Source organism: Leptospira wolffii serovar Khorat str. Khorat-H2 (genome assembly GCF_000306115.2).
Classification (GTDB): domain Bacteria; phylum Spirochaetota; class Leptospiria; order Leptospirales; family Leptospiraceae; genus Leptospira_B; species Leptospira_B wolffii.
Genome location: NZ_AKWX02000020.1, coordinates 57,213 through 518,585 on the forward strand (window position 1 = coordinate 57,213; position 461,373 = coordinate 518,585).

423 protein-coding genes, 5 tRNA genes, 2 pseudogenes and 1 riboswitch (2 of these 431 running past the window's edge) are annotated in these 461,373 nt (G+C 45.1%); of the genes and pseudogenes, 195 read left to right on the forward strand and 235 right to left on the reverse strand.

The window, feature by feature from the left end; translation table 11 throughout:
* The 3 genes from LEP1GSC061_RS13490 to LEP1GSC061_RS13500 form a co-directional block, all read right to left on the reverse strand.
* A protein-coding gene (locus tag LEP1GSC061_RS13490) for a Crp/Fnr family transcriptional regulator (RefSeq protein ID WP_016546753.1) crosses the window boundary here: on the reverse strand, window positions 1-1,194 show its 5' portion. It extends 24 nt beyond the left edge of the window; the window shows 1,194 of its 1,218 coding nt (coding positions 1-1,194); its start codon is at window positions 1,192-1,194; the stop codon falls past the left edge of the window.
* A gap of 99 nt (window positions 1,195-1,293) precedes the next feature.
* Window positions 1,294-1,785, reverse strand: a complete 492-nt coding sequence (locus tag LEP1GSC061_RS13495; RefSeq protein WP_341476459.1) for a tetratricopeptide repeat protein — start codon at window positions 1,783-1,785, stop codon at window positions 1,294-1,296.
* 149 nt (window positions 1,786-1,934) lie between these two features.
* Entirely contained in the window at window positions 1,935-2,219 is a 285-nt protein-coding gene (locus tag LEP1GSC061_RS13500) for an LIC10235 family protein (RefSeq protein ID WP_010513869.1), read from the reverse strand.
* A 580-nt stretch (window positions 2,220-2,799) separates the two neighbouring features.
* Here LEP1GSC061_RS13500 and LEP1GSC061_RS13505 point away from each other — a divergent pair.
* Window positions 2,800-3,315 (forward strand): hypothetical protein, encoded by a 516-nt coding sequence (locus tag LEP1GSC061_RS13505; protein WP_232218461.1) that lies wholly within the window; start codon window positions 2,800-2,802, stop codon window positions 3,313-3,315.
* Here the strand turns inward: LEP1GSC061_RS13505 and LEP1GSC061_RS13510 are convergent.
* From LEP1GSC061_RS13510 to LEP1GSC061_RS13535, 6 genes are all read right to left on the reverse strand, one after another.
* Complete coding sequence (locus tag LEP1GSC061_RS13510) at window positions 3,308-4,075, reverse strand: glycerophosphodiester phosphodiesterase (RefSeq protein WP_016546601.1); 768 nt, start codon at window positions 4,073-4,075, stop codon at window positions 3,308-3,310. The genes LEP1GSC061_RS13505 and LEP1GSC061_RS13510 overlap by 8 nt on opposite strands.
* A 1-nt stretch (window position 4,076) precedes the next feature.
* Window positions 4,077-4,889 (reverse strand): hypothetical protein, encoded by an 813-nt coding sequence (locus tag LEP1GSC061_RS13515; RefSeq protein ID WP_016546100.1) that lies wholly within the window; start codon window positions 4,887-4,889, stop codon window positions 4,077-4,079.
* Window positions 4,890-5,088: 199 nt separating this feature from the next.
* A complete protein-coding gene (locus LEP1GSC061_RS13520) occupies window positions 5,089-5,463 on the reverse strand; it encodes a phasin-related domain-containing protein (protein ID WP_016546199.1) in 375 nt (124 codons plus the stop codon).
* A 140-nt stretch (window positions 5,464-5,603) separates the two neighbouring features.
* Entirely contained in the window at window positions 5,604-6,344 is a 741-nt protein-coding gene (locus LEP1GSC061_RS13525) for a PPK2 family polyphosphate kinase (protein WP_016546694.1), read from the reverse strand.
* 7 nt (window positions 6,345-6,351) lie between these two features.
* Complete coding sequence (locus tag LEP1GSC061_RS13530) at window positions 6,352-7,371, reverse strand: DUF2804 domain-containing protein (protein WP_016546789.1); 1,020 nt, start codon at window positions 7,369-7,371, stop codon at window positions 6,352-6,354.
* Window positions 7,372-7,420: 49 nt separating this feature from the next.
* Window positions 7,421-8,845 carry an aminotransferase-like domain-containing protein gene (locus LEP1GSC061_RS13535; protein WP_016546039.1) on the reverse strand — a complete coding sequence of 475 codons (1,425 nt, stop codon included), beginning with the start codon at window positions 8,843-8,845 and terminating at the stop codon, window positions 7,421-7,423.
* Window positions 8,846-8,904: 59 nt separating this feature from the next.
* Here LEP1GSC061_RS13535 and LEP1GSC061_RS13540 point away from each other — a divergent pair, with 59 nt between their 5' ends.
* The gene (locus LEP1GSC061_RS13540; protein WP_016546148.1) at window positions 8,905-10,116 is read left to right on the forward strand and encodes an aminotransferase-like domain-containing protein; all 1,212 of its coding nucleotides are present in this window, start codon (window positions 8,905-8,907) and stop codon (window positions 10,114-10,116) included.
* Between the two features lie 77 nt (window positions 10,117-10,193).
* Window positions 10,194-10,601 carry a hypothetical protein gene (locus tag LEP1GSC061_RS13545; RefSeq protein ID WP_040509156.1) on the forward strand — a complete coding sequence of 136 codons (408 nt, stop codon included), beginning with the start codon at window positions 10,194-10,196 and terminating at the stop codon, window positions 10,599-10,601.
* 80 nt (window positions 10,602-10,681) lie between these two features.
* On the opposite strand, the gene LEP1GSC061_RS13550 is transcribed toward LEP1GSC061_RS13545, so the two are convergent.
* The 6 genes from LEP1GSC061_RS13550 to LEP1GSC061_RS13575 all read right to left on the reverse strand — a co-directional run bounded on the left by LEP1GSC061_RS13550 (window position 10,682) and on the right by LEP1GSC061_RS13575 (window position 17,682).
* Window positions 10,682-11,062, reverse strand: coding sequence for a phasin-related domain-containing protein (locus LEP1GSC061_RS13550; RefSeq protein WP_016546634.1), 381 nt, complete (start codon window positions 11,060-11,062; stop codon window positions 10,682-10,684).
* Between the two features lie 182 nt (window positions 11,063-11,244).
* The gene (locus LEP1GSC061_RS13555) at window positions 11,245-11,982 is read right to left on the reverse strand and encodes an ankyrin repeat domain-containing protein (protein WP_016546793.1); all 738 of its coding nucleotides are present in this window, start codon (window positions 11,980-11,982) and stop codon (window positions 11,245-11,247) included.
* Window positions 11,983-12,060: 78 nt separating this feature from the next.
* On the reverse strand, window positions 12,061-13,923 hold the full coding sequence (locus LEP1GSC061_RS13560) for a motility associated factor glycosyltransferase family protein (RefSeq protein WP_016545997.1): 1,863 nt from the start codon (window positions 13,921-13,923) through the stop codon (window positions 12,061-12,063).
* Window positions 13,920-15,734: a penicillin-binding protein gene (locus tag LEP1GSC061_RS13565; protein ID WP_016546179.1), complete on the reverse strand. Its 1,815-nt coding sequence runs from the start codon at window positions 15,732-15,734 to the stop codon at window positions 13,920-13,922. Before LEP1GSC061_RS13565 ends, LEP1GSC061_RS13560 begins: the two co-directional genes overlap by 4 nt.
* A gap of 98 nt (window positions 15,735-15,832) precedes the next feature.
* Window positions 15,833-16,417: a signal peptidase I gene (gene lepB, locus LEP1GSC061_RS13570; protein WP_040508856.1), complete on the reverse strand. Its 585-nt coding sequence runs from the start codon at window positions 16,415-16,417 to the stop codon at window positions 15,833-15,835.
* A gap of 83 nt (window positions 16,418-16,500) precedes the next feature.
* Window positions 16,501-17,682 carry an acyltransferase family protein gene (locus LEP1GSC061_RS13575; protein WP_040509158.1) on the reverse strand — a complete coding sequence of 394 codons (1,182 nt, stop codon included), beginning with the start codon at window positions 17,680-17,682 and terminating at the stop codon, window positions 16,501-16,503.
* A 321-nt stretch (window positions 17,683-18,003) separates the two neighbouring features.
* On the opposite strand from LEP1GSC061_RS13575, the gene LEP1GSC061_RS13580 reads away from it, so the two are divergent.
* The 5 genes from LEP1GSC061_RS13580 (at window position 18,004) to LEP1GSC061_RS13600 (ending at window position 22,917) form a co-directional block, all read left to right on the forward strand.
* Window positions 18,004-18,540: an LIMLP_15305 family protein gene (locus LEP1GSC061_RS13580; RefSeq protein WP_016546460.1), complete on the forward strand. Its 537-nt coding sequence runs from the start codon at window positions 18,004-18,006 to the stop codon at window positions 18,538-18,540.
* Window positions 18,541-18,601: 61 nt separating this feature from the next.
* Window positions 18,602-19,594 (forward strand): SPFH domain-containing protein, encoded by a 993-nt coding sequence (locus tag LEP1GSC061_RS13585; RefSeq protein ID WP_016546818.1) that lies wholly within the window; start codon window positions 18,602-18,604, stop codon window positions 19,592-19,594.
* Between the two features lie 3 nt (window positions 19,595-19,597).
* Window positions 19,598-20,950: a threonine synthase gene (thrC, locus tag LEP1GSC061_RS13590; protein WP_016546692.1), complete on the forward strand. Its 1,353-nt coding sequence runs from the start codon at window positions 19,598-19,600 to the stop codon at window positions 20,948-20,950.
* Window positions 20,951-21,049: 99 nt separating this feature from the next.
* On the forward strand, window positions 21,050-21,784 hold the full coding sequence (locus LEP1GSC061_RS13595; protein ID WP_016546262.1) for a hypothetical protein: 735 nt from the start codon (window positions 21,050-21,052) through the stop codon (window positions 21,782-21,784).
* Window positions 21,785-21,825: 41 nt separating this feature from the next.
* On the forward strand, window positions 21,826-22,917 hold the full coding sequence (locus LEP1GSC061_RS13600; RefSeq protein WP_040508862.1) for an LIC10486 family protein: 1,092 nt from the start codon (window positions 21,826-21,828) through the stop codon (window positions 22,915-22,917).
* A gap of 167 nt (window positions 22,918-23,084) precedes the next feature.
* Here LEP1GSC061_RS13600 and LEP1GSC061_RS13605 read toward each other — a convergent pair whose 3' ends face one another.
* The 5 genes from LEP1GSC061_RS13605 to LEP1GSC061_RS21220 all read right to left on the reverse strand — a co-directional run bounded on the left by LEP1GSC061_RS13605 (window position 23,085) and on the right by LEP1GSC061_RS21220 (window position 27,532).
* The gene (locus LEP1GSC061_RS13605; RefSeq protein ID WP_016546546.1) at window positions 23,085-23,471 is read right to left on the reverse strand and encodes a VOC family protein; all 387 of its coding nucleotides are present in this window, start codon (window positions 23,469-23,471) and stop codon (window positions 23,085-23,087) included.
* A 25-nt stretch (window positions 23,472-23,496) separates the two neighbouring features.
* Entirely contained in the window at window positions 23,497-24,033 is a 537-nt protein-coding gene (locus tag LEP1GSC061_RS13610; protein ID WP_016546672.1) for an SRPBCC family protein, read from the reverse strand.
* 60 nt (window positions 24,034-24,093) lie between these two features.
* The gene (locus tag LEP1GSC061_RS13615) at window positions 24,094-24,489 is read right to left on the reverse strand and encodes a helix-turn-helix domain-containing protein (RefSeq protein WP_016546759.1); all 396 of its coding nucleotides are present in this window, start codon (window positions 24,487-24,489) and stop codon (window positions 24,094-24,096) included.
* Window positions 24,490-24,503: 14 nt separating this feature from the next.
* Window positions 24,504-27,155: a leucine--tRNA ligase gene (leuS, locus tag LEP1GSC061_RS13620; RefSeq protein WP_016546839.1), complete on the reverse strand. Its 2,652-nt coding sequence runs from the start codon at window positions 27,153-27,155 to the stop codon at window positions 24,504-24,506.
* Between the two features lie 188 nt (window positions 27,156-27,343).
* Complete coding sequence (locus LEP1GSC061_RS21220) at window positions 27,344-27,532, reverse strand: hypothetical protein (RefSeq protein WP_016546058.1); 189 nt, start codon at window positions 27,530-27,532, stop codon at window positions 27,344-27,346.
* A gap of 301 nt (window positions 27,533-27,833) precedes the next feature.
* On the opposite strand from LEP1GSC061_RS21220, the gene LEP1GSC061_RS13630 reads away from it, so the two are divergent.
* A complete protein-coding gene (locus LEP1GSC061_RS13630; RefSeq protein WP_016546212.1) occupies window positions 27,834-28,553 on the forward strand; it encodes an ABC transporter ATP-binding protein in 720 nt (239 codons plus the stop codon).
* On the forward strand, window positions 28,550-31,090 hold the full coding sequence (locus LEP1GSC061_RS13635; RefSeq protein WP_016546064.1) for an ABC transporter permease: 2,541 nt from the start codon (window positions 28,550-28,552) through the stop codon (window positions 31,088-31,090). The genes LEP1GSC061_RS13630 and LEP1GSC061_RS13635 overlap by 4 nt, the downstream gene beginning before the upstream one ends.
* 13 nt (window positions 31,091-31,103) lie before the next feature.
* On the opposite strand, the gene LEP1GSC061_RS21935 is transcribed toward LEP1GSC061_RS13635, so the two are convergent.
* The 8 genes from LEP1GSC061_RS21935 to hrcA all read right to left on the reverse strand — a co-directional run bounded on the left by LEP1GSC061_RS21935 (window position 31,104) and on the right by hrcA (window position 39,377).
* Complete coding sequence (locus LEP1GSC061_RS21935) at window positions 31,104-31,388, reverse strand: hypothetical protein (RefSeq protein ID WP_016546191.1); 285 nt, start codon at window positions 31,386-31,388, stop codon at window positions 31,104-31,106.
* A gap of 31 nt (window positions 31,389-31,419) precedes the next feature.
* Window positions 31,420-31,926 (reverse strand): DUF2721 domain-containing protein, encoded by a 507-nt coding sequence (locus tag LEP1GSC061_RS13645; protein ID WP_016546841.1) that lies wholly within the window; start codon window positions 31,924-31,926, stop codon window positions 31,420-31,422.
* A gap of 1,031 nt (window positions 31,927-32,957) precedes the next feature.
* Window positions 32,958-33,512, reverse strand: coding sequence for a YqgE/AlgH family protein (locus LEP1GSC061_RS13660; RefSeq protein WP_016546487.1), 555 nt, complete (start codon window positions 33,510-33,512; stop codon window positions 32,958-32,960).
* Between the two features lie 3 nt (window positions 33,513-33,515).
* On the reverse strand, window positions 33,516-34,475 hold the full coding sequence (locus LEP1GSC061_RS13665) for a Gfo/Idh/MocA family protein (protein WP_016546358.1): 960 nt from the start codon (window positions 34,473-34,475) through the stop codon (window positions 33,516-33,518).
* A gap of 21 nt (window positions 34,476-34,496) precedes the next feature.
* Window positions 34,497-35,624 (reverse strand): molecular chaperone DnaJ, encoded by a 1,128-nt coding sequence (dnaJ, locus tag LEP1GSC061_RS13670; protein ID WP_016546774.1) that lies wholly within the window; start codon window positions 35,622-35,624, stop codon window positions 34,497-34,499.
* 7 nt (window positions 35,625-35,631) lie between these two features.
* Window positions 35,632-37,560, reverse strand: coding sequence for a molecular chaperone DnaK (dnaK, locus tag LEP1GSC061_RS13675; protein ID WP_016546614.1), 1,929 nt, complete (start codon window positions 37,558-37,560; stop codon window positions 35,632-35,634).
* A gap of 104 nt (window positions 37,561-37,664) precedes the next feature.
* The gene (gene grpE / locus LEP1GSC061_RS13680; protein WP_016546414.1) at window positions 37,665-38,333 is read right to left on the reverse strand and encodes a nucleotide exchange factor GrpE; all 669 of its coding nucleotides are present in this window, start codon (window positions 38,331-38,333) and stop codon (window positions 37,665-37,667) included.
* 15 nt (window positions 38,334-38,348) lie between these two features.
* Window positions 38,349-39,377, reverse strand: a complete 1,029-nt coding sequence (hrcA, locus tag LEP1GSC061_RS13685) for a heat-inducible transcriptional repressor HrcA (protein ID WP_016546530.1) — start codon at window positions 39,375-39,377, stop codon at window positions 38,349-38,351.
* Window positions 39,378-39,862: 485 nt separating this feature from the next.
* Between hrcA and ppnP the strand changes: the two genes are divergently transcribed.
* The 4 genes from ppnP (at window position 39,863) to LEP1GSC061_RS13705 (ending at window position 44,114) form a co-directional block, all read left to right on the forward strand.
* Entirely contained in the window at window positions 39,863-40,180 is a 318-nt protein-coding gene (ppnP, locus tag LEP1GSC061_RS13690; RefSeq protein WP_016546832.1) for a pyrimidine/purine nucleoside phosphorylase, read from the forward strand.
* 171 nt (window positions 40,181-40,351) lie between these two features.
* Window positions 40,352-40,483, forward strand: a riboswitch (cyclic di-AMP (ydaO/yuaA leader).
* Window positions 40,484-40,591: 108 nt separating this feature from the next.
* On the forward strand, window positions 40,592-42,748 hold the full coding sequence (locus LEP1GSC061_RS13695; RefSeq protein ID WP_016546089.1) for a cation:proton antiporter: 2,157 nt from the start codon (window positions 40,592-40,594) through the stop codon (window positions 42,746-42,748).
* 10 nt (window positions 42,749-42,758) lie between these two features.
* Window positions 42,759-43,466, forward strand: coding sequence for an adenine nucleotide alpha hydrolase family protein (locus tag LEP1GSC061_RS13700; RefSeq protein ID WP_016546071.1), 708 nt, complete (start codon window positions 42,759-42,761; stop codon window positions 43,464-43,466).
* A 213-nt stretch (window positions 43,467-43,679) separates the two neighbouring features.
* Complete coding sequence (locus LEP1GSC061_RS13705) at window positions 43,680-44,114, forward strand: LIC_13387 family protein (protein ID WP_016546311.1); 435 nt, start codon at window positions 43,680-43,682, stop codon at window positions 44,112-44,114.
* A 40-nt stretch (window positions 44,115-44,154) separates the two neighbouring features.
* Here the strand turns inward: LEP1GSC061_RS13705 and LEP1GSC061_RS13710 are convergent, their stop codons facing one another.
* Window positions 44,155-44,577 carry an acyl-CoA thioesterase gene (locus LEP1GSC061_RS13710; protein ID WP_016546686.1) on the reverse strand — a complete coding sequence of 141 codons (423 nt, stop codon included), beginning with the start codon at window positions 44,575-44,577 and terminating at the stop codon, window positions 44,155-44,157.
* Between the two features lie 160 nt (window positions 44,578-44,737).
* Here LEP1GSC061_RS13710 and LEP1GSC061_RS13715 point away from each other — a divergent pair, with 160 nt between their 5' ends.
* Entirely contained in the window at window positions 44,738-45,271 is a 534-nt protein-coding gene (locus LEP1GSC061_RS13715) for a Crp/Fnr family transcriptional regulator (protein WP_016545975.1), read from the forward strand.
* 4 nt (window positions 45,272-45,275) lie between these two features.
* Window positions 45,276-45,704: a cyclic nucleotide-binding domain-containing protein gene (locus LEP1GSC061_RS13720; protein ID WP_016546130.1), complete on the forward strand. Its 429-nt coding sequence runs from the start codon at window positions 45,276-45,278 to the stop codon at window positions 45,702-45,704.
* 13 nt (window positions 45,705-45,717) lie between these two features.
* Here the strand turns inward: LEP1GSC061_RS13720 and LEP1GSC061_RS13725 are convergent, their stop codons facing one another.
* The gene (locus LEP1GSC061_RS13725) at window positions 45,718-46,152 is read right to left on the reverse strand and encodes a DUF1564 family protein (RefSeq protein WP_016546626.1); all 435 of its coding nucleotides are present in this window, start codon (window positions 46,150-46,152) and stop codon (window positions 45,718-45,720) included.
* Between the two features lie 147 nt (window positions 46,153-46,299).
* Here LEP1GSC061_RS13725 and msrA point away from each other — a divergent pair, with 147 nt between their 5' ends.
* The gene (msrA, locus tag LEP1GSC061_RS13730) at window positions 46,300-46,806 is read left to right on the forward strand and encodes a peptide-methionine (S)-S-oxide reductase MsrA (RefSeq protein ID WP_198014276.1); all 507 of its coding nucleotides are present in this window, start codon (window positions 46,300-46,302) and stop codon (window positions 46,804-46,806) included.
* Window positions 46,807-46,812: 6 nt separating this feature from the next.
* Here msrA and LEP1GSC061_RS13735 read toward each other — a convergent pair whose 3' ends face one another.
* Complete coding sequence (locus LEP1GSC061_RS13735; protein WP_016546872.1) at window positions 46,813-49,191, reverse strand: PAS domain-containing sensor histidine kinase; 2,379 nt, start codon at window positions 49,189-49,191, stop codon at window positions 46,813-46,815.
* Window positions 49,192-49,445: 254 nt separating this feature from the next.
* Between LEP1GSC061_RS13735 and LEP1GSC061_RS13740 the strand changes: the two genes are divergently transcribed.
* The 3 genes from LEP1GSC061_RS13740 to LEP1GSC061_RS13750 all read left to right on the forward strand — a co-directional run bounded on the left by LEP1GSC061_RS13740 (window position 49,446) and on the right by LEP1GSC061_RS13750 (window position 52,237).
* A complete protein-coding gene (locus LEP1GSC061_RS13740; RefSeq protein WP_016546728.1) occupies window positions 49,446-50,147 on the forward strand; it encodes a fatty acid desaturase CarF family protein in 702 nt (233 codons plus the stop codon).
* A 69-nt stretch (window positions 50,148-50,216) separates the two neighbouring features.
* A complete protein-coding gene (locus tag LEP1GSC061_RS13745) occupies window positions 50,217-51,302 on the forward strand; it encodes an alpha/beta fold hydrolase (RefSeq protein WP_415751836.1) in 1,086 nt (361 codons plus the stop codon).
* 14 nt (window positions 51,303-51,316) lie between these two features.
* Window positions 51,317-52,237 (forward strand): alpha/beta fold hydrolase family protein, encoded by a 921-nt coding sequence (locus LEP1GSC061_RS13750; RefSeq protein ID WP_016546063.1) that lies wholly within the window; start codon window positions 51,317-51,319, stop codon window positions 52,235-52,237.
* 20 nt (window positions 52,238-52,257) lie between these two features.
* Here LEP1GSC061_RS13750 and LEP1GSC061_RS13755 read toward each other — a convergent pair whose 3' ends face one another.
* From LEP1GSC061_RS13755 to LEP1GSC061_RS13765, 3 genes are all read right to left on the reverse strand, one after another.
* Window positions 52,258-53,415 carry a M48 family metallopeptidase gene (locus LEP1GSC061_RS13755; protein ID WP_016546334.1) on the reverse strand — a complete coding sequence of 386 codons (1,158 nt, stop codon included), beginning with the start codon at window positions 53,413-53,415 and terminating at the stop codon, window positions 52,258-52,260.
* Window positions 53,416-53,434: 19 nt separating this feature from the next.
* Window positions 53,435-54,391 (reverse strand): YjgN family protein, encoded by a 957-nt coding sequence (locus tag LEP1GSC061_RS13760; protein ID WP_016546316.1) that lies wholly within the window; start codon window positions 54,389-54,391, stop codon window positions 53,435-53,437.
* 168 nt (window positions 54,392-54,559) lie between these two features.
* Entirely contained in the window at window positions 54,560-55,171 is a 612-nt protein-coding gene (locus tag LEP1GSC061_RS13765) for a uracil-DNA glycosylase (protein ID WP_016546164.1), read from the reverse strand.
* 94 nt (window positions 55,172-55,265) lie between these two features.
* Between LEP1GSC061_RS13765 and LEP1GSC061_RS13770 the strand changes: the two genes are divergently transcribed.
* The 7 genes from LEP1GSC061_RS13770 (at window position 55,266) to LEP1GSC061_RS13795 (ending at window position 60,301) form a co-directional block, all read left to right on the forward strand.
* Complete coding sequence (locus tag LEP1GSC061_RS13770; protein WP_016546355.1) at window positions 55,266-56,201, forward strand: cation diffusion facilitator family transporter; 936 nt, start codon at window positions 55,266-55,268, stop codon at window positions 56,199-56,201.
* Window positions 56,202-56,632: 431 nt separating this feature from the next.
* Window positions 56,633-56,782, forward strand: a complete 150-nt coding sequence (locus tag LEP1GSC061_RS21700) for a hypothetical protein (protein ID WP_016546597.1) — start codon at window positions 56,633-56,635, stop codon at window positions 56,780-56,782.
* Between the two features lie 125 nt (window positions 56,783-56,907).
* A complete protein-coding gene (queD, locus tag LEP1GSC061_RS13775) occupies window positions 56,908-57,288 on the forward strand; it encodes a 6-carboxytetrahydropterin synthase QueD (protein WP_016546435.1) in 381 nt (126 codons plus the stop codon).
* A gap of 6 nt (window positions 57,289-57,294) precedes the next feature.
* Window positions 57,295-57,996 carry a 7-cyano-7-deazaguanine synthase QueC gene (queC, locus tag LEP1GSC061_RS13780; RefSeq protein ID WP_016546813.1) on the forward strand — a complete coding sequence of 234 codons (702 nt, stop codon included), beginning with the start codon at window positions 57,295-57,297 and terminating at the stop codon, window positions 57,994-57,996.
* Window positions 57,997-58,062: 66 nt separating this feature from the next.
* Complete coding sequence (locus LEP1GSC061_RS13785) at window positions 58,063-58,344, forward strand: NAD(P) transhydrogenase subunit alpha part 2 (RefSeq protein ID WP_016546697.1); 282 nt, start codon at window positions 58,063-58,065, stop codon at window positions 58,342-58,344.
* Window positions 58,345-58,351: 7 nt separating this feature from the next.
* Complete coding sequence (locus tag LEP1GSC061_RS13790; RefSeq protein ID WP_016546119.1) at window positions 58,352-59,761, forward strand: NAD(P)(+) transhydrogenase (Re/Si-specific) subunit beta; 1,410 nt, start codon at window positions 58,352-58,354, stop codon at window positions 59,759-59,761.
* Between the two features lie 102 nt (window positions 59,762-59,863).
* Complete coding sequence (locus LEP1GSC061_RS13795; protein WP_016546795.1) at window positions 59,864-60,301, forward strand: YbaN family protein; 438 nt, start codon at window positions 59,864-59,866, stop codon at window positions 60,299-60,301.
* Window positions 60,302-60,330: 29 nt separating this feature from the next.
* On the opposite strand, the gene LEP1GSC061_RS13800 is transcribed toward LEP1GSC061_RS13795, so the two are convergent.
* The 4 genes from LEP1GSC061_RS13800 to LEP1GSC061_RS13815 form a co-directional block, all read right to left on the reverse strand.
* The gene (locus tag LEP1GSC061_RS13800) at window positions 60,331-60,669 is read right to left on the reverse strand and encodes a helix-turn-helix domain-containing protein (protein WP_016546317.1); all 339 of its coding nucleotides are present in this window, start codon (window positions 60,667-60,669) and stop codon (window positions 60,331-60,333) included.
* 254 nt (window positions 60,670-60,923) lie between these two features.
* Window positions 60,924-62,027 carry a tetratricopeptide repeat protein gene (locus LEP1GSC061_RS13805; protein WP_016546568.1) on the reverse strand — a complete coding sequence of 368 codons (1,104 nt, stop codon included), beginning with the start codon at window positions 62,025-62,027 and terminating at the stop codon, window positions 60,924-60,926.
* Window positions 62,024-62,455: an LIC10301 family lipoprotein gene (locus LEP1GSC061_RS13810; RefSeq protein WP_016546444.1), complete on the reverse strand. Its 432-nt coding sequence runs from the start codon at window positions 62,453-62,455 to the stop codon at window positions 62,024-62,026. The genes LEP1GSC061_RS13805 and LEP1GSC061_RS13810 overlap by 4 nt, the downstream gene beginning before the upstream one ends.
* A 98-nt stretch (window positions 62,456-62,553) precedes the next feature.
* Entirely contained in the window at window positions 62,554-62,844 is a 291-nt protein-coding gene (locus LEP1GSC061_RS13815) for an STAS domain-containing protein (protein ID WP_016546806.1), read from the reverse strand.
* Window positions 62,845-62,954: 110 nt separating this feature from the next.
* On the opposite strand from LEP1GSC061_RS13815, the gene flgB reads away from it, so the two are divergent.
* Genes flgB through fliE form a run of 3 tightly spaced genes read left to right on the forward strand, consistent with a single transcriptional unit; the run spans window position 62,955 to window position 64,286 of the window.
* Window positions 62,955-63,386, forward strand: a complete 432-nt coding sequence (gene flgB, locus LEP1GSC061_RS13820; protein ID WP_016546720.1) for a flagellar basal body rod protein FlgB — start codon at window positions 62,955-62,957, stop codon at window positions 63,384-63,386.
* A gap of 40 nt (window positions 63,387-63,426) precedes the next feature.
* Window positions 63,427-63,888 carry a flagellar basal body rod protein FlgC gene (gene flgC, locus LEP1GSC061_RS13825; protein ID WP_016546051.1) on the forward strand — a complete coding sequence of 154 codons (462 nt, stop codon included), beginning with the start codon at window positions 63,427-63,429 and terminating at the stop codon, window positions 63,886-63,888.
* Between the two features lie 17 nt (window positions 63,889-63,905).
* Window positions 63,906-64,286, forward strand: coding sequence for a flagellar hook-basal body complex protein FliE (gene fliE, locus LEP1GSC061_RS13830; RefSeq protein ID WP_016546260.1), 381 nt, complete (start codon window positions 63,906-63,908; stop codon window positions 64,284-64,286).
* 93 nt (window positions 64,287-64,379) lie between these two features.
* On the opposite strand, the gene LEP1GSC061_RS13835 is transcribed toward fliE, so the two are convergent.
* Entirely contained in the window at window positions 64,380-66,059 is a 1,680-nt protein-coding gene (locus LEP1GSC061_RS13835) for a P83/100 family protein (protein WP_016546590.1), read from the reverse strand.
* 170 nt (window positions 66,060-66,229) lie between these two features.
* On the opposite strand from LEP1GSC061_RS13835, the gene serC reads away from it, so the two are divergent.
* The 4 genes from serC (at window position 66,230) to LEP1GSC061_RS13855 (ending at window position 70,326) form a co-directional block, all read left to right on the forward strand.
* Window positions 66,230-67,324: a 3-phosphoserine/phosphohydroxythreonine transaminase gene (gene serC / locus LEP1GSC061_RS13840; protein ID WP_040508874.1), complete on the forward strand. Its 1,095-nt coding sequence runs from the start codon at window positions 66,230-66,232 to the stop codon at window positions 67,322-67,324.
* A gap of 10 nt (window positions 67,325-67,334) precedes the next feature.
* The gene (locus LEP1GSC061_RS13845; RefSeq protein ID WP_016546305.1) at window positions 67,335-67,910 is read left to right on the forward strand and encodes a hypothetical protein; all 576 of its coding nucleotides are present in this window, start codon (window positions 67,335-67,337) and stop codon (window positions 67,908-67,910) included.
* Window positions 67,911-67,989: 79 nt separating this feature from the next.
* On the forward strand, window positions 67,990-68,424 hold the full coding sequence (gene rpiB, locus LEP1GSC061_RS13850; RefSeq protein WP_016546341.1) for a ribose 5-phosphate isomerase B: 435 nt from the start codon (window positions 67,990-67,992) through the stop codon (window positions 68,422-68,424).
* 21 nt (window positions 68,425-68,445) lie between these two features.
* Window positions 68,446-70,326 carry a fibronectin type III domain-containing protein gene (locus LEP1GSC061_RS13855; RefSeq protein WP_016546639.1) on the forward strand — a complete coding sequence of 627 codons (1,881 nt, stop codon included), beginning with the start codon at window positions 68,446-68,448 and terminating at the stop codon, window positions 70,324-70,326.
* Here LEP1GSC061_RS13855 and LEP1GSC061_RS13860 read toward each other — a convergent pair.
* Genes LEP1GSC061_RS13860 through LEP1GSC061_RS13880 form a run of 5 tightly spaced genes read right to left on the reverse strand, consistent with a single transcriptional unit; the run spans window position 70,288 to window position 74,803 of the window.
* A complete protein-coding gene (locus LEP1GSC061_RS13860) occupies window positions 70,288-70,704 on the reverse strand; it encodes a hypothetical protein (protein ID WP_016546234.1) in 417 nt (138 codons plus the stop codon). The genes LEP1GSC061_RS13855 and LEP1GSC061_RS13860 overlap by 39 nt on opposite strands.
* Window positions 70,701-70,904 (reverse strand): hypothetical protein, encoded by a 204-nt coding sequence (locus LEP1GSC061_RS13865; RefSeq protein WP_040508875.1) that lies wholly within the window; start codon window positions 70,902-70,904, stop codon window positions 70,701-70,703. Before LEP1GSC061_RS13865 ends, LEP1GSC061_RS13860 begins: the two co-directional genes overlap by 4 nt.
* Window positions 70,904-71,596, reverse strand: a complete 693-nt coding sequence (locus LEP1GSC061_RS13870) for a tetratricopeptide repeat protein (protein ID WP_016546866.1) — start codon at window positions 71,594-71,596, stop codon at window positions 70,904-70,906. The genes LEP1GSC061_RS13865 and LEP1GSC061_RS13870 overlap by 1 nt, the downstream gene beginning before the upstream one ends.
* On the reverse strand, window positions 71,568-73,793 hold the full coding sequence (locus tag LEP1GSC061_RS13875) for a hypothetical protein (protein WP_016546761.1): 2,226 nt from the start codon (window positions 73,791-73,793) through the stop codon (window positions 71,568-71,570). Before LEP1GSC061_RS13875 ends, LEP1GSC061_RS13870 begins: the two co-directional genes overlap by 29 nt.
* Window positions 73,790-74,803 carry a hypothetical protein gene (locus LEP1GSC061_RS13880; protein WP_232218465.1) on the reverse strand — a complete coding sequence of 338 codons (1,014 nt, stop codon included), beginning with the start codon at window positions 74,801-74,803 and terminating at the stop codon, window positions 73,790-73,792. Before LEP1GSC061_RS13880 ends, LEP1GSC061_RS13875 begins: the two co-directional genes overlap by 4 nt.
* A 77-nt stretch (window positions 74,804-74,880) precedes the next feature.
* Between LEP1GSC061_RS13880 and LEP1GSC061_RS13885 the strand changes: the two genes are divergently transcribed.
* On the forward strand, window positions 74,881-75,843 hold the full coding sequence (locus tag LEP1GSC061_RS13885; protein ID WP_016546137.1) for an alkaline phosphatase family protein: 963 nt from the start codon (window positions 74,881-74,883) through the stop codon (window positions 75,841-75,843).
* A 4-nt stretch (window positions 75,844-75,847) separates the two neighbouring features.
* On the opposite strand, the gene LEP1GSC061_RS13890 is transcribed toward LEP1GSC061_RS13885, so the two are convergent.
* On the reverse strand, window positions 75,848-76,999 hold the full coding sequence (locus LEP1GSC061_RS13890; RefSeq protein WP_016546423.1) for a tetratricopeptide repeat protein: 1,152 nt from the start codon (window positions 76,997-76,999) through the stop codon (window positions 75,848-75,850).
* Window positions 76,996-78,624, reverse strand: coding sequence for a hypothetical protein (locus LEP1GSC061_RS13895; RefSeq protein WP_040508876.1), 1,629 nt, complete (start codon window positions 78,622-78,624; stop codon window positions 76,996-76,998). Before LEP1GSC061_RS13895 ends, LEP1GSC061_RS13890 begins: the two co-directional genes overlap by 4 nt.
* A gap of 177 nt (window positions 78,625-78,801) precedes the next feature.
* Between LEP1GSC061_RS13895 and LEP1GSC061_RS13900 the strand changes: the two genes are divergently transcribed.
* Window positions 78,802-79,464, forward strand: coding sequence for a class I SAM-dependent methyltransferase (locus LEP1GSC061_RS13900; protein ID WP_016546293.1), 663 nt, complete (start codon window positions 78,802-78,804; stop codon window positions 79,462-79,464).
* Here LEP1GSC061_RS13900 and LEP1GSC061_RS13905 read toward each other — a convergent pair.
* The 9 genes from LEP1GSC061_RS13905 to LEP1GSC061_RS13945 form a co-directional block, all read right to left on the reverse strand.
* Window positions 79,421-79,993, reverse strand: a complete 573-nt coding sequence (locus LEP1GSC061_RS13905) for a hypothetical protein (RefSeq protein ID WP_156844563.1) — start codon at window positions 79,991-79,993, stop codon at window positions 79,421-79,423. The genes LEP1GSC061_RS13900 and LEP1GSC061_RS13905 overlap by 44 nt on opposite strands.
* 209 nt (window positions 79,994-80,202) lie before the next feature.
* A complete protein-coding gene (locus LEP1GSC061_RS13910; RefSeq protein WP_016546079.1) occupies window positions 80,203-80,799 on the reverse strand; it encodes a hypothetical protein in 597 nt (198 codons plus the stop codon).
* A 48-nt stretch (window positions 80,800-80,847) separates the two neighbouring features.
* Window positions 80,848-82,158 (reverse strand): tRNA (N(6)-L-threonylcarbamoyladenosine(37)-C(2))-methylthiotransferase MtaB, encoded by a 1,311-nt coding sequence (mtaB, locus tag LEP1GSC061_RS13915; protein ID WP_016546607.1) that lies wholly within the window; start codon window positions 82,156-82,158, stop codon window positions 80,848-80,850.
* Window positions 82,139-82,927 (reverse strand): tetratricopeptide repeat protein, encoded by a 789-nt coding sequence (locus LEP1GSC061_RS13920; protein ID WP_016546762.1) that lies wholly within the window; start codon window positions 82,925-82,927, stop codon window positions 82,139-82,141. The genes mtaB and LEP1GSC061_RS13920 overlap by 20 nt, the downstream gene beginning before the upstream one ends.
* Window positions 82,928-82,954: 27 nt before the next feature.
* Complete coding sequence (locus tag LEP1GSC061_RS13925; RefSeq protein ID WP_016546791.1) at window positions 82,955-83,380, reverse strand: hypothetical protein; 426 nt, start codon at window positions 83,378-83,380, stop codon at window positions 82,955-82,957.
* Window positions 83,381-83,449: 69 nt separating this feature from the next.
* Window positions 83,450-85,987, reverse strand: coding sequence for an ATP-dependent Clp protease ATP-binding subunit (locus tag LEP1GSC061_RS13930; RefSeq protein ID WP_016546065.1), 2,538 nt, complete (start codon window positions 85,985-85,987; stop codon window positions 83,450-83,452).
* Between the two features lie 115 nt (window positions 85,988-86,102).
* Window positions 86,103-86,921 (reverse strand): hypothetical protein, encoded by an 819-nt coding sequence (locus LEP1GSC061_RS13935; RefSeq protein ID WP_016546038.1) that lies wholly within the window; start codon window positions 86,919-86,921, stop codon window positions 86,103-86,105.
* 9 nt (window positions 86,922-86,930) lie between these two features.
* Window positions 86,931-87,623 carry an ABC transporter ATP-binding protein gene (locus LEP1GSC061_RS13940; protein ID WP_016546232.1) on the reverse strand — a complete coding sequence of 231 codons (693 nt, stop codon included), beginning with the start codon at window positions 87,621-87,623 and terminating at the stop codon, window positions 86,931-86,933.
* A 1-nt stretch (window position 87,624) separates the two neighbouring features.
* A complete protein-coding gene (locus LEP1GSC061_RS13945; protein ID WP_016546642.1) occupies window positions 87,625-89,007 on the reverse strand; it encodes an ABC transporter permease in 1,383 nt (460 codons plus the stop codon).
* Between the two features lie 136 nt (window positions 89,008-89,143).
* Between LEP1GSC061_RS13945 and LEP1GSC061_RS13950 the strand changes: the two genes are divergently transcribed.
* Both LEP1GSC061_RS13950 and LEP1GSC061_RS13955 read left to right on the forward strand, forming a co-directional pair.
* Window positions 89,144-90,160 carry a hypothetical protein gene (locus tag LEP1GSC061_RS13950; RefSeq protein ID WP_040508878.1) on the forward strand — a complete coding sequence of 339 codons (1,017 nt, stop codon included), beginning with the start codon at window positions 89,144-89,146 and terminating at the stop codon, window positions 90,158-90,160.
* Window positions 90,161-90,219: 59 nt separating this feature from the next.
* The gene (locus tag LEP1GSC061_RS13955; RefSeq protein WP_016546632.1) at window positions 90,220-91,260 is read left to right on the forward strand and encodes an LIC_10230 family protein; all 1,041 of its coding nucleotides are present in this window, start codon (window positions 90,220-90,222) and stop codon (window positions 91,258-91,260) included.
* On the opposite strand, the gene LEP1GSC061_RS13960 is transcribed toward LEP1GSC061_RS13955, so the two are convergent.
* The 4 genes from LEP1GSC061_RS13960 to LEP1GSC061_RS13975 are packed head-to-tail and all read right to left on the reverse strand — an operon-like array spanning window position 91,216 to window position 93,624.
* Window positions 91,216-91,497 (reverse strand): hypothetical protein, encoded by a 282-nt coding sequence (locus tag LEP1GSC061_RS13960; protein WP_016546509.1) that lies wholly within the window; start codon window positions 91,495-91,497, stop codon window positions 91,216-91,218. The genes LEP1GSC061_RS13955 and LEP1GSC061_RS13960 overlap by 45 nt on opposite strands.
* 9 nt (window positions 91,498-91,506) lie before the next feature.
* Window positions 91,507-92,190, reverse strand: a complete 684-nt coding sequence (locus tag LEP1GSC061_RS13965) for a toxin-antitoxin system YwqK family antitoxin (protein WP_016546168.1) — start codon at window positions 92,188-92,190, stop codon at window positions 91,507-91,509.
* On the reverse strand, window positions 92,190-92,876 hold the full coding sequence (locus LEP1GSC061_RS13970) for a hypothetical protein (protein ID WP_016546269.1): 687 nt from the start codon (window positions 92,874-92,876) through the stop codon (window positions 92,190-92,192). The genes LEP1GSC061_RS13965 and LEP1GSC061_RS13970 overlap by 1 nt, the downstream gene beginning before the upstream one ends.
* On the reverse strand, window positions 92,869-93,624 hold the full coding sequence (locus LEP1GSC061_RS13975; protein ID WP_016546436.1) for a ParA family protein: 756 nt from the start codon (window positions 93,622-93,624) through the stop codon (window positions 92,869-92,871). Before LEP1GSC061_RS13975 ends, LEP1GSC061_RS13970 begins: the two co-directional genes overlap by 8 nt.
* 113 nt (window positions 93,625-93,737) lie before the next feature.
* Here LEP1GSC061_RS13975 and gatB point away from each other — a divergent pair, with 113 nt between their 5' ends.
* A complete protein-coding gene (gene gatB / locus LEP1GSC061_RS13980) occupies window positions 93,738-95,195 on the forward strand; it encodes an Asp-tRNA(Asn)/Glu-tRNA(Gln) amidotransferase subunit GatB (RefSeq protein ID WP_016546643.1) in 1,458 nt (485 codons plus the stop codon).
* A gap of 204 nt (window positions 95,196-95,399) precedes the next feature.
* Window positions 95,400-96,557 carry a Fic family protein gene (locus LEP1GSC061_RS13985; protein ID WP_016546640.1) on the forward strand — a complete coding sequence of 386 codons (1,158 nt, stop codon included), beginning with the start codon at window positions 95,400-95,402 and terminating at the stop codon, window positions 96,555-96,557.
* 48 nt (window positions 96,558-96,605) lie between these two features.
* Here LEP1GSC061_RS13985 and LEP1GSC061_RS13990 read toward each other — a convergent pair whose 3' ends face one another.
* Window positions 96,606-97,076, reverse strand: coding sequence for a GNAT family N-acetyltransferase (locus tag LEP1GSC061_RS13990; protein WP_040508879.1), 471 nt, complete (start codon window positions 97,074-97,076; stop codon window positions 96,606-96,608).
* 70 nt (window positions 97,077-97,146) lie between these two features.
* Window positions 97,147-97,851, reverse strand: a complete 705-nt coding sequence (locus LEP1GSC061_RS13995; RefSeq protein WP_135699800.1) for a hypothetical protein — start codon at window positions 97,849-97,851, stop codon at window positions 97,147-97,149.
* 316 nt (window positions 97,852-98,167) lie between these two features.
* On the opposite strand from LEP1GSC061_RS13995, the gene dnaE reads away from it, so the two are divergent.
* Window positions 98,168-101,689 (forward strand): DNA polymerase III subunit alpha, encoded by a 3,522-nt coding sequence (dnaE, locus tag LEP1GSC061_RS14005; RefSeq protein WP_198014277.1) that lies wholly within the window; start codon window positions 98,168-98,170, stop codon window positions 101,687-101,689.
* Here the strand turns inward: dnaE and LEP1GSC061_RS14010 are convergent.
* From LEP1GSC061_RS14010 to LEP1GSC061_RS14020, 3 genes are all read right to left on the reverse strand, one after another.
* Complete coding sequence (locus LEP1GSC061_RS14010; RefSeq protein ID WP_016546056.1) at window positions 101,686-102,750, reverse strand: histidine kinase dimerization/phosphoacceptor domain -containing protein; 1,065 nt, start codon at window positions 102,748-102,750, stop codon at window positions 101,686-101,688. The two genes, dnaE and LEP1GSC061_RS14010, sit on opposite strands and share 4 nt — an antisense overlap.
* Before the next feature lie 178 nt (window positions 102,751-102,928).
* Window positions 102,929-103,729: a prohibitin family protein gene (locus tag LEP1GSC061_RS14015; RefSeq protein WP_016546705.1), complete on the reverse strand. Its 801-nt coding sequence runs from the start codon at window positions 103,727-103,729 to the stop codon at window positions 102,929-102,931.
* A 213-nt stretch (window positions 103,730-103,942) separates the two neighbouring features.
* Window positions 103,943-104,851, reverse strand: coding sequence for a M23 family metallopeptidase (locus LEP1GSC061_RS14020; RefSeq protein ID WP_040508882.1), 909 nt, complete (start codon window positions 104,849-104,851; stop codon window positions 103,943-103,945).
* 34 nt (window positions 104,852-104,885) lie between these two features.
* Here LEP1GSC061_RS14020 and LEP1GSC061_RS14025 point away from each other — a divergent pair, with 34 nt between their 5' ends.
* The 4 genes from LEP1GSC061_RS14025 (at window position 104,886) to LEP1GSC061_RS14040 (ending at window position 109,211) form a co-directional block, all read left to right on the forward strand.
* Window positions 104,886-105,791 carry an RNA polymerase sigma factor gene (locus LEP1GSC061_RS14025; RefSeq protein WP_016546370.1) on the forward strand — a complete coding sequence of 302 codons (906 nt, stop codon included), beginning with the start codon at window positions 104,886-104,888 and terminating at the stop codon, window positions 105,789-105,791.
* 39 nt (window positions 105,792-105,830) lie between these two features.
* Window positions 105,831-106,574, forward strand: a complete 744-nt coding sequence (locus tag LEP1GSC061_RS14030) for a hypothetical protein (RefSeq protein WP_016546445.1) — start codon at window positions 105,831-105,833, stop codon at window positions 106,572-106,574.
* Window positions 106,575-106,652: 78 nt separating this feature from the next.
* A complete protein-coding gene (locus tag LEP1GSC061_RS14035) occupies window positions 106,653-108,491 on the forward strand; it encodes a CHAT domain-containing protein (protein ID WP_016546800.1) in 1,839 nt (612 codons plus the stop codon).
* A complete protein-coding gene (locus LEP1GSC061_RS14040; RefSeq protein ID WP_016546845.1) occupies window positions 108,492-109,211 on the forward strand; it encodes a hypothetical protein in 720 nt (239 codons plus the stop codon).
* A gap of 55 nt (window positions 109,212-109,266) precedes the next feature.
* Here the strand turns inward: LEP1GSC061_RS14040 and LEP1GSC061_RS14045 are convergent, their stop codons facing one another.
* From LEP1GSC061_RS14045 to LEP1GSC061_RS21705, 10 genes are all read right to left on the reverse strand, one after another.
* Window positions 109,267-109,542: a phasin-related domain-containing protein gene (locus LEP1GSC061_RS14045; protein ID WP_016546777.1), complete on the reverse strand. Its 276-nt coding sequence runs from the start codon at window positions 109,540-109,542 to the stop codon at window positions 109,267-109,269.
* A gap of 155 nt (window positions 109,543-109,697) precedes the next feature.
* The gene (pckA, locus tag LEP1GSC061_RS14050) at window positions 109,698-111,293 is read right to left on the reverse strand and encodes a phosphoenolpyruvate carboxykinase (ATP) (protein ID WP_016546860.1); all 1,596 of its coding nucleotides are present in this window, start codon (window positions 111,291-111,293) and stop codon (window positions 109,698-109,700) included.
* Window positions 111,294-111,434: 141 nt separating this feature from the next.
* Window positions 111,435-112,712 carry a PIN/TRAM domain-containing protein gene (locus tag LEP1GSC061_RS14055; protein WP_016546037.1) on the reverse strand — a complete coding sequence of 426 codons (1,278 nt, stop codon included), beginning with the start codon at window positions 112,710-112,712 and terminating at the stop codon, window positions 111,435-111,437.
* Window positions 112,713-112,751: 39 nt separating this feature from the next.
* The gene (locus LEP1GSC061_RS14060) at window positions 112,752-113,315 is read right to left on the reverse strand and encodes a CarD family transcriptional regulator (protein WP_016546188.1); all 564 of its coding nucleotides are present in this window, start codon (window positions 113,313-113,315) and stop codon (window positions 112,752-112,754) included.
* Window positions 113,316-113,416: 101 nt separating this feature from the next.
* Entirely contained in the window at window positions 113,417-114,100 is a 684-nt protein-coding gene (locus tag LEP1GSC061_RS14065; RefSeq protein ID WP_016546318.1) for a hypothetical protein, read from the reverse strand.
* A gap of 159 nt (window positions 114,101-114,259) precedes the next feature.
* Window positions 114,260-115,036, reverse strand: coding sequence for a cytochrome c oxidase subunit 3 family protein (locus tag LEP1GSC061_RS14070; RefSeq protein WP_016546017.1), 777 nt, complete (start codon window positions 115,034-115,036; stop codon window positions 114,260-114,262).
* Window positions 115,023-116,606, reverse strand: a complete 1,584-nt coding sequence (gene ctaD, locus LEP1GSC061_RS14075; protein ID WP_016546649.1) for a cytochrome c oxidase subunit I — start codon at window positions 116,604-116,606, stop codon at window positions 115,023-115,025. The genes LEP1GSC061_RS14070 and ctaD overlap by 14 nt, the downstream gene beginning before the upstream one ends.
* 11 nt (window positions 116,607-116,617) lie before the next feature.
* Complete coding sequence (gene coxB, locus LEP1GSC061_RS14080; protein ID WP_198014270.1) at window positions 116,618-117,643, reverse strand: cytochrome c oxidase subunit II; 1,026 nt, start codon at window positions 117,641-117,643, stop codon at window positions 116,618-116,620.
* A 27-nt stretch (window positions 117,644-117,670) separates the two neighbouring features.
* Window positions 117,671-118,486 (reverse strand): SCO family protein, encoded by an 816-nt coding sequence (locus tag LEP1GSC061_RS14085; protein WP_040509187.1) that lies wholly within the window; start codon window positions 118,484-118,486, stop codon window positions 117,671-117,673.
* A 54-nt stretch (window positions 118,487-118,540) separates the two neighbouring features.
* Entirely contained in the window at window positions 118,541-118,699 is a 159-nt protein-coding gene (locus tag LEP1GSC061_RS21705; protein ID WP_016546344.1) for a hypothetical protein, read from the reverse strand.
* A gap of 324 nt (window positions 118,700-119,023) precedes the next feature.
* On the opposite strand from LEP1GSC061_RS21705, the gene LEP1GSC061_RS14095 reads away from it, so the two are divergent.
* The 6 genes from LEP1GSC061_RS14095 to LEP1GSC061_RS14120 all read left to right on the forward strand — a co-directional run bounded on the left by LEP1GSC061_RS14095 (window position 119,024) and on the right by LEP1GSC061_RS14120 (window position 126,349).
* Window positions 119,024-119,962, forward strand: coding sequence for a COX15/CtaA family protein (locus LEP1GSC061_RS14095; RefSeq protein ID WP_016546529.1), 939 nt, complete (start codon window positions 119,024-119,026; stop codon window positions 119,960-119,962).
* A 1-nt stretch (window position 119,963) separates the two neighbouring features.
* Entirely contained in the window at window positions 119,964-120,830 is an 867-nt protein-coding gene (gene cyoE / locus LEP1GSC061_RS14100; protein WP_040508886.1) for a heme o synthase, read from the forward strand.
* 151 nt (window positions 120,831-120,981) lie between these two features.
* Window positions 120,982-122,991: a M48 family metallopeptidase gene (locus LEP1GSC061_RS14105; RefSeq protein WP_016546604.1), complete on the forward strand. Its 2,010-nt coding sequence runs from the start codon at window positions 120,982-120,984 to the stop codon at window positions 122,989-122,991.
* A gap of 13 nt (window positions 122,992-123,004) precedes the next feature.
* Entirely contained in the window at window positions 123,005-123,961 is a 957-nt protein-coding gene (locus tag LEP1GSC061_RS14110; protein WP_016546501.1) for a serine/threonine protein kinase, read from the forward strand.
* A gap of 17 nt (window positions 123,962-123,978) precedes the next feature.
* On the forward strand, window positions 123,979-124,956 hold the full coding sequence (locus tag LEP1GSC061_RS14115; protein ID WP_016546803.1) for a hypothetical protein: 978 nt from the start codon (window positions 123,979-123,981) through the stop codon (window positions 124,954-124,956).
* Window positions 124,949-126,349: an adenylosuccinate synthetase gene (locus tag LEP1GSC061_RS14120; protein ID WP_016546737.1), complete on the forward strand. Its 1,401-nt coding sequence runs from the start codon at window positions 124,949-124,951 to the stop codon at window positions 126,347-126,349. The genes LEP1GSC061_RS14115 and LEP1GSC061_RS14120 overlap by 8 nt, the downstream gene beginning before the upstream one ends.
* Before the next feature lie 7 nt (window positions 126,350-126,356).
* On the opposite strand, the gene LEP1GSC061_RS14125 is transcribed toward LEP1GSC061_RS14120, so the two are convergent.
* The 6 genes from LEP1GSC061_RS14125 to amt form a co-directional block, all read right to left on the reverse strand.
* Window positions 126,357-126,896 (reverse strand): metal-dependent hydrolase, encoded by a 540-nt coding sequence (locus tag LEP1GSC061_RS14125; protein ID WP_040509191.1) that lies wholly within the window; start codon window positions 126,894-126,896, stop codon window positions 126,357-126,359.
* Between the two features lie 237 nt (window positions 126,897-127,133).
* The gene (locus tag LEP1GSC061_RS14130; RefSeq protein WP_016546805.1) at window positions 127,134-127,883 is read right to left on the reverse strand and encodes an SDR family NAD(P)-dependent oxidoreductase; all 750 of its coding nucleotides are present in this window, start codon (window positions 127,881-127,883) and stop codon (window positions 127,134-127,136) included.
* Window positions 127,884-128,022: 139 nt separating this feature from the next.
* A complete protein-coding gene (locus tag LEP1GSC061_RS14135) occupies window positions 128,023-128,325 on the reverse strand; it encodes an ArsR/SmtB family transcription factor (RefSeq protein WP_016546691.1) in 303 nt (100 codons plus the stop codon).
* 92 nt (window positions 128,326-128,417) lie between these two features.
* Window positions 128,418-129,584, reverse strand: coding sequence for an RlpA-like double-psi beta-barrel domain-containing protein (locus LEP1GSC061_RS14140; protein WP_016546306.1), 1,167 nt, complete (start codon window positions 129,582-129,584; stop codon window positions 128,418-128,420).
* Window position 129,585: 1 nt separating this feature from the next.
* Window positions 129,586-129,861 carry a hypothetical protein gene (locus LEP1GSC061_RS21710; protein WP_016545966.1) on the reverse strand — a complete coding sequence of 92 codons (276 nt, stop codon included), beginning with the start codon at window positions 129,859-129,861 and terminating at the stop codon, window positions 129,586-129,588.
* 150 nt (window positions 129,862-130,011) lie between these two features.
* Window positions 130,012-132,120: an ammonium transporter gene (gene amt / locus LEP1GSC061_RS14150; RefSeq protein ID WP_016546102.1), complete on the reverse strand. Its 2,109-nt coding sequence runs from the start codon at window positions 132,118-132,120 to the stop codon at window positions 130,012-130,014.
* Between the two features lie 460 nt (window positions 132,121-132,580).
* Between amt and LEP1GSC061_RS14155 the strand changes: the two genes are divergently transcribed.
* The 7 genes from LEP1GSC061_RS14155 (at window position 132,581) to LEP1GSC061_RS14185 (ending at window position 140,653) form a co-directional block, all read left to right on the forward strand.
* Window positions 132,581-133,891, forward strand: a complete 1,311-nt coding sequence (locus LEP1GSC061_RS14155) for a 3-hydroxyacyl-CoA dehydrogenase family protein (protein WP_016546273.1) — start codon at window positions 132,581-132,583, stop codon at window positions 133,889-133,891.
* Between the two features lie 18 nt (window positions 133,892-133,909).
* Window positions 133,910-135,175 carry an acetyl-CoA acetyltransferase gene (locus LEP1GSC061_RS14160; RefSeq protein WP_016546279.1) on the forward strand — a complete coding sequence of 422 codons (1,266 nt, stop codon included), beginning with the start codon at window positions 133,910-133,912 and terminating at the stop codon, window positions 135,173-135,175.
* A 70-nt stretch (window positions 135,176-135,245) separates the two neighbouring features.
* Window positions 135,246-135,680: a hypothetical protein gene (locus LEP1GSC061_RS14165; RefSeq protein ID WP_016546506.1), complete on the forward strand. Its 435-nt coding sequence runs from the start codon at window positions 135,246-135,248 to the stop codon at window positions 135,678-135,680.
* A gap of 106 nt (window positions 135,681-135,786) precedes the next feature.
* Window positions 135,787-136,299 (forward strand): TlpA family protein disulfide reductase, encoded by a 513-nt coding sequence (locus LEP1GSC061_RS14170; RefSeq protein ID WP_016546710.1) that lies wholly within the window; start codon window positions 135,787-135,789, stop codon window positions 136,297-136,299.
* Between the two features lies 1 nt (window position 136,300).
* The gene (locus tag LEP1GSC061_RS14175; protein ID WP_016546263.1) at window positions 136,301-137,425 is read left to right on the forward strand and encodes a hypothetical protein; all 1,125 of its coding nucleotides are present in this window, start codon (window positions 136,301-136,303) and stop codon (window positions 137,423-137,425) included.
* A complete protein-coding gene (locus LEP1GSC061_RS14180; RefSeq protein WP_016546476.1) occupies window positions 137,422-139,707 on the forward strand; it encodes an ankyrin repeat domain-containing protein in 2,286 nt (761 codons plus the stop codon). The genes LEP1GSC061_RS14175 and LEP1GSC061_RS14180 overlap by 4 nt, the downstream gene beginning before the upstream one ends.
* Window positions 139,697-140,653, forward strand: coding sequence for a fumarylacetoacetate hydrolase family protein (locus tag LEP1GSC061_RS14185; RefSeq protein ID WP_016546312.1), 957 nt, complete (start codon window positions 139,697-139,699; stop codon window positions 140,651-140,653). The genes LEP1GSC061_RS14180 and LEP1GSC061_RS14185 overlap by 11 nt, the downstream gene beginning before the upstream one ends.
* A gap of 176 nt (window positions 140,654-140,829) precedes the next feature.
* Here LEP1GSC061_RS14185 and LEP1GSC061_RS21230 read toward each other — a convergent pair whose 3' ends face one another.
* Together LEP1GSC061_RS21230 and LEP1GSC061_RS14200 are read right to left on the reverse strand one after the other, a co-directional pair.
* Window positions 140,830-143,157, reverse strand: a complete 2,328-nt coding sequence (locus tag LEP1GSC061_RS21230) for a phosphatase domain-containing protein (RefSeq protein ID WP_156844564.1) — start codon at window positions 143,155-143,157, stop codon at window positions 140,830-140,832.
* Between the two features lie 121 nt (window positions 143,158-143,278).
* Window positions 143,279-144,076 (reverse strand): AraC family transcriptional regulator, encoded by a 798-nt coding sequence (locus tag LEP1GSC061_RS14200; RefSeq protein WP_016545989.1) that lies wholly within the window; start codon window positions 144,074-144,076, stop codon window positions 143,279-143,281.
* A 113-nt stretch (window positions 144,077-144,189) separates the two neighbouring features.
* Here LEP1GSC061_RS14200 and LEP1GSC061_RS14205 point away from each other — a divergent pair, with 113 nt between their 5' ends.
* Window positions 144,190-144,651, forward strand: coding sequence for an SRPBCC domain-containing protein (locus LEP1GSC061_RS14205; protein ID WP_016546822.1), 462 nt, complete (start codon window positions 144,190-144,192; stop codon window positions 144,649-144,651).
* 1 nt (window position 144,652) lies between these two features.
* Here LEP1GSC061_RS14205 and LEP1GSC061_RS14210 read toward each other — a convergent pair whose 3' ends face one another.
* From LEP1GSC061_RS14210 to LEP1GSC061_RS14245, 8 genes are read right to left on the reverse strand one after another with little or no spacing between them, the layout of a single operon-like run.
* On the reverse strand, window positions 144,653-145,075 hold the full coding sequence (locus tag LEP1GSC061_RS14210; protein ID WP_016546599.1) for an acyl-CoA thioesterase: 423 nt from the start codon (window positions 145,073-145,075) through the stop codon (window positions 144,653-144,655).
* A gap of 1 nt (window position 145,076) precedes the next feature.
* Window positions 145,077-146,102 carry a phenylalanine--tRNA ligase subunit alpha gene (gene pheS / locus LEP1GSC061_RS14215; RefSeq protein ID WP_016546507.1) on the reverse strand — a complete coding sequence of 342 codons (1,026 nt, stop codon included), beginning with the start codon at window positions 146,100-146,102 and terminating at the stop codon, window positions 145,077-145,079.
* Window positions 146,099-147,499: a UDP-N-acetylmuramate--L-alanine ligase gene (locus LEP1GSC061_RS14220; protein ID WP_016546610.1), complete on the reverse strand. Its 1,401-nt coding sequence runs from the start codon at window positions 147,497-147,499 to the stop codon at window positions 146,099-146,101. The genes pheS and LEP1GSC061_RS14220 overlap by 4 nt, the downstream gene beginning before the upstream one ends.
* Window positions 147,496-148,125, reverse strand: a complete 630-nt coding sequence (locus LEP1GSC061_RS14225) for a YIP1 family protein (protein ID WP_016546472.1) — start codon at window positions 148,123-148,125, stop codon at window positions 147,496-147,498. The genes LEP1GSC061_RS14220 and LEP1GSC061_RS14225 overlap by 4 nt, the downstream gene beginning before the upstream one ends.
* Window positions 148,122-149,234, reverse strand: coding sequence for a DUF4340 domain-containing protein (locus LEP1GSC061_RS14230; RefSeq protein ID WP_016546253.1), 1,113 nt, complete (start codon window positions 149,232-149,234; stop codon window positions 148,122-148,124). Before LEP1GSC061_RS14230 ends, LEP1GSC061_RS14225 begins: the two co-directional genes overlap by 4 nt.
* Window positions 149,231-151,150, reverse strand: a complete 1,920-nt coding sequence (locus LEP1GSC061_RS14235) for a motility-associated ABC transporter substrate-binding family protein (protein ID WP_016546067.1) — start codon at window positions 151,148-151,150, stop codon at window positions 149,231-149,233. Before LEP1GSC061_RS14235 ends, LEP1GSC061_RS14230 begins: the two co-directional genes overlap by 4 nt.
* On the reverse strand, window positions 151,147-151,875 hold the full coding sequence (locus LEP1GSC061_RS14240) for an ABC transporter permease (RefSeq protein ID WP_016546578.1): 729 nt from the start codon (window positions 151,873-151,875) through the stop codon (window positions 151,147-151,149). The genes LEP1GSC061_RS14235 and LEP1GSC061_RS14240 overlap by 4 nt, the downstream gene beginning before the upstream one ends.
* A 5-nt stretch (window positions 151,876-151,880) precedes the next feature.
* A complete protein-coding gene (locus LEP1GSC061_RS14245; RefSeq protein ID WP_016546675.1) occupies window positions 151,881-152,813 on the reverse strand; it encodes an ABC transporter ATP-binding protein in 933 nt (310 codons plus the stop codon).
* 277 nt (window positions 152,814-153,090) lie between these two features.
* On the opposite strand from LEP1GSC061_RS14245, the gene LEP1GSC061_RS14250 reads away from it, so the two are divergent.
* From LEP1GSC061_RS14250 to LEP1GSC061_RS14275, 7 genes are all read left to right on the forward strand, one after another.
* A complete protein-coding gene (locus LEP1GSC061_RS14250) occupies window positions 153,091-154,248 on the forward strand; it encodes an ACP S-malonyltransferase (RefSeq protein WP_016546427.1) in 1,158 nt (385 codons plus the stop codon).
* A gap of 53 nt (window positions 154,249-154,301) precedes the next feature.
* A complete protein-coding gene (locus LEP1GSC061_RS14255; RefSeq protein WP_016546249.1) occupies window positions 154,302-155,891 on the forward strand; it encodes a DUF2779 domain-containing protein in 1,590 nt (529 codons plus the stop codon).
* Window positions 155,892-155,972: 81 nt separating this feature from the next.
* A complete protein-coding gene (locus LEP1GSC061_RS14260) occupies window positions 155,973-157,184 on the forward strand; it encodes an argininosuccinate synthase (RefSeq protein ID WP_016546380.1) in 1,212 nt (403 codons plus the stop codon).
* Window positions 157,181-157,663, forward strand: coding sequence for a pantetheine-phosphate adenylyltransferase (gene coaD / locus LEP1GSC061_RS14265; protein ID WP_016545971.1), 483 nt, complete (start codon window positions 157,181-157,183; stop codon window positions 157,661-157,663). Before LEP1GSC061_RS14260 ends, coaD begins: the two co-directional genes overlap by 4 nt.
* Window positions 157,664-157,676: 13 nt before the next feature.
* The gene (locus LEP1GSC061_RS14270) at window positions 157,677-158,090 is read left to right on the forward strand and encodes a nucleoside-diphosphate kinase (RefSeq protein WP_016546073.1); all 414 of its coding nucleotides are present in this window, start codon (window positions 157,677-157,679) and stop codon (window positions 158,088-158,090) included.
* 259 nt (window positions 158,091-158,349) lie between these two features.
* Window positions 158,350-158,526: a hypothetical protein gene (locus LEP1GSC061_RS21715; protein WP_016546688.1), complete on the forward strand. Its 177-nt coding sequence runs from the start codon at window positions 158,350-158,352 to the stop codon at window positions 158,524-158,526.
* Window positions 158,527-158,784: 258 nt separating this feature from the next.
* Window positions 158,785-160,251, forward strand: coding sequence for an NADP-dependent isocitrate dehydrogenase (locus LEP1GSC061_RS14275; RefSeq protein ID WP_016546109.1), 1,467 nt, complete (start codon window positions 158,785-158,787; stop codon window positions 160,249-160,251).
* Between the two features lie 10 nt (window positions 160,252-160,261).
* Here LEP1GSC061_RS14275 and LEP1GSC061_RS14280 read toward each other — a convergent pair whose 3' ends face one another.
* The 3 genes from LEP1GSC061_RS14280 to LEP1GSC061_RS14290 all read right to left on the reverse strand — a co-directional run bounded on the left by LEP1GSC061_RS14280 (window position 160,262) and on the right by LEP1GSC061_RS14290 (window position 163,049).
* A complete protein-coding gene (locus LEP1GSC061_RS14280) occupies window positions 160,262-160,669 on the reverse strand; it encodes a response regulator (protein WP_016546422.1) in 408 nt (135 codons plus the stop codon).
* Window positions 160,653-162,530: a PAS domain-containing sensor histidine kinase gene (locus LEP1GSC061_RS14285; RefSeq protein WP_232218469.1), complete on the reverse strand. Its 1,878-nt coding sequence runs from the start codon at window positions 162,528-162,530 to the stop codon at window positions 160,653-160,655. Before LEP1GSC061_RS14285 ends, LEP1GSC061_RS14280 begins: the two co-directional genes overlap by 17 nt.
* A 285-nt stretch (window positions 162,531-162,815) precedes the next feature.
* Window positions 162,816-163,049, reverse strand: coding sequence for a ferredoxin (locus LEP1GSC061_RS14290; protein WP_016546295.1), 234 nt, complete (start codon window positions 163,047-163,049; stop codon window positions 162,816-162,818).
* 103 nt (window positions 163,050-163,152) lie between these two features.
* Between LEP1GSC061_RS14290 and LEP1GSC061_RS14295 the strand changes: the two genes are divergently transcribed.
* The 5 genes from LEP1GSC061_RS14295 to LEP1GSC061_RS14315 all read left to right on the forward strand — a co-directional run bounded on the left by LEP1GSC061_RS14295 (window position 163,153) and on the right by LEP1GSC061_RS14315 (window position 166,911).
* Window positions 163,153-163,734 carry a hypothetical protein gene (locus LEP1GSC061_RS14295; protein WP_016546611.1) on the forward strand — a complete coding sequence of 194 codons (582 nt, stop codon included), beginning with the start codon at window positions 163,153-163,155 and terminating at the stop codon, window positions 163,732-163,734.
* Window positions 163,724-165,277, forward strand: a complete 1,554-nt coding sequence (locus LEP1GSC061_RS14300) for an FAD-dependent oxidoreductase (protein ID WP_016546520.1) — start codon at window positions 163,724-163,726, stop codon at window positions 165,275-165,277. The genes LEP1GSC061_RS14295 and LEP1GSC061_RS14300 overlap by 11 nt, the downstream gene beginning before the upstream one ends.
* An 80-nt stretch (window positions 165,278-165,357) precedes the next feature.
* Window positions 165,358-165,447: transfer RNA gene (locus tag LEP1GSC061_RS14305), tRNA-Ser, on the forward strand.
* A gap of 21 nt (window positions 165,448-165,468) precedes the next feature.
* Window positions 165,469-165,699 carry a DUF2905 domain-containing protein gene (locus LEP1GSC061_RS14310; protein WP_016546797.1) on the forward strand — a complete coding sequence of 77 codons (231 nt, stop codon included), beginning with the start codon at window positions 165,469-165,471 and terminating at the stop codon, window positions 165,697-165,699.
* Between the two features lie 9 nt (window positions 165,700-165,708).
* Window positions 165,709-166,911, forward strand: a complete 1,203-nt coding sequence (locus LEP1GSC061_RS14315) for a pyridoxal phosphate-dependent aminotransferase (RefSeq protein WP_016546457.1) — start codon at window positions 165,709-165,711, stop codon at window positions 166,909-166,911.
* Between the two features lie 11 nt (window positions 166,912-166,922).
* On the opposite strand, the gene LEP1GSC061_RS14320 is transcribed toward LEP1GSC061_RS14315, so the two are convergent.
* The gene (locus LEP1GSC061_RS14320) at window positions 166,923-168,506 is read right to left on the reverse strand and encodes a 7TM diverse intracellular signaling domain-containing protein (protein ID WP_016546886.1); all 1,584 of its coding nucleotides are present in this window, start codon (window positions 168,504-168,506) and stop codon (window positions 166,923-166,925) included.
* A 426-nt stretch (window positions 168,507-168,932) separates the two neighbouring features.
* Here LEP1GSC061_RS14320 and LEP1GSC061_RS14330 point away from each other — a divergent pair, with 426 nt between their 5' ends.
* The 4 genes from LEP1GSC061_RS14330 to LEP1GSC061_RS14345 are packed head-to-tail and all read left to right on the forward strand — an operon-like array spanning window position 168,933 to window position 170,839.
* Complete coding sequence (locus LEP1GSC061_RS14330; protein WP_016545999.1) at window positions 168,933-169,412, forward strand: nuclear transport factor 2 family protein; 480 nt, start codon at window positions 168,933-168,935, stop codon at window positions 169,410-169,412.
* 4 nt (window positions 169,413-169,416) lie between these two features.
* Window positions 169,417-170,241 carry an RNA polymerase sigma factor gene (locus tag LEP1GSC061_RS14335; protein WP_016546742.1) on the forward strand — a complete coding sequence of 275 codons (825 nt, stop codon included), beginning with the start codon at window positions 169,417-169,419 and terminating at the stop codon, window positions 170,239-170,241.
* Window positions 170,238-170,534 (forward strand): hypothetical protein, encoded by a 297-nt coding sequence (locus LEP1GSC061_RS14340; RefSeq protein ID WP_016546236.1) that lies wholly within the window; start codon window positions 170,238-170,240, stop codon window positions 170,532-170,534. Before LEP1GSC061_RS14335 ends, LEP1GSC061_RS14340 begins: the two co-directional genes overlap by 4 nt.
* Window positions 170,531-170,839, forward strand: coding sequence for a hypothetical protein (locus LEP1GSC061_RS14345; RefSeq protein ID WP_016546536.1), 309 nt, complete (start codon window positions 170,531-170,533; stop codon window positions 170,837-170,839). Before LEP1GSC061_RS14340 ends, LEP1GSC061_RS14345 begins: the two co-directional genes overlap by 4 nt.
* Here the strand turns inward: LEP1GSC061_RS14345 and LEP1GSC061_RS14350 are convergent.
* The 9 genes from LEP1GSC061_RS14350 to LEP1GSC061_RS14390 all read right to left on the reverse strand — a co-directional run bounded on the left by LEP1GSC061_RS14350 (window position 170,823) and on the right by LEP1GSC061_RS14390 (window position 179,106).
* Window positions 170,823-171,809, reverse strand: a complete 987-nt coding sequence (locus LEP1GSC061_RS14350; RefSeq protein ID WP_016546035.1) for a M14 family zinc carboxypeptidase — start codon at window positions 171,807-171,809, stop codon at window positions 170,823-170,825. The genes LEP1GSC061_RS14345 and LEP1GSC061_RS14350 overlap by 17 nt on opposite strands.
* Window positions 171,810-171,907: 98 nt before the next feature.
* Window positions 171,908-172,363, reverse strand: a complete 456-nt coding sequence (locus LEP1GSC061_RS14355) for a hypothetical protein (RefSeq protein WP_016546598.1) — start codon at window positions 172,361-172,363, stop codon at window positions 171,908-171,910.
* A gap of 1 nt (window position 172,364) precedes the next feature.
* A complete protein-coding gene (locus tag LEP1GSC061_RS14360) occupies window positions 172,365-173,096 on the reverse strand; it encodes a flagellar motor protein MotB (RefSeq protein ID WP_016546666.1) in 732 nt (243 codons plus the stop codon).
* Window positions 173,093-173,755: an FFLEELY motif protein gene (locus tag LEP1GSC061_RS14365; RefSeq protein WP_016546838.1), complete on the reverse strand. Its 663-nt coding sequence runs from the start codon at window positions 173,753-173,755 to the stop codon at window positions 173,093-173,095. The genes LEP1GSC061_RS14360 and LEP1GSC061_RS14365 overlap by 4 nt, the downstream gene beginning before the upstream one ends.
* Window positions 173,756-173,769: 14 nt before the next feature.
* On the reverse strand, window positions 173,770-174,912 hold the full coding sequence (locus LEP1GSC061_RS14370) for an LIC13341 family surface-exposed protein (protein WP_016546685.1): 1,143 nt from the start codon (window positions 174,910-174,912) through the stop codon (window positions 173,770-173,772).
* Window positions 174,913-174,969: 57 nt separating this feature from the next.
* Window positions 174,970-175,809, reverse strand: a complete 840-nt coding sequence (locus LEP1GSC061_RS14375) for a DUF455 family protein (protein ID WP_016546391.1) — start codon at window positions 175,807-175,809, stop codon at window positions 174,970-174,972.
* Between the two features lie 65 nt (window positions 175,810-175,874).
* On the reverse strand, window positions 175,875-176,462 hold the full coding sequence (locus tag LEP1GSC061_RS14380) for an ATP-binding protein (protein ID WP_016546270.1): 588 nt from the start codon (window positions 176,460-176,462) through the stop codon (window positions 175,875-175,877).
* Window positions 176,463-176,537: 75 nt separating this feature from the next.
* Window positions 176,538-178,097, reverse strand: a complete 1,560-nt coding sequence (gene gltX / locus LEP1GSC061_RS14385; protein ID WP_016546183.1) for a glutamate--tRNA ligase — start codon at window positions 178,095-178,097, stop codon at window positions 176,538-176,540.
* Window positions 178,084-179,106 carry an LIC_13346 family putative lipoprotein gene (locus LEP1GSC061_RS14390; RefSeq protein WP_232218471.1) on the reverse strand — a complete coding sequence of 341 codons (1,023 nt, stop codon included), beginning with the start codon at window positions 179,104-179,106 and terminating at the stop codon, window positions 178,084-178,086. Before LEP1GSC061_RS14390 ends, gltX begins: the two co-directional genes overlap by 14 nt.
* 164 nt (window positions 179,107-179,270) lie before the next feature.
* On the opposite strand from LEP1GSC061_RS14390, the gene LEP1GSC061_RS14400 reads away from it, so the two are divergent.
* The 3 genes from LEP1GSC061_RS14400 to LEP1GSC061_RS14410 are packed head-to-tail and all read left to right on the forward strand — an operon-like array spanning window position 179,271 to window position 183,687.
* The gene (locus LEP1GSC061_RS14400; protein ID WP_040508899.1) at window positions 179,271-180,656 is read left to right on the forward strand and encodes a DNA gyrase subunit A; all 1,386 of its coding nucleotides are present in this window, start codon (window positions 179,271-179,273) and stop codon (window positions 180,654-180,656) included.
* Entirely contained in the window at window positions 180,653-182,797 is a 2,145-nt protein-coding gene (locus LEP1GSC061_RS14405; RefSeq protein ID WP_016546870.1) for a toprim domain-containing protein, read from the forward strand. Before LEP1GSC061_RS14400 ends, LEP1GSC061_RS14405 begins: the two co-directional genes overlap by 4 nt.
* 14 nt (window positions 182,798-182,811) lie before the next feature.
* Window positions 182,812-183,687: an SH3 domain-containing protein gene (locus LEP1GSC061_RS14410; RefSeq protein WP_016546559.1), complete on the forward strand. Its 876-nt coding sequence runs from the start codon at window positions 182,812-182,814 to the stop codon at window positions 183,685-183,687.
* Between the two features lie 330 nt (window positions 183,688-184,017).
* On the opposite strand, the gene LEP1GSC061_RS14415 is transcribed toward LEP1GSC061_RS14410, so the two are convergent.
* Window positions 184,018-185,361 (reverse strand): flavin monoamine oxidase family protein, encoded by a 1,344-nt coding sequence (locus tag LEP1GSC061_RS14415; RefSeq protein ID WP_016546773.1) that lies wholly within the window; start codon window positions 185,359-185,361, stop codon window positions 184,018-184,020.
* 577 nt (window positions 185,362-185,938) lie between these two features.
* Between LEP1GSC061_RS14415 and LEP1GSC061_RS14420 the strand changes: the two genes are divergently transcribed.
* From LEP1GSC061_RS14420 to LEP1GSC061_RS14445, 6 genes are all read left to right on the forward strand, one after another.
* Complete coding sequence (locus LEP1GSC061_RS14420) at window positions 185,939-186,775, forward strand: LIC_13355 family lipoprotein (RefSeq protein WP_016546698.1); 837 nt, start codon at window positions 185,939-185,941, stop codon at window positions 186,773-186,775.
* A gap of 17 nt (window positions 186,776-186,792) precedes the next feature.
* Complete coding sequence (locus LEP1GSC061_RS14425; protein WP_016546780.1) at window positions 186,793-187,392, forward strand: DUF6580 family putative transport protein; 600 nt, start codon at window positions 186,793-186,795, stop codon at window positions 187,390-187,392.
* Window positions 187,393-187,437: 45 nt separating this feature from the next.
* On the forward strand, window positions 187,438-188,463 hold the full coding sequence (gene cobT / locus LEP1GSC061_RS14430) for a nicotinate-nucleotide--dimethylbenzimidazole phosphoribosyltransferase (RefSeq protein ID WP_040508902.1): 1,026 nt from the start codon (window positions 187,438-187,440) through the stop codon (window positions 188,461-188,463).
* 55 nt (window positions 188,464-188,518) lie between these two features.
* On the forward strand, window positions 188,519-189,331 hold the full coding sequence (locus tag LEP1GSC061_RS14435; protein WP_016546125.1) for an adenosylcobinamide-GDP ribazoletransferase: 813 nt from the start codon (window positions 188,519-188,521) through the stop codon (window positions 189,329-189,331).
* Entirely contained in the window at window positions 189,316-189,957 is a 642-nt protein-coding gene (locus tag LEP1GSC061_RS14440) for a histidine phosphatase family protein (protein WP_016546410.1), read from the forward strand. The genes LEP1GSC061_RS14435 and LEP1GSC061_RS14440 overlap by 16 nt, the downstream gene beginning before the upstream one ends.
* A gap of 80 nt (window positions 189,958-190,037) precedes the next feature.
* Window positions 190,038-191,117 (forward strand): vWA domain-containing protein, encoded by a 1,080-nt coding sequence (locus tag LEP1GSC061_RS14445; RefSeq protein ID WP_016546456.1) that lies wholly within the window; start codon window positions 190,038-190,040, stop codon window positions 191,115-191,117.
* 13 nt (window positions 191,118-191,130) lie between these two features.
* Here the strand turns inward: LEP1GSC061_RS14445 and LEP1GSC061_RS14450 are convergent, their stop codons facing one another.
* The 7 genes from LEP1GSC061_RS14450 to LEP1GSC061_RS14480 form a co-directional block, all read right to left on the reverse strand.
* Entirely contained in the window at window positions 191,131-192,765 is a 1,635-nt protein-coding gene (locus LEP1GSC061_RS14450; protein ID WP_016546547.1) for a mucoidy inhibitor MuiA family protein, read from the reverse strand.
* Window positions 192,766-192,779: 14 nt separating this feature from the next.
* Window positions 192,780-194,915, reverse strand: a complete 2,136-nt coding sequence (locus LEP1GSC061_RS14455; RefSeq protein ID WP_084680517.1) for a DUF4139 domain-containing protein — start codon at window positions 194,913-194,915, stop codon at window positions 192,780-192,782.
* A 115-nt stretch (window positions 194,916-195,030) separates the two neighbouring features.
* Window positions 195,031-196,323 (reverse strand): sterol desaturase family protein, encoded by a 1,293-nt coding sequence (locus tag LEP1GSC061_RS14460; protein ID WP_016546271.1) that lies wholly within the window; start codon window positions 196,321-196,323, stop codon window positions 195,031-195,033.
* Between the two features lie 137 nt (window positions 196,324-196,460).
* Window positions 196,461-198,017, reverse strand: coding sequence for an OmpP1/FadL family transporter (locus tag LEP1GSC061_RS14465; protein ID WP_016546663.1), 1,557 nt, complete (start codon window positions 198,015-198,017; stop codon window positions 196,461-196,463).
* Window positions 198,018-198,292: 275 nt separating this feature from the next.
* Window positions 198,293-200,212, reverse strand: a complete 1,920-nt coding sequence (locus tag LEP1GSC061_RS14470) for a chloride channel protein (RefSeq protein ID WP_016546096.1) — start codon at window positions 200,210-200,212, stop codon at window positions 198,293-198,295.
* An 11-nt stretch (window positions 200,213-200,223) separates the two neighbouring features.
* Window positions 200,224-201,021 (reverse strand): hypothetical protein, encoded by a 798-nt coding sequence (locus tag LEP1GSC061_RS14475; protein ID WP_016546492.1) that lies wholly within the window; start codon window positions 201,019-201,021, stop codon window positions 200,224-200,226.
* Window positions 201,021-201,884 (reverse strand): CPBP family intramembrane glutamic endopeptidase, encoded by an 864-nt coding sequence (locus tag LEP1GSC061_RS14480; RefSeq protein WP_016546851.1) that lies wholly within the window; start codon window positions 201,882-201,884, stop codon window positions 201,021-201,023. The genes LEP1GSC061_RS14475 and LEP1GSC061_RS14480 overlap by 1 nt, the downstream gene beginning before the upstream one ends.
* A 79-nt stretch (window positions 201,885-201,963) precedes the next feature.
* Here LEP1GSC061_RS14480 and LEP1GSC061_RS14485 point away from each other — a divergent pair, with 79 nt between their 5' ends.
* Together LEP1GSC061_RS14485 and LEP1GSC061_RS14490 are read left to right on the forward strand one after the other, a co-directional pair.
* The gene (locus LEP1GSC061_RS14485; protein WP_016546325.1) at window positions 201,964-202,878 is read left to right on the forward strand and encodes a M23 family metallopeptidase; all 915 of its coding nucleotides are present in this window, start codon (window positions 201,964-201,966) and stop codon (window positions 202,876-202,878) included.
* A complete protein-coding gene (locus tag LEP1GSC061_RS14490; RefSeq protein WP_016546635.1) occupies window positions 202,878-203,978 on the forward strand; it encodes an SMP-30/gluconolactonase/LRE family protein in 1,101 nt (366 codons plus the stop codon). The genes LEP1GSC061_RS14485 and LEP1GSC061_RS14490 overlap by 1 nt, the downstream gene beginning before the upstream one ends.
* A gap of 54 nt (window positions 203,979-204,032) precedes the next feature.
* On the opposite strand, the gene LEP1GSC061_RS14495 is transcribed toward LEP1GSC061_RS14490, so the two are convergent.
* From LEP1GSC061_RS14495 to LEP1GSC061_RS14520, 6 genes are read right to left on the reverse strand one after another with little or no spacing between them, the layout of a single operon-like run.
* Window positions 204,033-205,718: an NADPH-dependent assimilatory sulfite reductase hemoprotein subunit gene (locus LEP1GSC061_RS14495; protein WP_016546276.1), complete on the reverse strand. Its 1,686-nt coding sequence runs from the start codon at window positions 205,716-205,718 to the stop codon at window positions 204,033-204,035.
* Between the two features lie 30 nt (window positions 205,719-205,748).
* The gene (locus LEP1GSC061_RS14500) at window positions 205,749-206,348 is read right to left on the reverse strand and encodes a precorrin-2 dehydrogenase/sirohydrochlorin ferrochelatase family protein (protein WP_016546006.1); all 600 of its coding nucleotides are present in this window, start codon (window positions 206,346-206,348) and stop codon (window positions 205,749-205,751) included.
* Window positions 206,345-207,121 (reverse strand): uroporphyrinogen-III C-methyltransferase, encoded by a 777-nt coding sequence (gene cobA, locus LEP1GSC061_RS14505; protein ID WP_016546451.1) that lies wholly within the window; start codon window positions 207,119-207,121, stop codon window positions 206,345-206,347. The genes LEP1GSC061_RS14500 and cobA overlap by 4 nt, the downstream gene beginning before the upstream one ends.
* 5 nt (window positions 207,122-207,126) lie before the next feature.
* Window positions 207,127-208,371 (reverse strand): sulfate adenylyltransferase subunit 1, encoded by a 1,245-nt coding sequence (locus LEP1GSC061_RS14510; protein ID WP_016546732.1) that lies wholly within the window; start codon window positions 208,369-208,371, stop codon window positions 207,127-207,129.
* Window positions 208,371-209,279, reverse strand: a complete 909-nt coding sequence (gene cysD / locus LEP1GSC061_RS14515; protein ID WP_016545979.1) for a sulfate adenylyltransferase subunit CysD — start codon at window positions 209,277-209,279, stop codon at window positions 208,371-208,373. The genes LEP1GSC061_RS14510 and cysD overlap by 1 nt, the downstream gene beginning before the upstream one ends.
* Window positions 209,276-210,007: a phosphoadenylyl-sulfate reductase gene (locus LEP1GSC061_RS14520; RefSeq protein WP_016546819.1), complete on the reverse strand. Its 732-nt coding sequence runs from the start codon at window positions 210,005-210,007 to the stop codon at window positions 209,276-209,278. The genes cysD and LEP1GSC061_RS14520 overlap by 4 nt, the downstream gene beginning before the upstream one ends.
* Before the next feature lie 547 nt (window positions 210,008-210,554).
* On the opposite strand from LEP1GSC061_RS14520, the gene LEP1GSC061_RS14530 reads away from it, so the two are divergent.
* Window positions 210,555-212,519: a sulfatase gene (locus LEP1GSC061_RS14530; RefSeq protein ID WP_016546120.1), complete on the forward strand. Its 1,965-nt coding sequence runs from the start codon at window positions 210,555-210,557 to the stop codon at window positions 212,517-212,519.
* A gap of 24 nt (window positions 212,520-212,543) precedes the next feature.
* On the opposite strand, the gene LEP1GSC061_RS14535 is transcribed toward LEP1GSC061_RS14530, so the two are convergent.
* A complete protein-coding gene (locus LEP1GSC061_RS14535) occupies window positions 212,544-213,521 on the reverse strand; it encodes a lysophospholipid acyltransferase family protein (protein WP_016546798.1) in 978 nt (325 codons plus the stop codon).
* A gap of 257 nt (window positions 213,522-213,778) precedes the next feature.
* On the opposite strand from LEP1GSC061_RS14535, the gene LEP1GSC061_RS14540 reads away from it, so the two are divergent.
* From LEP1GSC061_RS14540 to LEP1GSC061_RS14565, 6 genes are all read left to right on the forward strand, one after another.
* Complete coding sequence (locus LEP1GSC061_RS14540) at window positions 213,779-214,897, forward strand: lipocalin-like domain-containing protein (RefSeq protein WP_016546315.1); 1,119 nt, start codon at window positions 213,779-213,781, stop codon at window positions 214,895-214,897.
* 108 nt (window positions 214,898-215,005) lie between these two features.
* Window positions 215,006-216,019: an ABC transporter permease subunit gene (locus LEP1GSC061_RS14545; protein WP_016546654.1), complete on the forward strand. Its 1,014-nt coding sequence runs from the start codon at window positions 215,006-215,008 to the stop codon at window positions 216,017-216,019.
* The gene (locus LEP1GSC061_RS14550) at window positions 216,016-217,053 is read left to right on the forward strand and encodes an ABC transporter permease (protein WP_016545993.1); all 1,038 of its coding nucleotides are present in this window, start codon (window positions 216,016-216,018) and stop codon (window positions 217,051-217,053) included. Before LEP1GSC061_RS14545 ends, LEP1GSC061_RS14550 begins: the two co-directional genes overlap by 4 nt.
* On the forward strand, window positions 217,050-218,042 hold the full coding sequence (locus LEP1GSC061_RS14555) for an ABC transporter ATP-binding protein (protein WP_016546115.1): 993 nt from the start codon (window positions 217,050-217,052) through the stop codon (window positions 218,040-218,042). The genes LEP1GSC061_RS14550 and LEP1GSC061_RS14555 overlap by 4 nt, the downstream gene beginning before the upstream one ends.
* Window positions 218,039-219,001, forward strand: a complete 963-nt coding sequence (locus tag LEP1GSC061_RS14560) for an ABC transporter ATP-binding protein (RefSeq protein ID WP_016546695.1) — start codon at window positions 218,039-218,041, stop codon at window positions 218,999-219,001. Before LEP1GSC061_RS14555 ends, LEP1GSC061_RS14560 begins: the two co-directional genes overlap by 4 nt.
* Window positions 219,002-219,004: 3 nt before the next feature.
* Complete coding sequence (locus tag LEP1GSC061_RS14565; RefSeq protein WP_016546821.1) at window positions 219,005-221,068, forward strand: AsmA family protein; 2,064 nt, start codon at window positions 219,005-219,007, stop codon at window positions 221,066-221,068.
* On the opposite strand, the gene LEP1GSC061_RS14570 is transcribed toward LEP1GSC061_RS14565, so the two are convergent.
* From LEP1GSC061_RS14570 to LEP1GSC061_RS14580, 3 genes are all read right to left on the reverse strand, one after another.
* On the reverse strand, window positions 221,069-223,039 hold the full coding sequence (locus LEP1GSC061_RS14570; RefSeq protein WP_016546730.1) for an LTA synthase family protein: 1,971 nt from the start codon (window positions 223,037-223,039) through the stop codon (window positions 221,069-221,071).
* Between the two features lie 91 nt (window positions 223,040-223,130).
* Window positions 223,131-225,047, reverse strand: a complete 1,917-nt coding sequence (locus tag LEP1GSC061_RS14575; protein ID WP_016546823.1) for a MutS-related protein — start codon at window positions 225,045-225,047, stop codon at window positions 223,131-223,133.
* Window positions 225,044-225,277 carry a hypothetical protein gene (locus LEP1GSC061_RS14580; RefSeq protein ID WP_040509208.1) on the reverse strand — a complete coding sequence of 78 codons (234 nt, stop codon included), beginning with the start codon at window positions 225,275-225,277 and terminating at the stop codon, window positions 225,044-225,046. The genes LEP1GSC061_RS14575 and LEP1GSC061_RS14580 overlap by 4 nt, the downstream gene beginning before the upstream one ends.
* 163 nt (window positions 225,278-225,440) lie before the next feature.
* Between LEP1GSC061_RS14580 and LEP1GSC061_RS14585 the strand changes: the two genes are divergently transcribed.
* The gene (locus LEP1GSC061_RS14585; RefSeq protein ID WP_016546149.1) at window positions 225,441-225,647 is read left to right on the forward strand and encodes a hypothetical protein; all 207 of its coding nucleotides are present in this window, start codon (window positions 225,441-225,443) and stop codon (window positions 225,645-225,647) included.
* Window positions 225,648-225,721: 74 nt separating this feature from the next.
* Here LEP1GSC061_RS14585 and LEP1GSC061_RS14590 read toward each other — a convergent pair whose 3' ends face one another.
* The 9 genes from LEP1GSC061_RS14590 to LEP1GSC061_RS14630 form a co-directional block, all read right to left on the reverse strand.
* Window positions 225,722-226,933, reverse strand: coding sequence for a WG repeat-containing protein (locus LEP1GSC061_RS14590; RefSeq protein WP_198014271.1), 1,212 nt, complete (start codon window positions 226,931-226,933; stop codon window positions 225,722-225,724).
* A gap of 105 nt (window positions 226,934-227,038) precedes the next feature.
* The gene (locus LEP1GSC061_RS14595) at window positions 227,039-228,661 is read right to left on the reverse strand and encodes a caspase family protein (protein WP_040509210.1); all 1,623 of its coding nucleotides are present in this window, start codon (window positions 228,659-228,661) and stop codon (window positions 227,039-227,041) included.
* A gap of 280 nt (window positions 228,662-228,941) precedes the next feature.
* Window positions 228,942-230,354: an Lcl domain-containing protein gene (locus LEP1GSC061_RS14600; protein ID WP_016546463.1), complete on the reverse strand. Its 1,413-nt coding sequence runs from the start codon at window positions 230,352-230,354 to the stop codon at window positions 228,942-228,944.
* A 246-nt stretch (window positions 230,355-230,600) separates the two neighbouring features.
* Complete coding sequence (gene ilvC / locus LEP1GSC061_RS14605; protein ID WP_016546069.1) at window positions 230,601-231,602, reverse strand: ketol-acid reductoisomerase; 1,002 nt, start codon at window positions 231,600-231,602, stop codon at window positions 230,601-230,603.
* A 208-nt stretch (window positions 231,603-231,810) separates the two neighbouring features.
* Window positions 231,811-234,582: a SpoIIE family protein phosphatase gene (locus LEP1GSC061_RS14610; RefSeq protein WP_016545995.1), complete on the reverse strand. Its 2,772-nt coding sequence runs from the start codon at window positions 234,580-234,582 to the stop codon at window positions 231,811-231,813.
* Window positions 234,583-234,666: 84 nt separating this feature from the next.
* A complete protein-coding gene (locus tag LEP1GSC061_RS14615) occupies window positions 234,667-236,235 on the reverse strand; it encodes a methyl-accepting chemotaxis protein (RefSeq protein ID WP_016546829.1) in 1,569 nt (522 codons plus the stop codon).
* Window positions 236,236-236,390: 155 nt separating this feature from the next.
* Window positions 236,391-237,962, reverse strand: coding sequence for a methyl-accepting chemotaxis protein (locus tag LEP1GSC061_RS14620; RefSeq protein ID WP_040508909.1), 1,572 nt, complete (start codon window positions 237,960-237,962; stop codon window positions 236,391-236,393).
* Window positions 237,963-238,143: 181 nt separating this feature from the next.
* The gene (locus LEP1GSC061_RS14625) at window positions 238,144-241,308 is read right to left on the reverse strand and encodes a SpoIIE family protein phosphatase (RefSeq protein ID WP_016546645.1); all 3,165 of its coding nucleotides are present in this window, start codon (window positions 241,306-241,308) and stop codon (window positions 238,144-238,146) included.
* Between the two features lie 211 nt (window positions 241,309-241,519).
* Window positions 241,520-242,983, reverse strand: coding sequence for an NAD-dependent succinate-semialdehyde dehydrogenase (locus LEP1GSC061_RS14630; protein ID WP_016546283.1), 1,464 nt, complete (start codon window positions 242,981-242,983; stop codon window positions 241,520-241,522).
* 356 nt (window positions 242,984-243,339) lie between these two features.
* On the opposite strand from LEP1GSC061_RS14630, the gene LEP1GSC061_RS14635 reads away from it, so the two are divergent.
* Both LEP1GSC061_RS14635 and LEP1GSC061_RS14640 read left to right on the forward strand, forming a co-directional pair.
* Window positions 243,340-244,644, forward strand: coding sequence for a hypothetical protein (locus tag LEP1GSC061_RS14635; RefSeq protein WP_016546122.1), 1,305 nt, complete (start codon window positions 243,340-243,342; stop codon window positions 244,642-244,644).
* Between the two features lie 118 nt (window positions 244,645-244,762).
* Window positions 244,763-246,289, forward strand: coding sequence for a hypothetical protein (locus tag LEP1GSC061_RS14640; protein ID WP_016546133.1), 1,527 nt, complete (start codon window positions 244,763-244,765; stop codon window positions 246,287-246,289).
* A gap of 55 nt (window positions 246,290-246,344) precedes the next feature.
* Here LEP1GSC061_RS14640 and LEP1GSC061_RS14645 read toward each other — a convergent pair whose 3' ends face one another.
* Entirely contained in the window at window positions 246,345-247,280 is a 936-nt protein-coding gene (locus LEP1GSC061_RS14645) for a CPBP family intramembrane glutamic endopeptidase (RefSeq protein WP_016546733.1), read from the reverse strand.
* Window positions 247,281-247,364: 84 nt separating this feature from the next.
* A complete protein-coding gene (locus LEP1GSC061_RS14650) occupies window positions 247,365-249,158 on the reverse strand; it encodes a GMC family oxidoreductase (RefSeq protein WP_016546861.1) in 1,794 nt (597 codons plus the stop codon).
* A gap of 177 nt (window positions 249,159-249,335) precedes the next feature.
* Here LEP1GSC061_RS14650 and LEP1GSC061_RS14655 point away from each other — a divergent pair, with 177 nt between their 5' ends.
* The 3 genes from LEP1GSC061_RS14655 (at window position 249,336) to LEP1GSC061_RS14665 (ending at window position 252,952) form a co-directional block, all read left to right on the forward strand.
* Window positions 249,336-250,781 carry a flavin-containing monooxygenase gene (locus tag LEP1GSC061_RS14655; RefSeq protein ID WP_016546441.1) on the forward strand — a complete coding sequence of 482 codons (1,446 nt, stop codon included), beginning with the start codon at window positions 249,336-249,338 and terminating at the stop codon, window positions 250,779-250,781.
* Complete coding sequence (locus LEP1GSC061_RS14660) at window positions 250,762-251,790, forward strand: alpha/beta hydrolase (protein WP_016546543.1); 1,029 nt, start codon at window positions 250,762-250,764, stop codon at window positions 251,788-251,790. Before LEP1GSC061_RS14655 ends, LEP1GSC061_RS14660 begins: the two co-directional genes overlap by 20 nt.
* A 211-nt stretch (window positions 251,791-252,001) precedes the next feature.
* On the forward strand, window positions 252,002-252,952 hold the full coding sequence (locus LEP1GSC061_RS14665) for a c-type cytochrome (RefSeq protein WP_040508911.1): 951 nt from the start codon (window positions 252,002-252,004) through the stop codon (window positions 252,950-252,952).
* Window positions 252,953-253,013: 61 nt separating this feature from the next.
* On the opposite strand, the gene LEP1GSC061_RS14670 is transcribed toward LEP1GSC061_RS14665, so the two are convergent.
* The 5 genes from LEP1GSC061_RS14670 to LEP1GSC061_RS14690 all read right to left on the reverse strand — a co-directional run bounded on the left by LEP1GSC061_RS14670 (window position 253,014) and on the right by LEP1GSC061_RS14690 (window position 260,678).
* Entirely contained in the window at window positions 253,014-253,388 is a 375-nt protein-coding gene (locus LEP1GSC061_RS14670) for a hypothetical protein (RefSeq protein ID WP_016546288.1), read from the reverse strand.
* 9 nt (window positions 253,389-253,397) lie between these two features.
* A complete protein-coding gene (locus tag LEP1GSC061_RS14675) occupies window positions 253,398-255,344 on the reverse strand; it encodes a S8 family serine peptidase (RefSeq protein ID WP_016546390.1) in 1,947 nt (648 codons plus the stop codon).
* A gap of 9 nt (window positions 255,345-255,353) precedes the next feature.
* Window positions 255,354-256,859, reverse strand: a complete 1,506-nt coding sequence (locus LEP1GSC061_RS14680) for a choice-of-anchor D domain-containing protein (RefSeq protein ID WP_040509217.1) — start codon at window positions 256,857-256,859, stop codon at window positions 255,354-255,356.
* Between the two features lie 259 nt (window positions 256,860-257,118).
* The gene (locus LEP1GSC061_RS14685; RefSeq protein ID WP_016546134.1) at window positions 257,119-259,137 is read right to left on the reverse strand and encodes a S8 family serine peptidase; all 2,019 of its coding nucleotides are present in this window, start codon (window positions 259,135-259,137) and stop codon (window positions 257,119-257,121) included.
* 14 nt (window positions 259,138-259,151) lie between these two features.
* Window positions 259,152-260,678 carry a choice-of-anchor D domain-containing protein gene (locus tag LEP1GSC061_RS14690; RefSeq protein WP_016546175.1) on the reverse strand — a complete coding sequence of 509 codons (1,527 nt, stop codon included), beginning with the start codon at window positions 260,676-260,678 and terminating at the stop codon, window positions 259,152-259,154.
* 297 nt (window positions 260,679-260,975) lie between these two features.
* On the opposite strand from LEP1GSC061_RS14690, the gene LEP1GSC061_RS14695 reads away from it, so the two are divergent.
* Window positions 260,976-261,506 (forward strand): hypothetical protein, encoded by a 531-nt coding sequence (locus LEP1GSC061_RS14695; protein ID WP_232218474.1) that lies wholly within the window; start codon window positions 260,976-260,978, stop codon window positions 261,504-261,506.
* Window positions 261,507-261,584: 78 nt separating this feature from the next.
* Window positions 261,585-262,379, forward strand: coding sequence for a surface adhesion protein Lsa26 (lsa26, locus tag LEP1GSC061_RS14700; RefSeq protein WP_016546482.1), 795 nt, complete (start codon window positions 261,585-261,587; stop codon window positions 262,377-262,379).
* Between the two features lie 4 nt (window positions 262,380-262,383).
* On the opposite strand, the gene LEP1GSC061_RS14705 is transcribed toward lsa26, so the two are convergent.
* The 7 genes and pseudogenes from LEP1GSC061_RS14705 to LEP1GSC061_RS14730 form a co-directional block, all read right to left on the reverse strand.
* Window positions 262,384-264,237 (reverse strand): hypothetical protein, encoded by a 1,854-nt coding sequence (locus tag LEP1GSC061_RS14705; RefSeq protein WP_156844565.1) that lies wholly within the window; start codon window positions 264,235-264,237, stop codon window positions 262,384-262,386.
* A 116-nt stretch (window positions 264,238-264,353) separates the two neighbouring features.
* Window positions 264,354-266,330, reverse strand: a complete 1,977-nt coding sequence (locus LEP1GSC061_RS14710) for a hypothetical protein (RefSeq protein ID WP_016546767.1) — start codon at window positions 266,328-266,330, stop codon at window positions 264,354-264,356.
* A 185-nt stretch (window positions 266,331-266,515) separates the two neighbouring features.
* Window positions 266,516-267,076, reverse strand: a complete 561-nt coding sequence (locus LEP1GSC061_RS20870) for a tetratricopeptide repeat protein (protein WP_016546629.1) — start codon at window positions 267,074-267,076, stop codon at window positions 266,516-266,518.
* 414 nt (window positions 267,077-267,490) lie between these two features.
* Window positions 267,491-267,839, reverse strand: a pseudogene (locus LEP1GSC061_RS22015) (RHS repeat-associated core domain-containing protein); the annotation flags it as partial.
* A 137-nt stretch (window positions 267,840-267,976) separates the two neighbouring features.
* Window positions 267,977-268,657, reverse strand: a complete 681-nt coding sequence (locus LEP1GSC061_RS21945) for a class I SAM-dependent methyltransferase (RefSeq protein ID WP_232218476.1) — start codon at window positions 268,655-268,657, stop codon at window positions 267,977-267,979.
* A gap of 78 nt (window positions 268,658-268,735) precedes the next feature.
* Window positions 268,736-269,134: pseudogene (locus LEP1GSC061_RS22155) on the reverse strand (GtrA family protein); the annotation flags it as partial.
* Window positions 269,135-269,257: 123 nt separating this feature from the next.
* A complete protein-coding gene (locus LEP1GSC061_RS14730; protein WP_016546431.1) occupies window positions 269,258-270,424 on the reverse strand; it encodes an acyltransferase family protein in 1,167 nt (388 codons plus the stop codon).
* Window positions 270,425-270,560: 136 nt separating this feature from the next.
* Here LEP1GSC061_RS14730 and LEP1GSC061_RS14735 point away from each other — a divergent pair, with 136 nt between their 5' ends.
* The 4 genes from LEP1GSC061_RS14735 to LEP1GSC061_RS14750 all read left to right on the forward strand — a co-directional run bounded on the left by LEP1GSC061_RS14735 (window position 270,561) and on the right by LEP1GSC061_RS14750 (window position 273,337).
* Entirely contained in the window at window positions 270,561-270,998 is a 438-nt protein-coding gene (locus LEP1GSC061_RS14735) for a MarR family winged helix-turn-helix transcriptional regulator (RefSeq protein ID WP_232218477.1), read from the forward strand.
* Window positions 270,999-271,063: 65 nt separating this feature from the next.
* Entirely contained in the window at window positions 271,064-271,807 is a 744-nt protein-coding gene (locus LEP1GSC061_RS14740) for a glucose 1-dehydrogenase (RefSeq protein WP_016546613.1), read from the forward strand.
* 87 nt (window positions 271,808-271,894) lie between these two features.
* Window positions 271,895-272,458: a DNA-3-methyladenine glycosylase I gene (locus tag LEP1GSC061_RS14745; RefSeq protein WP_016546840.1), complete on the forward strand. Its 564-nt coding sequence runs from the start codon at window positions 271,895-271,897 to the stop codon at window positions 272,456-272,458.
* Window positions 272,459-272,749: 291 nt separating this feature from the next.
* The gene (locus tag LEP1GSC061_RS14750; RefSeq protein ID WP_016546877.1) at window positions 272,750-273,337 is read left to right on the forward strand and encodes a hypothetical protein; all 588 of its coding nucleotides are present in this window, start codon (window positions 272,750-272,752) and stop codon (window positions 273,335-273,337) included.
* A 16-nt stretch (window positions 273,338-273,353) separates the two neighbouring features.
* Here the strand turns inward: LEP1GSC061_RS14750 and LEP1GSC061_RS14755 are convergent, their stop codons facing one another.
* Window positions 273,354-273,959 (reverse strand): TetR/AcrR family transcriptional regulator, encoded by a 606-nt coding sequence (locus tag LEP1GSC061_RS14755; RefSeq protein ID WP_016546768.1) that lies wholly within the window; start codon window positions 273,957-273,959, stop codon window positions 273,354-273,356.
* Between the two features lie 102 nt (window positions 273,960-274,061).
* Here LEP1GSC061_RS14755 and LEP1GSC061_RS14760 point away from each other — a divergent pair, with 102 nt between their 5' ends.
* Window positions 274,062-274,883: an acyl-CoA thioesterase gene (locus LEP1GSC061_RS14760; protein ID WP_016545978.1), complete on the forward strand. Its 822-nt coding sequence runs from the start codon at window positions 274,062-274,064 to the stop codon at window positions 274,881-274,883.
* Window positions 274,884-274,927: 44 nt separating this feature from the next.
* Window positions 274,928-275,620 carry a YwaF family protein gene (locus tag LEP1GSC061_RS14765; protein ID WP_016546285.1) on the forward strand — a complete coding sequence of 231 codons (693 nt, stop codon included), beginning with the start codon at window positions 274,928-274,930 and terminating at the stop codon, window positions 275,618-275,620.
* Here the strand turns inward: LEP1GSC061_RS14765 and LEP1GSC061_RS14770 are convergent.
* The 4 genes from LEP1GSC061_RS14770 to LEP1GSC061_RS14785 all read right to left on the reverse strand — a co-directional run bounded on the left by LEP1GSC061_RS14770 (window position 275,617) and on the right by LEP1GSC061_RS14785 (window position 279,130).
* On the reverse strand, window positions 275,617-276,465 hold the full coding sequence (locus LEP1GSC061_RS14770) for a hypothetical protein (protein WP_016546357.1): 849 nt from the start codon (window positions 276,463-276,465) through the stop codon (window positions 275,617-275,619). The two genes, LEP1GSC061_RS14765 and LEP1GSC061_RS14770, sit on opposite strands and share 4 nt — an antisense overlap.
* The gene (rsx, locus tag LEP1GSC061_RS14775) at window positions 276,462-277,793 is read right to left on the reverse strand and encodes an LIMLP_03685 family anti-sigma factor (RefSeq protein WP_016546403.1); all 1,332 of its coding nucleotides are present in this window, start codon (window positions 277,791-277,793) and stop codon (window positions 276,462-276,464) included. The genes LEP1GSC061_RS14770 and rsx overlap by 4 nt, the downstream gene beginning before the upstream one ends.
* A gap of 2 nt (window positions 277,794-277,795) precedes the next feature.
* Window positions 277,796-278,326, reverse strand: a complete 531-nt coding sequence (locus LEP1GSC061_RS14780) for an RNA polymerase sigma factor (RefSeq protein ID WP_016546524.1) — start codon at window positions 278,324-278,326, stop codon at window positions 277,796-277,798.
* Window positions 278,327-278,728: 402 nt separating this feature from the next.
* On the reverse strand, window positions 278,729-279,130 hold the full coding sequence (locus tag LEP1GSC061_RS14785; protein WP_016546630.1) for a hypothetical protein: 402 nt from the start codon (window positions 279,128-279,130) through the stop codon (window positions 278,729-278,731).
* A gap of 356 nt (window positions 279,131-279,486) precedes the next feature.
* Here LEP1GSC061_RS14785 and LEP1GSC061_RS14795 point away from each other — a divergent pair, with 356 nt between their 5' ends.
* Window positions 279,487-279,783 (forward strand): DUF433 domain-containing protein, encoded by a 297-nt coding sequence (locus tag LEP1GSC061_RS14795; protein WP_016546473.1) that lies wholly within the window; start codon window positions 279,487-279,489, stop codon window positions 279,781-279,783.
* A 24-nt stretch (window positions 279,784-279,807) separates the two neighbouring features.
* Here LEP1GSC061_RS14795 and LEP1GSC061_RS14800 read toward each other — a convergent pair whose 3' ends face one another.
* The 6 genes from LEP1GSC061_RS14800 to LEP1GSC061_RS14825 all read right to left on the reverse strand — a co-directional run bounded on the left by LEP1GSC061_RS14800 (window position 279,808) and on the right by LEP1GSC061_RS14825 (window position 287,218).
* Window positions 279,808-280,335, reverse strand: a complete 528-nt coding sequence (locus LEP1GSC061_RS14800) for a NuoI/complex I 23 kDa subunit family protein (RefSeq protein ID WP_016546324.1) — start codon at window positions 280,333-280,335, stop codon at window positions 279,808-279,810.
* Window positions 280,322-281,776 carry an NADH-quinone oxidoreductase subunit G gene (locus LEP1GSC061_RS14805; RefSeq protein ID WP_016546204.1) on the reverse strand — a complete coding sequence of 485 codons (1,455 nt, stop codon included), beginning with the start codon at window positions 281,774-281,776 and terminating at the stop codon, window positions 280,322-280,324. Before LEP1GSC061_RS14805 ends, LEP1GSC061_RS14800 begins: the two co-directional genes overlap by 14 nt.
* A 219-nt stretch (window positions 281,777-281,995) precedes the next feature.
* Window positions 281,996-283,141, reverse strand: coding sequence for a chorismate synthase (gene aroC / locus LEP1GSC061_RS14810; RefSeq protein ID WP_016546111.1), 1,146 nt, complete (start codon window positions 283,139-283,141; stop codon window positions 281,996-281,998).
* Window positions 283,142-283,213: 72 nt separating this feature from the next.
* On the reverse strand, window positions 283,214-284,707 hold the full coding sequence (locus tag LEP1GSC061_RS14815; RefSeq protein WP_016546865.1) for an HD-GYP domain-containing protein: 1,494 nt from the start codon (window positions 284,705-284,707) through the stop codon (window positions 283,214-283,216).
* A gap of 274 nt (window positions 284,708-284,981) precedes the next feature.
* On the reverse strand, window positions 284,982-286,478 hold the full coding sequence (locus tag LEP1GSC061_RS14820) for an HD-GYP domain-containing protein (RefSeq protein ID WP_016546661.1): 1,497 nt from the start codon (window positions 286,476-286,478) through the stop codon (window positions 284,982-284,984).
* 128 nt (window positions 286,479-286,606) lie between these two features.
* Window positions 286,607-287,218 (reverse strand): ACT domain-containing protein, encoded by a 612-nt coding sequence (locus LEP1GSC061_RS14825; protein WP_040509223.1) that lies wholly within the window; start codon window positions 287,216-287,218, stop codon window positions 286,607-286,609.
* A 282-nt stretch (window positions 287,219-287,500) separates the two neighbouring features.
* Here LEP1GSC061_RS14825 and LEP1GSC061_RS14830 point away from each other — a divergent pair, with 282 nt between their 5' ends.
* Window positions 287,501-289,378 (forward strand): ABC transporter ATP-binding protein, encoded by a 1,878-nt coding sequence (locus LEP1GSC061_RS14830; RefSeq protein WP_040509226.1) that lies wholly within the window; start codon window positions 287,501-287,503, stop codon window positions 289,376-289,378.
* A 38-nt stretch (window positions 289,379-289,416) separates the two neighbouring features.
* Complete coding sequence (locus tag LEP1GSC061_RS14835) at window positions 289,417-289,815, forward strand: SET domain-containing protein (RefSeq protein ID WP_016546484.1); 399 nt, start codon at window positions 289,417-289,419, stop codon at window positions 289,813-289,815.
* Here LEP1GSC061_RS14835 and LEP1GSC061_RS14840 read toward each other — a convergent pair.
* Window positions 289,812-291,857 (reverse strand): sigma-54-dependent Fis family transcriptional regulator, encoded by a 2,046-nt coding sequence (locus tag LEP1GSC061_RS14840; RefSeq protein WP_016546852.1) that lies wholly within the window; start codon window positions 291,855-291,857, stop codon window positions 289,812-289,814. The two genes, LEP1GSC061_RS14835 and LEP1GSC061_RS14840, sit on opposite strands and share 4 nt — an antisense overlap.
* Before the next feature lie 61 nt (window positions 291,858-291,918).
* The gene (locus LEP1GSC061_RS14845; RefSeq protein WP_156844566.1) at window positions 291,919-292,086 is read right to left on the reverse strand and encodes a hypothetical protein; all 168 of its coding nucleotides are present in this window, start codon (window positions 292,084-292,086) and stop codon (window positions 291,919-291,921) included.
* Between the two features lie 106 nt (window positions 292,087-292,192).
* Here LEP1GSC061_RS14845 and LEP1GSC061_RS14850 point away from each other — a divergent pair, with 106 nt between their 5' ends.
* The 4 genes from LEP1GSC061_RS14850 to yihA are packed head-to-tail and all read left to right on the forward strand — an operon-like array spanning window position 292,193 to window position 296,062.
* Complete coding sequence (locus tag LEP1GSC061_RS14850; RefSeq protein ID WP_040509229.1) at window positions 292,193-294,115, forward strand: GAF domain-containing SpoIIE family protein phosphatase; 1,923 nt, start codon at window positions 292,193-292,195, stop codon at window positions 294,113-294,115.
* Between the two features lie 4 nt (window positions 294,116-294,119).
* Window positions 294,120-294,431 carry a PP-loop family protein gene (locus LEP1GSC061_RS22020; protein ID WP_016546714.1) on the forward strand — a complete coding sequence of 104 codons (312 nt, stop codon included), beginning with the start codon at window positions 294,120-294,122 and terminating at the stop codon, window positions 294,429-294,431.
* Between the two features lie 38 nt (window positions 294,432-294,469).
* Window positions 294,470-295,375, forward strand: a complete 906-nt coding sequence (locus LEP1GSC061_RS14860; protein WP_332248709.1) for a PP-loop family protein — start codon at window positions 294,470-294,472, stop codon at window positions 295,373-295,375.
* A gap of 12 nt (window positions 295,376-295,387) precedes the next feature.
* Window positions 295,388-296,062 (forward strand): ribosome biogenesis GTP-binding protein YihA/YsxC, encoded by a 675-nt coding sequence (gene yihA, locus LEP1GSC061_RS14865; RefSeq protein WP_016546086.1) that lies wholly within the window; start codon window positions 295,388-295,390, stop codon window positions 296,060-296,062.
* Window positions 296,063-296,066: 4 nt separating this feature from the next.
* Here the strand turns inward: yihA and LEP1GSC061_RS14870 are convergent, their stop codons facing one another.
* The 3 genes from LEP1GSC061_RS14870 to LEP1GSC061_RS14880 form a co-directional block, all read right to left on the reverse strand.
* Window positions 296,067-296,762 carry a hypothetical protein gene (locus tag LEP1GSC061_RS14870; RefSeq protein WP_040508922.1) on the reverse strand — a complete coding sequence of 232 codons (696 nt, stop codon included), beginning with the start codon at window positions 296,760-296,762 and terminating at the stop codon, window positions 296,067-296,069.
* Window positions 296,763-296,839: 77 nt separating this feature from the next.
* Window positions 296,840-297,199 carry a PilZ domain-containing protein gene (locus LEP1GSC061_RS14875; RefSeq protein WP_040508925.1) on the reverse strand — a complete coding sequence of 120 codons (360 nt, stop codon included), beginning with the start codon at window positions 297,197-297,199 and terminating at the stop codon, window positions 296,840-296,842.
* A gap of 85 nt (window positions 297,200-297,284) precedes the next feature.
* A complete protein-coding gene (locus tag LEP1GSC061_RS14880; RefSeq protein WP_016546673.1) occupies window positions 297,285-298,226 on the reverse strand; it encodes an MBL fold metallo-hydrolase in 942 nt (313 codons plus the stop codon).
* A 49-nt stretch (window positions 298,227-298,275) separates the two neighbouring features.
* On the opposite strand from LEP1GSC061_RS14880, the gene trmB reads away from it, so the two are divergent.
* Entirely contained in the window at window positions 298,276-298,926 is a 651-nt protein-coding gene (gene trmB / locus LEP1GSC061_RS14885; RefSeq protein WP_016546801.1) for a tRNA (guanine(46)-N(7))-methyltransferase TrmB, read from the forward strand.
* 13 nt (window positions 298,927-298,939) lie between these two features.
* On the opposite strand, the gene LEP1GSC061_RS14890 is transcribed toward trmB, so the two are convergent.
* From LEP1GSC061_RS14890 to rsgA, 5 genes are all read right to left on the reverse strand, one after another.
* Entirely contained in the window at window positions 298,940-302,512 is a 3,573-nt protein-coding gene (locus LEP1GSC061_RS14890; RefSeq protein WP_016546493.1) for a tetratricopeptide repeat protein, read from the reverse strand.
* Window positions 302,512-304,134 carry an LIC10124 family lipoprotein gene (locus LEP1GSC061_RS14895; protein WP_016546090.1) on the reverse strand — a complete coding sequence of 541 codons (1,623 nt, stop codon included), beginning with the start codon at window positions 304,132-304,134 and terminating at the stop codon, window positions 302,512-302,514. Before LEP1GSC061_RS14895 ends, LEP1GSC061_RS14890 begins: the two co-directional genes overlap by 1 nt.
* 202 nt (window positions 304,135-304,336) lie before the next feature.
* Entirely contained in the window at window positions 304,337-305,266 is a 930-nt protein-coding gene (locus tag LEP1GSC061_RS14900) for a FecR family protein (protein WP_016546332.1), read from the reverse strand.
* 202 nt (window positions 305,267-305,468) lie between these two features.
* Window positions 305,469-306,785 (reverse strand): hypothetical protein, encoded by a 1,317-nt coding sequence (locus LEP1GSC061_RS14905; protein ID WP_016546452.1) that lies wholly within the window; start codon window positions 306,783-306,785, stop codon window positions 305,469-305,471.
* Window positions 306,769-307,737: a ribosome small subunit-dependent GTPase A gene (rsgA, locus tag LEP1GSC061_RS14910; RefSeq protein WP_040508928.1), complete on the reverse strand. Its 969-nt coding sequence runs from the start codon at window positions 307,735-307,737 to the stop codon at window positions 306,769-306,771. The genes LEP1GSC061_RS14905 and rsgA overlap by 17 nt, the downstream gene beginning before the upstream one ends.
* A 27-nt stretch (window positions 307,738-307,764) precedes the next feature.
* Here rsgA and LEP1GSC061_RS14915 point away from each other — a divergent pair, with 27 nt between their 5' ends.
* From LEP1GSC061_RS14915 to thiD, 3 genes are read left to right on the forward strand one after another with little or no spacing between them, the layout of a single operon-like run.
* Entirely contained in the window at window positions 307,765-309,588 is a 1,824-nt protein-coding gene (locus LEP1GSC061_RS14915; protein ID WP_016546448.1) for a sensor histidine kinase, read from the forward strand.
* The gene (locus tag LEP1GSC061_RS14920) at window positions 309,585-309,935 is read left to right on the forward strand and encodes an MGMT family protein (protein WP_016546248.1); all 351 of its coding nucleotides are present in this window, start codon (window positions 309,585-309,587) and stop codon (window positions 309,933-309,935) included. Before LEP1GSC061_RS14915 ends, LEP1GSC061_RS14920 begins: the two co-directional genes overlap by 4 nt.
* Window positions 309,936-309,954: 19 nt before the next feature.
* On the forward strand, window positions 309,955-310,752 hold the full coding sequence (gene thiD, locus LEP1GSC061_RS14925; RefSeq protein ID WP_016546783.1) for a bifunctional hydroxymethylpyrimidine kinase/phosphomethylpyrimidine kinase: 798 nt from the start codon (window positions 309,955-309,957) through the stop codon (window positions 310,750-310,752).
* Window positions 310,753-310,761: 9 nt separating this feature from the next.
* Here thiD and LEP1GSC061_RS14930 read toward each other — a convergent pair whose 3' ends face one another.
* The 6 genes from LEP1GSC061_RS14930 to hisB all read right to left on the reverse strand — a co-directional run bounded on the left by LEP1GSC061_RS14930 (window position 310,762) and on the right by hisB (window position 316,401).
* Window positions 310,762-312,570 carry a DUF885 domain-containing protein gene (locus LEP1GSC061_RS14930; RefSeq protein WP_016546683.1) on the reverse strand — a complete coding sequence of 603 codons (1,809 nt, stop codon included), beginning with the start codon at window positions 312,568-312,570 and terminating at the stop codon, window positions 310,762-310,764.
* A 22-nt stretch (window positions 312,571-312,592) separates the two neighbouring features.
* Window positions 312,593-313,123: a hypothetical protein gene (locus LEP1GSC061_RS14935; protein ID WP_016546321.1), complete on the reverse strand. Its 531-nt coding sequence runs from the start codon at window positions 313,121-313,123 to the stop codon at window positions 312,593-312,595.
* A 22-nt stretch (window positions 313,124-313,145) separates the two neighbouring features.
* Entirely contained in the window at window positions 313,146-314,363 is a 1,218-nt protein-coding gene (locus LEP1GSC061_RS14940) for a vitamin K epoxide reductase/DsbA family protein (protein WP_016546019.1), read from the reverse strand.
* 96 nt (window positions 314,364-314,459) lie between these two features.
* Window positions 314,460-315,194, reverse strand: coding sequence for a 1-(5-phosphoribosyl)-5-[(5-phosphoribosylamino)methylideneamino]imidazole-4-carboxamide isomerase (gene hisA, locus LEP1GSC061_RS14945; protein ID WP_016546139.1), 735 nt, complete (start codon window positions 315,192-315,194; stop codon window positions 314,460-314,462).
* Window positions 315,191-315,823, reverse strand: coding sequence for an imidazole glycerol phosphate synthase subunit HisH (gene hisH / locus LEP1GSC061_RS14950; RefSeq protein ID WP_016546745.1), 633 nt, complete (start codon window positions 315,821-315,823; stop codon window positions 315,191-315,193). The genes hisA and hisH overlap by 4 nt, the downstream gene beginning before the upstream one ends.
* On the reverse strand, window positions 315,820-316,401 hold the full coding sequence (hisB, locus tag LEP1GSC061_RS14955) for an imidazoleglycerol-phosphate dehydratase HisB (RefSeq protein ID WP_016546508.1): 582 nt from the start codon (window positions 316,399-316,401) through the stop codon (window positions 315,820-315,822). The genes hisH and hisB overlap by 4 nt, the downstream gene beginning before the upstream one ends.
* Before the next feature lie 115 nt (window positions 316,402-316,516).
* On the opposite strand from hisB, the gene LEP1GSC061_RS14960 reads away from it, so the two are divergent.
* A tRNA-Leu gene (locus tag LEP1GSC061_RS14960) sits at window positions 316,517-316,598 on the forward strand.
* A gap of 198 nt (window positions 316,599-316,796) precedes the next feature.
* Here LEP1GSC061_RS14960 and LEP1GSC061_RS14965 read toward each other — a convergent pair.
* The 4 genes from LEP1GSC061_RS14965 to LEP1GSC061_RS14980 all read right to left on the reverse strand — a co-directional run bounded on the left by LEP1GSC061_RS14965 (window position 316,797) and on the right by LEP1GSC061_RS14980 (window position 321,981).
* Window positions 316,797-319,937, reverse strand: coding sequence for an efflux RND transporter permease subunit (locus LEP1GSC061_RS14965; protein ID WP_016546494.1), 3,141 nt, complete (start codon window positions 319,935-319,937; stop codon window positions 316,797-316,799).
* A complete protein-coding gene (locus LEP1GSC061_RS14970) occupies window positions 319,921-321,330 on the reverse strand; it encodes a TolC family protein (protein WP_232218482.1) in 1,410 nt (469 codons plus the stop codon). Before LEP1GSC061_RS14970 ends, LEP1GSC061_RS14965 begins: the two co-directional genes overlap by 17 nt.
* An 11-nt stretch (window positions 321,331-321,341) precedes the next feature.
* Complete coding sequence (locus LEP1GSC061_RS14975) at window positions 321,342-321,581, reverse strand: YgaP-like transmembrane domain (RefSeq protein WP_016546309.1); 240 nt, start codon at window positions 321,579-321,581, stop codon at window positions 321,342-321,344.
* A gap of 136 nt (window positions 321,582-321,717) precedes the next feature.
* Entirely contained in the window at window positions 321,718-321,981 is a 264-nt protein-coding gene (locus LEP1GSC061_RS14980; RefSeq protein WP_040508932.1) for a metal-sensitive transcriptional regulator, read from the reverse strand.
* Window positions 321,982-322,204: 223 nt separating this feature from the next.
* Here LEP1GSC061_RS14980 and LEP1GSC061_RS14985 point away from each other — a divergent pair, with 223 nt between their 5' ends.
* The 3 genes from LEP1GSC061_RS14985 to LEP1GSC061_RS14995 all read left to right on the forward strand — a co-directional run bounded on the left by LEP1GSC061_RS14985 (window position 322,205) and on the right by LEP1GSC061_RS14995 (window position 325,801).
* Window positions 322,205-322,816: a hypothetical protein gene (locus tag LEP1GSC061_RS14985; protein ID WP_156844567.1), complete on the forward strand. Its 612-nt coding sequence runs from the start codon at window positions 322,205-322,207 to the stop codon at window positions 322,814-322,816.
* Between the two features lie 148 nt (window positions 322,817-322,964).
* A complete protein-coding gene (locus LEP1GSC061_RS14990; protein WP_040508933.1) occupies window positions 322,965-324,578 on the forward strand; it encodes a long-chain fatty acid--CoA ligase in 1,614 nt (537 codons plus the stop codon).
* A gap of 32 nt (window positions 324,579-324,610) precedes the next feature.
* The gene (locus LEP1GSC061_RS14995) at window positions 324,611-325,801 is read left to right on the forward strand and encodes a multidrug effflux MFS transporter (protein ID WP_084680520.1); all 1,191 of its coding nucleotides are present in this window, start codon (window positions 324,611-324,613) and stop codon (window positions 325,799-325,801) included.
* Window positions 325,802-326,128: 327 nt separating this feature from the next.
* Here the strand turns inward: LEP1GSC061_RS14995 and lpxD are convergent, their stop codons facing one another.
* The gene (lpxD, locus tag LEP1GSC061_RS15005; protein WP_016546605.1) at window positions 326,129-327,181 is read right to left on the reverse strand and encodes a UDP-3-O-(3-hydroxymyristoyl)glucosamine N-acyltransferase; all 1,053 of its coding nucleotides are present in this window, start codon (window positions 327,179-327,181) and stop codon (window positions 326,129-326,131) included.
* A gap of 350 nt (window positions 327,182-327,531) precedes the next feature.
* Between lpxD and LEP1GSC061_RS15010 the strand changes: the two genes are divergently transcribed.
* Window positions 327,532-328,467, forward strand: a complete 936-nt coding sequence (locus LEP1GSC061_RS15010) for a ferredoxin reductase domain-containing protein (protein ID WP_016545987.1) — start codon at window positions 327,532-327,534, stop codon at window positions 328,465-328,467.
* 118 nt (window positions 328,468-328,585) lie between these two features.
* Window positions 328,586-328,798, forward strand: a complete 213-nt coding sequence (locus LEP1GSC061_RS15015; protein ID WP_016546197.1) for a transcriptional coactivator p15/PC4 family protein — start codon at window positions 328,586-328,588, stop codon at window positions 328,796-328,798.
* On the opposite strand, the gene LEP1GSC061_RS15020 is transcribed toward LEP1GSC061_RS15015, so the two are convergent.
* On the reverse strand, window positions 328,795-330,399 hold the full coding sequence (locus LEP1GSC061_RS15020) for an anti-sigma factor antagonist (protein WP_016546857.1): 1,605 nt from the start codon (window positions 330,397-330,399) through the stop codon (window positions 328,795-328,797). The two genes, LEP1GSC061_RS15015 and LEP1GSC061_RS15020, sit on opposite strands and share 4 nt — an antisense overlap.
* Window positions 330,400-330,473: 74 nt before the next feature.
* On the opposite strand from LEP1GSC061_RS15020, the gene LEP1GSC061_RS15025 reads away from it, so the two are divergent.
* Genes LEP1GSC061_RS15025 through recR form a run of 4 tightly spaced genes read left to right on the forward strand, consistent with a single transcriptional unit; the run spans window position 330,474 to window position 333,384 of the window.
* Entirely contained in the window at window positions 330,474-330,932 is a 459-nt protein-coding gene (locus LEP1GSC061_RS15025; protein WP_016546569.1) for a nucleoside deaminase, read from the forward strand.
* Between the two features lie 58 nt (window positions 330,933-330,990).
* Window positions 330,991-332,439 carry a DNA polymerase III subunit gamma/tau gene (gene dnaX / locus LEP1GSC061_RS15030; RefSeq protein ID WP_016546393.1) on the forward strand — a complete coding sequence of 483 codons (1,449 nt, stop codon included), beginning with the start codon at window positions 330,991-330,993 and terminating at the stop codon, window positions 332,437-332,439.
* An 11-nt stretch (window positions 332,440-332,450) separates the two neighbouring features.
* Window positions 332,451-332,798: a YbaB/EbfC family nucleoid-associated protein gene (locus LEP1GSC061_RS15035; RefSeq protein ID WP_016546083.1), complete on the forward strand. Its 348-nt coding sequence runs from the start codon at window positions 332,451-332,453 to the stop codon at window positions 332,796-332,798.
* The gene (recR, locus tag LEP1GSC061_RS15040) at window positions 332,791-333,384 is read left to right on the forward strand and encodes a recombination mediator RecR (RefSeq protein WP_040508936.1); all 594 of its coding nucleotides are present in this window, start codon (window positions 332,791-332,793) and stop codon (window positions 333,382-333,384) included. Before LEP1GSC061_RS15035 ends, recR begins: the two co-directional genes overlap by 8 nt.
* Here recR and LEP1GSC061_RS15045 read toward each other — a convergent pair.
* Genes LEP1GSC061_RS15045 through LEP1GSC061_RS15065 form a run of 5 tightly spaced genes read right to left on the reverse strand, consistent with a single transcriptional unit; the run spans window position 333,381 to window position 339,206 of the window.
* Window positions 333,381-334,940 (reverse strand): hypothetical protein, encoded by a 1,560-nt coding sequence (locus LEP1GSC061_RS15045; RefSeq protein WP_016546467.1) that lies wholly within the window; start codon window positions 334,938-334,940, stop codon window positions 333,381-333,383. The genes recR and LEP1GSC061_RS15045 overlap by 4 nt on opposite strands.
* A gap of 3 nt (window positions 334,941-334,943) precedes the next feature.
* The gene (locus LEP1GSC061_RS15050) at window positions 334,944-335,801 is read right to left on the reverse strand and encodes a substrate-binding periplasmic protein (RefSeq protein WP_052006556.1); all 858 of its coding nucleotides are present in this window, start codon (window positions 335,799-335,801) and stop codon (window positions 334,944-334,946) included.
* Between the two features lie 47 nt (window positions 335,802-335,848).
* Window positions 335,849-337,102, reverse strand: a complete 1,254-nt coding sequence (locus LEP1GSC061_RS15055) for an OmpA family protein (protein ID WP_016546443.1) — start codon at window positions 337,100-337,102, stop codon at window positions 335,849-335,851.
* A gap of 51 nt (window positions 337,103-337,153) precedes the next feature.
* Entirely contained in the window at window positions 337,154-338,407 is a 1,254-nt protein-coding gene (serS, locus tag LEP1GSC061_RS15060) for a serine--tRNA ligase (RefSeq protein ID WP_016546171.1), read from the reverse strand.
* Complete coding sequence (locus LEP1GSC061_RS15065; RefSeq protein ID WP_016546667.1) at window positions 338,400-339,206, reverse strand: TatD family hydrolase; 807 nt, start codon at window positions 339,204-339,206, stop codon at window positions 338,400-338,402. The genes serS and LEP1GSC061_RS15065 overlap by 8 nt, the downstream gene beginning before the upstream one ends.
* A 118-nt stretch (window positions 339,207-339,324) precedes the next feature.
* On the opposite strand from LEP1GSC061_RS15065, the gene LEP1GSC061_RS15070 reads away from it, so the two are divergent.
* The 3 genes from LEP1GSC061_RS15070 to LEP1GSC061_RS15080 are packed head-to-tail and all read left to right on the forward strand — an operon-like array spanning window position 339,325 to window position 341,149.
* The gene (locus LEP1GSC061_RS15070; RefSeq protein ID WP_016546430.1) at window positions 339,325-340,308 is read left to right on the forward strand and encodes a M23 family metallopeptidase; all 984 of its coding nucleotides are present in this window, start codon (window positions 339,325-339,327) and stop codon (window positions 340,306-340,308) included.
* On the forward strand, window positions 340,308-340,655 hold the full coding sequence (locus LEP1GSC061_RS15075; protein ID WP_016546721.1) for a bactofilin family protein: 348 nt from the start codon (window positions 340,308-340,310) through the stop codon (window positions 340,653-340,655). Before LEP1GSC061_RS15070 ends, LEP1GSC061_RS15075 begins: the two co-directional genes overlap by 1 nt.
* Complete coding sequence (locus LEP1GSC061_RS15080) at window positions 340,652-341,149, forward strand: YaaR family protein (protein WP_016546560.1); 498 nt, start codon at window positions 340,652-340,654, stop codon at window positions 341,147-341,149. Before LEP1GSC061_RS15075 ends, LEP1GSC061_RS15080 begins: the two co-directional genes overlap by 4 nt.
* Before the next feature lie 3 nt (window positions 341,150-341,152).
* On the opposite strand, the gene LEP1GSC061_RS15085 is transcribed toward LEP1GSC061_RS15080, so the two are convergent.
* The 5 genes from LEP1GSC061_RS15085 to LEP1GSC061_RS15105 are packed head-to-tail and all read right to left on the reverse strand — an operon-like array spanning window position 341,153 to window position 345,446.
* A complete protein-coding gene (locus tag LEP1GSC061_RS15085; protein ID WP_016546465.1) occupies window positions 341,153-341,569 on the reverse strand; it encodes an acyl-CoA thioesterase in 417 nt (138 codons plus the stop codon).
* A 4-nt stretch (window positions 341,570-341,573) separates the two neighbouring features.
* On the reverse strand, window positions 341,574-342,452 hold the full coding sequence (locus tag LEP1GSC061_RS15090; RefSeq protein ID WP_016546572.1) for a ParB/RepB/Spo0J family partition protein: 879 nt from the start codon (window positions 342,450-342,452) through the stop codon (window positions 341,574-341,576).
* 3 nt (window positions 342,453-342,455) lie between these two features.
* The gene (locus LEP1GSC061_RS15095; protein WP_016546863.1) at window positions 342,456-343,217 is read right to left on the reverse strand and encodes a ParA family protein; all 762 of its coding nucleotides are present in this window, start codon (window positions 343,215-343,217) and stop codon (window positions 342,456-342,458) included.
* On the reverse strand, window positions 343,192-343,983 hold the full coding sequence (locus tag LEP1GSC061_RS15100) for an RsmG family class I SAM-dependent methyltransferase (RefSeq protein ID WP_016546880.1): 792 nt from the start codon (window positions 343,981-343,983) through the stop codon (window positions 343,192-343,194). Before LEP1GSC061_RS15100 ends, LEP1GSC061_RS15095 begins: the two co-directional genes overlap by 26 nt.
* 2 nt (window positions 343,984-343,985) lie before the next feature.
* Complete coding sequence (locus LEP1GSC061_RS15105; protein WP_016546027.1) at window positions 343,986-345,446, reverse strand: M20/M25/M40 family metallo-hydrolase; 1,461 nt, start codon at window positions 345,444-345,446, stop codon at window positions 343,986-343,988.
* A 283-nt stretch (window positions 345,447-345,729) separates the two neighbouring features.
* Here LEP1GSC061_RS15105 and LEP1GSC061_RS15110 point away from each other — a divergent pair, with 283 nt between their 5' ends.
* Entirely contained in the window at window positions 345,730-346,491 is a 762-nt protein-coding gene (locus LEP1GSC061_RS15110; protein WP_016546131.1) for a hypothetical protein, read from the forward strand.
* Window positions 346,492-346,873: 382 nt separating this feature from the next.
* On the opposite strand, the gene mnmG is transcribed toward LEP1GSC061_RS15110, so the two are convergent.
* Window positions 346,874-348,760, reverse strand: coding sequence for a tRNA uridine-5-carboxymethylaminomethyl(34) synthesis enzyme MnmG (gene mnmG / locus LEP1GSC061_RS15115; protein ID WP_016546221.1), 1,887 nt, complete (start codon window positions 348,758-348,760; stop codon window positions 346,874-346,876).
* A 112-nt stretch (window positions 348,761-348,872) separates the two neighbouring features.
* Here mnmG and LEP1GSC061_RS15120 point away from each other — a divergent pair, with 112 nt between their 5' ends.
* Window positions 348,873-349,796 carry a branched-chain amino acid transaminase gene (locus tag LEP1GSC061_RS15120; RefSeq protein ID WP_016546229.1) on the forward strand — a complete coding sequence of 308 codons (924 nt, stop codon included), beginning with the start codon at window positions 348,873-348,875 and terminating at the stop codon, window positions 349,794-349,796.
* Window positions 349,797-349,815: 19 nt separating this feature from the next.
* The gene (locus tag LEP1GSC061_RS15125; RefSeq protein WP_016546226.1) at window positions 349,816-350,763 is read left to right on the forward strand and encodes a hypothetical protein; all 948 of its coding nucleotides are present in this window, start codon (window positions 349,816-349,818) and stop codon (window positions 350,761-350,763) included.
* A gap of 22 nt (window positions 350,764-350,785) precedes the next feature.
* On the opposite strand, the gene LEP1GSC061_RS15130 is transcribed toward LEP1GSC061_RS15125, so the two are convergent.
* Both LEP1GSC061_RS15130 and LEP1GSC061_RS15135 read right to left on the reverse strand, forming a co-directional pair.
* Window positions 350,786-351,592: an alpha/beta fold hydrolase gene (locus LEP1GSC061_RS15130; protein WP_016546752.1), complete on the reverse strand. Its 807-nt coding sequence runs from the start codon at window positions 351,590-351,592 to the stop codon at window positions 350,786-350,788.
* Complete coding sequence (locus LEP1GSC061_RS15135; protein ID WP_016546180.1) at window positions 351,589-352,110, reverse strand: WHG domain-containing protein; 522 nt, start codon at window positions 352,108-352,110, stop codon at window positions 351,589-351,591. The genes LEP1GSC061_RS15130 and LEP1GSC061_RS15135 overlap by 4 nt, the downstream gene beginning before the upstream one ends.
* Window positions 352,111-352,528: 418 nt before the next feature.
* Between LEP1GSC061_RS15135 and dnaA the strand changes: the two genes are divergently transcribed.
* From dnaA to LEP1GSC061_RS15175, 7 genes are all read left to right on the forward strand, one after another.
* Window positions 352,529-353,836 (forward strand): chromosomal replication initiator protein DnaA, encoded by a 1,308-nt coding sequence (gene dnaA / locus LEP1GSC061_RS15145; protein ID WP_016546411.1) that lies wholly within the window; start codon window positions 352,529-352,531, stop codon window positions 353,834-353,836.
* Window positions 353,837-354,162: 326 nt separating this feature from the next.
* Entirely contained in the window at window positions 354,163-355,284 is a 1,122-nt protein-coding gene (gene dnaN, locus LEP1GSC061_RS15150; RefSeq protein WP_016546395.1) for a DNA polymerase III subunit beta, read from the forward strand.
* Between the two features lie 9 nt (window positions 355,285-355,293).
* The gene (gene recF, locus LEP1GSC061_RS15155; protein WP_016546246.1) at window positions 355,294-356,391 is read left to right on the forward strand and encodes a DNA replication/repair protein RecF; all 1,098 of its coding nucleotides are present in this window, start codon (window positions 355,294-355,296) and stop codon (window positions 356,389-356,391) included.
* A complete protein-coding gene (locus tag LEP1GSC061_RS15160) occupies window positions 356,388-356,849 on the forward strand; it encodes a DciA family protein (RefSeq protein WP_016546725.1) in 462 nt (153 codons plus the stop codon). The genes recF and LEP1GSC061_RS15160 overlap by 4 nt, the downstream gene beginning before the upstream one ends.
* 88 nt (window positions 356,850-356,937) lie before the next feature.
* On the forward strand, window positions 356,938-358,848 hold the full coding sequence (gene gyrB / locus LEP1GSC061_RS15165) for a DNA topoisomerase (ATP-hydrolyzing) subunit B (RefSeq protein ID WP_016546846.1): 1,911 nt from the start codon (window positions 356,938-356,940) through the stop codon (window positions 358,846-358,848).
* A 30-nt stretch (window positions 358,849-358,878) separates the two neighbouring features.
* Window positions 358,879-361,392 (forward strand): DNA gyrase subunit A, encoded by a 2,514-nt coding sequence (gene gyrA / locus LEP1GSC061_RS15170; RefSeq protein WP_016546825.1) that lies wholly within the window; start codon window positions 358,879-358,881, stop codon window positions 361,390-361,392.
* Window positions 361,389-362,339, forward strand: a complete 951-nt coding sequence (locus tag LEP1GSC061_RS15175; protein ID WP_016546779.1) for a tRNA dihydrouridine synthase — start codon at window positions 361,389-361,391, stop codon at window positions 362,337-362,339. Before gyrA ends, LEP1GSC061_RS15175 begins: the two co-directional genes overlap by 4 nt.
* Here LEP1GSC061_RS15175 and LEP1GSC061_RS15180 read toward each other — a convergent pair whose 3' ends face one another.
* Window positions 362,340-363,734 carry an SH3 domain-containing protein gene (locus tag LEP1GSC061_RS15180; RefSeq protein WP_016546224.1) on the reverse strand — a complete coding sequence of 465 codons (1,395 nt, stop codon included), beginning with the start codon at window positions 363,732-363,734 and terminating at the stop codon, window positions 362,340-362,342.
* A gap of 120 nt (window positions 363,735-363,854) precedes the next feature.
* Here LEP1GSC061_RS15180 and LEP1GSC061_RS20880 point away from each other — a divergent pair, with 120 nt between their 5' ends.
* On the forward strand, window positions 363,855-365,033 hold the full coding sequence (locus LEP1GSC061_RS20880) for a multiheme c-type cytochrome (protein ID WP_198014272.1): 1,179 nt from the start codon (window positions 363,855-363,857) through the stop codon (window positions 365,031-365,033).
* A 12-nt stretch (window positions 365,034-365,045) separates the two neighbouring features.
* Here the strand turns inward: LEP1GSC061_RS20880 and LEP1GSC061_RS15190 are convergent, their stop codons facing one another.
* The gene (locus LEP1GSC061_RS15190; RefSeq protein ID WP_156844568.1) at window positions 365,046-366,236 is read right to left on the reverse strand and encodes a hypothetical protein; all 1,191 of its coding nucleotides are present in this window, start codon (window positions 366,234-366,236) and stop codon (window positions 365,046-365,048) included.
* Window positions 366,237-366,670: 434 nt separating this feature from the next.
* Here LEP1GSC061_RS15190 and lenA point away from each other — a divergent pair, with 434 nt between their 5' ends.
* Complete coding sequence (lenA, locus tag LEP1GSC061_RS15195) at window positions 366,671-367,429, forward strand: lipoprotein LenA (protein WP_016546754.1); 759 nt, start codon at window positions 366,671-366,673, stop codon at window positions 367,427-367,429.
* A 158-nt stretch (window positions 367,430-367,587) separates the two neighbouring features.
* On the opposite strand, the gene LEP1GSC061_RS15200 is transcribed toward lenA, so the two are convergent.
* Window positions 367,588-368,142, reverse strand: coding sequence for a lipoprotein LipL21 (locus LEP1GSC061_RS15200; RefSeq protein ID WP_016546658.1), 555 nt, complete (start codon window positions 368,140-368,142; stop codon window positions 367,588-367,590).
* Between the two features lie 134 nt (window positions 368,143-368,276).
* On the opposite strand from LEP1GSC061_RS15200, the gene LEP1GSC061_RS15205 reads away from it, so the two are divergent.
* Together LEP1GSC061_RS15205 and LEP1GSC061_RS15210 are read left to right on the forward strand one after the other, a co-directional pair.
* On the forward strand, window positions 368,277-369,854 hold the full coding sequence (locus LEP1GSC061_RS15205) for an LIC10012 family protein (RefSeq protein WP_040509243.1): 1,578 nt from the start codon (window positions 368,277-368,279) through the stop codon (window positions 369,852-369,854).
* An 8-nt stretch (window positions 369,855-369,862) separates the two neighbouring features.
* Window positions 369,863-370,759 carry an AAA-type ATPase lid domain-containing protein gene (locus LEP1GSC061_RS15210; RefSeq protein ID WP_016546082.1) on the forward strand — a complete coding sequence of 299 codons (897 nt, stop codon included), beginning with the start codon at window positions 369,863-369,865 and terminating at the stop codon, window positions 370,757-370,759.
* Here the strand turns inward: LEP1GSC061_RS15210 and holA are convergent.
* Entirely contained in the window at window positions 370,704-371,807 is a 1,104-nt protein-coding gene (holA, locus tag LEP1GSC061_RS15215; protein ID WP_040508949.1) for a DNA polymerase III subunit delta, read from the reverse strand. The genes LEP1GSC061_RS15210 and holA overlap by 56 nt on opposite strands.
* 103 nt (window positions 371,808-371,910) lie before the next feature.
* Between holA and LEP1GSC061_RS15220 the strand changes: the two genes are divergently transcribed.
* Window positions 371,911-372,132 carry a hypothetical protein gene (locus tag LEP1GSC061_RS15220; protein ID WP_016546367.1) on the forward strand — a complete coding sequence of 74 codons (222 nt, stop codon included), beginning with the start codon at window positions 371,911-371,913 and terminating at the stop codon, window positions 372,130-372,132.
* Window positions 372,133-372,152: 20 nt separating this feature from the next.
* Here LEP1GSC061_RS15220 and LEP1GSC061_RS15225 read toward each other — a convergent pair whose 3' ends face one another.
* On the reverse strand, window positions 372,153-372,707 hold the full coding sequence (locus tag LEP1GSC061_RS15225) for a nucleoside triphosphate pyrophosphatase (RefSeq protein ID WP_016546545.1): 555 nt from the start codon (window positions 372,705-372,707) through the stop codon (window positions 372,153-372,155).
* Window positions 372,708-372,782: 75 nt separating this feature from the next.
* Here LEP1GSC061_RS15225 and LEP1GSC061_RS15230 point away from each other — a divergent pair, with 75 nt between their 5' ends.
* The 5 genes from LEP1GSC061_RS15230 to LEP1GSC061_RS15250 are packed head-to-tail and all read left to right on the forward strand — an operon-like array spanning window position 372,783 to window position 376,626.
* Entirely contained in the window at window positions 372,783-373,664 is an 882-nt protein-coding gene (locus LEP1GSC061_RS15230) for a hypothetical protein (protein WP_016546726.1), read from the forward strand.
* Window positions 373,665-373,703: 39 nt separating this feature from the next.
* Window positions 373,704-374,222 (forward strand): hypothetical protein, encoded by a 519-nt coding sequence (locus LEP1GSC061_RS15235; protein WP_016546557.1) that lies wholly within the window; start codon window positions 373,704-373,706, stop codon window positions 374,220-374,222.
* Window positions 374,219-374,962: an SDR family NAD(P)-dependent oxidoreductase gene (locus tag LEP1GSC061_RS15240; RefSeq protein ID WP_016546875.1), complete on the forward strand. Its 744-nt coding sequence runs from the start codon at window positions 374,219-374,221 to the stop codon at window positions 374,960-374,962. Before LEP1GSC061_RS15235 ends, LEP1GSC061_RS15240 begins: the two co-directional genes overlap by 4 nt.
* Window positions 374,959-375,576 carry an L-threonylcarbamoyladenylate synthase gene (locus LEP1GSC061_RS15245; RefSeq protein WP_016546327.1) on the forward strand — a complete coding sequence of 206 codons (618 nt, stop codon included), beginning with the start codon at window positions 374,959-374,961 and terminating at the stop codon, window positions 375,574-375,576. Before LEP1GSC061_RS15240 ends, LEP1GSC061_RS15245 begins: the two co-directional genes overlap by 4 nt.
* 60 nt (window positions 375,577-375,636) lie before the next feature.
* Window positions 375,637-376,626, forward strand: coding sequence for an aldo/keto reductase (locus tag LEP1GSC061_RS15250; protein ID WP_016546219.1), 990 nt, complete (start codon window positions 375,637-375,639; stop codon window positions 376,624-376,626).
* Between the two features lie 2 nt (window positions 376,627-376,628).
* Here LEP1GSC061_RS15250 and LEP1GSC061_RS15255 read toward each other — a convergent pair whose 3' ends face one another.
* A complete protein-coding gene (locus tag LEP1GSC061_RS15255; protein ID WP_040508951.1) occupies window positions 376,629-376,988 on the reverse strand; it encodes an arsenate reductase family protein in 360 nt (119 codons plus the stop codon).
* A 130-nt stretch (window positions 376,989-377,118) separates the two neighbouring features.
* Between LEP1GSC061_RS15255 and fliG the strand changes: the two genes are divergently transcribed.
* The 6 genes from fliG to LEP1GSC061_RS15285 all read left to right on the forward strand — a co-directional run bounded on the left by fliG (window position 377,119) and on the right by LEP1GSC061_RS15285 (window position 383,441).
* Window positions 377,119-378,132 carry a flagellar motor switch protein FliG gene (gene fliG, locus LEP1GSC061_RS15260; RefSeq protein WP_016546785.1) on the forward strand — a complete coding sequence of 338 codons (1,014 nt, stop codon included), beginning with the start codon at window positions 377,119-377,121 and terminating at the stop codon, window positions 378,130-378,132.
* A gap of 9 nt (window positions 378,133-378,141) precedes the next feature.
* The gene (locus LEP1GSC061_RS15265) at window positions 378,142-380,346 is read left to right on the forward strand and encodes an adenylate/guanylate cyclase domain-containing protein (RefSeq protein WP_016546011.1); all 2,205 of its coding nucleotides are present in this window, start codon (window positions 378,142-378,144) and stop codon (window positions 380,344-380,346) included.
* Window positions 380,347-380,505: 159 nt separating this feature from the next.
* On the forward strand, window positions 380,506-381,021 hold the full coding sequence (locus LEP1GSC061_RS15270) for a hypothetical protein (RefSeq protein ID WP_040509248.1): 516 nt from the start codon (window positions 380,506-380,508) through the stop codon (window positions 381,019-381,021).
* On the forward strand, window positions 381,018-382,205 hold the full coding sequence (locus LEP1GSC061_RS15275) for an LIC10025 family lipoprotein (RefSeq protein WP_016546678.1): 1,188 nt from the start codon (window positions 381,018-381,020) through the stop codon (window positions 382,203-382,205). Before LEP1GSC061_RS15270 ends, LEP1GSC061_RS15275 begins: the two co-directional genes overlap by 4 nt.
* Before the next feature lie 149 nt (window positions 382,206-382,354).
* Window positions 382,355-383,056: a urate hydroxylase PuuD gene (locus LEP1GSC061_RS15280; RefSeq protein ID WP_040508954.1), complete on the forward strand. Its 702-nt coding sequence runs from the start codon at window positions 382,355-382,357 to the stop codon at window positions 383,054-383,056.
* Between the two features lie 10 nt (window positions 383,057-383,066).
* Window positions 383,067-383,441, forward strand: a complete 375-nt coding sequence (locus LEP1GSC061_RS15285) for a c-type cytochrome (RefSeq protein ID WP_016546218.1) — start codon at window positions 383,067-383,069, stop codon at window positions 383,439-383,441.
* Between the two features lie 54 nt (window positions 383,442-383,495).
* On the opposite strand, the gene LEP1GSC061_RS15290 is transcribed toward LEP1GSC061_RS15285, so the two are convergent.
* Genes LEP1GSC061_RS15290 through LEP1GSC061_RS15300 form a run of 3 tightly spaced genes read right to left on the reverse strand, consistent with a single transcriptional unit; the run spans window position 383,496 to window position 387,277 of the window.
* Window positions 383,496-384,341, reverse strand: a complete 846-nt coding sequence (locus LEP1GSC061_RS15290) for an inositol monophosphatase family protein (RefSeq protein ID WP_016546323.1) — start codon at window positions 384,339-384,341, stop codon at window positions 383,496-383,498.
* A gap of 9 nt (window positions 384,342-384,350) precedes the next feature.
* The gene (locus LEP1GSC061_RS15295; protein WP_016546817.1) at window positions 384,351-385,301 is read right to left on the reverse strand and encodes an LIC_10030 family protein; all 951 of its coding nucleotides are present in this window, start codon (window positions 385,299-385,301) and stop codon (window positions 384,351-384,353) included.
* The gene (locus LEP1GSC061_RS15300; RefSeq protein WP_016546174.1) at window positions 385,298-387,277 is read right to left on the reverse strand and encodes a beta-galactosidase; all 1,980 of its coding nucleotides are present in this window, start codon (window positions 387,275-387,277) and stop codon (window positions 385,298-385,300) included. The genes LEP1GSC061_RS15295 and LEP1GSC061_RS15300 overlap by 4 nt, the downstream gene beginning before the upstream one ends.
* Window positions 387,278-387,449: 172 nt before the next feature.
* Between LEP1GSC061_RS15300 and LEP1GSC061_RS15305 the strand changes: the two genes are divergently transcribed.
* The 7 genes from LEP1GSC061_RS15305 to LEP1GSC061_RS15335 all read left to right on the forward strand — a co-directional run bounded on the left by LEP1GSC061_RS15305 (window position 387,450) and on the right by LEP1GSC061_RS15335 (window position 395,988).
* A complete protein-coding gene (locus tag LEP1GSC061_RS15305) occupies window positions 387,450-388,307 on the forward strand; it encodes an Hsp33 family molecular chaperone HslO (protein ID WP_016546348.1) in 858 nt (285 codons plus the stop codon).
* Window positions 388,308-388,315: 8 nt separating this feature from the next.
* Window positions 388,316-388,870 (forward strand): tRNA (adenosine(37)-N6)-threonylcarbamoyltransferase complex ATPase subunit type 1 TsaE, encoded by a 555-nt coding sequence (gene tsaE, locus LEP1GSC061_RS15310; RefSeq protein WP_016546033.1) that lies wholly within the window; start codon window positions 388,316-388,318, stop codon window positions 388,868-388,870.
* 2 nt (window positions 388,871-388,872) lie between these two features.
* Entirely contained in the window at window positions 388,873-389,562 is a 690-nt protein-coding gene (gene tsaB, locus LEP1GSC061_RS15315; RefSeq protein WP_016546124.1) for a tRNA (adenosine(37)-N6)-threonylcarbamoyltransferase complex dimerization subunit type 1 TsaB, read from the forward strand.
* A complete protein-coding gene (locus tag LEP1GSC061_RS15320) occupies window positions 389,559-392,156 on the forward strand; it encodes a ribonuclease R family protein (RefSeq protein ID WP_016546680.1) in 2,598 nt (865 codons plus the stop codon). Before tsaB ends, LEP1GSC061_RS15320 begins: the two co-directional genes overlap by 4 nt.
* Before the next feature lie 74 nt (window positions 392,157-392,230).
* The gene (locus LEP1GSC061_RS15325) at window positions 392,231-392,734 is read left to right on the forward strand and encodes a hypothetical protein (protein ID WP_040508955.1); all 504 of its coding nucleotides are present in this window, start codon (window positions 392,231-392,233) and stop codon (window positions 392,732-392,734) included.
* Between the two features lie 4 nt (window positions 392,735-392,738).
* Window positions 392,739-394,355, forward strand: a complete 1,617-nt coding sequence (locus LEP1GSC061_RS15330) for a GMC family oxidoreductase N-terminal domain-containing protein (protein ID WP_016546363.1) — start codon at window positions 392,739-392,741, stop codon at window positions 394,353-394,355.
* 139 nt (window positions 394,356-394,494) lie between these two features.
* Entirely contained in the window at window positions 394,495-395,988 is a 1,494-nt protein-coding gene (locus tag LEP1GSC061_RS15335) for a tetratricopeptide repeat protein (protein WP_016546859.1), read from the forward strand.
* A 2-nt stretch (window positions 395,989-395,990) separates the two neighbouring features.
* Here LEP1GSC061_RS15335 and LEP1GSC061_RS15340 read toward each other — a convergent pair whose 3' ends face one another.
* Genes LEP1GSC061_RS15340 through LEP1GSC061_RS15355 form a run of 4 tightly spaced genes read right to left on the reverse strand, consistent with a single transcriptional unit; the run spans window position 395,991 to window position 398,680 of the window.
* On the reverse strand, window positions 395,991-396,716 hold the full coding sequence (locus LEP1GSC061_RS15340; RefSeq protein ID WP_016546763.1) for a type I 3-dehydroquinate dehydratase: 726 nt from the start codon (window positions 396,714-396,716) through the stop codon (window positions 395,991-395,993).
* A gap of 8 nt (window positions 396,717-396,724) precedes the next feature.
* The gene (locus LEP1GSC061_RS15345; protein WP_016546114.1) at window positions 396,725-397,693 is read right to left on the reverse strand and encodes a KpsF/GutQ family sugar-phosphate isomerase; all 969 of its coding nucleotides are present in this window, start codon (window positions 397,691-397,693) and stop codon (window positions 396,725-396,727) included.
* 2 nt (window positions 397,694-397,695) lie between these two features.
* Window positions 397,696-398,217, reverse strand: coding sequence for a UpxY family transcription antiterminator (locus LEP1GSC061_RS15350; RefSeq protein WP_040508958.1), 522 nt, complete (start codon window positions 398,215-398,217; stop codon window positions 397,696-397,698).
* Window positions 398,210-398,680 (reverse strand): LIC_10042 family TonB-like protein, encoded by a 471-nt coding sequence (locus LEP1GSC061_RS15355; RefSeq protein ID WP_040508959.1) that lies wholly within the window; start codon window positions 398,678-398,680, stop codon window positions 398,210-398,212. The genes LEP1GSC061_RS15350 and LEP1GSC061_RS15355 overlap by 8 nt, the downstream gene beginning before the upstream one ends.
* Before the next feature lie 231 nt (window positions 398,681-398,911).
* Between LEP1GSC061_RS15355 and LEP1GSC061_RS15360 the strand changes: the two genes are divergently transcribed.
* The 5 genes from LEP1GSC061_RS15360 to LEP1GSC061_RS15380 all read left to right on the forward strand — a co-directional run bounded on the left by LEP1GSC061_RS15360 (window position 398,912) and on the right by LEP1GSC061_RS15380 (window position 405,125).
* Complete coding sequence (locus LEP1GSC061_RS15360; RefSeq protein WP_016546108.1) at window positions 398,912-400,135, forward strand: DUF445 domain-containing protein; 1,224 nt, start codon at window positions 398,912-398,914, stop codon at window positions 400,133-400,135.
* Between the two features lie 143 nt (window positions 400,136-400,278).
* Complete coding sequence (locus tag LEP1GSC061_RS15365) at window positions 400,279-401,976, forward strand: methyl-accepting chemotaxis protein (protein WP_016546788.1); 1,698 nt, start codon at window positions 400,279-400,281, stop codon at window positions 401,974-401,976.
* Between the two features lie 93 nt (window positions 401,977-402,069).
* Complete coding sequence (locus tag LEP1GSC061_RS15370; protein ID WP_016545992.1) at window positions 402,070-402,954, forward strand: M50 family metallopeptidase; 885 nt, start codon at window positions 402,070-402,072, stop codon at window positions 402,952-402,954.
* A complete protein-coding gene (locus LEP1GSC061_RS15375; protein WP_016546722.1) occupies window positions 402,947-403,882 on the forward strand; it encodes a UDP-glucuronic acid decarboxylase family protein in 936 nt (311 codons plus the stop codon). The genes LEP1GSC061_RS15370 and LEP1GSC061_RS15375 overlap by 8 nt, the downstream gene beginning before the upstream one ends.
* Window positions 403,883-403,958: 76 nt before the next feature.
* Window positions 403,959-405,125, forward strand: a complete 1,167-nt coding sequence (locus tag LEP1GSC061_RS15380) for a Re/Si-specific NAD(P)(+) transhydrogenase subunit alpha (RefSeq protein ID WP_016546584.1) — start codon at window positions 403,959-403,961, stop codon at window positions 405,123-405,125.
* On the opposite strand, the gene LEP1GSC061_RS15385 is transcribed toward LEP1GSC061_RS15380, so the two are convergent.
* The 4 genes from LEP1GSC061_RS15385 to LEP1GSC061_RS15400 are packed head-to-tail and all read right to left on the reverse strand — an operon-like array spanning window position 405,075 to window position 410,164.
* The gene (locus tag LEP1GSC061_RS15385; RefSeq protein ID WP_232218487.1) at window positions 405,075-405,629 is read right to left on the reverse strand and encodes a phosphatase PAP2 family protein; all 555 of its coding nucleotides are present in this window, start codon (window positions 405,627-405,629) and stop codon (window positions 405,075-405,077) included. The genes LEP1GSC061_RS15380 and LEP1GSC061_RS15385 overlap by 51 nt on opposite strands.
* A gap of 6 nt (window positions 405,630-405,635) precedes the next feature.
* Entirely contained in the window at window positions 405,636-406,955 is a 1,320-nt protein-coding gene (gene hisS / locus LEP1GSC061_RS15390; RefSeq protein ID WP_040508963.1) for a histidine--tRNA ligase, read from the reverse strand.
* A gap of 5 nt (window positions 406,956-406,960) precedes the next feature.
* Complete coding sequence (locus LEP1GSC061_RS15395; RefSeq protein ID WP_016546561.1) at window positions 406,961-408,115, reverse strand: DUF1577 domain-containing protein; 1,155 nt, start codon at window positions 408,113-408,115, stop codon at window positions 406,961-406,963.
* Window positions 408,116-408,124: 9 nt separating this feature from the next.
* Complete coding sequence (locus LEP1GSC061_RS15400) at window positions 408,125-410,164, reverse strand: OmpA family protein (RefSeq protein ID WP_052006567.1); 2,040 nt, start codon at window positions 410,162-410,164, stop codon at window positions 408,125-408,127.
* Window positions 410,165-410,277: 113 nt separating this feature from the next.
* Here LEP1GSC061_RS15400 and folP point away from each other — a divergent pair, with 113 nt between their 5' ends.
* Window positions 410,278-411,150: a dihydropteroate synthase gene (gene folP, locus LEP1GSC061_RS15405; RefSeq protein WP_016546009.1), complete on the forward strand. Its 873-nt coding sequence runs from the start codon at window positions 410,278-410,280 to the stop codon at window positions 411,148-411,150.
* Here the strand turns inward: folP and LEP1GSC061_RS15410 are convergent.
* Both LEP1GSC061_RS15410 and LEP1GSC061_RS15415 read right to left on the reverse strand, forming a co-directional pair.
* Window positions 411,147-412,160: a tetratricopeptide repeat protein gene (locus LEP1GSC061_RS15410; RefSeq protein ID WP_016546824.1), complete on the reverse strand. Its 1,014-nt coding sequence runs from the start codon at window positions 412,158-412,160 to the stop codon at window positions 411,147-411,149. The genes folP and LEP1GSC061_RS15410 overlap by 4 nt on opposite strands.
* Entirely contained in the window at window positions 412,114-413,022 is a 909-nt protein-coding gene (locus LEP1GSC061_RS15415; protein WP_016546505.1) for a tetratricopeptide repeat protein, read from the reverse strand. Before LEP1GSC061_RS15415 ends, LEP1GSC061_RS15410 begins: the two co-directional genes overlap by 47 nt.
* A gap of 105 nt (window positions 413,023-413,127) precedes the next feature.
* Here LEP1GSC061_RS15415 and mpl36 point away from each other — a divergent pair, with 105 nt between their 5' ends.
* On the forward strand, window positions 413,128-414,036 hold the full coding sequence (mpl36, locus tag LEP1GSC061_RS15420) for an RlpA family plasminogen-binding lipoprotein MPL36 (protein ID WP_016546641.1): 909 nt from the start codon (window positions 413,128-413,130) through the stop codon (window positions 414,034-414,036).
* Window positions 414,037-414,110: 74 nt separating this feature from the next.
* On the opposite strand, the gene LEP1GSC061_RS21240 is transcribed toward mpl36, so the two are convergent.
* On the reverse strand, window positions 414,111-414,374 hold the full coding sequence (locus LEP1GSC061_RS21240; protein ID WP_084680522.1) for a hypothetical protein: 264 nt from the start codon (window positions 414,372-414,374) through the stop codon (window positions 414,111-414,113).
* A 105-nt stretch (window positions 414,375-414,479) separates the two neighbouring features.
* On the reverse strand, window positions 414,480-415,193 hold the full coding sequence (cysE, locus tag LEP1GSC061_RS15425; RefSeq protein WP_016546664.1) for a serine O-acetyltransferase: 714 nt from the start codon (window positions 415,191-415,193) through the stop codon (window positions 414,480-414,482).
* A 144-nt stretch (window positions 415,194-415,337) separates the two neighbouring features.
* Between cysE and LEP1GSC061_RS15430 the strand changes: the two genes are divergently transcribed.
* Window positions 415,338-416,282: a site-2 protease family protein gene (locus LEP1GSC061_RS15430; protein WP_016546000.1), complete on the forward strand. Its 945-nt coding sequence runs from the start codon at window positions 415,338-415,340 to the stop codon at window positions 416,280-416,282.
* Complete coding sequence (locus tag LEP1GSC061_RS15435; protein WP_016546426.1) at window positions 416,279-417,727, forward strand: Vgb family protein; 1,449 nt, start codon at window positions 416,279-416,281, stop codon at window positions 417,725-417,727. The genes LEP1GSC061_RS15430 and LEP1GSC061_RS15435 overlap by 4 nt, the downstream gene beginning before the upstream one ends.
* Here LEP1GSC061_RS15435 and LEP1GSC061_RS15440 read toward each other — a convergent pair.
* Complete coding sequence (locus LEP1GSC061_RS15440; RefSeq protein WP_016546265.1) at window positions 417,720-419,033, reverse strand: MATE family efflux transporter; 1,314 nt, start codon at window positions 419,031-419,033, stop codon at window positions 417,720-417,722. The two genes, LEP1GSC061_RS15435 and LEP1GSC061_RS15440, sit on opposite strands and share 8 nt — an antisense overlap.
* A gap of 7 nt (window positions 419,034-419,040) precedes the next feature.
* Window positions 419,041-420,342 carry a dicarboxylate/amino acid:cation symporter gene (locus LEP1GSC061_RS15445; protein ID WP_040508966.1) on the reverse strand — a complete coding sequence of 434 codons (1,302 nt, stop codon included), beginning with the start codon at window positions 420,340-420,342 and terminating at the stop codon, window positions 419,041-419,043.
* Window positions 420,343-420,530: 188 nt separating this feature from the next.
* Here LEP1GSC061_RS15445 and LEP1GSC061_RS15450 point away from each other — a divergent pair, with 188 nt between their 5' ends.
* Both LEP1GSC061_RS15450 and LEP1GSC061_RS15455 read left to right on the forward strand, forming a co-directional pair.
* Window positions 420,531-423,716, forward strand: coding sequence for a SpoIIE family protein phosphatase (locus LEP1GSC061_RS15450; protein WP_040508968.1), 3,186 nt, complete (start codon window positions 420,531-420,533; stop codon window positions 423,714-423,716).
* The gene (locus tag LEP1GSC061_RS15455; RefSeq protein ID WP_016546016.1) at window positions 423,713-424,639 is read left to right on the forward strand and encodes a hypothetical protein; all 927 of its coding nucleotides are present in this window, start codon (window positions 423,713-423,715) and stop codon (window positions 424,637-424,639) included. The genes LEP1GSC061_RS15450 and LEP1GSC061_RS15455 overlap by 4 nt, the downstream gene beginning before the upstream one ends.
* Here LEP1GSC061_RS15455 and LEP1GSC061_RS21535 read toward each other — a convergent pair.
* Window positions 424,634-424,777, reverse strand: a complete 144-nt coding sequence (locus LEP1GSC061_RS21535) for a hypothetical protein (protein ID WP_156844570.1) — start codon at window positions 424,775-424,777, stop codon at window positions 424,634-424,636. The genes LEP1GSC061_RS15455 and LEP1GSC061_RS21535 overlap by 6 nt on opposite strands.
* Window positions 424,778-424,869: 92 nt before the next feature.
* Here LEP1GSC061_RS21535 and LEP1GSC061_RS15460 point away from each other — a divergent pair, with 92 nt between their 5' ends.
* On the forward strand, window positions 424,870-428,052 hold the full coding sequence (locus tag LEP1GSC061_RS15460; protein ID WP_016546628.1) for a SpoIIE family protein phosphatase: 3,183 nt from the start codon (window positions 424,870-424,872) through the stop codon (window positions 428,050-428,052).
* A 9-nt stretch (window positions 428,053-428,061) separates the two neighbouring features.
* Here LEP1GSC061_RS15460 and dcd read toward each other — a convergent pair whose 3' ends face one another.
* Window positions 428,062-428,592 (reverse strand): dCTP deaminase, encoded by a 531-nt coding sequence (gene dcd, locus LEP1GSC061_RS15465; protein ID WP_016546339.1) that lies wholly within the window; start codon window positions 428,590-428,592, stop codon window positions 428,062-428,064.
* A gap of 69 nt (window positions 428,593-428,661) precedes the next feature.
* On the reverse strand, window positions 428,662-429,435 hold the full coding sequence (locus LEP1GSC061_RS15470; RefSeq protein ID WP_016546830.1) for an enoyl-CoA hydratase-related protein: 774 nt from the start codon (window positions 429,433-429,435) through the stop codon (window positions 428,662-428,664).
* A 125-nt stretch (window positions 429,436-429,560) separates the two neighbouring features.
* Between LEP1GSC061_RS15470 and LEP1GSC061_RS15475 the strand changes: the two genes are divergently transcribed.
* Window positions 429,561-430,289 carry an LIC10067 family putative lipoprotein gene (locus tag LEP1GSC061_RS15475; RefSeq protein ID WP_016546826.1) on the forward strand — a complete coding sequence of 243 codons (729 nt, stop codon included), beginning with the start codon at window positions 429,561-429,563 and terminating at the stop codon, window positions 430,287-430,289.
* A 67-nt stretch (window positions 430,290-430,356) separates the two neighbouring features.
* Window positions 430,357-430,557: a hypothetical protein gene (locus LEP1GSC061_RS15480; RefSeq protein WP_016546778.1), complete on the forward strand. Its 201-nt coding sequence runs from the start codon at window positions 430,357-430,359 to the stop codon at window positions 430,555-430,557.
* A gap of 81 nt (window positions 430,558-430,638) precedes the next feature.
* On the opposite strand, the gene LEP1GSC061_RS15485 is transcribed toward LEP1GSC061_RS15480, so the two are convergent.
* From LEP1GSC061_RS15485 to LEP1GSC061_RS15495, 3 genes are all read right to left on the reverse strand, one after another.
* Complete coding sequence (locus tag LEP1GSC061_RS15485; protein WP_016546036.1) at window positions 430,639-431,013, reverse strand: VOC family protein; 375 nt, start codon at window positions 431,011-431,013, stop codon at window positions 430,639-430,641.
* 124 nt (window positions 431,014-431,137) lie between these two features.
* A complete protein-coding gene (locus LEP1GSC061_RS15490) occupies window positions 431,138-432,274 on the reverse strand; it encodes a hypothetical protein (protein WP_016546153.1) in 1,137 nt (378 codons plus the stop codon).
* Complete coding sequence (locus LEP1GSC061_RS15495) at window positions 432,275-433,882, reverse strand: FAD-dependent oxidoreductase (RefSeq protein ID WP_016546158.1); 1,608 nt, start codon at window positions 433,880-433,882, stop codon at window positions 432,275-432,277.
* Between LEP1GSC061_RS15495 and LEP1GSC061_RS15500 the strand changes: the two genes are divergently transcribed.
* The gene (locus LEP1GSC061_RS15500) at window positions 433,877-434,752 is read left to right on the forward strand and encodes an HAD family hydrolase (protein WP_016546534.1); all 876 of its coding nucleotides are present in this window, start codon (window positions 433,877-433,879) and stop codon (window positions 434,750-434,752) included. The genes LEP1GSC061_RS15495 and LEP1GSC061_RS15500 overlap by 6 nt on opposite strands.
* 14 nt (window positions 434,753-434,766) lie before the next feature.
* Here LEP1GSC061_RS15500 and LEP1GSC061_RS15505 read toward each other — a convergent pair whose 3' ends face one another.
* Complete coding sequence (locus LEP1GSC061_RS15505) at window positions 434,767-435,627, reverse strand: class I SAM-dependent methyltransferase (protein WP_040508969.1); 861 nt, start codon at window positions 435,625-435,627, stop codon at window positions 434,767-434,769.
* A gap of 232 nt (window positions 435,628-435,859) precedes the next feature.
* Between LEP1GSC061_RS15505 and dapF the strand changes: the two genes are divergently transcribed.
* The gene (gene dapF / locus LEP1GSC061_RS15510) at window positions 435,860-436,729 is read left to right on the forward strand and encodes a diaminopimelate epimerase (RefSeq protein ID WP_016546807.1); all 870 of its coding nucleotides are present in this window, start codon (window positions 435,860-435,862) and stop codon (window positions 436,727-436,729) included.
* On the opposite strand, the gene LEP1GSC061_RS15515 is transcribed toward dapF, so the two are convergent.
* The 8 genes from LEP1GSC061_RS15515 to LEP1GSC061_RS15555 all read right to left on the reverse strand — a co-directional run bounded on the left by LEP1GSC061_RS15515 (window position 436,726) and on the right by LEP1GSC061_RS15555 (window position 440,231).
* Entirely contained in the window at window positions 436,726-437,436 is a 711-nt protein-coding gene (locus LEP1GSC061_RS15515; protein WP_016546699.1) for a lysophospholipid acyltransferase family protein, read from the reverse strand. The genes dapF and LEP1GSC061_RS15515 overlap by 4 nt on opposite strands.
* Window positions 437,437-437,457: 21 nt before the next feature.
* A complete protein-coding gene (locus tag LEP1GSC061_RS15520) occupies window positions 437,458-437,739 on the reverse strand; it encodes a hypothetical protein (RefSeq protein WP_016546531.1) in 282 nt (93 codons plus the stop codon).
* A gap of 404 nt (window positions 437,740-438,143) precedes the next feature.
* Window positions 438,144-438,644: a WbuC family cupin fold metalloprotein gene (locus LEP1GSC061_RS15530; RefSeq protein WP_016546706.1), complete on the reverse strand. Its 501-nt coding sequence runs from the start codon at window positions 438,642-438,644 to the stop codon at window positions 438,144-438,146.
* A gap of 438 nt (window positions 438,645-439,082) precedes the next feature.
* A tRNA-Arg gene (locus LEP1GSC061_RS15535) sits at window positions 439,083-439,159 on the reverse strand.
* A 7-nt stretch (window positions 439,160-439,166) separates the two neighbouring features.
* The gene (locus tag LEP1GSC061_RS15540; RefSeq protein WP_016546245.1) at window positions 439,167-439,598 is read right to left on the reverse strand and encodes a hypothetical protein; all 432 of its coding nucleotides are present in this window, start codon (window positions 439,596-439,598) and stop codon (window positions 439,167-439,169) included.
* Entirely contained in the window at window positions 439,552-439,998 is a 447-nt protein-coding gene (locus LEP1GSC061_RS15545; protein ID WP_016546751.1) for a hypothetical protein, read from the reverse strand. Before LEP1GSC061_RS15545 ends, LEP1GSC061_RS15540 begins: the two co-directional genes overlap by 47 nt.
* Before the next feature lie 43 nt (window positions 439,999-440,041).
* A tRNA-Ser gene (locus LEP1GSC061_RS15550) sits at window positions 440,042-440,130 on the reverse strand.
* Between the two features lie 15 nt (window positions 440,131-440,145).
* Window positions 440,146-440,231, reverse strand: a tRNA-Ser gene (locus LEP1GSC061_RS15555).
* 54 nt (window positions 440,232-440,285) lie between these two features.
* On the opposite strand from LEP1GSC061_RS15555, the gene LEP1GSC061_RS15560 reads away from it, so the two are divergent.
* The 5 genes from LEP1GSC061_RS15560 (at window position 440,286) to LEP1GSC061_RS15580 (ending at window position 445,809) form a co-directional block, all read left to right on the forward strand.
* On the forward strand, window positions 440,286-441,515 hold the full coding sequence (locus LEP1GSC061_RS15560) for a class I SAM-dependent RNA methyltransferase (protein WP_016546602.1): 1,230 nt from the start codon (window positions 440,286-440,288) through the stop codon (window positions 441,513-441,515).
* Between the two features lie 102 nt (window positions 441,516-441,617).
* Window positions 441,618-442,622 (forward strand): patatin-like phospholipase family protein, encoded by a 1,005-nt coding sequence (locus LEP1GSC061_RS15565; RefSeq protein WP_016546362.1) that lies wholly within the window; start codon window positions 441,618-441,620, stop codon window positions 442,620-442,622.
* 81 nt (window positions 442,623-442,703) lie between these two features.
* Entirely contained in the window at window positions 442,704-443,639 is a 936-nt protein-coding gene (locus LEP1GSC061_RS15570) for an ABC transporter ATP-binding protein (protein WP_016546225.1), read from the forward strand.
* The gene (locus LEP1GSC061_RS15575; RefSeq protein WP_016546310.1) at window positions 443,636-444,703 is read left to right on the forward strand and encodes an ABC transporter permease; all 1,068 of its coding nucleotides are present in this window, start codon (window positions 443,636-443,638) and stop codon (window positions 444,701-444,703) included. Before LEP1GSC061_RS15570 ends, LEP1GSC061_RS15575 begins: the two co-directional genes overlap by 4 nt.
* Window positions 444,704-444,705: 2 nt before the next feature.
* Window positions 444,706-445,809: a quinone-dependent dihydroorotate dehydrogenase gene (locus LEP1GSC061_RS15580; RefSeq protein ID WP_016546867.1), complete on the forward strand. Its 1,104-nt coding sequence runs from the start codon at window positions 444,706-444,708 to the stop codon at window positions 445,807-445,809.
* Window positions 445,810-445,825: 16 nt separating this feature from the next.
* On the opposite strand, the gene LEP1GSC061_RS15585 is transcribed toward LEP1GSC061_RS15580, so the two are convergent.
* On the reverse strand, window positions 445,826-446,491 hold the full coding sequence (locus LEP1GSC061_RS15585; protein ID WP_016546804.1) for a hypothetical protein: 666 nt from the start codon (window positions 446,489-446,491) through the stop codon (window positions 445,826-445,828).
* A 93-nt stretch (window positions 446,492-446,584) separates the two neighbouring features.
* Between LEP1GSC061_RS15585 and LEP1GSC061_RS15590 the strand changes: the two genes are divergently transcribed.
* Both LEP1GSC061_RS15590 and hpt read left to right on the forward strand, forming a co-directional pair.
* A complete protein-coding gene (locus LEP1GSC061_RS15590) occupies window positions 446,585-447,103 on the forward strand; it encodes a SixA phosphatase family protein (protein WP_016546375.1) in 519 nt (172 codons plus the stop codon).
* Window positions 447,100-447,633 (forward strand): hypoxanthine phosphoribosyltransferase, encoded by a 534-nt coding sequence (gene hpt, locus LEP1GSC061_RS15595; protein WP_040509267.1) that lies wholly within the window; start codon window positions 447,100-447,102, stop codon window positions 447,631-447,633. The genes LEP1GSC061_RS15590 and hpt overlap by 4 nt, the downstream gene beginning before the upstream one ends.
* Before the next feature lie 2 nt (window positions 447,634-447,635).
* On the opposite strand, the gene LEP1GSC061_RS15600 is transcribed toward hpt, so the two are convergent.
* Entirely contained in the window at window positions 447,636-448,277 is a 642-nt protein-coding gene (locus LEP1GSC061_RS15600) for a hypothetical protein (protein ID WP_016546532.1), read from the reverse strand.
* On the opposite strand from LEP1GSC061_RS15600, the gene LEP1GSC061_RS15605 reads away from it, so the two are divergent.
* Window positions 448,264-449,370, forward strand: a complete 1,107-nt coding sequence (locus LEP1GSC061_RS15605) for a hypothetical protein (protein WP_016546740.1) — start codon at window positions 448,264-448,266, stop codon at window positions 449,368-449,370. The two genes, LEP1GSC061_RS15600 and LEP1GSC061_RS15605, sit on opposite strands and share 14 nt — an antisense overlap.
* On the opposite strand, the gene LEP1GSC061_RS15610 is transcribed toward LEP1GSC061_RS15605, so the two are convergent.
* Together LEP1GSC061_RS15610 and LEP1GSC061_RS15615 are read right to left on the reverse strand one after the other, a co-directional pair.
* Window positions 449,358-449,942: a DUF1569 domain-containing protein gene (locus LEP1GSC061_RS15610; RefSeq protein WP_016546874.1), complete on the reverse strand. Its 585-nt coding sequence runs from the start codon at window positions 449,940-449,942 to the stop codon at window positions 449,358-449,360. The two genes, LEP1GSC061_RS15605 and LEP1GSC061_RS15610, sit on opposite strands and share 13 nt — an antisense overlap.
* Before the next feature lie 103 nt (window positions 449,943-450,045).
* Window positions 450,046-451,299 carry a citrate synthase family protein gene (locus tag LEP1GSC061_RS15615; protein ID WP_016546110.1) on the reverse strand — a complete coding sequence of 418 codons (1,254 nt, stop codon included), beginning with the start codon at window positions 451,297-451,299 and terminating at the stop codon, window positions 450,046-450,048.
* 73 nt (window positions 451,300-451,372) lie between these two features.
* On the opposite strand from LEP1GSC061_RS15615, the gene LEP1GSC061_RS15620 reads away from it, so the two are divergent.
* Window positions 451,373-452,506 carry a citrate synthase/methylcitrate synthase gene (locus LEP1GSC061_RS15620; RefSeq protein ID WP_016546152.1) on the forward strand — a complete coding sequence of 378 codons (1,134 nt, stop codon included), beginning with the start codon at window positions 451,373-451,375 and terminating at the stop codon, window positions 452,504-452,506.
* Between the two features lie 40 nt (window positions 452,507-452,546).
* Here LEP1GSC061_RS15620 and LEP1GSC061_RS15625 read toward each other — a convergent pair whose 3' ends face one another.
* Complete coding sequence (locus LEP1GSC061_RS15625) at window positions 452,547-453,632, reverse strand: M23 family metallopeptidase (protein ID WP_016546716.1); 1,086 nt, start codon at window positions 453,630-453,632, stop codon at window positions 452,547-452,549.
* A gap of 394 nt (window positions 453,633-454,026) precedes the next feature.
* Between LEP1GSC061_RS15625 and LEP1GSC061_RS15630 the strand changes: the two genes are divergently transcribed.
* The 6 genes from LEP1GSC061_RS15630 (at window position 454,027) to LEP1GSC061_RS15655 (ending at window position 459,461) form a co-directional block, all read left to right on the forward strand.
* Window positions 454,027-454,563 carry a flagellar protein FlgN gene (locus tag LEP1GSC061_RS15630; protein WP_016546564.1) on the forward strand — a complete coding sequence of 179 codons (537 nt, stop codon included), beginning with the start codon at window positions 454,027-454,029 and terminating at the stop codon, window positions 454,561-454,563.
* A gap of 29 nt (window positions 454,564-454,592) precedes the next feature.
* Window positions 454,593-456,503 carry a flagellar hook-associated protein FlgK gene (flgK, locus tag LEP1GSC061_RS15635; RefSeq protein WP_016546257.1) on the forward strand — a complete coding sequence of 637 codons (1,911 nt, stop codon included), beginning with the start codon at window positions 454,593-454,595 and terminating at the stop codon, window positions 456,501-456,503.
* 33 nt (window positions 456,504-456,536) lie between these two features.
* Window positions 456,537-457,802, forward strand: coding sequence for a flagellar hook-associated protein 3 (locus tag LEP1GSC061_RS15640; RefSeq protein WP_040508975.1), 1,266 nt, complete (start codon window positions 456,537-456,539; stop codon window positions 457,800-457,802).
* A gap of 116 nt (window positions 457,803-457,918) precedes the next feature.
* Entirely contained in the window at window positions 457,919-458,368 is a 450-nt protein-coding gene (gene fliW / locus LEP1GSC061_RS15645) for a flagellar assembly protein FliW (RefSeq protein ID WP_016546209.1), read from the forward strand.
* Complete coding sequence (gene csrA / locus LEP1GSC061_RS15650) at window positions 458,369-458,629, forward strand: carbon storage regulator CsrA (protein ID WP_016546585.1); 261 nt, start codon at window positions 458,369-458,371, stop codon at window positions 458,627-458,629. It abuts the gene before it with no gap.
* On the forward strand, window positions 458,580-459,461 hold the full coding sequence (locus tag LEP1GSC061_RS15655; RefSeq protein WP_016545970.1) for an SHOCT domain-containing protein: 882 nt from the start codon (window positions 458,580-458,582) through the stop codon (window positions 459,459-459,461). The genes csrA and LEP1GSC061_RS15655 overlap by 50 nt, the downstream gene beginning before the upstream one ends.
* A 41-nt stretch (window positions 459,462-459,502) precedes the next feature.
* Here the strand turns inward: LEP1GSC061_RS15655 and LEP1GSC061_RS15660 are convergent, their stop codons facing one another.
* Together LEP1GSC061_RS15660 and LEP1GSC061_RS15665 are read right to left on the reverse strand one after the other, a co-directional pair.
* Window positions 459,503-460,684 (reverse strand): hypothetical protein, encoded by a 1,182-nt coding sequence (locus LEP1GSC061_RS15660; protein ID WP_040508978.1) that lies wholly within the window; start codon window positions 460,682-460,684, stop codon window positions 459,503-459,505.
* 241 nt (window positions 460,685-460,925) lie between these two features.
* On the reverse strand, window positions 460,926-461,373 hold the 3' portion of the coding sequence (locus LEP1GSC061_RS15665; RefSeq protein ID WP_016546329.1) for an SIMPL domain-containing protein. The gene runs 230 nt beyond the window's last position; 448 of the gene's 678 nt are visible here — the last part of the coding sequence; the start codon falls outside the window, past its right edge; it ends in the stop codon at window positions 460,926-460,928.

Here is a 461,373-nt window from a genome sequence, read left to right on the forward strand (position 1 = left end):
GTCTATTTGGGATTTCTTACGGAACGCTTGGACAAGTTTTTCCAGCTCGACCAGATCCGTGCAGGAGAGTTTTCCCTGGTCCAGCTTGATGAACTTGTTCTTAGAAATCAGATCCAAGACCAAATTTTCATCCTTAGGATAAGTCAGACCGACCATTTTGATCAAGTCCTTGGTTCCGATCTCGAAATTATAATTGGCTTTAGGAACGACCTTCACGCGATTCTTCTCGGCTAATGTTAGAAGAGTGTCTGCGATTCTTCCTTGAGGATCGGTAATCAGCAAGTTCGCCAATTGTTTGTAAGCGGTCCAAATCCTTTCGGAAAGAAGAGTAATGAGTCGAGTTGCAAGTTGAGGCTGAGCCTTAACCATTCCTTCGAAGTTGGCCTTGTTGATCGCAAGAAGTTGAACTTCTCCCCAGGCGATCGCGGATGCGGAGCGAGGCTTATTATCCAGGAGGGCCATTTCCCCGAAGATGTCCCCGCTTTGTAAGACGGCCAATAATACTTCGTTGGAGTCCACGATCTTGGTGATCTTCACCCTACCATGTTGGATGATGTACAGCTCTCTCCCCGGCTCGTGCTCGCAGAAGATCATCTCGTTATCGCCGTAAGCCCGATTGAATTTCGTATAATCGATCGGAGGAGGAGCGACAGGTTGATTCACCGTCTGAAGTTTTAGTTTAGCCTGGGTCGCGAATTGACCGTTGGGTAAGTATTGCAGATATTTCTGGAAGGCGTAGGCCGCGTGCAGAGTATTCTTCTGGTTGAAGTAATATTCTCCTATCGAAAAAAGTTGATTCGGATCCTCTTCCACCGCGGAGCGGAACGACAAACGAGTGATCGTCGAGTCGAACTGCCTCAACTTCATGGAGAAGTAGCGGATGATCTTCATCGCTACGGGGGTATTTTTCTGGATCAGAGTTCCGAACTGGTCGTAGCTGACCTGTATAAGGGACACGTCCGTAAGAGCTATGGCCGACTCGATCTGAGCGTGCTGGCTCATAGCCGCGACCACTCCGAAGAAGTCTCCCGGACCCAATAATTGATTCGGATCCTCTCCGACCACCTGGTTCTCTCGGGCGACCCTTACTTTCCCCTGCCTGATGATGAAGAAATTATGGGCTTCTTTCTTGCCTTCGACGATGACGTAGGACCCTTTCGGGTAGTTCACAATTTGAAAGAAGCCGTTGGACATACCTTACCAGAGATTAAAAAATTCCGCCGCCTTGAGTTCAACTATAAACTAGTATCGGCTCGGGACCGGGCAATTTAGAACTGAAATCTCTTCGTTTTCCTATTTTTCCCGGCAAGATTCCCCTTCGGGGGAAGGTTCTTCCCGGTCGGAAAGCAAATCGATTCCCGAAAACTCCAAAGCCGCTTTTTCTGCCACCGCTCTCGAGTAAGACTGCCTACAGATAGAAGAAAAAATCTCCTTAGCCTGATCGGTTTCTCCCATTTTGACCAGTAGCCTTCCCGCTTCCAAGTAGGATTCTAAGCCGGATTCTCCCGTAGGTTCCATTTTGTAGAGATCTAGACTGACCTCCAAGGCCTTTTCTGGTCTGTCCAATTTCAAAAAGCAGTCCCGAAGTAGGGAAAGCGCTCTGGTTTTCTTGGAATTTCCGGGGTAGAGCACGAGAAAATTGCGTAAGCTTTCGACCGCCTTATAAAAACGGCGATCCTTATAGGCCTCTTCGGCGATGCGCAAGAGAATGTCCGAATCGGGGGGGCTCCCCTTTTCGCCTTGGGGAAGGACATTATAAGAAGGAGCCAAGCTTAGGGTAAGAATGAGAACCAGGGAAGAGACGCTTTTGCGTGAAAGAAAAAATCCTGAAGACTGGTTACGATTGCCGAGTCGGCGATAAAATCCGGAAAACAAAGAAACCTACCAGAGCCGTGGCTCCCTATGATTATCAGTCGTTTTCCGGATTTTATGAATTACTTTTTTTTATCTATTTTCTTTCTGTGGAATTCGCAGAGGCGATATAATCTTCCGGTTGAGGGGTTTTTCTTACCGACTTTGGTGCCGCAGACGATACAAAGACCTTCTTTCCTTCTCCTTTGATAAAGGAGCTGAACCCTTTCCGCTCCGGACAGGTTATATTTACTTACCTGTATGCGAAATCCTTTGTAGAGGTAATTACCTATCGCTTCAACAGCTTGAGTCTTTACCCCGGCGATGATTTTTTCCAAATCATCGTTAGTGACTTTCTTTGGTTTCATAAATGTTAACTGACGTAACAAGAGTTATATTCTTACAAAAGTAGTAAAGTGTTTTTAATTTTCCGCATAACGTATAGTTAATTTTTTGACAAAACTTGAAACTCGAGCCGATTTTTTATTAGGAATTCTACGTCGGATTTTGTCCCTGTTTCGACTAACGACTGTTGCCTATTCGATACTATTGTTAGACGAGAGTCAACGTTAACCCTTTTTACATTATTTCCTAACAAATATGGAAATATATTTCCATATTCCTGCCCATATAACAGAGGACTTGTGCAAGATGGCGGTCAGTCTTAGTTCGTAAACTAGCGAAGAATTAGCCGGGCCTTTAAGGGATAATTTCCGCTTTTGAAGCAAAACTATATTCTCCTCTTTCTGGGAATTTATATGCAGAAAATCGTGCTTTCCGGATGGATTTTCTTCTCGAAATAAGTCATATTATCCGGGAGAATCGCTCCTAAATTCGGGTTTTTCGATGTTTCCCAATCGGCAAATTTTCATTCGATTTAAGATCCTTTTTCTCCTTCTTCTCTTCCTAATATCTTTCGCACATTGTAAGCAAACTCCGAAAGAAAGAGTGAATGAAATTCTTTCCGACTCTCGCTTATCACATGAAGAAACGGCTCGGCAGGTCGCTAACGCTCTTTTCGGCGAGAAGCTGAAAGAAGTCGAAATCATAGCTCCCAAATTTCCGGAAACGAAATACGAGGTTTACTTGGGATTCGGAGGAAGTTCGGCACTTACTTTTCTGGAATCGAAGCAATATGCAGAAAGAATGAAATTAGAATTGGCCGTATCTTCCTACAGATTCCTACAATCTACGGAAAGAGTTCCCATCGGCAAGTTCAGAATGAGTCTCGTTAAGCCCTTCTTCATAAAAAACGGAGAACAAAGAGGCACGGAAGAATTCGAAATCTTCCGTTTTCGGACGCAAGCGGACCAGATCAGCGCTCTACCCGGCTTCCGAGAGACCGATTCTTTTCGAACGGACCGTTACGACGAGCCGACGGAGGACGTTAAGGAAGTCCTAAATCGTATTATGGAAAATTGGACGATAGAGTTGGATCACTTTTATCGAATAGAGGTCAAGTAAGAAGACTTCTCATCAAAGCGGGATAATTCGTAAAGATCCCGTCCAACCCCAGATCGATACCCGCCTTTAGTTCTTTTTCGGTGTTCAGAGTATATGCTAAAACCTTAAATCCTTCCGATTGGATTTTGGAAACAATCTCCTTATCCAAACCGCGAATCGAAAAATTCAGACTGAAAGCGTTTAATCTCCAACCTAGCTCCAAGGCCTCCTGCCAGGATGGAGTCTCTTCTCCGATTAAAATTCCGAGCTTAGCGTCCACGGATAATTCCCTGAGACGCACTAACGAATCCCAACAAAATGAGGAGAATAGGGTACGGTCGATCACCGAATTCTTTTCGGCATAATCGATCAATTCCTGTTCGATAGGTTTATCTATAGGAATCTCCTCGTAAGCGGTGGACTTGATCTCCACATTCAAGCCTAAACGAGTGGACCGAACAAAGTCCCAAACGGACCAAAGATCCGGAACCGGTTCGCCCTTGAATTTATGATCCTTCCAAGAACCGGCGTCCGCATTATGAATCGTGCGAAAATCCAAATGCCGGACCTCTCCTTTCTTGTCCGTAGTACGATCCATGGTATCGTCATGAATGACTACGATACGGCTGTCGGAAGAATAAGTGATATCCAACTCGATCCAATCTGCATTCTTCTCCACGGCCTTTCGAAAGGAAAGAAGCGTATTTTCAGGATATTCTCCGCTATCTCCCCTATGAGCGATTACCCAAGGTTTCGGGGCGGAGAATGGATGAGTCGGCATTTTAAAAAGCCCAGCCCACGAATAGATTCAGGCCGAAACTAGTGCCTGGTAATTTCTCGCTATTTTGATAGGCGTATTTACGGTAGAGTAAGTCTCCGGTGCTGGCCACACGATCCGAGTAATACAAATCGGAAACGGAGAAGGAATTCTTGTAGGGAAAATACCAGCTCCAAACGGCCTCCCACCCAAAGAAAAATCCGGAAACGGTTTGGTAACGAAATCCCAGTCCCAATCCCGCGAAATTTCTAGGTCCGGAACTAAAGGAATCTTTTTCATATCGATAGGTATTGCCTGCACTTTCCCAATATAATGCGGATTCGGTTTTTCTAAAATTCTCCCTCCCCAACCATAGGGACGCGAAGAATGGAGAGTCGACAATATATCTCTGTAGGAAGACTGCACCTCCCCAGTATTTTTCCTCAGCGTTTCTCAAACGGCCGTAAAATGTGGGAGGGGTTAGGAAATAGGAAAAAGCGACATCGTTATCGAAACGATTCACCTCCCGATTCATGTATCCGGTGGCTCCGATCGCCCATTGGGAATCCAGCATCCGAGCCGCTTGGATGGAATAGTATCTTTCGAATCCGAAGCCTCCGATCTGATTCTTGTATTTTTCCCTTAAGTCGGACTGGCTGGGCCCGCTCGACTTTTTTTCCGGAGGGAGCTCGTTCATAGGACTCGGTTTGGGAGCAAGCTTCTCCTCCGGTTTTTGCACATCCTCTTGTCCGAGTATAGGAAGAGAAAAAAGAACTAAGATAAGAAAACAAGATAGGGGCAGGGATAGGCGAAATCCGCCTTTTTTGTAGGAAGACATTCACTAGCAAAGACACCCGAAATCGGAAAATGTCAAGCAGTGGAGAACCGGTTTGTAGGAAGAATGCCCCGAAAAAAGGGGCCTTAAGCGAGTCGGAGGCCGAGGTCTTTACTCTTGTAGGAACTTACCTAAAGCGTAAAGATCAGCGACCGTCCAACTCATAGTTCGAATCTAAAAAATCCGACTATGGGAGCGAAGTTTAGGCTTTAGCCTTAGAAGCGGTTGCTTTGATAGTTTCCGCAACTTCGGAAAGCTTCGCCTTTACGGCTTCCAATTGTCCTTCAGGAACGCGTTTCTTGATTTCTTCGGAAATCTGGTTGTATTTCTCTACGATTTTACCGCGAGTCTCTTCGTAGTTCTTTCCGGCAACGGTAGAAACTTCTTTGATTTCGTTCAGAAGTTTGTCTACGGATTCGCGGATTTTAACGGAAGCCTCGGAATTATCGGCTGCGCCCTTAGCGACCAATTCGCCGTAGGTTTTCTCCAAATCCACTTTTGCTTTTTCCAGTCCTTCCTGGCCTGATTTCAGAAGACCGATTCCGGCGTTCAGAATGTCCAACAATTGCTTTTCCATTTATCTCTCCTTTCTTCGGCCCAACTTTGTGCGCCGCACAAACCATCTATATTGCAGCGCACAAAACGGGTCAATCCAGAATTGAAAAAAAGGAGAAAAAAAGAAAAAATTTCCCCGAGAAGAATAGGGAGCAATTCCCTCTATTTCACGCTTGGATAGTGCAGATCCATTTCCTCCAACGCCTTGCGTAGATACCGAGCCACTAAATAGTCCCGATACCATTTCTTATCCGCAGGCAGAATCTCCCAATTGCAAGGAGACTTGGAATTCTTGAACACGAATTCGTAAGCCTTCCAGTGTTCCTGGAAGAGTTTATGGGAATCCAGATCGCTCGGATCGAATTTCCACATTTTCTTGGGATCCTCTAGCCTCTCGTCGATCCTCTTCTTCTGCTCTTTTTTGGAGATATGTAGGAAGAATTTCAGAATCTTGGTATCGTTCTCATCCACTAGTAGTCTCTCGAAAGAATCCACCATCTCCAAACGACGAAGAATTCTTTCCTCCGAAAGGCTGTCCTTAACCAAAGGAACCAAAATATCCTCGTAATGAGAACGATTGAAAACCTGGATCATTCCTTTGGAGGGTGTAGCCTTATGGATCCTCCAAAGAAAATCGTAACTGGCCTCTTCTTCCGTAGGAACTTTCCAAGCCTTGCAGGTGCAACCCAAAGGATTCAGAGCGGTAAATAGCTTCTTTACCGTCCCGTCTTTACCGGAAGCGTCCACTCCCTGTAAGATAACCAGTAAGGATTTTTTCCGACTCGCGAAAAGGCGGGTCTGGAGTTCCGCGATTTTTTCCAGGTCTTCGGCCTTGTCCGCTTCGGCCTTATCCTTATCGATGTCTTCCGGTGGTTCTGTGGAGAGTTCCGACAAATTTATCATTTTAGTCTTACCAACGAGCCGTATGATTCTCGGCCCAGCCCTGTCCTTTTTCTATCCTAAATTCGGATTTGCCGATGCGAAGCACTCCTTCGAAGCTTCCGATCATTTGATCCACTCTGGATGCGATAATTCCCACATTCGAAACCGCCTTTCTGTGGAAATCGGGTGTCAATACCAGTTCCACCGCTTTGCTCTCTTTGGAATAAATCACCCAAGGCTTTTCCGGATTTTTTTTGTCGAATTCGAAAGCGACTACGGAAGGAATCTTGTAAATTCTTCCGTTGATGAGTAACGCATTTTCCGTGGTTCCGGTTCCGTCCGTCCAGCCTCCGCCCAGATTCACTCCGTACACTTCGTTTCCGCCTGGACGATAGGACATGGATGCCCAATTCCATTTCGTAGAATATGGCCAGATCCCTCTTCCGAAATCCAAAACTCCGAAAGAAGTCTTGGGTTGGAAGGTATGGGTTTTACCCGGGACCTTAACCGTTCCTTGGGCTCCGAGGCCGAATAGTTTATGAGTAAATTGGAATCTTCGACTGCTCCAAGGAACCGTAACGTTCAGACTTTCCCAATTTTCGGGAACTTGCAGTTTTAAATCCGCCTGAATGGATTTTTTGCTTCCGGACATAAAATCCACTTTTATAATATAATCCCCGTCTTCATTCGTCTGGAATCGGAGGAACCCGTTCTTGCCCTCGTATGTGGCGTTATTCGCAACCGTTTGCCCGAGCATGGTCCCGCTCCCGAATGGAGTGAGAAGGGTGCTTTCCACGAATTCTCCGGTTTTACGATCCAACCAATAGCAGAAGATCACTCCCGCATAGTCCACATCCGAAACCGTAAACGAGGCCAGAAATTCCTCATCGTAAAAACACCAATAATTCCATTTTTTCTTACGAAGCCAGTTGCCTTTCAGATTGCATCTATGCAAGGGACTCTTGGACCAACCGATCGCATTTCGATTCAATTTACCGTTCGGGTCGCAGAGATTGGTCAGCTGTTGGATTTCTGTTTCAAGATTCATATTTCGAAAGACAATAATTCGGATCGTTTCGAAACCTCAATTCATAAAACTAAATTTCCCGGGCAATTTTTCCCAAGGTTTGGATAGCCGACTGCGCTCTAGGTCCCCTCTCTATCCCTGCGTTAATCCTGAAATGATTTATATATTTTCCGGATAGAGAGAAAAGGTTACCCGGAACCAAACTGATCTTTTTCTTGGCCGCTTGGAAGCGAAGAATCCTAGAATCCTTTCCCTTAGGAAGTTCTATCCAAAGTAGGAACCCGCCCTTGGGAATCGGTACATTGGTTCCTTTCGGAAAATATTCTAGAAAAGAATCCGCAAAGGAAAGAACCGATCCGCTTAACTTTCTTCTAAAATCGCGCAGATGTCTCTCATGAGATAAGGAACCGATAAAAAAAGCGGCCGCCATCTGAGGCAAAGTAGGAAGAGCTATGGATTCGGCAAGACGCTGGGATCTGGCCTTTTCTATCCGGGTCTTTCCGGAAATCATCCAGCCGATTCTCAAACCGGGGCTTACCGATTTGGAGAGTGAGGAGACTTGGGTAACGATTCTATCCTTATCTAACGACAACAAAGAAGAAGGTCTAGGTCCGGGAGAATGTTGCAATTCTCCATAGATATCGTCCTCCAAGATTTCCACACCGTAGCGAGCGGAAATTTTAAGTAATTCTTTCTTGGCATCCAAGGGCATGAGACTTCCACTCGGGTTGGAGAATGTAGGAATTGTGACCAGGATTTTAGGGGATTCCTTTTTGATCACTGATTCGTAGGAGCCCAGATCCAAACCTGTATAAGGATTTGTCGGAATTTCTATGGCCTGAACTTTCAATTTGCTTAATATTTGATAGAGAATAAAATGCAATGGCGACTCCACTGCCACCTTGTCTCCCGGCTTGGTTGCCAGACTCAACGCGGTATAAGCCGCTTCGCTGCATCCCAGGGTGATAAATACCTCGTCCGGAGATACTCTTCTCTCCCTACCGGAAGAGCGGACCGCGATTTTTTTCCTCAGTTCGAAAACTCCTGCGGTGTCGGCGTACTTATAAAGCATAGGGTCCTTTAAGGATTCCTTATACGCTTTTTGAAGTGCCGCGAAAGGCAGATATTGATCGTCCGGAACGGCAGCGCCAAAAGAAACGAAACCCGGATCCGCCAATTCCGATAGCAGACTACTTACCTCGTCGGGAACACCGGGATTCGGGACCCGAACGGGCTTTTCCAATTTATACTCGGTTAAAGATTCGAGCCTGGGAATCACAAAAAAACCGGATCGTTCCCTTCCTAAAATGAAGCCCCTCTCTTGAAGGATCCCAAAGGCTTCCACCGCCGTGGAAAGATTACATTCCTCCAAACTGCAAATCCTACGTAAGGAGGGAAGCTTGCTTCCAGGAGGGAATTCTCCCGATTGTATACGCTGAATAAGCGAATTCGCTATTTTAGAATATTTTGTGCCGGAGCCATCTGTATCGGTCATAAAATCAAATTCTGTATCTGTATTGGTCTCCCGAATTACTGTATAACATAAGAATCGATATGGGCAAGACAATTACGGAAAAGAACGGAAAGGATTCTTTTAGAGCATCTCTTAGGGTGAGTCGTACCCCCGCCTCGGTGACTCGGGAGATATTGAAAGTCATAGATGCGCCTAACGTAATTTCTTTTGCAGGAGGATTACCCGACGATTCCCTATTTCCATTAGAAGAATTGACGGAGATCTTCCGAGACTCCGTATCCCGAAAGGGTTCCAAGCTATTCCAATATACGGAAACCCAAGGACATCCGGAATTAAGGGCATGGATCTCGGAAAAATATTATCCCGGGTCTTCCCCCGAAGAAATCATACTCGTCAACGGTTCTCAACAGGGTTTGGATCTGGTCGCACGTTACTTCCTGGAGGAAGGTTCCCCTATTCTATTGGAAAGGCCGAGCTATCTGGGGGCGATCCAGGTATTCTCCTCTTATTCTCCCGAGTTTTTAGGAATCGATTACGGACAAGAAGGTCCGGATCCCCAGGCAATGGATGCGTTATTGGAAGATTCGACCGAAAAACCTAAATTCTTTTATTGTATTCCTGATTTTCAAAATCCATCGGGATATTCCTATTCCTCGGCGGTTCGAGAACGAATCGCTAGTATCTGCAAAAAGCATAATGTTCCTATTATAGAAGATATGGCGTATAGGGAATTGGACTTCGACGGAAATATTCCGATTTCTTTATCCAGACTCGGTCCGGAAAATACGATTTCGGTGGGAACATTCTCCAAAACACTTGCGCCTGCATTGAGAGTAGGATGGATCAAGGCACCCAAAAGGATCCTGAAAGATCTGACCGTCCAGAAACAATCGATGGATTTACATTCTCCGACTTTGAATCAGGAATTAGTATACGGATTTGTATCTTCTTCTAAGTATGAAGAACATTTATCTTTAATCCGAAGTGTTTATAGTAAAAAAGCGATTCATACATTTTCTTGTTTAAAGAATAATTTTGGAGATTCAATTCCATTACAAATTTCTAAGGGCGGGTTATTCTATTGGTTGGAGTTCGCGCAAGAGATCAACACGGATCTACTCTTCCAAAAATGTTTAGAGAAGGGACTCGCTACAGTTCCGGGATCTTCTTTCTATGTTGGAAACCCAAAGAGAAATCATCTTAGATGGAATTTCTCCAATGCTTCTGAAGAGGAAACGAAAACAGGAGTAGAAAGATTATTTGCAGTTTATAAAGAAATGACCGGAGTGTAAGAACTTCTTTCTTAAGAGCGTGATTTTGATTGCGAATTTTCATCCGAGGAGATAAGATCCTTCTCCAAGGTGCTAAAATGTCGGATCACATTTCAGTCCCAGAAACAATTCTATCCAAACTCAGACTGATCTGTTCGGATCTTCCGGAAGCTTATGAAGAACAGGCTTGGATCGGAACTCGTTGGTGTATCAAAAAGAAAAACTTTGCACATATTCTGATGTTGCAGAACGGTTATCCTCCTGCTTATGCAAAGGCTTCCGGCTTGGAAGGAATTGCCTGTTTATTAACTTTTCGATTTTCTCACAGGAAGTTAGATGCTTCTCGTTTTAAGCAATATCCTTTTTTCAAACCGGTTTGGTGGGAGGATATCATTGGACTCGTGATCGATGATGAGACCGATTGGGATGGACTAGAAATTCTGTTAAAAGAAAGTTATTGCCAGCTTGCGCCTAAGAAATTGGCGGAAAGAGTGATCCGCCGTTAAAGTTTGATCGGTTAGAATAAGAACGAAAAAATTGTCGGCGGGAGAATTTCCCGCCGATCGGGAGGTTCAAACGGCTGTGATTAAGCGGTTTTTTTAGCGGGAGCTGCTTTAGGAGCTACGCTCTCCGTAACGCTGGTAAGTTTCGCCTTGATAGCCTCAATTTGCTCGGGAGAAACGATTTTTTTTGCTTCTTCCACGATTTGGTTGTAAACATCGAGAAACTTAACGCGGGTATCTTCGTATGTCTTGGTCGCTGCGGTAGAAACTTCCTTAGCTTCGTTAAGGAATTTGTCTACGAACTCACGAACACGAACGGAAGACTCAGAATTGTCAGCTGCACCTTTAGCTGCGAGTTCTTGAAAACTCTTAGTAAAGTCTGCTTTCGCTTTTTCCAGTCCTTCTTGTCCGCTCTTAACGATACCGAGACCTGCGTTTAGGATATCTAGAATTTGTTTTTCCATTTGTGGCTCCTTGGGTGCGCCGTTGTGCGTCGCACAATCCTTTTGTAGTGCGCAGCACAAATACGGTCAAGCGAAAAATGAAAAAATATTTCTAGCGGATTTTCCAACCATAATTGCCAATGCGACGCACTTATGGCAGGATTTTACGGAAAAAAGAATGTATTCGGGGAAAACAAGGAGCCTTATTCCATTGCTCCTGCCTGGATCAGCATTTTTTCTATCTCCGAATTGCCTTTCAGCTTCGCGTAATCCAAAGCAGTTCTTCCGGTATTCCAAAGACCTGGACATCCCCCTTCGCAATTCGAATCCAAGGTATATCTTATGTTAACGTTCACTCCTCGAGAAAGAATGAGTCGAATCATTTCGGAATTTTCATAGATGACCGCGAGCATGAGAGGATTATTTCCCTCCATGGCCTGCTCTTCCAACTCCTTAGTTTGCGCCTCTCGGATTAATTTCTCCGCAATCCGATCCGAGTTTTTTTTCATTTCCGGATTTTCATCGCCTCTGGTAAGAATATTAGCTAAGCAACGCATACGATCCTGTCTGGCGACACGAAACTTGGCTCCGTTATCCAGAATATAGGAGATGATCTTAGGACTTGCATAGATACATGCGGTGTCCAACGGATTCCCATAGCCGTCCTTACGATAACCGAACAGTTGGATCATCTCGACGTTATCCGTCTGCATAGCTAAACTATAAGCGGAACGATTCTTTGAATCCTTGCATAACGGATCTTCTCCACCTCCGAAGAGTTCCTTTGCGAGAGTGATGTCATCGTCTTCCAAAGCTTGCTGCAGATTGCTCTTTACGCCAGGAGTGCAAGGCATCGGTTTCGGGCGAGAACACTTATAAAGGGATAGAGCGGATCCGAATAATAAAATGCAAAGTAGAGAAATCGAGGCTGATTCTTTCATGCGAAACTTGTCTTCCCAAGTTTTTAAATCGAATTTGTATGACGAAAAAATTGCTTAGTCAAGCCGGAATACAAGGCTTCAACTAATTCGGCGCAAAGAACGATGCAAAAGACGAAGATTCATCTCGGTGGTTTCTTTCAGACCGGAATAAAGAAGCAGACTCTTCTTGGCGATCGCAAGCCTTTCGTTTTTCTTTTCCTCGAGGCTGAGTTCCGTCTCATATCCTTCGGTGATCGCAAGAATCACCCTTTGTAGGCTCATTCCCAAAAATTCGGTCAGACCTTTTTTGGATCCCACAGCTTCGTCGATCGAGGAAATATCCCTCAGTGCCGATTGGATCGCAGACTTGTCTTTCTCCCCTTCTTTGATGAGGCGATAAATTTTTTCGGAGAGTTTCTCTCCTTTTTTCACCTGTATTAGGAATTCCTTTAATTCGAAACGGATATTTCCCAAATCGGATCGAACATCGTAACCGTAAGAATTGGTATTTTCTCTTCCCAAGATGAATTCCCGGACCTTGGATACCGCCCCCGTGTCGGGGAGATTCTTTTCATACCAGGAGGCGAAACTTTCGCCGGAGATACCTTCCAACTTTGCTCCTTCCTTTCCTAGATTTCTCCAAGGACGATCCTTTACCCTTTCTTCGAACCATTTTTTAAAGATTAGGAGTTTCTCGTTGGTTCTCAGCCTTTGTCCTGAGACGGACTCCACCCATTTTGCGGGGAGTGCGGTCATCTGTTTAAAATTATGATGTTCTCTTCTGAACTTTCGGGTTTCCAAAAAGTTCAGCCTTTCTTCTAGAACTGCTCCCTTACAATGCGCCAAACTTCCGGGAAAGGATAAATCCTGGCCTAGAAACAAAATAGCTCTCGCTCCCATCTTTTCGGCCAAGCTGGTCGCATTTGTGGAGACGGAACCTCCGAAGTCCAAGGTCCCCAAATCTCCTCCGAAAGCGCTTTCCAAAATCTTAATCCAAGGAAAGGGAGAAGAGGTTACGAAATTTCCTTTTTTTAAGAAAGGCATTCGCAGAGAATGATACGAAGTCGTTGGATCGAAAACGAATTTGGCGTTGCCTGCATATCCTTCCAAATATTTGGAATTCAAAGGCTGAGGATCCACGCTAAAAACAAGATCCGGATCTATCCCCGCTTTTTGTAGGACCAATAATGCAGTGTCCACGGCGATCAATATGAAATTCTCCCGAAATCGGGCAATTTCCTCCAAGGAGGAGGATAAGGACGGACCGGCTCCACAAATCACCGCGTCTACTTTAGAATCGCATAATGTAAATAGTTCTCGGATCGGTCTCAATAGTACCAATTCCGGGAGATTCCTCAGGAAATTTCCCGTCCAAACCTTTTCGAATCTGGTTAATGTGGCGGTATTCACATCCTTTTTATGAAAGAATGCCTCGGCCAAGAACCTAAGTTCTTGGTATTCTTCCGGTTTCCATTGCAGGCTTCCTCTATGGGGGATAAAGCTTACCGGGAGTCCGGAGATTCCCTTAAATCCCTCGTAAAAGGCGGACTCTTCGTACGGCGCAAGAAATATTCTCAGTTTTCCGGAAGATATGAATCCCGAAAAATCGGATACGGAGAAAGCGGCCTTAACGATTCCTGGAAATGGCTCCATCCATACGCATATGATTTTTTCGAATCCCAAAGCGTGAAGTACAGAATATCCCAGTCCGGCACCGAAGAACAAAAAGGCCCTTTCCTCGTCTTCCTTCTTTAGATCCGCCAATTGGCGCTTCGCTTCCGTCCAGGGATCCCTGGCGCTATGCAATAGTATATTACCGATCTTTAAACTAGGATAATCGGTGGCGTTGGGCGAGAATTCCAGATCCAGTCGCGAATTCTCTATATCGGAGGCGGCTTCCGGAGCTAAAACGCGGAGGGCGGCCAAATTCTTTTGCAATAAATCCGACCGAGCCTCTTTCATTGGAAAAATACGTTGATCCTCTTTCCTTCGTAGGAAGTCCCGGGAGAAGGGTCCTGCTCGTAGCAAAATCCGCTTCCGTGTAGTTTATAAGGGATTCCTAAAGGAGATAATAATTCGACCGCTTCTCTTTTACTCTTTCCTATCAGATCGGGAACCGTTCCTTTCTGGGCCTGTAAAGGCTTTCTATCCAACTTGGGAAGTTTTACGTTAACGGTTCTTTCTCCCTGCTCAATGATTGGAATGATATTCTCCACGACTTCCCTGAACACAGGAGCCGCGAGTCCACCTCCCGTATGGCTGTCTCCCTTGGGCTCGTCGAACAAGATCAGACCGACGACCTTGGGCTTATCCGCGGGAAAAAAACCGAGAAATGAGGCGGACCATAAACCGTCCTGGTATCCTCTTCCAGATACCGCCTTCTGACCGGTTCCGGTTTTTCCCGCAATGGAGTATTCCTGTATATATGCGTTCTTTCCCGTTCCCGCCTGGACCACTCTCGTCATGGCCTTTAATAATCTATCGGTGGAATATTCTCGGATTCCAACCGGAGTTTCCTCTGAGTGGAACTCATGCATCACTTCTCCGTAGGAATCCGTGATATGAGAGACCACTCTAGGAGTCACAAACCTTCCTCCGTTTACGATGGATGCAGCCGAAGCGACTAGCTGCACCGGCGTTACGGAAATTCCCTGCCCGATCGCCATGAACATAGGAGTCGTAGGGGTCCATTTATTCAAGGGAGGCATGTATCCTACGGATTCGTTCGGCAATAATCCGGTCCGATCTCCGAAACGGAATCTTCTTAGATATTCGTACAATACCTCGTTAGGAATTTTAGAAGCCGCCTTGATGATTCCCGCGTTGCAGGAATATTGTAGGATCTCCTCCAAATTCACTTTTCCGTGAACATGAGTACATTTGATCCGTGTCTTTCCGTATTCCACATAGCCCGGACATTCGAACTTCTCGTCGGGACGAATTAGATTTTCGTTCAGAAGAATACTGGCTAAGAATATCTTCATCGTGGATCCGGGTTCGTAAACGTGCCGGATAGCCCAATTAGTATGAGTGGTTTCCTCGAAAGATGCGTAACGGTTCGGATCGAAGGAAGGGAAGCTAGCCATGGCCAGTATTCTACCCGTATGAATCTCCATCAGGAGGCCGACTGCCCGCTTGGCACCGGCTTCCTCGAATCGTTTTCCTAAGGATTTTTCCAACTTGAACTGTATCAGACCGTCCAAAGTCAGATGGACGTTCGATCCGCGAGTAGGGTCCGACTCGGTCGGAGTCATGAGTTCTCGATTATAATAATATTCTAATCCGGATAAGGCCTTATCATCGTCCATTCCGGTAAAACCGATAAGGCTGGCGGCCAGGCTACCGTGAGGATATACTCGTTTGAATTCTCTTTCTCTTCTTACTCCCGGAAGAGCCATTTCCATAATCCGACTTGCGGTGGTATCGTCTATCTCCCTTTTCAAAAGGAAGTAACGGGTTTTTTCCCGTATCAAAGCCTCGATTCTTTCGGGAGGAATATCCAAATAGGGAGAAATTTGGACCGCAGTGAAATTGGGATCGTATATATTTCCGGGATAGATTCCGATCGTGGAGGAATCTATGGAGAGAGCCAATTCTATCCCTCTTCTGTCGTAAATGGCTCCTCTTAGAATCCTTTCTCCGTTTTTAAAAGCGATCTCCCGATCGTTGAAAAATACTAGATAACCCACGCGGACCAAAAGCCCTGCGAAGAAAACGCATAATAATACGAAAAGTACGGTGAAACGTTTTCGATTTAAGACATTGTACTCCATCGGTGGATTCTATCTCTTTCTAGTTTCGGTCTTTTTCAAGATAGTCTGAGACCTTTTCCGGTACAAGTGAAATACTGAAAGAAGAGAGAAGTAGTTTCTTAAAAACTGGCGATCACCTTTCCGCGGAGTTTGCGAAAAGGAACCAATCCGTAATTCCTAGAATCCGTGGAGAATTCCCTATTGTCTCCGAGTACAAGGATATAACCGGGAGGAATACGACCCGAGTCCCCTATATTAATATTTCCGGAGACGCTAACGACAGGGAGAACGGACATGGAAGGGGCCTGGGTCTTGTAACCCGAGTTAACGAAAGGCTCCTCCAAGGAGGAATCGTTGATAAGAATTCTTCCTTCGGAAAATCGAAAGAAATCTCCGGGAAGACCCACGACTCTTTTCAAACTCAACTCGGCTCCGATGCCGTCCAAGACTAAAACGTCGAATCTTTCCACCTCCGGATCCAAGAAGGTTAGGACCCAGGGACCCAGTTGCGCGGGAAAACCCCATTTTTTTACGAGTACCCAATCGCTTTCCTTATAGTTAGGAAGCATGCTCGTTCCGCTAATGAGATAAAACTGTATAACAAAAATGCGAAGGTATAGGATCAACCCAACGGCCAAAACGACCGGATAACTCAACCGTATCCAACGAAAGATCGGTGTCCTTAGCTTATCCAAAATCTGCATAAGAAAACTTGAAACGGTTAGAATCCCGTCCTTCCGTCCATTGGAAACAGGCCGATTTTCCTTACAACGGTAAATTCCGCGATTTAAGGAACTTTGGATTCGATAGGTGACTTCGGTCTATCCCTCCACCAAAGGATCGGTTGTTCTATTGCCAAGAATATGATCCAAGAGACCAAAAAAGTGAAGCCGAAACATACGATATAAAACTTAGGAAGCACCCAAGGAGTAATCACGGTTTCTCCTCTCAGCGCCCAACGGGTCGCGATTCCCATCAACGGAATATTCCATAGATAAGCGGTGAAACTTACTCGAGCGATCGGACGGAAGATCACGGAACCGAGAACCTTCTTCACGATTCCGTAATCCTGGATCCCGAGAAGAATGAGTACCGCTATACCCAGATTATAAAAATTGGTGGTAAGAGTAGGTCGGATCCAATGATCCCAATCGAAAGTGTAGGAAAGACCGAGAAGCAATGTTCCCAATGCAAAGAATGTATAATATTCCGATTTAGTCAAAGGGCCCTTATTTTTTCTCCAGACCACGTACTCGGCCAAAAGCATTCCCGCCACCAAAGAATCGAAACGATTTTGGGTGTAGAATGTGGCGAAATAATCCATCGTTCCGTGGGAATACTCCACGAATCTGCAGACTAAAGGAATAAAGTAAAGGACTGTGAGAATTACGACCCTCGTTCTAAGAGTCTTATTGAATAAGAAGAAGGGGCCGAGCGCTACGAGAACCAAATAGCATTGCTGCTCCATGGAAACGTACCAACCCACATCCATCACTCTCGGAAAATAATTGGAAACAAAGAGAACATCGGACCAAATATATCCCAGAGCCGCCTGTCCCTTAGCGATTAAAGTCAGAAGTTCCGGACTAGGATTCGGATTGGATGCCAGCCCCATGATCTGATTTCTGGCATAAAAATAAGAAAAAGCTAATGCAAAGTAATAGGCCGGCAGTATCCGTAGGGAACGATTCACAAGAAACTTTCTATACGGAAAAGCCCCTTCCTTAGCGTAGGAAGAAAGCACTCCGTAATAACTCAGGAAACCGCCGAGAACGAAAAATACGTCCACGATCATCAATTGATTGCGTATGAACCAAAGAAGGATATCGGGCATGGGACTCATCATTTGTTTCTTGGAAACCCAAAGATGATAGGTCATTACCATAAGAATCCCTATGGCTCGGATTCCGTTGAGAGCGTCGATCTCCCCTTTCTTCTTTTCAAAAATGGATAGTAGATAGGTCTTCATATTCGGTAAAGGTCGTATCCGAAAATATTCTAATAAAAGCCCGGTCCCCGGAGTCGAATCTCCGAAAATTCGGGCGCCGGTTTCTAAGAGCCGTAAAGAGGCCGATTTCACCGGTCTAAATAAGAAAAATCGTCTCGCCCATGGCTGCAAGAATTAATTCCCGGGGCTCGAACCCCTAAACGATAAGGCCGTTTGCGAAGACCGATTTTAAAGAAAGAATGGTGTCATTTTCACTTAAAACAAGGTGACTTGTAATCCGAGGAAAAATCGATCGCAAGAAATTGACTTGCAAGCGTTCCGATTCTGATGGATTGTAATGACATGGCACCGAATAGCCCGGTTCAAAATTACATTTCCCGCTTTCAGGAAGAAAAAGGAAAGATCAAACTCTTTCTTTCCAAGTTTCCGTTTTACGGAGACATTTTAAAAAACCACCAATACTACGATGCAGATCGATTGGCAAGGGCCGAATTAGCTAAAAGACTCGATTCTCTCAAGGAGCCTCTTCGTCGTATCGAAGAGGGTTTCGTTCGTGACCGAAGAATGGACCTAATAGGATCCACCGAGGTCTTACTATCGGTTGTGGAAAGATTAAAGAACGAAATCGTAGGAGCAAATTACGGATTGAACGGAATCGGAACGGGATTCAAAGCAACCGAAGCCGAATTGGAAGCCTTGGCGGAATGGGATTATTCTCTTATCAAGCACGCAGAAGAATTGGAAACAAAAAGCAAGTCCCACGGACTCGGAGCCCAACCTACCGTAGAAGCTGTAAGGGAATGGGTAAGCAATTTCAGGACGGAGTTGGACGAGTTCGATATCGCTCTTAAAAAACGAAGAGAAGTCTTTTTAAAATAATATCCTGTTTCCGTTTGTCGGAAACAGGACAGAAAGCAATACACTAAAGTAAGGAGCCTATATGGCATTAATAGACGTAATCAAATACGAAGGAAGTCCCGGAGAAATCGTTTGGAAATTTCCACGAACCGATATCAGCACCTTCGGACAACTCGTAGTCAACGAAAGCCAGGAAGCTATATTCTTCAAAGAAGGAAAAGCCTTGGATGTCTTCGGCCCGGGAACTCATACCTTAAAAACGGGTAACGTTCCTATCTTAGAAAAACTAGTGAATCTCCCCTTCGGAGGACAAACTCCTTTCACCGCCGAAGTCGTTTATGTAAACAAATCCTTGATCCAATTGAAATGGGGAACTCCGGCCCCGGTCCAAGTGGAAGATCCAAAATATACGATCACCTTGGGATTGAGAGCTAACGGTACTTATAATATCAAGATCGTAGATTCGAAATCTTTCGCAGTCGGAGTGGTCGGCGCCAGAGGAGCTTACACTCAGGACCAGGTGGATAATTTCCTAAGGCCTATGATCGTCACAAGGCTTAGCGATTTTCTCGCCGAAGTCGTTCTCAAATCCGGTGAACCGATCACTCGCTTAAGCCAGCACTTAGAGGAAGCTTCTTCGGCAGGTAAGACCAAGATTCAACCCGATTTTGCAAAATACGGAATCGAGGTTGTGGATTTCTTCGTTCAATCGGTGAATTTCGATCAGAACGATCCGAACTTCCAAAAGATCCAAAAGGTACTTACCGATAAATTCGAAATCGATACGCTCGGCGGGATGTACCAACAAAAGAGAATGTTGGATATCGGAGAAGCGGCCGCAAGCAACGAAGGCGGCAATGCAGGCCAAGGACTTTCCGCGGGCTTAGGCCTCGGAATGGGAGTGAATATGGGTAACCTCATGTCGGGTATGATGGGCCAGAATAACCCGACTGCTGGGAACGGTCAAAGCGACGCGACAGCGAGACTTGCCAAGCTTAAGGGGCTATTGGACCAAGGCCTGATTTCCCAAGAAGAATTTGATGCCAAAAAAAAGGACATTCTAAACTCTATCTAAAGTATGAGCAAAACCCTTACCAAGTTGAGAGCGGAATTTCGTTGTATTAACGATTCTTGCGGAACGACTTACGATCTGAACGAAATCGTATACGAATGCCGTAAGTGCGGGAGTCTTCTTCAAGTATCCCACGATCTCAACGCTCTCAAGGAGAAATCCGGCAAGGAATGGAAGGAGCTTTTCGATTCCAGATTGGGTTCGGTCAAATTCCCTAATTCTTCCGGGATTTGGAACAAGAGAGAATGGGTTTTGCCTCACGCGGAAGATTCGGATATCGTAAGCTCCGGCGAAGGTTTATCCCATCTATTTCATTCCGAAAGATTGACAAAACATTTCGGCTTGGGCGGACTTTGGATCAAGCAATGCGGAATTTCCCATACGGGGTCTTTCAAAGATCTGGGTATGACCGTGCTTCTTACGCAAGTAAAGCATATGTTATCCAAAGGAGTGAAGATCCGTGCGGTAGCCTGCGCTAGCTCGGGAGATACTTCCGCGGCGCTGGCTTCTTATGCCGCGAAGGCGGGAATACCCGCAATCATATTCTTACCTGCGGGAAAAGTTTCCCAAGCGCAATTGATCCAACCCGTCTCCAACGGAGCAAAAGTAATCGCTTTGGAAACCGACTTCGACGGATGCATGAAGATCGTAAAAGAAGTTACGAAAGAAGCAGGCATCTATCTTGCCAATTCCATGAACAGTCTACGGATCGAAGGCCAAAAAACCATCGCTCCCGAAATCGTACAGCAATTGGAGTGGGAAGTTCCGGATTGGATCGTTATTCCGGGCGGTAACCTAGGAAACGTCTCCGCATTAGGTGCCGGTTTCGAAATGGCTTTGGAACTGGGACTTATAAACAAACTTCCTAGAATCGTTTTGGCGCAGGCGCAAAACGCAAACCCTCTTTACTTGTCCTACTTAAACAATTTCGAAACCTTCTCTCCCGTAGACGCGAAGCCTACTCTCGCCTCGGCGATCCAGATAGGAAATCCGGTCTCCGTCCAAAAAGCGATTCGAACTCTGAAAAAGTTCCGAGGCGTAGTGGAACAGGCAAGCGAAGCGGAACTATCCGACGCCTCCGCAAGGACGGATTTGTTCGGCCTGTACAACGATCCTCATACCGGAGTGGCTCTGGCGGCTCTGTATAAATTGTTGGACAAAGGTACAATCGCTAAGGGAGAGAAAGTGGTCGTGGTTTCCACGGCTCACGGCTTGAAATTCACCGAATTCAAACTCAAATTCCACGAAGGAAATATCCCCGGAACGGATACTAAGCTCGTGAACGTTATTCGCTCCTGCAAACCGGAAGTGGCTTCCGTAATGGACGAAATCGGTAAATTCCTACAAACGAAAGGCTGATTTTTTTCACTTTTTGGCGTTTTTTCCATCGCATTTTTCCCGGGCAAGTTTCGTTTTTTAGTCGTAAGCTTGCCCGGCTAAATATAATCGAGAATCCGAATGTACGAGGGAATTGAGGAGCTTCCCCAAGAATTCCTCTTCGAGGTCGAAACGGCCGTTAGGAAAGAAGAGCCGATTTCTATAATTACCTACGTCCTGAGTACTCGGGGCGAAAATAAACTCAAATACCTCATCCAAAGCGTTCTCGCCAAATACAAAAGGGAAGATCTGATAGAGCTCCTTTTTACCTCCGCCAAAGAACTAATCGTAAACGCCACCAAGGCGGCCATAAAGAGAGTGCTATTCAAAGAATTAGGGTTAAATATCAATGATCCAGCCCAGTACGATTTGGGAATGGCGTCTTTTAAAGAGAACTTAGTAAGCCGAAAATTTCCTTATTATCGTAAAAAGATGAAGGAACACGGTCTATTCGTAAAAGTAACCTTAAGTTTCACCGCGGGCAGGATCATATTGCTGGTCCAAAATAATTTCACTCTGGCGGTTCGGGAAGAAAAGAGGATCCGCGAAAAATTCGTACATTCAAAAGAGTTCGATAATCTGTTTGAATATTATATGAAGTATGGAGATACTACGGAAGGCGCAGGAATGGGTATTACAATGGTCGAGATTCTCGTAGCCCAAAGCGGCTATGACCGGCATTTGTTTACTATCTATAGTCGCCAGAGCGAAAATAGAACGGTTGCCAGAGTCGAAATTCCTTTGGACGAGAATTATGTGCCGCGCCGACAAAGGTATCAAAAATGGTTACAAGAAAAGGCCAGCGGGTTAGCCTGACTTAAAAACCGTCCACTGACAATGATTAGGCCTTAAGATCCATGGAACAGAACCCACAAACCAGCAAACTTCAAGAACAGGCAAATCAGATGAACCTGGCTTTGGAGTCAGTTCTGACCGAAGAACAAGCGATAGAGCTTATCCAAGGAAAAATCAAGGACGCTTATCTCCTAAAACTTAGGATAGATGTGGAGAACCGAGCCGGAGTGGTCCTGGGTCTCCTGTCCAGATACAGAAACGAATTTTTAGAATTATATTCCCTCTTCTCCAATTCTTCGATGATTCGGAAAATCAGAACCTTCGAAGACTTCGGTCAGATTTCTCACGACATCGCCGAGGCAGCCAGACAGGAAGCGCCGGATCCGGGACTCTCCGACCAAGTAGGTAGAATTCTTCATACCAAACTTAATAAGCAAATATTAGAACAATATTATCCTATGTGGGACCGAAACGATACCGCCGCGCTCGTAAACATGCTGGAGAATCAGATTAAATCCAATCTGAAAATCAATATGATTCGCGTTCAAGCGGACGTCGAGTTCGTCTCCAGTTTGAAATGTAGAGGAAAGAGTTTCTTTGCGGGAGTTCTTTCTCCCATCGCAAAACCTCCTGAGGAAGTCAGCCCCGACGGGGCTCCCGTCGAGACTCTCGACCCTGAAAAAGCGGCAGTACAAAGACAAATCGAAACCATCCGTAAAGGATTCGGTAGGGTAGTACAGGCTAAGACTATTCTATCTCCAGTAAACGGAATCGATTTCGACGATTTAGTAGAAGGGGATAAAATTCTATTGCAATTGCCCGCAGTTTCTCCGGAAGAAAAGGCCCTGGCAAAAACCCTCGGAGCCATGGATAAGGACGGAAACGTAAAGCCCGTAGTAGGTTCCTTCGTAGCCATCGCTTCCGGAAAAAATGAATACCACATTTTCGCAAAAGGCCCTGTCGGAGTTTTGCTGCAAGCCTTCGAAGAAAGACCAGTCCGATTGGCGCGGCCCAAATCCGCGGTTACCGCTCCTCGACCTGCAAGTATGAGTGGTAAGTCGGGTGGAGACGGTTCTAGTAATACCGTCAATTACGCGATACTAGTGGGGGTCGTCGTTTTAGTGGGATTATTGGCGATCATTCTTCTGAAATAGATTTAGCCTTTTCCTTTTCTATTCGTTACAAGGAAATCAAGGTCGGAGGACTTTTTCCTTCGAGTTGTCGGATCACCCTCTATCCATTGCGTTTCGTAGTTTCCGGATTCTTGATAAAGCTTAAGTATTTAAGAAAAATTGAATCAACTTACAAAAAGCCAAGCGAATCACAATAATTGCGCTATCTGAATGTTATTTCCGCAAGTATCATCGAATACAGCGATTTTGGCCGGCCCCATTTGAGTCGGTTGCATACTGAATTGCACGCCTAACTTACTTAATTTTTCGTATTCTCGATCCACATTCTCCACGTTAAAAGAAGTGTATGGGATCCCCGATTCGAACAATGCCTTTTGGAAAACTCTAGCCGGAGTGAAGCCCATCGGTTCTAGTAACAATTCCACTCCGTCTTGCTCTTCCGGAGAAACGACGGTCAGCCATTTATGTTCCCCCAGTGGAATCTCGGTCTTTTTTACGAAACCTAAAACTTCCGTATAAAATCGCAGCGCCTTGTCTTGGTCTTCCACCAATACGTTCGTTATTCTGATTCTCATACTTTTCTCCTTGCGAGGACGGATTTTATTTTTTTTCCAGAATCTTTTTCAGTCTTTCCAAGTTCCCTTTCATATCTTCGGAGATCATATTGCGAATAAACGGAGTCATTAGATTGGTTGGATAAAGCATCTTGCCGTAATATCCGGAGACGATTTTAGTTCTATTCTCGGATAAAGATTCCACCCTTGTAAAAGCGGAATCTTTGGAGACGAACGGTTCTTGGATTCGTATCTCCACTTCCATTCTCTCCCCTTCTAAAATCTTTACGATTTCCTGCTCTCCGACTCCTACGTCCTTGATATCGCTTTTCCAATAGGAAATAAATCCTACTTTACCATCTTCTCCCGAATATCGCATTTTAATATTCGGATCCAATAGGAACCATTTGCTGTATCGATTCTGGTTCTTTATGTTTTTAATAAAATCGAATGTTTCCTTTTTCGGTCGCTCTACTACGATCTCCGCTTCGGAGTAAAAATTTTTGGGTAGAAAAAGGGCGATTGCAAGTGTTAGAAGTAGCAGTCCTAAAACGGAGAGAAGAATATATTTGAGTACCGACATAGGACAATTCTCCGATACTTTTTAGAAAACGGTCAATTCTTAAGAATCCTTAAGACTTCTTCAAAATTGCTTTTCGTATTTGGATCGGAAGGAAGAAGGAGAAAGTCCCGCGTATTTCTTGAAAGTTCCGGAAAAGGTGCTAGTGCTTTCGAATCCTATCCTGGCAGAAACTTCCGATACGGATAGGCCTTCCTTCAGCATACGTTTGGCCCGATCGATCCGTACGAAAGTGAGATACCGATGAGGAGTCATCCCATAGACGGATTTGAATATCCGTAAAAAATGAAATTTAGAAAGAAAGCTACGACCCGAAATCGCATCCAGATCCAGGTCGGAATCGAACCTTCTATCTATGAATCGCTTGGAGTCGATGATTCTTTCCAGGATCTCCGATTTGGGAGCGACCTCCGAAGTGATTTTCAGAGCCTGCTCCCGATAGAAATTCTTAGAATCCATTAGATAAGAATAAACTATCCTACGACCAAATTCACCAATTTTCCCGGGACATAGATCTCTTTACGGATCTGTTTGCCGTCCAGAAAGACCTGCACCTTATCCAAAGCCTTTGCAGTCCGGATCGCGTCTTCCTGACCGATTTCCTTGGGAGCCTTGAATTCTCCTCTTAGTTTGCCGTTTACCTGGACTACGATGAGTATCTCGTCGTCTACCAGGTATTTTTCCTCCACTTTAGGAAACGGTTCGTAAGTTAAAGAATCGGACTTACCACATAAAGACCAGAGCTCTTCGGCCAAGTGAGGAGCAAAAGGAGCGATCAATAAAAGAAAAGTCTCCAGCACCTTCCGAGGCCTGCGGGAATTTGGAGTCAGCTCGTTTACGAAAATCATCAATTGAGAGATCGCGGTATTGAAAGAGAACTGATTGATATCGTCCTCGATCTTCTTGATCGTCCTATGAAGAATCTTGAGCTCGTCCTCGTTCGGATCGGTATCGTCCAGTCGGAACGATTCTTCGGGACCTCCGTGATACAATCTCCACACTCGATTCAGGAAACGGAAGACGCCTTCTACGCCTCTAGTGCTCCAAGGTTTGACCATTTCGAATGGTCCCATAAACATCTCGAAAAGTCTCAAGCTGTCCGCTCCGAAATTAGAAACCACCTCGTCAGGATTAATCACGTTTCCGAGAGACTTGGACATTTTTCTTTTGTCCTCGCCTAAGATTAGTCCTTGGTGGACCAATTTCTTAAAAGGTTCCGGAGTAGTTACGTAGCCTAGATCAAATAGCACCTTATGCCAAAAACGCGAATAGAGAAGGTGCAGAACCGCATGCTCCGCCCCTCCCACGTATAAATCCACGGGCATCCACGATTTTTCCAGATCAGGATCCACGAACCGACTCGGGTTCTCCGGATCTATGTATCTGAGATAATACCAACAGGACCCGGCCCATTGAGGCATGGTATTCGTTTCCCTGGTTCCGATTTCTCCGGTTGCAGGATCCTTGTATTTCAGCCAATCTCCGGCCAACGCTAAAGGAGATTCTCCCGTACCGGACGGTTTAAACTCTGATAAATTAGGTAATTCTAATGGAAGTTCGGATTCCGGGATCGTCTTAGTGACTCCGGAGGGAAAATGCACCAGCGGAATCGGTTCCCCCCAATATCTTTGGCGAGCGAAAAGCCAATCCCTCAACTTGAATTGGATTTTTCTCTTTCCAATTCCCGTTTTCTCGGACCAATCGGAAATCTTTGCGAACGCTTCCTTATAACCCAGTCCGTCTATGGATACTTCCGGACCGGAGGAATGGATGCAGACGGATTCTTTGGAATCGAAAGCACCTTGGGAAAAATCTCCCTCAATCACCGGTTGGATCTCCAACGAAAACGCTTTTGCGAATTCGTAGTCCCTTTGGTCATGAGCGGGCACGGCCATGATGGCTCCGGTTCCGTATCCGTATAAAACGTAGTCTCCGATCCAGATGGGAATTTTTTTACTAGGATCGGCGGGATTGAGTACATAAGCTCCCGTAAAGACGCCGGATTTTTCCTTGGAAAGCTCGGTCCTATCCAGGTCGCTTTTCAACGCTGAAACTTTTTTGTATTCCTGCACCTTCTCCCATTGTTCCTTGGAAGTCAGAAGATCCACTAAAGGATGTTCCGGTGCGAGAACCATATAAGTGACTCCGAAGACGGTATCGGGGCGAGTGGTATATACTTTCACTCCTCCGGAATTCAAATCTCTGGAATTGCGTATCTTCTCTTCTAAAGAATTCTTGCCGGCTTCGAAATTACGTTTCGTATTCTCTTCGAAAGGAAAGATAAGTTCGAGTCCTTCGCTTTTTCCGATCCAATTCTTCTGCATTTCCAGAGTGGATTGAGGCCAAGTTACGAGCCCGAGGTCTTCCAGAAGACGCTCCGCATAAGCGGTGATACGCATCATATATTGGCGCATCGGCTTACGAACGACTTCGTAACCTTTTCCCACCCATTCTTCTACTTCTTCGTTTGCAAGAACGGTTCCTAAACCGGGGCACCAATTTACGGGGATTTCCGCCTGGTACACCAGTCGAAATCCGGAGAGAATCTGCTCTTTTTGGGACTCGGAGAAGGCCTTCCAGTCCTGAGCGGAGAAGGACTCCAGGTCTTCGAAACCTTGAGAACCTTGTTTTTCCAGACGAGAGAGAAGCTCGGAAATCGGTTTTGCCTTCTTAGCATCGAAATCGTACCAAGATTCGTACAATTTCAGGAAGATCCATTGGGTGAATTTGTAATATTTCGGGTCTGTTGTGGAGATCTCCCTATCCCAATCGTAGGATAATCCGATCAATTTGATCTGTCTGCGGAAATTATCCACATTCTGCTTCGTGGTAATGGCAGGATGAATCCCGGTCTGCATAGCGTATCGTTCCGCGGGTAGACCGAAGGCGTCCCATCCCATAGGATGCAGAACTTCGAAGCCTTTCATTCTCTTATAACGAGATACTATGTCGGTTGCGGTATAACCTTCAGGGTGTCCCACATGTAGTCCCGCGCCCGAGGGATAAGGGAACATATCCAAACAGTAGAATTTAGGCTTAGTGGAACGTAAATCCGTTCGAAACGATGCGTTCTTCTCCCAGAAAGATTGCCATTTTGATTCGATTTCCTGAAACGGATAGTCCATACCGAGAAGATTTTCAGGCTACGCTAGAAACCAATTCTTTTTTCACCGGAAAGAGAGCCTGGAACGGGAACCTAAGACGAAAACAACGGTCTGAAACGAAGAAAGCCGGCTGGACCGGCTTTTTCTGGAAGTTTCTGAACTCGATTGTAGCTTAAAAAGCTTACAAAGTTTTTAGATAAGAAGCGAACTTATTTGCGTACGGAGTCGATCACCTTGATGAGTCTACGAAATGTTTGGTTTAAACAATCACGACAAAGGTCGTACTGAAAAAGATTCGGAGTATTAGTGCCGCATCCTTTGCAAGTAAACTTTTTGCTTTGTGCTTGAGTGTATTCCGCTTCTTGTTCGTTCAAATCCGTCACTGTTAATAATTGCATCTTGCTCCCAGAAAATTCCATCAAGTATCTTTTTATTTACGGAGTGTAAATAAGTCCGGAAGTTTCTTTGTTCTTCCGGTACACCCTCCGCACGTCGAGAGTTACTTTATAAAATCGGCTCTCTCTAGAGTCAAAAAAAATTAGGTTGGAAGTTTGCGAAAATGAGGGCAATTTTTTTGAAAAAAAATTCCAAGGCAGCTTTCCTCTGGAATAGTTTTTCAAATATGGTTTTTTTCCAGGTGAAATAAATTTCCGATCAAGTGCCGAGTTTAGGTCAGTCAAACCCAAGGAAGGTGATGCTTTGTTAACCATTTCAGGCTTATATAAATCTTATTCTGTAGCGGGCGAAAGGTTTAATGTCTTAAAAGATGTTTCATTAGAAGTAAAAGCTGGAGATTTCGTCGCGGTAATCGGTCCTTCAGGATCGGGAAAGTCCACTTTACTCGCAGTATCCGCAGGTTTGGACAAAGCAGATACCGGTTCGGTGGTATTGGACGGCGTATCCTTGTTCGAAAAAAGCGAAGACGAACTCGCAAAGATCAGAGGAAAGCAGATCGGATTCATTTTTCAGAACTTTCAACTTATAAAGACGTTAAACGCTCTCGAAAACGTTTCCCTACCTCTTGCTTTGACGACAAACTTATCGGAGAAAATCATCCATGAAAAGGCGATGTTCTGGTTGGAAAGAGTAGGAATCGCTCATAGAGCGCGTAACTTTCCTAGCCAACTCTCAGGAGGAGAAGAGCAAAGAGTCGCGATCGCTAGATCTTTCATCCATGAACCTAAGATATTATTCGCCGACGAGCCGACCGCAAATTTGGATAAGAAGAACGGCGAGAATATAATGTCTTTATTAAAAGAACTGAATCGGGATAGAGGCTCCACACTGCTCGTAGTAACCCACGATCCGAAAGTCGCATCTATGGCGGATCGAATCCTGGAAATGAGAGACGGCTCCATTCTACAAACACCTAGGTCCAAGAAAGTTGCTAAGAAAACCGGCGCAAGGAAAAAGAAATGAATCTAGGCTTCTTTGTCCGGGTTATGTTCCGGGAGATTCTATCCAAAAAGACGGCTTCTCTGCAAATCATTCTGGCGGTCACGATAGGTACGGGAGCGGTCTTAGCGGTTCATTCTTATAGGGACCAACTAACGCAGTCCATTTTGAAGGAAGCCAAGAATATCATGGGAGCCGATATAATCGCGACGGCGCCCGCCCCTATTACCCCCGAGCAAAAGGCGTTTTTACGCAAGGAATTGCCAAATGGGACGAAATCCTCGGAGTTAGTGCAATTCCCGTCCATGCTCCGAAATCCCTCTTCCCAGGATTCCAGCCTTTCTCTCGTAAAGGCCATCAAAGGAGAATATCCGTATTTCGGAGAGGTTTTAACGGAACCGGAGGGATTGTATCGTAAGCTCGGTCCCGGCGAAATACTCTTGGAAAAGAATCTAATCAAGAATCTAAACCTGAAGATAGGCCAGGAAGTACAATTGGGAGAATCCGGCTTCGTGCTGAAAGGAAGCCTAATCAAGGAACCGGGATTGGCCGGAAATTTCCTGTCTATGGCTCCGAGCAGTATCATTCATAAGGACTCTCTCGCCGAAACCGGTTTGGAGCAAAGAGGTTCTAGGATCAGCTACCAAGTTCCTATTCTTCTTCCGAATAAAACGGACGCATCCGAATGGAAAAAGGACCGATTCAAATCCTTCGCGCAAAACGATCTGATATTGTACGAAAGCACGGAGGCAAATTCCGGATCACAAAAATTCCTAACAAATACCTTGGATTTCTTTTCCCTTCTCGCGTTATGCGCCTTCTTTTTAGGGGGAATTTCCATCCTCCTCACGAGTAGGGCGGTGATCCGATCCAAAGCCAATACATTCGCAATTTATAAATGTTTGGGAGCTGGACCGAATCTGATCTTAGGGTTGGTATTAGGAGAATTGCTTCTGTTGTCCACGATAGGCGCTCTCTTAGGATTCGGATTCAGCATTCTTTTACAGAGTCAAATTCCGAATCTCGCCGCCACAGATTTCTTCTTCGAACCGAAATTTGTTCCGGGATTCAAGGCTTTGATTTGGGGATTGTTTCTTGCCTGGGTGGTTCCTTTGGCTTCCGCTTGGGAAGCGTTATCCCAATCCAAGAAAGTAAGTCCTATGTTCGCTTTGAAATCGGATTTCGCCAAGGAGCTTTCCTCCGTACCCAAACCGGATTTGCGCCAGATCGTTTCCTTTATAGGAGTTTTCGGATTATTCTTCCTGCTAGCTTGGTGGGAAACTTCCGACTGGCTGAAAGGCTTAATCCTTTGCGGAACGTTATTATTCCTACCGATTCTGATGCTCTTGGGAATTATAGTCGTTCGCAAAATATTGTCTTTCGTACTCTCCAAAGCCGAATTCTCTCCTAGCGTAAGAATGGCATTACGAAAATTAGATAGACCTAGAACGGGACTCACCTGGGTTTCGGTGGGACTCGGATCCTCCCTATTCATTCTTCTATTGAGTCTTTTCCTAAGCGATAGCCTATTGGAATACAGCGGAGCTAAGGACAAGGAAAGAAGACCGAATATGTTCGTGATGGATATCCGTCCCGAGCAATTGGACGGCTTCCTGCAAACTACTTCCAAATACAAGGTGGAGAAACTACTTACCGCTCCTGTAATCGGAGCCCGCCTATCTCATATCAACGGAGAATTGGTTAAGAAAGAGGATATGGAACTATCCGCTATGCGAAGAGATTGGAGATCCACCGCAAGAACGAGAGAATATTTTCTTTCTTATAGAGAGGAGCCTTATCCCACCGAAAAGGTGACCGACGGAGATTTTTGGAGAAAAGGAGAAGAGGATCAGATTTCGATCGAAAGGGAATTCTCCAAAAGCCTAAAGGTGGACTTGGGAGATAAACTCACATTCTCCGTAGGAGGAGTGGAAGTCTCGGGAATCATACGCAATTTTCGGTCCGTAAACTGGGCGGACATGCGTCCTAATTTCGTGGTGCTTTTCTCCAAGGGAATTTTGGAAAAGGCTCCCAAATTCTACCTGAGTTCCTACCGGTTGGAGAGTTCCGAAGACAGATACTCTTTACAGAAGGAATTACTCGCCGAGTCCCCCAATCTTACCATCATAGACACCGAAAAAGCGGTGCAGTCCTTTTTGGGAATACTGGAGAAGATTTCCTTCGCGATACGATGGATGACCGGATTAATAGTCGTTTCCTCTCTTCTTCTGATCCTTTCGTCTTTGGAATTGAGCAGAAAGGAAAGATTGGAGGAAACTTCCCTCTTAAGAATCATAGGTGGAACCAAAGAATTCTTAAGAAAATATTTCTTAGCGGAATCTCTTTTCGTATCGAATCTTTCCTTTATTCTTTCTTTCGGATTCGTTTGGCTGGCCTCTTCCTATTTATCGGAGGCGATTTTCGAAATCAGAAGCAGCACTCCCTGGTTGGAAATCGCCATCGTATACTTCGGGGTGAATTTGGCCGTAGCAGGAATGTATTTCGCCACACTTAGAAAGGAATGGGAAAGAAGTCCCACTCTCTATTTAAAGGAAGTTTAATATCCTAACCGGTTTATCGTTTGGTAATCAGATTCTCGACGGGGAAAAGATTCCGAACCGAGCAAACTTTATAATTGGAAGCCGTCGGACAGGCGGCCGTTCCTGTGATTTTGCAACCTTTGCTCTCGCATTTTTTCCGGGTATCGAAAGAGTCATTTCCTGAAAATCTGCAATAATCCCTACAAGAATCGAAACTTCCCGCGGAGCAAAGATAGCAACCGTCGGCAAAAAGATTAGGAGCGTAGGATAAGAAAGCGAGACAAACTACGATTAGAAAATTTCTGGAAACTTTAAACAAGGCAACCCCCCTACAAGAATTTCATTCGGTATCAGCGCTTTTTCTGAATGGAAGCTTGCTCCACTTTTTCTTCCAAGAATTCCGCAAAACGGATCTGGCCTTGGATGAAATTCAGATTATATCTGCTTTCATAAAGCAGAAGCGCGCTGGCGATAAATAAAAAAACACCGCCCACAAGAGCGAATCCGGTCGGGATCCAATATTTCTCGTTCGATAAGGCGACTACGATCCCCAGGCTCAAACTGGAAGTCACGAAGCAAAGAGTCGCGGTATACAAGGCCGCCATGGATCTTTGGATTAAAGTGGCCCTTTTCTTTTGGATGGATAATTGGCTACGAAGATAAGAAAGTCTATCCTCCGGAAAGGAAAGTCTCTTGTCCACTACCCCTTCGACTTCTGTCTTCAGTAAATTGACTCGATCGAAAATTCTACCCAAACGATTGGCAGTGGAAAAGATCAGACTGGCGCTAGCCGAAATTAAAACCGCGGGACTGATCATTCCCGCAAGTATCTCCGTTCCTATCGTCGAAGGAATCATATATTTGCTAGTCTCGAATCGGTACGATAAATGTAAAAGGAAAAAGATCTGTTCAATCTTGGATTGCTACTTTAGTAATCCAGAAGACCTAAAAAAGACACGCGCGGCCTCCTTTCAGACATTATGTCACGGTCGAAAAGTACTAAACAGAGACTAAGTTTCTTGTTCGTAGAAAAAGGTTGAATCAATGTATAAAAAGGAAATTGTACCGAATTGGGACATCTTTCCTAATTTAAGTCATTCTAGGAGGTGAATGAGAATGAGTTCTTTCTTACATAAAGCAAGCGAGAAACTCGACTGGAAGCAGATCGATTCATCGAAGAATTGAAGTCCGCAAAGATGCCGAAAAAGAACATTACCAAACTCATCTCCTGATTTTCCGGAATCGGAAAGTTTCGATAGCGTTCTTAACTTAATAGAATCGCCTGCCTTCAAGTTATCCATTCAAAAATCCTATGAATCCAAGTAATGGATCTTAGGAAAAGTTACGACTATTTAATCCAAGAATTCGGAGAGGAGGAAAATCCGATCCCGATTTGCATATTTATTCGAGGTCGGAAAAAAAATCCTCCATCAAGAGTACCTCGATAATTACTGCAATATCGAATCTGAGATCGTCGGTGAAATCGTCATAGATTATTTTTCCGACATAGACAGACTGAAAAAAATCCATGGCTTGGAGAAGGCGAATTCGTTTAAAGTGGCGGCCTACAATACTGGATCTTAAAAAGAAAACCGATTCAAATTGTAGGTGATATCTCAAACGTTGAGAATTTTGAGACAAAAGGAAAGATTAAGGACATCAACGAGATCTTCGCCAAAGCCCTTGCCCTAGGTATGATCTATGATTTTAAGAGGCAAGTAGATCCAGGATCCGAAGATGCTACGAAACTAGTGAACTTTTACGTTCATCTTAATTATCATTTCGTTTATAGAGAGGTTAACCCTCAGTCAATCGAACTTGCTTTGACTGCTTTCGACGTTTTCTGTCCTTACTACTATTTGGAAAAAGAATCCGAAGATTAAACGAACTAGTTCAGCATCGGATCCTTGGTATGTTCCACGAAGTATTTGTAAAGGCCGCCTTTGCTTTTCAAAGCTTCCTGCCAGGTGGTCTCCGGATCTTCAGTAAAGATCCATTCCGCCTTAGGATCATGAACAACCCAAGATTTACGATCCATCTCCGCTTCCAATTGAGCGGCTCCCCATCCGGAGTAGCCTTGGTAAACGTTGAATCTTGCCTGAGTCGGTTGCTCCAATAGCTCTATCAATGCCTCGAAGCTACGAGCCAGATAGACACCGGGAATGACTTCGATACCCGGTTGCTTGAGCTTGGAATTATCGTGAAGAATGGAAACGAAAGTCGGATCCACCGGCCCTCCGGAATAGATAGGAAGAGAACCGTCCACCGCTTCCGGAATTCCTTGGATCACATCGTTTAAGGATACTTCCAGTTTCTTATTCAACACCAATCCGAAAGCGCCGGAACTATCGTGCTCGACCATAAGAATGACCGTGCGATTGAAATAGTCCGTTACGATGGACGAGTTGGAGATGAGTACTTTTCCGCCGAAGCCGTTTTCCATACTTTAGTTCTTATGGATCTCTTTCAGAATTCGGTAAGCGATTTCCAAAGTCTGAATATCGGATTGTCCATAAACAAGAGGCTCGGTTTCTTTGCGAATGCATTTTACAAAATGCTCATGCTCTTGCTTCAAAGGATTGTCTTTGTGAACGAAGATTTTTTCTACAATGGATTCCTGGCGATATTTGATCTCTCCGGTTCTGAGTAGAATGTCCGAAGTCGCTTGCCTATGCAGTTCGATTTCCTGGTCTGTAAAGTCTAGGGTGATATAGACGTCTTTTTGGGTGATATTCAGGGTTCGAATTTTGGCTTGGGTATTTCTACTTGCGGAGATATTCGCAATCGCCCCGTTTTCGAAATGAAGCACCACCGACGCGATATCTTCGTGATTGGATACCACTTTGGTTCCCACAGCGCTCAGATATTTAACGGGAGATTTGACCAGATTCAATACGATGTCGATATCGTGAATCATCATGTCCAGAACCACTCCCACATCCTTTATTCTAGGATTATAAGGCGCTAAACGTCTGGACTCGATCAATAGAGGCTCGGTTACGATCTTTCCGAGTTCGAGAACCGCTCCGTTGAATCTTTCCACGTGGCCAACTTGCAGAACCAAATTGTTCTTTTCTGCAAGAGTAACAAGTTCCTTGGCCTGCTCCAAAGTTTCCGCAATCGGTTTTTCGACCAATACGTGTTTTCCCGCGAGAAGCGCCTTCTTTCCTATATCGTGGTGAAGGAATGTAGGAACTGCAATGATGATCGAGTCTACATTTTTGATCAAATCGTCTAAGGTAGGAAAAGCGGCGGTCTTATGCTTTTCCGCGATCTGAGTCGCTCTTTCGCTATCCGAATCGAATATTCCGATCAGTTCCGCGTCGCTTAAGGTCTTTGCCACGTTCACATGGTATTGACCCATGTGTCCCGTTCCGATAACTCCTATCTTGACTCTATCAGTCATGAAACTTCCTTTTCATGGATTCTATTTATTCGTGAAAATCTTTCCCTTGGAACCGGATATACCTTCTCCGGATTCTTTGGCGAATTCTTCGATTAATTCTCTTTGGCGTCTGGTCAGCTTTTTCGGGATTTCGATCCGAACGATTACGTGTTGGTCTCCCTTGCCGTAACCGCCTAGATAAGGAATCCCGTGCCCTTTCAAACGGAATACTTGTCCGGATTCGGTTCCTTCCGGAACTTTCATCTTAACTTTCTTTCCATCTATAGTAGGAACTTCTATATCTCCGCCTAGGATCGCCTGGGTTAGGCTAATCTTTTTGTTCAAGATCAAGTCGTTACCTTGTCTCTCGAACAATTCGTGTTTCTTAATATGTGTGACTACGTATAGATCTCCGTGAGAGCCACCGTTCGGGCCGGCCTCTCCTTCTCCGGAAACTTTTAACCGGCTGCCCGATTCGATTCCCGGCGGAATCTTGATATTGATTGTGCGTCTTTTTTCCACCAGGCCTTGGCCGTGACAGGTCTTACAAGGATTGGAAATAATCGTCCCTTTTCCCCTACAAGTACCGCAAGTGGTGGCAACGGAGAAGAATCCTTGGGACCTACGGATCTGACCCGAACCTCCGCAATCCGGACAAGTAGAAGGAGTGCTTCCTTTAGCGGCGCCTGAGCCTCCGCAATCCGGACATCCTTCCAGTCGGGGAATCTCGATCTTGTATTCCCTTCCGAGAGCGGCGTCTTCTAGAGATACTTCCAAATTATAACGTAAGTCGGAACCTCTTTGCGGTCCGGATCTACGGGCTCCACCTCCGCCCATTCCTCCTCGACCACCCCCGAAGAAATCGCCGAAGATGTCCCCGAAATCTCCGAAAATATCGGAGAAATCCGTGTAGGCTCCTTGGCCGTATCCTCCCGGTCCGCCGGCACCCAGCCCGGCCTTTCCGAATTGATCGTAGGCTTTACGTTTGGAGGCATCCCGAAGCACTTCGTATGCTTCGGTAGCTTCTTTAAATTTTTCCTCGGCGGCTTTATCACCCTGATTCTTATCAGGGTGATACTTGATCGCCAGTTTCCTGTACGCCGACTTGATCTCGTCGTCGGTCGCAGTCTTGGAAACGCCTAGGATATCGTAGTAACTTCTGTCACTCATGTCTTAGTTACTTTTTCTCATCGTCCACTACGGTATAGTCGGCGTCCACGACCTTTTCCCCGTCGGCTTGGGATTTATTCGAAGATTGTTCCTCGCCTCCGTTCTGAGCCGGCCCGGCTTCCGGTCCCGCTCCTTGGGAATAGATCTTGGATCCGATTTCCGAAGCAAGCTTGGTGACGGATTCCTTGGCAGCGTTGATTCTACCTAGGTCGCCCGACTCGATCGCTTCTCTCGCACGTTTCACTTCGTCGTTAGCGAGTTGTTTTTCGCTATCGGAAAGTTTATCGGCAGCATCGGTTACCGCTTTTTCCAGAGAATAAGCTATTGTATCCAACTCGTTCTTAGCTTCGACGAGTTCTCTTGCGGCCTTGTCCGCAGCAGCATGAGCCTCTGCGTCTTTGACCATCTTGGAGATTTCGTCTTCGCTCAATCCGGAAGAGGATTCGATACGAATCTTCTGCTCTTTTCCGGTTCCTAAATCCTTAGCGGATACGTGAACGATTCCGTTCGCATCGATATCGAAGGTCACTTCGATTTGCGGAACTCCTCTCGGAGCAGGCGCGATACCGATCAGATCGAATCTTCCCAGAGTCCTGTTACCGGACGCCATGTCTCTCTCACCCTGCAACACATGGATGGATACCGCATTTTGGTTATCCGCAGCAGTGGAGAATACTTGCGATTTCTTGGTAGGAATTGTGGTGTTTCTCTCGATCAACTTGGTCATAACTCCGCCCAGCGTCTCGATACCTAGAGACAGAGGGGTCACGTCCAGAAGTAGGACGTCGGAAACTTCTCCAGCAAGAACCCCGCCTTGGATGGCCGCACCGATCGCGACTACTTCGTCCGGGTTCACGGAACGGTTCGGTTCTTTACCGAAGATTCCTTTTACCAATTCTTGGACCGCAGGAATCCGAGTGGATCCTCCCACAAGAATCACTTCGTCTATTTCGGAAGCTTTCAGTCCCGCATCACGAAGCGCATTCTCACAAGGAATACGAGTCCTTTCCACCAAAGCTCTGGTCAACTGATCGAATTTTGCGCGAGTCAGGTTCATATCCAAGTGTTTCGGTCCGGTCGCATCCGCAGTAATGAACGGCAGATTGATCTGAGTCGCCATGGTTCCGGACAACTCGATTTTTGCCTTCTCTGCGGCTTCTTTCAGACGTTGCACGGTATTCTTATCTTGGGAGATATCGATTCCGTACTGCTTCTTGAATTCGTCGATCATCCATTCCATGATGACCATATCGAAGTCGTCTCCTCCGAGGTGAGTATCTCCGTTGGTGGATTTCACTTCGAAGACTCCGTCTCCCAATTCCAGGATGGAAACGTCGAAGGTTCCTCCACCCAGGTCGTAGACCGCAATTTTCGCGTTACTCTTTTTCTTATCGAAACCGTAAGCGAGTGCCGCGGCGGTAGGCTCGTTAATGATACGCTCCACTTCCAAACCGGCGATTTTACCCGCGTCCTTGGTCGCTTGACGTTGCTCGTCGTTAAAATAAGCGGGAACCGTAATGACCGCTTTGGTCACTTTGTGGCCCAGATAATCTTCCGCAGTCTGCTTCATTTTCTGAAGAACTCGAGCGGAAATTTCCTGAGGAGTAAACTCTCCGGTTCCGGTGCTGAATTTTACGCCGTCGTTTCCGCTGCGAATGACCTTATAGGAAACGTGCTTCATTTCCTGCTCGGCTTCGTTGAATCTACGTCCAATAAAACGTTTTGCGGACCGAACCGTATTTACCGCGTTCGTGATCGCTTGGTTTTTCGCGAATTGACCGACAAGGGTCTCACCTTTAGCGGTAAAAGCGACGATAGACGGAGTCGTTCTAGCTCCCTCGGAGTTCTGAATAACTACCGGATCCCCACCTTCCATGACGGCGACGCAGGAATTCGTGGTTCCCAAGTCGATTCCGATGATCTTCTCTTTTGACATATTGGATTCTCCTTTCCGCCGGACTTCGGCTCTTTCCTGTCCAAAACGGTTATTCCAGATATATTACGTTTTCTTGCTGCGATTTTGCAGCCGCCGAGACCTTATCAGGCCTTCGGTTTTCCCACCTTCACTCTTGCCGGTCTTAAGGAGAACTTTTCCTCGTTTTCCTTAATATAGAATCCGGCCTGATAAACTTCGATTACTGTTTCCTCCGAGTATTGCTCCCCTTCTTCCGAGGAGAGAGCTTCCATCGACATAGGATCGAAAGCTTCCCCCTGAGGAAACTGGCGATATACGTTGGATCTCTCCAGCACCGAGTAGAATTCCTTTAGGATCATGCCCACTCCCTCTACGAACGGCTTCACCTCTTCGGTGACGTTCATTCCGGAACCCACACGATCCAAATTGTCGATCGGATTCAAAAAACCCGCGACCAGGGACTTTACCGCTTCTCTCTTTATATTCGCGTATTCCTGGGCGGATCTTCGCTTATAATTTTGGAACTCCGCTCTTTCCCGGGTCCAAGAATCCTTTAAAGATTCGATTTCCTTCTTTGCGGCTTCCAATTCTTTTCTAAGCGCATCTTCCGGAGTTTCCGGTTTTTTCGCTTCCTCGGAATTTTCTCCGTTAGCGGTAGTGATCGTTTCTTCCTGACTCATCTCTCTTTCTTGTCCTTGTATTGCTTCGTTTCGCGTTTTATCGGACTCCGGTTTCGCGTTATCCGGAGTGACGTATCCTTCTTGCCGAAAATTTTCCTTTCCTTGCGATTCCACGTCGTTTCTTCCTAATCATTTACTAATGCGAGTAATCATCTCCGATACGAGCTTGGAGGTGAAATCCACAAGAGGTAAAGCCCTGTGGTAATCCATTCTCTGGGGTCCGATGATTCCCATCGCGCCGATCCTTTTTTCTCCCATCCGATATCCGGAGGTAATGATACTGACTCCGCCCATGAGTCCGTCGCCATCCTTTCCGATGACCGTATAGACTCCGTCATGCTCGGAGTATTCTCCGAACATATCCAAGAGAAATCTCTTGTCGTCTAGAAGAGACAGGACCTGACTCAATTTATCCTCTTCGTCCTTGAATCTTCCGTATAAGTTCTTTAGTCCGTCGATATAGAACGTGACCTCGGAATTATCCGGAGTCATCGCGGCGGACAGCACGTTGGATACTTTATAAAAGTCTGATGGACCATCCTTCCTTCTCAGAAGAGTGGGTATCACATTCTCCTGTATCTCGAACATATCGTATCCTTTCGCATTGTCGTTCAGATACTTGGATATTTGGTATAACTCTTCCTGGCTGTAATTACGATCCAAGAATACGCTGCGATTCAGAACGGCACCCGATCTCATCACCATGATCATAAGGACCTCGTCCCCATGAACATGAATCAACTCCACATGTTTGAGAGTATCCAAACTCTTTGCCGGCCCCAAGACCACTCCTGCCGAATTAGAAAGACTTGCGAGAACGCTCGCAGTGGCCCTCAGGATCTGGTCCAATTTGAACTGCATCTTGAGGTATTCTTCTTGGATTCTTTGCTTTTCCTTAATGGTCAGCTCATATAGAACCACCAAGGAATCCACATAGAATCTATATCCTCTTTCCGTAGGAATCCTACCCCCGGAAGTATGACGGGAGATCAGATATCCCATATCCTCCAGTTCCTTTAGAACCATCCGGATAGAAGCCGGAGAAAGTCCGATATCGTGTTTATCGAATAAGGTTTTAGAACCTACCGGGCGGTTCTCTTGGATAAACTCGTCCACGGTGGCTTTCAGAATCATCCTATGTCTCTGGGATAGTTCCATAACCTTCTCTCTCTGGCACTCTGAACATTAGAGTGCTAATCCTTCCCTCAAGTTTCCAAAGGAAAGGGAAAAAAGTCAAGGATTTTGGTTTTTCAGCAATCCAATCCGGAGACTGATAATCCTCTTTGTTAAAACATATCCCTTAAGGAATATGTTGAGTAGATTTTTTTCCTTATACAAGCCAAAAAGATCCAAAGGAGGTAAGAATGTTAGAGAGCTGGAGGACCTCCGAAGGTGCGATCTCATGTTTGGGCATTTTCCGGTCCACCTTAGATTTTAGGATAAAAGTCCCGAGCGGGAAACGCCCTAAACCGACTTATATTATATTTTTATAATTCTACCTTCCCCGGAGGGTAGGAAATACCCGATCCCCTTCTCTCAAAGTCGGATTACAACGGTTGTTTAGGAAATAAAAACCGTTCTCCGACTGTTAATTTGATTTCCGGAGCCGCCTTCCGGAAAATCTTTGCTTCGGAGAATACCTTATGCAGCAATTCGAGAATGTAACCGTAGTTAAAAAAGCCAACGTCTATTTCGAAGGAAAAGTGACGAGCCGCACCGTAATCTTCGCAAACGGAGAAAAAAAGACCTTAGGAATCCTAATGCCGGGAGAATACGAATTCGGAACCGACGAAAAGGAAATTATGGAAATCCTAGACGGTGACCTCTTGGTCCAATTGCCCGGAAGTTCCGATTGGAAAGAAATCAAAGGCGGCCAGTCCTTCGAAGTACCGGCAAAATCCAAATTCAAACTGGACGTAAAGAAACTTAGCGATTATTGCTGTTCCTACATTAAGAATTAAGAATTCTCTAAACCGGAGGGCGAAATAGGGCCGTATCGGTTGAGCATCATAGACGTAGGAGTGCTTATACTGTTCTTTCTGATTTTTACGGCATGGTTACTGCGTAAAAACTAAACATTCCCTGGAATTCAATCTACTGCTTGACAAATTTCTTGTTAGTAGTATTGCTCTCCCTTGAGTCTGCCTAATCCGGAGCTATCCGGAGCGGAGGAACCAAATTTTGGGGCTAACTGCGGTCTACCGCGGGGGAAATCTCTCATTCCCAGTCCGTCAGCTAACTTCGCAGGCATAGAGAGAAGACAGGAGGATTCTCCTCCATTCTTCCCGGCTCGTACTAAAACGTTAGGGGTTTCCTCGCTATATTATTAAGCGAAGGTTTCCTTACGCGTTTATATCGTTTCGGAGGTCGCTATGAAACCTATACCGGGCCGTAGCTTAATCATTTACGCGCTTTTCTTTCTCGTATTCGGATACGGGATCTACCTTGTTTTGGGTTTCGGAAAATCCTTGGAAACCTCCCCTCCGTCCGTTTCGACCGAGGCAGTCTCCATATCGGATTTTTCGTCCGTAGTCTCGGAACTGGGCAAAAATAGCAAATCGCCGGTCGCCATGTTGGTCCTCCAACTTTTGGCTATTCTTCTCGCGGCGAGACTCTCCGGTTGGTTGGTATCTTTGATCGGTCAACCGACCGTGATCGGAGAAATCATCGCCGGTCTGCTTTTGGGTCCCTCTTTTTTGGGACTATTTTGGCCGGAAGTCTCGGGTTTTCTTTTCCCAAAAGAATCCTTAAAGATCATCCAGGCCCTAAGCAACGTCGGGCTTCTGTTATTCCTATTCATCATAGGAATGGAATTGGATTTAAGCGTACTAAAAAAGAAGGCCCATGACGCGGTCGTTGTGAGTCATGCGAGCATTCTGTTTCCCTTCTTTTTAGGAACCGCCTTCGCTTTGACTCTCTACGGCGATTTGGCTCCCAAAGGGATCTCGTTTTTAGTCTTCGGACTTTTCATGGGAATCGCGATGAGCATTACCGCCTTTCCCGTTCTCGCAAGGATCGTGCAGGAGCGAGGGCTTACTAAGACTCCTTTGGGAACCTTGGTCATAACTTGCGCCGCCGCGGACGATATCACCGCTTGGTGTATTCTCGCGGGAGTGGTCGCGATCGCGCAGGCAGGCACTTTTGCGGGAGCCTTAATCACCTTGGGCTTCGCTCTTGTTTACGTAATCCTAATGGTCTTCGCTATTCGGCCCTTGCTCGGGAAAATCTCGGAGATGTATCCGAGTAAGGAAGCTCTCAGAAGGCCGGTCACCGCCTTCGTATTCCTGATTTGGTTGGTTTCCTGCTATACCACTGAACTCATCGGTATTCACGCGCTTTTCGGCGCCTTCCTGGCGGGAGTCGTCATGCCTTTCAAGGAAGACTTCCGTAGAATGCTCGTGGAGAAGATAGAAGACGTCAGCTTAATCCTATTACTCCCCCTATTCTTCGTGTCGACCGGGCTCAAAACCCAAATCGGACTCTTGAACCAGGGAAATCTGTGGTTGGTCTGTGTAGGAGTGATATCCATCGCAATTGTGGGAAAATTCCTAGGAAGCGCGATTGCAGCCAGATTGGTAGGACAGAATTGGAAGGATAGTCTAGCCATCGGAGCCTTGATGAACACAAGAGGGCTTATGGAACTCGTGGTCCTGAACATAGGATACGATTTGGGAATTCTCTCCCGAGAAATCTTCGCGATGATGGTTCTCATGGCCTTGGTCACGACCTTCATGACCGGTCCTTCATTAGATTTATTGAATTTAAAATTCTTCTCCGGGGCGAAAGAAGAGCAGTCCGATTATCGAAAAATCCTGCTTTCCTTTGCCTCCCCGGCTTCCGGGACCAGACTATTGGAATTGGTAAATTTTTTATTTCCAGAATCCAGAAAGAAGGAACAACAAACGGAAATCGTAGCCCTGCATGTGACTTCCAGCGGAGATATTACTCCTAGAGAGGCGGAAACCCTGGAGAAGGAAGTATTCGGACCTCTGGAATATAAAGCCAAGCAGATAGGCAGGAAGTTCAGAAAGATATATAAGAATACTCCGCAGGTTTCCAAGGAAATTCTCTCTAAAACCAAGGAAGAAAGGGCGAGTCTGCTTCTGATGGGCCGTTCTCAGTCCTTATTCTCACGAAAGGGAACCGCAGGAAAAGTCGGATCTTTGGTCGAAAACTCCCCAATTCCCGTAGGAGTGTTGATTGACAAAGGATTTAAAAAGATCCAAAATGTGGTCCTTCTTTTTTCGGGAAATCGGGATTTCTTTTTAAGGGAGTACGTGGAGTTCATCGCAGAACATCCGAATCGAGAGGTTACCGTCTTTTGGTCGGGATCGGTTCCTCCTAAGTGGGCGATTCCGAAAAAAGGGCAAAAGCACAAATGGAAATTCGTACAAAAACTTCGGTCCGAGCTTTTCTCCACGGATTGGAGTTCCTACGATTTGGTTCTGACCAGTTGGGATTTTTATAAGGAATTGGAATCCACCCAGTTGGAACAAGTGCTTCCTAGCGTGTTAGTACTCACTGAGTGAGGAGGCGAAAATGAAAGTTCTCGTATCCTTTGCCAATCCCAAGATGGGGGCAAAATTATTCGGACTAGCGAGGGCACTATTTTCACGGTCCTCCGAAAATCTTTTCATTGTGGCGTTGCACGTAGTTTCGGTGGAATCGCAATCGGAAGGTTTTCCCATATTAGAAGAAGATGAAGTATTCCGAGCCGTTCGGGAAGAAGCCGCAGGATCCGAATTCCATTTCGAGACCGTCGGATTTCCCTCCGATTGGATCGTACCCGGAATAGTGGAGACCGCAAAAAGCAAAAACGTGGATCTGCTTTTATTGGGCGCTGCTGGTTCCTTGTTCTCCGACGATTTACTCGGAGGAAGGGTGGGAGAAGTACTGAGACAACTTTCGGACTTGGACATTGCGGTTCTTGCGGATAACGGTTTACGTTCTCCTATCGAGCCTGTGATCTATTCTCCCGGTCTGGAATCGGCGCCTCTTTTCCCGTTTTCCTTGGGCCTCTCCACGTTCATAGAAAAGCCCATCCCGGTTTTATCCGGTACTGATCCGGGAGAATACGGACTACCTTCCGTTCAACGATTCCATCCCTGGCTTCCTTTCTCTCTCGCTGCGGCGGACGATTCCAAGAATCTTGCGATCTTAGAATATGGAACGTATAAATCCTTTCATTCGGTGTTATTGGATAGAAAGAATATGTCCTTCCTGATTTTACGAAAAGGACGGAAATAATCCGATTGCAAAATTATGTTTCGATTCCAAACGGTTTATAAAACTATAAAGAATAAGAATGCGATATCGAGTAAGAGAGAAATACTTTACGATAATCGCATTTCATTAAGGGTTTTAAACGATCTACCGGAACTTCTCCGAATGTAGGATATCCTCTACGCGAACTTTTTAATCCGGATCCTTAGATCCGAAAACCAAAGAAAAGGAATACTCATGAGTGCAAAAATTCTATTAAGAATCGCCGCCTTTCTTTTGTTCTTTCATGTTGTGGGTCATTCCACCGGAATGATTACTAGAAAGAATAAAACGAACGAAGCCGAAATCTCTCTGATGAATCGCATGGCGGAAGTGAAAGTCTCCATTATGGGAAAAGAAACCGACCGTTCTTACGATGACTTTTACCTAGGATTCGGAATCAGTCTTTCTTTCGCGCTTTTTTCTTTCGGAATCCTTCTCTGGCTATTGGGAAGCCTGGGAGAAAAGGATCCTAACTTTACTAAGAAATTGCTCTCGCCGATTCTATTCGTCTTAGTGTCCTTCACTACGATCGATATTCTTTACTTCTTTCCCGTGCCGGCGTTTACCTGCCTTTTGGCATCCGTAGCGATTGTGAGTGCGATCGTGCGGCTCGGAAAGGAAAAGTCCTAAAAAGAATCCGAATATAGAATTAGGCTAAAAGCTTCTTAGCCTAATCTAAAATCGCTTCCGTCTCTTCCTTACCTTCCATCTTGCGAAGCACTTCCTCCGGCAAAGGAACCGGTCTCTTTCGTTTGAAATCCAACCACATACCGTGGTTCACGACCTTGCAGACCAATATGCCTTCATTTTTACTGAAGATATCCTGACGAAAGACGGCCCTAGTCCGACTCAAGACCTCCACTTCGGTTTCCACGACCACCGTATCGGGATATTTCAATTCCTTAAGATACGTATATTCTGCCTTTAACACCACCGGTCCGATTTCGGTGGCCTCTATCGCTTTTTTATCCCAACCGGCTTCCCGAAATAAGGCGAAAACCGCCTCCTCGGAAAGGGAATTATAAACCGCATTATTCACATGACCGTTTGAATCGGTATCTCTAAAACGAACGGGAACTTCTATCGAGAACATTTAGCCTCCGTTTACCCTGATATTCCCATTAAAGTGTATATGCACTATTATTGTCAAGCCGGTACCGGATCCCGAAAAAACTCCCTCCCGAAACGATCCGCTTCGATCGAAAAATTTCGCCCGAGTTCGGATTTACCGAGAAACCTACGTCTCACATAACATGGCGACAATTCTGGATTTCGTACACAGTGTTTTTACCAAAGTATACGAGAAAGATTCCTTCATTTTCAAGGAAGGACAGGAATCCGACGGAAACATGTATTTTCTTTTCCAAGGACAACTGAGGGTCTGCAAAAATCGGCCCGAAGAAAAAGATAGGACCGTAAAAGAACTGTTTCCCGGAGAATTCTTCGGTGAGATCGCCCTCATATCCGGTAGACCTAGGTCCATGTCGGTTCAAGTCCTTTCTCCATCCGCCAAGGTCGGAGTGCTCAATAAAGGCGTCTTCGAAAAACTGGAAAGAACCAGTCCGCAATTTCTTCTCATGCTTCTCAAGAATACCTTCGAAAAATTGAATCGCGCAGAATCTAAATTGGAATCCATCTACTCCGAATTGCATCGTAAGGAAGAAGAGGAGAAGGGAACCCGAACCGAGTCCAAAGAAAAGTCCCCGGAACTTACCGGTTCCTCCTCTACGGAAACGGAAGCTCAGAGTTCTCCGGAAACCGCCGCTGCGGAAACTACTCAAGGATAACGGAATGAGTCTGAATATTTTAGATTTTATTAATAATGTTTCCGTAAAAACATACCTTTTAGGAGAGACCGTCTTCAAGGAAAAAGATCCCTCCAACGGAATGATGTATTTCGTGTTTACCGGAGCAGTGGAAGTACGCAAAAGCTACGACGGAGAGACTCGAGTGGTCCGACAAATGGAACCCGGTTCCTTTTTCGGGGAAATCGCACTCATAAATAACGTTCCCAGAGCGGCGACGGTCCAGGTGGTTTCCGAAAAATCCAAAATCGGAATTCTGGACCAAGAAATGTTCTACCGGATCGGCCAGACCAATCCCAAATTCTTCTCCGCACTTTTAAATACCTCCATCCAGCGACTCGCATCCGTGGAGGACGAGATCGCCAGATTGCAGGCGGGACAACCGATCCAGCCTCTTAGAAATTCCAGGGAATAATATAGATCCGGACCTAAGCGACCTTTTTAGAAGCGGACTTGGGTTCGGACTCTCCGGAAAAGTATCTTTCCAAAAGATAACTGAAAAGGTAGCAACGTGACACTCCGTGCTTCCTCGCCAATAGTCCCAGTTTTCCCCAGTCCGATGCCGAAGGTCGAAAATTCAATCTAGACCATTCGTTTCCGGGTCTCGATTTTTTCCTTTGGTATTTTAGAATCAGGGGATCCGGATTGAACGTTTTGCGTTTCTCCAGTTCGCTCGCATACAAAGAAAGTAGCTCGTTTAGGCAGCGGGCTCCGGAGCGAGTTCCCTTCCAATTCTTCCGAAAACGCTTATATAAAACGTTCGCAAGAATCAAAGTACAAACCGGAAGCGTATCCGGAATCGATTGGGACTTAGAAGATCTGGCCTTCAATGGTTTGGGGTTAACGATTAATTTCCATTTCATACTTGGTTCCCGTTCCGGAACTAGCAATAATGCCGACGTTTTTTTTCAGAAACTCCGGAAAAACGGTTCCGAGCCCCGACTTTTCGGTTTTTTATCAGGCTCTAATAGAAGTCGCTCGAGGAGAGAAGAATGTCGGATCAAGAGAATCTGGAATATGCTACGTTAGGTGGAGGATGCTTTTGGTGCGTGGAAGCGATTTACCAACTCGTAAACGGAGTAGAATCCATCGTTTCCGGATACGCGGGAGGTTCGGATCCTTCCCCAAATTATAAATCGGTTTGCACGGGATTAACCGGTCACGCGGAAGTCATCCGCATCGGTTTCGATCCCAAGATCATTTCTTTCCAAGGTATCCTGGATATTTTCTGGGAGGCCCATGATCCTACCACGCGTAATAGACAAGGAAACGACGAAGGTCCTCAATATAGAAGTATCATACTATATGAAAGCCCGGAGCAGAAGGAAACCGCCGAGAAGTCCAGGACTTCCGCCCAGTCCAAATTCTCGTCTCCGATCGTCACGGAAATCGTTCCTCTGGAAAAATTCCATCCGGGAGAAGGATACCACCAAAACTATTTCAGAACGAATCCTAGTCAGCCTTACTGTCATTACGTAATTCGTCCTAAGATCGAAAAATTTCTGAAGAAGAAATAACTAGGATTAATTCGGCAAATTTACGAAGAAGGTCGTTCCATTTGGAGAAGTCTCGAAACGGATCGTGCCTCCATGATTTTCCACGATTCTCTTAGCGATATCCAACCCTAGACCGGAACCTTCTCCAGGAGCCTTGGTAGTAAAAAAAGGTTCGAAAATTCTGGGTTGGATATTTTCGGGAATTCCGGGTCCTGAGTCGGAGATCCGCACTTGAGTTTCGCTATCTCCCGATTTTTGGATCCCTATCTTTAAGGTTCCCTTATATTCCATGGCTTGGATCGCGTTATAGATAAGATTGGTCCATACGTGCAGTAGATCGTCGGAGTATGCCTGGATGGGCGGAAGAGTTTCGTAATCCTTTACGATCTCTATGCCCGACTTCAGCTGGTTCTGATAGATGGTGAGAACGGTATCCACACTCTCGAACAAATTTACTTCCGACTTGGGACCGCCCACGCTGAAATGGGAAAAATTCTTAAGCGCATAGACGATCTTAGAAGTACGATCCACCGACATTTCTATCAAGTTGGAACTCCTACTAGCTTGAATCTCGTCCACTGCGTATTGTAGAACCTCTTTGGTGTGTTTACCCGTGAATAATCTGGGATAATCCTCCAGAGCGGATTCCAGGCCCACATCCACCAAACCCTCCGCTAAATTTCTCGCCTCGGCGATTCCCAAATCCTTCAGCTTGGCTTCCAGTATCTTGGTCTTCGCCCTCGCTTCCTTAGGAGGAAGAATATCCTTATGATATCTGCCCTTGCGGATCAAGGATTGGAAGTCCTCTTTGGATTTTTCGTTCAATCTGGAGATGATCGAGGCGGCATCCTCCATTCTTTCCATGGATCTATGAAAATGACTCTTAACCGATTCGTTTGCGGCGCGAATAACTCCGATGGGATTATTGATTTCGTGAGCGATTCCCGCTACGAGCTGGCCCAGAGCGGCCATTTTTTCCGAGAGAATGAGTTGATTTTGGGCCTTCTTCAAATTATCCAAAGTGGATTCCAATTCTTTCTTTTGGGCCGCGATCAACTCGTTTCTTGCGGAGATCTCATTATTCAAGGACCTTAATTCTTCCGCTTCCTTTCTCGCGGAAATATCCTTAACGATATTGATCATCCGCATGGTTCCGTCGATTACCACGAAACGACTCGAAAACTCGGAAAGAATCAGCCGTCCATCCTTAGCTCGAAAGAAAGTTTCCTCGTTTAAAAGAACCCCTTCTTTTATAATTTTTTCCTTATATCTATCCCGCACTTCCGGATCCGGCCAAAGACCCAATTCTACGCTCGTAGTCCCCACTGCGTCGTCTCGGGTATAGCCGAACATCTTGGTAAAACCGTCGTTGATATCCAGATACTTTCCGTCTTCGTAATTGGATATGGACGTAGCGTAAGGACTTAGCTTAAAGACTTTCGAAAATAGCTCTTGGCTCGTCTTCAAATCCTCTTCCGCTAAATGCTTTTCCGTGATATCCTGCCCGGTACCGAATCCCATAAAGGAATCGTTATATTTCCCCTTGGTCAGAATGTATCGGATTTTGCCGTCCACTCCCTTTGCCCTGTAAATAAATTCGACGGAGAAATTCCTGTCCTCTCTGTTCCGTCTTGCGTCCGCCAGAATTTCTCGTAATTTTTCCCTTTCCTCCTCTTCTACATACGTAGATAGAAAAGAATCGAAGCTCATACTTACGGATTCTCTGGCTTTCGTTTCCCCTAATAGAATTCTATATTCTTTGGATAATGTCAGCTCCAGATTGGACGTGTCCAAAGACCAGCTTCCCAATTTGGCCCCTATATGTGCTTTGGACAATTCTTCCCGGACTTTCTTGAAGCCTCCCAGCCCGAATCGCAGCAGGATTAGTATCATGAAGAAGCCTATTGCGTTTCCGGTCAGAACCGCCCATTCTCCCGGCATAGGAGGGAGAGGCTTAATCCAACCTTGCATTCGGAAATAAACGCTGCAAAAACCGACCAATATAGAACCGATCGTATATGCGAGAGCCACCCAATTTCCAAGAAGAAGAGAGGATAACGTGATCACCACCATAAATAGGGAGAACGCCACCGCGTGCACCCCCGTCTCCCGTAGCATCACTATGGAAAGCGCCAACCATTGTAGGAAGACCAGTATATGAGTGCCTAGTTTGATCCTTCCGAATTTGGCCAGTACGTGGCAGAATAGCACGGCGGAAGGTATGATATAAAACGAATAATACGTGTCCTTGGGCTTATCCGCGACGAAAGGATGAACGATACGAAAAAGAACGGAGACGGAAAAGGAAACGGTCATTAGGCCGTACAATAGCCTAACGGATACAGCCTTCTCCGCATCCATGTATATGGGAGGGGATAATATTTTCCGCAATCTTTCCCGAATCATAGGTTAGAAAGGTATTCTCCTTTCTTTTTCCCTCATAGGTAAAGATGAAAAGGTCCGATTTGATGCCCAAGATTCAATTTTGAAGGAATTCCTACAAAACGACACCAACCACGATAGCCCGAAGTACATAGAAATTTTTTAGACCCCCGTCTTACGTCTCCAAGGCTTCTAAAGACATAGAAAGCGATCTCCGAATCCGCGAATTTTACGAAAAAAATTTTTGCAAACCTTACAATATTCCTGAATCTTAGGACATGGGAATTCTTAGACGGCTCTTCCCCTATCCGTTTCGCATCCATAGACTCGTGGAAGTTCTAAGCCTAGGACTATTCCTATTATTTACCGTTCTTTCCTTTTGGAAATTCGGCCGGATCTCTCTTATTCATTTTAAGGATTCCTATTCGATTCTAATATTTGTCGGAATCGCCATCTTCTTTGCCGCCTATATATGCGCGGATTTCATCTCCGGTTTCGTTCACTTTTTAGGGGACAGTTTTGGAGACGAGAATACTCCGTATATCGGTCCCGCATTCATCTTTCCTTTCCGGGATCACCATGTGGACCCTAAAGGAATTACAAGACACGATTTCGTGGAGACTAACGGGAATAATTGCCTAGTCTCTCTCCCTATTCTCCTCTATTGCTTTTTCGTTCCTATCCAATCGGATACTTTTCCCTGGGGCAGAATCTTTTGGCTTTTGGTGCTAGTCGGAATATTCTTCACGAACCAAATCCATAAATGGGCGCACCAAGATTCCCCCAATCGATTCGTTCGATTTCTACAGAATCGTCGTTTGATATTATCGCCCGAACATCACGGGATCCACCACACGAAACCTTACGACACTTTCTTTTGCATCACAACCGGATGGTGGAACTCCTTACTACATAGAATCCGATTCTTTCCCTTTGTAAAAAGAGTTCTAAAAGGAATCTTTCGGCCTTTTACAGGCTGAATCCCTGATTGGCTCGCCTTCAAAGTACCTTAGTATAATTCGATTCGAATTTTCCTTGATTCCTTCGGGATAGATTGCAGCATCGCGGGTATGTTTCGTTTTTTCCTGGCATCTCTGTTACTCCTGCCCTTCTTCTTCTCCTGTTCGGCGAATATCGCCCTAAACGGCGAAATCTCCCATCCTAAAACGAGCGACGATTGGGATCTCACGATGGAACATTTTCCTCCCGCTGCGGGATCCAATCCGAAAAAATATCCGGTCATTCTTTGTCACGGCTTCATCGCAAACCGAATCTATCTAAAGATAAACGAAAAGTCCTCCATCGTCGCCAACTTACAGAGAGAAGGTTACGACGTGTGGCTTTTGGAGCTGAGAGGCAAGCAAACCGCAGGTTCTCCGGGACTACTCTTCGGATCCAAGACCTTCGATTATTCCATCGACGATTATATCAAGCAGGACGCCGACACGGCCATCCAATATGTTCTGAAGAATACCGGAAAGGACAAGGTAAATTGGGTAGGACATAGTATGGGAGGAATGATCCAATACGCGAGACTGGGCAGCTTGGGAGAAAATAGAATCGCAAACTTCGTAGCGATCGGTTCTCCGGCAATCTTGGATCCTCCTAATAGAGCTTTAAGCCTTTGGTCCAGTTTTACTTGGGCCTTGAATCTTTGGTTCGTTGTTCCTACCGAAACCTGGGCGGGGATTCGAGGAGGCACGGGGCTGCCCATTTTTCCGCGTAAATACTTCGAAGAGATTTTCTGGTACGAACCGAATATAGATCCTAAAATCCGTTCCGGGATTTTCACCGATTCCATCGCCACGGTTTCCAAAAGAGAAGCTAGACAAATGGAAAAGGTCATCGAAACGGGATCCTTTCGCTCCGAAGACGGTAAATTGAACTATGCGGAAGGATTAGGAAATATTAAAATACCCGTATTATTGGTAGGAGGACGTAGGGACAAATTAGGATTCACTTATTCCCTCAGATACGTCTATGATAATCTCGGAACCGCGGATAAGACTTTATTCATCGCTTCGAAGGGAAAAGGGCATTCGGAGGATTACGGCCACACGGATTTAGTTACGGGCAAGAGAGCGGACGAGGAAATTTTTCCTACGATCCTACAATGGCTAAATAAAAGAAACTAATTCGAGATCATAGCATGAAATTCAAAATAGCATTCACACTTCTTCTTATATCCGTTTTATCCTCTTGTACGAGATATGCGGTAATCACCGAGGAAAAATTCAGAAAACAGACCGCAAACATTGCGAATAACGTATATTTGACCACATTCTCGGACGTAAATTCGGACCAACCCCCTATTCTACTTTTGGATCCTATTCTCGTGAATAAGAAATCCCTGTATCTGGGAGATTACCACGGACTCATAGGAGTCTTGAGCGGAAACGGTTTCTCGGTTTGGTTATTGCATTTCGAAACCTACCCCGGAATCGACTTGAAGGAAATAGGCGAGAAACTCATCCCTCAGGCAGTTTCCCAAATCCAAAAAGTCACGGGCAAAAAAGAATATATCCTCGGAGGAGTCTCTTTGGGAGGACAGGCGATTCTTCATTATATTCGAACCAAAAAAGATCCTTCCATAGCGAAAGCGTTCTTCTTAGGAACCGGAATGGATTATAAGTATACCGACAGTTTCCTGGACGATATGAAGAAGGAAAAAAAATTCGGGACCGATCTTTCCAATTCCTGTAAGAATAAGGAAAGCTTCTGCTCCAAATATATTTCCTTGGACGAGGACAATCCGACCACTCTTTACCTTTACCAGACTCTCTGGAATTACCTCCCCTCACTGGAAGAAAATCCGAAAGTATGGTCAGAATTCGAAGCCATGGATTTTCCTACATTATTCATAGCCGGAAAGATAGACAGCGTTGCCACAGCGGAATCCATTCACCCCGTGTATCGTAGAAAAAGAGGATTCTCACAATACTACGAGGCGGGAAGAGATAACGGAGCGGCCATCGATTACGATCACCTGTCCTTATTCGCGCACGAAGACGCGCCTTCGACGATCTACCAAAGAATCGCGGACTGGTTAGGAAAGAAGAAGGGAGAATGATCTCTTAGATTTAAAAACAATCAATCGAAGATTTCCATCTTCAATTGCTTGGGAGGAGTACTCGGATCGCAAAGATTCTTGATCCGATTCCACTCCTTCCTACCGATTCCCAAACCTCCCTTAGGATAGCCGGGCAAGGATATCGCATTCTTCACATTTTGGATCCGATCGTCCGTAGACGGATGAGAACTCATGAAATCCGGGATCTTGGTTTTATTCTCTTCTCCTTCCGCAGGAGTCTCGTATTCCTCTTTTAACCTTTCGAAAAAACTCAAGAAACCCGAGGCTCCGATTTTGGAATTCTTTAGCTTATCCAAGGCGATCTCGTCGGCTTCGCTTTCGTATTCTCTGGAAAATTTTTGGTCGAATACCGCCACGCCGATGACTTCGTAAAGCGTATCCATATTTTCGAGAGTATCCACCCCTTCGAAACCCGCTCCGATACCCATGGAAAGAAGAACCACGTTAGCTGCCGATCTAATTTGCCTGCGAACTCCATGTCGTTTATGGATATGAGCCATTTCGTGGGCCATTACTCCGGCCAATTCTTCCGGAGAATCCGTTTTGGAAATCAGATCCGTAAATAAAACGATGGTTCCTCCGGGCATGGCGAACGCGTTGAAGACTTCCTTATCCACGATGATTATATCGTATTCGAAAGGATCGTCCTTTTCCTTCAGCTTCGAGCTTATCTTTTTGACCGCCGAATTTAAGCTAGGGGATTTACATTCGGGTAAATAGTCTCTGAGCCATCCGGACATGATTTTGGACTGTTCTTTATCGTATCCTAAGGGCACGAGAACATACGCGTAGGAAGTAACTTTGCTATATGTGAAGAATGCGATTACTGCAGTAACCAGAAGCACTGCGATTTTGACCACGAACTTAGAATTCAACCAAAGGGAGAAGATTCCGGAACCTTTTCGAATGCTCTGGTTTGCGAGAATGGTTTTATATACTTCCTCGGAATGAAAAACAAGCATGAATCCCACGAATTTATCCGCAGGATTTCTGATCTCCATTCTGTATTCTTTTCCTAGCTTTTCCAAGGAAAGGATATCGGAATAAGGAAAATTGAATTTCTTGGATCTGCTTCGAAAAGTGACGAAATCCAAATCGCATTCCAATGTACCTTCCGAAGGAATCGGGGTCTTGCCGTCGTAAAGTTTATCTTTCATAAGAAAATCGAATCCGCTGTCAGTCGAAAATTTCCGCGATTGCCTCGAGAGCGCTTTCAAATCCTTCCGCCAGAGCGGAGGCCCCCACATCGAATCCCGCTCCCACATGATTCAGGTCCGGCTTTACTTCGATGGAAACTGATTCCAAATACAATTTCAACCAAATGACGGCGACCCAAGGAGCCGCAATCAATACCGTAAAGAAGAGAAGAAGATAGGACAAAATGGTATAAACCATGATATCTTCTCCTCTAAGATCTCCTTTGAAACGGATTCCGTTTACCAAGGTATGATTCCAGTAATAATTCTTAATATTGGCCTGCCACCAAAAGACAAAGATCCCGCAAGTGAGAATACTGAAGAAGATACCTTTCAAATGGATCCAAAGTAGATCGGTTCCGATTCCGTCGAAGCTGAAAGGAACGGTTCCGTAATACGTATTTTCCTTGTCGAATTTCTGCAGACGGATCGAAAACCAAGGAGCGTAGATCCCTAGAGTCAGAACGATAAGAGGAATCCCTAAAAGAAAGATTCGAACGACTTCGGAAACTCTACCCGAAAAATGGAAGCGGATATTATTGTAGGATGTCCTACTTAAATTGTATCTAGTTCGGCCGATATATATAAAAGGCAATAACGTATAAAACATGATAAGAATCGCACCGTATGGAGCGTACTGCTTATAATCCTCCGGCAATGCATAATCCAAAGGAATCTTCAAAGCGAAATAATAGATCAACGCGACAGGAGCAGCTTTTATAAATCCGATCAGACGTTCCTTACCCGTAGCGTGATAATCGAATCTTTGCCCGAAAAAAATCAAATGATTACGTAAGTAACGAAAGACCTTGACTCGCGCCCAAAAAGAATAAATCCCTAGAGTAGAGATAGTCGCAAGCGCGTTAAACAAATAAAGCTTCAGCAATTCCCAGCCGTCGCCGTCGAATTTCAAACGATTGGATTCAGTCGCTTCCATTCCTTTCTCCTAAAATACGCGCCGATAAAAAGAAATCCGGAAAAATCCGAAGCCTTATGTTCCCCGAGTAGAGCGCCAAGATTGATACGAGTTTTGTAACGAGCAAGAAACTATTTGTTAAGCGGCCCGAAACCTTTTCCCGTCGAAGTAAATTCCCTTCTAAGGAATCTATCCGGGACGAGGCCAACCCAGACGGTCCAAGACTTTTTTAATATCTTCCCAGACTTCCCTTTTTAAGGGGCTATTATCTCCTCCATTTCGTATAACGAAACTGGGGTGGTAAGTAGGCATGACGGGAATCCCGTGAAAATCTCCCCAATGTCCCCTTAATTTCGTAATGCCTTCCTTAGTTCTTAAAATGAATCGAGTGGAAGGATTCCCTAAAGTGATAATGACCTTGGGCTGGAGGATCGCAATCTGTCGGAGCAAAAAAGGAGAACAGGCGATCACTTCCTCGTCGTCCGGAGGACGATCCTTTTCGAATTTCATATCTACAGTAGGACGGCATTTCGTAATATTCGCGATGTACACTCGGTCTCTTGGAACACCCATCCCTCTTTCTATAATTCGGGTCAAAAGTTCCCCTGCCTTGCCAACAAAGGGACGACCGGTCAAATCCTCTTGTTTACCTGGACCCTCTCCGATAAACATAACCTCCGCATTCGGATTACCTTCTCCAAAAACGGTTTGGGTCCGAGTAGTGCTAAGTTTGCATCTCGTGCAAGGGGTTACTTCTTTTTGGATCTCCGCTAATCCGGCGGCTTTTTCGAAATCGCTCATAGCTTGCTCTTATCGATAAAGAGAACCCGTTATCCTGCAACCAATTTCCCAAAAAGAAGCTGGTCTAATTTCATAGATTCGGTAATTTAGATCCATGCACGGACATCACCATCACTCTCACCATGGTCATGATCATTCGCATTCTTCCGATGGACATTCTCATTCCCATGCTCCGGAGAGTTCCCGGGCTTTTCTTTACGCTTTCCTTTTGAACTTCGGATTCGCTTTTATAGAGCTTGTAGGAGGATACTTCTTCGATAGCCTCGCTATTCTATCCGATTCCCTTCACGATTTAGGAGACAGCGGCTTTCTCGCCCTAGCCTGGATCTTTCAAAAAATCGCCGCCAAGCCGAGAACTCAAACTTTCACATTCGGTTACAAGAGATTAAGTCTTTCCGCGGCCTTAGTGAATTCCTTAGTTTTATTTTTAGGCTCTTTCGCCATCTTCGCATTCGCGATCGGTAAATTACAGGAAGCGACCGTTCCAAACGGCTGGGGAATGTTAGGATTATCCATATTAGGCGTCGCAGTCAACGGTGCCGCTCTCTTTAAAATGAAAGGTATTAGCGGGCTGAACGCAAGGACCGCATTCTTACATCTATTGGAAGACGTATTGGGTTGGGTTGCGGTATTAATCGGAAGTATAGCCGTAATTCTTTTCGGATGGGCATGGGTGGATCCTAGCCTTTCCATACTCATTTCTCTCTGGGTGGGATTTCAATCTTTCCGAAATTTAAGAAAGATACTTTTGCTACATTTGCAATCATCTCCCGAAGGGATCGACACCAAGGAATTGGAGACACGCATACTCGGTATCAAAGGCGTTCAATCCGTACACGATCTACATCTTTGGTCCATGGACGGGGATTATCATGTCTTGACTCTGCACGTAGGAGTCAAAGGAAGTTCCATTTCTCAGGCTCAAAAACTAAAGGAGAAAATCCGGGAAATTACAAAGGAATTCCGGATCCCCCATGCTACCGTAGAAGTGGAACCGGAAGGCGCCGAATGCCCCTACCAGGAATGTTAATCTAGAGAAGAATTGCATTCCTTTGTGGGCATGCATAATTCTCTGGCGGCATACTGCAATCCGCTACAGTAATCTATATAAGTACTACCGGGAGGGAGAGCCTCCGCACATCTCTGGTCCTCCTGTAATAACACAAGGCAAGCGGAAGGGTTGGATTTCTTCGTCTCGCATTTGTTACAAGCGGATACAATACATACAAACAACAGAAAATAGATATATTTCAAATTCATAATCAATAGAGAACGTTATCTAACGTGAAACCGATCCTGGAAAAGAAAAATCCGTATCGCCAATCGGTCAAAGAGACATAATTTAAAAATCACCAATGCCCTACCCAAAACCGGATTCTAGCCTGAAAAGAGGGGTTTACCGGGGCTTCTACCTGCCTTCTCTACTTGACAGAGGAAGTTCTGCCCGGAATTTGGTCTGGTATGAACCAAAAGACTGCAAAGCTTCTCAAAAAATACGCCGAGGCCAAAGGCATCAGCGACAAGCAAATCAAGCGCGAGTGGCTGGTTTTGAACGAAACCCAAAAAGATCAGAAACGCCAAGAGATTCTAAAAGAATTGGTAAAGAAATAATAGAGTCTTTTTTCGGGAGACCGGCTTTTACAAAACCCGGTCTCGCTTCTACGCTCCGCTTTTTCTCTCCGTTCCGGAAATTTCCCCATAACCCGCTACGGATCTTCTAGATCGTCCTCATCTACATGGAAGAAATAGAACTAACAAAAGAATTTCGCTTCGACGCAGCTCATTATCTTCCAAATCTTCCGGAAGGCCATAAATGCAAGAGAATGCACGGACATAGTTTCCGATTCAAAGTGCATTTGAAAGGCCAGATCGATCCTCATACGGGATGGCTTATGGATTTTGCGGAAGTAAGTAAGGTTATAAAGCCTTTACTTGAAAATTATCTAGACCATTATCTATTAAACGAAATTCAAGGTTTGGAAAATCCGACCAGCGAAAATATCAGCATCTGGCTTTGGCAAAGAATCAAGCCGCAGTTACCTCTTTTATACAAGATTACATTAAACGAAACCTGCACAAGCGCCTGTGTTTACGAAGGTCCTTCCAAGAAAGTCTAAGTCTTTATGGCGACTCCTAGGAAATCTAACGGCGTTCGAAATAGTTCCGCTTTACCGAAGGCAGTAGTCCTTTTTTCGGGAGGCTTGGATTCAACCACCTGCCTATACCAATGTATCGAAGACGGTTATTCTCCTACCGCACTTTCCTTCGATTATAACCAAAGGCATAGGGAAGAATTGAAGTCCGCTAAGAAGATCGCCAAACTTCTGCAAGTCCCTCATATGATCCAAAAGCTCCAACCGGAATTCTTCCTGGGTTCCTCCTTAACCGAAAGAAGGATCAAAGTTCCCAAGAACGCATTAGGAGATAAGAAGATACCGAATACCTACGTCCCGGGACGTAATATTCTATTTCTATCATTCGGCGTATCCTTGGCGGAAGGAATCGGAGCGGAAAGATTGTACATCGGAGTCAACGCCTTGGATTACTCCGGCTATCCGGATTGCAGACCGGAATTCATTCGCGCTTACGCGGAAGCGGTTCGTTTGGGAACTAAGATGGGTGCCGAAGGAAGACCGTTAGAAATTCGAACCCCCTTGCAGCATCTGGACAAGAAAGAGATCGTTCTTCTCGGTTCTAAACTCGGAGTTCCTTTCTCTTTGACGCATTCCTGCTATGATCCGATCCAAGGGAAGCCTTGCGGAAAATGCGACTCCTGCCTCCTTCGAAAAAAGGGTTTTCAGGAAGCAGGCATCCCGGAAAAGTGAACGAACAGATTTTAAGGCACCGGTTTTCACGAATTTCCCGCCGGAAGCCGTCCCTAGGAAGCTAATATGGAACAGTTCGTAAGCTACCTGACGATATTTTTGATCGCAGTTTTCGTCGGAATCGAGGTGATTAACCGCATTCCTCCCCTTTTGCACACCCCTTTGATGTCAGGCTCGAACGCCATCTCCGGGATTACGATCATCGGAGCTATCTTGACTCTCCATGCTTCCCATAGTATTGCCATTCAAATCCTGGGATTCATAGCCATCGTTGCGGCAACTATCAACGTAATCGGTGGTTTCGTCGTTACCCACCGTATGTTGGGAATGTTCAAGAAAAAGGATTAAATCATAAATGGAAAAAGCATATATCAATCTTATTTATCTAGTTTCCAGTGTCCTTTTTATCATCGGATTAAAGTTACTTTCGCACCCTAAGACTGCGGTTCGAGGAAACTTTACTGGTGCTTTAGGTATGTTCCTTGCGATACTCGGAGTATTCTTCGAATACGGAACCATCACCCAAGGCGATATCATATTGATCGCGTCCGCCATTCTCGTAGGAACCGCCATCGGCACCTATATCGCTCTCAAAGTGGAGATGACAGGAATGCCGCAACTCGTGGCTCTCTTGAACGGACTCGGAGGACTTGCATCCTTCCTAGTGGGCGGTAACTCGCTTATGGAGATTATAGAGACCGGCAAGAACACCGAATTGCTGAGTAGCTTTCAGTTCACCATTTCCACCGCGGCAACCGGTATCATCGGTGCCGTTACTCTTACGGGAAGCTTGGTCGCTTTCGGAAAACTCCAAGGACTGATTTCCGAGAAAGCGGTTCGCTACTTCGGAGACCAAATCGTAAAAGTTCTCTTTCTAATCGGTGCCATCTATCTCGGATATCTGAACGTAACCCAACCTACTAATTTAGAATGGTACTGGTATGTGGTTCTGGTAGCTTCCATTTTAGGAGTGCTCCTGGTGATCCCGATCGGAGGAGCCGACATGCCTGTCGTAATCGCTCTTCTCAACTCCTATTCCGGATTAGCGGCGTCCGCAACCGGATTCGTATTAGGAAACAACGTATTGATCATCTCCGGATCCCTCGTAGGAGCTTCCGGAATTCTACTTACCCAAATTATGTGTAAGGCGATGAACCGCTCTCTCCCGAACGTTCTATTCGGAGGAATAGGAGCCGCGACTTCTTCTGCCGATAGCGGAGACATTTACGCTGGTAAGACCAAAGCCACTTCCGCAGAAGAAGTCGCTATGCTACTGGATATGGCTCAAAGAGTCGTCATCGTTCCGGGATACGGAATGGCGGTTGCTCAAGCGCAGCATGCGGTTCGCGAATTGTATAATCAACTTACCGATAAAAATATCGAAGTAGAATTCGCTATCCATCCGGTTGCCGGAAGGATGCCCGGTCACATGAACGTTCTTTTGGCGGAAGCGGATATTCCTTACGATAAAATGAAGGAAATGGACGAGATCAATCCTACCTTCAATACCGTTGATGTCGTCATCATCAACGGAGCGAACGACGTAGTGAACCCTCTAGCTAAAACTGATCCGGGATCTCCTATTGCCGGTATGCCGATTTTGGACGTAGACAAGGCAAAAACGATCATCGTAATCAAACGCTCTTTGAGTCCCGGATTTGCCGGAGTTCCTAACCCTCTCTTCATCCAGGAAAATTGCTTAATGTATTTCCAAGACGGTAAGAAGGCGACCCAAGAGATCGTAACCGCTCTGAAAGATACCTGATCGTTTTACTCTAAGAGTAGAAATGATTCTTGCAAAAGGGAAGGTTTTAACCTTCCCTTTTTTTATAGCCACCTTTTCGGATCGAAAAGAAGGAGGACTCTCTTGTCCCGAGAATTCAAAGATTATAGCGACGAAGTTCGACTTCATAAATCTAGAGTAATCCGTTTTGGCCTGGTCTTTATAGGAACCGTTTCTTTGGTTCTGGGAATCGTCGGAATCTTTACCCCCGTACTCCCGACTACTCCGTTTCTATTATTGACGGCAGCCTGTTACGCTCGGGCTTCTCAAAAGTTTTATAATTGGCTCATGAATAATAAGTATTTCGGGTCCTTTATCCGAGATTGGAGGATTCATAAAGCGATTCCGCTTCGGGCCAAAATCATCTCCGTTTCCTCAATCGTAATCACTATGACCGTCAGTGCGATCTTTGCGCCCATCCTTGCCGTTCGAATCGGAATGGCGGTCATCGGAATCTGTGTAATCGCTTATATCCTAAGATTTCCCACCAAGCGAGCGGATGATTCTGAAAATACTCGATAGATCGAAATCGATTCGTAATAGCAAATGAGTTAAGATCTCGCAAAGCGGATCATCGTCGAGTCCCATAAATATTTGGGCCTTTTTTCTAGAATTTCTTTGGCTTGAGTCCGAATCGCTTTTTCCAATCTTTGGGGAGAATTTTTCTGTCCCTCAAGCTGCATATTTACGGAAGTCCTCATGACGATTTCCGTAGCGATTTCGAGAGCACGGTCTTCCAGGATCTGCTGCAACGACTTTCGAGCTGGAATGAGTCCGTAAACGAGTTTCATATCCATAGACTCTCCGAATTGCTTAAGAACCTTTAAGGAAACGGTCCCCGCCTTTTCCCTAGCATCCATTTCTCTGACGCTTTGCGGCGAGATTCCCATTCTGGTTCCCAGTTACTTTAAGGTCATACCAAGAGCGGTGCGGATGGCATATATCCAGCCGCTCGGTGGGGCGGAAAACTTTTCCACCTTTTGCAATGCGGAGAATTTCCGGTCTAATTAATCCATCTGGAGGGTCATAAATTTCATAAGGCTATCACCTTAAATATTTATGTTAAAAATAAAGGTTTACCCTGTTAATTTAATCACATTTTTCCCCCATTTCGATTCAAAATAGGAAAAATCCGAGAAAGATCTTAGTTATTATAGGGGGACCGTGAAGGGAGCATATGATACACCTTAGGATCATTATCCCGTAAAAGCTCGGCGGTATCCAATGCCTCTTGGATCTTCAATTTCTTTTCCGGTTCTTCGGAAACCCAAGATGCAACGAAGGATTCCAACCTCCGATAATCTCGAACGAATACGAGAGAACGCAGATAATTGATCTTGTCCTCTTCCGTCAAAATCTTGGAACCGGAAATCAGAGAATATGTATTGGCGGCGGCACGATAATTCGCCGTATGAAAATAGGCGTGTGCCAGGAATCTTTTCTCGTTGAAAGGAAGATCGGGAAATTGGTTATAAAGTTTGATCGCCTTTCGGAAATTCTTATCTATATCCATGGTCAAACGCGCGTATATATGAGCGAATTCCCTATGTAGAAATCCTTCCTTTGCAAATTCCTTACATTGCGCCAAGGCGTCAGCCTTGTTCCCGAGCAAAAAATTAACTTTTAGTAATATAATTTTGGCGTTTCGATAATTCGGTTTGAGTTCTATCCCCTTCTCCGCTTCCGATTTTGCCTTTAGATATTGCCCTGTTTCGAAATAAGCCAAGGCCATATCCAATCGATAGAAAGGATTGTAATTCGCCAACTCCACTGCCTTCTGGAAATAAGGAACTGCGGATTCCCATTTGCTTCTTCTTACGAATATCATTCCCAGAAGATAATAGGAAGGATCATGACTCGGGTTGATTTCCACCGCTTTTAAAAGAGCTTTCTTGGACTGAGGATATCTCCCGATCACATAAAGGTACGCGCCCGTTAAATAATGAAACTCTAAGGAATCCGGATCCAATTTCTTGAGCTTTTCCAGATTTGCCTGGGCTTTACCGAGATTATTGGCGCGTAAAAGATTGATCGTCTCGGTATTTAAGGCGAGAATCTGGTACTTCCTGCGGGAAACTTCACTTTGATCCGTAGGTTGGGGAGGAGGAGGCAACTCTCCTTCCGGAGAAGCGGGGATATTTGTTTGATTATCCTCGGAAACCGATTGCGAAAGCAAGGTTTCTCCGCTTATCCCGAAGAAAAGACTCGAAGAAAGAATGAGAATTAGGCTTTTACGGCCGAAGCTCATTCGGAAAGAGTTCCTACCCTTTTATAGAATTCGATAACGGTGGTTTCAGGCTCTTTACGAGTAGCTTCCCGAACCTGTAGAAACTCCATCTCAGTATCCGAGACCTTTTGGATCGTATAACGAATTTCGAATCCTAAATCCAGAAAGCGAAATGCGATCTCCGGCAACTGCGATTTAGTATTTTCCAGATGAAGTACGTATTCGATATTTCTTTTTTGCTCAGGATCGTCGGGATTCCTATAAATCGCGTAACCGTCTCGTAAAATCATGAGTTGCTTTACTTTTTCCGGAGGATAGGTCTCGCATTTATCGTTCGTACAAGATGAGGTCTTTTCCCAAACGCCTAAGATTCTTTCGGGTACGGGTTTGGATTTATTGCAGTAAAAGGTACCTAAAATCAGGAGACAGACTAGGGAAATTTTTTTCATGAGACGAGGATAGGTCCGTTCGGTCGGATGTCCAGGGCTTTTTCCGTAATAAGCCGACGACTTCACCGGACCGAGCGAGTCCGGTCCCCTTTGAAATATTAGATTCTCTGAAAATATTCGTCTATCTTCAGAATCTCGAAGGTTTTCAAAAGGTCCGGATGTATTTCCCGAATATCCACTTCAATTCCTTCCGTTTTGGCGTTTTTGCAGAACCAAACTAGGGAACTGATGGAAATCGAGTTCATAACCGGAATTTTTCCCAAATCTAGCACGATCTTGACCGGTTTTTTGGCGATCGCGTCCATGAGCTGGTTACGAAAGGCGTAATAATCGTTGAAAAGGGCTGTCAGCTCCGGCTTGATCTCGATAATCTCCGAATTTTCTCCCATTTTCAGTTTTTGTCCTTTTTTCGACGTCTCCGACGAAATTTTCCGTCGGGCATACATTTTTATCTTCGGGAAATTCGAAATTCAACCGAAATTTTAATCGGGAGAACTTTATGTTTCAAAAAACCCATTTTATGAAAACCCAGGATCTGCTGGAAAGAGGAATGAACGCCGCCTCTTTAAAACGTAAAGTAATTTCCGATAATATTGCAAACGCAGACGTTCCGCATTTCAAAAGAAGCGAAGTGCTTTTTGAATCCATGATTAAAAGAGCACTCGAATCCGAGAAAATCGAGGCTTCCAAAGCCATCCCGACCAGAATCGAGGACGAACGTCATATTTCATTCTTCACTCCTTTAGATTACAGAAACGTAAAGCCCAAAACCAGCATAGATTATCTAAGCACGATGAGGGCAGACGGGAATAACGTGGATCCTGAGAAAGAGGTCGTAGACGCGTCCAATTCCCAGATGCAATATATGATGATGACGGAACGTTTGAACGCGAATTTTCGGGATCTAAAAAGCATGATGAGGCTGGCTTAATTCCAGTAAAAGCGACATAGCCAAGGAATAAAGGAAGAATATGGGACTCTTTACCGCAATCAATACCTCAGCTACCGGACTCTCCGCCCAAAGACTTAGGATGGACGTAATCGGTAACAATATAGCCAACTCGACCACGACCAGAAATACGAACGGGGACGGACCTTTCCGCAGAGATCGCGTCATTCTTACCCCCGTAAATCTCAGGACCCGTTGGAAAAGCCCGGCCTACCCTTTCGGCCTGGAACCGGGAGAAGGAAAAGGCGTGAAAGTGATGAAGATCGAAAAGGATATGAGCCCACTTCGTATGGTTTACGATCCCACTCACCCCGACTCGATCCAGATAGGTCCGAAAAAAGGCTATGTGGAAATGCCGAACGTAAATATAGTCACCGAAATGACGGACATGATATCCGCTTCCAGATCCTACGAGGCCAACGTCCAGATGATCAACGGATCCAAAGCGATGTTCAATAAGGCCCTGGAAATCGGAAGAGCTTAAGGAATTAGGAGAATAGAATGCAGGTCGATTTTAATTCCAAACTTTGGTATACTTATAATTCGGGTTATTCCGATTCACGTTTTCCCCTTTCCCCGAAGGGAGATAAGGTAGGAGTGAAAACGGACGATGAAAGACATTACGGAGACGTAAAGGAGCCCGTGGCTCCCGATTACGTGGCGGAAAGCTTTTCTGAAGCGATGAGAAACGCGTTCAAGTCGGTGAACGACCTGCAAGTGGAAGCCGACGAGCTGACTCAAAAAATGGTATTCGATCCTAATAGCGTGGACGCCCACGAAGTCATGATTGCTTCCGAAAAAGCGAGAGTAGCTCTCACCTTCACTAAGACTTTGGCGGACGGAGTCGTTCGAGCCTACAGAGACCTCACTTCTATGAGATAAGTTTAAAGCTTCTTCTCTTTTCGAGCGGAGAAGGAATAAAAAAGGCGGGTGCAATCCCGCCTTTTTTTGTCGGATCGATCGTTTCCGTTTTTTTTACGGTTTGATCTTCTTAACCAATTTCAAATCGGCCTTGTTGAATACAGTAATCTCGGTCTTACCGGAACCTTCTTCCTTACCCGTTACATAGATCTTTTCTCCGTAAAAGGTTACGTTGGAATTCGGGCTGATTTCTTCCTCCGTTCCGGCGACTTTTTTCAGTCCCTTATCGAAACGGCTTAAAAAGTATTTTCCGTTTCTTTCCTCGAATACGTAGATTTCCTCACCCTTGATGATCATAGGTGTGCGCCAGAATACGGTATCGTTGGACCAAACCGCGGGCTTCAAAGTTTCCTGATCGATTAGAATCAATTTATGAGAAGCGGAGTGGTCCGATTCGTAGCCTACGACAAGAGCTTTTCCGTCCACCACTTCGAAGGTGCGTCCGCAGATCTTATTGAAATCTCCTCGGAAGATCACGTCGTCCTTGGCGGGATCCAAAGCGTTCAATTCGTTACTATAATGTCCGTCGGAAAGATATTTTAAAGTCTTCAAGAATAGGATTTTTCCGCCTACGACGTTCTTATCGAATTCTTCTTTCTTTTTTTGTTCCTCTTTTACGGTTTCCAATTCTTTCTTGGTCTCTCCGAGTTCCTTTTGGAGTTCTTCCTTGGATTTCTTATCGTCGGCTTTAGCGTCGGAGGATTTCTGATCTCCCGATGAAGAATCCTTTTTGGAATCGGAAGAAGAAGACGAGGATGACGAAGATTTGGAATCCGACTTACGCGACTCTTCCTTCTTAGCGATCTCCTTTTCTTTTTCCTTTAATTGCTGCTCTTCCTTCTTGGCTTGCTGCTGTTGTTGCTGGACTTGCTTACGCTCTTCCTGCTTTTGAGTGATCTTTTGCTTATTCTTTACAGGATCCTTATTCAGCTCTTGGAGTTCTTTCTCGGCTTTTCTATCTTTTTCGGCGTTAGCTTCCTGCTGCTTTCTGTTTTCTTCCTTCTTCTCTTGCAGCTTACGCTTTTCGTCCTCCAACTTTTCCCGTTGGAGATCGTCCATTTTCTTTTTGTCTTCCTGACCTTCTTTCTTCTTGTCTAAGTCCTTATTGACTTCCTTTTCCAGTTCATCCGTTTCCAGATCCTTTCCGTCCTCGGAGAGGATATTGGCCACGATGGGAACTACTATCTGAGTTTTACCCGGCCATTCCGTATAACGTTTACCGATTCCGATTTTGTCGGCCTGGATATTCTTTACTACTTCGTCGTTGTATTTGCGTTTGATAAAAGCGGAATTTTTCCTATGGATCGCGTTGTAATAAAGTATATAGGTCGCTAGGGTATCCGAATTTTGCTCGGAGTATCCGAAATTGGATTTAATATAACCGGCCAGAATCCTTTGGATGGAATTGATATGTCCGAAGTCCGCATCCTTACCGATGCCGATCAGATCCGCACCGAATTTCTTTTCGTCGGGTAAAATTCGAATCGCCGTGATCCCATCCGCGGAAGCACTCGCCTTGGGATCCTTTTTTAGGGCATCCGAAATCGCGGCTCCCGTTTTCGCATTCACGCCTTTGGTCTCTTCGTCGGCGCGGGCTGCGGATCGATTCACGAAATTCACTCTTCCGGAGGAACGAACCTCCTTCTCTCCCAGCTTAGGTCCGGTTTGAGAAAAAACGGGTAATATAAAACTTCCGATACAGAAAGCTAAAAGGATCGGGCGAATCCGTAACATGATAAGGAACTCCTTAGGGATGCGAGATATATCCCGAAAAAAGAAATTTCGGGACACGATTGGTTATCCTACGATTTAAGTCGGCGCTCTGCCAAGGATTTTTCCTCTTCTCCCGACTCGGTTCCCAGTAAGAAAGTTGCCGCGGAATAGCCGGTTTTTACCCTAACCTCATGAGCGAATTTGAACGCCGAATCTTTAATTTTTACGCCGGACCGGCCATGCTGCCCACTCCGGTTATGGAAAAAGCAGCTTCCGAATTTCTGAATTATCGTCGTTCCGGCATGTCCATTATGGAAGTCAGCCATCGCGGGAAATTATTCGAAGACGTTCTGGATTCGGCCCTTGCATTGCTTAGGGAATTACTTTCCGTTCCCGAAAATTACGAAATTATGTTCCTCTCCGGAGGAGCCACTCTGCATTTCTCCGCTCTACCTCTGAACCTACTAAAAGAGGGAGAAAGTGCGGATTTTGTCGTTACCGGTATCTGGGCCAAGAAGGCTTTGGAAGAGGCGCAGCGCTTTAACCCGGTTCGCAAAATATACGACGGAGAGAGTCATAAATACACCGAAGTTCCCGAAATCGACGATTCGATGATAGGCGACGACGCCAAGTATCTCTATATCACCTCCAACAATACTTTGCTAGGATCTAGATATCCGAAATTTCCGAAGGTCACCAAAGCTCCTTTAGTCGCGGACATGACTTCCGAAATTCTCTCCAGAAAAATCGATATTAGCCGATTCGGTGCGATCTTTGCCGGCGCTCAAAAGAATATCGGGCCTTCCGGTTTAAGCGTACTTATCATCCGCAAAGATTTAATCGGACGCTCCGGGCGTACGATTCCGTTGATGTTGGATTACGGACTGATCGGAAAGAACAAATCCATGTACAATACTCCTCCTACTTTCTCCATTTATATCGCGAAGTTGGTCTTCGAATGGTTGAAAGACTTGGGTGGAGTGGACGCCATCGAAAAGATCAACGAGGAAAAAGCCAAACTATTGTACGATTATTTGGATACGACTTCCTTCTATCGCGCACCGGTAAAACCCTCCAGCAGATCGGTAATGAACGTAGTCTTCACTCTTCAGGATAAAAATCTCGAATCCAAATTCTTGGCGGGAGCGGAAGAAAGAGGACTCCAAGGACTGGAAGGTCATAGACTCGTGGGAGGATTAAGAGCTTCCATTTACAATTCTATGCCTAGAGAAGGAATCGTTGCGTTGATCGAATATATGAAGGAATTCGAGAAAAAGGCGGGATAGAAATTAGAATATGAGAAGGTTTCTAGTATTCCTGCTCCTGTTCCTTCTCGCGGATAGCTATTTATCCGCCGCTCCTTTATACTTTCGCACGACAGGGAGAGCGGCGACCTGCCTCTCCCCCGGAAGCGGTTCCAAAGAGATTAGGGATTTTTATAAGTCCAAGCTTTCTCCGGAAGAAAAAACCAAGCTTGCCGAAAGCATCGCAGATCGGGAGGCAAGAAGCCTACTACGGAGCCTGGAATGCATTCATAAATTAGGACTTTCTAAAGAAGAGAAGGAAATTCTAATCCAAGATTATAAACGCCACCTTCGTACTAAGGAGGCATTGTTTGTAAGTTTCGAAAATTTCATGCTATCCGACGAAAAGACGATCCGGCTCTCCGCTTTCGAAGAGAAATCCCTTACCTCATTCTTAACCGCCAAAAAAGAATTATCCGCCAGATTGAGCCAGGCCGAACTGAGTTCCTTAACCGATAAACCTCTTCCTCTGGGTTCCTTCTCGAATACCTATCTCGCCATACTCTTCCAACATTGGGAATTCTACCAAACCAGTCCGGACTTCTTGAAAGAAGGTCTACTGGATTAAGAGTCTCGTTTTCTTTTTCCCGAATTCCGCGTAAATTGCTTGAACCGGGGGAATCGGGCACGTACGGTACCGATAGAGCATGAAAAGAATAGGCATCGCTTCCGACCACGGAGGCTTCGAACTCAAGGAGTATCTCAGAAAGGAATTAGGCGACGCGGTCGAGATCGTCGACTACGGAACCAAGGACGAGTCCTCCGTCGATTATCCTTTGGTCATCGCGGAAGCATGTAAAAAAGTCTTAAACAACGAGGTAGAAGGTCTGATCGCACTATGCGGGACAGGAATCGGAGCCTCGATCGCAGCCAACCGCCACAAAGGGATCCGTGCTGCTCTTTGCCATGACGAATTCACGGCCGAAATGTCTCGCCGCCATAACAACGCCAACGTTTTGGTTCTGGGAGGTCGGGTCTTAGGAAAAGATCTGGCCGCACGCATCGTTCAAAAATGGTTAACGACCACTTTCGAAGCCGGACGTCACGAAAGAAGAGTCGGCCAGTTAGATACCATTACCTAATTCGGATCGGTTGAGTCGGAAATGCGAAAAGGGTTTCTGATCCGGGCTATTCTTACGATTAGCGCACTCTTCGGCGTATTCTTCACTCATTCCCTCGTTGCCGAATCCAATTCTTTTTCCTTAAGCGCCTTTATACTCAAACAAGTCCGTTTGAGTTCCGCGGAAAACGGAAACTCGAAATTGGAGCTTCTTTCCAAAGACAGAAAAGAAGGCTCCGAATTTTTTCTGGACTTCGAAGAAAAAGACGCAAGCGATCTAACCGATAAATCCGGAGGATACAGAATCGTATCCTCCTCCTATCTGCCGGATACTTCCAAGGTGCATTCCGGAAAAAGGGCAGCAAGATTCGCAGGCAAACGCTCCGGAATAAAAATCTCGGGAAAGACGAAAGGAATTCTCACCGCATCGGATATCAGGGAAGAATTCTATCTCTCTTTCTTCCTTCTGCCCGGAACCCTGGACAAGGAAGCCGTACTGATCTCCAAAGAGTTGTACACGCGAGGAAGAAAATTCGGCTGGGATCTTCATATAAAAGACGAGATTCCAGTATTAGAATTCCGTAATTTTTTTCAAAGAGAAGATAAAACGTTCGCTTCCCTAAAACTAAGCGGTAAAAACCGCGTTTCCCGTTCCGAATGGAATCATTTCATCATTCATTTTCGTCCCGCCCAAAGAGAAGTCGTATTTTATGTAAATGGCAAAGAGACCGATCGCGCTTCAGTTTCGCGTAAGGAACCTATCGTAAGAATAGGCTTCCATCCGGAAGACACCACTCCCTTTAAGATAGGCGAAAATTTTTACGGTTGGTTGGACGATTTTTTCGCATCGAAGGGGGCGCCGGATCCGGAAACGATCTCCAATCCTTACGAGGGCCAGACCTACGATCCGTCCTCTTTTACGGCGGAGGCAAAGTTCGGAACCGCATTGTCTCCGGTTTATAAAACGCGTTATTCAAATTCTTTTCCCGAATCGATTACCGTGAAGGCAAAGATTCCCAAATCTTCCGTTTTAGAAATTTACCTGCGAACTTCTCCTAAGAATTTTTCCAGAACGGAAGAAGGACCCGCCTGGAGATCCGTGGACTTGCGTAAGATCTCCGAAGAATACAAGGAAGAAGATCCCGCACGCGAAACCGAGGAGGAATCGATTCCTTCGGCTAAATCCACCACTTACAGAATTCCCTTGGATAAGATTTGGAACGGAAAACTTCCACCATTTAAGTATTACCAGGCCAAGATCAAATTCAAACCGGATCCCCAGGCGCAGAACGGACCGGAAGTGGATGCATTCGCTTTTTCTTATAAAGAAACGATTCCTCCCGTAAAACCCATGGGCCTCAAAGTGGCTTATTTCGACGACAGCGATCCGGACGCGGGAAATTCTCCTCGAGTTTGCCTAAGTTGGACTCCCAATCCCGAAAAGAATGTGAAGAATAAGGGCGGATATGTGATCCACTACGGGGTCGGTCCGAATCGTATGGTGGGAATCCTAAAAGGTACGAGCAAGGATTTGGAAAAGGGAAAAGTTCCGGTATTGGATGCTAACGGAAAAGAAAAACATCCGATGAGCGAATATCTGGATCCGATCTTAGGAGAGGATAGCTCCTGTCCCAAGCAAAGCGATATGGGCGGACCTAAGCTTTGCCAATGTATCGATAATCGTCTGATCAGCCTAAACGCGGAAAAACCCGAAGTCGATTCGGAAGAAGTTCCGAGTAAGGGAAAAAAGAAAAAGAGGAAACCTTATAAGGACCCTTACGATAAGAGATTATTGTTCCTACAAAAAGGCCTGACCTTTTATTTCAAGATCGCCGCGTTCAATTCCTATTACGATCCAGAGACCGGAAGCGATCAGTTGAGTCCTTTAAGCGATCCCGCCGAGGTCTATTTCCTGAGCGAGTAGGATCTTTACCATATCCTGGCCTTTCCAAGATTTATCAAAACATAATATTCCATCCAGATCGGTTAGAGAAGCTAAAGCGATTTGAGTCCATTGGTCCCAACTCAAAGTAGGTGAAACGGAAAGCCTAAGAGCTAAGACCGTTTCCTCCTTTCCGATCGGCAAAAGATCCACGAATAAGGTTCTGCACTGATTCCAAATGATCTCCCTTTTGACGGAATCCTTTTCCCGAGAGAGAATCTCGTCTAAACTCGGTAAGGCGAGAACGAATAGATGATTCTTTTTTGTAAACGTTTCTATCGCGTTGGAAACGATCCTTCGAGAAGAAGGGGACCCGAGAATCAGCTCCTTGAAAGATTCCGAAGAAAGAAGTAGTTTCAAGCTTTGGCTTCCGGGTAGATCTGAGTCAGCTCGCGCAATGCTTCCAATCTTTGGTAGGAGTCAGAACGAAAGACTTCGTTTCTAAAGCAAGTCCTTAGAAGCTCGGAAGCGGACATATCCCGTTTTTCCGCCTCGGTTCTCAATAACTCGAACTCTTCTTCGGTGAGAAGCATTTGAAACCGTCTTTCGATACGCGCCATTACTCCTCTTCTTTCAGCTCCTTTTCGTTTTTCAAGTAGGTTCCGTAATAAATTTCGGAATCCCGCACCTGTCCCAAACTTTCATAAATGGCCGCGATATTAAAATTAGCCTGGTTCAGACGAAAATCCTGCTTAAACGCTTTTTTAAACATTTGGATCGCCCTATCTTCCCTACCCGCATACCATTCCGTCATCGCCCAAAGGAAGTACCATTTTCCCAGATCCGGGTCCCTAGGGGAAATCTTACTCAGATGTCCCAGGGATTCCTCGAAGATCCCTGCGGCTCTCAGATAATTCTCCCGAATTTTCTTCGTCTTTTCCATTCGGGAGAATACGTCCTCGTCGTATTTAGGCAGGTCCAGATCCGCTCTCCAAAAAAGAGCTCGGGCTAGATATAATTTGAAGATCAGTTCGCTCGGATTCTTCTTAACATATTCCTCCAGGAAAGGAAGGCTCTCCGCTTCTTTCCCGTTCTGCTGGAGGACTAAAATCTTTTCCTTTGCGGCCTTGTTCCAAAGCCTACGATTCTCCTCCTGAGAGAATAGATTTCCGGTTATAGGAAAGGATCCCGCAAGAAAAGCGAAAACGATTCCGCATCTAAAAATGCGTAAAACGAATACGATCCTTACCACTTTCGAAAATACGCGAAGTATATTCCAAAAATTAAATATAGGTATATAGATTCTTTCCATTATCCGGATACGGTAGGGGGAGAATCTCGTAATTCTGCCGTTGACGTTCTAGAATATCTTGCAGTTCCCCGATTCTCTCCGTCCTAGACAAAACGAAGATTTCAGAAGGGGCTACGCCGAATGCATAGTCCTCGGAACCCAATTTGGGTTGAATCTCCTCTAAAACGGTTCTTCTCCATTTCTCGATTACGGAGTAATCAGGATCGTCCTTGATTCGTATTTTGTATAAATTACATTTACTTCTCTCACCGTGAGTCGCCCATCTAAGCAGCAAAAATTGGATCTGAACCAAGTCCCTCTTGTCCTGCATAGCGTGGGACGCCTGCTCGATTTCCAACTGTAGGAAGGCGTCTTCCACAGGTTCGATGGAATTTTCCACATTCTTACGGATCTCTTCCGCTAGATCCGCGTTCGGAGGATCGGGAAAGAGGAGGAAGAACCGGAAATCCAGCCCCACCTTGAACAATGGGAAGGAGATAATCCTCATTACCCCATCCAAATCCGCAGCATCGAATTTCTTGCGGAAGAAGTGATCGTTCCTTCTGTCTTCCGTAACATCTATGATGGAAACCTCTCCGGTTTCGTTACCTAAGAACTGATCTCCATACAGGAAAATCATATTCGATTTGCTGTATGTATGCAGGCCGTACGATACTACAGGAAGATAAGCTCCTCTTCTTCTATCGTAAAAATGAATACTAAACGCCTTAAGATGCAGAGAGGAAAATATCGTAAGATAATACTTCAATAAGGAAGACATCGGAGTATCCAGACCTTGGTGTATCTCGTCCATTACCTCCAAAATCTTTCTTTTTTCCCGGATGGGTTGCACATCCAACCATGCGCGGAATTTATCCGACAGAGGTAACTCTTCATTCGGATCCGTTTTTCGAATCCCCCACCAAGCCCTTGCCCAAAGAAAAAATCTGGACTTATGCTGAGGCGCAAGCCCTCTCGCAGCCTTGAGTCCTATTTCGGCGAGTCCGGTCGCTCTTAGCGCTTTGGCCAAAAGTCCCGTGTCTTTAGGAGAATCCGTTATCTCCACTTTCGGAAGTTCCGGAGAAGAAGTCTTAACTTTCTCCACCAACCGAGCCAATTCGTCCGTAAAGATTGAATCACGTTTCTTTTGCAAAGGTAGGGAAAGTTCGGCTACGGAAACGGTAGATGTCGCACCGGATTCAGAAATCGTTCTTGCTTCCCTCAGAAATTTAGGCGTTAAGAACGAATCCGAAGGCAAATCGAAAGGCAAAACGTAGAACGTGCCGGAAGAAAGAGGCTTCGTCTCAAATACCGGAGGTTCTGCGACCTTCGGTTCTTCCTGAATCCGAAGAGAGGTCTTGAATTCTTCCACCTGTTTGAAGGCGTTCTCTTCTATCCTTTGCGAGAGAAGTTGCACTAATCGGGCGAGTTCCGACCTCTTATAATTATTCGCGGATTTTCCCTTTCTGACTAGAAGAACGCTCAAATCCAGGAGAAGCAAAAGCCCGAAGAAGACGGGGAAAACGATCAGGAAAACGTTCGTCTCAGACGGGACCAAAAGCAGAATTCCCTGTATGTATCCGATCTTATCCTCAGGATAGAAACCGTAGTAGCCGCGAAAGAGTTTCTCACCCAGACGAAATTCTTTAAAATCTACATTTTGGTTTTTTAATGTACGTAGAAGCTCTTCCGCGATTCGTCTAGGATCTGTCTTATCTCCCTTCTCTTCCCAATCCTTGAAAGATCCTACTTTCGGCTCCGGAACGAAATATTCGGTACGCCCATCGGCGGAAATCCGGAACTTTTCCTTATCCAAAACGGCAAGTATAGCCACGCTCTTTTCGTACAACGGAACGAATAAGATGGGCTCGTTATCCAGACTTAGAAAACGACTCGTCTTGGCCTCCCAGGCCTGGCTCAAAATGAGACGGGATTTTTCGTCGGAGAATTCGGAATTAGGGGTATTCTTCAATCCGGGATCCCATGTAAAAAACGCCCGGATAGGTAACGGAAAGGAGGAAGAATTCAGATCGTAGGAAAGATCGGATTCTCGGATTTTTCTCTCCAATTCGGTGACGTCCTTATTGAAGGAGTAAAACACCGACTCCAATCTGGACTTATAAAAGATCCCTCCCGGAAAATAAGGCTCTAGAATGAATACGGAAACCGAGAATAATAGCGAGAGAGCCAGAACGAGTCTTAATTTAAAACCGATCATTTAGAAAACTCCCTAAAGCGATTCAATAGTCCCGCCAAATCCAATTTCATTCTTAAAGAATCCTCCCTTTCTAAAAACCGGGATTCCATTCGAATAATATAAAGTAATCGGGAGGCAAGAATTCCGAAAAGCAAAGACAAGAAGGACACGGCCAAGGCCCCTAATAGAATTAACAATTGCTTGGCCCTAGAATCTCTAGGAAGAGTCAGAAAAATCTCCGTATTCCCTTTTTTGATTCTCTGCCATACAGGTCTTTGGAATCCCCCGGAATTTCGAGAGGCCTTGAGTAGAAGAGTATGAACCGTCATGCTTCCTTCTTCCGCTTCGGAAAAATGCGCTAAACTGGAAACGGATCCGGGAAGAATCGGGCTCGTAGGATTCAAGTTCGTCTCCAGCAATTCGTAACCTTCTTCTTCTTTTCTAAATATCCAATATAATACGCCTTCGTCCGATTCCTTCGGTAGGTAGGAACTTCGAGTAAGATTAAATTCCGATACGAGTCGGTCCCCGTCTTCTTTGCGGATCTGGAAGTAAAGATTTCCTTCCGCATTTCGAAAGATAAGAAAACCTTGGGAATCGGTGACCCAACCCATTTTCGGACATTCCAATCCAGAAAGTTTCAGATCTGAGTGAAACGCGGGTCCTTCCTTGTCTGAAGAATAAACGGAGCTATAATTGTAATCGTAGATACGGATCAGCTCCAGACCGAAGGAAGAAGCTAAAAGTTTTGCAAGAGGCGCTATATTCTTCTCCGAAGCCGGCTCCTTGAATTTACGACTCACATATTCGAATCTCAGTCCCAATTCATGGTAAGGATCTTCGAAGCGACGAAATAGGATTTTGGAAACGGCCTCTGCTTTTAGTTTTGGGGATAAACTTAAAATGCGGACGGGAGAAAAGAAAAGAGAGTCCTTCCATTCCGAAGGAAAAAAAGGGATGGAAACCAAGGCAGGACATAGGAGTATCAGAGACAGAATCCGGATTCTTCTGCTATGTGTACGAGGATTCACCTTTCTAGTATCGGCGATTCTCTCCCCGAGAATCAGTCTAATTCGGTAGGATAATCGGCTTCGGGCCCGCAAATAGAATGATCTTTTATATATTTATCGACGGAATCGGCTTCGGGGAAAATAATCCGGACAAAAATCCATTCTCCAAATACGCCCGAGGCATCTTTCTCCCATTGGGAGGAAAGGACTTTCCGGAGGACGCCTCCCCGAAATTGAAGGAATTAGTTTATATCCGCACCGATGCGAGCATGGGAATCAAAGGTCTTCCCCAAAGCGCTACCGGTCAGACTTCCCTTTGGACGGGCATCAACGCTTGTCAGGTCTTGAACCGACACATGAGCGGATTTCCCACCTTTACGCTCAAGAGAATCATAGCGAAATATTCCATCATTCGGGTATTGGAAGAACACGGATTCAAAGCGGATCTTTTGAACTGTTATACGCCCGGTTTTACGGAACATGTGAAAAAAAATCCACGTCAAGTATCGGCATCGACTCTGATCCAAATGGCTGCGGACAAACCTTTAAAGGGTATGGACGATCTTCGCCTCGGAAAGGGACTCTATATGGATATCAGTCGTGATTTCTTAAGAACATTCGGACGAGAATTTATAGAAAAGGACGATCCCGTTCTGGAAATCCAAGACCCTTATCGAACCGGCTTTGAAATTGTTCCCGCCTTCCGGGATCATACTCTATGTATCTACGAATATTTCATCACGGATAAAGTGGGCCATAAGATGAATTGGGACGGTGCAGAGAAATGTATCGCCGATTTGGAAAGTTTCTTAGAAGGAGTTTTGGATGCCATGGATCCGGAACGGGACCAATTGATCCTCACCTCCGATCATGGAAATCTGGAAGACCTTACGGTCGACGTCCATACGGTGAACCCAGTTCCTACGATCCTGTACGGTAAGTATACGGGACAAATGAAAGATAAGATCAAACTTCTGAAGGATATCCCACACGCAATCTACGACTGCTTGGGTCTGGATATTCCCATGTCGGAAGAGGAATTTATACAAACTTCCAACTAGAGAATTAATACTTCCAATCGTCTTCGTCTTTGGCCTGATCGTCGCCTTGCTTAGCTTTGGCTCTATCTCCGTCCCTATACATGACGTCGTCTTCGATCTGATCCAGGGCTTCCTTTCTCCAAGCGGAGGATTTTTTACCCACAGGCGAGTCAGGGTTTCTTTCCGAAGCTTCCTGGAAAACCGAGGCGGCCTTTTCATACTTGCCGCTTCTGAAATAGATGGTCCCCTTTCTGAATAAAGCGGTTTGGTCCAAAGAGCCGTCGGAATTTTCCAGGATCTTGTTCAGATATTGGATGGCCGTATCCGTTTTTCCGAGAGCGTCATAACTCTCCGCGATGTAATACCAGGCTTGCTCCCTGGCCTTTTCGCTCATTCCGATGTCTAAGGCCTTTTTCAGAGTCTCGATGGCTCCGTGATATTCCTTACGAATATAAAGCTGTCTTCCTTTTTCCAAAAGACCGGAGCGAAATTCCTTATCGACTGCGATTCTATCCGGATCGAAATAAGAATCCGACTGAACGTAATCCTCATATACGTCGTAAGCGGACCAATCCTTGCCCATTCTGCGAAGAGATTTGCCCCAGCGAACTCTTGCTTTGACGTTCTCTGGATCTTCCTGTAGAGCCAATACGTAATTTTTTCGGGACTGCTCGTAATTCCCTTTCTTCATGTAATAATCGGCAATGGCGGATAATGCGTTCGATCTGAGTTTATTATCGCTGGAGGTACGCAACACTTCTTCCAAATGTCCCTTCCCTTCCTCGTCGCGATTCAATAGTAAGAGAAGATTTCCCAAACCGTAGGACACCTTAGCCTTCTCTTCTCTGGAAAGTTGATCCTTTTGGTTCAATTCCCGGAAGATGCCTAGGGCCAACATCTTGTCTCCGGTCTTATCCAACGCGGAAGCAAGATCCAATTTGATTCTAAAAGAAAGTTCCGAACCTACTTCCTTAGCGGAAAGCTCCGAGAAGATATTTAGGGCCTTTTCGGCGGATCTAGGATTGGAGTGCTTCAGGAATTCTTCTCCTTCCCGAACTTTTTCCAGTATTCCCCGATTCTCCGTATCATGGTCCTGAATCACAGCGGTATAAATTCCGGTCAAAAGACCGGCACAAACGAATAAGAAACCTGTAACGAGTATTATGGAACGGTTCATTTTTTTCCTCCGCCGATTCTGGCCAGACATCGTTTGGTCCAGAATTCGGTTCGTTCCGGATTATAGGATTTGGCGTCCTTCTGTACGAAATATTTCAAGGCTTTAGTATATTCGCCTTTTTTAAAATAAGACATTCCCAGGAAGAATTTAGCCTTTCCTCTGATGTCGGCGTCCCCGGAAGCCGCGTACGGGCTAAGCTGACGAACTGCCTCTCCGAATTCTTCTTTCCAGTATGTGGATTTAAGCACCCTGTCCAACTCGTCGTCGGTAGGTTCCTCCTGCTCCACGATAAGCGGTTCTTTTTCCTGATTTGCGGGAGGTCGCGTATTTTCCTGATCCTTATTAGGACCGTCTTCCTTGGGATTTTCGGAGTCCGCAGTCTGAGTCTCGCCTCCGTCGGAACCCCCTCCGAAATTCAGAGCCACGTAGGATTGGTCCTGAGTCAGAGAGAAATCCTCCGAATCTCCGCGTTTCACTGTGACTCCGAAATACACGGTTCCGGTGTAAGGTTTCATGCGAACCATTACGTTCGTATCCGGATGCGATATTTCGCCTAACTTCTTAACGCTACCACCTAAGAAAGTGGAGACTCCGCCGGACAAAGGCTTCAAGGCTTGGTAAATGGAGTAGATAGTATTATCGTCCGCATTTACGGGAGGTTTCCAATCTAGACGGATTCCACCCTCTACGGCGGTCGCATTCAGATCCTTGACGTGCATCTCATCGAAGGAGAAATCCGCATTCGTAACCGCGGACTCGTCGGATTCTTTAGGAGGCTTGCGCTTGTCCTGATCGTAAACGTAAAAATGCCTTACGAAGGATTGGTTTTGTATCAAGGGGAGAACTTCTTTCAGCCCTTGCTTCACGGATACTCCGTAATATAATGTCTGGGATTTATTCAGGTCCTGATCCAAAAACGTATATTCGGGATGAGATACTTCGGCTAATTTCTCGGCCTTACGCATCAAAGTCAGACTGGATAAAGGCTCCGCTGATCTATAAACTGTGTAAATCGTTTCTCCTGGAATTCCTCTACTATAAGGCTCCCAGGAAACTCTAAGATATTTACCTTCTCTTTTTACGGAAATATCCGTTACGCGCGCATCGTCGGAGAGATATTTTCGACGATCATCTTCGGGAATCGGTTGTTGATTCGTATTTTGAGACGGAGGATAATTCGTACTCGGATTGGAAGGAGGCGGAGTATTCTCGATTACTACCGGAATAGTAGTAAAATTCCGATTCGCTACTAGTCTAATGTCCTTCTTGCGGACATGATGCGCCAATATTACGGCGTAGTAATATGTTCCCGGCTTCAGATTATAATCGAAGATCTGATTTACTCCGTTCGCTATCCCGCTGGGATATTTTCCCAAAGAATCCGAAATATAGCATTTCTCCGGAGAATCTATGATGGAAGAATTGCGGGCCACGATGATTTCTCCGGTCTCTCTCGGCGGTTCCCAAGAAATTCTGACGGAGCGACCGTCCCTTAAGACTTCCACATGGATCGCGCCTGCAACGCTGAACATGTCGCCATCCGTACGAAGGTCTTGCTGGGCGTTCAAAATCGAACCCAAGGCCAAAGCGGTAAAAATCGTTAGAATGCGGAGGCGTATTTTCATCTGGAAATAAGGTTCCAATTTAGAATATCGGATCCGAGAATCGAAATTTTTACTTCGGTTTTTCTACCAAACGGGAGAAAATAAAATAAAATGCAGTGAATTCGTAAGTTTCTTCCGGAGGTTTCCTCTTGACTTCGCAAGGAACGGATATGACATAATACGACTTTCAGACTTCCGATGATTGATATAGAATATTACTACGATCCCGATTATCAGAACTTTCTCCTCTCTAGTAAGAGACGGGAGCTTACCCCTCCGGAAGTCGTTTTTAAGCATTTTCCGATGAAAGATGTGCAGAATCTGGTGGATTTCGGGATGGGACTCGGCTTTTGGACGGAATCTCTACTCAAAGCGATTCATAAGGAAGGCTGGGTCTGGGGTGCGGAATGCAACCAAGACTTCTTAGACGAGGTCCTTCATTGGAAGAATCGGGAGGATATTTCTAGATTCACTCCCTTCTATATGGAAAAAGCGGATCGCCCCCTGCTTCCGGAATGGATTCCTGTCCCCGAAGTCGTTTTTGCCTCCTTGGTTCTCTCCACATTTGCGGACCCAGGCCAGGCCATGGACGGTCTCATCCGATCCATGAAAAAGGGAGGCAGACTGATCGTTTTGGATTGGGTCAAAAACGAATACCCCGTCGGCCCTCGCATCAACGATAAGATTTCCTTGGATAAGATGAAATTCCTGGCGGAGCAATATAAATTAGAAATCGTTAAAACGGTCCGTGTGAGCGAGAACGTTTACGGTCTAGAGATCCAGTCCGGACCGGAATTCGAATACGGATATTACGATCTTAGGGAAGAGGAGATGTATTCGGAGGAATTGATCCGCTCTTAGGATTCGATTCCGATATCACCGGTTTTTTAAAAATTCCGGCCCGAGTCGCTTCTTCCATTACCGAAGTGATCACAACGCATTTTGCATTATGATCCTCCTCCGGAAAATATTTGTAAGGCAATGCGAATAAAAGAAAGAGATGCCACCAAATGACTTGGGAATATCTTCTTTCAAATTTACCTAAACTTTTGCCTTCCTTATCCTTAAAATCAAATACGGTCCATCTATCCCGAGCGGTACGATACGGAACTAAGAAGAGAGTAAAAGTCGAGAAAAACGATCCAAGCAAATTGAAATCTTGAGTGGTCGAATCCTCGATATCCAAACGAAATTCGGCATCCCAAAGACTGGACTTCAAAGGTTCCGCATAACCGGATCTATCCACACATTCTTGATAGGAAAATTGGTCGCTAAGGCTTGCGTTTTGCGAGTCCGGATGTATTTTCCCATTTGTGAGTACTTTACTATCTACCTTCACAAGAATCGGACCGGTAGAAGAATATTCCGGTCCTTTAGGATTGGAAGTCATTCCTGCGGGAAAATCCGTAAGAAGTAAGCATCCGCCAAAGCATAATAAAAATATTATAAATAGAAAGATTGTCCGGAAGCTTCTAAGAAATATAGAATGAAAAATCTGCATTTGATTATTTAATCTCCCCCTTATTTCCGGTTGTTTCCGTAAAACGAGTATTCTCGGAAATTTTGTAGATCTCGAAAAACTCGGAACAAAAAGAATTCTCATTGTATCGACTCGCTTCGAATCGAGGCCGCATAAGAATTCACCATCTTATCTATCAAAGCGGTTCTTTCTTCCACGTCGGGAGGTGTTACCGGTTTCGTGTAAAAGTTTTCATTTCTATCCAAGAAGAATTTTTCACGGGTGGAAAAAACGACCTTTCCGCCGGAATCTTTCGCCTCTAAGATTCCTTCGTAAGAGAGAACGTCCACCATGATCGGACCTCCGAAAACGATATAGAAACACAAGGTTACGAGCGCTAACGGAAAATAAGCCGGGTGGGTGTATTTTTCGCGACGGTATTCTGAAAATCGGAAAGAGAGGATATGATAATTATTCTCTTTTATTCTGATCGATTGGGCGGAATCCACGCGGTCGAATAATTTGAAATTTCGTAGATGATCGATCAGCGAAAGAGTGAGCGCGTCCTCTTTTTCGGTCCTAAATTTCGATTCTTGCGGTAAAACGACTCTCTCTACGAATATCGTCTTCCGAATCGGAGAGCCCAAAATTACCGTCTTTTGCAAATCCGTCGCAGGAGGGAGAGTGATACAGGCAAAGGGAAGAACGAAGAATATTAGAAATAGAAAACGTGCCATTTCTTAGAATACTTTCCGCAAAGAAATTACGGACACTAAATTTTCCGGCTATCCTACTGCGGCAAGAATTCTACCCGAAACTTTTCCTTCCTTGTCTTCGCCTTCGATATAAGATCCGATTTCCACAGTCAAGAATTGGCCTGTGGATAGAGATCTCAGATCCGCTTCCGGTAAAACGACTTTGAGATAATTGTCGGTAACGGCTATCCCGTCTTTTTCCAGAACCGCTTCCCTCTTTTTGGAGAATTGGCTCTCCGCATAAGACTTATGGAGACTCTGGGAAAGTTCCATTAAAGAATGAACTCTCTCTTTTTTCTCTTCCTTGGAGACTGTTTCGGGAAACGATTCTGCGGTGGTATTCTTACGAACCGAAAACGGAAAAGCGTGGATTTTCGCAAAACCAAGGTCCCGCAAAATGGAACGGGAGTCCTCGAAATCTACTAACGTCTCTCCCGGAAAACCTACGATGACATCCGTCCCCAAAAATAAATCGGGCACCTTGGATTTCACAAGCTCTATACGTTTACGGAAGGTTTCCGGAGTATAGCTTCGTTTCATTCTCTTTAGAATTTCTCTACTACCGCTTTGCAAAGGAACATGTAGAAAAGGAGTGAATCTAGGATGCTTGAAAAGTTCCGCTAACTCTATACCCACATCCGGAGGCTCGATGGAGGACAATCTAAGACGAGAATATTCCAGCTTATTCAAAATCGCTTCCAGCAATTTAGGAAAGGCTTTTCTACCTTCCGCATTGCGATACCAGCCGAGATTGACTCCGGTTAACATGATTTCGCCCACACCGCTATCTTGGAGAAAGGAGACTTGGTCTAATACGTCCTTCCATTCTCTCGAAACTCCCTTGCCTCTCGCTTGGGGAATCTTGCAGTAGGAACATTGACGATCGCAACCGTCTTGGATCTTTAAATAAGCTCGGGTATGACCGTGAGGTAGAACGTCCGAATAGGAAAAGCGATCACTCGCATCGGAAAATCCCGCCAGCCCCTCTCTTTGTAGGATCATCTCCGGAAGCCTGGATTTTTCCTCGTTTCCGATCACTCCGGCGATGCCGGGAATCGCCTCTAAGGATTCCTTATCCGTCTGGGCATAGCATCCAGTGACCCAGACCTGAGCGCCGGGATATCTTTTGATCGCATTGCGAATTATATTACGATTTCTTGAATCTGCCTTATTCGTTACCGTGCAGGTATTGACCACGACCACGTCGGGAACGTCCTCTCCGGAGGCTGCGGAATACCCATGCCGACTCAATGCGGAGAATAGTCCGTCGGACTCGAAGAAATTCAGCCTACATCCGAGCGTATGGAATAATACTTTTTTTTCAACCGGCGCTGAGGGCATTGATTCTAGCCTCTATTCTTCTCAGGTTCCCTTTGATTTTGTCGTCGTCCGGTTTAATTTTAAGAGCGGACTCCAACTGTTCTTTCGCGCTTTTAAGGCTTTCGAGAGCCTTCTTGATATTTCCGCGCTTCGCTTCTTGGTTAGCCGCTTTTTCGTATACCAGGCCCAGGTTATTCAAAACGTTCGGGTTATTTGGAACCAAAGACTGCGCCCATTTCAGACTGACCTCGGCCTTTTCCGCGCTTCCCAAATAAAAATAAACCTGCGCTTCCAAAACCAAAGGACGATAATCGTTCGGATCCTCGGACTTTAATTTTTCTATAATATAGAGAGCATCTCGCGCTTTACTCGTATAAAGTAACGCGGTCGCATAAAGAAGACGAACCTCGCGATTCTTAGGATTGAGCTCGTAGGATCTGGAAATGATTTCCAGGGCGTCCGTATTTCTTCCTACTTGTAAAAGATATCTGGCAAAATCCGCGCTGACCGCAGGATCTCCGGGTTTAAGCTTTAAGGCTTCGGACCAATGAGTGGCAGCGGATTTGTTTCTTCCCGCATTATAATGACAGAAGGCGGCGAGATAATGAGTCTCGTAGGATCTCTTTCCTTGTTCGTGCAGAACCCGAATGATTTCCAAAGCTTTTTCCGAATTACCTTTTTGGAATTCCTGCAAAGCGGTCTGGTATTCCGGTTGATCTTGCGCGATCAAAGCCCCGGCGGAAAACGCGAATAGTACCAGGGTAAATAGGATGATTTTGCCTTTATGCATCTGTCTCTTTTCCGGCGGGAGAAAGTTTTATGTGGGAACACTCATCGACTTAGCGTTCAAGCAATCGATCATCGAATGAAAGGGTTCCACCGGGTCGATGAATACGATTATGCTGGGATACCGTAAGGAAAGAAAATGTTCGATCCGTTCCTCGGAAACGATCTGCAATTCCCCGGTTTCTAGGACAGGTAACCCGTCTAGATTTCTATATATATCGTATTCTTCCCGATCGAGGAAGTCAGATAGCAGCATATAACCGGATCCGAAATAGACCCCGCCTTGGAAGTAGTATTTATAGAGGACGCGTACCTCGGGAAGAAATAAATCGGGCTGAAAAACGCAGAGGGAGATTTTTTCTATTCCGGCAACGGTTCGAATCTTACGCAGATGGAACCAGATCTTTCTGACAAGTAGATAGGAGATTACGAAAATAACGGGGATCAGGTAGGGCATAGACTTTTTTCTACAAAACCTCCGTCCCCGAACGGACAAGCCCCCATCGAAAGACGGGGGCAGGATCGTTTAAACTAAAGCCGGCTCTTCGGACCTTTCCGGATTATTGGGAGAATTATCTCCTCCGGATGAATCCGCAGGCTTGTAGTCCGTCCAAGCTTCTTCGGTGAAGTCCAGTTTTCCTTCTTTGAAGGCAACGGTAATCTTCGTAGGCTCTTTGTAAGCGCCTTTGAGAGTTTGAACGGCCATATAATCCTCCAAATCTCTTTGGAAGACCCGGCGGAGAGGACGGGCACCGAATTTCTCGTCGTAACCGACGTCCATAAAGTGGTCCTTCGCCTCCTGAGTAAGCTCGATCTTGATCTTTTTGTCCAGCAATCTCTTGTTGGTGTCCTTGATCATGATGTCCATGATACCCATGAGTTCTTCTTTCCGCAGAGGCTTGAAGTATACCACTTCGTCCACACGGTTCAAGAATTCAGGGTTAAAATGTTTCTTCAATTGCTCCCTGGCTTGGTCGGACTTGTATTTGTCCTCTTCGCCGGAGCGATCTTCGAATCCCAATCTTACGGAGCTGGAGATTTCCTTGGCGCCGATATTGGAAGTCATGATGATGATCGCATCGCGGAAATTGACCTTACGACCTTTGGTATCGGTCAAGTTTCCTTCTTCCATTACTTGGAGAAGAATATTGAAGATATCGTGATGAGCCTTCTCGATCTCGTCCAGAAGAATGATCGAATACGGTTTCTTACGCACGAACTCGGTCAGTTGTCCGCCATCATCGTAACCCACATAACCAGGAGGAGCCCCGATCAAACGGCTAACCGCATGCGGTTCCATATATTCGGACATATCCACGCGCAACATTGCGTCTTGGTCTCCGAATAGGAATTCTGCAAGAGCCTTGGCCAACTCGGTTTTTCCTACTCCCGTAGGTCCGAGGAAGATGAAGGATCCAGTAGGTCTTCTTTCCGCCTTGAAACCGGTTCTCGCTCTACGAACGGATTTCGCGATTTTTTCGATCGCTTCGTCCTGACCTACGACTCTCAACTTGAGTTCTTCTTCGAGTTTCAGAAGTCTTACGGACTCGTTCTCTTCCATTCTGTTCAAAGGAATTCCGGTCCACTGGGAAACAACGGAAAGAATATCGTCTTCGTCGATGGAGACAGCGTAGTCGTCCAACTTCTCCTGCCAAGAACGGATTTTCTCTTCGAGTACTTGCTTCTTGCGATTGACCTCGTCCCTGACTCCCGCAGCTTTCTCGTATTCCTGAGAACGAACCAGGTCCTCTTTCTTCTGAGAAAGGGATTTGATTTCTTCTTCTAGATCTTTTACCGCCTGAGGACGAGCGCAATTCGCGAGTCTCGCTTTTGCTCCCGCCTCGTCGATGATATCGATAGCCTTATCCGGTAGATATCTTTCATTGATATATCTATGGGATAATTTAACCGCCTGCTCCAAAGCTCTTTCCGAGTAACGTACCTTGTGGTGCGCCTCGTACGCTTTTTTGAGTCCGGTAAGAATCAGGATCGCGTCGTCCACGGAAGGCTCGGCCACTTTAACGACTTGGAACCTTCTCTCTAAAGCGGAATCCCTTTCGATATACTTACGGTATTCGGTGCTGGTTGTCGCTCCGATACATTGCAATTCTCCTCTTGCGAGTGCGGGCTTGAGAATATTGGCCGCATCCACGGCTCCTTCCGCAGCTCCCGCTCCGATCAGAGTGTGTAACTCGTCGATAAAGATGATGATATTATTGGAAGAAGAAATCTCTTTCATGATCTTCTTCAATCTTTCCTCGAACTCTCCGCGGTATTTGGTTCCTGCGATGAGGCTCGCCAAATCCAAAGAAAGAACGCGTTTATCGAATAAAAGGTCAGGCACATTCTTCTCCACGATTGCAAGAGCCAGGCCCTCTACGATCGCTGTTTTACCGACTCCGGATTCTCCCACTAAGACCGGATTGTTCTTGGTCTTGCGGGAAAGAATTTGGATCACCCTTTGGATCTCGTTGGATCTTCCTACAACGGGATCCAGCTTCTTGTCTCTGGCTAATTGAGTAAGATCTCTTGCGAACTCGTCCAGGATAGGAGTCTTGGTTTTTTCCGCGCGAGGGGTTCCCGGTTGTGTGGAAGGTTGGCTAGAAACTCCGACGGTGCTAGTAGGTGGAGCTCCGAGTAGTCTCAGGATTTCTCCCTTGATAACGTTATAGTTCACGCTGAAGGAATAAAGAGCTCCGCCAGCGATATTGTTATTATCCCGCAGCAATGCGAGAAGGATATGCTCCGTTCCCACATAATTGTGTTTGAGTCTCTTGGCTTCCTCTTTAGAAAGCTCGATAATCTTTTGATAGCGATCCTGGCCTTGCGCCATATCCATCAACAGAGTTCCGGAGTTCTCGCGGGTTCTCCTTTCCACTTCTTTGCGAAGTTCGTTCAGATTGATGTTTAGATTGTTTAATATTTTTATCGCGACCGAATCTTCTTCCTTAAGCAGACCCAATAAGATATGCTCAGGGCCTATAAATTCGCTACCAAGACGTTTTGCTTCGTCCTGCGCGATCTCGTTGATTACTCGTTTTGCTCTTTTAGTAAATTCCAACATGTGCTCGCCCTTTCCCGCGCTGGGTTCTGTAGGTTAGACTGGTTTCGCTTCCATTTTCCAACTAGGAACGGAATCCGTCCTTAAGGAATATATCGGATCGGATAATCAAAAAGGATTACAGGGCAAATGTGGCTTTTGGCCCTTCTTTTCCAGCAATTACCAATAAGGCTAAATAGGAAACCAAATTGAAAAAGGAATTTTTTCGATTTCGTCCAAAATTTTTCCGGAAAAAGACCAATCTATCTTTCCGTTCCTCCCGATAGAATCCCCAATCCGTAGGTAATCGGAATCCTACCAGATCGCCGTTTTCGGCGAGAGAAGCCGGAAGCGAAACGGAGAGTTTATCCCCTTGGTCCGAATTCGTAGGGCAGGAAGTCACGAATCCGATTCCCTCTAGAAAATCGAAACGCTCCTTTTCCCAGAATTTTTCCAGAAAGTCGGATTCCAAAACCGTATTCAGTTCGGAAAGCGAGTCCGTCACATATTCCCAGCGAATATGATCTTCGTCTCCCGCTAAGAGAGTCCCGGAATTCCAGGGAATTCTCTCCCGAAAGTCGAGCTTCTCCCCTTTTTTTTCCTCATCCCGGTATTCCTGCTCCCCTTCTCCGGTAATCGTAGACAGGAAACGGTCCGTTTTTCCGGATTTTCTAGGATAGATGGAATTCTTAGGATTTCGAGCGACCCTGTATCTGTAAGTGAAGGGCAAACGATACGAATCTATCTTTTGCAAACCGATTTCCAAGGGAAGAGAAGAGAATCGCTTCCAGAGATCTTTTTGGGGAAATAGATCCGTAGGTTCCCACTGCATGGGGGCGGGTCCCGGAATGAATTGGGAAAATTCTTCTCCGAAGACGGTAACGCAATAAGCGCAACCGATTCTACCATGGGTTTTCCATTCGGCTCGGGAAACTCCGCAATAGATACAACCGTCCATGGAAAAACATTATACCGTCTGTGGTTGGATCGCGGGTCGCAATTTTCCTTGGAAAATCTGATTTCTTTTATGAGCCAGGGCCGCGAGTTCCATATCGTGGGTCACTAGAATCAGACTGAATCTTAGATCTTTTTGGAGTTCCTGGATGAGATTCATGAGATTCCTGGAATTTTCCCTGTCCAGATTTCCTGTCGGCTCATCTGCAAGAATGAGACGTTTTCCTGCGACTAGGGCTCTTGCGACTCCCACTCTTGCGCTTTCTCCTCCGGATAATTGGGAAGGAAAACTCTCGAAGCGATCCTTGAGTCCTACTTTCTCCAACATGGACATGGCTTCCTCTCTGGCCTTGTTCGGAGCGTATCCGCGAATCAGAAGAGGAATGGAAACATTTTCCAAAGCGGAGAAATCAGGAAGAAGAAGATGGTGTTGGAAGATAAACGCGATTTTCTCCGCCCGGAAATTCTCCTTACCCTTTTCGTCCAACTCGTTTAGATTGATCCCGCAAACTTCCACTTCTCCGGAATCGAATCCGTCCATGGCGCCTAGAATATTGAGAAGAGTGGATTTTCCGATCCCGGATTTTCCTTCAATGGAGAAGATTTCACCTTCTTCCACGTCCATATCCAATCCGTCCAGAACGGAGAATTCCTTTTCTAGGATATGATATTTTTTAACCAGATTTCTGATTTTTATAATAGCCACGTTAGTCGTTCCTTATCGTATCCACAGGATTCAGGCTCGCGGCCCATCTTGCGGGAAAATATCCCGCGATCCCGGACAGAATCGTTGCGGCAGTAGTCACCATAAAGATGAACGCTATATTGATATCCACAGGCAATTTATCGAAATAATAGATTCTCTTAGGGACCAACTCCACGGGAGTCCAATCCTTATCCATGAGAGTCCAAAGTCCCGGCCCCAAGGAATTGCAAACTTCCTCGATTGCTCCGATGATGCTCTCCAAGGAATTGGCGAGAAAGATCCCGGTCACCCCGCCGGTCAGCGAAGCAAGAATCCCCACAAGCATCGCGTTCATGGTAAAGATAAGAAGAATGTCGGAGGAAGGAATTCCCAGCGCTTTAAGTACTCCGATGGACTTACGTTTGGCTCTCACGAGAGAATAAACCGAAGCTACCATGCCCAGAGCGGCGAGAATGATGAATAAGAATACGATGATGGAAATAATCGTTTTTTCCAATCTAAGCGCGGCCAATAGATTTTCCTGCTCCTCCGCGATCGTGCGGACCGAAAGGGAAGAAGAAGACTCCACCGCATTTTCGAATTCCGCCTCGCTGAAGAGTCGATGCAGTTTTCTTTTACAGAAACTCAGATCGTCGAGAGACTTAACCTTGATCGTGATCTGATTCACTGAGTTGCGCATTTTAAAAAACTTTTGAGCGGTCGGCAAGGCCATATACACGAAGCTGGAATCGAACTTATAGTTTCCGGTCTTGAAGAATCCGGAGACTCGGAAATTCTCCACGCTGACCTCGACTCCTTTGCCTAAGGAAAACCTTCCGCCCGGAACCGCTAATGTGAGCTGCTTACCTAGTCCGAAATTGTAAAGGCCTTCCATCTCCTTTCCGAGAATGATGAAATTTTCCCGGTTCATCTGGCCGAGCTCGTCCCGATTATAATGGACCACCCTCGGGAAATTATGCAGTTTATTGGCAAGCAGATCGTCCACGCTAGGGACCGGAACAGCCTTGATGAGAACGGGGTAGAAGATATTGTATTTCTGGATCAGACCGTGACTCTGGATCCCTCCCTCTACCGCGATGATACGTTCATTCAACTCGGGAGTCTTATGGATGAATTCGATGATTTTTTCGTAGTCTCGGATCTCTCCGCCGTTGGAGCTACTCTCGATCGTGATATGTTCTCCGCCTTGCCAAAGGGATTCCTTCAATTGTCTCTGGAATCCGTTGAAAATCGAAAGCACTACGATGAGCAAAGATACACCCACCGCCATTACCACGAAAGAAACCCTGGATTTTAGGGAAAGTAGGCCGGTAACTCGAGAACCGCGAATATAACGGGAGGTAAGAAGAAGGATTAAAGGGAATCGTTTAACGAGGAAGTTCATTCTTAAAGCGGGCGAAATTAAACATCTCCGCAAATTTCCTTAGTTTGACAATTATAAGATTTCGACGCAGGATGTCAAAAAAAAGTCGATACTCTTTATACCATAACGTAGTATCGGTTTTTCCTTCAAAAATTATATGGCTGCCGACCAAGTTTATTCGCTTTTATTTCAATCTAGAGACACGAGCTCGTCTTTGTATATCCTATTCGGGGGGATCGTGGATCCGGCAGCGAGCCGAATCGATCGATTCGAGGTAGTTGCGGTCGGAAACAGCGAATTGATAAATATCCCTCTGTCCGGAACCACCTTTAAGGACGTGGGTAATATCTGCCAAAAGATAAAATACGAAGGAAAGCAGCTTAAGAATCTCACGAACAAACTCCAAGAACTCTTCCAAACCAGCGGACGTTCCGACGACTTCATGGAGCAGTTGATCCATTATATCAATAAGAGAGAAGACGAGAAGATCCGATACCTGATCAACCAAATCGGAAACCAAGCCATGGGAAATTCCAAACCGGATATCCAACTTTGGTACGGATTGATCGATCGAAGCAAGATAGACGAGGTCGGAACTTCCCGTCAATCCATCGAAACTCTGGAGCAGGAAGAGACAAGTCCTGAAATCTCATCGGAAGAAAGCGCCCCCGTTATTCCTATAGGCGGCCCGCCCACCGGAATCGACGCTTCCATTCCCGCAAATGCTACCAGAGTACAATTCAAATTCATTCTTTCTCCCGTCTCCGGAATTCCGGTGAATCAATTGAGACCCGGTGATCAGATCGTGGTACAACTCATCGGAAACGATCCCACCACCATGGGGATCATAGACGGAATGAAATTGAAGACGGAAGACGGAACCATTAAGCCCGTACCGGCGACCGTAGTTGCTACGGAAAATAAAGGCGTGGAAAACGAAACCATCGTTAAAATCGGAACGGATGTCTTCGGAAAAATCTACGAAGAAGAGAATTCTGTAAAAGTAAGACCTTATACTGGTGAAAAACCGATTTCCCGATCCGGCGGAGGTTCTACTTCGTCGGTTTCCTCAGCTTCCATGGAAGCGGGAGAATCCAGTCTTCTTCTAACCGTGTTGATCGCTTTAGGAGTGGTCGGAATCGGAATGGTCGCCGTTTTCGTCTTTCTTTTCTGAACTTTTTGGATAGTTGGAATCCAAAAGAGAAAAATCCTGGCCTTTATCGATAACATAGCATGAAAACGAATTCGAAATTAATCATCGCATATATTATTCCTTTCTTTCTTTTTTTGATCAGCGTTTTCCAACTCATCCTACAACCCACGTTTCTGGATGCGAACGATACATCCACTATGGAAGCTCTTCTTGACGGAACCGGAAAGGAACCGGCCAGCGGATTCTATTTCCAAGGGGGAGCTATTTCCCAGTTGCTGCTTACCCAGAAAGTCTTAGCAGAAATAGAAGATCCCGATCTTCCCAACGATTCCCAACCGGAAGATACTAAGGACAGGTTAGGAAGAGTATTGATCGGGCAAAAATTGCAGATCTTCTTTTACGTTTTTCTCGCAATCCTTTCCTGCACTTCCTTTCTTTCCTTATATTTTAGGGCATTCTTCTTCGCATTTTTGAATCGGGTGCTGTATGCCCTCGGAATCGCATATGCGATTTCTGTAATGCCAACCCTTCTTGCGGCGGCGATAAGGAATCCTCAGACAGCCATTTGGGCCCTGCCTATCCTACTCTTTTCCTTCGGGTGGGTGATCGGCCTCCTGTATTTATTCATCATCATAGGCAGAACTTTCGGCAAGAAAACGGCCGACCGTTTCTCCTCCCTGCGAAATCTTCGGGAAGACGAGGCGGAATTCAGACCTGGATCCAAAGCGAACGATTCCTGGTGGCATCCTTTTTTACATTTCTTAGGGATCGTAGGCCTCGGGACCCTAATCGGAAACTTGATCTATATCCCTCTTTTCGTGATCCAAAAGAATTATACCGATCAGTTCGGAATCCTTCTGATTCTCTCCATCATTCTTCTATCTGTATTCTATATTAAGAATTACCTAAAGTTCGGAAAAAGCGCGGAATTGGGAAAATACCAGAATCTCGCGTTGGGAGTCAGCTATCTCCAGCTTAGATTGATCCGGATCGTATTAATGATCCTTTTAGTTCTAAGCCTTGTGATCGTTTTCGTGGTCTTTTTATTGGGACTGCTGGAAATCGATTTCGGAATCTTAGAATCCTTGTTTCCACTTATCAATAGCGGACAGAACCTCTAAGGCGTTCTTCCCGATCCAATAACAGATCAACACGTGCGAGAATGCGAGTACTGCGTAGGAATATCTATGCAGTACCCTTCTGAACGCAGTATAGATTCCCAAATGAGTGATCAGAATGGAAAGCAATAGTCCTTCTTCCGCGTAATGTGTAAGAGTCAGATAAAAACTTACGTAGAAGGTGAGTAGAATGAAAGACCAGCTTAGAATTCTTTCCAAGCGAGAATTCTGAAATTCCAATCTCTTATCTCATCCGCAATGAGCGCCGGAAGAATCCGTTTCGCAGAGTTTTTTTCCGTTCGGAGAATACACGGTTCTAGAAAGAAACTTTCCTTGGTCGTCGAAGACTTCCACGGATTCCGTTTCCCGGTTCGGAAAATAATAGAACCAAGTTCTGATCTTGTTTCCTTTGGAATAATATCCGGAGTATTCCAATTCTCCGTCTTTGAAGAACTTTTGCCAAAAATCGGATTTCAATCCGCTCTTATAATTGCCTTTTATTTCCAAGGTTCCGTCGGAGTAGTATCTTTCGTAGGTACCTTCTTCGTTTCCCTCGTCTCCGTTGAACACTGCGGAAGGATCTCTTTCGCCTGTCCCGAACTTTTGACGGATATAGACCTTGCCGTTGGGGAAATACCAGATCCATTCCCCCACTTTTTGTCCGTGCTCGTATTTTCCCTGCGAAGCCAATCCGTCCTCGGAACGTAGATAGGTCTTACAAAGTCCGTGATATACTTTTGCCCCGTCCAAAGGACATTCCGAATATAACTTTCCATTTTCATAATATATCTTGGAGACCGAAGCCTCTTCCGATACGTATGCGTTCATATTCTTATCGTATTTAGCGCTTTCAGGAAGACCGGAAGGGCGATCCGACTTGTCGCAGGAGAATAGGATGGAATATAGAAAGATAATTAGAAGAATTTTCTTCATCAGTCGATGGTGAACTTCTTAGTAACGAGCACTTCGTCGTCCTCGTTCTTAATCTCGACCTCGTAAGTTCCCTCGTCGTCGAAGAAGGAATCGTCGTAATAAGTCTGCCATTTTTCGATCCTGCGTTTGGATTCCTTTTCCTGAACGCTGATCTCTGCTTTATTATCGTCGGTCTTGTAAATGGTCAGTTTGAGTTTATCGGGTGAAAACCAACCGCCTCTTTTGTAATAGATGAAAAATTCCTGACCGTGGGCAAAATGGTATTCCTTCTCGGAACTCATGCTTGAAACCTTTTCCGGACTCATTTTTTCCACGTCCATATAGATCTCATGCTTGGAAGGCCAAATCCACCAAACTAGCAGAACGAAAAGAACTACCCCGAAAATTCGGATCCACTTTTTATTCCCGTTGGACTCCCGAAGTCCGTTTTGGGTGTATTCTTCTATCCTCATACTGTTGTGTACCTTGAAGAGGGGCTCTTTTTTGGGCAATTGTTTTTCCCCCTCGGAAGCGGGAGAAGGTTCCGCAACGTTCCTTCTAGGCTCCGACGGTCGATTCTCCCGAAGGGAAGGCTCCTCACGAACCGGCTCTTTGCTTTTGGAAACTTCTCCGCTCAGACTTTTTCGGACCGCATCTCCGGCCGCTTTTTTTAGGAGTTCTTTTTTGGAATCCGACTTCTTAGCCAAGAGAGAATACCTCTTCCGTGAATTGAGAATAAGCCTTGGCTGCCTTATTTTTAGGTTGGTATTCGAATAGAGATCGATTCAAAAGATGAGCTTCTTCCACAGCCACAGACGGGGGAATCTTTGCCTCGAACAAGGAGAGATGTTCGCGGATCATAGGAACCACAGTTTGAGACATCGTCGTCCTTGCCTGGAAAAGTGTCAATAGGGCTCCCAGAATCTTAAACTCCGAATTGAAACGTTTTACTATATTCGATTTCGCTTCCAAGATCGCTTCGATTCCGTCCAAAGAGAATTTGGAAACTTGTAGAGGTACGATGAGTCCGGTGGCTGCGACGAAGGCGTTCATTGTGATCGAAGAAAGACTGGGAGGACAATCGATCACGACCCAATTGTAAGTTTCCGACTCTTTTTCCAAGGCTTCTTTGAGTAGGAAGAATCCGTCCAATTTTCCGGAGAGAAGAATGTCAATTTGGGAGAGTCGGGAAGATGCGGGCAAAAGACTTAATCCTTCGATCCGAGTAGGTATCACGATTTCTCGGACGGGAACCTTCTCGCTGAAAATCAAAAAGGAGTCCTTTTGCTTATCTGCGGAATACTCCGGAAAGACGGATGTGGCGTTATTCTGAGCGTCCAAATCCACGAGCAGAACTCTTTCGCCCTTTTGGGCCAGACCGACCGCCAAGTGAACCGATGTGGTGGTTTTTCCGACCCCTCCTTTCTGATTCGCGATGCAAAGAGTGTGTTTCATCCAAAAATCCGTTGCCCGTACTGGTCCGCTTCGGAGAATAACTCCATACGCCTCTAAAATTTCAAGGACAAGGAGAAAACTCCGTCCGGCAAAATAGAGGAAAGGGGTACCCAGTGGAGTATGAAGTAGTAATCGGTTTGGAAGTGCACGCGCAGCTCAACACGAATTCCAAAGTCTTTTCGGACAGTCCTTCCAAATTCGGAGCCCCACCCAATTCACAAGTTTCCCCGGTATGCCTGGGATTACCGGGTTCCCTACCGGTCCTGAACGAAGAGGCCTTAAGCAAAGCAATCATGGCCGGACTGGCGTTCGGATCCGATATCACTCTTCATACCAAATTCGATCGAAAGAATTATTTTTATCCCGACCTTCCCAAAGGATACCAAATCTCACAATTCGATAGACCAATCTGCACGGGCGGCGGGATCTCTTTTACCGTAAAGGGAGAAGACAAACCCAAATTCGTAAACCTGACTAGGATCCATATAGAAGAAGATGCCGGTAAACTTATCCACTCCGCCGATCCGAATATACCGCAATCCTATGTGGATCTGAATCGGGCCGGAACCCCGCTCATTGAAATCGTTTCCGAACCGGAGATGAGATCCTCCGACGAGGCTTATCATTACCTGTTGGCTCTGAAATCCGTCCTAAGGTATATTAGAGTTTCCGATTGTAATATGGAAGAAGGTTCCCTTCGTTGCGACGCCAACGTTTCCATTCGTCCAAAGGGCTCCGATAAGTTCGGGACCAGAGTGGAAATCAAAAACCTAAACTCCTTTAAAGCGGTAAAAGCCGCCATCGATTACGAAGTCGAGTGGCAAAGGGATATGTATTCCCAAGGCAAAACTTTCCAACAGCAGACAAAACTTTGGGATTCCGCCTCTAATATCACGGTAACGATGAGAACCAAAGAGATGAGTCACGATTACAGGTATTTTCCGGACCCGGATCTTCCTTCCGTTATACTCAGCCAAAAAGACGTGGAGGATATCCGCAAAACCCTTCCGGAACTTCCGGATGCGAGAAGGGATCGCTTCGTGGATAAACTCGGCCTCCCTAAATACGATGCGGACGTTCTAACCGCCGAAAGAGAGATTGCCGATTACTTCGAAGACGCTCTCAAAGTTTCCGGAGATGCGAAACGTACTTCCAACTGGGTCAAGGACGAAGTATTGGGAATCGTAAACAAAGAAAGCATTACGATTTCCGAATTTAAAGTTGGGCCGGAGCGGATCGGGGGATTGGTAAAACTGATCGTAGACGGAAAGATTTCCGGCAAGATCGGCAAAACGGTCTTCGAAGAACTTCTTAATAGCGACAAAGATCCGGAGGCGATCGTAACGGAAAAAAATCTGATCGTAGTACGGGATGACAAGGAAATTGAAAGAATCGTGGACGAGGCGATTGCAGCCAACGAAGATGCGGTCCAAAAATACAAATCCGGTAAAGACAGAGCCTTGGGTGCGATCGTAGGCTATGTGATGAAAGTCTCCAAAGGAAAGGCGGATCCGAATTTAGTGAACCAAATGCTTTTGGATAAATTGGGACCACTTCCTCCTAAGGGTTAAGAGGCCTTGACGCATGAATCCTTCTAGAGAGAATTCATGCGCCATTCCGATTCTTAAGGAGACTTTTTATTCAGGAAGGCCGAGGTGGATTAAGCTTTCCGCCCGAACAAAAAGCAAACACCTATAGACAAACTATTGGACATTTTTTTGGACAAAAATAGGCTGTTTTTTGTCCAAACCCTGCCTGCATAAAGGATTTGATTTATGTCTAATCAGTCTCATATTTCATTTAAGCCCAACTGGACAATCAACCCAGCCACCCTACATGCACTTGGACAATGTGAGGCATTTATTCTTACATTATCAGAGACGCCTATTTTTCCAAATTATAGAAGAAAACTCTTAAATGTATCCTTAATCAAAGGTGCGCAGTCCACGACCGCTATAGAGGGGAACACTCTCTCCGAAGACGAAATCAATCAATTGATGGAAGGAAAGGAACTCTCCCCGAGCAAAGAATATCAGGCGCAAGAAGTCAGAAATATATTAGAAGCTTTTAATAGCATTCTCACTCAAGTCATCGAAGGGGACACTCATCTTTTATCATCCGAATTAATAAAAGATCTCCATGCGAAAGTTGGAAAGAACTTAGGAGAAATTTTTAAGGCGATTCCCGGGCAATTCAGAAAAGAAAATGTCGTCGTAGGAAAATACAGACCTCCCGATCACCAGCTAATCGAAACGTTAATGAAGAATTTCTGCATTTGGATGAAGGAATACTTCCACTTTGAAAAAGGCCAAAGTTTTGCAGAAATCGTTATTCAATCGATAGTCTCTCACGTTTATATAGCATGGATTCACCCTTTTAGCGACGGAAACGGCAGAACTGCTCGACTATTAGAATTTTATATCCTATTAAGGGCCGGAAATCCGGATTTTGCATCGCATATTCTATCTAATTTTTATAATGAAACAAGGCCGGAGTATTACGCCCATTTGGATAAATCTACGAAAACCGGCGACCTATCCGAGTTTATCGCTTACGCAGTAAAAGGTTATCTGGATGGTCTCAAAAAAGTCGTGTCAATGATCAATAAGTCTCAGGTCGAAGTCTTCTGGCGCGGATACATTCACGATACGTTTAATAATGAAACTTTAACGGCAAAAAACGAAAACGTAAACAAAAGAAGAAGAAATTTGGTGTTATCTATGCCCTATGATAGTCCCGTTTCCAAACAGGAAATAACCCTGCTATCGAGAGATCTTGCTTTAATTTATCGAGAACTATCCGATAAAACCATAGATCGGGACATTGAAGAGCTATTAAGATTACAATTGATTACCGAAGTAAGTCCGAACAAATTCCAGATCAACCAAGATATACTAAAAAAAGCTCTCCCAAGAAAAGCTCGAAAAAAATAACGATTTCCGGAGCCGCACTCCGGGTTTTTTATTTCAGAGTCAACGGCGCTATTTTTCCTTCGGTGCGGTCCAGTAATAGTGCAGGAAATCGTCGCTGAACTTAAAACCGAAAGTCTCGTACAATTTACGCGCGTGTCGGTTATCGGGATGAGTTTCTAAACCCATGCCTTTTCCTCCCGACTTTCTCACCGTATTTGCGGCTTCTTCCAACAATTTACGTGCAATCCCTTTCTTACGTTCCGCTTCTTTCACATAGAGATCGTTCAAAATGAAATCCCTTTTCATGGAAAGAGAGGAAAACGTAGGATAAAGTTGCAGAAACCCCAACAGAGAACGGGAGTCGTCGGCCACTAGTAGGATCGAATCCTTGTGTAAAAGTCTGTCTTCCAAAAACTTTTTTGCACCTGTTTCGTCGGATTTCAATTCGTAGAATCTACGATATGCATCGAATAATTCGGTAAGTTCTTCCAAGTCCGAACGACTTGCCACTCTGATCGATATGCTTTCTCGTTTAGTCATAAGTGCGCTTTATTCCAAGACAAGAGACTCCATGCGTATGACGACGTCCAATCTCTTTTTAGCGAATCGACTAAAAACAATTCGGAGACATTAAAGTCCGAGAGCCGAGATTGTCCGTCCAGGACTTGGGATATAGGATAAAAAACTCCTTATCCGTCCCCGGATTCACAATCCAAGGATCTCTCTCATTCCAAAACTCCAATCGAGTCGTAAAAATCGGGTTCGATAAAACTTTTGCCATATCCGTTTCTCCGGATTGAGATAAATCCAAGGCCGTTCCTATATGTCGAACTCCCTCGCAATTTCCTTCTTTTGCGCAGGCGGCAATCGCACCTACGATAAAAACGGTGGTCAATGTCGCGACACCTACATTATAAAAATTCTTCAAATTCCCTTTCCAATTCAGGCAAGAGAGATCTTTCGGATAATCACCCCACGGAAGCGGTCGAAAGGGCTCCCCTTCATGTTCGAATTCCAAGTCGGCCAAGCGCAGGACTTCACGATTCACGGTCTTATTCTTCACTCTTACAAAAACCAAATAATACCGAGAAGACAGTCGAACTAACATCGCACGATCGTCTTGGATTACAAAATTAGAAAGTAGAGCATCGACCCAATCGGCCTCCGGATCCAATACTTCCACAAAAATCTCAGCCTTCTTGCCTCGTATCGGATCCAGTTTCTTTTGGAGTACGACTCGGGTAGATAATTCCGAAGCGGCTTTACTTACCGAAAGGTTACGTTCACTCCGATCCGCTGTTACACAACCAGCCATTAAAGAAAGTGATAATACTAAGTATGGAAACCGAAATTTTCTCATGTCTTCTTGTATCGCCGGTCAATGCGAATTCAATAAATTTCTAACTTTGAATTCGAGCCATTCTTCTCCTCGTTTTGCTGCCCCCTTACCCGCCAAAATACCGGGAACTCTCCAGTTTCTCTATTTTTCGTTTTTTTGGAAAAAAATACCCCGAGGACTTCCTACGGAAAAATCCTGGCATTTCGACACTTGTTTCCAGACTAAGATTATGAGAATATCGGCTGTCTGGACTTGACGGGGTTTGGACCGAAATTCTATTATGTCCCTTGGTATGGAAGACTTCGCCCACCTCCACCTCCACACTACCTATTCCATGCTCGACGGAGCGATCCGAATCAAGGAGCTCATGCAGCATGTGAAGGATCTCGGAATGAGTTCCGTGGCTATGACAGACCACGGAAATATGTTCGGAGCGATCGAATTTTACAATGAGGCGACTAAAGCCGGCGTAAAACCCATAATCGGCTGCGAATTCTACGTTTCCCCCAACCGCAAGTCGGAATCCGAGGAAATGAAAATCGCCGACGGAAACGCATACCATCTCATTCTTCTCGCAAAAAACGAACAAGGTTACAAAAATCTAATTAAGCTCGCAAGTAAATCCTACACGGAAGGATTTTATAAAAAGGCGAGAATCGACTACGATCTGTTGGACAAGTATAGCGAAGGTCTCGTATGCTTAACTGCCTGTCTAGCCGGAGAAGTGAATCGCAAAATTCTGGAAGGAAAGCCGGTCGAGTCTCTCCAGCTTGCGGGGAAATTGAACGAGATCTTCCGAAAAGAGGATTTTTATCTGGAAATCCAAAACCACGGAATTCCGGAACAAGAAATCGTAGCGAAAGGAATCTTCGAGCTTGCCCAAAAGAGCGGAATCAAACTCGTTGTCACGAACGATTCCCACTTTTTGAAGAAGGACGACAAGGAAGCTCAGGATATTCTTCTCCGGATCGGAATGAGAAAGAATATCGAAGACGAAATGGAGTTCGGCTTCAATCAGCATTTCTACGTCAAAAGCCCGACGGAAATGAAAGCTCTCTTTCCGGAATTGCCTCAAGCGTTCTATTCCACTTTAGAGATCCGGGATAAAATAGATCTAAAACTCAAATTCGGAAATTATCTATTACCTGAATTCGTAGTTCCTCAAGGTTTCGACGAGTACGGATTCATGGAAAAACTAGTATGGGAAGGAGTCCAACAGAGATATTCCCATGTAAGTCCCGAAATCAAGGAAAGAGTCGAATTTGAACTAAACACGATCAAGAGTATGCATTTTGCCGGATACTTCCTGATCGTTCAGGATTATATCAACTACGCCAAGAAGACCGGAATCCCGGTAGGACCGGGAAGAGGATCCGCCGCCGGTTCCATCGTAGCGTATGCATTAGGGATTACTAACGTAGAACCGCTTCGATTCAATCTACTCTTCGAAAGATTTTTGAATCCGGACAGAAAGGACATGCCGGATATCGATACGGACTTTTGTGTCGAAAGACGGGAAGAAGTGATCAATTATATCCGCCAAAAGTACGGAGAAGATCGGGTCGGTCAGATCATCACATTCGGATCTTTGGGTGCGAAAGCCGCACTGAAAGACGTGGCTCGTGTGATGAACCTACCGTTCGAAGAATCGAATCGTCTTACCAGCTATTGCCCGAGTAAGCCGGGGATCACTTTGGACGAAGCCTTGGCGATGTCCGCGGATCTAAAACAGGCCAGCGAAAAGGACGATCTGAACAAGAAGATCTTCGCAATCGCAAAACGCTTGGAAGGAAACTATCGCCAACCGGGAAGACACGCCGCGGGAGTGGTGATCTCACCTTTTCCTTTGGACGAAGTAGTCCCTCTTTCCACGGTTGCAGAAAAGGACAAACCCGGCGTCCGCTCTATCGTAACCCAGTATGAGAAAAATAACCTAGAATCCGTCGGCTTGATCAAGATGGATATCTTAGGGCTCAAAAACTTAACCACCCTGAATTATGCGGTTAATCTGGTCCGAGAAAGAAGAGGCATCCATTTGGATTTGGACAAAATCCCTCTCGACGACGCCGCCACCTATGCTTTATTAAGAAAAGCGAATACTTTAGGTATATTCCAGCTGGAATCCACCGGGATCACCGATCTCGTGGCCAGAAGCCAGGTCTCTAATTTCGACGAAATCGTAGCGTTAATCGCGCTCTATCGTCCCGGCCCTATGGAATCCGGGATGTTGGAGGAATATTTGGAAAGGAAGAGCGGTAAAAAACCGGTCACCTATCCTCATTCTTCCACAGAAACGATCCTTAAGGAAACTTTCGGATTAACGGTCTACCAAGAGCAGGTGATGAGTATCTCCCGGGTTGTAGGAGGATACACCATGGGAGAGTCGGATATGCTCCGTAAAGCCATGGCAAAAAAGAAGAAGGAACTCATGGATCCTCTTCGCGTGAAGTTCGTTGAAGGTGCGCAAGCCCAAGGTCACGCTAAAAAATTCTCGGAAGACCTTTTCGATCAGCTCGAGAAATTCGGTGGTTACGGATTCAACAAATCTCACTCGGTCGCATATGCGATAGTTACATATCAGACCGCTTACATGAAAGCCAATTATCCTACGGAATATATGGCTGCGTTACTCGCGGGAGATCATTCCAAAACCACCGACATCGTAAAATACATCAATAACGCTCGAGAGATGGGTATTCACGTTCTTACTCCCGACGTAAACGAGTCGGACGTTTCTTTCTCCGTAATCGACGATCAAACCATCCGATTCGGAATCTCTTCAATGAAAGGAGTAGGAGAAGGCGCAGCTCAGAATATCATTGCGGCTCGTAAGAATTTAGGCGGATTCAAAGAAATCACAGATTTCATCATCAACGTAGATACCAGAATCCTAAACAAAAAGATCCTGGAAGCCTTAGTACAAGGCGGAGCGTTGGACTCCTTCGGTTACACTCGTAAATGTCTATTCGAATCCTTGGACAGCCTGGTTTCCTTCGCCCAAAAAGAGCAGGAGAGATCCAAAGAAGGCCAATTCTCCCTATTCGGAGATTCCGGTCTGAATTACGAATTAAAACTTCCTAAAGAAGCGGACGAGTGGGAGATGGAGGATCGCCTCCGCCGGGAAAAAATGTTCACCGGCCTGTATCTCTCCGGCCACCCTCTCGATAAATACGAAAAACATTTGAAGAGCTTGAATTCGATTCCGATCGAAACCCTGGATACAGTTAAGGCCGGAACCAAGGTAGAGGTCGCAGGAGTCATGACCTCCTTAAAAATCAAGTTCACCAAGAAGAAGGAAGAATTCGTAAACTTCAAATTGGAAGATCGCACGGGAGAAATCGAATGCGTGGCCTTTCCTAAAGTCTACCAGAAGTTCAAGGAAATGATCAAGGAAGACCAGGCTGTCTTCTTAAAGGGAGATCTGGATCGTATCGAAGCAGGAGAATCCGAACTTCGAGGTCAGATCAAAGTGAATAGCTTCGAAATTTTGAACGATACTACGATCGAAGATAAGATGGAGAAGGCCCTGCATATCAGATTGGAAGATCGTCATAAAAAGATGCAGGATATCATTCCTCAACTCCATACCTTGCTTGCCGCCTATCAGGGAAATTCCCAAGTCTATTTCCATATCATATCCGGCGACGAAGAGAAGAAAGTCATCCGAGCTCATAATCATTATTCCGTACAACCTAACCCGGAGTTAATGGATCGTTTAGTTCGACTCTTGGGAGAAGATACTGTGTATGAAAGTTTCGGAGATAATGTGAGAGTATACGGTCTAAACGGAACCAGACAAGCGGTTAAGATCTAACGGTTCAACAAACCGAATGTGGCTAGAATTCTTCCTCGGCCGCTCTTCTCCATACTCAAATCTCCCCCGTGTTGACGTAATAACGATCTAGAGAAATGACTCCATTCTCCTTCCGTTAGATTGGTTCCTTCCACTTGCAATTGAAAAGTGCTTAAACTGGGATTTCTAAAGCTGATTCGAACGTCCTCGATATGAGTCGTTACGGAATCGGAAACGGTCGCGATGATTTCGCCTAAAATCAATAGCAGAAGGTTCGCATCCTTTACATCCAACAAGAAATGTTTTCCGATCGGATCCAAAGCGGGTAAAGCCTTATACTTGGAAACGATCCGATTCAGATAATTCTCGATCACGTCTCCCACTGGAATGCGCTTCACATCTTGCGAGTTTTGAGCGATCGCATGAACGGAAGCCAGAGCCAACACTCTTCTTTCCAAAGTTTGGAGAGCGATACGAGTCTCCAAGGATTCGTTTGATTCCTTTAAAAGGGAAACCATATCCAATACTACTTGCAGATTGTTTCGGACCCGATGTGTCAGCTCTTTTAGGAGTACGTCCTTGTCCGAAAGCAATTTATCCAGATTCGCTCCGATGGAAACGATAAACAAGGTCATGACACCCAAAGACGCGATCGAATCTACCAGGATCTCGGAACGTTCCGGCGCGCTAGTGGAAAAGATCCGTCCGAGTATGAGACCCAAGCAGAACAGAAAGGCAAAAAACGTCATCTGCCGATTGAAGAAGTAGAGATGAAAAAGTAGGAAAACCGGATACCAGATGAGTGCATTCTTAAATCCGGCCCCGTAAAAAGTACCGAACCCGATCGCTAAAGAAAAACAGACGGAGCAGAGATAGACCGAAATCTTATACTTGCCCCTCCAGATCAGAAATGCGGAGAGAATGGAAGCTAGTCCTGCAATCGTATAACCGGGGCGAAACGTATGGTTCCCGGCAAGATGCTCGAAGCCGATGACTCCGAAGCATAAGAGGCCGGTAATTACGGAGACAAAAAACAACTGTATGCTTCGATTTAGATCCTGTGTTTCCGTAACTTCGAACATGGTTTCTTGCCGCGATTCAATCCTAGAATTTCCGTATTATGAGACGAAATTTTAAGAAAAGGAATAGCATTATTCTTCATTTTCCGAGTTGGATCCGCTAGTTGGAAGCCGAACCAACGGATCTCTATAAAAACGGGGAGCTTGCGAATTCTCTCTTCCCGAGAGACATCTTTTAAGTTTACTTAATCTGGAATAATGTATTGGCTCCGGAACCCATATACGTGTCCGGATATTTACCGTCCCATTTCTTAATTCTTTCCATTTCCACCATTAAAGGGGTCAATTGTTGGCTTTTCAGTCTAAGCGCTTCGGCTTCCGCTCTGGCTTCGGCGACTTTTTGTTCGGCTTCCACCTTAACCCGTTCCAATTCGTTTTTAGCCCTAAGAGCGTCTTGCTCCGCCTTTTGTTTCAACTCGATGGAATCGGAAAACGTTTTAGAAAATTCGAAATCCTTCATGGATACCTCGTCGATCTGTATGTAGAATTTAGTAAGCTTGCCTCGTAACGAATCCTGGATATGAGTGGCCACCTCGTCCCTTTTGGTCACAAGTTCGGAAGCGGTAAACTGAGCCGTGACATGCTTCATCGTTTCCAGGATAGCAGGACCCACGATCGTATCCTCGTAAGACAATCCTATCTCTTGGTATAATTTGTTCACACTACCGGGAATCAAATGGTAGGTGAGAGTGATCTTGGTATGAATCTCCTGAAGATCCTTGGAAGGAGCCGAAGAGTTTACATCGGTCTTTTGGACGCGCACGTCTATTTGATGCACGGATTGGGTAAACGGAATGATAATATTCACTCCTTCTCCTAAAACTCTCTCGGATACCGCACCTAAGGTCGTAACTACTCCCCTATGTCCGGATCGGATACAAGCGAAAGGATTTGCGGAAAGCAGTATCAATACCAAGACTCCGCCGATTGCGATTTTCTTCCAATTTAGTTCCGGAAGTTTTGATAGAAACGAATCGTTCATTCTTATCTCCATTGCTTTTTTTAAAATGCTGTCGCCAAAACCCTGATTCGATTATTCGTTTGGAAATTATTTTCCGACAGAATTCGTTCGTAATTCCGGGGAATCGATTGTCATCCCTATAATGTATTCTCAAAAGGAAAAACGATTCGAATCTTAGGTTAAGATCGCGACCGACTGCAATATGTATCTTCGGGAGAAGTTTTTAAGACAAAATTAACGGATGCGATTCACGTAAAAAGTGAAGGTTTTTTCGGAGAGATTCTGCCTAAAATCCCAGGCCAAAACTTTGATCGAATTCTCCCCGTTACGGAAATCTAAATGACCGATTAAATACTGGTCCTTATAATATAGATCCGTAAAAGGAAATCCTTCCGGGTTCTTCCATTCCCCTTTCTCGTAATGCAAATCGGAGAAACTCGCCTTTTTCAGAAGCTGGCCGTTTAGGCTAACTTGGATTTGGGCGACACCTCTTCTTTGACCGGACTTCTTGCCTGCATCTTGGATTCCGACGGTAACAGGAAAAGCACGGGAGATATTGATGTTATCCCCGTCGTTGATCTGACTGTATTTATTCTCATCTTGGTGGATTAGTAGATTTCCGATTACGGGAGGCGTTAAATCCTCTACAGGCATGAGGACTTTCATCGGATCCTCTATGATCTTGCCGAAGTCCTTTAGCAAAACGAAATGTAAATGCGCTCCGCTGGAATGGCCGGTATTTCCCGTATAGGCGATTTTCTCACCGGCGGAAACAAGACGCTCGTCTAAAAGGCCGGGTAACCTAGTATCTTTTAAATGGTAATAAGAGGAATATATTCCGTTTCCGTGGTCCAACCATACGGAATTTCCGGTGCCGAACTCCTCTCCGAAAGGGTCATCTTCACCAAACCGCGAATAAAGGATCTTTCCCTCCGCCATGGCCAAAACCGGTTCTCCGACCGAAGCGATATCCATACCGTTATGAAAATGATCCCCTCGCGACTCTCCGAATACGGAAGTGACTTTATTTTCGATTCCTTCCGTTTTCACAGGGAAAAGAAAATTTATTACTTTATCGTTTTGCGCAAAGGTGCTTAGATGGAACGCGGCCAAAAGAATTACGAGGGGTATAATACGTCTCATTTCGTTTGGCCTTTGGTGCAAGGTTACATAAAGAATGAATTTGTCAAAGGATAAAACCCTCGATCTGGTCACCCGTTGCGGAGAAGGAGACGAGGCCGCTCTCAAGTTATTCTTCGAGTCCTATTCCGAGGACATTTATAACTTCCCGATGAAGATTTTTCATTTGAGCGAAGACGATGCGGGAGATTTCTTTCTCTACGCTTTTGAACGACTGAAAACAGGTGCAAGATTCTCCAGTTTCAAAGGTAAATCCAGTTTTAGAACGTGGTTCTATTCCGTTTTGCGGAATATGCTTATAGACTGGCAGAGGACCAAGCGGGAACTTAAGATCACCAATCTTGGAAAGATAAATAAGGAAGGGAAGGAATACGCGACGATCGAGGACGAACCCGATCTAAGACCCGAATTGGTCGAAGAAGCCCAAGAACTCACCAAATTATTCCACCAGGTCCTAGGCGAAATCGGGATCGAAAAAAGAGTCATTTTCAAACTTTCTTATATTTACTACCTCAATCTAGACGAGGAAGAGATTTCGTTCCTCATGGAGAAGACCAATCTCCCGGAAGCGGAACTGAAAAAGAAAATTTTGTCCGTTCGTTCCGAACTCTCCAAAAGAGAGGAGGAAAATATCAGAATGGAAGACAAAATTACGTCTCTATATCTGAACATCCTGGAATTAAAGGAAAAGCAGAATGCGACGGTCAAAAAGGCCCCTATTCTCCCTCAAGAGATAGACAAGACCTCCCAAGCCCTCAAAAAGAAATACGAACAAAGAAAGAAGCTTCTAGAAAAGCGCAAAAAAGGACATTTCTTAGCTCGGACCCCCTACCGAGAGGTGGCCGATTTACTGGGAATCACGGAAGGAAATGTCAGCGTCACTTTGCTACGGCTGATCGAAAAAATACAAAAAAAACTCAAATTTTCGGAATTGTCCGAGTAGAAACTATCGTCATACACCATATTGGAGCGTCGTACGCAAATGGAATCCAACCGCGAGCAAGACTCATTACCGGAAAACCTTCTTTCCCTATTCGAAGGCAAAGAAGAGCTGATGTCCGGTTTAGACAAAAATAGTAAACTGCAGAATGAACTTATTCAGATGGAGGAGGCTCTCCAGGCAGGCTTGAAGGCCGCAGGAGAAACCTATTTCGAATCCGCTTCCCGTAAGCACGTTTATAACGCCTTCCAGGAAGAACTAGACTTAGGAAAAGCCGAGCTGAACGAAGGATGGCAGGTAAAACCTTTCCCGGAATATCTGAAAAGATATGTGGAAATGGAATTAGCCCATAAGGCACAAGGTAAAGAATCGATCGTAGTAAAACTAGGAAAATCGGGAGCCCAGCTCTTCGATAGCCTAGTGGAAACTCTTCAAATCAATACTCGTGTGGATTACGCTCCTGCAATGCGTTCCGCGGTAGCAAAGGCGCCATCTGCATCCGAGTTCATCGTTTTCGAAGAGAAAGTAGACAAAGATTGCAAGTTCACCTACCAAGTCATTCAAGAAACCGACGAGACTGCTTACTTAAGTGTTAAGATTGAATGCCCTAGACCGGAAGATTTCCAAAGGGTGAATCTTTCCAAAGACGGTAGGTTTATTCTTTCCAATCAATTCAACTCCGAAGGGATCACGAATTTCTCCGGATTGAGAGAAGGAAAGTACACGGTAGAGTTCCAGGGAAAAGACTTGTCGAAATCCATCGATCTCTTTATCCTTCTGGATTAGAAGCGTTCGCGATAGCTCCTCCTTTCGGTCCTTATGTCCCGATTGGAGGATAAAATTCCACGCTGACTTCTCACTCCAATGCTGAACCTAATTATTGACAGAGTCGGTGCGGTAAACGTATTCAATATTCTAGACAGCACAGGGAGCGGATCCGAATCCCATCTCCAGTCCACGATGGACGAAGACCTAATCCTCGAGTATATTAAGGAAATCGAAAACTTAGTTCGGGTTTCGGTGGCGATTCACCAAAAGTCCCCCCAAAGACCTACTCTGGATACGGACATTCTCCACGATTTAAAAATCCTGGGAGAGACCTTTTTCGACCAATTCTTTCCCGCTCCTATCCAGGAAAAGCTTAGGTTAACCACCGAGAAATATCTGCATTTTAACATAGACCCCAAATTAGGAGTCATTCCATGGGAACTCCTACACGACGGGACTTGCTTTCTTTCCGATAAATTCTACATAGGAAAAACGGTGAGAGGAGAAGCTCACGGAGGAGCCTTTAAGGAAAAGGAAAAACTCCGGATGCTCATAATCGCCGATCCTACGGAGGATCTAGAATGGGCGCAAAAGGAAGGAGAGCAACTATTCCGAGTATTGAGCGAGAAAGTTCCTACTTCTAGATTGGAAATCGAATTCATAGGCGGTCGCCAAGTAACTAAGCTCAAGTTGCTTTCCCTAATCAAAGGAAAGAATATTATCCATTACTCGGGCCACCTGTATTTCTCGGACGACCCTCTGGAAAACGGTTGGTTGATCTCGGAAGGAAGAATCCTCAAAGCGAGAGAGATCAAGAACTCCGGCTTCAATACGGATATGGTATTTTCCAATTCCTGCCAATCCAATAAGAGCACGAATCGAAGTCTGAATTCCGACCTGATGAATAATTTCGCTGGATCCTTTTTGATGTCCGGAATCAAAAGTTTCATCGGCACCAATTGGGAGATTCCGGATAACCAAAATACGATCGACTTCACGATTCTATTCTATACGAATCTATTCGCGGATAAGAGCGTGGGAGAGTCCCTATACCTGGCCAAGGAACAGGCGAGAAGGAATTACGATCCCAGCGATTTAACTTGGACGAATTACAGTCTACACGGACAACCGAATATTCGCGTCGTATCCGATCCTGCAAAAGGCAAACCGGTCCATAAGATCATCAATCCATCTTTGATCTTTAAATTCTATCCGAATCCGATAGCGCTATCTTATTATAATTTCACAGAGAGACAAAAGGAAGAATCCCTAAATTCTTTTTTATTGATGGAGTATCTGATACGTTCTTTCGAAGAATTTTCAAAAGTTCTGGGAGGAATCCTGTTCAGCGACCATCAAAACCACGCTCTAGGTAAGTTTATTCCGAACAATCCGGACGACGCATATACCATCGATAAATGGTGGGATCTGATGTTCCAATGCCTTCACGACTTCAGAAAGTTGGAGATCTCTCCGGTAATCTCGGATTTGGGAGAGATACTATTCGCGAACAAGGATACTATTCTGAAAATGATTCAATGGATCGATCTTTACTCCAAAGGTCAGATCCAGCCCGAATCCGCGGACGGTTATCTAATTACTTTCCAATATTATTTCGAGAACCTTCTTACGGAATTGGAAGAGATGGAAAGGGTCAGCATTTTCCTAGTCTCCACGAATTCGAACAGTCATCTTTTCTTTAGGGGTTTAAAGCCGGAATCTTCCTTAGTTGCGGCTCCGATGATAAAACAGGATTTCATCGGAGAGCAGATCGAAAAGTTTCGAGGGAGAGTAATCGTGTTCCACGAGGATAGAATGCAAATCTTCCCTCTTAATTGCAATATAGTGGAAAATCCGGAATCCAAAGAGCTTGAACTCGCTTTCTTAGGATTTCGTCCCTCTAAACCCGGAAATCTGCCTCACGGCGGTTTGTAAGTGGGCCTCTGCCAACCTTCCGCCGAGGTCCCGTATTCCTGCGGAGCCTGCTGCGGGCTATTTAACCTGCAGCTTCCACCCGATCGACTTAAGTCCCTTCTGAAAGAAAGAACCGAAACTTTCCGAGAGACTGTGGATTTTTCCAAGCCGTATACGATGGCTGAATTCCGAAAGGTAAGAGAAGAGACCGAGAAGAATTTTCTAAAAAAGGATCCCCTCACATATAATTGCCCTTTCTTGGGAATTCTTCCCGGACAGCCACCTGAAGAAACGGAAGAAACCGCCCAAGTTCCGAAAAGAATCGGATGCATGATCCATCCGATTTATTCGGGCGATGCCAGGAGCCAAAATTATTCGTTCTATGGAGCTTCCATCTGCCAAGCCTACGATTGCAGGAACAAGGAACGGACTAAAGCCGAAGAATGGGAGGACCTATTTTCAGAGTTTGCATCCGATTCTTTTTCCTATTCCGCATTAGCGTCCGATTATCGAACGGTCGATCTGATCGAAGGATATCTTACCGAAAAAGGAATCCCCGAATCGGAATGGTTCGGAAAATGCAGATCCTTACTTTTCGAAATTTTGAAAATCAAGTTCGAAAAAGGCGTCTCTCTTTGGAATACTTCCTTCGAGCTGGAAATGGAAACTCCCCCGCCTATATCTTATAGGGAAAGGCTCGAAAAATGGTTAAGCCTGGAATCGGGTGATCCCAGGCTTTGAAAATATATTAGGAAATTAAGATATAAGCCGGAGAGGCTCGTTTAGAAAGGAGAGATTAAGGCTTGGATCCGTTGGAGTCCTTATTGCCGATTCCTTTTTTCACTTCTTCCACTTTTGAATTCACTTGCCCGGCAAGACCTTCGACGGAACGCAGAGCGTCTTCGATATACTTTCTGAGATTATTCGCTACTTCACTTTGATCTTGGGAACCCTTGGTGGAAAGTTCCTTAAATTCCTTTTCCACTTTGAGAAGAATGCTATCCGCTTGTTCTCTTAAAGTCTTTGCCGCTCCGATGGCGAAATTCAGAGCTTCTTTGATTTCCTTTTCCATGCTGCTGTTCCTTTCTGTGGACCGAACCCGGTTTGTAATTTATTTATGCGCCGCACAACGTCCTGTCAAGAACTTACGACCCGATTGGAAATAAAAAAGGAGTAAGAGGAAATCCTCCTACTCCTTTCAATCATTCGGACTTCTGAGAGATTAGCTCAGAGTTGAGGTCCGAAAGCGGTGAAATCGAAATCCTTGGAACCTTCGACATATTTCTTGAAGTTCTCGATGAACATGCCGGCAAGTTTCTTGGAAGTTTCGTCGTAAGCGGTCTTATCCGCCCAAGCTTCGCGAGGATCCAGGATGCTTGTATCCACGCCTTCCACAGTTTTAGGATATTCTATTTGGAAGACAGGATGTTTTACGAACTGAGACTTATCGATATTTCCGTTCATGATTTCGTCGATGATCTTACGGGTAGAAGGAAGATTCATCCTTTTACCGACACCGTAAGCTCCACCTACGAGTCCGGTGTTCATGAGATAAGCGCGAACATTGTGTTTACGCATCTTCTCTCCCAACAGCTTTGCGTAGACTGTCGGATGAAGAGTCATGAACGCGGCACCAAAACAAGCGGAGAAAGTAGCGGTAGGCTCCTTAACTCCTCTTTCAGTTCCTGCGACTTTCGCGGTATAACCCGAAAGGAAGTGATACATCGCCTGTTCGATCGACAAACGGGAAACCGGAGGAAGAACTCCGAATGCATCGTAAGTCAGGAAGATGATCACTTTTGGATGATCGCCTTTGGAAGGAACTTGGATGTTTTTGATGTGGTAGATAGGATAAGAAACGCGGGTGTTTTCGGTCTTTGCGGCGGAGGTGTAATCGACAACTTTTGTCTTTTCGTCGTAAACGACGTTCTCTAAAAGTGCGTCCCTCTTGATCGCCTCGAAGATTTCGGGCTCCGTTTTGGGATCCAGATTGATCACCTTTGCGTAACAGCCGCCTTCGATATTGAAGATCCCGTTATCGTCCCAACCGTGTTCGTCGTCTCCGATCAGCTTACGGTTCGGGTCCGTGGAAAGGGTCGTTTTACCGGTTCCGGAAAGACCGAAGAAGAGTGCCGTATCTCCATTCTTGTTTCCGATATTTGCGGAGCAGTGCATGGAGAGAATTCCTTGGAGCGGTAATTTATAGTTCATTACCGAGAAGATTCCCTTCTTCATTTCGCCACCGTATTCCGTTCCGCCGATAATACAGAGCTTTTTGGCGAGATTAAAGATCACGAAAACTTCCGAATTCAGTCCGTGCTCTTTGTATTTCTCGTTCTTCACTCCGCAAGCGTTGATGATGGTGAACTCGGGAAGCAGGTTCGCCAATTCTTCCTTGGAAGGACGAAGGAACATATTGGTGCAGAAATGGTGCTGCCATGCTTTTTCCGAAACCACGCGCAGGCCGATTCTGGTCTCGGGGTTGGCTCCCGCATATCCGTCGAATACGTAGAGTTTTTTACCGTTCAGGTAGTTGATGCATTTATCATATAGTTCTTCGAAAACTTTCTCGGAAGCTTTGAAGTTGATATGACCCCACCAGATGTTCTTATTGGAAGAAGGTTCGTCGACGAAGTATTTATCCTTCGGTGAACGCCCGGTAAAGATCCCGGTATCCACCATCATGGTCCCGTTGGAGGAAACTACGGTTTCTCCGTTATTTTTCTCATGTTCGAAAATTTCGTCGTATGTAAGGTTATGGAAGACTTCGGAGGGCTCGAGACCGAGCTCCTTCAGTCCCTTCACTTGCGTTTGGGCCTGCATTTGGCTCTCCTTATTGAGATCGTTTTTCAATTTTTTTTCGCATCGATATACCGTCAATTCGGAACCAGGTCGAAAGATTCTGCAATTCGCTTTTCGACCTGAATTCTGTCCCCTTAAAGATAGGGGACAATTTTTTCTAAATTACTGCTGCTGTTGTTGGTCTTGGAAATCTTTGCGATTTCCGAAATCGTCGGGCTTTTCGCTCTTCTCTTGGTAGTTTCCGCCGCGATTTTGATTTCTATTTTGGAAATCCTTGCGGTTTCCACGATCTTCCCCGCTGCGCTCCTGACGCTCGTAACGATTGCCTCTGTCCTCACCTCTTTCCTGATTGCGCTCGCCGCGGTCGAAGTTTCTATCTCCGCCTTTATTTCCGCGATTCTCGCGATCTCCACGGTCGCCCTTATCGGATCCTCCGTTGGAATTTGCCTTAGTGAAAATCATTTTGCCGGCAGCAGTCTGGATAATGGAAGTAACTGTTACCTTCACTTCCTTTCCGACCAGGTGGCCGCCGTTTTCTATGACTACCATGGTACCGTCTTCCAGATAACCGATACCTTGGTTCTCGTCCTTTCCTTCTTTGATGACCTGGATACCCAATTCTTCTCCGGGAAGAACTACCGGTTTAAGGGCGTTCGCCAAAGTGTTCAGGTTCAAAACCTTGACCCCTTGGAGTTCGGCTACTTTGTTCAGGTTGAAGTCGTTGGTAACGATCTTGCCGCCGGTATCACGGGCGAGCTTGATCAATTTGGCGTCGACCTCCCTAGTGTCGGAATAATCCTTGTAGGTGATTTTGACTTCGATGGAACCTTTTCTTTGAAGCTTATTCAACATCTCCAGACCACGGCGACCTCTCGCACGTTTGATCGGATCGGAAGAATCGCTGATCAATTGGATCTCTCTCAATACGAAATTGGGGAGAATTAGAGGACCGTCGATAAAATGTGTATCAGCGATATCTAATATTCTTCCGTCGATAACCACGGATGTGTCCAAAATCTTGTCCCTTACTTCGTCCTTATTGATTGGAGCGACTCCGAACGGATCCGAAACGGGTAGAGCTCCAGAGCCGCCTCCGAAGATCGCAAGACCCGGTTCTTTTGAAAAAGACTTACCTGCTCTAGCTCCGAAAAGACCTAGGATTAGGTACAAAGCGAGATTCAATTCTTCAAAACGGATAACGGTTCCCAAAAACCAAGCCACTGCGAATCCGAGCAATGCTCCGACGCCTACGCAGAAAATCACGTCTCCACGAAGTTTAGGAAAAAGTTTATTCTCACCGAACAAAAGAACGAGGGAAACGACTAGTACAAGCCCTGCTATAGAACCGGCAAAAGCCAGCTCCTGGGTTTGCTTTTGCGTTACAAAGAACGACAGCGAGGAGAGTAGGACGGCCGTTAGACCTTTATAAAAATATGCCATAACTCAAATCCTTCATATAGATTCGAGTTCTAACCGGAATTATTCTTCGTCTATGTCGACTGCGGCCACCGGGACTTTGTCTCCGACGGCAAATGCACTAGCAAGAACATCTGATACAAGGTTTCCCGCTTCTTCTTGAGAAACTCCCTTGCTAAGGGCGACTTCCATTTTTACGAGATTATAAGCGCTCTCGTAGAGCTTACGCTCCATAATGGATAGCTCTTTGCCATTCGCCCTGCGGAATAAATTCCTGCATACATCCGCTACTTCGAAAATCGACCCGGACTTGATTTTGTTCAGGTTATTTTGGTACCTGATCTTCCAGTCCTCTTCAGTATCGATCTCGTCTTTCTTGAGCAGATTGATGACTTTCTTGATGTCCTTCTTATCGATAATCGGTCGTATTCCGACTTGTTTCGCCTTATCGACAGGGATCATTACCTTCATCTTGCTACCCTGGATTTCCATTACGTAGCACTCTTTCTTTTTTCCCAGGATAACCTTTTTTGCGATTTCGGTGATTTCTCCTACACCGTGAATCGGATAAACGACGTAATCACCCACGGCATGATCGTAGCCAGATTGTTTCTTTTTGCCAGCCAATTAGTATTAAGACTTCCGTTAAAACTCTGCCCAAAAATGTAGCAAATTTTTGGGCAAAGTCAAGGAAAAAATGATTTCGGCGTATTCTACGCTTAAGAGGCCTAAAACTGCAGTTTATGAATGCCGGTACGATGAAAAATCGGATCGTTCAAAGGACGTATCAATTCTAAAGCTCGTTGCGCTTCCTCTCGTCCGTAAAAATATCCTACGAATAATTCACCCTGTTTGGAACGGAAAAAACGTCCCTGGAACTCCGGTCTCGCTCTGAGCAATTTTTTTCCAATCTCCATCGCCTCGACGGAGTCCTCGGTCGGAATCGATAGAAAATAATTTTCCTTATCGGAACGTGCCGGAAATTTCAAACCGCCGTTAGTCGCCGCCCCGTTATTACTCTTAGGAGCGGGATTTGGCTCCGGAACATTGGAAGAGCCCTCCCCATTCGAACCGGAAAGATTTTCGGAGGAAGAATTTTCCCTTTGTTCTACGGACGCTTCCGTCCGATTTAAACGACCTGCATTATAAAAAGACTGGGTCTCGTTTTGGGAAAAAGCCTGTTCTTTTTGATCCAAGCGCAATCCTACGACAACTCCCCCGGTAAACAGGGAAATGGCTCCGATCAAAACCATAAAAATGGAACGAGAACTGGGAAAAGAACGGATCGGAGAATTACTCCCTCTCACATGCTGGATGGTTTGGACGGCGGGGAATGATGAATCTCCCTGCCGAGGCACCGATCCTCGGTTTCCCGATTGTTTGAGTCTTCTTGAGTAATCTATGTTTTGCATGGATCCTTGGACCTATCGAGGTCTTCTTTTTACATATCGGCAAGAATCGGCGTTTCTTCGCTTTTTTTTGAACATTCTCCCCGACCCAAAGAGAAGAAGAAGGCATAAAAAAAGCCGGGGCGACCCGGCTTTCTTCGTTCCCGATGAATCGGGCACTCGTTATCCTACTAAGTAAAGTAGAGGGAAAAGGTAGATCCAAATTAAATCCACCACGTGCCAGAAGAGTCCCACCCCTTCTACCGGAGTGTAGTATTCGGGACCTACTTTGTTTCTAATTACTTTCAGAAGCACCCAGAAAATCAGGAAAGCTCCTGCAAGAACGTGCAAACCGTGGATACCGGACATTACGAAATAGAATCCGAAGAAAAGAGGCCAATTTTTGGTTCTTTCCAATAAGGTAAGATGCTCGTATTCGGTTTCGTCCAGATGAAGCTTATGCTCTCTTTCGCTCACGCTAAGTTTATTAGCTTCTGCGAGAAGAGCCGCGACCTTGGTCACTTTTTCTCCGGAAGGACTGAGTTCTTCGGTATAAGCGTATTTGCCCGGAACCGTTCCCACGTGAAACTTGTGGGTATACTCGAAATATTTCACTACCATGAAGATCGCGGCACAAGCGATTGTTACTGCAAGCGCGACGATCGCTTTGGATCTCAGTCCTCTTTGGACGTAGTTGATCCCGAGCGCCATAGTGAAGGAGCTAAAGAGAAGAACCACAGTGTTCAAAGCTCCCAGAACCACGGAGAGTTGCTTACTTCCTGCATGGAAAATCTGAGGATACAGAGAGTGGTAGATCGAATACGCTACGAACAGCGCTCCGAACATCAGAATCTCTGTTACAAGGAATAACCAGATCCCTTGTTTGGAAGATTGGTATTGGTGCTCCGCGCTCTCGAAATGATGAGCGTGGTGAAAACCCGCGTGATTAGCGGTACTCATAGGGCCCTCCGGTCAGTACTGGGGTCTTGTCAAAGTTTTCGTGCGGAGGAGGAGAAGGAATGGTCCACTCCAGCGTCTTTCCTCCGAAAGGATTATTACCGGCTTCTTTACCGGCAAGAAGAGCATGAATCACACCGATGAGTCCAATCAAGAATCCGGTTCCGATCAACCAGGATCCGAAAGTGGACATCTGATTCAATTCGGTGAAGTTAGGAAGATAGTCGTAGTATCTACGAGGCATTCCCAAGTTTCCGAGAATGAACTGAGGGAAGAACGTTACGTTGAATCCGGAGAAAATGAACACCCAGGAAATTCTTCCGATCAGATCGCTATAGAGCTTACCGGTGACTTTAGGGAACCAGTAGATCAAGGCACCCATAAGCGCCATCAAGGTTCCTCCCACCATCACATAGTGGAAGTGAGCGACCACGAAATAGGTATCGTGGAAGTGAACGTCCATACCGGTAGAAGCCAGATACACTCCGGTCAATCCGCCGATCGTAAAGAGGAACATGAATCCCAGTGCGAAAAGCATAGGAGCATCCAACCGGATGCTTCCCTTATACATGGTAGCGATCCAGTTGAACAATTTGATCGCAGTAGGAACCCCGACCAACATTGTAATGAAGGAGAATAGAACCCCAGCAAACTCGGATTGTCCGGACACGAACATGTGGTGTCCCCAAACCAAGAAGGAAACTCCTGCAATCGCCAAAGAAGAATAAGCGATCGCGGTGTATCCAAAAATCGTCTTACGAGAGTAAGTAGCGACCAACTCGGAGATCACACCCATCGCAGGCAGAATCATGATATAAACCGCAGGGTGAGAATAGAACCAGAAGAAGTGCTGGAAGAGAACCGGGTCCCCGCCTAACTGAGGATCGAAGATTCCTACTCCCAAGGTCTTTTCCGCAACGAGCAGAAGGAGGGTGATTGCAAGAACCGGAGTCGCCAAAACTTGGAGAATCGCAGTTGAGTAAAGCGCCCAAACCATCAAAGGAATGCGGTTCATCGTCATTCCTGGTGCGCGAAGCTTATGAGTGGTTACGATGAAGTTCAATCCCGTAAGAATGGAGGAGAATCCGATGATGAATACTCCCAGAACCATCGGAATCACTCCCGCTCCGGTCTTAATGGAAGAATACGGAGTATAGAAGGTCCAACCGGTATCTACGTTTTGCATGAACAGAGTGGAACCTGTGATCGCAGCTCCGATCATCAGCATATACCAGCTGAGGAGGTTCAATCTTGGGAAAGCCACGTCCTTTGCTCCCAGCATGATGGGAAGAACGAAGTTACCGAAGATCGCGGGGATCCCCGGAACGATCACCATGAAAACCATGATGGCTCCATGGTAGGTCATCATTCTATTGTAAACATCCGCGGTGAAAAGAGTCTTTCCAGGCGTGAATAATTCTGCGCGAACTAATAGAGCGAAAATTCCTCCTAAGAAGAAGAAGCTCATGATCGCGATAAAATACATGATCCCAATACGCTTATGATCTAAGGTCGTAAGCCAGGACCAAATCCCCTTTTGGTGATTTAGGTAATTATGTTGCTCGTGGGCCATTGTCCGGTTTCCTATTTAAGCGTCTTAATGAATTCGATGATGTCCTTAATCTCATCATCCTTGATTCTTCCTTGGAAGGAAGACATTGCAGGAGGATAAGTCGCCACGATTTTCGCGGTAGGAACTAGGATGGATTGCTTGATATAAGCGTCATCTGCAACGAGAGAAGAACCGTCGGCAAAATCCCGTTTAGTTCCGTAGAGACCCTTAAAGGTAGGTCCTACGACTCTGGATCCGTCGATGGAATGGCATCCGCTACATCCGAGGCTTCCTTTAAATAAGGCCTCTCCTCTTTGTGCAGGACCCAAGTCAGCAGCCGCTCCTTTGGAAGCCTTTTGCTGGTCTTGCCATGCGGTGAACGCTTCTCCGTCCACTACACGGATCGTAGCCATCATGTTGGAGTGCTTAGTTCCGCAATATTCCGTACAGAATACGGTGAAGTCCCCTTTCTCGATCGGAGTGAAAGTGAAAGTGGTTTTTCTTCCGGGAACCGCATCCATCTTGTTGCGGAAGGCAGGAACATAAAAACTATGAAGAACGTCGTCGGAAGTTAGAACGAAACGAATCGTTTTTCCTACAGGAACCACTACGATTTCAGGCTTGAGCAGAGTGGAATCCGCGTCGCCGGGAATCAGCTTGTCACTGCCAGGGCTGTTGATTTCGGTTCCATCCGCATACTTGAAGGTCCAAGCCCACTGACGCGCAGTCACGTGAACCTCTACGTCTCCCTTCTCACCTACTTTACGTAGATCGTGGAAAACGCTCCATCCCCAAGCGAAGATCACCATCATGATCACGAATGGGATGAAAGACCAGAGAAACTCGGCGAGGGTATTATGCGTAATGTATGCGCTTTTTTGGTCCTCGGTTTTTCTTCTGTAGCGGAAGATGAATATTACCATCCCTCCGATCAGGATGATAAAGGAAATTAATCCGGAAACGAGAAGAAAAATGTAAAGGCTATCTACATCTGCCGCCTCTTTCGTAGCTGGAACCGGCATGAAACTTGTAGCCGGTATAAATGAGAACCAGTTCATCGGATCGAAATCACTCCTACCTTATATTTATGCTGTACTAGACGAGTTTTGTTTCTTCCAAAAGCGGAATAAGAACACCGCGAGGACGGCAACAGTTAGAAATGCGCCGATTCGCATGATATTGAACGCGTATAATGTATACCTATTTTTGGATGGATCAAATTGGAAGCAAAAAAGGGCGACACGATCCGTCAAATCCCCGATTTTACCGTCCGCCGCCTCGACAAGAGACAAACGAAGAGTCCTTTCTTCCACCGGAATTCCTTTTAGATAGCGAGAGATCTTTCCTTCCGGTGTAATTACATACGCCACGGAAACATGCACCCATTGGTCGTTATACGGATTCCATTTATAAGTAAATCCCAGGCTGGAAGAGAGGGCCTTGATCTCAGGATCCTTTCCGGTCAAAAAACTCCAGCCGGATCCGTCTCCTCTTCCGTAATCTTTCAAGTAAGCCGCCTTCTTTTGTTTAGCTAACTCTGAACCTTCTTTAGGATCGAAACTTACGGCAACATAACGGAATTCTTTCCCTACTTGCCAACTTAACTCTTTTAAAGCGTTGGAAATTTCGTTCAAATAGAGATTACAAAGAGTGGGACAGCGATAGTAAACTAAAGTGAGAAGAAGGGGCTTTCCGTCTTTTAGGTAATCCCCTAATCGAACAGAGCGTCCTTCTTCGTCGATGAAAGAGAGATTCAGATCGATAGAATTTCCTAATTTTTCTTCGAGTCCAACTCCTTCCAACTCGGGAGGAACGGCATGAGCGGGAAGCTCTCTCTCTGTATCGAAGGCAAAAAGGGAAAGATGCGAGAAGAATATTACAAAAACCGCAGCGAATCGAATCCGTTGCTGCGGGTGAATGCGAGAGACCAAGTCCTTATCCCTTGCGAGTTCCTCTTACTTCGCCGGAGCGGAAGTGCTGGAAGGGGATACTTTATTGTAGTCTTCTACACCGTGGTGGACGGCGGTAAGATATACAAAATAGAGAATGTTAGCGGTCAAAACGACCACGAATGTCCAAAAACCTGCCTTGTTGTAATGGTCGTTCTGGCTCATGGAAATCGGCTCCTCAAAGATTAAGAAAAAAACGATTCGCTACATTGAAAGCGAAAGCACCTACCAATGTCGAAGACCTATCCTTTTTTTGGAAGCGTTTTTGTCTTTGCAGGATTTCTTCTCCCCAACTCGACATAAAAAGGAAGAATCCAACCTTGGATTCCGATCCAAAAAGGAAAGTTCCTTCTCTTTACGGCAGGCTCTTCTTATGAGAATCAGTCTCAGAGGAAATTCTCCTTCTCCTTCCTTTGCCAAATCTCTTGCCCCAAATCCGTCCCGCTCAAGTATGGTAACGAGACTCGAGTTTTTCGAGAAAAACAAAGAATGGCCGCAACGTCCTATCCACATTTCCGTAAGTTCGTCTATTTTCTGATCGTTTATTCGGTTTTGATTTTCCTCAATCTGCTCTACGGTCCGCTGGTGAGAGCTACTGATTCAGGATTAGCTTGTCCAGACTGGCCTTTCTGCTTCGGCAAAGTTTTTCCCGATTTCGATTTCAAAATCTTCATGGAAGTAGGGCATAGATACTATTCCATGACCTTAGGTATCATTCTGCTCGCCGGAACCGTATGGACGGTCATCGTTCCGGAATTGAGAAGACCTTTCATAGGCTACTTCCTGGCAGGAATTCTTCTGATCGTCTCCCAAGCGATCTTGGGAGGACTCACCGTACTTTGGTCTCTGGACGCTGCTACGGTAAATTTACATCTTTTGAATGCGATTTTATTCCTTCTTTGTATCGTTACGGCAACTCTGAAGGCCAAGCATCTTTTAGATTCGCAAGGCGGAGACGGTTTTCTTTCTGCTAAATCGCTTTTGCAAACCTCTCAAATCCCTTTACTAATAGCGGTTTTGTTGGTATTCTTCCAAATCATCCTGGGAGGGAGAGTCAGTTCCAATTATGCAGGATTGGCTTGTTTGGAATTTCCCACTTGCAACGGAGAGTGGCTTCCTTCTTATCCCGAGCCTAAAATCCAAATCCAAGTTCAGCACCGTCTCGGCGCCTATCTAGTAACATTTTATCTTTTGATCGTGAATCTTTACGGAGTCTTAAAAGGATTTTCCGATAAGACAAAGAATTACGTTCGCATCGCAATCGTTCTTTTACTCATGCAAATCGGCTTAGGAGTATTGAACGTATATGCAAAATTGCCTAAGCTCGTGACTGCGGCTCATACCGGAATGGCTGTGCTACTCTTTCTCTCCACTTATGCGATCTGGATACAAAGAGCCTCGGAGCTCGACAAGGAAAAGGAAGTTTAAAATGAGAGAATTCCTTTCTGACTGGAATCAAATGATCAAGCCAAGAGTGAGTTCCTTGGTTTTAGCCACCGCTATCCCAGGAATGTATCTAGGTTCCGCAAGCTCCCCGAGTAGACTCCTAGTAATAATGACTTTGTTCGGAACCTTTCTCATGTCTTCCGCTTCCTTTATCTTCAACCAGGTTTTGGAAAAAGATCGGGACGCTAAAATGAAAAGGACCGCTAACCGTCCTATTCCGGCGGGGAGAATCGGAATCGGCTCCGCTCTAGTAGTGGGATTCGCGATGACCCTTCTCGCCTTCGGAATCCTATATTACTTTGCAAATCTGCTCACCGCGATCTGCGCGTTTGCGGCTTTACTCGCTTACGTTTTTCTTTATACCATTCTTTTGAAACCTAGGACACATCAGAATATCGTAATAGGCGGAGTCGCCGGTTGCGTAGGCCCTTTGATCGGCTATGCGGCGGCTTGTAATTCTCTCCCTCTTCCGGCTTGGATTCTATTTCTGATGATCTTTCTCTGGACTCCGGCTCACTTCTGGGCTCTCGCAATTTTCTTAAAAGAAGATTATAGCGACGCAAATTTCCCTATGTTACCGGTAGTCAAGGGAGTAAAAGAAACGGGACGTTCCATTCTTTTTTACACGATTTTGTACGTCGGCTCGGTGATCGCATTCTATTGGGCGGAGCCTTCCATGGGCTGGCTGTATATGATCTCTTCCGTAGTGTTAAGTCTATCAATACTTTATCTTTCCGTAAAGTTATTCCAAAGACCGGAGCCCAAGTTCGCCAGAGGATTCTTCTTTTTCAGCATTCTCCACTTGTTTTTAGTCAACATTCTTATCTTAGTAGACCACTCGATCTCCTAAAGAAAACTCTTCCGATTTTTCGACGCGGTGTCCGAACGTATTTCGAACGGGATATAATTTATGGACAGGCGGAAAGAACTTTCTTTTTTCCGCCTTTCATAGTTGACAGTCGTTCCCTAAAGAATACTTTTTTCAACCCGGAGGTCTTCCCATGTCGGACCGTTTGATCCAGTTAAAGAATAAGTCAATTTCGCTATTTCTCGCGTCTATCTTAACCGCATTCTCCGCATATTCCGTTTCTGCCCAAAGCAAACCGGGAGAATTCGACTCGGAATTATACGCTCAGCTCGTCAGGCAGAGCAACATCCAATTCGCAAACCTGATCAAAACCAAGACCGTTTTACCCGATCATAAAGGCTGGAAGAAACCGATCGATAAGGCTTTCTCCAAACTATCGCAAAATTCCGGAAATCCTCCCTTTCCGATAATTTATAAAATCGTAAAGGATCCTTCTTTTAACGCTTTCGCAATGGCAGGGGGACAATTCTGCATCCATTCCGGAGCCTTGGATTCTCTGGACCAGATCATTTCCCAAAGAGAAGCGGACGCCGCTCAAAAAATGGATTTCTACAGGGAAAGATATATCGCAGGAGTTCTCTCCCACGAGCTGGCCCACTTTTACAACAAGCATGTCTTTAATAGTGTGAAGAAATTCTACGCGCTTAAGGACGAAACTGCGGGAAAAGCCTTTTTGGAAAGCAATCGATTCTCCCAAGAACAGGAATTGGATGCGGATCAGACCGGACTCTTTCTATTGGATAAAGCGGGATACGGTGGAGATTTCATGCTAGTCACCTTACAGGCATTAAACGAGGTGGAGCAGTCCTATAAGGAATCTTTGGCTGCGTCCAAGGCAGACAAAACAAGACCCGAGCTGATCGGATCCACATATTTCTCCAGCCACCCTTCTCCCAACGATCGTTTGTCCAGATTGAAAACGGACAAACAGGATTTGTATTCTTTCCTAGCTAAAATGGAGAAGAGTTTCGACGATATACAATTGGGTAGAAATCTGGACTCCGCGAAAAGCAATCTAGAAGAAGGACTACAAAAGTTCCCAGGTAATACTTACTTAAGCAAGGCACTTGCAGTCTGCTTGCATAAGATCTGGATGGCCACCGCTTCCAACGAAGAATTAAAATTAAAACCGGTCCTAGATATGCCTTCGTTCCGAGATACCATGGTTTTCCCTGCGGATAAAAGTAAACGAGCTGTCATGAGAATCGTTCCCGGAAACGAGGCGGCGTACAATAAGGCGCTTCAATCCTACAGAGACGTGATTGTGAAAACGGACGATCCTTACTTTCTCTCCAATTATGCGGTTCTACTCTCCTATTCCGCCGAGGAAAAAGATTTGGATGTGGCGGTTAGCGTAGCTACCAAAGCCTTCGAAGCGGAAGGAACTGTTTCTCTTGCTAATAACCTGGGAGTCGTTCTATATTGGACTGATAAGAAGGAAGAAGCCAAAGAGTTGTTCAATCGACTCGCTCTTTCGATCGATCAAAAGATCCGAAACCTCGCCGCTCAAAGCGGAAGCAATCCGCAAATCGCACAGTATCTGAAAACGATCGGAAACTCCACCGCTCAGAAACAACAGTTGGATCCGGATTATATCTACGAGAACTTCACTCCTATCCTGAATCTTGCGCTCTTGGAATCTTACGCTTCCTTGGATCCTAAATCCAAAGGCCTTGCGAATTACTATCTGAGCAATTACGATTCCACATCGGGCTGGGCCAAGGTTTTAGCCAAACTGCAAAGCATCGATCTTACGCCTTTTAACCAGCAACCGGCAAATGTCGCCTCCTTCAAAATCGGAGGAGTCGGTCCGGGAGACAAACTCGAAGATCTACTCAAAAATTGGGGAAAACCTACCCGGATCAAAACGGATAAGAAGAGCGGTCTGGAATATTTCGAATACGATTCCAAGGAGACCGCCTTTATCCTGGATATGGGAACCGTAGTGCAGGTAAACGTGGTGGGAGATAATAGCCCTGGACTAGGACAAGGAGTGACTGTAGGAACTCCTAAGGCCAATGCCGAAAAACTTCTGGGTTCGAAATTCAGGAAGCAAGGCGATTACCACGACTATTATGAAAAAGGAAAAGCCTTCGTAAAATATAATAAGAAGGGAAAAATCGATATCCTAGTCGTTCAATAAGAATCGAAGACCCATGTCCACCGTGGAAATGACGGCGCTAATCTGTCCCCAATGCGGGGGTGCACTTCCGAAGCAGGCTCGATGGAGATTCGTGGCCTGCCCTTTTTGCGGAGTAAAGGTAACTAAAAGTACCGATGCCGTGCAAGCGGAACATTTTCACGAGTCTTGGAAATCTTATCAGGAATTTCTGGATTCGATTCCGGATCTATTGGTTATCGGAAAGATCAAATTTAGAATCTTAGCTCCGCTCGGCGGAGGAGAACGAGCCGACGTTTTTTTCGGCGAAAGATTGGGCCTCGCTCCGGAAAGAGTGATCATCAAACTAAGCAGAGATTCTAAAAGCGAAGGAATCGCCGAAAAAGAAGACGGAATCTTACGTAGTTTACAAAAAATGAATACTCCAACCTCCGCATATTTTAGCCAAAGATTGCCGGAATCGATTTGCTGCGGAAGACTTGAAAATCCAGAGTGGAATCAAAGAGAAGCGATCGTTTTCAGAGCGAAATCCGGATACTGGGGTAGTTTATCCGATGTGATAGAACATCAGAAAAATGGAATCGACCCTAGGCATAGCGTCTGGATTTGGAGAAGAATCCTGGATACTCTGGGCTATGTCCACGAGCAAGGCTGGATTCACGGATCCGTGAATCCGGACCATTTATTGATCCAACCCAGAGATCATGGAATTCTTTTAATCGGCTGGAGAAAAGCCGGGAAATCCTCCCAAAAAGGAAAAGATCTCCGACAAGCGGCTCACAGTATAAAAGCTCTACTTTCGGATCCGGATCATTCGGACAAAAAGAATTCGAACGTTCCCGCTCCCCTTCTCTCTTTAATCGATCGAGCCTCGGAAGACGAATCTTGGTGCGAAAAAATGGGAGCGATCGGCATCGACGAAGAATTGAGAGCCGTGGCAGAACAGGTCTTCGGTCCCCCGCAATTCATACCCTTCTATCCGAATTCTAAGTAAACCCAAAGGAGAATATTATGGGATACGGAAATTATTCGCACGCGGCTCATGCGGCCTTGGTAGCCGGAAGAGCGCATAGATCCGCAAACGAGGTCTTTACCCAAACCGGAGTGCATGCTCTCATGAATCCGAAAGGATTGAAAGTCAGGGAATCCAGAGATAGTAAGGAGCATCCGAATTCCTTAAGCATAGTCTTCGCTCTGGACGTAACCGGATCCATGGGAGAGATTCCGGATCTGATCGCCAGAAAAGAACTTCCTACATTCATGAAACTTTTGACTTCCTGCGGGATCGCCGATCCGCAATTGCTTTTCATGGCGATTGGGGATGCGAATTCGGATACGGCTCCCTTGCAAGTGGGCCAGTTCGAATCCACCGCGGAACTGATGGACCAATGGTTGACTCGAACCTTTTTGGAAGGAGGAGGAGGAGGAAGTGGAGAAGAAAGTTACGAACTGGCTTTCTATCTATTGGCCCAGCACACCGATATGGATTGTTGGAACAAACGTAAGAAAAAGGGATATCTCTTTCTTACGGGAGACGAATTGCCGTATTCTACGATCTCCAGACACCAGGTAGGAAGCCTGATCGGCGACCAATTGGACGAAGATCTTCCTATCGAAGAGGTCATCGCGGTCGCCGCCGAAACGTACCATCTATTCTTCCTGATACCGGACTTGCAAAGAAGGCAGTACTGCGAAGAAAGTTGGCGTAAACTTCTCGGAGACCAGGTCATATGCATGGAATCTCCGGAAGACACCTGCGCAGTGGCTGCCGCCATAGTAGGCATAACGGAAAAAGCCATCCCCAATGTCGATGAGACCGTAAAGATCCTACAGAAAGACGGTTTGAGCAAAACGAGAGCGGCGGCCGTTGCAAGAGCCATCCAACCCTATTCCGATCTGTTGGATAAAGGAGTCTTAAATCAGCTTAACGTAAAATCCACGAATGCCGGCTCCGTAAAACCTAGCTGGTGGCGAAAGATTTTTGACTGATTCTAAAATGAGGGCGCCCAGATTCGTTTCGATTCTAGGCCTCGGATTCGGAGATTGCGGGAAAGGATTATTCACGGATTTCCTAACTCGCAACTGGAATGCGGATACGATCGTTCGCTTTAATGGGGGAGCGCAAGCGGGTCATAACGTAGTTCTCCCCGATGGACGACATCATACTTTTTCCCAATTCGGAGCGGGAACCTTCGTCTCCGGTGTGGAAACCATACTGGCAAGTCCTGTATTAGTGCATCCAGGAGGTCTGCTAGTCGAGGCGGAGTTTTTAAAACGCAAGGGAGTAAACGATGCGCTGGACCGTCTGAATATCGATTCCCGGTGTAGAATTGTGACTCCTTTCCACCAGGCCGCAGGACGATTGAGGGAGCTCCTCCAAAAAGAGAACAGGCACGGAACTTGCGGAGTAGGAATCGGAGAAACAGTGCGGTATTTCCTAGCTCATCCGGATTCCACATTATATTATAATGATTTGAACTTTTTAAATAATAGTTTGGAAAAAGCGGAAGAGATTCGGATCAAACTACTCTCCGAATTTTCGGAAATAGAATCCAAAAACGAAGAAGCCGTCCGAATCGAATTGCGAATCCTACAAGATTCAGGCCTGGCCAAAGATTGGCTGCACTCTATTTCCCCGCTTACAAGGAAAATTATACCCTCCGACGAGGAAAGAATCCGTAAAAAACTTCATTCTTCCCAAAGAACCGTTTTTGAAGGCGCTCAAGGAATTCTATTGGACGAATACTTCGGTTTTCATCCTCATACAACCTGGAGTAGCACTCACGCTGACGCTTTGGATAGATTGTCCGAAGAATGGGAACTTCCCGAATCGATCTCACATTTTGGGGTTCTTAGAACTTATACCACCCGACATGGAGAAGGACCTCTTCCTTCTTACGATCCTGATTTGCGTTTTTCCGAAATACATAATTTAAGCGAAGGATGGCAGGGAGAATTTCGCTTCGGCCATCCGGATGAAGTTCTTATACGTTATGCGTTGTCTTGTGCAGGAAATATCAAAGGACTTCTCGTCAGTCATTTGGACGTTTTTTCGAAAGGAAACTCCCTACGATGGAATCGCGCCTATGAATCCGATAGAATGGGAAGAGAATTTTCCTTTTTACGAATGGAAGAGGGCGATCCAAGCAAGATAGTCGCTATTTCCCCCGAAAGAAGGGGGGATTTGCAGAAGCAAATGCAAAGAACGGAATTTTTACGACAAGCGATCCCCGTTTACGAGAAAAATCCGATTCTTTCCGATTCGGATTTTTTAGAGAGATTGAAGAATGCCACGGATCTACCCGTTCTTTTCGGTTCTTACGGCAACACTTACGAAACGATAAAGCCTATCGGAGCATTGGAAAGTGTTTCTCGACCTTGAACTCGAATCATGCTTTCCTATTCCTACTTATCCATCGAACTAGAATGCTTAAAAAAATAATTCCAGCCGCAGGCAACCAGATCCACAGCAATTCCGATCGTAAAACGATCCGACCTCTTTCGGTTAGAAAATTCTTTAAACCGATAGGAGAAACCCGAATCGGACGATGAGCAAAGAAGATTCTTTCCGAGTCCCAAGGAATCCAAAATCCTACTCCTAAACCTCCTGTCGTCATAGCGTCCAAAAGTCCGTGAGATAAAATCGAAACGAATAGGAATAGAAAGATCGCCAAGCCGGGCGCTTGAAAGAACCTCTTTGCAAGGACGGCAAATAAGGAAAGAAGCGCCCCGAACATAATGGAATGCGTAAATCCCCTATGCCCCCAATCGCTTTCATAAGGAATTCCTAATTTGAAGGCTATAACGTCAAAATCGGGCAAAACGGAGAATAAGATTCCGAAAAGTAAAAGCGAGATCGGGATTCTCTTCCTACCGAATATGGAAAAAAGGGAGAACGGAACGGCGGGATGGGAGAGTATGGTAGGCAAATAGAAATCCGGGTATAGTTTAGCATAAAATCCTTTTAGGAAATAGGAAATCAAATCGATTTTCCTTAGGGGCGCCTCCTTCGATCCTTTCATCCTTCGACAAGCTAAAGGACTCAGGTCTCAGGACCGGGCTTTCCGCTCCGGTCCATTTATTCCCCTATAGGCTTAGAGAACATTATACTTATGGAATAAATGGACCACGCTTCAATCCTTGCCGCTCAGCTTATTCTTTTCTTTTTAACGATATCCTCCGGAAACGGAGATTTTTTCTCCCGTTAACCAAGCCGATTCTTCCGAAGCCAGGAATAAAGCGACCTTAGCCACATCGTCCGGACGCCCTATTCGTCCCAAAGGAGTTTTGGAAATCATAAGCTTTTCGAAATCGCTTCCTATGATTCCCAGACTCTGAGCTCCTTCGGTATCGACCGGGCCGGGTGCGATCGTGTTCACTCTGATCTTTCTTGGGCTAAGTTCCAATGCGAGAACCTGAGATAAGGAATCCAAGGCTCCTTTCGTAGACGCGTAAACTGAACCGTTAGGAGTGGGAATATCACTAATGATCGATCCGATATTAATAACGGAACCTCCTTCCGGGGGAAAATACTTAAGAGATTCCCTAGTCGCGAGAATCGGACCGAGTACGTTAGTATTCATCTCTCTGTGAAATTCTTCTTCGGTCACTTCTTCCAAAGGGGCGAATTGAAAGACCCCGGCGTTATTCACTAGAATATTTACCGAACCGAAGACTTTCTTCGTTTCCTCAAATAATCTTTTTACATCGGAGGATTTGGACATATCACCCTGCACTGCGATAGCCTTTCCTCCCTCTCTTGCGATTTCCTGGACCACCTTATCGGCCCCTTCTTTGCTGGAGGAATAATTCACTACGACGGAGGCCCCCGCCGCTCCGAAACTCCTGGCAATGCCAGCACCAATCCCCTTCGAGGCGCCGGTTACGACCGCGACCTTTCCTTTCAATTGACTCATTGTTTTCTCCTAAACGAATATCGCTTTATTCCATAGTTAGACAATTATCGAAATGATATGTTCAGGTAGATTTGCTTTTGAAATGAATATTTCGATAGTTATAAAAATAATAAAAAGAGAATATACTTCAGTCTAGGAATCAAATTTGAGAAAGTCTTTCCAAGTATGCATCGAACACCGGTCTGTTCATGGATAGATTCATGAATTTTCCGTCCCTTGTGATTTCGACTAAACCGGCATTCTCCAGTTCCTTGATATGGTGTGATAACGTTGCGGGGCTGATTTTGTGTAATTCGTTGAGACAGCTGCAAGCGGTCGGTTCCTTGGAAGCACCGATTTGCTTTAGGATCTCCACTCGCCTAGGCTCGGCCAAAGCTTTGGAAATCCTGCTAAATTCCTTGTCGGTCAATCGAACCGTTTTTGACGCCGCCACTCTCTCCATAATCCATAGTTTAGACGAATCTGTCTAAAACAATCCGGAGAAAGAAAGCAGAGCCGTAATTAGGCGTTCATGTAAACGGAAATATGGGAAGCTCAAGGCTTGCAACGCACCAGGCTTCCGTCGTTGCGGAAAAAGATTCGGACTTCCAATCCCTTCTGCGGAGCCACCGCATGGTAATCCAGCTTACATTCTTCTTCCTTGGGAGAGAACGGGTTTGCGGGAATCTTTTCCTTGGGGCACCAAAACCTTTCTTTTTCCGAATAATACAATCTCCAGTCGGAGGGGACCAAAGGCTGGATACCTGCATCTAAAAACAAATTCCGGGAGAGTTCTTTGGGTTGATAAGGGCTACCCCCTCCGTGGATCCCCACGAAGATATCCATTCTATCGTCCCGGATGTACTGGGGCGACCCGGTATCGTTTAAGCAAAAATAGCCGTCATGGTAACTTCCGTCGGGCATTCTGATTTTTTTCTCCCGGATTCCCGGAAGATAGGCTAACGCCCCGATGACCTTTGATTTATTGCAGCCCGTTATCTTAGATCCTAATTTTCCGCAGAAGTCTTTAAAGCCGACCGCTAAGGTTCGATACGGATAGACCTGGTAGCCGTGTCCCGCTCCCCAACCCCATTCCAGGTCGTACAACTCGTAGCGACCATCTCCTGCAAAATGGTATTTCTTTCCGTCTTTCGCGATTCCGCTCCCCTCCCATCGCACTTGCTCGAGGAAGCTCGCAGAGGCTCGGCCGATCTCCTTGCCAGAAGGAGAAAGGACCGCGATTTCAGTACCTGGAAAAGCCTCTTCCAAAGCTAAATGATAAAAGGTAGGATAATAGGCACCGAGACTTATGCTCGCATGAGAATCCAATCCTCTTAGATCTTCTTCCTGTAATAGAAATCGCAAAGCCTTGGGAGAATGGTCTCTTGCGGTCTGCATAGGCCGAAATCCATGTTGGTACGCCAAGGCCTTCAGATTCTTCTTAGGATAATGGCAGAGCCCGCGGGAATGTCTGATTTTCCAGAGCTCGGCTTCCGTTGGATATTCTTCCAAAATTACGGATTCTCCGTGAAAGATCCGAAACGATTCGCTTGCCGAGGAAGAATTGCATACGCATCCTTCCGAGGACTGCAAACAAAGGACTTTGGCGTAAACCGGCTGAGATTGGGAATTTAAGGGAAAAAGGAAAAAGTTGAGGAGAATGAGGACGAATATCCCGCTCCCTATGGGGAGCGGGACGAGATTCTTCCGAAAAGACGGCAACTTAGTTGTTGCTGTCTCCTTCGCTCGAACCGCCGAATCCTCCGGAAGGAAACAGGCTAGGAGCAGGCGTAGGCTCGGGAGTTGCAACCGGAGCTGCAGGACGTACTACCGGTTTAGAAGCTGGCTTCTTAACCGCTTTCTTTACCGGCTTTTTAGCAACTTTTTTCTTAGCTGCTTTCTTTTTGGGGGCCTTGACGAGCTTTTTCTTAGCTACTTTCTTTTTCGCCGCTTTCTTCTTAGGTGCGGCTTTCTTCTTTGCTTTCTTCTTAGCTACCATGGTAGATACTCCTTGTATCTGGGGGGAAATCTTTCCGTTATTCCTAGAGTAAATTTCCACTCGTAAGACTTCGACCAAAAAGAGTAAAACCTTTTTTCATTTTCTTTCTTTAAAGCATGCTAAACCATTCGTAACGAAACATCGATTACACTAACTCGCACTCAACGAGTACCCGAAACCGGGAAGACTCTCCTCCGGAGTTCTCAATCGATGGCTGATTAAGTACGTTTTCACTAGTCCTTTCCCTTTTACTTCGATCTTTCCCCTCTCAGTTAGAGCAAAATCGGAACGGATTAGATCCGCAGTCGATTCTGTGACTTGAATTTCGCCCGCGACTCCGTGGGATTCCATTCTACTGGCGAGATTCACGGCATCTCCCCAGATATCGTAGATGAATTTCTTAGTCCCGATGACTCCCGCAACCACCGGACCGGTATTGATGCCTATCCTCATACGCAATTTGGTACCCATTTTCTTAAGTCGAAAACGGGAAAGAATCTCCTTCATCTCCCATGCCATATGTGCTACTAGCAATGGATGAGCCTCATTGGGTATCGGTAAGCCTCCCACCGCCATATAAGCGTCTCCGATGGTCTTAATCTTCTCCAAACTGTATTTCTCGGCCAAGGTATCGAAATGCGAAAAGACTTCGTTCAGAATTCTTACCACAGACTCGGGCTTCATGGAGGCCGAAAGACGAGTGAATTCCACGATATCCGCGAATAGAATGGACACATTCGGGTAACTATCCGCGATGAGAGCGCTGCTACTCGATTTGGATTTCAATTCCTGAGCTATACTCTCCGGTAATACGTTCAAAAGAAGTTTCTCGGCCTTGTCCTGCTCGATTCTCACCCGATCGTAGGCCTCGGCAATCTCCGTCCTAGCCTTCTCATTCTCCGATAATGTAGTACGCACCTTATCCAATACCAAATTGTAACGTTCCGCGATCTGCCCCACTTCCGTGAAAGGCTCCACCGGAACGTCCGTCCGCAAATCTCCCGTCTTCCTTTGGTAATCCATCGCCAAAAATAAATCGATGAGTTCCGTGGTGGCCTTATGCTCGGAAATGTTCAAACCCATACGCTCTTCTTCTCCGTCCACCCTGAGCGAAGAAAACCGATTTAATAAGTAGAATACCAGCCAGGAAAGACCGAAAGCAAAAGCCCCCACGGAGAAAATTCCCAAGAACTGGATTCCCAATAAAGTGAGTCGATCTATTTTGGGATCTATAAGCTGAAGATTTCCGAAGAGTCCTACCGCTACCGTTCCCCAAATTCCTCCTACAAGATGCACTGGAATTGCTCCGACAGCGTCGTCTATTTTCCATCTTTCGAGAAGTTTTTCAGCAGGAAGAACGAACGAGCCGGCGATACTTCCGATCAAAGCGGCCTGAGTAGGAGTAAAACAATCCGCTCCCGCGGTGATCGCTACTAGTCCCGCTAAGGAACCGTTCAAAGGAGCGGTGGCTTCCGGAAATCCTTTCACCACCCATGCGATGAGCATGGCGACCGTCATGGAGAAGCCCGAGGAGATGATGGTATTTAGGATAATACCCGGAACTTTTTCATTGAATCCTAATGTACTCCCTCCGTTGAATCCCATCCAACCGAACCATAAGAGTATCCCTCCTAACATCGCCATGGGAAGATTGCTTCCAGTCACCTGCTTAGGACTTTCGTTTTCGGGAAATCTTCCGATTCTAGGACCTACGACTATGAGAAGAGCCAGAGAAACCCAACCTCCCACGCTATGCACTAGGGTCGAGCCCGCAAAATCGTGGAAGCCCTTCATCGCAAGCCAACCGTGTTGCTCCTCACTCAGACTTCCTCCCCAGCACCAATGTCCTGCGATCGGGTAAATGATTCCTGAAATCAAGGCTGTGGCTATCAGATAAGATTGGAACTTCAATCTTTCCGCTACGGCTCCGGAAACGATGGTAGCCGAAGTTCCGCAGAACACCAATTGGAATAAGAAGAATGTGGGAGGCCAAGCATTACCGGCGGGAAAATCGGGAGAAAATAAATTGGTCCCGATAATTCCGTTCCAACTCATCCCGAACATGAGTCCGAACCCGAAGGTATAGAAGAGAAGAGTCGCTACTCCGAAGTCGGCAACGTTCTTGATCGCCACATTGATGGAATTTTTCGCCCGGGTCAGTCCCGATTCCAAAACCAGGAACCCTCCCTGCATGATCAAAACCAATCCGGAACAAACCAAGACCCAGAGTATATCGATTAGGCTTTTCTCCACCGACATAGAACGCCCTCCAAAACTTACGCAAATCTCTTCGTTTATTATTGTAAATTATCGGAAGATCTTCATCGATCTCATATACATAGCAAGCGGGAAAAACCTTCTTTAAGGAATGATAATTCGTTTCCCGAGACCTTCTCTCCTGCGCTTTAGAACGGTAAATTCTCCTCAGATATCGAATCGCCTCCCCCGATTCATATGCTTCTTTGCCCTTCCGCTGAGCTCCGTTCGGCGGTCCGCATGTCTCGATTCACGTCGGAAGATTCTTCTCCGCTTCTAAATTAGGTAGAAAAATCGATTTTTTTGACCTTTCTAATTTATTTCGAACGTAACGTCCGTTCTACTAAGTCTGATACACAGAGCCCAAGGCAGGCATTTCGGAGAAGAAAAAAGCCTTTCCCTCTAAAAAGCCTGTTTTAAACAAGGATTAACTCTACAAAAACCTAGACGTTGGTATAATTTCATGAGGGAAATCAAAACCGTAACCGTGCTTGGTGCAAACGGTACCATGGGCGCCGGATCAGCAGCAATCGTAGCCGCATTTGGAAAGGCAAAAGTGCATATGTTGGCCCGGGATGTAAACAAAGCGAAGGAAGGGATCGAAAAGGCGGTCGGTTCCATTAAAACGGACACGATTCGTCCTAGATTAATTCCAGGGTCCTATGACCAGGATCTGGAAAAAGCGGTCTCCGAATCCGACTGGGTTTTCGAGCTCGTGGCAGAAAGCTACGAAGTAAAAGAACCGATCAATAAGAGAATCGCAAAAGCTCGTAGACCTGGCACCATCGTATCCACGGTTTCTTCCGGACTTTCCATCGCTCGTTTAGCGGACGCTTTCGACGAAGACGGTAAAAAGCATTATTACGGAACCCACTTTTTCAATCCTCCGTATAAGATGATTCTCTGCGAACTCGTGACCCATGCCGGTAACGACAAGAAAGTCACTAAAAAGCTGGGAGAATATCTGGCCAAGACCCTAGGTCGCGCCGTTGTTTATACCAACGATACTCCTGCTTTTGCGGGAAACAGAATCGGATTCCAGCTCATCAACGAAGTGGCTCAAAAAGCGGAAGAATATTCCGACAAAGGCGGGATCGCCCTACTCGACGCGATCATGAGCGGTTACACCGGAAGAGCGATGGCGCCTCTGGACACTGCGGACTTCGTGGGTCTGGATGTTCATAAGGCGATCGTAGACAATCTTTACGACATGACTAAAGACGCTGCGCATTCCACTTTCAAACTTCCCGGTTATTTCCAAAAGCTCATCGATAGAGGAGACTTGGGAAGAAAATCCGGCCAAGGTCTTTTCAAGATGACTAAGACTCCGGACGGAAAGAAAGAAAAGCTGTATTACGATATCAAAGCGGATCTTTATGTTCCCGTTCCTAAATTCGATATTCCTTTCATCAAGGAAGCGAATCGCAGAATCGGAGAGGCGGATTATTTCGGCGCGATGAACATCGTTAAGGAAGCGAAAGGTCTGGAAGCGGATCTGGCTCGTTACTTCATCGCTCGTTACGTAAGCTATTCTCTTTCCATCGTAGGCGAAGTGGTAGAAACGAAAGAAATGGCGGACCTCGCTATGGGAACCGGATTCAACTGGGCTCCCGCTTCCGCATTCGTGGACTTCTTAGGCGGACCTAAAGAGGCCGTCAGTCTAATCACTAAGGCGAAACTTCCGGTTCCGGAAGTTCTGGCAAAGGCGAAGGCCGGAAAACCCTTCTACCAATTGAAGGATATTCTGGACGCTCGTTCTCTTTTCAAAGGATAATAAGGGAGGCAAAACTATATGAAAGACGCGGTTTACGTACTCGGCGGAGAACAAACGGACTTTCAACGTAACTGGACCAAAGAAGGAAAAACCTTCATGTCCTTGTTCCGGGAAGCCGTAAGGGACGGACTCGAAAAAGTCGGCCTGACTCCCGATGAAATCAAAAAATTGAATAAGCAGAATCGTATCGGAGTATTCGTCGGAAACTTCGACGCGGAGCAATACGCCGTCCAAGGTCACCTAGGTGCATTCTTAACCGAAGTGGATCCTTGCTTCTTCGGAGTTCCCGGAGCTCGTTACGAAGCGGCTTGCGCTTCCGGTTCCGTAGCTCTGGACGCGGCTCAAACAAAACTTCGTGCGAAAGACTACGACGTAGCTATCGTAGTAGGAATGGAAATTATGAAAACGGTTTCTTCTTCCGTAGGTGGGGACTTCCTAGGAACAGCCGCTTATTACGAAAAAGAAGCTCGCGGGATCCAATTCCCTTTCCCTAAACTTTTCGGAAAGCTGGCGGACGTTCTATTAGAACGTTATAAATTGGATGAGAAACGTTACATGGCGGCTCTTGCGGAAATTTCCCGTATCAATTACGCCAACGCAAAACGCAATCCCAAGGCTCAAACCCGTTCCTGGTTCATGAACAAAGAACACGCTAACGAAAGAGGCGGTTCCTTCAATATGGCCGTAGGCGGACGCTTGGCGATCACCGACTGTTCCCAAGTAACCGACGGAGCGGCCTTAGTCGTTCTCGCGAACAAAAACTACGCGGAAGAATTCGCAAAGAAGAAAGGAACCAAACTTTCCGCTTATCCTAAAATCAAGGGATGGGGTCATAGAGTCGCTCCTATCACTTTCGACGGAAAAGTTGCCGAATCCAAAGGAGACAAATGGGTGCTTCCTTGGACCAGACAAACCGTGAAAGACGCTTACGATCGTTCCGGATTGAACACCAAGGACATCGACGTTTTCGAAACTCACGACTGTTTCACGTCTTCCGAATATGCGGCGATCTCCGCTTTCGGAATCACCCAACCGGGCAAGGAACACGAGGCGATCGAAGACGGAGTCATCGACTTCGACGGTAAAAAGCCTATCAATCCGTCCGGCGGTCTAATCGGAGCAGGACACCCGGTAGGAGCTTCCGGAGTTCGTATGATGCTCGATATCTACAAACAAGTTACCGGAACTGCCGGCGACTACCAAGTAGAAGGAGCCAAAAACGGACTGATGCTCAATATCGGAGGATCGGCCACCACCAACTACGTATTCGTAGTAGGAAAATAAGTTCTTTCCGCAAAAAAAGAATGGAAAGCCCGGCAACCCCGGGCTTTTTTCATTTATACGGGAGATGCGAATGGGTTTACGCACGGCAAAAGATTGGAATCAGTTTTTACTCAGATTTTTCGTAGCTCTCGGGATCTGGGAAATCGCTTCGGTCACTCTTCGCACCTTATTATTCTCCGTTTTCTATTATGATCCTAACTTAAAATCCTTCTTCGTGCCAGTATCTCAAATCGTTTGGGTTGGACCGATCGTTGCGGACCTATTGCAGGTATTTTTCTTAGGGGTCATCGTCTCTTTAGCAAGACCTTCCCTCCCTTACGGGATCATCGGAGGTTTACTCGTAGGAATGCTCTTCTCCGTAGCCGCCTATGCCGCTCCCGCCCTAGCAATCTCCCAATTTACGGGAGCCTTTCCGGTTAAGATCGTTTGGCTTTGGGTATTCTACCAAACGATTCTAACGTTGATCACGAGCCTTGCATTCTCCTTTACCGCCGAAGAAGAATAATCGAATCCCCTAGAACAATTCCCTAAATCGATCTTTCCCGGGAGGGAATCCGACAAACTCCGGGTCCAATTCGGTATCTGAGGAAAGCGATTCCGCATTCGGGAAAATGAGAACGATCGGCGCCATTCTGGTTCTTCTTATCTGTTATCCGGTATTCTCCCAAAAAGAGAATGCGATTCGGATTCCCAATATTCCTTTGTACACACTGGACCTGGAAAGAAAGACCCTCTACCAAGAATTGGATCGGTTAGGTAATTCGGACTTAGTCGTCGTGAACTTCACGAGTTCAGATTGTCCTCCTTGCAAAGAGGAGGTTCCTAAGCTTCTCGAATATTCTAGAAAATGGAACTCGGATCCCAAACGGATTCACCTCCATCTTTGGATCGTATTCTTAGGCGACGATTCCGACTCGGCCTCTAAGTTCGCTTCGGAACTAGGCGTCCAAAATAAATCCGCGGTATTCTTTGATCGTTTGCAAACTAGTATGAGAATTCTGGAATTTCCCGGGACCCCCACGACATTCTTACTTCGAAATAAGAATATTCTCTTCAGAGAATACGGTTATACGAACGAGAACTGGAATAAACTCGTTTCGTTATTGGAAAGCCAAAGGAGATAGAATGAGATTTTTCTTCGGATCCGTTTCCTTGCTTTTTATGGTATTCGTCTCCCTAAATTGTCGCTTCGAGACCGTTAGAGAGACTCCCACCCGAAACGGATTCGTGACTGTGGAATCTTCCGGAACGGATCGGGAAGATGCGATCCGCAACGCGAAACTTTCCATGATAGACAGCATCTTAGGAGAATGGATAGAATCAGAATCCATTTTTCTGGATTCAGGTTCCAGAAGCTTTATCATACAATCTTCCCGAGAAGGATTCATACGAGAATTTATAATTCTATACGAGCAAAAGAAAGATTCCCTCTATAGGATCCAAGCCTCCGGATATGTGGATCAAAAAATCACACGTGACGCCTTAGAGGAAAGATACCGACTCTTAGGAAAACCTAGGATGCTCGTTTTTATTTCCGAAAATGTAGGAGCTCCAACATTCGAAGGCGGAACGGAAAGCCGATTGATTTCCCTACTTTCCGGATTCGAAATCAAGGATAGCGATTCTCTTAAAAAAAATCCGAAACTGGGAGTCGCCAGATCCGATTTGGAAGTAGCGAAGAGAATAGCAAGGCAGGAGAACTGCGAACTTCTGTTATTCGGAAGCTTCGAATCCAGACAAGGAGATCCTCTCGTGGAAGGCTCCACTATGAGAGCGACGTTCGCCAACTTGCAATACAAACTGATCGAAACGGAAACTTCCAGAGTACTCGCTTCGGATCGATTGGAAGGTGGAAAGCCGGCAATCGATTTAAAATACGGAACGGAAAAAGCAAGAGAGGAGATTCTTTCCCGCCTGGTGCCCGACTTAAAGAGAAAGCTAGCGGAGGAATGGAAGCGGGGTTATTCCATTCTGATAGATATCGATAGACTTTCTTACGACGCTTTCGTGGATTCGGAAATGGCGAATCGAATCCGATCTTTACGAGGAGTCAATTTCGTATCCGAAAGAGGAAAGGATTCCTCCGGAAAGATCAGTCTACAAGTGGAAGCCCTATTTAACGGGGCTAGGCTCTATTCTCTTTTACGGGAATTCCAATCGGATCTGGGACTTTCTTTGGTAGGTAAAGAGATCAAAGGAAATTACCTCAGAATCGACGCAGTACCCATTCCAGGAAATATCCGAAAATGAAAAAGATTTCTTTTCTTCGTATCGTAAATACATCGTTTTCGTCTCGGGAAATTTTTATTCCGATTCTTCTTACCGTTACCGTTCTTTTTCCCCGTACTTTCGAGGCGCAATCCAAAGAAAACCAAATCCTTAAGATCTACGTTCATAATTTCAAATTAGAATCGGGAATTTCCAAATCATTGGAGAATCGTTTTCGAAACGGTATAATCAATTCTATATTAAGAAATTATGAAGGTAAATTCAATATCGCCGACGACGATTCTCTTGCCGCTCTTCTCAAACAAGCGGAATTACAGCAAAAACAGAATTGTAGCGACGAGATCTGTATGAAACAGATAGCGGACGCGATAGACGCGGACGAACTGATTTCCGGATCCATATTCTCCACATCCAAAGGATATAAGATCAATCTACGGTCCCAGCGTAGAGATCCTAAGGCATTGACTTACACAATCAAGACCGCATTCGATTTGGAATTTCCCGATTACCAGATCGATTATTATTCTTCCGAAGCGGGAAGAAAGCTGATGGATCCTAGATACCAGGTAAATTTTGCAGCGGCCTTTCCGGGAGCGGTAAGCAAGGTGGAATTTCCCAGCCTGCAAATCCAAGCGGGCAAAGCGGATGAGATCAATGTGCTGAATTTCTCGTCGGAAGATCAGGGCACTAAAAATTTTCTGGAAGCGATCGCGCCTAGGCTCTCTAAAGCGGACAGATTGACGAAGGAAAAATCCTACGAAGAATCCGTGTCCGAATATTCGGAAACTCTAACCACTCTAGAAAATCGACTCTCCGAAAAAACCAAAAAGGAAATTAGCGATTATCTGAACGGAATTCGTAGGAAGATTTCGAATGCATATCTTCTTCTTTATAAGGATAGAATTTCTCTCCTGGATTCCAAAGCCTCATCCGGAGGAGAAATATCCTCGCTTAAAAATCTTTCCGAAGAATACGGAAAAATATACTCCGATTATAAATCCAAGACTCCCGAAGCGTTTCGTCTAAAGGAACTCGAGAATGTTTTGGAAACTAGAATCGAAAAAATGAATCTAGTCGTCTTGGGTCTGCGGGAGAAAGAAGCGGATAGAGAATACTCGGACTTCGATTTTTCGGGAGCGGTCCAAAATTACAGAGGCATTCGAGGAGAATTGAACAAGCTCCCCCATTCTTCCGAATACTCCTCTCTTAGAGCGAGAATCGACAGGAAAATCCTCACTTCCGAAACCACGGGAAGATCCTATTTGCAAAGTAAACTTTCCGGAATCTACCAGGTTTTAGAGAAGGCATTCGTCTCGGAAGGCTTCGAATCGGAGGCCGACCGTAAGAATAATTATCTAATAAAGATAAAGGAAGGTTTCCGATCCGCCTTGGAAATTCTCGCAAGATCGGAATTCGTGTCCGAGGAACAAATCAAATATTTCAACCAATACAGAAACAAGATGAGTTCTCAACTCGGACAGAATCTTTTCGATCAGGAAAAAGCGGATTCGTTATTGCACGAAGGAATAGATAGGAATTTTAGAAACCAAGTGGATTCGAGTTTGAAACTAGGAGCCAATCCTAATGCGGAAAGCCCAGATTCGGGTAAGACGAGTGCGAAAAGATTATCCGAGTCAAAAATCATTCTTATCAGTCCGGATGCGCTAAAGATTCTGAGAAACTCCATCAAAACCGATTCCAGTTTGGATTCGGCCTTCTTCGAATCGATCCGTCAAAGGAACTTGGATGATACCGTTCGCTTCATCCTGAGAGGTTCGGATCCGAATACTAAGGATTACCTGGATAATACCCCTCTTCATAAGGCCGCCGGTTACGGTTCCTACGAGATGTCCGTATTCTTATTACAGATCGGAGCCGGTATAAATTCCAAAAACGGAGAAGGAGAAACCCCTTTGCATAGAGCCGTATCCAACGGTTTCTACGAACTCTGCGCATTATTTCTCAGAAACGGAGCCGATCCGAATGCGACTCGCAATGATGGAATGACTCCATTGCATTTAGCCGTTCCATCTCCGGATCTCACTCGCTTGCTCTTGGAAAGAGGAGCCGACGTTAACATGAAAAACGACGAAGGATGGACCCCTTTGCATAAAGGAGCAGAAAGCGGTGCGGCGGAATCCTTGAAATTATTGATCCGAGCCGGAGCCAAGGTAAACGAGAAGGACAATATCGGTTGGACCCCGATGGACTGGGCCGTGCAAAAAAATCGATATGAGAAACCGAATATAGTGAAAATTTTAAAGACGGCCGGGGCGGAATGCCAAGTTAATTGTGTCGAGTAGAAGAATGACACGTATTTGCAGATTCAATTTCCAAGGAAAAACCCAATGGGGAACCGTATCGGGAGATTCCATTATTCCGATCGCAGGCAATCATATTACGGACTTTTTATCTTTAAACGGAAAACCTCCGGAAGCGGTAGGCAATCCCATTGCCTCGGACCAAATAGAGATCCTTTCTCCGATCGAAGCTCCGCGTAATATCGTCTGTCAGGGAAAAAATTACGCGGAACATATCCTGGAAACAGGAATGAATCCTAAGGATAAGGATTATAACTTATTCTTCACTAAGGCTCCTTCCAGTCTTACGAGTGCGGTCGGAGAAATCGTTCGACCTCCTTTCGTAAGACTCCTAGATTACGAGGCGGAGATGGTACTCATTCTTAAAAAGGAAATCATCGGTCGCGTTCAGATCACGAAAGAGAATCTGCACGAGTATGTAGGAGCTATCAGTTTAGCGAACGACGTATCCGCGAGAGACATCCAAATCCCGCAAGGACAATGGTTCAAAGGAAAAAGTTATCGAACCTTCTGCCCGGTCGGCCCCTATGTACTTCTCATCGGCAAAGAAGAATTAGCCAGAATTTCCGACCTCGAAATCTCGCTCAGTGTAAACGGAGAGTTACGACAAAAATCCGGACTGAACAAGATGATCTTCCCTCCCGAAGAAACGCTTACGGAACTTTCCGGGCTCATGAATCTTTCTCCGGGAGATATCATTCTTACCGGCACTCCTTCGGGCGTGGCATTGAAAGCGCCGGGTGGATTCGTGAAACGAATCGCCTCCTTTCTCTTCTCCGAAAAGAAGATCATGGAAATATTCGTAAAAAAGCAACTCGCAAGCCCGAAATACTTAAAGGACGGAGACCTCATAGAAGCCGAATTAAAAACCCCGGACGGTTTCTTGGATCTAGGAAGAATGAGACTGCGAGTGAAAGCGGGAGAATGAACCCCCGAATTATTTATGAGTATAACGCTCAGTATAAAGATCTAGAATTATCTTTCTTTAAAATAAGCTGATTCGGTGACGGTAAAAAATCCTCGATTGTCTTGGAAGATTTAATAGAAGCCAAGACCGACCGCGGGGCATCGCAGAAATCGGCTTTTTACCTCGACTTATCACCGTCAGAATCCATTCGCCAATCCGCGGAGAAAACTTTCCTGCTCCCTGGATTCGATGGCTCTTTCGGAACGAACTTCTCGGACCCTGCGGATAGCTTGTTCCGAAGTAAAGCCCAACTTACGAATGAGATACGCGGCGGCAACTGTCCCCGATCTACCCAAGCCTCCTACGCAATGTACGAGAATATTTTTGCCCGAGGACAGTTCGGTATCCATTCGATCCAGTAGTACCTCCAAAGAACTTCGATCCGGAACTTTTTGGTCCAGGATAGGGTAGAAAACAGAGTCCATTCCGCTTTTTTGATACGCTTCCTTTAGATCCGGCACGCCGTATTCCGCATATTCGTTTTCGGTAAGTAAAGAGACCACCGTGGAAATCCCTTCTTCTCGTATCGTATCTATGTCGGAAATAAGATCCCTGTCTCGGTCCTTTCTTCCAGGAAGCAAGGTCAGCCCGATTCGGCCTTTTTTGCCTTCTAAAGAAAGCATATCGATTCGAAGACGTTTCGATAATAGTAGGAATTCCTTCACCTTCTCCGCGCAGATACCACCGGTATAAAGGGCCCAAATCTTTTGCACACGACTCGATTCGTCGAAGGAAAGAGTGTGCATCGCGTATCTTAACAAGGACACATGGAGTTGGTAAGGATCTCGATCCAAGCGAATCAGCGAAGGATAAAAAGATCTGAGTTTACAAACCATTCTGTAAGCTCTGCGTATTTTTTCGGAGACAAAGCGAATCTCTTCCTCCGGCTTAGGGGGTATTCCCAGATCCTGCTGGGACAGTATGAGATCGGTTAAAGCAAACGCTTCTTCCAATTCGGCGTCCTCAATCTTAGTGAAAATATAGAGAAGGTCGTTCTCCAACTTGATGAGATCCTTTAATACGTGCCCTCTATGAGTGTGAAAAAAATCGATAAGCCAAACATTCTTTTGAGCGTCTATGATGATGTTTCTTCCGTTTAAGTCCCCGTGAACATAGGATACGTAACGGGGGATAGATCCGTATTCTTTTAAATGCAAAAGATCGTTCTCGTAAAATTCGCAGACATTATAAACGGCTTTTCCGAACGATAGCTCGACCCTATTTCCGTCCGCGGATTTTCCGATCAACTCTTCCACCCTACGTCTTACCCCGGGAGCGTATTTAGTTCGAAAATCGTAATACTGCAATAGGTCCAATTTTTCGGGTTCCGCTGCATCGTAGAGTCGGCCGAGTTGCTTCTTATAAACCGTATCTAGGACGGCGAAACATTCCTTCTCTTCTTCTCCTCCCTCGTACATATCCTGGAAAACCCGAGTATTACCATCCAGCATCGCCGCATATCTGTATTTGATCCCTCCTCGACTTCCTATCTCTGCGAAATCCACGATCCTGGGAGCGTTATTTCCTAAAACCTCTTCTATCCTTTCGAATGCGGTTCTCTCCTGAGCGATAGGATCTCTCTCGCCGATCTTAATTACGGTAGGGACTTGAGAATGCCCTAAAGGATCCACACTCTTGGCTCTGAGAACTACGTTACCGGAAAAACCTCCGTCCAAACAATGGAAAGAAACGGATCTGCAATCCCTAAAAAGATAATATAGAATTTTCCGGTCTTCTTCCTTTAGATCCAGGGATTCGTCGAATTCAAACTTTACGGAATCCTCCCGAACGGAAGCTTGATGAACGGTTACCGCCGACTTTCCGGTTAAGAATTCTGAGAATGTTCCCAGTGAAGGATAAACTTCGACTCCTAATAGATTGCGTAACTGGTCCAAGGAAACATAATGCATGTGTCGAGAAGAACTTGCGGTCAGCGCGCTGCATACTCCTATACGAAACTTAGGATACCTAGTTCTTAGTTCGTATGCGAGATAACTGATCTTAGCCTCCGTCCAGACTCCCACCAGGCCTACGTTCGTCTCCGTTTCGGAAAAAGGTTCTAATAGTTTCTCCAATTCCGTCTTGTGAAAATCGTTCAATCCGGATGCGTTAACCAGTCTCGTTTCTCTGGGAAGGCGAAGGGACAAATTTTGAAAAACGAAATCGGCTCCGTGAGTACCTTGGATGCAATGAGGTCCGAATTGAGAAAGATGCTCCGATTGATCTTCGTCTTTTGGATCGTGCCAATCCCGGATATGAACGATCTCCAAATTTTTGTCGGACTCTCCGTAAGCCCATTCCATAAAGGAAAGGACCGGACCTTCCTCCGGATTTTCGCCCATCAAACGAAGTGCTTCTCCGTATCCTATATGCAATAGATTAGGAACAGGATCGTATTTCTGGATCGGCTCCACGAAATCGTTCTGTAGACATAGACATTGGGTAATCAGGATTCCTTTCGGCATTCTTTCCCTCGTTTGCATCGTTACTCGAATCTTTACGGGACGAATTCGAGCCAGTGATGGAAATAACCGATCACGAATTCCTTAGCAAGAACTTATCCCGAACTTCCCGGGAGCAAATCGATTAGGAGTTGTGTTTCTTTTTAGAATATTCCTCGGGAGAAAGCCCCACCATTCTCTTGAAGTCCTTGATGAAATGCGACTGGTCGAAATATCCCAACTCCAAGGCCAAGTCCGCCCAATCCGTTCGTTCGGAAACCCGATCTAAAATTTCGAACATGCGATATCGGTTGATGACCCACTTGGGACCGACTCCCACATATTGTTGGAACATTCTTTGTAGGGTTCTCTTGTTTAGTCCGGAGAATTCGACGATGTCTTCCACCTTGATGATCTCCCGTTTATTGGAAATCTCTTCGATGATCCGGTTGATCGTTTCCACGGTCTTGTCTTCCTCAGGCAATCTTTCATATAAAAACTTTTCCGCGAATCGCACCAGTTCTTCTTCAGAATCCATGGAGAAAACTTCCTCTTCCAAAGGTAAAGAAGGTATACCGAAGACTTCTTCCAAGGTTAGAGTCTTGTCCGTAAAACCGGAGATCGGTTTACGGTAGAATGGATAGAAGGCTCCGGGACGGAACTTGATTCCGAAGACGCGATTCTTGCCTTCCAACGCCTTCGAGAATTTTCCGCTTACAACACCGAAGATCTTAGTATTTCCTTTTTCGAATACTAGATGCACGGAAGGAAAAGGAAGGTTTTCCTGAACCAGCGGTCCAGTCTCTCTCATATCCCATCGAACCGACCAATAGTGCTCCACGAAAAAACTCAAAGAGAGAGAAGGGGAACTCAAGACCAGTTCCCAGTTTTCTCCGGCTATGGATTTTAAAATCCCTCTAGGTTTCTTTAGATCGACTTGCAAGATTCTAGTTCCTACAGGTTTCCAATATTCTTCTCTCTGTCGCGTTTTTACAATCTTTTTGTTTAGTAGTCGAGTATCATTCTTCTTATCCCGTTCGGGAAAAAGGGGACCTTATGGAAATCAAATATGAAACGTATATCGGAGCCGACCCTTCCAAGGTTTGGAAGATTATAATCGATAAGGAGGAAAGTGCCAAAATCTTTCACGGCTGCGGGATCGAATCCGATTTCAAAGTCGGGAGTGCTTACGCTTATGTCGGCCCAGGAATCGCGGGCGACAGAACGATTCATGTGGAAGGAAAAATTCTGGAGATTCTTCCGAACCGGAAGGTCTCCATGAGTATGGTAGTGGGATCCGTATACGGAGAAAAATACAAGGACTTCGAATCCAGGGTAATCTATTCCTTGGAGCCTTACGGAAAAATTACACACTTGAAACTGATCAACGATCAGATCAAGGAGGGAGATCCATCCTACCAAAACTCCGTCGACGGAGGATGGGCCAGAGTCTTATCTTCCGTCAAAACGTTGGCCGAAACAGGAAAGCCTTTGGATCTTCCGATGCCGGGAGAATGACTCAATTTTTCGGAAGGGAATCTTCGAATTTGCGGAGATCCTCTTCCAGAATTTTACGGATCCAATCCGGAATGGGAACCGATATTTTTTTTCTATGATCGTAGGAAACTTGGACGGTCTTAGCGCGGGTATAAGGCGTCTTGGATTCCACATGGCGGATCGTGGAAGTGAATTCCCAGGACTTATTCCCCACTCGGGAAACACAGGTCTGAACCTCGATCGGATCCGCAAGTTCCACAGCTTTCAGCATATCGACCTCGATCCGAGCGAGTAGAAATGGAACGTCGTAGATTTCTTTTACTCCGAACTTCTTCATGCAATAATCCACGCGCCCGATCTCCAGATAAGACATGTATCTTGCGTTGTTCACATGGGCGAACGGATCCAAATCGTTCCAACGAGTCTGGATCGGTGTGATTAACATATTAGAATTGTTTTAAGAACCTGAGATTTCCGGAATGCAGATAACGGATATCGTGGATCCCGTATTTCATCATCACGAGCCGGTCTAATCCGAGCCCGAAGGCGAATCCGGTCCATTCTTTCGGATCCAGACCGTTCAATGTAAAAACGTTGGGATGAACGAGGCCGCAAGGCATAAGCTCCAACCATCCGGAATGTTTACAGACCGAACAGCCGCTTCCTCCGCATACTTGGCAATTGATATCCAATTCGAAGGCAGGCTCCACGAAAGGGAAGAATCCTGGGCGAAGTCGGGTCTTGACTTCCTTTTCGAAAACGCGAGATAATAGCACTTCCATCGTATATAGCATATTTCCCGCGGAAATATCTTTACCAACCACCATACCTTCTATCTGATAAAAGGAAGTCTCGTGGGAAGCGTCCACTTCTTCGTAGCGGAAAACTCTACCGGGGCCTATGATCTTGAATGGAGGTTTCAGTTTTCTTAATGCTCTAACTTGGATCGCGGAAGTATGGGTGCGAAGAAGGTTACCGTCTTCTAGATAGAAAGTATCCTGCATGTCCCGAGCCGGATGGTCGTCGGTAAAATTCAAGGCACCGAAATTATTGAAATCGGTTTCGACTTCCGGTCCGTCCCAAACCTCGAAGCCCATGGATGTGAAGATATCCTCTATCTCGTACTGGATCTTGGTAATCGGATGGAGGGTACCAGGTTCCGCCTCGCCCAGAGGTCTTAAGGCGTCGAACCATTCCTTCTCGGATTGTTCCCGAAAACTCTTCAGTTTGAGATTTTCCCGGGTCTTCACTACGATCTCTTCTAAACTCTTGGAAAGATCGTTGGCCTTTTGTCCCACGGTTTTCTTTTCCTCTATGGACAGGGAGGCGAGATTCTTAAGAACGGAAGTAAGCCTTCCTTTCTTCCCTAAGAATTCGTTTTTGTTCTTATCCAGATCCGCCTCGTCGACGGAAGAGGAAATCAAACGATTGGCTTCTTCGTAGATTCTATCTAATTCTTCGGAAAGACTCATTTTCTGGACTCGCTCAGTTCCCTAAGAGAAGGATAAATGCCGCCGAAGGCTCCGTTCGACATGGCTAAGATCAGGATTTTATCCTTCTCGAATTGGGGAAGGATTTTCCTAAGTTTGGAGACCAGATCTTTCGGGTCCTTGCAATAAAACGGTAAAGTCCCGGAATGCTTGGGCAGCTTCAGGACAAGTTTCTTGACGTCCAAACGATTCTCTTTGGATACCTTTTTGAGATTATGGATCTCGGTGATTAAGGTCACTGCGGAACCCTTGAAAGCGAAGGAATACTCCTTTTGGAAGACGTTCCTATGGGAAGTCGCGCTTCTAGGTTCGAATAAACTAATGATCTTGAAGCCGGGAAAAGCCTGCTTCACTGATTTGATGGTCTCTTCGACGGCTACGGGATGGTGGGCGAAATCCTCCACAAGAATGCTTTTAGGGGATTCAAAAAGAATATCCTGCCTACGCTTTACTCCGGAGAAAGTTTCAAGCGCATCCAAAAGGCGTTCTCTTGCGTTAGGAATCTTTTCTTTTTGTAGAATCTCTTCGCAGACTCGCAAAGCGACTTCGGCGTTTCTATAATTATGATTTCCGAAAAATCTAGGCCTAAGAACCCGATCTCCCGACATCAAGCTTCCTTTTCTCCAAGAAAGCAAGGATCCCTTCTTATTGAAATCGAACGGTTCGGACTTCAGAAATTTGGAAGCCTCATGGCAGATTCTTTTGAGATTGGCGGCGCCCGCCCAGTAATACGCCTTTCCGTTACTCGGAACCAAACGAAGAAGTCTGGAGAACATGGTCTCGATCTCTCCGATATCCTTAAAGATATCCGCATGATCGAAATCTAAAGCGTTCAATATTGCATATGTAGGTCGATAATGTAGGAACTTAGACGCCTTATCGAAGAATGCTGTATCGTACTCGTCACCTTCGATCACGAAATATTTTCCATCCGTAAATTCGAATCCCGGAAATCCATCCTTGCGAATTCCCCCCACGAATAGTCCCGGCTTGAGACCGGATTCTTTCAGAAGATGATGGATTAAAAACGTGGTCGTGGTCTTTCCATGAGTCCCCGCCACTACTACCACCTTCTTACCGGCGAGAATATACTTTTCCAAAGCCGCCGACATGGATACGTATTCGGCTCCGCTATTCAATACCTCTTCGACCTCGGGGTTACCGCGAGAGATCGCATTGCCGACTACGACTAAATCCTTTCCGGCAATCCTAGAAGCATCGAAGCCCTCCGAATAAGGAATCTTCCATTCCTTGAGCTTATCGGACATGGGAGGATATACTCCGGCATCGGAACCGGAAACCTCATGACCTAGACTCCTCAGCATGGAGGCCAAGTTTCCCATGGCGATTCCGCCGATTCCGATCAGATGAATCTTCAATTTAATAAAGTCCTAATGATATTATAGATAAAAGTAAAAACCAAAGCTATACTCAGAAGATAAGAGATTCCCACCAAAAAGAAAATCAAAATCTCCCGAGGATCGGATCCGCTAGCTCTTCTCATCCCCAAGGCGCATAAGTAGGAAGAATATAGAAATGCGATTCCTATCAGCCCTAGATGCCAAGGACCCGGTAAAATCCAAAAGACTGCGGATGCCGAAAAAGGAAGAAAGGCCAAAGTCAATACGTCTGCGGGAGGAAAACTCTCCCCTTTAGTACGGTCTATCTTCTTATAGAATACCCGAACCACATCCAATTGGGATACGATCAAAAGCAGAACCGGATATAAAACGAAAGAAGTCAGGGCTCCCGAGAAGATATTCCATTCTATAGAATCGGCAAAAACGAAGTCCCATGCAATTTTTATGATATTGCCCGCGACCTTGGAAACGGGAGCCAACACCCAGAGTGCGAAATGCAGACGCAGTAATTCCTTTCTTCCCAAGGAGGAATCCCTTAAATACTGATCGAATGCGTCCTGAGGGGACTTGAATATCTTCTCCAATAAGGAAAGCTTCGATTTTTCCGTTTCGGTTAAATCGGTTTGTCCGGCGATCAGGCTCATGGATTTTTCCGTTGCGGTTTCGCGGAAGTCTTTTTGGAAGGTTTTGCCACCATGGTAGAAGCTTGGATTCGAGATGCAGTATCCTGAATCCTATGAAAAATATCCTCGTTCACATAGACGGGAGGTTCCTGGAATTTTCTGTTTAGAATGCGAACCACAGGGTTCAGTTTTCTTTCCCCGATATCCGTGGAGCGATGGAAACGGATCAATATTTCGTTTCCGTCCGACAGGATTACTTTAAGACTCGCAAGAGAATATTCCGTATTAGCTGCATCCGGCGCAAGTAGGTTGCTTACCGCGAAACCGGCTCCGTTCGGTTCGTCCGGAAAAAGTTCCGTCTTTAATCCAGTCACGGAACGATAAAGATCCTCGGCTAATTTTTGGTCCAGAATCATGATCGTTCCCGAAAGTCTGCGCCAAAAATTCTTCTTAGCCTTATTGTCCTCGTACGGAGTGTTATCCATGCGGATCGATTTTCCGGTCTCATCCAGATAGGAAATCTCTTTTACGGTTTCTCCGTTCAGATTGATAAGTTGTCTTTGACGGAAATCTTCGGGTCCCTTCTGGAACCGATCGAACAAATAAGAAGAAGAGGATAGAATTACGGAAGGATGTCCTTCATCCAAAATGACTCGGGTGGATCCGTTCTTATGTTTCTTACCGATCCTAAGTACCTTTTTTTGATTACCGGAATAGAGGACCAGTTTAGGAGAATCTTCTCCTATCAGTAAGGATTCCTGAACGGGAATGCCTTCGATTACCGACTCCGTACTTTTGACTTTCAGACGATTCAGATCGCGAAAGCTATTCTCCGCGTTATATCCGGCTTCGTATTCAATCTTCTTTCCCGTTTCCGAATCCGTATCGGAAACGACATAGAAATTTCCTTTTCGGATCTCGTCCCGTTTGGAGATTTCGAAAGGTTTCTTAGCGAAATTTTCTCCGGATTCCTCGGACCATTTTTCTCCACCGGGGAAATATTCTATTTTATCAATATTCAATTTCCAATATTCGAATTCGGTCAGATCCTCCTTATTCTCCTCCAACAAAAAGATGGAAGCGAATAAGAGAACTACCACGAGAGCAAGAAGGAGTAATTTATTTCTCATTCGGAATCACGGCCCCTTCTTCTACGAACGACATAGATGGAACCCAATCCGGCGATCAGACCGGGGAACACGAACATACCCAAAATCCAAACCGCTCTCTTTTGACCGTCCGTCAGAGAAACGCTTTCTATCTCCTCTTTTTTAGGAGGAATCGCAGGTAGGCTCACATCCTGGTGCAGCCAAGTCGCGGAGGAACTTGCTAATTCGTAATTTGCGGCGTAAGGTATATATTGATCCGTCAACCAAGAAGTTCCGGAGAATATAACCGCCCGACCTTCGTTTCCGGATTTATTTTCCGCAGGAGCAGGAGGTTGGTTCGGGTCCTGATTCACAGCTGAAGCCTTGGTTTCTTCTACCGTTCTGAGTAAAAGGGCCAAAGGCACATTCTTATTATCGTCGCCCGCATCCTGCTTACCGTTTCCGTTTTTATCCGAGTAGGACTCCCCGCCGCTCTCGAGTAGAACGTAAGAGTCGTTAGATTTGCTCTTCGGTTCCGCAGAAGCCTTGGACTGAAAATAACCGGAGTACGGGTAAACGACACCTAAATCCTTTTTGCTCAGGGATTCTTCTATGGCATGTTTACGGAAGGCTTTCGTGATCACGATTCCAGGTTGGGAAGGAATCTGAGACAAAGTTTCCTTTACGAAAGTCTGTCCGGAATTCTCGAGAAGCCAATCGAAGGTCTCTCCGCCCTTAGGCTCGATCGTAATAAAGAGTTTGCCCTTTTTTTGATTAAAATATTCTAATATAGCCTGTCTTGCTTCCGGGCCGAAAGGAACGGTAGGTCCGATGATCACCAGAATATCCGTATCTTCCGGAATTTTAGGAGGCCAATTCTCCTTAAAACCGATACCCGAAAGGCGATAGTTCAGAAAGGAAAGTCCCGCCGAAAGCCGAGTCAGCTTTTCATTCGGAAGATTTTGGAAAACTGCCGAATACCTTTCTCCGTTGGATTGGGTGAAGTATACCTTTCTTTCTTTGGTAGTGACGTTCATGAAGGCCTGGACCAGCTTTCTTTCGAATTCTTCCAACTCCGTCTTGTCCTTTACGCTCACCTTTTGCTCGGGGTAAGGCCCCGCTTTCGCATCCTTTTTACGAAAACGCACCAACACGTTTCCGTTGGAAACTTGTCCGAATTCCGCGAGTTCGTCCAGCTCCACGTCCGCATTCACGAATTTTACCTTAAACCCCGGATGAATCGATCCCAATTGACCGAGTAAAATTTCCAAATCCGGTCTTACCCTACGCAATGCGAGAGAGTTGGATTTGTCGGAACTAGGCGCATTCTCCAGAGGACGAGGGTAGAATGCGATCACATCCACTTCGGCCCCTTCCGGAATCTCCTTTAAGATCTTCTTCGCTTCCGGAGAGAAGGAGAATTGCCCCTTGGAACTCAGATCGAAGTTGTGATTCTTAATTACGGAAATATAATTTGCTAAAATAACCGCCAGAAGCAGAATCCCTGCTCCCAGAAAGAAATCGCGAATCAGACTCTGTTTTTTTCCTTTCAGACTGGATTGGTTCTCCGCGGAGGCTCTTTCCCATTCTCTCAAAAGACCTAAGGCGGCGCTTCCCAACACGGAAAGCACCAGGAACACGAGTAGGAACTCTCGCAAGCTTCCGATCCATTCCGCCGAAGAACCTTTTTGTATGGATAAATCCTCCAAGTAGATTCGCAGGAAATACAAGCCTAAAGAGAGTAGCCCTAGCCCGGATGCTAGGGAAAGATTCGTTTCTCTTTCTTCCTTCTTGGAACCCAGAAAAGAAAGAACCCCAGAAGCGGCCAAGGTCGCCGCAACCACGATGGATAATAGCCAACGGCTTCCGGCGCTCGCAAAGGTGTCGTAAACCGGAAAAAATAGCAAAAGAAAAAGGATCGAGGCCCAGGACAATATTCTGTTTAAATAATTCTTCATCCTCTCCACCTCCTAGATTCCAGAACCTTTACCGTAAGATACAAAAAGAATACGGTTCCGCTGATAAAGAAAACGATACTACTCAAAGGAAGCACTCCCTTCGAAAAGCCGATAAAATGCGAAAATATATGCAAGTGGAACAAGACCTTTCTTGTTGCCGCATCGAAGAGATACGAGAAGAATCCGATCACCCAAAGAGTTAATAGAATCATGATGGAGATCAGCATGGAAACCATTTGATTCTTGCCCAGACTCGAACCGAAAAGCCCCACAGCAAAGGTGAATATCCCCAATAGAAACACTCCTATCGTTCCGGAGGCCACGATATAAAGAGGGGCTTTCCAAAAGAAGAATAGGAACAAAGGAAAGAGTCCGTCGACCAACAGCGAGACTATCAGACAAACTAAGGCGCCAAAGAGAAATTTACCCACCACGATTTCCATTTCCGAAATAGGAGCGGTAAAGAGAAACTCCAAGGTCCCACGATTCCTTTCCTCGGTGATCGTTCCCATAGCTACGATCAACATCGCGATCAGGATCGTACTCATAAATGAAATGAACGTCACCACCGTGGTTTCCGTATAATTCGTACCCGAGTTAAAATTCAGGATGAGAACGAATAAGGAATTCAAAAAGGCGGTCCCACCCAACACCAGAGGAGCGAGATAAGTTCCGAAGAATACCCTTACCTCTTTTAAAAAAATCCATTTTATATTACGAAACATAACCGTTAAACCTTGTTCATGAAGATCTGTTCTAAGGTCACATCCTGCTTCCGGATGAATTCGGGAAGGATACCGGAAGAGGAAATGCCGGCATATAAATCCTCTTTGAATTTCCTTTCGGAAGAAGTATTGATAAGAAAAGTGAACCCGACCGGATCCTCTCCGACAAACCTCACGTTAGCGCCGGATTGATTCGCGATTCCGCTCAGATAGGATTCGGTCTCCGATTTGCTTTTGCCCGAAAGAGTCACTTCCAAACCGGAAAGATTTTCCATTTCCTTTTCGAGTTCCTGGCGATTGCATTGGTATACGATGCGACCGTTATGTAGGAACAAGAATCGGTTACAGGTCTTGTAGACTTCAGGAAGGATATGACTCGAAAGAAGAATCGTATGATTTTCCTTTAGATTGTGGATGAGATTCCTTATTTCCACGATCTGCTTCGGATCCAAACCGGAAATCGGTTCATCCATAATGATGACCTCGGGATTTCCTAACAGCGCCTGAGCGATTCCTACTCTTTTACGAAATCCTAATGATAGGGTTTCTATCACCTTATTTTCCGCAGAAGTCAAATCGGTCAGATTAACTACCCTAGATATCTCCGACTCCAACTCCTCTTCCGAAACCTGTTTGATGCGAGCCGCAAAAGCCAGGTATTCCCTTACGGTAAGTTCGGGATAAAGAGGAGGCGTTTCCGGAAGATAGCCGATCTTCTTTTTGACCTCCATGGGATGTTCGAAGGTATTCAGACCGTTCAACTCGCAGAGTCCGTCGGTCGCCATTAAATATCCGGTTAAGATCCGGATCGTAGTCGTTTTGCCTGCACCGTTCAGGCCCAATAAGCCGACGATTTCTCCCTCTTTGAGTTCGAAATTGAGTCGATCAATTGCCAATTTCTTTCCGTAGAATTTGGAAAGGTTCCTTACTTTTATCATATTGTTTTCGTGTTCCGGACATTCCGGAGATTGGAGAAAATTCCAATTAGAAGGGTTTCGGAAAGAATAACCCCATGTGTAGGCGACTCGGTCAATCATTTTCCCGGGAAAGCGACGATCACTATAATACTCTTCCGTTCAATTTCTTTTAATCCGCTCCAATGAGACGGTCGTTCTTTGTGAACGGCATTTGGCGCCTGAAAGAAGGGGAAAAAAGAATTGCGAGCCCAAGCCATCGGAGAAAAGCATCTTCTAACGACTCAAAACAAGGCATTGTATGGCAGTAGCAAACTTTTTGAACGAAGCAAAGTCGCAGGGGAACAAACTCTTCCTGCAATTCGGAGGGCAAGGATCCCCTTGGCTGAAAGAACTCTCTAAACTCTATGAATCGGAACCTTCGCTGAAAGAATTCTTCGAAACTGCATTTAAGACCTTAGCGGAAGAAATTCCCTCTTTGGATAAGAAAATCGTTTCCCAAGGATACGATTTCGAATCCTGGCTCAAGAATCCGGACTCCGCTCCGGACGAAAGCTATCTTAGCAGCGCCAGCGTCTCCATCGTGGGAATCTTTCTCACACAGACGGCAAATTACGTCTCCTTAACCAATAAAGGCTTTGCGACATCCGAACTATTGGCAAATGCCCTCGGAGCGACTGGACATAGCCAAGGAATCGTTCCCGCAGTCCTAGTGTCTCTCGGCAAAGAAGGCGCGGAGTTCTATAAAGAATTTTCTAAATTTCTAAAATTCATCCTCTACTTAGGCTACAGGGCCCAGGAGCTTTACGGAGTCTTCAATCCTTCCGAAGAAGTTCTGAAGGGCAACGAGGAAATCGGAGACAAGCAACCTGCTCCTATGGTAGCCGTTATCGGATATAGCGCAGCGGAACTTTCCGAAAGAGTGCAAAAGACCAACGCGGATCTAGGACTTAGCGGAACTAAAGCGATTTATGTTTCTCTTTTCAATACCCCGGATTCCAATATCGTTTCCGGAGATCCGGAAGCGCTTCTAGCGTTCCGCAAAAAATTCAAGGCCGAAATGGATGAGAAAAAGGTAAAATTCGTTTATCTCAGAACCACCGCTCCTTTCCATTGCCCGATCATGGACGGAACAGAGAATACGGTACCTAAAGACATGGAAAGAATCGGATTCCAATACAAAGGTTCCGATCTGAAAATTCCGGTTTATTCCATTTTCGACGGACGCAATTTCCAAAACGAACCGGACGTATCTCTTCCTCTTTTCAGAGAGGTTTTGATCAAGGCTCTTCATTGGGACAAAGCGACTGCGAATTTCGTCAACACTGCTAAAGTAGTAGGAATCGATTTCGGACCGAGCGTAGTTTCCCAAAAATTGACGCAGGCGAATCTAGGTTCTTCCGAAAATAAAATCTACAGCGCTTCCAGCCCGAAAGACATCAAGGTTCTTTTGGCGTAAGCATTTTCCTAGTCGCGGGGAAACCCGCGACTGGATGCCCACTCGACGCCTCAATGATTTCCCTTCCTCAAATTCTCCGAGCCGTTGTTCGACGGACTTCATTTTTACTTCCCGAATTCCTACGTAGAAAACTGCTCTTCGACATTCTCGCTCCTTATAGGGAAAGAGGAATTCCTTTATTGGGAAAATCCGCATACCAAACGGGAGAATTCTGCGAATTACAACTTTGGAAATCCTTAATGGATCCCGCCTCTTCCGAAAGAGAGGAACCGAACCAATACATTTCTCCCAAACAGAAGTCCCTATTGAGAGAGATCGCGAGTCGATTCTTTCCGGATTCCGTTCATGCGAGATACGATAACAAAACCACAAGGTCCCTGTTGGATTCCAATCGACCCGCCAGAGGGACCTGCATCCAAACCGATTACTTTGATTGCAGGGCGGACTTTATTTTTCCGAGAGAAGAAGGTTGGGAAGTCGCGATCGTAAAGGCCTCGGCTTCTCCTAAAAAAAATCACATCCAGGAACTGTCCTTTATCCGAATGGTTTTGGAGGAGGCCGGTTATAAAGTCGGAAAGACTCTGCTCTTTACGGTAAACTCCAAATATTTTTATAATGAAGGGGAGATAGACGCCAATCAAATTCTCCACCGCAAGGATTGCAGCGAGGAAACTATAGCCTCTCTGCCCTACGTAAAGGAAAGAGCTTATCAACTCCTAGAAGTATTAGAAAACGATAAACTTCCTTCTATTCGATTCTCCAAGCATTGTCCGCACCCCAGGAATTGCTCTTATAAAGAGAGTTGTTACGAGGGAGATTCTCCGGGGGATCTGTTCACACTAAGGGAAGGTAAGGATATCACCCAAGTTCTATGGGAAAAAGGCATACGTAATCTTTCGGAAGTGATTCCTAACGAAGACTTTACACATAGGCAAAGAATCCAAGTCGAAGCCGTAAAATCGGGAAAAGAATATCTGAATAGGGAAGCTCTGGTAGGATTTCTGGATCGATTAAAATTCCCTCTTTATTATCTGGATTTCGAAACGATCAACCCTCCCGTTCCGATATACTCCAAATCCAATCCGTTCCAACACGTACCCTTTCTTTTCTCCCTACATATCCAAAGAGAAAATCTGCAAGAAGAGCCGGAAGAATATTCCTATATCGAGGACGGTAATATCGATCCTAGATCCGGTATTCTCTCCGCACTCTCGGAAAAGATCCGCCCGGGAGGAACGGTCTTGGCCTTCAATGATACTTTCGAAAAGAGATGTCTGAAAGAAGCGACTCAGGCCTTTCCGAACTTCAAGTCATGGTTCCAATCGATAGAAGGAGATTTTGTGGATTTGGCCAAACCGTTCTGGGACTACGATTATTATCATCCGAATCAGAATGGAACGACCTCCCTAAAAACGGTGTTACCCGTTCTGACCGGAGCTCATTACAAAGACCTGTCCATTAACGCGGGTCATTTGGCGAATTCCGAATTTCTTAGAATCAGAACCGAAAAAGTTTCCCAGGAAGAAAGATCCAAAGTGGAATCGGAACTGAAGGCTTATTGCAGAATGGACACCTTGGCTCTGGTTCTCATTCTACGCAAATTAGCGGAGAAGCTGGAATGGGCTCCGAAGCCGAAAGGATGAGAAATCCCAACCCAAACTCATTCGTTTGCGACCGAAAATCCGACTTGTCTTGAGGGGTCCGGCGATTTCCCTATCCTTAGAATGGCGGCTCAAAAGAACATAAAGAAAATCGTATTAGCTTATTCCGGAGGGCTGGATACCTCCGTGATCCTGACCTGGCTCAAAGAGACCTACGGCTGCGAAGTCGTCGCCTTTACTGCCGATGTGGGACAAAAAGAGGAACTCACCGGCTTGGAAGAAAAGGGAATCAAGACCGGAGCTTCCAAGGTTTATATCGAAGACCTGAGACTGGAGTTCGCCAGAGACTTTATTTATCCTGCCATCCACGGAAACGCCATCTATGAGATGAGATATCTCCTCGGAACCTCGCTCGCTAGACCCTTGATCGCCAAAGCGATGGTAGAGGTCGGTAAAAAAGAAGGTGCCGACGCATTCGCTCACGGGGCCACGGGAAAAGGAAACGACCAAGTTCGTTTCGAATTGGCGTTCAAATCCCTGGCACCTGAAAAAGAAATCATCGCCCCTTGGAGAACCTGGTCCTTCGGAGGAAGAGCGGACCTGATCGAGTATGCTAAGTCCAAAGGAATCCCGGTCCCTGTCACCGCATCCAAACCGTACTCGATGGACAGGAACCTAATGCATATCTCCTACGAAGGGGGAATCCTAGAAGACCCGTATCGGGAACCGAATGAAGATATGTTCCTACTCACTGTCTCTCCCGAAAAAGCCCCCGATTCTCCGGAATACGTCGAACTGGATTTCGTGGAAGGGAACTGCGTGGCGGTCAACGGTAAGAAATTGAATCCTTACGAAGTCGTGGACACGTTGAACACGATTGGAGGAAAGCACGGAATCGGAAGAGTGGACATCGTAGAAAACCGTTTGGTAGGAATCAAATCCAGAGGGGTGTACGAGACTCCCGGCGGAACGATTCTATTCCATGCACACCGGGATTTGGAATCCATCACCATCGATAGGGACACCCAACACCATAAGGATAAGCTATCCGCAGAATTTGCCGAGCTGATCTATAACGGACATTGGTTCTCCCCGAGAATGGCCGCGGTCAGAGCCTTCATCTCCGAGACCCAAAGATACGTAACGGGAACCGTTAAGGTGAAATTATACAAAGGTAATTGCATCGTCGTGGGAAGAAAGTCTCAAGTCTCTCTCTACAACCCCGAAATGGCGACCTTCGAGAAGGAAGAATTGTACAACCAGAAGGATGCCGAGGGATTCATCAATCTTTACGGACTGCCTGCTAAAGAGGCGGCAAGGCTCAGGAAAAAATGACAAGAATCGCGGTCTATCCAGGCTCCTTCGATCCGTTAACTAGAGGACATTTGGATATTCTCCAAAGATCCGTCGGACTATTCGACAAGGTAATCGTAGGAGTCGCCGTTAACTCGAATAAAAGCTTCCTATTTTCCATCCAGGAAAGGATCGATTTTATTCGGGAAGCTACGGAGGGATGGGCCAATCTGGAGATAGACACATTCGAAGGTCTGACCGTGGATTATTGCAAGAAGAGAGGCGCTAAGAGTATTATCCGCGGATTGAGAGCGGTAACCGACTTCGATTATGAATATGCAATCTCTCTAATGAACAAAAAATTGGCTCCGGAAGTCGAGACCATCTTTCTAATGTCCTCAACGGATTATTCCTTCGTTTCTTCCACAATCGTGAAGGAAGTCGCCCGCCACGGCCGGGACGTTTCCGCCCAGGTGCCGGAACACGTGAGCAAAGCACTACTTAAAAAACTATCCAAGTAAGTAAGGAAAAAAAATGGCTAGAACATTTATCATGATTAAACCCGACGGAGTCAAAAACAAGCACGTCGGCGATATTCTCCAAAGAATCGAAAAAGAAGGCTTTAAGATTTTAGGACTTAAATATCTCAAACTATCCCTGGAAGACGCAAAGCAATTCTATAAAGTACACGCAGCCCGTCCTTTCTATAACGATCTTTGCGGCTATATGTCTTCCGGCCCTATCGTTGCGGCCGCTCTGGAAAGAGACAATGCGGTCCAACATTGGAGAGACGTTATCGGCGCCACCGATCCTAAGGAAGCTGCCGCAGGAACCATCCGTGCCTTATTTGCGGAAAGCAAGGAAGCCAATGCGGTTCACGGATCCGATTCCGACGATAACGCGGCGCTGGAAATCAGCTTCTTCTTCAAAGGAAACGAGCTATTCTAATCCTATTCCGAAGAATATCACTTAAATGCAAACCCGGAGGCTCCTCCGGGTTTTTTTATACCTTTCGGACCCCGACACCTAACGAACGTTCTATTTTATTAGCGATTTTGCAAGTAGTTAGGGCCCTTGCTGAGACAGCCCCTTCTTCGGAAAAAAACGACAACAAATTAGAAAAATTCCTTGTACTTTTAGGAAATATCTTTCTCAATTTTTGTCACGTAGGCGAAATAAATCCCCCGTTTCAGCCGAAGCTAATAATATGAATGCAGCGACTAAAGAGCAGATTCTGAAGCACACTCGTATCATTGGAAAATATAGAAACCATGATCGCTTATTCGACACAACTCCGGATTGGATGGACGACGTTCTGGAAGTCATTTATTCCCAGGACGAATTTCTAGCGGATCGCCCCGATATCGATTTAGATATCGAGTGATCGTATCTTGGGCCGGAGATCCGGTCCGATCCTAGAGTAAACGACTCAGTCCTTCTTCGAGAAGGACCGATCGTACCCCTTTTTCGTTCGGCGGAAAGCTCGAACAATTCTCCCTTTGATAAATATTTTTCCGGAGTTTTTACGATACGCCGGTCGGACTCCGAGCGGGATTCAACACGTACTTCCTCTAAGATTTCCAATCCAGATTGACCTAAGGCGGGCTCAGACTTTAATCAGACTAAGAGTCGGAGGAATAGAATGACCTCGAAGAAAAAGATCGCCGTCGCCAAAGGAGACGGAATCGGTCCCGAAATTATGGATGCCACGCTAAGAATACTGGAAGCGGCCGGCGCGAAAATCGAACCCGTCTTTATAGAAATCGGAGAGCAGGTATACAAAAGAGGTCATAGTGCCGGCATCGAGCCTTCCGCCTGGGATGTATTAAGAGACACGAAAGTCTTTTTCAAAGCGCCGATCACCACCCCGCAGGGAGGCGGATACAAAAGTTTAAACGTAACCGTCAGAACCACTTTAGGATTATTTGCAAACGTTCGCCCTTGCGTTTCCCTTTATCCTTATGTGGATACGAAGCATCCTAAATTGGATTTGGTTATCGTTAGGGAAAACGAAGAGGATCTTTACACCGGTATCGAACACAAGCAGACTTCCGATACGGTCCAATGTCTAAAACTCATCTCCCGCCCAGGTTCGGAGAAAATCATCCGTTACGCGTTCGAATACGCAAAGGCTTACGGAAGAAAGAAAGTCACGGCTATGGTAAAGGATAATATCATGAAGCAATCCGACGGACTGTTCCATGACGTATTCAAGGAGATAGCTAAAGATTATCCGGATATAGAAGCGACGAGTGAAATTATAGATATAGGCGCGGCGCATTTGGCCGAAAGACCGCAAGTTTACGATGTGGTCGTGACTTTGAATTTATACGGAGATATCATATCCGATATCGTGGCACAAATCGCCGGTTCCGTGGGCATGGCCGGTTCCGCAAACATCGGAGAAGTCGTCTCCATGTTCGAAGCGATCCACGGCTCCGCCCCCGATATCGCAGGAAAGAATTTGGCGAATCCGAGCGGACTTCTAAACGCCGCGGTCATGATGCTCGTACATTTAGGACAACCGGATATCGCGGCAAAAGTACAAAATGCATGGTTACTCACGATAGAAGAAGGAATTCATACCGGCGATATCTATAAAGCGGGTGTAAGCCGTATCAAAGTAGGGACCAAAGAATTCGCGGACGCAGTCATAGGCAACCTCGGTCATCTTCCGGAAAAATTCCGACCTGTTTCCTTCGGAAAGGCGAAAGCCATTCATATTCCCGAATACAAAAGAGTCGCTTTGAAAAAGGAATTGGTGGGTGTAGACGTATTCCTGGATTGGGCGCCCGGAACCTCGGATGAGTTAGGCAAGAAACTCGCCGGCCTAGCCGGAGATCTGAAACTTCGTATGATCACGAACCGAGGGGTGAAAGTATTTCCGAATGGAGCTCCGGAGACATTCCTAACGGACCATTGGAGATGTAGATTCGTAAGCCCAAACACTCCGGATAACGAACCGGGAGACGGTTATGCGTCTATCCAATCGGAACAGATCGCCAAGCTTTTATTGAGAATCGCGGAAGCCGGCTTAGATAGCGTGCAAACGGAGAACCTGTATAAATTCGAAGGAAAAAGAGCCTTCTCTTTAGGGGGAGGAGAATAAGAAAGTCCGATCAGGATTGGATTAGAATTCTCTTAAATGAGTCCAGAGAGACTGGTTTCGTTATGTAATCCGTAACGAGAGGAGTCTCCTTGGCTCTACGCAAGTCCGAATCGTCCACGGACGAACTCACCATATAAATCACCGGTTTTTTGCTAAGCGAATTTACGAAATTCGCATACTCGTCCAGGAACTGCCATCCGTCCATAAACGGCATATTTATATCCAAGAAAATGAAATCCGGAATCACGTCGGGTTCGGTTTGGTGTTCTTTTAAGAAACTGATCGCGCCTTCGCCGTCAGGAAACACTTTCATGCTTTCCACGGCTCCGGTTTTTTCGATCGTACGCTTGGCAATTTCTACGAAAATCACGTCGTCATCGACTAATAGCAGTTTCTGTTTCTTAAATACTGAATTCATTCGCTCTCAATAACTGTATGACGAATTTAGTTCCTGAACCGGGCACACTTTCCACATGGATTTCGCCCCCTAGAGATTCGATTTGGTTCTTAGTCATGAACAAACCCAACCCCTTACCGTCGGTATCTCGGTGAAATCTTTTATGCAATTTAAAGATTTGATTCCCGTGTTTGTTCAAGTCAATTCCTAAACCGTTGTCCTCAGCCTCTAAAACCTGAATTCCGCCGCTCCAATACGTCCGAAATTTTATCACGGGTTTTCTTCCTTGAGAACGATACTTGAGAGAATTCGAAAGTAAATTCAAAAAAATACTCTCCAAATAGACCGGCGGATAATTAATCCATGGACATAACGTGAAATCGAAACGGACGTCGGCGCCTGTCTCGGTAATCTGGCCCAAAAACATGGACTTTACGTGGGAAAAAGACTCCTCGAAGGAAATCCTTTCGGAGACGATCTTCGGACTCTGCCTAATCCGGATCACTTCCACCAGTTCGTTTAATGTGGAGAGTAATTGCTCCGAAGTCTTTTTGAGATAATCGATATATTCCCTTTTTTCTTCTTCGGTCTCAGCCTCTTCCAAAAATCTGACCAGAGTATGAATATTACCGATCGGAGATCGAATATTATGCGAAACGATCTGATTGAATTCCTCCAGTTGGGAGATTCTTTCCTTTAAATGAGATCCTACTGATTTCAGACGGGAATTCTTTTCCCTCAGGATATTTTCCAGGATTCTTTTTCTGGATATGTCCTGGACCTGAGTGACGATGAACATCAATTCTCCGGAATCCTTTCTGACGGCCGCCGCCGTAATAAAGACCCAGACTATATGGCCTTTCTTATGAATATAACGTTTTGCGAATTGAGCGTTATTCTTCTCCCCTCGGACAAGCTTCCTAAGAGCCTCGCCTCCGATGCCTAAATCCTCCTGATGGGTGATTTCTTGGAAGGACTTATAGAGTAATTCCTCCTGGGTATAACCTACCATTTGCGCGAAAGACTGATTCACTTCAAGAAGGGATCCGTCCTTATCCACCAGAATGATTCCGTTTCCGGAGCTATGAAACGCTTCGGAGAATTTTTTCTCGCTGAGCCGAATCTCCTCTTCCACCAATTTCGAAAAAGTGATATCTTGCATGGCCCCGTAAACGCCTACGATCCTATCTCCGGAATGCAATGGCTTACCGTAACTCCTTACCCAAATTACGTTTCCTTCTTCGTCGAGCATCCTGTGCTCTACCGCATAACTTTCTCCCTGTTGGTAAGCCTTCATATTAAAGTTACGGAGCTTTTCCATATCTTCCGGATGACTGTATTTTCTATATACGGTTTCCCGATCTATGCCGAGACTCGGATCTCTTCCTAAAATTTTGAATACGGCAGGCGACCAGAATAAGGTCCCTTCCTCGATATTAGATTCCCAAGCGCCGACATGAGCAAGTTCGCTCATAAGACTGGAGAATTTTTTTTCCTGCTCGAAACTGCGATGTAAAACTGCCTGGGATGTCACATCCCTGGAGCTGGTCTGTATATGCGTTATTCTACCCTGTTGGTCTCGAACGGGTTGCATAGACGTCTCGAGCCAAATCTCGGATCCGTCTTTACGGATAAATCTGTATTGGGTGGCCTCGATGGGATTTCCCGATCGAAAAGAATCCTTTATCTCTCTTAGGGCTTTTTCTCCATCCTCTTGTGGTAGAAATTCAAAAGGACTCTTTCCGATGAGCTCCTGCGGATCGAAACCCAAGAGAGGCTTTGCGGCGGGGTTTACGTATAAGTAACATCCCTCGGAGTCATGCAAACAAATCAGTTCTCGGCTTTGTTCTACCAGGGATCGAAAGAAACCGTTATCTTGCAAAGAGGACGGAAGTTCCTGCGAATTGAGCTGCTTTCCCATGATGCAATACGATAAGACCGGATTTTCAGTCCTAATAGAACGACCCTAAAACAAATAATACCAGGTTCGATCCGGAGTGAAAAGGAGAATCCAAAGGAACGAAAAAATAGGAGAATAAGTTTCTTCGGGGCTAATCAAGTGGATGGACGCTACCTACCCGAAAGGGTTAGAGAAGAGGAAAAACTCTTTAGATATGAAAAAGGGGAACATCGTTCCCCTTTTGTCAAAATCGGATTCGGGCTCAGATTATTCTCCGTCGTCTCCGATCGCCTCTACAGGACAGATTTCCTTGGCCTTGCGAGCCGCGATCATTTCCTCAGGGGTGGAAGGCTGCTTATGAAAGTATACTTTGGACTCGTCGTCGGTGTATTTCAATAAAGTAGGAGCTTCCTCTAAGCAATCGTTGCAAGGGACGCAGCTATTATCGATGTAAAACTTTCCGGGAACGTTCTCAGGAACTTTATCGTTCTTATCAGCCATATGGTTACTAGGGATTATCGAACGCATGAAACGTCAAGTTGGTTTTCCACTTCCTTCCTCGGGTTAAGATTGACAAGCTAGCCGAAGAATATAAAAACTCGGCATGTCGAACCAGGAATCCCGTTATTCCCGAAAAACGTTCTTGAGACTGGGACTCGCCGGCTCCGGAGCCCTTCTATTAGGCGGATCCGTTTGTATCCTGAATCGCTCCGGACGCGAATTACCCAAGAGCCTATTCTTCTCCAAATCGGAATTGGATATTCTAGCCGCCTTAGCGGAGGCCATTCTCCCCGAAGGCCCGGGGCTTCCTAGCTATAAGGAAGCGCAAGTCCTGGAACGTTTGGACGAGGAATTCTACTTCGTGGATCCTTTCCTAAGCGACGACTTCAAGACCTTGGTGCTTGTCATAGAATACCTTCCCTTCTTCCATTGGAAATTTTCCCGATTCAGCAGATTGCCTCTGGAATCCAGGAGGGAATTTTTGACTTCTCTTAACAATTCGGACTCGGATCTGGTAAGAGCGGTTTGGGCTAATCTCAGGATGCCTATTTTTCTTATGTATTACGGCCATTCCTCCACATTCAAGGCCATCTCGTACGACGGACCGTTTTCGGATCCTCCTGAGAAATTAAGCGAATCCAGAATCTATTATCGTAAGCTCGTAGGCGGTTCCGATGTCGGGTAAAATATACGAATGGAAAAACTTGGGAGATTCCAAGGAAATCAAAGTCGACGTAGTAGTCGTAGGAACCGGTTGCGGAGGAGCGACTCTCGCTTACGAACTTTCCAAGGCGGGCAAGAAGGTAGCACTCATAGAAGAAGGCGGTTACTATCATACGGGAACTTTCGATAATCACGAACTGAATATGGCAGGCAAGGTCTCAGCCGAAAGGAATATGGCGACCACTGCGGATGGAACGGTCAATATCGTTTACGGCAAGAATGTGGGCGGCGCCTCCGTTCATTATTGGGCTGACAGTTACAGAACTCCCGATGATCGATTGGAATATTGGAGAGATAAGTTCGGAGTTTTAGGACATTCTCCGGAAGACCTAAAACCTTTTTGGAAGGAATTGGACGATACGTTAAACGTTCATCCCGCCAAAGAAGAGAATTTCAATCGTATGAACCAATTGGTCCGCAAGGCTTCCAAGGAATTAGGGTGGGAAGGAAGTCCGGTTCCTCAGGCAAGAAAGAACTGCCAGAAGTCCGGCCATTGCATGCAAGGTTGTATGTTCGGAGCGAAACAAAGCCAGCTCATCACTCATATTCCCATGGCGATGGCCTTAGGAGCCGATCTATTTGCGGATACCAAGGCATTGGAACTGGAGTTCGAAGGGGATAAGGTGGTATCTTTAGAGGCGGTAGTCATAGATAGACCTTCCCAAAAAGAGTCCGAAGTCAGATTGAAATTCAAGGCGGACACTTTCGTAATCGCCGCAGGAGGTTTCGGAAGCTCCACTTTTCTTTTACGCAACGGATTAAAATCCAAATTGCCTGCGTTAGGAGAATTCTTAGCGATCAATCCTTCCCCTTTCGTTCACGCTCTTTACAAGGAGCCGATCGTGCAATGGAGAAACATTCCCTCCGCTTACGGAGTTGAAGAATTCCGACTGGCCAGGTTTTCCGGAGGAACATATAAGGAAGGCGGTTATCTCATCATGGCAAACCAACTCCAACCCGGAGCGATAGGCGCCTTGGTTCCGGGCTTCGGTAAGGAGCATTTCGAAATCATGCAGGATCTTCCTAGACTAGGAGGGACCATCGGTTGGATCGACGATCCGGAAAACGAACTCGGAAGAATAGAAGTCAAATCCGGTGGTAAAAGAGAAGTGCAATATACTTTCGGACCCTTGACAAAGGAGATTCTAAGAGATTGTATCCGTAAGCAAGTCCTACTGAATTTCCAAGCCGGAGCCGTGAAGGTAATTCTCCCAGACTTGAAACGCACAGTCCTGGAAAAAGCTTCCGAAATTTCCAAAATAGATTCCATCCCTTTGAGTCCCGCATCGATGGCGATGGCGGCACCCCATCCCGCGGGAGGATGTAGAATGGGACTGGATCCTAAATCTTCCGTAGTCGATTGGAAGCATAGAGTACACGGAGTTTCAAACCTATTCGTAAGCGACTCTAGTGTGTTTCCTACCGCGGTTTCCGTGGACCCGAGCTATACCATCATGGCTTTTTCTAAGAGAACCGCCCAATTCATTCTGGAGAAAAAAGCCTAAGACCGGGGCCTAAAGTTTTGCTCCGAATCTCCTTGACCGTAGAGGTCTTTCGGAAAACAAAGTAAAGGCAACCAAGAACCGGAGAGGTGTCCGAGCGGTTTATGGTACTTGCTTGGAAAGCAAGCGTAGGGTAACACCTACCGGGGGTTCGAATCCCCCCCTCTCCGCCACGGTTTCCCCTGAGAATTCTAATGGAACCGCTCGGTAAAACGTTTCTCTGGATCGGCGCCGTTTTTCTCCTTCTCGGCCTGGTTTTGGTCTTCGGATCCAAAATCCCCTTTATCTCTTCCTTAGGAAATCTTCCGGGCGATATCCGAATCGAAAAAGAGAACTTCAAAATCTACTTCCCTTTCGCGACATCCGTTCTTTTAAGCATAGGGCTTTCTTTGCTTTTATATCTCTGGAATCGCTTCTTCCATTAAAGAATTCTTATGCGTTCAGGAGAATTTTCCAGATTTAGCGACCGCTTCGAATACCATCCCGGGCAAAACGAACTCTATAAAACTCTCGAAGAAATCAAAAATTCCTCCGAAGATTGGATCGATCTTACGCTTTCCAATCCGACCAAATCCGGTCTGATCTATCCTTCCGAGGCGATCCTACATTCTTTGAGCAAAGCCGAAAGCTTGGAATACGATCCCGATCCGAGAGGCCTACTCTCCGCAAGAAAAGCAGTCGTAGAATATTATCGGGAAAAGGAAATACTCTATTCTCCCGAGGATCTGTTTCTAACTTCTTCTTCTTCCGAAGCTTATTCTTATCTGATCAAGTTACTTTGTAACCCGAAAGACAGAGTACTCATCCCCTCACCCGGCTATCCTCTTTTCGAGTTTCTGTCCCTTTTGGACGGAGTGGAATTCGAATCTTACTCATTAGAGGAGAATAGAAACTGGAGCATGGACTTCCAAGACCTGGAATCCAAAATTTCGGAGAATACCAAGATCGTATTCGTGGTTTCTCCCAACAATCCCAGTGGCAGCATTCTGAGCCCGGAGGATTTCTCGCGATTGGAGAATTTAGCGATCGAAAAAGGTTTTTCCATAATAATCGACGAGGTCTTCTCCGATTATATCCACGACAAGAAGGAGCATATTCCGAAAACGAAAAGTTCTAAGGCTCCCGTATTCGTAGTAAACGGTATCTCCAAGATTCTCGCACTGCCTCAGATGAAACTTTCTTGGATCCATATTGACGGTCCCGACGATTGGAAAGGAGAATGCAAGGAAAGGCTAGAAATCATAGCCGACACTTATCTCGGTTTATCCACTCCGATCCAAATCGCCTTACCGGATCTTTTCCAATGGAGAAAAATGATACAGAGTCAGATCCAAAGAAGGATCGGAAGAAACCTCTCAGTCCTGGAAGAATCGGCAAATAATGAAAACTTAATTCGCTATCGTCCTCCTTTAGCCGGTTGGTATGCGATTCTCCGATCCGAGTGTTTCGATCCGGACGAAGAAATATGCGTCCGTCTTCTCAAGGAACAAAAGGTATTAGTACACCCGGGCTCCATGTTCGGATTTGCGGAAGGATCCGGAAACCTAGTCCTGAGCCTGCTTTCGGAGCCGGATCCGTTTCGGGAAGGAATCGAAAGAATTCTAGATTTCGCAAAGTCGATTCGCGATCGCGCTTAATGCAAAGCGTTTTAGGATAGATTCTTAAATTGTTTCGGGGTCAGACCAGTAGACTTTTTGAATTCCACGTTGAAAGAAGTCTTGGATCCGAATCCTACGTTAAATGCGATATTGAGTATATTCTCTTCCTCTCCCGTCAGAAGCAACCGCTTAGCCTCTTCGATACGCTTGGAGTTGATATACGCGGCAAATCCCATTCCCAGCCTGGAATTCAAAAGTTCCGAAAGCTGATGGTTGGTGAGGCCGAGTTTACCTGCGACCAAATTCATGGTCACATCCTCTTCCCGGAAAAGCTTCTCCCTTTCCATCAGGCTTTCCAATGCGTTTAGAGATACCTCGATATCCACGCCCGAAATCTTAGAACGAGCGTATCTAGGCTTGTTTAGGAATTCCTTTAAATTTTCCAGGAGAGTATTTTTTTCCTCTAAGTCCTGGGAATATTTCTGTACTATATTATAAAGTAGAATGAGAAGATCTACCGGAAAGAATAGCGGAACCGAATAAACGATCAGGAAATTATAACGCAAAATACCAAGATAATAGAATATGCTCAGATATCCCAGAGTCATATAGGCTCCCCAGGAAACTAAAAACAGATTCAACTTTCTGTTTCCTTTCTTTCTAAGATATATTCCGGCACCTAGAATGAGCGGAATGGAGAAAGTATACACTATCTCGTTCGTTTTAGTGAGATAGGATATCGTATCCAAATAGAATACGAAGGGAAGCGAAACTGCGAGGATCAGGGAACAAATCTGCAATATCCAATCCACCCAGGGTAACGACCTTTTGGTCTCCAGAAATCTTCTAATGAATTGGAATCCGAAAACACCGCCCAGATTGAAGAAAAAGAAATTCGATTTTTCTCCCCATAATAGGCTATCGTCCCAAAGAATCTCTATCGCATTTCCGTAATTTACATCGTAGGATGCCCCCATACAGAAAGCATAACCTGCATAAAATAGAAACTCCTTATATCCCGAAGCCCTATAATAAAGGATTGCAACCAATATCAAAAGAGCATACAAGCATGCGGCCAAGGTGAAAAACCCGGTTTCGATCGCGAGATTAGCCCTTAAACCCGCCTCGTCCATGATCTCGACCGGAAAGGACATGATGGATTCGGACTTTAACTTTACGTAAAATACTTTTTCATCTCCCGGATTGCCTTGCAGCATTAGAGAAGGATATAGTACATTCTTCACAAACCATTCGCTTTTGGGCAACTTGTCACCGGCTAGTTGTACTGGCGATATCCCATTTGGGATATAGAGTTCCAATCTATCATGGGCTTTCGACTTTAATACGAAGTACAAGTTCTCTCGAATTTCCTCGCGAAATTTAATTCTGAATTTCAACCAGAAAGCTTTTTTGGAAAAATTGAAATCCAAGGAATCCCCTTCGTTTTTTTTCCAAGCCATCGAGCGATACACATCCTTGGCTGAAAAATTAGATTCGGGGTCCTCGAGAAAGAACAACTCGGAACTGATATTTCCACGATGTTCGTTTGGTTTCAGACTGAACGATTGTTCTATCCCGAATAGCGAAGAGGTAGCGGATACAAAGAGAACGAGAAGGATAAAAGCTTTATGCATAGGATGCTAAAAAACAATCTTTGGGAAATGTATCCTAAGCAAACAAAAAAAGTTCATGTCTATAATCTCGAACGACTTTCTCTGTTCCTTCGTTTATCATAATGAGAGTTTGTGAGTTTAGGACTGTATCACTTAATTCACAATCGATTGAATAGGAAATAATAAACTAAACATCCTATTCCCGCCGTTTTGGCGTTTGAGTTTGCCTTGCCTCGGATGAGTTTAATCCTCTTATCCGAAGAAATTTTAAACCCGTCTTCTGGCGGGTTTTTTTTTGTCGTTATCCATTCTTCTCCCCGAAAGAGGAATGGGATTCCAAAGAATCTTTTTCTTTCTTTTTCCCTTATTTTTCCATCCCAGACTGTCACAGTGGATATCAGAAATCGATCGTAATAGGAAATCCTAAAAAAGGTTAAGACAGATACGATGCACCCTAACGAATCCAAAATCAGAGATTTCTATAATAGCTTCTCCTCCCGAAACGCAGTAGCTATGACTTCCTTCTACTCCCAGGATGCGGAATTTTCGGATCCGGTATTTCCCGGATTAAAAGGTGCGGAAATTCCCGCAATGTGGGCCATGCTCTTGGAAAGAATGGATCCTAAGGCCAAAATAGAATTAGTGGCATCCAGCGCAGACGACCAAAAAGGACGAGCTTTCTGGACCGCTACCTATCTATTTTCCAAGACGGGCAGGACGGTCACAAATCGGATCAGATCCGAATTCGAATTTAAGAACGGGAAAGTGGTTAAACAAAAGGATCGCTTTCCTTTCTGGAGATGGACTAGAATGGCTTTAGGACTCCCCGGAATACTTTTAGGTTGGACCCCGATCTTACAGGGTAAGGTCAAATCCGAAGCGGGTAGAAACCTGCAACATTACTTAAAGAAAAAAGGAATCTCCTGAAGGAATGAGCAAAACTCTTCTAGTCCAAGACGAATTCACGGAAGCGATTCGAATCGCTCTGGGGGGTCACCCCAGAGCGATGGAAGATCTTTTAAGAAAAATCCAAGACTATGTCTTCAATCTTTCCCTAAGGATGCTTTGGGATCCGATGGAAGCGGAAGACGCTACCCAGGAGATTCTACTTAAAGTCTCTAGAAATCTGGAAAATTTCCGGTTCGAAAGCAAGTTCACCACTTGGATCTATTCTATCTCTAGCAACCACCTTCTCTCAGTAAGAAAACCTAAAAATATGGTATCTCTCTCTAAACTCCGAGAAGAACTTCTAGTGACTTCCCGTTCCTCGGGTTTCGAGGAACAGATAGAAGACAAAATGTTGGAGGAGGAGATCCGATTCGGGTGCGTTCATGCGGTTCTTCTGAAGCTAGGCTCCAGCGATCGGTTAGTATTTATTCTATCCTCGATTTATGGAATGAACAGCGAAGAAGGCGCCAAGGTAATAGGAATCAGTTCGGATAGCTTCCGACAAAAGCTTTCCAGATCCAAAAAGAAACTCTCAGGATTTCTTTCCGTAAATTGCGGAATGTGGACGGGTAACAAAGCCTGTCCCTGCATAGGAATGTCCAAGCACCTGCTCCGGGAAAACAAGGAGAATGTCGGCTTCTTTTCCGCATTGAAGAAATTAAAGAAGAAGAATCCCTCGCTTACCGACCCTCAGGTCTCGGAGTACCTGAAAGAATTGGACCGACTGGGTTGGATTTACCAAAGTCAGGGAATTTATGAGTCCCCATCCGCCATCTTAGAGAATATATTCTCTAAGGAAGAAGAATGAGACGGAAAATTTTCCTAGCAACGATCCTGTCGGCGATCATCTCTATCGGTTGTGCCAACCATAAGTATCTGGTATCTAAAAGCGAAACTCCTCGTAAAAGCGAGACCTACCATCTACGAATTTTCACTCTTTGGTGGTTCGTTCCGATTTATAACGATTTGGATCGGAAGAACGTCTGCCCGAATAGTAAGATCCGTATGATCAATATGCATACGAACCTTTTAGGAGCGGTCGCCTGCGGAACCACAGCATTTCTTTTCTGTCCTCATACTGTTGGAGTGGAATGCGAATGAAAATCCTAAGAAATACTTGGATACTTGCGATCCTTTCACTCTTGTTCGTATGGAATTGTAGGACCTACGAAGTTCGCTTAAAAGACGGGATCGACGAGGCTAAAGTGGAGAAATTCCAGGTCCCTAGAAAGAATCGGTTCCCCTTCTTCCACGAGGAAGAAGATCTCACCGTACTTTGCGGAAAAGGAGAACTCGTCTTCGTAAAATTCACCAGGAATATTCCCAGAGAAATTTGGTGCGAGGGAATGGTTCCGGAATCGAAACCTTCTTCTCCTACTTTAGAAAATCCTAAACCCAATCCGTAGGCTTCGTCAAAGCCAACCTTACGAAGTCTCTTAAGAAACCCCTGTAACGAGTCAATATCTCCGTCTTATTGTGTTCGGCTGGACGGAAGATTCCTTTCTTTGAAAATATCTTGAGCGGTTCTTCCTTGATATCGGACCAGGTTCCTACTTCCAGAGTGATGGGTAAAAACCTGGAACTCCACTCTCTATTTTCGGAATGAAGGTCCCTATAGTGATCGTAGAATTTGTCCCAAAGATCCCCGTGAGTGGTATAGCTTTCGCTCTGAGGTCCGTAGGCGAAATTGATATGACCGCAATGTTCCTTCATATGTGTGGCGATTTTCTCGTATAGAGGAGTGTCCTCGCAAGGAGTATGGGTATAAGCATACGGCCACCACACATTATCCACCGTTCCAAATCCGGAATGTAGATCCAAGACGGGTAAAACCGCATCCTTGACCTGGAAGAACTTATCAAAAACCACTCTAGATAAGGTCCTTGATTCGGGTTCTAAACCATGGCCTCGGAAATAAGGAAGCTTATTGGAGAATTTCTGGCCTCCGAAAAAAGGAAGAGGTTTCTCCGCTTCGATTCCGGAGTTTCTCATGAGATCGATTCCACCGGGATTCGATCTGGTTTTCCCGGCAACTCCTCCCGGATTCACGATCGGAACCACGAAGAGCCCTAATTTTCCCTTTTTAAGTTCGGGGAGATAGCCGGTGGATTTAGGATGCACGATGTATTCTAGAAAATCCAAAAGGATTTGAATGCCTATCGTTTCCAATCCATGAACCCCCGCAGTAATGCCCACGGGATGATTCTTTAAACCTTCCTTAGTTCCGATCTCCAGCGTATAGATAGGAAACCGAAAACCTTCCTTGGTTCTTCTGGAAAAACCGGCCTGTTGTAGCTGGACCATTTTTCCGCCAAGCTTGGCGATACGCAGCAGTCTTTTCTCGTAACGATTGAGTCGTTTAATTCCCCTTAACAATGGCTCTCCTCCAAAATTTTAGGATCCCATCTTTTTTCCCGGAACTGCGCTTTCGGCGCCCGACCTTTATTTTTTTTGAATCGGTTTTGGATCTTAGATCACTTAGAGTTTTGCGCAGAATACATCCATTTACAATCCTCGGATAAATTCTGGATTCCTTTCTGGAACGCAGAACAGTCAGCGGAAACCGCAGTTTGCAAACAGGAAACCGCCCGGCCAAACGCAGCCTTAGGATCCGGAAACTCCAAGAAGTAAATCTTACTCTCCTTAAACTCCTCGATACAGACTTCCTTTTTTAAGGTCTTTTCGACTATGGCGGAAGTATCCGCATCGACTTCCTTCAAATCTTTTGAAGCGCATTCTTTCACTCGTTCGCAGTATTTTCCTACCCAAACGAGTCCGCTGGATTCCGGCTTCCCGTCTTGGTTTTGTGACCAGGCAAGATCCGCGGCCGGAGATTTTTTCTTTTTAGAAGAACAACCCGTGAACGATAAAATTAGGATACAGGCTGCAATCCAATAAATCAGGTTAGTTCCTATTCTTTCCGATCGCATTCTATTCCTCGCCTTTTTCCCTTTTACGTATGATGATTTCTATTCTTTCTTGGGACGCTTTGGCTTCCGGTGTCGGTCCTTGGTCCGGTCCGATTTTTTTAAACCCGTGAAACGCCTGAACCGAAAGCCTTTCCTTGGAAATTCCGTATTTGGTTGCGAGGGTCTCGGCGACCAAGGTCGCGCGGTGCGCGTTGTACTCCCAGGTATTTCTAAATCCGTGGTCCGCTGCTTGTTCCGCATAAGGAATCTGGACCCTTAAAGTGATGTCCACATCCATTCCTTGGGCGACTTCGGCGATTTTTTTAAATGTAAAGTCCGTATCTTCGTCCGGTTGAAATTCTCCCTCTCCTAAGGAAGGCGCAAATACTTGTATGCGAATCTCTTCCGTCTCGTTGATTCCGATAAGAAGCTTGGTCTTTTCCTTCATCTTTTTTAAAGCGTAGGAGACTCTTTCCCAAAATCGGAACAATTGGGTCTTGGGTTGGAGTAACGGATCGTCTTCCAAGGTGAGCGCAGATCCTTCGAAAAAGGATTCTCCCAAACCGAAACCGCCTCTAACCAAATCGGCCACTTGTTTCAGTTTGTTTTGGTCCACCTGAGAAATGGAATATAGAATAATGAAGAGCCCCAAGAGTAGGGTGATCATATCTGCATAAGTCAAAAGCCAACGGTCCCGATTCTCCTCGGCGCTTTCCGTCTTCTTGTATCTGGAAAAACGGGATCTAAAATTCACGATTCCTTCTCCGGAGGTTCGCTTCCTTTCGGAAATGCGGCTTGGATATATTCGGTTTCCCTTAACTCTACCTTTTCGATAAATGAGACGAAGATCTCGGGAGATACCGGCAATACGGCATTATACGCCTGCTCTACGGAATCGAATAGTACGGAAACCCCCAAAATGGAAGCCATAAATCTAGCGGGACGGATTAAATATGCGGATATAGGCCTATGCGCCAACTCGTAGAATGTCCTAAGATTATGGAGTACGATTTTTAACTGCTTTTCCCTATCTTCTTTATAACCGAAGGCGCGGTAAAGATCGTCGTATTCTTCCCTACCGAGTTTTTTACCGTCCCAATCTCTTTGTAGGAGCAGTTTAGCCATATCGGCGTCCAATCGATCGGTGAGATTATTCAACTCTATGAGAGTCTCCAAATTGGCCCGAGTAGTCTCTTTCATCATGCCTTTGACCCTTTGATAAGTGTCCATAGCGAGATGCATCCAGACTTCTTTTCCATCCAGGTTATAGATGGTCTCGAAGAAATACTCTACCATAGGAATCGTTTCCTCCAGGTGAAAATAATCCGCGTAAAATTTACGGAATCTTTCTACCTGGGAGCGAACGATTTCTCCCTTGGCCTGTTTGAATTTATGTTCTTCGAAGCCGCTCAAAATAAATAACCGAATTACTTGGTTTTTCCCCTCTTCACGAGAGAGAGAGGATAACTTCTGAAGTCCTGTTGGTCCATCTCCGTTTTTACGGAAGTGAAATCTGTGGGAACATTTACGGTTTCTCTAAAGCCTTTGGATGTGGAACGAACGAGAATATAAGGGACTCCATCCACTTCCGGAGTGTATTTGAATCTTACTCCGTATTTATGATTCCTTGCCCAACCTTCTTTAGTAACTTCCAATAATGGAACCTTGGCCGAAAAATACTTTCCGGAAGAAGAATAAACGGACGTTCCGGGAGAATAAGCTCTCAGTCCCTCTTTACCCGATTCGATCTCTACTTTCCCGCCCTGTGGAAAGGAAAGACTGATATAAGTAGTACCCGCATAGGACCCGCGGTTCTTAAACCAAATCACCACTTCTTCCTGCTTTCCCTTGGTCCAAGAATCCGGAGCGTCAACGCTCAAAAGTCCGGGTGCAGCTACGTTAGATACATCCGGTACCATTTCCCAGCCGTTAAAATTGAAATTCTGAGCGTAAGTCCTGTTGGAAGGAAAGATGGTAAGATTCTTCTCTTCTTTATTATAAGCGAAATCGGTTCGCTTGGATTTGGCGAGATAGGGATGATCCTTTAATGCGGCAAGTCCGTCGAAAATCTTTTCTCCCTTTCGAATCACGAAAGGAACCGAGAATAATCCTAAAGGAGGCTCCTCGCTGAGTACTTCCAAAAACAAGGAATTGAAATCCTCTCCCGGCAATTCTTCCATTAAAATTCTTTTAACTACGTACCCGGCTTCCTTGGACTTCTCGTCCTCTCCCGGTTTCCAGGCCGAAGCCTTAGGATCGTATGCGAACGGGCCGATATTCAGAAGACCGAAATTGATTTTATTCTTAAGAACCCACTCTCCGTTTTCCTTTTTGAAAACGGCGAGAATTTCCTCCGTCCCGTTTCGAACCAAAGCGAAGACTTCCAAAGCAGGGTCCTCGTCCAGATTTCCCAGTTTTTTCAAAATCACATCCGGGCTTTTTTCCTCGGCAGGAGAAATCGTTAAGGAAATAATTTTGGAATCGGAAGGAGTCTTGGAATCGCAAGCGACCAAAAGACCGAATGCAAGAAGGAAGAATACAACTCGTTGGAAGGAGGATAATGAGATCATGTCTTTTCGGAAACAGCTTCTCCCAAGCAAAACGCCTGTCCATCGATTTACTAGGAATTAAGATTCTCCGAAACCGAGTATCCCTTTTACGATTCGAGCGTTTGTAGTTCCTTCGTAATCATCCCGGTATTTTCCGAGAGAATCCGCAAATTCGGCGGAAAGACCCGCCCTCATTCTCAATTCCGGAAAATAAAAACTCCCTTTGGCTCTACGGGGAGTAAACGGATGGGAAAGTAAGGATAGATATTTATCCCATTGTTCCGAGGCAGGAACTCCTTCCGAAAAGATAACCTTTACCCCTCGTTTTACATGCCGGATCTCGTCCTCATGCACGATATCCATGATCGCCGCGCGTTTCTCGTCTCCGAATTTTTCGAAGGCCTTTCGATAAATAAGAGAAAAATCCAAATTGGCACCCTCGAAGCTGATCGCCATCACTGCGTAGAATTTTTGAAGGCTTTGCATATTCGGAGCCTGCTTCCAAAAAATATAATTTAAAGGACGGTCTCCCAAATCCATTCCCCAGTCCCGGATGGAATTCAGATACAATCTCAAATGCTTTTGTTCTTCTAAAAGAGTCTTGTAAATGCTCTTACGAACGGAACTAGGAGCGTCCTGAAATTTCAAAAGCGCCCAAGCGAATAACTCCACCGCCATAAGTTCATGGTTCGCAAAATGATGAAGGGATAGGACTCTATTCTCCTCGTTATTTAAATGCTCTACCCGAGGCATCTTACTCTTATGATCCGAAAATTGGAGCTTCGAATCTCGGACCGGTCGATCCGGCGCAATAATGTTTTTTTCCGGAATATCTTCCGGCATGGATTCGGGAGAATAGAGTTTATCCGCGATTTTTCCGGAACGGAGTAGGAAGTCTGCGTATTCGTTCAGAGTCATCGGGACTTACCTATTCCAATCTGGAATCGAGTTTATTTTTGGCAAGTCGATCCGGTCGAACCGAATCATACCGTGTGTTTTTTGGAATCGAATGCGAGTTCTATGATGGAACCGCGGATGCTGGAATCGGAAGGGTCGGAGGAAATCCTTCCTTCCTTGCAATGATACATTACTTTTACGGAATCCATCATCGCTTGCATGATCTGTAAGCCCTTTCCGGAATTACGGTGTAGAGTGGGTTTACCGCGAAGAGGCAAAATCTCGCATTTACCTTCCTGGTAGGTCTGAACCTTTTTCAGGAATTCCTGAAGGGAAGAAGGCTTTTTCTCCACAACTACGGATTCTAACTTTTCGGCCTTGAGTCCGGAACCGTAATCCACGATCCATAATGTGAATTTGGAGTCTTTTAGAATCCATCTACAGATGATGGTTTCGTCGGAGCTGGAGTTGAAATTTGCGGAAATCGAATTGGTAAGAGCTTCGTCGGCGGCTAATTCGATTTGCTGGATATCCTTGCTAGCAAAGGAATTCTCTTCCAGAGACTTTCGCAGCGCGGCCCGGAAGTCTCGGATGCTGGCCAAATCCGGAGGAAGGAACATAACGTACGAACCCGCATGTTGCCTTACCAAAAGTGAATCGGCGGTATCCCTCATTTCTATTAGAAGTTCCTAGTACTAGTAATACAGGTTTAAAGGGGGGTTTTGCAACAAAAAACCCCCGAAAAAACTTCAGGATAAGGAAATTCCTGTCTGGCCTGCCGTTTTCTCTACCCGTTTGAGTAGCTTTTCCTTACCTAAGAGGGGAAAGAGAATGGGTAACTCTAGACCGTGGGCTTTTCCTGTAGCGGAGACTCGGATAGGCATGAATAGATTCTTGCCCTTCTGACCCGAAACCTCTCCGGTTTGCGCCATTAAACCTTTATAATCTTCATCGGTTTTCGGATCCGATTTCCGTAGTAGCTCGTAAAAAGTTCGGACCACTGCGGGAGAAAATTCTTGGGATAGAATTTCCATGGCTTCCCCTTCTTCGACCTTCACATCGGAAACGAAGAATTCCGCAATGTAAGCAGGTGCCTGGCGAAGATTGTCCAGATAGACTCTCACGCTATCCACTATGGAACGAAGTTCCGGGCTCTTCGGATTCTTGAATTCCGTCGGAATGTCCGTTCTGCTTTCTAAAAAAGGAGCCAAACTTTCGGTTACGCTTTCGATCGGAAGCTCTCGAATATATTTATTCGACAACCAATTCAATTTGGATTTAGGATTCATCGCTTCGGAAATCTGATCGAGGCTGGAGAAATTGGTTGCGACCTCCTCTTCTCCTTTCGGTTTTTTGAAAACGTCGAAGGTGGAAGGGGACTTAGAGCAACGATGCACATCGAAGATTTTATCTAAAGTATCGCCGGGCAGATATTCCTGTCCGTCCGGAGAAGTCCATCCGAGTAAAGCCATATAATTGGAGAATGTCTCGGGCAGATAACCTAAATCACGGAATGCTAATATGGATGTGGCGCCTGCGCGTTTGGAAAGTTTCTTCCCGTCCATCCCCACGATCTCGGACGCGTGGGCGAATTCCGGAACTGGAAATCCTAGGGCCTCATAAATCAGAATTTGCCTAGGAGTATTGGACAAATGCCCCACTCCCCGGATCACATGGGAGATCTTCATCAAACCGTCGTCTACTACGACCGCGTAATTGTAGGAAGGGAAGCCGTCCGATTTAACGATGATAAAATCGCCGATCAGCTTGGTCTCGAATTTGACCTTTCCTTGGATGATATCATCGAAGATCAGAGTCTTGGAAGGCGTCTTGAAACGTACGGAATAAGGAATGCCCGCATCCAATTTTTCCTGTACTTCCTGAGGACTCATGTTCGCGTGCAAGCCGTCGTAGACATAGGGAACTCCCATCGCCTCGGCTTGCTTCTTCTTAGCTTCCAATTCTTCCTGAGTACAGAAACAACGATAAGCTTTTCCTTCGGAGATCAACTTTTCGGTATATTCTTTATAAATGGAAATCCTCTCGGATTGGACATAAGGTCCGTGAGGTCCGCCGACTCCGGGACCCTCGTCCCATTGTATCCCTAACCATTTCAAGGATTCGAGAATGGTTTTGAAGGATTCTTCGGTGGAACGAGTTTGGTCCGTATCTTCTATCCTAAGCAGGAATTTTCCGCCTTGGGCTTTAGCATATAGATAATTGAATAGAGCGGTTCTTGCGCCGCCCACATGAAGGAAACCGGTAGGAGAAGGTGCGAACCTGGTTCTAACTTCCTTATTTTCTGGCATTGTCTTCGTCTTTTAAGAGGATGATTGGATAGTCCTTTAAATCAGCTCGGGCAGTAAACGGATTATTGTTTGCCAGATCATAAAAAAGGGCGCCGCTTAATTCCGACTTTCCGGTTTGTTTTCGTTTCGAGAACGCATTGGCCACCAACTCTTCGGGCAAAAGACTCCAAGCCCAGCGAAGATCCCCTTCCTTTTTAAAAACCCAAACCGGAATGGAAGCCTCCTGTAAGGGAAGGAATCTAAAAATCTGATTTCTATAATCGTAATCCGCAAAAGGAAAACTCCTACCGGAAGGATGGTGAAAATCCGTAGAAAGACTGGTTCCTCGATTTCGTATATTCTCCCATTGCAATTTATATCCGGCACCCACGCTTCGAGTTTCTTTGGATACCCAAGCGATTCCATCCGACTGGAAATCGAATATCAGATTCCAATCCGCGATGGAAGCATTGCGAGAAAGCATTTGTTTCATTCCGGAAGAAAAAGAATCTCCCTCCCATTCCCAAAAAGAATGTACCGAAGGAAAAAAGAAAACCTTCTTGGAAAGAGGGGAATCCGTTTCTCCCAATTGGGTAGAACCCGTAAGAATGGCCGCCTTAAAACTCAGGCGAGGAAAATAAATCCCCTTAGGAAGAGAAGATAAGAATTCGTCCTTGGCTTCCCAAAGATCCACCTCTCCCTGCCAAATCTTTTCCTTATTAGGAAGAATATGAATGACCAGATAACGCAGATGCCCGGGGAGGCTACGAAAGGATTCGGAAGACTGAGCGCCCGGGCTCAGGTTCCAATAAACCCGAGTGTTGGGAAGATTTTCGAAGGGAGATTTGTCTTCCGTAAATCTTTGTACAAGCTCCGACAAAGAGGAACAGGATCCTATGGAGAAAGTAATGACCGCGATCCAGATAAGAAAGTACGGAAAATATTCGGAACGGAACTTTTGATTCAAGTTGATCCAGCCGGAAAAAAGGGGATTTCCGGAAAAACTTCCGGTTTTCAGCCGAATCTTCAAGGAAAAACCGGGAAATTTTCTTTCCTTATCTGTGTTTCCCGACGAGAAAGTAAGAATACCTGCAACGGAGTCGAATTCTTCCCTTAGGGGGCAAGTTCCAATCCGTAATATAGTAAAAGGTTGACAGTAAAAACGTCCTAAAATCCCTTGGCAATAAAAGTCCCATGAAAGATTCCAATAAATCAGGCAAAGATAACTTCCCAAAAGTACCTTTTGAGGACCAGGTCAACGACGACCAGAGGAAGTATTCCCGATACGTATGCGATTCAAGGGCGATTCCACACGAAATCGACGGCCTGAAACCGGTGCAAAGACGGATTCTTTGGGCTATGTGGAACTCGGATGCCCGCAATCGTTACACTAAAACCGTAAAAGTAGCGGGACTCGCCATGGGATACCACCCTCACGGCGATAGATCCATCCAAGACGCATTGTCTCAGATGGCCCAAGATTTCACCTTCGCAAATAATTATCCTTTAGTATCCGGCGAAGGAACGTTCGGAGACGTTTTGGATCCGAGCGCAATCGCTTCTCCCCGATACACAGAGGTAAAACTTTCGGACTTCGCCAAAGACTTGGGATTTTTCGAAAGCCTTCCCGATATCGATTATGTTAAGAACTACGACGAGACCGAAGACGAACCTATTCACTTCGTAGGAAAAGTTCCTGTAGTTCTGCTCAATAATATCCAAGGAATCGCGACCGGATTTCGTTGCTTCATTCCCGGTCATAAGCTTTCTCATGTCATCAATTCTCAGATCAACTATCTGAAGACTAAGAAGCCTCTTCCTCTTAAGCCTTGGTATAAAGACTTCAAGGGAGAAGTCAAATCCGCCAAGACCGAAGCCGGCAATATCACGATGACCACGACCTTTAATTGTACTTGGGAAGGGGATACTTTATATCTGACCGACGCTCCCATGAACTGGAACCGTGAAAAAGTCATCAATCTACTAGATGATATCTTAGAGAAGAAGGACACCTGGCTCAAAGATTATGTGGATTATTCCAGCCAGACATTCCGTATCGAATTGCAGTATAAGAAGGGAGAAAAACCGAACGCGAAACAGATCGCGGAAGTTTTATCCAAGGAAGACACGCAAACTCTAGCGAATAACGTGATCACTTACGACGGTCGCCTGAAGAATTTCGGCCCCGAGGAGATCATCAAAAGATTCTGCGATTTCCGTAAGACCCACCTGATCCGACGTTTCAAACGTCTGGCCGGTTTGGAAGAGGAAAAGATCGCAAGAAACTCCGAATTGATAAGATTCATTAAGGAAAAATGGAACGAGAAAGTCATCGGGATCAAATCCAAGAAGGACTTCGAGGACAGACTCCAAAAGGCGAAATTCAATTATTACGAATGGTTGGCTTCCATTCCGGTCTATAGAATGACGATCGAAGAAGTTCGTAAATGCGAAGAAGCGATCGTGGAAGCCAAATCCGCCCTTTCCAGATACCAAGGGCTGGTAAAAGAAGATAAGAAATTGACCGAATTCATGATCGGCGAATTAACCGAACTCAAGGACAAATGGGATAAGGAATGAGTACTGCCAAGACCAAAACCGAGAAGAAGCCGGCCGCAGCAGCGGAACGGAACTTCAAAAAACTCTCCAACGTAGAGCACGTTAGGATGAGAACGGGAATGTGGTTGGGCCAGAACTCCGCCTCCACATTCGAACAGCATTTCTTCCGCAAAAACAACGACGGCCTATACGAAATCGTCCACGAAGAACTTGAAGACGTTCCTGCAAAATTAAAATGCTTGGACGAGGCATGTATGAACGCGGTGGACGAATATCGCAAGAACCAAAAGGACAAGTCCATCCCGGAAAAGGATAAGATGTCCAAGCTGATCATACAGCTTTCTTCGGATCGTAAAACCGTAACTGTCGCGGATAACGGACGCGGAATCCCGGCTAAAAACGCGGAGGGAGTATATCTCCATCTGATGTATGGGGAGAACTTCGACGACCACGTAAAGCAGGACCACGTAGCCGGACAAAACGGGGTGGGCATATCTCTCGTAAGAATGGTTTCCTCTTATTTCAAAGTGAAGACCACCAACGGAGGAGCCACTTTCAAAAAGCTTTTCACTCTTCATGAGGATGCAAAAAAGCAAATCCGTTCTTATAAACTTTCCAAAGAGGATACCGAGCGGGTTTTCCTATACTTCGACGAACACGGAAAATTCGACGATTGTCCACTTCTCACCAAAGATCAAATCGAAAAGTTGCAACCTATTTGCAAAAAGACGAATATGATCGAGGCGATCGACAAGGCCGCGAAAGAAGATCACGGAACTTCCGTCGAGTTCGAACTCAATCCTAAATACTTCAATAGTCTGGACGTATCCTTCAATGTGGATTTGATGAAACAATATCTCCAGGATATCGCCATGACGAACCCCGGCTTGGAAGTTCAGTTCGTTCATAAAGGCAAGAAGGATAAGTACAAGTTCAAGAAGGGTCTGGACGAGATTTTCTCCCATTCCGAATTGACTTATTATAAAATGGATTACCAGGCTCCTAGCTCCGGTTCCCAGTTACACCTGGAAGCTTATCTAGTCATCGGCCAGAACAAGAATCTTACCTGGGTTAACTCCATCTTCGCTCCGCAAGGCGGTTCCGCTATCGAGTATCTGGAAAACAGACTCTGCGATGAAGTCCGAAAAAAAAGCCAGATCGTCTCTTTGGAAAAGAAACTAAAGACGAGCTGTACTCGTAACGACGTTCGAAATTGCTTCCACATGTATGTGAACGCGAGACTCTTGAATCCGCGATTCAAGTCCCAGGATAAATCCTATTTGATCAACGATCTAAACGAGGATATCCGTAACGCCGTAGACAAGCATTTGGATAAATTCATCAAAAAGACCGGACTCCTAGAAGAAGTAAAACTCCAAATGGAGAAACGTACCCAGCTCAAAGCTTTCGAAGACGCACAACGCGGACTCAAAAAAGCGAGCAAGATGAATATTCCCAAACTCATGCCTCCTACCGGAAAATCGGGAGATGCTGGTAGAGTTCTCTTCGTTGCGGAAGGGGATTCCGCCATCGCGGGTCTTCGTCCCGCCAGAAATCCCAAACTGCACGGTTTATTTCCTTTGAGAGGGAAGCCGATGAACTGTAAAGGGGTCTCTCTTGCAAAAGCGATCGCTAACGAAGAATTGAAGAATATCGTCGCTATCTTGGGACTTCCTCTGGACCAAAAAGTAAAATCTATAGAAGAATTGAATTACGAAAAAGTTAGTATCATCACGGATGCGGACTTTGACGGATATGCGATTCGCTCTCTTATGCTTTCCTTCTTTTACGAATACTGGCCCGAGTTATTCGAATTGGGACTTATCCATATTTCCAGTGCGCCTCTCTACGAGGTAGACGTAAGAATGGGAGATTCCAAAAAAACCGAAACTGTCTTCTGTATCGACGATAAGGATTACGACGCTCTCATCAAGAGAGTGGATAAATCCGGAGGCCAAGTGATTCGCAAGAAGCGGAACAAGGGTTTGGGGGAAACCGGTAAGGAAGCGATGAAATTCGCGGTCGAAGAATGTATGACCAAGATCACGATCGGAAATAAAAAAGAAGCCTCTAAAATCCAAAACCTATGGTTCCATAAGGATTTTGCGGAACAAAGAAGAGATGCGATTTCCGAATATGCGATGAGCGTAATCGAAGATTAATCCGACAATCACCTGTGTCCCTTAAAAACCCGAAAGCCGTTCCTGAAAAAGAGGCAGCTTTCGGGTTTTTTGCGTTTCATACCCGAACGATATCCTCGCTTCGGCAATTATTATTTTCTATTTTCTTAATATTCTATTCGGTAAATTGCCTCTCCGTTTTCGGCGAATCGGAAAAGAATCTGCAGACAGTATACGTAACCGGCGACGCCTTGAACGTAAGAATCCGTCCGGATCGACAGTCGGAGAAGTTGGGATTCTTACCATACGGCACGAAAATCCTAGTCGAAAAGGCCCAAACTTTCGAGGTCCAAAACCGCTCTAAGATCTATTGGTTCTACTTTCCGGAAATGCAAGGATACATTTTCGGAGACTATCTGTCCGATTCTCCTCCTCCAAAAAGCAAAAAGAAGGCTAGCCTATATCTTTACTCAGGAGATAATTGCGGTTATTATCAAAATGAAACGTTGACCCTCCAGGATGGAATCGCCAGACTCGAAATAGATTGGGAAGAAGAAGGAGGTTTTTGTTCCAAGGGATTACTCGAAGGAATCGTCTCCTTTCGAAACGGAAGGATGTCGATTTCCCAATGGAAAGGAAATCGCTTAAAGGACCATTGCTCTTCCGCTTCCGAAACGGATCCTAAACTTACCGAGGACGATCTCAAAAAAAGATTAATGTTTTACGCGGGAATCGAAGAAGATCTCGAATTATATTATGATCCTCTGTTGGATGGCTACGCAACGGAAAAGATCATCCAGATGTACAAATCCGGAAAATGGAAAATCGACAAAAAGAGCTGCTCCATTCGCCAAGACCACGAATGCAAATATTCCGACAAAAATACCACACAATCTTTAGGTTATTTTTGTTTTAGAAATTCTCGAACTTGATCGCGAGTATTTAATTTCCACTATGGAGCACAAGAAATGCAGCTTCTTGATCCTGCTCGAATTTGAATATCTGCTCCAACTCGCTTTTTAGAGTGAAACAATTTGGTTTGTAGTACAATTTCCAAGTTTCAACCAAATGACTTTCGGGGGAAATCCGAATAAAAAACTCCAGAATATCGTATACCGTAATTCACAAATCACGAATGCAAGGCTTTCCGGCCCTCCTGTTCGGATCAATCGATATGCGATCTTTATACTGCATTCATAAAATATTAAGAGTTTTCTTTCAAAAGTCGAGCAAAGGAATCCTCACCTTGCAGAACGAATTCCTTAAACTAGATTCACAGCTTTGATCGCGGAACTTAAGGCCGCTTCCACTGTGCCCGTGATTTCGCCGGTATGTTCTCCCGCAAAGAAGATTCGATCGAACGGTTTTCGCAAATTGATTTCCGAACCGAAACTCCCCGGGGGAAAAGTAGCGATTCCGTTGGGAACGTAATCCTTACTCGGTTCCGTGGAATACAGGCGCTGGATTTGGAGTTCCTTTTTCAATCCGAGCCTACCCAAAGTTAACCTTACATAATCGATCTTCTGATCCTGATTGGAGGATTCAAATACGGAGTAACGATCGCCGTTTGCGATCACACCGAGCACCTTATCCGAAACATCCGCCTTCGTGCTTGCATCGTAAATAAATTGCGCCGCAGCATCGGAATGCACGGCGAAAGGACTGGATTCCCAAGGAGCTTCCTTTACTACCAAAAATAATTTAAAGATCTGAGAATATCTGACTCTCAATGCGGCCAGTAATTTTTCCTTATCCAGATCGGGATTCCATTTTACTGCCGACAATTGGTTTGTAGGTAACGTGCAAATACAAGTCGCTCCCGAAAATTTTCTTCCGGAGGCTGTGGTTACCGTAACTCCGGCCGCATCTTGGTCTACGGACAGAACGGGATCGGAAAATACGAACTCGGTATTCTCGATATTCAAAACCAGATTTTTGGCTATGCTTTCCATTCCTCCTTCGACCCGTGCGTTCCTTTGGGGAAATTGATTCAGATCGCCCAAAACCTTCTGCGCCGATAATACCCGGATACTATCCCCGTAATGCAAGGAGAGTCTATAACCCAAAAGGGAAAGGTCTTCCGGAGAGACTCCTTGGTATATTAGATAATTATAAAAACTAATACGATCTAGTCCCTGTTGTTGAGCGGTATTCAGTTTCGAATTCTGACTCACCAGCTTGCTTAGGATTTCCTGGGACTTGGAAGAAATATCCCAGGTGCCCGCTTTTTTATATGTGCCGGAGAAAAGATCGGGTTGCAAAGGAGCCGATTGCAATTTCAATCCGAGTTCCCGAACAAGACTTTTTACTGTCTTGTCTTCGGAACTTATCCACTCAGCACCCAAATCCATCACATGTCCGGAAGGATCCGCAACGGATCGTATTCTTCCGCCCACTCGATCCGTGGCTTCGATGAGGACGACTTTACTTCCCGTCTTTCCCAATAGATAAGCGGAATATAAACCGGCGATTCCTCCGCCTAAAACGATGACTCGCTTACCCGAAGCGGCGGGCGTTTGTGAGAATAAGCGTCCGCTCTTTGCTCCCCAAACGGATGCCGCCGTTAAAATTCCCGCTTTTAAAAAAGTAGATCGGCTAATTTTCATCGGACCTCCCTCTATCTATACGATTATGATTGCTCTCTATTATAGTTTCGGTCTTTGAAAAATCTTTCCCACATTTTTTGCGATTATCTTTCTTGAGAAAGATTTTCCGTTAATTATGTACCGAAATGGAATCTTTTAATACTTCTTCTCGAGCTTTAAACTCCCTTAGAACTCGATTTTAAGCGGATACGAGCCCGATTTAAAATTCGGATTTTTCCCTTGCCAAGCACCCTGCCAAACAAAACCCTGGAAGCAAGCTTTCAGGGAGGAAGTCGGGTTTATTTAATCCCGCGCTGACCCGCAACTGTGATGTCCTTTCTTTCATAAGAACGGAACGAGCCAGATCTTCCCCGCGATATTAACACTCGAGGTTGGAGTATATCGCATTCTCGCCGTCGCATCCGCGTCGTTCGAAGGGGTCCCGAGAGCAAATTCGGACACTTGAACGGATCCAATATCGACTTTTACATCAAATACGGTTCACACCCGAAATATCTCCATATTTCGACTAACGTGTGAATTCGGCTTCGAGACTTAAAGAGAATCGGATCCGCTCCAGAAGGAGTTACCTGACCCTATGAATCAATTTAAGAGAATCTTTCTTTTTCTACTCGTTTCTTTTTCGTTCTTTCAGAATTGCGACGGAGGAGGGAGCGGAACCGATTTTAGCGGTTTACTTTTGCTCACCCAAAACGGTTCTTCTCAAGGCTTTTCTCCCTGCCCACCTAACTCAGTTCCGTCCGAGTATTTTTTGGCAAATACAGTCGTAGATGCACCCGGAAATGATCCAAGCATAGAGTTCAAGGATCCTACAAAGGCAATTAACGGAGTTTGCGGAGGAGGACAGTATTCAGGCGGATTCGACGTTTATACCATCGGAAACGCGAGCGGGAGCAACTATCTCATTCTCTCATGGGGCGGTTCCACTGTACTCAACCAATCCGGAATCGACTTCATCGTTTTCGAGAACGGATTCCGACAAGCGTCTTCCGTGAATTATTTCTTGGAGCCGATGGTCGTAGAAGTGAGTTACGACGGAACAAACTATTGCGGATTTTATCCTGAATATGTGGGTTCCAGTCCTGTTGTTAGTTTGGATCCGGACAATTGGCTGCACTTCGCAGGCCTACTCCCCGTTTTATGGAATATGGGTACGAATCCTCTCACTCCTGCGCAGATTTTCCCTACTCCTTTCGTTGCAAATGCCGGAGGAGACGCTTTCGATATAAACGATTTAAAGGAAGACGCGCGCTTCTCCAACGGTTGTAACAGTTCCGTTTTATTCGACATTCAAACGAACGGATTCAAATACATTAAATTAATCAATAATAGGACCGACTTTCCGACTCCTTCCGGAAGCTTCGACGGAGGACCGGATGTAGATGGAGTACTCGCCAGAACCGTCAGTCCGTAATCATTTAGGAGAATATTATGAAATTACAATCTTCACTCTTACAGAAATCCGCTAATTTTTTATCTTCCCGAAACTGGGAACCTTTACATTGGGTGGGAATCTTCTTTTCCGTAATTGCGAGAATTCTTCCCCATCCGGGAAATTTTTCTCCCGTAGGTGCCTTAAGCGTTTATTCAGGGGCCCGAATCAAAGGTTGGACCGCATACGCGGTTCCGGTTATTTTAATGCTCATATCGGATCGACTTCTGGGCTGGATCCACGGTTACGATTGGTTACACGATACTCTTCCGGTGATTTATCTTTCCTTTTTAATGAATGTATCTTTCGGGAGAATCTTCTTATCCGAATCCTCTTCCATTTACAGAACCGTAGGTGTCTCGATGTTAGCTGCGGTCCAATTCTTTTTAGTCACGAATTTCGCGGTTTGGGCGATCGGTTCCATGTATCCGAAATCCTGGGAAGGTTTGTTTGCCTGTTATTTGGCAGCACTTCCATTCTTCCAAGCCACGATTTTAGGAGACTTGGTCTACTCCGCGATTTTATTCGGAGTCCTAGACGGAATCGAAATCCGTGTGGGAAGAAATCTAGCCCGAAAAGCCTCTTGGGCAAAAAATTAAGAGAATCGAAAAGAATATTCAGTATCCGTGATAAGACCGACTAAAGTGCATCAATTGGATTTAGAGAAACTGCTCCGACATAAGATCGATACGAAAACGAAACCTCTCGGGGCTTTAGGTCGCTTGGAGGATTTGGCATATAGAATCGGGACCATACAAGGAAGTATAGAACCCGAATTGAAGAATCCTCATGTTCTGGTATTTGCAGGAGATCACGGACTGGCGGACTCCGGCGTATCCGCATTTCCGAAAGAAGTCACCTTTCAGATGGTCCTGAATTTCCTGAACGGAGGAGCGGCGATAAACGTTTTCTGCAAGCAGCATGATATAGAGCTTCTTGTGATCGATGCCGGAGTTGCGGGAAATTTCGAAAACCTTTCTCCTAATTTAATTCATGCGAAAATTGCTTCGGGTACTAGGAATATCCTGAATGAACCGGCAATGACCAAGGAGGAATGCGAGACCGCCCTTCAAAAAGGAGCCGAGATCGCCTCGCAAAGAGTATCAAAAGATTGTAATGTGATTGGTTTCGGAGAAATGGGAATCGGAAACACTTCATCCGCGGCCTTACTCGCGTCCGTCTTTCTGGACAAACCCGCCGAAGAACTGGCAGGAAGAGGAACAGGATTGGACGATAATGCCTTAGAACATAAGAAACAGATCTTAAACGCTTGTAGGCATAAACATTCCCCTAACCCGAAGGACCCCGTGGAAGTTCTCTCCGTTTTCGGCGGTTTCGAAATCGCAATGATCTGCGGAGCGATGCTTTCGTCTTATAAGGAAAATCGATTGATACTCGTAGACGGATTTATCGCGAGTTCCGCCTTCCTAACTGCGGCGAGAATGGAACCTAAGATAGTTCGAAACGCCGTATTCGCCCATAAATCTTCCGAACAAGGGCATCGATCGATTTTGGATTTCTTCGATGCGGAACCGATCTTGGACTTAGGTCTTAGATTGGGAGAAGGAACCGGTTGCGCCTTGGCCTATCCCATTCTGCAATCTGCGGTCGCTTTTTTAAAAGATATGGCAAGCTTCGAACAAGCGGGCGTTTCCGAGAAAAAGGAATAATACGGTTTTAAATTCTCGATCGGCGAAGCCGTTCCGAAATTAATGTTGTTCCTACATGTTTGCTAGAATCCGCAAAGAATTGGTTATCTTCCTATCCTCGGTCCGTTACAATACTAGAATCATCGTGCCTTCCTGGGTGGAGCATTCGGAAGAGGATCTCACATCCTCCACCCGGTATTTTCCCTTGATCGGATGGATTGTAGCGGGGATTTCTGGAGGAGTTCTTTGGGCCTCCAGTCTGAGTCTCCCTTGGCAACTTTCCGTCGCTCTTTCCATGTCCGCCTCCGTTCTCGCCACGGGAGCCTTTCACGAGGACGGTTTTACGGACGTATGTGACGGCTTCGGCGGGGGTTGGACCAAAGAAAGAATTCTGGAGATCATGAAGGACAGTCGCATAGGAGCTTTCGGAACCATCGGGATTCTGCTAGTTCTACTCATCAAGTTTACATCCTACACTGCATTAGAGAATCTAAATATAGAAATCATTTTAATCGCGATTCTCTCCTCCCATTCCTCCAGTAGATTCTGGGCGAACGTTATGGCCAAGAGCATACCCTATGCGAGAGAAGATGCGCTGTCCAAGGCCAAGCCGATCGTGAAGGACATGAAAATATCCGACGTTCTCCTATCTTCGATCTGGGGATTCTTACCTTGGTTCGCGTTCTTTTTGTTGGATTCCTTACCCTCCGATTTACTGTTGGGATTCCTACTTTTACCCTTTCTTCTCCAAGTATTCGGATTACTTTATCTGAGAGGCTTCTATAAGCGTTGGCTCGGAGGTTATACGGGAGATTGTTTGGGCGCGACCCAGCAAGTGACGGAGCTTTTATACCTGATCGGAATTTTAGCCGCATGGAAATCATTTTAATCAGACATACCACTCCCGAGGTAGAGCCCGGAACCTGTTACGGCAGGACGGACTTGGGCTTACCCACCAGCTTCGAAGCGGAAGCGCATAACGTCTTAAAACTATTGCCCTCTCATATTCATTCCATTCGAACTAGCCCCTTATTCCGTTGCTATAGTCTCGCGGAATATATCAGCAAAAGATTGGAAGCCGTAGGACCTTCTCCTATTTGGAAGGTGGACCATAGAATCCAAGAATTGGATTTCGGAGAATGGGAAGGAAGGCTCTGGGAGGATATACCTAGGAGCGAAACGGATCCTTGGATGTTGGATTATGTGAATCGAAAACCGCCCGGCGGAGAGACTTATTCCGAATTACAATCTCGTATCTCAGAATCCTGGGAGGAATCTCTGACTGCTGCCAAAGTCTGGGAAAAGTTAAAGCGAGAAGAAGGAGAAACTTCAGAATATAAGGAACTCTGGGTAAGCCATGGAGGGCCGATTCGATGTTTGGCTTCCTTGACACTCGGATTGCCTTTGGAGAATTCCTTTCGATTGGTTTTGGATTACGGTTCCGTATCCGTTTTTCGAATTCGCTTCGGAGAAGAGGACTCCTACCCTCAATTGATTCAATGGAATCGTAAATAGGAGGATTTCTTAGATTTCGTTCGGTCGCTCTAATGTAATCTTCGTATCGACCGATACTGTACATATTACGGTCGGATAGAATGTTATTCTTCTTACAAATTGGAAAGATCGGAATCGTCCGGGTTCTTTCGGGTCGCTTCTCGATTCTTCTCTTACTTCTATTCGCTTTTCCTCTACTATCCGCGCCGGAATTATACCCTCCCGAAAACCGAGAAAGTTCCAAGTTATTCGTCTTGGATGCAAGCGGCTCCATGAATGAATATTTGGGTATTTATCAAAAGATCCATCTCGCAAAAAAATACGTAAGACATTATGTGGATAAACTCGAGGATGAAACGGAAGTAGGCTTTATCGCTTACGGAAATCGTCTTCCGGGATGTCAATCCTCGCGACTTTATCAGCCTTTGGAAAAAGGGAACCGACCACAATTCAGAAATAAACTCTTCGGACTCACTCCTTCCGGAGCCACTCCCTTAGCGGAGTCCATCCGAATCGCGGGAGATTATATCATCCGTAGAAAATCTCCGACGGAACTCATACTGGTCACCGACGGAATCGAAAGTTGTTATGGAGATCCCGAAAAAGAATTACGCATTCTTCAGCAGAAGGGAGTCGATTTCAAAATGCATGTCCTAGGTTTAGGACTGAAGCCCGAAGAGAAACGGATCATGGAGTCTCTCGCAAAGACCGGGAAAGGCACGTATTATAATGTGGAGGGAGACGGAGACTTCTATAATGCCATGGAGGATTTATTGAAAAAGGAGACTCCTCCTAAAATCGCTCATCCGGAAATCGAAACTCCCGCTTTGGATAGAAAGATTCGCATTACGAATATGGAAAAATCCTCGGAAGGCTCGGAAACGGATTCCTATCGAGTGGATTTCGAATTCGAAAACCCCGGCTCCACGGAACAATGTGTGATTCTAAATCTAAAACGATCCGGAAATTCCAAACCGCAGGAATGGAATCCGTTGAGAGCTTCCCGTCCGGAGCTAACTCTGCGTACCGATCAAAGCTGCTTCTCCTCTTCCAACGGAAAGGGTTCCTTTCTCATCGAGGTCCCTAAAAACCTACCACTCCAATTGGAATTGGAACTCTGGGACATGAGTAAGATCCCGCAATCCGTTGGCAATAGCGGAGAGAGAAGAATACGGAACTGAATCCGAACCGATCTTAATTTAAATTCAGATTCTGATCGCTAGGATACGTTACTCTATATTCTAATTTTATATCCTTTTTTCCGGAAGGAGGAATTTCCAAATTCCATTCGAGAATTCCCGAATTCGGTCTGAATTCCTTAGAACCTTCCGTAGTGGTCTCCCGATTGATTTCCACCTTTACGCTTGCGACTTCCGATATGGGAACCTGGTCCCGAACGATAACCGTGCGACTCTCTTTGCCGAAATTCTCCAAACTTAGATAGACTCTTCTCTCCAAAACTTTTTGCGTGGAGATGATGCCTTCCTTGGTCTGATTGGATTCTTTTCTATAAGAAAGTCTTAAACTACCCTCCGTCCCTAAAGAAGCGGAGAAATTTTCCTTCGGACTAACATAGGGTAATTTTGTCCTACCAACTAAACCCGAACTGCGAAAAAGGGAAACTTCTCCGGGAAGAATCGGGAAATCGCTGGAATTTTGCAACTCCGCTTCGAGTAAGGGAAATGGTTTATAACGGGGAGCGGCTACCGTCTTAACCTTAATCGATGCGGTAAAGGCCAACATTTCGAACTTCCGTGATTCCTTTTGGGAAGCAAGACTGATTGCCTTAGGTAAACGGAATAAGAATCCGCTCCCTCTTTCGCTAGAAGGAGAAGGTTCTTCCGGCAAGGAAGTCTCCGATTCTTCTCTATCAATTGCGCCGCCGACTGCTTGGGTTTGATTGGTTAGTATCTCCTGCTTGGCTTTCACTTCCTGATCGAACAATCTCTGAGGTCTCAACCGATTACGACGAAGGGACAAATCCGGACGAGTAGTGGATAATAAAAGTTGTACGCCCTTCCAATCTTCTCCCGTTTCTTGTCGGATCTCCGCGATATATTCCAACCTAGCCTTGGTTAAGGAATCTTCCGCAGTCAGTATGTAAGTAGGCCTCCAATCAGCATTAGCGACCAGGTAGCTCAATCTAAGATCCACGGTCTTGGCTTCCGCACTAGTATTTACGATCTGTACCCAAGTGACCCTAGCGCTTTTTTCTGCTTGGGAGAGTAGAATGGAAAGTTGGGCCCTAGATTCCTCCAACTCCGTCTGCAATTTACGTTTCGCCTTTTCGATACGTTCCCAAGCGGAAAAAATGGCGACGGCTTCCTCTCTGGTTTTTCTCAAATAGGTCCCCCAGTTCTTGGCGTCCCCTTCCACTTTTCCGTACAAAAGATTGCGACTTACGGTATCCGCGGTCTTTTTCCTGAGTTCCGATAAGAGTTCCTTCTCCGATTTCAAATCGTTCTCTTTTGCGAGAATGGATTCCAAATCCTTTTCCAAACCTTGGACCTTTTTTTGGAGTTGAGCGACTTCCGGGTTGGAAGCGGCGGTACCTTCTTCTTTCCATGTTCTAGAACCGGTGACTTCCACCTGGGGAGAAGTCACTCCGGCGGTAAGGGTCTCTTCCAACAAGGATACGGGTAGATAAGATATCTCGATCTTATTTGCCCCCGGTTCCAATTGCACCTTGCCTACTCTCAAAATCTGCGCCGTTCCCTGATGGACTGTCACTTCTTTGATCGGCAAAGCGAATTCTTTGGAAAACAAAGGCCCGAAGGAAATAAAGAATAATGTCATTATAATATATCTGGATCTCATACTTGCTTTCATGCTCTTTGCCTTCCTCAATAAGATCCGTTCCCGGAGGATTCCCGGAGAACATTATCCGCAGGATAAGATACTGTATATTCGAACTCTATTTTCTTGGTAGCTCCGGCGTTCAGCTCGAATTCGTAGGTCAGGATCCCTTCCTCCGATCTGCTAGTCGGAGTATCCGGACCGGGAGCCCATTTGATTTCCACACTATCGTCCACAGTGTACGGAATGCGATCGATCAAACGGACAGGAACCGTGCGACGCTTATTATTCTTAACCGCGATGGAAACCTTGTGACGCACCGTTTTCTTGCGAGAAATCAGGCCGGATTTATCCTCCAGTTTCTCTTCTCTCCTTTGCACCTTAATATCACGATCCGGCCCCAATTCCATACGGATCTTCTCACCCGGTTTCAGAGTGGAGACCGAAGTAGTTCCGAGTAGATTTTCTCCCGAATAAATCTCGAGAGGACCGGCAAGCAAAGGTTCCCTTTCCAAATTGGAGGAAACGACGGTTAAAAACACGTCCTCATTCGTTAAAGGAGAAGTTTCATAACCCGGTTGCACCGGAACAGTTCGCTTTCTTAAGAAGACTCGATTTAAAGTCCTATCGGAAGGGATTCTTTCTCTAGATTGAGCTATATAACGAAAATCGAATCCTTCCGAGGAAAGACCCGGTGAAATCAGATTATTGGAGTATTTCTTATCGGAATTCAACTGGGAAGAGCGATTCAATAGGCTTTGCACTTCCGATTCCAGTTCCTTCAATTCCTTTCTGGAACTTTCCCTAAGACCGGAAAATCTGCGTAAAGCCTCCTTACCGTAACGAATAGATTCCTCGTAGGAACCTCTATCGAAGGAATATTTTTGATTCGCGAGTTCTCCCTGAAGTCGATTCATATTCTCCTCTACTTGAAGAGAATTCGACCTGTCCTTAAAATTACCTTCGATTAGAGCCCGGGACTGCATGAGCGGACTATCATTCGCATTCTGATCGTAATCCTGTTGGCTCGCGTCCGCCTTACTTCTTCTTTGCATAACGTTCGCCGGAGCATTTTGCGCTTTCTTCTTCGCTTCTTTTTTGGGACTTGCGGAAGGAGCCGCATCCGCGGATCCCATAGCCGACTTTTCCGCCGCAGGATAATACTCGTCGTTTTCCTGAGTGACTACGGTCTTAGAAGCGATTCTTTGCTCCAAATATTCGGGAAGATCGATATCTTGGTTCGGGTTGGCTGTGGAAAATTCCAATCGAACTCCCTTCCAATCCTCTCCCGTTTCGTTTCTGACTAGAGCATGCCAACCGAGTTCGGCTTCCTGACCGTTCGGATGCAGTTCCAGAGTGTAGCGCGGATACCAAATCGCACCTCGAATCAGATATTTGTATTCGAAAGGAAAAGTGGCTGCGGAATCGGACTCCACATCGACGCGAATCTCTTTCCTACGAAGAGTATCCCCTTCCGCTAAATGGCCCAACTTAGTGGTAACGATATAAAATTCTTCCCGGATGCGATCCAGCTCTTCCAATTTGGAAAGACGGATCTTCGTATTTTCCTCCGCTAAATCGATAAAGGATTTCCTAAAAAGGGAAAAGTTCTCCGAGTCGATTTTTTCTTGGAAACCTTCCTCATCTCTCAACACGGGTTTAATCGATTTTAAAGACGCCTCCCAATCCAATAAGTCCTGTACTTCCCTGGATTTGGTACCTAAGGAGAGAAGAAGAGATTCCTTACGTTTTTCCAACTCTTCGGCTTCCTGGGACTTCTTCCTACGAGAAGCCTTCTCGAACACTCGGATCCCTTTGATTTTAAATTTCTTATTGGGATCGGTAAAAGTTACGATCACGCTTTTATCCAAAGAGGCGATAGGAATCTCGCCCAAGATCACTTCGGAACTTCCTGCGGGCAGTTTAACCTCCGTTTGGCGGGTGACATATACCAAGTCCGAGTACAAAAGCACGGAATCTATGCGAGCAAATGCCACCGGGATGGGATTCTTAGAGGACTTTTCCTCTTCGGTGACGGCAATAGGAGCCTCGCTTACTCCCGGTTCCGAACCCTGGGCACGAAATTCTCCGAAAGAAAAGAGAAGAACAAGAATCGAAAGTATTCGGTAAGAATAGAAGAAGGAATAGATTCGGGAATCGGCGGGAACTTTGGCGAATCGCATAAGTTCTATGGGAATATTCGCGAAAACGAGTCTCGTCAATTTATTTTCTAAGGGGAAACGAAAAGCGCCTCTGAAAGAGGCGCCGTATTTACAAGATATTTCCCGAGATTATAGCTTATACTGTCTTAGGAGAATATCCCTTAATACTGAAAAATCTCTTCTGTGAAATTAGGAATCCTCCCAAAACAGCAAACGAAACCAGCGCGACTTCCTTCATAAGAACGGGAAGATACTGAAGCATGGGTTGGGAGAGATAAACGGTCAGCTTTTCCACATGAGTAAAATCGAAAGGATACACGTAAGTAAGCGCGGCGATCGAAGCCAATCGGATCAATTCGGAAACCATCCCGGAAGTCTTCAATTCGAAGATAGCCCCTATATTCCATAATGTCCAAAGAATATAAAATCCCAGGACGACCATCTCCAAAAGAGGCAGTTCCTTTTTGAATTCGATATAGATCATGGAAGCGCCTATTCCGAAAAGGAACTGTAGGATCGTATAAATCGTCAGAGTATAAGGAATCTTGGTATCGAATTTCTTATAATTGGATCGATCGATCTCCGGAGGCACTACCGATTCTCCTAAGTCCGCAGGTTTCCAACCGGGAGGTTTGATCCATACTAAAAACTTGTTTTTCCAAGATTTGGTTTGCATGGACATCAGGATCAATTCTTCGAAATAATGGAACTGAGCCCATAAAGGACTCCAAGTTTGCATTGGCTTTACGATTCCGAAGATAGGCTCCTCTTCTTCCTCTTTGAAACTTCCGAACATCCTGTCCCAAACGGAAAATGTTCCCGCATAATTCTTATCTATGTATTTGGGATTTCTGCCGTGATGCACCCTATGTTGGGATGGAGTATTAAAGACCCATTCTATGATTCCGAGTTTGGGAATGGCACGGGTATGCAGCCAAAATTGATACGCAAAATTAATCTGTATGCAAAGCATGAACATGATCGGAGGAAATCCGAGAAAAGCCAAAGGAAGATAAAACGGAAGAGAGAAAGTGTTCTGGGTCACTCCCTGACGAAGTGCGACCGTAAAATTATAATCCTCGCTTTGGTGATGAGCCACATGAGACGCCCAGAAAATATTTATCTCATGTCCGTAACGATGGTACCAATAGTAAAAGAAATCGGCCAGAATGAAACAAAGCACCCACCCGATCCAGGAATCGTTGGAAATATTAAAAATCCCGAAACGGGAATAGATCCAAGTATAAACGGCCATCAACCCCAAGGTGATAAATACCGTGAACACCTGCATGAATACTCCGGCGCTCAGATTATTCACCGAGTCCTTGAATCGATACAGATCCTTAGAATTAAAAATCGAGAAGAATACTTCGACTAATACTAGTACGAAGAAAACGGGAGTCAGCAGTTCGATTATATTTTTTTCCATCTCTTAACCAGCCTAAACTCTCGCTGTAGCGTTCGATCGGTCAAGAAAAAGAATCGAGGCGAAATATTCTTCCGCCTCAGAGAGAGCTATTAGATAACAATTGTTACGAAGATAAACTTCGACTGAACAAAGTTCGTTTAAAAGAAGAGACTCACGGAGAAAGATAAGGACCAGATATAACCGCCATAGTTATAATTCGGGTTCCTTTCCGTAGGGATATATTTCGTTACTTCCACGCTTCTTAATTGTTGGTTCATGATCGCCAAATCGAAGATCACTGGATTCTTCAATCTATCCTTTAAGAAGGCGAAATTTCTTCCGCTGAAAAGATAGGAAATCCCGGCGCTATAGATCATGCGATCGTTGTCCATCCAGTTGTTCTCACCCGGATAATTCGGAACGGGAGAAGGTCTTTTTCCTATCCCTCCCCGGATCTTAAGAGAAGGGAGAAGGTGGTATTCTACCCCCATACGAATATTCATAGTATCGTGAAAGTTCAGGGGCTCGGAATATTTCTGCTTGGTTCTGGATAATTCGTAAAGACTCCAGATCTCCTTATTCGCATCTATATTCAAAAGAATTTTCTGATATGGTCTAAAGCCGACTCCGAAAGAATAAACTCTAGGATTGTATTGATCCAAAAGAGCCAGATCGAAATCCAATTGGATTCCCAAAAGAGTCGTCTGAGCTCTGGCAGGAATCGGATCGGCGGTCAGATACGTTTCTCTTTTATAAGAAGCTCCTAAATTCCATTTACCGTAAGTGAATTGGAGTCCGTAGGTAGGATTGATCATCGGCTTCAAGGTAAGAACCACCTGAGAATTGGCGCTTACCGGATCCGGAGAAATAGGAACGTCCTTGAGGAGAATCGCACCGGAACCTCCTGCTAAGGCGGTGATTCCCACCCCCGCGAACAAACGGTCTTTCCAAAGTTCCACTCCCACCCCGGCCATGATGGTAGGACGCTCGTCGCTTTTACCGGATTGAAGATATCTAGGAACCGTAGGGTTCTGATCGTTCACAACCATCAGGTTTCCGGAAGCGGGAACAATCGCGTTTAAACCGAAACGAATGGTTCTTCCTATATCGAAGATTTCGTTCAGGTTCATGGTAAAACCCAAACCGGTGAAACTATCATCAGGATTCTTAATATTCTCGTTCTTAGGAGCGTTATTCTTCAGAGTGGGATTCGCATAGGTTCCTAAGAATGTAACTTCGTGAAGAGGACGGTTCGGGCGCGGCAGAGGTCTGTAGGTGAACATCCCGTCTTTAAGATTGTACCAAGCTCTTTTATACCAAGGACCGGTGGCTCCGGGATCTTCTTTACCCGGTTCGGTGGAAAGCAAAGGTCCGTCTTGAGGAATCGGATTTCCTTTGTCGTCCTTGGGAACTTCTCCTCCATTAGCGGCGGCCGCAGCTTCTTTTTCCTTATCTCTTTGGTCCAGATAAGCGGAAAATAAATCCGCTTCGTTCATTCTTCCTAAACCCGCAACGTTATAGAAAACCGCGGAGGAATTATTTACCGTAGCCGTTACCGCACCGGCCATACCGCTGGCCGCAGGATGCGCCCCGTATATATCCCCGTAACTTCCCGCACTTAGATCCGATGTTCTAAGAACGAAACCTCCCAAAACCATAGCAAAAACGACCCTCGAGCCGTAGATAAATTTTCGTCCTGATAAAATGTTCCGCATTGTCCCTTCCTGATTGAACCAATCATTACTTTATCCCTAACAGTTAAAATTGGCTGATCTCTTTATTACACATCAGTTATTTTTTAAAAATATTCCGTATAATAGCGGAATGCCGAAAATTGTCCACCAAAATCAGAAAAACAGCCCCATAGTGAATTCTGCTGATAATTAATGAAAATAATAGATAATAATAGATAACTATACAATTTCAGAGAAGAATGAACGCTACATCTAACTTTTGGGAAAATTTAGGGGAATGGATTTGGGATTCGATTTTAGGAGCGATTCGTAGGTCGAGTTCTTTGAAAATATAAGGAGATAATATCCGCATATCGGAGATACCCCAGATACTTTCCCTCCTCTTCCACTGCGATCTTATCCATTCCGTTCTCCAGAAGCGCCTTAAATGCGGTGGCTAGACTGGTTTCCAAGGAAACGGGCGGAATAGAATGGTCCGTAACGTCTCCGACCAGTATCAGATTACCGGTCAGGTTCCTGCCCTCCGGCAACAAACGAATGCTCCTCAGAGAAAGCATTCCGTCGTATTTTCCGGAGTCATCCAACACGATATAATCGCTGGCGTTGATTTTTACGGATTCTTCCTCCAACTTGGAAAGGAGAATGGAGGACCGGGTAACGGCTATATTTCGCAGACTGCTTCGGATTTCTCCGATTCGTATCTCATCCAGTATATCCCGATTCATATCCCAATAATGCGCCGGAGACTGGAACCTAGTATTCTTCTGACTTTTATATAAATTGAACTTATGAGAAAGAACGAAGGTAAGAATCGAAACGATCATCAAAGGAGGAAGAAGATGATAACTCCCTATGATCTCGCAAATCATGACCATCCCGGCGATGGGAGCGCTAGCGATGCCGGCATAGAAGGCTCCCATTCCCACCAAAATAAAGGATGCAATCGAAACCTCGTAGCCTAGTACGATCTGAGCTAGAGTTCCCATAGCTCCGCCGAGCATTCCTCCTATAAATAAGGAAGGCCCGAACATTCCCGCGGAACCGCCGGTTCCTATCGTAAAGGAAGTGGTTACTATTTTAAAAAACGCTAAGAGCAAAAAGGAAACCAACACCAAAACATGTTTGTCGGACAGGAATAAGGGGATCATTCCCGGATTCGAAGAATTTTCCGCTCCGATTCCCGTGATCGCGGAGAAATAGGGACCTAGAGAGCTCTCGAGTATATAATTTCCTTCTAATACTCTTTGCAGAAAACCGGCACCCGTTCCGATCACTTCCGGGAGGAAGTATCCGACGATCCCGACCGGGATTCCTCCTATCGCCGGTTTGATCCAATTCGGAATCCTCCAAGAAGAGGACCAATTTTGAACCCGTCGGAAAATTCTTATCAGAAAACCTCCCGATAAATAGCATATGAATCCTAAGCATAGATAAAACAATAGTTCTTGGTAAGCTTGAAAGCCGATTTCCGAGACCTTATAAACTGCCCCGAATCCGTTCAAAGAAGAATAGGTTAGAAAAGCGGTAACCGAAGAAATTATACAAGGAACCAAGGAATCGCTTTCGATATCTTCTTTGTAGACCATTTCCACGGAAGTCAAGGCGCCTCCCAAGGGAGCATGAAAGATCGCACCGAGTCCTCCTGCCGTACCTGCGAGGAGCAGAGTTCTTCTAGCTCTAGCGCCTGCGTTAGTTAAGCTTGCTACCAAAGAACCGAATCCGGCTCCTATAAGCGAGATAGGCCCTTCTTTTCCACCGCTCCCTCCGGAAGCTAAAGTGAAGATAGTCGCTATGGATTTGATGACAGGAGTCTTAGGATCGATCTTTCCTTCCTTATTATGAAAGGAATCGATCAGGGAATCCGTACCGGTTCCGGAAGAGTCGGGAGAGAACTTATATACGATCCAGCCGGTGATCAAACCGCCGACTACCGGCAGAACTAGTAGAACCCATCTTCCCATCGCCAGAAAAGAAAAGGGTTCCAGGTCCACGAAGTATTCTCCTGCGGAGTGAGTGTTTTGGATTCCGGCCATGGAATCTAATGAAATATATTCCGCCCAAGCCAAGGCTCTGGAAAATAAAAACGCACCGAGTCCGGATACGATTCCAGTGACGATGCAGTAGAGATATAAGGATCTACGACCCTTGATTCTAAAATAAGAAGTAGTCTCCGAGTCCTCTTTCGGAAAGAAGATAGAGAACGCTTTTTTCAGCATGGCATATCTCTTCAGAAGGATTTGGAAGCGGAGATCTCCAAAATCCTATTATGAGTATAAGTGTCCTGCCATCCCCCTATCATCCGATAGATCCGAGGAAGCATTAATAATCCGATGAAAACGTCCGCACCCGGCGAATCCAACACGTTTCCGGAACGAGCCGGTTTAAAGAATAGTTTATCCAGATTGGAATTCTTTTCCATTGTGGTGGTCGCATAATAATAACCCAGTCCGGCGAGAAGCAAGTCCATGACGATATATCCGAACATTCCCTTCAAAGTGTCGGAACCTCCGTAAACGGGAGATTTGTAGGAATTATAATAAACGGAAGCGGCCGGCTGGATAAGAGCCAAAGATTCGCTCCATAAATAACTCTTATAGGAATACTCCGACTTAGGATCCAGAAGTCCGTCCGGTCCCTTAATTATGGTCAAGCCGCCTGTGATTTCTTTTTTGGTCAGCTCTTCCAAAAGAAAATTCCGAAACACTTTCTCTGCGCCCTTCTTTTGGGACTCGACGCGTACTAGACTCATCTTTTCCCTCTTTGCCAAACCCAAAACATAAACGTCTACAGAAAGAGGAGAATACCATTTGGAAACGTAGCGGGCCGAAAATCCCTTCGTGTTCTTATCGGATACTACGCGATCGAAAGTCATTCGATTCAATGCAGAGATGATTTTTGTATCGTTCTCCCCCGGCTCCCCATCCAATTCGAAGACTTCTCCGGCGTTTATGGAAACGGAAGAGTATAGAATGAGAAATGCGATCGCGCTTAAAGTCAGTATTTTACGTTTCTTTTTAACGTTCATTAAACCACCCGATTTCCGAGAAAGAATGCGGCAAGTAACATAGAACTATTGTAGGAAATATGCGCGGTGATTGGAATCCAAATATTTCCCGTCTTGATGTAGGATAGACCGAATGAAAATCCTACAAATGTTAAGAGAATTGGGCCTATCATCGATCTTTCGGGAGACATGTGAACCGCTCCGAAGACTAGGGACGTAATCACCAATCCGATATACGGATAATCCTTTTCCATGAAATACTTTAGAAAAAAGCCGCGAAAGAAAGTCTCCTCGAAAAGTCCCGCTCCGAAGCTAACGGAGAGAAATGCCCAGACTAATAGGTTCCAGTTTCCCTGAAGATGCTGGGTCAATAACGACTCCAGATAGCTCGGTTGGGGCTTTCCAACTAAGAAAAAGAGCAGCCCTCCGATCACATTGATAAAACAAAATGTGGCGAATCCGACCAATATTCCGGTCATCAGGGTATTGGCGCCTAAATTGTCTCCGAAATCGGCGACCTCGATCCTAGCTAACTTTCGGATAAATATATATGCGGGAAGAATAAAACAAAGCGCCCAAAGAATCCGATCGGAAGCAAGCAACCATGGTCTTTTCAAAACCATGAATTCGCTATAGTCTTTGATGGCTTTTTCAACGGAGGCCGGCTCGGTCCAAACTATCCCATGTCCGATCGGATCCGCGGAAATCGAAGGCTTTGCGAGATTCTGAACGGGGGCCCGAGAAGCCAAGGCCGTCTCGATTTGGAACTTTGCAACCTGTTGGTACAAAACGGTTCCGATTAAAAGCACGAAGAATTGGATCAAGAGCATTATAAAAATGTCTTTCGTTCGATTCTCTCTGGATTTTTCCTTTTCCAACTCCATCCGGGACCGGCTCCTCCAATCATTTCATCGCGAAATTTTGCGTCATTGTTTTTTTATTTCTGCCGACGATATTAAGGATATGTCTTCCTTCGCGAGACGCAACTTCGCCTTGATTCTTCTCGGAACCCTGGGTTGGAGTTCCAACGTCTTTGCAGTGTACGATACCGTCCCTCTTAAAAGTCTCGAGTATACCGACTCGAAGATAGTTCGAGTGAGAGAAGAAGTGAAATACAATCTTCAGGTCTCCGTCTCGAATCTGGAACAGAAGAATTTGGTTCCCCTTCGATTCTTAGTGTATAAGGTCGAGAAGAAGGACACGTTCTTCAAGATCATGGCAAGGACAGGAATGGACCTGGACACCTTGTCTTCCGTCAATCAGCTTGCTTCTCCCCAGGACATCTACCCGGGTATGGAGCTTTCTATCCCGAACATGAGAGGGGTATACGATTCCAGCGAACCGGAACCCGACGAGGCCTCACGTAGAAGAGTCGCATCCAAATTCCGCATATCCTCCAAATTCCTATACTATGATGACCAAAGGAAATCCTGGTTCGTTCCAGGAAGAGGGCTCCCCAAGGAAGAGAAAAATTTCTTTTACGGCCTAGCGTTCTCAGATCCGCTCGCAGACGAGGGTCGAGTGAGTTCCAAATTCGGAAGAAGAAAGGACCCGTTTACTAAGAAGGATACCTTTCACGGAGGAGTGGATTTAGCCGCGGAGGAAGGAACCCCCGTGTACGCCTCTGCGGATGGAACCGTTTCTTTCGCGGATCATAAAGGCGGTTACGGAAGTCTAATCGTTCTCAAGCATATCCTAGGTTACGAAACGAAATACGGACATCTCAGTAAGATGCTGGTCGCTCCGGGAACTAAGGTAAAGAAAGGGCAGTTGATCGGAGCCGTGGGAATGACCGGGCGAGCCACTGGTTTTCATCTGCACTTCGAAGTATTACGAAATAGTACCAGACAAAGACCGGTTTTCCAAGGTCATATCTGATGGTGAAACGATTCCTATTTCATCCGGTCGGAAGAATTCTATTCTCCCTTTTGTTCGTATTCTCCTCCTTCGGAATCGTAATCGGAATCGGATGGAACAAAACGGATCCGGCCTTTTACTCCGTGGACGAACCCATTTCCCAAAACGAAAAGGATGTACTCTTCTTTTCCAATGCGATCAATTCCAAGGAATCGATTTCACACCCATTCGGGATTGCAGTGGACCGCAAAGGCATTCTATATACGGGTTCTTCCGACGGAAACATCTACAGGATCAAGTCCGACGGAAGCGTGGAAGTATTCGCAAAAACTTCCGGCCGACCTCTCGGACTCGCCTTTGACGGAAAGGAGAATTTGGTCGCTTGCATATCCGGAGTGGGACTCGCCTTTTACGATTCGAACGGAAAAGAAAACATTCTAGTAAGAGAAGACGAGCAGGGAAACGCATTAGAAAATATTTATGGATTAGACATTGGATCCGACGGAACCGTCTATTTCACGCAAGTAAGCCAAAAATTTTCCTATCGAAATTCCTACTTGGAAGAATTGGAGTCCCAACCGAACGGACGAATCCTCTCCTATGATCCCAAGTCCCAAATCGTCAGCGTTTTATTGGAAGAAGTCTACCATCCCACGGGAATAGCGCTCTCCGGAGCCGAGGATTATCTCATCTACGGAGAGAAGTACAGGCATCGAATCACTCGGCTTTGGTTGAAAGGAGAGAAAAAGGGAAAGGATAGATTCTTCATCACTCATTTAGCGGGAAGTCCGGCCTTGATTCTTGCAGACAAAGAAAGTAATTTTTGGGTGGCCCTATCCTCTCCCAGACATGTTTTGATCGATAAGATCCAAGATAAACCGATCCTAAAAAGAATTTTGGCTTCCTTTCCGGCGATCTTGGGTCCTTCGGAAGGAGAATTAGCGTATGCGATTTCTCTAGATAAGAACGGAGACGTAAATCTTGCTTTAGTCGATCGGACTTCGGATATTTTAGGATCGATTACGGCTGTTTCGGAGTACGGAAGCGGACTCTTGCTTGTAGGAAATACGGAAGGAAAAATCTGGAAGTGGAAATTTCAAACTCTGGAGTCTTTCTTCTAAAAAAAGCGCCCGGGAATTCCGAGCGCCTTTCCTAAAACGGATACTAGACCGATATTACATCGATCCTAAAAGTTCCCGGAATTTCTCCAGAGGATGTCTTCCTACAAAGTCTCCGAATCTTTCGTTTTCTTTTCCTTCCTTCTTCCAAATCTCGAACGCTTTTTCGAGTTGGACGGAGATATCAGCGAAAGCGACTTTCTTAGCTACGTAGTCACCTACCTTGGTTCCTTCCGGATTACCTCCGAAAAAGAGGGAGTATTTACCTCCCGCCTGTTGCCCAACGATTCCCACTTCCGCGGAATAAGGACGGGCGCATCCGTTCGGACAACCGGTCATACGAACGATTGGCGCTCGATCGTTCAAATCCAGTTTATCTATGACGTTTTGAATGGATTCCAAGAGTTGAGGAAAACTTCTTTCGGATTCGGTTAACGCCAACCCGCAGGTAGGAAGAGCGGGACAAGCCAACGCCCTATCGTAAAGAGGTTTAGGAGAAGTGGGATCAATATTATATTTCTTTAACAGATCTTCTACTTTCTGACGGTCTTCCTTCTTGATTCCCATCAGAATCAAATCCTGATCCGCGGTAACCTGAACCGTAGGTTTAAAGGTAGAAATCACATCCTTAAGAGCGGTTTTCAAAGGTCTATCCGGAAAATTTTTGATCCTACCGGAGAGAGTATGAACTCCGAAGGACAGAGTTCCGTCCGTTCTTTCGGTCCAACCTAGATAATTCGGCGTCTCCCATTTTGGCAAAGATCTTTGGATGTCGAACTTAGCGCCGGATCTACGTTCCACTTCGGAGCGGAACCATTCTACTCCCTTTTCGGCCAATACGTATTTCAAACGAGCGTGCTTACGATTCGTGCGATCTCCGAAATCCCTGTGGGACGTTACGATACCTTCCGCCACCGAAATCAGATCTTTTGCGGGAATCCAGCCTAAAAGATCGGCCGCCCTAGGATAGGTTTCGGCTTTATTATGAGTCATTCCGAAACCGCCGCCCGCAAACACGAAATAACCGTCTATGGTGCCGCTTTCATCCACTGTTCCCGCAAAACCCATATCGTTCGAATAAAGATCTACGGTATTGTTTCCCGCCAGGGTTACCGCAATTTTGAATTTTCTAGGTAGATACGTTTTTCCGTAGATAGGATCGACTTCCTCCTCTACGTTCAATTGTTTCTCGCCTAACCATAGTTCTGCGTAAGCTCTGGACTTATATTTAAAATGATCGGAAATCAATTGAGCGACAGAATCCAACTGTGCCAATTCCTTAGTCCCCATCGGATTGATCGCTTGAGTTACGTTTCTAACTACGTCCCCGCAGGCACCCATAGTGGAAAGATTCACCTTGTCTACGGCCTGCATGATAGGACGAAGATCGACCAATCGAATCGTATGCATCTGGATGGATTGACGCGTCGTAAGACGAAGCGCTCCTCCTCCGAAGGAATCGCCTAGTTCATCCCAAACCAGGTATTGCTCGGAAGAAAGTCTTCCTCCCGGAATTCTGCCTCGAATCATGAACGAAGTAGGATTCTCTATGAAATCTCCGTTTTCGTCCTTGCGACGATCCCGGTCCTTTTGCTGGTACATCCCGTGGAACTTGATGAGCTGCTTGTCGTCCTCCTCAAATCCTTCGGCATTCGACTCGATAGCTTCGCCGATTTTTCCTCGTAATCCCCTGGAAGCGGTTTTGATATGCTCGACTTCGCTCAATTCTTGTTGTTCTGACATAGATCTCTTTCGTCCTTATTTATCAGCATATTATGATTTCGTTGTATAAGAGAGGTATTTTTCCCTAAACTCTCCGAGCAGGCCCTTTAATGCGGCCTTTCTAACGTTAGAATCTCCGATTTTAACTTTTGCGAGTTCTCTGATTTTCAGAAGTTCTTCCAATTCCTCGTCGTGTTCCTCGGGAAGAATTTCGCTCACTAAAGTCCGAATCGTTCCCGCTAAACCCGCAAATTTCCCCTGAGTGGAAAAAGCCACTCGAACGGGTCCTCGATCGAAATAGGCGGCGGAATAAAAATCGCAGAATCTCGGATCGTCGACGCAATTAATCCAAATATTTTTTCGATTCGCATACTCGACCAAGGAACGGTTCGTTTCCGAATCGTTGGTGGCGGAATAAACCAAATGATAACCGTCCAGATCTTCCGATCGAACAGCCCTTTCTAATTTTCTAGCGGTCTCGTCCTTTTCCAACAGCGCGGAAACTTCGGCCTTGAACTGCTTGGATATTACCGTCAAATAGCAACCTGTCTTCAGAAGATGTTGCAGTTTCTCCAAGGCGACGTTGCCCCCGCCTACGACCAAAACCTTTTTGCCGTCCAATTTTAAGAATGCGGGAAGAAGTTCACTCATGGCCTTCCTCCGAACGAATCCGAATATCCGAGAACCGATTCTCCGGAGATTTGAGAAAGATGGACCACGGGACCGATATAGATGATGCCGGGACCGGAAGTTTTTTTGGACAGTCCTTCGTAGGAAGTCCTACCTAAATCGGAGATAGTAACACATTGATCTTCCAGACTAGCGTTCTCCACCATAGCCACGGGTAAAGAAGGAGACGCTCCATTCTCTATCAATTTCATAGCTATCTTTTGGATCGAAGAAGTTCCCATGAAGAGAGCGATGGTCCCTTTAAAATGAGCGAACCAAGCCCAGTCCGTATTCTCTTGGAGAACGGTATGCCCGTCCATGATCAACACTTGTCTGGACAAACCGCGATGAGTCAGAGGAAAGCCCGCACCCGAAGAACCCGCGGACAAAGAACTTACTCCGGGAACAATTTCGTAAGCGATACCGTTATTGCGAAGAGCGATCAACTCCTCTCCTCCCCTTCCGAAAACGAACGGATCGCCTCCTTTCAGACGCACGACGGTGTGTCCGGCCTTTCCATAGCGAATCAATAAGTCCTGGATCTCTTCCTGGGTCGCGGAATGCTGCCCCGCTCTTTTTCCTACATAATGCACTATTGCAGAACTCGGAAAATACTCCAAAAATTCCGGATCCAAAAGAGCGTCGTATAAAATTACATCCGCTTTTTCTAATATTTTTAAGGCACGCAACGTCATCAGATCCGGATTTCCCGGACCGGCTCCGACCAGATAGACTTTGCCTACCTTATTTTCCAACGATTCTACTCCGCGGGACCCACGATCATGCCGGCACCTACGGTATTATTGGTGCCTTCATCCACTAGTACGAAACTTCCCGTGCCTCGATTCACCGAATACGGATCGAAAGAGACCGGCTTCGCAGTTCGAATCTTGATTCTTCCGATCTCGTTCAAACCGAGTTGAGCGGCCTCCAATTTTTGGTGGGTCTGGGTCTCCACTCTAAAGGAGATTTCCCTTACTGCGGACTTTACGGAATTGGTAGTCTGACGCAGCAGATATTTATTTCCGGGAACCAAGGCCTTAGTATCCATCCAACAAATATCGGCCTCTATGTCTTGGGAAACGGTAGGAAGATGTCCGCTCGTTACGATTAAATCCCCTCTGCTGATATCGATTTCATCCTCGAGAAGAATGGAGACCGACATGGGAGCATAAGCTTCTTCGACTTGTTTCTCGAAGGTTTCGATCGATTTGATTTTGGAATGTAGTCCGCTAGGCAATACGGTGATCTCGTCCCCTTTCTTGAAGACTCCGCTTCTGATCTGCCCCGCATAACCTCTGTAATCATGAAAGGCTTCCGTTTGAGGACGCACAACATATTGAACGGGAAAACGAGGCTCGTGTTTGTGTTCGTCCTCTTCTAATTTCAGATCTTCCAGATATCCGAGTAGGGTATTACCTGTCCACCAAGACATATTCGCGGATTGATCTACGATATTATCCCCGTTTAAAGCGGAGATGGGAATGAATTCCAGACCCTTAAAATCCAAGTCGGAAGCGAATTCCTTGTATTCATTACGAATGGCTTCGAAACGCTCCTGAGAGAATTCGACCAGGTCCATCTTATTTACACAAACCACGATATGCGGAATTCTTAATAAAGAAGCGATATAAGAATGTCTGTAGGTCTGCTCGATGACTCCTTTTCTCGCATCCACCAAAATAATGGCGAGGTCCGAGTTGGAGGCGCCGGTAACCATATTACGGGTGTATTGAACATGACCGGGGGCGTCGGCGATAATGAACTTTCTTTTAGGAGTGGAGAAATATTTATAAGCGACGTCGATCGTAATTCCTTGTTCCCTCTCCGCCTTTAAACCGTCGGTGAGTAAAGCCAGATTGATCTGTCCGTTTACCTGCCCGGTTTTTTCTATCGCCTCAAGCTGGTCCTGGAACACGGATTTACTATCGTATAAAAGCCTTCCTATCAGGGTGGATTTTCCGTCGTCCACGCTACCCGCAGTAATAAAACGTAATAAATCCATCAGAAATAACCGCCTCTTTTTCTCTCTTCCATCGCGGCTTCGGAGCGTTTATCGTCCAATCTGGAACCGCGTTCCGTGGTTCGGGAAGTTTGGATCTCGCGAATGATATCGTCCAGGGAATTAGCCTCCGATTCCACGGCGGCGGTGCAGGTCATATCTCCTACGGTTCTAAATCGAACCGTCTTCTCTTCCACCTTATCGGAAGAGTCCAAAGATACGAATTTGGAGACCGGAAAAACCACATTTTCTCTCCAAACAATCTGACGCTTATGAGAAAAATATAATGAAGGCAGCGGGATATTTTCGGACCGGATATATTCCCAAACATCCAACTCGGTCCAGTTGCTTATCGGAAATACCCGAACGTTTTCACCGACATGAATCTTGCCGTTATAGATATTCCAAAGTTCGGGCCTCTGTAATTTGGGATCCCAGCCTCCGAACTCGTCTCTCACGGAAAAGACTCTTTCCTTAGCTCTGGCCTTTTCCTCGTCCCTTCTCGCTCCGCCTATGCATGCGTCGAACTTGAATTCCGCGATCGTATCCAGGAGGGTAACTGTTTGGATCGCATTCCTACTCGGAAACTTTCCCTTTTCCTCCACCGCTTTTCCTTGGTCGATGGAATCCTGAACATATCTAACGATCAGCTTCTCACCGATTCTCTCGGCAAGATCATCGCGAAATTGTAATGCTTCCGGAAAATTATGACCGGTATCGATATGAACCAACGGAAACGGAAACTTACCAGGTCGAAAAGCCTTGAGAGCCAGATGCACAAGAGTAATGGAATCCTTTCCTCCGGAAAATAATAGCGCGGGCCTTTCGAATTGGGCCGCGACTTCCCTCAGAATATAAATGGATTCCGCCTCCAATTGTTGGAGATGAGACAAACGAGTTCGAGTCGTCATGCTGTAGATCCTTTCTTTCTCACCAGTTTTCCGTCCACCCAATGCAAGCCGCATTCCTTAGTGGCTTCGTTTTCCCACCACCAACGTCCCGCCCGGAAATCCTCTCCAGGAAGCACGGCTCTAGTACAAGGAGCGCATCCTATGCTAGGAAATCCCTTATCGTGCAGTGGATTATACGGAATACGTTTTTCTTCCACATAGCTTTGCACTTTTTCCCAGGACCAATCCAGAATAGGATGGAATTTCAAAATATCCCGGGCGGCATCCAGCTCGACGGAAGGAAGATTTTCCCGAGAACCCGATTGTTCGTTTCGGATTCCCGTGATCCAAATTTTCGCGCCGACAAGAGCGCGGTTCAATGGAACGACTTTGCGAATATGACAGCATTCTTTCCGATTTTCAATGGAATCGTAAAACGAGTCCGGCCCTTTTTCGTTAACCAGGGCCTCCACCGCATCGGAATCCGGAAAGAAGGTTTGTATCTTCTTTCCGTACATGGCGTTTGTCCTCTTATGCAGCTCGTAGGTCTCGCTGAATAATCTGCCGGTATCCAAAGTAAAGACTCGGATATCCAGATTTTGCGAATAGATCGCGTGAGTGATCACCTGATCTTCCAAACCGAAACTCGTGGAGAATACGACCTGACCCGGGAATTCCTTGGCGAGAACGGCCAGGGATTCCTCTAGACCCAAGCCTCGGATCTTGTTTGCCAGGTCGATCGGGCTCATACGACGCACACCTTCAAGATTTCAGAGCAAAAAGTAGACATAGCCAATATAATGTACCAAAGTTTTATATATTGGATTATTTGTAAAGTATAGTTGATTCTACATTACAAGCTTCCCCAAAGAAGGAGGAGAGAATAGAGATTTTTTCTCAATCTTAGAAAAACCAACGGATTCGGCTCATTTTCTTTAGCTTTCATTTGATTTCGTGAAATTTTTTATTATGTCGCTTATAGAAACTCTAACCGACGAGCAGGCATGAATATCGCCGAATGCATCCGCCCTTAGAAAATCCGAGTTGGAGGAACCCGAAATCCTATTAGAAAATTCTAAAATTCTCGAGGATTCGCATGATAAGAATAACACATGATATAAAAAAATTCCAATATGCGCTCTTCGAAAGAAAGAAACCCCGCTATTATAAAAAAGACCCGAAACGCAAGATGAACAGCGGTCTAAATTCGACTCGATTCGATTGAAATTCGTTCTCTTTTTTTCTTTTCTTTCATGTAATTGACGACTTACATTCTGTCTAAATCCTTGGAAAAAGATGGGATACAATAAAAATAGAATAATGGGGATGGTTTGCAAGTATTCCATCTGGGTGCTTCCGATTCTGATTCTCTCGACGGACTTCATTGTCAGGGACGAAATTCTTCCGAATTTCAAACCTCTGCAGTGGGCCTTCTATGTACTTTCCTTTATATACTCGCTGATTCTGTATTCTGCTGTCATAATTCTTCTTAGATCCCTGTACCAACTCGGTTCCAAGATCGCTTATTGGATCTCCTTGGCTCTAATCACGTTATTCTATACCTCGTCTATAATCGGGTCTTACGGTTATTATTCCTTCACGGGAATCATGCCTAACTTCTTCGTATTTTCCTTCATTTTTCACGAACCCTTAAATAGTTGGGCGATTTTCCAAGGCGGATTCACCCGTTATAGTTTTATCTTATCTCTCGGGCTTTTCGTTCTCATAGGTTTTGCACTTTGGCAGACCACCATTCTGCCTCCGTTAAAATACAGATTCCAGTCTATCGTGAGAGTGGGAGTCGTAGTCGTATTCTTAACGATCAGCGGATTTCTGCACAATAATACCCGATTCAACGATCAGGTTTACGTCGCCGATACGAATACGATCGCATTCGTCTGGAGAAATCTGTACAATCACATAACGGGCGATAGTCTAGGATCGGCGGGCCTCCAGTCCCGAAATAAGCCGCGTCTGGGTCAGATCGCAAACTCGCCCAATTTCAACGTATTATTCATCATAACGGAAAGTTTAAGAAGATCCAGCCTGGGCGTGTACGGATACGAAAGGAATACGAGCCCTTTTATGGATCAGCTTTCGAAGGAAGCGGATCGTAACCGTTATTTCCTATTCAAAAAAGCCTATTCTAATTCCAGCTCGACTCTACTTTCTTTTCCGAGCATTCTTACCGGAGTTTCCCCCTCCCAGCCTATTTCTATGACACATACGTATCCTCTTTTTTGGGAATATGGAAAGGCGGCAAATCTCTCCACCTTCTATATCACGAGTCATAACCTGCAATGGAATAATTTCGAAGGCTTCTTTAGGAATTCCGGAATCGATTTCCTTTGGGATAAGGAAAAAAGCGGTCTCAAGATCTTTAACGATATCGGTATCGACGATCGAGAAACCGTAAAAGAATTTAAACGTAAGATCTCTGAATTAAAGGCGGATCGTAAAAAATTCGCGGGAGTTCTTCATTTCAACACCAATCATTTTCCTTATATCGTTCCGGAGGAATCCTTGGTATTTCCGGTCCAATCGGTTCCGGATCAATACGATAATTCCGTAAGACATCTAGATAGTCTTCTCGAAGACGTTTACGGTTATCTGAAAGAAGAAGGCCTACTCGAAAACACCGTGGTTCTATTCACTTCCGATCATGGGGAGTCTCTTTTCGAACATGAGTATCTAGGGCATATAGACAGCAATTATATCGAAACCGTTTCCATCCCTATGTTGGTTTATATTCCGCCCGTTTTACAGGAAAAAGTAAACTCACAGGCTCTCAGGAGGAACACGGATAAATTGGTGGCCAACACGGATTTGATTCCTACCGTTATCGATCTTCTGGATTTGGAAACGAACTCTAACGTTAAAAATTATACTAGTCACTTAGAAGGAAAGTCGCTGCTGCGCGATATTTACGGAAACAGAAGAATCATCATCACGAATAATAACGAAATCTCTTTGTACAAAGTAGGAATTAGCTATATCAAAGGGAATTATCATTATATGATGAATCTGACTTCTTTACCCGCTAAAGAAAAGCTCTTCGATATATCCGTCGATCCTAAGGAACTTAAGGATCTTTGGGTAAGTACGAGCGAGGAAAACAAAATTTACTTCAGGGAAGAAGTGAAGGATTGCGATGTTTGCGTGGAATTATTCACCTCTCAAAATCTTCCCTATATTCACCGGAACCAGGCCGTAAAAACGGCTTCTATAAAGAATAAAGCGGAAGCCGCGGATTCCTTTTAAGCATTCCGGCAAGGAGGCCTTACTTTAATCGTTCACCGGTCTGGATTCGTAATCCTGCCAGAATCGAGTAAGCTCCTCCTCGTTCTCCGGTTTGGTATGCCATCTTCTATGCAACCAAAAGTAATCACCCGGATGTTTTCGAACTTCCTCTTCTAGTCGTTTCACCCACTTATAAGTGAATTCCCTTTCCCAAGCCTGAGGATCTTTCTTGGGATCCATATCCGGTCTTTCAAATTCTTCCACGTAAAAGTATAGCTTTCCCTTCTTATCGTACCAGCTACTGCAAAAGATGATTGGTGCATCGGTCATTCTCGCGAACGTAGCCGGTCCTTGGAAGGTGGAGGCCATTCTACCCAAAAAAGGAAAAAAGGATCCGTTCTTTCCGGCATCTTGGTCGGAGATAAAGGCCACTAACTTTCCCTGCTTTAACAAACTTAAGGCTTTTCTGGGGCTCTCGTCGGTATATACCAATTTGATTCTCTGGGTGGCCCGATTCTTTTCGATCCAAGAGTTTGACCAAGGATTGCTCTGGCGTTTCGCAAACACATAGAGATCGTTTTTAGGAGCGGAATAACAAACGGAAACTCCCATAGTTTCCCAATTTCCCAGATGTCCCAATACCAGAATCCCGCCTCTTTCAAAAAGCCTAGTATGCGTCTCTGAATTCGGAAGCAAAGTCACCCACTCGTCCACATAACGTCGATTCATACGAGACTCCTCGCAAAACTCGTTGGCCATATGGGAAAGATTCCTAAGATTGTGTAGTACGAGGGACTGGATTTCCTTTTCGGATTTCCGGGGAAAGGCGAGACGTATATGTCTCTCGATCCTGTTACGAATCGAGCCCGTTAGCTTTCCTAATAGATAAACGACTCCGAAAAGAATCTTACCGCGTATTACGTAAGGAAAGAAGGATAGAAACCCGACTAAAAACCTTGCGAAGAGATACTGAAAAAACTTTTTCGCCTTCTTCCGTTCACTCCGCGGAACTGGATTGGACATGGTACGATTTCATCATTTCGAATTAAGTTCACAAGAAGAATTTGGGATTCTTAGAAAGAAGGGGTTGAGATCGATTATCGAAATCCTAAGTCTAAAGCTTCCTGGAAATAGGATCGATATATTCGAAAAGAAAATCGGTTTTATTCTATAAAAAATTCGTTTCTAGGAAACCTTGGTCGGGTCCGATTAATAAAGAATTCTGAGGAAATTCCGGCCAAAAGATTTTCCTTATCCGGGAAACGAGGACCGACGATCGTATGTCCGATTCAAAACCATATATTCTCCTATCCAATCCGCTCGCCCGGATCGCATTACTCGCGCTTCTATTCATTGTAAGCCCCGTAATTCTTGCGGCACCTACAGGCGAACCTTCCAAGACGGGGTCATCCAAGAGTTTTCGATTTCCCCAAGACCATTTATTTCATAAAGGTTTCCGGGTAGAATGGTGCTATTTCGTGGGAATCCTACAAACGGACGAAGGAAGGGAATTAGGTTACGAGTTAAGTTTTTTCCGAGCCTATGCCGGACCTAAGGTGGCGGTTTATCCGGTTCACTTAGCCATCTCGGATATGAAGATGGAAAAGCATAAGATATCTCAAACCATCGAGAGAGAATTAGGAGATGTCGCGGGCCAGAATAAGGGAACCCTTTGGAGCGGGGATTATAGGATGGACGTACTTGGACCCACCCAATTACGAATCTCCGCTTTCCCCAGAACGGATGCAGGATTCGGATTGGAATTGGAACTGAATTCCAAAACCGAAAATATATTGATCCACGGAAAAAACGGTAAGTCGATCAAGAGTCGGGCCAATCCTCAATTCTATTCCTATTATTACAGTATTCCAAGAATGGAAACCAAAGGGACTCTTTACCTCGAAGGCCAAGAATACAACGTCAAATCGGGAACATCTTGGATGGATCATGAATGGAGTAGTCCCGAAGGAACCGAAGCGAGTTTCGATTTATCCTCTCGGGATCTATCCTGGGATTGGATCTGTATCCAATTGGAAGACGGATCCGATATCATGGCATTCAATTTCCGAAATAAATCCAATCCGGAACCGGAGACATTCGGCACATTGCGCTCTCCCGACGGTAAAGTCCTAACCTTCGAAAAGGAAAAAGAACTGAACTTCTTTCCGGAAGGCGAATCGTGGAAGAGTCCGAATACGGGGATTTCCTACAAATTAGGATGGAAATTAATTTCCGACAGATTTAAATTGAGTATCTCGCCCAGGTTCGAGGAGCAGGAATTCGATGCGAGATCCAGTACGGGCCTAGCTTATTGGGAAGGTGGGATTCGGGTAGAAGGAGAAATTGACGGAAAAAAAGTCAAAGGCTCCGGATATTTGGAACTCAAGCCTTCTAGATAAGATTGCACCGTTTAGATTCTCGGAAAAAACCTTTATTCGAAACACCCTATGGGAATAATTGTTTGATTATCGGTCGATAGCAACCGCTCCGGAAAAGCCCCGTTTAGAATGAGAAACTATTTTTTAAAACGTATGCTCTTGATTATTCCGACTCTTTTCGGGATCACTTTGCTTGTTTTTATGCTTTCTCACTTGGCTCCAGGCGGCCCGTTAGAGAGGGAAATCGCAAAACTTCGCGGCTACGGAAATATGGAAGGGGCGACCGCAAATCAGATTTCCCAACAGGAAATCGATCTTTTAAAAAAGAAACTCCATCTAGATAAACCTCTCATAGTATCCTACTTCCTTTGGCTTTCGGACGTTATCGTATTGGATCTCGGAGAATCCAGACTCCATTCTCGCGAAGTATCGGAATTGATCGCCGAGAAGATTCCCGTATCTCTGACTTTCGGATTATCCGGATTTTTACTCTCCTATTTAATATGTATACCATTAGGAATTCGTAAAGCGATCCAAAGCGGACAGACTTTCGACGGAGTCACAAGCATAATCATACTCATCGCCTATTCCATTCCCGTTTTCGCTTTGGCAATGTTGCTATTATACGTATTCGCTTCGGGAGAAGTATTCTCCGTCTTTCCTTTAGGCCATGAAATTTCGGACGAATACGAAAGCCTGGGGTTCTTCGAAAAAATCCTAGACCGCTTAGAGCATATGTTTCTTCCGGTGGTATGCTATGTGTCCGGCTCGTTCGCGGTTCTTACTCTACTGATGAAAAACTCCTTATTGGACCAAATATCCAAAGATTATGTGAGAACGGCCTTATCCAAAGGACTAACGTTCAAAGAATCCATTTATAAACACGCATTCAGGAACAGCCTAATTCCGATCGCCACGGGGTTCGGCTCGAATATCAGCCTAGTACTCGCAGGCTCCCTAATCATCGAATTGGTGTTTAGTATAGACGGAATCGGGCTCTTAAGCTTCCAGGCGGTAACGGAACGGGATACGGACCTAATGATGGGTCTTCTATTGATACAAAGTCTTCTTTCGCTGATCGGAAACATTCTTTCCGATCTATGCTACGTACTTATCGACCCTAGAATTAATTTCGAAGCATGAATTCGCTGCTACAAAGAAGATTCGAAAAATTTAAATCGAACCGTAAGGCTTGGTACTCCTTGTGGATATTGGCCTTTACCTACGGAACTTCGTTATTCGCACCTTTACTTGCAAATAACCAACCTTGGATCGTTTCTTTTCAGGGAAAATGGAGATGCCCCGTATTCTTCTTTTATTCAGAAGCCGATTTCGGAGGCGTGGATCTTACGGCCGCCAATTATAAAAGATTGTCGAGAAGGGAGGATTTCACTAACGGAGAAAATTGGGTATTATTCCCGCCGGTTCCTTACGGATACAACGAGGATAATTTGGAAACGATGGAGAAGGACGAGACTCCGCCCTCTCCTCCCGGAAAAAAACATTGGTTGGGCACGGACGATCGGGGAAGGGACGTATTCACTCGCATCTTTTACGCATACAGAAACTCCATGAGTTTCGGACTGATCTTGGTCTTTATAGAATTTCTTTTCGGAACGGTGGTCGGGGGGATACAAGGTTATTTCGGAAAACGCACCGATATCATCATACAAAGGTTCGTGGAAATTCTATCAGCCATACCGTTCTTATATCTGATTCTTATTATGGGAGCTTTCTTCGGAAGAGGATTCATCGTATTGGGAGTCACATATTCCTTATTAAGCTGGATCGGTATCAGTGCATACATGCGGGGAGAATTTTACAGATCCAAAAATCTCACGTACGTGGACGCGGCCAGGGCTCTCGGCGTCGGTTCTTGGAAAATCATGAAGGATCATATTCTTCCGAATGCGATCACTCCCTTGGTCACCTTTCTTCCTTTCACCTTGATAGGAGCGATCTCCATTTTAAGTGCATTAGACTTTCTAGGGTACGGAATTCCGGCACCCAACCCTTCTTGGGGAGAAATGATCAGCCAAGGTAGGGAGAATATTCGCGCCTGGTGGTTGATCACCTTTCCTTCCTTCGCTTTAGCGATGACGATATTATTATCCTCCTTCGTAGGAGAGGGAATCCGTGACGCTTTCGACTCCAAAGAAAAGGTGGTGTACGAATGAGCACCGATCCAATTCTAAAAGTCACGGATTTGAATCTGGATCTTCGTAAAGACGGGGTCTATGTTCCCTTACTCCAAAATATCTCTTTCGAAATCGAAAAAGGAGAAGTGCTAGCTCTTGTGGGAGAATCCGGTTGCGGAAAGTCCGTCTGCTCCGTGGCCCTTACCAGATTGCTTCCTTCCGGTCTGTTCCGATTCTCCGGAGGAGAAGTCGTATTCGAAGGAAAGAATCTACTTAAAATAAACGCGGAAGAACTAAGAAATACTCGAGGCAGTAGGATATCCTACGTTTTCCAGGAACCGTTCTCCGCTCTCAATCCATTACAAAAAATCAAGGACCAGATGAGCGAATCTTTCCTCGTTCACGGTTTAGGCACCCGAAAACAAGCCGAAGAAAAAGCGGAATATTTGCTTTCCGCGGTGGGAATTACCGACGTAAAAATGAGGATGAATTGTTATCCTCATCAGTTAAGCGGAGGAATCTTACAGAGAGTGGGAATCGGAATGTCCTTGATGTGCGACCCGAAACTATTGATTGCGGACGAGCCCACCTCCGCTCTGGACGTGACCGTTCAGGCTCAGCTTCTCGAACTTCTTTTGAAGCTGAAACGCGAATTCGATTTATCCGTACTTTTTATCTCCCACGATTTCGGTCTGGTAAGCCATATCGCGGATCGTATCTGCGTTCTCTATGCGGGAAGAATAGCGGAAATCGGAACCGTCGACCAAGTATTGGACGATCCTAGACATCCTTATACCAAGGACTTACTCGATTCTCTTCCTTCCAGATTCTCCAGAACGGGCAAGTTCCGTCCTATAGAAGGCCGGGTACCCACTCCTGGAAACTATCCGAAAGGTTGCCATTATGCGAATAGGTGTAGGTCGGCATTCTCTAACTGCGAATTATCCAAACCTAATTTAAAAAGTTCGCATGCTCCCGAACATCTCTCCGCCTGCTTTCTGGATGAATCCGAGGAGGTACCCGCATGAACCTTTTGGAAATCAAAGGACTAAGCGTAAGCTACGGCAAGGAAACCTTCTTCGGAAAAGACAAGAAGAGAGTAAAAGCGGTAGAAAACGTGGACTTGGAAATTCCGGAAGGGGAAACCGTGAGCCTAGTGGGAGAATCCGGTTGCGGAAAGTCCTCTCTTGGTCGAGCGGTACTCCGATTACTCGAACCCGATTCCGGAAGTATCTTCTTTCGCGGCAGCGAAATTCTCAACATCAAGGAGAAGGACTTCCTACCTTTTCGAAAGAATATCCAAATCGTTTTTCAGGACCCTTACTCCTCCCTGAACCCTAGGAGAAACATCAAGGATATCCTAAGCGAAGGACTGGTTATCCACAGAAAATCTTCCGAAGAGGAAGCAAGCAAAGCCGTGTCGGATATTTTAGAAAAAGTGGGGCTCTCACCCGAAATACTAGGGAGATATCCTCACGAATTTTCCGGAGGACAAAGGCAAAGAATCGCGATCGCGAGAGCCTTAATCATCCAGCCCGAGTTCGTTCTATTAGACGAGGCAGTTTCTGCACTGGACGTTTCCAACCAAGCGCAGGTGCTTCTGCTTCTCGACCAATTAAAAAGAGAATTGAAACTTTCCTATCTGTTCATCTCCCACGATTTAGGAATCGTAAAATCCATATCCGATAAGATCGCCGTAATGTATCTGGGCAAAATCGTCGAGATTGGAGCTAGGAAGGAAATCGTAGAGAAGCCTTCCCATCCTTATACCAAGGCTTTATTCGGTTCCGTATTCGAAGTCGAAAATAGAAAGTTGAAAAAAACCGTCTTGCAAGGAGAAGTTCCTAGCATCGTCAATAAGCCGAGTGGATGTCATTTTCATAGCCGTTGCCCGATCGCAAAACATATCTGCTCCAGCGAAGTTCCCGAATGGAAAAACCTGGAGAACGGACAAAAAGCTCTCTGTCATTTTCCGGACGGAAACTAAATCATGCGCTCCTGGGACGTCATCAGAGATTATTTGGAAGAAAAGAAAATACGATTTCTTTTCTTAGCGGGATTCGCCCTCCTATTATTCTTTCTGATAATATATATCCCTTTCGTGGAGCGAAAGGAAGTATATAAGGAATTTATACTGAATCAACTACGCAGCTCCACCGGATTGGACATCCGAGTTACCGATTCGGACCTATACATGTTTCCTTTTCCCGGAATCGAACTGAATCAGATCGAAATTCGTAAGAATGATGTTCTGATCGCAGTAAGTAATAAGGTCGATTTGGATATATCCTGGTTCGGGCTCATCAAAAGAACGATCGAGATCCGAGACATCTACGTGGAAGGAGGGTCCCTATACGTAGAGAGAAGAAAGGACGGATCCTTTAATCTTCAGGAATATCTGAAAGAGGGAGGAGAGAAGGACGAAAAAAGAAGTAACGTCACCGTTCTAGTGGAGGACATCAATTCTAGAATAGGATTTACTGCTTCCGATTTCATCTCCGTAGGATTAAAAAACGTCGAGATAGACAATTTCACCCTAGAATACCGGGAGGAAAATCACGATCGCAATTACAAAGTCTACTTCCAAAAATCGAGAGGTTCGGTTTCCTTCTACGGAACCGATATAGAAATTATTTTCGAAGGTAGAATCGACGATCAGCCTATAAATCTCCAATTTTCCGGAGCATTGCAAAGCTTTCCGGTAAGTTGGGATAGATTAGAATTCAACGCTTCCCTGGACGCAGAAGACATCTCCTTATCCCTATTGCGAGATTTGTTTTTCGTCTTTCCGGTAGCCGACTTTTCCAAATCCAAGATGTCCGGAAGAATCGAAGTTTCTAAGGAAAAAGGAACCGTATTTAAACTCAAAGTTCGAAACCAAGTACGCGATCTAGCGTATAAGGGGGGAAACCCTTTCGGAAACATCAGGATAAATACCGATTTCGAACTCGATCCCTTCCAAAAAAGAATCGCCTTTCCCTACATCGACGTGAATTGGGAGGGAGTGGCCAAAGCCAGCGCCAAGGGAAGCGTAAATTGGAAGAATCGAAGCCTAGGACAATTCGATATCAAATCAGAGTACGGAGATTATCATAATATTCTAAAGGTCGCTAGGCTCTTCCAGGTCAGAGAGGATCTTTTCGATCCGAATTCTCCTCCGGGGATATTTTACTTCACGGGGCAGTTAAACAATTTCTTCGCCTTCAAGCACAGATTTTCCTATGTGGAATTCGAGGCGAAATACGTGGATCCGCTCGTCACGGTTCCTAGTTTCCACGCGTATATATACAACGGAGAGATTTTGGGAAAAGCCAAGATCTATCCTTTCATTCCCAAGATAGAAGTAGAGGGTGACGCGCATCGTCTCCAAGTGGATCGGGTACTTCTGCCTTATTTCCCCGAAAGAATCATCATCGGAGAGATGAGTAGTTGGTTCTCCTTCGAGACCTCGATTAAGGATCGCAAACAGGATTCCATGACCGAACTGTTAGCCAATATGAAGGGTATCGGAAACGTTACGGTCAAAAACGGAGAATTGATGGGATATGCGAACTTCATGATTCCTGTCATCAACACTGTGGGAAAAATCATCGCATTAAAGGGAGTCGACGGCAGTAAATTCCAATTCAGTACCCTGAAATCCGATATCAAGATATCCGGTAACAAAATGCATTTTCCGAATATGAAACTCGATATTGCGAATAGCGGAATGGATGTGGACGGAAAGGGAACGGTAGGATTCGATAAAAAGATCGATATGAGAATCCATTTGCGTATCGGCGGAAAGTATATCGGAAAAGGATTCTATATCCCGATCATTTATGCCGGAACCTTCGGTAAAGGAATCCCGTATGTGGATCCGATCTGGCTTGGAAGCGTATATACGGGTATGACCGTTTTAGGTCCTTATCTCATTCCTTTAGGAGGCCCTTACGCGGGAGGAGTCGCTGGATCCGTAATCGGAGAATACGTTAGAGATCTTTGGGACGGCGTAACTAGTCTCTTTGGGGGATCGTCCGACGAAGAGACTCTTAAGAAGCAAAAGGAAAAATGATTAAAATTCCTTCTTCTCCAATTCTTGTGGGGTCGGAAAGACCAGATTCTTATTCATAAGATCGTGGCTTAAATTAAAGAAGGCCCTCGCCTTATGAAAATGTTTATCGCAGATCTTTTGGTTCTTATCACATAGATCCACTTCCATTCTAGGACCGTTCGCCGAATATTTCAAATTTCTGTTCCCGTCCACGAAATGGATATAGAACAAATCGGATTCGATCCAACCGATCAAATTTCCGTAAGCGAAATAAGCGGACTCGGTTTTCTTAGGAGCCAATAGGTCCCTGCCCATCGCCGAGAAGTAAGTCTCCTTGCCGACCAGACCCAATATCGTAGGTATTACGTCGAGCTGCGAGGCGTCTTTATCGTCGAAACCGGGTTTAATTCTACCCGGAGCATATATCAAAAACGGAATATTCCGATCTTCGTAATAATCGAGATACCTATGATGGGTATGGTCAGCTACAAAAACGAAGATCGTATTATCGAAATATTTCGATTTTTCCGCCCGGTCCATAAAATCCCGGATAGCCCAATCCGCATAATGGTAAACGTTCAGATATTCGAAGTCCCTCTCCCCTTCCTTAAAAATCCGGAATTTGGGATCCGGAGCGCGATAAGGATAATGAGTCGAGAGAGTTAGGGAAACTCCTAAAAACGGCTTCTTGGATTGGGAAATCTGTTCGTGTAAAACCTGTAAAACGTCCGCATCGTCATATCCCCAGGCTCCGATCTTAAAGCGATCCAACTTGGCTATTTCCTTCTCTCCCATAACGGTATCGAATCCCCAATGAGGCATCAGAGTCGCCTTATTATCGAAACTTAAATCTCCACCAGTAACGAAGAATGTATCGTAGCCAAGACCTTTAAAAATGCTTCCCAGGCCGGAAAAATTTCCGAGCACCTGATGGGTTCTTACCACCGTAAGACCGGGACGATCCGGAATTCCGGTAAGAATAGACATCATACCATTAGTCGTTCTTCCTCCGGAGGCGAAGAAACGCGTGAAGAATTTACCCTTTCTAAGGAGTTTATTGAAATTGGGAGTAAGCTCCTTATCGAAGACCTTTCCGTCACTGATCGGATCTATGAATTTTCCGGTCCAGTTTTCTAGGAGGATTAGAACAACATTAGGAGGCTTTCCGTTATTAGTCTGCTTCTGTTTGCGCAGAAGAGGATACTTCTTCCCTATGAATTCCGCTCCTTCGTAGGAGATTTCCTCTCTCACCGTTCGAATCGAATCCTGCATATCGGATTTGAGATAGTTCGGAATCGATTGGCTCTTTAGATCCATGATGGATGTGAACACACCGTTCAAAGCGATATTATTCACGAAAGAATGACCTGAGACGATCGCGTTACTCGCGCGCAGAGGAGTCTCCTGAAATCCACCGCGCACGGCGAATATTGCGATTATCAAAACGACTACGGATAAGATCGAATCTCTTTTCCATTTCTCCGATTCGTAACGATACGGATTGTATTTCAGAAATAGAACCGTGGATACGGGAAGAAAAATAAGAATCAATGCGGAAGCGATCACGGCGAGAAGCGGATTCTGTTCGAACGCCGATTTCAGAATCACTCCCATGTCCTTTCCGATGAAAACGAAACCTTCATAACCAATATGCTTATTCGCATTTTCGAAATAAACGATATCGGCAATCAAATGGGAGATCATCCAAACGCTGATCAATATCGGGAAATAACCCCATATAAAAGTGAATGTCTTGAAACGATTCAAATACGGAAGACAGGAAAGAAAGGCGAACACTCCTAAAAGCATCGCAATCACGGAGAGATCGAAGCGAAAACCGACTAAGATCGCAAAGAGGACGTCCCCGATATTGGCCTCTTGCAAACGGTAAGAATAAACCCAAAGGAAAGCGATTTTATAAAGAATAAGGACGATTGCGAAATAGATCGCATATCCTCCTATGAGTTTGAGATTGGTCGGAAGCCTTTTCATCTATCAGTTATGATTAGATTTTTTTCGAATTCTTCGGGCAAGACAAAAACGAAGGATCCATTCCCTATGTCGGTAGGGAATCGTTTTGTAATTATTCCAGGTCCAAACCTTCGAGTTTCAGAACTTCCAAAGCGTTACTAGACCGGACGACTCCTTCTCTAATCTTATAATCGAAAGTCATCTTGCCCTCCCGTATTTCCTCTCGGAAATGATAAAGAGCAAGATCCTGTAAGCCGGCCAATTCCAAATCATGGGTAGTAACGATTCCGAAGACGCGGAACCCGCTCAACTTTTTCAGAATCCCTTTGCAGGCAATCGTTCTTTCCCTAGAATTCGTGCCTTTTAGAATCTCGTCTAACAGAACCAAATGCCCTTTTTCGGAGTCGGTAACTTCTTTCAGGATTCTTCCCAAACGTCTGACTTCCGCATAGAAGAAGGAAACTCCTTCTTCAACCGAGTCCTCGTTACGGATACTGGAATGTACGTCGATAATCGGAGTCCGAAAACTTTGCGCGGGAACCGGACCGCCTGCCATTGCAAGAACTCCGCAAATTCCCACTGCACGAAGGTAAGTCGTCTTTCCCGACATATTGGATCCCGTAAGAAGTAGAAGTTTTCCGGGAAGAATCGACTCCAAATCGTTCGGAACCCTTTTCTCTAAAGGAATCAAAGGATGGACTAAGGCGCGTGCGGAAATGTCGTAGGATCCATCTCTTTTTTCTAATATTGGAAAAGAGAACGTAGGCTCTATCCATTTCAGATTCGCGAAAGGAAGAAGAGAATCGAGTTCGGAAAGATCTTCCAACGCGGGAAGAATTCTTTTTCCCCAAGATTTCCACCATTTAGCATAGCGAGACCAAACCCAAAGATCGAAAAAGAATAGAATATTCAGCAACCCGTGAGAGAGAGGCGAACGGGTATAAGCCGCCAAGCCTGCAATCTTATCCAATTCCTTCCATGCGGTTTTGAGTTCTTTTTCGGTCCAACCGGAAAGATACTTTTCCTGCGAGATCCCCGAGATTTCGGAATTCCTTATGAAGAATAGAAGTTTACCCAATTCTTCCAAAGTTTCCGAATCTTCCGCAATCGGATGAATCATACTTAGGGAAACTTCCCGATAGAAGCCGAAGAATGCGAAGTTTAATAAAAGAAGACCCGCTCCCCAGGTCTGAGCGAATAAAAGACTTCCGATCAAAAAGATCCAAATTCCTAAAATCCACACAGGAAAGATAATACGGATCGTTTTCCCCAAAGCTCCGAAAGCAACATCCCAGAAGCCGGAAGGAATCTTCTCAAAAAGATTGAATGGAGGGGCCTGAGAATTATCTCCCGCTTTGACTCGAAACTTGCCCGAGATATCGGGAATATAAGAGGGTAATTTTTCCTCTTCGCCGTCCTTTCTGTCCGGAAAAGAAGCCTCGTACAATCGCAATTGCCGCAATAATTTTTGGGAAACTTGCGACCTTTCCGAAAGTTCTATTACGGTTTTTTGACGACTTCGGATCCTTTCTTCGGAGTTCTCCTCGAAGAAGTAATTCAAAAAGGAAGAAGTTCCCTTTTCCAAGACAGTGGTATCTATCCTAGAATAAACGCCTTTTTCTCCTAAAAAATCCAGATCCTTGGTCCAGGACGGAGTATTATTCTGAAGAAGTAGATTTTTATAATATTCTCTTTTGGGCCTAGGATATCCTGATCCTTCCAGGAGAATGCGAGCCTTTTGGGTCTTCAAGAATTCGACCCAAACTTGCAACCTTCTCACCTTCTCCTTACGTCTCTGGTATAATGCGAGAAGTCTATAAAAGACGAGAAGAATAGGAATCGCAGGAAGATAATGCAATTCAGATCCGGTCCGGAGTAGATAAACTCCTAGAATCCAACCTAGAAAACCTACGAAGGATAAAATTCTAAAAGTGGAGAGAAGGGAAAGTCGAGACTCTTCTTTCTGAATGATATGGAAAAGGCGGGAAATCTTACGATCGATTCGATCTACCCGGGACGGGGGGTTCATACTGCGATAGTTACGTTCTCGTAATTTTCGGATTCTCTTCGGTAGATTTCATGGTCCAAAAGCCGGACAAGAGATCCTACATCCCGCATCAGCCATCTGGAGACGATCCGGCCCTTATCTCGGCCGCGGAACTTATCCACATAGACATAGCCGAAAAGGTCGGTTCCGTATTCGTATACGACGAATCTTCCCGACCTATTCCCAGTTCTATTTTCCAGACGAATCTGCATTTTAACCGAATTTACCCCGTACTTTCTTTTCGTACAAGAAAAAAAAATCTCAAGTATTTTCAGTACTGCCCGAAGTACAGTTTGGGAGAAAGCTTCCTTCCAAGGACGGAAAAACGGGGCTTTCTCCTTTCCCATCCCAAATGGGGTCGCACGGAGGCGATTTATGATATATCCCGATATGGATCCGGATCTGCGGAGTTCCTTCTCTAAAATTGGAAAAACCTTTGCCAATCTGACAAACGACACTTCTTTACCGGAATTCGGTTTAAAAGCGGGCAGTCTTCTCGATAGAAAGCAAATGAGAATCCTATTGGAAATTCGTAAAAGAAGAATTAATTCCACCCAATGGAAACATTTTCAAAAAGACTAATCACCAAACCAAAAGGCTCAACTCTACCTTCTGCCGAAGGTAGAGCGGAACGATCATAAATCCTAAAACTTAACTCAGTACGGCGCTTCTAACTTACAGGATTTAGGAAAAAACTCCGGATCCAATCGGGAAGTTTTTGATTCCACTTCCTTACCTTGCTTATCTATCGTCTTTCTAATCTTATTCTGAATAACTACGGCCTTTCCGTCTCGAAAGGCCCCTCCGGCCTCGTATTGGAAATCTAGCACAACGTTTCCGGAAGAATCAATATAGCCCATCTTGTCTCCGATCCCGTCGCCGTTCGTGTCCTGGTACACTCCGGCCAATCCCTCGGAAAAGCCGCTATAATGTCCGAAATGTCCATCGCCTATTATCGCCATGTGTTCCGCGAAGCTCAAAGCATACTGAGGAGAAACGAGATATTCTCCATTCTCCCGAATAAAACCGACCTTGCGATCCAGGATCACTCCCGCAATGCCTTCATTGAAAGTATAAGCCCAATCGAAACGGGGAGAGATTAGAACCTTACCGCTCGAATCTAAATACCCCCATTTCTTTTTCTCCATAAACGGAATCCTTTCTTCCGATGTAGGAAAAATATAATCGTAAGTAGGCGTGAGAATATAAGAACCGTCGCTTCCGAATATCCCCCATTTCCCTCCACGCTCCGTTAAAACGATGGCTCTAGATGCGGAAACCGCTTGGAAATAGTAAAAACTTTTGGTCTCTAAGCTTTCTCCGGACTTCCGAACGAGTCCGTACATTCTGGTATTATAATCGTAGTACGAGAAAGTATTTTCGGAAAATACGTTGAGCCTCCCATATTCTAAAGGGAGAAGAATTTTCCCGGTCGTATCTATAAATCCGCAAAGGTAATTGCCGTTCACTCGGTTGCAAACTTTTGCCTGACCTTTCTCGAAGCTCGAAGCATAATCGTAAGTTTCCGGAATAACGAATTTATATTCGTGATTCATGAAACCGTATGTACCGAACCTTTTTACGGGAATCAATCCCGAAGAAAACACCCCTAAAGGCATGGCATTCGGAAAGGTCTGGAAAGTTCCGTCTTTCTTTAAGAATCCGCCTCGCCCCTTAAATTCGATCGCCGCCTTCCCTTCCGAAAATGGGCAGGCCATGGAGAAAACGGGTTTGCCGATTTGGATTCCGGATTTACTGCGATATCCCCAAACGTTTTCTCTTAAATAGGTTTCGATCTCTTCGTCCGCTTGTGAGAGAACGGGAAAAGCGACCAAGGATAGAATTAGAAGAATGTGAAGGACCTTCATTCTATTCTTATTTATCCCGGATTCTTGGAAGAACGGACTACGCATTAAAATTAAAAAGCCTCTCGGTTTCCCGAAAGGCTTTCCCTAATTCCGGACGAGCCGGGATCAGTATTTCGTTTTGGTGGAAGGAAGTTTGACGTTCAAAATCACGTCCACTTCGCTAACCTCGCCTTCTCTTACCTTGATTTCGGAGTTATTCAAATTCAAGTCTTCGGCGAAAGAAGCCTTGATTTCGTATTCTCCCGGTTTCAAGTTCGTGAACCAGAAATTTCCATTTTGATCGGTATTCAGTTTTTGGATTCCGGTCACGCTGGTGATCGTAGGCATATAGATCGGTTGATTGATCACAGGATTATCCAAAGTTCTGTAGAATACCTTTCCTCGGATCGCACCGAAACCGGACATAGAAGTCACAACTTCCAGTTCGTTTTTCTTATTCGGAAGAACCGCTTGGGTCTTTTGGATCTCGGGATAATCGTCCGCCTGGATGGTCACCTTATGCACTCCCGCAGGAACTCCTTTGATCGTTAGAGTATAAACGGCACCAGGGATCAGTTTTCCCATCTTTTTAACCGCGCCCCAATAATTAGAGGATTCTGCGGTTACGACTTTATCGTATTCCTTATCGTCGATGAGTACTCTAATACTACGGTTGCCCACTCTCTTCTTACCAGTGGTAATACGGATTTCGGGAGGCAGATCGGAAACTCCATAAGCTCTATCTTGGATGATAGTAGTCTTAATAACTAGATCTCCTTTTTGATTCGTAGGAACTACCGGCGGCTCTTCGTTGGTTACAACTGGAGTTTCCGGCTCCGGTTTAGGAGGATTTACGTCCGGAACAGGAGTAGGATTGACCGGAGGTTTGATCGGCTCTACCGGTTTAGGAGGATCCGGTTTCTTTTCTCCAGCTAAAAAGATCCCGGATGCGTTACCCGAAATCTGAGGCACTTGCTCATGATCGAATTTTTTGGCCATGGCGACGGTTTCATCTCTGGATGCGAAGAATGCTTCTAGAGCCGTAACTACATCGTCCTGATTCAGGTCCGCAGTGGATAGTGCCTTTCCGAAATTATAGGTGAAGATACCGTGATTGATGGTACCCCCCACCTCGATAGCGGTTTGGTTATCGTCGGCGCTGGAAATGATCGCCTTGTCCTGAAAGTAAAAATCTTGGGAATCTTGTTTAACGGTCCCGTCGCTTCCTTCCGGAATCGGAACCGGCGCGGATCCTCGAGTAGCCTTTCCTTTCTTAGCTATCCCTCCGGAGAAACAGCAGTCGAAAACGAAAACCGTCTTGGGAGATTTTACATCCTCCAAATAATCGTTTAACTCGTCGTCGGAAAGGTGAGGACGATCGTAACAAATGATCAGGTTACGCATTCCGTTCTTGGCTTTTTCGTCCCTTTGGAAAGCCCCATGTCCCGAGAAATAAAGGAAAACCGTATCGTCGCCTTTTGCGCGGGAAGCGAGCGCTTTAATTTCCTTCTGGATATTTGCCTTGGTTACGTCCTTACCAAGAACGATCTTGATGTCGTCGAATTTTCCCACGCGTTTGATTTCGTCGTGGAGATACTTAGCGTCAGCCTCGCAAAGATTCAGTTCAGGGATCCCCGCCTTGTTTCCTTTATAATTGGAACCGAAGATCAGACCGAACCTTCTCTGAGCGAATGCGTCCGTTGAAAATAGAAAGAGAGAAATTCCGATAACGGAAATTAAGGATTTCAATTCGAGCCTCCTGGCTTGAGTGAGCCTAAACATATGGAAAATCCGGGGATTGTCATTATTTTTTTTACCCCTGAAATGTAGCCTCTTGGACCGAAGTTCGGACCGAAATTCTTCCCATTTCACAAAAAATCAGGAACCGAATCGCTATAGTTTAGTAAATTTATTGCTGGTTCTTTTTCGAACGGGATATAGCGATGCTCGGTACCTGGAAATCCTTCATTTTGCCGAACTTAAGATTCAACATCGTGAACAAAAAAGTCCGGCTATGATTAGAAAAATTCTATCGAACAGTACAGAGCGCGGTTCTATCACTTGGACTATTCTTCCCGGTGTATGCGATTCCTCCCAGAGCCGGAAGGAGAGCATTGGTTAAGACGGGCGTAGAATCTCGAGCAGGCGTGGAAGAATAAACCCAACTATACGTATTCGCGGTGCCGAGCCCGGAAGGAAATGCCGTGGTGGAAATGAAAGGACCACCGGAATAATCCACCAACGTACTTAGCTCGTTAATAATGGGAAGCCTCCATTCTTTTCCTGCCGTATTAAGATTATTGCAGGCCCCCAAAAGAACTCCGTATGTGTTTTGAGTGTTGCTTCCTACCTCACAATTAGTCCCGCTTCTACCAATGGGGCATTTAGCCCACTGGATCCCGGTTCTTTTATCCAATACAACTCCCGCTTCGGGAAAAACGAAATCCGGATCGGGAATCGGAGCAGCGGCAACACATTGGACACGATAAGTGGAAGTGGATTTCGCCACCGGAAAACCGCAGCAAGAACCGATTCCGTATGAGAATGCTTTATTAGTTGGATCGCTTGGATCTTCTTCTCTTACCCAAATATCGTAGGAAGAAGCGGAATCTCTCCCCGGAAACTTGTCTTTATCCGGAACATTATATTGAGTCACACTTGTCTGTAGCCAACCTACGGAAAAATCCATCTCCTTCCTACTTACCAATCTCCAAGTCTTGAGACCGGCGTACCCGTTTCCGGAGTTCGCTGAATTTAAATTTGCACAGGTTGCTTTAGCGTTTGTCCAAGATTGAGTTGTAGGACTTCCGGTTCCGCAAGTCGTGCCGGAAAGTCCTTCCAAACAGGATTTCCAGACGACGCCCGAGAGAGAGTCTACGATTACAGGATCACTCGCATAGCCGTTTAATGTCTGTATAGAAGTATATGCACGGGCATTAGGAGCATTCTGAACATCACCGTCTTGGAATGGAAAATTAGCATCTCCGCATGCAATATAATCCGAATCATTCTGGCATTTGGAAACATCGGTATCTGGAACCGGAACCGTTTGGTAGACTGATAAATTATAGTTTGTTTCTACCCCGTTTTCTGCCTCGTAAACTAGATACGTAGTACTCGTAAGATCGATCGGAGACAGTCCTGATTGTAATACGGTACCGTCCGAAAGTTTCCAATTTCCTTCACTCAAGAAGAAATTCGGGATAGCCCTGCCTACCAGACCGTAAGGAAGAGAAGTAGAGATCGTACCGACGCCGATTTGAGCAGGATAAGATTTTGTGACTAGGTTCGGCCCTGCATCAAAGCTCATCGTCATGGTGCTTGGAGATGCAGTAGCGTTTGACATCATCAACAGCAGCCAGAGGGAATTTTTAGGATCTTGCTTGCAGGCAAAAGCCTGCACTATCAGAAAAATCGCGATTAGTATCTTTTTCGATTTCATGGGATTTTTTACTTATCCTTGATTTTTGCATCACGGAACTATTAAACCGTTGTAGTTACGGATTATAGATTTGCCGTTTCGGATAATCTATCCTTCGATTCGATTCAATCGGACATTCTAACCTATAAATTTTTAGAAGTAATCTAACGCATTAAAATCGAATGGTCTTCGGAAACAAGCTCCCAAAATGAAAAAGGCCGGGGAATACCCGGCCTTTCATGCGAGATTTTTGATCAAGCTGAGTTCTTATTTACCCAACCATTTCATCATGCTGCGGAGTTTTTTACCGACGGACTCGATAGGATGTCCCGCATTTTGCTCTCTCATTTTGTTAAAGTTAGGATATCCGGCTTTGGTTTCCGCAATCCAAGCTTTCGCAAATTTGGATCCGTTTGCTTTTTGGATATCGCTCAGAACGTCCTTCATACGAGCCTTAACTCCGGCGTCGATGATTCTAGGTCCGGATACGTAGTCTCCGTATTCCGCAGTTCCGGAAATGGAATAACGCATACGAGCCAAGCCGCCTTCGTAAATCAAGTCGGTGATGAGTTTTACTTCGTGCAAACATTCGAAGTATGCGATTTCAGGGTCGTAACCCGCTTCGGTCAAGGTTTCGAATCCTGCCATGATCAGATTGGAGAGTCCTCCGCAAAGAACGACTTGTTCTCCGAAAAGGTCGGTCTCGGTTTCTTCCCTAAAGGAAGTTTCGAGAATTCCCGCTCTTCCTCCGCCGACTCCGGCAGCGTGAGCAAGGGCCCTTTGCTTAGCGGTTCCTGTAGCGTCTTGGTTCACGGCGATCAGACAAGGAACTCCTCCGCCTTCTACGTAAACTCTACGAACCAGATGTCCTGGTCCCTTAGGAGCGACCATATATACGTCTACGGTTTTGGGAGGCTGGATGAATTCGAAATGGATATTGAATCCATGAGAAAAAACTAATGCATCTCCGTCCTTCAGATTCGGTTCGATATCGGCCTTATAGATATCCGCTTGAATTTCGTCCGGAGCGAGAATTTGGATGACGTCCGCTTTCTTTGCAGCCTCGGCGACTGAATATACTTCGAAGCCCGCTTCTTCCGCTTCTTTCTTGGATTTGGATCCTTCTTTCAATCCGATAATGACTTTCAGACCGGAGTCTTTCATATTCTGCGCTTGCGCGTGACCTTGACTTCCGTATCCGATTACGGCGATGGTCTTTCCTTTTAATACGGAAAGATCCGTATCTTTATCGTAGTACAAATTGGCCATTCTGTGGTACCTCGAATTCTACCTTTGGAACCTTTAGATCACCCTGTCTTTGGGAATGAGACTAAATACCGATAGCGGTATGATCTCGAATTTCTTGGATATCCGGTTAGGGGCGCCGTTCGAACGGAACGGAAATCGAATCCGAACTCTAAAGGGTCGTTTTTACAAAACATTGCGGAAAGGCCGATTTCACAACCTAAATTCCTTTTTAATACCCTTTGGATTTCAGTAGCTCTTCCAATTTCAGAACTCCCGGATTCTCTCCGTCAATCGAGCGAGCCGAATCCAAAACGAGTCTTGCATCCGAAAAGCGTCCTAGAAGTCGATAGCTGTCGGTCAGATTCACTAGATTGGCCAACCTATGCGGCTGGGAAACTCGGACCTTCTCCGCTGCCTCGGTGGCTTTTCGGAAATCCTTTAGATGTTTATAACAAACGGAGAGAAGGAACCAGATATTCGGAGAATCCGAATCGGTTTTAAGATAATTTTCCAACCACTTGGAAGCAGGTTGGTATTCTTTTCGATCGTAGTGAATCTGACCTAAAAGTCTAGCCGCTGCCCCGAAAGAAGGGGAGATTTCCAAAGCTTCTTCTAAGAGTAAGAGCGCGGTCCCCACTTCCTGTTGTTGTAATAAAGCTCTTGCTTCCGTGTACTTTCTGATCGCAGCTTCCGGAACCGAAGCCTTGGACCCGTTCGTACTAGGAGCAATTTTCTCCTGAAATCCTATCCGAATCAAAGAAAGGTCGTCGGATAGAGCGCCGAGTCCGTGAAGTCTATCCACGAGATTGTCCAGATCTCCCTTGGAACTCTCCACAGTATTTAAGAAGAGATTCTCGTCGTCGTTCATCGACCAGGTAACACCGTCTTCGGTAAGATTGATATCGTCCCTACCGTCGGAACCCACGTATAGAATATCTCCCGGAAAAAGTTGGAATTCCAAAATCCTAAAACTCATTTCGGAAGGAGAACCTAGTTTTCTTAGAGTCAATTCCCTCTCCAAGAAAGAAGCTCTACCGTCTCGAACCAGCACGCCCCAAGGATGTTCCGCATTGAAATATAGAAGTTTACCCGTCTTCTCGTTCAAGAGTCCCAGGATCGCGGAAGCCATCATGACTCCGTCGAATGTTCTGAAAATATCGTCCAATTCTCGATAGGTTTCTCTGATCCAATCTTCGGGGCTTACCTTTAATATTTTTCCCTGACTTGCGGACCTTGCCATGATATTGTTCATAGCGGTTCCGAGTACGATGGCACCACCTGCACCCTGCATGGATTTACCCATCGCGTCTCCGTTTACGAAGACCGTCCATTTCTCCTTTTCATCTCCGAAGAGAAGGTTCCCGCTGATACAGATATCTCCCCCGATCTCGGACTCCTTATTCCTGAACGTGAACTTCTTCTTTTGCTCTATATAGAAATTGGTACTAACGACTTCGGACCGATTCCAATTCGTCATCAGAGGACGACTCAATAAGGAAGTGAGATAATAATCTCCGTCCTGTTGCACCTTCAAGGCTTGGATCTCCTCCATCTTTTCGGTGACTTCTTTCGTACGAGCCTCTACTTTTTCTTCTAGGGTGTCGGCGTATTCTTCTAACTTGGTCCTTCCTTCTAGAATGCTTTCCACCATTTTGTTGAAGGAGTCCGTAAGATAACCGATTTCGTCCTGGACCAGGACGGGAATTTTTACGGTTAGATTTCCCAAGTTCACTTCTCCCACCCCTCGGATCAGAGTGTTCAAAGGACGAACCAAACTCCGATTAAAGAAGAATGGAAACAACGCTAGAATCACGAAAACCAACGCCAATGTAAGAAAGACGATCCAGCGATTGGTCTCATCCAAAAAATTCCGGTACGTCAAATACGGAAAAGCTACAAGCAGGGTCCTTTTTTCGACCTCGTCCCTAAGATAGTAGGAAAAGAATAAATCCGTAGGAGGAGGAACATATTCCTCGCCGGCATCTTTAGGGGAATTAATCGTCGATGTCCTATTCCTAAAATTTCCCTTATCCCTGTTGGATACGATCTCTTTGAGCGCGACGGAAGTATTGGGTTCTACGCCGGGAGATTTGAGTAGAATCCTGGGTTTACCGGAAGAATCATTTAGAGCGACCGCATATGCGATGGAAGACCCTTCCGAACTTCCGGTCTTCAAGAAAGTGGACGCTTCCTTTAAGCTGATCTCGTCGAATAACGCCTCGTTCTTATAATTGACGACTGTGGAAAAAGCCTGAGCGAAAACCAGACAGGTCACGACGGTGATCCCGACGATCTTTGTCATGAAGGAAGTCTTATCTACGGTATTATTTATAAATAATATAGTTAGGGAAAAATATCCCAAAATCATGAATCCCACGTACAATTGTTGGAAAGCATTGAATGTGATCACCCCCTCCCGAAACAAGACGTTGGATACCACGGGAACCAAATAGGTTATATCCATTCCTATGGACATCTGAACGAGAGCTTTTCTTTCATCCTTATCGCTTTTCAAAATCTTGCGAATCTGAATGAAGATCATCACTCCTACAAACGCAAGAAGGGATACCGCGAGTAGATTACCGACTTTCTGTTGATAATTATAGATCTGGCCGGCAAAATGGAATTCGGGTTTATTCGTATATATCTGATAATAGGAATATAGAATCGTAAGTACGGAAATCCCCACAAGAGCGCCAAGTACGATCCGTGCTTCCTTCTTGTGATCGTTTCTTGGATAAAGATAAGCGAATACGCATAGAAAAATCGTACCGAATGCGGCTGCCGGTCCCGTCAGGAAGCGATGATAAGCCGCTTGCGGATACGGGAATATCGCGGATATGAAGAAACCGAAATTGATGAGGAAGACGAGTAAAAAGAGATAGGAAAACGCGGAGGTATAATCCGCCTTCTTTTTAAGGCTCGTTAGGAACGCGAAAATAATGAAGGTGAATATACAACAAATAAGCGAAGATATCGCCCATGAGTTAAAGTAAAGCATGGAGCGACTTTTCTATTCCTTCGCTCCTAAAATTCAAGATTTTTCTACGTTACTCGAGTCGGAATTTTACGGATGAACGAACGATCAACTTTGGGACGCCAAGGTATGAGCCTCTTTTTCCAAAACCTTAATCGTTTCCGAAAGCATTTCGCTCTTATTCAATAGGGAATCCATGGATTGCTGCAATACCGAAACCGAGGTCATGATGGCTCCCGCACCTACGGATTGTTCTTTCGCAGCAGTCTCTATATCGGAGGAGAGGTTCCTAAGAGAAGTAAGGCTGGAAAGAAAACGATCGTTTACCGTTTTTTGCTCGCTCAGCAACTCGTTCAATTCTCTAAAACTCTGCAAAAAGTTTGTGAACAAAGTATCCTGCTCCTTAACTTTTCCGCTCGCCGTCTGAGCCGATTTTTGTCCGTCCATTACGTATTTAGTACTTTCATTTATGATCTTAGAAATCCGATCCGCGTTATCGGAACTGCTTTCCGCCAATTTGGAGACCTCGGTAGCGACGACGGCAAATCCTCTTCCCGCGACTCCTGCCCGGGCAGCTTCGATAGAAGCGTTCAAGGAGAGAAGATTGGTTCTATCCGCAACATCCGACATGATCTGATTCACTTCTCCCACTGAACGGAAGGAACTTCCCAAAGATTCCAAAGATGTACGAAGTCCGTCCACGAATTCGCTTACAGCTCTTCCCGCTTCCAAAACCGTATCCATATTGCGATTCAGATCCCTGGAATTTCCCGAGATCTTATCTATCAGCATATTTAGGTTTTTGCTTTCTCCCAGAAGCCCTTCTATCTTGGAAAACTGATCCTTTACCGTGGACGCAGATTGTTCGGTCTGTGCTAGAAATTCCTCCATGGTCGAACTGATTTCTTCGAAAGAAGCGGCATGATTGCCTACTACTTCGGAAAATTCGTCCGAAAAGTCCCTTAACTTTTTGGAATTCTCCCTAAGAGAAACCGCGGATTCGGTCATTCTCATTCTTCCGTGCTCCAAGTCCTCTTTGGACTTTTCGATCGCAATAGCCTTCTCTTCTTCCGCGCTTTTCAAGCGGGTGAAAATTCGAATCACGGCTACAACAATAAAGGAAACCGTCATCAGGAATAACATCTTGGTGATCTGCTCGGACATCGCAGCATAGCCGGGAGTAATGGAAAGCTGACTGTCTTCGGTGAATTGCACTCCCGTATTAGCCGCATTCAACACCACCAATGTCTGGCTGATCACGGTGGACAACCCCACGGCGTACACGAATTTGGGGGATAATAATAATCCGGCGTATATGATGTAAATTACGTTAATCGTATAAAGGACGACCTGCTTTATGATGTTGGAGGAAAGCTTAGGATCCTCGGAGGTCGCACCAATCATCACCAGACAAAGTACGAAAACGTCGGCGATGATAAAAACCTTACCCAAAAAGGGAGAAACTCCGGTTCCGATCCGGTTTTTTATGAAGGAATATGTTACATAAAGCACCATTACCGAGGTCCCGATGACGTAGAGGGAATTTTGCAATAGGGTGCTTCGTTTATAGCCCATTGCGATGGAGGCGAAATAGAGCAAGGTTAGACCGAATCGTATTCGATTTATGGTAATGGGTCCTTGGGCTAGGATCTTTTCGGTTTCGGTTTGCTGTGCCATGATAAGAAATTTCCCTTCTAAGAGTCGGCAATGTATCAAGACGGGAAATAGTCTGAGAATTCGAATCTTTTTCCACTTATAATGATGGAAAATTTATAGCAAAAGAAAGGTAACGTTGATACTTTCAAAAGTCTTAAATAAGACCTTGATATATGCTAATCATCCTCCTTGGCCAGCAGCTCCGCTTCTTCCTCCAGTACGCGAATAGTATCCGATAATAGCTCGCTTTTCCTGAGTAATGCGTCCATAGATCCCTGCAATTCGCTGATAGCCTTCATGATCAAAGAAGCACCGGCACTTTGCTCGTTGGAGGAGATCTCGATTCCGGAAGAAAGCTTCCTAAGTTCCGAGAGGCTGGAGAGAAAGTGGTCGTTTATGTTTACCTGATTCTCCAATAAGCCGTTCAGTTCGTTGAATCTAGCTAAGAATGTGGTAAATTGATTCTCTTGGTCCCGCACCTTCTCCGTAGTGACAGAAGCGGTATCCCTTCCGTCGGCTACGAAGCCGTTGGACACCCCGATAATTTTAGAGATCCTAGCGGCATTCTGTCCGCTGCTTTCCGCGAGCTTAGAAACCTCGGTGGCGACCACTGCAAAACCTCTTCCCGCTACCCCGGCTCGAGCCGCCTCTATCGAGGCGTTCAAGGAAAGAAGATTGGTTCTATCCGCCACCTCGGCCATAATATCCGTCACTTCTCCCACAGAGCGGAAAGAATCGCCCAGGGAATCCAGAGAACGAGAAAGATCCGAAACAAAGGAGGTAACTTCCTTGCTTGCATCCAAGACGGTTTTGATTCGCTCGTTCAGTTCCGTGGAATACCCGGAGATCTTATCGATTAAGCTTCTTAAGTTTTGGCTTTCCCGAAGTAGATCCTCTATTCTTCTGAACTGGTCCTTAACGGACTCGGTGGCGCTTTCTATTTGGGAAAGAAACTGGCTGAGGGTGGATCCGATTTCATCGAAAGATGCGGCATGACTGTTGATCACATCAAAGAATTCATCGGAAAACGTGCGCAAAGATCTGGATTTCTCCCTTAAGGAAACCGCCGCGGAATCCATTCGACTCTTGCTCTTCTGCAATTCTTTTCCGGATTCCACAATGGTGACCAACTTTTCCTCTTCCGCTTCCCTCAGTAATCCGAAAATATTGATCACACTTCGCGTTACGAAAGCCACTACTATTAGAAAAATCAGTTTCAGGATCTGCTCTGAAATCGAAGCAAAACCGGGAGAAAGAACCTCCAAAGGTTCCTCGCTGAAAACCACTCCATGCACGTAACAGTTTATTACGACTATACCTTGCAAGAAGGCGCATGCGAGTCCCGTTGCGACAACGAAGCGCGGAGAAAGCAACAAGCCGGAATATACTATAAATATAATATTAATTACGTATAATACGATTTGTCGGATAATTCCCGAAGACATATTCTTCTCGGTAGACGAGGCTACGAACATGACAGTCGCAAGAACGAGAGCGTCTCCTAGAACGGAAAGCATTCCGAGTTTCTGGGGAATTTTTCCGTATCGGAAAGAGAAATAGAGATTGATACCCGAAAAGACCGCCATGGCGATAGTCCCACCCAAATAGGCCATATTCTGCTCGAAGGAACTCTGTTCCCAGGATGCGGCCAAAGACGCCAAGAAGAGAAAAACCAAACCGGTTCTAATGCGATTTATGGTTCTAGGTCCGAGGGCGGCGATTTTTTCGGCTGTTCTTTCGTTACTCATAGGTACCCCGAGTAAATTGGGATTTATCCGGAAGGATGTCCTAAATTGGAAACGAATACGGGAAGAGGCGACTGATTTTTTCAAATGCGAGCAAAAACTCGCATTTATCAACCCTTACTCAAGTCTAGGAAAGCTTCTCTTAGTCCTAAACGGACGAGCTTTATATAAGAACCTTAGTCTCTTAACCGGCGTCTTCTTCCTTTCCGGACCAGTTCCTCTTTAGAACGTCTCGGATTTTCAGAACGGCTTCGTTATCCGGATCCAGCCTAAGAGCGGAATGAACCATGGTCATGGCTCTTTCGTAATTTTTAAGAGCGATGTAAACCTGAGCTAGATTCATTAGATTCTTGAAATGTTCCGGTTCCCTAAGTCTCAACCTTTCCCCGAAATCCAAAGCTTTATGCAATTGTCCCGCTTTTCTGGCGGAATAAGAAGCCACATATAAAATTTCTTTATCCACGGGTTTGATATTCAGGTAATCTTCCGCATAACGGGCGGCCTTGGTATAATTCTTGAGCTTCAGAAAAAGTTTTACGAAATTCTTCTTAACTTCTGGGATCCTACTATCCAAGGATTCGGCTTCCTCCAAATAAGAGATCGCTTCTTCGATATCCTTGTTTTGGGAAGTGTCCCTGGCCTTTTTAAGAAGTTCCTTCACTCGAATCTTTTGCTCGTCGTGTAACTTCTGCTCGGGATCCGCTTCCTTGAAAGAGAGTCTTATCAAAGAAAGATCGTCCGTCAAAGGCCCTTTAGAAAGCAGGATCTTATAAATGGACTGTAAATCGGATTTTCCCTCTTCCACGACTCTTAGGAATAATTTCTCGTCGTCGTTGATGATCCTTCCGCCTTCTTCGTCGGTACCGATCAGGATATCGTCCCTTCCGTCGGATCCGGCGATAATAATATCTCCCGGCTCCAATTGAAAAGTTTTGATGAAAATGCTGCCCTCCATACCGGTAGTACCCAATTTACGGAACATCAACTCGTCCTCTATAAAGCTGGCGATTCCGTCCCTGTAAAGGACTGTCCAGGGATGTTCTGCATTAATAAAGTATAATATTCCGACCTCGTCATCCACCAAACCCATCACCGAAGAAACGAGCATGGAGCCGTCGAAACTTTCGAAAACCTTATGCAACTCCGTAAATGCGTTTTTCAGCCATCTCTCCGGAGATTGATCCTTCATAGTATCCACGAGTCGGGTTCTCTCTATGATGGATTCGAAGACGGCTCCTAGAACCAGCGCGCCCCCCGCTCCTTGCATGGATTTTCCCATCGCGTCCGCATTTAGAAAAACGGTATAGGAACGATCTTTAAGTTTTATATGGTTGGAGATATTCAGGTCTCCACCGATCTCGTCATGATATCTTCGGAAGGTGAATTTCTTCTTTTGCTCGAGGAGGAAATCGACCTTAACGTTCTCTTGGACCGCATTATTCGCTCCCAAAGGTTTGATCAACAGAGAGGTGAGGAAATAATCACCATCCTGCTGTTGCTTCAATTCTCTCACTTCTCCGAGAGTCTGCTCCAATTCCTTCGTGCGCTCTTTGACTTTTTCTTCGAGCTCGTCGGCGTACTGTTCCAATCGCTTTCTGGCGGCTTGGATGGACCTAGCCATGCGATTGAAAGAACGAGCGATAAATCCGATCTCGTCCTCCACTCTCGGAATCAATCTATAATCCAAATTTCCGGAATTCACTTCCGTTAAGCCGACCACGACCTCGTCCATGGGTCTCACCAAAGCGTTCTGGAAGAAATATCTGAATCCGAAACTGATCACAAGCATCACGATCAGCAGAGAAGCGATAAGTACTAGAGACGGTTCGTGGATGAATGCGCGCAGAGATTTATAAGTAAAGCCGACTTCATAGACCTTTCCGTCCTTTGGAGAAACCACCAGATAAGAAACGTAAAAAAGCGGTTTAGGATCTCCCGGATTGTAGATTTTAGTCCCGCGATAGATTCTCTCTCCTACTTCCCGAATGGGAGACATCGAAAATACGATATCTTTTCCGATCTCGTCCTCGGTCTTATTTTCCTTCCAATCGTTCTCTATACGAGATTGCACCTTGGATAGGAAAGCGTTCAAACCTACTTCCTGGGTTTGGAACAACTTGAGGACCGCATTCTTATCGGCTTTGGAAGGCAGGTGAGAATATTTGTTTTTTACCACCTTGAGCTTACGATTCAAAAAGCGAAAGAATTGAGTGAGGTCCTCGTCGGAAACCTTCTCCGCATTTTTGGAATCCAGGAACTGTCGCAGGCCCTCCTGGTATGCGTAAAATTCCTTAGGCGAAGATTGGAGAATCTCTTTCGATTTTTCCCATCTTTCTTTTGCCGGAATATTTCCCAAACTAGTGAGCCCGCGGGCCACATGAAAAAAACGTAATTCAAGTCGGTCCTCTTCTTCCGATCTGGGATCCTTGTTTCCCTTTTCGATAGAGAAAGAACGATTCGAAGGATCGTAGGAAGCAAGATATGCGAACCCGTCCGGTCTTTCCCCTTCGTTCACCACCAACTTGGCTTCCTGCCTTTTTATGGAATCGTAAGAAGAATCGTACCCGTTCAGGATTGCGAAACCCACCAACTGGAAGGCCAGCAAAAAGGTCGCCATAGTAACCGCCACGATTCTGCTTAAAATCGTGGTTCTTTCCTTAGTGGCGTTTACGTAGATAATCAGTACCAAAAATAATCCCAAGACCAGGAGAATATCGGCCGTTTGTTGGTAAGTCGCCCGGCTAATCGATCCGTCCCGACTCATCGCGTTCGTGATTCCGGGAACGACCGTGACTACCAAATACGCTACGGTAATGTATATAACGGATCTGCGTTCCGCTCCTTTTTCTACAATCGCCCTCCAGATACCGATCGATAGAAAAATCAAATTATATGCAAAAACGCTTAAGGAAAAAATTCGATAAAAATAATGGGTCTCGAATTCCCAATAATGGCTTCCCATCACGAAGCTTCGACTTGTTTGAAGGGAGTTGATTATATAAAAACCTCCCATCAAAATCACTCCCAAATACATCAGAATATAAATCGGAATCCCTATATTCGTTTTCCTAGGAGTGGGAAAGTAAAAGAAGAAGATGGCCAATTGTACGTAGCCGACCATGGGTAGTGGAATCACGATCCATCTATGAAAAACGGTCCATTCGTCGAAAGATATGAATCCTAATGCGTAACCGAAATGAAAAAGAGTCGTGGATAATGTGGATAGCCCGAGATGGAATGCGGCTTTGCTTTTTTCCTTTATGGTCAGAAAGAAGAATGTTACGTAGAGGGAGAATAGCGAAGCTAATAAGGATCCGAAAACGTAAAAATTAAAGTAAAATGGGTCCATAAAACGGCAGGCTAAGAAGATTCTTTCGAAAACTTCTTCGTCAAGGAAAAATGTAATTTATTTCCTACTCCTTTCCGAATCGTCGGGATCGAAACGATAAAGAACCTCGTAAACGCGTAACAATCGTTACAATGCAAGAAGAAGGAACAAATCCAAGAAGGAGAAGACGAATTCTTTTCTCCAAACCTAACCGATCGTAATCAGGAAAAAATCAGGAACTGGCATGACCTCCCCAGCAGACATATTTTATTTCCTGGTATTCCTCGATTCCGTATTTCGAGCCCTCCCTTCCCAGACCGGATTCCTTTACTCCGCCGAAAGGGACCTGCTCCGTGGATAAGATTCCTTCGTTTACGGCAACCATTCCTGCCTCTAGGGACTCGCAGATCCTCCAAATCCGAGCGGGATCGTTGGAGTAAAGATACGAGGCTAGTCCCACGGAAACTCCGTTTGCTATACGCAAGGCTTCTTCCTCCGTCTTAAAAGTCCGAATGGGAGCGACGGGTCCGAAAGTTTCCTCCTGAAAACACAAGGAGTCCTCAGAGACATTCATGATTACCGTCGGCTCGTAAAAACTTCCTCCTAAAGAATGGGGTTTTCCGCCTAGTAAAACCTTTCCTCCCTTCGAAATCGCATCCTTTACATGAGCATCCACTTTCTTGAGAGCAGCGGCATGAATCAAAGGTCCTTGGTTGATTCCTTCCGAAAATCCGTTTCCTACTTTGAATTTGGAAACTTCCTCTTGCAAACTTGTTGCAAAGGCTTCAGCAATCGATTCCTCCACAAGAAAGCGGTTGGTGCAAACGCAAGTCTGTCCTGTATTACGAAACTTTGATGCGATTGCTCCTTTGATCGCAGCTTCCAGATCGCAATCCTCAAATACTATAAACGGAGCATTTCCTCCCAGCTCCAGAGAGACTCGTTTGATCTGCTTGGCCGCTTTCTCCAGAAGAATTTTCCCCACTCTTGTGGAACCGGTGAAACTGATCTTTTTGACGGAAGGATTTTCCAGAAATTCATCTGCGATGGGTTCCGGCATTCCGGTGACTACTTGAAATACTCCGGGAGGAATTCCCGCCTCTTGAGCGAGAACCGCAAGAGCCAGAGCCGAAAAAGGAGTCAATTCGGAAGGTTTAGAAATGACGACACATCCCACAGCCAGGGCGGGACCGATCTTTCTAGTGATCATCGACGAAGGAAAATTCCAGGGGGTTAAAATTCCCGAGACTCCGATCGGTTCCTTCCAGGCCATTAAACGCAGATCGCTGCGATGGGTCGGAATCAAATCCCCATAGGTGCGTTTTGCTTCCTCGGAAAACCACTCCAGGTAAGACGCCGCATAGTCGATCTCACCCCTGGATTCCGCCAAAGGTTTCCCTTGCTCCCAAGTCATGATCTTTGCGAGATCTTCCTTGTTATGGGTCATAAGATCCGCCCAATTTCTGAGTAACCTTGCCCTTTGTTTGGGAACGATTTTGGACCAGATCGCCTGCTCCTTCTCCGCAAAACGAATCGCGGAGCGCACCTCTTCTCTGGGTAAATCGGGGATACTACCAATCCTTTCTCCCGTGGCCGGATCCGTTACTTCGATCTCCTTCGAAAACGATTTCCAATGTCCCGAATAGTAGGCGGAAGTTCGGAATAAGGAAGAATTTGCCAAGCTGGGAGTATTCATTCAAGTTTCCCTAATATACTGATCGGATCAGGTTTCGAATCGAATCCGTCCAGGTTTCCGAAATAGGATGGAAACGACCGAACGTATGTACGAACTCACCCGACCGATCTCGATTTTTTCCGAAACTATAAGTATTTCGAAACCGAGGAAACCAGTTTTTGGAAATCGACGAAACTTTCCCCGCTTAAAAGCCGAGACTTTCTTTCGGGAAATAAATTCTTGGGACTAAAGAAGCCCCCCAAAAGTTCGTTTTTAAGCGCGTATTTCCGTTGAGAACCCCTCATTCAATCGTAAGTAAATAAGTGCTTACTTCGTATGTGAATTGAATTATCGTCTGCCTACTGAATCTTGGTTTTATGGGAAGAAGACTAGGTAAAATCGGAATTGCCCTCTCGCTTTTGCTATTAATCCAATCGCAGCTATTTGCCGTTTCGGTAGAGACGGCTAACGGAAAAGTTTTCGAAAAAGTCACCGTTCTAAAGGAGACCGAATCGGAAATAGAGATCGTGGACCGAGACGGAATCGTTTATCGAATCCGGAAGGATAAGATCAAACAGATCGCTCCGGACCGCCCGGAAGCACCTCCGGAGCTTGCCACGGATGAAAGTGTTCCCACAGGAGCCGTAAAAAATCCTCCCGTTAAGGATTCCCTTCCCGAACATTCCATTTTGTTATCCCAGTCCCTTTCCAATGACGGGGCATTCCAAGGATCGGATCTTTTCGGAGAGAGACAGGCCAGGAGAAACGGTACCCCGTATAAGGATTTCTATGAGGCGTATTTTCTAACCACGAGTATAGAATTATTGGGGCTTCCCAAACAATTCAAACTCGGACTCACTATGATGAATCCCCTTGTGGACAGAAGTAATACCGATGCCGACCTAAGATTCCAATCCACTCCCGGAGGCCCGGATCAAACCTATTTGATCGATCAATCTCTGGCTTCCGGAAAATTACAGTTCGATCCGAACCAGGTCCGCACCAGAAAAGAAAAGAACGGCTTATACGATTATTTATTCACTCGGGCTATGTACGAGCATGAGACGAGACTCGGAACCTTTTCCGCCGGCTTCTTATTCATCAATCAAAACGATCCGACTTACGTGATGAGAGGATATTGGGTAATCGGCTGGAAGGCGCCCTTTTGGGAATGGTTAAATCCCCAAATATCGATCAATAATAAGATGTTAAACGACTATGGCGGTATCTTCCAAGGAACCCACAACTATCGACTCAGCATCAGCCACGAGTTCTTTAAAGGGGAGACTTTTCGTATTACTCCGAGTCTAGTAACCGGTTATGCGGAAGTAAACGATAACCTAGACAGAAAGAAAGGTATTAGCGATGTGAGTCCCAGACTCCAATTCGATTACGAAAAATTTTTCGTGGCCGCAAATATGATGTACAGAGCCACTCCGGCTCTAGTGGATAACGGCTCCTATACCCCTAATATCGGAGTTTACGCGGACAATAATCCGAACGACGGACTGACCGTGGATCCCTCTAAAGCATACGGGTACAAAAACGAATTCGTTATAAACTATTTGTCTTCGCTCACCACGGATCCGACCGTTAAGAGAAGCTTAATAGAACATTACCAACAGCAGCATATCGTTCATGTGATTTTCTTCTATAATATAGGATATACGATTCGCATCTGAACTATTCGGATTCTCAAAGAAGGAGCCGAAAGCTCCCTTTCGAACTGTCACCATATGACAATACCGGCCGGGTTAAATTCAAATTGACGCCCGGTCGTTCCTCACCCCCTTTGTAAGAATGAAATTCTTCCGAAGCAATTTTGTTCTACTCTGCTTCCCTATTTTTCTCTCCATCATTTTCGCATTCTTATTCCAGAAGTGGCGATTAAACGGCCCCGTTCTGTTAAGCTACGACGCCACTTTTAAATACAAACAGATGTTGGATTACGTGGACTTCGGGGATTTCAATTTCCATTACGAATATTCCGAAATCGATCCGGAACAGAATCTGATCGGACACGATTGGCCGATTATCATCAAAACAACGGATGGTATCAAGAAAATCGCGTATCCGGAAGTTTTGGCGATCTTACTGTCCGTATTTCACGGATTCGGATTGGATTATTATATAGGATTCGTAAGTTTTTTTCTGCTCCTAATCGAGTTAGTCGTTTTTGGACATATCCTACGAAAATACTTGGGTCTGGAAAGTTATTGGATTCTTTTAGCGCAATTCCTACTCGCCGCGACCACTCCCAATATAGCGTTCATTTTCCAATTTCACGAAACGAGCATTTCAGATATATTTAATATATTTGCTCTATTATTCGTCCTGAAGCATATAACGAGCGCTCGTAACCGAATTCCCGCTCTACTTCTTTTGTCGGGACTCTTTTTCGGAATAGGCGCCTTATTCCGCGCAGAGGTCATCATCTCTGCGGGAGTCTTGATGAGCGTAAAATCGGTATTCGAGTTCCGCAAACGAAGTCCGAAGGAAATAATATCGGATCTGACCTTCTTTTCTTTAGGATTCGCGATATCCTTCGGACCTTACGCAATTTTTAATTATCTGAATAGCGAATCCATTTTTGGAAACAGAGTGTATTCGACTTATTTAGAGCAGTCTTCTCGACTCCGAATATTCTCCGATTTGATCCTGGGAAATTTCCTATCCGGGCGCATCGTAGTCGGATTATTGGAACAAGCGCCTTACGTTTTCTTGACACCGTTACTCCTTCTTTTCAAAAATGAAAAGCCGGAAGCCAAATTGCTGATGTATCACGGAGTGTTTACGATTCTATTAACCGCAATCGTTTCTCCGAATAACTCCTGGGGAGCCGGCTGGGGGATCCGATATTTCTGCACGGGTTTACCTAGTTTAGTCGCCGCATTCGTACTCTTGGTGCGAGATTCCTTAAAGGAAAGAAAATACATTCTTATCGCTTTATCTTCCGTGTTGTTAGCCGTTTCCTTGTACGTTTCCTACTACGGCTTGAAAATAATTAAGGAAAGCATGAAAAACGTTAAGGAAACGCAATCCATAATCCAGAAAGCCGGGGATAGAATGATCTTTTCCTCTCAGGATCTATTCTATTATTATGCGGGAATCTACATAAAGGATCATACCATTCTACAAACCCAGGAAGGAAAGTTCGAAAACTACGCCTTCCAACGGATGCTTAAAGTAGGTCCTAAGAATTTTTGCCTGCACTGGTCCGCATTCAGTCCTTTACCCGATGAAAAATTATGGGCTACGGCAAAATACGAATTAACGGAAACTTTCGATCTGGAATTGCATCACTTACGGTGCTTTACTAAACATTAATATGCTTCAAGCCTCGTCGTTTTTCTTCGACGAGGCATAAAAAATTCTTCGCTACTTATAGAAAGTAAAGAAACTGCAATGTGGCGAATAGCTCCATCGCCCAGGCTACTCCTATATGGATCAAAATTCCCGCGTAAACGGATTTGGTCCGATAGGAAATCAACCCAAGAACGAATCCTCCGAAAAAGGAACCCAACGCTTCGAACATCGGCTTGGTAAAATGTAGAAGCCCGTACAGGAAAGCCATGGCTAAGACTGCGGGTTTACTTCCGAATCGTCCTAAAAAAGGAAAGACCAGATACCCTCTAAAAAAAGTCTCCAACGAAGCGAATCCTAATGCATAAGTAAGTTCGAATAAAATAATCCAAATCGCGGGAGGATAATCCAAATATCCGTCCGGCAATCGATTCGCGAATCTAGGATAAACGGAAAGAAAAGAGAGAGAAAAGGAGGCCAAAGCGATCGGAATTATCATAATTCCAAAAAGGAAAAGAACCTCTCCAAAGCGCGGAGGTTTGTCTAATCCGAGAAACCGATCCTCGGAGTCCTTTTTACTTAGAAACCAAAAAAGCGGTAGAGCGAGATAAATTGCAATATTACTAATATAATTCAGAACCAACATTCCGATTCGAACCTGGGAATGGTCCAAAAAGGAAAGCAGACTGGTATCCTTCATTCTCGCGGAACTTACGAGGGTCAAAACGAAGACGATTCCGAGAATGGGAAGAATCGAAGATTTAAATTCTTTTAATTTACCGTAAAGACTTAGCACGATCGGATAAATCAAGAACGCTCCCATCGTGTAAAACAGGAAAAAGAAAACAAGCAGGTAAACCTGCTCGTCCTTTAAGGAAACGAAGATCTTAGGAACGAACCCGGAATTATAATTAAAGAGCCATACTAAGAAAAAGAGAAGAAAAACTCCTCCGAACGATAACCGATCCTTGCTAGTTTCGAAAAAATCCTTTAAACTTTCCTTTAATAGATTCAACCCATTCTCTCCGGAGCGCCGGAAGTCCGCTCATTTCGGATTCTTCCTGAGCAACCCGTTTAGAGTCCATCGTTTTAGAAAAGTCTAGGAGCGGACGGACTTCGTTTTCTTCCGCGCTTGGTTCTTTGGCTTAGTCTGCATGTTTCGCTTCTTAGGGGATTTCGTTCCGATCTCTTTGGATTTTCCGAAAACGACGGAAGAAATCCCGAAAGTCTTCTCAAATCCGAAAACGGATACCTGTCCTTTCTCTTTCGGGGGAATGAAGGACATAGCTCTTTCCGTCATAGCAGTGATCGATAGGGAAGGATTCACTCCTAGATTGATGGGAATCATGGAGCTATCGCAGATCATCAAATTCTTATAACCGTACACTCGATTCTGAAAATCGATTACGCCTTCGTTGGAGCTCCCACCCATTACGCAACCGCCCATAATGTGTCCCGTAATAGGAGCGTTTAGAAGCACGTCATTGAGGGAACTGCGAGGAATTCCCCCGATCTTCTTTGCGATCTTACGAGCGGTTTGATTCGCGATGGGGATATAAGAGGGAGTTTTTTCCCCTTCGGTCAAGGTCGAAGTCATGGATTTCTCGAAAGGCCAAGCGAGCCTTCTTTGCCGAACCAATTTTACCTGATTATCCAAGGTCTGCATGACCAATAGGATCAGAGAATTCTTTGCGAAACCGATCGGCCAAGACGCCTTTAAGAAATAAATCGGATGTCGGAACATCGTGAAGAAATATCTCAGAGGACGAGGAAAGAAGCCTCCCCCGTCGGTCAGAACGCTGGCAAGAATTCCGAAGAAATCGGAACCTCGAGAATATCGTACCGGCTCTATATGCGTATGCTCGTCGGGGTGAATAGAAGAAGTGATCGCGACTCCCTGGGAAAAATCCACATTCTTTCCAAACTTAGTGACTCCAAGAACCGTTTCGCTATTCGTTCTTACGGAATCTCCTAGCTTAGGAGAGAGGCGTTTCATATTACCTTTTTCTTTCGCACGAAGTAACAAACCGACCGTCCCCATTACGGCTGCGGAAAGAACCACATTCCTGGTTCTTAAAGTCCTCTTCGGAGCGCCGAACCAGCCGGTGGTGGATTTCGTATGCAATTCGTATCCGTATTCTCCGCTTGCATCCGGATCCAATTTCCCGTTCTTATCCAAAGGAACCAGATCCATGACCTTGGTTTCGGGCAAAACTTTTGCTCCCAATTTCTCCGCGAAAAATAGATAATTTTTATCTAATGTATTTTTGGAATTGAAGCGGCATCCAACCATGCATCCGCCGCAATAATTACAAGTCGTCCTATCGGGACCTTCTCCCTGGAAGAAAGGATCCCGAACCGTTTTCCCCGGTTTATCTCCGAAGAAAACTCCGACGGGAGTGGGAGTGAATGTGTCCCCCCTTCCCATATCTTCCGCGATTTCTTTTAGAATAGAATCCGACTTGTCCAAGTACTGATTCCGAACCACACCCAACATTCTTGAGGCGACTCGATAAAAAGGGAGCATCCCCTCTTTGCCTCCGATGTTTCTATAAACCGGATGATTTAAGATCTTATCACTAGGAACGTATAACGTGTTGGCGTATACGAGAGAACCGCCCCCCACTCCCGCTCCGCTCACAAGGAAAAAATCTTTGAGCAGATTCAATCTTTGGATACCGTAAAAACCTAAACGAGGCATCCATAAATATTTATGAACGGACCAATTCGTTTTTGGAAAATCCTTTGCGGTCCATCTCTTTCCCGATTCTACCACCAGGACGGAGTAACCCTTTTGGCTGAGACGCATGGCGGAAACGCTTCCCCCGAAACCGGAACCGACTACGATATAATCATAATCGAAATGAACGCTTGTTCTTTCTTGATCCTTCATACGCCTCAACTAAACATATCGAATTATTTGCTCAATCCATTTTCGGACTTGACCGACTCCACCTTCGGGCATCTAGTATGAGATCGTTTTATAACGTTCATTATTTTTCTTCTCCCCAAAGCCCAAATCCATACGCCGAAAGGGTTCAAACGAGACGAACTTCATAAGGAGAATGCAATGGCTGAGTTACCAAGAGTTTGTGTCATAGGCGCAGGTTCGAGCGGTATAACGGTTTGTAAATCTTTACAGGACAAAGGAATTCCCTACGATTGCTACGAGAAAGGCAGCGATATAGGCGGAAACTGGAGATACAAGAACGATAACGGTCTGAGTAATATCTACAAATCCTTACATATCAACACTCACAGGGACCGTATGGAGTATCGTGATTATCCGATGCCTCCTTGGTATCCCGATTATCCGAATCATGAACCGATCCAGAAATATTTCTTAGACTACGTAAGTCATTTCGGGCTTCGTAAGAATATAAAATTCAAGAACGGAGTCGCCAGGGTCCAACCTCAGGAAGACGGAACTTACCTAGTTACCAGCGAAAAAGGAGAAAAGATTTTTTACGACGCCGTAATCGTAGCGAACGGACACCATTGGTCTCCTCGTTGGCCGGAGCCCGAGTTCCCCGGAAAGTTTAACGGAAAAATAATACATTCCCACGATTATGTGGACCCGCAGCATCCGATCGATTTGGTAAATAAAAAAGTCGTAATACTAGGAATGGGAAACAGCGCCATGGATATTTCCGTAGAGTTAAGTAGGCCGGGGGTCTCCAAAAAGGTCTACTTATGCTCTCGTAGGGGTGCTTGGGTGATTCCGAATTATCTTTTCGGAAAGCCTTTGGATAAATCCACTCAATTGATTCCGCCCGGCACTCCGTTTTGGATCAAACAGCTCATTCTAGGTCTAGTATTGAAAATCGGAGTCGGTAAGATGGAAGACTTCGGACTCCCTAAACCCGATCATAATCCGGGAGAAGCACATCCTACTATATCGCAGGACATACTAGTACGACTGGGGAGAGGAGATATCACCTATAAACCGGTCATCCAAGAATTCAAAGGAAATAAAATACGATTCGCGGACGGCTCCGAAGAGGACGTGGACGCAGTCATTTACTGCACCGGGTATAATGTGAAATTTCCCTTCTTCGATTCGAACTTTCTGGAAGCGAAAGACAATCATCTACCTTTATTCCATAGAACTTTCCAACCCGGATCGAATAATCTATTTTTCGTCGGGCTTTACCAACCTCTTGGAGCAATCATGCCTCTTGCCGAGTTCCAAGGAAAATGGCTCGCCGAGTATCTATCCGGAAATTATAAACTACCCGAAATATCGGAAATGAGGAAACAGATTCGGGATTACGAGACAAAAATGCGAAAACGATACGTCGCTTCGGCAAGACACACCATGCAGGTGGACTTCGAAGACTTTTTATATTATATGCAAAAGGAACTCAAAGCCGGAAAAAAAAGAGCGGCCAAATCAGGTAACGCACTCCCCGTGGAAGCAAAAGCAAAATCTAAGACCGCAAACCATTCTAGCAACGGAAATGGACATCGAAAAGAACTAAGGAAGCCTAAAAAACGTGCTCTTGCAAAAGCTTGAAGGAATCATCGCGAGACTCATATTAAGAATTCCAAATGTAGTTCTCGGGCTACTAGGAAAGGACAAAAAGAGAGGTCGTCTTCTCGATCAAAAATTAAGAACCGTCCTATTATTGGCAAAGGTGAAACCCAAGCCGGAGAATCTGCCTCCCCCCGAAGCGAGAAAATTGTTTCGGGACAGCATGAATCTCTTCGATTTAGAAAAGGTGAAACTCGCTCGGATTGAAAATTTCACGATACCGGGTCCCGACGGAAGAATTCCCGTTCGTCTCTATTCCGATTCCTCCTTGTTGGAACTCCAACCTTGCTTGGTCTATTTTCACGGAGGAGGTTTCGTGATCGGAGACATGGATACGCATGACCCGCCTCTTCGATATTTAGCGAAGGAATCCGGTTGCATGATCCTCTCCGTAGATTACAGACTCGCACCCGAATTCCCCTATCCCGCTCCTTGGGAAGACGCCTACTCTTCCTACATTTGGGCGAAGAACCACGGAAAAGCTCTCGGTATAGATCCGAAAAAAATCGCAGTAGGCGGAGATTCCGCAGGAGGAAATCTCGCGGTCTCTATATCCACAAGAGCCAAAAAAGAAAAGCAACCTCTCCCTCTCTTCCAACTTCTCATCTATCCTTGGATCGATCTTATCCAGGAAAGAAAAAGTACGGAAGAATATTCGGACGGATACGCGTTGACCCGGGAATTGCTCCGCTATTTCAAAAACCACAGCTTGCCGAATCCGGATGATTGCAAGGACCCGCGAGTGACGCCTTTTCGACAAACATCCTTTTCTCACACTCCTCCCACCTATCTGACCATAGCAGGATTCGACCCTCTCCAGGACGAAGGAACGGCTTACGCGGATATATTAAAAAAATCAAAAGTTCCTCTGGAAATTTCGACCGAGGATACCTTAATACACGGATTCTTTAATTTAGGAAGGGGAGTGCCGGCCGCAAAAAAAGCCTTGAAAGAGATCGCAAGTTCGATACGAAAGGGATTCTTCCAATAATTGAAAGGTTTTGGGCGCGTCCGATTCTTTGGAATTTTAAATCGATTCTATAAAGGACCGGGCTACTTCAGGCTCGCGGATTCCCGCTCGTCCCTTTGGGACGCTAGCGCGCCTTTCGTATCCCTCGCGCAAAAACTTTCCGGAAGGCGAAAAAAGAAACAAATCCGAAGGAAACGAATTGTTTCCCGAATATATAAAACCAGAGAACTGCATGAAAAAAATCTTAAAAACGATAGGAGCTCTACTCCTACTTCTCCCTCTATCCTTAGTCGGATTCCTCTATTTTTCTTTCCCGAAATCGGAGCCCGCGCCTGAAATCGTTGCTGGAAATGATCCGGCCAGAATCGAAAGAGGTCGCTATTTAGCAAATCATGTCAATGCTTGCATCGACTGTCATTCCACAAGAGACTGGAAAAAATTCTCCGGTCCTCTTTTGCCGGAAACTGTAGGAGAAGGAGGAGAAGTCTTCGATCAAAAACTCGGATTTCCGGGATCCTTTGTAGCTCCTAACATCACTCCTGCGGCCTTATCCTCCTGGACCGACGGAGAAATTCTGAGAGCGATCTCGAGCGGAATCAGTAAAGATGGAAGGCCCTTATTTCCGGTCATGCCTCACCCTGCATACGGACAGATGGATAAGGAAGATCTGATCTCCCTAATCGCTTATTTAAGGACCCTGAAACCGATCGAAAAACCGAACGGAGTCTCCAAAGCGGATTTCCCTTTTAATCTGATCCTAAGAACCATCCCATCTCCTGCTTCTTTCGGAGTACTACCCAAAAAAGAGGACAAGATTGCGATGGGAAAATATCTTTTCACCGCTGCCGCTTGTTCCGAATGTCACACGAAACAGGATAAGGGAAAACCTATCGCCGGAATGGAATTAGCAGGAGGTTTCGAATTTCCTCTTTCCAACGGTACCTTAGTCAAATCGGCAAATATCACTCCGGACAAAGAAACGGGAATCGGACTTTGGACGGAGAAAGAGTTCATACATAGATTCAAATCGATGGAAATTCCGAAGTACAAACCGCATGAGGTAAAGGATGGAGAATTACAGACCATCATGCCATGGACCATGTACGCAGGAATGACGGAAGAGGATCTGGCGGCGATATACGCATATTTACGGACCGTAAAACCGATATCGAATAAGATCTAAACCGACCGACGATTCTAAGGACCGGATTTCAGTAGAACCGGTCCCTAGAAAAAACTTCGGATTAAAACGCTTTGTAAACGTGATTCGGCTCGGCGTATTCCACAAATCCGGATTTTTTTCCCGCCTGTACCAAAGCTTCCAAACCCGGTTCCGTTTCATAGACCACATGGTATGTGTCGTCCGAGATCTTATCAATCTTAACGATCTTATGATTCGGAAGCAGTTCGACGATTCTTTTGGAATCCGTACCTGCGTTTAATTTTACGATATATTCCTTAGGAACCGTATTAGAAGAGGATTGTTTATTCTTCTTTAATAGATCTTTACTTTGCATGGGGGTCTTTACTTGTTCTTTCGCATCCGTTCCGCAATTTGCAAAAATCAGATTCAGAAAAATACCTCCGAAGATTAGAATGGAAATAGATCTCGTATTCATCGTAAATCCTTAAGGCGCTACTAATGTCAGATTGGAAGGCGCTTTCAAGAATCGAAGCGCCCCGTTGGCATCCGCAGCTTTTCCGTATTTCGTTTTTCCTTGGAGAGAGCTAGTGGTCCGCCCTCCGGAAACGATCGCATCGATCGTATCCTGGTAGGTAAACTTAGGATTGAAGGAACGCAATAAAGCGGCCAATCCGGCAACATGAGGAGTCGCCATCGAAGTCCCGTTTAAAATATTGTATTGCGCGGTATCATCCACATCCAAGGCACTGAATTCGAATCCGGTAATAACGATCCCCGCTTTTGCGATTGAAGAATTGGAATTAAACTTAAAGCCGAAACTACAATTCGTACTGGAGCCGGTGCAATTAGGAAGTTGGTATTGTAAATACGCGTAATTTCCATTCATCTCTCCCGCATAAGAATCCAAAACGGTACCGGAAAAACTAGGAAGACCTGCGGAATTGGAATAATTCAAACTGAAAACATCATATAACGGTTCCGTATCTAGGAATAAATAAAAACTTGCATGCACTCTATCCATCCCGGAGAGATAAGTGTAAGTCTTGTATGCGGTTGTAGTGATATTATTTAAATAGCCGTTTACGATTTCCCCACCCGCGCCATCGGAACAATTAGTTGATAAATAGAGTGCGGAAAAGCTTGAAAAACAACTCCCCTGCGGTGCATACGTCCAGATACTCTTAGAACTTGCGGTATTATTTGAACTTGTTGTCCAAGTTGCAAAATTCGTTCCACTGTCCGAAACTTCTCTTCCTGCCCAAGTGCTTCTGATATTCGTTCCCGGCGCCCCTACATCCACCCATACTGAGGAGGTATCGAAATTAGAAAAGGAAGCCAATGAATAAGCCTGATCCAGAGCGGCTACACAGAGTATATTCGCTTCCGGAAATTTACAAGGAAAGGAATTCTTCGAAGCCAAATTGCTTGTTTCATTTCCAGCAGCCACGACAAACAAAACATCCTGATTTATTCCGGCTAACGCAATCGCGGAACGCAATGCGGGATCATAAGAAGGTCCACCCAAACTTAGATTTACCACTTTAGCTCCGTTCCGAACCGCAAAATTGATTCCTTTGACGATATCCGCCGTATAACCCGAACCCCAATCATCCAAAGCTCGAACCGGCATCAGTTGCGCCGTCCAGCAAAGCCCTGTGGTACCGATCGTATTACTACCGACGGCGGCGATCGTTCCGGCAACGTGCGTACCATGTCCGTTTAAGTCCATAGGATCGTTATCTCCGTCCACATAGTCCCAGCCTCCGTACGGGCAGGCGCCTAGACTAGCTCCGGCTTCGGAAACGCAAGAACCCGAAGTCCAAATATTGGCATTTAAATCATCGTGATTGTAATTTGCACCCGTATCTACAACGGCAACGACAGTATTCGTGCAATCATGGTTTACATCCCAAGCATTCACAGCATCCATATCCGATCCGGAACTACCCGGATTATTGGTAGCATACGCCGACGGCGCGATCAGTTGTCCTGTATTCTTCAGTCCCCAAAGCGTAGTAAATAAGGCATCATTCGGAGTTCCGGTCGTATGATACACATAGTTCGGCTGGGCAAACTCCACGTCCGGATGGCTGGAATATTCCTGGACCGCTTCTTCGATCGATTTTCCTTCAGGAAGGGCCACTTTCGATAAACCGTTTCGGGAAAGATTCTCCGCAATTCTTCCTCCGAGAGAACTCGCGGCATACGCTTTCACGGACTCTCCCGCATTCTCCTTGAACTTAACCAAGACTTCTTTGGGTTTAAATCGAGCGTTTCTATCGATCGATACGGCTCCTCCCTTTGTCTGAGTCGTTCCGGAAAATACCTCCGGAAGATTGGAAAACACACCGCCTTCTTTCTGAGCAAAAAGAGCTCCCGCTAAAAGGAGGAGAAAAGAAGCCGAAATCGAATAAATATATTTGTTTTTCATAATGTATTCTCAGTACCCCGGAGTATTTACTACCGCACTCATAACAGGAGAAAAATCCGAACCGGTCGAATTATAAGTAGAAAAGGATTTCACCCGCACAAACCAAGTACCGGGAAATTGGACCGTTAGTATCTTGAAATTAGGGGTAAAAGGTCCGCCGCTATATAAAACGTCCGAACATACGTCGGCGGTTCCTTCCGTAGAAAAAGTTGCGCCTTTTTTATAGCAAACCCTGTAGCCTCCGGAAGCCATATGCACCGCTTTCTCCTTTGCCTGAGCCCAGGTGGCGATGATATCCCTCTGCCCGCCGGTTCCAGTTAAAGTCAGAGTGGAGCTGGACGAACTTCCCGCATCTCCGGTAGTTGTCGATAGCGTAAGGGTCGCTGTCTTGGAACCGACGTTTAACGGAATAAATTGAACCGTAAAAGTAGTGGAAGCATTCGGGGCAAGGCTCGTAAGGCCCGGTTGGGACCAAAGGAATTCGTTGAAATTCGTCCCGTTCACGGAAACAGGACTGCCGCTCAGATCTAGATTAGCAGTTCCTAAATTACGAATCGTGATACTTTTACTCGCGGATATAACGGAAGGAAAAACGCTCCCGAAAGAATAAGAAAACCCGGAACTGGTACTGATATCCCGATTGATTCCATTCTCGTCCGTGTATGTTACCGAAATCTGAGGAACCGGACCGGAAGTACCTGTCCCCGATAAACCGAGTGTAAAAGTCCCCTGGTTGGGATCGTTGCTTTGGATCTGTAAGGAACCGACCGTCAATCCTATACCGCCTGGAGTAAAAGAAATGCTAAAGGTTTTACTCTGGCCTGGAGAAAGAGTAAAGGTAGGTCCGTTCGTACTGAAAACCGAATTTCCGGAAACCACTTCGATATTCGTGACAATCAGATTCAATAAACCCGAATTCTTGATTGTGAAATTTCTAGAAGCGGATCCCGAGCTAAGCGCATAAAAATTCGCATAAGAATTTCCCGAAGCTAACCTAAGATTTCCGTCCGAAACTTCTATGGAAGGAGCGGGTGTATTCGTACCTGTACCTGTAAGATACAGGATATAGGTTCCTACATTCGGGTCGTCGGAAGGAATCAGAAGATAAGCCGACTTCACTCCTTCGCTAGTGGGTGAGAATGTGAGCTGGAAGGTGGTGGTATCTCCGGAGTTAATCGAGGAGCTTGCGGCGGTCGTTACGGAATATTGATTAGAATAGACCCCGCTCTTGGAAACGTTAGGACTCCCCGTTAAATTCACGGTAGAAGCGCTCGGATTCTCCAAAGTCAAAGTAATGGGAGAAGCGGAAGAATTGGCCAGAGTCGAACCCAAGGATAATGTGGAACCGGAAGGATAGCTGCCACCTTTCGAGTCCTTTACATAAATTCCATTAATACCGGAAGGGCTGGAAAAAAAGAGTAACGGCCCTTTTCCGCCTCCGCCACCGCAATTTCCGAAGAGAAAGAATGGAGAGAGTGAGGCCAAAAAAAGAAAACGAAAGTATCGGGATCTCAAGTTCAAATACCTAAAGGAAATATTCATTTTATGTCGGATGGGGACGGACTTTTAGAGAAAGGTAATTCTTCCCCAAAGCCTTTCGCCTATTGGCGACCCGGATTTCCTACTCGTCCAGGAAAATCCTTCTAGAGAAACAAGGGGCAATGCGGCTTTTTACGCAGAAATCGCCGAAAATCGGGAACGATTTTCAGTCCCCGAGGGTAACAAAAAAGGAGAGGGAGACCTCTCCTTTTTAAATTTCGGATTTTAGGAATCCTTATTGGACTGCTGCACTCACTCCGGTCGGAGTCGTTAAGTAACTGAGCGCTTTTCTCGCATCAGCAGCAACCCCATATCTAGTAGTACCGGTCAAGCTGCTAGGAGTATCTCCTGCTGTCACAATTGCGTTTAAAGTATCCTGATAAGTAAACGAAGATCCGTTATACGATCTCAGTAACGCGGCCAACCCTGCAACGTGTGGTGTCGCCATGGAAGTTCCGTTAATTACGTTATAAGTGGTATTATTTATCGTCTTCTTAGTAACAGTCATGTCGAGAATAATAGGACCATCACTTACATTCGTTGGAGCCGTTCCACTATCCCCATCAGTTATGATTCGAAAACCGAAGGAACACATCGAAGTTAGACAATTTTTCATATCATAACTAAGAAGCAAGAATTGATTTCCTGTCGTGTTGTTTGCATTTCCACTTCCTGAAATATTAAGCAAGCTCGTCCCGGAAAGAAATGGAGTTCCTCCATTGGATTTATAATTAATTGCAAACGAATCTCCCGTATCATAGATGTTTAAAAATAATCGAAATGATATGGTCGCGCCATCCGCCGAAAAATCAAAGGTCTTATAAACCGAAGAATTGATGGCAGGTGAATAATAGTAATTACACCAATCCTGAGGATTAGTTAATGCAGGAACGCCAGCTAGAGGGGGCGAAGTTATACAATTATTTAAATTGGTTACCGATGCCCAATCAGAAGCGCTTGTTCCGGAATAAACCCATCCTGAAGAAAATGTCTCAGATGAGGCGGTGTCGGATCCATACCAGCTACTTCTAATATTTGTTCCCGGCGCGCCTACGTCTACAGAACGACTCGCGATTGTTGCATTTGAATCTTTATTAGAGAATGATGCAAGACTATACGCTTGGTCTAATGCCGCAACGCAAAGCAAATTCGATACGGTATATTCGCATGGATAACTGTTATCGTTAGCCACAGATCCGCTGGTTTTAATATCCGCACCGTCATTACCCGCAGCGACCACAAACAAACTATCGTAGGTACTTCCTCCCATTGCAATAGTACTAGAAAAAGAGGCGTCGTAAGTAGATCCACCTAAAGACATATTGATGACTTTTGCCCCATTTCTTAACGCGAAATACAATCCCTTAATGATGTTAGAAGTGGTCCCGCTCCCATTCGCATCGAGCACACGAACAGCCATAATTTTAGCTGTCCAACATAAACCTGCGGTTCCTTTATTATTGTTCCCTACCGCGCCAATTGTTCCGGCAACATGTGTCCCATGGCCCGCTAAGTCTAATGGAGTTTTATCATTGTCCACATAGTCGTAACCTGAATTACAGGACCCAATTGCATTACCAGATTCATCCACACAGGAAGAGCCGTCCCACATATTTGAAGCAAGGTCTTCTTGGTTGTAATTTACTCCGGAATCAATCACTGCAACTATTGTATTTGTACAATCCGTTGTAATATCCCAAGCTGATTCCAGATCCATATCGTTTCCCGAGGCGGAAGGCGGATTATTCGTTGTATAAAGTGAATCCAAAAGAGCGGATACCGTTTGAGAAGTATTCTTTAGCCCCCAAAGTTGACTATAGCTCGCGTCATTCGGAACCGTGCTCGTGGCTCTATAAATATAATTAGGCTGAACATACTCTACTCCGGAAACTTGAGAATATGATTCTATTGCATCTTGAACGGACTGTCCAGATTTTAGTCTGATCAAGGAATGTCCTTCTGAAGTTAAATGCTCCTTCAATGCTCCGCCCAGCTGGTTTACTGTATAGGATTTTACAGAATCTCCAGTGTTTGCTTTAAACTTAACAATAACCTCATTTTGTACAAATTTATTACGGGCATCGATATTAGTCCCTTGCACAATTGGATCATCGACAAGCAAGATGCTTTTAAGGCCACCACCTAACTTCTTAGTAAGCTTATTAATATCTTCGCTGTTCTGAGCAAAAATAGTTCCATAAACGGCTACTATAAAAGCAGCCCCTACGATAATGGATTTTCTTTGAGTCTTCATTTTCATTCTCCTTTTCACTCAGGTGTGCTTACAGTCGCTGTCGTTTGGGACGAGAAAGCCGATCCAGTATTGTATTCCGAATAAGATTTTACTTTAATATAATATGTTCCTGCGGAAGTCATAGTGACCAATTTGCTATTCGGCGCGTATGTTCCGGACACCCAAGGAGCTGTAACGCAATTTACTCCCGAATCGCTATCTAAGGTAAAAGTACTCCCATTTTTATAACAGATCTTATATCCACCATTGGCTCGGTGGACGGCCTTCTCCTTTGCATTCGCCCAACTGACTAAAACGTCTCGTTTGCCTCCCGTTCCGGAAAGATCGATAGTAGACGAAGAAGAGGCCCCGGCGTTTCCGTTGGTACTCGTAATCGTTAGAGTCGCAGTTTTGGAACCTGTTGCCTGCGGATTGAAAGTAACGGTAAACGTAGTGGAAGCATTCACCGCCAAAGTAGAGGAACCTATCGACGATACTGTAAAGTCGGTCGAATTGTCCACACTTGCTCCGGTAATACTCAAGACGGATGCAGTGGCCCCGACATTCTTAATGGTAAAAGTTTTCGCTGTCGAAGATGCTGCAGGAAAGAAGCTACCAAAACTGAAAGTATGTCCGCTTCCGGTAGTTGCATTCTCGGTTGCACTAGAGTTATTCACATAGGTTACTTCAATCTGGGCCGCAGGAGCCGCTGTTCCCGTTCCTCCTACCAGAATTCGGAAATTGGAAGTGTTCGGATCATTGCTATGAATCTGAACCGTTGCATTACGAGCAGTAGTATTATTCGGACTAAACTTGATAGTAAATGTGGTCGATTCATTCGGATCCAAACTCGTATCACCCGGTTGGGTAACAACGAAATAAGAAGGATCTGTTCCAGCTATATCGACTGCCGGAGAGAGAGTAAGAGTTAATTCTCCAGTATTCTTAACGGTTATGGTCTTAGCCGAGGATGTAGTATTCTCTTGGGTGGAGAAAGTCTGCTTAGAACCTGCCGCATTATCCGACAATACCGTTGTTCCCACCTTCACCTCGATCCTAGGCACCGGAGTCGGAGTACTGGTACCGCTCAGATTCAGGGAGTAATTTCCTACGATCGGATCGTCCGAATTGATCGTGAGAACGGCGGTTTTTACACCGGTGCTATTGTCGGGAGCAAAATGGATCGTGAATGTAGTAGAATCTCCCGGATCCAAAGAAGTATCAGCCGGCTGGGCATCGATGACAAACTGAGAAGCATGGGTTCCCGACTTGTCTACCACAGGAGTACCTGTGAGAGTAACCGTTTGGTCTCCGTTATTCTTGATGGTTAGGGTCTTCGTAGATCCCGTAGTGTTTTGGACAACGCTACCGATTACATAGGTAGACCCGGACGCATATTGGTGAGAACTTTCGAAAACAGCGATTCCATGAACGATGCTTTCCCCTCCTCCAGATGGAAAGAAAAGGAGCCCTTTCCCTCCCCCTTTGGGACAATTAATAAAAACGAATATCGCAGCAAAACTAAGTAAAGTTTTGAGCAAGAATGTCGGAAACCGTTTCATAAAAGACTTTTCGACCTCATTATTTAAAATACGCTATGACCAAGTTGGGAAAAGCCCTAATCCCGGCAATAGCTTCTATCTTGTATTACCCAAAAAGGATTAGGTTTCGGACATAGGTTCCCGAAAAAACGGAAAAACTCTTTTTTCATTTGTTACATTCTCTCCATCCCTAAAGTACAGGATTTCGATTAACAAAATATACGTTTAGCGATCGAAGTATCGCAAACGGGATAAAAACGAATTTCGTTGTCTGAAATTACGGATAATGGGGATATAGCTCAAGATAAGCCCGCTTAGATGAGTTCTAAGCAACCTACATTTATTATGAAAAATCAAAGATTCAAATCCTACATCCCTTTTCTTCTACTCTTGTTATCTCCAATCGTTACCGCTTTGGCCTTAGTGCCCTCTCTTCCTAAAAAGTTGGAAAAAGAAAAGACGGAACGTAATAAAAGCTCCGTGACCGCCCCCAAATCGGTTTGCTGCGAGCTCGACGATAAAAGTGAACCCGGTCTGCGACTGGCAAGAATCTGTCAGGGAGAGAAAGATACTCGCTTCATCTTTAAATACGACGTTCCTTCCGCAGGAGCCTGTGAAATCTTAGAGAATGTGACGTTAGAGGACGATTCCGGAAAAAAATACAAAGGAGTCGGATCCCAAGGTATCCCTCGTTGCGGCGCTGAGAAACGCTGGAAAGTTGAGGAATTCGTCTGGGTCTTCGAAAAAATGGACTCAGGTTCCAAATATTTCAATCTATACGAAAAGGATTTGGAAGGAATGCCCGGCTGGAAATGGAACCAAGTGGATCTTTCCCACTGTAAATTCTAATATAAACCCTTTCAAAAACGGGAATCCTTGCCCTGATTCGGTTCTGGATTCCCGGAAAGAATCGTCCAATATTCTCCTATGAAACTCCGAGTCGGATTCGCATCTACTTCCATTCTATTTCTTCTATTTTCCGCTTCTCCTAGCTTCGCATTCGGAACTTATTCCGAGGGCTGGACTGTAGGCAAATTATTACAATTCGAAAGCAGAGGTATCGTATACGAATCTTACGAAGGAATCATAGAAGTTACCGGATACGATCCTTCGGAAGCCTGCGACGCGTTCCGAGACGAATGCTTTACTCCCACCAAAAAGAAGGTCAATTTCAGCGTTCGTCCGGAAAATGCGGACCTCGTAAATTTTCTGAGCAAACAACTGAACCAAACGGTTCTCATTCAATTCAATATCCATAGAGTGCAGGCCATTGCCTTGTCCAGCGATGTGGAAGTCATCCACGCACAATATCAGGAAAATATAATTCCTCAGACCGATTCCCTTTCGGACTCTAAACAAAAAATGACCGTCTGGGTCCAGGCTCACGATACCCCGCAGCCGATAGAAAAAATGAGCGGAAAAAAGACCGGAGGAAAAAGAAATTTTTCGGTAACCGGAAGAATTCTGAGTTTAGAATATAAGGGAACCATGGTGGGAACCTACGAAGGCTTATATTTGGACGAGAGTAGGGGAAAGGTCCATCCCTTCTCCATTACCTCGGACGAGATGGCCGAGTTCGCCTGGAAAGCGTTGAAATATAACGGAAAGTATTATATGGGGATTTCGGTCGCCTTTGTCACCGGCCTAAGACAATCGGACTACGATTTATTCGAGATCAATTTCAAGGAACCGGCGGGAGGTTTAGAAAAGCAGAAAAAGTGAATATTTAATTCTTCTCATGCGATTTGGTTCTAACGGAGAAGAATATACCGATTCCTAAGAATAGAAGCGCTAAGATGCACCAATATATCAAATTCCAGTAAGTATCAGGAAGAAAATAGGAATAGTATATTTTCTCCGAAGGAAAGGGGATGTATTGAGATAGAAAGTTGCCCGCCACCAAAGTCTTGCGGAATTGGGTGTAATAGTTTTCCGGATTCTGCCAAAAAGCTAGAATTTGCAGAATCGATAATACCCAAGCGATGGCAACCAGACTCAAGAAAAATCTGCGAGTTCCAGTTAGAACCTTGCTCGAATCCCACAGGATAGCCAAAGCTTCCGCAGAATAATACGCAATCAAAGGATAAACCGCAATCCAGTATCTTCCCGCCGGGCAGGTACCTAACCAAAGATTTGAATGGAATACATTCGGCAAATGTCCGACTATTACAATCGCGATTAGGAATATTCCCGCCACAAAGCGCTTCCTAAGAAGAATCGGCAAAAAACTTACAAATAGAAGTAAGATCGGGTTGAGAGCAAAGAGCCCCCGATCCGCATCGAAAAGATAAGCGGAGTATCTTTTTGGAATCTCCTGCAATACAAGATCCTTGGAACCATAGGGAGATATTCCTTTATAGATTAAATAATTATAAAATAAAAAAAGAAGCACGCCGATTGCATACGAAATCGTCCCTATAAGCAATCCGGTAAATTCTTTTCGAAGGAGATAGACCCAATAAAGATACAATAAAAAAGAAACGAGCGCAAATTTGATATGAAAGAAAGGGAATGCGATTAAAGTGATCGGATACCAGAAGGATCTACCGAAACGATTTCCAGATTCCAAAGAATAGAAACAGAGAAATAGAAGAATGCCCACTGGAACTTCGGGAAAAATTTGGTTCGAATATGCAATCCAAGGCAGCCCGAAGATGATGGGAAGCAAAAGTAAAATTCCGAGTCCCTGTTTCATTCTCCTCCTGAATGAGAAAAGCAGTATTGCAGTTCCTAAGGAATGAACAAGTACCATAAGAATCTTAGCAGCGAGCCCCGGGTCTGCCTGGATACCGGAGTTTTGGTTCAAGAAACTTGGTAATAGATAGATAGAGAGCAATGGATAATGAACCGGTTTTTCCTCGCCTTGGATAAAAATCGTATGGTGATCGAATTTTCGAAAGAAAAGAGAAGGCTTCTGGAAAGAATATTGATTCTCCAATGCCATGTCCCGGTCTCCGAGTAAAGACTCTCCCATCAAGAGATAATGAGGTTCGTCTCCGATATAAGGGACCGGCCAATTCTTCAAAAACGAAAAATCTAGGGAATAAGCGATGAGCCAAAGTAGAAAAAATCTTTTGTAGGAAGATATGGAACCGGATCGATACAAAAGTACAAGCACCGCTACGGATAAGAAGCCTAAAGCCAGGATCGTCCCATGGTATGCCTCGTATTCGAAAGTCTTCTTTTGGAATAGAAAGACTTCTCCTTTTTGGATCGGATTCGAAAACGTGAAATCGATTTCGGAAATACTATCTTCTGAAGGAATCGAAAGGTGGATGATTTGTTTCTCCAATACATGGCTTTGGATTTTCTTACCATTTACGGAAACCGTGACCGTATTCTTCCTTTCCGAAAGTTTTCCTAAACGAAATCGGTAATCCGAATCGATTCCTTTAATGAAGCAACCTTTAGCGCTTTGCTTCGTAATTAAATAAGAATCACCCGATTGGTCTAAGCCGGAATATGCGGTTTCACAAGACGAGTTTCCCCGAGATAAGAATAGAATCGGAAAGGATAAGGAAAAAAGAAAAACCGAAATCGGAATCCAAATCAATTTAGAAGAATGTAAGAAACGAATCATGTAGGAAGAATTCGAAAAGGGGAACCCGAAAAGTTCCACTCCCCCAAACACCTGCAAGATGACAGTTCGATTCCGACCTGTCTACTCAGAATCTAAATCCTTTCGGACAACCTAGCTCAGGTCTTTGTTTGGATTTGAATCGGAATATATTTATTTAGTATTTCCCTAGCGACCCGGTTCAGCCTAGGCTTGCCCGATGCTTCCAAGAGGATCCAATAAGCGTAATCTATGCTGAACATATCCTTGATGTTCTTACCGCATTTGATCCATTGCTGCTCTAAGCGCTTTTTCGCTTCGAGAGTTAGATTAGGATTTTTACGGTAGTTCTCCAGATAAGCGTAATATGCCGAAGTTAAAGAAGCGACGAAAGGCTCTTTCCACTTTCTACCTTGTAAGGTCCTTTCGGTCTCCCATCGGAACTCTCCCAAAGTTTTGGTCAGAACTAAGGAAGGATTTTCGTTCACGACGGACGGAAAAAGCATTCTTCCCAAAGCTAAATTTCCTTCGGAGGACTCCTGCCAAAGTACTCCCCGATTCCCCGCAAACGGCAAGAGAATGAGGTCAGCGTAAAATTCCTTTTTGTATTCGCTAATCTGATTCGTGGTAGAGGATATTACGTGAACCTCTCTCTGAAACAAGCCCGGATCGATTTTAGCGACATGTTTCGTGCCAGAAAATATCTTTTCGGGAGAAAAGATATTGGCTTGGGTGGGTCCATAAAAATGGTCTTCGGAAAGGATCGGATAAGCAAAATTCGGATTCAGGGAGATCCCCAATAGTCCCATATACAAAAGACTCTCCACCTCCCATTCCAAAAGATGAATTAAATATTCTTTATTTCTAATGTCCTTGGCTTCGGGTTCCTGGTTCCATAGCAATTTTGATTTCTCGTACTGATCGTAAGTCTGCCCGAGCGAGTTATTGGATGGATGTTTTTTACCGGCCAGGACCAAATTCAACCAGTCCGGAAATAGATGGATGGATATCTTGGATTCCAGAGAATGTCCCGTTTGGTTCGAGGATTTCAGAATCGTAATCGCTTCTTCCAAGTCTCGGATTCTCTTTCCCGAAATCAAGGTTTCATCTAAAAAGAAAAAATATACGAAGAGAAGAACCGGTTTAGGAACTTCTCCCTGATGAGAGCGGAACTTCACGAAGCACACCTTGTACAATCGTATCAGTATTTTATAATCTTCTTGCTTATGATGGCGTCGGATCAGACCGGGGTGTTCTCTATAATTTTTGACAAGATGTCGGATTTCTTCGCAAACGCTCGGCTGGAGTCCCGAAAATTCCAAAATCTGATCCAGGCTATTCGAATATTCCTGAGGTGGAGGAGTGGAATCTTTCTCCGTGGAAAATCCTCCTCTAGAATGATCCGTCCATTCTTCCTCTTTCTTTTCGTCCAACTCCGGAATCGTCTTGATTTGGAGAGTGAGATTCTTGTCTTCTTGGGAGAGAAAGATCGCCTCCGATTTCATCCATTGATTCGATTCGCTCCGAAAGAATAGTTCCACTTTTTCATATCTAGACAAGGAGAATGTAGGAACTCCTGTCTTGGTATATACATGCGCATGGACTCCCTTGTTAACGGAAGAAGCGTCAATCTGAGTGGCTCCTAATAAAATCGGAAAGGTTTCCTTAGAGTCCGTCTGTAGAATCGCCGGTAGATATTTGCGGGGAGGACTTGTATGCGTATGAGTTAAATGGTCCAGAGTATGAACGATTTGTACATCTCTCCAAGCGGGAAGATTACTCTGATCGGCCAGAAATTGTAGGAACTCCGGTAGGAAATATTTCTGGTACCAAGCAGGATCCTCCGCCATTCTCCTTAAATCCCCGTAGGGAACTCGATCCAGAAATTCGTGAAATAGGATCACATCCTTATTGTGAAACTCGTGGAGATGTAACTTAGCAAGCACCCGGTCCCTATAATTTTTTTCCCCCACATTCCTACTCGAAATGGCTTTCTGGGTCCAATAGATCACAGCCAAGACGACCGCGAGGAAAACGCCTCCGGTGATCACCGGAACCCAAGAGAATTCTGGCCAGATCAGAATCGGCGCACCGGAATCCTGGCTAAGTAAAAACATGGCCTAAAGATTAAACCGATTCGGTTAGGAGTCAAGTGGATTTGGGGGAGGGGGATTATTCTAAATGATTTGTAAAGTGAATTAAAAGACTTCAACCCATCTCTTAATAATACTAAAGCTTATTAATTAATAACTTGTTTAGAGATAATAAGTATAATTTAGTGTCTTACAAATTAGCCAATAAACTAGTGCGACTTTACATTTTCCTTTTTTGCGATATTAAAAAACACATTTCCTAATTCAAGGTTCTTTTTCAATCCCTTCCCGAAGTAAAAACATCTACCTACTTCGTAGATTGAAGATTTTTCACCTAGTAAAGCTGCACTTAAATAGCACTCTGCAGCCAACCTTAGATTCTTTTTTACACCTTCTCCTTTTTCATAACAAACAGCGAGATCATACAAAGCTTCAGGAATACCCGCCGACCCAGCCTCTAGAAAAAGTAAGTAGGCTTTCTTAAAATTCTTCTCAAAATACTTTCCATGTAAATACCAATTACCCAATGCATATGAAGCTCGAAAATCCTGCTCATCCCTAGCCTTCCCAAGGAGCTTTGCAACTTCGTGCAAAGTGGGCAATTTACTATCCAATCGAGCAAGTCTCATAGCTCGCTCATAATTTTTACTTCTCCTCTTTTGGAGGCCAAGGACCTTTGTGCTTGGGCGGCTTTTTCCTATGATAATCTCTATTTTTATCTCCTTTTTCTCCCCCTTGATCTTTCTACCTTCTCGTATTTCCTTTTTCATGTTTTTCCTCAGTAGACGGTCGCTTTTTCTTATGCTCTGCTGATAGTATTTTTTTGTATAGCTCATCACTATCATTATTATCTTTTGGATTTGGAGTTTCTCCTGGAAGTGTAGGAATAGGTAAACCTGTATGGACACGAGGATTACCATCATAATTTTGTGGCCCAAAGTATTGTTCAGCTAGAGCAAAGAGTCCAAATGTAACTAAAGTTCCTCCAAGACCTCCGCCTCCTCTCGGAGAAATTCTTGGAGTTGCCCTTGGGACTTTTGGCGGTCCTTTAGGTACGCTTCCTATCTTTTTAGGAATAGACTTAGAAGGTGGAGATACCGAGGGCTTATTCGCATTTGGATTACTTTTTGGCGTAGTATCGGGTTTTGAGCTGGGAGGAATGTATGCCTTCGTTCCCGGTGAATTTATCAAATGCCCCGTTGGATCCTTAAATGCAATAGGATTTCCCTGCACGTAAGAGAATCTATTCCACCCTTGGGTATCATCATCCCCATCAATAACCGAATCCGCACTTGTAAACCTTCCGATCTCCGGATCGTAATAGCGTGCATTATAAAAATAGAAATTTGTTTCCCGGTCGAGCTCTTGGGAATTGTATTTAGGAGCGAAGTCTAGGCTTCCCCTTTGGACGAGGGTTTCTCCGTAAGGTTCGTATTGGGTTCTGCTTAAGGTTTGGGCGTTTTCATCCAGAACATGGGAGACGGAGTCCACTTGGTCTGTTAGGAAATAGGCGGTCGTTCCTTCTTCGTTTAGTTATTTTCTTATAATCTCAAGCCGTTCAGAAAAGCATATCTTTTCATCGCTTAAATGTAAGAAGGGCTCCAGGCATTATTTTCAACAATCTTTTACACAAAACCATCGTCAATATAGCATCGGCAAGGTCGATACTCTCAATTCCCTTTTCGTATCGCGAGAAAAATCGCCTGACCGACCGGTAAAGGAAGATAGTCAAAAGGTTTTAAAAATGGAATTAAAGAGTCCATTATCATGGCGTCCGAAAGCTTTATTTTCGTAGCACGAAACAATCGCATTCGAATAAACCAGCCTAAGGCACCAACCGGATTAAACGGTTTCCATATCTTTAAGGTAGCTTTAGGAAATTCTTTCTTCAGAAGCGAGACGATTCTCTTTTTATCGCTCCATCCGTATCTTCGATAATGTCCGATTCTCTTGTCGAATTCAGAATATAAGATCTTGGTTGCAGGCACAATTGCAACAAACCAACCTTCTTGTTTAACGATTTCTAATCCATGTTTGATAAAAAGCCAATCATCTTGGACATGTTCTAAAACATTCGAGCTATAAACGCAATCCCAATGATTCTTTTCCTTTAATCCAAAAAAGTCCTGTTCCACTCCCAAAAACAAAGGCTCTGCCCTAAATCGAGAACGCAAACGCTGTGCATTATAATCGGATAACTCGGTTAAAAACGAGTGATAGCCGTTTTCGAAAACAAGATTTGCGATCGTTCCCGTGCCCGCACCAATCTCCAAATTCTTTTCACCCAAGAATGGGGTGATCTTAGAGGCCAAATACTCGTTGTAAGTGCGAGCCTCTTCAACGGTTTCCAAGATTTCAACGCCCGTTCCGCCTTCCGAGTAAACGACAGTATTCCCGACTAAAACTTGCTTATTTACGAAAACAAAGCGATCGAATCCGAGGAAGTTCCAAACAATTACGATTAAGATTCCCACGATTGTAGAGACATAAAAGGAAAATTCGAAAGCATCTAAAATGAGAAAAGCAGTGATTCGAAGAATAATGCCCGAAAATAGGACCAAATGATATCGCAGGAATTTGGAAAAGAAACCCTCAAAGGATTCTCTCCAAGTGAAAAATTTATGAATTGGGTAGGAAACAATAATCGGGATTTCCGTAGCAATCAGATTTCCTATATTTCTCCCCAAGCTGGTAGCATTTACGGAAGGATAACTAAAAACTATATGTGCAGCTAATAAGTTTATCCCGAAAACGATAAGCCCAGCGATAATATATCTGAATTGCCTAACAGAGAAAATTTCAACAATCGCATTTCCCTTTTTTATCATATCGGCTATGAAATCTCCATATCGAAAACAGAAAACTCAATTTTAAAGAGATTAAATCGATGTTATGAAATAATTGCTAACGTATAGCATTTCTCGCTATACAACCCAAAACTAATCTTTTCATTAATTATTCGTTTTCCTAGCCTTCCGATTTCCGATCCGATTCTTCCAATCCACAAAGGGTTTTTCTACAGCTAGATAAAGAATCCAGGAAGAAATAAAAGTTACTAAAAAAGAAACACCGATAATCTGTAACGTTTGAATCGCAGAAAAATTCTCCCTTGTTCTTGCTACCATGCCAGCGCCGACCCCTATCCCTACGATATTCCAAAGATACATAGAATAACTGATTCGAGCGATCGGACGAAATATTGGCGATTCGAAAATCGCGGTCCAAAAGGTCTTTTGGTTCATACAAAGAAATAATAATATACCGTACGAAATATTCTGCGAATTCAATGCGATAGATTTGCCTGTCCAAGACTGAATCGGATAAGAATGGCCGAAAACCAAGCCGGCTATTAAAATCACGCTCAACACAATCACCCTATTTCGATTCAATACGATCTTATATGAGGATATGAGCTCCGCGACGATTATCCCGACTAAAATCGAATCGAAACGGTTATGCGTTTTATGGACGAAATCGTAATCTAAATCAGAAAGGGCCCCGATTATCCTTGCTATCCCCGGTAGAAAATACACAAAACAATAAAGCGTGACTCTTTGCTTGGATTCGAGTCTGAAAAGACCGAATAGAATCAAAACCGGAAGAAGTAGGTAAAAATGATTTTCTACGGAGAGCGACCAATCCACTACCATTACGCAAGGAAAATAATTGGAGAGAAAGATCAGATCCGACCATACGAATGGAAGAATTTCCGCCCTTTCTTTCCAGAAATTCGCGACATTCGGATCCGACGGAGGATGTATTTTGAAAAAGTCTACTTGTGTCTTGGTATACAAATATACGATTGCCAAGGCAAAGTAAAAGGCTGGCAGAATTCGCAACGCTCGACCGATAAAGAAACCTCGGATATCGATGCTCCCGTTCTTTCGGAAACTTCGCAGAAGCCCTCCGTAAATCAGATACCCGCTTAGGATAAAAAACAGATCCACACCCGAGTTAAAATTATCGAAGATATTCTTCCAGAAATCGGAATGGATTCCGTTGAATATCCCCCAGGTATGAAAGAATACCACTAGAAGAATCGCCAAGGCTCTCAATCCGTTCAACGATTCGTTTTCATCTTCTTTCTTTTTAAATATCGAGAATATATAGGAGAACATAGTTTAAGGAAACGATTCCAGTCATCCTGTCCATGTGGGATTCTGTCACTTAAAATTCGAACACAGATCGTATAAGCATTTTCGAACCGAAGATTTTTAGAAAAATTTCGCTTTACAAACAGACAAATATGTTTCGATGTCGAAATATATGGTAAAACCGGAGTTCGTAATCCATCTACTTTCTCGGACTAGAGATAGGATCCAAAAGCATCTTTCCTCGGAATTCGAGAAGCAAGGAATTCATGATGTGGTTCCGGCTCATGGCGGAGTTCTCTATGCCCTCGGTAAAGGGCCCATGATCTTGAGCGAACTAGCTTCCGCCCTCGATCGGACGAATTCCACCGTAACGGCTCTACTAGATAAACTCGAGAATCTAGGCTATATCAAACGCTCAAAGCCTTATGAAGACGAGAGAATCACTTCCGCCGAATTGACCGAAAAAGGCAAGGCGACCCTGGAAAAAGTGCAGAGGGCTTCCAAGCAAACTTTATCCAAACTCTATAAGGATATCGACGCTTCGGAAAAAGAGGAGTTTATAAGAATACTGTCCAAGATTCATTCTAATTTCGAATGATCGGAAAGGAAATAGACGGTTAAAGAGCGGCAATTATTTCGACATCGAAATAAAAGGAGAAGATTATGTTCAATGGAAAAACGGCGGTAATCACCGGATCGGCTCGAGGTATCGGAAAAGCGATCGCAAAGGTCCTCCAAGAAAAAGGTTGCAGGATAATTCTTTCCGATAAGAACGAAGCTGCATGCAAAGAATCCGCAAGAGATTTATCAACCGGATCCGAGGTGCTTTGGAAAACTTGCGACGTAACACAAAAAGATCAGATCCGTGATTTGGCCGAATTCGCCGTCGAAAGTACAGGTTCCTTGGATATATGGATCAATAACGCGGGAATCATCGCGGATGACCTTTTGATCCGAATGTCCGAAGAAAAGTGGGATTCCGTTCATTCGGTAAATCTAAAGGCGGTCTTCTTCGGAATACAAACCGCGGCAAAAATTATGATGAAACGAAAGAAAGGTAGAATCGTCAATATAGGCTCCGTTTCCGGATATTATGGGAATGGAGGACAGGCGAACTATTCCTCTGCCAAAGCCGGTCTTATGGCGCTGACTAAAAGTGCAGCTAGAGAATTGGCTTCTCGAAACATAACCGTAAATTGCGTCGCTTCCGGATTCATAGACAATGAATTTGCTGCTTCGGTTCCTAAAGAGATTAGAGCATCGATTAAAGAATCTATTCCGCTCAAAATAGACAGGAATCCGGAAGAAGCGGTGGCCTCCGCAGTAGCCTTTCTTTCTTCCGACGAAGCGGATTGGATTACCGGAGCGATCTTGAGAGTAGACGGAGGAATGATGATCGGCTTTTAATATAAGATCCGACTCTTCCCACAAAATCCGCTTGCTGTTTGTACTTCGAAAGGAAATTTAAAGAATTCCACTGTCCGGCAATTCTCTATGAAGTTTCAGAACAAATACTGCGAGCATGTGTTCAACCTAGGCCCGAAAGACACCTCGGAACATAAGATCTATCACGATACGGAATACGGGTATCCTATTCACAGCGACGATGAGTTATTCGGAAGGCTGATTCTCGAGATCAACCAAGCGGGACTTTCTTGGATAACGATTCTAAAAAAGAAGGATTCGTTTCGAAAAGCGTATCGAAATTTTTCCATCTCCAAAATTGCGAAATTCGGAAAAAAGGACGTAGATAGACTGCTCCAAGATGCGGGAATTATCCGGAATCGGTTGAAGATCGAAGCCGCAATACATAATGCAAATATAATACTTTCTCTTCAGAAAGATTATGGCAGCTTCGGTCTCTGGCTGGACGGTAATCATCCGATGACCCGGGAAGAATGGACCAAATTATTCAAAAAGACTTTCAGATTCACCGGAGGAGAAATCGTAAACGAATTCCTAATGAGTACCGGATATCTGGAAGGCGCTCATGATTCAAATTGTCCCGTTTGGAAAAAAATCCAAAAGACCAAACCAGCCTGGACTCGTAAGAAATAACGGACATCTCCAAAATCTCCAGACCTACCTTCGAAAAGACAAAAAGCGTTTCGGAATTCGAATCCTGCTACTGGTTTCGCGAAGATTTAAAGGAAGTCTGTAAACGGATCGGAATCGACTCCAAAGAATATAAAACGATCATCTTACGGGAATTTTCGGAAGAGACTCGGAAACTGGAAAATCGTAAACGATAAGATCCGTTTAGGCGAAGATCCCCATTTTTCTGCTGGATGCTTTACTAAGACCGTAATAAACTAAGAAGAAACGGGCCGGGAAAGAGAAGAATGTAATATGAAGACCAAATCGCTAATTTTCTTTCTGTTCCTCGCAGTCTGCTATTCTCCTTTTTTGTTAAGAGCGCAGATTAAGGAAACCTGTCTGAATTGGGACAGAGACTTTCCGAAAGTAGACTCCAAGCTTTCGCTTAATATTAGCGGACTAGAAATCATACTCAACCCACCCGCTTCCGCATGGATGAGAAGTTCTCGCCCCGGAGAGTTGGTAGCTCCTACCAAAGGACAATTCAAAGTAGACGGTAAAAACGAAGTCCATATCGAATTTCTTTTCGAAGCGGAAGATCCGGACGAATGCCAATTCAATTGCAAAGAACAGTCCTTAGGTCTTCGATCTGCAAGAGATCCCGAAGAAGTTTTTGGATCCTGTTTCAAATCCTGCCGTGAAAACACTCATTTCAAATACGGAAAGGATAGATTCAAACTGCCTTTAAAATTGAAGATCTATCGGGACGAATCGGAAACGCTCCGGATCGATTCCTTAACGTACAGGGATCCGAATCCAATTGCCGGAAAATTAGCCTATACGTTTCCGCATTATTTCGCGGGAGATCTGGTGGAATGCTCGGCCAACGCCTGGGATTGATAATTTAGAAAAGTTTTTATATTCGATTTTCCAAGGCCAGCAGCTCCTTTTGCAACCGGTCCATGTATTTTAAATCTCCGGACATTCCGTAGAGTTGCATGGCTCCCTGATAAAAGAAAAGTATGCTTTCGGATAATTCCTTCGCCTCGGCGGGCGCGATCTTAATTCCCCCTTTCCAGTAAGCTTCCCGGGACAGATAGGTTTCGAATTCCGACACCCATCTCTTTAAGGCGGCTTTAACGAATCTCGCCAACTCGGGCTCGTCGTGAGTTTGGTTGGATAGATTTGCGTAAGGACAGCCGAAAATGTAGGACCTTTTAAGAGCTCTCTTCACCACTTTCAACCATGCTACGATGAAACGGGAGTAATCCTTCTCTCTTAGCATCATCTTCTTCGCGAAACCGAGAATCTCCTCTTCTTGATCCAGAAGATATGCCTTACCCAAATCCTTTTTGGAAGGAAAATGAGTATAGAGACTTTTCTTGAAAGCGCTCGCTTCTTCCAAAACCTCGTTGATCCCGGTGTTCGGATAGCCTTTGGCATAGAATAGCCGAGAAGCGGCTTTGAGAATTCTGTCTCTTGCCTGGTCCTCCCGATGGATTTTTTCCTTCTTTCCCTTCATATCTTTTTCCATCGAAAGTATAATAACGGTAGACAGATTTGTCTACCGTTATTTATCCTCGAAAAGGAAGGGTAGAACAATCGGTCTACCGGAGGATTCCACATGAGACTTTTAGAAGAAAATCCCCAGAAAATCGGCACTTTTTCACTTCCGGTCCGCCGCGCCGATTTGGATGTAAACGGCCATGTGAATAATGGGACTTACCAAAGTTATTTCGAAGAGGCCAGATTGAAATTCTTCGAATCCTTGCTAAATGAGGAAGAGATTTCTGTAGATTACTCCGACTTTCCCGTACTCCACTGCGAGTTGGAATACAAGGCTGAATTGAAGTATCCGGAAGAGGCTACGATTAAAACGGAAATCCTTAGGTCCACTGACGATAGAATTGAAGTCCTCCAAGAAATGTACAGAAGTTCCGACTCCGCCCTAGTGACTAGAGCGACTTTCCTATTAGGTCCTAATGAAACCGAGACGGATACCCTTTATTCGGAGGAAAATTATCCCTTCGCATTCTATCACCAGATAGGAGTGGGTTGGGCGGAAATGAATCCGGAGGCAAAGGTAAATTTGGATACGATTCAATATTATCTCGACGATGCTAGAATTCGTTCCTCTTACCAAAGCGGTTTGGACCTGGAAGATTTGCAAAAGAAAGGAGTCGGTCCGGTCGTATACAAAGCGGAACTCGATTATTTCGGAAGTCTTACGTTTCCGGAAGAGATCGTAATCGCGACCGTTTATCAAAGAAGCGAGAAAAATCGTTTAGCCTTTCGGCACGATGTTTTTTCCAAAAAGACTCGAAAACTAATCCTAACTTCGGTCGTTCACGGTCTCTTTATGGATCTGAAGAGAAAGCGCCCTTATAGTTTTTCCGAAGAGGATATGGAGCGCGTTTTTAGAACCAAAAGCGAGTCCCCATTCTAAAAAATATCGTTTGCAAATAGTTTAATGTAAGAGAGGTTGCCTCGATGAGATTCGAGCATTGGGGCGACCTTCATTTATTCATTTTATTCTTCACAGCCTTAATAGGCCTAGGTCTTCCTTGGTTGGCTCGCAACTTCTTTTCGCCTCGACAAAGGGATCTGATCGGCGTCATACTCGGAGCCATCCTTCTTCTGAATTACCTAGTCTATATAATCTATAGAATTGAGGGAGGTTACTGGCAGATTCGCTACGATCTTCCGATGGAGTTCTGCAATTGGGCAGCGATCGTGACGTCTTTGGCTTTATTCACTAAGAATCGCATCCTTGCCGAGCTTTCTTATTTTTGGGTAATGGCGGGTTCCTTTCAGGGAGTCCTCACCCCGGACCTTTCCGTTTCCTTTCCGCATATCTATTTTTTCATCTTCTTTATCGCGCATTCCGGATTGGTAATTTCAGCGTTATACGTAGTTTTAGGCCTCGAACTTCCTCCCAGAAAGGGTGCGGTTCTTAGATCGGTTTTATATACCCAAATCTACGTCGTCGTTGCATTATGCGTGGATTTCCTATTAGATGCGAATTACGGATACATGAGAGGCAAACCCGAAGCAGGTTCGGCACTGGACTTTTTGGGACCCTGGCCTGTTTATCTAATTTGGTTGGAAGCTTTGGGAATTCTATTCTTCACGGTTTTGTATTTACCCTTTCTGAAAAGAAACAGGGTAAGCCTTACGAATTAGAAATGATTGGTCAGCCCAAAATGATATAGCATTTCTCCGTCCGGACGAACTTGGTTCTTAATCGTCATCCGCCATCCCTCCGTAGGGGCCCCCAGGGAATTGAAATCTCTGGGAACCGGTTTTCTTCTCCAAAGAAAATCCGGAAGCACGAAGTTGATGATAACATCCGCTACCAAAAGAATCACAAGTCCGCTCGCCAATCGTTCCGTCTCCTCTCGGTACTGCTCCTTCGTAACGTAATGACCGTTGATTCCCTTTACTAAATTCATATTTTGCTTCATATAATAGAGGCTCGCGAAGGTAGGCGATTGTGTGAAATCCTGATTCGGAAAAAGCAAATACATCGTAGTAACTAGATTGCCGGTATCCGAATAATAGGCCTTGGGGGAATTAGTACTCTGTGAAATCAAAGCTCCTAGGGCGGCGAACTCGCTAACGCTAAAGAAAATCCCTATAGGAGTTCCCAGAGACGAATCCATAAGATAAGAAGGAGACCAAATCGGTACGAATCCGGTTAAAGGCATCAAGGAAAAGTCGGGTCTCTTCTTAGGATAAACGGCGGAAACCGGCAAGGAAGCGTTCGGATCGAACGGACCCGGTAACGGCTTAACTTCCTCTTCCTGCGACTTATCCCATTTTACGGGAGCTGATTTAATGAATTTAATCTCGCCAACCGGGATACTGAAGTTCTTCCCGTCCTCGGTGGAAATATTCACCGTGGATTTGCCTAGAACGGTCTTCACGTTTCGGTATTCATGTCCCGACTTCAGAGTAACGTTATCCGAAAAAACGGGAGTGAGAGAAAATAGTAGGAGAAGAAGGGAGGCAGTTAACCTCTGCGTCATTCGAATTCTATCCTATCAACAGCATCCACGGGAACGATAAGGTTCCCATCCCGCTTTAAAACGATATAAAAATTATCCTGCTGATAAATATAGCCTTTTTCGGAGCCACCGTCTTTGAGAATCAATATGCGAATCTCTTGCGATTGGTTTTTTTCCTTTAAGAGATCTACGATGGGGGTCTTATCGATCTTCTTCACCAATTCCATCAGTAATTCCCTTTCTCTTAGATCCTTCGGAGGAAAGCGGACCATCGTGGCGAACTTACGCTCCAGCTCCGCTTTTTCATCCGGGAGAATCTTCCGAAGAGAATTCTTCAATTCTTTAGGAGAGATCAGGAAAGGCTCCTTTGGCAGAGAATCCACATGCGGCTTCAAGCTTTTGATGAGAGATTCGTCGATCTTAGTTCCAGACTGGACTTTTTTACTAGCTTTAATGGAGTTCTCGATTCTTCTCAAGCCTTCTACTCTTTCGGGGGACAATCCTTTCCAAGCGATCTGTTCTCCCGATTCTATCAGGACTTCTTGTTTTTCGAAGAGCGCCGGATATTCCTTCGCCAATAAGGAGGCCTCTTCGGGATTGATCCAGGGCGTGAGAGATTGCCAAAATACTCCACTTCCGGATTCTAAATGAACGCGACCTTCGATCACCTGCACGGATACGGACGAGTTAGCGTTCGGACGATTCAATGCGACTTTCGTTCCTTCCAGACTGAGTCTAAAATCGTCGGCAGTAATGAAAACTTTTTCGGAATCTTTAGGGCCTTGGCTATCGACTAAAATCGATCCGTAACCTAGACTCAAATGGATTTCCTTGTCCTTACGGTCCGCAATGAAATCCGTCTCCGGCATCGCCCTTACCGTTACGCTCTTTTCTCCGTCCAACTGCACATCGCATACTGAATATTTCCCGGACCGGATGGACTTACCGGAAATATTCTCTCCCGCTTCCAGCTTCTTACCGTCGGAAGTGCAGTCTCCGTAAGATTGAGTGAAAACGCTTACGGGATTATTACTATTCCAAGCGGTGAAAAGATAGATCGAAATGGAAAGCAAAAGTACGGCGGCAATCGCGGAAAGATATTTAAAGGAATTGGGAAATTGAATTACGTTAGACCCTTTTGGAAGACCGGCCGAAGGAAAAGAAGAGAATACTTCGGCGGCACGGATCCGAGATTGCAAAAGAGTCAGTTGTCTGTATTCCGCGGCTTTTTCCGGATCTTGTAGAATGATTTCTAGTAATCTTTTTTTTCCGACGGAATCTATCTCGCCAGCTAAATACGATTCTAGAAGTTCTTCAAAACTATCTGATCTTTCCGTACTAATCGCCATCTTTATAATCCGATCCCTTCCGCTTCCAGATACGAGCGAAGAATTCTAAACGCGCTAAGCAATCTACGGCTAACGGTTCTTTCCGATATGCCTAAAGCGTCGGCCGTTTCCTTCAGCGTCTTTTTTTGGATCTCTTTCAATAGTATTATACTCTTTTCAGGCTCAGGAAGACGTGAAATTCCCTCTTTTAGGGCCGAATTGATAGAATTTTTTTCCAGTTCCAGAGGGTCGTCGTGGTTGCCTCCGGATAATTCAGGGAAGTTCTCTATATTGATTGAGACGTTCCCTGTTTCTTTTTTGGTACGATTGAAATGCTTAAAGTAGAGATTTTTACCTATGGTGCAGGACCAGGAAGAGAAGCTCCCCCGGTTAGGATCGAAACGATCCATGACTTCGAAAGCCTTAAGAAATGTCTCCTGCGTCAAATCTTCGGCAATTTCGGGATTTCCGGAGAGTTTGAGCAGGAAATGGTATACGGTATTCCTACAGGACTCATAAAGTGTGGAAAATTCCTGTTGAGAAAGACCTTCCATTTTCCTTCAAACTAAGGGCAAAAGCCCGGCTTCTGGCTAATTTTTAGGGTATTCCCGTTAAACGGAAGCATAAATTGGCGCTATTTTTCTTGCGACAAAGAAAGCTTTAAAAAACGATCTTGTTCGTGGCTATTCGAACCGCATTCGTCATTCTTTTCGTAATTTTATGCCTATTTACAGGGTGCACCCAAGATCAGATGAAGAATCCCTGCAGCAATCGTAGAGAGGCAAGCAATCGATGCATGTCTGAATTAGTGGAGCTTTGCGCTATAAATTATGCGAGCAGCGATAAGCCTATTACGAGCTTATGTCAGGACAATCTACTCGTCTCTGCATATATGTGCATGGACAAAGTACCGAGCTCCTGCAGTTCTACCTCTAGCAGCGGTAGCGAATGAGGGCTTAAGTTTTTCTGCCTTTCTTTTTAGGAGAAGCGGCCTTGATGTTTTTACTCTCCTGATCTTTACTCATCCGAATAATACTTGGAGACATGTATCTTAGGAATTCCTCCAGAAAATGAACCAGTCCCTTCGAGTTCTTATTCTCGCTCAGAAAGACTAAAATTCTTCTCATCGCCGGATCCTCTGTAAGATCGCCCAGAACCGAATCCTGTGTGAATTTCTTTTCTTTATCGAAGAATATCTTTAGCTCTAATTTGAAGAACTGACATAAGACTAAAAAGTCATGGGCTAATAATCTGGATTGTCCGCGTTCCACTTTTCCCAAAAGATTGGGATTATAAGGAGTGCCGAATTCCTTTTCCAGGGCATCGGCAAGGTCCTTCAAGGAGAGACCTTTTTCCATCCGGCAATACCGAAAGACATCGCCGATTTTTGTGTATATCGATTCGATAGCTCCGGTTTCCATAGTTTGCGACGCCTATCTGACGCCTAATTTGGAAGGAGATCTCCGAACCGAATCGACTTCGAATTCAATTCTCCTGGAAAGCCCATTCGCAGCGGATTGGAAGATGTTTTTTATTCTTTTGCAGTATTGTCATTACTCTATATGCGAAACGGGTATTTTTAGGACTTTAGAAGAATTCTATCTTCCGGTTTTTCGATCCGAAATATTTCCCGCTCGTTTCCAAGTTCTCAAAAAAGCGAGATTCTAAGGATTACTAGTCAAATCTATGGTCAAAAATTTGTTATATAATTAGAATGGAAACAAACCAGGAACTACAAGAGAGAATCGCTTCCCATCCCTCCATTTGCGGTGGAAAGCCCGTAATCCGCGGAACTTCTATCCGCGTGCTGGAAATATTGGATATGATCTTCCTTGGATTCGGATTTCAGGATATTCTTTCCGAATATCCGAATCTGGAAAAAGCGGATATAGACGCTTGCTTAGAATACGCTTCCTCTAGACTACATTCTCCCATTTTGGAGAAAGTAGTAAAGGGCCTGCCGGACAGATTCTCGCCCAAAAAAGATCGGGGTAGAATCGCTGCGCGTTAAAAGGACCCACCGCTAGGATCGGATTTAAATTCTTTCTCCGATCAGCGGTCCTCCGACCTTCTGCATCATACGTTCTTTAGTAAGAATCAAATCGTCCCGGTTGTCCGCGGCCATTTCCGCCGGACCGTCCAAGTAAATCGCGCCTTTCGGACAAGCTTCCTCGCACATACCGCAGAAAATACAACGAAGTAGATCGATCTCGAACTTCTTCGCATACTTATCTTCCGGATGCAAATGCTGGATCTCGGGAGTCACATGACCCGCTTCTATCTTGATCGCATCCGCAGGACAAATCCACATGCAGCAGAAGCAGCTCGTGCATCTTTCTCTGCCGAGTTCGTCCCTTTTCATGCTATGCATTCCTCGGAAACGATCGGAGTATTTTCTTCTCTTTTCCGGGAATTCCAGAGTAACGGCACCTTTTAAAAACGCCGCCTTGACGAAATGTTTAAGAGTGATCCAAAGACCTTTTCCTACGGAATAGGAATACAGCTTTTGGTACCAAGCAAGCTTGTGTCTTGCGGCTACATTGACTACATTAACGGTTGCCAAGGAAGGCCTCCTTTCCGCCGGAGCGATAATCTTTTACGGCTTCCGCCAATCTATGAAACGCCTGAGAAGAATTCAGGAGTCCTTTCGGACTTTCCATGGATTTCTTAAACTCCTGGCTCCAACCTTTCTTATTCGTAAAACTTCCCGATTGTTCCGCGAAAACCTGTATCGGTAAAGCGTACTTCACTTTAGAAATATCTTCCGTAAGATTCGTTTCGAGTAAAACCAAGGAATCCTTATTGATACCGGGAACGACTTCGTTCGGATTTTCCTTAATCAGGAATACAAGATCGTATTCTCCCTTGGAAGCGGCGACGCGTATCGAATCGATTCCTTTTTCGGAAACGAAGCCCGCATCGACAGCGCCTCTTGTATTCGGGCGCCGATCCGTAGTGTAAAGGAAATCGACCTGTTCGGGTTCCTTGTATTGTTCCGGAGAAACTCGTGCCTCCGTTTCAAAGGATGTACCCAGTTCGGAAAGAGCACGCTTGATGGATTTTAAATTCTCATCGCTTTCATGAGCTCCGCCCAAAACAGCGATCTTCTTGGCTCGGGAAATTTTCTCGGCTAGCTCGGAATACACTTCGTCGCTGATCACGGCCTTTCCGTCTTTATAATAGGAGAAGAGTCGATTGGAATTCAACCAATCCACATCGAATCTTCCCTTATCGCAAAGGAAATACTGGTCTTTTTCCTCGTCGACTCGAGGCATATAACGGAACATCTTATTGTCCCTGACATTCGTAAAAGTCTTACAACCGGTGCTGCATCCCGGGCAAACGGATTCTTCGGATTTATACCACCATACCCTAGACTTAAAGAGAGTCTTATTATTTAGAAGTGCGCCTACCGGACAAATATCCGCCAGAGCTCCCTGGTAATTATGCGATATCGGCTCCTCTTTTGCGAGACCGATGATGGAATGATATCCTCTTTCGAAGAGTCCCAGATTGGATTCTCCTACCATCTCTTCCTCGAAGCGGACACATCGATAACATACGATACAACGATTATGATTTATAATTAAGTTGGTGCCGATTTCCTCCTGAGGAATATTCCTTTTCTCTAAAGTAAATCGGGAATTTCCCTTTCCCTCTTTGAACGAATTGTCCTGGAGTTGGCATTCTCCCGCTTTATCGCAGACGGGACAGTCCAGAGGATGATTGGCTAGTAGGAACTCCATCGTTCCCTCTCGCGCTTCCTTCACTCGATCGCTTTTCGTTACGATGGAAAGGCCTTCCGTAACTTTAGTATTGCAGGCAACTTGTAGCCGCGGTATACCTTCGATCTCGATGAGACACATACGGCACATACCGACTACGGACAATTTGGGATGATAACAGAAAAAAGGAATATCCACGCCTACGTCTTTGGCGGCGGAAATCAGGTTTTTTTTCTCGTCGACCTCGTATTCGATCCCGTCTATCTTTATCTTGACCACTCGAACCTCCGTTTACTCGGAAAAAATCGACCGATTGCAAATCCTTTCCCAGACCGAATCGATTCGAGGGTTTGCATCGGATTTTAGGGACTTGAAATTCGCTCGGAAATTCCCTTTATTGCTCGGGACATATTCGAGCGGAACAAGCTCTTATCTCTATTGAAACGTACCATTCGAAGTTGGCAACCCGTTTCTAGAATTGGAAAATTCTCAATTGATTTAGAGTTTCAAATCTCTATAATAGTCCGGAATTTTCGCCCATTTCTGGAACCACTGCGGATTCATCGCTCTTTGGTAAAGATAGGCGTCGACTAGAACCAAGTTTACCGCGGCTTCTAAGATCGGCACCGCCCTAGGAAGAACGCAAGGATCGTGACGGCCCTTAGCTTCCAAAACCGTGTCTTGCTTAGAAATATTTACCGTGTTTTGCTTTTTGAAAATTGTGGAAGTAGGCTTGAAGGCGGCACGAACGACCAACGCTTCTCCGTTGGAGATCCCACCTTGTAATCCGCCGGAATTATTCGTTCTAGTACGGACTCTGTCGGTTCCTTCTTCCATGTAGAATTCGTCGTTATGAGCGCTTCCAGTGAGTAATGTTCCCGCAAAACCGGAACCTACTTCGAATCCCTTACAGGCGGGAATGGAAAGAATGGCCTTTGCCAAGTCTCCGTCCAATTTGTCGTAAACAGGATCCCCAAGACCCGGAGGAAGATTATAGGAAGCGCAACGAATGATTCCCCCCACACTATCTCCCGCTTCCTTCATTTGTAGGATGAGATTTCTCATCTTTTCGGAAGCTATGGGATCGGGACAACGGACCTCATTTACGTCCACCTCTTCCCGAGTTAGGGGATATTTTCCTTCTTCTATTCCGGAAGAAATAGTACCGATGGTATCCACCCAACCTACCGTGCGAACGCCCAAGTCGTCTTCGAGAATCATTCTGGCGATGGCCCCGGCCGCGACTCTCGCAATAGTTTCTCGAACGGAAGATCTTCCTCCACCCACATGGGCACGGAATCCGTATTTGGTTTGGTAAGTATAATCCGCGTGAGAAGGGCGGAAAGTTTCCCTAAGATTTTCATAATCTTTGGAAATTGTATTTTGATTATTCACTACCAGGGCGATGGGACTGCCGATCGTCTTTCCCTCGAAAACTCCGGAGAGAACCCGAACCGTATCCGACTCGTCCCTGGGAGTAGTCAGCTTGCTCTGACCGGGACGACGCCGATTCAAATCTTTTTGGATCTCCTCCAAACGGATAGGAATTCCCGCAGGAACGCCTTCCACCACGACCCCTACGGCTTCCCCGTGAGATTCCCCGAAAGTACTGACTTTAAATATTTTACCCCAGCTCGAAGGCATACGAGTACCAGAAAACAGAACACTACCGAGTCTTGGAAGTCGGATTCCGTCCCTGAAAGGAAAACGAATCGTTTATGCGACCGACTTTGGCGAGGTCTGACGATAATTCTTATCAATCAAATCGAATAATCGGGGATCCAGTTCGGGATCTATGGAATAGATCACCCTTCTTGGATCCACCGTATTCGCGAGATTGAATACCGCCTTTCGTCGGTCCGGCTGGAAGGTCCTATGATCGTAACCGGCAATCTTCAGTTTTCCTTTATTCGAGAAAATAGGACGGATGGTTCCTATCCTTTCTAGTAAAGGTCTGGTCTGGTTTCGATTGATTTCTTTGATAGTGCAGGTTTCGAAATGGACCTTATGTTGGGAATCCGTAGAAACAACGATCACATAATCGCCGGGATTCAAGACGCTCTTGTTCTCGCATAAGCTGAGAGCCATGAAATCGAAGAACTCCTTCACAACCCTTTCGTTATAGGAGAAGAAACTGTTATTTAGAATCAGTTTCATCGCGGAAATCGGTTTATATGCGGCTCTCCATTCCTGATCGGTACTCAAGGAAGCGAATTCTCCCGAAATGGAAATGATAGCAGGATCGTCCTCTCCGTAAGTATTACTCTGTAAAAGATGCAATTGCCTTTGCAGATCTTCCACCAAAACGGTCCGAGTAGGATCCTCTTTGTATTTCTCGTAGTATTCGGTGAGCTTCTTAATAAGAAACGCCGTAGCCGGATAATTATTATTCAAACCTTCACCACGATACGGTCTATGACTATTCAATACGGAAGTTTTAACCTGCGGCTGGATAGAAGCCAGATTCGCAATCATCAAGTAACTGACGATAGGATGATTCTTAACGTATTCGAATTCTTCGGCGTTCAAATCTCCGTGAATCGGAAATTTCATTCTCGCCTTACCGATATCGACCATATAGGAAGCCATCATCAAATTGAGTTGTTGGGCACGGGAATTTTCCGAGTCCTTAACCGACATGGCTTTCAAACTTCTCAACTTCATGGCCATAGAGATAACGGTTCTTTTGGTAAGAATTTCCGAATTCGTTTCCACGCCTGCGGTTTTCATTACGTCGATCACATTCACGAGTCCTAGTTCCATATCCTGGCTCGTGGAAAAGTCCTCTAGGATCAAATCGATCGCCTTGGAAACGTTCTTTACGTGATTCCCATTTAGGGGATAGTCCCTCAGTTCTTTTAGCAGACTTGAGGCGTCCTTAGCCAACCGAATCGTGAGATCTGGATTTACCAGTTTTATGTAGGATACTTTCTTTCCGTTTACGGCATCTGGATGCTCCGGCCGTATCGTAACTTTATCCCTTTCGGAATGAAGATAATAAATCCCTTGCAGCTCGAATTTCTGGAGCTTATTGATATCCGCTTCGGAAGCGTTATCTTTTCTGTGGATCAGGATCTGGCCGTTCTTGTTATAAAAATCGATCGGAATCATTTGATTTTCCTTAAACTGGCGAATAACGTCCGAGTTAAACTCGAATCTCTCCAATTTCAGGGAATCTAATGAACCGGAACCGTGTTGAGAATTTGTCATGATAAAATTTCGTTCTTCTATTACCCGAGGGCCAAGCTATTCGATAAAACTAAAGTACATAACGTCCATCGATTATCCGAAGTGCGAATCTCGCATTTGAGGCCGAAATAAATAGAAGCTTCCGATGTTTAATCGGCCTGATTCTTATAATTTCGGCGATGGAATATTTACGTATAAGGACGAGTGATAATTGAAATATACGCAAATTATAACTAAGAAAAGGGAAAGAGCTCGTTACGGGCAAGAAATAAATTTACGAGTCCGGAATTTGGCGTCAGGAAACGGCGGCTTTGGATGTGTTGTCCGAATCGGAAGAAGTCCTAGAGGGATACGTTTCCCGAGCGACTTTGTCCAGAGAATCGAAAAACTCCGGATCCAGACCCGGATCCACCAGATAGATGATCCTACGAGGATCCGCATTACGTTCCAAATTGAAAACGGCTCGTCTACGGTCTATATGCAGGCTGTCCATCTCGAACCCGGAAATCCGGATCTTACCGTTATTGGCGAACTTCGGTCGGATAGTTCCGATTCTTTCCAACATAGGGCGAATTGAATTCTTATGAGAATCCTTGATCACGCAGATTTCGAAGAAGACTTTTCGATTCGAATCCTGTGACGCTACGATCACATAGTCCCCGATTTTAATAAAAGGCTGATTTTCACAAAGGGATAATCCGACGTGATCGAAGAAATCCTTCAGAGTCTTTTCATTATATGCAAAAAAGCTATTATTCAGGATCAGCTTCATGGCCTTTAGACCATCCATCGGATCTCTCCAAGGCTGCGGAGTGGTCAGAGACGCGAATTCTCCCGCAATAGAAAGGATCCCGATATCGTCGTAAGGGATTCCGTTCGTCAGAATATTCTTCACTTGTCTTTGTATATCCGTGGCGAGCAGATTCTTACGGAAATCGTCTTTGTATTTTTCCCGGTATCCTTGCAGTTTCTGAACCAAAGGCTTAGTCTGGGGATAGTTATTATTCATCCCTTCTCCGCGATGGGGCCGATGGTGATTTAATACGACGCTCTTGACTGGATCTTCTATCTCAGGTAAATTCGCGATCATCAGGTAACTGATGATCGGATGATTCTTGATATATTCCAACTCTTCTGGCTTAAGATTCGCATGCGTGGGAATCTTCATCTGAGTGTAGCCGATATCCGCCAGGTAAGAAGCCATCATCAGATTCATTTGCTCGGTCTTCTTCTGTTCCATATCGGCTTTGGTAAAAGCCTTGGCGGATCTGAGTTTCAACGCCATAGCGATCACGGTTCTTTTGGTAAGAACCTCTGAATCCACGGGCGCGCCTGCGCTAGTCATGACTTCTATGATATTTACAAGACCCGTTTCCATGTTGGGAGAGGATTTAAAATCCTCCAGGACAGCGTTGATGGACTTATTGATTTCCTTTACATGAGCCCCGTTTAAAGGAAACTTCTTGATTTCGGAAAGAATATCGGAAGCTCCTCTGGACATATCCAGAGTAAGTTCTGCATTGATAAGTTTATCGAAGGAAGGATCCAAAGAGGAGGATTTTTTTCCCGAACCGGGATGGATCTTTGCGATTTCGGAAGTAAGAAAATAGATCCCTTGCTTTTCGAATTTTTGCAGACGACTGATGTCGTCGCCGCTCGCCATATCCTTTTTATGGATTAAGATCTGACCGTGCTTATTGTAAAAATCGACGGGGATAATCCGATTTTCTCGGAAGTGATGGATGACTTCCTCCGTAAAATCAAATTTCTGTAAATCTCTAGATGCGTCCATCTTAGGCGGAAGGAACTCCTGCTTTATGTATCGGTCGAAGTCGTCACGCGTATAATAAGTATAATACAGATATTACGTGAAGGATTTTCTCGAAGAGTTATCCTATCCGACGGTTTGAAACTGCCCTATCAAACTTGATTTAAACTGCTTTGCAGAATATATCTTCGGATTCTTTCCTCGACCGAAGTATCGGCGAATCCGCTATCCGTTTTAGAATCGGTCAGAACGAAAGTATCCTGGGCCTTGGAAGATTTTCCGTCGGTTCTAACTTCACCGGATAGAATATTGATACCGAGATCTTTGAGGACTCCGGTGACAAAGTAAAGAAGGCCTTTTCTATCGGGAGCTTCCAAGTAGAACTTAGTAGCCGATCCGTCCGGTAGATCCTCGAATTCCAACTGAGAATCCTTCCCCAGATAAAAGGTGTTTCGTATGTCTATTTCACTTGAGGTTTGAATCATTTCTTCCAATGCCTTCTCGTCCGAAAAGACCGAAGACATCAATATCCCCAATTTGGAAGCCTTGATTTTGGAGTCCGTTTCGGCGGACCTAAGAAGAAATTCGTCGTAGCTGATGGAGGAATCGCCTTCTTTAATGGTCCGGATATCCCCGGAGAGTATCTCAAAGCCCATGAAAAACATGGCCTTTACCATTTTATGTAGGGTTCCAGGTGCAGTTTCGGATGTTTTCAGGGTTACCCTGTATACACCGTATTCTTCTTTGTAATTGAACTCGATCATGGATTTTCCGCTTTCCAACACATTCGGACTGAACCCTAAAAAAGCACCTAAAATAGGCACTTTCCATCCAAACTTTTCTAAAGTCTAAAGATGTAGTAGTTCCTTTTTCCTGATTCTGTCTCCTAAAATTTTTCCCCAATGTGACAGAAGTTCAGGTAAATTCCCTAGTCTCGGGATATACGCCGGGATGCTGGTGTGATTCCATGGGAAAACGAGGAAAAAAATTTCCCAAAGGGACCCCCTACTTTCCTCTCCCGTAAGGGATCAAACGGGGATAGATATATGACAAATAAACAGAAATTCACCGAAGGCTTTAAGTTCGGGAAATCTCAGGCGACACAATCTAAATCTAGAGTTAACGCTCCCAAGGCTCCGGCCGGTAGCCAGGCAGCCAGGGGATCTTATTCTTCTTCCTTGGGGACCGGACCTATTCTAAATCCCGAAGCTTCTCAGGACTCTCCGTTCTTAGTACTCCTTGGTCTTGCCCGCTATTTTAAGAAATATAAACTCCGACTAGCAATCGTACTCGGTCTTCTTCTTACGGAGATCATCGTTTATTCCACGATACCGTTCTCTTTCAAGTATCTGATCGATGAGGCGTTGATCGGGAAGAATGAAGCCGTGCTCTATATTACGGGAGCCCTGCTCGTAGGAGGCACAATCCTAATCACCGCCGCAGGAACCGTAAGAGATTACTTATACAATTGGGTTTCCGCTAGAGCGGTAAGGGACATGCGCGAAGAATTATTCGTTCATCTACAAAGAGTGAACTTGGACTTTTATGCGAATACTAGAATGGGAGACATTCTCTCCAGATTCTCTACCGATCTTGCCGCACTGGAGAACGTAGTACTCGCCTCGATTCCTTGGGGGATCTCTCCATTACTCGAAGCGATCTTCGGAACCGCATTATTATTCGCCTTGGATTGGAAGCTAGGCGCAATCGCCACTTTGATTTGGCCTATTACTTTCCTAGGTCCCGTATTCTTTTCCAAAAGATCCACGACTGCCAGCTATGAAAGAAAGATAGAAGAAGCCAAGGTTCTAAACGCCGTGGAGGAATCCGTTTCCGCTCAGAATTTGATCCGAGTATACGATCTGGACGGCGCTTTCTGGGAAAAATTCAAGGGTAATTGCGAGAGATTATTCAGCGTGTCCTTAAGATTAGGACTTACGAATTCCTATCTGGAAAGATCCGCTTCCGGAGGAATTCTGCTACTGCAAGCGCTTCTTCTCATTTCGGGAGCCTGGCTAGCCTTTCATGGAATGGTAAGTGTAGGAGCTCTCGCAGCGTTTTTGCCTCCTTTTCTGAATCTGTCCTATTCTCTTCTATATGTTTCGCAATATTTTCCGACGATGAACCAGGCCAGCGGTTCTGCGAAGAGAATCCTGGAAATCTTAAGAACCCCGGTATTCGAATCGGAAAAAGAGAGACCCTTCTCTCCTTCGGAATTCAGAAACGCTATTCGTTTGGAAGATTTACATTTCCGTTATAAAGGTAGAACTAAGAATCTGAACGGTATCGATCTGGAGATCCCAAAAGGAAGTTATACCGTTATCTTAGGACCGAGCGGATCGGGCAAGAGTACGATCTTCAAACTGCTTCTAGGAATGGTGGAACCGAATCAAGGCAAGGTACTCCTGGACGGAATCGAGCTGGAGAATATCAGACTCCAGGCATTGCATTCCATGATCGGAATCGTATTCCAAGATACTTTCCTTTTCCATACGAGTATCCTAGAGAACATACGGATGGGTCGTCCGGATGCCACTCCGGAAGAAGCGATCGAAGCGGCAAAACTTGCGGAGATACATGAACTCATTTCCGGACTGCCCGAAGGCTACGACACCGTAGTAGGAGATAAGGGCTCCAAACTTTCGGGAGGAGAAAAGCAAAGGATCGCATTGGCAAGAGCCTTGGTTCGGAATCCTCAAATTCTGCTTTTAGACGAAGCGACCTCGGCTTTGGACCCGATTACGGAAGCGAGAATCCTGAAGACTCTTCAAAAGTTGCGAGAAGGTAGAACCATCGTGTCCGTTACCCACCGCTTAACCGGACTTCATGCGGCCGATCAAGTAGTCGTATTGAAGAACGGAAAATTGGAACCTTACCATTCTCCGGAAAACGAACCTTCTCCCCTACCGGCGATCGGTTTATAGTTTGCATTTTAAATTAGGTAACTTTTCTCTCGTTTAATATGCTGAAAGTACCAACTTACGTAGCCGACTCTCCTATCGGAGGCCTAGGCCTGTTTGCCGGACGAGATATAGAAGAAGGAGAACTGGTTTGGGAATTCCATCCTAAAACCGTCTGGATTCTGGAAGAACAGGAAGTAAACGCGCTTCCGGAACACTTTCAGGAATTGATCCGTACGTATTCCTATTTATTCGAGGGCAAATGGTACTTCTGCGTGGATAATTCTCGCTTCATGAATCATAGCGACGATCCTAATACCCTGGAAGATAAGACCGGAGTGTCGGGAACGAGTAACCCTGCCGGGAAAGACAGAGCCGTTCGTAAGATTCTAAAGGGAGAAGAATTGACCTGCAATTATAAGCAGTTCGATCAGCATTGGAAGGATAAACTTCCTTCTTAATAATCTATCTTTAGATCCTTGATCTTCTTATCCAATGTGTTTCGGTTGATTCCGAGGAATTTGGCCACTCTGGTCTTGGTGTATTTGAATTTCTTCATCGCGTATTTGATCAAGCGGGCTTCCACCTCTCCGACCACGACTTCCATAGCTCTTCCGTCCAAAGCGTCCAAATGAGCCGGGGAGAATTTGGAGCTTGCGACTTCCGCGGATGCTTCCGGATCCGCGCCGACCTCGACGGCTTCTCCCTCATCTCCATATAGAATACGTCCGCTGATTTCGGAGAAATCCTGGATATCCAACATTTCCGTTTGGGAAAGTACGACCGCTCTTTCGATTACGTTTTCCAATTCGCGCACGTTACCCGGCCAATTATAGCTCATAAGCAATTTATGCGCTTCTCTAGTGATTCCTTTGATCTTCTTCACATTCTCCGAAGAATATTTGGAGATGAAATGATTGATTAGAAGGGGAATATCTTCCGGTCTCTCTCGAAGAGGAGGAGTCACCATATTCACCACGTTCAAACGATAGTAAAGGTCGGCCCGGAAAAGTTTCTGGGCAATCAGATCCTCTAGATCCGCATTCGTAGCAGCGATGATTCGAACGTCGATCTTCTTAGGCTTCACGGAACCTACGGCTTCTATTTCTTTTTCCTGGAGAACTCTTAAAAGTTTGGACTGCAAGTTCAGATCCATCTCTCCGATCTCGTCCAGGAAGATGGTCCCGGTATCGGCCATCTCGAACTTTCCTTTTTTATCGGCGACTGCTCCTGTAAAAGATCCTTTCTTATGACCGAATAATTCCGACTCCAATAAGTTTTCCGGAATGGCTGCGCAATTAATCTTAATGAAAGGCTTATCCGCTCTGGAAGAATTGTAATGAATCGCGGATGCGATCATTTCTTTTCCGGTTCCGGATTCTCCAGTGATTAGTACGGAAGCTCTGGAATCGGAAACGAGCTGTATCATCTCGAAAAGCTTATCCATCAGTTTGGATTTTCCGATCAGAGAGCCGAACTTGTATTTGTTCTTGAGTTCCCGCTTGAGAAGAATGTTCTCTCTGGAAATCTCCCGTTTCTCTTCGTCGATGAGTTTCTGGATTCGAATGGCCTGATAAATTACGGAAGCTACTACCTGAAGGAAATCCAGGTAGGTTTTTAAATCCACATATTTCTTATGAACGAAGAATACGCTTACGACTCCTAATACGTCGGTATCCGATTTGATCGGAGCGGCCAAGAAGCTTACGTTTTCGGGATTATTCTTAAAATGGCTCGCGTTCCCCATTCTGTTCAGGAAATTCTCATCGCTTACGATGGATTCTACGATGACGGCTTCTCCGGTTTCGTAAACTCGACCCGTAATCCCTTCTCCGGGCAGATAGACCCCTTTTTCCATTTCTTCGGAAGTAAGCCCGGATGCGGCGATAAGTCTCAGAATATTCTTCTCGGATTCGAAAAGAACGATCGAACCGCGCTCCAAATTCAGAGACTTATCCAATCTCTCCATGATATCGTCGAAGATCTCCTGGAGAATCAAAGTGGATGTCACGGTCCGGGATATATCGATCAGGACCTGTTGGATTTTATTCTTCTGTTCCAGTTGTCGGAAGATCTGCAGGTTCTTGAAAATCTGTGCCGCCATATTGGCCAGAGTCGAAACCAGCTCCAGATGCTCTTCGGAGAACGCCTGCTTTCTACTGGAGTCCAGGGAAATGACTCCGATCACTTCTCCCTCTACGATCATAGGCACGGCCAACTCGGAGAGAATATCATCCTTTATGGAAATATAATGCGGGTTTTGGGTGACGTCGTTTACGATCATCCCTTCTCCGGATGCGGCGACAATCCCTGTGATACCTTCTCCCACCCTAAGCTTCACTTTGGTCCGGACGGAAGGATTCATCCCTCGGAAAGTTACGATATCCAGGACTTCGTCCTGGCGGCTGATCAACATCAGAGATCCGGATCCGACTTCGCAAATCTGGATACATCTTTCTAGGATCAGATCCAATAAACGATCCGGATCCAAAGTTGAATTCATAGCCGTAGCCACTTCTTGGATATGGCGTAGGGGACTGGGTTTTACATAACCTGACATCTGCTTAAAAAAGGTGCTGATTGATGATTTTGCGGTCAAGGAAAAAACCTAAATTTCCAGCAACTCGCTCTGATTCACTATAGGCTTCCTCTTCTTTACGCTTTTCTAATCTGACATATTCATCGTTTCTACAGGCATTTGCGGAATTTAAGACTGAATCTAGTTCTATCATTTTCTTCCGAAAAGCGATGAAATCCATCGGATTCTTACAAATTTATATGATAAAAACAGAAAACAAGTTTCCGTTTTACTTACTTGAAAGTATTCTTCTTCTCCGGATGTCCTGCGAATTTTGCGGAGAATCTTATAAGCCCGAAGGCAAACTCAAAGAAGGAAAATTTCTTTGCGGTTCATGCGGACGAGAATGGATTCTGGAAAAGAGAAGGGGCACTCGTATCAAGCCTCCTCCCGAACCGACCCTTTCCAACGAAATACTGTTGGAGTTCCTATCCTTATTCAATACGAGTCCGAATCTGGACGACTTGTTACAGAATTTCACCAATCTGGCCTTTCGCAAATTGAATCTCCCGGGAATTTCCGTCATGGTTTACGAACCTAGACTGGATCGAATCCTTGTTAAGTCCTGCAAGAATAGAAAGGGTCCGGCTCTGGAAAGATTGGCCTTTCGAATGGAAATCAAGAAAGGAGAAGATAACGGACCTTTAGGACAAGCGATCGAAACCTGCAAGTCCATCTATTATAAATTCGCGGAGCAGTCCCATAAACAGATCCGCCAATACGGAAGAGTGAATAAGGTAGTCTCGGAACTTTCGGTGCCCATTCATTTAAAGGACGAGGTTTTAGGACTCATCAATGTGGATTATGAGAAAGACGATCCGATCCAAGTAGAGAAAGACAAATACTTCCTGGAATTAATAGCGAGTCAATTCGCCACCACTCTGAAGAATAGGATCCTATTCGAAGTCTCCCAAACCCAATCCAGGAATTTTAGAAACCTGCATTCTGCCGCGCTGAAGTTAAGCAGCCTCGGATTCAAATACAGAGCCGAAATCTTTCGAGTGATCCTCCTCTCTCTTACCGAATTTTCGGAAAGCGAAACCATTTTGCTTCTGGAAAGAAAATCGCAATCCAAAGAGGATAAGATCCGCTTCGAAGGACATCTTTTGACGGGAAGCCCTCGGGCCCCGGAACTTAAATTGAATCTGCCTCTAAGGGGAGATTGGGACGTTCTAAACTCCGCATCCGATCGAGCTATTCATCTCGATTCCTCTCAGGTAAAAGAATGGAAAGTCTTCGGAAACGGTAAGAAGCAATTGGCTATTCTACCCGTGCTGAAATCCGAAGAGTCCGAGATTTGGATCATTCTAGCCAAGCAGGAAGAATTGCATTGGAGCCCGGAAGAGATAGACGTTTTAAACGCATTCGCGGTCCAAGCGGGGATCTCCATCCAAAACTTTCACTTATTCCACCAAAGAGCCGAAAAGGAGAGATTGGATAAAGAAATAGAAATCGCCAGGGATCTCCAACGGTCTCTTCTACCCCGAAAAATGCCGGAGCATCCGTCGTATGAATTCGGAGGCCTCATGATACCGGCGATAGGAGTCGGAGGGGATTATTATGATTTCATTACGGATCCTTCAAACAAGGAAACCTATATATGTATAGGAGACGTGAGCGGAAAGGGAGTTCCTGCAGGAATCGTCATGGCTACGATCCGAACCGTAATCCATTCTTTGGTAAGGATCAATCCCACTCCTTGGGAAATAATGAATACGGTAAATACATATCTATACCATAACTACTTTAAGGATTCCATTTCTCCTCGATTCATGTCTCTCACGATTCTACACTGGAATCGACTCGAGAATCGATTCCAGTTCAGCGGCGCAGGACAAGGTAGCATTCTGATCTATAGAAAGAAGACCGACTCCTTGGAGGAAATCTCCACCGGGGGAGTCGTTCTCGGAATCGAACCGGACATCGGCCCTTTCGAGAATCGCGGAGAATTCCGATTAGAACCGGGAGATTTCTTTCTCATGTACACGGACGGAGTATGGGAGGCTATGGATCCGGAAGAAAATTGCTTTGAAATGGAAAGACTGCAATACTGTATATTGGCCGGTAAGAAAGAAAACTTTCCCGTTCTGTTAGATAAGATTCTTCGCGCTATAAAAGACTTTACCGGAGAACGGGAACAGACGGACGATATAACTCTAAGCGGGATGAAACGCCTTTCTTAATAGAATGAAACAAGAATTAGAGAATATTTTTCAAAGAGCCTGGGATTCCTTAACTTTTTACCACGCTTTGATGATGGGAAAAAAGGCGATCATCGCTTTTTCCGGCGGAAAGGATTCCGCTCTCGTTTTACAATTTTACCTCTGGTTAAAGCAAAAGGCGCTGATTTCCAAATCCCCGATCTTATATCATCTGGATCACTCCATTCGGAACAACTCGGAGCAGGAAACCTCGATCCTAGAATATGCAGAAAGTTTAAACTTAGAGCTTTTCTTTAAAAAAAAAACGTCCCACTCTTCTGCAATAAAACCGGCCTAAGCCTAGAAGAAGCCGGAAGAAAACTACGCTATAAGGATCTGGAAAGAATCGCCAAAAGGCTCGAAGGTTATATCGTAACCGGCCACCATACGGAAGATTATCTTGAGACGGTGCTTTTACAACTCATCCGAGGAGGAGGTTGGAATTCTCTTCGAACTCTCGGCGTTTTCGAAAACAATCGTCTCCGTCCTCTCGTACTTTTTTCCGATAGGGATAGGAAATCCGCCATGAACATCGGGGGCTGGCCCGTCTTTGAAGACGAGTCCAACGAATCTACTAAGTATCTTAGAAACCGGATTCGTTCCGAGATTCTCCCGATCCTATTGAGAGAAGGTGCTGATCCCGACAAGATCTTCAGAAATTTTCACGACCTAGAAATTCCTAGACCTGCCCTTAAGAACCAGGCAAGGCAAGAAAGCGAGATTCGATGCGTATCTAGACAGATCCTGGAGAAGGAACAAATTTCAGTCTGTAAAAACATTCTGGACCTGCACCTTAAAAGTCTTGGACTTCATCCTCTTAAGTCGGTATTCCTTTCCGACTTACTGGCTAAGATCGACGCGAATACTTCTTTCTCCTTGGAAAATCGAGAGGCTTGGTTTTGGAAAAGTGTCTCCTCTGATTTGTACATTCTTCCCAAGACAGCTCTTTACTTTCAGGATTTCCAATTTGAAGAGGAAAAATTATTTCTAAAATGGAACGGCAAAACCAAGAAAATTCCTGCAAATTGCGTTCCAGCTCGGGACTCGGAAAATGAAACCATTCTTCTGGGAGGAATTCATAAAGACGTTTCCGAAATCTTAAGGGAGAAAGAGATTCCGATTCCGGTAAGAAAAATGCTACCCATTCTAAAACGGGGAGCGAAAACTGTTTTGGTTTGTCTTCGGATGTGGGACTCTCGTTTGGACGATATCCGATCGGATGATTTTAATCCGGACCCTTAAAGTGAGAGGTTTATGGAAGAGATCCAAGAATTAAAGCCGGATCCATTCTTTCGGGATGTAAAATTCTATTCGTCTTACGCGGACGCGGCCAAAGTGCCGGTCAAGGGTGTTCCTCATATCGCGTTTGCAGGACGCTCCAATTCCGGAAAATCTAGACTATTAAACGCAATCGTAGAAAGGAAATCTTTGGCAAAGGTTTCCGCAACTCCCGGAAAAACCAAGCTCCTCAATTTCTTTCTGGTTTCCAAATCCCTCTTCCTGGTCGATACTCCTGGCTTCGGATATTCGGCTAATTCTCACAAGGACCATGAGCAGATGATGGATCTACTCATGAACTATCTAAATTCCGCCAAAGACTTGAAATGTCTTTTTCTACTTTCCGACGCTCAGCGCGATCTGCCTGAGGAGGAGTTGGAACTGATAGGAACCTGTTTCGAGAAAGGAACTAAACCGGTTCTAATCAGAACTAAGATCGATAAATTGAATCAATCCGAACTTTCCAAACTCCGCAAAAAGATGAAAAACATCCAAGGTCTGTATCCGATGTTGGAGATCGTCCTAGTGTCTCCTAAGTACGGAAAAGGTTTGCCGGAATTAAGAAAGATTATCGAGACTTTGATGAAATCGATCGTAGTCCCGGCTCCTGCGGAAGATCCTCTTCCCGAAGAAATCCACGAGCAAGCCTGATCCTTTAAGCGAAGGATTCCAAAAAATTTCCGGAGGCCTCTAAGGCTTCTCCGTTATATACCTTTCCCGCAAATTGGATCTGTTTTTCATTCAACTCCTGAATGGTTTGCAGGGTCTCGTCTAGAAGCGCTTTGAGTTTTTCTTGGCTCAATGCGAGTTCCAATTTTCTCTTACGTTCCACGAGTTTCATATGTTTGTGTGCTTCGTCTTCGGATTTATTCTCCGGATCAGAAGAGGATAATTCGTTGGTATCCAGACGATCGAGCTCCTGATCGATTTCCCTTAGCTCGGACATAAGTTCCCATTCTTTATCGGAAATCAACTCGGAACGGCCGGCAGCCTTCGCTTCGGAACTTTTATCTTTGTTTTCCGGTTTAGAATGAGAAGAAGAGGAAGTTTCCGAATGTTTAGGGGATTCTTCCTCCGATTTTTTTACGGTAGTGGCCCTAGTTTCTCCGGCAACTGCGACTAACTTTCCATCTCTCATTTCATAATGGATGGAAACTTCCATAGAACGTATTTCGGCACGATCTCGAATAGCTTCGTTTCTAAATTCGGCTACATGGCCCAACTCATGGGAGATGACATGGAGTACAGACGTAGACTGAGGCGAGCTTTCCAACTGCCCATGGCCTATGTACTGAACCGAAGTGTCCTTCGGCCTTTCCGGTAAGGAAGATTGTATAACTCCCAGGTTCATCCTATTATAAATGTCGGTCCCGGAGCCTCTTAGTTTAGAGGTTTAGAAAAAATTTCTAAACCATTTAAAAAAAAGCGTTAGCTGCAGTATGCTATCTTATTCAGTATTTCAAGGACGGCCGCATCACATAGATCGTGAAAGACTACAGCGTATCTAAAGCCTTCGTCCATTTTAGTTTTTCGAATAATATCTCCTTGTATCTCACAAGTAAACATAGGCGACATAAGCGTTAATCGCCCTCCCGCATTCCATTCTTTCTCCGAAAGAACCGAAGCACCCATCATGGATATATCCAACAAAATGCCTTCGGCCCATTCTCCCGCTTCGAAAAGTTTTACCCGATTGTCTTTGCGGAATCTAACATAATATCTCTTGTCCGCAAACAAACCGGGACCTCCCTTGGAGGAAGGTTCTGCCCCGATCTCTAGTCTTTGCATAGCCGGAAAAGGATACTATGAACGAGGATTTTTTAAAAGGAGATTTCCGAATTATATAAGAAATCCGTTACTAAGAACAAAATCCCTACTCAAGTAAGAAGGTGTCCGACTCTCTCGCCAGAACGATCTCATGAATGTGGGATGATTCTTTCTCTTGATTGAACATTCGTAAGATTTCTTCGTCCGGATGATCCGGTTCGTGATGAGTTAGAACCAACTTTTGCACACCCAGAACTTCCCCGCATTTTATGGCGAGTTTTCCGGATGTATGTCCCCATCCGATCTTTTTATCCGCCTCTTCGGAACTATATTGCGCGTCTATGATCAGCATATCCGGTTTTCCGATCTCTTTGCGCAATTGAGCGAAATCCTCCAGATCCTCGTCTCGAACTTCCACATCCGTGCAGAATAGAAAGCTTCTACCGTCTTCTTCGATATGGTAGCCGGTACAGTTACCCGGATGTTTTTGCTGGAAAGGTGTTACCTTAAAATCGCCGATTTGAACCGTTTGGTTTCTTTTGAGGAAGATGAACTGTTTTTTGGACAGCATCTCGTCCAGTGTGATCGGGAAATTCTCCGGATTCTGCTGCCTATCAAATCTCTCCTTCAGATTGGATATGGTGGAATAGAAATCCACCTCTACGGTGGGAATATAACCCGGCTTAAAGAAAGGCCAACCTTGGATATGATCCCAATGGGTATGAGTCACTAAGATTCGGATCTTACCGCCTTTCGCGATCCCTTCCTTAAGTAGATCGTTTCCGAGTTCCCTCATTCCGGAACCGCAATCGATTACCAGCCGATCCCCTTTTTTGGACTCAACATATACGCATGTGGTATTTCCGCCGACCGGTCGTAATAGATTCGGCTCGAGATCCTTGATGAATTCGGTCACGGAAAAGGTTCCGTTCTTAATTTGGAATTCCCTGTGGGCGGATTCCAGGATCTTCTCTAGTTTTTCTTTGTATTCTTTTCCCGAAAGCGGGGTAGGAAGAGAGCCTCTCACCCCGTATAATTTTATTTTCACTGTATTAAATTAAACAACTTGGAGATTTGGTATTTTCAGACAAACGCATATGACAGAACCGGACTTTCGACAAAAACAATGGAAGATCGCGACCCGTATACCTTTTGTATCGGATTATTTCCTAAAAATTCAGTCCGAAAGTAAATTAAAAAAAAGGGATCTATTTCCTAAGGAATTCGGGACATATTATCTAGAACTAGGTTCAGGATGGGGAGAAGTCGCAGTAGAGTTAGCTAAGTGCTTTCCGGATACCGGTTTCATACTCATGGAAAAGAAAGCGGACCGAATCCGACAAACGATCCGGGATCTCACCAAGGAAAAGCTCAATAACGTTAGACTCTTATCGGTGAATTTCAACTGGTTTCTCGAGGAAATTTTCGAAGAAGGCATCTTCGATGAGATTTTACTGAATTTTCCGGATCCCTGGCCTAAGAAGCGACATCATAAGCACAGAACTTTAAGCCCTAGGTTTTTGGATACATTGCATATTCTTTTGAAGCCTGGCGGAAGATTTCGTTTCGCTACGGATTACGGTCCGTACGGAAGAAAGGCCATAGGATTTTTTCGAAAAGACTCCCGCTTCAGACCGGAATCGACGGAATTTTCGTTGGAAAGAAAGGACTTTCCAATTTCCTACTTTGAGCAAACGAAGCGGGAGGAAAACTCCCGCATTTATTATTTAGATCGGATTCGGCTTTAGATTTTACTAAAGATCAGTGGTAAAGCAGGGAATAAACGCTATCGGAATCCCGAGCCAATTTATAGGTCCAGGCGGCTTCTCCCTTCTCATCATAGCGAACGGCTGTATTATCCTTATATAATACGATAAAATCGCCCTTCTTGCCGGGTAGAATTCCTTCCACGGTTTTATCGGCAATCTTCAGTTCTTTGATAGAAGAGGAGCCGGCGTCTATTCTCGAAACCTTTTCGTCGGACGCGAACCAAACGGAGTTTCCTCGAACGCTAAACAGAGAAGAATCCTTGTGTTTCAATTCCGATTGAGTGCTTTTACCCTTGCCCGATACGTAAACCACCGCTTTATCCGTACGGAAGAAGCTTCCGTCTTCCGTTGCACCTAATAATCTCAGATCTTTAGATCCGGTCCAAACCGATTCCGGATCCTTACTCAGTTTGGCATCCGTTAGAAAAATCTTATCTTCTTTAGCGGATGAAACTATAAGATACAATTGACCCTTCTTAGAAGCGGACCATGCTTTCGCGTCCAAAGGAACGGATTTATTTTCTTCGAAAGTATCGGAGTAACTGGTTAGAATTCTCTTTCCCGCATTTTCCGTTTCGACTAGCACTCTATCTCCGGATACCTGAGACTTCTTGAACGATCCGGTCAAAGCCACCGAATTGATGAGCGTTCCAGAATTCTGATCTCTCACTTCCAGAGTTTTATCCGTGAAGGTGTAGATCCTACGATCGGCCAGTATATTCTTAAATGGCTTAGTGGTCGTGATTCTCCAGAGACGAATCGAACGATTCTTATCCAAAGCCTCTACGGAAGTTCCGTAATTCAGCAACAATAGATCGTTGATGATTACGGGTAAACCTACAAGAGACCCGCGATTCGGATATGGCTGCAAGATCACAGGCGTGTCGGAATCGGATAATACCAATTTCTCGGCTTGGCTGGAATATGGAGAATTCGGATAGTTTTCGGCAAGTTCGCGACCGAGTTCGATCACCAAACGTTTGTATTCGGCGTTCCCGGGATTCTTGGTCCTTAACTCGGAGAGAATGCGGATTCTCGCGTGTAGGAACTTTTCGTTTCTCTCTAGTTCGATCGCTTTCACGATTTCCGAATCCGCGGTCTCCAAATCACCCTTTTTGAAATAGATATAGGAAAGTTGGAAATGAGCATCCGGAAAGTCCGGATTCTTCTTGATGATGTCCTTGAAGATATCCACCGCTTGATCGAGTAGATTATCGTTGAACAAAACGATTCCGATATTGTACGGAGCCAGTTCATTCTCCGCATCCGCTTTCATAGCGCTTTCGAATTCTTCCCTTGCTTCTTTTGTCTTGCCCTGGCTATAGAATGCGATTCCTTTGCCGATTCTGGAAGCGGTGAATTCTGGATTCAAAAGCCAGGAGCGATTAAAGGATTCGATAGCAGGTTCGTATTTCTTTTTCTGAAGGCCGATGATTCCGAGTTGGTAGTGGCTATAATAAGAATCGGGTTTCTTTTCCAAAATTTTCTGGAATCCTGCCTCCGCCTTATCCACTTCTCCTTTTCTAAGTAGGAAAGCCTGGATAGCTTCCTGGGAAGCGAGATTCTTGGAGCTATCGGGAGCATTTTCCAATAAGGATATGCCTTTTTCCTCCATTCCCATCGCCAAATAACATTCAGCTATTTTAATATAAAGGGTTAACTTCTTGGTCTTATCGTATGCGGATTGATAAAGAGGTAGAGCCTTTTCGTAAGATTTCGCATCGAAGAAACGATTCGCCTTTTGGATCGTAGGAATGACTTCGGCGAACTTTCTATTTTGCTCGATGGTTTGTTTTGCCTCCGCGATTTCCGGAAGGTCCTTCGTCAGTTTCTCCGCCTTTGCCAACCAGGAGGCGGCAGAATCGTAATTGGCCTTTTCGTTTTCTTCCAGAGCGATCTTGTAATACAAGAAAGCCAATCGGAAAGGAACCGATTCGTTATTAGGATACTTCTTAATGAGTCCTTTATAAATGTTTTCAGCCTTCTCGAATTCTTTTTTGTCTTCGTAGGTCCTTGCTAGAACGATTCCGGAAATCGGATCGTTTCCGGTAATAGATTCCAATTCCTTGGTGTATTGGTTTACCTTTGCTTGGTTCTTTTGGGAAGAATACAGGCGTATGAGTCCTTGCAAAGCCGGTAAATTTCCCTTTTGGAGGCTGAGAGCTTTCAGGTAATTCTGCTCGGAAAGTTTGGATTCTCCGGTGATTTGATAGAGACGGCCGAATGCTGTATACACTCCTGGATCGTCAGAATCTTTCGCCTTAGCCTTATCGAAGGCGACTTTGGCGGATTTAGTATCACCTTTTCTTAATTTTTGGTCCCCTTCGTTTATCAATTCCGAGGACTCGAGAAAGGCTCTTACTTTTTTCGTTTCGTCGTCTTGCTTCAAAGAATCTAATTCATTCTTCGCAGTTTTGAATCGGTTCTCGGAAGCCAGCAGATACACCAAGTTCAGAACCGGTTCCTTATATGTCGGATCCAGCTCTCTGGCTTTCGTAAAGGATACCATCGCTTTAGCATTCTCGCCTAAAGACTTTTGGTTCAAGCCGATCTGGTTATAGATAGATGCGTTCTTCGGAAAGAATGGGATCGCTTTCTCCAATACGGAAATCGCTTTAGGATTGTTTCCTGATTTGCTATACGCGGCGGCGAGTCCCGAGTAGGCTTCCCAATAATCCGCTTTCAACTTTAAGGATGTTTCGAAGGCTTTCACGGCCCCGTCCGTATCTCCGGAAAGTATCTTAGCATTCCCCAAAAACACGAATGGAGAAGGATTCTTAGGATCCAACTGAGTTGCGGATTGGAAATTCTGTATGGCCTCGCCGTAATTCTTGGCCTTCAAGGCTGTGTTTCCTTTCTCCAGATAAGAAGCGACCCTGGTGGCGGAAGCGGACTGCTTGGCGGATGCAAGTTCCGGATCCGCTTTTCTAGCCTTTTCAAAATAGGATTCCGCAGCCTCGTATGCTTTCAATTGAACTGCGGTGTCTCCCAACTGCATGTAGAGCTGGGCCTTGAATTTGAATTTATCCTCGGGAATGGATTTTAAAGCGGTATAAGCCTCGTCGTATTTTCCTATCGTTTTCAGAAGAACGGCCTTCTTAAACGTATAAGAGGCTCCGTCCACTTTAGGAAGCTTTTCCAATTTGGAATAGATTTCGAGCGCTTCCTTGTTGGCTCCTTGAGCCGTATAAAGAATTCCTAATGTTAAAAGAATCTGTTCGTTTTCAGGATCCAGCTCTGTTCCCTTTTTCAAGGAAGCGAGAGACTCGTCGGATTTTCCGAGACGGTATTCCGAGGATCCGATCAGATAGTATCCTTCTGCAGTAGGATAAACCGCTACCGCATCACGACCTTTTGCCAAAGAAAGATCGAATTTTCCTTTTTGAAAGGCGGAGTTCCCTTCGTTGATCAATCGGGAGACTTGTTTCAGTTTTTGCCTAGCGACCAGATCCGTTTCCATAATCGCGTCCTGCGAATTGGATTTTCGGAAGTCTTTCGAAACGCAGCCAACCGTAACGAAGGCTAGAATAAAGAAAACGTAAGTATTTCGCTGCAATCGGTTCATCACTTATAGCCTTTATACAGAATCTTAAGATCTTTCAGAGGAGTTTTCTCCTTAAATTCTTCTCCTCGAGTCAAAACGGATACGCTCCAAGTGCCCCCGGACGGAAGATTTCCTTCCCAGACCAGATCTCCTCCCAGGTAGAGGAATAGTTTCTTTTCTTTCGGACTGGCCCTAAAGGAGAATGGCCTGCCTATATCCTTATCGATATCTTTGTACTTGTAAGTAGCGATCGTCTTTCCGTCGGAAGGAAATTGGAAAACCGAAACGTTTTCCTTACCAGCCTGCAATCCTAGAGCAAAACCGGGAAAATGAAAAGTAAACGCGACGGCTCCTTCCTTGTGGTCCACGGGAAGTAGGAAGTATCCTTCCAGTTCCAATTCTTCCGGAACAAAAGGCAAAGAATAGGCTCCGTTCCAGCCATTGGAAAGATTCTTCTTCTTAGCGAATTCCAGACCTCTCGGACCGAAAGCGGAGAAGCCGGAATCCCCCGAAGGCTTCCAAAATTCCGGATCGGATAACACCCCTGCTCCCGAATACGGAAGAGCGATTTCGGCGACTTGATCCGGTTTTACATCTAACACGCCTTCGTAATATACTAAGGAATTATTATCCACTCCCTCTTTTACTAATTCGAGTTGGTAAGCGCCCGGAGTTAAGCTACTCCGATAGAAAGGCGTTTCTCCTTGTTTGTATCCGTCGATGGAAACGGAAAGTCCCGCCGGAACGCTGATGATTTTCGCGGATCCCAAGGTTCTATCTTCTTCCCATTCCTGAAAGAGAGAACTTTTTTTACCGGCACGAATCTGTAGAGTCCGTGTTACCGGTTTCTTTCCTTTTAATACGAATTGTATTTCTTGGATTCCCTCCAAGACGGGAACGTTAGTTAAGGGTGTGTTGCCTAAAGACTTACCCTTCCAAAAAACTTCGGTGTCCACGGAAGAGGAGCTGATGTTTAGAGATCCTCTCAGAGATTTATTCACGCTTTCTTTAATGACGGATAAATCCGGTTTTCTTTCCCATACAGGCACGGTAGTTTGGCGGGATTCCAAAGAAATTATACGATCCGAAGATTTCCAAAAGATTGCCTGAGTCCATGTCCCGGATTCCTCAGAGGAAACCGGTTTTTTGAAAGAAGCTTCGAACTCACCGAAAATGGAATCGTCCACCGGATCCTTGAGTTGGAAGCGGAAAGTCCAACCCGTATCGGATTCGGAAACTTTTCCGAATACCAACAGATCCACATCCTTCTTCTTTGCTTCTTCCAGAAGCGTTTCTTTGCCCGACCAAGCTTCCGCCGGAATCTTGACGCCTACGTATTTGATTTCTTTCCAGAGTAAACCGAACTCCTCGCCGAAATACGATGCCAGTTTAGGATCCACGGATTTCGGATAGGAGATCGGAGCGAATGCGATTACCGGAAGTTCATGTCCGCTTTTTCTGACCCGGTAATCCGTATCGGACTCGCGAAAGATAAAGACGTTTGCGGATTCCCCTAATGGCCTAAAATACGGCTCCTGAACGGTAAGTGCAGGTTCGTTCAATCTTTGAACGGAAGAACAAGCGCCGACTATGATTGCTATCAGGGAGAAGAATAGAATATTACGAAATGATTTGTTCTCCATCCCGTAAAAAAATTTCTTCTATCCTGAATTAGCAAACCTTTTCCGATATCCCGGGAATCGGAATATGACAAAGAGATCATTTTTTTGTTTATCCGAAGGGAATTTAAAACAACGGGAGACAAGAAGGGGATAAAATACGACGACCCCGTCGAATAACGGGGTCGATCGACTCGATTCTAAAAGCGGAAAAAGAAGAAAGGTGTTAGAACGTTTCCTTAGCGTTCAGTTTCAATTTTTCCTTTTGGACGTCTTGCTGAACATACTTGGTCTCATTCACCTCTTTAGCCGCTTTAGTCACTTCGTCCGCATTGGATTTACCCAATTCGCGTTTTTGCAACTGAGTGCGGGCTTCTTCCACGGTTGAGGCCGAGCTGAGGATTCTCAACTCTTCGCTGGAAGATTTGAGTTCATCTACAAGATTATTATATTCTAAAACATCGTTCTTTTTGAGGACGATCAGTCCTTTCAATTCCTTCACGGATTCCGGACGCAAAGAAAGAATCAATTTCTCGGTGAGTCTTTGGTTCTTTTTAAGAGTCAGCTCTCTGTTCTTCTCCAGAACGATCTCTTCGGAATCGTCTCCCACTTTGGAAACTGCCACAGAGCCTTCCAATACCGCAAATTTAACATCGCAGTGCTGCTCAGCACAGGTGGTTTTGCCTCCCGAAGGATTTTCCACGGAAGTCAGGAAGGTGGTTCCGCGAACCCCCGCTAAAGCGGTAGGAGTTACTACACGGAAGTTGGAGTTCTTTTGCTCCTTACGAACCAAAGTTACGATCTTTCCGTAATTCAGGTTCACTTTTACGTCGGCACCTTCTTCGCTAACGAGAGCGGCAACGGAAACCTCGCTTTCTTTAGAGATCTTGACCAGACCGCTATTAGCGACCATGATCTCCACGGATCCGTTTTTGCCAGTTAGAATGGTATCTTCCGGATTGATGGATTGTCCAAATTCGGCTTTCTTTTCGCCTTCTGCGGACTGAATCCTAACGTCTCCGTTGATCCATACGATTTTAGCCTTCGCATCTACTGCATCGGCTTTTACTTGGTCTCCACTGGTCTTAGGGCTACAAGCCGCTAAAGCAAAAGCCAGTGAAGTTACAAAAATAAGAATGTTCTTGGGTTGAAACATAGGATTTCCCCGCTTTTAAAGTTTAAGAATGCTCTAAAGATAACAATCCAACAAGGATTTTTTTACCAAATCGTCGGTTTATCCTTTTTTCTCAAGGGATTTGGGGCTTTCTTGGAAAAAAATTTCCAAAAAATGTCTGTTTGGCAGCCGGTCTATTTTTTATAAAAACTAATACTTATTGGTTAGTTTTGAAGAACGGATTCTATTTCTTTTCGACCTTTTTAGGCTCTATGTCCGGGAGCAGATCCAATTCCTCCTCTAATCTGCATTTCGGATAATGATCAGCGTTCAGACTAGATCCTACCCAACCAAACGCGTCCTGGGAGGATATTACGTGTATGTCCCAACCTTGCACAATATTAGGGCAATCCCATACCTTATTCTTACAAAGAACCTGACTTGCTTTAGGTTTCGGGTAAGCCCAGGCGGCCGGAGGATGCAGGCATTGCATTTCCACCTCGGCTAATTTTCTCATTCTCTTCACATTCTCTTCGAACTGTTTGAATAGATTGACTAGGGGATTGGCAAGGACCTCGTTAAAATATCCCCGAGTGGTATTATAGGCCAGGAAGTAGACTAACTCTTCCATTACGTATTCTTTATCATGCGCAAAGGAACTTACGGTATGGATATAGCGAGCGATCTTTAACGAATCGGTAAGTAATTCCCTCAGAACGTCTTCGGATTTATCAGGTAAGCCCGCGTCATCCTCGTCTTCCTGGTTTCCCGCATCGCTTTCTCCATCATCCACCATTAGGTCGGCAAAAAAGGATTCGTCCGGATTTTCCCCCTCTCCTTTTTTTCCTCCTCCGGCGGTAACTTCCGTATTGTCTTGGAGCCCCAAAGGCACATGATTCGAAGCTGCGGAACATACGAATTCGGGAAGATCCAATTTCTGCATGAAATTGGCGCATTGCTTGGCGATTCTAGTTTTTTCCGTATCGTCCGGAAAGGGACGATTCCAATGATCTCCGGTCACTCTTGCGATATCCATAAAAATGCCGCCAAGAAAAGAATAGCGACGAAGCATTTTGTATTTAAGGGCGTCGGGAATCATAACGATTCCGAGAGCGAGTAATCCTAGTTCGCAGATATGCTTGAAAAAGTTCGGGTTGGTTTCGTAGACCTTGAACAAAGATAGAAGATGTTTTCGATTCGAAAGAGAGTTCCGGATAATTCCCTTAAAATTAAAGGTATTTTCCTCATACATATATTTTAAGAATTTCTTATCTGTCTGCTTGAGCTGGTATACGATCTTTTCGGTGAGTTTATCCTGGATCTGACCGGTCAGTTCCTTAGTGAGTTTGATTTTGAACTCGGGCGTATATTGTCCCTTAATTTCCTTAAGCCTAGCCAAGGCGGATTCTTTGACCTGGACCTCCTCCTTAACCAGAATATTGCCGCTATTGTCCTCGATCGGATTCAAAAAGCGCAGCATATTTCCCGCATTATAGTCCCGCACAAACGCGAGTACGTCTTCGATGGAATTGAATTCTATCGACTTAGGGTTTACTTTCATTCTTTAAATGGTCCCTGCGAGTGATTCTAAACGGATTTTCCAAGCTGGCAAGCATAGATTCCAGGCTCTTCTTCCTCTCTAGCGACAAAACGGATTGCCGACTCAAAGCCGATGCCATACTGCAACCGGGGCCGGCATCGCAACAATCGGAAACGTCGCATAACTCTTTAAACTTTCCGAGCTCGGGAAAACTTTCCATTATTTTTCCCCGAGAAAGATGCAATATACCCCATTCCTTAATTCCGGGGGAATCAATTAACACAATATTATGATCCAGCATCAGAAAATTCGAATTGGTAGTGGTATGCTTTCCCTTGCTTGTGGAGAGACTTACCTGGGAGGTCTTCTGCATCTCCTTATCGGATAAGACGTTTACAAGACTAGATTTTCCGACGCCTGAATTTCCTACGAGGTATGTCGTTTTGGAAGAAAACTTCGAAATCAGCTCTTTTAGACCTTGGCCGGTTCGGCAGGAAACCACTAATACGTCGTAGCCTAGATCGGTGTAGGTTTTTGTCCGACTAAGTATCGTTTCTTGGTCCACCAAATCCGACTTCGTAAATACGATCAGAGGAGATACCTCGGCGGTATAGACGGCAGCCAAACAACGATCCAAAAATCCGTCCTTGGTTTCCGGTTCCTTGAGAGAAGCAAGCACGGCTACCTGGTCCACATTAGAGCAGAGAACCTGGGCGTCGCCCTCCTTGCTTTTGCGTAGAATTTCATTCCTACGGGGAAGCCTTTCCTCGATGGCCCATTCTCCTCCCGATTCCATGGCTTGGACCAGATCTCCCACCACAAACGGATGCCGTTCCGATGCGGAGATGGTTCTCAAACGACCCCGTAAGACCGCGCGTACCCTCCCTCTCTCGGGAGAATACAAATCGTAGAAAGCACCGAAGACTCGGGCTATCGTAAAAAACTCCTTTACTGGAATAGATGACATTGACATTCTTAAGCCTAATTTTACGGGCTAGCGATGAAAATCATACGCAAATTCGGACCTATTTTCGGTCTTGTTTTAGCCGCATTTCTCCTGCAATCGGCTTTGATACTCGCATTGGATCTGCGATCGCTAGATCCGGATCGTATCTCGGCCTTATGGATCAGTCTTCCTTTTACTACTCTGGGTGCCATCTTCGTTTGGATCTGGTTTAATAAATTCGGAGAAGAATGGACTCTCTCATCCACTTTATCCAAGTTAACGGTTAAAGACCAGGAGTACGTGAAGTATCTTTCTTCCCTGGATAAATTCAAAAGCGATCTAATCGCGACAAATATTACCGATAGTGTCTGCGAGAAAATCGTAAAATTTCTCCCGAACATCGTGGATCCGGAAAGGGCGAAGATCTATCTTTGGAGAGAGGATCTGGGAAAGTTTTGCCCTTATCCCAACCAGGAAGGAGAGGATCATTTTTATATTTTCGATCCGTTCCTACTCTGGATCACGGAACATGATCGGATCTTTTATTCGGAAGAATTTCTGGAAAATGCGAAGTACCTCCAGATTCGCGAACACGCTCTCACATTCTCCACCAAAACCAAGGCGGAACTACTCGTCCCCTTTATCCTAAACCGAAGCCTTCTTGGCATGCTCGTGCTCGGCCCCAAAAAGGACGGAAAGAAATATACGCACTCCGAGTTGGATAAATTAAACGAGCTCCGATCCGTTTCGGTGATGTCCCTATCCAATTCTATTTTCTACGAAAGACTTATAGAACTCACCGAGACTCTCGAAGAAAAAGTACGACATAGGACGAGAGAATTGGAGAATGCGCAATCCCAATTGATCATGTCCGAAAAAATGGCCTCCCTCGGAACCATGGTGGCGGGTATAGCCCATGAGATCAACACCCCAGCGGGAGTGATCAACGGTTCGGCTCATAATCTGGAATCGAATATGAATTATATCGTTAAGAATGTATTCGAGATCGTTAAGTTCGCCAGAAACAAGAAGTTAAGAAAATCCTTCGAGGTGGCTCTTCTTCATATTCTTAGAGAGAGAAAGAAAAGCCAGGTTATGGAATCCAAAGATAAATTCCGAATCAAAAAGGACCTTCGCGAAGAGATGTTAAGCATGGGCGTGGATCCCGGCTTATCGGGAGAAGTGGCTTCCTTTCTTATCGAAGGGGACATTATGGATGTACGGAAGTACATTTACGAAGTCTTACTTCAAGGAGACAAATCCGGTTACGAGATCCTTAAACACGCATCCAATACTAGTAGAAACATTAAGAATATAAAATATTCGATCACAAATATCGTTCGAATCGTAAAAGCACTCAAATATTACTCCCATCTAGACCAAAGCAAACTATTCACCAGTGCCGACCTGATCGAGGGAATCGAAAATACGTTGGTCATCATGAACAACCAACTGAAATACGGAGTGGAACTTAAGAAGAATTTTTCTCCGATACCGAAGGTAGTATGTAACCCGGACGAGCTGAACCAGGTATGGACCAATCTTATCCAAAATGCGAACCAAGCCATTCGAGGCCAAGGAGTCATCGAACTCTCCGTATTTCCCGCAGGAGATAAAGTGATCATAGAAGTCCAAGACGACGGCCCGGGAATCAATCCCGCGATCAAGGACAGGATCTGGGATCCGTTTTTCACTACCAAAGACCAAGGGGAAGGATCCGGATTGGGCTTGGGTATCGTTAAAGGTATTTTAGAAAAACATAAAGGCAAGATTACCGTAGATTCTGTCCCCGGTAAGACCGTATTCAGAGTGGAAATACCTTTAAGACCTCCAGAGCCGGGATCGGAATCGAATTCCGCGGAGAAGCCGGCTGTATGAAAGGGATTCCTAAGAAAAAAACGAAGCCAGTCGTTCGAGAAAACTTCTATGACTTAGTATTTCGGATCGTCAAAAAAGTACCTAAAGGAAGGGTCACAAGCTACGGAAGGATCGCGGTCCTCGTCGGCAAACCTAGAGCGTCGAGAGCCGTAGGTTACGCGCTGAATTCCCTAAAAAAGGGACAGGAACAGCAAGTCCCCTGGCAGAGAGTCATCAATAGCCAGGGGAAGATTTCCTTCCGAGGGGATACCCGAAGAGCCATTCTTCAGAAAAAACTTCTAGAGTCGGAAGGAGTGAAATTCTCCAAAGAAGAAATAGTGGATTGGAATCTCTTCGGCTGGCCGTAATCTTGTCCGAGAGGTCCTAGTGTCCAAGCCAGTAGTAGTCACTATCGCGGGTTCCGATTCCGGAGGAGGTGCCGGAATCCAAGCGGATTTAAAAACTTTTAACGCTACCGATTCTTTCGGAGCTTCCGTTTTAACTTGTTTGACCGCCCAGAATCCGGACGGGGTAACGGGAATTCTAGAGGTGGACTCCGACTTCTTGGAAAAGCAGATCCACGCCGTGTTCTCCTATTTTCCGATTCGCGCTGTGAAGACCGGAATGCTTTTCTCCGAGAAATTGATTCGGACCATTGCTTCTTTATTAAAAGAATATAAATCCGGATCGGAATTTCATTTGGTTCTGGATCCGGTCATGGTTGCCACAAGCGGGGCAAAGCTGCTGCAGGATGATGCAATCTCTTCCCTTATTTCCGAATTGATTCCGCTTGCAGGCCTTATCACTCCTAATCTGGACGAGGCGGTGATCTTAGGAGCGGAGAAAGTAAACGAACCTGGAAAAATGAAACCTGCGGCGATTTCTCTATCTAAAAAACTGAATGTACCCGTTTTGTTAAAGGGCGGGCATCTCAAAAATGCAAAGGAAGCTTTGGATGTTTTAGCCTTTCCAAACGGTGAAAACAGGGAATATTCCAGGCCTTTTGTGGAAGACTTCAATCCTCACGGAACAGGTTGCACTTACTCTTCCGCGATTGCCTCCTACTGGGCCCAAGGGAATTCTCTCCCGGAAGCGGTGGAGAAAGCGAGGGACTTCCTTCATAGGGCGATTCTTCAATCCTATTCAGCCGGAAAGACCAAGACTCTAAATCACAATCCTCTCTAAATAGAGAATTTATCTATTCAGAGTCTCCTTCGAAGCCGCCTCCAAGATTTCGAGGGGAAGAGACCCTTTTCCCAATACGAATCCGTGGTATTCCTTGATATCGAAGGCATTCCCTTTCGCGGCTTTCCATTCTTCTCTCATCTTTAAGAAGGACATCATTCCGATTTTGTAGGAACAAGCTTGTCCCGGATATACGATGTATCTTTCTATCTCGGAGGCCACTTCTTTTGGCCCCATGCCGGTATTCTCACCCATATATCGTATCGCTTGGTCGCGACTCCATCTCTTATAATGGATACCGGTATCCACGACGAGGCGAACCGCTCTGAATAACTCCGCCTGGAGTCTTCCCAAATCTATATAAGGATCCGAATAATAATCGTAATCTTTGGCTAATCTCTCGGCATACAAGGCCCAACCTTCCGCGAAAGCGGTGAAATGAGTCGTTCTAAGTTTTCTAGGAGCGGAGGTAAGCTCTTGGGACCATGCGATCTGCAAATGGTGACCGGGAATCGATTCATGATATGTTAATGTGTTCATTCCGAATTTCGGAATTTCCTTCAAATCTCGTAAATTTGCGTAGAATACACCGGGGCGCTTTCCGTCCAGACTAGGCTCTTCATAATAGGCTCCTGCCGATCCAGCCTGCTTGAATTCCGGAACCCTTTCCACTTCCACTTTCGCCCTCGGCCATTCCGGAAACAATGGTTTGGATTTTTCGATGGAATCCGTTAAGATTTTCTTATATGCTTGGATTACTTCATCTTTGCTTTCCGGCTTATCCGGAAATTGAAACTCGGGTTTTTTCCGCAGCTCTTGCATTACGTTCGGAATACTCCCCCCTTTGATTCCGACGGACTCGAAAATGGATCTCATTTCGGCTTGGATTCTGGATACTTCGTTCAATCCGATCGTATGAACGTCCTCCGGACTCAAAGAAGTCGTCGTATGATATTTTAGAACATGCGCGTAGAAGCCGTCTCCATCGGGAAGCTTCCATACGCCGGCCTTATCGTTCGTTTGTTTCTTTTGCCTATCTAAGAAGGATTCGAGTTTGGAATATGCCGGGTAAATGGATTCCGAGATGATCTTCTTAGTTTCTTCTAAATAGGTTTTCTTATCCTCCGCGGTTATTTCCTCGGTCTTATCCAGCTTTTTTAGAAAACTTTTATATAAGAGATTTTCTTCCGGATTCTTAACGCGAAAGTTTTGTAATTCCTCTATCACTCTCTTTAGAATGAAATCTGGAGGAACGACTCCTTGCTCTTCTCTGATTTCTAGACCCTTCAGGACCTGATCTATTTTCACGGATATTCCGTTCAGACGAGAAATATACGCATCCGCGTCTTCCTTGTCGGCGACTATATGCAAACTTGCCAGAAAAGAAGGGATATGATTCTGAACTCCGAACAGTTGGTTGACCGGATAATAATGATAGATGTATTTTTCCCCTTCCGCGGCCATAGAGAGATCCCATTCAATCGCTCGATAATAAATCCGATCCTGCTCGTTCAGATTCGAAGGATCATAACTCCTCAACACTTCCAATTGCCGCTTCGCCTTATCCGCCCTTTCCATTTCTTTTTCGGGAGAAGAGTCCGACCATTTGCGATTATGAGAACGAATGCCCCAAGAATCCAAAATCCGCAGCGAAGTAAGGGTTTCCGGATCGTCCAAAACGTTTTCCCAGAATATTTTTTCATAATACAAGCCTAGGGTAAACGGACGGAAATAGATCGTATGCCAGACTATAAAAGCGAATACTAATATAAAGACCGGAAGAGAATAGATTAGGATCCTGATCGCTCTTTTCAACACGGAGAAAACTCCTTAGGAGAATTTAGAAGAGTGGAATAAGTACTTTGGATAAGAATAAAAGAATGAGACTCCAAATCGCCGAAGCCGACGCCGCAAAAGCCAGGGAATTCGCCCAGTCCAATAGAGGAACGCAAACGAATAGAAACATCCCGAGATAGGAATATGCACGATTTTGCACGTATAATGTCTTCTGCCATTCGAAGAAACCTTGTCGGAAGTCCTTTGCCTCTCCCTTCGCCTTATGTAGAAAGATCCATTCCGATATGAAACCGAACACGGCAAACAACAGAAAGAATCCGGAAATAAAAGGAATCCAAGACCATTCCGGAAGAATTTCCGGATAAGCGATTTTCAAAATGGGAAAGGATAAAGAGATTAAAACCGAAAAGGGAAATAGAAATACTCTCCGAAAAATCCGACTCTCGGAGAGATATTGGAAAAAAGGAACCCTACCCGGCATCTGATGCGAACCGCAGAAAAGGCATTTTTCCGAATCCGCCAATATGGAAGAGCCGCAGTTCCTGCAGCGGACCTGCTTCTTTATCTCTTCCATAGTTTCAGACACCGAACTTACCTTAGATCTTTTTGATCAGATTTTCTATCAGGGCCCTCAGGAATTCTTCCTTGGGAGTCCCGCTTTCAATCGGTTTATTATTTATGAATAGACTTGGAGTGCTGTGAATCTGTAGCTTGTCCGCCTCGTCCACTTCATGATTGATCTGATCTTTTACGGCCACCGACGACAAGCAAGAACGGAATTGATTCATGTCCAGCTTGAGATCCTGAGCCTGAGCAAGAACCGTGGAAAGAGTGTGCATGACCTGATTCTCCGTATTCTTGTATAGGGAATCATACATAGCCGGGAATTTTTTCTGCTTATCCGCACAAATTGCGGCGGAGGCGGCCACACAAGAGCTGGCTTCCGGTCTCGGAGAAGAAATAAGACGATTGCAACTACCATCCAAAGGAAAGTTCTTATACACGACTTTTACCACTCCGTCGTAGTCGCGGAGAATTTTTTTCAAAATATGGGAAGTGTGCATACAGTGTCCGCAATTGAAATCCGCGAATTTTACGATTGTAATCGGAGCATTCGGATCTCCTTGGAAAGAGGCCCCCTTAATATCAATCGAAACCGTTGGAGCCGCCTCGTAATCGGAAAGTTGTTTTTGGATGCGAGAGAGTCCGGTATGTTCCCCTTCCACAAGGGAATTCGTAAAGGATCTACCACCTATCAAACCAATCACTAAGGCTCCTAATATTACAATCACGTAATTTAGCGCTTCTTTAGAGATGGAGGGAATCAATTGTGCCGGGGACTTATCCTTAATATCTCGGATCTGGATATAAGTTCCTACAAGTAGCAATACGGTAACCGCCCAAGTGGCAGCACAAAGCCCGCAAACCGCGTCTATATAAAATACCGAAGTCGCAAAAAGCCCGAGATCGATTACGAATCCGACAATAAGCAGATAGAATGCGAGAAGAAGATATTTGACGGATTCCTCTTTTTGAGTTTCGGATCTGACAAAAAGAAAAGCGAGGAGTCCGTAAAAAACGAAACCGAAAAGAGCAATGGGAATATCCCCGAAAAACGGAACATTGCGGATCGCGGATACCGCACTTTCGGAAACCTTATTACAAGAACCTGTTTCGCTCAAGGCATCGCAAAGGGCCTGAGCGACCCCGTCTCCGCCTTGTCCGCCGAAGTATTTTCGGATCAGGAAAAAGGATATGACTGCTCCGATAGCAGCTAGAGCGGATAAAATATAATTAGATGGCAGTTTTTTCATTCGGGACTCCGATTCCAAAATACCTTTATACGGACCAGGAAGGAGTAAGGAAAGAAAAATATAGGAAGATTTAGGAGTCTGAGAGCTTTTAGGAAATCAGTCGGTTCCTAAACTCGTGATCGCTTCCGCCAGATCGATTTTTCCCTCATAGAGTGCCTTTCCCGTAATTACCCCGTAAACCGGAACGGGAGTACCGAGGACGGACAGAGCCATTATATCCTTTAAAGAGGAAATTCCACCGGAAGCGATGACTTGAAAATTATATTTCGTCAATATTTCCTTGTACGCGTTCAAATTCGGCCCGGCAAGAGTTCCATCCTGGGCTATATCTGTAAAAATAATATGCTCTACTCCGGCTTGTTTCATTTTAGCAAGCAAATCCAGGTAATTCACGCCGGAGTCTTCTTCCCAACCGGCTATTTTTACGATTCCATCTCTAGCGTCGACCGCAACGACCACCCGGTCCTTTCCGTATTTTTCCAAGGCGAAATCCAAAAGCTTAGGATCTTTTACGGCGGCAGTTCCCAAAATGAATCTGTCTATTCCAATGGAATCGTAATATTCTAATTTTTCCTTATCCCTGATTCCTCCTCCCAATTGTATCTTAAGTTTGGTGGACTTGCGGATATTGGAAATGGATTCGCCGTTGATTCCGATTTGGTTTCTCGCTCCGTTCAAATCCACCAAATGCAAAAGTGTGGCTCCATTCTTTTCAAAACCTTGCGCCAATTTCCAGGGTTCGGTAGAATAGACCGTTTTTTCTTCGTACTTTCCCTTGAATAAACGAACTGCACAATTATCTAATAGGTCGATCGCGGGAATCAGAATCATAAGGATCGGATGAAATTCTCCAAAATTTTTAGACCGTAGGTATGGGACTTCTCGGGATGGAATTGGGTACCGAAAATATTCCCTTTTTCGACGACCGCGGGGAATCGCTCTCCATAGTAATCGCAGAGACCGCTAACCGCCTTTCCTTCCACATCGACCGGTCTGTACGAGTGGATGAAATATACGAAGGACTCGTCGTCCAATCCGTTCAATAAAACGCTTTTAGAAGGATTCCGTTTATAAAGGCGATTCCATCCGATGTGAGGAACCTTATAATTCTTGCCTCGAAACTTTCTTACCTTGCCCTTTATATAGCCTAAGCCTTGGACTAACTCTTTCGGATTTCCGGAAACTGTCTCATCCGAATCCTCGAAAAGAATTTGGTATCCGATGCAAATTCCGAAAAGAGGTTTTCCAGATTGAACGTGCCCGTCCACATACTTGCGAAGGCCTGATTCGTTCAGGTTATGCATCGCTTTATCGAAATGGCCGTCGCCAGGAAGAATCAAGGCATCGGCAGATTGTAAAACTTCCGGGTCTTTGGTATAAATGAAATCTTTGGTAAAATGAGAAATCGCTTTTAGACAAGAATGAATATTACCCATCCCATAATCTAAAACTGCGATCACTCCAATACTCCCTTTGTAGAAGGAATCATACCCGCCGAAGCCGGATCTATCTCCATGGCCATACGGAGAGCCTTACCTAGACCCTTGAAAATAGACTCATGAATATGGTGGCGATTTTCGCCGTAATGAACCACAACGTGCAGGTTCATTTTCGCGTTCAATGCGAACTTTTGTAGGAACTCCAAACTCAATTCCGCATCATAGATTCCGAATTTTCCGGTCAATTCCGGTCCGGTATATTTATAATAATATCTGCCGCCCAGATCTACTGCAACCGTAGTCAGGACTTCGTCCATAGGAAGAGTATAATGCCCGTATCTGCGGATACCGGCTTTGTCTCCCAGTTGCTTGTGTATAATATTACCGAGAAGAATCGCGGTATCTTCCACGCTATGATGGCAATCGATTTCTATGTCTCCTCGTAACCAAAGATCCATATCGATCAAACCGTGTTTAGAGACATGGGAAAGCATATGCTCGAAGAATGGAATCTCCGTATCGAACTTGTACTTACCCGTTCCCCGGATATTCAGGGCCAATTTAATATCCGTCTCCGAGGTTTTGCGTTCTTCTTTCATTCTATCCTGACCCTACTTTCCCCTTAATTATCGTGTCAATGAATTCCAAAAATAAGCTGACGGAAAGGCCTCCCGCTTAAAATTATCCAACAGGGAGAAATCCCTCCAACCACGCGCCGAAGTGGCGGAATTGGTAGACGCACTGGTTTCAGGTACCAGCGGGTAACACCGTGGGGGTTCGAGTCCCTTCTTCGGCAAGAATTTTCATTAAGCAAATAAACTTGGGACTCGAAGCGAGGCCGAGAGAGCAAACATAGCGACCATAGGAGCGTCATGTTTGCGACCGAGGGACAGGAAGTCCCGAGGCTCGGACGAGACGCCGTGGAGCACAGTCGAACACGAAGTGAGACTGCGAAACGGCGAGTCCCTTCTTCGGCAAAAAATTTCCTCTCCTTTTACCTTCTCCCAGAAAACCAAAAGTAAAATGCGGGAACCGCAAAACGACTGAGTATCGTCGCGGCAATTTCTCCGAAGATCAGAGAAACGGCCAGGCCTTGGAAGATAGGATCGAATAGCATTACCGAACTTCCCACAATCACCGCCGCTGCCGTCAGAAACATCGGCCGGAATCTTACAAGTCCCGCATCCAAAACCGCTTGCTTAGTGGATTTTCCGGATTCTATCTCCGCTTCTATGAAGTCCACAAGAATGATGGAGTTTCTCACTATGATACCGGCGCCCGCAATAAATCCGATCATAGAAGTCGCCGTAAAATAAGCTCCCGCAATCCAATGTCCGGGTATGATACCGATCAAGGAAATCGGAATCGGAGCCATAATTATGATAGGCAATCTATAACTCTGAAACCAACCGAGTACTAGAATATAAATGAGAACCATCACAATCGCAAAGGCCCCGCCCAAATCTCGGAACACTTCGTAAGTGATGAACCATTCTCCGTCCCACTTGATCACTGGATTCTTAGTATTCCAAGGTACGTCCGCCGTTTGAGTCGGATATTTGATTTCCGGCGATAAGGAAAGAATTCCATACACGGGGGCCTCTTCCTCTCCGGAGAATTCCGCGGTGACGTATTCCAGTGGTTTTAGGTTTTTACGATGCAATGTGCCCGACTTCTGAATTTTAGAAGTTCCTAATAATGCTTCGGAACGGACGGAACCTGCCAAAGGAGAGGAGATCCCCCAATTGGCGAAAGGCTCCGAACTGGATCTGAATTTTTCGGGAACGGACAAATCCACGGAAACGTCTTCCGGATTTTCGGATTCGGATAATAGAAATACGGAAGATTCTCTGAAATAGTAAGCCGCATTATTAGCGAGAGATGCGGAAGAAGTCCCTAAGATCCCACCTTTATTAAAATCGAACGGATAGAGGATCTTGGGGCGATTCTCCCTTAAGCTCGAATCCAAGTCTACGACTCCTTTTTTCTTTTCCAAGATCTCCAATACTTCTCCGGCGATTCTCTTTCTTTCCGCATCCGTAGGTCCGTAAATCTCCATTACCAATGTGGAGAGAACGGGCGGCCCGGGAGGTATCTCCAAAATTTTAGTCAAGGCACCGTTTCGTTTTCCATAATCGGAAAGCAAAGGGCGAATGGATTCGATGATCTCATGACTCTTTCCCTTTCTTTTTTTCTTTTCCTTAAGAACGATATGCAGGTCCGATTTCCAATCGTCCCTTCGTAGAAACGTATGCTTCACCATTCCCGAGAAGGAGAATGGAGCGGCTTCTCCTGCAAATATCTGTATTTTCTCTATATTCTCATTCTTTAATAATAGAATCGCCAGCTCTTTACTTCTTTCCAAATTCTCGGATAAAGGAGTTCTAGGATCGAAATCCAGGGTCACTTGAAATTCGTCCTTATCGTCGAAAGGCAACATCTTCACCTTCACGGCCTTCGTTAAAACCATTCCCACCGCGAATGAAAATAAGAGAAGAATGGTAAGGACTAGTTTTCCTAGATTCTTCGGCGATTCCAATAGCCAGCTTGCTATTCTAAGATAGATCGAATCCAATTTGGAAACTTTGCCGGGAGACGCCGAATGAGAAGTTTGCTCCTTCAATACCTTCGCAGCCACCCAAGGAATAACGGAGAAAGCCACCAAGAGAGATAAAATCATCGCAAGGCTCGCTCCGACTGGAATCGGTTTCATATAAGGCCCCATCATTCCCCGAACGAAAGCCATAGGGAGTATCGCAGCGATTACCGTAAATGTGGCGAGAATAGTAGGATTTCCTACTTCGGAAACGGCGTTTAGAATGGACGCGATTTTATCCTTGGTTTTGGAGAAAGCAAGATGCCTTTCAATATTCTCCACTACCACGATCGCATCATCGACCAAGATTCCTATGGAGAAGATGAGCGCGAATAAGGTCACACGATTCAGGGTATATCCCAAGAAGTAATAGATGAATAAGGTTAACGAAAGTGTCACAGGTATCGCGACGAAAACCACAAAGGAAGCTCTCGCACCCATCCACAGTGCGATCAACAGGGACACGGAGAGTGTAGCGATAATCAAATGCTCTATAAGCTCCTTAGACTTTTCGCCTGCGGTGAGCCCGTAATCCCGAATCACGGTTACTTTCACGTCCTTGGGTAGGGATACTGCGAATTCTTCTCCTCTTTCTCGGATCGTTTTGGAAAGCGCCTCTATATTCGTTCCTTTTCTTTTGGAAAAGGAAATAGTAACCGCATTTTGCGAATTCGATTTTTCGAATAGAACTGATTGACGAACTCTTTCTTCCGGACTCTCACGAACTTCCGCCACGTCTCCTACTCGGACGCTTCTTCCCCAACTTTGTTTAATGGGAATCTGCCTAACTTGGTTTTCCGTTCGGATGGAAGAATCCAATTCCACATCCAGAATCCTTTCTTTTCCCCAATTCTTTCCTAACGGAAAAGAAGAGGCGTTTCCCTTCAATGCTTCCGAAAGCTGGACCAAATCGACTCCTAATTCCGTCATACGGATCGGATTTGCGATCACTCGAATCGATTTCCTTCTTCCGCCTAAAAGTTCCACTTTAGAAAGATCGGGAGTGGAGGATAACTCTCGAGCAAGAGGAGCCACCAGAGTTCGTAGGGAATAGTCGTCCCTTTCGGTGGAACTGAAAGTCAACGCTAAAAAAGGGACATCGTCTATCGTAAAAGATTTGATGGATAGATCTTTGATTGCCGGCAATCCGGCTCTTACTTCCTGAAGTTTATGATGAATTTTTAATAAAGAAGGCTCCAATGATTCCCCGACTTTGAATCTCACCGTTACCATGGAACGATGATCCTCCGTCGCCGAATAAACGTATTCCACTCCTTCCAGACCCCAGACCGCTCTTTCTACCGGCTCGGTAATCTTGCGTTCTTGCTCTTTAGCCGTATACCCGGGAGAAAAAACGGAAATATCGATCATAGGAACCGAAATCTGAGGCTCTTCTTCCTTAGGCGTTAGATAGACGGAGAGAACCCCCACCAAAATGCTAACTACTATAAAAATCGGAGTCAGTTTGGATCTTGTAAAGACGCTCGCAACTCTGCCGGCAAATCCGGAATGCTCCTGGATTTTATTCGGATCTTTCATGATTTTCCTCCGCGTAAAGTGTAAGCTCCGCTCTTGTTCTCAAATATTCCAATGTAGAACCGTCCATCGCCTTTAAGGCGTCCGCCGTTCTCGAAAAACTTTCCGCCAGCTGAGCTGCAGGAATGTTTCCTCGCTTAAATAAAGTTTGGGATAGTTTGAGCTGTTCGAATTGGATTCTAAAGGAATCCAGAGAATTAGTTCTATTTTCCGAGAGAGTTCTCTCCCTCTCCAGAAGCATTATAAAATTAGAATTTTCCTTGGCCGATATCTCGTCCGCTCTGGTCGCTGCGGCGTCTGCAAGAATATCAGCTTCCTTTTTGGAACCGATATCCGTAGGATTCAAAAGATTCATTTGCAGATAAACTCCCGCATTATAGGAACTCGCGAAATTCCTATCGCCGGCGTAAGCGTAAGCCTCCGTATATACCCCGGCCTTAGGTAAAAATTTGGATTTTTCCATCTTTGCCCTTTCGCGGCCGATTTCGGACTGGATCTTATACGTTTTTGAAAGGGGAGTATTGCCGCTTACCCTGGAACTAGGAATCGGCATATAGTCTTCCAAAAATCTCATGAAAGGAGATTCTTGCGGTTCGAAGGATTCCAACGAATTTCCGGAGAGAATACGAAGAGTCTCTATGGATTCCTTTTTTAACAATTCGACTTCTTTCTGTTCCGAAAGTAATCTGAGTCGCAAAGATTTTAAGGCAAGGTATCCGGAATGTCCGACAGGATTGGCCGTCGAATCCAATCGATACGATCTTAGAAAACTATCCAATTCTTCTAGGATTCTTTTTCTTTCCTTTATGGATCCTGAATAGACTAAAGACGCTTGGTATGCGATCGCCGTTTGCTGGAATATGGTTCGCTTAATGTACTCGTTTTCCGAGCGGCTCGCTTCCCATTCTTTTTCCTTCACTTTCTTTAATGTGGATCGGTACCCTCCTTCGTAGAGAGTAATCTCCAATCCTAAAGTACCCCGGGAGTAAGTATTCGCTCCCGGATGATTTAAGGTATCCTTGGCCAAAAGATTACTCGTATTCGAATTTAAATTTTGGTAAGGTTGGTTATTCGAATCCAAATAATTTCCCGGATTAGATCGCACGCTATAAGTGGAAAAATCCGATTGAGTTGCGGATCTCTGTCCGAGTTTACCCGCAAAATTCAGAGTAGGATCGTCCGTGTTATAGGTACGAATATCCGAATAGATTCTGGGAAGCCAATGCAATCCGGCACGGAAACTCGCCGATTTTGCCGCTTCCATTTCCAAAGATTTGGACAATAAAGTCGGAGAATGCTCCCTTACTTTCTCCCATACGGATTGAAAATCTTTCCTTTCCTGGGCAAAAAGAAAGTTCGGGAACAAAAGAGCCACTCCGAACGATAGTAGAAACATTCTCCAGGCTTTCATGCGATTCCCTTATAGGCTCCGCATTTTTCAGAAATGCCTAACTTGCGCAAAAGGATAGCCATCGGACAAAAACCTGTCAGCGAAAAGACCACCATATTCACGCCGACCAGTGCATTCAGTGCAAATCCCCACTTATCCACAAGTAAGCCCAAACCTAAACCGATTAAGGAAAAGGATCCGGCGATTAGGAAGAGGACCCTCTCCAAATACCAAGTGCCATTAGTTCTCGATTCCATATATACCCCCCTAGGTATCTATATAGACCATATACCCATGGGGGTATATTAGATTGCAAGCTTTTTTAAGGGGAAACGAAAAAGCCCCCGGAAAATCCGAAGGCTTTATAACTAGGAGGGAAAATAATGGGAGATATTAGAGGGAAAAGGCGGCTTTAATCGCTTTCTTTACGTTATTTTGGACCGTTTGGACTTTCTTTTCCGCAAAGCAACGTTCCATATACTCTTGGACATACGCCTCGCCGAATTTCTTTAAGGCCTGGCTAGATGCCTTAAGAAGCAATAAGGTCTTTTCGCAATCGTTCTCGTCGCTATAGAGAGTCTTTTCAATAGCCTCTAATTGCCCTTGGATTCTATGCAATCGGTTGCTAAGCTGCTTACGTGCTTCTTCAATGTTCATAGCCTATACCCTATGTGGTATAATCGCCTGTCAATTCTCTTTCCGGATTTCGATACGAATTGAAAAAGGAAATGAATAATTTTTAGAGCTATTTACTTTAGGAACGGTTTACATGAAATTTCTTTCGTTTTGCTTATTCGGCCTTCTTTTTATACGCTGCTCCTCATCCTTGCCTACCGCTTTCAAAAATAATACCGAGTCTAAGGAACTTTATTCTAGCTGTATGCGGTTCTTAGAAGAAGGAAGCGAATCCATTACGGAAGACACCTTATTGCAAGAGTTACGAGAGGCAGCCGCTAGCGGAAGTTCGGATACTCTGAATTCGGGAGAACTAGTCTACGATACCCTTAGCAGACAAGGAAGACACCTTCAATTGAATCCCCAGGGTAGAATCGAATATTTCAGAATTTTACCGGTAAGAATGGAATCCCGAGATGCCGTGAATTTTCTATGTGCCGAGTATATACGTTGGCAATTGGAGAAGAATTTTCAAAAGGCCGCTATAATAACCAAAGGCGAACCTAAGAATGAACTCGGTCTCGAACTGCAAAGGGAGAATGTAAAGGAATACGGACGATTTTCCCGTGTACTCAAAGGAAAACCGCAGATCATTAAAAATTTCTTATTCTTTTCCTTGGATCCTTATATTACGGGAAAACTCGGACTACCGATCAGTCCTTGTAAACTTTCGGAAGAGCTAAAGGAATCGATTAAAATCGCCGTAGAAGGATTAAGCGATCGGGATGCGGTTCTATCCTGGACCGCTTCCATCCGATCCATATCCACTTACGAACTCGGGTTCACGCTGGCTGGTTATTGCAATAAAGTGGAATGAAGCGAACTCCGTTTGTTTAATCGATCAACTATCCTATCTTACATCTGATTAAGATCAATGTAACGTAAATTTTCTTCGATTCTTCTTGACCTACCTTATAATAAGAGAATAGGCTTTGCCGAAATATTCGATCGATGCGGAGAATCGTATGCGTTCCACAATGATGGATTACCCGTTAATCCTACCTTCCATTCTGAAAAGAGCTAAGGATGTACATCCTCATAAAGAAATCGTCACCAAATGGCATGATAACTCCATTCAAAGATATACTTACGGAGAATTCTATAAGAGAACCGTCCGTCTGATGAACGCTTTGCGAAAGGCGGGCGTAAAACCGGGGGATGCGGTCGCGACATTCTGTCTGAATCATTCCGTGCATTTGGAGTTGTACTTCGCTATACCTTCCATACGAGCCGTACTCCATACCGTAAACGTTCGATTATTTCCCGAACAGCTAGTCTATATTATTAACGAGGCCAAAGATAAATTTATTTTCGTCGATAAATCCTTGGCCCTCGCTTTGGAAAAGAATCTGGATCAAATTCGGAATGTGGAACGCTTCATCATCATAGACGACAAGGAAAACATTCCCTTCCCGAATCTCCCGAACTCCATCTCTTACGAGGAATTCCTGAACACAGGAGACGATACCGAGAATTTCGTTCCAATCGACGAATACGAAGCTGCAGGGATCTGCTATACATCCGGTACTACCGGAAATCCGAAAGGCGTGGTTTATTCTCATCGGTCTACATATCTACATTCCATGTCGATTTGCATGGGGGATGCACTGGGATTAAGAGAGGCAGAGAATGTTCTTCCCGTCGTCCCTATGTTCCATGTAAATTCCTGGGGGATTCCATTCGCTTCCGTAATGACCGGTTGCAAGCTCGTCTTCCCCGGTAAGCATTTGCTCGGCGCAGCTTTGGCAGAATTGTTGGAAGCGGAGGAAATCACTCTCACCGCAGGAGTTCCTACTGTTTGGAATGTTCTCTACCAACACTTAAAGAAAAACAAATATGATCTTAAACTCCATACCATGGTGGTCGGGGGATCCGCAGCGCCGAAGGCTCTGATCCAGGGTTTCGAAAAGGATTTCGGTATCTCTATTCTCCACGCCTGGGGAATGACGGAAACTTCTCCTGTAGGAACGGTTTCTCACCTACGCGGATCCATGAAGAATTGGAAGGACGAAGAACGTTATGCTTATCGGGCCAAGCAAGGAGTCCCCGTTCCAGGAGTAGAAATTCGTGCGGTAGACGACGACGGCAAAGACGTCCCGAAAGACGGAAAAACTCCGGGCGAACTTCTGGTTAGGGGTCCTTGGATCGCGGCATCCTATAAGAGCGGTGAATCGTCCGAATCATTCACACCGGACGGTTGGTTTAGGACGGGCGACGTAGTGGTTCTGGACAATTTCGGTTATATGCAGATCACTGATCGCAAAAAGGATCTCATTAAAACTAGAGGAGAATGGATCTCCAGCGTGGATATGGAAAATCTAGTGATGGCCGACTCTGATGTGTTGGAAGCCGCTGTGATCGGAAGGAAGGATCCTGTAAGAGACGAGGCTCCTGTCGTCTTCGTCGTTCCTGTGGAAGGAAGACAAGTGGACGCGAAAAAGATTCACGACCATCTGAAGGAACATTTCGCTCATTGGCAATTGCCTAAGCTGGATGATATCCGGTCGGTTTCCGCGATTCCTAAGACAAGCGTCGGTAAATTCGATAAGAAAATACTTAGGAAACAATTAGAAGAATAGACCCTCGAGTCCGGCTTTCGATTCTTTGTATCGTGGATCAAAAGCATCGCGGACTGATTATCTTACTAGGGGCGCTCACTGCGATCGCCCCTTTTTCCATCGACATGTATCTCCCAGGAATGAATTCGATTGCAAAAGACCTCGGCAGTCCCATTTCTCAGGTACAATATACGTTAACCAGCTTTTTTGCCGGGATTTCCTTCGGACAATTGCTCTACGGACCGATCATTGATCGATTCGGCCGAAAGATTCCTTTGGTTTTCGGACTGCTTCTTTATATCACTAGCTCTTTGGCTTGCGGACTTTCTAATTCCGTCGAATCTTTAATCGTTTTCCGATTTCTGCAATCTCTGGGCGCCTGCGCGGCGATGGTGGTACCTCGCGCAGTGGTTCGTGACGTTTTCTCTCCTCACGAAGGAGCCAAGGTATTCTCTCAAATTATTCTAGTGATGGGAATCGCGCCGGTTCTCGCTCCTAGTGCGGGAAGTTATTTGCTTCATTATGCAAATTGGAACTGGATCTTTTATAGCTTAACTGCGATTTCCTTTTTGATGCTCTTAAGCACAATCTTCTCCTTCCAAGATAATAAGGGTCCGGATAAATCTATTTCTTTGAAGATCGGCCCGGTGATCAAAGAGTATTTTGAAGTATTTTCCAATCCAGTTTTTAGGACTTATGTTTTAAGTTCCGGATTTTCCGCGGCTGTGATGTTCGCTTACATTGCGGGTTCTCCTTTCGTCTTCATGAGTTTAAACGGGCTTTCTCAGGAAGATTACGGAAAATTGTTCGGATTGAACGCATTCGGTCTAATTCTATCCAGCCAGATCAATCGAATCCTTTTGAAGAAGTACGAGGGGGGAACGATCGTAAAATACGTAGGATATTCCTACCTGATCTTTTGCTCTTTACTGGTTCTATTCGAAATTCTTCATCTAGGATTTTTACCGATGCTCGTGCTGATCTTTCTTTTAGTCAGCGCATTCGGTCTTCTGGTTCCGAATGCATCGTCCATAGCCATGGCTCCCTTTGCGAAGAATGCGGGAAGCGCTTCTGCCTTGATGGGAGCGTTGCAAATGGTCTTTGGGGCTTTGTCGACCGCGGCGGTCAGTATTCTACACGACGGAACCGCTTATCCGATGATTCTTGTAATGGCGGTCTCAGGTATTTTGTCATTGGCCTGTCTATTCCTACTAGGAAAAAGACATACTGCAACCAAGCATTAAAGAAAAGGCGGCATTCCTTTTTAAGAAGAATGTGCCTATTACTTTAATTACGGTATTGATTTGCTTCGCTCAGGAGAATTACTTTCTCGGAGCGAGGTTCAAGCAGACTATCCGCGTAAGACTCCAACAACCTTCCCAATTTTTCTTTATGGGGGAAGTCCGGCCTAAAAGTTTCTAAATCCGGAACTCGGTCCGCGATTTCGGAATTAGGTCGGGGATTCACAGTTGCGCCTCCGTGGATTTGGGATAACGAAGGCTCCCCCTCTCCCGAATTATGTCAACTCGGAAGAATGGGGACTTTCCGGTTTTTGACCCGGTTTTAGAGAATCACTCCTCTACTGTGATTCCTAGCTTGGATTCTATTCCTTTGATTCTGCGGGCCCATTTCTGGAAGTTTACCACGTTTTTGATGTTTACCCTTAGTTTTTGGAATTCGGGGAAAGTCAGACCGTAATCCCAACCTACGTAAATATCCGCCTTAGGAAGAGTATTTCTTACGGAGGTCCCTCCTCCTACGATGGTTCCGCTTGGGATACCGATATGGTCGGCCACCCCACAGCCTCCTCCGATCGTTACATTATCTCCGATCGTTGTGGAACCTGCGATTCCGGTATAACCGGCGATCACAACATTCTTTCCTAGAACGCAATTATGACCTATGTGAACTAGGTTATCGAATTTACATCCGTCGCCGATGATCGTGTTCTCCAAACCGCCCCTATCGATTGCGGAATTGGATCCCATCTCGACATCGTCTCCCACGATAACGGTTCCTACTTGCGGGATCTTATTGTGTTTTCCATTTGCGAATACGAATCTGAATCCGTCTCCACCGACAGTACAATTTCCGAAAGATCGAAATCGTTTTCCGATTAAAACGCCGTGATGGATAACGTTATTCGGCCCTATATGAGAACCGGCGCCTATTCTCGCACCTCTTCCTATATGGACTCCGTCTTCCAAAATAGTGTCGTCACCGATCTCGGCCGATTCTCCTACGGAAACGAAATTACCCACGTAAACGTTCTTACCGATCTTTGCGGAAGGATGAACGAACGCACTATGTTCGATCTTACTCTCGAATTTATGAGGAGGATAGATCAGATCCAAGACTTGAGCCAATACCAAATCCGGTTTGTCTACAATGAGACAAGGTATCTGCAATTCCTTGGCGAACTCAGCGGTGGTAAGAACGATACTGGACGCGGTATTCTTCGCATTGGATAGCATCTTTTTATTTGAGAGAAAGCTAATACTCTCTTTCTGCCCCGGATGGATCGGGCTGACGGAATGAACGATAACTGATTTTGGATCGGTGCAATTTTCGATTTTAGCACCGGAAATTTTGGCTGCAAGTTCGTCTAGAGTGAATCTAGCCATAAGAACCCTCTTATTCGGCTTTTATTTTCTAACCAGCTTAAGGAGAGTCTTCATTCGTATCCATCCCAAAATTTAGGGGGTAAGAGTCGATTTATCTCACTGAAACAAATGTACATCGTTCGTTAAAGGATTCATCCGCAGTACCGATCGCTTTATTCTGCTATGCGAACCGAAAAATACAAGGAAAGGATTACGACTTATATCCGATCGCGTTTACCAAACTTAGGACCCCAAGAAGACATAAGTCTTATATACGCATCCTAATGAGACAAATATCCCGTTTGACGAATTCGCTTCCGAAAAAAATCTGTAATCCATTAGAAATCGAATTCAGGAACCGAAACCCGCCTATGAAGCCCGTGAGAGAGCCGCAGATCAATATATTCAAGAAATCCAATCCGCTTAAGGCAAAGATTCTTAAAAATGAACGCCTGACCCCGGAACCAGGAAAAGGCAAAAGGCCTAAGAAAGAGGGTGAATCCCAGATTCATAGAATTATCGTCGCCATCGACCATAGCCAGTATCCGTATTTGATCGGTCAATCTGGCGGTATCATTCCTCCGGGCGAAGATCCGGAAAAAAAAGCGAAAGGACTCGCGGATGCGGCTTATACCGTCCGCTTGTATTCCATCGCATCTCCTAGCTATTCCTTCGGAATGAAGGAAGATACGATCGAGTTCATCATCAAACGCGACAACGTTTACGACGCGGAAGGAAATGTCCAATTCAAAGGCGTATGTTCCAATTACGTTTGCGATCTAAAAGAAGGCGACGAGATCAGCATGACCGGACCTTCCGGCAAAAAATTCCTTCTTCCTAATACCGACTTTTCCGGAGATATCATGTTCCTCGCAACCGGAACAGGGATCGCTCCTTTCATCGGTATGAGCGAAGAGTTGCTCGAACATAAGCTCGTCAATTTTACCGGAAAGATCACCATCGTTTACGGAGCTCCTTATTCCGACGAAATCGTAATGTTGGATTACATGAAGAATCTGGAAACCAAGTATCCGAACCAATTCAAATTGGTAACCGCAATTTCCCGTGAGGAAAACAATCCTTTCGACGGCGGCAGAATGTACATCTCCCATAGAGTGAGAATGTTGGAAGCCGAAGTGAAGAAGGTTCTTTCTTCCGGCGGACGTTTCTATATTTGCGGCGGACCGAAAGGTATGGAGAAAGGAGTTATCGAAGAGATCCAAAAGATCGACGGTAATACCTCCACTTACGAAGAATACAAACACCATCTAGAAGGCGCCCATCAGCTTTTCGTAGAAACCTACTAAAAGTTTTCCTAGGAACTTCTCTTAGAAAAGGCTCCCGATCGGGAGCCTTTTTTTATGGAAAACGGCTGGTAATTCCTAGCGGTCGAATATAGTTTCGTGCCGTTAAAGGAGGAAATCGATGAGCGTGATCCGAGATATAGACAAAGGAAAAGGGGAAATCATCCGTGTGGAGATCTCCGAGTTCAAGGGAAACAAATATCTGAACCTAAGAGTTTGGTACACGGACAGCGAAGGAGAATACAAACCCACTCAGAAAGGAATCGCAATCCCGGTCGGACTCTACCCGGAAGTGAAGGAAGCCGTTCTCGCCGCCGAACAGTTTCTCAGCTAAAGCGCCTTATTTTCGATCCAAGTTTTTAATAAAGAACTAGCATCGTCTTCCGTTTCCGAGGATCGGATATGGGATTCTAGTCGAGTAATGGAGAATACCTTTTTAACCGAGGCCTTGAGATTACTGACTACCAACTCCCCTCCCCGTTTTCTGAGCCAACCTGCGATCTGGATTAACATACCGATCGCGGAAGAATCGATGTAGGAAGACTTGCCTAGATTGAAAATGATGTAGCGATAGCCTTCCCGCATTTTGGCTTGGATGGCGCTTTTAATCTCGGGACATTTATACAAATCGATATCTTCCGTACTATGGAAAGTATAGATCTCGTCGTGATATTCCACTCCGTCGTCCGGAAAAGATTCCGTTGCACCGTACTGTAATTCGGATGCGGAAGCCACAAGATGCTTTGCCGCGGTAGGAGAATTTTCCAAGATTCGATTCTTTAAGGAACTAACCCTAAATCCTAATGTTTGCAGAACTTCCGGAGCCAATTCTTCCTTTTCGTTGATTTCTTTAATCAATTCGTTTAAGAGCGAAACGGATTCGTCCGTATACCCTTCTTTCAAAAGGGTTCCCGCTTTTCGTAAACCCTTGCCGGTACGAGCGATCGTCGATTCGACGACCACGTCCGCGTCTTCCTTATTGGAGTCGTCCGACCAATCCAGAGGAAGATCGAATGATTTTTGCTCGAGCTTGGCTCCGTCGGTTAATTCGTAATAACTTGCAGATATCTTAATGTTTTCCGGCAAGGCTTTCTTGGAGGGACGTAAATGAACCACTACGCTTTTTACGTCGTCGGCTCTCATATCTCCGACTTCCAGCACTAGATTCTTAACCCGGCCGGTTTCCTCCGGATCGGGCTCCGTGTAGGAAGAGATTTCCGATACCAGATCCAAATAATCCATCCCTTGCGGAAGTTCTACTTTCAATTCTATGGATTGTGCGTAAAGAGTTCCTATATCTCCGAACTCTTTGAAGAATATATCTCCGGTCTCTTCGGGAGTTTCCACATAATAAAAATTGCCTCCTCCCGATTCCGCGATTTCTTTCAAAAGAATCTCGTTGAAATCGTTTCCGAAACCGATGACGGTCGTGCTGATTCCTTTTTTATAAGCGTCCGCAGCGATTTGAATCAATTGAACAGGATCCTTGATCCCTAAAGTAGGATTTCCGTCCGTTAGAAGAATGACTCTTTTGTACCCGTCCACTACGGGATGCAATTCCAAGGTTCTAAGTACATGCAACCAACCTCCGCTCAGATTGGTGGATGTTCCTACTTGGATGGAATTCAATCGGTGGATTACGGAATTTTTTTCCGCCAGAGGAACCAACGGTTGTATAACCTGCACATCCTCCGCATAAGCTACCGCGGTTAAAAAATCTCGGCGCGTCAGCCAATTTACCATGGAAGCGGAGGCTTGCACTACCGCGTCCATCTTGTCCCCTTTCATGGACCAACTTCTATCCAAGGCCAATCCCAAGACTAGAGGTTGTCTTTGAGCGGCATTGGAAATAGTGGGAGAATTTAGACGAATAAGAAGGGTATTGGTTTTTGCTGAGGAACCGGCCGGTCTCTGGAGTTTGGCCGAAAGAATCATGCGCTAAAAAAAACCATTTGCATCCTTTCCTAGCAAGTAGAATTTAAAAGAAGATTCCGAAATCGAAACCGAAAATGAGCGGATTTTTAATAGAACCTTTACTTGCGGAATTTCTTGCCCGCTTTCAGGAAATTCGCAAGGAGAACGAGAATGAAATCCCCAGTTTCACGCGTATCTATAAAAACGGAGAATTGATTTGCGAAGCTATCAACTCGGTCGAGACTTCCGAGGATTCCTCTCTTCATAGCGAAGTGCTTGCCATCTCTAAAGCCAAGGAAATCGTAAAAGAACGCTATTTGACGGACTGCGTTCTTCTCACAACCTTAGAGCCTTGTCTTATGTGCGGAGGTTCTATTCTACTCTCTCGAATCCCTAAAGTAGCATACCTGGTTCCCGCAAAGCCGGGCGAGGGTATCTCTTCTCTTTCTTTGGAAACGATCTATAGTCGGAATTTCTTTCCGGAACTCATTCTATTCCGATCCGAAGAGACCAAACAAATCTTTAAAACTTTCTTCAAGGACAAGAGGAATTAAGCCAGCTTTTAGGCTTTTCCTCCTTTATCCGTCCAGGCTATTTGGTAAAATAAGAATTATGGCCGGCAATCACGAAGTCTTATCCCGCAAATACCGCCCGCAAAGATTCAAAGATGTCATTCATCAGAATCTTGCTATCGGTGCCCTACAAAACGCGGTTAAATCCGGTAAGATCGGTCATGCATATATATTCTTCGGGCCTAGAGGAGTGGGTAAAACCACAATCGCTAGAATTTTCGCCAAACGGTTAAATTGCCAAAATCCAAAGGACAATGAGCCTTGCAACGAATGCGATTCTTGCACGGAGATCACTAAAGGAATTTCCGGAGACGTTCTGGAAATCGACGCTGCAAGCAACCGAGGCATCGAGAACATTCGTGAGCTTAGAGACAACGTAAAGTTCACGCCGATGGGCGGAAAATACAAGGTGTACATCATAGACGAGGTACACATGTTGACCGATCAATCCTTCAACGCATTACTAAAAACTCTAGAAGAGCCTCCACCGCACGTAGTATTCGTTTTGGCCACGACCGAGTACCATAAGATTCCCGAGACCATTCTCTCCCGTTGCCAAGACTTCATCTTTAAAAAGGTTCCTCTTTCCGTTCTACAGGATTACGCGGAGAATCTATGTAAGGAAGAAAATACAAAGTATGATTCCGAAGGTCTGTTCTGGGTCGCAAAGAAGGGAGACGGATCCGTAAGAGATATGCTCTCTTTCATGGAGCAGGCCCTCGTATTTACGGACAATCGTATTTTAGGATCCGAGATCCGCAAGATGATCGGTTATCATGGAATCGATTTCCTTTCCGATTTCGTAAAGAGCCTTCTGATTCCGGAAAGCCAATCCAAGTCCCTCGAGATCATCGAGAACCTTTACCAAGAAGGCCAGGATATTTTTAAATTCTTATGGGATGCGATAGAATTTACCCACACTCTATGCATGATCAAAGATTCGATAGCGGATTCCGAATCCGTAAACTATCCTAGAGAAGATTTAGTGAAGATGCGGAAAGAGTTCGAGTCGGTGGATCCGAATTCTTTAAACAAACTTTCCTTCCGTTTATTCGAACTCTTCGAAAAAGTAAAAACCCTACGTCTTAGAAATTCCTTCGAGATCAAAATCTTCATCGAGATTCAGATCAAGAAATTAGCGGACGATATGTCAAAGCCAAGCCTTTCCGGTCTGGTGGACAGAATCAACCAACTCATACTAACCATACAGGAACCCGATTCCGCGACGCCTTTAACCGCAGAGCCTGTAAAAAAAAATTCTGAACCGATAAAGCCTAAGGAAATTCCCATTTCATCCGCTCCGATTCCGGAGTCTAAATCGAGTATCGAAGAGCCTAAGCCTGCAAAAGAAATCATTTCCGGAATTTCCTCCTTGGATGCATTAGCGGCGGGAGCATCTTCCGAAGACGCAGAATGGGAAAAATCATTCAAAAACGAATTTTTAGGTACGGACGTGGATCCTTCCAAGGTCCCCAAGCTTAAGGGATAGGAGAAACTAGGATGTTTGAGAATTTTAAGAATGCCTCCGAGATCTTTTCCAAAATGGGAGAGATGCGCGGTAAAATGGAAGACATCAAAAAGAGAATCTCCTCTTTGAAAGTAACCGGAGACGCCGGCGCAGGAATGGTCCAAGTCACCGCTACCGGAGACGGACTCGTGACAGATGTAAAAATCAATCGCGCATTATTCGATTCCGAAGACAATAAGATGTTGGAAGACTTGATTATCGCGGCGACCAACGACGCGCTTAAAAAATCTAGGGAAGCCGCCGAGTATGAATTGAAAGCGGTTACCGGCGGGCTCGACTTTTCCCAAATATCGAAACTTTTCGGCGGTAACATTGGCTGAGCATCTAATCGAAGGTATGGTAAGCGCCCTTTCCTCTCTTCCCGGAATCGGAAGAAAAAGCGCTTATAGAATCAGTTTTCATCTACTTCGTCAGGATCCTACGATTTTCAACGGATTCATTCGAAACCTTTCCGACGTAAAGAGCCGAATTCGTTTCTGTGAAAGATGCGGCGCTTATTCCGAACACGAAATTTGCGATCTTTGTTCTTCCGATAGAAGGGATTCCCATACGGTTTGCGTGGTAGAGCAACCCGAAGACGTTTTCTTCATAGAGAATACCGGAGAATTCAAAGGCAGATACCACGTTCTGAATGGGGTCATTTCTCCTTTGGAAGGAATCGGTCCTCAGGATTTGCGAATCAGGGAATTATTGGATCGCTTGGGACCGGAGGAAATCCGAGAAGTTTTAGTTGCGACCAATCCCACTCTGGAAGGTGATGCGACTGCGGATTATCTTCACCATCAAATCAAGGACCCGAACGTTACCGTATCCAGAATCGCGTATGGAATCACCGTCGGCGGTTCCATCGAGCTGGCCGACCAATATACTTTAGGAAGAGCGATCCGCTCCCGATTGAAACTCTAAAATCTGTGTTCGGCGGTTACGAACAATTCTCGTAGGATAGTGCCTTGCGTAGTATCCAAGTAAGCCTTCAAACCGTTACCGGCGATGAAATAACCGGAACGTAAAAGAATCTGCATATCCCGGAAAGCGCTCCATCGTAAGTTAATATTATATTCCTGACCGAAGTAAGCGGAGGTCTTATAAAAATTATCTTCCGTATAAAATCGATTATTATCTATCAACGGCGACTTGGTCCCGTACAATCTGTAATATCCCAGAGTCAGAACCAAAGGACCGACTACCACGACATCCGAATAGATTCCGTACTCGTATAATCCGCTCATATCCTTGCCGGAGAAGAGTGCGTAACCTCCCGTAAAGTCGTTCGCGATATTCGAAAGGGAATAACCCGGAAATAAAGTTCGATAACCGTTACCGTGAAGGTTCGATTTGGTTCCGTCTTTCTCATAGCCGGGTCTGCCTGTGGACCCGGACGCCATCATAGTAAAACTCAAGGATTCACTGTAACGATACGACAACTGCATATCGAAGAACCCGCCTTTGATATGATACTCGTCATATTTTCTTTGGATCTCGTTTCCGTTCGCGTCCCGATAGGGGTTCAAGGACTTTACGATTCCGTGATTGTAGATCCCATGAACGACTAAAGTAAAATCGGAAAAATTGAATTCATTGAACAAACCGTGCCAGAAAAGCTGACTTGCATCACTCGTCCTAGACACCAAACCGTAGACGCCGTTTACATCCTGAACCGTTCTTAAGTTATCGTCCAAATAGAAGCTGTACAATTCGTGCTTTGCATTATTCCAAAAACTGGTTTTAATCTTATAATAATATATGTTCGATCCTTGGTAGTTCTTGTCCGCAAACGTATTCTTATCCAAATCGGTTAGATTATTCTGCCTAGCGACGAACCAGCCTCCTTCTAAGGTAGTATTCCAATCCCTCATATCCTTGGTCATACTGACTCCGGTACCGGGAATAAATACGACTCTACCTTGAGCGGATGTAAAAAGTTGAAGTCCTACTCGAGCGACAAATCCTTTCTCTGGTACCTTAAAGTTCAGATAGAGAAAGTTTGTCTGCATATTTACTGCGGAACTAAAACCCGCCTCCCCGCCTTGTCCCGGTCCCACGTTGGACCCTTGATTGACACCCCGACCTCCGAAGATGATATCCCCTATCTGAACGCCCACTAAAGCCTCGAAATATTTCGAAGTGGAGAAATTCATATTCAAGGTCATCCTAGTATCGTAATACGTTAGATCTTCCTTTCTAGGACTCGTGGTCGTAGGAAGTCCTTTTTCCCGAGCCAGAATTTCATTTTGCACCTGATTGGCTACGGTCTGATTGTATTGATTTAAGAAAGTCTGTCGATCATAAGGAGTCACCGGAGTTTGACGGGAAGTATAAATATCCCTTCCCAAACTGAAACCGCGAACCCTGTAGTTCCCTTGAAAATCGATCTTGGTTTTTTCCTCCACTTCCTGGGCGAAAGAAGATTGTGCCGCGATCGTAAGAGTAAATAATAAAAACGGAATGTATTTACGTGACACGGACTATTTGACCCACCCGTTGCCTAGAAAATATTTGGCGCGAATGCTTTCCATGACTCCGGTACGTTTCAACTCCTTAATGAAGAAATTGAAATTATCGGCGAATATCAGATCGTTCAAGGGTAATGCAGCGCTTATGTACTCGTCCATAACCGGATTAACTAAAGCCACATAACTCGCTCTCAAACTCGGTTGCCTCTGCAAAAGTGCCAGAATATAAAGACTGTCCGCGACGAAACAGGTCACATTTCCCTTTGTCAAAGCGTCGATCGCGATCGAGTCCGAAAGATAGCTATAAATCTGGTTTTTTCCGAACTTTCTCAAAAGATAATTATGGTTGGTCGTATTGGAACGGACCGAAAACGAAAGAGCGTTCAGAACCGCGAGATCGTCCAGAGATTTGAACGTTCTTGTAGTTACTATACTTCCCTCCGGTTCCGGAGGAAGAGAACGTTTGTTAACGAGACCTGCGGGAGTAGTAAGCAGATAAGGATCCGAGAATGTGACCGTCTTTCCGCGGCTTAGATCGGTGGACATACCCGCGAGCGCGATGTCGATCGTTCCAGCCGCAATCTCGTCCGAAAATTGGCGGAAAGTCTTAAAAGTTTTTATCTTTAAGGAAACACCGAGATATTCCGCATAAAGCTTAGCTAGCTCCATATCGAACCCCGGGAAACCCTCTTTAGGATCCTGGATATAAAAAGGTTCGTAAACTCGATTCACACCGACTACGAGTTCCTTCTTGGAAAGAATTTGATCCAATCGCGAGGCGGGAAGTTTTACCTGGGCATGGATCGCCTGGGTTAGGAAGAATAAAAACGCGGATAGGAAAAGCCGCCGCAATCCCTTCGGTTTCGTCATGGTACCTAGGTTATCGACATCCTTCGCAGTTTAAAGGAGTTTTTCGTTTAATCTAGGATTTGAAATTCGGTCCTGCGATTTTTTCCATCCGTCTCCGGATTCTTTTCGGGAAAAAGAGGCTCCGAGCTCCCTTTTCCATCCGTGGAAAGTCTCGACGGTTCGATCCCTTTTTTCAAAAGATATTCGCGGACCGATTCCGATCTTTGGCGACTTAATATTAAATTGTCCTGAGGATCTCCGTGCAAATCCGTATGCCCTGTGATTTTCAATTTCAGACCGGCATTCTCTTTCAAAAATTCCGCCAAGCGATCCAAAATCGGATAGGACTCCTCTTCTATTTGGGAGGATGCAGTTCGGAAATGAATGCTCTCCAAGGATACCTTTCGATTTTCCTTCAATTGATCCCATTCATTGGAAAGGGAAAATTCGAAGATATCGTAATTCCCGCCTTCGGTTTCCAATCTGCAGAAATAAGCGTTCTTAGTTCCAGGCACTTCAGTGAAGAACGCCTCGTCGCCCTTTGAATTTATCGCGGGTCCTAAATTCTCCGGATCGGAAAAACTCCCATCCTTTTTGATTTCCGACCTATAAAGATCCAGACCGCCATAGCCTCCGGGACGATTCGAGGAGAAGTAGATGTATTTTCCATCCCTGCTGATCGTCGCCGCAATCTCAGCATGTTCGGTATTGATCGGTTTAGGAAGGCGGCTCGCTTTAGTCCAAGCCCCGTCCTTGTATTGGGACAAAAAGATATCGGATTCGGAAACTTTTCCGAACGGATAACGAGTGAAGAATAGAAAATTTCCGAAAAGAAAGGGATTCTCCTCAATCAAAGGAGTATTCACTTCTTCGGGTAATCGGACCGGATAACTCCAGGATCCGTCTTCATAATTAGAAAAATATAAATCTCTCGAAACTCCTATCTTTCCCGTAGAAAGCTGGAACTCTATACTACCGTCCCTATTAGAAGAGAAAATAAGCGCCTTTTCGGCTCCTGCAACAAAAGGACTCTGATCGTCGAACGGTGAGTTTAAATCGGAGATCTCTTCTCCTTTACCCCACGAGTCCCCATTCTTCTCGGAGCGAAATAAATCCGAATAGTTAGAATTTCTTCTCTTAGAATAATAATACAAAGTCTTTCCGTCTTCGGTAAGACTGATCCCGAATTCGTTCAAAGAAGTATTGATCTCCCCTTTCAGTCTAGCCACTCTTCCGCTCGGTAAAGGTTGGGAAAAGGCGGAGAAGGAATAGAATACGCAAAGGCTCGAAAAGAAAAAAAGAGTACGGAAAAAAGTTCCCATACTCCTACTATCTGCCTTTTGGAAAAAAACCTAAGCCGCTTTTATAAAAAATCAGAGGTAAGCTTTCAGAACTTCGGGAAATTCTATGGTTCCGTCGGACTTCTGGTAAGTTTCCAAAACGGCAGCCATGGTCCTTCCTATTGCTAATCCGGAACCATTCAGTGTATGCACGAGTTGGTTTTTACCTTCCTTGGATTTATAGCGGATTTTTCCTCGTCTCGCTTGGAAATCTTTGAAATTGGAAACGGAGGAAATTTCCATCCAGCGATTCAGTCCCGGCATCCAGACTTCCAGATCGTACGTCTTGGAAGAAGCGGCCGAAATATCTCCGCTGCAAAGTAAAACGACTCGATAACGAATCCCCAGTTTTTTCAGAATATTCTCCGCATGGGAAAGCATCTTTTTGTGCTCTTCCTCCGAATCTTCCGGACGGGCGAATTTCACCAATTCCACTTTCTGGAATTGATGCACTCGAACGAGACCTCTAGTATCCTTTCCATAGGAACCTGCCTCTCTTCTAAAACAAGAAGTATGCGCCGTTATGGAAATAGGAAGGTGGTTTTCCTGTATAATCTCGTCTCGGTATAGATTGGTAAGAGGAACCTCCGCCGTGGGAATTAGGTTCAACTCGTCCCGATCGATTCTATAATACTCGTCCTTAAATTTAGGGTATTGGCCGGTGGTAAGCATACTATCGTCGTTCACCATTACAGGTACCCAAACCTCGGTGTATCCGTGCTCTTTGGTATGAGTCTCCAACATAAAATTCGCGAGAGCTCTTTCCAGCTTAGCGCCTTGCCCGAAATACGTATACGCTCTCGCTCCTGCGAGTTTGGCTCCCTTCTCGAAATTGATCCAACCTAAATCTTCTCCCAATTCGAAATGCGCTTTAGGCACAAAGGTGAAATTACGAACCTCGCCGACCTCATAAAGAACCTGATTGTCCAGCTCATTCTTTCCTTTCGGAACGGATGCGTCGAGAATATTAGGAAGCCCTAAATTGATATCCAACAGGCGGTTTTCGAGGGACTCCAATTCTTCTTCGGCTTTTTTGATTTTATCTCCGATCGCTTTGACGGCAGCGGAAGCTGCCACGATGTCTCCGCCTGCCTGTTTGATCCGACCGATTTCCTTGCTCGCTTTATTTCGTTCTTCTCGAAGGACATCCGCTTCTTTTTGAAGATCTTTTTTCTTCAGAATAATGGAAGCTAACTCGTCCAGAATTCCCAGATCCTTAAAGCCTCTCAATTCGAGATTGGCTTTCAATTCTTCCGTATTGTCCGTGATAAATTTAAGATCAAGCATGATGGTACGCCTTCCTTTGCGTAAATTTTATGGAATTCTCATATAATTTCTTTTCCACTTCGGAATTGGTTTCATTTCGAAGCGAAAACATTTTCTCTAAAACGAATTTCGTGAATGCGGGTTCGTTTCTTTTCCCTCTAAAAGGAGGGGGCGCGAGAAAGGGCGCATCCGTCTCTATCAATATACTCTCCAACGGAAGTTTTTCAGCGGCTTCCTGTATATCCTTGGCGTTCTTGAATACCAGGATTCCCGAAAAAGAGATATAATATCCTAGGTCCACAAGCTTCTTCGCGGTAGGATAATCGTAAGTGAAGCAATGAATCACTCCGAAAGCTTTGTCTCTATGCTCTTTTAAAATCGAAACCGTATCTTCAGCGGCATCTCTAGAATGGATCACAACCGGCAGAGAATATTCTGCGGAAGCATTCAAAAAAGAATGCAGCACCTCCGTCTGATACGTCTTAGTCGAAGCGTCATGATAATAATCCAAACCGATCTCGCCAATGGCGCATAGCTTGGGATCCGAAACGCTCTCCTTAACGAGAGTCAAAATCTCTTCCTTTTTGGGAAATTCATGAGTCTCGGTCGGGTGACAGCCTACGGTATAAAACACTTCGATTTCGGAATCAGAGAACCGATCGGATATATCTTTTGCCCTATGAGAACTCTCAAGGTCGATTCCGATTTGGACGATCTTTTTTATACCGGATTCTTTAGCGTTTCTAACCGATTCTGCAATTTCCTGGCCTTGCTCTTGTATAATATCTAGATGGCAATGCGTATCGATGATGGAGTACATGCTGAAATGTCTTTTAAGGATCAGTTTTCGCGATTTGGATTGACTGAAAAGAGAATTTTTCAGAATCCTTACAGCATAACCTTAGATCGGGGAAACTCGTAGGTTTGGGACATAAGTAGTGAACTTAAAATCCTATCTTGCACTTCTATATTACCGTATCCGATACAAATACCAGGATCTGAAGCTCAAACTCGACCTTAAGATCGCAGATTGGAACAAAAAGGGTAGGGAAAGGCTCACCGTCATGGTGATTCCCCACTCCGAACAAAAAACGATTAACTTCCATATCTCTTACCGAGCTATCACGATCTTTATCGGAACCATTTTGGTTCTTCTCTTAATCAGTTCCATTAACGTTCTTAGCCACTCGGGCTCCATCCATCAGCTTACCGAATTAAACCTTTCCAACCAAGACTTCATTCGGCAATCCGCAAAGATGAAGGAAGAAATCAATAGTCTTCACGACCATGTGGAATACTATCATAACCATGTCGGATCTCTCTACGGAAGACTTACCGGAGACAGTTCTAAAGTTGCGAAAGGAATCGGTGGAGCGGAGAAGCTTTCTAATGACTCCGGAAAAACCGTCGCTCCCGGAGCCGAAGTCTTTCGTTTAAAAGAAGACGTCCATAACCTGAGAGTCGCCAACGAACTCACTCAGGAAATCATCAGCATTTTAAAGAAACGTAAAAGTTTGATTCGCCAGACTCCTTCCATTTGGCCGGTTAAAGGATATGTTTTATATCCTTACGGAGAATATCTAAATCCGGTTACCGCCAGAAGAGATTTTAATAACGGTTTGGATATAGGGGCGTTTGCAGGATCGGAAGTCGTAGCTACCGCTCCCGGAAAGGTTTACGATATCGGTTACACTCGCAATACCGGATACTATGTGAAGGTCGAGCACAAGTTCGGATGGAAGACAATCTATTCCAACTTGGATCGAGTTAAGATCAAAAACAACCAACAAGTATCCAAGAACGAAGTTCTGGGCTTTGTCGGAAAATCCGAAAACAGCCCTCAGTACAGTCTTCATTATGAAATCCATGTGGGCACAAGAGCGATCAACCCGTTCGCATTCTTAAACCAGATCCAAGACTGATGGCCCATACCGAAGAGCATTTAGCGGTAAATAGTATCATAGGCGAAGGTGCCGAGTTCAACGGAGAGTTCAAACTTTCCGGGCTTCTTCGTATCGACGGTATTTTTCGCGGAACCATAAAAACGGACGGAAAAGTCCTAATCGGAAAGTCGGGAATCGTCGATACGGATATTAAAGCTCGTATTGTCGTAGCCGGCGGTGAGATTAATGGGAACATTTTCGCGTCGGAGCGCGTGACTCTTCTCGCCAGCTGTAGAATGAAAGGCGATATCATCACACCGAAAGTCGTGATGGAAGAAGGAGTACAATTCGAGGGAAATTGTAAGATCAACCCGACCTCGCATTGAAAGTCCAAACACAAGATCACAGAAGAGACACCCGCAAAAAAAGAGAATTCGGCCTTTCGCTTTCTTCCTCTTACCAACCGGTTCCAAGTGCCGTTTCCGAGACTCAAATTCCGGATTCTAAAAATGAGTTCTTCGAACTCGTAGAGCACCTTCTTCCTTATAACCAAGAAAGAACCAGAGATTTAAACACTCTACTTCGGGATCTACCGGACGCGGAGAGAAATTTCCTACGTTCTCCCAGCTATGCGAATTTGGAAGTCTATAAGAGAATCGTCCAAGGCATCCTAAAAGAAGTCATGGATCGAAATACGAGTCTTGAAACTCTGAAAACGCGAGCCCGAGGCGGATCAGAGAAAGTTTACCAAGTCATAAAGATCGTGGACGAGAAAATCCAGACATTGGCCGATTTCATCGTGCATCCTGAAAATTCCACCTTCGAACTCATGAAGAAAATGGAAGATATACGAGGATTGCTCGTAGATCTAATGAATTGAGTTTTAATCCTTCTTTAGATTCTTAAAGATCTCGGGAAGTTTGGCCGGAATCCTTGTCTCCAAACTGACAAAGGCCCAAGTAAGTTCCCCTTGGCAAACGAGGCTATCGTCCGATTTCTTTCGTACATGTATATCCCATTGGATGCTTGCGGGTTTAACCGTCCCCGCTTTTACGTAGATATTCAGCTCTTCATCGAATCTTGCAGGCGATTTGTATTCTATCAAAGAACGGGTGACTACGAAGTCCAATCCTGTCTCCGCTAATCGCTCTTGGTATTTAAATCCCAAGAATCTCATATATTCGTTCAAGGCAGTATCGAAATAAGTCAGGTAATGCGCATTGAATACGACCGCCTGTGCATCCACCTCGGAATATCGAACTCTTAGAGTATGATAAAAATCCAAGGAATCATTCTTCATGGATTCATTTTATTCCGAGAGCATCCAATACTTTCTGGAGAGCGTCCAAGCTTGGGTACGCGATGCTCAGTTTTCCCTTACCGGAAGAAGAATTATGAGAGATGTCCACTTTCATCGCGTATTTTTTGCGGAACTTATTTTCTAATTCTACGATATCCACTTCTTTGCGTTTGGATTTCTTCTTCTCTCGAACCGGAGCCTCGTCCGTAAGATTGGCGACGATGTCCTCGACTTGGCGAACGGTCAGTCCCTTCTCCGCGATTTGGTAAGCGACTTGCTCCGCCTTTTTTCTATCCGCGATAGCAAGAAGCGGACGCGCATGTCCTTCCGAAATTCTTCCGTTCTTGACTAAATCCATTACGGAGTCAGGCAATTGTAAAAGACGAATTAGGTTGGAAACGGTTGCACGATTCTTTCCTACTCGAGAAGCAATGTCCGTGATCTTCAATCCAGTCCTTTCGGAGAGAGTCTTGTAGGCCAAAGCTTCTTCGATCGGATTTAGATTTTCCCTTTGGATATTTTCGATCAAAGCTATTTCCAAAGTTTGATTGGCGTTGGCTTTTTTGACTACGACAGGAATTTTTACGAAGCCTGCAAGTTTGCAGGCTCTGTATCTTCTTTCACCCGAAATGATTTCGTAACCGGAACCGGTGTCCTTGACTACGATGGGTTGGATCACTCCATGAGCTTTAATTGTTTCGGCAAGTTCGCGTAAGGATTCTTCGTTAAAAGTTCTTCTAGGTTGCTCCGGATTCGGACGAATCTCGGTGAGACGAATTTCTCTAAGAGAACCTTCTCCACCCGCTTCCTTCAGAGCCTTATCTTCGGAGACAGGGATAAGATTTCCGAGCCCCCTACCGAGAGCTTTTGGCTTGGCACTCATGGATTATTTTTCTCCGACGACTTCTAGGGCAAGGCTACGATAGCTTTGGGCCCCGACTCCGTCCGGATCGTAAGACAGGATGGACTTCCCGAAGGAAGGAGCTTCCGACAATTTAATATTACGGGGGATAACTGTGGTATAAACCTTTTCTTTAAAGTAAGCTTTAACGTCTTCCGCAACTTGTTGAGCCAGATTGGTTCGCTTATCGAACATGGTAAGGAGGACTCCTTCCAGTTCGAGAGAAGGGTTCAATTTTTCCTGAACCAAGGAAATGATCTTCATGAGCTGAGTAAGTCCTTCCAACGCGAAATATTCCGTCTGAAGAGTGATCATTACACTATCCGCTGCACTCAACGCGTTGATCGTCAATACTCCCAAAGAAGGGGGACAATCTATGAGAATATAATCGTATTCGGTTCTAAGATGACTGATAGCGGCTTTCAGTCGAAATTCGCGATTCTCCTCTCCTAATAGATCCGCCTCCGCACCGGAAAGGTTGATATTGGAAGGAATAATATGTAGATTTTCGATTTCCGTCCGCTTGATACATTCGTTTGCGGAAGATTCTCCGATCAAGAGTTCATAGGAAGTATTGGGAAGAGTATTGATTTCCAATCCCAAACCGGATCCGGAATTTCCCTGAGGATCGAAATCTACGATTAAGACTTTTTTACCGATCGCAGCAAGGTTCGCCGCGAGGTTGATGGAGGTAGTGGTTTTTCCGACACCGCCCTTTTGGTTACTGATGGATACGATCTTTCCCATAGAATTCTTTACTCTCCTTTTCCAGGAGCTTCCAAGCTCTAGGGATACCTTGCCTTGGCGAGTGAACCTTTTTCAAGAACTTAATATGTCGCATGCCCAAAAATGCAAGTTCGGATAATAAGAGAGTCTTTTCTACAATGAAACCGCTTTGTTCCAGGATAGACTTTTCAATCTTTGCATTGAATTCGTCTTTCCCTATAAATGGGACATAATATCCTCCTTTTATAATGCACCTGCAAAGCACCTCCGTACTCCAAGGATAGGGCACAAACCCCCGAGAAACTCCTAGGTTCCAGTCGGATTTCCAGTCCTCGGCGCGCTCAAATCTAAATTCTACTCCTGCAATTCCCTTCTCCTTCACGAACTCTTCCGTATGCGCAAGTTTCCGTCTTTGAGAATCGAGTAAGACTACAAGTGGACGTTCCTTCTCCACTAAACAACGAAAGAAGAATCCTGGAATCCCAGGCCCCGTGCCCGCGTCTCCCACCTTCTTATTGTTAAGCGAACCTAATTCTTTTCGGATCACATAGATATGAAATATGGATTCAAGAACATGGCGGTCCAGTATCTCCCCCGTGTCTCTTTTCGAGAAGAATCCGCCTGCTTGATTCTTCTCCTTTAGGAAACCGAGAAATAAAGAGACGAGATCCCAATCGAAAAGCGAAAGTATCTCTTCCGCTTTTTCCGGAAAACGAAATCGAACCGCAGATTGGATCCCGTTCGAGTCATGGGAGAATTCAGGAAGACTCGTCTCTAGTTCGCTCATTCTTACCTTTGTATCTGGTGATTGTATTCTACGATCGTCTTGAATAGAATCTCTATCCCCATCTTGAGATGCTCGACCGAAAGACTCTCGTCCTTTCCATGAATTCCGTCTATCTCCTCCGTGGAAAGCAAACCGGGAATGAGTCCGTAACATTTTAATCCGATCTGACGCAAGTAGGAACTATCCGTCGTTCCTGGAGAAAGAAACGGAGCTGCGATCGCGCCCGGAACGATATTCGTACTGACACCTGCTATCACTCTAAACAGTAAACCGTCCATAGGAGACACGGAACCCGTTTCCATATGTCTAGGCGTAACTTCTACTTCGTACTTTGCTCCTATTTCTTTCACCTTTTCCAAGATTACATTCTCATCTTGGCCCGGTAGAATGCGAATGTCCAAAGAACCTTCCGCCTCCGAAGTAATCACATTGATACCGATCGGATGTGTATCAATGCCGGTTATGCTCACAGTGTTGCGAGTCATCGCTACTAAATGGCGACTGCGATTGATCGTGCCTTGCAATAGTAGGAACAGTAAGGGATTTCTAGATCTCCTAAGAACGAATGAATCTGGAAAGGGCAAAAGATTGGATAAGGAGTAGAAGAATGCCGCGGCTTGGTCCTGGATCATTGTCTTCTTTCCTAATGTTTGTACTTCTTGTAAAAAACCTACCATCGACTTCGCGGCATAATTATTAGGAGGCGTACTTCCGTGCCCTGAGTTGGCTTTGGCTTTCAGGTCCAACCATACGGCTCCCTTTTCCGCCAATTGAATATTAAATAGTTTGGAACCGTCTATCGCTACGTTCTTAGAACCCGTACCGCCTTCGTTCCAAACATACTCATATCCTTGGAAAATCTCTCTGTGCTTTGCGATGAGGAATCTGGTCCCATGCTCGGAACGACTTTCTTCGTCCGCGACGGCAAGAAACATTAAGTTGGACTGAAGAGGAACCTTCTTCTCATGAGCGAGAATAAACGCATGCAGCTGCATGATCCCCAAGCCTTTTACATCCACTGCTCCACGACCGTGAATACGATTGTCCTTTCTCACTCCTGAGAAAGGGGGTTCGGTCCACTCTTTGGCATCGGCTTCCACAACATCGATATGATTCGTAAGAATCAGACCTCCCTTTGTAGGATCTTTGCCTTTGAGTTCCGCGACCAAAGAAGCTCTATCCGGTTTACCCGGATATTCGATGATACGGGAAGGTATTCCTCTTTTATCTAAAACGGATTTCAAGAAGAGAGCTCCTTCTCTTTCACGACCTCGAACTGTGGCGATGCGAATATACGTTTGTAGATCTTTGGCCGCTTCTTCACTTATAGCTGAATAATCTGCGGTAGGTGGGACGGAGCTTGGTGTGATCGGATCGATGCTATTCTCCGTAAAAGCAATCGTATACAGTATAAAAATCGCGAGGAAGGCTAAGATTGCGATTCCGATTTTCTTGAGGGACATAGTTCCTCTCCATCTTTGTTTATTCTTGGAGAACAGATTTCACTTCAATCAAACGAATTTAAATTCTCTACACTCTCTTCCGCTTATGGAACCATCGAAAATTATCTTTCATTCACGCCCGGGCAAGGAGTTTTCCTTTTCTCTTTCCCCCTTGCTTGTATAATTTTCTACGCAATATAGATCTAAAGCGCTTAGGAAGTCCCGTTGCTATTCTAGGATAATCTTCCTATCACGAGCTCCGAAATCCCGTAAAAACACCCTCAATCTTTTTACGGAATCGTCGATGTCTATAATGAGGTCTCTCATGTTTCGAAAAGCATTCTTATTGCTCGTCTTTCTTACCGCGTCCGCAACCTTCCCTTTTACTCCGGGAAAGTGGTCTCATACGGATAGAATCGTTTTAGGTTTCGAGAAAGGCGGTCCTGCTCAAGAACTAGTGAAGGATGCCAAAGGCAATCTGATCTATTCTGCTAAATATGAATATGATGAGTCGGGAAAATTGGTCCGTGAAAATTATATCGGAAAAGACGGTAAGCCCGACGGGTTCACCAAGTTCACATATAAAGACGGTCGCGTGTTGAAGGAAGAACTCTTTAACAAGGATGGAGTGAATCTGGAAGCGAAAGTTTTCAACTACGACAAAGCAGGCATACTTTCTTCCGTAGAATTACTGGATCAGTCCGGAAAATCTCTGCTTCGTTGTTCCATTCTGTCTTGGGGAGAGAATGGAATGATCAAGGACGCTCAAACGGAATGGGCCGACAGCAAAGACACCGAAAGATTTTCCGTAGTGAAGGATCCGAATAAGCCCGGGCTATACCAACAGAATATTTTCAACGAAGACAAACAGCATGTTGCCTCCACGGTGCTTACTTTCGATTCGAATGGAAAACTTCTGAGCCGTATGAATGTGCAAGGCTCCCAGGAAAGAATGAACCGTCTCATCTGGGACAAGAGCAATCGTCTCCAGCAATTCACTTTCTTAGTGAAAGAAGGAGACAAGTGGACCATCGAAAAAACCCACGAACTGGTTTATTCTAAATAATCGGAAACGTTTCACGTGAAACGGAGGGGGGACATACACTCCCCTCTTTTCTCTTCTTCTTTCTAAATCTCTTTCATTATTCTTCCGAGTCCGATTGCGATCGAACGCCACCGTCCTTTCCTAGATATCGACTTCGCTGCTGCCCGGACTTTTGCTCCAAGTATAAATAAAATCTCATCTCTCTTTCCCGATCACTAAGCTAACACATCAGGATGGATCTTTAAATAGAACTGATGAAGTTTCGAAATACTAGGCCAAGCCGATTTGACTGAAGTGTTCCTATCGTATTGTTTCACGTGAAACGTTTGTAGGAACTCCTACAAAATAAAAAACCCCGGAAATTCCCGGGGTTTCATTACTCTCAACGTCGACGATTTACGAATCAAACCGGGCTTGGTTTTCTTCCTTTGATATAGAAGAGCAACATATCTATATCGCTCGGATCCACTCCGGATATCTGGGAAGCTTTTTCCAAATTCAAAGGTCTATGCTTGCTCAACTTCTGGATGGCCTCCTTCTTAATACCAGGCACCAAAGAGTAATCGATCGTCTCAGGAATCGGAGTGGTTAAGTATCGATTCTTCCACTCGATGGTATCCTGCTCTCTCTTGATGTAACCTTCGTATTTGATTTCCATCTCTATGACTTTGCGATCTTGAGCGTCCAAAGATTCCGATTCTGGAAGTAAGAATGCTATATCTTCGAAGCCGATCTCCGGTCTCTTCAGAAAATTATCCAGCTTGGCTCCGTATTTGAAGGACTGGATTCCTTTTCTTTGAAGTAAAGCTTCGAACTCGGGTAGAGGTTTTAACGGTAAGGACTGGATCTTTTCTTTTACTTCGGTAATCTTTTTGTATCGATCAGTCATCGCGGAGAAAGTTTCTTCGGAAACTAGACCCATCTTGTATCCGTATTTCATCAATCGTTGGTCCGCATTGTCCTGTCTGAGAAGAAGACGATACTCCGCTCTGGATGTGAACATTCTATACGGATCTTCTACTCCTTTATGCACCAAGTCGTCGACTAGGACTCCGATATAAGATTCTCCTCTGGAGAATAACATCGGCTCCTCTCCTCTTAGAGAAGAAAGCACACTGTAAGCCGCGACCAAACCTTGGGCCGCTGCCTCCTCGTAACCCGTGGTTCCGTTGATCTGTCCCGCATGGTAGAGTCCTTTGATCTTCTTGGTCTCTAAGGTTGGCTTCAGTTCGGTAGGATCCACATAGTCGTATTCGATCGCATACCCCGGACGAAGTATTTCGGCTTCTTCTAGTCCTGCGATGGATCGAACAAGTCTCCATTGCACTTCTTCCGGAAGACTAGTGGACACACCGTTTAAGTATATCTCTTGGGTCTCATATCCTTCAGGCTCCAGAAAGATTTGGTGTCTTTCTCTATCCGCAAATCGTACTACCTTGTCTTCGATAGAAGGACAATATCTAGGGCCGGTAGACTTGATCTGACCGGAATACATAGGAGAAAGATGGATATTTTCCCCGATTAACTTATGAGTCTTCTCGTTTGTGTAAGTGATATAACAAGGAATCTGTTTGCGAGTGATCTTCTTTGTGGAGAAAGAGAAAGGAGAAGGATCCGCGTCCCCTTCTTGCACGCTCATTACGGAAAGATCCACTGAGTTCTTATGTATACGAGGAGGAGTTCCCGTTTTTAATCTCCCCAGTTTGAGATTATATTTTGCAAGCGAGTGAGAAAGACCTTTGACTGTGGGTTCTCCGAACCTTCCGTTTTCCTTTTGGTAGGTTCCGATATGAACGATGGAAGAGAGAAAAGTACCCGTAGTTAAAATAACATGGTTCGTGAAAATTTCGAATCCTCTTCCAGTGCGAACTCCTACGATCCGATCGTCCTCGATCAATAGATCTTCCACGGTATCTTGTCGTATGGAAAGATTCTGAATGGATTCCAGTACATGTTTAACTTTAAGTTGGTATTCTTTCTTCTCTGCCTGAGCTCTTGGTGCCCAGACACTGGGACCTTTGGAAGTATTCAACATCTTGAATTGGATTCCCGTGGAATCGATGACTCTACCCATGAGTCCACCTAAAGCATCCACCTCTCTCACCATATGGCCTTTCGCAATCCCACCGATGGCAGGGTTACAGGACATCTGTCCTATAGTGTCTAGATTCATAGTGATTAATAGTGTTCTAGCTCCGCCTAAGGATGCGACATAGGCGGCCTCCGAACCTGCGTGGCCTGCACCCACCACCACGCAATCAAATCGATCTGGAAAAAAAGAAGAACTCATCGCATCCTTTCGACTCCGGCACAACTCGGTTTGGCGCGTCGATCATTAGTCGACAGCATAACCCGTGCAAAGAATCATGTTATCAATAGTATCACTTTCAGGTTCCCTGTACATGCCAGAATCCATCAAGAAACTCTCTTACTTCGAAGGAAAAATAGTCCCCGAGAACGAAGCTAATATAAACATCAAGACTCATGCGTTGCAATACGGGACGACAGTCTTCGGCGGAATCCGAGGATACTACGATGACAAAACGGACAACCTATATGTGTTCCGCATCTTAGATCATTATAAACGTCTAGTAAATTCTACTAAGATCATGCAGCTCCAATTCCAAAAGACTCCGGAAGAACTGCGGGACATAACATTAGACCTGTTGAAACAATCCGGTTATCGCAGAAACGTTTACTTAAGACCTTTCATATACACTTCCGCTTTGCAATTATCCCCCCGCTTCCACGATGTTCCTACCGAACTCGCTATCTATGTTTTGGAATTGGACGACTATCTGGACACAAAACGCGGATTGACCACTATGGTTTCTAGTTGGAGAAGGTTCGACGACACCGTGATCCCTACTCTCTCCAAAGTCTCGGGAGGATATGTGAACTCGGCGCTCGCCAAATCGGAAGCCGTGCAAAACGGTTTCGACGAAGCTATATTTCTAGACGGAAGAGGATTCGTAAGCGAAGGTTCGGCGGAAAATATCTTCTTAGTTAGAGAAGGTAAAATCATCACTCCTTCCATCTCGTCTTCTCTCCTTGAAGGGATCACTCGCAGATCCGTTTTACAACTCGCAAGAGACTTCGGATACGAAGTAGTAGAAAGAGAGATCACCAGGAGCGAACTTTATATAGCCGACGAGATATTCTTCTCCGGAACGGGAGTACAGATCGCTTGGGTGAGCGAAGTCGACAGAAGAAAGATCGGAACCGGAGAGATAGGACCTATAACCAAACAACTCCAATCTTCTTTCTTCGATTTGATCGTAGGAAAGAATCCGAAATACAAACACTGGTTGACTCCGGTTTATTAATCCTTGATCAAAGGGTATCATGTCTTCCTCTTTCGGAATCGATGAAATCCAAGGACAAGATCGGGCCTTAGTCTTTTTAAAAAAATACAGTTCCGAACCGGATCTACTTCCTCCTCTACTCATCTTTTATGGACCGGAAGGAACCGGAAAGCAAAGCGCTGTCGAAAGATTTATCCGACATGTGCTATGCTTGGAAGGAACTTCCTGCGGACATTGCGCTTCCTGCAAGGCCTTCATGCATAATTCTCATCCGGATATCGTTTGGTTTCCTTTACAGAAGAATAAACAAATCCCCATAGGCAAAGAAGATAACCCGGAAGAGTTCAGCATCCGTTGGTTGATTCGCACCCGACTTTACTACCGCCCTCACTTATCCAAAGTAAGATTCATCGTAGTGCCGGACGCATCTTTGATCGGGAACGAAGCCGAGACTGCTCTCTTAAAATCCTTGGAAGAAGCCCCCTACTTCACACGATTCATATTCATCGTGAACGATCTGGAGCAACTCAAAGAGACTATCTTAAGCAGAGGCGTGTGCGTCCCTTTCGGATATCTGCCTCAAAAAGTTGTGAAGGAACTTCATTCTCGCAAATCTTTATCCTACTTAGCGGCTCAAGGCGGAAGCATGGATGCATTCGATTGTCCGCCTCAGGTTATAGAAGAGATTTCTCAAAGAATCGAAGATCGAGTCCGCCAGCCTTTGGACTATCTGCGTTTGGAACAATGGGTATTAGAATACAAAGACAATCATCCGGACTGGAAAGAGGATTTTTCATTTAAGGACTTCTTGGACTTAGTTGGGCTTATGCTTTTACAGGAATATTCCAAATCGAATTTCGAAAAGAATCTTCCTAAGATGGAAGCGGTCTTTCGTTTTAAAGAAAGATTACATGAGAAGATTCATGGCCAAGAAACCATAGCCCTTTCCATGCTAGTACACGAACTTTCACTCTTAGACCAACAATAAAGTTCGTACTAAACCGCATCGGTTAAGCCGGAGTCAGAATCTTGTCTCGGAAAAATTCGAAGATGTTATTCTCCACTTCCTTGCGTGCGGACACATGAGGAAAATGAGTGCAGTTTGGAAGGATAACTTTCTTTGCCTTTTGCCTTAAGACTCCAGCTATCGTTTCTATTTGATTAAGAGTAGCGTACTCGTCTTCTCGTCCTTGGATCAAAAGCGTAGGACAATCTATCGAATCCAATCTATCCTCTATATTCCAGTTCGCGAAGCGTTCGGATAACCAAGTATCACACCAAGCATCGAAAAGAATTTCTGTCTTATCCCCATGGAATCTTTCCAGAGACTTGGAAAGATTCTTCTCTATATACTTCTCCTTGAACTTTCTGATTCCTTCTCTAGTAATTTCTTCCACAAAAATATGGGGAGCCATCGCCACGAGACCTTTGCAATCTTTGAACCGAGACGCGTATAATAACGCGATGCTTGCTCCGTCGCTATGACCGACCAAATAAACATTATTTAATCCCAAGGTCTCCACTAAACTTCTTAAATATATAAACGCTTCTATATGAAGATAATTCATATCCCGTGAAAGAATCATTGGATCGGATTTACCGTAGCCCAATCGATCATAAACGTAGGCTTTCATTCCTAACTCGCTTGCGATTCGTTCCGGAAAGGTTTTCCATTGCTCCACGCTACCTAGAGCGTCATGAAGAAAAATCATAGCGGTGGAATCCGCTTTTACCGTTTCGGGAGTGATGGACAAAACGTTCAGATCGCTTTCCAATACTCGAACCTTGAATTCTTCTTTTAGTATATTCTCACTCATCTTCTAACTCGTTTATTACTTCTCTCGATCGCATCGGAAAGTACGGGTAACCCGGATGCTTTTATAGTACGTAGAATATTCTGATCGGTAGGTTCTTTAAATAAATCGAAACTCACCAAAGTAGCCAGACCGTAAATATAAACCCATCTCTTCATTACTAAGTCTTTTAACTCTTTTGGAGAAAAGGAAGAGAACTCTTTTAAGTTTTTGAAAATTCTTATATGATATCTTAGAATCCTCTCGATCGAAACGGCACCGTACGTCGGATTCAAACAAAGTCCGTGAAATAACTTAGGATGTTCCCGGGCAAAAACGACGACTCCCACTCCCATATTTAAGAAAGTGTGATGTGAATAGCTTTGATTCGTGTACGTTAGAAGAATATCGAAGATTTGATTCAATACAGCCTTATCCAGCGCCTTTCTAGTCTTGAATTGGCTATATATCGGCTGAGGTGATCCCTCGAAATACTGCGAGACTTTCCGAACGCTTAAAGCGGAGAAGCCTTCCTCTTCCACGCACTGTATTGCCGCGGTAATGATCGAATTCGAAGTATATTTGACGCTAGGAGGCATTAATTACACATGTAATATTACACCCGAAATGTAAAGTGAATTTTAGAAAAATATAGGGCGATTTCAAGAGAACAACGGCTCACAATATGAAAAATATTGATTAAACGGATAAAAAATTCTCATAAACAAAGAAGAGACATAATGATTTATCTATTACCAATCTTCTTTGTTTTTCCTCATGTTTCTTCTTCGGTTTCCGAATTTTCATTTGTAGGTGACCGACTGAAGAAAAATAGTGTAATCTCGTTGAATGGTCTTCCGGACCATTTTCTTTTCCGTTTTCATTTTTTTCCGAAGCCTATCGCGATTTTTCTCCGCGATATGATCGGCGTTTTTTGGATTTTTTCTATAGGAGTGTCGATTGGACTCGAGCTGGAAGCGTATTTTAGAGGAAGTATCAAAAGAAATTCCTCCGACTTACTTTGATAAGTTCATCGATACGCTGCAATTAGACAGCTTAACGGATGATCGTTGTATTCTTATCGCTCCTTCTTCCAACATAAAGACTCATGTAGAGAAAAAATACCAAAACTACATCGAAGAAGCCATCTTTCGTGCTAGCGGAAACCGAATCCCAGTGGAGATCGTTTTAGAATCTCCTTCCAATTTAAACGTAGTTCTGAAGGAAAATTTTAAGGATAGATCCTATTCTTTTAATCAGGATTATACTTTTGATAACTTTGTAGTAGGAAATACGAACCGTCTAGCTTATAGCGCTGCGATGGAATGTGTCAAAAATCCCGCTGAGATCAATCCGCTCTATCTCTTCGGAAAAGTCGGTGTGGGAAAGACCCATTTATTGCATGCGATCGGTTCCGAAATCGTAAAGAAAGAACCTTGGAAAACGGCTTACTACGTGGATATAAAATCCTTTATGAGTGAATTCCTCTTCGCTCTACAATCCAGAGATTCTATCGAATCTTTCAAAATCAAGTACCAGTCCTATAACTGTCTGTTGATAGACGACATACAATTATTGAATACCGGTGCGGAAAAGACCCAGGAAGAATTCTTCACTATCTTCAATTTTCTATTCGAGAGAAAAAGACAAATCGTCATAGCATCCGACCGTCCTAGCTCGGAACTCCCTATCCATGATCGTCTGAAATCCAGGTTCGTAACCGGAGTGCAGGCGGACATCCAAGCACCGGACAGAGATACTAGAATCGGAATCCTAGAGAAAACCTGCCAAATCCTAAACTTAGGACTATCGCAAGAGCATATCCATTTGATCTCGGATCTAATCGAAGACGATACAAGAGCCTTATTGGGAGCATTGAACGATCTCGCTCTTCATAAAAGAGCGTTCTCCCATCTATTCTTTACTAATACGATGATCGAAGAGATTTTGAAGAATAGAATCTTTCGTAAGAAAAATTTCCAACTCAGCCAGGACAAGGTCATCGAGTATATTTCCGAAATCTATCATTTGGATCCTAAAGAAATCATGGGTAAGAGTAGGAAACCCGAGTACGTTATCCCAAGACACCTATGCATGTACGTTCTACATAAAGAATTTCGCCTGAATAAAAGTCAGGTGGGAAGAATGTTCAGTAGCGAACATACCACAGTTATCCATGCTGTTCGTAACATAGAAAATCGAATGAAAGAAGACAAAGATTTCTCCATTAAAGTGGAAAGTATCCTCAAACGCTTCCAATTCCAATAATATAGAAAGATTCAATAGCTCAGCTTATCCGACATAGAGCTGGGTATAGTATGTAAATAACTCGTGTATTTCATATCTATAAGGTCTAAATAAGACATAAGACAAAATTATTGTCCCTTATAAGAATGAAAATGAGCGTAAGTATAACAGATAAACAGTAGTTTTTTTCGGTTCTTGGAAATTGTACTTTTCAATATAAATGCGACATATTTCCCTTATCTCAAGACTTATGACTCTTATGTACATACGCACATGTACAAGTACAATAACAGTACATATAAGATAGATATATATAACTTACCATTAATTTGAATGGAGAAAGCAAATTGAAGATAAAGGTAAACACATCCGAATTTTTGAAAGCGATCCACGCCGTAGAAGGAGTTATCTCAGCTCGAGAAATTAGATCCATTCTTTCCAATTTAAAATTGGAGGCGGAGGAATCTTCGGTTTCCATATCCGCGACCGATTTGGAAATCTCTATTAAAACTTCATTAAATGCAGAAGTTTCCAAAGCGGGAAATATTTCCCTTCCCGCAAAACAACTTTCTAGTATCTTTAAAACGATTCACTTTGAAGAAGCTTTGTTATCCACCGAAGGAACGGAAGCGGATTCCACGATCACTTATATCACGGACGCAACCAAGAAGAACGATTATAAAAATAAACTGAACGGAATGGATGCGGAAGAAATCAAAACGATTTCCAAAGTGGATCCTTCTATCGTCTCCGATTTTCCTACTTCAGTATTCGCGGAGATGATCCGCAAGACCAGTTATGCCATCGCTCATGAGGATCAAAGATATATCTTTAACGGATTGTATATGGTTCCTAAAGGGGACAAACTCGTATTTGCGGTAACCGATGGTCGAAGACTTTGCAAAATAGAGAGAACCTTAGCGACTCCTCTGAAGTTCAAGGATCCGGTTATTATTCCAGCAAAGGCTATTCGCGAGATATCCAAAATGATCGGCACTGCCGAAGTCGGTAAGATCGGTATCGTAGACAATCAAATCTATGTTAATGCAAATCATATCGAATTACTCTGTAAGCTGATCGAAGGGAATTTCCCTAACTACGAACAGGTAATTCCTAAGTCTTCCAAGTTCAGCGCGGTGATACCTAAGGAAAGTTTCCAAATCTATCTGCGCCAGGCTTTGATCGCTGCGGAAGAACCCACTCGTCAGATTCGTTTGACCTTCTCCAATAATAATCTCAATTTTTATGCCCAGACCCAAGGTGTGAACGAGGTTAGTATCAACATGCCGATAGAATATTCAGGAGAAGAGATCACCGTCGCATTCAAAGGCGAATATCTATCCGAAGTATTCAGATCCATAGACGATAACGAATTCAAGATAGAGTTCAGCGATTCCAGTTCTCCAGTGGTATTTAAGGATCCTTCCGATCCGGAATTCATATCGGTTATCATGCCGATGAAAATATAAGAGACTACCGTGTTTTTACGAAGCCTAAGGCTTCTGAATTTCCGTAATCACGAACAGGTAAGCTTGGAGTTTCATTCCAGGCTTATTTTCTTTGTAGGGGAAAACGGAGAAGGTAAAACCAATCTTTTAGAAGCGATCTCCATGATCTCTTGGTTGAAAAGCTTTCGTGAGTCGGAGGAAGGAAATCTGATTCGTTGGAATTCCGACGGATACTATATCAAAGCGGAAGTCGATCGGGACGGCAAAAGAGAGAGTTACGAACTCGGATTCTCCAAAAAGCCGGTAAGCAGAAGAAAATTAAAATACAACCAAGAAGAAGTGAAGAAACGTTCGGAACTTCTAGGTAAGTTTTTAACGGTTTTGATGACTCCTCTGGATTTAATTATCGTGGAAGGAGGTCCTTCTGAAAGAAGAAGGTTCCTAGATAGCTTACTTTCTTCGATCGATCTTTCTTACCTGAACGATCTAATAGAATACAACCGCATCCTAAAGCAAAGGAATGCTCTTTTAAAAAGCGGTTCTTCCGATCAGGGCCTCTACGAAGTCTGGAACCAGAAATTGATAGAAAAAGGAATGTCTATTTTTCGGAAGAGAAAAGACTTCATTCAAGATTTCGATCCTATTTATAGGGAGAATTTGAAGAAGTTAAGTGGAGGAAGAGACAATCTTCTGCTCGAATATCGTCCAAGCTTCACGGACGAAGAACATTTTAGAGCAGTGCTTGCCAGAAACTTATCTAGGGATCGCAAACTAGGATACACCTCCGTAGGAATCCATAGGGACGATCTTTTTGTAGGAGAGGACAATCGCGATATCATGGATTTCGCCTCCCAGGGCCAAAAGCGAAGCACGGTTATTTCCTTAAAATCCGCCGCTTTCCAGTATTATAGGAATCGCTTAAACCGTACCCCTATTCTTCTCATAGACGACGTGATCCGAGAATTGGATGTAAAAAGAAGAGAATATTTCGTGGATTTGGTTTTGAATTCAGGACAGGCATTTTTCACCACGACGGATTTGGAAGGAATTTCGGATTACGTCGGTAGACTCGAGGATGAGAAACAGATTTTTACCGTTAAAAACGGACTGGTTACGGCCCATCTATGAGTTCCGAAAATCTTCCTCATAAAATTCGTTCGGAAGAATTCCGAGCGATGCTAGGAGAACTGGGATTCACCGAAGAAAGTTTATATGCGAAAATCGCAGTCCAAACGCTTGCAAAACGCTGGCCGGACATAATCGGGCCGATTTACGCGAATCAGTCGGAGCCCTTTTCCATACAAGACGACACATTAATCGTGATTACTTCTCACGCAGCTTATAAGCAGGAGATTCTCTTTTTAAAAAAGAGAATTTTGAATCATTGCTATCGCTATCTAAAAGAGAATACGGTTAAGAAAATAGAAGTTAGAATCGGAAATGTGTCTAGAAAAGACTCCAAAAGTCCTCAGCCAAGCGTCCAAAAAACCGGACTGGAAGGCAAACAAGATCTGGTTTCTTTAGCCGAAAAAGAAACGGATCCGATCGCAAAAAAGAGGCTTTTGGATCTCATCGAATACCTATAGTCGAGTCTATTCTTTCTAGTAATCCTACCGAATTTCCTTGCGTCTCTGGCGAATTCAGGAAAACTATTCCTAGATTCCGGAGGACTGGATGAGCGAAACAGACAGCAGTTATAGCGCAGGTCAGATCAAAATCCTAGAAGGATTAGAGGCTGTACGCAAGCGTCCAGGGATGTATATCGGAACCCAGGATGAGACAGGTCTTCATAAAATGGTTTATGAAGTCGTGGATAACTCTGTTGACGAGGCAATGGCCGGCCATTGCAATGAGATCACCATCTCCATTCTTCCCGAAAATATAATCGAGGTTAAGGATAACGGTCGAGGAATACCGACGGCTATCCATCCTGAAAAGGGAATCTCCACCATTGAAGTCGTTATGACGATTCTTCACGCCGGCGGTAAGTTCGAAAACGACGCATATAAGGTTTCTGGCGGTCTTCACGGTGTGGGGGTTTCTGTTGTAAACGCTCTTTCTGATTGGTTGGAAGTGGAAGTTTATCAGCAAGGAAAGATTCACCAACAAAAATATTCCAGGGGAGTTCCCCAAGGTCCCGTTACCGTGATCGGAGAATCTTCGGATAGAGGAACAGTCGTCCGATTTAAACCGGATGCCAGTATTTTTACCACTACCGAGTTTCAGTTCGACGTTTTGACTTCCCGATTTCGAGAATTAGCCTTTTTGAATAAGGGCCTAAAACTAATCGTTCAGGACAAAAGAAAGTCGGAGCAGGATCGCCATGATTTCCTTTTCGACGGTGGGATTGTTTCTTTCGTAGAATATCTGAACGAAAACAAGCATCCTTTGCATAAAACCATTCATTTTGAAAGGAATAAGGACGATGTGGTGGCCGAGATCGCCATCCAATATTCCGATACGTATTCGGAAAATATATTCTGCTTTACCAACAATATCAATAATAACCTGGGCGGGACCCACTTGGAAGGTTTCCGTGCCGCTCTCACTCGTACTCTAAACGATTATCTAAAAAAGGACCAACAGCTTTCCAAAAAGCAAACCGCACTATCCGGGGACGATTTAAAAGAAGGTTTAACCGCGGTCATATCCGTAAAGATTCCTCAACCTCAGTTCAACTCCCAAACCAAGGAAAAATTGGTGAACGCAGAGATAAAGGGAATCATGCAAACTCTTACCGGAGAAGGTTTGTCCCTATTCTTCGAAGAGAACCCGGCGGTTACTAAGAAAATATTAGAAAAATGTATATTAGCTGCGAAGGCCAGGGAAGCGGCACGTAAGGCGAGAGATCTAACTCGTCGTAAAACCGTTTTAGAAGGCGGAGGTCTTCCCGGAAAACTGGCGGATTGTTCCGAAAAAGATCCAGCCGGATCCGAACTCTATATAGTCGAGGGAGATTCGGCGGGCGGTTCGGCGAAACAGGGCCGGGATCGAAATTATCAGGCTATTCTTCCTTTAAAAGGTAAAATTCTGAACGTGGAAAAATCCAGATTGGATAAGATTTTAGGAAACGAAGAGATTCGTACTTTGGTTTCCGCGCTCGGGACGGGAATCGGAGAGGACGAATTCAATGTCGATAAGATCCGCTATCATAAGATTTTCATTATGACTGATGCGGATATCGACGGATCTCATATTCGTACCCTCCTTCTTACATTCTTTTTTCGTTATATGAAACAGGTCATAGAGAGAGGGTACCTCTACGTCGCCCAGCCTCCTCTTTACCTGATACGTCACGGCAAGGTCGCCACTTATCTATATTCCGATAAAGAGAAGGAAGAATATCTGAAGTCCATAGGCACTGATAAGGCCGTGATCCAACGATACAAGGGACTCGGAGAGATGAACCCCGAGCAATTATGGGAAACCACTATGGATCCGGAAAAGCGTGTAGTGCTTAAGGTTAAATTGGACGACTACGTGGAAGCCGAAGACACCTTCAATATCCTAATGGGCGACGAGGTCGTCCCGAGACGCAGATTTATTGAAGTGAATGCGGCTAAAGTCGCCAACCTGGATCTTTAAAAGACAGATAAAAGGGAGCTCTAAAATCGAATGAGCCAAGAGATGGAGAATGAATCGAAAACCCTAGGTTTCAGTCCGACGTCCCGTCCGGATATCGGGGAAGCGCTGAAAAACGGCGTCAGGGTGATTCCGGTCGAAATTGAAGACCAGATGAAGGAGGCCTACCTAGGATACGCGATGAGCGTAATCGTAGGTCGCGCGCTTCCGGATGTTAGAGACGGATTAAAACCCGTGCATAGGCGTATTCTTCACGCTATGAACGAACGTGCATGGAGAAGCGATCGTCCTTATGTGAAATGCGCTAAAATCGTCGGGGAGGTCATCGGTAATTATCACCCTCACGGGGATAGCGCCGTATACGACGCCTTGGTTCGTATGGTTCAGGATTTCTCCCTTCGCGTCCCTTTGATCGACGGGCAAGGAAACTTCGGATCCGTCGACGGAGATAATCCTGCCGCTTATCGTTATACAGAAGCTAGGCTCGAAAAAGTCGCGGAAGAACTCTTAAGAGATATAGAGAAGGAAACCGTAAACTTCTCTCCAAACTTCGACGACACGAAACAGCAGCCCGACGTTCTTCCGGCAAACTTTCCTAACCTGTTAGTCAACGGTTCTTCCGGAATCGCAGTGGGGATGGCTACGAACATTCCTCCGCACAATCTCCAGGAATGCATCCAGGCCGTAATCTCGGTTATTGAGAATCCAGATATTACGATTCCTGAATTATTAAAGATCATGCCGGGTCCGGATTTTCCGACCGGGGGGATCATCATAGGCGGAGAAGGTTTGCTTTCCGCCTATCATACGGGAAGAGGTTCGATTCGAATCCGCTCTAAGGTGGAGATAGAGGAAAATAAGAAGGGTCGGGAAGTCATCGTAATCACCGAGATTCCGTATCAGGTCAATAAGAGAACCTTATTGGAAAGAATCGGGGAGCTTGTGAACGAAAAGCAGGTGGAAGGAATTTCCGAAATCCTGGATCTCTCCGACAGAAAAGGAATCCGAGTAGAGATCCATATTAAGAAGGATGCGAATGCTCAAGTAATCCTGAATCAACTTCTAAAGCTCACTCAACTACAGGTGAGTTTCGGGATCACGATGCTTGCGATTCTGGATAACAAACCTAAGATTTTCAACCTGAAAGAAATCTTAGTTTCCTACTCCATTCACAGAAAAGAAGTCATAGTTAGAAGAACCCAGTTCGATCTGGATAAGGCCGAAAAAAGGGCACATATCTTAGAAGGATTGAAAATCGCTCTCGAGAATATCGAAGAAGTGATCCGGGTGATTCGCGCCTCTAAGAACGCCGCAGAAGCCAAACAAGAGTTAATGAATCGTTTCGTTCTCTCCGATGTCCAAGCGGATGCGATCCTAGAGATGAGACTACAACGCTTAACTTCTCTCGAAGTCCAAAAGGTTATAGATGAGTTAGAAGAAGTGCGTCTCTTGATTCTAGATTATAAGGATATTCTGGCGAAACCGGGGCGTGTCGCCGAGATCGTTTGCACGGAACTCAAGGAAGTGTCGGATAAATTCGGAAACAAACGCAAGACAGATATCAGTCTGGAAAGCGTAGAATCCTCTTCCTTCAACGCGGAAGATCTGATCGCCGACGAAGAAATGGTTCTCCAAATCACTTACGATCAGTTCGTAAAAAGACTTCCCTTAGATACGTTCAAAAGACAGAGAAGAGGCGGTAAGGGAATCCAGGGACTTTCTCAAAAAAGGGACGATATCGTTAAAATCATGAAGTCTGCAATGACTCATGATAATGTAATGTTCTTCTCTAATATAGGAAAGGTCTATATGATGAAGGCCTACGAACTTCCGTTGGCTTCGAAAGAGGCGAGAGGAAAATCCTTAAAGGCCATTATCGGCTTAAGCGAGGGAGAATACATATCCGCAGTCTTCACATTCAGAGCGGAAGATAAGGAGAAGGACCTTCTTCTTGTGACCAAGAAAGGATTCATCAAGAGAGTGGAACTCTCCGAATTCGGAAACGTAAAGAAATCCGGAATCATCGCCATCGGTTTACGAGACGGGGACGAATTGATCACCGTAGTATCCGTCCAGAAGGGAGACGATTTTATGATCTTCTCCGCAAACGGACAGGCCTTACGTATCGAAATGGATGCTATCCGAGCTCAAGGAAGAACCGCACAAGGTGTTACAGGGATGAGACTCTCCGATGACGATTCTATCGTTGGACTTTCCAAAGTCGTAGAAGGAGACGATATATTCGTGATCTCCGAAAACGGTTACGGCAAACGTCTGGGCTTCGAAGAATTCGGAACCAAGGGTCGTGGTGGAAAAGGAATGGCTTTCCTCAAAGTCGGAGATAAGAACGGGGCAGCGGTCGGAGTCGGGTCCGTCGGAGAAGACGATGAAATCATTCTCGTGACCCAGCAAGGAATGGTGATACGAACCGAAGCGAATCAGATCTCCAAAATGGGAAGAACCGCCGTAGGTGTGAGAGTCGTCGATATCAAAGATAACGATAAGGTCCAAGACTTCACGGTGATTCGAGAAAGTAAGGAAAAATGATTCGGATCGGAACAGTCGAGATTCCCGGATGGTTGGCCATGTCACCGATGGCCGGGATTAGCGACAGTCCGACCCGCACTATAGTCCGTCGCTTCGGATCGGCCTTTTCTTACACGGAATTCGTTTCTACGGATAGTCTCGCAGTAGGATCTAAAAAAGCATTATCACTTTTGAATTTTCGAGAAGAAGAGAGGCCGATCACTTTCCAAATCTTCGGCAATAAACTCGAAATCATCGTGGATGCGGCAAAAAGAATCCGAGAGTTGAACCCGGATATCATAGATTTGAATATGGGATGCCCCGCTAGAAACGTATCTATGCGCGGATCCGGCGTGGGTCTTTTGCGTAAGCCCATATATGCAGGAAAAATAATAGAAGAAATGAGAAAGGCACTGGATATTCCGGTGACTGCGAAAATCCGCCTGGGCTGGGACGATACATCCCGAAATTATATGGAAGTATCCAGAATCCTAGAAGAATCCGGCGTCATGGCGATATCCGTGCATGGCAGGACGAGAGAGATGGGTTACTCTGGAAAAGCGGATTGGGATGCGATCGCGGATATAAAAGCGGCGAGAAAAGTTCCCATCTTCGGAAACGGAGACGTGAGTTCCTATGAGGAAGCGGTTCGCCGAAAACAAGAGTCTGGCGTGGACGGAGTTTTGGTGGGTAGGAATTCCATCGGAAATCCTTGGATTTTCTCGAACCAACTCAAGGAGACACTCTCCTTAGAACAAATCGTATCCGTTGCACTAACTCATCTAGAATTGATGAGAGAATCCTTCGGCGATAAATTAGGCGTACTACTTCTTCGGAAGCATTTGGTGAGATATATCCAAGGCCGGGAAGAATTTGCTGCCAGCCGGATGGAAATCCTGAAGGCTGAAAACCCGGAATCTCTGGCCCAACTTTTGAAAGCGGGACTCAGAGAACCCATCTTTGCTTGATCATTCTACGGGAACGAGTTTTCCTCTTTTAAGTTTGAACTGAAATGGAGAATAAAGCTTCTCATCTTCTTTATGGCAATTGTCATTATTTCTGTGGAGTTCGGAGCCATAAATTGAAATTTGTCCACAATTAGAGCCGTAACTGGACCTAGAATAAGTAGCCAGAGTCTCGAACTTGGAACCGTTGAAGCGATAGAGAGTTTGACTAATGGAACCGGATCTGCCTTCCGATTCGGTGGCTAGTATTTCGTAAATGCCGTCTCCATCCATGTCTTCAAATTTCGCATCTCCGATTCCTTTGTATATGGTAGAGTAATTTGCTCCGTCTTTGAATAATAGTATTTTAATCGTCGCGGATTCATTGCTTTTAACATAATAAGTCTTTATCTTCGTCTCTACTTCGAAAAGTTTCTTCTTTCCGAAATTATAATCGGTTACTATCACATTATCCAAATCGGCCTCACCATTTAAGGCGGCTCCGATAGCTTCTAGCAATTCCCTGGATTTGTCTCCTTTATATCGAGATAGTTGCAATCTTACGATGGAAGGATAAGTATCCAAAATATCCGCCGGAAGGAAGCCTGAATACGCAACGGAATTACCGCCTTCATAAGAATCATATTCGGAGGATCCGTCCGCTCCATAGACATGAAAGTAAACCTTTCCTTGTTCAGTGATTAGCTTCTGATTAAAGAAAGCTGAGCTCCCTTCCGTTAGATGATAGGAAACATCGTCGGATGGGATCAATTTTCCATTCGTATAATTATATATCTTTTTAGGCTCCTTTCTCAAGTAAGCCCAGCCGGTTTGCGGCAAGTTAAGGTCTTTGGTTTTAGCCAATATTTCCGGACTCGCATCTCTCATCACGTAGGCAGTGAAAACGAATCCTGTCTGACCGTTTTTGGTTTTTACTTTCGCCCAAGTGCCCGTCATACCGTCTATGGATACGGGCTTAGATTGCTCCTCTTGTAGTTCTACGATCTCTCTGGTTTGTAATTTACCCAATACCTTTCCGTTGACGCCCGGAGTCTCTCTGAGCATCAATTGAGTGGCGGTTACAAGACCGAATTTATTGGTCAACACGGGGAAGAATGTAGATACGGAATTCCTAATACTTTCTTCTTCCCGGGAAACATAACCTACCTGTTCGCTCTGTTTGACCTTTAGCCATAAGAGTTTTAAGGAGGAGTCCTTGTCCTGGATATCGGCTCCTAGAATCTCGTATTTTTTGGCTTTATCCAACGCGAATAGAACTTCGCTTTTCAAGGATGGTTTTGCGTATACCTTCACATCCTTTTGGCTGACATATCCGAAACCGATCGGGGTAGAGGCACAGGCATATACGCCGTATACCGTGATGAGAATCATGAAAACTTTAAAGGAGAACTTGCGCATAAATCTTTCCTACAAAATTGGAAAATGACAAAACATCCGTTAGGATTCCCTTGATTAAAAAATCGTCAATCCAAAACGAAATCACTTGATTGTTACAATAAATCTTAAATTGATATGGGAATGAGACCGACTCTGGTGGGATGTTCTATCTCCCTTCTTTTCTTCGGGGTCTTTCTATCGTTAATCTATTCTTCTCCTCGTCCTGAAGTCGGGAGTTTACAAAAAAATCTAGGTTTCAACAAAGGATTGGCCCCTATAGCCTTCGATCCGGAAAAAGATTCCATCCGAAATCCTAGAACGGGAAAGCTCTTAAAAACCGCGAAAGATTGCGGGACCTGTCATAAAACGGTTTATCAAAATTGGTCCGCCTCCAGGCACAAAGAGGCTCATACCAACCAAATCTATCGTCATAGCTTCTCGTTAGAACCCATGCAATGGTGCGAAAATTGTCACGTACCTTTGCGCAACGGCAAAGAACTGTACCTGAATACGGAGGGCATTTCTTGCAACGTATGCCATGTGAGAGGCGGAAAAATCATCGTATCTAGAACGCCGGAAGTGTCCCATAGTATTCTTTTTCATGAATATTCCCAAGTAAAAGATTTCGGATCAGCAAAGCTCTGTGAGTCCTGCCATCAGTTTAATTTCCCGAATGCAGAGTCTCTTATGAAACCGGAAAAGGGAGTCGTGTATTCGGATCTAAATATGCAAGGAACATTCGATGAATGGTCTTCTTCCGGAATCTCGCAGGAATCGGATTGCATAGACTGTCATGTAGCTCCGGATTCCGGCCGAAGTCATTCTTTCCAAGGAGGACATTCTCTATCTTCACTTAGAAAAAGTTTGGATGTACAAGCGGAATATTTAGGTTCCAAGACGATTGCAATTCGAGTCGTTTCCCAAGGAATAGGACACTCGTTTCCCACCGGCGATTTGTTTCGAACTCTCCGCTTGAAAGTATTTTCGGATTCGGGAAGATTGAGGGAAGAATTCGTTCTAAGGAAACTGTACCGAAACAAGTATCCCAATGAGAGAAATATCTCGGATGCGCCTAAAGTCTTAGAATCCGACACAAGGATTCCTCCTCCAATCGGAAATGAGCGAAACTCCTGGAAAGAATTCTATCTGAAAGTCGATGACCGTCCGCAAAATATTAAGATAGAACTGTGGATCGATTATCTCAACGATGTGGAGAAAATATTCTCTCCGCTGAAACCATCCGATTCCAAGCATAGGATCTTAAAAAGCCGAATAAGAATCGAAGGACGGGATCGGTTTAAGGAAGGAGATATGGGATAATAATCCCGTTCTCTATTCTTTTACGAATTTTCCTTTAGAAAACGAATAGACCTCTCGTATAAGAGGATCCTTTCCTCCGTTTCTACTCCCGCAAGAATCGATATAAACGAGTTTTCTATTTTTCACCTCGACCGTCGAGCAACCTTCCGGAGAAACATCTTTTTGGAATATACGGACGAGTCGATCGGCTCTGATTTCATATACCGAGTAATCCGGAAGTCCAGCCCTTGTAACATTCCCTTTCACGAATAATTCGGGTAATCCGTCTTGGTCGAAATCGACCCATTTAATTTCCTTATTATGAAATTGTTCCGAATAGTAACCGTCCTTTCCGGGAATAAAAATGAAATCGGAAACGGTTTTTCCGACTCCGTTTCGAATTTTGTTAGTATTTGCAGGAAGGAGGATCGGCGATCGAAGGAAAAAGCTAACATAGAAGACCCTTCCGATCGGAAGATCGAAAGATTTCACGGAAGTGTTGCAAAGATCTATATTCTGGCCTTGGAAGCCTTTCAGTATTGCCTCGGTTAACTTTTCGGGTTGTTTCCAGCATTTCCGCTCCAAACTGAAATCCAGATAACTTAAATATACTTTAGAATCTTCTCCGGCGATGTAGAATTTATATCCGGTATCCGTAATGGAATATTCGTCACTGGTATAAGCGTCCGTCCCGCCCACGATGCGATAAAAGGTGTCTCCTGTAACGGTTCGAACGATTTCATTATAAGATGCAATTCCTAGAGAAATTCTAGGAACCGTTCCGAAGGGTTTGAGTACTCCGTTTTTCCAGATAAATTTCGGCTTGTTTGGATCGGCAATTTTAATCCAACCGTTACTCGGGTAGCGCAGGTAGCCCGTCTTAAGTAGAGCTTGCGGATCCTCAGACTCTTGTATTCCGCGATCCTGGATGTAGCCGATCTTTCCATCAGGTGAAAGAATCTGTAACCAATTATAATAATTCTCTCGCCCATCATAATAATCGGGACTTCTCCCAAGAATTTTATAATAGCTTGTGAATTCTAATCTAGATCGCGCATCGGAAAAAAGGGAGGGTTTATCGTACATTCTCAAATCGGAAGCGGCAACGACCGCATAACGAGATTCGGTGGCGAATAAAATTGCGGTAAATTCTTCTTCGATATGCGCATCTTTAAGAGCGTATTCTTCCCCCTCAAACCGGACCAGGTAGACGTTCTTATTCAAATCGTCCGACGTCGATTTTTCCTGGGTAGCGGCAAGGATCTCGAACTCCGAACCTCTTGGAATTTGGACGGACTGTGATCCTTTTGTTACCGTTAGCCGATAGGAATTAACGATTCCAAGGCCGATCGGCTTCGAGCGGAAACAACTTAGAAAAATTGCCAATAGGAAGAGGATGTGGTAAGCGCGGGATTTCATTCTAACTTGGTATTAGTGAAACTATCCGCTTTTAGGTAAATTCCGGCCAAATCGTATTCTGGAAAAAGCGGCGTTTGACCATAAAGAAGGGAAATACTTCGGGAAAAATTGACCGATTTGGATGACTTTCCGGATTAGATGAGAAGGGCCGATTCCTTATTTCTTTCGGAAAAGAATGAGATTGACAATGGTTTCAGAGAATCGGCACATAATGGATTCCCCAAAGGAGAAAGCTCTCAATGAGATTAGGTAAGAAAATTCCAACCGCTATCTTAGCAGCCTCAATACTGTTATTCGGTTTTTGCAAAAAACAGGAAGAGGCACCGGTTGCTCAAATCGTCGGAACGAAATATTCCGCATGGAATCAATGGATTTATAAGAAACCGGGAACCGCCGAGAAGGCCGACCAAGTTTCCTTAGTATATGGGAACGAGGAAGTGACCGGATTGGAACTGGTAAACCATGAAAGCACGGACGCAAAGGGAAATAAGACCAGCGCGGAATATTTGAAAATGAAAACCGTCGACGGAAAAGAGGGATTCGCACTTGCAAAGAATTTCTTCGATGACGTTATCTTCATCATAGCGGAAGGGGATTCCGTATATGCGAAGAATTCCTTAACCTCTCCTACTAAAGGCAAACTCGAAAAAGGGATGTCTTGTTTCGAGTCGGAAGCAAACGGTGATTTCGCAAAAGTTCGTTGCAGCGCTTCCATTTTGAAAGGCGGTAAGTTGAATAGCTTCTACGATGTTTGGATCCAGACTTCTTCTCCGAATCTGTCCAGAATTTCCAGTAATCCTTTGCTCGCAGATAGTATTCGAAACTTAAAAACAGCTAGTGATAAGATTCTGGAAGCGGAAAAAGCGACCGAGCCCGCTAAGCAAGATGAACTGAAAAAGGCCGCAGCGGCAGCTCTTAAAACTGTTGTGGAGAAAGGTGACCAATTCCAGGAAGACGCAACTAACCTGGCGACCGAACACGGGTTGGTTTTGGAATAAAGCTTCTCTCATTCCAGCCCTTCGAATCGATCATTCGGAGGACTAATTAATCTGAAGCCTCGGGAGCGAAAGCAACCGAGGCTTTTTTGTACCGCAAAATAAAAAAGCCCCCATTCCGGAAGGAACGAGGGCTTTATCTCTCTTAAGAGAAAGTTGGATTATTTTCCGACTTCTTGCGCTTTTGCAACGAGAGCGTCACGACCGCCGGGGAATTTAGCGTAGATTACGCATTGGCATTCTTCCCAGTTGTCTTTGGAAACGTCGCTAGGATCGGAACCGGCTCCGGAAGCTTTACACTCGTAAACTCCCACTCCTTTTACGACACCTGCAGATTGAGAAACGATAACGGAAGCGGTTGCTTCACCGTCGGAAACTCCGGAAGCGGATTCTACGGTTTCACCAACCATTTTCTTAACCACATCGGAAGCGCCTTGGAGGCGAGAAGCTTCGCGGCAAGTAGACTGCATCATAGCCGGGCTTTTTTTAGCAACAGCTTTAGTAGATGCACGAGAAGAGAACTTCATGTAGTAATAATCTTTCGGGTTAGTGTCTTTAGGAGTTTTTCCGTCGTTTCTTTGCTCTGGTGGACCACCCCAACCTTCAAAAGACCATCCTCCGTCACCTACAGAGGTTGCGTCCTTTTGTGCGTTGTTGGTTCCGCAATAGGTTGCAAGAATAGCAAAAATCGAAATAGCGATTAGTTTCTTGATCATCATTTTCTCCTTGATCAGATGGATTTGAGGAATATATCCGATAAACGGATTCCGCAAGCCATTTTTTAATGAAGCCTTTTAATTTTAAAAGCGGCCATGCATTTTGGAAAAAAGTTTTTATTCGCGGCGCACAATTGTCAAAAAATTTCCTAATTCTCTTTTCTACTCTGCTAATTTTAGCAACGAACGACGCAATAGCGACGACGGTCCTATTCTTACCGGGCTCTTGGGAGGGTCCGGCTCCGAAATTTCTGGAAGGAACCGGAGAAAAGCCGTTCGAATTGGCGAGAATTGCGCAATTCTACGCGAGTAACGGCTATGCATTACAGGTCCGGGAAGAATTTTCCAGCTCTTTAAATCCAGAGGCAAAAGAATATCTCGTCCCCTCCGTTCCAAGGGACAAATTCAAGCAGAACTGTAACCGAACAAAAGTCGATTATGTGGTTCGAGATGTGTTAGAGATTCAGGAAAAGATCCGAATCGATCGATCCGTTTACGACTGCAATTTATTTCAGATGCAGGAGTATTCCGCGATCGGCAAAAGAGATCTTTTCGAAACGTATGAAAGGTTGACCCGGGATTCGTTTCCTTTGGTTCCTAAGAAAAAGAAAAAAGACACTCCTAAAGAACAAGCTTCTGCTACGCCTCGTATCCAAGTTTTCGTATTGGATGCCGCTTACTCTTATGCTCCGGAAAGAAAGGAATTTATGTCGCAATTGGAGGCCATCTCTTGGCGGCCAGAGACTAAGTTTCGTTTAGTGGTGGCAGGAGCGGGCAATTCTAAAGTTTATCCGGAATCTTCTCGCAGCGAGTTCTTTCGTCAATGGAAGGATTTTAAATCCGAAGGAAAGACTACTACGGAAGACCTTTCGAATGCTTTGCTCCGTTTAAAAAGAGTTCTTTCTTCGGAAGAAACTCCGGGAAGAAGGAAGCAATACGCTGTAACGATTCTAACCAATGCCAAAAACTCGGATTCCGGAAGAGGATACGGGGCGGCCATTGAAAGCTTAAAGCAATCGAGTGCGAATATCTCCATTTTATATTCTTCTTATTCGGGTCCCGAGGCGAGAAGGGAACATAAGGAGGCGGCCAAAAGAGGGGCGGAATTTCGAGAGATCGTTTATTATCAACGAATCGTTACGCCAAGAGATGCCAAGACTCTCGTTTATAGAAACGGTAAATTATATACAACCTCGCAAACCGCTGATTCTACCGCAAATTTAGAGGAAAGCGATCTGGAGAAGGTGGAGTTATCCGGAAAATATTCTCTAGGAGACGCTTTGAATCCTTGGGGATTAGCGTCGATTTATTCGGAAATTAAAAACGAAAGAATCCTTTCTTCGGAGCCTGTAAGAAGCAATTTCTCCAGCCAATTCGCCAAGGTGGTTCATCAAAATTCCAATTCCGAATACTTTGCCAATTATCCGAAACTTCTTATGAAATCCGGGGCCAAAGCCTTTTGGATACGGATTCCGTCTCCTAACGGATTCGCAGAGGGAAAAAAAGGAATCTGGCGAGTCAGGTTTCTTTCGTCCGCTTTTTCTTCGGAAGGGGTCGAAGTAATACCGGATTCTGTGGAACAGTATCCCTATGCCCCGGCGAGAACGTTGGAATGCGATCCTTCCGTTGCCAGGAATTATTTTCAGAATACGGAAAAATCCGATTTTGATTGTTTGATTCGGGGTGAGATATTAGAACTTTCCCTCCCGTAGGTTGAACGATGGAAGAATCTCATTTTATCGCCTTATCCCCGTTAACTCGTAAACTCCTGGAGCGTGCAAAGCAGGCCGCTAGTTCGGATTTGCCTCTGCTATTCATCGGGGAGAATGGGACGGGAAAGAGTTTCTTCGGCGCGGTCTTTCATTCTTTTTGCAAAGAGCGATTTCCAAAATTCTATGTGTACGATTTTACCGCCCCCGAATCCGAGACGGAGATTGCGGAACTCTTTTCGCAGATAGACGGTAAAGCGGGCAATACGATTTACTTGGAAGGTTTTTCCAATTTGAGTCCCGGTCTCCAAGTACAATTGCTCCAAAAGATACGAAACGAAAAAGGAAAGAATCGATACCTTCTCTCCGATTCGCCGGATCTGAACGAAAAAGTAAAGTCCGGAAAATTGCAAGAGTCCCTATTCTTGGAAATCCAAACTCTTCAGTTGAGATTGCCTACCCTTAGAGACAGAAAAGAGGATATTCCTCCCTTAACTCGGATCTTCTTGGATCTGATCGGCAAAAAATACAATCGCAAGAATATTAAGATCTCCGAAAAATTGGGACGTTTTCTTTTGGAATACGATTATCCCGGAAATCTCCACCAACTCAAGAACTTGTTGGAAGGAATGGTTTCCATGCATAATGTAAAGACTCTGGATACCAAACATCTTCCTCCTGAGCTTTTCGAAACGCATTACAAGGATGGCCTGGAATTAACGGTAAGAACCGGAATCACTCTCCGGGATTACGAAAGAGAGATCATCCGTAGGAATCTGATTCTGGTGAACGGAAACAGAGAAAAGGCCGCGAGGATTCTGGGAATTTCGGAGAGAACGATCTATCGAAAGATCACCGAGTTCGGATTGTTCGATTCGAACGATGAAAAAAATCCTGCACCTTTGTGAGAAAATAATAAACCGTGTCCTCTTTTTCCGCACCGGTTTTGATTCTTTGGTTCATCTCTAATAAAAATTCGTAAAGTTCCTGCATTTCCAAATCGGAAAATAAGGAATTCTCCTTCTTGAGCCTTTTGAAAGTGTGCATTTTTCTACCGGGAGAATAACTTTCTATTCCCAGTAACTCGGCTTGTTCTTTCTCGCTTAGAACCTTGTCGTAATGTCGAAAGATCACTTTATAAATCCGCAATCTGTCCAAAGCGTCTTTGAGAAGGGAAAGGAAAATCAAAAGCGAATCCTTACCTATTTTGAATTTGGAGAATTCGCGGGAGAATCGGATATAATCCTTTTCAAAGAAAAAGTCAAGGATCTCGGAAGAACTGAATTCGGAACTTTGGAAGAGGACCTCCCGTAAATCCGACACAGAGAAACTCTTTTTGCCCAGATATAATTTCAGCTTCTCCAGATTCTTGATATAGGCGCCAGCGCTCGGGCTAACTTTAAGAAGAAATTCCTCTTCGGCTTCTTCGTCTAGCTTGATATCGATTTCTTTGCATGCCCTGAGAAAGGCTTCTTTTCTCTTGTCCGGAAAAAGTTTAGGAGACTTGAAATACGCTACATTCTGACCGAACACACTTAAAAGTTCTTTTGGTACATCCCAATGATCATAATGAACGATTACCTTAACGGAATCCGGGAGAGAAAATCCGCCCGATTTGGGAGAATTTTTGGCCTTAGTTTTGCCGACCCAGGGTTTAAAAAAATTTAGACCGGATTTGATGATGAATAATTTCCGATCGGCGAACATGTCCAAATTCATGGCCTCGCTCTGGAAGTTTTCCAAATCCCCCGGCTCCGCCACAAAGACTACGATTTCGTAAGGGTCCGAACTTTTCTTGTAAGCATTCTTGTATAGGTCGCTTACGACTCCGAATTCGTAAGAATCCTGGGAAACGACAAAAAGAACCTGAGGAAGGCTGTCCGCGACAGGTTTTACCCGATGCAGAAAGTCGATGAGGTTCTCGTAGGAAGAGGGGCCTGCCTCTTTGGTCGTCATGGGTGCAGAATGATCCGGATCGGCCGGAAGTCAAGCCGGTGAGCTGAAGATTTTCTAAAGGAGAAGGAATTTCCCGCCGATAAGAATCCTAGGACTAAGGCGTATGAGAATCAGCGACGGAGTACAAAGGATATCTTTCCCCGAAGAATACCTTACTTATATCAAACCGATCCTGAATCGCTCCGAAGTCTCCGCGATCGAACCGATTCGCCAAAGGGATTTTTCAGATATAGGAAAATCACTTCGTCTCTACGGGCCGGAAGGAGAAGCTTCCGCATCCGGTCCTTCTAACTCCAAGGGACAACTTTTCGATTTGTACGTTTAATTCGAAACGAAATCGTTTTCTCACAAAAATTCGGACCAAATACCGTGATGTCGGAAGAATTTCCGAATCGGAAAACCTAGTATATTCGTGTAAGACCCTTCGAAACTTTTTGCGGGTGATCCTTTATCTTGGATTCCGTAAGCTCCCGCTTTATCGAACGGCTTCTTAGATCGAACGTATTTTCGAATTTCTTCCTTGCTCCAATTATGAAAAAGCACCTGGGAAGAATCGTAATCGAAAATGTCTCTTCCTTCGGTACGGATTCCTAGTCCGGAATACACAGTGTGAACATTATCGTTCAGTAAGGATATCATCCTATACGCTTCTTCTTCATCTTTCGGTTTTTGCAGGATATCGTTTTGGAAAACCACGATGGTGTCCGAGGAAACCAATACAGATTCGGGGTCTTGGTTGAGAGGACCTAATTTTGAGAGAGCCACTCTTTCCAAATAATCCAAAGGTTTTTCCGATTCGAAACTGGACTCGTCCACGGGCATGACTTCGATTCGAAAGTTTAAACCGAGAGATTCTAGGATCGCCTTTCGTCTGGGAGATTGGGACCGGAGGATGAGCATATACCCAAGTTATAAGAAAAGCCTTGCCAGGCACTCCTTTTCCGATTATCCCTGGTTGAAGGGACGGATACTCATTTGAACAGAATCTTATCCAGTAAACTCGTTTTTACGATTTCGTTTTTTCTTATATTCATATCGCTTCCCGGATTCACCCAGGAAAATAAACAGCCGGCGACTAAAGATAGTTCGACAGTCCAACCTTCTTCTCCCGCTCCCAATCCGAATGCGGATCCAAAATCCAGGGCCTATTCTCTTCGTAAAAAAACTTGGGTGGCTTTGCGTTATTTGAGAACTAGCTTACTGAACTTCGGAAAGAAAAACGATTGGGAAAGTCTATTGGGAGAATATTCCAGGGGAGAGTCCTCCTTTCAAAGGGGAGAATGGGACAATGCTGGAAATCAATTCCAGACTTTGAAGAGCAAATTGGACCAGTTGGCGGAGACCCAAGCGAAGGAAGTTTTTAATAAGTCGGAGGCTTTGGAAAAGGAAATCCAACCCAAAGTCGTAGATCTGAAAATGGATACCGAGGCCCAAGGAAGACAATACGTTCCCGTGATGGAAAAGCATCTGCAGATCTATAGGGATACTTGGCTTGCGGCGAAGTTAGAAAGAGAGTCCGGCAACCAGGGGCAGAATTTATACTTTGCGAAGCAGGGGCTTTTGCAATTATACAAAGCCAAGATTCTTCTGGAAAAAGCCAAAGAAGGAAAGCTGGAATCAGAAGCCAAGCTTTCTAAGAATCGAGTACTCGAGACGGATTATTTGGCTAAGGATGAAGTCACTTACTGGGACGATTGTCTGGAACTACTGCACGACTCCGAGGAGAAGAATCGCGAGAAAGAAAAGCAAGCCATCCGGAGTGTTTATCAATCAAGGAAAGGAAAAATTCCGGAGAGCGACAAATCTTCCGGATCGGATTCTTCCAAAGCGGGCGAACCCGCTTCCGGTAAAAAATAAGGAAGAATGAGAAAGTTCTCCCGACAATAACGGAAGCAGATGAAATCTTTCCTTCTAAAACTACGACTCTATCTGATACTTTGCCTCGCTCTGAGTTTCTTTTCCTGCAGAGGTTTTAATCTACAGAATATCAAGAAGCATACTTTCGAGACCGGTTGCGATTGGCTAAATATATTCTGTGATCGTATCATAGTCGTTCCGGATCTTTCCGATTGTGATCCGTTTCACGAAGAATACGAAGGCAATTCTCATTATATCGATCGGGATGTGATCAAAAACGATTACAAAATCCTGGAAGAGGCCAAGCAGGAAAACGAACCGGAAGATCCTACCGAACCCAAGGCTAAGAAGAAAGAAAAGATCAAGGCTACGAATACGGATTATGGAGATAATATGCGGATCGATTCCAAGAAACTCTTCGAAAGATACGATATTTCAGCCGGAAGAAGATCCGATTCCGATCGCTCCGAGCATCCTTGCGGAGTTTTGAAAGATTCCGGAAAACCGAAAGTGTACTATTCCGAACCAAGCAATCAACCGAAGGGGAATGAGTTTTGAAAAATATATTCGATGTTAGCGGCAAAACGGTACTGGTAACGGGAGCGACCCGAGGAATCGGTAGACAGATCGCCCAAGGATTTTTAGACGCGGGTGCTATCGTTTACGGAACCGGATCTTCCGAAGAATCCATCAAACGTCTGGCAGGTACGGGGATCGAAGCCTATGCGGCGGACATCCGCCAACCTGGCGCGATTGATTCTGTAATAGAGACGGTGGGAAAAAAGCACGGAAAATTGGACGTGCTCATCAATAATGCTGGGGTAGCGACCAATCTTCCCGCTGCATTCTTCAAGGAAGAAGATATACAGAACGTGACTCAAACCAATTTCGTGGGAGTGTTCCGTGCGTGTCAGGCATTCTATAAGATCCAAAAGAAAAAAGGCGGGAACATAATCAACATAGCCTCCGTCTTAGGTATACAAGGAACTAAGTTCGCTTCCGTTTATTGCGGAACTAAAGGCGCGGTGATCAATATGACCAGAGCCTTAGCTGTAGAATGGGCCGGGTCCGGTTATAGGGTAAACGCTGTGTGTCCCGGATTCATAGACACCGATATGACGGAGATGATTAAGGAAAGACCGGAGGTTCTGGCACAAATGAAGGCAAGAATCCCGTTGGCAAGACTAGGTAAACCGGAAGATCTCGCAGGCGCCGCGATTTTCTTGGCTTCGGATGCTGCGGCTTACGTTACCGGACAAATCATCGTAGTGGACGGAGGCGTTACTACCGGAATATGATCGTACATTTACATCCCCAAAATCCCGAGAAGAGGATACTCGGACAGATTTCCAAAAAATTGTCCGAGGGTGGGGTGTATATATTTCCTACCGATACGGTTTATGCGCTCGTTGCGGATTCCCAATCCCATACGGGAGTGGAGAAATTATACAAGTTAAAGAATATTCCGAAGAACCAACCGCTAGCTCTTCTCTGTCCGGATATCTCTACCGCGTCCAATTACATGGAGCAGATGAGTAACGAGGCTTTTCGTTTGATGAAGCGTCTCACTCCGGGACCTTATACTTTTGTGGTGAAGGCCAATCGACACTTACCTAGAGTTTCCTTTTCCAACCAAAAAGAAAAACATATCGGCATTCGAATTCCGGATTCCACTTATCTACGCGCCTTATTGGAGATGCATCCGAATCCTCTCACCTCCACTTCGGTTTTTTTCAAGGACGAGTTCGTGATCGATGTGGACAGGATAGAGTCCGAATACGGATCCCGTGTAGACGGCGTAATAGACGGAGGAATCCTAGAATTGGATCTCTCCACCATCTTGGACTGCACCGGAGATTCCATTACCATTCTTAGGGAAGGTAAGGGAATGGAACAGGTCGCTAATCTTTAAATTCGTTCGCAAAGCCTTCTTTTATTATAAAACTATAATTCATTCCTTTTGGAGCAACGTATGAAGAAAAGACAATTAGGAAAAATAGGTCCTTCGGTTTCGGAACAAGGACTCGGATGCATGGGTATGTCCGATTTTTACGGACAAAAGGACGATGCCGAATCCATGGCAACCATCCATAGGGCTTTGGAACTCGGAGTGACTTTATTCGATACTGCGGATATGTACGGACCTCATACGAATGAAGTGCTTCTCGGAAAAGCTTTGCAGGGGAAGAGAGACAAAGCGGTCATCGCTACTAAGTTTGGAATCGTGAGAGACCCAAACGACCCTTATAAAAGAGGATATAACGGAAAACCGGACTACATTCGTTCCGCAGTGGAAGGAAGTCTAAAAAGATTGGGAGTGGATTACATAGACTTATACTACCAGCACAGAGTGGATCCTGATACTCCGATAGAGGAAACCGTAGGCGCCATGGCCGAGTTGGTAAAACAGGGAAAAGTAAAATACATAGGTCTTTCCGAAGCGGGTCCGGAGACACTCCGAAGAGCCGCCAAGGTGCATCCGATCAGCGCTTTGCAAACGGAGTATTCTCTTTGGACTCGGGATCCGGAAGACGGTATCCTACAAGTTTGCAGGGAGTTGGGAATCGGATTCGTGGCGTATAGCCCTCTCGGTCGAGGTTTCTTGACGGGTCAAATCCAGAAATTCGAGGATTTGGATCCAAGCGATTTCCGAAGGAATTCTCCTCGCTTCCAAGGAGAAAATTTCCAGAAGAATCTGGAACTAGTCGCTAAGATCAATGAAATAGCGAAAGAGAAGAATGTTACTGCAGGTCAATTGGCGCTCGCTTGGGTGCTCGCCCAAGGAGAAGATATCGTAGCGATCCCGGGAACGAAAAGACGTCCTTACTTGGAAGAGAATGTTAAGGGAAGCGAAGTGAGACTATCGCAAGCGGATTTGGATCGCATCGATTCGGTCGCTCCTCAAGGTGCCGCCGCCGGACTTAGGTATCCGGCATCGACCATGGGTTCCGTAGGAAGATAGGATTATTTCTTAAGGACGGACTTCCACTCTTCTTCTTTGAAGCCTACCATTCCGAAACCTTCTCCTAGCACGAAAGGTCTTTTGACCAGATTTCCGTTGCTGGAGAGAAGTTCGATTTGTTCGTCCAAGCTCATTTTGGGGAGCTTGTCCTTGAGTCCCAATTCTTTGTAATCGCCACCTGAGGTATTGAAAAGGCGCTTGGATTCCCCTCCCAGATAAGAGAGCATTTTCTTGAGTTCCGATTTGGAAGGAGGAGTCTCCCGAATCGGCTTCCTTTCAAAGGGGATCTTTTTGGATTCCAGGTATTTCAAGGCGTTTCTACAGGTGCTGCAATTCTTGTATTCGTAGACTTTCAATTTCACGGTTTACCCCTTCGGCTCCTTCCTAAATTCGGAATTTATGTCTTCTTTGCAAGCTCGTTGCGAAGAAAAAACTTTGCCTTGAAAACGGGAATTCTTGCCGATATGATTCCTTAGGAAGCTCGTACTAACAGTGCTGAATAAAAAAACCACCCTTACCGGAAGACAGAAAGCGGCCATATTCCTAATCGCCGTAGGGTCCGACGTATCTTCGGAGATATTCAAGCATTTACGGGAAGATGAGATCGAACAGATCACGTTCGAGATCGCCCGTCTGGATAAGATCACTCCCGAAGACAAGGAAAAGGTTCTTGTAGAATTCAACGAACTCATGATGGCCCAGGAGTTCATCTCCAACGGGGGTATCGATTTCGCCAGAGGGCTCCTCGAGAAAGCCTTGGGAAACCAGAAGGCAATCGATATCATCAATCGACTTACTTCCAGTTTGCAGGTACGTCCCTTCGATTTTATCCGTAGAACGGACCCTCAACACTTATTGAACTTTATCCAAAACGAACACCCTCAGACGATCGCTTTGATTTTATCCTATTTAGATCCTCAAAAAGCCTCCAGTATCCTTTCCGGGTTACCTCATACCATCCAGGCGGAGGTCGCTAAAAGGATCGCTACGATGGACCGGGTTTCGCCTGACGTTCTTCGAGAAGTGGAACGGGTCTTGGAGAGAAAACTTTCCACACTCGCGAGTGAGGATTACACCTCTGCGGGTGGTATCGATTCAGTCGTGGAAATTCTCAACCTGGTGGATCGGGGAACGGAGAAAACGATCATCGAGGCCTTGGAGGAAGAAGACCCGGAACTTGCGGAAGAGATCAAGAAGCGGATGTTCGTATTCGAGGATATCGTATTACTCGACGACCGAGCCATCCAGAAAGTCTTGCGAGAAGTGGATAACTCCGATCTCGCAAAAGCGCTCAAATCCGTGGATACGGAAGTGCAGGAAAAAATCTTCAAGAACATGTCTAAACGCGCCGCGAACTTGCTGCGGGAGGATATGGACTTCATGGGACCGATCCGTATCAAAGACGTGGAAGACGCTCAGCAAAAAATCGTTAATATCATTCGTAAGCTGGAAGAATCCGGAGATATCGTCGTCGCTCGCGCAGGCGAGGACGAACTCGTTATGTGAGGTCCCGAATTGGGCCGTTATATATCCAAGAAAACATTCTTCGGGATCTGCGTCGCTTTACTCGTAATCCAATTCGGATGTATCGGAGAACAGTCTTTCTCCCAACAAGTCGATTTTGCCGATTTGGAATGGAAGGCTCATTGGGTCACAAAGCCTAAAAAAGAAAATCCTACCCCTGAAGCGAATCCGAAAGGAAAGAAAGTAGCAACTCCCGTTTCGGAAGAATGGGAAGATCTTCCCCCACTACCTTGGACTTTCACCGCGATCTATCCTATTGCCCCTGATTCTGGGGTCCATAGGATAGATGTTAAAGCCGAGTTCGATTTATCCAAAGACAATCCTCTTCTAAAAGTTCCTTCGGGATTGTATCTACCGGATATCGGAGAGAACTGGCGGATATTACTTAACGGAAACGTTTTAAAAGAAGAATGGTACGGAAACGACGGAGATTCCTTGGAAACGAAGAGAGCTCTAAAGAGCCTGATCGTTCCGATAGATTCGGGAATTCTCAAACCGGGTAAGAACGAGATCCGAATAGAATTCAAGGGAGAATCGGATAGCAATCCATACATCCATAACGATCATTTCGGGTTTTATCATAAGAGAAACTTCCGGATCTCCTCCTTGGAAGAGATTTATAATTCCTCTTCCGAATACTTGGACATTTTCCTATTCGGGATTTATTTCATCTTCGGATTCTATCATGTTCTATTCTTTGTTACGAGAAAACAGGACTTATACTACCTGTATTTCGGATTCTTCTCTTTACTGTCTTCGATTTACTTTTATCTGACTTCTTTCCATATATATAATAAATTCATCAATTACTGGGTCGGAACCGATACGGAGATCTTCTTTCGTACGGAAGTCGCGGCTTTGATTCCTATCGTTCCGGTATTTATGTTGTTCGCTCGGGATTTCTTTTACAAACAGGAGGGGAAATTCTGGGCAATCCGTATATTCTGCGGCTTCAGCGCTTTATTATTCGTAACCAATTGGGTGTTGCCGTTTAAGTACATTCTCATTAATCTAACGGCGTATCAAATTCTTCTCATACCTATGCTGCTTTACGTAATCGTATTCTCCATCAATTCGATTCGTAAGAAAAAACCTGACTCTATCAAATTGGCGATCGGAATAGGAGTCTGCACGGTATTCGGGATCTGGGACACCTTGGATGCGATTTTGAAAATCGTAGGGATCCATTATCCTTTCTTTAAAATAGCTTACTCCGTTTTTATTTTAGTGATTATTAGCCTTTTGGTTTCCCGCTACGTAAGTCTTTATAAAGAATCCCAGGCTTTAAATCTTGTGATTTCCAGACAGAGGGACGCATTTTATAGATTCGTTCCTTCCGAATTCATATCCATCCTGGATCGCGAGAGTCCCGTGGAGATCAAGATCGGAGATTCCAAGGAAAAGACCATGTCCGTTTTCTTCGCGGATCTTAGAGGTTACACTACGGTTTCCGAGAAGTTGAGTCCGGATGAGAATATTAAGTATCTGAACCGGTATTTTTCCGGATTCGAGGACATTATTTTTAAGAATGCGGGTTTCGTGGATAAGTATATCGGCGACGCGATTATGGCGCTCTTTTCGGATCATAGCGAAAGAGCGGAGAAGCAGAATTTCAACTCCGCCGACAACGCACTCCAATCTGCGATCGATATGGTTCGCTTCGTTCATTCCTTGAATGACGGAAACGGAGTGGGCGCGGATTTGGGAATCGGTGTGAATACCGGTCCTTTGATTTTAGGGACAGTAGGAAGTGAAAGACGAATCGATACGACCGTCGTAGGCGATACAGTGAATCTTGCCTCGAGGGTCCAGAGTTTGACTAGTTTTTATAAGACTAAAATTCTCGTGACTCATCATAGTTTCCTACGATTGAACTTACTCTCGGATGTAAAGGCTAGGGAAATCGATACTGTAATCGTTAAAGGAAAAACCCAACCGGTCATTTTATACGAAGTGTATGAAGCGGACGATCCGGAATCGATAGAATGGAAGGACAGGGCAAAAACCAAATTGAACGAAGGAATCGCCTTGTATAAGGCAGGCCAGTTTAAATCGGCCTTCTCTTTGTTTCGGGACCTATATAGAGAAAGACCCTTGGACAGCGTAGTCCGTCTTTATGCCAAGAGAACCAAACTCTTCATGCAGCAAGCTCTTCCTAACGATTGGGACGGGATTTTCCGCCTGCATAAGAAATAAGATTTTTACGATTTCTACTTCGATCGAAGCCGTAATTTTTAATTCTTTCGCAAGCACGGATCCTTTTTTTGGGAAACTCCGGAACCTTAACTCTGTCTTAATTAGAAGCATTTGCAAGAATGCGATCATCTTCTCTCCGGAACCAAAGGTTTGCTTTTGATGAGATACTTAGGAATAATCACTACTCTATCATTCTTTTCTTGGTCTTCCTTATTAGCCGAGTCGAAATCGGATCTACCCGAATTTAGATTAGCGGACCAAAAGGGAGTCGTGTTCCGTTCCGATTCCGCTAAAGGAAACGTGTATTTTCTTTTGGGTTGCGGATTCAAAGATGTGGTTCTTTGCAGAAAACACGGGAGAAAGATTTATTGGAAGATGCAGACATTTCTACAAGAGGAGGACAAGGTCTTATTCTCCGCTTATCTGGACTTAAAAGGAGCGCCTAAGCCGGTTTTCGATTATATCTCCGGAGAAAAGGATAAGGATTATGAAAGCCTCCTTTTGGATAAAGACGGCGTATTGAAAGAGGGTTTAATGGACGGAAAATCCTATCTTCGCGTTTATTCTCCTAAGGGAAAACTTTTGCATATCGAATATTTTGAATCCGTAGACGATACGAAAGTTTCCGAATTATTCGAATATATCAAGAAGTATAGAAGAGGGAAAGGCAAATGAAGTTTTTATCCCTTCTTCCGTTCTTATTATTGATACTGCAATGTACTACCCACCATCCTGCCGCGGCCGATTATTTCGAAAAGTATTTCGCTTACCAAGAAGTAATTCAAAAGGAAGTCGAAGACGACGATATAAGATCCATCATCTACGGAAATCCTGAGTCGGACGGAGAGGGCAATTTTCATGAAAAGGACGGAAAGCTTCTTCTTTCTCTCCGATTGTTCGAAAACGGCGGTAAAATCGGGAATGAGATCTCCGGTTCCCCTTTTACCTTAACCCCTTTCAGTCCGTATACGATCTCGGTGGAAGCCAAGAAGAACGAATTCAGAAAAAAGAATACGTACAAGATAAAACGCACGGTGGAAATGATTTCTCCGGAAGCGAGCGTATTCGACGTTTTTCCGGTTATGGACGAATCGGTTTCCAAGCTGCGAAAAGCGGATCTATCCCAGGTCCAAAAATTATCGGAGGTGCAAAAGTTTCTTTGTGAGAACTTCGATTGCAGCATATCGAAAGAAGAAGGAATCCTATTTTTAAGATATACTTTGTCGGAAAGAATGAGGGAGAAGTTTCCTCAAACCTACAAGAAACTTTCCAAGAGATTGGACCAGGTAGCATTTCGATTCCAGATCTTCCAACCGGGCGGATTCTCCAAAGGTATTGAAGTATATAACGAAAAAAGAACGATTATATTGGGAATTCCGGATTCAGCGGTGGGACATTGGTCTCATCCAAAGTCGATTCACATTAGATCTTACTTTTATATCAGTATCCTCGGCCTGAAAGTAGACATACGAGGACTTGGATATACATTTCGCTTTTCTAAATCCGGAAATACGGACATAGTCTCCGGAGAATTCACTAAGATTCCCGAAACGAATATCGGAGGCAGATTCCTATCCGTCTTTCCTCCGGGCATGGTGAATTTTTTTATCCCGGAAGACATGAATCAGTATGCGGACGATTCTTTCGAGTTGATGGTGAAAGGTTCGGACGCGGACGGAGGAAATCGATTTCAGACCAAGACGATCCGAAACGGGAACAAGACAAAAGTGATTCTCACTTCCGAATCGGAGATTTTCAGGGACCGCTTTCTTCCCTTTAAATCGAAAGATCGAGACGACGAGCCGGGCTTTTTCTCTAGTTTAGGAAAAGCGCTTATTAGAGATTTACGCGGTAAATGATTTTTTAATAACTTCAAGTTAACTTGAAGATTTTAAAACGAACTTAGAAACTTTCTAAAACTGCTTGACTTACCCCCTTTTGGAAGGAATCTTAATTCGATCCGACGATACAAGCCGGATAGAATTTCAGAACTGTGTGTGGAGGAATCATGGAATTTACCCTCTTTACTACTCAGCAGGGTCTTTATTTCCTAGTTAAGTATATTCACTTTCTAGCGGGAATAACTTGGATCGGTTTGCTGTACTACCTAAATTTCGTTCAAGGACCATTCTTTAACGAAACGGATGCCGAAACTAAAAAGAATGCGACCCAAAAATTGGTTCCGCGCGTGCTTTGGTGGTTCCGATGGGGAGCGATGTTCACTCTGCTTTCCGGTCTTATTATGATTGCGCTCGCTATCAGCAGCGGAATTCCGCATAACTCTCAGTGGTTTGTAGTGATCCTCGTGGGAGCAATCTTCGGAATTCTCATGTGGGCAAACGTTTGGTTCGTAATCTGGCCGAATCAGAAAGTGGTTATCGCTAAAGCCAAGGGAGAAACTACCGTGGATCCGGCTCCGAACGCGAACCGAGCATTCGTAGCGTCTCGTACGAACGTGTTTTTCTCTATCCCGATGCTTTTCGCGATGGGAGCGGCAAGAAACCTTCCTCTTAGCTACAGCCCCGATAAATTGCAGATCTTTCTGGGAATCATCGGATTAATCGCACTTTTGGTCGAAATCAACGCTTTGACTGCGGATCAGAACGGGCCTACCATTAAACCCGTAAAGACCGTTAAGGGAGTAATCACCAGCGGACTCGTATTCGCTTTAGTGGTTTACGTTCTGATGGAAGCATTGTTGACCGCATAAGGAAACAAGAATGAATTTATCCCGAACTTTACGTGCCGGGAAAGAGAGGGGCGGTTTCTACCGCCTTTCTTTTTTAGGCCTTCTGCTTTTGTTATTCTTCTTTTCTTTGCTGACCTTTTGCAAAAAGGAAGAGGCCCTTTCTCCGATCGCTACCGAAGGAAAGGGGATCTATATGGCAAATTGCATCGCCTGCCATAATGTAAATCCTAAGATAGACGGCGCCGTAGGTCCTTCGGTGGCCAATTCTTCCTACGAGCTTTTGGAAGCGCGCATGAAAGGAGAATATCCTTCCGGATATGCACCGAAACGCCAGAGCCAAGCGATGACTCGTTTTACGTTTACGGCCGAACAATTAAAAGCTTTGGAAGAATTTTTGAAGCGCTAAATTTATCTTACGATCCGGGGTGGTTTGTCCCGGATCGTAAATCTTAGGAAGAGCTTAATTTCTTCCGATAGAAACTCTTACGTTTCTAAGAATATCGATAATCTGTTTGTGAATCTTTCCATTAGAGGCAACTACTTCCGCTTGTCCGGAAAGGAAATGCTTTCCTTGGAAATCCGTCAGTTTACCTCCGGCTTCGGTTAAGATCACCGAGCTTGCGACGGTATCCCATAACTTGACGCCTTTTTCCCAAATGCCGTCCAGGACTCCTTCCGCAACCCAACAGGTATCCAACACGAAGGAACCAGTCCTTCTCATAGATCTTCCGCAGCTGATGAAAGCGGTGATATCCGCGATCACCTCGTTTAGGATTTCTTTCCTATTGGTGGGAAAGCTGGATACCAATAGGGACCGAGCCAAGGAATCGGTGTTGGAAACGTCGATACGGAGTCCGTTCTTGAAGGCGCCTTGGCTTAGAATGGCAGAATACCTCGTGTCCATTTCAGGAGCAAATACGACTCCCGCAACGGGAGTCTCTCTATGCTCTAGACCTACGGAGATACAATAGAGGGGAATGCCTCGAACGAAATTCATGGAACCGTCGATAGGGTCCAGAACCCAACGGAAAGAATTGCTTCCTTCGTGGCGGAAGTAATCCTCGGAAATGATAGAGTCGTTCGGAAAATTTTGCCGGATGAAATCGATCAGGAATTTACCCATCAATTCGTCGGCCTTATGAATGCGTTCTTTCTCTTCGGCTTCGGTTACGATACCGAATACTCGGATCTCTTTTTGGAGTTTTCTTGCGGATTCTAAAATCAACCCGGAAACGGATTGGACCGATTTAACACGTTTCTTGACTTCTTCTAACGGAAAATCGATGGGGGGCGCTAGTGATTCCATGCCGGGTTCTTATGTCCTTTCTTCCCGTAAAATCCTCCATGCCATATTTCCGGAAGGGGAAAGCATTCTTTCCGCCTTATGAGAGCGAAGCCAGCGGAAGAAGGAAATCCGGGTGGATTCTTCTAAGGTCATGCTGTCCGGTCTTAACAAAAGATCAACAACTTGGTGGAAGGAAATGAAATCCTTTGCGATATTCCTTAGGGAAGTCTCCAGGAATCTTGCCGTTAACGTGAGATATTCGACTGCGATAGGCTGGAAGATCTTTCCCGGAGACCAATCTCCCGGCTGAATGCCCAAGGATTCCTGGATGACTTGAATCTGCTTGGAGTAATCCACCTCGTCGAAAATTTCTGAGTAGGTATGCCGAACTCCTTCGAAGGTATCCGCTCCGATCTGAACCATGAAATCGGACTCTTGGTATTTCTTGGCGGTAAAATCCACGAGAACCGAATCCTCCACGATCAGGGATTCTATCGGAACCACTCTTGCGGAAAAGTAAGCTCTCTTGGTCCGAGCCGACATAGTTCTACCTTGGGATGCGGCGAATTGGATATCTTCTTTACTCGCTCCGCCTAAATGCATTAGGAAAAAGCTGAGAACGATCGCGTAGGGAGGAGGGTTCTCTTTCCAAAGCCGTGGAGAATTCTCCCTAAAGAATTCGCCTTCGGTATATAAGGGACGGATCAGAAATAATCTATCTATATTCCTTTTCGGTCTAGGTTCCGGTAATACAAGACAATCGCTGACGAATTCCGGAGCCAATTGCAGAAAACTTCTCAGAAAAGATTCTGCCGCGGAAAATTCCACTTCGAATACGGACGTAGAAGGAAGAAGATACTGCTCTTCGAATTCGAGAAAAGAGGTGTGAAGATTGTCCACGAATATCGAGTTGGGTTTATTCTTTAAATGACTCGTATCGCTTAGAATCCTATTTAACTCTTTTACTTCTTTTATCTTCATGTTTTCACTTTAGGAACAATACGCACTTCGTAAGGTTTGAGCAGATTCCAGCCCGCCGGAGAGAATTTGCCGGAATGGTTGATCAAAATTTCGTAGTCCTTGCTTTTTCCCTTTCTAAACGTCTTTTCCACATTCGGACCGTAGAAAGTAAAAGGAACACCCGCTTTACGTAAAATTCTGCGATACAATAACATGAAAGAAATCGGATTGAGACTCGCCCCAATATATATTACGTTTCCTTTTCCGAATTGATTGCAAGTGATTACCGGTTTTCCTTTATAAAATTTCTTTCCATCCGAATATTTTGCCCAAACTTTCGCGGTCGTTGGTTCCAAAATCTCGCAGATCTTGGAGCAACTTCCGGGTAAAATACGGAAGCGAATCTTAACTTCCCTGTTTCCTACGGCTTCGAATTTTCTCACCTTGATTCCGGCCATTTCTGCGAAAGGACCGGGGACCTGTGAATCCAACATCCAAGAGTTCTTGTCCTTGGATCCGGACCTATACCCTATAACCAGAGTTCCTCCGTTTTCTACGTAAGACTTCAGCTTCTCTATGATGGAATCGTCCACCATAGAATACAAAGGAAGAACCAAAACTTTGTATTTAAAAAAGTCCGTTTTGGAAATCGGAAGAAAATGAGAGTTTACGTTCAGAATATTTAGGCCGGAAAACCAAGTCGCCATTTCCACATCGTAGCCCACTTGGGCAAACGGTGCAGGCTGGAACTTCAAACCGGAAGAAATCGGCTGGTGTTTGAAATTTCTAGAGTTCTCAATATCGTGCAGGACAGCAACTTCGGCGGGAAAAGGCTCGGAAGCAAAATCCTTGGCCGCAGGTAGGAACTCGGAAATTCCCTTCTGCAATTCCGAATATCTTTCCGTTAGGGATTTGTCGTGGTCCAAGATTCCGTAGCATAACTGTTCCTGTCCGAATCTCGCGGTCCTATACCGAAAGAAAACGATTTGATCGGCGCCTTGTAGAATCGCCTGTTTCATCCAGAGTTTGGTCTGCCCCGGAGCGGGGAGATAACCTAAAACGTCATGCCCTTGGAAACCGGAGATTTGTTCCATAACGGTGAAAGGAAGATTTTTCAAACCTCTAACGTATTGGTGCATGGCGGATATAAAAGGGTGCGGATAAGGTTCGGCCTGATCTCCCCAAGTAGGATAATTGTCCCAAGAAACATAATCCAAATAAGTCGCAAGTTCGGACATATCAATGACCGGAAGAAAAGGACTCGGGTACAAATTTGTGGTCAGCTTTCTACCGGGAGAATATTTACGAAGAATTTCCGCTTGGAGTCGTACGAACTCCACGATCGTGTCCGAATGGAAACGGTAAAAATCCTGAATCATAGAAGGGTTGAATCCGGCGCTCACATGGGGACCCGGGATAGGTATCTCATTCCAATCGTTGAAGATCACTCCCCAGAAAACGTTTCCCCAGGTTTCGTTCAAGTTCCGAATCGTTTTGTATTTGGATTTCAACCAAAGGCGAAAAGCCTTTAACGAAGTGATAGAATGGTCTATATCGGAACCTTCATGACCGATTTCGTTATCGATCTGCCAACCCACAACTGCGGGATGCTTTCCGAGAGCCTGCGCCATTTTAGTGACGATACGCGTCACAGCCTTTCTATAATTGGGAGAAGAGAAGCAGGCCTGTCTTCTTGTGCCTATATCTCTTAGGATCCCGTCTCTAATTTGCAGAACATCCGGATATTTCTTCGCTAACCATGGAGGGAATGTAGCCGTAGGGGTTCCTAGAATCGCATCCATTCTGTGCTTTTGGACCAAATCTAGAATTTTCAACCAGAAGGAGAAATCGAACGATCCTTCCTTGGGTTCCATTAAGGCCCAGGAGAATTCGGCTAAGCGAACTCTCGTTAAGCCCATATCCTTCATGATTCGAAGGTCTTCTTCCCAATCTTTGGGTGTCCATTGCTCCGGGTAATAGTCCGCTCCGAAAATCATTCCGCTTCCTTCCTAAATCGGGTAGAGACGATCTTTCCTAGACCTAGACTTCTTTCCAGAAAGAAAACCCGCAAATCCAAGGGAATTCGGGAAAAAATACTGTCTTTTCGATACGATTCGGAGAGAATAAGAAAAGAGCCCGTTCGGAGACGATGGGATTCTCCATCCATACATGGAAAACCAAGATACGTATGCTTACGGGATACTTCCCGATGTTCATTTTCGATTTTCGGCCGCCGAAATTTCCTACGCGGTAACCGCAGCTTCCAATCTCCACGGTTTCGACGATACCGGTACGGAGTTATTGGCGAGAACTATGCTTTCCGCATTCTTCTTAGCGGACTTGGTGAAAGGAGAAACTAAGGTCAGCGTTCAGATTCGATTCTACGACGATTCGGAGATCCATTCCGTTTTGGCTTACAGTACTCGTCAGGGTAGAATGAAAGCGACTCTTCGTCATCGTCCCGAAGAGGATGTGGAATCCGGACAAATCTCCGAGGAAAATTTAGGAATTCTGAAAGTATTTCGTTGGAAAGACGGAGAATGCATTTATCAATCCATCGTTCCTTTTCGGAACCAAAGTTTTGAGGCCAATATCGAGGCTTACTTGAGAGACTCGGAACAAGTCCCGTCTTTTTTAGTGGCGTTCGTGAAGTTGGAAGGATTGCATTGGAAAGTAAAAGGACTCTTCCTACAAGCTCTTCCCGAAGCGAGATCCGAGCATATAGACGCAGTAAGAGAATGGGCCGGCAAGGTGGAAGAGCGCAAGGCCGTAGTGTTTGCCGGGAAAATCCGCGAGTCCCTACAAAGCTTGGAAGCGGATTGGAACACTAAATTGCAGATCCTGGAAGAAGGAACTCCTCAATATCGTTGCGATTGTTCCGAAGAAAAGATCAAAGAGTTGATCCAAAACCTGGGAAAGGAAGAGGCGATGGACATCGCCGAAGAGCAAGGTCAGATCGAGGTAACTTGCGAATTTTGTAATTCTATCTACAGATTTCCTAAGGAACAGGTCCTCGAGTTGTTTTAGACAGAGGAATGCAGAGACAATTTAAAGATTTATCGCTGGAAGAGCTTGATATTCCCGCCAAGGTAATTGCGGGTCTTGCCGGAAGGGTCTGGAAATCCGGAAATTATCCGATTCTCCTCCTCTCCGGTAAAATGGGCGCAGGCAAAACCACTTTTTCCGCTAGGATCGTCTTTGCGCTCTTGGATTTTTTCGGAGACCCGACGGATAAAAAATCTATCTACGTAAACTCGCCCACGTATACCATTTTGAACGAATATTCTTTCGCGCTTACAAAGAACGATACGGGCGAGCCCCTCTCGATTTATCATTTCGATTTGTTCCGTGTAGGATCCGAGGAAGAAGTCGGGGATTTAGGATTCGAAGAATATTGGGGAACTAAGGGAATCAGTCTTGTAGAATGGTGGGAACGGGCACCTTCCGAATTTTCTAACCGAAAGTATACGATTCGGATTCGTTTAGAAGAAGAGAAGGAGGAAACCCGTAAGATCGAATTGGAACTATCGGGTTCGGAATGGAAGAATGAGAAATACCGATCCTTACTTCTATCCCCTCTGGAGCAGTAAGAATGAACAAGGTATTATTCTTTGACGCTACGAATTCCTGGATTCTAATCGGATGCTATTTGCAGGAAGAATCCGGAAAATTCTCCCTTCTCTCTAAACACGAGGAAAAGCATAATAGGGAATCCTCTCAGTTATTGGTAAAGGGAATCTCGGATTGTCTCCAAAAAGCCGGTTGGGAAAAACCGAATATCATAGTTACAGGACTCGGACCCGGATCTTTTACAGGAATCCGAATCTCGGTTACTACAGCCAGAAATTTCGCCCAAATCTGGAATATTCCGGTCTTAGGAATAGATAGCCTGGAAATTTACGCGACTCATTACTTCATCGAAAACGAATCGCCTGTATCCGTTGCGATCGAAGCCAAGCAGAACAAGGTTTATTTCGGAATAAAGGATAAAAGAGGATATCTGGGAAGTTTGGACTTGGAACCGGACGCTATTGCCGAAAAGATTCCGGAAGATAGACTAGGATCCTATATTACGGGTTTGAAATACACCGATTGTCCCGGTTTCTTTCCCGGCCAGGACATGAACGAAAATCTCCCTTCTCCCGAGGCGATACTTACGGAAAGAAGCGGAGAAATACGAAACGCACTCATAAAACCGGCGGATCATTCGCATTTACAATTAGTTCCCAAGTATGTGAGGGGAACTTACGCGGACGATAAGCCAAAGGTACATTTTAAATGAAACAGAAAAAGAAGACCGCAAAGCCTGCAAAAAAAAAGGCTAGTATAAAGAAACAGAAAACACTTCAGGAAAATTCTAATAAGCCAGCACCCAAGCCGGTCGCCGAGAAAAAAACCAAAAAAGATCATAAGGAGGCAGGTGGTAAAGGTCTGGATCTCCGCGCTTCTCTAGAAAAGGCCAAGAAAACTGTTAAAGAGCTTAAGGAAAGACTTACAAGAAGAGAATCATCTTCTAAACAAAAAGCCCCTTCCGTTCGAACGAAATTAGAAGAAGTTCCTAGGTCCCCAAAGTCGGAAAAAAAGTATGAGCCTAGGAAGAAAGAATCCTTCTCTTCCTATTCGGAAAAGCCTAGGTTTGAAAAAGAGCGGAGTTCCGGCAAAAAGGAAAATCATATTCCGGGATACCAAAAGCGATTCTCCAATCGGAATTTTTCCCACCAAGATAGAGAAAGAGATAACGAGCCTGGTCGAAAGCTTCTAAAATTCTTCCGAGTGAATGCGGGGAAAGTCGTATCCGAACAGGAAGTTTACTCCAGATTTCTTTCACAAGCCGGAAAGAAACAAGGCCATCGAAGAGAACGGTGGGAAGCCCAGGAGCAAAAAAGATCCGCGTTGGAACTTCTCGCATTCTTCGAAAAAGAAGGCCTGATAGAGATCCAAAGGAAAAGTCTCATCATACGTCCTGAGCAAACTCTTCATGGAACCATTGTCCTGAGTCGCAAGGGCGACGGCTTCGCTAAGCTTACGACAGGAACGGAAGTATTCATTCCCGCTCAATATACGTCTTCCGCAATCCAAGGAGACTTGGTGGAAATCCTACCCACCGGAATCGGTAGGAAAGGAAAGTTAGAAGGAGAAGTTCTCTCCGTTTTAAGAAGGGGCCGGGAACTCTATCGAATGAAAGTCACCGAGAAAGCGAATAAGTTTATCATCGGTACTTTCTTGGATATGGAAGCCGGAGAGAAGGAAGCCTTTTTACCGCGAAAGAGTTTACTCCAGGATCTACAAGACGAGATCAATATCGGAGACGTTATAGTAGTGACTCTCGACTCGGAAGCGAGTCATGAAAATAATCTCTACGAGGCTCATTTCGTCAGATTCGAATCGGATACCAAGGAAGACGTGGATCTGATGCGGATGCTTATGAAATACAATTATAATATTCTCTATCCGGAAGAGGTTCAACTAGCGAGTTTACCCGACGAAGTGGAAGAATCCGGAGTGGAGGATTGGGGTTCCAGAGTGGATCTCAGGGATTTAAAATCCATCACGATCGACGGGGAATATTCTAAGGATTTCGACGATGCTATCTCCTTCCAAGTGCAAGGAAAGAAAATCCGCTTTTACGTTCACATAGCGGACGTTTCTTATTATGTTCGCCCCGGGACAGAATTAGACGCAGAAGCATACAATCGAGCTACCTCCGTTTATCTCGGCAGTAGGGTGGTTCCTATGCTTCCTCCCGAACTTTCCGAAAACCTATGTAGCTTGGTTGCTAAGAAGAATCGATTGGCCTTTACTGTGGAGATGGAGGCTGACCGCGAAGGAAATATTTTCCACGCTAAATTCTACAAATCAGTGATTCGCGTGGACGAGAGATACACATACACCCGTGCGGAGGCTGAGATTCTCGAGGGGAATTCCGAGAATTGGATTTTCCAGATGATGAAATTCGCGGAAGCTCTGAGAACCAAACGTTTGCAATCCGGCCGAGTGGATCTAAATCTGAAGGAGACAAAAGTGGTTACCGATTCGAACCACACCGTAGTGGAAATCAAAACCTCCGAAAGATTGAATGCGCATATTCTGATAGAAGAATTCATGCTTTCCGCGAATATTAAAGTCGCGGAATTCATTCGGAAGAAGGAAAGACCGACTTTGTACCGAGTTCACGAACCGATGGACGAGGAAAAATTGGAGATGCTCAATTCTTTTCTGAGATTGAACGGATTCAATGCGCAGCTTACCGATACAAGTTACGAATCCATTCGCTCGGTTTTACAAGTAGTGGAAGGAACTCCCGCGGAAAGAATCTTCAATATTTCCCTTCTTAGAAGTTTTATGCAGGCTTATTATTCGGGAGAGCAATTGGGTCATTGGGGATTGGGATTCAAGGATTATTGCCATTTCACTTCTCCCATCCGTAGGTATCCGGATTTAGTCTGCCATCGAGTATTACAGAGCATTCTTCTTGCGGAAGAAAATCCATATAACGACGAAGATGTCAAAGTGATGGGATTGCACACTTCTCACGAGGAAAGAAAAGCGACCGATGCCGAAAGGGATTATTATAAACTCAAAGCGTGTCGCTTTTTGGAAAAGACCGGAAGAAAAGAATTCCAGGCGACTCTTACCGGTTTCCGTTCCGCATTTGCTTTCGTAGAGTTGGATAATCCTCCGGTGGAAGCGGTATTGCCTGCGATAGAATTCACCGATGAGGGCGAACTCCAAGCCGAAACCGATTTTTCCTTTTACTCCAAAAAATATACTAAACAGTATTCATTAGGAGAATCTTTCCCGGTGGAATTGGACAGAATTGATTTCGAAGAAATCAGAATTTACGTGAAGATGAAAAAATTCCAAAAGAAAGGATAGACAAGCACTTCCAATTTTCAGAACATTCGTTACGTCAAAATTCCGTTTTTCGAACGGAATGACGGAGGTGATAATTGGAAGCCTTTTTGGATGAGAAAATCTCCCGCAGTCGTTTTCTCAAATTTCTTTTTAAAACTGCAGCGGTGTCTGCCATCCTTCTTCCCCAAGCTTCTTGCAAGTCGGCGAATATTCCCAAATTGAACGGCTTGAGCGACGAGCAATATTTAGCCTTTAAATCTTTGGAGGAAGTCTTCCTGGTCGGAAATCCGATTGCAGGCTTCGATCTGGGAATAGCAGCAGATAAATATATCTACGGACATCCTTATCCGATAGAAACGGAATCCGTTTTGAAACTATTGGCTTTCTTGCCGACATCTTCTCTCGTAGCTTTGGCTTTGGATTTTTCCTTCGTTCCTCTTGCCAGTCTTTCCGTGGAAGATCGGGAAAAAAGACTCCTATCTTGGAAGAACTCTTCTTTGTCTTTGAAAAGAGGAGCCTTCAATATCATGCGCCAACTTTCCTTCTTCTTGGTCTCCATGGAAAAGGATTATTCGAAATTATTAGGATACGAGGGCTAATCCGGTGGCTGGAATTCCTTTAGAAAACGATCAAATTATTACTCCGAATAAACACGCAGAACTGATCCAAAAAGAAAGGATCAAAGGCGGAACTTGGAATCTGAAGGCCGAAGCGGTGATCATCGGGTCCGGAGCGGGCGGTGGTGTGGTTGCCGCTACTCTCGCAAAGGCGGGATGGAAGGTGGTTCTTATCGAAGAAGGTTCCTACTTTACCCCGGCAAAATTTACGGGGGACGAGTTTCTTGCCCAGTCCAGATTGTATCGCGACGCGGGTTTCATCATTACAGAAGAGCAGACTCTTTCGATTCTGCAGGGTAAGACGGTCGGCGGATCCACTACCATCAACTGGCAGACTTCTCTTTATCCTCCCGATTATGTGACCAACGAATGGGAGACTAGATTCGGCTGGAAAGGATACGGAAGACAAGAAATGGACGCATTCGTTTCCGAAGTCCATGAAAGAATCGGAGTCCATGAAGTACCGCAAAATCTGATCAACGCAAACAACGGCATCTTGATGAAAGGCGGAAAAGCGATCGGTCTGCATCCGGAAGTATTGAAGAATAATAACAGAGGGTGTATAGGCTTGGGCAGATGCGGTCTCGGTTGTCCGATCAACGCCAAGCAATCCGCGTTCTTGACTTGGATTCCGGATGCGATTGCGGCCGGCGCGACGGTTATCTCCAATATGAGAGCTCAGTATATCAAGGAAGACGGAAAGATCAAAACCGTCGTGGCTGAATTTGCTCCAGATGCGTATGAAAAGGCGCCGAATACGATCATAGAAAAACTATTGATCGAGGCTCCTGTAGTCATCGTAAGCGCAGGCGCTATCGAAGGACCTGCGCTATTGCAAAGATCCGGAATCGGCAATGATTGGGTAGGAAGAAATTTAAAAGTCCATCCTACGAGTACGAATTTCGCGATCTTCGACGAGAAGATCAATATGTTCTCGGGACCTCCTCAATCAGTAGTGATCAAAGACGGTCATAACCAGGACAATACCGGTTACGGTTATTGGTTGGAAGTAGCTCCCTTCCGTCCGACTCTCGCGAGTTCCTTGGTTCCATTCTACGGCCAAAAGCAATTCGACGTCATGAAGAAATATCCGAACATGAGCGCGGGTATCGTTCTAGTGAGAGACGGAGCCGACGGTGAAGCGAACGCTTCCGTGAAATGGTCCTTAGGAAGAAGAAAAGTCTATTTCGAGATCACTCCTACTGACGGAAAAAACCTACTTAAAGGTCTTAAAGCGTTAGCGGAAGTTCAAGTGGCTGCGGGGGCAAAGGCGATCGTCTTTCCGTTCCCCGATATAACGGATCCGATTCCAGTGGACAAGAATTCCAGGTTCGATTGGGTTTTGGACAAGAGTATCGAAACGGGTAAAATCGCAATCGGCTCGGCCCACCCTCACGGTTCTATTCAGGCTGCGAATTCTCCGGATAAGGGTGCCGTGGATCTGAATTTCGAAGTCTACGGCCACAAGAATATCTTCGTAATGGATGCTTCGGTTTATCCTACAGGATTGTCCGTAAATCCGCAAATAACCACTATGAGCGTGAATTTACGGGCCGCTAGGGCATTGGCGACGCGCAAGGAAGAGATTTTAGGAAATAAATAATTCCGGTAAGAATGGGAAGAATTCCACTTTATTCGTGGGCTCCCCTTTCAAAACTGGAGATATGCCCGTTCGATCTCGCCTAGACCTGAGGCGAATCTTTTCCTTTATCGATAGAAGACTTGGGACAAATCCTTTCGTTTTGTTCCCGGCTCTTCTCATATTCGCTCTTCCCTTATTTGCCGATCTCAAAGAGGGGAAAAAAGCCTATTCTAGAAAAGATTATACCGAGGCCCTGAAGCAATTCCAGAAGTACAACGACGGTAATCCTAGCTCGGGAGAGGCTTGGATGTACATGGGTTATATTTACGAGAGTCGTAAGGATTACACCAAATCCATCCAGGCGTTCAAGAAAGCAGTCTCTTTGAATCTGCCCAAGAAAGATTTGGTTAATTCTCTCACTAAGATCGTTCTATATTATAATTACCAAAGAGATTACGGAGAAGTTCTCACCTACTCTAATCGGCTTCTAAAGATAGATCCGGAGTTGAGTCATATCCAAAAAATACGAACCGCAGCCGAAGAGAGATATTCTTCCGGGGGTCCCCGTAAACAACCGGTCTTCCAGGAAGACGACTCGGAACAGGAAAGCGTTTCTAGCTTAGAAAAAAAGCTGAAGCAGGACCCGAATAATAAAACGATCCAATGGCAACTTGCCTTGGCGTATTACAACGAAAAAGAATTCTCCAAAGCGGAAACTATTCTCGCCAACTTGTATAAAGAAGAACCGGAGAATGTGGAATACGGATATAAATATGGAGCTCTTTTGGTACGGATCCAAAAATACGACGAAGCGATTTCCGTATTGAATCGGACGGAACCTAAGATTCCTTCGGAAAGAGAAAAGCTGCTCTATTTCACTCATCTTACCCAAGCGGCCGCTTATCATAAAAAGAGAAACTTCGAAGACGCCGCTAAGTATTACAGAAAAGCGTACAATAATAAACATACGGTTCTTCCTCTGATCGGTCTCACAAAAATCAAATGGCAATTGAAGGATTGCGAGAACGCGATCAAGTCAGCGGAAAAAGCCTTAGAATTCGGAGAGAAGACCAGAGAGATCCGGATGTATATCGGGCTCTGTAAGATCCAATTAGGCAAAAAAGAAGAAGGTTACGATTTGCTAAAGGAGATCGCCGCCGCGATCGAAAAGGAAAATCCGGATTTCAAGGGACTCCCCGAAGTTTATAACGATGGGATCCTTAAGCTTGCCAGATACTATACCAATAACGGAGAATACTCCAAAGCGCTTCGCTATTTCCAATCCGTACAACCCGACGAAGAAGAGGAAAGGGAGTATAGATTTTATTTGGGCAAGGCTTATTATTATACCGGTTCTGTGGACAAGGCGATTCCATTATTGGAAAAGGTTCCAGATTCCGCCGGAGCTTATTATCTTTTAGCAAAATGCTTCGCGAAGAAAAACGATTCGGATATGGCAATGTCTTACATTAAGAAGGCAGGCGATATCAAGTCTTCGTACTGGGAAGCCGCGGAATCGGAAAAAGCCTTCAGGCCCTTGAAAGAAAAGGAATCCTTTAAGAAATTCTTGGAGACCCGCGCAGGAACCAGAGATCCTAAATCTTCCCAGTCGGGAGAGGAAAAAGAAGAAAGCGAAGGTTCGGATCCGGACTGATTTTAACCTTCCGCTCTTTTCTTTAATAAGGTCTGTAAGTCCACTTGCCCCGGAGCCTTGGGCGATCCTAAGCAGGAATAAGTAAAATCGGATCCGATCTTTTCCGGAAAGATTCTGAATTCGGCTCCTTCTTCTCCCATAAGAATTCCACAGAACCCGACGGGTTCTCTTTGCTTTTTACAGATTTCACCGATCCTTTTGCAGGATTCTAAAAAATCTTTTCGCTCGTTTTCCGATTTGGCAAGTACCGCGATCTTAAAGACTCGCTTGAACGGCAAATCGAATGTCTCCCGGCCGGTCTCTTCTTCCAAAACGGATCTCAGAAAAAAATCCAGTTCATCGAATCCGGGGACTCCGGAAAAACTATGAACGGATCGGATGATACCGAATCCGTTTTCATTCAGATTAGTGAATATGGAATTATCCTTATCCAATTCCAAATCCACATAATGCTTTCCCGGTTCCAATCGGCCGAGTAAAGGAGATACGTCTTCTTGGGTCCAGATTCCTAGACTAGATAAACTCGAATCCTCAGGTTGTCTGTAGGTGAGAACGCAGGCCGACTTCAATTCTTCGATTTTCGAGGCGATCTTTTCGGATTTTCCCTTATCCGGAGAAAACTGATCCAAACGAATCTCTAGAAAATCCGCCTCGGGTTTTTGTACGAGGGAAAAGAATTCCTTTTCGTTTAAAGTCAGAACGATTCGAATTTTTGAATTCTTCGGCATTCTAAATGTTAGAGCCCCTTTTGGAGCAAATCATGTATGGAAACTATACCGAGTAGCTTTCCTTGTTTAGACACGATAGGAGCTACAGAGATCGGTTTTTCTCTTCTTTCCATCGCCTGTAATACGTCGTAAGCCATGATGCCGCTTTCGAAAACGATCGGTTTAATATTCATCATGTCCTTAGCCTTGGAATCTTTACCGAATTTCCCTTCTTTGAGAAGCTTGCGAATATCGTAATCCGTAATAAATCCTTTCAGAGTCCCTTCCGAATCCACTACTCCGGTAGCACCTACGAGTTTGGTTGTGATTTCGGAAAGTACCTCGTCGAAGCTTGCCTCAGGTCCGATCGAGGCCAATTGATCTCCTTTGCGCATGACATCGTCTACTTTTAAGGAAAGTCTTTTTCCCAATCTTCCCGCAGGATGATAGAGTGCGAAGTCCTCTTTTTGGAAATTTCTCATTTCCATAAGAGCCATTGCGATCGCATCACCCAACATCAATGCGATCGTGGTACTGGAAGTGGGAGCAAGTTCCAGAGGGCAGGCTTCTTTAAGTACGGGCGTAAGAACGACTATATCGCAATCCAAAGCGAGTCTGGATTGAGGATTTGCGGTCAATCCTACCAGCTTGGCTCCTATACTCTTGATCGTCGGAAGAAGATTCAAAAGTTCTTCGCTTTCTCCGCTTTTTCCGATAGCGATCACTACGTCCGACGGCGCAAGAATTCCCGCGTCCCCGTGGGCGGCGTCGGATGGATGCATGAAATAGGCCGGCGTCCCGGTGGACGAAAGTGTGGATGCGATTTTTTTTCCCACGTCTCCGGATTTACCGACTCCGGTTACGATAACTTTACCGGGGGAGGAAAAGATGAGTCGTATCGCCTTTTCCACGTTCGGATCCAAGTTCTGACGAAAATGAACGATAGCTTCTATTTCCGTATCCAATGCTTTTTTGACTTTTTCTAATATATCACTCAACTCTAGTTCTCCTCCGCGGTTTCCAAAAGCTCGGAATTCAGATCCAGGTAGATCGCAGTATCAATTCCGGAGAGCGAAACCTTGACCGAAGCTTTATTTCCTTTTCTGACCACTTGGGCCCTTCTTCCTTTAAATCTTCCCGCGGTTATCAAAACCTTTTTTCCCGGTTGTAGGGAGTTTTCTTTTTCGATTCGGATCCTGTCCGGATATTCGTCCACTAAATCCCGGATAAAATCCATATCCTCTTCCGGAATCGCATGAGGTGCCCCGGAAACGGAAAGAAAATGATGAGCTCCGGGAGTTTCCAGCACTCTGATTTTTTCGGAGCGGATATCTATCTGAACGAAAACATAGGATGAAAAAACCGGAGCGTGAATCGTTTTGATACGATCGGACCATTGCCTCTTGATAGGAATCAAAGGAAGATAATGGTTCATCCCTCGTTTGGACAATTGTTCCGCCAACTTTTTTTCCGATCGGGAAAATGTGTAAACTGCGTACCAAAGCTTTTGCGGTTTAATCATACGATTCGATGCTGAAAGAAACGGGAATAATTATGATCTTTCCTTCGGGCAGTTGAAATTTCCAGCTAGAAACCGATTTTCTAAAATGAGCTTCGAATAAGGGATACTTACACGGCTTAACGGTTCGTATTTTTCTGGCGATTCCTCCGGGACCAATCTCCAATTCCCAAGTGCAATCCGATTCCAGTCTCTGCTCCACGGCTTCAGGAGGGAAATGAATTTCGTTTTGGAAACGTTGGATTTCGGCCTCCGGGGTCCCGGCCAAGGCTTGGTTCGCCGTTTCGGATTCCCCTTCTCCCTTTTGCTTAGGCAAGAAGAAGGAGATATTGGGAATCTGCCCCTTATTCCATTGAAGCCGTATCATTGCCTCGTTTTCTTCCCTGCCTTTGAACTTCCAAAATAGTCCGAAGCCTAGTAAAAAGTGTATGAGCAAGGATGTCGAGATAGCGGTTTTAAAATCCATGGACTTGGGACCGGAGACTCTTGCAATATTAATGGGCAGCCAGTTCTTTCATAGTTTATTTCCAGACTTAAGAAATAGATCCTTAAAAGTCTTCCTACAGTTTTAATAAGCGGACAGACGATTCTTCGCATTCAAATAACGGGAAAAACTAATATAGTTATTGGAAAACCCGATTCTATCGGAAGGAATTTTTCTTGAAGTGAAACTCGGAATCAGTAGCATTCGACTCCCATGAGAGAGTGGGTATTCTTCAGCGCGGACTCTACGGAAATTGTTTCGATTTTGATCACCTGTTCTTTCGTAGGTTGGATCACGAACTATATTGCCGTCCAGATGATATTCTTTCCTATGGAATTTAAGGGATGGGGAATTCTTGGCTGGCAGGGCGTTATTCCACGGCATTCCAAAAAAATGAGCGGATTGATTGCCGAGGTGCTCACGGACAAGCTAGTTCGTCCCGAGGAATTATATAAAAAAATAGATCCCGCCTTTATTAGCGAATCGATCCGAGACAGGATCGGAGAAAAATCGGAATCCATCGTAAAAGACATCATCGTCGCAGAGAACCCCGACCTATGGTCTATGCTTCCAGCGAGGGCCAAGGATGTTTTACAAAGGGAGATTGCGGAGGAGATTCCGACTAAGATCCGAGAGATTTACGAGGCATTCGGAGAGGATTTGGAATCCGTCTTGGATGTTAAGAATTTGATCCAGGAATCCTTATCCGGAAGGAATGCGAACATTCTTTCTGAGATTTTTCGCAGATGTGGGGGCCCCGAATTCCGATTCATAGTTCGATCGGGGATCTACTTCGGATTCCTGATCGGTTGCATTCAAATTTCCTTATTAACTTATTTAAATCGTTGGTGGACTATGCCTCTTATGGGGGTGTTCGTAGGTTACGTTACGAATTGGCTTGCTATTCTGATGATCTTTTCTCCTTTGCAACCCAAGAGGTTCCTATTCTTCCGATACCAAGGGCTTTTTTTGAAAAGGCAAAAGGACGTTTCGAAGGAATTCGCATCCGTGGTTTCTTCCCGCATCTTGAATCCCGACAATTTGATAAGAATCATCTTCCTTGAAAAAGGCGGAGATCTCATCGTTTCCGAACTTTTAGCTAAATCTAGGGAGTTATTGGATCGAAAATTAAAGGAAAAGGTTCCTTATGCACCTTTGATACTGGGTTCTCAAAAGCTTGAGGAAGTAAAGAATAGGATTTGCGACTCTATCTTGGAATTGGTTCCGGAAGCGGCGGATAAAATGAAAGGCTATATAGAAGAGAGATTGGAGATCGAGAGGGTAGTATTCGAAAAATTGAGCGTATTGCCGGCGGAAGAATTCGAGAATCTTCTTCATTCCGTTTTCAAAGAAGACGAGACGACTCTAATTTTACTCGGCGCGTTGTTAGGTGGGATTGCCGGTGCGATCCAGGCCTATCTGGTCTTTTTCTTATAAAAGATTTAGGTACAGTGAGTTATTAGGGGATACGCATAAAGGTCTAGTTACGAGAAAAGTAGACGATATATCAAAATGATAAGCGAATTTTATCTCCCATTTTAGCTATTACTCTTAGGGTCCAAAATCGAAATGGTATTTGTATGAGAAAGAATCTTCCTGTTACTGGCCGAGAAATTCAATTCGGCGATTCCGCAGTTATTATCTCGAGAACGGATGCAAAAGGTAGAATTACTTATGTGTCCAAAGATTTCGCGGAAATAAGCGGCTATAGCGAAGAAGAGATGATGGGGGAACCCCATAATATAGTTCGTCATCCGGACGTACCGCCGGTCGTATTCAAGGATCTGTGGGATACGATTCAGAGCGGTCGCCCTTGGAACGGTGTTGTAAAGAATCGCGCGAAAAGCGGGGACCATTATTGGGTCGACGCTACCGTAACTCCGGTTTTGGAAAACGGGATCATAACCGGCTATATGTCAGTTCGCAAAAAAGCGGCTCGCAAACATATAGAAACGGCGGAGAAATTATTCTCTTCGTTAAACGGAAAAATGCAGATAGGATTCTATATATCTTCGCTAGCCAAAGCTGTGGCCGCTAAGATTGGGTTCTTTCAACTCGCGCTCTTACATTTGGCTTTTATCTTATTGCCGCTCGGCTTTTTGATTTTGAAATTCTTTTCCATCGATCCGGTTCTTGCGACCGCTTGCCTAATTTTCGTTTCGATAGGTACCGCTTTTCTTTTGAGCTCTCTCATTTCTCAAAGAAGAAGGACACAGGAAGTCACCGAGATAGTAAGAAATGTGGTAAACGGAAATTTTATATTGGATATTCCGAGAACGGAAGGTGTGGACGATCTGGATAAGATTTACTCTAATTTCAGATGTCTTACTATCAGTCTCTGGGGCCTTCTTGTGCAGATGAAGGAAAACTTCTCCCGAAACTTGAGGCTTTATGAGGAGCTTTTCAAATCAGTGAACACATTCCAGACGGGTTCGCAAAAACAGGCCACGTCGGTAGAAGAGACCGCGGCCGCTTCTCATGAATTATCTCGAACGATCGACGAGATCGTTCTTACGATCAGCGAACAGACAAGAAGCTTATCTAATGTGACTAATAGTATCGGAGCGATAGATTCTTCCTTATCCGAGACTTCGATTTCCATGGACGACTTGGAATCTCAGGCCGGCAACGTGGCGGGTAAAGCTTCCGAGGCCGAGAGAACCTTTAACGATGCGATTCGATCCATGGAGGAAATTCGTTCATTCTCTAATCAGATCAATAAGATCGTAGGAATCATTACTAGCATATCCGATCGCACCAATATGCTTGCCTTAAACGCTTCCATAGAATCCGCAAGAGCCGGTGAGGCCGGTAAAGGTTTCTCGGTAGTCGCCGATGAGATTTCGAAATTGGCGGAACAGACCAAGCAAAGCATCAAAGATATAGTTCAATTGGTGAAGAACACTTCCGATTCCGTGGAAGCCGGAGCTGTGAAAGTGAATCAATCGGTGGACCTTTTCAAGAATCTGCAGGACTATATCGAAAAAGTTCATAGTTCTTCCTTTAAAGTGAAGAATCTACTTTCCGAGCAATCCAAGAAATTAGGAGAGATTCGCTCCAACTCGAATCAGGTTTTGGAACTGGGAAAAATGATGACCAATTCTTCGGAAATGCAAAAGGTCGCCGCTAACGAAATTTCAGATTCTATGAGCTTGATATCCAAAAGCGCCGAAGAAATCGCATTGGCCTCGGATACGATTAAGATCTCGGTAGAAGATACCCTCGATCATTCCCAGAAATTTGGAGGAATTCTAAGCCATTTTAAAACCGGATCCTAATTCGGATTCCGGAATAAAAATCCGAACTCGAATTTTTTATCCGGGCATTTCTTAGAAGAAGTTCCTTCCGAAAATGCCGATATATATTTAAGAATGGAGAACCGCTTTCTTCGTCTTGCTTTACTGCTCGCCATCGTCGTTACCTTACTTTCGTATTGGAATCACGGATGGGTGTCTTATTTAAAGGATTTTGTCGTATTAATACATGAGGCCGGTCATGCGATCGCCACTCTGATTTCCGGCGGGTCGGTGCAAACGATAGAGCTCCAAGACGGCGAAGCAGGGCAAACGATCGCATCCCCTATTTCAGGAAAGAGCCCTTTCGTATTCGTGGTCTCCGCCGGTTATTTGGGTTCCTGTTTAGTGGGCGGATTTTTGATCAATCGGGGTTTCAAAGGCAATCTAGTAAGGCCCACTCTTCTTCTTTTGGGCGGTGCGGTTTTACTTCTTACTTTTAAGTACACTTCCCCTGGCGGTCTTGCACAACGTACCGGCTTATTATGGGGAGCCTTTCTTGTGATCGCTTCCTTTTTACCTTTCGGATGGGACCGTTTAATCACGGTCTTTTTAGGAACAAGCGTAAGCTTATATAGTCTTTACGATCTCTTGGATTTCACGGATAATATACAAAATACGGATGCTGGAATTCTTGCGCATTGGGCTACCGGAACTGTGCCTGGAGGGGCGGTTCCCAAATCAGTGGTCTTTCTGGGATATTTGATTGCTCTCCTTTGGTCCTTTTTTAGCGTATCCATCGTATTCTTTTCATTGAAGCGCGCGGTCGTTCCGGTCTCGTCGACTCAATCCGTGTCCGACGATTTCTCTCATGATCTCGGCCTGAACGAAGGGAGTTCCGAATCCCCCTTTCCCGGAGAAGTAACTCCGGAAGTATTGGAGTGGTTCTTGAGTAGAGGTTTGGATTTAAACGGCAAACCGCTTTCCGCAGAATTTACGAATTTAGAGAATAAAGATGGGTAATAGAGTATTAGTCACCGGGGGCGCTGGATTCATCGGTTCGCACCTATGCGAAAGATTGATCCAAGAAGGAAATGAAGTCATCTGTGTGGATAATTTTCATACGGGACGAAAAGAGAATATTCAAAAGCTTTTAAACAACCCTCGCTTCGAACTGATTCGCCACGATATCACCGAACCGATCCGTTTGGAAGTGGATCAGGTTTATAATTTCGCCTGTCCCGCAAGCCCTGTTCATTACCAATCCAACGCGATTAAGACGATTAAGACCAACGTTCTTGGAACCACTAATATGCTCGGACTCGCAAAAAGAGTAAAGGCGAGAATCCTACAGGCGTCCACCAGCGAAGTTTACGGGAACCCGTTGGAACACCCACAAAAGGAAACGTACTGGGGAAATGTAAATCCTATCGGTATCCGTAGTTGTTACGACGAAGGAAAAAGAGTCGCAGAGACTCTGTGCTTCGATTACCACCGAAATCATAAAGTGGATATCCGAGTCATTCGGATCTTCAACACATACGGGCCTAGAATGTTACCGGACGACGGACGAGTCGTAAGTAATTTCGTAGTCCAGGCTTTGGCAGGAAAAGATATCACGGTCTACGGAGACGGATCCCAAACCAGATCATTCTGCTATGTGGACGATCTCGTGGACGGAATCATCCGAATGATGAACACCCAAGACTTTAGCGGGCCTGTTAACTTAGGAAACGACGGGGAGTTCACCGTGAAGGAGTTAGCGGAGTTAGTTTTAAAAGAGACCGGCTCTTCTTCTAAAATCGTCTATAAGACTCTACCTCAGGACGATCCTTCTCGTAGAAAGCCGGACCTGACACTGGCTCGCCAGAAATTGGGCTACGAGCCTAAGGTTCCTTTATTGGAAGGAATCCGGAAAACGGTCGAATACTTCAAAAATCACTTGGATTAATCGTTCGCCGAGAAAATCTGGACCTACTTTTCCCATAATAGGGGATCGAACCGAAAAATAAGTTTCGAGTAGGCATATGAACATCGGAGTATTAAAAGAAGCTAAGGAAGAGACTAGGGTAGCAGTAACTCCCGACGTTGTAGACGCTCTTAAAAAGATCGGAGCTTCCGTTACCGTTGAGAAAGGAGCCGGAGAAGGTTCCTACTTTTCCGACGAAGATTATAAAAAGGCTGGAGCAAGCATCGCTGCCCGAGCCGATGTTCTTAAAAAATCGGATATTCTCGTAAGTATTCATTTAGCGGACGGCGCATCTCTTTCTAAAATCAAGAAAGGCGCAATCTATTTGGGAATGTTCCAACCGGCCAGCAACGCTTCTGTTGTAAAAAAGTTCGCCGGTCAAAAATCCACTTTAGTGAGCTTGGATGCAATCGCTCGTATCACAAGAGCTCAGTCTATGGACGTTCTCTCTTCTCAGGCAACCGTATCCGGTTATAAAGCGGTCCTCTTGGCTGCCACTCACTTGACTCGCTTCTTCCCGATGTTGACTACCGCGGCCGGGACCATTACCCCCGCATCCGTTCTAATCATCGGAGCCGGTGTGGCTGGATTGCAAGCGATTGCGAGTTCCAGAAGGTTAGGAGCCGTCGTAGACGTATTCGATACTCGCCCCGAAGTGAAAGAGCAGGTTCAATCTTTAGGCGCTAAGTTCGTGGAAGTCGAAGGTGCAACCCACTCCGCTGCTGCAGGCGGTTACGCTGTAGAACAAACCGAAGAATACAAAAAACGCCAACAGGAAGCGATCGAAAAATTCGCGGCAAAGGCGGATGTGATCATTACTACCGCTTTGATTCCGGGCAGAAAAGCTCCGATCATCATCACTAAAAAGATCGTGGATAAGATGAAATCCGGATCCGTAGTCGTGGACCTGGCTTCTTCCAACGGAGGAAACTGCGAGTATACCCAACATGGAAAGACCGTCCTTACTAAAAACGGAGTCTCCGTGATCGGACACTTGAATCTTCCGGGATCTCTCCCTTCCGATGCGTCCAGAATGTTCGCTAAAAACGTATTAAACTTTCTTAAACTTCTTATTAAGGATAAGAAAGTGAATCTGGATCTGAACGACGAAATCATCTCCTCGACTACTATTGCCCACGATGGAGAAATTCGTCACAAACTGACTCTGGATGCGTTAGGCTCCAAAGATGGTGGGAAAAAGCCAGCTTCCAAGAAGAAGGCCTAAGCCCCCGAAACAAGCCCCTATTACCCAGCCTCCTAAAATGTCGCTGGGGAAATGATGCAGGGATAGAAGTCTACCTATCCCTGCCATCACACTCACCAATAAGAACCATTCCGGAAAACCGAATAAGAATACCAGTATCAGCGAAGCCGTCATCGAATTGGAGGCGTGCGCCGAAGGAAAGGAGTGTTTCATGTCGGGATTCCCGTCCACTTTCCCGGCAACGGTGACTAGAGGTCTTTTTCTAGAGATCTTCTTTTTTAAGAATAGTACGAATCTATCGTTCGCGTATGCAACGATTCCGGCATAAGGGATCACAATCCACCAAGGATAAGGTAAGAGCCCATTCTTTGCGGCATAAGCCAAATAAGGGATGATAAGAAGAAGCATCATTTCTCCCCGATTGATTCGGGAAAGGATGCGGTTTAGAATCGGACCGTGGATATTTTTGCGTATGAAAGTGGCTACCGCATAATCCGCGCGCTTCAAGAATGAAAGTTTATCCAATTGATTTTATCCGAATAGGGATTTTCGCAGAACGGAAACGAGTTCGTTTCTGGAGACGAGGGATTGTTCTCCGGACACGAGATCCTTGAGTTGAACTTTGTTTTCGGCGGATTCCGATTCTCCTAAAAATATCACGAAACGGTAACCTTTTTTTTCCGCAGTCTGGATCTGTTTTCCTAGTTTCGCCGCCTCTAACATGGTCTCCGCTCCGATCCCTGCCGCCCTTAGCTCGTCCGCAAGTTTTAGTACTTCCGTAAACAAGGACTCGTCCAGAATCGGAACCAATACGGCTTTTTTCTGTTTTAGGTCCGGAATTAAGCCGTGTCCTTCCAGGAAGTTTTTGAAGGTTACATCCCCTAATCCGAAACCGATCCCGGAAAGTTGATCGTTGGAGAATAGTCCGATCAAGTTATCGTATCTTCCTCCGCCGTATAAGGACCTTCTATTTTCCGGATTGGTATCGAAAACTTCGAAGATAGATCCGGTATAATAATCGAACCCTCTGATGATCGAAGGATCGAATTGGATCTGATCCTGGATTCCCAAAGATGCCAGGTCGGAGAATAGTTTTCGTAAGAAAGAAAGAGAATCCGGATCGATGCCTTGGATTTTTTCCACGGTTTCCAGATTACTCTCTAAGTATTCGTATATCAAAGGAAGTTGGGAATCCGGTTTGGAGAGCAAAGGAAGAATTTCCCGCTCGAATTCCTGTTTGTTGATTTTAGCTCTCTTATCCAAGACCTTCGAAACAGCTTGGATTTTTTGCGGAGGGAGGCCGAGGGATTTTCCAAGAAACGAATCCAAAATCCCTCTATGCGAGACCTTGATCTGATAACTTCCCTTGGGAGCTCCGAATTTTTTCAGAATGGAGTCCGCTATCAGGAGAATTTCGACTTCTGCTCGATAAGAATTCACTCCGAATAGATCCACGTTGAGCTGCCAATGCTCTCTGAGACGTCCTTTACCGGGTTGCTCGTATCTCCAGAGATTAGGAATGGAAAACCAACGGATGGGCTTGGCCAGGTTGCGAACTTGACCGGCTACCATTCTTGCGAGAGTGGGAGTCATCTCGGGACGGATGGCCACGTGCCTTTCTCCCTTATCTACGAAATCGTAAAGTTGTCTCTGTACGATTTCCTCTCCGCTCTTGGCTTGGTATAATTCGAAGGATTCCAGGATGGGGCCGTCGTATTCCTGGTATCCGAAGGACTGAACAACCTCGCGCATCACGGAAAACATCCATGAGCGCAGGGCCATTTCGTCGGGATAAAAGTCTCTAGTCCCCTTGTAAGGGGTTGTAGGTAAAAAGGATTTCTGTTTTTCCAAGCCTGTTAGACGCTCTTAATGAAGCTTAAATTCTTCTTTAATAGAGTCATATTCGCCTTGGCATCGTTGGAGCCAACTATTTCTGCACCGACCAGGTAAATTTCCCCGATTTGAGAAATATGTCGGATTTTGAATGCGAATCGCAACGGGGCTTGCATCTTGAAAGTCAGGTCCGCCGTAAAAAACGGTTTATGCAAAAAGGATTCCACCAACTGGGATTCTGTGACTTCGAGTAGTATGCCGCCTTCGGAAGCATTCACTACGTTTTGTCGAACGTCCAAATCTAGCGTGTTGGAATCTTCTATCCTTTCGTTGAAAATATCCTCGAGTTCCTTGAACTTTTTAAGAATTTCCGGATCGAGTTGCTTGTCTTTGGTTTCCGCATAACCTAATGCTAAAAGTTTTGGGCCGAGAGGATCCCGATAGTAGATCGGATAGACTGCAAAAGCTTGGATTTTTCCCAATCTGTAAGCCTTCATGCGATCTTCCAAAAGCAATTCCTCGTCGAGTTCTTTCCGAAGATCCATCAGATCGAACCCAGGCGCTTCTTCTTTGGAGAGGGATTCGAGAGTGATCGCATCTTTTACGAAAATGGCTTTTCCGGATCTCTTGGATAATTCCTGCTCCGGATTCAATTCTTTGCCTGTAGGAAAAACGAGCCTTGAAAAAGGATAATCGGCGAGAATATTGCGATGCAAATCCGTGAGAAGGATTTGCCCGGAGGTCCCGAGTACCTTCGTGGAGTCCTGATCTTTTTTCAAAGTATGAAAACGGTGTGCGACTACTTTGCCTGCTAATCCTTCCACTCTCGGCAGAATTCTTCCGTCCTTAGCAATACGAATATATTCGGGAACACAGATTACGACTCCGTCGTCATGATTGACGGACTGGACTCTGAATCCGATCTCCATATGTTTGCTAAGGGTCTTGTATACCGTGATTTCCCCTTCTTCGTTCACGTATTCCGGATCGATTCTGAGATGAATCTTACCGTCCGAAGCCGTTTGAAGAATCTGTAATTCCTGCTTCAGGGGATTCTCTTTAAGAAAGAGTCCATTGTTGTGTACGTACTCCTTCAGAATATACTCTATCTTTTGAGGGTCGCGGATCGTGTCCCAAACCCTTGGCGATTGTAGGAAGGATTTATATTCGACTTCCATTTAGACTCCTTATAACTTCCGGAAATCGACCCTCCTGTTTTTCGCCCTTCCTTCTTCGGTGGCGTTATCCTCTTCGGGTCGTGAATACCAATACGCTCTAACTTTCAATCGAGCGGACTGGATTCCTTTACTCTGAATATATTCGTAAACTTTCCGAGCTCTGTTCCCGCTTAAGCGAGTGTTATATTCTTTGGAGGCAATATTGTCGGTATGGCCCCCGATCTCTATTTTATCGGACGGATTCTTTTTCAGATACTCCACAATGCGATCGAGTTGTTGACGATGAGATTCCGTAACGTCGGTCTTATTGAATTCGAAATAGAGTTTTGTACCTAGAACAACCGGCACGTCCGATTCTTTTCTCAAAGAAATCGAAATTGTGGAACCCGGTTTCATATCTTTCCTGATTATGTTCACACTTTCGGAAATATATTTCTCCGCTTTTGCAAAAAGTTCGAAGTCCGTATCTGGCACTATAGAGATATGGAAATTTTTTGACGAACTGTCGAATTTGAGAATTTCTCCCTGTCTATTTTTAGGTGTAAACATTGTAACGCTCGCTCCATCGATCGGAGCTTTTGTGAGCGCGTCGATCACTACCACATTCAAACCCTTTCCTTGGGTATCGATTCCGCTCGTGATTTTCCCCTTCTCCTCATCCTTAATGGGCAGAAGCACATAAGTCTTATAGATCTTCTTATTGCGTTCTACGTTGCCTCGCAGATCCAGTTTGTCTTCCGTAGGATAAAATCCCGGAGAAGAAATTTCCACTCTATACACCCGGCCCGTCTTCAGAACCGTTTTGAAGTTACTTGGATTTCCTTTGGAAAGGTCCCCTCCGATTCTGCGAGAAGTGATCGTGCGGGGAGGACTGACTCCGTCGAAGATCTTAATGGTGGCATCGAGTCCGATCATCGTGGATTCCGAACCGTCGAGTACCAATCCTTCGAATGATACGTCGTAAGAATTTCTCAAGCCTTCCGGAACCTGGAAGCGATAGATATCGTACTGACCTTGCCCGCCCATACGATTGGAGGAGATATACGCCCAAACTCCTTCCTGATCGAAGGAAATTCCTTCTGTGTCTATTCCTTCCGCTGGATCCAGATTGAAAGGATGAGGAAGTTTTTCTAAGCTTCCCGTTTCCGGAACAGGGTGATCCAATTTGTTTTTGCTGGAAGTGAGTTTGTCTTCGGGATCTTCCGTATCCGCTTCGGCGGGAAGATTTAAGAAAACTCTGAATATGGAGAACTTCTTTCTTTCATTTTCCCGGTTCGTAGAGAAGTAAAGTTGCTCTCCGTCGGGATGGATATAGGGAAGAATTTCACTGGCCTTGGAATTCACTTCGGCACCTAGGTTGATCGGATTCGACCAGGCTCCCGTGGAAAGATTACGATAACTCACCCAAAGATCGTATTCTCCGAAACCACCCGGGCGGTCCGAAGCGAATACTAGATATTTTCCGTCCGGAGAAATTGCCGGCATCTTCTCGTTGAAATTGGAATTGATTTCGGGGACCGGAACCGGATCTTTCCAGAGCTTAGTTTTTTCGTCCCGACTCGTATAATATATATTTAAAGCGTCCAGTCCGGCTCGGTTGGATTTCTCGTTTTTAACGGAAGTGAAAAATATCTCTTTCGGGCTTCCGACTTCGTCGAATCGAATCGAGACTCCGCCGTCGAATTTATCGGTATTGAACAGTTCGGCCTTCTTTTCTCCGGCAGGAAGTTCCTTCTTATTCTTTTCCCAAATACCTTGGTTGAGATTTACCGGCTTTCTCCAATCCGCTTCTCCATCCCTCTTCTTGTAATTCGCGTTTTCCGAGAGCCAGAGATCCATTTCTCCTTCTCCTCCCGGTCGATTGGATTGGAATACTATATACTTTCCGTCGGGACTAATGACTGGATTGTACTCGTCGTTCTGAGTATTCAGAGGAGATCCGAAGTTCCTTTCTAAGAGCGGAGGAATAGGCTGCGAAGAAATCTTTGCAGGGGAAAGGTAAGAAAGCAGGAGCGCGGAAAGAAGGAGAATGATACCTTTGGAATTCATATGATAGCGTTTGAGTCTGCGGGAAAAAAGCATGAGCGCTCCTTGTCTCGGAGAAAATCCTGGATTTTCCTTCATTTGAATTTAGTATCGGAAACTAAGCCCTAAGTATCAAGATGGAAACTCGCGGAGAAACGACAGTTCAACGGGGAAACGGCAAAGGAATCCTACCGCCTAGACCCGCATTATTCGGTGTTTTGAACATAACTACCGACTCTTTTTCGGATGGGGGAAAATACCTGGATTCCGGGCTTGCCTTGGATAAAGCCAGATCTCTTATAGTTGAAGGAGCTGACGTGATCGACATAGGAGCCCAGTCCTCGAATACGGCTGCGGGGCTCGTGGATCCGGACCTGGAGTGGGCAAGAATGGAGACTCTAATCCGAGCGCTCAAAAAAGAAGGAATCCCTATCTCTATCGATAGCTTCAAGCCTTCCGTGATTCGTAGAGCCTTGGACTCCGGCGTGGATTATATCAATCATATCAAAGGTTTTACCGATCCGGAGAGTCTGGAACTCGTTCGAAGAGCTTCCGATAAATCCGTAAAATTCATCGCGATGTACTCCCAAGATCACGGAGATAAGGCCAATGAAAATTCTCCCCTAACTCCTGAAACTGTTATCGAAAAAGTTTTGGAATTCTTCCGAGAACGTCGGCAGGCCTTTGCAGAATACGGTATTTCAGGAGATCGTTTGATCTTGGATCCTGGAATGGGCTTTTTTTTGAGTCCGGATTATAGAGTAAGCTTCAGCGTAATTTCTTCGATCAAGGACGTCTTGAACGAGTTTCCGAATCTGATGGTTTCCGTTACTAAGAAATCTTTTTTAGGAAACGGACTAGGAGGTCTTTCGGTAGAAGAGAGAGAAATTCCGACTGCGGTTTCGGAGTTATTTCTTTGGCTGCAAGGCGTTCCGTTTCTTCGGACTCATTCTCCTAGCTCCTTTTTAAAAGCAATGCGCACCTGGGAATTATCCAACGGAAAATATTAATGTCCCCAAAAAATTCGATCCATCGCTTCTTTTCCTTCGGGGGTTGTCGTGGGAAAGAATTCCTCTTCGGGAATCTGAAGACCTTTGGTTTGCAATCTCTTAAAGTAGGGAAGAAGAGCCGAGACATCTCCCTTCGGAGATTTGGCAAGAAGAGCATTCTTCCATAATTCCAAAAATACGATGGATTCTCTTTCGGATTCGGGAGCTTTTTCGATCCAGGTGAGAGCTTCCGCATATCTTCTTTTCTCGAAGTATGCGTGGGCCATATAATATTCCAATTCCGGGATTCTCTCTCCGGTGGCACTCAGACTATTTCCGAAAACTAGAACGTCGTCCCATTTTTCCAGAATGTGTGCGATACGAAGCATAAGGCCTCGCCCGTTCTTATGATAAGGACTCTGCTGTAGGATTTTTTCCAGATAGAAATAGCTCTTGGGCCAATCCTGTTTGGAAAAGAAATATTCCGCCAATCCTTCCCAAGCTCCCAATTCCTGGCCGGGAATGGAGGATAGCGCGTCTCGAAAAATGACTAGTTCTTCTTCGCGATCCGTTTCTAGGAGAAGGTTCTCGAACTTTTTCCTTTCTACGGGAGATACCTGCTTTAAGTAGGAGCTCAGGAATTTCTTGGCTTCCGATATATCATCTACTAAATAATATAATCTTAATAGATTCAGAGAAGGGACGGGGTTGCTCGGTAGGAGCTTTTGGGACTCCAGAAATTCGGTCTCCGCGTCGTCGAGTAACGAGTTGCGGAGAAATAGGATTCCAAGATTATTCCTGTCCGGACCAAGGATCGCCTTTCCTCGATGGGATTTTGCCTGCCAAGGACTAGTTACTTCTTCCACTTTTTCGCGGGTGTATTCGTTGGCGGGTAAGAATAAGAATTGGGTATCTTGCTCTAAGATCTCGTTGTTTCGGACCGGATACAAACAGGTTAGAGCCAATCCCAAGAATAGGATCGGACTAAGACGCTTCGGAGCTAGGATTTTCTTGTAGGTCTTTTTGAGCATAGAGGAGATACTTTAAAGCGCGCTCCGTATCTCCATGAAACAAATACATGAGAGAAAGATCAAGCGCGTCCTGAGCCTCCGGTGCTTCGAAGTCCTGAGGGTTTTCCTTGGATAAGGTGAGTTTGTTTTTGAATTCGTCCAGTTTCTTGCGGGTCAGGACTTCCAGATTATTGAAGAATTCCTTCTCCTCCGGTTTGGGACTTTTTTTAGCGGCTTGGATGGAATCCGAAAATTGCACGAAGCCTTGGGCGCTACTCGTTACTTTCTTGAGAGTCTCGAAAGATTGTTTATAGTTTCCGAGTTTAACATGGATCTCCGTAGCTAGGATTTCCATGCGAGGGTCGTTGGGATTCAACTGTAGAGAGGTATTTGCCGCGGCTAAAGCTTGTTCCCATTTTTCCGTATCGAAGTAAATGGTAGCCAAGGCGGAATAAGCGGTCTTATTCTTCGGATCTATCTTGATCGCGTTTCTGAGATACAACTCCGATTTATCGGGCTTCTCCAACTGCTTATAGCAATAAGCCAAGAGAAGATGTGAGTTCAGATATTTCTTATTTAGTTCTAGGGAACTTTTCAGGGCCTTCACAGCAGCATCTAAATTCTGGAGCCTGTATAACTCCACGCCTAAGTTATAATACAATTCCGTGGTTTTGCCTAACTCAAGGGCCTTTTGGTAGGTCTTGATCGCCTTTTCCGAATCTCCGATCCGGGAATACAGTGCGCCCAAGTTCAGGTAGGCTTTCTGGAATTTCGGATTCATCCCGAGGATATCCGTATAGACCTTGGCCGCCTGAGAGGCCTTTCCCTCTTTTTCGAATTTCAGGGCTTCGTTAAATTTACGTTTGATCTCGGCCTCGGACATATATCCGGAATATCGACGAAATTCCTGTGAAAAACAACCTGAAAAAAACTTCAGGGAAAATTACAAATCCGCCGAAAATATATAGGAGAGAGATAGAGGTCTAAAATGAAACAGATAGCTGCTATTTTCGCACTTACAACCATCGCAGCATGCGCCTCCACCGAGACTCGTAGGAGTATCAGCGCATCCGGTGACCCGTCGGAAATTTTCTTCGAAAAGGAAATCGCACCGATGGACCAGGAATCCAAAAGGGATTTGATTTTAGCTAAGAATTCCTCCAGCCAAAGGGGTCTAGACGATCTTTTGGCTGATAATAAACCGGTTAAGGCTACTACCCCTTCCCGCCAGCAAGGCGGATCGACGGGAGAATTCGACGAAGTAGGATATTCTTCTTGGTACGGGCCGAAATTTCACGGTAAGCCTACCGCTAGCGGAGAAATTTTCGATAAAACGAAACTGACCGCAGCTCATCCTAGCCTTCCTTTGGGGTCAGTGGTTCGAGTTAAGAATCTAGAGAATGATAAGGAAGTTCTGGTTAAAGTTAACGATAGAGGACCTTTCGTGAAGGATAGAATTATCGATCTTTCCGAGAAGGCCGCCGAATCGCTGGAATTCAAGGATGTAGGAATCGCGAGAGTCGGTTTGATCGTAGTTAGCAAAGGCGGAGCCGGAGCGGAATCCGAGGACATGGAAGCTCTGGACGACGAAGACGCATTATTAAAAGAGAATAAACCTGAAAAACTAACTCCGAAAAAAGTCGTGGCCACTCCCGCTCCTTTAGTGAAGGGAGCACCTAAAGGGCAAACGGTTCAGGTCGGAGTCTTTCGCAATAGTCGTTTGGCGGAGGATTATAGAAAGAATCTTTCGGCGGAATACGGAGAGAAAGTGTATCTATTCGAGAGAGATGGGATGTTCGTTTTACAAATGGGCGATTTTACGGATCGGGCCAAAGCGGATATTCTAAAATCCAAACTGAAAGAGGACGGAGTAGACTGTTTTATTCCGAAGAAATAGTTTCGTTTAGGATCTCGCTCTAAGAAAAAAGCCTCCGAATCGGAGGCTTTTTATTTTAGCGGAAGAATTCGGAATTAATCCCTATGGGCCCTGCAACCTTTCATACTCATTCTACTGTCGCAAAAGGTCTTGGATAACTGGACGTAAGCCGGAGTGCAAGTACCTACTCCTTGTCCGCAGCCTGGATCGACGGCCAACATTAATGTGAAACACTCGTCATACTTTTTCAAATCGTCCGCGCAAAGATCCTCGTGATTTACTAATATTCCGCAATTAGAAAAAAGGACGAAGCTAAGCAGTATGCTTACGGACACTGACGTTATCTTTTTAAATTTCATAGACCCTCTAATACACTAACTATGTGTTTAAATAGTAGCCCAATTACTAGGAATCTAGGTCAGAATGTCAAAAAAATTACCGACTCGAAGTCGGTTGGGGACGGATTAAATTCCGTCTCCGTGGATGAATTGATTTAGTTCCTCTTCCTTTTTGCGATCCGGAATCGGCGCCTTTCCGTGCTTCTCCTTGGAATATAACTCGTTCACTTCCTTTTGGAGAGTTTCGATTTTCTCGACTAGGATAGAGAATACGCGGGTGACAGGATCCGGCAATTCTCCGTGATCCAACATACGTTCTCCTTCCTCTCCGAAATCCACTCTGGATCTTACTACTTTTCCCGGTACACCCACTACGGTGCAATCCGGAGGGACATCTCGAAGTACGACGGAGCCGGCTCCGATTCGAACGTTATGCTCGATTGTGATATTTCCCAGAATTTTAGCTCCGGCGCCCACCACTACATTCTCCTTTAGGGTTGGATGGCGTTTTCCGGATTCCTTTCCGGTTCCGCCAAGAGTAACTCCTTGTAGGATGAGACATCCTTTTCCGATCTCGGCTGTTTCGCCGATTACGACTCCGTGGCCGTGATCGATAAAAATTCCGGATGCAATTTTAGCGCCCGGGTGGATATCTACTCCGGTTAGGAATCGGGCGAAGGTATTTATAAGGCGAGGAACTAAGGGGACCTTGCATTTATACAGAAAATGCGCTACCGAATGGAACCATAGGGCGTGAAGACCCGGATAACATAAAACGACTTCGATATAGGATTTGGCCGCTGGGTCGTTCTTTCGGATCGCCTTTATATTCTCGAACAAGTTGTTATCCCGATTTCCGTTCTATTTCTTTTGGAAGAATGATCGTCTGATGAATAGACTCTGGAAAATCGGTTTCCTATGTAAAGGAGGAATCGTTTTGCAGGGGAACCGAATGAAAATCGCTGAAAAAGCGGGGACTTTCCTTTGAACAGACCGAGGTACGGCCTCCATCTATCTTTATTCGTTCTCACATTTCTCACCTTAACCTTTCAGGGAGATCTTCTTTCTCTTCCTGGTAAGCGTTGGGAGGAGATGATGCGAATTCTACTCATCCAGTGGCCTTACTCAGTGTCCTTGCTTTTGATTCTTCTTTGCCACGAGATGGGACATTACACTGCCGCTAGATATTACGGTATTCGGGCGACTCTTCCATTTTTCATTCCTATGCCGATGTCGCCGGTAGGGACAATGGGCGCGGTGATTAAAATATTGGAGCCGATTCGAAATAAGATCCAACTTTTCGATATAGGCATCTGGGGTCCCGCTATGAGTCTTTTCTTATCCCTTCCCTGTCTATGGATCGGTTTGCATTTTTCCACACTGGAATCGATCTCCGACCAAATGGCTCAACTCGCTGCGGATTCCGATCGTGCAGGACTACGACTCGGCAACAGTTTACTAGTGTATTGGTCCTCTCAGAAAATACTAGGCCCTTTCGATTCGGCATTATATACGGTGGATTATCATCCTCTTGCGTTCGCCGGTTGGGTAGGACTTCTTGTGACCGCATTGAACCTTCTTCCCTTCGGACAATTGGACGGGGGTCATATAATTTACTCTTTGGCGGGCGAGAGATATAGAAAGTGGATTTATTATCTATTTTCCCTGTTTCTATTGCTTTCGATTTGGAATTATTCGTGGATCTTTTGGGGATTGATCATCTATTATTTTATTCGAGTGGAACATCCCTACGTCCCGGACAGTCCGATTCCGATGGATAAATACCGCAAATATTTCGGTTGGGCGATGTTGCTATCCTTAGTGTTTATCTTTCCGATTTCCCCTTTCGAAGTGGTTACGAATTCCGGAGTGCAATCTAGCTTGGGAGAGGATATCTGGAATACAATAAAAAGCTTATTTGATATATGAAAACGAATCGAGTCTTACTTTCTATTCCCTTAATTTTATTATTCTTCCTTTTTCCCATCCATTCTCAAGAAGAAGGAGATGTGGATATCCAACTTACGGAGAATCCTTACGGTCTTTCCTACGATGGAACGAATTTCTGGTTCGCAGATAGCAAGCGTAGGGCGATCATCAAAGTGGACCCTACCGGCAGACAGGAAGCGTATAACTTGGGAATCCCTTTCATTGCCGGATTGAATTTCGATTCGAGAGAAGGTAGAGTCTTCGTAGCTACTAAGAGAATGGTCCTTAAGATAGAACCGAATACTGGAGGTGTGACGGAGCGCATTGCGGTCCCGATTGATAAAATCGGAGGTATTGCCAATTACCAAAATTATCTCTATATTCTGGATGCGGATAGCGGAAAGATCACCATCTACGATAAGGGAACCCAAACATTTCTAGGAGGCTTTCCCACCGATAGAGCGGAACCGAAAGATATTTGCTTTGCCCGGGATAGTCTTTGGGTAACCGATTCTTCCGACGGAAACGTTTATAGATACGATCCCACCAACGGAAAGATCACGGGTTCCGTCCGGGCACCTTCCAAGGATATTCGAGGCATTGCCATTCTAGGAAGTAGAATTTACGTAGTGGATAGAACGAGTCGTGAAGTGAAAAAAATCTCCTTCGTCGAGACCGATCGCTTTCTTTCTTCCGGAGAAGCGACTTATCTGATCAACGTGAAATTGAAGTATTCTTTGGACGATCCCACTCTAGTAGGCGGAACCTTGGGTTTACTTCCTCCTCCGACAACGGAACACCAAAGAATCCGGAATATGAAGACCAAAGATCCTAAGTTTAAAGGAGATAGCGTTTTAGGGGTTCGAGCTCTATCTAAAAAATTGGGTATAGACGATCCTAAAGGATCCCAGTCTTTAGAATATCATTTCGAGGCAAGAACTACTAACGTTCGTTATTATGTGATCGACGATTTTTTAAAGAAGAAGGAAGAGATTCCGACGGACTTGGCTCCTTTTACCAAAAATAAGGTCACTGTAAAGGATAAGGCCGCCAGTTATTTCATCGATAAGATCTTCGATGCGAGGCTATTCCGATCCGATTGGGACGGATTGAAAAAGTCTCTTTCGGATTCCGGCATTCCGATCCGACCTGTAAAAACGATTTCCTTCGCTAATCCTGCTAGTCCTGCTTTCAAGGATACATTGGACATTTACATACCTGGTTTCGGGTGGGTGCCGATTTCTACCATTCGACCCGAAAAAATAGAATCCTCCCGTTCTTATCAAAAAGGGGAGGATGTAGTGGATCTATTCAGGAGCGAAGGTTGGAGCGGCTTACCTTCTCCTCTTTTGTACAAAGCCAAGGATTCCGACTTTTGGAAACCGATTCCCGCGGAGATAGAAATTTCCATTCTTCCCAAGGGAACGGACCTTTCCTCTAACTGAACGATTCCGATTTTTGTAGGAAGAGTTTTTTATACGCCACGTAACCTAGCGTGACGGATCTTCCGAGCATATAGGTCGCGAGCGAAAACCAGAGTAGATGATTGTCGGCTTCTTTCTTTCCCCAAAGAGCAAATGGCAGGAAGAATATTAGAGAACTGACGAACATCGAGTTTCTGAGAATTCTGCCTTCGGACAGTCCCAGAAAAAAACCATCGAGAATAAATGCCACCGAACCGAAGACAAGAATCGGCACTAGCCATAGGCTGTATTCTTTCGCGATTCTTACCACTTCGCGAGTCTTACTGATCCAGCCGAAGGTTTGGTCTGGAAAAATTAGAACTACAAAAGAGAATAGGAATGCTATGGATAGTCCGCTCCAGATTCCTAATTTCAAAATTCTCCATAATCCGTTTCGATCCCGGCTTCCTTTTAAATTTCCCGAAATCGTTTCGGTCGCTAACGCGGCTCCGTCTATCCAAAATGCTCCTACTAAAATGAATTCATGGAGAATCGCATTTGCCGCCAGAGTATAAGAGCCGAGGCCCGAGCTGAAATTTCGAAAAATACTGAATGTCGAAATCAGTAATACTGTTCGGATCATGATATCGGAATTTAAAGATAGAAGAGAACGAAATCCCTTTAGATCGAATACCCCTTCCGATCGAAAAGCGCGGAGTATCCCATCTTTTTCCTTTAGTAGGAAGAGTAAAAAGAAAAGTAGCATTAGATACTGGCTGATGGTCGTTGCGAGTCCGGCTCCTTCCGATTTCCATCCCAAATGAAGAATGAACCAGATATTTAAGAGAAAATTGGAGACGTTTGCGACTGCAGTCGCGATGAGAGCGATAACGCTCTGGGATTTTCCCAGAAACCAACCTGTAAGAACGAAGTTGCACATGACCGCCGGAGTACTATAGATTCTTGCATCGAAATATTCCAAGCCCGCGCTCTTCACATCCGCTTCTCCCTCTAAAAAAAGAAAACCGAAATCGCGGATCTGATTTTTGAATACCAAAATGATTGCCCCGATGATGAGAGATAGAGCTCCTGATTTCAAAAGAAGGCGCCCCGATTCTATTTTATTTTCTCCGCCTTCGGACTGGGCGGTGAGGCCTGTCGTACTCATCCTAAGAAAGGAGAAGGCCCAGAAGAGATAGTAAAATAGAATATTGGAGAGAGCGACTCCTGCCATGAAAGTATGAGTCTCCAATTGTCCCAATATGGCGGTATCGGCAAGGCCGGTTAAAGGAACGGTAAGATTTGTAAGAATATTATAGAAAGTAAGTCGGAAGAATTTTTGATCCAAGAACGAATTAAGATCCTTTTTCTTCCAGCTTCTGGAAGACGTTACAAGCGGTAAGATCGCCGGTGATATTCACTGTCGTTCTGCACATATCCAATATTCTATCCACGCCCAAAATGATTCCGATTCCTTCCGTCGGAACGCCCGCACCCGAGAGAATAGAAGCTAGAATTACGATCCCCAAACCGGGAGTACTAGGTGTTCCTATAGACGCCACGACTGTGGCGACTAGAATGAATAGAATTTTTGCAACGGTAAGTTCTATGCCGTAGACTTGGGAGAGAAAGATCGTAGCGACCGCTTGATAGAGAGCCGTTCCGTCCATATTGATCGTAGCGCCTAGGGGGAGAATGAATTCGGCGATCTTTCGAGGCACTTTCATCTTCTCAATTCCGGTCTTTAAGCTGAAGGGCAGAACTGCGGCGGAACTGGAAGTTGAGAAAGCCAAAAGCATCACCTCTCCTGCTTGTTTAAAAAACCAGAAAGGACTCTTGCGCGCAAAAAAGATGAGAATCAGGGAATACATGAGAAGAACTAAAGCAAGTCCTCCTAAGACGGTCAGGAAATAGACCCCTAGACTTAAGAGAACCTTGATGCCTATCTTTGCCGTAATTTGAGCGATCAATCCGAAGACCGCATAAGGAGCCAATTGCATCGCCCAATCTACAAAAATCATACTAGTCCGAAATATTGCGTTAATGACCGGTAAAACATGTTGGGAGCTTTCCTTCTCGATGGATAATAGCGCTATTCCGACTAGCAGAGCGAGAAGAACGACCCCGAGCATGTCTCCGTTCGCGAAAGTCTGGAAAGGATTTCTGGGAAGAACGGAAAGTAGTAGATCCGGAAATTTATCTAGGCTAATAGGCTCCGAATTCGCCGGGATTTTGGAGGATGGGGCAGCCGGAATTCCGGCAGTGTCCACGAAGCTTCCCGGTTGGATTAGGGTTCCGATACCGATACCGATGCCTACGGCAAGAAAGGTAGTCATAACGAAGTAGCCGAAGACTCTTAGGCCGAAACTTTTGAGATTTTCTAATGTTTCTCCCGCATGTATCCCGAGTAAAATCGAACAAAACACCAGTGGGATCATGATAATCTGAAGTAGAATAAGGAAAAAATGCCCGGGGAGACCCAACCAGGAGGTTAAGGCTTTGGAGAATTCGGCTGAGACGAACTGATTTTCGGGACTCAGATAGAGCCCGGTCAAGAATCCGCCGAATAACCCGATAAGGACTCGTAGCCACAGTTTTTCCTTTAACATCCGTTTGAGACGGAAACTCAAAGACTTCATCGGTTCTTCAGTCGGCATGCATGACAGAATAGGAGGCTTGTTCTTATTTTTCTATTGATTTTTCCCTTTTCAAAATGATAGTGAAGGCTTCAGCCGTTTTTTCGCCTCTTTCGGGAATTGGATTTCTTCGGAAGGCAAATCAAAAATAAAGACTCGGCTTTGCGTCGGTTTTCGATGACCGGAATTCGAACCGACTACGGGAGTTTATGGGGTTTAATCCGCTGTCTTGGGACCAGGTCCTTTTTAACTACTATTCTTTCGGAAGTTTATTGGTCACGTTGACCACCCTTTTCCTCGGCGTTTTCTTTTTAACGCTCCGAAACAAAACGATCGCCACCACTTATCTAGGAATCGGATTCATTTTCCTTACCGTTTTCGAGACCGGATATTTTCTAGCGGCGATTCTTTATCATCCTTGGGCGGCTTATCATAGATGGCTAACGGGCGGTTTTATTCTTCCCGCACTTGCCAGCTATACCCAATTCCTACTTCGCTTTCCGGGAAACAGCAACCAGAGAATCGCTAAATGGGTTCTGATCGCAGAATACTCCGTCTGGGGAATTTCCGTAGCCTTATTCATTTATCTTACCGGTATTTCGGAAAAGATTTATCACTTTACTGCCCATCACTGGGACTTTAACGCTTACGATGCGAGTCGTTATCTGGCGATCGTGATCGTTCTATTCTCCTTAGTGGGATTTATCATTATTCCTGCTTGGCGAGTCATCGTTACCAAGGACAAGAGAAGAATCGCGCTTTTAATGTTCACTATCGGATTCTTGATCGCCGCGATTTATCCGAATATCTCCAACTTCCTGAGTCGCGACGGGGTGATGGAACGTTCCACTTATATCACTTCCAATACGATCTTCTTCCTGACCGCATTTTCGTTCTTGGTGATCGCCTTCATCAATAATAGCGCGGAACGGACTACTTTTATGGTTAAGATCGTGGGTATTACGCTATTCACGATTTGTTTGATCGTTCAGGCCTTGGTTTATATATCCAGCCAAGAAAAGGACGCAGAATACGATAGTTTACGTTTAGTGAATATAGAAAGAGTGACCGAAAACGGGGTCAAATCCGCGGACATAGAATATATTCTGAAATGGGACGATAACAAGGATAGCATGGACTTGTCGGGTTACGATTCCAAATTGGATTTGGACCTGAAGCAATCCGAAACTGACTTACAGAACGTAGCGATTTACGAAGAAATTCGGAATTTGGACGATCAGAATTTCAAACCTTCTTTGGATTCCCTTCTTTCTAAAAGCCATTCTTATTTTGGCGGTTACAAGAGAGTGATTAAGGATTTGGTTTCCTCCAATTCTCAACTTTCTTCTGCGGAACTCAAGGCTCTGATCGTATCCAATGCGGAAGTATGGAATAAGAATGCCTTCGTGACCACGAATAAATTAGAGGGTCTATCCGAGGGATCGTTCTGCAAAGACGGGCGGAATCTGATCAAATCGTTGGGCTCCGCTGAGAACGCGTTTAAAGAGGAGATATTCTCTCATTGGTCCGAAGATTGTCTCTGGGACGGAAAGAAGCTGGAATACAGGCCTCTTAAATCCGAAATTCTACGTTACTTTAGATATTTTAAGCCGAGCGAGACCCGCCACTATCGTAGGAGTAATGACGGATTGGGCCATTATGTGGCTTTCATGAAATTCGATCCTAAAAAGTCGGAACTGAGCGAAGTAGGCTTCTCCTATAGAGTGTATCGCGAATTCATGCACCCAACGGCGGTGAAGCAAACCATCATCTTGCTCTCCGTGCTATTCGTAGTATTGGCGTTATTCCCCTTATTCTTCAAAAACAGTCTCGTCGATCCTTTGAATAGCTTACTCTCCGGTGTGGAGAAAGTGAATAAAGGAGATCTGGACGTTGTGGTTCCCGTAAAGGTTCGGGACGAAATCGGATTCTTAGCGGACTCCTTCAATGCCATGGTTTCCTCCATCAAACAGGCAAGAAGGGAATTGCAGGATTATGCGGAAAACCTGGAAGAGAAAGTCAGGGAAAGAACCCGAGAAGTCCAGGAAAAGATGGAAGAGGTGCAAAGACTCAAAGTCCAGCAGGACGGTGACTACTTCCTTACTTCCTTACTTGCGAAGCCATTATTCTATAACGCGAATAAATCCAAGTTGGTATCCACCGATTTCATCATTCGTCAGAAGAAGCAATTCGAGTTTAGAGGAAAGCACTCCGACCTGGGCGGAGATATCTGCGTCACAGGAAATCTTAGATTGGGACGTCCCGATTCCTTCAAACGCTATACGGTATCCATGAACGGGGATGCTATGGGAAAATCCATGCAGGGCGCCGGTGGAGCCTTGGTGATGGGAGTCGTTATGAACTCCATTCTGGCCCGCTCCGCGGCGAATAATCGCATCTTGGAAGCCACACCGGAGCAATGGCTAGCCGAGGTTTACAACGAAATCCATGCGGTATTCAAATCCTTTAACGGATCCATGGTGATCTCCGCAGCCTTGTATTTGGTCGAAGACGAGACCGGAAAAGTCTGGTATTTCAATGCGGAACATCCTTATTCCGTTCTCTATCGGGACGGCAAGGCTAGTTTTATAGAAGACGGATTGACTCTCCGAAAATTGGGATTGGATTCCGAATTCGAATTTAAGGTAAGAAGTTTCCAACTGAAGAAGGGAGACGTGCTGATCCTGGGATCGGACGGTCGGGACGACGTGGATCTGACTCCCGAGGAAACCATTCGAACGATCAACGAGGACGAGATGCTTTTCCTTCGCCATGTGGAACATGCAAAGGCCAATTTGGAAGATATCGAAATCGAAATCCGCAAAACCGGAGAACTTACGGACGACCTTTCCTTATTGAAGATAGAATTCCAGGGCGAACCTAAAAAAGACGAAATCGAAGATATTTTCGACGATTCCGATCATATAGACAAGGCGCTCAATACGGATTCAGTCTACGAAGAAGCGCGAAAAATGTATAAGACCGGTAGATTAGAAGAGGCTCTCGAGTTACTCAAGACCGGTTATTTGCATGATAGTGCCAATCAGAAATTGAACAAATTATTGGGTCTCTTAAGCTTTAAAGGAAAGGATTATTCTACCGCTGTAGAGGTTCTGAATAATTATCTCAGCTCGGATCCCGATCTACACGAGTACTGGTTCTATCTGTCCATTGCAAATAAGAAAATGGGCAAATACGACCAAGCCTTATCGGCAAGTCTGAAACTTTTGGAAGCGGACCCCAATAATATGTCCAACCTGGTCAATCTTTCCGATATCTATCGATTGATGGAGATGTACGATCGTGCGGAGGAGTATGCCCGTAAGATCCTACAAGAGGACCCCGGGAATGAGAACGCTCATAAATTGATCCGACTGATAGAGAGAGACCGTTGATCGGTCTCTCTTTCCGGAGAGAGGTTTTTTTTCGGATCGGATTCAGTCTTCTGGTCCTAACGTCTACCCTATCCTTATCCGCTCAAAATCGCTCAAAAACTTCTAAGACCGCAGAGTCCGAATTCAATCTTCGCTTAAGGGGAGGGGATGTCCGGATCGTTATTCGGAACGAAACGGAAAATCCGGATTGGAATCGTTACGCATTTGAAAAAACGAAAGGACTAATCGATTCTTATGAGTCGTATCTGGGCTTTCCTTTTCACCAAGCTACCCTGCCGATTTACCGTTCTTTACCGGATTCGGAGAAAAATAAAATCCGTTTAGTTCTAAAAGAAGCCGTATTCTTAAACGGAACCAGGGCCGGAGGATATAATAACGTTTCTGGAGACCTGGGAAAGGATATCGGAATATTCATGGAGGCAGGTCTGGTTCCCCAAGGATATCCCGCGTTATTATTGCACGAGCTAGGACACTATTACTTTACGGAACCGACATGGTTAAGCGAAGGAATAGTATCCTTTCTTCCCTACCTATTGGCTAAGAAAGGAACTCTAAGACTGGATTCCGAAGAATTGCTGTCGGTTCGGGAAGAATGGTCCTTGGAGGAAAAACTACCCAAAAAAGATCCTCCTTTGAGCCAAGACTTTCATCTTACTGACGCTTCTTTGGGGCCTTGGTACTATTCCAAGTGCGTCCGAACACAGTTCATTCTATACAAAGAACTAGGACCCGAAGGATATAAGAATTTCTTGAAGCAAGTTGCTGCTTCTTCCTCTCTCACCACTCAATCCGTTCTTCAATTACTGGGAAATATACAAAGAAAAGACTGGGCAAGGATATTGCAAGGTTGGGTGTTTCCCGGGCCGTATGCGGTTTATTCCGCCAATTCGTTTACCAAACCCCAAGATATCGAAAAATTATAATTTCTTTCCCGATCCGAAAGCTTCGATTTTAGGAATTTGGAGAAGAATACTTAATATCGCATCCGTTATGAATAGGCTTTGCAGAGCGAATTTCGTTTTTAGTTTGATTAGAATCGTTCCTGGATCAATATAATCCATTTATAAGAGGGGTTTTGGCGATTTAGGACGGTTTTCCTGTATAGGATTTATAACCAGACTTAAGTTAAAACTCTCCCTCCTTTTAGAAGCTTATGGAAATATTCTCGGTACTTAAGAGCGACATTCTTCTGAATTATTACTCCTTCGGGAGTCTTTTGGCGGTCCTCGCCTTTCTATTTACCTCTTTATTCTTCCTGTTTTTGAGGGAGAAGTCCTCGAGTACTATGCATTTGGCTCTCGGTTCCTTATTCTTTGCCTTTTTTTGCACCGGATATTTCTTTGCCGCATTCTTTTACCATCCCAATGCCGCCTATCATAGATGGCTTACCGTAGGATTCATACTTCCTGCTCTGATGCACTTGGGGCAATTCATGTCCCGTTATCCCCAAAACGCCCATCCTAAATTGAATCGGAATCTATTGATCGGACAATATTCGGTGATGGCGATCGGGGTTTCCTATTTTTTCTACGTAACGTATAACGCTCCCAAAAAATACCATTTTACCGCTCACCATTGGGACTTCAACGCCGAGGATGCTTCTCGAAAGATCGCGATCCTGATCGGACTCTTTGTGTTAGTTTCCTTTCTGATCATTCCGATTTGGAGAATGATCAAGACTAGCGGCAGGGTGCGATTCGCTATCGGCGGATTTATGAGCGCTCTATTGGCCGGAGGAGTCGTACCCGCGCTTACCAATATTCTAAGTAGAGACGGATATATCGAAAGATCCACCTACCTCACTTCCATCGTTCTCTTGATGACTTTGGGACTTTTCCTGATCCTCGTGATTTTTTTAAATTTCAGCGAAGAAAAAACCACCTTTATGGTGAAGATCGTAGGGATCACTTTCGTGACTTTGATGCTCATCATGCAGGCTCTCGTATTTATTTCGAATCAGGACAAGGAAGCGGAGTACGATACTAAAGCCATCGTAAATATGGCGAGAGTTCTGGAAGGTGGAAGATCGACTCCGGAAATGGAATATATCGTCCAGTGGGAAGGCGACTCTAAACCGGTGGACTATTCCCGTTATAGCAACCAACACGATCTTCGACTTCCTCAACTGGAAATAGACTTTAAGAATACGATCTTGTTCGAGCGAATCAAACTCCTGGAAGAAAACGATTTTAGAAATTCTTTAAAAAAGCTTCTGAAGGATACTCACGAATATTTCAGCGGATACCGTGCTACCATACTGAAATTCTTGGAATCCAATCCCAACCTCGAAGGGAAAGAGCTAAAGACTAAGTTATTCGAATCCCTCAATTCTTTGAACACAAGCGTGTTCGTAACTTCCAATAAACTGGATTATATCTTTCCTAAGGACTTCTGCTTGGACGGGCGGAAGTTTCTAAAGAGTGCGGATAAGGGTGTGGCGGCCTTTAGGGACCATCTACTCGCTCGTTGGAAAGAAAAAGACGGCAATTGCACTCTAAACGATAAGGACCTTTTGATCGGAGATTTGAAGGCGGAGATTCTTCTGTATTTCCGTCCCTTTCAGCCCGCATTGTATCGCCATTATCGCAAGAGCCTGGATGAGCATCGCCATTTTGTGACCTATATCCATTACGACGTCAAAAAGGACCTGGTAAGTGAGGTGGGATATTCTTATAGAAAATACAGGGAGTTCATGCACCCGACTGCGGCAAAGCAGACCATGATCTTGGGAATCGTGCTTATCGTCATATTCTTCGTATTTCCTCTATTCTTCCGACAAAGCTTGGTCTCTCCTCTGAATCGTCTTTTATCCGGAATGGAGAAGGTGAATCAAGGCGCCTTGGATGTGGAAGTTCAGGTGGACCTGAAGGACGAGATCGGATTCTTATCCGATTCGTTCAATAGCATGGTGACTTCGATTCGTCAGGCCAGGGGAGAATTGCAGGAATACGCGGAAAACTTGGCTACGAAGGTTCGGGATAGAACTACCGAACTCTCCGAAAAAATCGAGGAACTCCAAAGATTGAAAGTGCAGCAAGACGGGGATTATTTCCTAACTTCTCTTCTTGCGAAACCGCTTTTTTATAACGCGAATAAGTCCTCCAAGGTGGGGACCCAATTCATTCTCCACCAGAAAAAGAAATTCGAGTTCAAAGGAAAGCATGCCGATCTTGGTGGCGACCTTTGTGTTACCGGAAATCTCCGTTTAGGAAAACCCGACGATTACCAACGCTATACGTTTGCGATGAACGGAGACGCTATGGGAAAATCCATGCAAGGTGCGGGAGGCTCTCTCGTGATGGGGGTGGTCATCAATTCTATTTTGGCCCGCTCCGCGGCAAACGACCGTGTACTGGATTCCAGTCCTTCGGAATGGCTTACGGAAATATACGATGAAATGCAATCCGTCTTCAAATCCTTCAACGGATCGATGGTAATTTCCGGAACCTTCTTACTTGTAGAAGACGAGAGCGGAAAGGTTTGGTATTTCAACGCGGAACACCCGTATTCCGTCATTTACAGAGACGGAAGGGCCGGTTTCTTGGAAACAGGACTGACTCTCAGAAAGATAGGATTGGATTCCGAATACGAATTTAAAGTACACCAAACTAGATTGGAACCGGGAGACGTTCTGATTATCGGCTCGGACGGAAAGGACGATTTGGATCTGACTCCGGAGAAAGAGATTCGCACGATCAACGAAGACGAGATGCTTTTCCTTCAGTTGGTCGAAAAAGGTAAAGGCGATCTGATCGGAATCGAAGAAGAGATACTCAAAGTAGGAGAACTGACCGACGACTTGTCCTTACTTCGTGTGGAATACATGCCGATCTCTTCTCCTAAGACAGAGGACAAACTAACGGATCCTCTGGATTGGAAGTTCATATATAAGAAGGCGAAGGAAGATTATGTAGGAGGCAGATTGAGCCAGGCGCTCAACGCCTTGGAAGGTCTCTACGAATCCGATCCTCAAAACACCAAAGTCACCAAGTTGCTTGGTTTGTTGAGCTTTAAAGGAAAGAATTACTCCAAAGCCGTAGAAGTACTGAATCATTATTTGGGAAGCGATCCCGATTTGGTGGAGTACTGGTACTATCTATCTTTGGCGAATCGCAGGATAGGAAGGATGGACGAGGCGATTCTCGCGGCGAAACGTATGCAAGAGCTCCAACCGGATAATCCTCTAAACCTGGTCAATCTTTCGGATTTATATAGGCAGACGGAGCAATTCGAAGAAGCCTTGGAATACGCTCATATGGCGTTGGCCCTAGATCCGGAAAATGAAAACGCTCAAAAGCTGGTCCGATTGATCCGTAGAGACAGCCAAAATTCCTGATCGGAAAGATCAGTATTTTCCGTTCTCGAAATCCTTATAAAGCATAGAGGTTTGGATTCCTTTATTGCCTTGGTATTTACCGGATTTGTATTCCGTGATCTCGCCTTCTACGGTGTGATAAAAAATCTGGCAGATCTCCACATTCGGATAAATGATCAAAGGTTGGATTACGGAAATCTCCAAAGTCCAGAACCCTTTAAAGCCTACGTCTCCGAATCCCGCAGTCACGTGGACATACATTCCCAATCTGCCTATCGAGGAACGACCTTCCAGCATCGGGACCAGGTTATGCGTTTCGGTATATTCCAAGGTTCTTCCTAAGTACAGAACTCCCGGTTCCAGTTTCAGTCCGGTATCCGGGATGATTAAGGTTTCGGAAGGATTGGGTTTACGCATATCCAAAGGAGAATCCGTATAGCGTACGAGTTCATTATACAAACGCAAGTTATACGAGTTCGGATTCAATCTGCTATCGGAGTAAGGATCGATTAGGATATCCTTTTCCAGTCTTTTCTTAATTTCCTTACCCGTTAGAATCATTTTCGTTCCCGCTTGGCGTTTTTTCCTATTTTTCTCCCGGGCCGAACTCTCGCCACTTTTTTGGTGGGATTACTTTCCTTTAAATTGTGGTTTTCGTTTTTCCCGAAACGCAGCCAAGGCCTCTAGACGATCTTCCGTATTTAAAGTCCGGTTATAATGCTTCCTTTCAATTTTCAGGGCCGAGCCTATTTCCTTTCCTAGTCCTTCCCGAATTGCCGCCTTAGCTAGTTTTAGGGAAATCGGAGCTTTTTCAGAGAGGGTTGCCGCAAGTCTTTTAGCGGCCATAAAAGCCGAGTCGTGCCAGACGGAATTTGCCAACTGGAGTCGGAGTGCGGTATCCGCATCTATAACTGCAGCGGTAAGAATCAGTTCTAATGCCTTGGTGGTTCCGATTCTTCTAGGTAATCTTTGGGTTCCACCTGCCCCGGGAATAATACCCAATCCGGTTTCCGTGAGGCCTACCTTAGCGTTACTATTCATAAGGATAAAATCACAGGAGAGAGCTAATTCCAAGCCTCCGCCGTAAGCGTCGCCGTCCAATGCGGCGATCGTAGGAATCGGAAGAGATTCTATTTCTTGGAAACATTTTCCGACGTCATCCAGGAATCGATGCACTTCCTTTTCCGACATCTCGGCTCTTTCCTTTAGATCGGCACCTGCACAAAAGACGGAACCTTCTCCTTGAATGATTAAGACTCTCGTTTTCTGGTCGGATTTTATTTTCTCAATATGCGACATAAGATTTAATAGCAAATCTCTGGAGATCGCATTTCGTTTTTCAGGTCGATTTAAGGTAATTATACTCGTATAATCTTCGATGGAATATAAAACAGTTTCGCTCATTCGTTTCCTTCCGAAAAAACTTTCCTCGAGGGAAGGTTTTTTTCCGATAATAGGGTAGGTTGGTCGGTTTTTTGGAATCGGCAAGCAAAAGCGCGAACTGAGAACGGTTCTAGTTTGGGGAAAAAATGCATTCTTTGGGCAGAGCAATCCTTCTAATTTCTTTTTTAGCCGTCGTGGGACTTTCTTGTTCTGATAGCAAAAATACGGATCTAGCGACTCAGCTGGGGATAGGAGATCCTGTGATAACGGAAATCGATCCTCCTTCCGGTGCGCCTCCGATCGGAGCGACTCCGGGAACTTCCGTGACTATCAAGGGAAGATTATTCACACCGGATGTGAATCTCACCAAGGTTACATTCAACGGAGTAGCTGCGACAGTGCTTACCGCCACTTCTACGGAAATCACCACTACGGTTCCGGCCGGAGCCTCGACAGGAACCTTATTCGTAAGCAAGGGAGGAGCGGTGTATTGCGATCCGGATAACGGTAGCGCTGCCTCGAACTGTTATGGAAGAAAATTCTACATAGATTGTTATAAATCTTTTAATAACCAATATGGAGACGAGTTCGGAGTGAGTTATCCGAACTCAAAGACTTTCCAAATAACCGGCCAGACGGGAACCAAAGCTCTGAGAATCGATTTAAATCCGGACGGTCCGACGAATGTCAAGATCGCTTGTGATACCTTATTGATTTATACTTTGTTCTCCAAGACCTGTTCTCAAACGAGTGTGGGAACTTTTACGGATACAAGCACTTGGGTATACCAGCCTACTTTATCATTTCCCAGCTATTATACGGTCCAAATGTTCGTTACTGCGGGCCAAGGGAATTGCGAAATCTCCTTTCCATAGGAATATACCGGAAAAAATACTTGGTTTCTTAGAACGTTTGGTTTAAGATTCGGAGAGGAGGACAGATATGAGTACTATCGCCGCGATCCAGCTCGGGTTACCCGAAAGAGCCTCTTCGGATCCTCGTAAAATGCCTAGGGTAGAAGGGATTCCTACCAAGCCTTATGAAAATAAGCAGGCGGACACTTCCGATAAAAAATCTATGGATTCCGATTATGCCGGAGAAATATACAAGGTTAAAGGCGCCTTTGTAGATAAACTTTCTTAAGCCAGGGCAAAAACCCCGAATCAACAAAAAAGCCCTCGAAGTTTCGAGGGCTTTTCATTTTCTAAAGCAGTAAAGAATTGCTTATCTGCTTTCTTTATAATTGATTTCGAGAATGTTTCCGGAGGGGTCCAAGAAATGTAGGAACTCTCCGCCGTCTCTTGCTTCCGGGCCGCGAACGATTTGCACTGCCTTGGATTCCAATTCAACGATTGCTTCCGTAAAATCGTCCACGTCCAGAACGAAGCTAAGAACGGGAGATTTTGCTTCGGAAAGAGCTCCTTTTACCCCGTTGGTATTGAGGAGTTTCAAATTCACGGAATCCAGTCCGATGATGGCGAAATCCCCACCCTTTTCTTCCACTGGTTCGAAATCAAAGAGTTCGGAATAAAACTTAACAGAGGCGCTTAGGTCCCCGGTTGGTATTACGATATAGTCGATTCCTTCTACGATGATCATGGAGGCGGATCCTGTTTTCCTTTTTCGTCATTATGAGAGGAAAACCGGGCTTGTCTATCGGAAAACAAAAAGGGGTCCGTTTTTCAGTCCCTAGGGCCGTTTCCGACTCGTTTATGTTCATCCATTAAGACTTGGGCCTATTTAGGAAGCCCACCAACTCTTCATTCTCTTTTCCTCCCTTCCATAGGAAGCCGTCCAGAATGTAATGGGTGAATTGGGGGAGGAAGAACATAGGCACCAATATGAATTCTAATCCTCTTCCGATTTCCAAAACCGAGACGGATCGATTTCCGAATATTTCCGCGTGTTCTCTCCAAACAAAAGTATCCCATAACCACTCTTCCGAATATGCGAGAAGAAGTAAGACTCCGACAAACGGCAGGATTGCGAGTAGACCTTTGGAGAATGCGGTATAAAAGAAATGGGGGAGATTCTTGCGGCGAAAGTTTCCGTAAGCGTATATTAGCGCTATGTAAGGAATCCCATGATTTATTACATTCGTAAAAGTGAATGCGAAATCGTCATTTAATAGAACGATTCCAACGTACCATACCGAAGCCGTATTGAAGAGTAATAACAGTTTTCCGATCGATATGTATTCTTTACGTATTAGAAGATAGATCTGCGAGAAAGCGTAAAGAACGACCCAAATCCAGAAGAATAGGATCGTTAGTTCGGCCAGGGACTTTTGTGGAAAGTAGAAGAAGTCGCCTTCCGTAAACCATTCGAACTTTCGGCCTCCGGGCGCCAGATGCCAATAAACTACAGGCAGAATCGTGATCGCATAGAGTGTGGCTTTGTCCCAGCTGAAAGAAAGTAGACCTTGGGTTCTTTTTTCTCCGCGTGCGTATAGACTTAAGAATCCGTATTGTTGTCGGATAAAATGAAAAACGGCTAGGTAGGATACGCAGGTCCAAAATACGGACTTACCGAAAGAATATAAAATGAGCGCCGAAATGAAACAGAATAAGGGAGTGAGAGTCAATAACGTCTTTCTACGATTCCAGACTTCCCTGTCCCAATAGGCACGAAATAGGGTGGAATAAACATGCGCCACGTCTATACCTGGGATCAAGGCCAGCCATAACCAAGGAGGCAATGCCTTGCCGTCGGTCCTGGAAGCTCCGGAACTTGGACCGGCATTCGGAAAATCGAAATAGTCCGCGATCAGTACTAGAATGACCGACAGAATCCCCGGCCCGAGTATCCAGGTAAGATCGAAACGAGCGGAGAAAATCCAAGGTTTCCGATGATCGGTCATTTAGGATACCCCTCGGAAATGTTTCGCTTTTTTGGCGGCTTCGAATCCTCGAGTGAGCGCCTCTTCGAAAATAGAAATACCGCTCAAATCGCAATGAGCGAAATGCAATCCTTCTTGGGACTGGGAAAGCTTTTCCCTTTCTCCTCCCCAGAGAAATCCGGGAACCGGACGTATCATGGCATGTGCATGGACCATGATATCGATTCGGGATACTAGGTTTTTGATATCGGGATGCGGACGTTTCAGATCTTCTAAGATCAGTTCTCTCCAATCATTCCAGTTTCGAGGAAGCAGGGACCTTCTGGCCGCAATCGTATCTTTTCCTCCGAAGGCCTGGTAATAGGTAAGAACGGATTGGGGCCTCTGGGCTCTCAAGTCTTGGTGGGTAGAGACCACGTATCCGAGAGAAGCGCTCTTGTAGATGACGTTTTCCCAGGCCGGAGGATGTCCCTTGCCTTGAGGCAATTCGTCCACGAATAGATTGGCCACCATCCAAGGAGAATATTCCAGATTTTGTAAGAAGGTGCTCTTCTCTCCCAATACGTATTTTCTAGTAAAGGAAGGAAGAGCGTATATGACCTGGTCCGCAATATAGGCGGTGTCCTTTCCGGATTTCAAATCGTAGACGTTGATCTCCCATTTACCGGGAACTTTTCGAATTCTCTCTACCAAGGAAGAAGTGCGGATTTTTTCCTTAGAAGGAGATTTCAAGAGTTCCATTAAGAATCCGTTCCCTTCCGGCCAGGTAAGAAGAGGGGGGGAATCCTCTTCGTCCCTAAGGCGAGAGCAGAAATAATGCAACCCTGCCCAAGCGGAAACCGTATCCGAATGACCACCGTAATCGTCCCTGGTGCAATAATCCGCATACCAGAGAATCTCGGGAGAACGAATTCCGGCAGAGATCAAATATTCGGAAAATGGAATACGATCCAGCTTCAAGATTTCCGGATCTCGAGAAGAGAAATCGACGGGGATGCTGAATGCTTTTTTTCCGTCTCTTCCTATTCTGTTTTGCCAAGATGATAGAAGTTTACGAAATTCCAGTTCTTGCGAATCCGGTTCCCCTGATCTTCTGGGAACCAGTCCGGCCTGCCATCTTCCCTGGTAGAATAATCTTTCGTCCGGATCGAAGCAGAGATATTTTTCGGGATAAATCGGATTTCCGGATGCATCCTTTCCTTCCACAAGTCCGTTCTCTTCCAGAAATTTTCGAACTAACACCGTCTCGGGACCTGGTTGGGGAAGATAATGAGCGCCCCATGGATATTTGAGAGAATTGCTTTCGGAGTAGCGGGAATTTCCTCCCGCTTCGTTTTCCAGATCCAGGAGAATATAATCTCGGATTCCGAACTGAGATAGATAGTATCCGGAGGCTAGCCCTGAGATTCCGGAACCGGCTATGAGTACCTTGGTGCGGATCGAGTTTCCTTGCGGTCGGAAATCCGATCTGGGCTGCCGAAGTCTATGACCTGCCTCCCGATTCGGGCCTAGGATTTTTCCCTCTACTTTTCTCTTACCGAATCGAAAGAATCCTCCTACACCGATTAGTAAGGCACAGAATCCGAGTACCGAAAGAAAGATTTTTCTGGAAAAGCGTTCCTCTTGCATAGGGCGAATCGAAGATTATTCGGGCTCGAAGAAGAGGCAAGGAAAAAGAGAAAGGATAATCACGATCCGCATTCTCCTTGGCTTTCCGACACGGATTCGGAATGTATTCCTATGGCTCTTCTTTTGGATTTAGATAACACTCTTTTCGATTCGACTTCGATCTACGAGGCCACAGTCAAGCGATTGGAGACGCAAGCAAAGGCGTTAGGCTTTTCTTCCTCCTCCGAATTTCGGAAAGCTTATGAGTCCGCAAGAAAAGAAGTCAAACTCGCCCTTCCTAATAACCCTGTGAATCGTCTGCGATTCTTGTATTTTAAGAAACTAACCGAAGGCGTTTTCGGCCGAACGAATCCTTCTCTGATTTTGAAATTAGACTCGTTGTACTTTCGTTTCTTCTTGAACGGGATTCGGGAATGGAAGAAAAAGAACGCCAAGGATTTCGGAAGAATTTTGAAGCTCCTCAAGGAACTGCAGGAAATCCAGGACTTGGTATTTATCACTAACGAATCTCTACGCACTCAGGTCCTGAAACTTTCTGTGTTACTCCCCAAGGATATAAAATATCGGATGGTGACCTCCGAAGAAATCGGAGAAGAAAAACCTTCTCCTTTGATGTTCCAAAAAGCTTTGGAAGGAGCTAAGGGAGAAAATTCTTATCTGATCGGAGATTCCTTAGAAGACGATATCCGTGGGGCCCTGGGAGTCGGAGTGCAGGCGTTCCATATATCAAAACCTATCGATTCCGGTAAGAAAAAGACCGTAACCCTCCAGAAGAAAAAATTAGAAGGCCGAGAATACTGGACCTCACCGGATCTGGTCTCCGCCTTGAACTATATTTTGAGTATAGAAAAAGGCTCGGTTATATCCTAGGATCGAAAAGGACCTTATTTCTTTTTCAGAAGTGCGAAAAGGGTAAGATTCAGATTTATCTTTTTAAAGGTGAGATACCAAAGAATTAAGGTTCCATAATAGAATGCTTTCTTTAACAAGATCCCTAATTTAGCTTTAGGACCTGAAATTCCCGAAACGGAAGCGATCGGTTTTAAGATGGAAAATTCCACGGAGGAAAATCCGCATTGCTCCGCTAATAGACCCAAGGTCTTTTCGGTGTAATCGTTGATATGATCCTTAGCTTCCAGGTAATGTCCGCCCGGTTGCATTCCTTTCAGGGCCACTTTTAATTTAGCCTTGAATAACTGAACGGGGAAATTCGGGGTCTGTACGAATAAGAATCCGCCTGGCTTTAAAAGTCCGAACAGATATTGTATCAGGCTATGAGGTTTCGGGATATGTTCTATCACGTCCCAAAGAGTGATGATATCGAAGCTTTCTTTCGGGAGTCCGCTGTCTTGCACGATTCCGGGAAATACCTGTTTTAGACCGTTCTTCTCTCTTGCGAATTTTACCGCTTTCTCCGAGATCTCGTATCCTACCGCTTCCCAACCCGGGCGTGTGGTTCCGATAGTCTTAACGAAGAATCCGAGCCCGCAACCTACGTCCAAAATTCTACCCTTTGGAGCGGAAAGAAATTTGCCTATGAAGTCTTTATAGATCTCTCTGTGAGCGACATCCCACCAGTCTAAATCGTATCCGGCTTCGTCGTCCCAGTAACCTTCGTAATGCTCCTCTTGTTCGTACGTGGAGAATGCGTGACTGCAATTCAGGCAGCGCACGATAGGTATTCCGTTTTCGACGAATAAGGTTTTATTGTTTTGGCTGCCGCAGAGGTAACAGGTCTGGTTCAAAGCGAGTTCCGTTTAGATGATAGTTTATAGTCCGTCCCAAGACTTAGATTATCGATCAGTATTCCGGTCTCGGACTCCAAGATCCTTTACCTTTCGGGGACAGGCTCTTATCCTTTTGGGCGAGTCTTTAAATTCCAGTAAAAAACGAAATAGTTTCGGGCCTTTTTGGATTTTCCAAGGAAGCGGTCGTTGGAAGCATGGAACTATACTCTCGTTGTATTAGGAGATTTGTTTGGCTAAAGTACATTTTACCAAGATGGAAGGAATCGGGAACGATTACGTTTATATCGACGCGACTCAGGACGATCTTCGCTTAAGTCCCGAACAGATCAGTAAATTATCCGATCGGAATTTCGGAATCGGAGGAGACGGAGTCATATTCATTCGTTCTTCCAAGACCGGTGATTTCCAAATGGATATGTACAATGCGGACGGTTCTTCTTCTGAGATGTGCGGAAACGGAATCCGTTGCGTGGGAAAATTCGTCTACGACCATGGCCTTACGAATAAGAAACAACCCAAGATAGAAACCGGTGCAGGAGTTTTGGAACTCGATCTGCAAGTCGGCGGAAGCGGTAAGGTGGAGCAAGTTTCCGTAGATATGGGAAAACCGATCTTGGTCCCTTCTCTCATTCCTGTGAAATGGGAGAATGAGAATCCGATTCTAGAACAACCTCTTTCTTTTTTAAGTAAACTGCCGGGCTATTCTTCCTACAATCTGAAGTTCAGCGCAGTAAGTATGGGCAATCCTCATTGCATCATCTATGTGGAAGATCCGGACCAATTTCCGGTTAGAGAGATCGGACCCCTGATCGAAAATTATACGGAGCTATTTCCTCGCAGAGTGAATGTTGAATTCGTTTCTCTTCGTGGTAAAGACCATCTTTACCAAAGAACCTGGGAAAGAGGCGCCGGAGAAACTCTCGCATGCGGAACGGGGGCTTGTTCGGTCATGACTGCATCCCATTTGAACGGTAAGACAGGTAAAGACGTTCGGATCGATCTAAGGGGCGGGAGCTTAAGAGTGCAATGGCTCGAATCCGGACATGTACTCATGACCGGACCCGCTACCGAGGTATTTAGCGGAGTCGTGGAAGTCTAAGCTTCCGCGTACTGCCCTTCCTGCAAAGAAATCATCCGGCTTCTTACCACATCGGAGAGTTGCTTCATATTCTCCTCTAACGAGCCGGAGAGAAATTCTCTGTGATCTACTTTTTCTCCGTAGATCACCTTTACCTTTTTGTAAATCGATCGTTTCTTGATATCGCATACTTCTTTGGGCATTCCCATAAAACTGCGAACGATAGGAGGTATAGGTATATCCGAATAGGATTCCTCTACCGGAATGATGACTGAAGGTAGGATATCCACCTTATTGCGTATGGAAAAAGCAGCAAATCCGCTATGGAAGTTCACCATGCCGGACTTGAAATCGTTTTTGACCATGTAATCGTGGCCTTCCGGAAAGATACCCAGGGTCTCGCCTTTCTTAAAGACTTGTTGGATCATCTTGATAGAACCGATGGAGATATTTCCATCTATCGACATCGGGATCCCTCCGGCGATCTTTGCCAGATCCTTGAATATAGGGATGCGAAATGTATATTCTGCTGCGATCCAAGAAATGAATCGGGGAAATGTATAGGAGAGAATGAACGGATCCATGTCCGATCTATGATTGCAGGTTAGAATCAACTTTCCGCTTGGAACGATATTCTCGGTTCCGTACGCGCTGATATTCACCGCCAACCCGATGAAAGGGGCGACGAAATTTTTGATTCTAAGATACGTTTTAGATTCTTTCTCCACGCTCAGAAACCTCTCGGCGAACTACTCTCCTAAGAAAACGCTCCACCATTTTTTGTTTTGGCTACTCGGTTGAGGAGGAGAATCGCTATCCCTGGAAGAAAGATTGCCTTCCTGTCTGGGGCGACTCATTTCTCTGTGCTTGCGCTTCGGTTGGACGTTCAGAAGATTTTTTTTGATCTCTTCGTATTCCTTGGATGCGCTCGAGTTAGAGCGGATATAATTTCGTATTTCATCCCATTCGGGATCGTGTTCATTGCCGTAAGCGGCGTAATTGAACAGATCGATTTGATCGAAATCAGGCATACTATTCCTTTTCCGTTGATAGGAAGTCCAAAATGGATCGCACAGGACTGCGGTTGGGAAGTCCGTTCGAACCTTTCGCATGTTTGCCCGGGAAAATACTATGGCAACAGTTTTCGTAAATTTCAAACCGGATTTTCCGGATCGGATTTTAAAAAATCCGAAAGAGAGAACTGAATTTGAAGCTTCCATTTTCCGAATCTATAAAACATGGAGAGAGAGAATCTCCCTCAACTAAACAGACATAATTTCCAAGAAACGGAAGATCAGAAAGAAATCGGTACGGCGAAAAATCGGGGGAGAGTGATTCCTTTTCCTTCTCCCCCCGGACGGAATTTAAAAAAAATCCGGGAATTGTACGAAACCCTTTTCGATCCCAAGAAAGCATCGGACTAAGAGGGAAATTTCTAGGTTTTGAAAAGAGACCGGAGGTTTTCTAGATATGCCCGGCTCTCCGGATCGTTCTCCGGTGGGGCCCAAGAGGCGAACTCTTTATCGGTCTTAGGATCGTAAGGACCGGACTTTCCCTCGAAGCAAATGCAGGCTTCGGAGAGACAAACCAGAGAATGATACACTCCCGGACTTAGATCGATTCCGTACACGGGGCCGTCGGAAGAAAGAAGATGGGTTTCTTTGATATTTCCGTCTTCTTCGAATAGTATGAAGCCCAGACTTCCTTTTAGAACTAGAAAAGTTTCCGGCTTAGGCGGAGACTTATGCCGGTGGGCTTGCACATAGGTTTCCTTGGTGAGTACGTTCAGGAACCTTTGGTACGGTTCCTGGAGTTCGTGAAAGTTATGATTGGTTCTTCCTCGAGCCGAAGAAGAGGCTTGGGGCAGGAGTCTTTCGAATAACTCCTGATCGATGAGTTGTTTAACCGGTCGGGAGGAGTTGTAACTGCTGTTCACAATAGGCTACCAAGTAGTCTTTGCAGGCAGTGCAGGTTTCCGCAGCCCCGCAGGCTTGAACTACTTCTCGGTAATCTTTTCCTTCTTGTTTTGCAGTCTCTACGATTTTTTCAAAGGTGACTTGAGCGCAGTGGCACTTTTCCATTTGGATTCCCAACTCTTGTATCTATGACTATCGTTTTTGAGACTCAGTATTAAAGTCAAGTTTTCTGAGAAGAATTCTTTCAGAAATTATAACCCTTTAAGGGACATAATGTAGTAATTCCAAATCGGCCTGCGGAAGAGACCGTAGCGATATACTGCGATGCGCCGAAGCATTTTATAAGGATTCTCGGACCAGAAATATTCGTTTTGGTGCTTCGCAGATACAAGCGGAGGGCTCGGTTCTCGCTTAGCGAGAATCCGCCATCGGTATTTTAGAATAAGGGAAGAAGAAGTTGGTGCGCCCAGAAGGATTCAAACCTCCGACCTTCTGATCCGTAGTCAGACGCTCTATTCAGCTGAGCTATGGGCGCGGATTTGCTAAAACAGCCACTTCTCCAAACGAACCAGATGTTCTTGGGGAAGTTTCGGGACCAGTTTTTTTCCCTTGGTGTAATTGTATAGCAGGAAACCGGACAGGCCTAGATAGATCCCTATGCCGGAGAGATGAGCTATATTTGCCAACCAAGGCCCCGCTAGAGGTATCCAAGATAAGATCCAGGAAAGGAATAGAAATGCGATAAAGTATAGAACGTTTAGAAGAGATAGTTTAGAGTATTTGAAAATCTCGGGATTCTTATCGAAGAAGGTAAATCCGAGTAACCAATTTCCGAAGAGAGGAAGGGTCACTAGATACACCCTGAATCTCTCCGTCCGAGAAAATTCCAGTGCCTGTTTCCAATATGGAGAAAGGAATCCCCAGGCCTTAGCCTTGAGTTCCGCGAATCTTGCTGAGTATTTTTCGAACTTCATGCTCTATTTCCGGAAATAAGGGTAAAACGAATAATTTCCCTTGGTATGCTTGGAAGGCTCCTAGGATTCCGTAACCGAGTAGCGCCAACCAAGCCACATAATCGATGAAATCGGTGACCACTGGATTTGCGTGAATCCATTTTAAGATCGTACTTAAAATAGGGAATTCTCTCAGGAACCAAACGACTAAATGTAGGAATACGAAACCAGAATTCAATTTGATGGCTTGTATCGCGTGGAATTTACAGATCTCTTGGTTTTTTCTGAAAAACCAGGGAAGGATCCATCCTACGAAAGGGATATAAGAAATCGCTGCGAATAGATTCGGGTATTCGTCCCCTTCTAAAACGCGCTTTGTCTCTTCCAGGAATTCCCGGGCGTTGAATCTCTGGTCGGACATGTTTCTTAATTCCTGAGATCAGGTGGGGGTAGTTGGGAACTTTCGGAGACGCAGGGATTCGAACCCTGGGTACAGGTTACCCCATACGACAGTTTAGCAAACTGCTCCTTTCGACCGCTCAGGCACATCTCCAATATTGTTCCATTCCGGAGAAGGTAGGATTCGAACCCACGGTGGGAGTTACCCACGACGGTTTTCAAGACCGCTGCCTTAAACCACTCGGCCACTTCTCCGGTTAAGGATTACTTTACTGACAGGAAGGGGGACCCTGTCAAGGTGATTTACCTATGGGTACGGAAAAGAACCGTGCGAGAAGATCCCGGATTCCTGAGAGAAAGATTTCTCGTTCTCGGGAAATTTCCGGACTTCGTTTGGAGAAATGGGCGAATCTAGGCGTCTGCATTTCTCATTCCGAGGAGAAGACGATATTCGTCAAAGGAGGAATTCCGGGAGAAACCGTAAGGATACGAGTCGATAAAGAAAATTCTAAACTGATTTGGGGAACTGTTCTAGACATACAAGTTCGTTCCCAGTCTCGCATCGATTCGGATTGTTCCTCTTTTCCGGAATGCGGCGGTTGTTCCTACAGACAGATCGATTACGAGGAAGAAATTCGAGTGAAGAAGGAATTATTGAAAGATTCTTTCGTCGGATTCGCCAAATTTCGTTCCGAAGAATTGCCGGAGATTTCCGTAATTTTCGGATCTAGTATCGGTTATAGGAATACGGCTCAGATTAAATCCGGTATCTGTTCCGGAAAAAAAGTCCCGGGTTTTTATAAGGAACATTCCAACTCTTTGGTTCCGATTCCGGATTCCGGCTGCAAGAATCTCCCTTCGGAGATGAACGATTTTATACGTAAGAATTTTTCGAATACGATCGGCAAGACCCGGAGAGAGGATTGGAAGCTCAGATTCTCCTCCGGAAAAATTTCCGAATATAAAAAAGAAGAAGTGAAAATCGGGCCCTATCTTCCCGAGAGAATCGAATGGAGGATCCCCGCAAACGGTTTCACCCAAGTGAATCGTTTTCTAATCGAGGAATGGATGTTGAAAATTCGTTCTTGGATTCCGGATTCCGAACCTTCTTTACTCGAATTTTACTCGGGGGCAGGTCTGATCAGCCTTGCGATCGCTTCCAAATTAAAAAGCCTTATCGGTTACGAATTGTCGGACGAATCGGTCCGGTATGCGGGAGAGAACGCGAAACTTGCCGGATATTCTCATTTAAGTTTTCATTCCAAGGATTTGTTATCTCTTAACTCGACGGATCTTTCTTCGAAAGGCATCGAGATGGCGGTCTTGAATCCCCCCCGCGCCGGAGCTTCGCCTTCTTTATTAGAGTTCTTATCCAAAGCGCGTTTTTCCAGAATCGTCTATTCGAGTTGCAATCATGTGACTCTTGCCAGGGATTTGCGGGTGTTACAGGATTCCGGATATAAAATCCGTGAGATCGTTCTAACGGATTTCTTTCCTCGAACCCAGCATTTTGAAGTTTTGACCTTATTGGAATCTTAAGGATTCTTTTTCGACTCTGGTCTTCTTGGGAATTTTTACTTTCACGTATGCCTTCTCAGGAAGGAAATTGGTCAAAAAGGCTTTCTCTTTCGGAGACGAACCATGCCGATCATCGACGAATACGATCTTCCTTCCCGCCGGACCGATTCCGGATCCAAAATCGGAGAGGTATTCCAAGGCATATGGTTGGAAAATGAAATCTGCTTTGCCATTGCGGGAGGCGGTTGTAAGGCTTTTTACGGATTAGGTTTCGGCCATGAACTGAAATCCTGGGGACTCAAACTCAGACAGGTCTCCGGAGTTTCCGCAGGAGCCGCCATGGTTCTTTGTCTGATTTCCGGCACGGAAGAAGAATCAGTGGAATTCTTCGAGAGAATCGTACGCAAGAATCCTCGTAATTTTTATTTTACCCGATTATTCAGCGGAGAAAAAGCGTTTCCTCACGAGGATATGTATCGCAGAACCATTCGCTTCGGAATGGATTTCGATAAGATCATTCGTTCGGGAGTGAAAGTCTTTATTCATACCATCAAGGCATTTCCCAAGGACGATTCGAACAAGAATACGTTTCGTTTGGCCCGACTCATCGCAGAGACAGGTAAAGCTTTCTTAGAGGATGAGAGAGACCGAGGCAAGGGGTTGTATACTGAAAGAACCTTTAGAGTGCTCCGCAATTGGAACATGAAGGAAGTTCTTTTTACGGAATCGGATTTTCGGGACCCTAGCGTGATCGAGCAGATTATTCTAAACTCTTCTTCCATTCCTCCCATTGTTTCCTTTCAGAATCACGGAAAAGAATATTATCTGGACGGAGGATTGACGAACAATCTGATGTTGGAAGCGTTTCCTCCTAACGCAAAAGTGATCGGAATCCATTACGAGACTACTACTCTAGTCGGAAAGGATCAGCATTTACTAGATCGTTGTTTCATAATCTCTCCTTCTCAACCCTTACCGATTACTTCTTTCGATTATACCAACGCAAAGGGGGTTCGTGAAACCTACGAATTGGGTAAATCCGACGCATTGAAGAATAAGGAAAGAATTTTGGAGTATCTCAAAAAGGATTGGGTAAAGAAGGCGGAGAAGTTCCGGAAGTCGAATTAATTTTTTTCGAACCTATCCTACCCCGGAAAATGGATAGAATTCGAAATGATCGCGTCGGATTTTGCTTCTTAGGTATTTTTTGTGAATTCGAAAGAATCCATTATCTCTGTCAAAAACGTAACAAAGCAATTCAAGGATATCACCGCAGTAAACGATCTCTCTCTGGAAATAGGCAAGGGAGAATTCGTTGCGCTCTTGGGTCCGAACGGCGCCGGAAAAACCACTCTCATCGAAATGCTGGAAGGCATCCAATTTCCGGATTCAGGAGAAATTCGTCTGCTCGGAACGAGTTGGAAGGAAAAGGAAACTTTTCTAAGAGCGAATATCGGTTTAGCTCTCCAGGAAACCCGCTTCATGGATCGGGCCACCGTTTGGGAGACATTGAAACTTTTCGGGAGTTTCTATAAGGCTCCCGAATCCCGTCTGCATGAGATTCTGGAATTAACCAGACTCACCGAAAAACAAAAGTCCTTCGTGAATAACCTTTCGGGAGGACAGAGACAAAGGCTCGCGCTCGGAGTCTCCATCATGAACAAACCCGAGATTCTTTTCTTGGACGAACCCACCACCGGTTTGGATCCGGGAGCCAGAAGGGATATCTGGAAGATCCTGCAGGATCTCAGAAAAGAAGGGACTACCATGATTCTAACCACTCATTATATGGAAGAAGCGGAAGTTCTCTGTGAAAGAATCATCGTCATGGATAAGGGTAGGATTCTGGACCAAGGAACTCTTTCGGATCTATTGGGCAAGTTAGGAGGAGGAGAGATCGTACGTTTCAGTTTGGAAAACGGGGCCGATCCGAACGCCTCCCTTCCGGAAAAAGGAAGATATAAATTCTCTTGGGATTCGGAAAGGAAAGAAGGACGAGTCTTTGTGGAGAGAATCACGGATTATTTACCGGCAATGTTAGAGTCCTTTTCCAAATCCGGTTTGGTATTAAAGGAATTGGAATGTCATAAAAAGACTCTCGACGATTTATTTCTCTCTATGACCGGAAGAGGGTTGGAAGAATGAAACAGATTTATTATTTAGTCACGATCCAGTTAAAGGAATTCTATCGGGAGCCCGGCATTATCTTTTGGGCCTTCGTGTTTCCCATCGCGATTGCGGGAGTTTTAGGACTCGCATTCACTTCTAAGGGAGTCCCCGAGACTAGAGTCGCGGTTATTTCTTCTTCTCACCAGCCGGGCCAGTTAGCGTCTAGGATCGAAAAGGCATTCGTCAATTCAGTAGGCGGGAACTCCAACGGTCTAGGCACCATCGTTCCCAAAGTATTGGAAGAGGGGGAGGCCATCAAGGCCCTGAAAAGAGGAGAGATCAATCTACTCATCCGGGAGGACGCCGAGGGAAACCTTACGTTCTCTTTCGATCCGAATAATGCAAACGCGCAGAGGGATTATCTTCTTCTTTCGAACACGTTGCTTTCGGATGAAGGAAATCGCAAGGCCGCTTCTAGCATTCGCAAACTGGATTCCAAAGGAACGAGATACATAGATTATCTGGTTCCAGGAATGTTGGCCATGGGAGTCATGAATTCCTGTCTTTGGGGAGTGGGCTGGAATCTGATCGAAATGCGGATGAAAAAACTTTTGAGAAGAATGTCCGCAACCCCGATGAATAAACTCTCTTTCGTACTTTCCTTCTTCTTTACTCGGCTTGCAGTGACTGTCGTGGAATCGATTATTTTTCTTACCTTTACGTTTACCGTCTTCGATAACGCATTCTTCGGTTCTCCCATAGCTGCGATTCTAATCTTTCTCACTGGAAATTTCGCATTCGCTTGTATCGGAATCTTCGTGGGCTCTCGTGCACAAAGCTCCCAAGTGGGGAACGGCCTCGTAAACGCAGTAACTTTTCCTATGATGGTATTGTCCGGAATATTCTTCAGTTATAAGAATTTTCCGGAGGTCGTTTTGCCCGTCGTGCGCCATCTTCCTTTGACCTTGATGGCGGACTCCTTGAGAGCCACGTTCATCGAAGGGGCGGGCATAGGAGACGCCTTATATTCCTGTGTTTTTCTGATCGGGATCGGTCTCGTTTTTCTAGGCGCAGGTGTTCGCATTTTTAGGTGGTCCTAAGAATGGGAAATTCCTCCGAATGGAAGCAATGGATCTACGAAAGAACGGCCAAACCTATCTTTATGAATATGGACCCGGAATCGGCCCATTATTTGGCCCAGGGACTTTTGGGGCTGAGTAGGCGGGTCCCTTTCGCGTTTTCCGTATTAGAAAATCTTACTACATATTCCCGTGACAGACTTCGTTCTCGAGTCGCAGGGATAGAATTTCCGAATCCAGTAGGACTGGCGGCCGGGTTCGATAAAACGGGAGAATTATATCCGTTTTTATCGAGACTTGGCTTCGGCTCCATTGAGATCGGAACCATAACGGGAAAGGCTCAGCCCGGAAATCCAAAGCCTCGCATTTTTCGCTATCCCGAAGATCAGGCACTGATCAATCGCATGGGTTTCAATAATCCGGGAGCGGATGCCGCGGAGATAACGCTTCGTTCCCAGGCTAAGACCGGAATCCGAGGGATTAATGTGGGAAAGACCAAGATTGTCTCCGAAGAAGAAGCGGTGGAAGATTACGTATATTCTCTTAGCAAGCTGACTCCTTTTGCGGATTATGCTGTAATTAATATTTCCTCTCCGAATACTCCCGGGCTTCGTAATTTCCAAAAAAAACAGAATTTCGGAAAACTTATGAAGGGAATCCGGAAAGGATTGGGAGGAAAATTTCCGATTCCTACTTTCGTGAAATTCGCTCCCGATATGGAGGAATCGGAATTGAAGGAACTTTTGGAGGCTTTGTCCGATTATTCTCTCGCTGGAGTCATTCTCACGAATACCTCCATCGATAAGACTCTTTTGAGTCGTTATCCGAATGTGGAGAAGGAAGGCGGAGTTTCGGGGAGACCGATTCGTTCGAACTCCACGGAAATGATTCGAACCGCGTATTCCGTGTTAAAAGGAAAGCTACCGATCATAGGAGTCGGAGGAATCGATTCGGGAGAGGCCGCTCTGGAGAAAATTCTAGCAGGCGCCGATCTAATCCAACTTTATACGGGATACGTGTATAATGGGCCGTTTTTGCCGGTGAGAATCTTGGAATACTTGGATAAAACCTTGGAAAAAGTGGGAGCCAAGTCCGTTTCCGAAATCGTAGGAAAAAAGAAATTATAAAATTCTAAACCTTCGGTTATTCTTCCGAAGGTTTACATTTTCCTCTCTCGTCCCATTCTACTTTCCAGAGTATGGAACCCATATCCTTTACCAATCTTACCACCATGTCGGAGCAGAGCGTCTTGGTTCCGCTTTCAGAGAATTCGAAATCCCCTTCGTAGCGAAACCAGATCTGTTCCTTGCTCGGAGTCAGATTCTGTCCGAACTCGGGTTTTTTTAAACGGATATTCTCCACCGTTTTCGAACGACCTTTATCTTCCAGAATCGCTTCTTCCACCAACTGGTAGGCTTCTTCTTTTGTGGGAGGTTCCTTGCCGGGTTCCGTTAAGACTACGGAGCGGGCCATTCCCATATCGGAAAAGATCCAACCTCTTTCTCGAACGAATTGATAGATCACTCCCACCGGGGTTCGGGTGGTCTGACCTTCTCTTTTGCGAGTCGTTACGAAGAAGGAGAATTTATAACGCAGATCCGGAGAACCGTTTTCTTCCGCAGATTCCTTTTCGATAAGCTTCGGTTTTCCCGTGGATTCGACTTCCAGAATCTTATCCCCCGGAAATTTCTTGGCCCAATGGAGTTGTAGTTCTTTTTTAGCCTTTTCCTCGTCCGGGGTGCCCGCTAATTGAGCGTAAAGGTTCGGATTCGAAAGGAAAAATAGGATCGCAAATGCAATCGTCGGCATCCTTACCATAGGCCAGTTGTTTTATCGGCAAGAAAGTTCCTTGTCAATGAAATTCCCGCATTCATCTTTTATCGATATGAGGAAGTCACGGGTTTGAAATATTTGCATCTCTTGCGACATTCCAAATCGGATTGGGAGAATACGAATCTTGAAGATGTAGAACGCCCTTTATCCAAGCGTGGAAAGAAGAACGCTAGGAAGTTAGGCAAATACATCAGAGATTCGGAAATCGTGGCCGATACTGCCTTGGTTTCGCCCTCTATCCGGACCAAAGAGACTTTAGAGATCATAAGAAAATACTCATCTATTTCAAAGAATATTCTATTTATTGATGAAATATACGGCGCAGATGATTCCGAATTATTAAAGTTGATTCGGGAATTGTCGGCGGGCATCCAAATTGCATTACTTATAGGTCATAATCCTGGCCTGGAAATCTTGGGTGACTATTTATTATTTGGGGATAAAGAAAATCCTTCATTCGGGGATAAGGAAAATCCTTCTTTTGCAAAATTCCCCACATCGGCGTTTTTAAGTCTGGCCATAGAATCCGAGGATTGGAAGGATTGGGGACGATCGCCCGCTCGATTGATTCGGTTTTGGATTCCATGAAAGATTCTTCTTTAGATCCTAGTAGCTTTCCCGTTTTATTTTCTCCGGAACAGATCAGATTACGCGTAAAGGAATTGGGAGAAGCGATCGGGAGGGATTACTCAGGCAAGAATCCTCTTTTTGTCTGTGTGCTGAGAGGGAGCGTTTATTTTTTTTCCGATCTGACCCGATCGGTCCCTTATCCTATAGAATTGGATTTCATCCAAGCCAAGTCTTATGAAGGAACGGAATCCACAGGCATCGTAAAACTTACGAAGGACCTGGATTCGGAGCTACAAGGAAGACATGTGATTCTTGTAGAGGATATAGTGGATACGGGTCGGACCTTGCAGGTTCTGATCGCCCATGTACAATCCAAGAAGCCTTCGAGTCTGGAAGTTGCTTCCCTACTTTTCAAGGAAGGTGGGGAGGCCTGCGGCTATCCGGTAAAATATGTCGGTTGGAAAATTGGAAAGGAATTCGTGATCGGATACGGACTAGATTACGACGGCAGGTACAGAAACCTGCCGGGGGTTTACCTATTTCAGTAAAACTAAATTTCGAAATTTTCCTTGGCCTCGTTCGGCTTCGTTTCGGGCATATTTTTCTTTTCGCTTAACAATTTTTTAAGGCCTAGGATCGATTCTTCCAAGTCTTGGATCCGTGCTAAAAACTTTTCCCCGTCCAGGAAATCCTTCTCAGTCTTATCTTCGAGATTGGAATAGATCTGCGCCGATAAACCATGGTACGCATTCTGCAAACTTCTAAAGGAGGATTCCAGGTTCTTCGGGGAAAGAGCCCTATTTCGAATCCGGATTTTTCGGATCCATGCCAGGATCAGTTTTAAAAGTAAAAAACCGTAGGCGGGCAAGAGAAGAAGGACCGCGGTTTTCGAGACTCGAAACAGATCCCATGTATCCGAAATTGCATGGGTCAGAAAGGAACGAATCCCGGAAACGAATAGAATAGAGATCGTATAATTGACTCTAGGGGAGGAAGGGGAAAGGGTATTGATCAAGTAAAGAATAGGAATCGAAAGCCCCAAAACCAAAACCAGATCGATCGGAAAGAGATTGGAAATCAGATCCAGAAAATGAAGGATGGCATTATAGGTTTTCACCAATTCATCGACGGATTGGTTCAATCTATCGAAGTCAGCCTTTAAATTGGAGAAAAACTGGGTGATCTGGTTCATAAAGTCGCTCTCTCGGATTCCGGGTTGGGAAAAGGGAACAGCCCTAGTCCGAAGGCTGCAAGAACTTTCCTTAACATCGAAGCTCTTCCTAGTATATTCCGTATTCGCCGTTTATTTCCTACTCTACCATGAGTCCCATCTTCCACTTTTCTGGATGATATCTCTCTCTTTGGTAGGCTACTTTGCTTCCACGTTTTTCTTCTGGCTTATCGTTTTTGCCTATCGCAGATTGGAGACCAGGGTGGTTCTTCCCGCAATCTTCGCAGAGGTGGGAATTTCCCGCCCGACGACCGCCTTAGTTCCTTGGATGGAGGGCGGGCTTTTTCTTATATCCGTTCTGATTTGCTATATCACCGGCTTTTTCGATAATAGATCGGGAATTCTATTCTTCACAGTCTATTCTCTAGGAGTCGTTTTTTTCCGACTGATCGAGGACAAACTATTTTATAAAATAGGATTACTCGGCATACTTGTACTAGCTGCAGGGCTTATCAGCTTTAAAGCGTTGCAATTATCGGAGACCTGGGTGGCTTACGTTCTTTTCAAACCCGCTTTCGAAGAAAAGAACGCGGAAGATTGGAAATTCGACGAGCAGGAAAGAATCGTTTCCAATGCCGAGTTTGGAATTCACTTTAAGCTTCCGGAAGACTTTTATTTTCACAATCCCAAGAATCTAAATTTGGAAGATAAAACTGGTGTCGGACAGATCATAGGAGCGATCTCTTCCAGTGATACGGATCCAAGCCGTTATCCGTCTATTCGGATTTTTTACTTCCCTCATCGTTACCAAAACGAAGACCAATTGGTTTCCGACTTTAAGAAGTATTTGGACTTACTCACAAAGAGGGGAGATATACAGGAAGTCAACGAATTGGAAAGCGAGACTCTCAATGGTCGCTACGTGGGTAAATTCTGGACCCTCTATGACGTATTAAGGCCTAGATACGCCAAGATGGGAATGTTTTCCCTCGCACATCAAAATAGATCGGATACTTTCATGTTTGTGATTGCCGAAAGCCTGATCAAGAATCGCAGGCACGAAGAATCCATCGAATCCATATTGACCAGCGTCAATGTGGATCAAAAAGAATAATCCAAATATGTAAGATGATTCGCGATATGCATCGCGTGAGCCGATTCGTATTCTTTCTTGGACAAGGCTCCGTATGCGAAATGCGGAGCGAATTCCCCCCGATGTTCGATGAACGCTTCGAAGGCTTTTCGCAGTTCAAAAATTCCCTCTTCTAAAGTCGCGCTAGGTTTTAGAATATCGGCTCCAGGAATCGGTGCGTTTAGGTCGTGGGACATCCTACCCTTTCTTTCGAAATTCCAGAAAGCCAATCTGCCCACCGTATTCTGAAAAATCGCGGGCTTATTTTCCGGATAGCCTTGAATGGAATAGCGGATGCTTTGCGCGCAATGCAATAAGATTTGAGCCGGGCTCCATTCTCCGTAAGGTAGAATCTTGGACGCCTTCCTTAATTTTTCCAATTCTTCATCCGCGTCGTCAAGAGTCGCGAATACTAAGCCTCTATCCTTTGCGCCTGCGGGAGCGTTCGAACATGAATGTAAAAGGGAGCTAGCGGTTCCAGCCCCTACGATCAGGACTCCTAAACGGACGGATTGATGTAAGAATTCCTTTCTGGATAGTTGTTCCGGCTTCATCGCATTCTCCTCGGTAGTTCTAATATTTTGATCCTACAGTTTTGGATGAAATGCCGACTTCCGTCAAGACTTTGCGATGCACAGGTGTAAAGGAACTTTTGGATTATCCGTTTTCTTCGGGAAGCTTACCTACGTATTTCGCTCTCGGTCGTATCAAGTTTCCCGCTTCGTATTGTTCTATAGCGTGAGCCAACCATCCGGCACTTCTCCCTATAGCGAATATTCCGATCCCTGCACCTTTAGGTAATTGCAGAATTTTTGATACAAGCCCTAAGCCGGCATCTATTGTAGGATAATCTTCTAGGATTTTTTCCGCTTCCTTTAAAAAGATCAGATATTTTTCCAAGTTGCGATTTTGGGAGAATAGTCTAGATACGAGCTCTATGATTTTCTTACCTCTCGGATCTCCCTTTCGATACAAAGGATGACCGAAACCCGGGATATTCTCTCCGTTTCTTAGCTTCTCCTCTAAGAAGGAACGATCCTTTTTGGAATTTCCGCTCGAATGGGATAATAAATCGGCCGCCTTTTCGGTAAGGAGTCCGTGTTTGGGTCCGGACAATGCGGCAAGTCCCGCAAGTGTAACCTGGTATAAGGAAGCTTCGCTGGAAGCAACGCATCTAGCGGTAAACGAAGATACGTTCAATTCATGATCCGCCGAAAGGATTAAGGACGCCTCCAAGAGTCGGATTGCGTTCCGCTTCCTTTCCGAGTCGGAAGAATTTTCCTCTATCCATCCGGAATATAATGTTTCCGAGATGGATCCGTAAGATGTGTTCTTCCGAGAAGCGAATAAGGTCAGGCATCTGAGAATGTGAGAAGCCGTTTTACGAAAGGTCTTAGAGTCCTGACGGAAAGCTTTCGGATCTTCATATTCTACGAAAGCCAATTGCATTCTGCAAATGTCCAAGATGGAACGAGAGCCTAAATTCTTTCTAAGGCTTAAGTTTTCTTCGGAAAGTACAGGCCATGCCGCCTCGAAAGGGGAAATATTTTCCGCTTCCCAAAGTAAAGTCGCCGTTTCTTCGAAAGTGGATCCTTCCGAGAGGTTAAGAACGTCCTTACCTCTATAGTAAAGAGTGCTTTCTCCTAAGAGAGTGATCGACGATTCTAAAACGGGTTGTCCCAGCGTTAGAGCCGCTTTAGCGGTCTTTCCGGGTTGGGCCCTTTCTTCTCTTCTTAAGAGAAGTTGTTCTACGTCTTCTCGCCGATAGCGTTTGCTTCTGTCCTTACTTCCCCCGGCTTCCGAATGTAATAAGCCTCGGCTGACATAAGCATATACGGTTTGCATCTCAACGCCTAAAATCCTAGAAACTTCGTCCGCCGAGAGAAACGGTTTTTTGGAAGAAAAAGGCATATATTGACATATTAATCAATATTGACCAAAGTAAGTCAATCCACTAAGCTAAAATCGAACCAAGGAGAATAGTATGAAAACTTCCGAGAAAGAAAAGGAAAAGAGATACAGTCCGGGTCTGGAAGGAGTTCCCGCAGCTAGGACTAAATTATCCCGGGTGGACGGAGAAGAAGGAAGACTCACCATAGTAGGTTACGAAGTGGAGGAGTTCGCAGGTAAGGCCAGCTTCGAAGAAACGATTTATCTATTATGGAACGGAGATCGACCGAATCCGATCGAATTGAATCAATTCGGAGAAGAACTTAGAAACTCCAGAAGATTCTCCAAGGTGATTCGAACGATCATAGAGGAAGCGGTATATGCGAATCTTCCTTTGATCGATATCCTAAGAATCGGTTCCGCCGCTCTTTCTCTCGGGGCAGGCCCTGAAAATGCGAAGAAAGATGCGATGGCGGTACTTGCCACATTTCCTTTGATCGTTGCCTGGGCGTATCGATTGAGTAAAGGAGTCGCTCCGGTTCTTCCCAGACAGGATCTAGATATTGCGGCTAACTTTCTTTATATGTTGGAGGGTAAGGAGCCTGAGCATAAATCGGTTCGCGCATTGAACACTTACTTGAATACGGTTTGCGATCACGGATTGAACGCTTCCACATTTGCCGCACGGGTGATTATATCCACCCAATCGGATATGATTTCAGCGGTGACCGGAGGCTTAGGTGCACTGAAAGGACCATTGCATGGGGGTGCACCGGGGCCAGCCCTGGATACCGTATTCGAAATCGGAGAAAAGAAAAATGCGGAGAAGGTGCTTAGGGAAAAATTGAGCGGAGGAGAAAGACTGATGGGTTTCGGTCATCGACTCTATAAGGTAAGAGATCCCAGAGCGGACGTCTTAGCCGTTGCCGCTAAGAATCTTTATGATACCGAAGAAAAAAGGGAATTCTACGATCTGGCGATGCATGTGGAGAAAACCGCCTTACGCTTACTGAAGGAGTTTAAACCGGATAGGATACTGCAAACCAATGTGGAATTTTACACGGCTCTTCTTTTGCATGGGATCGGATTTCCTACGCAATTATTTACTCCTGTATTCGCAATGGGTCGGGCCGCGGGTTGGACGGCGCATTGTTTCGAGCAGCTAAAGGAAAGGATACTCAGACCGGATGCAATCTATATCGGAGAAGAAGGAAGAAAATGGAACTGATCTCTTTCGGTAGGGGAGAGAGATTTAAAATCGTTCTCCCCTATTTTTCCGTTTTCGGTTTTTTTCCCACAAGCTCCGTCTGAACTACGGATAACGGATCCACCATGACTCCTTGCACTCTCAATCCGAGATGCAAATGAGGACCCGTGGACATTCCGGTAGAACCGATCTTTCCGATCAGATCCCCTTTCTTTACCTTGTCTCCCGTCTGGACCAGTAGCTCGGATTGATGCATGTATAAGGAATAAACTTCCAGGCCGTGATCGATTACGATGAAATTGCCTTCGTAATACATGGATTTGGAAAGTATAACGGTTCCGTCGTTGATCGCAAATATAGGATCTCCCACTCCGCCCTTGAAATCGGATCCGCCGTGAGGGCGGCCTTTTTCCTTATTGTAGATTCTTCTTTTATAAAAGGGGCTGTTTAGAATCGGCTTAGGAACCGGATACTCGAAATCGGAATCGATCTGCAGATCCGATTTGGATTGGAAGGCTTTCGCCTTCGCTTCGGAACATTCTTTGATGAATGCTTTGGTCTCCTCCGGCAATTCCTCGGAGGTATACTGTTTGTCCATCGTAAGATGGGAAACCTTAGATGTAGCGAAAGAAGTTTTTTGGATGGGGATCTCGTATTTCTTGGAATCGTTTTTGGAGAATAGATTCTTCTCCGTAAGTTCCAGGATTCCGTTGGCCTTTGAAAATTCCGGAGAAATCGGAACGAAGGCGAGAATGAAACCGTCCCTTTGGGTAAAAGGCAATTCGGTTCCTTCCCAAGCGACTTTAAAACGATCCAGTTTGTTCAAGATTCGAGGAAGCGGCTTTATCTTTAAAAACAGCAATTCCCCTTGGGCGAATTTTCGACCGGAAAGGGAAAAAGAAAAAAGATCTTCTTTCTTTTCCACGATTTCGCCCGGAAGCCTTTTCGGTTTTTTGGGAGCGAGGGAGGTCGCGGTCTTTTTCGGCTTTTCTTGTTTGTCCTTCTTTTCGCTCGAGCCTATTTTCGGTAGTACGGAGGCTGCTTTCGGTTTTTCTTTTTTCTTAGCTTCTTCCTTTGAGTAAAGCTCTAGGTTTGCAAAAAGAATAAGAAGAAGGAATATCGCGGTTCTAGAATAAGAATTGTACATGGAAAACGGCCGGGAGTCGGATCTTAGTCTAGAATAGGACGTTTTTAGGTACAGAAATATTTTTCTAAAATATAAGCGAAGCGGATCCCACTCTTAGAGATCTTTTTCACAATCGATTCTTCCCGGATGATTGGAATACCTTTCCCGATTCCGATCGTGTTTCGTTACTTCGAATGAATAGTCTTAAGAACTAAGAGACTTGCGTATTTTTTCGGAGATCCACTCTCGGCTTGAAAATTATGTCCCTTTTTTCAGATTTCGGTCTCGGCCGGACCTTACCTTTCCTTTAGAAAATTCTTCAGAACGTTGCTTAGTCGTATCTTCATCGCTAATTTCCAAAAAAACCCCTCAGAAAATTCCGAGAATCGCCGAAACAAAGAACAGGGACCGGACAATGACGATAAAAAAAGAGGAATGGTTGGATCGGATTTGCGCTCTTCTGGAAGAGGAAATCGGCCTGTACTCGGAAATTCTAGAATTAGAAAAAGAGAAAACCAATGCGGTTACCGTGGCGGACGGAAAAGCAATGGAATCGATTTCCAAGAAATCCTACGAGCTGATCGTTCATGCGAGCGAGATCGAAAGAGTTCGGATGAACGCCATCCAAGACGTTTATTCTTCCAGTAATCTGGGGCTCCCCAAGGAAGGAGTTCCTACTTTAACCGATTTTTTGAATAAGATAGATAGGGACTCCGAGCATAGATTGAAACAACTCGGTACAAGATTAAAAGATACGGTCCACAAATTGAAGGATCGAATCAAGGCGAACGACAAATTGATTCGCACTAGACAGGAATTTTTACGGGCTACGATCGAAGCCATGCGTACTAACGCGAAGAGCGGGGAAGTTTCCGTTTACGAGGACGATAACTCGGCCGCGACGAGAACCAAGAAAAAACGATCTTCGGTGCTTGTGAACGCTTCCGCTTAAGCGGAAATATCGGATAGGAGGGAGAGAATATGGGATCCACATTCTCCGGATTGGAAATAGGTAAGAGAGGACTTGCTGCACACCAGCAGGCCTTGCAAACCACAGGTCATAATATTTCAAACGCGGATAATAAACATTATTCCCGGCAAAGAGTCGTACTCCAAGCGACCGATCCTCTATACGAGCCCTCGCTGAACCGCGCTCATGTTCCGGGTCAGATAGGACAAGGTGTGGAGATCGCGTCCATAGAGAGAGTTAGAGACACTTTCATAGACGATAGAATCATAGAGACTTCCGGAGTGAAGGATTATTGGGCTGCTAAGAACGAATATCTTTACCAAGCGGAGAATATCTTCAACGAACCGAACGGTACCACTCTTCGCACCTTGATGGATAAATTCTGGTCTTCCTGGGAAGAATTGGCGAATTATCCCGAAGATAACGCCCATCGTTCCGTCGTTCTGGAAAAAGCCCAAGGATTGGGAAGCAGAATGGAGGACGTTTACAGAAAACTCTCCCAGCTTCGCGATCAATCCAATCGGGAAATCGAATCCCATGCTTTGCATCTGAATACGATTGCGGAGAATATACGTACCTTAAACGAAAGGATTGCGAAATCCGAGGCTTTAGGGGATAAGCCGAACGATTTGTATGACAAACGGGATTCCTTATTGCAGGAACTTTCAAGTTTGACGGATATCACGATCGGCAGAAGCGACGAAGACGAATTGATGGTCTTCATCGGTCAGCAGATTCTTGTGCAAGGCGGAAAGCTGAATAAGATCGATATATTAGGAAATCCTGCTAAAGACGGATTATTGGATTTATATTGGCAGACTACGGGAGACCCGGTTCTTCTGAAGAAAGGTCGTCTCCAAGGTCTTATCGAAGTTCGGGATAAGATTCTAGGCGAGAAAATCGACCAAGTGGACGCGCTTGCCATCAACGTGATGGATGTAATCAACGAAATCCATAAGGACGGTTTCGGTCTAAACGGAAACACCAACCAAAGCTTTTTTGATGTACGCTCGTTGGCTTTGAATACCTTCGGAGAATACGATTCTGACGGAGATGGGCAAAACGATATTACCGCGATCTTCCGGGTTTCCGGAAAGAATACATTGGATCCGGATCGTCCGATCGGAATCAACGGAACCATGACTTTCTTCCGTCCGGATCAGAAGGAAACTCCGGTTCTTATTCCGTATTCCGCAAACGATACGATCAACGGAGTCATCAAAAGGATCAACGCATCCAAGGTAGGGGTCGTGGCTTATATGAATCACGACAACCAATTGGCTTTGAAGGCAACCGTCGCGGAAGATTCTCCTAAAAAGAACTTCATCCTAAGACATATCGAGGATTCGGGAGAATTGCTCGTGGGTCTGACGGGAATCCTAATGGCTTCCGGACCCGCAGGCGCTTACGATTACAAAAGATTGGGAGAAATCACCAAACTGCAATCCAAGCCGGAAGATATCACTCTTTCTCCGCATTTTCACCCTTCTTCTTATTTCAGGGTAAGCGAACATATCGCCAATAACGTGGCGAACATAGCCGCAGCCCGAGGTAAGGATGTGGGAGGAACGGGAGATTACAATTCTCCCGGAGGCCATAAGGACGGAAGAAACGCGTTACTCGTCGCTTCTTCTCTCAGAAATAATCCGGTCATGGTGGATTATTCCAAAACCACCGACGACTTTTACAATAGCCTAATCTCTAAACTGGGAACGGAAGCGAGAGAGGCCAAACAAGAATGGGGAATCCAAACGGACTTGATGACAGATCTCGAAAATATGAGACAGTCCGTAATGGGTGTGAGCTTGGACGAGGAAATGGCCAATATGGTGCAGTTCCAACATTCCTATAACGCGTCCGCGAAGATGATCAATACCATGAACGAAATTCTAGATACGATCATCAATCGCTTGGGTGCATAATTCCGCGGGGAATAGCAAGGAGGCGAAGCCATGATGCGGATCACTAACATGATGCAAAATAATACTCTGGTGAGGACCCTGAATCGTCACCAGTTGGCCTTGGATGAAACCCAGAACCAATTGGGTACGGGGCAAAGAATCAGATTGCCATCCGATGAACCGGGTCGGGCCACCAATCAGATGTTCTTTCGTTCTCGATTGAACGAGTTGGATACGTTCCAGGCGAACATAGACGACGGTTTCGGAAGATTGCAACAGATCGACGGAGAACTGGATCGTATCGGTAACTTATTCCAGAGAGCGAGAGTTCTTGCTGTGCAAGCTTCCAACGGTATCTACCAAGGAGACAAGGGATTCGAATTGGAGGTAGCGGTCGGAAAGGAAATCGACGAGCTACTCAGAGCGTTAGTAGATATCGCAAATACAAGAGACGCCACGGGCAGACCCTTATTCGGAGGTCATGTGATTGAAAGGCCTCCTTTCGAACCGATCGAGTCCAAGATTAAGGGATTACAAGGGCTGGAATTAAAGAACCAGTACATCGGTGTGGAATACAGAGGCGATATCGGAGAGCAGATCCGCGAAATCGAAAAAGGGGAATATATCCCCGTAACGATTCCGGGCAATAAGGTGTTCTGGGGAACCAATATGAGCGTTACGAGCCGGGTGGATAACTCGGGTTACGTAGCCGTATCCGATCAGAAGTTTAAGATAGACGGAGTGGAGATCCAAGTCTCCGCAGGAGATACGATCGACGATATCATCGATAAGATCAATAATTCTCCGATCGAAGCAAAGGCGAACAAACTCGCTCAGGACAATATCAGCCTTAGCTCCACGGCTCCGCATCAGGTTTGGTTGGAGGATGTGGACGGAGGAACGGTACTTAGAGATATCGGACTAGTAGATCCGGCCAACTCGGAACCGCCGAATAATTACAGCAAATCCGCGACCGTGACCGGACTTTCCGTGTTCGACGTGTTGATCCAGTTCAGAAACGACCTAATCCAAAAGGACCAAGAAAGAATTTCGGGACGGGACATTCAGGATTTGGATTTAGCTTTAGAGAATATTCTACGCTATAGATCCATCGTGGGCGCGAGAATGAATCGGATGGAAGAACATTCCCAGAGAGTGGCTTTCGATAAATCGTACATGACTGAGTTGTTGGCTAAGAACGAAGGAATCGATTTCCCGGAAACCATTATGAATCTGAAATGGTTGGAGACCATCCATCAGTATGCCCTTAACGTAGGCTCCAAAGTGATTAAGTCTACTTTAATGGACTTTTTAAGGTAAAGTTCGACGGAAAGAATTCATCGAATCGGATTCGGAGAATTCTTCTTGTTTAGTATAGGAAAAAATAATAAACTATAAGCGCTTCCTTCGAGAGGCGCCGGAGAAACAGGTCGTCAATGGTCGAGATCCAAAGCAAACCGTTCGGTAAAATCAGCGTCTCGGAGGCCCAAATCGTAAAATTTCCGGAAGGGCTTCTGGGATTCGGCGGTTATAAAAACTTCGCCTTGATAGAAGAGGAGGAGGAGTCCGTCTTCAAATGGTTACAATCCCTGGACGAAGTGGATTTAGCCTTCGTAGTCATACCTCCTTCTTTATTCAAAAAAGAATATAAACCATTACTGAGCGTAGACGAACTCTCGCAAATCGGGTTGCAGGATGTATTGGAAGCGCTTATTCTTGTCATAGTGACGATTCCGAACGATGACCCAGCCTCGATGACGGCCAATTTACAGGGTCCGATTCTAATCAATAAAAAGGAACTGACCGGTCGTCAGTTCGTGTCCCGCAACGAGAATCATTCCGTTAGGGAAAAAATCATCGAAAGCGCCACTGTGGAGATGTCCTAAGTGCTAGTTTTAGCTAGGCGTACTAATGAATCCATTATTATCGGAGACGATATCGAGATCGTCATCGTGGATATTAAAGGGGATCAGGTAAAGATAGGAGTAAAAGCTCCTAAGGAAGTTTCCGTACATAGGGCGGAAGTTTACCGCGAGATTCAGGCGGAAAACAAAAAAGCCGCCGGTACAAAAATCCGGCCGGAGGACCTGGGAAAAATTGGCAGTATGCTTAAAAAATCCGACTCGGGCAAAAAGGATAAATCCTAGAATTCTCCGAACCTCACTTCTACTTTGTTTGATCGTCTGTTCCTGTTCTCTCGGACAACGTAAGACGATTGCGACTTCCTCCGATACGATAGCCGTCTTTTATATTAAGAAATCTGCGGATACTCCGCTCTTTTTAGAGGCGGATACTTGGCTACCCATTGCGAGCACCGTATTTTCAGGTGCCGCTCAGGATTCGATAGAGAAGAACGAATTCTCCAATCGTTTGCAAAAGCTATTTAGATTCACCGGAGTTACCGATTCCGTGATTGCGAGTAAGGATCCCGTAAGAATTTTCACGGAGGAGGAGACTTCTCGCATTGGAGCTCTTCTATTCGAGGCGGAGATCGAAATCCCGGACGGACTTCCTAAGGCATACCAGATCGTCGTAAAGAGAGAGGATCCGATCCGCCCCGGACTCAGGATTAGAAGGACCGTTTTTTATCTAAGAAACCAACCGGATTGTCTAGTGTTGGAGTTTTCCGAAATCGGACAGGTCGTTGACTTTCAAACTCCTTATTCTTTCCGGGATTGGACTCTCGCGCCCATATCCGAGCCGAAATTCTCCGAAGCTAATTCGATCTTCCTTCCCGAACTGAGACCGGAGGGTTTGGAATATCTAAATTCGATTTCGGAGGAAAAGAAGAATCGTATCTGCGTGCATCCTAGTTTTTGGACTTCTTCGATACCGAAGCCGGATTCTACTCCTCCTGCGAGAAAAACCCAAAAAGGAATCGAAGAAAGATTGAGGACTTTGAAGGAACTTTTGGATAAGGGTCTGATTTCCAAACCGGATTACGAGAAGAAGAAGGCGGAGATATTGAAGGAATTATAGAGAGTCGACTCGAATTCGTTTCGAGCCGACTCTAAATCGGATTAGAAATTTTTAACTAAACCGAAACTTCCTCCGTAATTTCCGAATTTCTTATTATCCAGAGTGGACGCTAAGTTTTCGACGGAACCGATCTCGACCGGAGTGGATCCCGGAGCGATATTGAAACCTTGGACTCCTCCTACGTTGAAAGTGCTCAACTGGTAGAATCCGCCGAAACGAATTCCGAAGGTATTGAAGATTCTTACTACGAATCCGGTTTCGAAGCTCATCGACAATCCGCTTAAACCCTCGAAGAAACCGTCCTTGGATTTGAATATAGTGCCTTGGATAGGAGAATAGGATCCTGCCGTGCTTCCAGTATCGATACCCGTTTGGAAGGATGCCATCGAAATATTTCCCCAAAACATGGTGAAATCCCCTCGGAAGTACCAGTTGAACCAATCCCAAATAGGAACGGCAACCCCATAATCGATGGAGAAGTTACGTACATTATACTTTAATTGTCCGGTAGAGAATGCATAACCGCTTTGCCCGTCTGATGAACCGTTTACGAATCCGGGAAGTTTGATTCCCAGGTTTCCGTAATTTCCCGAAGTGGAAGATTGTCCGTAGCCGAAGGAGAATTCGTAGCTCACGTCGTTTCTAGTCAAAAGGTTGAGAGGGCCCCAACCGATTTTAACCTTCCACTCGTCGGTTGTAGGTCTTATGGTGTCCGTTGTATAACGGTTGGACGTACTGGTCGTAGTCGTTTTGGTTTCGGATTTTTCTCCCGCCGAATAATTGATACCGATGAATGCGTTATCGGAAATCTGTTGGCTGAGCCTTAATTTAGGAGTGATTCCTCCTACGGGAGAAGTGGAAGTATTCTCCTTAAAGAATTCCGGTTGGTCTCCCAAGACGCTATTCGCTAAGCGCACGCTATTCAGGATAGAGTTTACCGATTGAGGGCCTCCTTTCTGAAGACCTCCGCTCACCGCATCCAATTCAATAATAGTCAATAATCCGTTTCCGAGTAGACCGGAGTAGGAGCTATCCGAATCGGATGACGTCCCATTAGAATTTTGGTTTCCCGCATTCTGAATCGGAGCGTTGTTCTGATTTTGTTGGTTTTGGTTGTTTGCAGGCGGTTGATTTTTTTGAGGCGGTCTATTCGGATTCGTCTGTGCGAAAACGGAGAATCCGAGTAAGTACCCCGCCAATATAGCTAGTGTCCTTTTTTTCATTGGGTTGCCAGAGTAATAATTTTTTTCCCAAATCATCACCGAAAGCGAGAGACTGCAACAAAAAAAGGAAAAGACCGGAGCGGCCCCCGAAGGGACCGCTCACGTAGTGAGAATAGTGAAGAGAATTGGATATATGTTAACTTCGAACCGGTTGTAACTGGTACTTAGGTAACAATCCATTAATACCATACCCATAGAACCGGTTGAAAAGACAGATTTTTTTCTTCTTAATGCCGTTTTTTTAATAAGAAATTTTCAAAGTCACACGAGCTTCGCGAAAAATCGTTCCGCCTTCTATCGGAGTACTTTGCTTAGCTCTGGCAGTATCCATATAACCCATGGGGATTTCGGGTGCCGCATTGGAGTCCGCCTGTATTTCTATGATATCCTTGAATTTCAATCCTAACGCGGAAAGGACTTGCTCCGCCTTTTTTTTAGCGTCTTTTGCGGCGGATTGTAACGCTTCGTGGGTCGCCTTTTCGGAATTGGAATCGCTGGCTAGGAAGCGGATTCCTGCGATTTGATTGGCGCCGGTGGCTATGGATTCATCTAGCAATTTTCCCGCTTGATCTATCTTGGCCCTGACTAAAACGGAATTGCCTGCATTATAAGCACGAATCTGTCTAGCGCCGGTCTTAGGATATTCGTAGATAGGATGCAACTCGACCGATTCCGTTTGTAATGAGAGA

Bases quoted from the DNA above. Each gene is read 5' to 3' on its own strand.
- LEP1GSC061_RS13500 (WP_010513869.1), bottom strand. From the start codon at position 2,219: ATGAAACCAAAGAAAGTCACTAACGATGATTTGGAAAAAATCATCGCC.
- LEP1GSC061_RS13510 (WP_016546601.1), bottom strand. From the start codon at position 4,075: ATGCCGACTCATCCATTCTCCGCCCCGAAACCTTGGGTAATCGCTCAT.
- LEP1GSC061_RS13515 (WP_016546100.1), bottom strand. From the start codon at position 4,889: ATGTCTTCCTACAAAAAAGGCGGATTTCGCCTATCCCTGCCCCTATCT.
- LEP1GSC061_RS13520 (WP_016546199.1), bottom strand. From the start codon at position 5,463: ATGGAAAAGCAATTGTTGGACATTCTGAACGCCGGAATCGGTCTTCTG.
- LEP1GSC061_RS13525 (WP_016546694.1), bottom strand. From the start codon at position 6,344: ATGATAAATTTGTCGGAACTCTCCACAGAACCACCGGAAGACATCGAT.
- LEP1GSC061_RS13530 (WP_016546789.1), bottom strand. From the start codon at position 7,371: ATGAATCTTGAAACAGAAATCCAACAGCTGACCAATCTCTGCGACCCG.
- LEP1GSC061_RS13535 (WP_016546039.1), bottom strand. From the start codon at position 8,845: ATGACCGATACAGATGGCTCCGGCACAAAATATTCTAAAATAGCGAAT.
- LEP1GSC061_RS13540 (WP_016546148.1), top strand. From the start codon at position 8,905: ATGGGCAAGACAATTACGGAAAAGAACGGAAAGGATTCTTTTAGAGCA.
- LEP1GSC061_RS13545 (WP_040509156.1), top strand. From the start codon at position 10,194: ATGTCGGATCACATTTCAGTCCCAGAAACAATTCTATCCAAACTCAGA.
- LEP1GSC061_RS13550 (WP_016546634.1), bottom strand. From the start codon at position 11,062: ATGGAAAAACAAATTCTAGATATCCTAAACGCAGGTCTCGGTATCGTT.
- LEP1GSC061_RS13555 (WP_016546793.1), bottom strand. From the start codon at position 11,982: ATGAAAGAATCAGCCTCGATTTCTCTACTTTGCATTTTATTATTCGGA.
- LEP1GSC061_RS13560 (WP_016545997.1), bottom strand. From the start codon at position 13,923: ATGAAAGAGGCTCGGTCGGATTTATTGCAAAAGAATTTGGCCGCCCTC.
- LEP1GSC061_RS13565 (WP_016546179.1), bottom strand. From the start codon at position 15,734: ATGGAGTACAATGTCTTAAATCGAAAACGTTTCACCGTACTTTTCGTA.
- lepB (WP_040508856.1), bottom strand. From the start codon at position 16,417: ATGCAGATTTTGGATAAGCTAAGGACACCGATCTTTCGTTGGATACGG.
- LEP1GSC061_RS13575 (WP_040509158.1), bottom strand. From the start codon at position 17,682: ATGAAGACCTATCTACTATCCATTTTTGAAAAGAAGAAAGGGGAGATC.
- LEP1GSC061_RS13580 (WP_016546460.1), top strand. From the start codon at position 18,004: ATGGCACCGAATAGCCCGGTTCAAAATTACATTTCCCGCTTTCAGGAA.
- LEP1GSC061_RS13585 (WP_016546818.1), top strand. From the start codon at position 18,602: ATGGCATTAATAGACGTAATCAAATACGAAGGAAGTCCCGGAGAAATC.
- thrC (WP_016546692.1), top strand. From the start codon at position 19,598: ATGAGCAAAACCCTTACCAAGTTGAGAGCGGAATTTCGTTGTATTAAC.
- LEP1GSC061_RS13595 (WP_016546262.1), top strand. From the start codon at position 21,050: ATGTACGAGGGAATTGAGGAGCTTCCCCAAGAATTCCTCTTCGAGGTC.
- LEP1GSC061_RS13600 (WP_040508862.1), top strand. From the start codon at position 21,826: ATGGAACAGAACCCACAAACCAGCAAACTTCAAGAACAGGCAAATCAG.
- LEP1GSC061_RS13605 (WP_016546546.1), bottom strand. From the start codon at position 23,471: ATGAGAATCAGAATAACGAACGTATTGGTGGAAGACCAAGACAAGGCG.
- LEP1GSC061_RS13610 (WP_016546672.1), bottom strand. From the start codon at position 24,033: ATGTCGGTACTCAAATATATTCTTCTCTCCGTTTTAGGACTGCTACTT.
- LEP1GSC061_RS13615 (WP_016546759.1), bottom strand. From the start codon at position 24,489: ATGGATTCTAAGAATTTCTATCGGGAGCAGGCTCTGAAAATCACTTCG.
- leuS (WP_016546839.1), bottom strand. From the start codon at position 27,155: ATGGACTATCCGTTTCAGGAAATCGAATCAAAATGGCAATCTTTCTGG.
- LEP1GSC061_RS21220 (WP_016546058.1), bottom strand. From the start codon at position 27,532: ATGCAATTATTAACAGTGACGGATTTGAACGAACAAGAAGCGGAATAC.
- LEP1GSC061_RS13635 (WP_016546064.1), top strand. From the start codon at position 28,550: ATGAATCTAGGCTTCTTTGTCCGGGTTATGTTCCGGGAGATTCTATCC.
- LEP1GSC061_RS13645 (WP_016546841.1), bottom strand. From the start codon at position 31,926: ATGATTCCTTCGACGATAGGAACGGAGATACTTGCGGGAATGATCAGT.
- LEP1GSC061_RS13660 (WP_016546487.1), bottom strand. From the start codon at position 33,512: ATGGAAAACGGCTTCGGCGGAAAAGTACTCATCTCCAACTCGTCCATC.
- LEP1GSC061_RS13665 (WP_016546358.1), bottom strand. From the start codon at position 34,475: ATGACTGATAGAGTCAAGATAGGAGTTATCGGAACGGGACACATGGGT.
- dnaJ (WP_016546774.1), bottom strand. From the start codon at position 35,624: ATGAGTGACAGAAGTTACTACGATATCCTAGGCGTTTCCAAGACTGCG.
- dnaK (WP_016546614.1), bottom strand. From the start codon at position 37,560: ATGTCAAAAGAGAAGATCATCGGAATCGACTTGGGAACCACGAATTCC.
- hrcA (WP_016546530.1), bottom strand. From the start codon at position 39,377: ATGGAACTATCCCAGAGACATAGGATGATTCTGAAAGCCACCGTGGAC.
- ppnP (WP_016546832.1), top strand. From the start codon at position 39,863: ATGCAGCAATTCGAGAATGTAACCGTAGTTAAAAAAGCCAACGTCTAT.
- LEP1GSC061_RS13695 (WP_016546089.1), top strand. From the start codon at position 40,592: ATGAAACCTATACCGGGCCGTAGCTTAATCATTTACGCGCTTTTCTTT.
- LEP1GSC061_RS13700 (WP_016546071.1), top strand. From the start codon at position 42,759: ATGAAAGTTCTCGTATCCTTTGCCAATCCCAAGATGGGGGCAAAATTA.
- LEP1GSC061_RS13705 (WP_016546311.1), top strand. From the start codon at position 43,680: ATGAGTGCAAAAATTCTATTAAGAATCGCCGCCTTTCTTTTGTTCTTT.
- LEP1GSC061_RS13710 (WP_016546686.1), bottom strand. From the start codon at position 44,577: ATGTTCTCGATAGAAGTTCCCGTTCGTTTTAGAGATACCGATTCAAAC.
- LEP1GSC061_RS13715 (WP_016545975.1), top strand. From the start codon at position 44,738: ATGGCGACAATTCTGGATTTCGTACACAGTGTTTTTACCAAAGTATAC.
- LEP1GSC061_RS13720 (WP_016546130.1), top strand. From the start codon at position 45,276: ATGAGTCTGAATATTTTAGATTTTATTAATAATGTTTCCGTAAAAACA.
- LEP1GSC061_RS13725 (WP_016546626.1), bottom strand. From the start codon at position 46,152: ATGAAATGGAAATTAATCGTTAACCCCAAACCATTGAAGGCCAGATCT.
- LEP1GSC061_RS13735 (WP_016546872.1), bottom strand. From the start codon at position 49,191: ATGATTCGGGAAAGATTGCGGAAAATATTATCCCCTCCCATATACATG.
- LEP1GSC061_RS13740 (WP_016546728.1), top strand. From the start codon at position 49,446: ATGGGAATTCTTAGACGGCTCTTCCCCTATCCGTTTCGCATCCATAGA.
- LEP1GSC061_RS13750 (WP_016546063.1), top strand. From the start codon at position 51,317: ATGAAATTCAAAATAGCATTCACACTTCTTCTTATATCCGTTTTATCC.
- LEP1GSC061_RS13755 (WP_016546334.1), bottom strand. From the start codon at position 53,415: ATGAAAGATAAACTTTACGACGGCAAGACCCCGATTCCTTCGGAAGGT.
- LEP1GSC061_RS13760 (WP_016546316.1), bottom strand. From the start codon at position 54,391: ATGGAAGCGACTGAATCCAATCGTTTGAAATTCGACGGCGACGGCTGG.
- LEP1GSC061_RS13765 (WP_016546164.1), bottom strand. From the start codon at position 55,171: ATGAGCGATTTCGAAAAAGCCGCCGGATTAGCGGAGATCCAAAAAGAA.
- LEP1GSC061_RS13770 (WP_016546355.1), top strand. From the start codon at position 55,266: ATGCACGGACATCACCATCACTCTCACCATGGTCATGATCATTCGCAT.
- LEP1GSC061_RS21700 (WP_016546597.1), top strand. From the start codon at position 56,633: ATGAACCAAAAGACTGCAAAGCTTCTCAAAAAATACGCCGAGGCCAAA.
- queD (WP_016546435.1), top strand. From the start codon at position 56,908: ATGGAAGAAATAGAACTAACAAAAGAATTTCGCTTCGACGCAGCTCAT.
- queC (WP_016546813.1), top strand. From the start codon at position 57,295: ATGGCGACTCCTAGGAAATCTAACGGCGTTCGAAATAGTTCCGCTTTA.
- LEP1GSC061_RS13785 (WP_016546697.1), top strand. From the start codon at position 58,063: ATGGAACAGTTCGTAAGCTACCTGACGATATTTTTGATCGCAGTTTTC.
- LEP1GSC061_RS13790 (WP_016546119.1), top strand. From the start codon at position 58,352: ATGGAAAAAGCATATATCAATCTTATTTATCTAGTTTCCAGTGTCCTT.
- LEP1GSC061_RS13800 (WP_016546317.1), bottom strand. From the start codon at position 60,669: ATGGGAATCTCGCCGCAAAGCGTCAGAGAAATGGATGCTAGGGAAAAG.
- LEP1GSC061_RS13805 (WP_016546568.1), bottom strand. From the start codon at position 62,027: ATGAGCTTCGGCCGTAAAAGCCTAATTCTCATTCTTTCTTCGAGTCTT.
- LEP1GSC061_RS13810 (WP_016546444.1), bottom strand. From the start codon at position 62,455: ATGAAAAAAATTTCCCTAGTCTGTCTCCTGATTTTAGGTACCTTTTAC.
- LEP1GSC061_RS13815 (WP_016546806.1), bottom strand. From the start codon at position 62,844: ATGGGAGAAAATTCGGAGATTATCGAGATCAAGCCGGAGCTGACAGCC.
- flgB (WP_016546720.1), top strand. From the start codon at position 62,955: ATGTTTCAAAAAACCCATTTTATGAAAACCCAGGATCTGCTGGAAAGA.
- flgC (WP_016546051.1), top strand. From the start codon at position 63,427: ATGGGACTCTTTACCGCAATCAATACCTCAGCTACCGGACTCTCCGCC.
- fliE (WP_016546260.1), top strand. From the start codon at position 63,906: ATGCAGGTCGATTTTAATTCCAAACTTTGGTATACTTATAATTCGGGT.
- LEP1GSC061_RS13835 (WP_016546590.1), bottom strand. From the start codon at position 66,059: ATGTTACGGATTCGCCCGATCCTTTTAGCTTTCTGTATCGGAAGTTTT.
- serC (WP_040508874.1), top strand. From the start codon at position 66,230: ATGAGCGAATTTGAACGCCGAATCTTTAATTTTTACGCCGGACCGGCC.
- LEP1GSC061_RS13845 (WP_016546305.1), top strand. From the start codon at position 67,335: ATGAGAAGGTTTCTAGTATTCCTGCTCCTGTTCCTTCTCGCGGATAGC.
- rpiB (WP_016546341.1), top strand. From the start codon at position 67,990: ATGAAAAGAATAGGCATCGCTTCCGACCACGGAGGCTTCGAACTCAAG.
- LEP1GSC061_RS13855 (WP_016546639.1), top strand. From the start codon at position 68,446: ATGCGAAAAGGGTTTCTGATCCGGGCTATTCTTACGATTAGCGCACTC.
- LEP1GSC061_RS13865 (WP_040508875.1), bottom strand. From the start codon at position 70,904: ATGGCGCGTATCGAAAGACGGTTTCAAATGCTTCTCACCGAAGAAGAG.
- LEP1GSC061_RS13870 (WP_016546866.1), bottom strand. From the start codon at position 71,596: ATGGAAAGAATCTATATACCTATATTTAATTTTTGGAATATACTTCGC.
- LEP1GSC061_RS13875 (WP_016546761.1), bottom strand. From the start codon at position 73,793: ATGATCGGTTTTAAATTAAGACTCGTTCTGGCTCTCTCGCTATTATTC.
- LEP1GSC061_RS13885 (WP_016546137.1), top strand. From the start codon at position 74,881: ATGATCTTTTATATATTTATCGACGGAATCGGCTTCGGGGAAAATAAT.
- LEP1GSC061_RS13890 (WP_016546423.1), bottom strand. From the start codon at position 76,999: ATGAACCGTTCCATAATACTCGTTACAGGTTTCTTATTCGTTTGTGCC.
- LEP1GSC061_RS13895 (WP_040508876.1), bottom strand. From the start codon at position 78,624: ATGAAAATACGCCTCCGCATTCTAACGATTTTTACCGCTTTGGCCTTG.
- LEP1GSC061_RS13900 (WP_016546293.1), top strand. From the start codon at position 78,802: ATGATTGATATAGAATATTACTACGATCCCGATTATCAGAACTTTCTC.
- LEP1GSC061_RS13905 (WP_156844563.1), bottom strand. From the start codon at position 79,993: ATGACTTCCAATCCTAAAGGACCGGAATATTCTTCTACCGGTCCGATT.
- LEP1GSC061_RS13910 (WP_016546079.1), bottom strand. From the start codon at position 80,799: ATGGCACGTTTTCTATTTCTAATATTCTTCGTTCTTCCCTTTGCCTGT.
- mtaB (WP_016546607.1), bottom strand. From the start codon at position 82,158: ATGCCCTCAGCGCCGGTTGAAAAAAAAGTATTATTCCATACGCTCGGA.
- LEP1GSC061_RS13920 (WP_016546762.1), bottom strand. From the start codon at position 82,927: ATGCATAAAGGCAAAATCATCCTATTTACCCTGGTACTATTCGCGTTT.
- LEP1GSC061_RS13925 (WP_016546791.1), bottom strand. From the start codon at position 83,380: ATGCCCTACCTGATCCCCGTTATTTTCGTAATCTCCTATCTACTTGTC.
- LEP1GSC061_RS13930 (WP_016546065.1), bottom strand. From the start codon at position 85,987: ATGTTGGAATTTACTAAAAGAGCAAAACGAGTAATCAACGAGATCGCG.
- LEP1GSC061_RS13935 (WP_016546038.1), bottom strand. From the start codon at position 86,921: ATGGACGGTTGTATCTATTGCGGAGTTTCCCGAGCCGAATGGAAAACC.
- LEP1GSC061_RS13945 (WP_016546642.1), bottom strand. From the start codon at position 89,007: ATGAACTTCCTCGTTAAACGATTCCCTTTAATCCTTCTTCTTACCTCC.
- LEP1GSC061_RS13950 (WP_040508878.1), top strand. From the start codon at position 89,144: ATGGCTGCCGACCAAGTTTATTCGCTTTTATTTCAATCTAGAGACACG.
- LEP1GSC061_RS13955 (WP_016546632.1), top strand. From the start codon at position 90,220: ATGAAAACGAATTCGAAATTAATCATCGCATATATTATTCCTTTCTTT.
- LEP1GSC061_RS13965 (WP_016546168.1), bottom strand. From the start codon at position 92,190: ATGAAGAAAATTCTTCTAATTATCTTTCTATATTCCATCCTATTCTCC.
- LEP1GSC061_RS13975 (WP_016546436.1), bottom strand. From the start codon at position 93,624: ATGAAACACACTCTTTGCATCGCGAATCAGAAAGGAGGGGTCGGAAAA.
- LEP1GSC061_RS13985 (WP_016546640.1), top strand. From the start codon at position 95,400: ATGTCTAATCAGTCTCATATTTCATTTAAGCCCAACTGGACAATCAAC.
- LEP1GSC061_RS13990 (WP_040508879.1), bottom strand. From the start codon at position 97,076: ATGACTAAACGAGAAAGCATATCGATCAGAGTGGCAAGTCGTTCGGAC.
- LEP1GSC061_RS13995 (WP_135699800.1), bottom strand. From the start codon at position 97,851: ATGGCTGGTTGTGTAACAGCGGATCGGAGTGAACGTAACCTTTCGGTA.
- dnaE (WP_198014277.1), top strand. From the start codon at position 98,168: ATGGAAGACTTCGCCCACCTCCACCTCCACACTACCTATTCCATGCTC.
- LEP1GSC061_RS14010 (WP_016546056.1), bottom strand. From the start codon at position 102,750: ATGTTCGAAGTTACGGAAACACAGGATCTAAATCGAAGCATACAGTTG.
- LEP1GSC061_RS14015 (WP_016546705.1), bottom strand. From the start codon at position 103,729: ATGAACGATTCGTTTCTATCAAAACTTCCGGAACTAAATTGGAAGAAA.
- LEP1GSC061_RS14020 (WP_040508882.1), bottom strand. From the start codon at position 104,851: ATGAGACGTATTATACCCCTCGTAATTCTTTTGGCCGCGTTCCATCTA.
- LEP1GSC061_RS14025 (WP_016546370.1), top strand. From the start codon at position 104,886: ATGAATTTGTCAAAGGATAAAACCCTCGATCTGGTCACCCGTTGCGGA.
- LEP1GSC061_RS14030 (WP_016546445.1), top strand. From the start codon at position 105,831: ATGGAATCCAACCGCGAGCAAGACTCATTACCGGAAAACCTTCTTTCC.
- LEP1GSC061_RS14035 (WP_016546800.1), top strand. From the start codon at position 106,653: ATGCTGAACCTAATTATTGACAGAGTCGGTGCGGTAAACGTATTCAAT.
- LEP1GSC061_RS14045 (WP_016546777.1), bottom strand. From the start codon at position 109,542: ATGGAAAAGGAAATCAAAGAAGCTCTGAATTTCGCCATCGGAGCGGCA.
- pckA (WP_016546860.1), bottom strand. From the start codon at position 111,293: ATGCAGGCCCAAACGCAAGTGAAGGGACTGAAGGAGCTCGGTCTCGAG.
- LEP1GSC061_RS14055 (WP_016546037.1), bottom strand. From the start codon at position 112,712: ATGGCATATTTTTATAAAGGTCTAACGGCCGTCCTACTCTCCTCGCTG.
- LEP1GSC061_RS14065 (WP_016546318.1), bottom strand. From the start codon at position 114,100: ATGCAAAACATAGATTACTCAAGAAGACTCAAACAATCGGGAAACCGA.
- LEP1GSC061_RS14070 (WP_016546017.1), bottom strand. From the start codon at position 115,036: ATGAGTACCGCTAATCACGCGGGTTTTCACCACGCTCATCATTTCGAG.
- ctaD (WP_016546649.1), bottom strand. From the start codon at position 116,606: ATGGCCCACGAGCAACATAATTACCTAAATCACCAAAAGGGGATTTGG.
- coxB (WP_198014270.1), bottom strand. From the start codon at position 117,643: ATGAACTGGTTCTCATTTATACCGGCTACAAGTTTCATGCCGGTTCCA.
- LEP1GSC061_RS21705 (WP_016546344.1), bottom strand. From the start codon at position 118,699: ATGAGCCAGAACGACCATTACAACAAGGCAGGTTTTTGGACATTCGTG.
- LEP1GSC061_RS14095 (WP_016546529.1), top strand. From the start codon at position 119,024: ATGGCCGCAACGTCCTATCCACATTTCCGTAAGTTCGTCTATTTTCTG.
- cyoE (WP_040508886.1), top strand. From the start codon at position 119,964: ATGAGAGAATTCCTTTCTGACTGGAATCAAATGATCAAGCCAAGAGTG.
- LEP1GSC061_RS14105 (WP_016546604.1), top strand. From the start codon at position 120,982: ATGTCGGACCGTTTGATCCAGTTAAAGAATAAGTCAATTTCGCTATTT.
- LEP1GSC061_RS14110 (WP_016546501.1), top strand. From the start codon at position 123,005: ATGTCCACCGTGGAAATGACGGCGCTAATCTGTCCCCAATGCGGGGGT.
- LEP1GSC061_RS14115 (WP_016546803.1), top strand. From the start codon at position 123,979: ATGGGATACGGAAATTATTCGCACGCGGCTCATGCGGCCTTGGTAGCC.
- LEP1GSC061_RS14130 (WP_016546805.1), bottom strand. From the start codon at position 127,883: ATGAGTCAATTGAAAGGAAAGGTCGCGGTCGTAACCGGCGCCTCGAAG.
- LEP1GSC061_RS14135 (WP_016546691.1), bottom strand. From the start codon at position 128,325: ATGGAGAGAGTGGCGGCGTCAAAAACGGTTCGATTGACCGACAAGGAA.
- LEP1GSC061_RS21710 (WP_016545966.1), bottom strand. From the start codon at position 129,861: ATGGTAGCTAAGAAGAAAGCAAAGAAGAAAGCCGCACCTAAGAAGAAA.
- amt (WP_016546102.1), bottom strand. From the start codon at position 132,120: ATGTCGGTGGAGAAAAGCCTAATCGATATACTCTGGGTCTTGGTTTGT.
- LEP1GSC061_RS14155 (WP_016546273.1), top strand. From the start codon at position 132,581: ATGAGGGAAATCAAAACCGTAACCGTGCTTGGTGCAAACGGTACCATG.
- LEP1GSC061_RS14160 (WP_016546279.1), top strand. From the start codon at position 133,910: ATGAAAGACGCGGTTTACGTACTCGGCGGAGAACAAACGGACTTTCAA.
- LEP1GSC061_RS14165 (WP_016546506.1), top strand. From the start codon at position 135,246: ATGGGTTTACGCACGGCAAAAGATTGGAATCAGTTTTTACTCAGATTT.
- LEP1GSC061_RS14170 (WP_016546710.1), top strand. From the start codon at position 135,787: ATGAGAACGATCGGCGCCATTCTGGTTCTTCTTATCTGTTATCCGGTA.
- LEP1GSC061_RS14175 (WP_016546263.1), top strand. From the start codon at position 136,301: ATGAGATTTTTCTTCGGATCCGTTTCCTTGCTTTTTATGGTATTCGTC.
- LEP1GSC061_RS14180 (WP_016546476.1), top strand. From the start codon at position 137,422: ATGAAAAAGATTTCTTTTCTTCGTATCGTAAATACATCGTTTTCGTCT.
- LEP1GSC061_RS21230 (WP_156844564.1), bottom strand. From the start codon at position 143,157: ATGCCGAAAGGAATCCTGATTACCCAATGTCTATGTCTACAGAACGAT.
- LEP1GSC061_RS14205 (WP_016546822.1), top strand. From the start codon at position 144,190: ATGGAAATCAAATATGAAACGTATATCGGAGCCGACCCTTCCAAGGTT.
- LEP1GSC061_RS14210 (WP_016546599.1), bottom strand. From the start codon at position 145,075: ATGTTAATCACACCGATCCAGACTCGTTGGAACGATTTGGATCCGTTC.
- pheS (WP_016546507.1), bottom strand. From the start codon at position 146,102: ATGAGTCTTTCCGAAGAATTAGATAGAATCTACGAAGAAGCCAATCGT.
- LEP1GSC061_RS14225 (WP_016546472.1), bottom strand. From the start codon at position 148,125: ATGAGCCTGATCGCCGGACAAACCGATTTAACCGAAACGGAAAAATCG.
- LEP1GSC061_RS14230 (WP_016546253.1), bottom strand. From the start codon at position 149,234: ATGAGAAATAAATTACTCCTTCTTGCTCTCGTGGTAGTTCTCTTATTC.
- LEP1GSC061_RS14235 (WP_016546067.1), bottom strand. From the start codon at position 151,150: ATGAAGAATTATTTAAACAGAATATTGTCCTGGGCCTCGATCCTTTTT.
- LEP1GSC061_RS14240 (WP_016546578.1), bottom strand. From the start codon at position 151,875: ATGTTTCGTAATATAAAATGGATTTTTTTAAAAGAGGTAAGGGTATTC.
- LEP1GSC061_RS14245 (WP_016546675.1), bottom strand. From the start codon at position 152,813: ATGATAAAAGTAAGGAACCTTTCCAAATTCTACGGAAAGAAATTGGCA.
- LEP1GSC061_RS14250 (WP_016546427.1), top strand. From the start codon at position 153,091: ATGGCAGTAGCAAACTTTTTGAACGAAGCAAAGTCGCAGGGGAACAAA.
- LEP1GSC061_RS14255 (WP_016546249.1), top strand. From the start codon at position 154,302: ATGATTTCCCTTCCTCAAATTCTCCGAGCCGTTGTTCGACGGACTTCA.
- LEP1GSC061_RS14260 (WP_016546380.1), top strand. From the start codon at position 155,973: ATGGCGGCTCAAAAGAACATAAAGAAAATCGTATTAGCTTATTCCGGA.
- coaD (WP_016545971.1), top strand. From the start codon at position 157,181: ATGACAAGAATCGCGGTCTATCCAGGCTCCTTCGATCCGTTAACTAGA.
- LEP1GSC061_RS14270 (WP_016546073.1), top strand. From the start codon at position 157,677: ATGGCTAGAACATTTATCATGATTAAACCCGACGGAGTCAAAAACAAG.
- LEP1GSC061_RS21715 (WP_016546688.1), top strand. From the start codon at position 158,350: ATGAATGCAGCGACTAAAGAGCAGATTCTGAAGCACACTCGTATCATT.
- LEP1GSC061_RS14275 (WP_016546109.1), top strand. From the start codon at position 158,785: ATGACCTCGAAGAAAAAGATCGCCGTCGCCAAAGGAGACGGAATCGGT.
- LEP1GSC061_RS14280 (WP_016546422.1), bottom strand. From the start codon at position 160,669: ATGAATTCAGTATTTAAGAAACAGAAACTGCTATTAGTCGATGACGAC.
- LEP1GSC061_RS14290 (WP_016546295.1), bottom strand. From the start codon at position 163,049: ATGGCTGATAAGAACGATAAAGTTCCTGAGAACGTTCCCGGAAAGTTT.
- LEP1GSC061_RS14295 (WP_016546611.1), top strand. From the start codon at position 163,153: ATGTCGAACCAGGAATCCCGTTATTCCCGAAAAACGTTCTTGAGACTG.
- LEP1GSC061_RS14300 (WP_016546520.1), top strand. From the start codon at position 163,724: ATGTCGGGTAAAATATACGAATGGAAAAACTTGGGAGATTCCAAGGAA.
- LEP1GSC061_RS14310 (WP_016546797.1), top strand. From the start codon at position 165,469: ATGGAACCGCTCGGTAAAACGTTTCTCTGGATCGGCGCCGTTTTTCTC.
- LEP1GSC061_RS14315 (WP_016546457.1), top strand. From the start codon at position 165,709: ATGCGTTCAGGAGAATTTTCCAGATTTAGCGACCGCTTCGAATACCAT.
- LEP1GSC061_RS14320 (WP_016546886.1), bottom strand. From the start codon at position 168,506: ATGCATAAAGCTTTTATCCTTCTCGTTCTCTTTGTATCCGCTACCTCT.
- LEP1GSC061_RS14330 (WP_016545999.1), top strand. From the start codon at position 168,933: ATGCACCCTAACGAATCCAAAATCAGAGATTTCTATAATAGCTTCTCC.
- LEP1GSC061_RS14335 (WP_016546742.1), top strand. From the start codon at position 169,417: ATGAGCAAAACTCTTCTAGTCCAAGACGAATTCACGGAAGCGATTCGA.
- LEP1GSC061_RS14340 (WP_016546236.1), top strand. From the start codon at position 170,238: ATGAGACGGAAAATTTTCCTAGCAACGATCCTGTCGGCGATCATCTCT.
- LEP1GSC061_RS14345 (WP_016546536.1), top strand. From the start codon at position 170,531: ATGAAAATCCTAAGAAATACTTGGATACTTGCGATCCTTTCACTCTTG.
- LEP1GSC061_RS14355 (WP_016546598.1), bottom strand. From the start codon at position 172,363: ATGCGATCGGAAAGAATAGGAACTAACCTGATTTATTGGATTGCAGCC.
- LEP1GSC061_RS14370 (WP_016546685.1), bottom strand. From the start codon at position 174,912: ATGATCTCATTATCCTCCTTCCAACGAGTTGTATTCTTCCTTCTTGCA.
- LEP1GSC061_RS14375 (WP_016546391.1), bottom strand. From the start codon at position 175,809: ATGACTCTGAACGAATACGCAGACTTCCTACTCCGTTCCGGAAAAATC.
- LEP1GSC061_RS14380 (WP_016546270.1), bottom strand. From the start codon at position 176,462: ATGAGGGATACCGCCGATTCACTTTTGGTAAGGCAACATGCGGGTTCG.
- gltX (WP_016546183.1), bottom strand. From the start codon at position 178,097: ATGCCAGAAAATAAGGAAGTTAGAACCAGGTTCGCACCTTCTCCTACC.
- LEP1GSC061_RS14400 (WP_040508899.1), top strand. From the start codon at position 179,271: ATGAAAGATTCCAATAAATCAGGCAAAGATAACTTCCCAAAAGTACCT.
- LEP1GSC061_RS14405 (WP_016546870.1), top strand. From the start codon at position 180,653: ATGAGTACTGCCAAGACCAAAACCGAGAAGAAGCCGGCCGCAGCAGCG.
- LEP1GSC061_RS14415 (WP_016546773.1), bottom strand. From the start codon at position 185,361: ATGAAAATTAGCCGATCTACTTTTTTAAAAGCGGGAATTTTAACGGCG.
- LEP1GSC061_RS14420 (WP_016546698.1), top strand. From the start codon at position 185,939: ATGAATCAATTTAAGAGAATCTTTCTTTTTCTACTCGTTTCTTTTTCG.
- LEP1GSC061_RS14425 (WP_016546780.1), top strand. From the start codon at position 186,793: ATGAAATTACAATCTTCACTCTTACAGAAATCCGCTAATTTTTTATCT.
- LEP1GSC061_RS14435 (WP_016546125.1), top strand. From the start codon at position 188,519: ATGTTTGCTAGAATCCGCAAAGAATTGGTTATCTTCCTATCCTCGGTC.
- LEP1GSC061_RS14440 (WP_016546410.1), top strand. From the start codon at position 189,316: ATGGAAATCATTTTAATCAGACATACCACTCCCGAGGTAGAGCCCGGA.
- LEP1GSC061_RS14445 (WP_016546456.1), top strand. From the start codon at position 190,038: ATGTTATTCTTCTTACAAATTGGAAAGATCGGAATCGTCCGGGTTCTT.
- LEP1GSC061_RS14450 (WP_016546547.1), bottom strand. From the start codon at position 192,765: ATGAAAGCAAGTATGAGATCCAGATATATTATAATGACATTATTCTTT.
- LEP1GSC061_RS14455 (WP_084680517.1), bottom strand. From the start codon at position 194,915: ATGCGATTCGCCAAAGTTCCCGCCGATTCCCGAATCTATTCCTTCTTC.
- LEP1GSC061_RS14460 (WP_016546271.1), bottom strand. From the start codon at position 196,323: ATGGAAAAAAATATAATCGAACTGCTGACTCCCGTTTTCTTCGTACTA.
- LEP1GSC061_RS14465 (WP_016546663.1), bottom strand. From the start codon at position 198,017: ATGCGGAACATTTTATCAGGACGAAAATTTATCTACGGCTCGAGGGTC.
- LEP1GSC061_RS14470 (WP_016546096.1), bottom strand. From the start codon at position 200,212: ATGCTGAAAAAAGCGTTCTCTATCTTCTTTCCGAAAGAGGACTCGGAG.
- LEP1GSC061_RS14475 (WP_016546492.1), bottom strand. From the start codon at position 201,021: ATGAACGTTAAAAAGAAACGTAAAATACTGACTTTAAGCGCGATCGCA.
- LEP1GSC061_RS14480 (WP_016546851.1), bottom strand. From the start codon at position 201,884: ATGGAGTTGGAAAAGGAAAAATCCAGAGAGAATCGAACGAAAGACATT.
- LEP1GSC061_RS14485 (WP_016546325.1), top strand. From the start codon at position 201,964: ATGTCTTCCTTCGCGAGACGCAACTTCGCCTTGATTCTTCTCGGAACC.
- LEP1GSC061_RS14490 (WP_016546635.1), top strand. From the start codon at position 202,878: ATGGTGAAACGATTCCTATTTCATCCGGTCGGAAGAATTCTATTCTCC.
- LEP1GSC061_RS14495 (WP_016546276.1), bottom strand. From the start codon at position 205,718: ATGTCAGAACAACAAGAATTGAGCGAAGTCGAGCATATCAAAACCGCT.
- LEP1GSC061_RS14500 (WP_016546006.1), bottom strand. From the start codon at position 206,348: ATGAGTGAACTTCTTCCCGCATTCTTAAAATTGGACGGCAAAAAGGTT.
- LEP1GSC061_RS14510 (WP_016546732.1), bottom strand. From the start codon at position 208,371: ATGGATTTATTACGTTTTATTACTGCGGGTAGCGTGGACGACGGAAAA.
- cysD (WP_016545979.1), bottom strand. From the start codon at position 209,279: ATGACGACTCGAACTCGTTTGTCTCATCTCCAACAATTGGAGGCGGAA.
- LEP1GSC061_RS14520 (WP_016546819.1), bottom strand. From the start codon at position 210,007: ATGAGCCCGATCGACCTGGCAAACAAGATCCGAGGCTTGGGTCTAGAG.
- LEP1GSC061_RS14530 (WP_016546120.1), top strand. From the start codon at position 210,555: ATGGGATACAATAAAAATAGAATAATGGGGATGGTTTGCAAGTATTCC.
- LEP1GSC061_RS14535 (WP_016546798.1), bottom strand. From the start codon at position 213,521: ATGTCCAATCCAGTTCCGCGGAGTGAACGGAAGAAGGCGAAAAAGTTT.
- LEP1GSC061_RS14540 (WP_016546315.1), top strand. From the start codon at position 213,779: ATGTCCGATTCAAAACCATATATTCTCCTATCCAATCCGCTCGCCCGG.
- LEP1GSC061_RS14545 (WP_016546654.1), top strand. From the start codon at position 215,006: ATGAGAAACTATTTTTTAAAACGTATGCTCTTGATTATTCCGACTCTT.
- LEP1GSC061_RS14550 (WP_016545993.1), top strand. From the start codon at position 216,016: ATGAATTCGCTGCTACAAAGAAGATTCGAAAAATTTAAATCGAACCGT.
- LEP1GSC061_RS14555 (WP_016546115.1), top strand. From the start codon at position 217,050: ATGAGCACCGATCCAATTCTAAAAGTCACGGATTTGAATCTGGATCTT.
- LEP1GSC061_RS14560 (WP_016546695.1), top strand. From the start codon at position 218,039: ATGAACCTTTTGGAAATCAAAGGACTAAGCGTAAGCTACGGCAAGGAA.
- LEP1GSC061_RS14565 (WP_016546821.1), top strand. From the start codon at position 219,005: ATGCGCTCCTGGGACGTCATCAGAGATTATTTGGAAGAAAAGAAAATA.
- LEP1GSC061_RS14570 (WP_016546730.1), bottom strand. From the start codon at position 223,039: ATGAAAAGGCTTCCGACCAATCTCAAACTCATAGGAGGATATGCGATC.
- LEP1GSC061_RS14575 (WP_016546823.1), bottom strand. From the start codon at position 225,047: ATGAACCCCCCGTCCCGGGTAGATCGAATCGATCGTAAGATTTCCCGC.
- LEP1GSC061_RS14580 (WP_040509208.1), bottom strand. From the start codon at position 225,277: ATGCAGATTCGTCTGGAAAATAGAACTGGGAATAGGTCGGGAAGATTC.
- LEP1GSC061_RS14585 (WP_016546149.1), top strand. From the start codon at position 225,441: ATGATATATCCCGATATGGATCCGGATCTGCGGAGTTCCTTCTCTAAA.
- LEP1GSC061_RS14590 (WP_198014271.1), bottom strand. From the start codon at position 226,933: ATGAAGGTCCTTCACATTCTTCTAATTCTATCCTTGGTCGCTTTTCCC.
- LEP1GSC061_RS14600 (WP_016546463.1), bottom strand. From the start codon at position 230,354: ATGAAATCGAAAAAGATACTAATCGCGATTTTTCTGATAGTGCAGGCT.
- ilvC (WP_016546069.1), bottom strand. From the start codon at position 231,602: ATGGCCAATTTGTACTACGATAAAGATACGGATCTTTCCGTATTAAAA.
- LEP1GSC061_RS14610 (WP_016545995.1), bottom strand. From the start codon at position 234,582: ATGCTTTACTTTAACTCATGGGCGATATCTTCGCTTATTTGTTGTATA.
- LEP1GSC061_RS14615 (WP_016546829.1), bottom strand. From the start codon at position 236,235: ATGGCACAGCAAACCGAAACCGAAAAGATCCTAGCCCAAGGACCCATT.
- LEP1GSC061_RS14620 (WP_040508909.1), bottom strand. From the start codon at position 237,962: ATGAGTAACGAAAGAACAGCCGAAAAAATCGCCGCCCTCGGACCTAGA.
- LEP1GSC061_RS14625 (WP_016546645.1), bottom strand. From the start codon at position 241,308: ATGGACCCATTTTACTTTAATTTTTACGTTTTCGGATCCTTATTAGCT.
- LEP1GSC061_RS14630 (WP_016546283.1), bottom strand. From the start codon at position 242,983: ATGAATACTCCCAGCTTGGCAAATTCTTCCTTATTCCGAACTTCCGCC.
- LEP1GSC061_RS14635 (WP_016546122.1), top strand. From the start codon at position 243,340: ATGGGAAGAAGACTAGGTAAAATCGGAATTGCCCTCTCGCTTTTGCTA.
- LEP1GSC061_RS14640 (WP_016546133.1), top strand. From the start codon at position 244,763: ATGAAATTCTTCCGAAGCAATTTTGTTCTACTCTGCTTCCCTATTTTT.
- LEP1GSC061_RS14650 (WP_016546861.1), bottom strand. From the start codon at position 249,158: ATGAAGGATCAAGAAAGAACAAGCGTTCATTTCGATTATGATTATATC.
- LEP1GSC061_RS14655 (WP_016546441.1), top strand. From the start codon at position 249,336: ATGGCTGAGTTACCAAGAGTTTGTGTCATAGGCGCAGGTTCGAGCGGT.
- LEP1GSC061_RS14665 (WP_040508911.1), top strand. From the start codon at position 252,002: ATGAAAAAAATCTTAAAAACGATAGGAGCTCTACTCCTACTTCTCCCT.
- LEP1GSC061_RS14670 (WP_016546288.1), bottom strand. From the start codon at position 253,388: ATGAATACGAGATCTATTTCCATTCTAATCTTCGGAGGTATTTTTCTG.
- LEP1GSC061_RS14675 (WP_016546390.1), bottom strand. From the start codon at position 255,344: ATGAAAAACAAATATATTTATTCGATTTCGGCTTCTTTTCTCCTCCTT.
- LEP1GSC061_RS14685 (WP_016546134.1), bottom strand. From the start codon at position 259,137: ATGAAGACTCAAAGAAAATCCATTATCGTAGGGGCTGCTTTTATAGTA.
- LEP1GSC061_RS14690 (WP_016546175.1), bottom strand. From the start codon at position 260,678: ATGAAACGGTTTCCGACATTCTTGCTCAAAACTTTACTTAGTTTTGCT.
- LEP1GSC061_RS14695 (WP_232218474.1), top strand. From the start codon at position 260,976: ATGAGTTCTAAGCAACCTACATTTATTATGAAAAATCAAAGATTCAAA.
- lsa26 (WP_016546482.1), top strand. From the start codon at position 261,585: ATGAAACTCCGAGTCGGATTCGCATCTACTTCCATTCTATTTCTTCTA.
- LEP1GSC061_RS14705 (WP_156844565.1), bottom strand. From the start codon at position 264,237: ATGATTCGTTTCTTACATTCTTCTAAATTGATTTGGATTCCGATTTCG.
- LEP1GSC061_RS14710 (WP_016546767.1), bottom strand. From the start codon at position 266,330: ATGTTTTTACTTAGCCAGGATTCCGGTGCGCCGATTCTGATCTGGCCA.
- LEP1GSC061_RS20870 (WP_016546629.1), bottom strand. From the start codon at position 267,076: ATGAAAAAGGAAATACGAGAAGGTAGAAAGATCAAGGGGGAGAAAAAG.
- LEP1GSC061_RS14730 (WP_016546431.1), bottom strand. From the start codon at position 270,424: ATGTTCTCCTATATATTCTCGATATTTAAAAAGAAAGAAGATGAAAAC.
- LEP1GSC061_RS14735 (WP_232218477.1), top strand. From the start codon at position 270,561: ATGTCGAAATATATGGTAAAACCGGAGTTCGTAATCCATCTACTTTCT.
- LEP1GSC061_RS14740 (WP_016546613.1), top strand. From the start codon at position 271,064: ATGTTCAATGGAAAAACGGCGGTAATCACCGGATCGGCTCGAGGTATC.
- LEP1GSC061_RS14745 (WP_016546840.1), top strand. From the start codon at position 271,895: ATGAAGTTTCAGAACAAATACTGCGAGCATGTGTTCAACCTAGGCCCG.
- LEP1GSC061_RS14750 (WP_016546877.1), top strand. From the start codon at position 272,750: ATGAAGACCAAATCGCTAATTTTCTTTCTGTTCCTCGCAGTCTGCTAT.
- LEP1GSC061_RS14755 (WP_016546768.1), bottom strand. From the start codon at position 273,959: ATGAAGGGAAAGAAGGAAAAAATCCATCGGGAGGACCAGGCAAGAGAC.
- LEP1GSC061_RS14760 (WP_016545978.1), top strand. From the start codon at position 274,062: ATGAGACTTTTAGAAGAAAATCCCCAGAAAATCGGCACTTTTTCACTT.
- LEP1GSC061_RS14765 (WP_016546285.1), top strand. From the start codon at position 274,928: ATGAGATTCGAGCATTGGGGCGACCTTCATTTATTCATTTTATTCTTC.
- LEP1GSC061_RS14770 (WP_016546357.1), bottom strand. From the start codon at position 276,465: ATGACGCAGAGGTTAACTGCCTCCCTTCTTCTCCTACTATTTTCTCTC.
- rsx (WP_016546403.1), bottom strand. From the start codon at position 277,793: ATGGCGATTAGTACGGAAAGATCAGATAGTTTTGAAGAACTTCTAGAA.
- LEP1GSC061_RS14780 (WP_016546524.1), bottom strand. From the start codon at position 278,326: ATGGAAGGTCTTTCTCAACAGGAATTTTCCACACTTTATGAGTCCTGT.
- LEP1GSC061_RS14785 (WP_016546630.1), bottom strand. From the start codon at position 279,130: ATGGAAAAAGGTCTCTCCTTGAAGGACCTTGCCGATGCCCTGGAAAAG.
- LEP1GSC061_RS14795 (WP_016546473.1), top strand. From the start codon at position 279,487: ATGGAAACAAACCAGGAACTACAAGAGAGAATCGCTTCCCATCCCTCC.
- aroC (WP_016546111.1), bottom strand. From the start codon at position 283,141: ATGCCTTCGAGCTGGGGTAAAATATTTAAAGTCAGTACTTTCGGGGAA.
- LEP1GSC061_RS14815 (WP_016546865.1), bottom strand. From the start codon at position 284,707: ATGACAAATTCTCAACACGGTTCCGGTTCATTAGATTCCCTGAAATTG.
- LEP1GSC061_RS14820 (WP_016546661.1), bottom strand. From the start codon at position 286,478: ATGGACGCATCTAGAGATTTACAGAAATTTGATTTTACGGAGGAAGTC.
- LEP1GSC061_RS14825 (WP_040509223.1), bottom strand. From the start codon at position 287,218: ATGATCGAGTTCAATTACAAAGAAGAATACGGTGTATACAGGGTAACC.
- LEP1GSC061_RS14830 (WP_040509226.1), top strand. From the start codon at position 287,501: ATGACAAATAAACAGAAATTCACCGAAGGCTTTAAGTTCGGGAAATCT.
- LEP1GSC061_RS14835 (WP_016546484.1), top strand. From the start codon at position 289,417: ATGCTGAAAGTACCAACTTACGTAGCCGACTCTCCTATCGGAGGCCTA.
- LEP1GSC061_RS14840 (WP_016546852.1), bottom strand. From the start codon at position 291,857: ATGAATTCAACTTTGGATCCGGATCGTTTATTGGATCTGATCCTAGAA.
- LEP1GSC061_RS14845 (WP_156844566.1), bottom strand. From the start codon at position 292,086: ATGATAGAACTAGATTCAGTCTTAAATTCCGCAAATGCCTGTAGAAAC.
- LEP1GSC061_RS14850 (WP_040509229.1), top strand. From the start codon at position 292,193: ATGTCCTGCGAATTTTGCGGAGAATCTTATAAGCCCGAAGGCAAACTC.
- LEP1GSC061_RS22020 (WP_016546714.1), top strand. From the start codon at position 294,120: ATGAAACAAGAATTAGAGAATATTTTTCAAAGAGCCTGGGATTCCTTA.
- yihA (WP_016546086.1), top strand. From the start codon at position 295,388: ATGGAAGAGATCCAAGAATTAAAGCCGGATCCATTCTTTCGGGATGTA.
- LEP1GSC061_RS14870 (WP_040508922.1), bottom strand. From the start codon at position 296,762: ATGAACCTGGGAGTTATACAATCTTCCTTACCGGAAAGGCCGAAGGAC.
- LEP1GSC061_RS14875 (WP_040508925.1), bottom strand. From the start codon at position 297,199: ATGCAAAGACTAGAGATCGGGGCAGAACCTTCCTCCAAGGGAGGTCCC.
- trmB (WP_016546801.1), top strand. From the start codon at position 298,276: ATGACAGAACCGGACTTTCGACAAAAACAATGGAAGATCGCGACCCGT.
- LEP1GSC061_RS14890 (WP_016546493.1), bottom strand. From the start codon at position 302,512: ATGAACCGATTGCAGCGAAATACTTACGTTTTCTTTATTCTAGCCTTC.
- LEP1GSC061_RS14895 (WP_016546090.1), bottom strand. From the start codon at position 304,134: ATGGAGAACAAATCATTTCGTAATATTCTATTCTTCTCCCTGATAGCA.
- LEP1GSC061_RS14900 (WP_016546332.1), bottom strand. From the start codon at position 305,266: ATGTTTCAACCCAAGAACATTCTTATTTTTGTAACTTCACTGGCTTTT.
- LEP1GSC061_RS14905 (WP_016546452.1), bottom strand. From the start codon at position 306,785: ATGAAAGTAAACCCTAAGTCGATAGAATTCAATTCCATCGAAGACGTA.
- rsgA (WP_040508928.1), bottom strand. From the start codon at position 307,737: ATGTCAATGTCATCTATTCCAGTAAAGGAGTTTTTTACGATAGCCCGA.
- LEP1GSC061_RS14915 (WP_016546448.1), top strand. From the start codon at position 307,765: ATGAAAATCATACGCAAATTCGGACCTATTTTCGGTCTTGTTTTAGCC.
- LEP1GSC061_RS14920 (WP_016546248.1), top strand. From the start codon at position 309,585: ATGAAAGGGATTCCTAAGAAAAAAACGAAGCCAGTCGTTCGAGAAAAC.
- LEP1GSC061_RS14935 (WP_016546321.1), bottom strand. From the start codon at position 313,123: ATGGAAGAGATAAAGAAGCAGGTCCGCTGCAGGAACTGCGGCTCTTCC.
- LEP1GSC061_RS14940 (WP_016546019.1), bottom strand. From the start codon at position 314,363: ATGAAAAAACTGCCATCTAATTATATTTTATCCGCTCTAGCTGCTATC.
- hisA (WP_016546139.1), bottom strand. From the start codon at position 315,194: ATGATTCTGATTCCCGCGATCGACCTATTAGATAATTGTGCAGTTCGT.
- hisB (WP_016546508.1), bottom strand. From the start codon at position 316,401: ATGAAAGAAGAACGCAAAACCTCGGAGACGGATATTAAATTGGCCCTG.
- LEP1GSC061_RS14965 (WP_016546494.1), bottom strand. From the start codon at position 319,937: ATGAAAGATCCGAATAAAATCCAGGAGCATTCCGGATTTGCCGGCAGA.
- LEP1GSC061_RS14970 (WP_232218482.1), bottom strand. From the start codon at position 321,330: ATGTTTCTACTATCGTTCGGAGTGGCTCTTTTGTTCCCGAACTTTCTT.
- LEP1GSC061_RS14975 (WP_016546309.1), bottom strand. From the start codon at position 321,581: ATGGAATCGAGAACTAATGGCACTTGGTATTTGGAGAGGGTCCTCTTC.
- LEP1GSC061_RS14980 (WP_040508932.1), bottom strand. From the start codon at position 321,981: ATGAACATTGAAGAAGCACGTAAGCAGCTTAGCAACCGATTGCATAGA.
- LEP1GSC061_RS14985 (WP_156844567.1), top strand. From the start codon at position 322,205: ATGCGGTTCTTAGAAGAAGGAAGCGAATCCATTACGGAAGACACCTTA.
- LEP1GSC061_RS14990 (WP_040508933.1), top strand. From the start codon at position 322,965: ATGCGTTCCACAATGATGGATTACCCGTTAATCCTACCTTCCATTCTG.
- lpxD (WP_016546605.1), bottom strand. From the start codon at position 327,181: ATGGCTAGATTCACTCTAGACGAACTTGCAGCCAAAATTTCCGGTGCT.
- LEP1GSC061_RS15010 (WP_016545987.1), top strand. From the start codon at position 327,532: ATGAAGCCCGTGAGAGAGCCGCAGATCAATATATTCAAGAAATCCAAT.
- LEP1GSC061_RS15015 (WP_016546197.1), top strand. From the start codon at position 328,586: ATGAGCGTGATCCGAGATATAGACAAAGGAAAAGGGGAAATCATCCGT.
- LEP1GSC061_RS15020 (WP_016546857.1), bottom strand. From the start codon at position 330,399: ATGATTCTTTCGGCCAAACTCCAGAGACCGGCCGGTTCCTCAGCAAAA.
- LEP1GSC061_RS15025 (WP_016546569.1), top strand. From the start codon at position 330,474: ATGAGCGGATTTTTAATAGAACCTTTACTTGCGGAATTTCTTGCCCGC.
- dnaX (WP_016546393.1), top strand. From the start codon at position 330,991: ATGGCCGGCAATCACGAAGTCTTATCCCGCAAATACCGCCCGCAAAGA.
- LEP1GSC061_RS15035 (WP_016546083.1), top strand. From the start codon at position 332,451: ATGTTTGAGAATTTTAAGAATGCCTCCGAGATCTTTTCCAAAATGGGA.
- LEP1GSC061_RS15050 (WP_052006556.1), bottom strand. From the start codon at position 335,801: ATGACGAAACCGAAGGGATTGCGGCGGCTTTTCCTATCCGCGTTTTTA.
- LEP1GSC061_RS15055 (WP_016546443.1), bottom strand. From the start codon at position 337,102: ATGGGAACTTTTTTCCGTACTCTTTTTTTCTTTTCGAGCCTTTGCGTA.
- serS (WP_016546171.1), bottom strand. From the start codon at position 338,407: ATGCTTGATCTTAAATTTATCACGGACAATACGGAAGAATTGAAAGCC.
- LEP1GSC061_RS15065 (WP_016546667.1), bottom strand. From the start codon at position 339,206: ATGTACTCCATCATCGATACGCATTGCCATCTAGATATTATACAAGAG.
- LEP1GSC061_RS15075 (WP_016546721.1), top strand. From the start codon at position 340,308: ATGGCCCATACCGAAGAGCATTTAGCGGTAAATAGTATCATAGGCGAA.
- LEP1GSC061_RS15085 (WP_016546465.1), bottom strand. From the start codon at position 341,569: ATGAAGAATGATTCCTTGGATTTTTATCATACTCTAAGAGTTCGATAT.
- LEP1GSC061_RS15090 (WP_016546572.1), bottom strand. From the start codon at position 342,452: ATGAGTGCCAAGCCAAAAGCTCTCGGTAGGGGGCTCGGAAATCTTATC.
- LEP1GSC061_RS15095 (WP_016546863.1), bottom strand. From the start codon at position 343,217: ATGGGAAAGATCGTATCCATCAGTAACCAAAAGGGCGGTGTCGGAAAA.
- LEP1GSC061_RS15100 (WP_016546880.1), bottom strand. From the start codon at position 343,983: ATGAGCGAACTAGAGACGAGTCTTCCTGAATTCTCCCATGACTCGAAC.
- LEP1GSC061_RS15105 (WP_016546027.1), bottom strand. From the start codon at position 345,446: ATGTCCCTCAAGAAAATCGGAATCGCAATCTTAGCCTTCCTCGCGATT.
- LEP1GSC061_RS15110 (WP_016546131.1), top strand. From the start codon at position 345,730: ATGTCTATAATGAGGTCTCTCATGTTTCGAAAAGCATTCTTATTGCTC.
- mnmG (WP_016546221.1), bottom strand. From the start codon at position 348,760: ATGAGTTCTTCTTTTTTTCCAGATCGATTTGATTGCGTGGTGGTGGGT.
- LEP1GSC061_RS15120 (WP_016546229.1), top strand. From the start codon at position 348,873: ATGCCAGAATCCATCAAGAAACTCTCTTACTTCGAAGGAAAAATAGTC.
- LEP1GSC061_RS15125 (WP_016546226.1), top strand. From the start codon at position 349,816: ATGTCTTCCTCTTTCGGAATCGATGAAATCCAAGGACAAGATCGGGCC.
- LEP1GSC061_RS15130 (WP_016546752.1), bottom strand. From the start codon at position 351,592: ATGAGTGAGAATATACTAAAAGAAGAATTCAAGGTTCGAGTATTGGAA.
- LEP1GSC061_RS15160 (WP_016546725.1), top strand. From the start codon at position 356,388: ATGAGTTCCGAAAATCTTCCTCATAAAATTCGTTCGGAAGAATTCCGA.
- gyrB (WP_016546846.1), top strand. From the start codon at position 356,938: ATGAGCGAAACAGACAGCAGTTATAGCGCAGGTCAGATCAAAATCCTA.
- gyrA (WP_016546825.1), top strand. From the start codon at position 358,879: ATGAGCCAAGAGATGGAGAATGAATCGAAAACCCTAGGTTTCAGTCCG.
- LEP1GSC061_RS15175 (WP_016546779.1), top strand. From the start codon at position 361,389: ATGATTCGGATCGGAACAGTCGAGATTCCCGGATGGTTGGCCATGTCA.
- LEP1GSC061_RS15180 (WP_016546224.1), bottom strand. From the start codon at position 363,734: ATGCGCAAGTTCTCCTTTAAAGTTTTCATGATTCTCATCACGGTATAC.
- LEP1GSC061_RS20880 (WP_198014272.1), top strand. From the start codon at position 363,855: ATGAGACCGACTCTGGTGGGATGTTCTATCTCCCTTCTTTTCTTCGGG.
- lenA (WP_016546754.1), top strand. From the start codon at position 366,671: ATGAGATTAGGTAAGAAAATTCCAACCGCTATCTTAGCAGCCTCAATA.
- LEP1GSC061_RS15200 (WP_016546658.1), bottom strand. From the start codon at position 368,142: ATGATCAAGAAACTAATCGCTATTTCGATTTTTGCTATTCTTGCAACC.
- LEP1GSC061_RS15210 (WP_016546082.1), top strand. From the start codon at position 369,863: ATGGAAGAATCTCATTTTATCGCCTTATCCCCGTTAACTCGTAAACTC.
- holA (WP_040508949.1), bottom strand. From the start codon at position 371,807: ATGACGACCAAAGAGGCAGGCCCCTCTTCCTACGAGAACCTCATCGAC.
- LEP1GSC061_RS15220 (WP_016546367.1), top strand. From the start codon at position 371,911: ATGAGAATCAGCGACGGAGTACAAAGGATATCTTTCCCCGAAGAATAC.
- LEP1GSC061_RS15225 (WP_016546545.1), bottom strand. From the start codon at position 372,707: ATGCTCATCCTCCGGTCCCAATCTCCCAGACGAAAGGCGATCCTAGAA.
- LEP1GSC061_RS15235 (WP_016546557.1), top strand. From the start codon at position 373,704: ATGAAATCTTTCCTTCTAAAACTACGACTCTATCTGATACTTTGCCTC.
- LEP1GSC061_RS15245 (WP_016546327.1), top strand. From the start codon at position 374,959: ATGATCGTACATTTACATCCCCAAAATCCCGAGAAGAGGATACTCGGA.
- LEP1GSC061_RS15250 (WP_016546219.1), top strand. From the start codon at position 375,637: ATGAAGAAAAGACAATTAGGAAAAATAGGTCCTTCGGTTTCGGAACAA.
- LEP1GSC061_RS15270 (WP_040509248.1), top strand. From the start codon at position 380,506: ATGAGATACTTAGGAATAATCACTACTCTATCATTCTTTTCTTGGTCT.
- LEP1GSC061_RS15275 (WP_016546678.1), top strand. From the start codon at position 381,018: ATGAAGTTTTTATCCCTTCTTCCGTTCTTATTATTGATACTGCAATGT.
- LEP1GSC061_RS15280 (WP_040508954.1), top strand. From the start codon at position 382,355: ATGGAATTTACCCTCTTTACTACTCAGCAGGGTCTTTATTTCCTAGTT.
- LEP1GSC061_RS15285 (WP_016546218.1), top strand. From the start codon at position 383,067: ATGAATTTATCCCGAACTTTACGTGCCGGGAAAGAGAGGGGCGGTTTC.
- LEP1GSC061_RS15290 (WP_016546323.1), bottom strand. From the start codon at position 384,341: ATGGAATCACTAGCGCCCCCCATCGATTTTCCGTTAGAAGAAGTCAAG.
- LEP1GSC061_RS15295 (WP_016546817.1), bottom strand. From the start codon at position 385,301: ATGAAGATAAAAGAAGTAAAAGAGTTAAATAGGATTCTAAGCGATACG.
- LEP1GSC061_RS15300 (WP_016546174.1), bottom strand. From the start codon at position 387,277: ATGATTTTCGGAGCGGACTATTACCCGGAGCAATGGACACCCAAAGAT.
- LEP1GSC061_RS15305 (WP_016546348.1), top strand. From the start codon at position 387,450: ATGGAAAACCAAGATACGTATGCTTACGGGATACTTCCCGATGTTCAT.
- tsaE (WP_016546033.1), top strand. From the start codon at position 388,316: ATGCAGAGACAATTTAAAGATTTATCGCTGGAAGAGCTTGATATTCCC.
- tsaB (WP_016546124.1), top strand. From the start codon at position 388,873: ATGAACAAGGTATTATTCTTTGACGCTACGAATTCCTGGATTCTAATC.
- LEP1GSC061_RS15320 (WP_016546680.1), top strand. From the start codon at position 389,559: ATGAAACAGAAAAAGAAGACCGCAAAGCCTGCAAAAAAAAAGGCTAGT.
- LEP1GSC061_RS15340 (WP_016546763.1), bottom strand. From the start codon at position 396,716: ATGCCGAAGAATTCAAAAATTCGAATCGTTCTGACTTTAAACGAAAAG.
- LEP1GSC061_RS15350 (WP_040508958.1), bottom strand. From the start codon at position 398,217: ATGATTAAACCGCAAAAGCTTTGGTACGCAGTTTACACATTTTCCCGA.
- LEP1GSC061_RS15355 (WP_040508959.1), bottom strand. From the start codon at position 398,680: ATGGATTTTAAAACCGCTATCTCGACATCCTTGCTCATACACTTTTTA.
- LEP1GSC061_RS15360 (WP_016546108.1), top strand. From the start codon at position 398,912: ATGAGAGAGTGGGTATTCTTCAGCGCGGACTCTACGGAAATTGTTTCG.
- LEP1GSC061_RS15365 (WP_016546788.1), top strand. From the start codon at position 400,279: ATGAGAAAGAATCTTCCTGTTACTGGCCGAGAAATTCAATTCGGCGAT.
- LEP1GSC061_RS15370 (WP_016545992.1), top strand. From the start codon at position 402,070: ATGGAGAACCGCTTTCTTCGTCTTGCTTTACTGCTCGCCATCGTCGTT.
- LEP1GSC061_RS15375 (WP_016546722.1), top strand. From the start codon at position 402,947: ATGGGTAATAGAGTATTAGTCACCGGGGGCGCTGGATTCATCGGTTCG.
- LEP1GSC061_RS15380 (WP_016546584.1), top strand. From the start codon at position 403,959: ATGAACATCGGAGTATTAAAAGAAGCTAAGGAAGAGACTAGGGTAGCA.
- LEP1GSC061_RS15395 (WP_016546561.1), bottom strand. From the start codon at position 408,115: ATGGAAGTCGAATATAAATCCTTCCTACAATCGCCAAGGGTTTGGGAC.
- LEP1GSC061_RS15400 (WP_052006567.1), bottom strand. From the start codon at position 410,164: ATGAATTCCAAAGGTATCATTCTCCTTCTTTCCGCGCTCCTGCTTTCT.
- folP (WP_016546009.1), top strand. From the start codon at position 410,278: ATGGAAACTCGCGGAGAAACGACAGTTCAACGGGGAAACGGCAAAGGA.
- LEP1GSC061_RS15410 (WP_016546824.1), bottom strand. From the start codon at position 412,160: ATGCTCAAAAAGACCTACAAGAAAATCCTAGCTCCGAAGCGTCTTAGT.
- LEP1GSC061_RS15415 (WP_016546505.1), bottom strand. From the start codon at position 413,022: ATGTCCGAGGCCGAGATCAAACGTAAATTTAACGAAGCCCTGAAATTC.
- mpl36 (WP_016546641.1), top strand. From the start codon at position 413,128: ATGAAACAGATAGCTGCTATTTTCGCACTTACAACCATCGCAGCATGC.
- LEP1GSC061_RS21240 (WP_084680522.1), bottom strand. From the start codon at position 414,374: ATGAAATTTAAAAAGATAACGTCAGTGTCCGTAAGCATACTGCTTAGC.
- LEP1GSC061_RS15435 (WP_016546426.1), top strand. From the start codon at position 416,279: ATGAAAACGAATCGAGTCTTACTTTCTATTCCCTTAATTTTATTATTC.
- LEP1GSC061_RS15445 (WP_040508966.1), bottom strand. From the start codon at position 420,342: ATGCCGACTGAAGAACCGATGAAGTCTTTGAGTTTCCGTCTCAAACGG.
- LEP1GSC061_RS15450 (WP_040508968.1), top strand. From the start codon at position 420,531: ATGGGGTTTAATCCGCTGTCTTGGGACCAGGTCCTTTTTAACTACTAT.
- LEP1GSC061_RS21535 (WP_156844570.1), bottom strand. From the start codon at position 424,777: ATGGATTATATTGATCCAGGAACGATTCTAATCAAACTAAAAACGAAA.
- LEP1GSC061_RS15460 (WP_016546628.1), top strand. From the start codon at position 424,870: ATGGAAATATTCTCGGTACTTAAGAGCGACATTCTTCTGAATTATTAC.
- dcd (WP_016546339.1), bottom strand. From the start codon at position 428,592: ATGATTCTAACGGGTAAGGAAATTAAGAAAAGACTGGAAAAGGATATC.
- LEP1GSC061_RS15470 (WP_016546830.1), bottom strand. From the start codon at position 429,435: ATGAGCGAAACTGTTTTATATTCCATCGAAGATTATACGAGTATAATT.
- LEP1GSC061_RS15475 (WP_016546826.1), top strand. From the start codon at position 429,561: ATGCATTCTTTGGGCAGAGCAATCCTTCTAATTTCTTTTTTAGCCGTC.
- LEP1GSC061_RS15480 (WP_016546778.1), top strand. From the start codon at position 430,357: ATGAGTACTATCGCCGCGATCCAGCTCGGGTTACCCGAAAGAGCCTCT.
- LEP1GSC061_RS15485 (WP_016546036.1), bottom strand. From the start codon at position 431,013: ATGATCATCGTAGAAGGAATCGACTATATCGTAATACCAACCGGGGAC.
- LEP1GSC061_RS15490 (WP_016546153.1), bottom strand. From the start codon at position 432,274: ATGACCGATCATCGGAAACCTTGGATTTTCTCCGCTCGTTTCGATCTT.
- LEP1GSC061_RS15495 (WP_016546158.1), bottom strand. From the start codon at position 433,882: ATGCAAGAGGAACGCTTTTCCAGAAAAATCTTTCTTTCGGTACTCGGA.
- LEP1GSC061_RS15520 (WP_016546531.1), bottom strand. From the start codon at position 437,739: ATGCCTGATTTCGATCAAATCGATCTGTTCAATTACGCCGCTTACGGC.
- LEP1GSC061_RS15540 (WP_016546245.1), bottom strand. From the start codon at position 439,598: ATGAAGTTCGAAAAATACTCAGCAAGATTCGCGGAACTCAAGGCTAAG.
- LEP1GSC061_RS15545 (WP_016546751.1), bottom strand. From the start codon at position 439,998: ATGTCCGACCAGAGATTCAACGCCCGGGAATTCCTGGAAGAGACAAAG.
- LEP1GSC061_RS15560 (WP_016546602.1), top strand. From the start codon at position 440,286: ATGGGTACGGAAAAGAACCGTGCGAGAAGATCCCGGATTCCTGAGAGA.
- LEP1GSC061_RS15565 (WP_016546362.1), top strand. From the start codon at position 441,618: ATGCCGATCATCGACGAATACGATCTTCCTTCCCGCCGGACCGATTCC.
- LEP1GSC061_RS15575 (WP_016546310.1), top strand. From the start codon at position 443,636: ATGAAACAGATTTATTATTTAGTCACGATCCAGTTAAAGGAATTCTAT.
- LEP1GSC061_RS15580 (WP_016546867.1), top strand. From the start codon at position 444,706: ATGGGAAATTCCTCCGAATGGAAGCAATGGATCTACGAAAGAACGGCC.
- LEP1GSC061_RS15585 (WP_016546804.1), bottom strand. From the start codon at position 446,491: ATGCCGACGATTGCATTTGCGATCCTATTTTTCCTTTCGAATCCGAAC.
- hpt (WP_040509267.1), top strand. From the start codon at position 447,100: ATGAAAGATTCTTCTTTAGATCCTAGTAGCTTTCCCGTTTTATTTTCT.
- LEP1GSC061_RS15600 (WP_016546532.1), bottom strand. From the start codon at position 448,277: ATGAACCAGATCACCCAGTTTTTCTCCAATTTAAAGGCTGACTTCGAT.
- LEP1GSC061_RS15610 (WP_016546874.1), bottom strand. From the start codon at position 449,942: ATGAAGCCGGAACAACTATCCAGAAAGGAATTCTTACATCAATCCGTC.
- LEP1GSC061_RS15615 (WP_016546110.1), bottom strand. From the start codon at position 451,299: ATGCCTTTTTCTTCCAAAAAACCGTTTCTCTCGGCGGACGAAGTTTCT.
- LEP1GSC061_RS15620 (WP_016546152.1), top strand. From the start codon at position 451,373: ATGAAAACTTCCGAGAAAGAAAAGGAAAAGAGATACAGTCCGGGTCTG.
- LEP1GSC061_RS15625 (WP_016546716.1), bottom strand. From the start codon at position 453,632: ATGTACAATTCTTATTCTAGAACCGCGATATTCCTTCTTCTTATTCTT.
- LEP1GSC061_RS15630 (WP_016546564.1), top strand. From the start codon at position 454,027: ATGACGATAAAAAAAGAGGAATGGTTGGATCGGATTTGCGCTCTTCTG.
- flgK (WP_016546257.1), top strand. From the start codon at position 454,593: ATGGGATCCACATTCTCCGGATTGGAAATAGGTAAGAGAGGACTTGCT.
- LEP1GSC061_RS15640 (WP_040508975.1), top strand. From the start codon at position 456,537: ATGCGGATCACTAACATGATGCAAAATAATACTCTGGTGAGGACCCTG.
- fliW (WP_016546209.1), top strand. From the start codon at position 457,919: ATGGTCGAGATCCAAAGCAAACCGTTCGGTAAAATCAGCGTCTCGGAG.
- LEP1GSC061_RS15660 (WP_040508978.1), bottom strand. From the start codon at position 460,684: ATGAAAAAAAGGACACTAGCTATATTGGCGGGGTACTTACTCGGATTC.